Here is a 461,373-nt window from a genome sequence, read left to right as displayed (position 1 = left end):
TGTCGATTGCCGAACCGATGTATCGCAACCCTGAGGGTGAATGGGTCAAGGCCTTGCTCGCGGTGGCCAGCGAAAACCTCGGCATGGAACACAAGTTCGGCACCTCCGCCGGCGCCACGTCCGTGCATGAATTGCCTAACGGCGTGCAATTCGGCCTGGCCATGCCGGACGTCAAGTACACCGGGCACAACGACAACGAGTTCAAGACGACCGAGCAGTTCCTGCTGGACTTGCAGATCGTGACCGAAATGATGGGCCGCATCGGGCAATTGCCGACGCTTTGATCGGTTCTTTCACTGGATTGGACTCGGACGCGGTCCCCTGTGGGAGATCGATTGCCAGCGATGGGCGTTAACGATAACGCGTGTTAACCGGATAAACGCGGCGCACGTGAGTCCATCGCCAGCAATCGAGCGTCGACCGGCTGTTCCTACAGTTTCAGCGTGGGCACGGCCCCCTGTGGGAGCTGGCTTGCCTGCGATGGTCGTTAACGATTACGCGGGCGAACTGGATAAACGCGGCGTATCTGAGTCCATCGCCAGCAAGCTGGCTCCTACAGTTTTCGGGAATGCTTGAATAACCCTTCGCCCCCGGCCCCAGGCATTGCAGTGACGTCAATGCCACTGGAAATATCCGGTGGGCAAAAAACCAGATTGCCATGTGTTCCCTTCGTTCATTCTTGCGTCGCACTGTTCATTGTCCGTTCCCTGTACGTCTGGAGTTTCCCCCATGCCCTCGCCTAATTCCTTGCCCGCTGCGCTGCTGGGCCTGGCCCTTGTTTGTCCGGCCATGACCGAGGCTCAGGGCCTTGAACTGGGGCAAGTGCTGATCGGGGCCGAGGACCAGAGTGACGAAGACCAGGGGATCGAGGACGCCAGGGCCCGGCTGGCCCAGGTACCCGGCGGTACCAATGTGGTCGACATGCGCCGTCCGCTGCAGGGCCGTGTCGCGAGTAACCAGGATGTGCTGGCTTATCAGCCCGGGATCTATGCCCAGTCGGCGGGCAATGAGGGGGTGAAGATCTCGATCCGCGGATCGGGCATCAACCGTGCACCGGGTGCCCACGCCTCGGGGCTGTACACAATGCTCGACGGTCTGCCGCTGACCGGCCCTGGCGGCACGCCTTATGAACTGCTGGAACCGCTGTGGCTCGACCATGTGGAAGTGTTGCGCGGTGCCAACGGTTTCGACCGCGGTGCCCTGGCCTTGGGCGGGGCCATCGATTACGTCAGCCATACCGGCTACAACGCGCCAAAGTTGCAGGTACGCTACGCAACGGGCAGTCACGGTTATCAGCAGCGTCAGGTCAGTTCCGGACAGGTGCTGGGTGACTTCGATTACTACGTGGCCATGACCGACGCAAACGCCGACGGCTACCAGGACCACACGGCCAGCGAGAGCCAGGGCGTCATCGCCAACTTCGGTTATCGCTTCAACCCGAACCTGGAAACACGCTTCTACCTGCGCCATCGCCAGACCGACAACGACCTCGCGGGACGCGTGACCAAGCACTCCATCGAGCACGATCCACGGGCGGCCAACCCCGCCTACGTGGCGCGGGACGATCGCCGCGACGAGCCCGGCAGCACCTTTATCGGCAACAAGACCACCTGGTACCTCGATGACGATTCGAGCATCCAGACCGGCCTGGTCTACCACGACTACCCCATGGACTTGCGTGAGGGGCCCAACCGCCTGAAGGTGGCGTACACGGACGTCAGCGGCACGTTCGACTACAATCGCCGCGACACCCTCTGGGGCCTGCAAAGCCAGAGCACCCTGGGCCTGCGGGTGACCAAACACCTGCCCAACTCAGGCGCCAGCGAGTTCGTGCGCATCCCCACCGGCAACACCGCCGGTTACGCACCGGGCACGCTGATGCGCAACTTCACCTACCAGGGCTCGGACACGGTCCTGCATGTCGGCAACGACCTGGAGATCGCCGACGACCTGTGGCTGACCACCGGCCTGGCCGCCATCTACACCCGCCGTGAAAGCGACGTCACCTATCCGCAGGAAGGCGGCAAGACCAGCCTGCACGACTGGGACTATGCCCCGCGCGTGGGCTTGCGCTACCAGCTGACACCTGACCTGCAACTGTTCGGCAATCTCAGTCGCTCGGTCGAGGCGCCGCACCCCTGGTCGCTGATCTATAGCTCAAACATTCGCTTCCCCGCCGGCAGTGGCCCTGCCACAGGCGCCCAGCGCGACCCGGTCAAGCTGCAAAACCAGACCGCCACCACCCTGGAAATCGGTGGTCGCGGTGACAGCACCCTGGGCCAGTGGAGCCTGGCCTGGTACTACGCCCAGGTGCACCACGAATTGCTCTCGGTGTTGCCGGACGCCAACGCCATCACACCGTACGAACTCAACGCCAGCCCCACCGTGCACCAGGGTGTCGAAGCCAGCCTGCTGAGCCCGCTCTGGTCGCCGGGCGATGGCGGCCAGTTGAGCCTGCGCCAGAGCTACACCTTCAGTGACTTCCACTACCGCGACGATGACCGCTTCGGCGACAACCGCCTGCCGGGCCTGCCGATGCACTATTACCAGGGCGAACTGCGCTACGACTGGCCGCAAGGCTTCTTCGCCGCGGTCAACACGCAATGGGTGTCCAAGGTGGCGGTCGATTACGCCAACAGCTACTACGCCGATCCCTACGCCATATTCGGCGCGACCCTGGGCTACAACGCGCCCAAGGGCGACTGGCAGACCTGGCTGGACCTGCGCAACCTGACCGACAAGCACTATGCCGCCACGGTCACGCCGGGCTACGACGACAAAGGGCTGGACGCGGCCCGCTCCACACCCGGCGAGGGCATGGCGATGTACGTTGGGGTGTCGTGGAGCCTGCTCTGAGATAAACCTCTACAAGGGGTGTTGGTTGTTCACGGAATCGATTCACCTTGATTATTCGGCAAATATAGATAGCTGACTAATTACAAGCTCAACTATGATGAGCTAACTACTCCGCAGCAGATTTCACCATGACCGACATATTGACCCTTGGTTTTGCCCTGCATGACAGCGCCCGGCTGATGCGCAAGCGGTTCGAGCAACGCGCGCGGCATGTGGGCCTCACTCGCTCGCAGTGGCAAGTGCTGGCCATGTTGTCGACCCACGAAGGCATCCATCAGAAGGGGCTCGCGGACCTGCTGGAACTGGAGTCGATCACCCTCGTGCGCCTGCTGGACAAAATGGCCGAGCGCGGTTTGGTCGAGCGACGTCGTCACCCCACGGACCGGCGCCTGTCCCTGCTGTTCTTGACGGAACAGGCCCACCCGCTCCTGGAGCTCATGCGCGACATGGGCCGGACGACTCGCCAGGAAGCCACCCGCGGATTCTCTGCCGAGGAGGAACAACTGCTGCTGCAGATGATGAAGCGGATGAGGTCGAATCTGATCGAAGCCTGCAGTCTTCCCGTCGAAGAGTCGGAGTCGTCGTCATGATTGAAAGACGCCTGTTCGTGCGCACCACGCTCTTTGCCTTGTTGCCCATCGCGCTGGTGGTCGGCGGTTACCTGTATGTCAGCGGCGGGCAGATCATTTCCACCGACAACGCCTACATACAGGCCGATCATGTCGGCGTCTCCACCGATGTCTCGGGGCTGGTCGCCTCGGTGGATGTCAAGGACAACCAGCGGGTCGTCAAGGGTCAGGTCCTGTTCACCCTGAAGCCCGAGCCCTTTGAGATTGCGTTGGCCAGTGCCAGGGCGCAGCTGAACAACGTGCGCAATCAGATCCTCAACCTCCAGGCCAATTACAGGCAAGCCCAGGCCGAGATCGACCAGGCGCAAATCGACCTCGCCTACTATCAGGCCAGCTTCCAGCGCCAGCAAACCCTGCTCAGCGTCTCTGCGGTGTCCAGAACCAACTACGACGATGCCAAGCACGCGCTGGACAGCACCCGGCAGAAAATCACGGTGGCCAGGGCCACGGCGCAAATGGTGCTGGCACAACTGGGCGGAACTATCGACACCCCCGTCGAGCAACAGTCCACCTATCTGATTGCCCAGGCCGCCGTCGACGAAGCCCGGCGCAACCTGGACAACTCGGTGGTCAGGGCTTCGTTCGACGGTGTCGTGACCAACGTCGATTCGCTGCAGGTCGGCTCCTACCTGCAGCCCCCCCAGTCGGGCATCAGCCTGGTGTCGGCCGATCACCTGTGGGTCGCTGCGTCCCCCAAGGAAACCGAGCTGACCCACATGAAACCCGGTCAGCCCGTCGAAATCAGCGTCGACAGCTACCCCGGCGTGCAGTGGCACGGCACCGTCGACAGCATCAGCCCGGCGTCGGGTTCAAGCTTCTCGCTGCTGCCGGCGCAAAACACCACGGGCAACTGGGTCAAGGTCGTGCAACGGATTCCGGTGCGCATCAGCATCGATGATGCCGGGGAAAAACCGCCGCTGCGCACCGGCATGAGTGTGCAGGCCGAGATCGATACCGGCTCGGCCCGTGGCCTGCCGCACCTGTTCTCGGGGCTGCTGGTAAGCAAGGCCCCGGCCCTGGCTCATGAGTAACCCGACGCCGACCGAACCGGTGACCCATCGCGGGATGATCACCGCCTGCGTCGTGCTGGCGGTGATCATGCAGGCGCTCGACACCACCATCGCCAACGTCGCCCTGCCCTACATGCAAGGCAGCATCTCGGCCAGTTCGGACCAGATCAACTGGGTGCTGACGTCCTACATCGTCGCCGCCGCAATCATGACCCCGCCGTCGGCCTTCCTGGCCCGGCGCTTCGGGCGCAAACGCGTGCTGCTGTGGGCGATTGTCGGCTTCGTGGTCTCGTCGATCCTGTGCGGCCTGGCGCAATCGCTGGAAGAAATCATCCTCGCCCGCCTGCTGCAGGGCCTGGCGGGCGCGGCGCTGGTGCCGCTGTCCCAGGGCATTCTGCTGGACATCTACAGCCTCAAGGAACGCGGTTCAGCCATGGCGCTGTTCGGCGTATCGGTGATGGTCGGCCCGGTGCTGGGGCCGATGCTTGGCGGCTGGTTGACGGAAAATTTCAGTTGGCGCTGGGTGTTCTTCATCAATTTGCCCATCGGTATGCTCGCGCTGGCCGGGATCGTCTATTACGTCAGCGAAACCACCACCGACACCTCGAGCCGCCTGGACTGGCTCGGCTTCGGCTCGCTGAGCGTGGCGATCATGGCCCTGCAACTGTTTCTCGACCGGGGCGAACAACTGGGCTGGTTCGCTTCCGGTGAAATCCTCGTCGAGGCCATAGTGGCCGCTGTCGCCCTGTATGTATTTCTGGTCCACACCTTCACCACCGACACACCCTTCATCAGCCCGCAGCTGTTCAAGGACCGCAATTTCTCGATCAGCGTCGTGTTTATCTTTATCGTCGGCATCACCTACCTGGCCTCACTGGCGCTGATGACCCCTTACCTGCAAACCCTGATGGGCTATCCGGTGCTGACCGCCGGCATGGTGATGGGCCCCCGTGGCCTGGGCACGATGCTGACCATGTTCCTCGCCGGCCGCCTGTTGGGCAAAGTCGATACCCGCCTGTTACTGCTGATTGGCCTGGGCTTGTCAGCCCTGTCGATGGGGCTGATGACCGGCTGGACGCCGGATGTGTCGATGCAAACCGTCATCTGGGTCGGCTTCATCCAGGGCACCAGCCTGGGCATGCTGTTCGTGCCATTGACCACGGTTGCCTTCGCGACCCTGCCCGCCTCCTTGCGCGCCGAAGGCACCGGGCTTTACAGCCTGTCGCGCAACGTCGGGTCCAGTGTCGGGATCTCCATCGTCACCGTGCTGCTGACCCAGAACATCCAGGCCAACCACGAGCAGATCGGCGCCTACGTCACGCCCTTCAACCGGGCTTTCGACGCGGGGTCGATCAAGAACTACCTGGACCCGATGGCCGCCTCCGGCCGCGCCGCCCTGGACGCGTTGGTCAACGTGCAAGCCAGCTGGATCGCCTACGTGGACGACTTCAAGCTGCTGATGCTGCTGTCACTGGCGGTCATGCCGTTGTTGCTGATCATCAAGACCCCGAAGACCCAGGCCAACGAAGCGCCGGCACCCGTGATGGAGTAAAGGCCGATCTTCATAAACGCAAAAACCGGGGCCCGCCCGGTTCTTGCGCCACTGGCGCCGCGTCAGACCTCGAAGTCGGTGGACAGCGCCAACGCTTTCCATTCGCTCAACTCCGCCTCCACAAAGCGGTTTTTCGCCTCGATACGTGCCACGGTGTCGCTGCCCAGCGCCAGGCGTTGTGGCGGGTTCGGCGCATTGACCAGCGCGAGCATCGCTTCGGCAAACTTCACCGGATCGCCCGGCTGCGCATGGTTGGCGCCTTCGGCAAACTGGCGCATCTTGCCGACGGTTTCCTCGTAGTCCGGCAGTTCCAGGGCGGTCTTGATCAGCGACTGCTCGTCCAGGAAGTCGGTGCGGAAGAACCCGGGCTCGACAACCGTCGCATGGATGCCCAGCGGCGCCAGCTCCTGATGCAATGCTTCGGTAATGCCCTCCACCGCAAACTTGGTGGAACCGTAGACGCCCCAGCCCATGTAGGCCTGATAGCCGCCGATCGACGAGATATTGATCACATGACCACTACGCTGGCGTCGCATGTGCGGCAGTACCGCGCGAGTGACGTTGAGCACGCCGAACACGTTGGTGGCGAACAGGCGCTGGGTTTCGCTGGCACTGGTCTCTTCCACAGCGCCCAGCACGCCGAAGCCGGCATTATTGATCAGCACGTCAATGCGCCCGAAACGCTTGATGCCTTCGGCGACCGCCTGATGCGCCTCCTCCTCGCGGGTAACGTCCAGCCGCACGGCGAGCAGGTTCGGGTGATCGCCCAAGCGATCAGTGATGTCTTGTGGTTGACGAGCGGTGGCAATCACAGCGTCGCCGGCACGCAGGGCGTGTTCTGCGATGAGGGTGCCAAAACCACGGGAAGCGCCAGTAATGAACCAGGTACGCATTTCAACTCCTCCTGTCAGCGACCCGAGCGTTGTTGCCGGGCCTTCTCGATGAGTTGATGCCACTTTAAGGCTGTGCTACTGATGTGATAATCCCAGCAATTTTGCATGACTTTGTGAAAGGCGCTCACAAATGAAATCCCCCTCCACCGCCGACCTGTCGATCTTCCTGTGCATCGCCCGGCACCTGAACTTCAGCCGGGCAGCGGTCGAACTGGGTCTGACGCCCTCGGCACTCAGTCACTCATTACGAGCGCTGGAGAATCGCCTGGGCGTACGCCTGTTCAATCGCACGACGCGCAGCGTGGCGCTGACCGACGCCGGGGAACGCCTTTTCGCACGGCTGAAACCAGCCTTCCGGGACATCGATGATGCCTTGGAAGACCTCAATAGCTTTCGCGACAAGCCCTCAGGGAACCTGCGCATGACGGCAGGCCGACAGGCCTGTGAGCTGGTGCTCTTGCCGATCGTCAGCCGGTTCCTCAAGGAGTATCCGGATATCCGCCTTGAGATCGTCGAAAGCGACGCCTTGGTCGACGTGGTGGCTGGCGGTTTTGATGCGGGGGTACGTTTCGGCAACCGTCTGGAAGCCGACATGGTCTCGCGGCCTGTCGGGCCGAACATGCGCTCGGTAGTCGTGGGCTCGCCGGCATTCTTCGAGCGACATGCCGCCCCCCGAAAACCCGAGGACTTGCATGGCATCCCGTGCATCCGCCATCGCTTCCCCAGCGGCGCGCTGTACCGCTGGGAATTCGAACGCGGCGCGATCACCCAGGAAATTGACGTCAGCGGCCCGCTCACGCTCGGCGATGTCAGCCTGATGATCGGCCCGGCATTGCAAGGTGTGGGGCTGGCCTACGTGTTCGAGGACATGGTCACCGCGTATCTGGCCGATGGCCGCCTGATCCAGGTGCTGGCCGATTGGTGCCCCTTTTACCCGGGCCTGCACCTGTATTACCCCAGCCGCCGCCATGTGCCCGCCGCGCTCAAGGCCTTCATCGACTTTGCCTGTACGGCTCGACACGCCACCGCCCGCGACGACTAAGCTTTTTGTAACCTCACCTCGTCCCTCAAGGAGCCATCCATGAGTGCCGCTGCCCTGTCCGAACTCGATGCCGCCCTGCCCGGCCTGACCCGCAAGATCCGCGTGCTCGAAGCGCTGTCCTGGCCCGATGGCGTCGAGGAGGACTTCCTGGCGAAATGGCGCAGCGGGCGGGCCACGCTGCCCAATGTCAAGTTACAGCCCCGCGACCACAGCGCCGACATCGCCGCCCTGGAAACCTTTATCAGCCATTGCGATGTGGGGCATCCGGCCGGGAATTTCCTGGCCCTGACCGCCCGTAGCTATGCCACGGCCGGGCAGATGCTGGGGGCCATGGGGACTCCCGCCTTTACCCAATACTCGTCAGCGCTGTACCGGCGTCCGGATTTCCATTACTCGCGCCTGCAACTGAGCATGCTCGACGCGGCCCGATTCTTCCTCCAGACCACCGACGCCCTGTTGGGGGGTGCACGCATTCCACCCTGCCCGGCCGAGATCCCGGCCAAGGTGTTCGCCGCCTGGATTCAACCGGAACTGGACCGTTTCTTCGGCGCCGGACAGATCACGGTCGTGCTCGATCCGAACCTGGCCGCCAAGGCCATCGCCGGATCGAGCCGCATTCGCCTGCGGGCCAGTGCGCTGTTCACGGAGCTGGACAAGCATCAGCTGTTGCAACACGAGGCCTTCGTGCATGTCGCCACCGCACAGAACGGCGCGCGGCAGCCCAACCTCACCAGCCTGGGCCTGGGCGCACCGCGCACAACCCAGACCCAGGAGGGCATTGCCACCCTGGCCGAACTGTTCACCGGCAGCATGGACATCAACCGCCTGCGTCGCCTGGCCCTGCGCGTGCTGGCCGTCCAGCAGGCGCTGGAGGGCGCCGATTTCATACAGGTCTTCGAAGGTTTTCTGGCGGCCGGGCAGACGCAGGAGGAATCCTTCCGCTCAACCCAACGGGTGTTCCGCGGCGCCGATCTGCGGGGCGGTTCAGCCTTTACCAAGGATGCCGCTTACCTGACCGGGCTGCTGGGCGTCCACACCCTGCTGCGCATTGCAATCCGCGATAACCGGCCGGAACTGATCGGGCATTTGTTTGCAGGGCGCCTGAGCCTGGCGGACACGGTACGCCTGGCGCCACTGTTCGAATCCGGCTGGCTCAAGGGACCGACGTACCTTCCGCCCTGGGCCTCTGATCTGCGCCTGCTGGCGGCGAACCTGGCCTTCTCGGCGTTCATTTCCCGGATCAAGCTGGATGTGCTGGACCTGGACGTGTTCATGGCATTTGCCGAAGAACACGAAAGCGACGCCAGCGCACACTGATCAGAATCAGGACCTGGATCACAGCGTTTCAAAGCCAGCCGGGGTCCTTCAAATGAGCTGCTACCATTAGGAAGCGGTGTCGAGGCGCAGCTCTGTGGCTTGCAGGGTCGGCTTTCACCTGCCAGGGATTGATCCACTCATTTCAAGCCTGACCACATGGGGGGTGCAATGCACATTCCATTACTTTACGCGTTGTCGGCCGTACTGTTGTTGAGCGGATCTTCCAGCCTGGCACTGGGTGCGGGTGAGACCGCTGCCGCACCGGCCCCGGCACCCGCCGCAGCCCCCGTACCGGCAAGTGCGGCCGATACGGCGCCCGTCGCCCCGGCGACCAAGGATCCGGTGTTCAACCAGGAACAGCTGGATCAGATGCTGGCGCCCATTGCGCTTTATCCTGACCCTCTGTTTGCACAGGTGCTGATGGCCACCACCTACCCCGGGGAAGTCGGCGAGGCCGTCAGCTGGTCCAAAGCGCACCCGGACGCCAAGGGTGACGACGCGGTCAAACAGGTGGCGAACCAGCCCTGGGACCCGAGCGTGCAGGCACTGGTCGCCTTCCCGCAGGTCCTGGCAACGCTTGGGCAGGACCCCGTGTGGGTGCAACGCCTGGGTGATGCCTTCCTGGCGCAGCCCGACGATGTCATGGAAAGCGCGCAACGTTTGCGTCGCCAGGCACAGGCAGCCGGCAATCTGCAGAGCAACCAGTATCAGAACGTGACGATCCAGAATGTCGCGGCGCCAGCACCTGCAACCACGAATGCGGCACCGGCAACGGCGCCAGCGCCTGCTGCGGAACCGGCGCCGGCCAGCAGCTCCACCATCATCATCCAGCCTGCCGATCCGCAGGTGGTGTACGTCCCCACGTATAACCCGACGACCACCTACGGCACCTGGCCCTACCCGGCGTCGCCGCCGGCGTACTATCCACCGCCACCGGCCTATTACCCTGGCCAGGCCCTGATGGCCGGACTCGCGTTTGGCGCCGGCGTGGCGATCATCGGATCGTTGTGGGGGGAATGTGACTGGGGCAATAACGACATCGACATCGACGTCAATCGCTACAACAACATCAATGGCAACAACCGGATCACCAACAACAAATGGCAGCACAACCCGGTGCACCGCAATGGCGTGCCCTATCGAGACAATGCCAGCCGCGCACAGTACGGCCGCCAACTCAACGGTGCCAGTCAGCGTGAAGCCTATCGCGGGGACACTGCCCAGCGCGCCCAGGCCCGTGAAAACGCCCGCAGTTCAATGGACAAGCACGGTATCGAACGACCTGCCACCAGCAACCGCGAAGCCCGTGACCAAACGCGCAAACTCCAGTCCGGGGCCGCGGACGGCAATCGGTTGCAGGCCGGTGCGGACAGGCCCAGGGCGGCTGACAGAGGCCAGGGTACCGCCAGGAACACCCGGGAAAATCAGCAGCCCAGGCCCCAGGCCCGCCAGGAACCCAGGAACCAGACCGCCCAGTTGAACCAGCGCCGGGAAGGCGCCGCGCAGACGCGGCAGGCGCCGAACAAACGACCGGCCGCCAGTGCCGGCAGTGCCCGCAACAATGCGTTCGCCGGCGCACGCTCACCGTCCCAGGCCAACGTCCAGGCCAATCGTGGCCGGGCCAGCCAGGCATCCGCCCATCGCCCCAGTGCCGCCCGCTCGGCCGGTCACCAGGTCAGTCGGCCGTCCAATCCACCAGCGCGTCAAAGGGGGGGCCGTCGTTGAAAAACCATCCTCGAGTGAAAGGACTCATGGGCTTGCTGCCTTCTGTCCTTGCGGTAGCTGCCGGCTTGTTGTGGTCGTGCATGGCGACGGCGCAGCAGGCCTTTCCAACCCCGGAAAAGGCTGCAGAAGCCTTGGTCCAGGCACTGGGTACGGAACACGCCGACCAGGCACGCCTGACGGAACTGCTCGGCAGTGACTGGCACAACTACGTCCCGCGTGAAGGCGTGCAGCGCAAAGACGTCGATGCGTTTTTGCAGCAATACCGCGAGCAACACCACATTGAAAAAAGCGGTGACAACAAGGGCATCCTGGCGGTCGGCCCCGATAACTGGACACTGCCGATCCCCCTGGTAAAAGTGGCGAACGGCTGGCGCTTCGACATGAAGGCCGGCAGTGCCGAGATCCGCGCACGCCAGATCGGCCGCAATGAACTCGACGCGGTGCAATCGGTGCTGGCCTATCACGACGCCCAGATGGACTATGCGTCAGTCGATCGGGACGGTGATGGCGCACTCGAATATGCGCAGAAAATCTTCAGCACCCCCGGCAAGCACGACGGACTCTATTGGGCACCGGACGATAGCGGCCAGATCAGCCCGCTGGGGCCTTCGTTCGGCAAAGCCATTGCCGACGAAGAATGGCATGGCTACCGCTTCCGCATCCTTCATGGCCAGGGGCCTTCGGCACCGGGTGGTGCCTACAGTTACCTCATCGGCGACAAGATGAGCCGCGGCTTTGCCCTGATTGCCTGGCCGGCGAAATACAACGACACCGGGGTGATGAGCTTCATGATCAGCCACGAAGGCCAGGTGTTCGAAAAAGACCTGGGGCCCGAAGGTGAAAAACTGGCGCTGGCGATGAAGCGCTTTGACCCGGATGACAGCTGGCAAGAGGTCGCGGCAGATCAGGATCAGGAGTAGCCCGCCGCAACCTGCTACGGGCTTGCAGAACTATTGAAACGACAGGACGAATCGCTCTTCGCGGCCCGGGCTGTCGTCACGGCCAGGTTGCTCAAGCTTGAATCCGCACCGGTCCAGTACCTTTCTGGAGCCCAGGTTTTCCTTGTAGGCATAGGCCACCAGTTGCGCAAGCCCCCAGCGCACCCGTGCCTGCTGGATCAGATGCCTCAGCGCCCGTGTTGCCAACCCCTGCCCGCACACGCGCTGATCGACCCGGTAGCCCACTTCGGCAGACCCCATCGCCAGGTCGATGCTTTTCAGATTGGCTCGACCAACGATTGCCTGGCTTGAGTCCTCGATGACAAACGGGTGCCAGGCGCCGCTGGCCAAACCCGACAGATAGCTATCGATATGATCGGCGACACCGCGCAACGAATAAAACGCAGGGTCGCGCGCATCGATATGCGATTCGAACCATTCACGGTTGCGGATTTCGAACGCCAGCAAAGCCTCAGCGTCAGTGGTTTTCAGCTCGCGAACATTAAACGATTCCATGCACTGCATCTCCTTTGCCTTGTCTCGAAACAGCGCAAGTCTATCGCATACCTGAACATCCCCGCCCTTCTTGAGCCTTGGCGACTTGCACTCAACATATGGATAAACGTATATTCGAATAACCATATGTACAGAGCCACGCCAATGCTCAATCCTGCCGTCGTATTCAAATGCCTGTCCGACGAAACCCGCGCCCGGGCCACTTTGCTCATCGCCCGTGAAGGCGAGTTATGCGTGTGTGAGCTGGTCTGCGCACTGGACGATAGCCAGCCGAAAATTTCCCGCCATCTTGCCCAGCTTCGCGGATGCGGCCTGCTTCTGGACCGTCGCCAGGGGCAATGGGTGTATTACCGGCTCAACCCTGATCTGCCCGCGTGGGTGCGTGATGTTCTGCAGACCACGCTGGCAGCGAACGCCGACTGGCTCAAGGACAACAGCACCCGCCTGAACGCCATGGGCGACCGCCCTCTCAACACTGCCGCCTGCTGCTGACCCTTCAACCGTCGAGAATCCACATGCTGACTGCGTTTTCCATTTTCCTGCTCACCATGGTGTTGGTCATCTGGCAACCCAAGGGTCTGGGCGTCGGTTGGAGCGCCGCCCTGGGCGCCGTTCTGGCCCTGCTGGCAGGCGTCGTGACGCTGCACGATATTCCGCTGGTGTGGGCCATTGTCTGGAACGCCACCGCAACGTTCATCTCGCTGATCATCATCAGCCTGTTGCTCGATGAGGCCGGGTTCTTCCAGTGGGCCGCCTTGCATGTGGCACGCTGGGCCAAGGGTGACGGACGACGCCTGTTCGTCTTCACGATACTGCTGGGGGCCGGCGTCTCCGCGTTGTTTGCCAATGACGGCGCCGCCCTGATCCTGACCCCCATCGTTGTTTCAATCCTGCTCGCGCTGCGTTTTTCGCCAGCGTCCACCCTCGCGTTCGTCATGGCGGCCGGCTTTATCGCCGACACGGCGAGCCTGCCCCTGGTGGTGTCCAACCTCGTCAACATCGTTTCGGCGGACTACTTCGACCTGGGGTTCAGCGAATACGCCGCCATCATGGTGCCGGTCAATCTGGTTGCCGTGGCGACCACCCTTGTGGTGCTGTACCGGTTTTTCCGCCGTGACATTCCCCGGCACTACGCGCTCGATGACGTGATGGATCCGCGACGCGCCGTGCGTGATCCCCTGACCTTCCGCGTCGGCTGGATCGTTCTGGCCCTGTTGTTGGTCGGGCTGTTTGCGCTGGAGCCCCTGGGCATTCCGGTCAGCGCCATCGCAGCGGTCTGTGCCGCGCTGCTGTTCGCCGTGGCGGCGCGCGGGCATGTGATTTCCACCCGCCGGGTGCTGCGTGAGGCGCCCTGGCAGGTCGTGATCTTTTCCCTGGGCATGTACCTGGTGGTGTACGGGCTGAAGAACGCCGGACTGACCACCTACATGACCATGGCCCTGAACCGCATGGCCGAGTTCGGCATCTGGGGCGCCGCGCTGGGCACCGGCCTGCTCACGGCCTTGCTGTCATCGGGCATGAACAACATGCCAACGGTGCTGGTGGGCGCACTGTCGATTCAGGCCAGTGACGCCACAGGCGTAGTGCGTGAAGCCATGATCTACGCCAACGTCATCGGCTCTGACCTGGGCCCCAAGATCACCCCCATCGGCAGCCTGGCCACCCTGCTCTGGCTGCATGTCCTGGAGCGCAAGGGCATCCGCATTACCTGGGGTTACTACTTCAAGGTCGGCGTGGTCCTGACCCTGCCGATCCTGCTCATCACCTTGTCTGCCCTGGCCTTGCGCCTGAGCGTATAGCCCTGTGCGACCGCAAAGAGGAGTCACCATGCGCGTTCTGTTTATGTGTACCGCCAACAGCTGTCGCAGCATCCTGTCCGAAGCCATGTTCAACCATCTCGCGCCAGAAGGCTTCGAGGCGATCAGTGCCGGCAGTTTCCCCAAGGGACAAGTGCTGCCCCGCAGCCTGAGCACCTTGCAAGAGGCCGGCATTGCCATCGACGGCTTGAGCAGCAAAGGCAACGAGGCTTTCGAAGCCAACCCGCCGGACATCGTCATCACGGTCTGCGACAAGGCTGCCGGCGAAGCGTGCCCGGTGTACTTCGGCCCGGCACTGAAAGCCCATTGGGGCCTGGAAGACCCCTCGGACATAAAGGGCGATGAGGCAAGGATAGCGGCGGCGTTCCACTCAACCCTGGCGCGCATCGAAACGCGCTGCCGGGCATTCCTCGAACTGCCTTTTGCACACCTTGACCGCGATGCATTGAAGCGCGAACTCGAACGCATCGGCACGCTTTGACCGGAGCCCTTATGACCCATTCCCTGCCCAATCTCGACACGGCACTGACCCCACCCATCGCCCATGGACACAACGACCTGCACAAACCACGCATCCTATTGTTATACGGTTCGACGCGTGCGCGGTCGTTCAGTCGCCTGCTGGTCGAGGAGGCAGCCCGGTTGCTCGAACACTTCGGCGCCGAGACGCGGATCTTCAATCCATCCGGCCTGCCGCTACCGGACGACGCGCCCTCCGATCACCCGAAAGTCCAGGAACTGCTCGAGCTGATGCAGTGGTCTGAAGGACAGGTCTGGTGCTCGCCAGAGCGCCACGGCTCCATGTCTGCGGTGTTCAAGGCGCAAATCGACTGGGTGCCGCTGGCGTTAGGGGCCATTCGCCCCACCCAGGGTAAAACCCTTGCGGTCATGCAAGTCTGCGGCGGCTCCCAGTCCTTCAATGTGGTGAATCAGCTTCGCGTGCTGGGACGCTGGATGCGCATGTTCACCATTCCCAATCAATCTTCCGTGCCAAAGGCTTTTCTGGAGTTTGACGACGCCAATCGCATGAAACCCTCATCGCTGTACGACAGGGTCGTAGACGTCATGGAGGAGCTGGTGAAATTTACCCTGCTGCTACGGGATCGCCCCGACCTGGTTGACCGCTACTCGGAACGCAAAGAGTCCGCGCAAGAACTGACTCAGCGCGTGAATCAGCGGTCGATCTGACAGTAGAGATTTGGCTCGATAGCCGAAAAAAAGTCGCAAACCCCATGACGTTTCAGGGCTTGCGACTCTTTGCCGATACGTCCCTCAAGCTCCCGGGACGTTTTCTACGGTTTGCCTGCCGTGTTCATTGCCGAACGTGCAGGCTCAGTTCTCTACCTCGACCGCGTCGAAATCCGCTTCGTCAGGAGCATCCGCCACATCCCTTCTGGCGTCCTTCGCCTCAACTTTGGCGGCCTCTCTGGCTGCCTTCGCCTCGGCTTTGGCGGCGTCCCGAGCGTCATCCGCGGTAGCCCGGGCAGCATCCCGGGCGGCATCTGCGTCGGCCTTGGCCGCGTCCCTCGCAGCATCCGCAGCGGCACGGGCAGCGTCTCTGGCAGCATCTGCGTCATCGTCCGCTACGCCAGCCGCTCTTGCGGCATCCCGGGCGGCATCTGCTTCAGCCCTGGCGGCGTCCCGGGCGGCATCTGCAGTTGCTTTTGCCGCATCACGAGCGGCATCAGCAGTCGCTCTGGCCGCGTCCCGGGCGGCATTGGCATCAGCCCTTGCAGCGTCCCTGGCTGCATCCGCGGCATCGTTGTCAGCGTCGTCCGCGTCGTTGTCATGGGCATTGCCCGGACCTTTGTTCCCGGCTACACCACCATGGTCAGCGTCGCCGCGTCCCGGGCCTCCATGACCATCACCGTCATGGCCTGCGGCACCATGATCGCCACCCTCTCCTCCATGGCCGCCGGCACCGTGACCGCCGTCACCGCCACCGTGACCACCAGCGCCGTTTCCGCCACCGCCATTACCGCCACCGTGACCACCACCGCCTCCACCGCCTCCACCGCTGCCGCCATCCTTGGCATACACGCTGGAGAAACTACCGATGTAATCGGGCACCAGGACAGTCGATGCCGACAGGACGCCACCGATGGCCAGAGCCAATAAACATTTCTTGAGCAGCATGATGCACCTCCGCATGGAGTTGCGAACCCATCTCCGTATCGAACGCAATGTCCAGTGAGTTCCCGGCCGCCCCTTGGAGCAGCCGGCCAACCGGCACAGCCGTCAATCTGCAACATTGACGAGCTATTGCGGTATACGCACGATCCCTCAGAGCCAGTTGGCATCGTTGCGTGGGAAACATTCCCACATATTTTTTTGGATAAGTGCTTTCAGCCCGAGTTCAAAAAAATAGAATCAGCACTGACGCATGGGTTGAGCAATAACCCCGGCTCACAGCAACCAAGCTGCCAAGCTGCCCGCAGCAACGAGCCAGACCAATACAACAATCACCGCAGCAATTCTGTTCGCTGGCCGCTTCTTGTGGCTTTTCTCCCACTCACTCGCTTTGAACCGGCACTCCTCGAGCACCTGCGCAGGCATCAAGCGAATAGCGAGCAGAATGCCAAGCGGCAAAATAATCACATCGTCCAGATACCCAAGCACAGGAATGAAATCGGGGATGAGGTCGATTGGACTCAGTGCATACGCCACGACAAAAACCGAAATCCATTTGGGTAACCAGGGGGTTTGCGGATGCTGAAAGCAAAACCAGAGGACCATCGTTTCCCGTTTCAGGTTTCTGGCCCAGGCACGTAAACGATCAAGCATGTGGTTCATATCGGCTTCGTCCGTACTTGAGGGAGCGTGCCTGCGAGCGTAGCGCCTTGGGTGATTGACAGCCATGAGTCGAGAGGGCTGCAGCCAAAAGCAGCCAGCCGTGACCGGCATGGAACGGCCAAAAGCGGTCGCTCCCGACGTTCATAAAGAACCACATGCAGCCTGTCCATCAGAAAGGAAGGGGCCTGTCCTGGACGACCCGTTTCATGACGAGCGTCGAGGTCAGCCGTTGCACGTTGGGTAACGTCGAGAGGCTCTCATCGTAAAGTCTCTGAAAGGCAGGCAGATCCTGGGTTACCACGTGCAGCAGGTAGTCCGGCTCCCCAAACAGACGCTGGGCATCGACCACCTGGGGTATTTCGACGAGCGCCGTCTCGAAAGCTTCTACAGCTTGCCTGTCACCCTCCCGAAGTGTGGCAAACACCATGGCGGAAAAGTTCAGGCCGAGTGCGCCAGGGTCCAGTCGTGCGCGATAACCCAGCAACACTCCAGACTCCTCCAAGGCCCTGACTCGCCGATGGCACGGGGAAAGGCTCAGGCCCACGCGCTCGGCCAGTTCGGTGACCGACAGGCGACCATCCTTTTGTAGCTCGGAAAGAATTTTTCGATCAATCCTGTCCATATAGAAGAATCTCCCAAACAGAGCCGTTTTGATGACCATCTTTGAAAGTAAATTCTAACAAGATTTCATTATTCTTCCTTCAATCATTCATTGCCGCGCAGCGCTGGAAACGATGCAGATGCGGCCTTTGACTCAAGGAGCAGGTAGCGCCATGACCTTTAGCGTTTTCGTTGCGTTCTGGGCTGTATCGATTCTGTTCATCATCACGCCGGGCGCCGATTGGGCCTACGCGATTTCGGCAGGGCTGAAGCATCGAGTCGTCCTGCCCGCAGTGGGCGGTCTGTTATCCGGCCATTTGATCGCCACCATGATTGTTGCCGGCGGTGTGGGCACATTGGTCGCCAACCATCCTGTGGCCTTGTCGGGGCTTACGGTTGCCGGAGCGGGTTACCTGCTTTGGTTGGGCGCCAACATGCTTGCCCGCCCTTCTACACCTCACGCGGATGAAACTCAGGCGTCGGGCTCATGGAAGCGCTGGGCGCTCAAGGGGCTTTGCGTGAGCGGACTGAATCCGAAAGTGTTCCTGCTATTCCTGGCGCTCTTGCCTCAATTTGCCGACGCGACTGCTCCCTGGCCCGTACCGATGCAAATGATTGCGTTGGGACTCGTCCACACTGTCAGTTGTGGCGTGATCTACCTGCTGGTCGGATTTGGCTCGCAAGTCATTCTTCGGGCGCGCCCTGCGGCCGCTCAAAGAGTCAGCCGATTTTCTGGAGCCGCCATGATCATCATCGCGCTGGTGCTGCTGATCGAACAGACCCGCGGCTGATCCTTGATCGGCAATGCATTTTGCGTTTTAGCCCCTGCTTCACCGCTACCATGGAGCGCTTATGAAAAGCCCGAGAGAACGTGCCGCCGATGGTCTCCAGGTCGGTGACCGATTCACCATAGTCCGCTGTTTTACAGAGGATGACATTCGTCAGTTCGCGCAAATCTCTCGAGACTACAACCCCGTTCACTGCGATGCGCGCTACGCGCAACTGCGCAGGTTCAAGGCGCCCATTGCCCATGGCCTTCTGACCGCCAGCCTCGTCACCGAAATTGGCGGGCAAATCGGCTGGCTGGCGACAGGGATGAGTTTCCAGTTCAAGCATCCCGTTTACGCGGGAGAACAGATCACCTGCCATTGGCTCGTCACTGACATCGATGAGCGGGGTCGCGCAAAAGCCGAAGTCATGATTTTCAACGCAGAAGGAGTCACTGTAGTGGAGGCGACAACCTCGGGTGTACTGCCGGGAACTGAAGAGCGCGAACGCCTCAAACAAATGCTTGCCGAGGGAGATCCCCAACAAGGTGCGGTCGTCATCAATGACGCACAGCCAGCCCCTTGGAGGATTACAACGCCATAAACTTGAACCCCCACAGGGCCGCCATACCAACCGCCAGTGTCAGGACTGTACTTCGAGTCTTCCAGGCGATCCATGCAGCGATAATAGCCGCGGGAATCTGGGGATTGGCGAACGCAAATTCACCCTGTCCATTGGGGTACACCACCGAGGGTGAAACCAGAGCTGCCAGCACGCTGGCCGGCACATACACCAAGGCTCGACTCAGCAGCGTGGGAATTCGCCACCGGCCATAAAGCTCGACAAAAGAAAGACGCATGACAAAGGTTCCGATGCCGACCGCCAGAAACATCCCCCACAAAGACAAATCACTCATGGGGTTTCCCTCTCGACGTGACTGGCTGAAGCACTGCTCAAGTTTTTTTTGCCGGTGCTTTCAATCAATAACCCTGCAATGACTCCACCCAGGGAAGCCGTTACCAACCCAAGGTTGTAGGGCAAACTTACCGCTGACACTGCAATCAGCCCCCCTGTTACCGCCGCCCCCAAGCTCGCCGCACCGCGTATGCCCGGAACGAGTAGCGCTAGAAACGAAAGGGGTACAGCAAAGCTCAACGACCAGGTCTCAGGAATGCTTGCGCCCAGATACACCCCTGCAAACACTGATAGCTGCCAGGTCAGCCACATGGCAACCGCTGTCCCGGCATAAAAATAGGGTGCGAACCGCCCCAGTTCACCTGACGAAAACTTCAGCGTGCAAAGCGCATAGGACTGGTCAGAAAGCAGGTAGGACACCGGCCACGTCCAGCGACGAGGCAAGTGGTGCAGATGAGGGGCTAACGAAGCGCTGTACATGATAAAGCGCAAGTTGATGATCAAGGCCGTGACCACAATCGTCACAGGCAAGGCGCCATTTTGCAGTAGCTGGAGTGCAACCAGCTGGGCGGACCCCGAGTAGAAGAGCAATGTCATTCCCATGCTCATGCCTGGCGACATGCCCATCTCGATCGCCATGACCCCAGTGATCAAGCCGAATGGAACGACACCGGGAGTCAATGGGATGAGCGTTCGAACGCCCTTTAAAAAAGCTTCTGTTGCTGTTCGGTATGTCATGTCGTGTCCTTCAGTCAAACTTTGGCTACACCCTTGCAAGCCGGAATCTAATTGCCTTTCGACCGATCTACCAGACTCAATAACGACGTCCCCTCTCCTTCTCTTAGAAAACTCTCGACTATCACCGTCACCCCAGCCCCATGACATCAACAGGCCGCAGCGAAGCGTGCACGAGGGGCGTCGGGTGCCGCGTTTTTTGAAGGGAGCAGCACCCATCCCGACATTCGTGGTATTCGGGATGAGTGTGCATACCGCTGTTCATCAGCCCGGTAAGTTACCGTTCCGAGACGTCGATCCAGATCGTCTTGATTTCGGTGTACTGATCGTGGGCCCAGATTGACTTGTCGCGCCCGCCGAACCCGGACTCCTTGTATCCACCAAACGGCGTGGATGCATCACCTTCACCGAAGCAGTTGACCGTCACGATCCCCGCGCGAATTTCGCGTGAAAGCTTGATGGCGTTGCGCAGGTTGTCGGTGTAGACCGAGGCTGCCAGGCCATACACCGAGTCATTGGCCAGGGCTATGGCCTCGTCAACGGTGTTGAACGTTGTCACCGCCAGCACAGGGCCGAAGATTTCTTCCTGGAACAGTCGGCTATCGACACCTACGCCATCAACAACGGTCGGTTCAACGAAAATATCGCTCTCGGTGTGGCCGCCATAAACGACGTCGAGCTTCTCAACTGCGGCTTGCTCCAGATAGGAGCGAACCTTCTCGAAATGCGCCTTGCTGACCATGGCACCCAGGCGATTTTCCGGATCCAGTGGATTGCCCATTTTCCACTCGCGCATTTGAACGCCGATGCGTTTCAACAACTCGACCTTGATGTCGGCGTGTACGATCAAGCGCGAAGACGCCGAACAGTTCTCGCCCATGTTCCAGAATGCGCCATTGACGACGTGGCTCGCGACCAGATCCAGATCTTCAATGTCATCCATCACGACAGCCGGATTCTTGCCACCACACTCCAGCACAATGCGCTTGAGGTTCGAATCCGCCGCGTAGTTCAGGAACCGGCGCCCTGTTGCTGTCGAGCCGGTAAAGCTGACCATGGATACGTCCATGTGACGACCAAGCGGTTCGCCGACTTCACTGCCCCCGCCCGACAGCACGTTGAAGACACCGGCCGGCACGCCGGCCTCATAAGCCAACTCGGCGACACGCAGCGCCGTCAACGTGGTTTCCTTGGCGGGTTTGACGATGATGGAGCAGCCTGCGGCCAGTGATGGGCCGATCTTCCACGCCAGCATGAGCAGCGGGAAGTTCCAGGGCAGCACCAGGCCGACAACCCCGATGGCTTCTCGTACTACCAGGCTCAACGCGCCGGAACCGACCGGTGCGGTACTGTCGTAGATCTTGTCGATCAACTCTGCATGCCAGCGGATCATGTGAATGGTTTCCGGAACATCCGTGAGCTGGCACTCGCGCACGGGTTTGCCGCTATCCAGACTTTCCAGGACAGACAGCTCGTGCGAGTGCTGCTCCAGCAGATCGGCAAAGCGCAACAACACCTTCTTGCGCTCGCCTGGGCTCAGCTTATGCCAGCGTCCATCTTCGAATGCTTCCTTGGCCTTGGCCACCGCGAAGTCAACGTCTTGAGCGTTGCAGGCAGTAATCTCGGCCAGTACGTCATTGGTCGCAGGGTTGATTGTCGTAAACGTTTTGCCCGACACCGAGATGTAGGACGCCCCGTTGACGAACGACTGAGTCGGAAACTTCAGTTCCTGCGCGATGGCGGCATATTCTGCCGCGCTGAGAAGGCCAGTCATTTTGCGCTCCCGGTCACCTGGGCGACGTCACGTTTGAGCGTGGTGATGATGTCCTGCAAGGCCTGCTTCTCGTGGTCGTACAGGGGTTGCAGAGGCGAACGTACACCACCTGTGCGAAGACCATTCAACGCGCAGCCAACCTTGATCGACTGCACGAATTTTCCGCTTTCCAGGAAGTCCATCAGCGGCATGAAGGCGCTCATGATCTTGCGACCTTTATCGAAGTCCTTCTCGACGACACAGGCCTCGTAGAGCGCAACGTGCTCGCGGGGAATGAAGTTCGAGCCGGCGCAAACCCAGCTGCGCGCGCCCCAGGCGAAGAATTCCAGTGCCTGGTCATCCCAACCACAGGACAGGCTGATGTTCGGATACTCCCGTGCCAGACGATGGACTTGCGCCATGTCGCCGGAACTTTCCTTGATGGCCACGATGTTTTTGCTTTCGGCAACGGCCGCGAAATACTCCGGCCCCATGCTGACGCCCATGCGTGCAGGGTAGTTGTAGAGCATGATCGGCAGGCCCGCAGCGCGATCCACGGTCAGCGCATGGATGGCGTTTTCCTTCTCGGTCGGCAATGCATAAGGCGGAGAGCCCACCAGAATTGCATCAGCCTTGATCTCACGGGCGGCCTTGGCATATTCGACGGAATCTTCAGTGCGGATTGCTCCGGTACCAATCACCAGTGGCAGCCGTGCGCCGATGACATCCTTAGCCTGGGTCGCCAGTTCGATGCGTTCTTGAGCAGTATGGGCGTAGTACTCGCCGGTCGAACCGCCGATGATGATGCCGTGTACTTTCGACTCGATCAGATACTCCAGCACGTCGGAGAAAGCCGCCTTGTCGATCTCACCGCTTGCGGTCAAAGGAGTGATTGCCGGGGTATAAATGCCTTCGAATTTCATGATTGCCTCTCCATCACTAAGGGAATGTTTTCCAACCTGGCGTCGACCGCCATTTGTCACGGCCCCAACGACTTAATTGGTAAGCGCCGCCGCATCACGCAAGTTCAGCGAACGTGTTTCGGGAGCCATGGCCCAAGCCGCCATCAGCCCGATAAAGGTGACCACTGCGGCCACATACATCGTGTTGCCGATACCCAGTGTCTGCAGCGAAACAGGTACCAGGTAAGTGCCGACAGCTGCTCCCACACGGGAAAGAGAAGTTCCAATGCCTACGGCAAATGCGCGAATTTCCGTAGGGAACAACTCGTTCGGATAAACAAGTTGCAGAACTTGTGCTCCACCGATGAATACCGCGTAGGCGCCGAACAGCAAGAGCACCAGAACTTCATTGCTGTTTGAAAAAGTCGCCAGCCCCAACAGAGCCAGACCAGACCATAGAAAACTGTGTATCAGCATGCAGCGCCGGCCAATCGTGTTGATCAGCCTTGTCGCGACCACACAACCCACAACAAACAACATCGTGATGGCCATGGAACCGTATGAGGCCCACGCCTCTTTCAGATTCAACGCAAGGAGAACCTTGGGGGCGAAGGCATAGACGGCAAAAACCGGAATAATCGAGCAGGACCAGAAGATCGAAACAAAGAACAAGCGTTTCCCGTACCCGGAATGAAGCAAATCCCGGAATGACATTTTCTTCTGGTCTGGCTCTTCAGGCAGGTCTCTAAGCGAATAGTGCTGACCGTACACACGCTTGATCACGCGTTCCGCATCACCCTCGCGCCCTTTGCTCAAGAGCCAGCGCGCAGACTCAGGTGTGCCAACACGCAGCAATAGCAGCACCAGCCCAATGACAGCGGCACTCGCCAGCGCATAACGCCAGGCGTCATCACCGCCCACACTCAGGATTGAAGTGCCGACAACGTAGGCGAATGCCGCCCCGGCAAACCACAGGATGGTCAACGCTGCGAGCCTGGGGCCACGTTGCTTTTTCGGCAGGAACTCGACCAACAAGGACGTGGCCACGGGGTATTCAATACCCACCGCCAGACCGATGATGAATCTGAGGGCGAACAATACCGGCGCTGACTCGACCCAAAACTGTGCCAACGAACAAAGAATGAACAGCGTTGGCCCAACGAAATAAACTTTTTTTCGACCCAGCTTATCGGTCAACCAGCCACCGATGAAACCACCAAAAAACACACCCATTAGAGCCGATGCTGCAATCATTCCTTGCCAGAACTCTGACAAATTCAGCGCTGAGGTAATTTGCATCATCGCTATTCCGATAATGCTAAGTACATACCCATCGACAAATGACCCGCCCCCGGAACGGGCCGTCAGCAAGCGATGGAAGTTATTGAGAGGAACATCCTCAATAGATGTATTAGGACTTGTCATTATTATCTCCTATTTTGCTTCGGCAATTCCCTGGACTGAAGCGCAAACCAAAAACCCAGGCAAACTAAAGCCGTCTCGATGAAAAACCACCGGACTTATTGAACCAGCCAATAAACTAAGAACTTAACGTTTAACTTGCCTGTTACAGTGATGCGTAATCAGCTTTCTTTCCCCGCCCGGCACTGTCCCCATAGCAAGTTCATATTCACGCCTGCTGAAAGCAGGGGTTCAGGCGGGTTTCTGTTAGGCCCCGGGGCCGACAATAGAAAATCGATAAGTGGATCTTTCTTGCCGGCCAGCCAGTCGGCCAACAAGGTCCCTGTCACAGTACCGCGGGTTACGCCCAGGCCATTGCAGCACAGTGCTCCGTAGACGTTGTTGGCCAGTTGCCCGAAGTGCGCCATGTGGTTACGCGACAACGCCAGCGACCCGCCCCAGGTGTACTCGAAATTGACATCGGGGAGCATGGGAAATCTGCGCTCAAACGAATCCTTGTGTCGCTGGCTAAACCGCTCCAGGTATTTCTGGTGGCTGCGTCCATCGGCATTGAAGCTGAAGCTGTTACGCACCAACAGGCGGTTGTCTGTTGTCCGGCGCAAGGTAGTGCCGAACGGATCGGCAGGAATCACGCCCCAATACGGTTTGCCGCCCAGACGTTCCTGCTCATCTTCCGTCAACTGCCGGGTGAGGCTGCCGTAGGTGAAGATCGGCAACATGCGCCCTTTCAAAAAACCGAAGCTCATGGCGAACGCGTTATTGGTCAGCAGCAACTTGTCCGCAACAATACGACCGTTGTTGTGAGTGAGGATGGTTTTGTCGCCGTACTCCACTTCGGTAATCGGCGTGTTCTCATAAAGCGTCACGTTGGCCGGCAGGCTGTCGGCCAAGCCCTTTACCAAGGCGGCCGGCTGGATGAGTGCCGTGCCTGGGGTGAACAGTGCCTTGCGATAGAAATGCGTGCCGATGTGATCCGGCAAGTCCTTCTCTTCGATCATTTCGTATTCTTGCCCGAGTTTGTCCAGGCCACGGCGATAAGCATCCAGAACCGAGATACCCCGGTCTTCAATGGCCGCCTGATACTTCCCGCACATGCGAAACTGACAGTCGATCCGGTGTTTTTCCACGAGATCCTTCAGAATGTGCTGCCCCGTCAGATTCAACGCCATACTGATTTTTGCCGTCTTGATATCGCCGATATAGTCTTCTGCACCGATATCGTGTGGCAGGTCGATGGCAAAACCGGCATTTCTGCCGGAGGCCCCGTAACCGACCTCCTGGGCTTCAATCAAAACAACCTCATCATCCGGGAAGTTCAGCGCCAACTGGCGAGCTGCCGCAAGCCCGGTAAACCCGGCACCCAGCACCACCCAGCGGGCTGAGCGAACGCCGGAGTGGGACGGACGGGCCACTCTCGGCTGGCTCAGGTGGAACCAGCCGCATGTAGAGTCATCTGCAGGTGTGTATCTGATTTTTGCCATTTTCGCGACCTGGGCTCTTTTATATTTGTAGTTACTAAAAGCGTCCCTTCTGCACGTTCTCGTCACACTGTTCATGCAAGTGGCATCGGTTCTGCTTTTTAGAAGGTAAGTGCTACATCCAACCCTTCCGGCGCGGCGTATTCGGACATTCGGCGTCGCGACAATTCCAGATGCGCGCGCACGATATCTCCCGCCAGAACCTGATCATGGTTTTCAATGGCGCTGATCATTTCGTCGTGTTGTTGCGCTGCCACTTCCAGGTCCGCTTGCATATCCACTGTCGTGGGATGGCGATAGAAGATTTTCCCCAGCCGCGCATGGTCGATCAGCAAGCGTTGCAGACTTGGCATCAAGTATGCGTTGTGAGCCATCCTGCCGATCTGCAAATGGAACTCGTCGTTGTAGAGCACGCGCTTCTCTACATCTTTTTCTTCGATGGCCGTGCGGAAGAACGCCTGGATGCGTTTCAACTCTGCAATCTCGGATGGCGTTGCATGCGCGGCCGCCAATTGGGTGGTGGCGATGTAAATCAGTGGCGCGGCCAGAAAGAAGCTTCTGAGCGACTGGTAGCTCATCGATGACACGCGCGCGGCACGGTTCGCTTCGAGATCGATGTAACCTTCGGCAGCCATCTGCCGCATGAGCTCACGCACAGGTGGTCGGGAAAGGCCGAACTCGTCGCATAAGGCCAGTTCGTCCACGACGGCGCCCGGTGCCAACTCCATGCTCAGGATCCGGCGACGCAACGCCTCTCCCAACACAGCTTTACGGTCAACGGGCAGATCCGGGGAGGCCTGCAGATCGAGTTCTTTGGTAGCCATTTATCAGAAACCTTTGTACGGGTGAGTGAACGCTGTCTACTACCTGTATTCGAACTATAAAACAACATTATTCTTTGTGTCTACAATTAAAATACACAAACAAAACAACCCTGAACACCAAGCGACCAATGGCCGGTGAGGCTGTGGTTTTGCGGGGCTTCAAAGCGATCCCATGGCGCGAAAAAACCGCCATCGGCCCTCGTGCCTTGACGAGGAGTCAAAGAGTCATCGGGGGCACCGTTACTTGACCAGTCGGACTTCCTTCGACGGGCGATAACCAAAGTAGGAGCTGTAGCACTTGCTGAAATGGCTCGGTGAAACAAAGCCACAGGCAACCAGCACATCGACCTGGGAGAGTTCCGTATGCTGCAGGAGCCGTCGCGCTTCGGTGATGCGCAACTCCAGGTAATAGCGTTGCGGGGTAGTTCCCAACTGCTCCCTGAACAGGCGCTCGAGTTGCCGGCGTGAGCGGCCGGCGTAAGCCGCCAGTTGCTCCAGTTCCAGGGGCTCCTCAAGGTTGGCATCCATCAGCTTGACCACCTCGCGCAGCGGTGCACTCAAACAGATATTCTCTGTCGGCTTGATGCGTCGGTAGCGAGACTCCTCAAAAGCAAGAATGTCCTCGATGCCCTCGACCAGGGCTTTGTCGTGCAATCCCTTGATCCAGTCCAGCGCCATATGGAATGCCCCGGAAGGGCTGGAGGCTGTAAGCCGGTCTCGATCGATCACGTAAGGCTCACTGCTGACCTGCGTCGCCTTGCAGAACTCGGCAAGCGCGGGACGGTGCTCGGGATGAATGGCGCAACGGTAACCCGCGAGCAATCCGGCGCGCCCAAGGAACCATGCGCCATTCCACAGCCCGGCGAGAGTGATGCCCAGGCCAGCGGCTGTCTTGAGCAAATGGATGAACTCATCGGACGCCCTGAGCTCTGTCCTGTACCCGCCACAAACGACCAGCAGATCGAGGTCTTGAAGCACCGAACAATTGATACGGGCATCTGGCCGGATGACCAGGCCCAGATCACTGATGACCTCCCCGTCGTTCAAGCCGAACGTGCGGGAGGAGAACAGCCTGGGGCGCAGAAGATTCGCCGTGACAATCGTATCCAGCGCCTGGGTGAAAGCGGGCAACGAGAAGTGCTCGAGCAGCAGGAATCCCGCTCGAACCATTTGCGTCGGCTGGTTGGGGTTGTCACTCACATAGCGAAGATTTTTCCCCTTCATGCCTCCGCTGAACTGGCGTCTTTCGATCAATCTTCGATCCACTCTTTCACGTTATGGAATGCATCATTTGCTGCATTGAAAATGCCCATCATCCTGACGCCACTCCGGTCTGCTCAAGCAAGCTGAAAGCCATGACGAAGGGGATCCTTGTCGTCGACAAAAATGGTGTTGTGGCCGGTGATTTGTGCCCAGCCACCGATACTGGGCCTGATTGCGTCAAACGCTCCCACTTTCACCGACGCTTCGACTTTGCCTTCGAAGATCGTACCGATCAGGCTTTCGTTGCGATACGTATCCCCGACCTTCAAGCGTCCTTTGCCAAACAGTTGAGCCATTCTTGCCGAGGTACCGGTACCTCCAGGCGAGCGATCAATTGCCTTGTCACCGTAGAACACTGCACCGCGCCCATCAGCGGCTGTTGAGTGCTCTTCATCACACCAGATGACATGGTGAACACCGCTGATTCTACTGTTTTCCGGATGCACGGGATCACTGACTTCCGCCAGCGCGGCGCGCAGCTTCTGACTCAGGCTGACGATGTCTGCCGTCGTCAATCCATTCAAGCCAGGCCAGTTTTCCTGCGGCTCGACCACCGCATAGAAATTACCGCCATAGGCAATGTCAACGACGAGCTCGCCAATGCCAGGCACATTGACCACCACATCGGCGCTGTGCAGATAGCTGGCTACATTGAACAGCCGGATGGAGTCGACATATTCACCGTTCATGGTGTAGTCGACATCCACACGACCTGCCGGTGTCTCGATGGCCAGCCGACCAGGTTCGCGAGGTGTGACCAGACCTTCTTCGATGACCACGGTGGACAAACCGATGGTACCCGCCCCACACATGGGCAGACACCCGCTGACCTCGATAAACAAGGCACCAAAGTCGCAATCATCACGGGAGGCTGGATAAATGATCACGCCTGACATGATGTCGTGCCCACGAGGCTCAAACATCAACGCCGTGCGTACCCAGTCATGATCACGAACGAAAATCTCGCGTCGTTCCGCCATCGACACGGAGGGCAATAATGGCCCGCCCCCCGTCACGACGCGAACCGGGTTCCCGCACGCATGGGAATCAACACAAAAAAAGCTACGTCTCATTCTGAAAGTCTCTCACACGAGTTTGCGCGGGGAGTGACGCTGCAACGCGCCGCGAGACAGCCGATCCAGAAGGAGTGCGACAGCGACGATCGCGAGGCCGGCACGCAAGCCCAACCCCATCTCCATCCTGGTGAGGCCTCGGGTGACTTCAGCACCTAGTCCACCCGCCCCCACCAGGCCTGCCAACACCACCATTGCAAGCGACAGGAGGATGCATTGGTTCAGTCCCACCAACAGCGTCGGCGCGGCAGTCGGCAATTCGATCTTGAACAGTATCGCCCTCGGCGAAGCACCGATGGCCTGGCCCAGTTCAAGGAACTCCTTGGGCAGCTGCTTGAAGGCAAGGGTCGTCAGTCTGAGCATCGGTGGAATACCGTAGACGATGGTCGCAATGATCGCGGGCACCCGTCCCAGGCTGAACAGCATCACGGCAGGGATCAGGTAAACCCAAGGCGGTACGGTTTGCATGATGTTGAGGATCGGCAGGAACGCCTCGTCGACCCGTTTCACTCGTGCTGCCAGAACGCCGAGCGGAAAGGCGATGGATACGGAAATCAGCACCGCAACCGAGACCAAAGCAATGGTTTGCATAGACGCGACCCACAGCCCGGAGAACAGACAGAATGCCAACATCAACCCGGCAAACAGCGCCACTTTTTTGTTGGCAAAGAAGAATGCCAACACCACTACCCCGCCGATCAGGGCATAGGGATGCGGTGCAAGCAATGCACCCTCAACGCCGCCCAGTACCGCCTCGATCACCTGGCTGATGGCTTTGAACAGACCGTGCAAGTTGGCGTTGAGCCAATCGACGGCGGGTGCCAGGAATGCGCCTGGTGAAAAATGGATTTCTGCAGCAGTCATTTCGATTCTCCCATCCGGGAACGCGCGGCGCTCTGCGCCAACCGATCCAGAATCATGGTCAGGATCACAATGGCAATGGCGGCGTTGATCGACTTGGCGATGTCCAGCGTGCGAACCGCGCCATAGATCGACTCACCCAGGCCACCGGAACCGACGATGCCGGCGATGACCACCATGCCGAAGGCCATCATCAGACTCTGATTGACCCCGGCCATGATGCTTGGCATGGCAAACGGCAGGCGGATCTTGAAAAACATCTGCCACCCGGTGACGCCGCTGGCGTCCCCCAGTTCGATGAACTCTTTTGGCGTCATGCGAATCCCCAGGGAGGTCAGGCGCATGGCAGGTGGCACAGCCACTATAAAAGTCGCCAACAGTGCCGTGGCGGTGCCATAGCCCAGCAGCGCAATGGCCGGCAGCAAGTAGATGTAGGGCGGCATGGTCTGGATCAGATCCAGGAACGGATCCACCACCCGGTCAAACGAAGGTGCGAGACCCGCCAGTACGCCCAGTGGAATCGCGACCACCAGCGCAAGCACCGTAGCGGTCAGCACCAAGGCAAGGGTACTGACTGTTTCTGGCCATAAACCGATGACATCACAAAACAACAAGGCCAGGCCGGTAAGGATTGCGAAACGCAAACCCACTGCGCGCCAGCCGATCAGGGCAATGACTATCGCAATGACGTAGTAAGGTGGATAAGCGATGCACCACTGCACGCCTTCGTACACGCCCTTCAAAAACGCATTGGTCGTGTCGAACACTGACTCTCCATTGTCCATCAGCCATTCAAGGCTCGAGTCGACGACCGAATCGAACTGGTTGGAAAAGTCAGGCGTGCTCATGTCGACGCCTCCAGTGCAGTGGCGGCCTTCGATACCGCGAACTCGTTTGGAATACCTTGAACGCCACGCAGCAAATCACGCGGGGTAATGATCCCCACCACCACTCCGTTATCGACCACAGCGAGTGCGTCGCGCTCGGACTTCATCGTCAAGCCGATCAGCTCGTTGATATCCGCGTCGACTGAGGTTTTGGTGAGTCTGGCGATGTCGCAACCGGGGTTTGCTACCTTGAACGGCTCGACGGGCGTCATGACAGAGCCGGCCCTGACCAGATGCAACCTGGAGATACCGGCGACAAATTCCGCAACGTAATCATCCGCCGGGTTGAGCACGATCTCCTCGGCAGTCCCCACCTGAATGATCGCGCCGTCCTTCATGATCGCGATCCGGTCGCCGATACGAATCGCTTCGTCCAGATCGTGAGTGATGAAGACAGCAGACTTGCCCAGTTCCTTGGTCAGTTGGCGGAACTCATCCTGCAATTGCCGACGAATCAACGGATCGAGTGCACTGAAAGGCTCATCCATCAGGATCACTTCCGGGTCTGCGGTGATTGCCCGAGCCAGCCCTACCCGTTGCTGCATGCCCCCGGACAGTTCGCTGGGGTAGCGTGACATCCAGTCGCTCAACCCGACTTTCGCCAAGGCCTGCTCGGCAACCTTGTAGCGCTCGGCCTTACCCACGCCTTGTACTTCCAGTCCAAACGCCGTGTTCTCCAGAACCGTACGGTTAGGCAGCAACGCAACGCTCTGAAAAACCATGCCGATGTGACGCGCTCTCACCTCCCGCAGCTGTGCGGCATTCAAGGACGAGAGTTCTTTGCCCTTGACTACAATCTTGCCGGCGCTGGGTGTGATGAGTTTGTTCAACAGCCTTATCAGGGTAGATTTGCCACTGCCTGACAATCCCATGATGCAGAAGATCTCTCCCCGGCGTACCTGGAGACTGACATCCGAGACCCCGACCACGCAGCCGTAGTTTTGCAGGATCTGAGTCTTGGTGAGCCCCTGCTGAACAACGGCATTCATCGCAGCAGGTGCGGCTTTCCCGAAGATTTTCCAGACTGACTGGCAATCTATCAGCACTTCGTTGGTATCAATGTTGGGCGTTGTCATTTTTCGTACCCGTCGAACCAGTTTTTCTGGTTTTTCTAATGAATCAAAGGGCGGCAGTGGCGTTTAAAAGGCGTTTAAAAAGGTGCTCGTTATTTCTTTATGTTTTCCCAGCGCTTCAAAAGCTCTGCGTGCCCATCAGTCCAGCCCTGAATGGCCTGCTCCATGGTCTTGCCATCCTTTACTTCACCGTTGATTGCAGTGATATCTGAAATCGGCACGTACACGCTGGCCATTACCTCACGCGCACGTGGGTATTCCTTTGAGAAGTCTTTATGACCAATCCAGTAGTAACCTTGTGGTGGAGGAAAGACACCCTTTGGATCCTTGAGGAACTTCAGGTCAAACTTCTGCGCCATCCATGAAGGCTCCCACACAGTGACGGCAACCCACTCTTTACGATCGACTGCCGATTTCAATGCGGCTGTCATGGCAGCGGTACTGCCCTCGAGCAGTTGCAACTTGATGCCGTAGTCCTTGACCGCCTTGCTCGCATCATTCATCAAGCCCGAACCTGGTTCGATACCGATGATCTTGTTGCCGAATTTCTCGGCGTTGTCATTGAGTTGTTCGATTGAGTCGATGTCGACGTATTTAGGTACGGCGATCGCCTGGTAAAGGCCATAGGAAACCGGAGAGAGTTTTTCCAGACGGTTCTTGTTTTTGTTCCAGTAGTCATTCGCCGCGTAGTCGGTTTGCGAGGCAAGAACCTGGATATCACCTTTGGTCAGAGCGGCATAAGCAATGCCCCACTCGGAAAACTCGATGACTTTTACGCTATAACCGGAGTCTTCAAGCACCTTTTTGGTAATACCGGTAATGGGTGTCAAGTCTTCCCAGGTCAACGTGCCCATGGTGATTGTTTTTTCTTCCGCATGAACAGGCAGCATTACCATGCCCATCATTGCGACCGCGCAGACTGCCTTCCAAATCTTCTTCATGGCGTTCCTCGATCTACATTAAAACTTATTATATTAGTCTCTAAACAATAGAGGCCCGTGGTGCACAGCTGTAAGCTCACCATCTGTTTGCGTTATTGTTGCCTATCAATCTATAAGCGGATTGATACTCAATGCCGTCGTTTCTTCGGCATTAACTTGTATCGAGCCTCGGCCAATCAAGCGAGGATCGGTATTACTTAAGAGGGAATGGCAGGTCTGCGTTCATCCCATGGGGCGCGATAAACATTTCCATGTTCTCGCGAGATAACTCCCAATGTTCAAAAACCAGATCGACTACAGCGTTCTCGTCACGATTCTCAATGGCTTCAATAAAAGAATCGTGGTGTTCTGCAGAAAGCTCTAGCCGCTGCTCCATGTCCTCATCACGAGGGCGGAAAAATGTATGGCCAATGCGTGCATGATCAATCAGCAGTCTTTCGAGGCTGGGCTCGAGGTATTGATTACCTGACATTTCGCCCATGATTGCGTGGAATCGATTGTTTTCCACGACCATCATCAGGGCATCACGCGAAATCGTGGCGGCACGAAAACGGCGTTGCGTTTCCTTCAGGTCGACCAGTTGATGAGCCTTGAAATTCTGAACGGCCAGGCGACCTATCGCGGCGTACACCATGGGGGCAACCAGGAAAAAGTTTCGCAGCGTCGAGTGATTCATGGGAATCACTCGGGCACCCCGGTTTTCCCTGATATCGATGTAACCCTCACCCGCCAGACGCCGAAATACTTCTCGCACCGGGGTTCTCGAAAGCCCGTACCGCTCACTGATGGCGACCTCATCCAGCGCCTCGTCAGGATCGAGTTCCATCGTGAGGATCTGACGCTTGAGATCATCATAAAGAGTGCTCTTGCCGTTTTTCACAATGACCTCCCGAGGCAGTCAAATCAGCGGTGACGGCTTGTTGTTGAATTCAGATTCGCACGGGTTCTGGGTGTCGTCAATGCTTTGTATTTTTTATGTATACACAGAAAATACTGTAAGAACACACATAGAAAATAGATTATTTACTTATAAATCATGCAGTTATATTTCAATGATAAAAATCAGTTGGTCGTTAACGGAAATGTAACCTGTCGCAAATTGAACGCCCCTTCGGCTCCTTGATCGGGTAGCAGTTCGAATCGGATGTCTGCGTACGCCACCCGCAAGACCGCAAACGACATGCTATTGCCATGACCCAACGACAGGGATCGCTTGGCAGTCTTCAAAATGATGTCGTAGTAAAGGCACCCCGCGCCAACACCCAACGCAGACACGTATCCACCCACAAATTCCCTCCTTGCCAGCGGGATAAATAGCCAGCTATTGGTTAACGAAAGTCTGAAGTATTCATTTGAACTTTCGGATTCTTTCGCCACTCGGCCTGTGCCTAACATCGGCTCCACAGCGAACCAGCCTCGGCATCGCTCAGTGGCATCAGGTTACGCAGGGATCCGGTTTCGAAGTCCTCTGCCGCCACCGACCACTGATCGCTTCGCCGCCTGGTGCCGTCGAAGTGCTTTTGCAGCAGGCCCTGGATTTTTGAGGATCACCGATGAAGCTGGAAATTTTCCGTACGCTGTGGGGTTACACCGCCAGCAAGGCTCAGGCGCTCGAAGAGCTGCTGCAAGCGGGCTTTGATGGCATGGAAGCGCGCCTGCCACTGGACGCCCGCGAACGGGCTGAGTTTGGCGCCTTTCTCCAGGCCAACCGCCTGGGCTATATCAGCACCGTCTTCAGCGCCTACGACGTGCTGCCGGATCAGTCGGCAACGCCTGCCGTCCACCTCAATGACCTCGACCAGAAGCTCGCCTGGGCCGCTGAACTCTCCCCGCGCTTCGTCAACGTGCTGGCGGGCAACGACCGCTGGTCCCTGGCGCAACAGGTGGATTTTTTTGGCCAGGCGCTGGAGCTGGCGCGCAAGCACGGTCAGGTCTGCAGTTTCGAAACCCATCGCTCGCGTTCGCTGTTCAACCCCTGGGTGACCCTGGAGTTGATCCGGCAACTGCCCGATCTGCTGTTCACCAGTGACATCAGCCATTGGGTCGTGACCTGCGAGCGTCTGTTGAATGATCCGGCCGATGACCTGAGCGCGTTCATCGAGCGGGTTCACCATATCCAGGCGCGGGTCGGTTATGACCAGGGACCGCAGGTTCCGCACCCGGCGGCGCCTGAATATGCAAAAGAACTGGCTTTCCATCAGCAGCACTGGGAAAGCATCTGGCGTTCGCAGCAGGCCCGCGGTTACCAGGTCAGCACCCTGACGCCGGAGTTCGGCGCCGACGGCTACCTCCATCACTTGCCCTTCACCAATGTCCCGGTCGCCGACCTGTGGTCGTTGAACGTGTGGATGGGCCAGACCGAGCGCGAACACTTCGAGCGTTTCCACCACTCAAGCCATCCTTAGGGAGCCGATGCGTCATGCCTGACAATAAAAACAACAGCGCCAGCACTGACACACTCAAAGCCAACTTCAACAGCATCCCGGTGGTCAACATCGCCGGTCTGTTCAGCTTTGAACTGGAACACCGCCTGGCCGTGGCCGAACAATTGGGGCGCGCCGCCAGCGACGTCGGGTTTCTCTACATCACCGATCACGGTATCGACCCGCAACTGATCGCCAACCTGCGCAAGGCGGCCAAGGACTTTTTCGACCAGCCCCTCGACACCAAGATGCGCCACTACATCGGCACCTCGCAGACCCACAAGGGTTTTGTGCCCGAAGGCGAAGAGGTCTATTCCAAGGGCAAACCGGACCACAAGGAAGCCTTCGACGTCGGCTTCGAAGTCCCGGCCGATGATCCGCTGGTACTGGCCAACACCCCCTTGCTGGGGCCCAACGACTGGCCGCAGCTGGCAGGTTTCAAGACAGCGGTGCAGGCCTACTATGAAGCGATCTTCGCCCTGGGCCGGCGCCTGTTCGGCGGCTTCGCCCTGACCCTGGGCCTGGAAGAAAACTACTTCGACAGCCTGGTCACCCGCCCGCCGTCCAAGCTGCGCCTGATCCACTACCCGTTCGACGGTGCCGCCCATGACGCACCGGGTCTTGGCGCCCATACTGATTACGAGTGCTTCACCATCCTCCTGGCCGACAAACCCGGCCTTGAGGTGATGAACAATCTTGGCCAATGGATCGATGCACCACCGATTGCCGATGCCTTTGTGGTCAACATCGGCGACATGCTGGAGGTGATGACGGCAGGCGCATTCGTTGCCACTGCGCACCGGGTGCGCAGCGTGAAGGAGGAGCGTTATTCCTTCCCGCTGTTTTATGCCTGTGACTACCACACCCAGATCAAACCGCTGCCCGGGTTCGCCCAGGCCGGCAACGACTACGAAGAGATCACGATCGGCGAACACATGTATGGCCAAGCGCTGCAGACCTATCAGTATCTGCGCCAGAGGGTGGCCAACGGGGACGTTCAACTGCCAGGCAAGGCACGCAAGCCCGCCAGTTTCGGACATTTGAAAAATCAGGCGCAACCGTCCTGATTGAAGTTTTCAGCTAAACCCCTACCTATGCCGGAGTCAGTAAAAATGAAAAACAATAAAAAGAACCTCTTGTGCCTGGCTGTGTTGGCAGCCGGCATGTTCGGTGCCTCGGTGAGCATGGCCGCGTCAGATACGTTCAAGGTCGGCATGGAGATCACCTACCCTCCTTTCGAGTCCTATGACAAGGACAAGAATGTGGTGGGTTCGGACCCCGAGCTGGCAACGGCACTGGCCAAGCACATGAACGCCAAGGTGGAGTTCGTCGACACCAAGTTCCCGAGCCTGATCCTGGGCCTGAACTCCGGCAAGTACGACGCGATCATTTCCGGCATGTACATCACCCCGGAGCGCCAGACCCAGGCGCAGACCATCGCGTACGCCAACACCGGCGCCGCGGTCATGGTGCCCCAGGGCAGCGAGATCAATGCGAAAAAACCTGAAGACCTGTGCGGCCTGAAGCTGGGCCTGGAACAGGGCACGACCTGGGTCAAGGAATTCAGGAAGCTGTCCGACGAATACTGCGTGCCGAACAACAAGGGCGCCATCACCGTCAGCGAGTACCCTTCGGCACCCGAAGTGACCCAGGCCCTGCTGTCCAAGAACATCCAGGCCCAGGTTGAAATCGCCGGTGCCGCGAAAATGATCGCGGAAAAGACCAATGGCCGGGTCGTGATCACCACCGAGCATCCGATCTATCAGCAAACCCTGGGCATCTTCGTCAAGAAAGGTAACGACGAGACCTACCAGGCCGTGCAAAAAGCCTTCGAGGAAACGAAAAAGAGCGGAGAATACGCAGCAATCCTCAAGAAATACGGCCTGGAAGAACCGACCGCCAACTAAGAACCTGCCCTTGTAGTCTGGTTATCTGCCGCCCCTGCACGGGGGCGGCAGATCGAGGTGTCCCATGCAATTCGATTGGTCGTATTTCTTCTCCCTGTTCTCCCTGCCGGACTTCTGGAATGCCTGCGTCACGGTCATCCAGCTCAGTGCCCTGGCCTGGTTCATCGGCATGCTGCTGGGTTTTGTCCTGGCCACCGCCAAGCTGTCCCAATCGCCCTTGCTGCGCATTCCCGCAGCGGTCTACATCTGGTTTTTCCGCAGCATCCCGTTGCTGGTGCTGGTGGTGTTCGTCTACAACCTGCCGCAGTTGTTTCCCGGTAGCGGACCGATTCTGTCCAACCCCTTCTACGCAGGGTTGCTGGCCCTGGTGGTCACTGAAGCGGCGTACATGGCGGAGATCCATCGTGGCGGCCTGATTTCCGTGGCCAAAGGCCAGAGGGAAGCCGGACGCGCGCTGGGTGTCGGCGTGCTCGGCATGCAACGCCTGATCGTGATCCCCCAGGCTTTCCGTATTTCGCTGCCCACCCTGATCAATGAATACATCACGGTGGTCAAGCTGACTTCGCTGGTCTCGGTCATCTCCCTGACCGAAATCCTCACGGTCGGCCAACGCCTCTATGCCACCAACTTCCTGGTCATGGAAACCCTGGCGGCGGTGGGCGTCTACTACGTGTTGATCGTCACCGTATTCGGTTATTTCCTGCAGCGTCTGGAGCGTTACCTGGACCTGAACTTCCGCAAGCCGCACACACTCGACGCGGCCACCATCGCCAAGTTCAAGGCCAGCGCCGAAGCCTTGCCGGACATTGCGCGCAAAGCCGCAGGCAACAACACCACGCCGATCCTGCAACTGAACAACATCCAGAAGAGCTATGGCACCCACAAGGTGCTGCTGGGTATCGACCTGAATGTCGATTACGGCCAGGTGGTCTCGATCATCGGGCCATCCGGCTCCGGCAAGACGTCGCTGATCCGCACGGTCAACGGCCTGGAGAGCATCGATACCGGCGACATCAAGTTGTTCGGCGAAACCTTCATCGAAGCCTCGGACAAACCCAACGGCTCGCGCCTGCGCAAAGGCGTGCGGCACATCGGCATGGTGTTCCAGAACTTCAACCTGTTCCCTCACCGCACCATCCTCGACAACATCACCCTGGCACCGCGGTACCACGGCCAGCCGGGCGAGCTGAGTGAGCATCGTGCCTATGCGCTGCTGGACAAGGTCGGCCTGCTGGCCCATGCCCACAAGTACCCGCACCAGCTCTCCGGCGGCCAGCAGCAGCGCGTGGCGATCGCCCGGGCCCTGGCCATGGAGCCGCAGATCATGCTGTTCGACGAGCCGACCTCGGCCCTCGACCCGGAACTGGTCAACGACGTGCTCAACGTGATCCGCGACCTGGCCAGGGAAGGCATGACCATGCTGATCGTGACCCACGAAATGGACTTTGCCATGTCGATCTCCGATCGAGTGATCTTCATGGAGAACGGCAACATTCAACTCGATGCCGCCCCTGAAACCATTCGCTGCGAAGCTGAAGGCGAGAGGGTACGACGCTTCATGGGCATCGGTGCCCGTTCGCCAAACCTGTCTACAGTGGTGGATCACGCATGAATCTTGGAATTGCAGGACGTTGGGCGCTGGTGTGCGCCGCCAGCAAAGGCCTGGGTAAAGCCTGCGCACAGGCACTCGTTACCGAAGGCGTGAACGTGGTGATCACCGCAAGGGGCGAAGACACGCTGAATGAAACAGCTCGTCAGCTCAGGGCGATAAATCCTGAAGTGACGGTCATCGCCGTGGCTGGAGACATTTCCACGCCCGAGGGTCGGGCGGCAGCGCTCAAGGCCCATGAGCATTTCGATATCCTGATCAACAACGCCGGCGGCCCTCCTCCCGGGGATTTCCGCGAATGGAATCGCGACGCCTGGCTCAAGGCGCTGGATGCCAACATGTTGACCCCTATCGAGCTGATCAAGGCAACGGTAGACGGTATGGCGGCACGCGGATTTGGCCGGATCATCAACATCACCTCGAGCGCCGTGAAGTCCCCGATCGAAAGCCTGGGCCTGTCCAACGGCGCGCGCAGTGGCCTGACGGGGTTCATCGCGGGGCTGGCCCGGCAAGAAAACATTGCCAGCCGCAATGTGACGATCAACAACCTGCAACCGGGCTCGTTCGACACCGATCGACTGCGCGATAACCTGGTCGCCGCTGCCCACGAAATGGGGCAAGACAGTGAGGCATTCCTTGACGAATGCCGTCGTGAAATTCCTGCCAAACGCTTCGGCTCACCCGAGGAGTTCGGTGCGCTGTGCGCCTTCGTCTGCAGCCGCCATGCAGGCTACCTGACCGGGCAGAACCTGTTGATCGACGGCGGGGCCGTTCGCTCCAGCCAGTGATGACGGCACAACTGTCTTCCCCAAGCTCGTGTAGGAGCTGTCGAGTGCAACGAGGCTGCGATCTTTGGGTTTTCAAAAGCAAGATCAAAGGATCGCAGCCTGCGGCAGCTCCTACAAAAAGCGCTGCAGACGCCATGCTCCTGTAGGAGCTGTCGAGTGCAACGAGGCTGCGATCTTTTGATGTTCACAAGCAGGATCAAAGGATCGCAGCCTGCGGCAGCTCCTACAAAAAGCGCTGCAGACGCCATGCTCCTGTAGGAGCTGTCGAGTGCAACGAGGCTGCGATCTTTTGATTTTTACAAGCAGGATCAAAAGATCGCAGCCTGCGGCAGCTCCTACAAAAAGCGCTGCAGACGCCATGCTCCTGTAGGAGCTGTCGAGTGCAACGAGGCTGCGATCTTTTGATTTTTACAAGCAGGATCAAAGGATCGCAGCCTGCGGCAGCTCCTACAAAAAGCGCTGCAGACGCCATGCTCCTGTAGGAGCTGTCGAGTGCAACGAGGCTGCGATCTTTTGATTTTCAGAAGCAGGATCAAAAGATCGCAGCCTGCGGCAGCTCCTACAAAAAGCGCTGCAGACGCCATGCTCCTGTAGGAGCTGTCGAGTGCAACGAGGCTGCGAGCTTTTGATTTTCAGAAGCAGGATCAAAAGATCGCAGCCTGCGGCAGCTCCTACAAAAAGCGCTGCAGACGCCATGCTCCTGTAGGAGCTGTCGAGTGCAACGAGGCTGCGAGCTTTTGATGTTCAGAAGCAGGATCAAAAGATCGCAGCCTGCGGAAGCTCCTACAAAAAGCGCTGCAGACGCCATGCTCCTGTAGGAGCTGTCGAGTGCAACGAGGCTGCGAGCTTTTGATTTTCAGAAGCAGGATCAAAAGATCGCAGCCTGCGGCAGCTCCTACAAAAAGCGCTGCAGACGCCATGCTCCTGTAGGAGCTGTCGAGTGCAACGAGGCTGCGAGCTTTTGATTTTCAGAAGCAGGATCAAAAGATCGCAGCCTGCGGCAGCTCCTACAAAAAGCGCTGCAGACGCCATGCTCCTGTAGGAGCTGTCGAGTGCAACGAGGCTGCGATCTTTTGATTTTCAAAAGCAGGATCAAAGGATCGCAGCCTGCGGCAGCTCCTACAAAAAGCGTTGCAGACGCCATGCTCCTGTAGGGGCTGTCGAGTGCAACGAGGCTGCGAGCTTTTGATTTTCAGAAGCAGGATCAAAAGATCGCAGCCTGCGGCAGCTCCTACAAAAAGCGCTGCAGACGCCATGCTCCTGTAGGAGCTGTCGAGTGCAACGAGGCTGCGATCTTTTGATTTTCAAAAGCAGGATCAAAGGATCGCAGCCTGCGGCAGCTCCTACAAAAAGCGTTGCAGACGCCATGCTCCTGTAGGGGCTGTCGAGTGCAACGAGGCTGCGATTTTTTGATTTTCAAAAGCAGGATCAAAAGATCGCAGCCTGCGGCAGCTCCTACAAAAAGCGCTGCAGACGCCACTCTCCTGTAGGAGCTGTCGAGTGCAACGAGGCTGCGATCTTTTGATTTTCAGAAGCAGGATCAAAAGATCGCAGCCTGCGGCAGCTCCTACAAAAAGCGCTGCAGACACCATGCTCCTGTAGGAGCTGTCGAGTGCAACGAGGCTGCGATCTTTTGATTTTCAGAAGCAGGATCAAAAGATCGCAGCCTGCGGCAGCTCCTACAAAAAGCGCTGCAGACGCCATGCTCCTGTAGGAGCTGTCGAGTGCAACGAGGCTGCGATCTTTTGATTTTCAGAAACAGGATCAAAAGATCGCAGCCTGCGGCAGCTCCTACAAAAAGCGCTGCAGACGCCATGCTCCTGTAGGAGCTGTCGAGTGCAACGAGGCTGCGATCTTTTGACTTTCAAAAGCAAGATCGCAGCCTGCGGCAGCTCCTACAAAAAGCGTTGCAGACGCCATGCTCCTGTAGGGGCTGTCGAGTGCAACGAGGCTGCGAGCTTTTGATTTTCAGAAGCAAGATCGCAGCCTGCGGCAGCTCCTGCAAAGCCACACCTCCCATTCCCTCAGGGCGACGGCAAGTAGTGCATCGTATGGGACTCCCCCATCAACAACGGACGATTCAATTCCGCACAAGCACGCAGATAGTCGGCTACCAAAGTGACCCGCTTGAGCTTGCGCAGGTCCTCGCTGTAATACATCCAGAACTGTCGCGTGACCTCCACCTCACCCGGCAGCACTTCGCACAGGCGGGGATCGGGGCCGGCGAGGAAGCAAGGCAGGATGGCCAGCGCCCGCCCTTCCAGGGCTGCATGGTAATGGGCGACCACACTGGTGCTGCGCAGGCGGCAGTTGGCCCCAGGCATCAGGTCGTTCAGGTAGAGCAGCTTGAAGCTGAAGGCCAGGTCTTCGACGTAGGTCACGAACGGGTGGCTGGACAGGTCTTCGCGACAGCCGATCGACGGATGATTGGCCAGGTACTCCGGCGTCGCATACAGGCGCAGGCGGTAGTCGCACAGTCGCGAGCACACGTATGGACCGCGTTCGGGCCGCTCCAGGGTGATGGCGATATCCGCCTCGCGCCGTGACAGGTTGATGAAGTGCGGGACCGGCAAAATGTCCGCCGAGATATTCGGGTAGTGCTCGAGGAAGTGGCTCATCTGCGCCGTGATGAAACAGGTTCCGAAGGCTTCCGTGCAACCAATGCGCAGATGCCCGGAGAGCCCCCCGGTGGTGCCGAAAACCTGCTCGCAAGCCACCAGCAGCGTACTTTCCAGGCTTTCGGCGTGACCGACCAGACGCTGCCCTTCCACGGTCAGGACGAAGCCTGAGGTGCGCGATTTCTCGAACAGCAAGGCACCCAGGCATTGCTCCAGGGCACGGATGCGCCGCGACACCGTGGTGTAGTCCACGCCCAGGCGTCGGGCCGCACCGCTGGCGGTGCGCGCACGGGCAACTTCGAGAAAGAAGCGCAAGTCGTCCCAGTTCAGTGGGGGCTGCGTTGTGCGTTTTTGCATATCCATCGGGCTTTTCTGCCAATACATATGGGAAATATGCCCTTATATACTCGCATCTCACCCAACTTGGCCAGCGTCGTTTTCCGGCCAGGAAAGTCCCCTCCCCAATAATAAATAACGAGGGCTGACAGCATGAGCGCATGGATAAACCCCGGCCTGCACGCCGGACGCAAACAGCTGCGCAACAGCGCAATCGCGACCACGGTTCTCGCCTGCCATTGGTCCGATCCTCTGCTCGCTTCGCAGCCGATCAGGCCCGCCCTCCTGCTCCGCCCACTCTCCTTCGAAAGATCGTCCGGGCGGCAATAACCCCAGCACATCCGCATTCAGGTGGCGCCCCGCATCGGGTCGCTACCCGGGTACCCGTACGCCCCTCAAAAGGCCGAACGACAAAAACAACTAGAAAAACGGAGCCTCACCATGACGACTGACCATCCGAACCACGCCCAGACCTGTGCACGGGTCAGGGCCAACCCCAAGTTCCAGCGCCTGGCGCGTCAGCGCGCACTGCTGGCCTGGACACTGAGCGGCGCGGTCCTGGCGATCTATTACAGCTTCATCATGGTGGTGGCGTTCGCTCCTGCCTGGCTGCACCTGCCGCTGTATGACGGCAGCCACCTCAGCCTCGGCATGCCAATCGGCGTGACGATCATCCTGTTGTCCTGGCTACTCACCGCCTGGTACGTGCACAGCGCCAACACCCGCTTCGACGTGCTCAGCTCGCAGATCCTCCAGGAGTCCCGCGCATGAAACGTCTGTCCGCCCTTCTCGCTCTTTGCCCTCTGCTGGCCAATGCCGACACCATCACCGCAGAGAAGCAACCGCTCAACGTGCATGCCATCGGCATGTTCTTCGTCTTCGTCCTTGCCACGTTGCTGATCACCTGGTGGGCGTCCCGCCGCACCCGTTCCGCCGCCGATTTCTACAGCGCCGGTGGCGGTATCACCGGCTTTCAGAATGGCCTGGCAATCGCCGGCGACTACATGTCGGCGGCCACTCTGCTGGGCCTGTCGAGCCTGGTCTTCGCCAAGGGTTACGACGGTTTCGTCTACATCATCGGCTTCTTCGTCGGCTGGCCGATCGTCACCTTCCTGATGGCCGAGCGCTTGCGCAATCTGGGCCGCTACACCTTCGCCGACATTGTCTCCTACCGCCTCGATCAAACCCGCGTACGCAGCTTTGCCGCCCTCGGATCGCTGACCGTAGTGTGCTGCTATCTGGTGGTGCAAATGGTCGGTGCCGGCCAGCTGATAAAGCTGCTGTTCGGTCTCGACTACCGCACGGCGGTGGTGGTGGTCGGACTGTTGATGCTGGTCTATGTGATCTTCGGCGGCATGCTCGCCACCACCTGGGTACAGATCACCAAGGCGGTCCTGCTACTGGCGGGCGGCACCACCCTGGTGCTGATGGCCCTGAGTCGCTTCGACTTCAGCTTCGAGACGCTGGCCGCCCAGGCTGTGGCGGTGCATGCCAGCGGCGTGCAGATCATGGGCCCGGGCACCTTGCTGGCCGACCCGATCAACGCGGTGTCCCTATCCCTCGGCCTGGTCTTCGGCATTGCCGGTCTGCCGCACATCCTGATGCGTTTCTTCACGGTGCCCAATGCCAAGGAGGCACGTAAATCGGTGTTGTTCGCCACGGTGTTCATCGGTTTTTTCTTCCTGGTGGTCTGCGTCCTGGGCTATACCGCCATCGTCATCGTCGGCACGGATCCGCAGTACTACGTCGACGGCAAGCTCGGCGGGGCCATGATCGGCGGCGGCAACATGGTGGCCATGCACCTGGCGAAGGCGGTGGGCGGCAACCTGTTTCTCGGCTTCCTCTCTGCCGTGGCGTTCGCCACCATTCTCGCGGTGGTGGCCGGCCTGGCCCTGGCCGGTGCCTCGGCCATCTCCCATGACCTTTACGCGTCGGTATTGAAGAAGGGCTGCGCCGACGAGAAACAGGAAATGCGCGTGTCACGCATCGCCACCGTCTGCCTGGGCATCGTGGCGATTTCCCTCGGCATTCTGTTCGAAGGCCAGAACATCGCCTTCCTGGTCGGCCTGACATTCGGTATCGCCGCCTCGGCGAATTTCCCGGTACTGATCATGGCCATGTACTGGGGTGGCCTGACCACCCGCGGCGCCCTCTATGGCGGCCTGACCGGACTGATCAGCGCCCTGGCCCTGGTGATCGGCTCGCCGTCGGTATGGGTCGGCGTGTTGGGGCATGCCCAAGCGCTGTTCCCTTACGACCAGCCGGCGCTGTTCTCGATGCCACTGGCCTTCGTGGTCATAGTGGTCGCTTCCAGGCTTGACCGCAGCGAGCGTGCCAACCGCGAGCGCGCCGCCTATGCCGACCAGTTCGTCCGTGCCCAGACCGGCCTTGGAGCTTCCATGGCCAGCAGTCACTGACGCTGATTTTTCCGGGGCTGACGCCCCGAGCGCGAGTCCGCTCCTTTGCTTCGCGCTTTTTTACACCCGCCCTGCGCCGCTCGGTGCAGGACACCCCACAAGCGCCCTTCCCTCGCCAATGCCAAGTGGCGCGGGAGCGGCTCGTCGACAACAAAAACAACAAAAGGCCTCCAATGAAACCCACCACCCTCACTCTGTTCCTGGCCGGCAGCGGCCTCGCTGCACAGGCTCATGCCGACTTCCTGGCCGACAGCACGGCCAGGCTGGAGATGCGCAACTTCTACTTCAACCGTGACTTCCGCCAGGCCAATGCCGCCCAGTCCAAGCAAGAAGAATGGGCCCAGGGATTCCTGCTGCGCTACGAATCCGGTTATACCGATGGCACGGTCGGTTTCGGTATCGATGCCCTTGGCCAGCTCGGCGTCAAGCTCGACTCCAGCCCTGATCGCTCCGGCTCCGGCCTGCTCAAGCGCGATAACGAGCCGCCCAAGCGCGCCAAGGACGAGTATGGCGAACTGGGCCTGACGGCCAAGTTCAAAGCGTCCAACAGTGTGCTCAAGCTCGGCACCCTGACCCCGAAGTTGCCGGTACTGCTGGCCAATGACTCGCGCCTGTTGCCGCAAACATTCCGCGGTGGCCAGTTGAACGTTCAGGAGATCAAAGGTCTGAGCGTCGACGCTGGCCGCGTGGATCGGGTCAACCAGCGCGACTCCTCGGACTACGAGAAAATGACCATCACCACCACCGGCGCCAAGGGCATTGTCGGTGGCCAGGCCCGCAGCGACGCCTTCAATTTCGCCGGCCTGGCCTACCAGTGGAACGAGCGGCTGAACACGGGCTACAACTACGGCGGCCTGGACGACTTCTATCACCAGCACCAGTTCAGTCTGGTCCACGTCCTGCCGCTGGGCGCAGGCCAGACGTTCAAGAGCGACCTGCGCTACGCCCGCTCCACCGACGATGGCCACAGCAACATCGACAACAATGCCTTCGGCGCCATGTTCACCTATGCCCTCGGCGGCCATGCCTTCGGCCTCGGTTACCAACGCATGAGCGGCGACACCGGCTTTGCCTACGTCAATGGCACCGACGCCTTCCTGGTCAACTTCGTGCAGATCAACGATTTCGCCAACAAGGACGAGCGTTCCTGGCAGGCGCGCTACGACTACAACTTCGCGGCCCTCGGTGTTCCCGGCCTGACCTTCATGACCCGCTACCTATCCGGCGACAGCATCGACCTGGGCGCCGGCAAACCCGACGGCCACGAATGGGAGCGCGACACCGACATCGGCTACGTGCTCCAGAGCGGCCCGCTGAAAAACCTCGGTCTCAAGTGGCGCAACGCTACGGTGCGCACCGCCCACTTCGGTAACGACCTCAACGAAAACCGCCTGATCCTCAGCTATACCCTGGCGCTCTGGTAAGTCCCCGCACAAGGCGTGCGCGGCCTGCATCGCTTGACGGTGCGGGCAGCGCACGCCTTGTGCATTTCTGTCGATTCAACGATGCAGCAGGCCCATGCTTTTTTGCACAACATACGGGATTTTTTGAGCATTCTTATTTGATTTATGCCTGCCTATACTCGATTCAACCACCTGGCCATGAACCCGGTCAGTCCCAATAAAAATAAATAGGGCACCCACCGTGAAGCTATCTTTGCTTGCCGTCGTCTCCCCACTTCCAGGTACCCGCGCGCGTCTCGGGAGCCTCCAATGAACAACCACTGCCAACCCTTCCTGGCCGCTCGTGATTTCCTCCTGGCCCACCGTACCGACTACGCCACCGCCGTACGTGACTTCCGCTGGCCGCAGCTGCACGAATTCAACTGGGCGCTGGATTACTTCGATGCCATGGCCGAGGGCAACCAGGCCAACGCCCTGTGGATCGTCGAAGAGGACGGCAGCGAACAACGCTACAGCTTCCAGCAACTGGCAGCGCGCTCCAACCAGGTGGCCAATCACCTGCGTGCCCTCGGCGTGCGCCGCGGCGAACGCATCCTGCTGATGCTCGGTAACGATGTCGCCCTGTGGGAAACCATGCTGGCCGCCTTCAAACTCGGCGCCGTGGTCATTCCCGCCACCGCCCTGCTGACCCCCGATGACCTGAGCGACCGCATCGAGCGCGGCCATGTTCGCCACCTGGTGGTCGGTAGCGCCCATGTCGACAAGTTCGACGGGCTGGGTGAAGACTGCAGCCGCATCTGCGTCGGCCCGTCCCCCGCCGGCTGGACCCCGCACAGCGCCGCCAGCGAGCATTCCGAGCAGTTCGAAACAGAGGGTCGCACACTGGCCACCGACCCGATGCTGCTGTACTTCACCTCCGGCACCACCTCCAAGCCGAAGATGGTGCTGCACAGTCACCAGAGTTACCCGGTCGGCCACCTCTCGACCATGTACTGGATTGGCCTGCAACCGGGCGACCTGCACCTGAACATTTCGTCCCCGGGCTGGGCCAAGCACGCCTGGAGCTGCCTCTTCGCACCCTGGAATGCCGGTGCCTGCATCTTCATCCACAACACTGCACGCTTCAGCGCGCCAGCCCTGCTCGGCGTGCTCGAGCGCTATGGCGTCACCAGCCTGTGCGCGCCACCTACCGTGTGGCGCATGCTGATCCAGGAAGACCTGGCCAGTTACAAGACTCGCCTGCGCCTGCGCGAACTGGTGGGTGCCGGTGAGCCGCTCAACCCGGAGATCATCGAACAAATCCTGCATGCCTGGGGCCTGTTGCTGCGCGACGGCTTCGGCCAGTCGGAAACCACCGCACTGGTCGGCAACACGCCTGGCCAGCGGCTCAAGCCGGGCTCCATGGGCCGTCCGTTGCCGGGCTACCGGGTGACCATGCTCGACCCCGATGGCGTGCCGGGTAACGAAGGCGAAGTGGCCCTGCCGCTGGACGTACGCCCGCTTGGCCTGATGCTGTGCTACGAGGACAGCCCGGAAAAGACTGCCGAAGTGATGCGCGACGGCTACTACCGCACTGGCGACACCGCACAGATCGACGACGAGGGCTACATCACCTTCGTCGGCCGTGCCGATGATGTGTTCAAGGCCTCCGACTACCGCATCAGCCCCTTCGAGCTGGAAAGCGCGCTGATCGAGCACCCGGCGGTGATGGAAGTGGCCGTGGTGCCAAGCCCCGACCCGGTGCGCCTGGCAGTGCCCAAGGCCTATCTGATCCTGGCCCATGACGCACAGGGCAGTCACGAACTGGCCGGCAGCATCCTCGCGTTCGCCCGCGAGCACCTGGCGCCCTACAAGCGAGTACGGCGCATCGAGTTTGTCAGCGAACTACCCAAGACCATCTCCGGAAAAATCCGCCGGGTGGAACTGCGGCAAATGGAAGTGCAGCGTCGCCAGGGCGACGCACGTGGCCCGCAGGAATACTTCGAAGAAGACTTCCCGCAACTCAAAGGCTGACCCCTGGGGCCGGCATGCCGGCCCCTCTCCCGAATCCAGACCCGACCACTCGGCCAACCACGCCGAGGGGACTCATTCGCCCTAACAAAAGCAGACAGGACCCGTAAATGACCTCTTCCATCGTTCCCAGCGTCAAGCTTCTCATAAACGGCGAATTCGTCGAATCGCGCACCACCCAGTGGCGCGACGTGGTCAACCCGGCCACCCAGGAAGTCCTGGCCCGCGTCCCCTTCGCCACCGCCGAGGAAATGGACGCCGCCGTTGCCAGCGCCAAACAAGCCTTCAAGACCTGGCGCAAGACCCCGATCGGTGTCCGTGCCCGTGTGTTCCTCAAGTACCAGCAGCTGATCCGCGAGAACATCAAGGAACTGGCCACCCTGCTCACCGCCGAGCAGGGCAAGACCCTGCCGGATGCCGAAGGTGACGTGTTCCGCGGCCTGGAAGTGGTCGAGCACGCCGCCAGCATCGGCAATTTGCAGATGGGCGAATTGGCCAACAACGTGGCCAACGGCGTCGACACCTACACCCTGCTGCAGCCGCTGGGCGTGTGCGCCGGCATCACCCCGTTCAACTTCCCGGCGATGATCCCGCTGTGGATGTTCCCGATGGCCATTGCCACCGGCAACACCTTCGTCCTCAAGCCATCCGAACAGGATCCGCTGGTGACCATGCGCCTGGTGGAACTGGCCCTGGAAGCCGGGGTACCCAAGGGCGTGCTCAACGTCATCCACGGTGGCGTCGACGCGGTGAACCTGATCTGCGACCACCCGGACATCAAGGCCGTGTCCTTCGTCGGCTCGACCAAGGTCGGCACCCACGTCTACAACCGTGCCACCCAGAACGGCAAGCGCGCGCAGTGCATGATGGGCGCGAAGAACCATGCCATCGTCTTGCCCGATGCCAACCGGCAGCAGACCCTGAACAACCTGCTGGGCGCCTCCTTCGGCGCTGCCGGCCAGCGCTGCATGGCCCTGCCGGTGGTGATCCTGGTCGGTGAAGCGCAGACCTGGCTGCCGGACCTGATCGAACGAACCAAGACCCTCAAGATCAATGGTGGTACCGAGCCGGGCACCGACATCGGCCCAGTGATCTCCTGCGCCGCCCTGGAGCGCGTCAACGGCCTGATCGCCAGCGGCATCGAAGAAGGCGCGAAGCTTGAACTGGATGGGCGCAACCCGAGCGTGCCGGGCTACCAGGACGGCAACTTCGTCGGCCCGACCATTTTCTCCGGCGTCACCGCGCAGATGTCCGTGTACCGCGAAGAGATCTTCGGCCCGGTGCTGTGCGTCATGCACGCCGCCAACCTGGACGAGGCGATCAAGATCATCAACGCCAACCCGAACGGCAACGGCACTGCCCTGTTCACCCGTTCCGGCGCAGCCGCGCGGCACTTCCAGGAAGAGATCGACGTCGGCCAGGTCGGCATCAACGTGCCAATCCCGGTACCGGTCCCGCTGTTCTCCTTCTCCGGTTCGCGCGCCTCCAAGCTGGGCGACCTGGGCCCGTACGGCAAGCAAGTGGTGACCTTCTACACCCAGACCAAGACGATCACCCAGCGCTGGTTCGACGAGGACGACACCGGCGGCGCGGTGAACACCACCATTACTCTGAAATGACCTTTGCCGGCCGGCGCCTTGCGTCGGCCGACGACAAGCGCGCGCAGGGATTCCTGCGCCACTGCCCCCTCTCGTAAAAGGTAGCCAACATGCATATCGGATTTCTCGGCCTCGGCAACATGGGCGGCCCAATGGCCCGTAACCTGCTCAAGGCCGGCCACAGCCTGACCGTCTTCGATCCCTTCCCCCAGGCGGTCGCCGCACTGGTGGAGGCCGGCGCCAACGCCGCCGACTCACCCGCGGCCGTGGCCAAGGCCAGGGTCGAGGTGATCATCACCATGCTGCCGACCGCCGAGCACGTGAAGCAGGTCTATCGCGGCAAGGATGGACTGCTGGCCAATATCGGCCCGGGCGTGCTGTTGATCGACAGTTCGACCATCGACCCGCTGAGCACCCGCGAGGTGGCGAAATACGCCCTTGCCCAAGGCAACCCGATGCTCGACGCGCCGGTATCCGGCGGCACCGGCGGTGCGGCGGCCGGCACCCTGACCTTTATGGTCGGTGGCCCGGACAGCGTGTTCGACCAGGCCCTGCCGATCCTCTCGGCCATGGGCAAGAACATCGTGCACTGCGGCGCGGCAGGCAACGGCCAGGTGGCCAAGATCGCCAACAACATGCTGCTCGGCATCTCCATGATCGGCGTCGCCGAAACCATGGCCCTGGGGGTGGCCCTCGGGATCGACGCCAAGGTGCTGGCCGGGATCATCAATACCTCCACCGGTCGCTGCTGGAGCTCGGAGGTCAACAATCCGTTCCCGGGCGTACTGGAAAAGGCGCCGGCCTCACGGGGCTACAGCGGCGGCTTTGGCAGCGACCTGATGCTCAAGGACCTGGGCCTGGCCACTGAAGCGGCCCGGCACGCGCGTCAACCGGTCGCGCTCGGTGCCGTAGCCCAGCAGCTGTACCAGACCTTCAGCCTGCAAGGTAACGGCGGCCTGGACTTCTCCGCCATCATCAACCTGTTCCGCGGGGAAGCCTGAACATGAGCGAGCAGCAAGCCCCGGTGCTGGCCAGCGTACGCAACCGTGTCGGCCACCTGACACTGAATCGGCCAAGCGCGTTGAACACCCTGGACCTGCCCATGGTGCGTCTGCTCTGCCGACACCTGTGGGCGTGGGAGCAGGACCCGGAGATCGTCGCCGTGACCCTTCGCGGCGCCGGTGAAAAGGCCTTCTGCGCCGGTGGCGACATCCGCATGCTGTACGACAGCTACAAGGCCGGCGACAACCTGCATGAGCTGTTCCTCGAAGAGGAGTACGCCCTGGACGAGTATCTGCATGGCTACACCAAGCCAGTGCTGGCACTGCTCGATGGTTTTGTCCTCGGTGGCGGCATGGGCCTGGCCCAGGCCGCCTCGTTGCGGGTGATCACCGAACGCACGCGGATGGGCATGCCGGAAGTCGGCATCGGCTTTTTCCCCGATGTCGGCGGCAGCTATTTCCTGCCGCGCCTGCCGGGTGAGCTGGGAACCTACCTGGGTATCACCGGCTGCCAGGTGCGTGCCGCCGATGCCCTCTATGCGAACCTTGCCGACTACTACCTGCCCAGCGAACGGCTGGCCGAGCTGGATGCCTGCCTCGACCACCTGAACTGGACCGCGGCGCCCGTCGAAGACTTGCAGGACCTGCTCGCCGACATGGCTACCGAGCGACTTGCCGGTTCCGAGCTCAAGGCCTGTCACCAGGCGATCGACGAGTATTTCGCCTTGCCCGATGTCCCGGCCATTCACGCCGCGCTGCAGCGCGAACAACGCCCCGAGCTGCAAGACTGGGCCGAGCAGACGATGAAGCTGCTCGACAGCCGCTCGCCATTGGCGATGGCCACGACGCTCGAGTTGTTGCGCCGTGGTCGCGACCTGAGCCTGGCCGAGTGCTTCGCCCTTGAGTTGCACCTGGACTACCAGTGGTTCGACAAGGGCGACCTGATGGAGGGAGTGCGCGCCCTGATCATCGACAAGGACAAGTGCCCACGCTGGAACCCGCCAACCCTGACAGAACTGGCACCTGCCCGGGTGCAAGCCTTCTTCAACGACTTTGAACGCGCCTCCGGCAAGCCCGTACGCACCGCCTGACTGGCAGGAGACTTTGCAATGCACGATATCGAACTGACCGAAGAACAACGCATGATCCGCGACATGGCGCGCGACTTCGCCCGCAGCGACGGCGCGCCGCATGCCCAGGCCTGGGAGAAGGCCGGCTGGATCGATGACGCCGTGGTGGCGCAGATGGGCGAGCTGGGCCTGCTGGGCATGGTCGTGCCGGACACCTGGGGCGGCAGCTATACCGACTATGTGGCCTACGCCCTGGCCGTTGAAGAAATCTCGGCCGGCGACGGTGCCCTCGGCGCGCTGATGAGCATCCACAATTCGGTGGGCTGCGGCCCGCTGCTGAAATACGGCACCCCTGCGCAGCAGGACAGTTGGCTGCCGCTGCTGGTCACTGGTCAAGCGATCGGCTGCTTCTGCCTGACCGAGCCACAGGCCGGCTCCGAAGCGCACAACCTGCGTACCCGTGCCGAACTCCGCGACGGCCAATGGGTACTCAATGGCGCCAAGCAATTCGTCAGCAACGGCGAGCGGGCCAAGCTGGCCATTGTCTTCGCCGTCACTGATGCGCAACTGGGCAAGAAAGGGCTGTCGGCCTTCCTGGTCCCCACTGACAACGCCGGATTCGTGGTCGACCGACGCGAACACAAGATGGGCATCAAGGCCTCCGATACCTGCGCGGTGACCTTGAACAACTGCACCATTCCCGAGGCCAACCTGCTGGGTGAACGCGGCAAAGGCCTGGCCATTGCCCTGTCGAACCTGGAAGGCGGCCGCATCGGCATCGCCGCCCAGGCCCTGGGCATCGCCCGCGCCGCCTTCGAGGCTGCCCTGGGCTATGCCCGCGAACGCGTCCAGTTCGGCAAGCCGATCATCGAACACCAAAGCGTGTCCAACCTGCTCGCCGACATGCACACCCGACTCAACGCCAGCCGCCTGATGGTCCTGCATGCCGCGCGCCTGAAAAGCGCCGGGCAACCGTGCCTGTCCGAAGCTTCCCAGGCCAAGCTGTTCGCCTCGGAAATGGCCGAACGCGTGTGCTCCAGTGCCCTGCAGATCCATGGCGGCTACGGCTACCTGGAAGACTACCCGGTGGAGCGCTACTACCGAGACGCGCGCATCACCCAGATCTACGAAGGCTCCAGCGAAGTCCAGCGCCTGCTGATCGCCCGCGAACTGAGCCACTACGCACTCTGACCCCCTCGAGCCGGACACGACCACCGCGTCCGGCTTTCACCTGCCTTCCCTCTCGCGGAGTTGCCCATGCCCGGCTTGCGCAATATTTCCATTAGCCGACGTCTGTGGCTGATTTTGCTGACATCCATCCTGATGCTGCTGATTCTCGCCGGCCTGATGCTCAAGCAGAGCCATGACGACCTTTACACGGCCAAGGCGCTGAAAACCCGCCACGTGGTCGAGACCGCCAGCGGCATCCTGCGCCACTTCCAGAGCCTGGAAGCCCAGGGCCTCAGTCGTGAGCAGGCGCAGCAACAAGCCATCGCGGTCATGCGCGACTTGCGCTACGACCGCGAGGACTACTTCTGGCTCGAAGACCTCGACACACGCATGGTCATGCACCCCAATGCCAAGCTCGAGGGCAAGCGCATGGCCGGTACACTCGATCCGGACGGCAAGGCGCTGTTCGACGAAATGGTCGCCACCGCCAAACGCGATGGCGCCGGGCTGGTGCACTACCGCTGGCCCAAGCCGGGTTCCGATGCGCCAGTGGAGAAGGTTTCCTACGTCGAACTGTTCAAGCCCTGGGGCTGGATTGTCGGCTCGGGCATCTACATCGACGACGTGCAGGTCGAGTTCCGCCGCCAGCTGCTCCAGGCTTTTGTCATATTGCTGACGATCACCCTGATGCTCAGTGCGCTGATCCTGCTGATTGCCCGCAGCATCGCCTCGCCACTGACGCGAGTGGTCGATGCAATGGAAAACATCGCCAGCGGCGAAGCCGATCTGACCCGTCATCTGGATAACCGCTGGCGCGATGAGCTGACGGACTTGAGCGGTCATTTCAATGTGTTCACCAACAAGCTGCGTGGCGTGATCAGCCAATCCATGCAGTCCGCCGACAGCCTGGACCAGGCTTCGAAGTCGCTCGGTGAAATCGCCGCCGATAGCCAGAACCACAGCCAGCAGCAATCGCAGCAGATGGACCTGGTCGCCACCGCCATCCATGAGGTCTCCTACGCCGTGCAGGAAGTGGCCAGGAACGCCGAGCACGCGGCCAACGAAGTTCGCCAGGCCGAAGAACAGGCTCGCCGGGGCCAACACAACATCGACAGCAGCCTGCTCCAGATCGACCAGTTGTCCGATACCATCGGCCAGGCCGTCGAGGTGATCCAGAGCCTGGCCCGGGAAAGTATCCAGATCGGCAGCGTGCTGGAAGTGATCCGCGCCATCGCCGAGCAGACCAACCTGCTCGCCCTGAACGCCGCCATCGAGGCGGCGCGCGCCGGCGAACAGGGTCGCGGCTTCGCGGTGGTGGCCGACGAAGTGCGCCTGCTGGCACAGCGCACCCAGCAGTCCACCGCGCAAATCCAGGACATGATCGAGCGCCTGCACGGCAACTCCGAAGCCGCGGTGGATGTCATCAATGCCAGCAGCCAGGCCGCTCGACAAACCGTGGAGCAGGCCCACCAAACGGCTGAAAGCCTGCACCAGGTACTGGGCGCGCTGCGCAATGTCACTGAACTGAACGCCTCGATCGCCAGCGCCACCCTGGAGCAGTCACACGTGGTCGAAGACATCAACCAGAATGTGACTCGAGCAGCCTCTCTGGCCCACGAAAATGCCCAGGCAGCAGACCGTTCCAATGCGGCGAGCCAGGAACTGGGCCAACTGGCGGGTCAGCTCAATCGGCTGTTGGGGCAGTTTCGCGTATGAGGTGGATGAGCAACATGCAGACTTCCAGATCCCTTTTTGCCATACCTGTCGACGAAGCGCGCAACTCGCGCTACCTGGAAACGCGGCACAAGGCGGTCGAGCTGTTCGCCAGGCACGGTTTCAGCCGGGTCAGCATGCGCGACCTGGCCACTGGCCTGGGGATCACGGCCGGCTCCCTCTACAACCACATCGATAACAAAGAGGCACTGCTGTTTGAACTGATCGAGGAGCTCTACGAAGCGTTGCTTGATGGCGCCCGCCTGGTGACCCGGCGCAAATCCGCCCCCACTGCACGACTGCACGGCCTGCTCGAGGCGCACCTGCGGCTCCACGAGCGCATGGCCGCGCATTTCCGCCTGGCTGAGTACGACCTCCATTGTTTGAGCTGCGAACAGCAGGCCTCGATCCTGACCCTGCGCGGACGCTACGAGGAGCACCTGGTGGAGGCCATAGAGCAACTCACTGGTAAACCGGCTGGCGCCACCCTGCGCGCGACCATGAACGGCATCGTATCCCTGCTCAATCAGCTGCCGGCCTGGGTCGGGAAGCCCCAGGCCGGCATTGGAGCACGCCGCAAGCTGCTGCATGAGATGGTGATGAGCACGCTGCAGGGGGCATTGCGTGCAACTGAGGCCGCAGACCTTACACGCCCGGAAAAGCCACCGCTCCAGCGCTTATGAAGCATGCAGTGGCCAAGCGACGTCTTGGCCATCAGCCCTATGAATTTGCACCGACGGCATCCCTGCCGATCAGCCTGTGAACCGAACGAGCGCTGCCAAAAAAAGCTCTTTCGCCCCCCGGAAAAATCATTGCGAAGCCCCCGCATAAACGCTCATCAGTGCCTGGAGCGATCGGCCACGGGTGCACGTTGTCACGCCCGGGACTGATATGTTTTTTTTCAGATATCTTGCATATGGATTTTTATTGTGTCATTTATAGCCTCGCCGATCACAGGACTGATCCACCGCGCCAACCCGGATGGCGGGCACCCGTTCCCCCAACGCCCTCCAGGGAGTCAACAATATGAACAAGACAGAACTTCTAGGTGCTCTGGCGCTATGCGCTTTCAGCTTTCTGGCACATGCCGACGAAGACAGCCTGCGTATCGGTATCGAAGCCGCCTACCCGCCCTTCTCCTTCAAGACACCGGAGGGCAACGTCAGCGGGTTCGACTACGACATCGGCAACGCCTTGTGCGAAGAAATGAAGGTCAAGTGCGAATGGGTCATTCAGGAGTTCGACGGCATGATCCCGTCGCTCAAAGTGCGCAAGATCGATGCCGTGCTGTCGTCGATGTCCATCACCGAAGACCGCATGAAGTCCGTGGACTTCAGCAAAAAGTACTACCACACGCCGGGCAAGTTCGCGATGAAGGCCGGCAACGTGATCAACGAACCTCTGGTCGACCTCAAGGGCAAGAAACTCGGCGTGCAACGCTCCTCGACCTACGATCGTTTTGCCACCGAGCAACTGGAAAAAGCCGGCGTCGTCGTGGTGCGCTACTCCTCGCAGAATGAAGCCTTCCTTGACCTCGCCTCGGGTCGTCTGGACGCCACCCTCGCCGACATCGTCAACACCGATGAGAGCTTCATCAAGACAGCGGCGGGCCAGGGTTTCGCATTGACCGGGCCCGACATCAACGACCCGAAATATTTTGGCCGGGGCGCCGGGATCGCCGTGCGCAAAGGCGACAGTGCCAACGTTGCGCGCCTGAGTGCCGCGATCGATGCCATTCGCGCCAACGGCAAGTACCAGCAAGTGATGGCCAGGTACTTCGCGTTCGATATCTACGGCGAGTAAGCCAGCCCCCTGAAACCTGACCCCGGCGCCGGCCCCTGCAGGCGTCTGCCGGGGCTTGTCCTGCGCGCCTCGCGGCGCTCGCTTGAGGAACTTCATCATGCTCCACGGCTACGGATCGAGCATTCTCGATGGCGCCTGGCTGACCATCAACCTGGCCTTGACCTCCATGTCCCTGGCGATTGCCCTGGGCCTGATCGGTGCAGCCTTTCGCCTGTCGCCTCTCAAATGGCTGGCCCTGCTCGGGGAAAGCTACACCACCCTGATTCGCGGCATTCCAGACCTGGTGCTGATCCTGCTGATCTTCTACGGCGGCCAGGACCTGGTGAACCGCCTCGCCCTGGCGCTCGGTTACACCCGCTATATCGACATCAACCCCTACATCGCCGGCGTCTGCACCATGGGCTTCATTTTTGGCGCCTACCTCTCGGAAACCTTTCGCGGCGCCTTCATGGCGATCCCCAAGGGCCAGGCCGAGGCCGGCGTGGCCTATGGCATGGGCGGTGCGCAGGTGTTCTGGCGAATCCTGGTACCGCAGATGATTCGTTTCGCCATTCCCGGGTTCACCAACAACTGGTTGGTACTGACCAAATCCACCGCGCTGATCTCGGTGATCGGCTTGCAGGACATGATGTTCAAAGCCAAGAACGCAGCGGATGCCACACACGAGCCCTTCACGTTTTTCCTCGCGGTGGCGGCGCTGTACCTGATGCTCACCAGCCTGTCCTTGCTGGTGCTGCGCTATCTGGAAAAACACTATTCGGTCGGCATCAAAGCCGCCGAATTGTGAGGGGAGCCACCCATGATTCTCGACTACAACCTGATCTGGGAAAACCTGCCGCTGTACTTCAACGGCGCCTTGTTGACCCTCAAAGTCCTGCTGATTTCCCTGGCCCTGGGCCTGGTGTTGGCGATTCCGTTGGCGCTGATGCGGGTGTCGCGATCGCCGCTGATCAACTTCCCGGCCTGGCTCTATACCTACGTGATTCGCGGCACGCCGATGCTGGTGCAGTTGTTCCTGATCTATTACGGCCTGGCGCAGTTCGAAGCGGTGCGCCAAAGCGTGCTCTGGCCCTACCTCTCCAGCGCCACCTTTTGCGCCTGCCTGGCCTTCGCGATCAACACCAGCGCCTACAGCGCAGAGCTGCTGGCCGGCAGCCTGAAGTCCACCAACCACGGCGAGATCGAAGCCGCCAGGGCCATGGGCATGTCCCGCCTGACCCTGTATCGGCGCATTCTCATGCCGTCGGCCTTGCGCCGGGCATTGCCGCAGTACAGCAACGAAGTGCTGATGATGCTGCAAACCACCAGCCTGGCCTCCATCGTCACCCTCGTCGACATCACCGGGGCCGCGCGGACTGTCAGCTCACGGTTCTACCTGCCGTTCGAGGCGTTTATCACCGCGGGCCTCATCTACCTCGCCCTGACCTTCATTCTGGTGCGTCTGTTCAAGCTGGCCGAGCGCCGCTGGCTGGCGTACCAGGCACCGCGCAAGCACTAAGGAGCTGACATGGAGCACATTCAATACCTGTTGCCGTGGAGTGCCTCGGGCACCGAACGCACGCTGTCGCTGTTCCGCTTTGGCAGTGGAGCACGCAAGGCCTACATCCAGGCGTCGTTACATGCCGACGAGTTGCCGGGGATGCGCGTCGCCGTCGAACTCAAGCGCCGCCTGCTGGAACTGGAAACCCAAGGCCGCCTGACCGGGGTGATCGAGTTGGTGCCCATGGCCAACCCGATCGGTATCGCCCAGATGTTCCAGGCCACCCACCAGGGGCGCTTCGAGTTCTCCAGCGGCAAGAACTTCAATCGCGACTTTCCGGAGTTGGTCGATGCCGTTGCACCGCTGCTGGAAGGCAAATTGACAGACGATGCCGACGCCAACATCGCCCTGATCCGCCGCGCCATGGGTGATGCCCTCGCTGCCATGCCGGCACCGGCCTCGGAACTCGACGGCCTGCGCCGCCTGTTGCTGCAGCATGCCTGTGACGCCGATGTGGTGCTGGACCTGCACTGTGACTTCGAATCGATCATGTTGCTGTATGCGATGCCGCAACACTGGCCACGCTTGCAGTCCCTGGCCGCACGCCTCGGTGCGCAAGTCACGTTGCTGGCCGAGGGTGCCGGCGGCAGCGCCTTCGACGAAGCCTGCGCCATTGCCTGGCTGCGCCTGGCCGAGCGGTTTCCCGAAGCCGATATTCCCCTGGCGTGCGCGGCCACCACCATCGAACTGCGCGGCATGGCCGACACCGGGCGCGAACAATGCCTCGACAGCGCCCAGGCCATTCTCGGCTATCTCGCCGAACAGGGCCTGATCAGCGGTGACTGGCCAGCGGCACCGCCGAGCCGTTGCCAGGCCATGCCATTCGCCGGCGCCCAGTACGCCTGTGCGCCCCATCCCGGTGTGGTGAGCTTTCTGCAACCGCTGGGTGCGCAGGTCAAGGTCGGCGATCCGCTGTTCGAGGTCATTGACCCGCTGACCGACCGCCATAGCGTGGTCAGCGCCAGCACCGACGGCATTCTCTATGCCCGCGAACGCCTGCGTTTTGCCCAGCCCGGATTGTGGCTGGCCAAAGTGGCAGGCGTCACCCCCATTCGCCAGGGTCGCTTGCTCAGCGACTGATTCCAGAGAGTTCAAACCATGTACAAACTTGAAGTTCAGGACCTGCACAAAAGCTACGGCGCGCACCAGGTACTCAAGGGCGTGTCCCTGCAAGCGCAGGCCGGCGACGTGATCAGCATCATCGGCTCCAGCGGCTCCGGCAAAAGTACCTTCCTGCGCTGCATCAACCTGCTGGAGCAACCCAATGCGGGCGATATCGTGCTCAATGGCGAACCGCTCAAGCTGGTGGCCAACAAGTCTGGCGGGCTGAAAGCGGCCGAACCCAGGCAGTTGCAGCGCATGCGTTCGCAACTGTCGATGGTGTTTCAACACTTCAACCTCTGGTCGCACATGAGCGCTCTGGAAAACGTCATGGAAGCCCCGGTGCATGTGCTGGGCCAAAGCAAGAAAGAGGCACGGGAAAAGGCCGAGCACTACCTGGACAAAGTCGGTGTGGCGCACCGCATGCACGCCTGGCCGGCGCACATGTCCGGTGGCGAGCAGCAGCGCGTGGCGATTGCCCGCGCACTGGCGATGGAACCGCAAGTGATGCTGTTCGATGAGCCGACCTCGGCCCTCGACCCCGAACTGGTCGGCGAAGTGCTCAAAGTCATGCAGGACCTGGCACAGGAAGGCCGCACCATGGTGGTGGTGACCCACGAAATGGGCTTTGCCCGCGAGGTTTCCAACCAACTGGTGTTCCTGCACAAGGGTGTTGTCGAAGAGCGCGGCGACCCGCGTGAGGTGCTGGTCAACCCGCAGTCCGAACGCCTGCGGCAGTTTCTGGCCGGGAGCCTGAAGTAAGACCACCACCCACCCGTCCACTGCTCGGCGCTGCCCTGACCAGGCAGGCTTGGGATACACTCCGGCCAACCTTGTCAGGGCATCAGGCACAGCCCTTCTCTCACCTTCAGGAAACGTTGAGCCGGATATGCCAACCCCATCGAAAGACACCACCGTCTATGCCGCGCCGGTCATGCGCAAACTGACGGAAATCGTTTCCGAACTGCCACCGTCACTGCGCAAGGTGGCGGACTTCATCCTGCGTCACCCGCTCAAGGCCGCGACGCTGACCATCGAGGAGATGGCTCACGAAACACTGACCTCACCCGCCGCCGTCAACCGCCTGGCCAAAGCGCTGGACCTCGGTGGCTACAGCGGCATGAAGGCCGAGCTGGTCGCCACCTTGCAGCAGATGGTCTCGCCGGTGGACAAACTGCGCAACGAACTGGCCCATCGACCGGGCGGCGCGTTTGGCCTGCATGAACAACTGCAGAGCGCCAGCAGCAACCTGGCCACGGCGGTGACCAACAACCACGCCGACACCTTTGAAGCCTTCGTCACACGCCTGAGCACGGCACGCAAAATCTACATCCTGGGCTTCGGCAACAGTGTTTACTTCGCCGGCCTCGCCGCGTCGACCCTGATGCCCTTCTGTGCCGACGCCACGGCCATCAGCATGGAGGGTGGTAACGAAAATGCCGCCTACCGCCTGGCCGCGATTACCGATCAGGACGTGTTGCTGGCAATCTCCCTGCCGCGCTACTCCCTCGACACCCTGCAACTGGCACGCTTCGCCAATGAACGCGGCGCATCCGTGCTGGCAATCACCGACTCACCCGCCTCGCCGCTCACCGGCATTGCCGAGCACACGCTGTTTGCCCCTTGCGACCACCCGGTGCTGACCAGCTCCAATATCGCCGTACTGGCCCTGATCGAAGGCTTGGTCGCCGGTGTGATGGCGCGTAATAAGGAAGCGGTCAAACTGGCCACCGAACTGACTGAAAGCGTGATGTCGTACCTGCACATTCCAGCCAGCGGTAAACCCGCGAAGAAGTGATTGCGTTGTGGTTTTGCCTTGCAGACCTGTGCCGTCACTGACAGTCATGGGTTGAATCCCCCAGTCGTTTTCTGCCTCTTGCGACGGGCAGAAAACGGCCAAAAACGGACCCTCCAAGCAAGAATGTTTGCGTCCGCTACGCCATTCCACCAAGCACGATGCTGAAAGCGAGGATAGGAATGACAGTTGGCCGCAGAGATGATCTTGCCTTTTCCATCCTGTTAATCACTCCGGTTCTCCTTTACGCCAGTATATGTGCGAACCCGCTGTATACAGGCAGTGGGTACCTTGTCGCAGTCCCCGCGGCGGTGTGCGTACTGGGCTTGATGTTTCGAAAGCCTGCCCTGTTGCTGACTGGCACGACAGCCGGGGCGGTGGCCACGCTGTTGATCTACATGAACATCATCGCCAGCCTCGACCACCCCGAAGGGTTGTTTGGGCTCGGGCATGTGTTCTCCATGCCCGGCATGTTGGTTGGCGCAGCAGCGTCGGCCTGGCTGTTGAGATACCGTGTGAAAGCAAGTTTGCCGTGGATCGTCGCGGGCATTGACTTTCTGGGAACAGCCTTGAACCCCTGCCGCACAGGCTTGCGAGAATCTGAGCATTAAGTTAATAACAACAATGTCTGTTTGACATCACGGCCCTTTGTAACAGCGATGAGAAAAATAGCCTCCGTTTGAACATGTTTTCGAGCATTCACGGACATAAATGGGCAACCTGCCTGTACCCGGCCAAGCTTCCAACAGGTGTGGCAGCCCCGCACGAGTGGTCTGCAGCAAAGCTCATTGGCGAAATCGACAATTAGGAACTAGCATGGATATTCTAGCGTTAAAACAGGCCGCAATCGAGTTGCGAAAACAACTGGAATTGTATAAAGAACAAGAATCTGCAGCCCTGGCTTTGTATGAACAAATGGAATATTTGATATCCGCAGCTGAGCGTGGTGAGATCAATACCCAAGTTGAAGCAAGGGATATACCAGGCCATCGCATCATGGATGAATCAAACCTTCGGAAATATCGCGAGCTTTCGGATGCTTACAGCAATTTTTATGTTGAACTTATCGAGGGGCGTGGCTCGGACACGCTTAAAATGATAGAAGAGATCATGAAAAAAGCCAGGCCGTAAAATAGCTACTTCTCGGTTAAACTTGCGCTGACATTCACCAAAAACCGAATTAATCGGTGATATGACAACAGCCCTACTGTTGAGCGGTCAGCAGTTTAGCTAATGGGTAACATTCCGGGCATCTGTAAGCGGCTGGCAAACCCACTTTGGCTGATTACGCTGCTTGCCACATGCGGCAGCAACTCGTCAATCTGATTCATCTTCTGCGTCGGCAGCCGCACCAGTACGTCTTTCAAATAACCACAGCCGACGCACTAACGATGCTCCTGCACGCCATTTGTGCGGCCATGGAAGAGGTGACTAAGTGGCTTTCTGAGAGTGAAGTGGGAGTACCGCCGCTAATGCGCCATGGAAACACTGAACACGAATGCTCTAGGCATCACGGACGCCATCATGCGACTACGGAGGTTGTAGGCATCATCTAACGCCCCGCGGCCCCTCCTTCATGAGCGAGTCCCATTGCAATACGGGAAGAATCGGACTCTTTGAGGGTGGAATATTGCATCCATTTGACCTACAGGCGCCGCAGTGATGACCGACCGGGAACGGTCAAACGCTGACTGCTGCGAGGGACTAAAAACGCCCCATTGCTGCCTGTCGCGAAGGGCAGCTACCGGCCCAGAAGCAGCCAGTCGGTTGCTGTGCTGACGTTAGTACTCGAAATTATCCTTCACGCCTGTTAAGTCGAATTACTCTCTCGGCACTGCAGTCAGAAATCCCCCTTGTGAAGTCTGTCTCCCCTGGGCACCCGCCATTGAACGCCGGTGCCTTTCTTTCGCGGATTAACGAGCAGCTACTTGAGACTCCCGGCGAGGAACTGCTGCAACCGCTCGCTTTGCGGCTGTTCCAGCAGTGTGCCTGGCGCGCCCGACTCCTCCACCCGCCCCTGATGCAGAAACATGACGTGGTTCGACACCTGCCGGGCAAACGCCATTTCGTGGGTGACGACCACCATCGTCCTGCCCTCTTCGGCCAGTTGCTGCATGACCTTGAGCACCTCACCCACCAGTTCAGGGTCAAGGGCCGAGGTCGGTTCGTCGAACAGCATCACCTCGGGTTCCATGGCCAGCGCACGGGCAATCGCCACCCGTTGTTGTTGCCCGCCGGACAAGTGCACCGGGTACTGGAGCTCGACCTTTTGTGGCAGCCCCACCTTGGCAAGGTAATGACGCGCCCGCTCCAGTGCCTGCGCCCGGCTGATACCGAGTACGCTCATCGGGCACTCGATGATGTTTTCCAGCACGGTCATGTGGCTCCACAAATTGAAGTGCTGGAACACCATCGACAACCGGCTGCGCAGGCTCCGCAGCTGCCCGGGGTCAACCACACACAACTCGCCCCTCGAGTTTCTGCGGGTGAACAACTCTTCGTCGTTGACGACAATGCGCCCGGCCGACGGTTGTTCAAGATGGTTGATACAACGCAGGAAGGTACTTTTCCCGGACCCGGAGGAGCCGATGATGCTGATCACATCACCCGCCCTGGCCTTGAGCGAAACCCCTTTCAGCACTTCATGGTTGCCGTAGTTTTTATGGATATCTTCAACGATCAATTTATACATTCGAGCAAGTCCGATAGGGGTCAGTGCGTGCGCGGTTTGAGGTAGGCCAGCCAATGCAGTTCGCCGCGTCGAAACAGCCAGATCAGAAAAAAAGCACAGGCGGCGTACAACACACCGGCAATGCCAAAGGCCGTGAAGGATGCATAGGTCGCCGAGTTGACATCCCGGGCGATCTTCAGCAAATCAGGCACGGTGGCGGTAAAGGCCACGGAAGTGGAATGCAGCATCAGGATCACTTCATTGCTGAAAAACGGCAGCGCACGGCGCAACGCCGACGGCAGGATGATCCGCCGATAAAGCGTGAACCGGCTCATTCCGTAGGCACTGGCGGCCTCGACTTCACCGTGGGCGGTCGCCCTGATGGCGCCGGCAAAAATCTCGGTCATGTAGGCGCAGGTATTGAGCCCGAACGCGAGCACCGTGCAGTTGAAGCCGTCACGGAAAAACGCGTTGAGAAAGTCCTGGGACCGCACCACATGCAAGCTGTACACCCCGGTGTAGAAGAACAGCAGCTGGATGTACAACGGGGTGCCACGAAACACGTAGGTGTAGCACCAAACCGGCAGGCGCAGCAGCGGGTTGCGGCTGACGCGGGCCATCGACAACGGCACCGCCAGCAAAAAGCCCATCGCCACCGCCAGAATCAGCAACCACAAGGTCACCACCAGCCCGGAAAAATGCGGCCCGTCACTCCACAGGTAAGCCTGCCAGTAACTTTCGAGAATGGCGGTCATAGCGCAGCCTTCCTGACGCCGACCGAGTAGCGGCGCTCAAGCCACAGCAACACGCCATTGGAGACCGTGGTAATGGCGAGGTAAATCAGGCCGCCGACCAGGGTGAAGTAAAAGAACTGCATCGAGCCCTTGCCCGCATCCTGCGTGGCCTTGACCACGTCGGTCAGGCCGATGATCGACACCAGGGCCGTCGACTTGATCAGCACCTGCCAGTTGTTGCCAATGCCCGGCAAGGCGTGGCGCAGCATTTGTGGAAAGAGGACCTTGCGAAAGGTTTCCCCCCGGGTCATGCCGTAAGCCCTCGCCGCTTCGATCTGTCCCGCCGGGACGGCCTGGAAGGCGCCGCGAAACGTCTCGGTAAAGTAGGCCCCGTAAATGAACGCCAGCGTCACGACACCGGCCAGAAACGGGTCGATGTCAATCTGAGTGATGCCCAGCCAGTCGGTCATCCGGTTGAGCAACATCTGCAGGCTGAAGAACAGCAGCAACATGATCACCAGGTCCGGCATGCTGCGGATCACGGTCGTATACCCTGCGGCCAGTGCGCGCAGCAATCGATTGGACGATAACTTGGAACTGGCGCCGATCAGTCCGGCCAGGACGGCGATTAGCAATGAACAAAGCGCCAGTTTGACGGTAGCCAGGGTGCCCAGCAGGATCTGCGGGCCAAAACCTTCCAGAAGCATCTCACTCTCCTTGTTCTTGTTAGGGTGAGGTGAAGGGGGGGCAATAGAGCGCTCGAACGAGCGCCCTGTTCAAGGTCACGACGACGGTTTACCGGGCGCCGTTACCGGGCGCCGTAGACGTCGAAATCGAAGTACTTGTCGTTGATCCGCGCGTAGGTACCGTTGGCGAGAATGGTTGCCAGGGCTTTGTTCAAGTCTTCGCGCAACGCGACATCTTCCTTGCGCAGACCAAGGCCATCGCCGACGCCGAAGAAGCCCGGGTCCTCCAGGGTGGTACCGGCAAATTCATAGTCCTGACCCGCCGCTGTTTTCAGGAAGCCGTAGCTGGCTTGAATGGCCCCCTGCAACGAGGCGTCAAGTCGCCCAACGACCAGGTCGGCGTACACCTGGTCCTGATTCTGATAGGAAAGAATGTCCACGCCCTTGGAACCCCAAACCGCTTTGGCATAGGACTCCTGGGTCGAGCCCTGCTCCACACCGATGCGCTTGCCCTTGAGCGATTCGAGGGTCGGCTGTAATCCCGATCCACGTTTGGCCACCAGGCGTGCCGGTGCATTGGACACCTTGTCGGTAAACGCAATCTGCTCAAGGCGTTTGGGGGTGATGGTCATCGAAGACGCCACCGCATCGAACTTGCGCGCCAGCAGTGCCGGGATCATCCCGTCCCAACTGCTTTCCACCCAGACGCAGCGGGCTTTCAGTTCGGCGCACAACGCCTCGGCGATGTCGACCCCGAAGCCGGTCAGTGTGCCATCCTGGTTCTTGTACTCCAGCGGCGGATACGTCGGGTCCACTCCCAGCTTCAACACTTTGCCGGACCAGTCGGCCGCCCCCGCCAGGCTCGAGGCCGTCAGGAACACCAGGGAAACGGCTGCAATCGTCTTGTTCATTTTTATTCCTCTCAGACCGTAGGTTTTTTACCGGCACAACGGGTGAACATGCGCCGTCTCAACTCAGAAAACGTTCGACCAACTTGACCCAATAGCTCGCGCCTACCGGCAGGCAGCCGTCATTGAAGTCATAGCCGGGGTTGTGCAGCAGGCACCCGCCTTCGCCCTCGCCGTTGCCGATCACCAGATAGCTGCCGGGGCACTTTTCCAGGACAAAGGCAAAGTCCTCGCTGGCCGTGAATGGCCGCAAGTCATCGATCAGGTGTTCATCTCCCAGCCACTCGCGGGCGACCTCATGGGCAAATGCCGTCTGTACGGGATCGTTGATCAACACCGGATGGCAATGCTGGTAATCGATGTGGACCCGGGCGCCGAAACTCTCGGCCTGGCCCTTGACCAGTTCGGTGATCCTGACCTCCAGCAACCGCCGAACCTCGGGGGTCAGGGCGCGCACGCTCAGGCTCAAGTCGGCACTGGACGGGATGACGTTCGAGGCGCTCCCGGCTTGCAGGGAGCCCACGGTGATGATCGCCATCTCCTGCGGGTTGACGTTGCGCGAGACGATGCTTTGCAGGGCCATCACGATCGAGGCGCCAACCACCACCGGGTCGACGGCTTTGTGCGGCACCGCGCCATGGCCGCCGTTGCCGATGATCTTGATGTTCACCGTGTCGGCAGACGCCATGAACGGTCCGCTGTAAAAACCCAAATGCCCGACGGGGTAACCCGGCACGTTATGCATGGCGAAGATCGCGTCACACGCAAACCGTTCGAGCAGTCCGTCCTCCAGCATTTTCCTGGCACCGCCCAGCCCCTCTTCCGCCGGTTGGAAAATCAGGTGCACGGTGCCGTTGAAGGCCCGTGTCCGGGCCAGATACTGACCCGCGGCCAGCAGGATGGCGGTATGACCGTCGTGACCGCAGGCATGCATGACACCGTCTATCCGGCTGGCATAAGGCACACCGGAGGATTCCTGGATCGGCAGCGCATCCATGTCGGCGCGCAAGCCAATGGACCGACCCTCGCCATTTTTCAGGGTGGCAACGACCCCGGTCTTGCCCACCCCGGTGCTGACCTCAAAGCCCCACTGAGTCAGACACGCGGCAACCCGCTCACTGGTGGCGAATTCTTCAAAACCCAGCTCAGGGTGCGCGTGAATGCTGTGACGTATCGCGATCATTTCATCTTGCATCGCGGCAATACCAGGCAGGACCAAACCGGCATTCATGAATGTTCTCCTTCGAGGGCTGTGCAGCAGCGAAAGCGCTGTTGGGCTCGATCTTAGGGAACTGGCGCTGGGCTGGGGAGGCGCAGTTTGGTTATGATGACAACCATGAGTTGTCACCAGGGTGAGCAGATGAAACTGCATCAATTACAGGCGCTGATTGCCAGCGCCGAAACCGGCAGCATCCGCGCGGCCGCTCGTTCGCTGCAGATTTCCCAGGCTGCGGTGACCAAAGCGTTGCGCGAACTGGAAACCAGCCAGCAGCTACCGCTGTTTACCCGAACCGCCAGCGGTCTGAACTTCACCGAATACGGCAAAGTGCTGCTGACTCATGCCCGGCTGGTGATCAAGCAACTGGAGCACGCACAGACCGAGCTCGATCACATGCGCGGGAAGGCCCAGGGCCGGCTCTGTGTCGGGATCACCCCATGGGTCGCCCTGACCTTCCTGCCCGAAGTCGTGTCGGTTTTTCGCGAGCGTATGCCACAAATCAGGCTGGAGCTGTACGAAAGCCTGATGGCCGTTGCCCAACCGCTGTTGCGCGACGGCAGCATGGACTTCGCGATTGGCCAACTCCATCCCACCCAATCGACCCAGGAATTCGCCAGCGAAACCTTGCTCGATTACCAGACCTCGGTGCTGGTCCGCGAGGGGCACGCCCGACAGCATGCGCGATCGATCCACGAGTTACTGGAAGAAAACTGGACCCTGAACTACGCGCCGGACGGGCACGATGGGCTGATGCAGGAACTGTTCTGGAAACACGGCGCGCAGATTGACGAAAATCGAATCGTGCGTGCTCATTCACTGGCCATTTTGCAGATGATGGTCGAGCGGGCCGACATGTGCACCTGGGGGCCTTCGATCGTGAGCACAGCCCCGCCATTCCTGGGGCGCGTGGTATCCCTGGGGTTGGCCGAGCAGTTCGAGCCCCGGCAGCTAAGCATCGTGACGCGCCGCGATGGCGCTCTGAGCAATCCGGCAGTCTGCTTCACCGAGTGCCTGTTGCAGGTCATTCGGCGCCATGCGCGTTCGGCCAAAAAAGAAGACCGCGCGCTGTTTGAAACCTTGCGGCTGCGGTGAGGTGAGCCTGGCCGCACTCAAGGCGTCATCGCAGACTATTCTTGATCTGGGTAACCCACCGGTCGCACCGAAGGAGGTCTCTCGTTGATGCACTGTGTCCTTTTCAAAATCCGCTGATCCAACGGTCTGGGGCACGGCCCCAGGCACCTTTGTCTGCCCCCTGAAACGGAGACGCCAGCATGAGCACCTTGCAACTTCACCCCGCACTGGACAATGGCATCCAACCCGCCGCCGCGAATTTCACCGGTGGCACCCTGCAATGCCTGTGTGCGACCGACAAGGTCGAAGTCAGGATCGACGCGCAAACCCTGCATAACCACGCGTGCGGCTGCAGCAAATGCTGGAAACCACAAAACGCGATATTCGCCGTCATCGCCGTGGTGCCTCGAGATAAGGTCAGCGTCATTGCCCACGGCGAAAAACTGGAGATTGTCGACGCAGCCGCCACCATCCAGCGCCACGCCTGCAAGCAGTGTCACGCCCATCTCTTCGGGCGCATCGAGAACAAGGACCATGCGTTTTATGGCCTGGACTTCGTCCACACCGAGCTTTCGCCACAGCGCGGATGGGCGGCGCCGGGATTCGCGGCATTCGTGTCCTCCATCATCGAAACCGGCACACCGCCAGCGCAAATGAAGGCTATCCGCGAGCGCTTGCGCTCGATCGGCCTGGAACCCTATGACTGCCTGTCCCCGGACCTGATGGACGCACTGGCGACCCATGTCGCCAAACAGAGAGGCCTGCTACCCGCCGCCTGATCGATCGGTCGCCGCGGTTTCTTTTCCGGACCGCGGCGCCGATTCACCTTGAGATTGAATCCAGTCCCCCCCGCCCCCGGAGGGACTCATATGCCCCCACCGATGTAACGAACTATTTCGTGGATATTTACCTATAGAGAGGATCCTTATACGATGAGGCCCGCATCCACTGCTCTCCCTCAGGCGCGAGTAAGCCATCTAAATTTAGTGCATGACAAAGCGACTTGAAAATTGAGCTTTACAGACGAAAAACATTGCGCGGGCAAATACGCGAAACCGGATACGGACTCAATCGCCCCCACCTATAAATACAATATCATTGAGCACCCGAACAATGAACAGCACTAGCCCCCCGACTGAATTCCCCAATAATTTCAGCATCGTCATCGTGAACTACAAGACTCCGGAAATCACCAAGATATGCTTAGAGTTATTGCACCAGCACGTGGGTGGCCACAACGTCCCAATCTGGGTGGTTGACAACTACTCGGCCGATGAAAGCACTGAATACTTGCGAACACTGGACTGGATCAACTTGATCGAGCGATCCGTTTCCGAACCGGAAGCAGGCCATATCGCGCACGGCAAGGCACTCGACATGGTGCTGGAGCGAGTCGACACCGATTACTTGATCCTGATGCATACCGACACGTTCGTTTTCGATAAAAATGTCTTTCCGATGATACTGAACAAGTGCATCAATAATAAAAAAGTCGCAGCCGTCGGGTGTGTAGAACAATTGAATCGTGGCACCGCGAGAACGCTTTGGCGCTTTAGTTCGCGACTGTTCAAACACCACTACAGACGCATTAAAACCTCCATGGGATTACGTTCCAGAGAACCAAAACCCTATAGAGAGGTCTATTTGAAGAGTTTCTTCACATTGTGGAACTGCAAACTCGTCAAACAGCACGGCATGCACTTCTCGATGGATGATCGTGTTCCTGGATATACTCTTCAAGACCGAATGACCCAACTTGGTTATGTCGTTGAAACTTTATCGCCACGTAAAATCTTCAGCTATCTCGATCATATCCAGGCGGGGACTGTTGCAGCGGCTGGCGGCTATGGAAAGACTCATAGACGAACCAAAATGTACAATAATATACTTAAGCGCCTGAACAAGGGTGACGGCAAGGCCTAAGCTACGCCGACACGTATGAGCCAGTCACCCGCAGGTCGTTATATCAAGTTATCGGAGCAATAATGGCAGTCATCACTCAGGCACTACCCATCACCCTCTCACCGGAGCTTGATTTCGACCAGAACGACGCCAGCGCCTTTGGTGAGTCATTGACTGGCCAATATGTCCAGGCCACGCCATTTCCGCACATCGTCATCGACAACTTCCTGCACGAAGACCTGATTGCAAGCATTTGCTCGAACTTCCCGGTCGAGCCAACCAATAACGAAATGCTCTACGAGCGCGGCTATAAAGGGCAACGAAAGCGTCAAATCAGCCCCAACGAATGCTCTCCGTTTTTAAAGACTGTTTTCAATGCTTTCAACTCGGCACCCATGCTGCAGTTTCTTGAGAAGTTAACCGGCATCGAAGGCTTGATACCTGACCCCTACTTTACCGGTGGTGGCTTGCATGAAACGAAAAGCGGCGGTTTCCTGGGGGTGCACTCGGACTTCAGGCTCAACAAGAAGCTTAACGTCGAGCGCAGGCTGAATATCATTATTTATCTGAACGAAGACTGGAAAGAGGAGTATGGAGGCAACCTGGAACTTTGGGATGTCAACATGAAAACCTGCCTTAAAAAGGTCTTGCCCATTTACAATCGCTGCGTCGTTTTCAATACAGACAAAGACAGCAACCATGGGCACCCGGAGCCTTTGACGACCCCAGAGCACATCACTCGCAGGTCTATAGCGCTTTATTACTACACCGCCGGCACCTTGGCGATCGATCCCGCGCAAAGAAACAAAACCCACTACAAACCAAGGCCCAAAGATCGTTTCAGCCTCAAGTACTACATGAACAAATTAATCAAGAAGAAAAACTGAGCCATACCGCCAGACGATTGAGTTCATGCTTTTCAGGCTTTAGCTCGATGCCCGGTCGCGATCAGCTCCGTCGGGCACCCGCACTCGGTGCACGCCGGCAAGCCGAAAGCCTCTGGATCGCTCCTGCTGCAAGGGTAACGGAACGGAAACGCTAACGTGGGTGTCAGCTGTTTAGACACCCCTGTTTCGTCCCTCAACCCAAATGAAGCGGTGAAGTCATGAACAATATCATCTACCTCGTTGGCGCCGTCGTGATCGTCCTGTTTATCCTGTCGTTTGTCGGCATGGTCTGATTCACACTGTCAGATGCCAAGGGCAAAAAAGCCCGCTCAATGGCGGGCTACCTGGAACAGCCCCAAGTAACCAAGGGCTCTCACCCCTGACGTCTCGAGGGGGCCTCGTTGTTTGGTGGCGCATACGTTCCCCTGTAGGAGCTGCCGAAGGCTGCGATCTTTTGATCTTGATCTTGATCTTGATCTTGATCTTGATCTTGATCTTGATCTTGATCTTCAGCAATCTCCAGATCGCAAAAGCAAAATCAAAAGATCGCAGCCTTCGGCAGCTCCTACATTATCTGTTTTCCCCCGGGCTGCCGTTACAGACCCTTGCGCAAATCGTCCTCCAGCTTTCGACAAACCTCTGCGATGATGCTTTTTCCGACTGCAGGGCCGGAGTAGCTCTCTATTTCCTCGCGGCATTGTTCGACGGCCTCACGGGCCTGCATGCTTTCCCTGTCTTGCGATGTGTTGCTGACATAAAAGCCGACTGCCAGGTACAAGGTGATTGCGACAGTGATTCCAACGACGATCTTGCCGACCCGGCCAATTTTCTTTTCTGACGGTATTGGCCATCCGGGCGAGCTTCGTATTTTTTGCCTGAGGTCGGATTGGCAGTGTTTACATAAAATGGCTTCAGCCATGATGACTTCAGCGCAATAGGGGCAACTCTTTTTTCCAGCCTCCACAGATGAAACTCCTTTTTCAAAACGAGATTCTAACATTGGGTTCGGGGGCGAGAGACAGCGTTGCTGCTCACCCAAAGCGCCGGCATCTCCCCGCCTGATTTTTTTTGTTGAATAGTCTGTTTGAGGTATTACCGAGGGCTGAGTTTGATCAACCATGACACCCGTATTTTCCCACGTGTCTGCACGGTTGCTTCATCCAACAATCACAACGAGGCGCTTGATCGCTATGGAAAAAGTCATCTATCTGTTGTGGCGTGATGCTCAAGTCAGTCCTGATACCTTCACCCATCGCCTGCGCAGTGAAGTCGCCGGGCAATTGCTGGCACTCGGTGCCAGTAGCGTGCAACTGAACCTGTCCGATGTCGATGTGCAGCCCGCAGCCGGACTGCGCCAGGAAAACAACCGACCACTGCCCGATGCCAGCCTGTCGCTGTGGCTGGACAGTGCCAACGGGCCCGCTCGTCGTCCTTTCGACAGCGTCATCACGGCCGCAACGGCACGCATGGCCGCCTACCTGGTATGCGAGTCGGTAGCCATCGCCAATACTCGCTTCCCTTCAACGCCCGGTGAACGTACTCACGGGTTCGCCCAGTTGGCCCTGCTGACCCGACCTCCGCGTCTGACGCACGAAGCCTGGCTGGACATCTGGCGCAACCATCACACTGAGGTGGCCGTAGACACCCAGGACAACTTCCAATACGTGCAAAACCTGGTGGTGCTGGCGCTGTCGCACGGTGCGCCAAGGATCGATGCCATAGTCGAGGAATGTTTCCCACCCGCTGCCATGACCGATCCCCGGGCCTTTTTCGATGCAGTGGGCGACGAAGCGAAATTCCAGCGTAACCTGGCGACGATGATGGACAGCTGCAGCCGATTCCTCGATTTCGACAAGATCGACGTGCTGCCTACCAGCCAGTACTGTCTGTAGGACCGGGTAATCGCCAAGCGTGCGCGGCTGAATGTTGATGTCCACTTTTCCAGGGTGCTGATTCGGCCATCAGTCACCCATCGACCCCAGGAGCCACTGGCGAAATATCTCGGCAGCGGCAGAAAGCTTGCGATGCTTGAGCGACACCAGGAATTCGCCATTGCCCGTCACGCATTCGAAAGGCGTTACCCGCTGCAATTCTCCCTTGGCCAGCGCCTCATCCGCCATGAACGTCCAGGCCAGGCCGATGCCCATGCCTTGTTGAACGGCCCGATACGCCAACGTCAGCTGGTTGAAGACCGGGGCTTTGTCCCGCGCGACGAAGTCGATACCAAAGTGGCCGAACCATTGATGCCAGTCCAGACACTGCCAGGCGCAGGTGTCGATCTGCACCAGGTTGGCTTGCGCCAATTGTTCGAGTGTCTCGACCCCCGAGACATCCAGTGAAGGATGAGCCACGGCATAGACGATTTCCGGCAGCAGGAAATCGCTGTCCAGCGAGGGCCATTGGCCGGAACCATAGAGTACGCCCACGTCGAAATCATTGAGGCTGGCCTCATCGAACTCATTCATCGCGTGAACGTGCACGGCGATGTCGGGGTACGCCTTGTTGAATTCGATCAGTTTCGGGAACAGCCAGAATTGGGCCAGGGCATGGGTCGCCAGCACCGAGACGGCGTTGGACTGATGAACGTTGCGAATTCGCGTGACGCTTTGGTACATCGTGGTCAGGAGCACGTTGACCGTCATCAGCAGTTCATCCCCTGCGCTGGTCAACTTGACCCCTCGCGGCTTGCGCTCGAAGAGCGGGACGCCCATGCAATCCTCAAGCTGGCGCATCTGTTTGCTCACGGCGCTCTGGGTCAGAAACAGTTCGCCGGCGGCGCCCGTGAAGCTGGCGTGTCGTCCCACGGCCTCGAACGTGATCAGGGTCTCCAATGGGGGCAAGGTACGCAGATAACGGTTGATGACGGTTCTCCAGGACTGGCGATTGCCACAAGACATTCCCCTGCGGAATGGGTGACCAACTTTATATCGCAGGTGGCGCTTGTCTGCCATGGCTAGAATGCGGCTAAACAGCCTGCCAGAGCCGAGATGATGAACAGTGGCGTTGTATTTGCGATATTGGCGGGTGCCATCTGGGGTGGCGTGATTATCGGCCCTTCGTTGCTGCCGGAATTCAATGCCGTGCTGATCAGCAGCGTACGGTTTGCCCTGTACGGGATGATCTCGCTCCTCGTGGCCTTGCCCTTCGCGTCCCGCCTGCTGTCGCGTTTGACGCGCCGCGATGCCTGGATGCTGCTGCGTCTGTCACTGACCGGCAACGTCCTGAACTACGCGCTCCTGGGTGCTTCCGTACAGCTGAGCGGGGTGACCGCGGCCGCCCTTATCAACGGCATGATGCCGGTCGCCATCACTTTTCTGGGGCGTAGCGATGCAGGGTCCCTGCCCCTGACCAGGCTCAAGCTCCCTCTGCTGCTGGTATTCCTGGGCATCGTATCGGTCAGTCTGGAACATACCGGCGTGCAGGTGGCGAGCACCTCGCTGTCTTCCCGGTTGCTGGGCCTGGCCTGCGGGTTCAGTGCCGTGGCCTGCTGGTCGTGGTACGCCACCCATAACGCCCGGTATCTCAAGCAAAGCCATTTCAACAGCAGCGAATGGTCGACGCTGACCGGCATCGTGACGGGCATCGTGGCGATCGTGTTTGGCATCGCGGCCTTGATGCTGTTCCCGAACCTGGTGCCCGCTGAAGTTGAAAGCAGCCGCTGGACGACTTTCCTGTGGGTTTGCCTGTTCCTGGCACTCTGTGGTTCATGGCTGGCCAATGGGCTCTGGAATGCTTGCTCGCGTCGAATGCCCGCGTCGTTGAGTGGCCAGATGATCGTGTTCGAAACGCTGTTTGCCTGCGTTTACGGCTTTCTGTTCAGCCAGCGCATGCCCGGCTTGATGGAAGCGATCTCGATCCTGTTGCTGGTGGGCGGGGTCGTATGGGCGGCGAAACGTCATCGGATTATGCCGGTGAAGCAGGCTGAACCCTGCGAGTGACACCCCATACCGTGGCGCAACGACTTCGAGACGACGGTCAAGGCAGAGGTTGCAGGCTGGTCTTGAAGGCCGTGACCACACGGTTACGGCCTTGATGTTTCGCGTGATACAGGCGTTGATCGGCGGTACGCAGAATGGCCTCGATGGTGTCGCCATCGCGGCCGGATTGCGATACGCCGATGCTCACTGTGACCACGGTTGGCCGCTGCAGGCCATGAAAGGAACTATTGGCCACGGTGCTTCGCAGACGCTCGGCGATTTCGTGCGCGCCTTCAAGTGAAGTCTGAGGCAGCAGTATCATGAATTCTTCTCCGCCGACTCGGGCCACGCCGTCATACGGCCGGATCGAATCGAGGCATTTCTCCACGAAACTCTTCAGGATGTCATCGCCCACCTGATGCCCGAAGCGATCGTTGATGGACTTGAAATTATCCAGGTCCAGTGCCAACACGGAGAACGGCGCATCGCCGCGTTTGGTCCGGCCAATTTCGCCTTCGACCCGCTCCATGAACCGACGCCGATTATCAGCGCCTGTCAGTGGATCGGTCGCCGCAAGGTGCCCGAGTTCCTGATTGGTGCGCTGGAGTTCCTGCAGGGCGCTCTCGGCATACGCCATCGCTTCGGCAAGACGCACCATCAACTCCTCCTGGCTGTAGATCCTGGAAAACGACCGCGTGGTGAGGAACGCTTGCACGACTCCATAGCTCAACATGAAGAACCCACCGGCGAAGATCGCGTGCGCGAGCCACCACATATGGTTCCACGGACGCGCAAGGATGAAGGCAAGGGAGGACAGCGCGAACGCGGTGACAGAGATGATGAAAATGCTCATCAGCGGCGAACGGATACGCCGCAGCAGAAGTATGGTCACGGTCAACGTGGAAAGAACGAGCGCTCCCCCCTCCATCGAGAGGCGCACCGCGAGATTGCCGGCGATCGGCGAATTCGCGATGTACGCCACTGCCACGTCAACCAGCAGGAACAGTCCTATCCAGGTCAACCACGGGCGGGCCTTCGTTCGCTGGTCCGTGGCATCCGGTGGGCGGTGGTACGACAGCATTCCGATCAACAGCAAGATCGACATGACCAGTCGAGAGGCCGGTCCATAAAGCAGGAAGAGCCAGATATTGTGGTGCGCAAGCCCGGTGAACGCACCATGCAACGCGTAGATCACTACAAAGCCGAGAAATCCAAGCGTCATCCATCGCAGCAGCGGCTCTCCCGATGACTGATAACAGCGCCACGTGACGTAAGTAACAAACAGGCCTGCCAGGGTGGCTGCCGTGATCGCAAAGATATGGAACAGGTGATTCTCGAATAAAAGCGTGGGGTCCTGAAAAAAGTACAGGTAGCCGATCAGATAGGCCGGAACCAGCGCAAACCCTGCGAGCAGCAAGCAGGCGTAAACCTTGACCATCAGGCGAACGGCTTCAGGTGACTCGTCGGTGGCGATGAGATTGCTCATGGGTCCCTCCGGTTTCGATCCGTTCATAGTTTTTTCAGGAAGCCCAGTAGCAGCTCATTGACCTCTGTCGCGCGCTCTTGCTGTATCCAGTGGCCGGCACCTTCGAGGATATGACACCCGCGCAGTTCCGGCAGTGTCTGCGCGAAGGCTTCGATCTGCCGCGGGGAACTGGGAAACTTCAGCACGGCGTCGCGGCTGCCGGCAATGAACATCGACGGCTGCCGAATAATGCAACCACGCCAGGGTGCCAGCAGTGCCCATGAGCGCGTCATGTTGCGGTACCAGTTCAACCCGCCGCGAAATCCGCTGCGGGTGAATTCGCGGGTGTAGTAGGCAATATCCTCCAGGCTTAGCCAGCCTGGCAGGGTTTCAGGCTCGATCATCGCGCCCAGGAAGCCCTGGCCCGGCTGCAGCCGGCCGAACACCAGCCCCTCGGGGCCGTCTCCCGAGCCACTGAAGTAGATGCGCCGGATCGACGACTCGACGTCCCTTTCAAGCTCGGCTTCGGCCACACCCGGCGCCTGGAAATACTGGATGTAGAAGTCGCTGATCCCCCGCGAGACCAGCGCACTGAGGAGCTCCACGCGCGCCGGCGGCGAGAACGGAACGCTCATGCCGACCACTGCGCGAAACAGATCGGGTCGCAGCAAGGCGGCGCTCCAGGCCACCTGCGCTCCCCAATCATGACCGACAATCACGGCTTGCCGTTCGCCGAGTGCGTTGACCAACTCGACCATGTCGCCTACCAGGTGCAGCGTGGTGTAGGCGTCGGGTTCGGCCGGCGCGTCTGTGCCGCCATAGCCGCGCATGTCGGGCGCTACCGCCCTGTAGCCGGCGGCCGCCAGCGCAGCGAGCTGGTTGCGCCACGAGTACCACAGCTCCGGAAAACCGTGGCACAGCAAGACCAGCGGGCCGCTACCTTGCGTGGCTATCCGCATGCGGATGCCATTGATGTCGAGCAGTTCGAAGTGTGGCTCGTTCATGTGCGCTTCCTGCGATTCAAGCGATGGCCTCCAGCAACCGTGGCAAGTTCGCCAGCGCCTGCTGCCTGCTGACGGAGAGCTGATGCAGCTGTCCCAGTTTCTCGGTGTCGGTTTCCTTAAGACCCCTGACCACCGCTGTCATAAAGAACAAACGCGACTGCTTGATCCAGCGGGACAAGCCTTCATGCTCTCCCCAGCGTAGCTGGTTACCCAGGTGGACCGCCCAGATTCTGATCCAGTCCGTGGGGACGTGAGGCGCAGGGACCATCTTGCACAGCGCGTTCATTTGCGCTTGATCGACCAGGTGGCTTTCCACATAGGCAATCAAGGCGGCGCTGAACACGGGTTGGCAGCTGCTGACCATCAACAGGTTGATCTTGCCGCCGTCGAACACCTTCATGTCAGGCAGTGTCGGGATGGCACTGGCGCTGCAATCAATGTGCAGAGCATGTGGGCTGGTGGCGATGCTGCCCTGCTCGAACACGATGCGCGTTGGCTCGATAGCGCGCACTCTTCCCAGGCGCACGACGTTGTCGATGCGTCGAAGCTCGCATAATTCCGCTTGGGTGACGGTGGCGCAGCGGTACGCAGTGGGTTCGACGGACTTGTCCAGGCGCAAGAGCTGGCCCGTCGCCTCAAGCCTTAAGAACAGGTCCGGGATCGAGTCTGCGGCGGCGATGGCCTCGAACTGTGCCCTGAGCCCCCCGATGGTTCGTTCGAAGCTGTCGAGGCCGGGCTGCATGTTGGCCCGGTCGATCAACCACGGATCGTTCGGCATGATCCAGCTGATTGTGGCGGGCGCAACACCGTTTTGCAGCAACCACAGGCAAGCGTCGATCCCGGTCTTGCCCGATCCCACCACGACGTAGCTGGCGTATGGGTGACGGATTTTCGGCAGGTCATTCAGTGGCACGCATTGCACGCCGGGCTCCACCCTGTACCTGGGCGGGTGGGTCGAGGGCACTTCCGTCCGGGCATGGGTGGCGTCCACCAGCTTTTTGCTCACTCGGACCTGATGGTCTGCGCCGCTGACGAGCGAGGTAAACCGGTGATCGTCAATGCGGTCGCCGGCGTAGTTGCACATGGGAAAAAAACGGACTCGACCTGACGACAGAAACTGCTGATTCATCACCTGATCGAAGTAGCTCACCACCTCGGCGCCGGAGGCCAGCTCATACAAGCCCTCGTTCAGTGCCGTCGTGTCCTTCGTTCCACTGCCCAGTTCCCGTGAGTTGACGCCATAGCAGGTCGAGGGTTGGTGTAACCGTACGAACGGGTAGGCATCATTCCAGTGCCCGCCAGCTCGATCGTGCCGATCCACCATCACGATGCGTGCATTGGTTTCCTTGAGTAGCGTATCGACGAAGGCCATGGCCATCGCGCCAGCACCGATGACCAGGTAATCGGTTTCGATCGGGTTTTCGTCCATATGGCTGCACCTTCCTGAAGGTTGCCCTCCTTCAACCTCCGTAGATTAGCCACCCATGCCACGGGCAATAGAACGAATGCTTCTGACCTCCATAACCAATGGAATCAATGGCTGCAGCCCGCATGCCAGACGGATGCCCCGCCAATTGCCGGGCTCTATGGTGGTGATCACCGGTTGAATCCACAGCCGATTGTGCCTGTCACGAAGGACTCGGCCGACTGACTTGAAGGCACTGATTCACCCTGCTTAAAAAATGGTTCATCACGCAATCCCGGGGGGAATACGGATAACGAAATATCTGTAGGAGCTGCCGAAGGCTGCGATCTTTTGGTTTTGCTTTTGCGATCAGGAGACTGCTGAAGATCAAGATCAAAAGATCGCAGCCTCCGGCAGCTCCTACAGGGGAACATGTGCACCACCAAAACGAGGCCGAGCGTTAGCTCGCCTCGCGGTGCTTTTGCGGTGCACGCCCCCTCGAGAGGCCGATCGCGGCGGGCTTTGCAGGAGCGAGCTTGCTCCGGGCAACCAATAAAAAAAATGGTTCATCACGCAATCCCGGGAAACTGTAGGAGCGGCCGGTCGACGCTCGATTGCTGGCGATGGGCTCAAGTGCGCCACGCTTATCCAGTTTGTGCGTCATCGTTAACGTCAATCGCGAGCAATCGAGCGTCGACCGGCTGCTCCTACAGAAGAGAAAGAGCAAAAAAAATCCGTCATGACATGTTATGACCTCCTTCAAAAACGGACTTTAACCAACAAATTCAGGGGTTTTAGGACGAATGGTCGAGAGGCGTCAAGCGCGGGGAATTGCAGAGAGTTTACAGCCACTACAGGCTTTTCAGACGGGCACGTTCGTCGTGGTGAAGTGAACTTCACTTTCATCACGTGTCACATTAAGTCCTTGTCAAGTGAACTTCAGTGGAGGTACAGCCTTATGAGCATGGCCACGATAGTCAGTGCCGTGATTTCCAGTCTCGCACCCAGTGTCTTTGACCAGAACAACCTGCAAGACCCCGGTGCACATGTCTCAGCCGTCGAATACCACTACGGTATGGACATCGATGTGAAACGGGTGCTGCAGCGCACCGATACATCCGACAAGACCGGCGTCGTACCGGTGACCCTGGTCTACGAAGACAGCGAGGGCGAGATTCACAAGATCCGTTTCCTCGAATGGGGTGGAAGCCCTGCCGCCGAACCTGCCAGCATTGCCTGATCAACTCCTCGATCGGGTTCCGGGCCTAGCCGCCCCCCAACAAGAAGCGGAAGTTAAACCTCCAGTGCACTCAGTGCGATTGAGGTTTTGTGTTACCTGAAAATGGACATATTCGAATGACTGAAAGTTCATTCGCGAAACTCACTATTATCTTGGCGGCGTATTGCCCCAGGATTAATTGATAACAATGGCTGGATCTGAATGGCAGTCAGCAACGGTAATCAAGCCGTGCCAAGAGCCAAGTTGATTCACTATTGAATAAAAGAGGTCACCATGGAACTTAGTATGTTTTCTTCGTCCACCGTGGAATATGTGCGTTTGGGCGTTGTCTATTTTCATCTCATCGCCTGTTGCGTGGCAATCGGGCTGGTCTTGACCAGTGACATTGCAATGGTCAAGCAACTCCTGAAGGGGGATGCGTCGGGTCACCACGATGACGCGCACATGGAAAGCCTTCAAAAAACCGTATCGCTTGCACTTGTGGCGCTTTGGATTACGGGCATTGGTATCGTCGGGATCGATTATGCCGGTAAGGGGATGGAGTATTTCCTCAATCCAAAACTGCAAGCCAAAATCGGCATCGTAGTGCTGTTGACCTTTAACGGCTTCCTTCTGCATAGCGCTGTATTGCCGGCGCTGAAAAAAGCCGGTTCGTTACTCAAACTCTCCTTCAGCCTGCGCATGCTGGCGCTGTTCTCCGGCGCACTCTCCGCCGTGTCCTGGTTCTATGCCGCCATGCTCGGTGTCGGTCGTCCGCTGGCCTGGAAATACTCGCTGGTCGAGTTGCTGGCAGCCTATCCGGTTCTCATCGTCGGCGGTTTCGGGATGATGGTCCTGCTCACTGCCTGGGCAAAAGACAGAGACACCGAAACGCGTATGGAGCAAGGCTTCAGGACTCCAGGAAACGCCGCCCTCGCTGGATGGTAAAACCAGGCTGAACAAGGACGTTCAGCTTTAGCCAATAAAGCCTGCTGTCAGTCAGCCGTTCGAAAACGGTGCTGCCAACGCCTCTATCGCTTCCCCTTCATGCAGACCACGGAAAGATAAGCCCCCCAAAGAACACCACCCAGGGCAAGTATCAATTCCGGATTGAAAATACTCTGTTCAATCGGCGCCACCAGGATTTCGCTGTAAAGGCACATCGCGCCCGCGATCAATGCAATAAAGTAGCCAGTCCGGTTTCTGGTCCGGCGCAGCAGCAGAACCTTTTTCAGGCCCTCTTCTTTCCATTCCTGACGGGGTATGAGTTGGATTTCCTCCAGCAGCACCACACCCCACAGCAATGCGCATAACCCATAACCTACCATCATGATGCCCTTCAGTTTGAACGTTGATTCAACATGACTGCAGCGTGCACTCAGTACTCAACTTGCGAATATCCATTGCGGAGTCTTTTCCCACTTGTTGACGAAGACAACGTCATTGAGCGGATCAAATTTTTCCGAGGGGTAAATATGCTTGATTGGGACGGCCCCCGCTATCGACGTTAGCAGGAGTTCCTTGTGGAGATATCGACCAAAAATTTGTAGTGATTCCACTACAAACAGTCACCCTAGGTTAACAAGCCGTTTTCAAGTGCATAGCGGGCCAGTTTCGCGTTGCTGTCCATCCCGGTTTTTTCCAGGATGCGTGCCCGGTACGTCGTGACGGTACTCGGGCTCAAGTGCAGTATCTCGGCGATGCGCACAATTCTTTCGCCTGCAGCGAGGAGCTTGAGTACTTCAAGCTCCCGGTCGGAGAGCGCTTCGTGGGGTGCCTCGTCGCCTCTGCCGATAGCGTTGACCAGTTTTTCCGCCAACTCAGGGCTGACGTGCTTGCCGCCTGAGGCCACCTTGCGAACGGCCGCCACCAGGGTGGCGGCGGAAATATCCTTGGTGAGGTATCCCGCTGCGCCGTGCTTGATTGCGCGCAACGCATAGGCCTCGACCGAATGCATGCTCAACATCAGAACGGCGAGTTTGGGCTTGTGCGCACGCATGAGTTTGAGAAGTTCGAGGCCGTTCTTGTCGGGAAGCTGAATATCGACCAACGCCACGTCGAACTCCTGCTCGCGGACCAGGAGCATGGCGTCTTGTGCCGTCTCGGCTTCCCCCGTTACGTCGATCTCGCCGGCTGTCTCCAGCATGCGTCGCACGCCGCTTCGCACGATGCTGTGATCATCCACCAGCAAGACTCTGATTTTGTGGTCAGTCATCGGTCTTTTCCATTCGCACCCGCAAGGCCCCGGCCGTATCGTGTCTCGATGTACAGATGATGTCGAACCCGCCGGCCCCTTCGACACAAAGGCGCGCGCTCATGCTTTTCCACACTCATCCTGCGGCCAGTGGCCAGCAAGCCATTGAATCTGCTGCCGGGTTCTACGTTAGCAGGTCGGGATTGCACTGCAAGATGACAATTTCCCTCAGGATCCGGGGCATTGCGTCAACCTTGCTAGTATTTCGTAAGCCAGCGCTCAGTGTTCGACAGGGTAAACACTGCGAAGCCGGCTCCTGCGGCAGGGGTTGATGCCTTGCCCGCGGCATCCATTTTGACTGGACACAGACATGGCCACAGTGACGACACCGATCGAAGTATTGGACATGAAGACATTGCTGGCAGCGCTGAAATCGTTGCGCAAAGGTGACTTCACCACGCGTATGCCGGAAGACTGGACCGGCATGCCGGGCAAGATCGCCGACACGCTCAACGAGATCATCGACATGGCGGCCGAGACCACCACCGAATTCGAACGCGTGGCGCAACTGATCGGCAAGCAGGGCAAGGTCGACGAGCGTATCCAATTGCCGATGATGAAAGGCTCGTGGCAAAAGATCGTCAACTCCAGCAATGCGCTCACCAGCGACCTCATCAGCCCGATGAACGAGATCATTCGCGTGGTCGGTTCGGTGGCCGAGGGTAATCTGAGCCAGCAGGTACCGCCGGTACTCGACGGCCTGAAACTGCGGGGCCAGTTCCTCAAGTCCGCCGAGATCGTGAACACCATGGTGACGCGCCTGGGTTCCTTCGCCTCCGAGGTCACCCGCGTGGCGCGGGAAGTGGGTACTGAGGGCATTCTCGGTGGGCAGGCCAATGTCAAAGGGGTGTCCGGCACCTGGAAAGACCTGACCGACTCCGTCAACGACATGGCCGCCAACCTGACCACCCAGATGCGCAATATCGCTTACGTGACCACGGCAGTGGCCAAAGGCGATCTGGGCAAGACGATTACCGTCGAAGCCCGGGGTGAGATTCTCGAACTGAAAAACACCATCAACACCATGGTCGGCCAGCTCTCGAGTTTTGCGGCGGAGGTGACCCGCGTGGCGCTGGAAGTCGGTACCGAAGGCAAGTTGGGCGGTCAGGCGGAAGTGCGCGGAGTCTCAGGCACCTGGCGCGACCTGACCGAATCGGTCAACGGCATGGCGGCCAACCTGACCACCCAGGTGCGCAACCTCGCCCAGGTGACGACGGCGGTGGCGCGTGGCGACCTCGGCAAGAAAATCACTGTTGAAGCCAAGGGCGAGATTCTCGAACTGAAAAACACCATCAACACCATGGTCGACCAGCTCTCCAGCTTCGCCTCGGAGGTGACACGGGTCGCGCTGGAAGTCGGTACCGAAGGCAAGCTGGGCGGACAGGCCGAAGTGACCGGCGTGTCCGGTACCTGGAAGGACTTGACCAATTCGGTCAACGGCATGGCGGCCAACCTGACCACCCAGGTGCGCAACATTGCCGACGTGACGACGGCGGTGGCCAACGGCGACCTGTCGCGCAAGATCACCGCCGAAGCCAAAGGTGAAATTCTCCAGCTCAAGGAAACCATCAACACCATGGTGGACCAGCTCTCGACCTTTGCCGACGAAGTGACGCGCATGGCGCGCGAGGTGGGGACTGACGGCAAACTCGGCGGCCAGGCCAAGGTGACGGGCGTCGGTGGCACCTGGAAAGACTTGACCGACTCGGTCAACAGCATGGCGGCCAACCTGACCAATCAGGTGCGCAACATCGCCGACGTGACGACGGCGGTGGCCAAAGGCAACCTGGGGCGCAAGATCACCGTGGAAGCCAAGGGCGAAATCATGGAGCTGAAGAACACCATCAACACCATGGTGGACCAGCTCAACAGCTTTGCCGCCGAGGTGACGCGGGTGGCGCGCGAAGTCGGCACCGAAGGCAAGCTCGGTGGGCAGGCACAGGTGCAAGGCGTGTCCGGCACCTGGAGGGATCTGACCGAAAACGTGAACTTCATGGCGGCCAACCTGACCAGCCAGGTGCGAGGCATCGCGAAAGTGGTGACCGCCGTCGCCAACGGCGACATGAAGAAGAAACTGACACTGGAAGCCAAGGGTGAGATCGCCGAACTGGCCGACACCATCAACGGTATGACCGATACGCTGGCGCTGTTCTCCGACCAGGTGACCTCGGTGGCGCGTGAAGTGGGCGTCGAGGGCAAGCTGGGGGGCCAGGCCAACGTGCCGGGTGCTGCCGGCACCTGGCGCGATCTGACTGACAACGTGAACGGTCTGGCGGCCAACCTGACCAACCAGGTGCGTGCAATTGCCGATGTGGCGACGGCCGTGACCAAGGGCGACCTGACCCGTTACGTGGAGGTGGAAGCCAAGGGTGAAGTGGCGGAACTCAAGGACAACGTCAACGAGATGATCCGCAACCTGCGCGAGACCACGCGGCAAAACGCGGAGCAGGACTGGCTCAAGAGCAATCTGGCGAAATTCAACCGCCTGCTGCAGGGCCAGCGCGATCTGGCGGCGGTTTCCAAGATGGTGTTGTCTGAACTGGCTCCGCTGATCAACGCCCAGCACGGTGTGTTCTACATGATGGACGAGAACCCGCCGGATCCGGCGAAACTCAAGCTGCTGTCCGCCTATGCGTATAAGGGCAACATCAATGTGAACGATGAGTGGCGGCTCGGCGAGGGCCTGGTCGGGCAATGCGCCTACGAGAAGCGGCGCATCCTGCTGACCGATGTACCGGCCAATTACGTCGCGATCTCATCGGGACTGGGTGCTGCCGCCCCGCTGAATATCATCGTGCTGCCGATCCTGTTCGAGAACAAGGTCAAGGCCGTCGTCGAAATGGCTTCGTTCACGCGCTACAGCATCATTCATCAAACCTTCCTTGATCAGTTGGCCGAATCGATCGGTATCGTGCTCAACACGATCGAAGCCAATATGCGTACCGAAGAACTGCTCAAGCAGTCGCAATCGCTGGCGCACGAACTGCAAAGGCAGCAGGAGGAATTGAGACAGACCAACGAGGAGCTGGAGGACAAGGCCGGCCTGCTGGCGGAGCAGAAAGCCGAAGTCGAGCGCAAGAACCGCGAAGTCGAAATCACCAAGCTGTCGCTGGAGGAGAAGGCGGAGCAACTGACGCTGACCTCGAAGTACAAGTCCGAATTCCTCTCCAGCATGTCCCATGAACTCAGAACCCCATTGAACAGCTTGCTGATCCTGGCCCGGCAGCTCAGCGACAACGCGGAACACAATCTCACCCCCAGGCAGGTCGAATATGCCAAGACCATCCGCAGCGCGGGCAAAGACCTGCTGGAGCTGATCGACGAGATTCTCTACCTGTCCAAGATCGAGTCGGGTACGGTCACACTGGATCTCAATGAAGCACGGTTCGCCGATCTGCACGACCAGATCGAACGCACCTTCCGGCCGGTCGCCGAAAGCCGGGGCCTGACCTTCACGATTGAACTGGCGCCTACCCTGCCCCCCGTCTTGTGGACCGACGAAAAGCGCCTGCTGCAGGTGGTCAAGAACCTGCTGTCCAACGCCTTCAAGTTCACTGAGCAAGGCAGCGTCAAGCTCAGCATCGAGCCCGTTGTGTCCGGGTGGAGTGTGGATCACAGCGAACTGAATCGCGCCGATGCGGTGGTCGCCTTCGTGGTCACCGACACCGGCATCGGCGTATCGGCCGGCAAGCAGAAGCTGATCTTCGAGGCGTTCCAGCAAGCCGATACCGGAACCTCACGAAAATACGGCGGCACCGGCCTCGGCCTGTCGATCAGCCGCGAGCTCGCACACCGGTTGGGCGGTGAGCTGCGGCTGATCCCCGGTGAGATCGGCAAGGGCAGTACTTTCGCGCTGTACGTGCCCTTGCGGACACAGGACGCCCAGCGTCAGACCCTGGACGAACCCGCGACAGAGACAGCACCTGGCCAGGTCAGGCGCGACCTCCTGTCAGGCCCGACTGCACAGATACTCGACGACCGCGAGTCGGTCCAACCCGGCGACCAGGTGCTGCTGATGCTCGAGGGCGACGCCCGATTCGCCGGCATCCTGCTCGAGGCCGCGCACCAGAAGGGGTTCAGGGCTATCGTCACGACCCGTGGCGCGGATGCACTGGAGCTGGTCGAGCGCTTCAAACCCGCCGCGATCACGCTGGACCCGGGCCTGACGGACATCGATGGCTGGTTGCTGCTCGAGCAGTTGAAGGGAAATTTCGCCACGCGTCACATCCCGGTCCAGATCATCTCGAACACCGACGACCGCACACGCGGGCTGCGCTATGGCGCTTACGACTATCTGCTCAAGCCGGTCACTGCCGACGAGATTCAACATGCGCTGGTCGGCATCGTCGCATTCGCGGGGCGCAACACCAGGAGCCTGCTGCTGGTCGACGGCGACGAAACGAACCGCGCCCGCATCCTCGATCTGCTCGGCAACACCGACGTGAAGATCGAAACAACCGCCAGCGGCGCTGAAGCCTTGAAGAAACTGGCAAAGAAACGCTACGACTGCATGGCAATCCATCTCGAACTGCCCGACGCCTCCGGCATCAAGCTCCTCGAGGCGTTGCAGCAAGACCAGGCCATGCGTGAATTGCCGATTGTGGTCTACGGTGCAGAGACACTGACCAAGCCGCAACACGAGCGTTTCAGGACACTGCTGGGCACGGGCGTGATCAAGGCCGTTCAGTCTCCCGAGCGCATACTCGACGAAACCGCGCTGTTTCTACACCGTGTCGTCGACAGGCTGTCGCAGACCCAACGCAGGATGCTGGAAAAACTCTATGAGGGCTCGGACAGCCTCGAGGGCAAAAAGGCCCTGGTGGTCGACGACGACGTGCGCAATATCTTTGCCCTGACCAGCGTGCTCGAGAGCAACAACATGCGGGTGGCCACGGCCGAAAACGGCCGGACCGCCATAGAACTGCTGCAGCAGCAGCCCGATACCGACATCGTGCTGATGGACATCATGATGCCCGAGATGGATGGCTTTGAAACCATGCGCCAGATCCGTACCTTCAAGCGATTTGAAGCCCTGCCCATGATTGCGCTGACGGCCAAGGCGATGATGGGTGACCGTGAAAAGTGCATCGAGGCAGGCGCCTCGGACTATGTCAGCAAGCCGGTGGATACCGACCAGCTGCTGTCACTGATGCGCAAATGGCTCTATCGATGAAGCAACCTCCGGTATTCAAAGAGAACGCCCAGGTGCGGCACCCTGCCCCGCCGGATGGCGTGCCAGCCTCCGTGTTGCTGGTGGATGACAATCCCGCCAAGCTCACGGCGCTCGCCGCGGTAATTACCGACATGGGCCTCGATGTCGCCACGGCGACGTCCGGACGCGAGGCGCTGCGCCTGCTATTGCAGCGCGACTTCGCCGTCATTCTGCTCGACGTGAAAATGCCGGCGATGGACGGTTTTGAAACCGCTGCACTCATTCACGGCCGCCCGAAGTCGGCCCATACGCCCATTATCTTCGTCACCGCGGAGGCCGACACGGATTCCGAGCGATTCCGCGGCTATACGTCCGGCGCCGTGGATTACATCTTCTCGCCGATTGTGGCCGAAGTGCTTCGCGCCAAGATCCAGGTGTTTGTCGACCTGTTCTACTTGCAGCGCAAACTGACGATGCAGACCGAAGAATTGCTGCAATCGAAGCGGCAGCTGCGTGAGCTGGCCTCCTATCAGGAGCACCTCAAGGAAGAAGAGCGAAAGCGCATCGCTCGCGACATCCACGACGAGCTGGGACAGAGTCTGCTGGCGTTGCGCATCGATGTCTCCATGCTGCAGGCGCGCACCGGTGCCATGCACCCCAGGCTCAACGAAAAGGCCAGCGATGCACTGCATCACCTCGATACAGCCATCCGCAGTGTGCGCAGTATCATCAATGATCTTCGGCCACCCGTACTCGACCTGGGATTGCAGGCCGCGATCGAGTGGCAACTTGAAGAGTTCCGCCAGCGCAGCGGGATCGAATGCACGATGTCGGCCAAAGACGAAAATTTCCGCTGCGACCTGAATGAAAAATCCGCCACGACGCTGTTTCGCATCGTGCAGGAATCACTGTCGAATATTGCCCGGCACGCGCAAGCGACACAGGTGCACATCGAACTCTCCAGGGAGGGTCGCCGGCTTTACCTGCAGATCAAGGACAACGGCGTAGGCATGACGGATCGCAAAAAACTGAACTCGTTCGGGCTGGTGGGCATGAAGGAGCGCATCAGCATGCTGGGTGGGGATTTCACGATCGACAGCGCACCGGACAAAGGCACGAAATTGAGCATATCGCTGCCCGTCGACTGAGCTGGATGGCGTTCGGGGCTTTGCAGTCAAAGCGCCTGATTCTACGGGAGCCCTTGTACACACCGCTTAATCGCCCTGCCTGCCTGCCCATAGCGTTCGTGGGACACATACAGCCCCGTCCAGTAACAATCGGGCCGTTCTCATCAGGCCGCAACTCGTTAAACGATCATGTTCGAAGCGCAGCTCTACGGTGAACTCTCCCGTGGGGTGTTCAACCGAGAGTTGCCTGATGTCGCCCCCACCGACACACGCCACGCCTGCCGCCACGCTGCCCTCGATCAAGCAGGCAACCGCCACGCTCACCGCACCGAACACGCCGATGCTGGTGTGGCAGCGATGGGGGATGAAGGTCCGGGTGCTCAGTGCTCCACCCGCTTGCGCGGGTGCAATCAGGCACATCTTGGGCACATTGCGTTGGCTGACATCCCCAAGGTTCATGGGTGGGCCGGCCTGCAATCGGATCGATTCGAGTCTGGCCTTGATTGCGCTGTCGGCATCCAGTTGTTCAGGGCGCTCATGACCGCTGAGGCCTAGGTCTTCTGCGCGGATCAGCACCACCGGCATACCGTTGTCGACACAGGTGACTTCAACGCCGTCGAACAAATCGACCACGTTGCCTGTCGGCAGCAACGCACCACAACTGGAACCGGCGATGTCCTTGAACTCAACGATCAACGGCGCAGCGCAGCCCGGCACCCCGTCAATGCGTGCTTCGCCGGAGTAGCGCACGGTGCCGTTCGGTGTGGGCACATGAGCAATCGCGATCTGCCCGGTGTTCTCCATGAAAATGCGCACCGGAGTTACATCCCCCGTCGCGGCCACCAGTGCGCGCTCAATGGCGAAGGGTCCGACACCGGCAAGAATGTTGCCGCAGTTCTGGCCATAATCGACCCGCGGTTCATCGACCAGTACCTGTGCGAACAGGTAGTCCACGTCGGCGTCGGCGCGCGCGGAAGGCTTGATGATCGCCACCTTGCTGGTCAGCGAGTCGCCGCCACCGATGCCATCGATTTGCCGCGCATCCGGCGAGCCCATGACCGCCAGCAATACGCGGTCTCGAAGCGCTTGCTCGTCGGGCAAATCGCAGGCCAGGAAGTAAACGCCTTTCGACGTCCCGCCGCGCATCAAGAGGCAAGGAATACGTGTCTGGTCCATGTTCAATCTCCGAGGTCATCGAGGCTGTCGACATAGCGCAGGCCTTTTTCCGCGAGCCGTGGGCGCATGTTGTAGATGTCCAGCCCCAACTCGCCCCTGGCCAGGCGCAAGGCCTTCTGCTCCTCCAGGTCGGCGCGGGCACGGCTGGCTTCGACAACTTGCGCGACCTCGCCCCGACGCACGATGACCACGCCATCGTCATCGGCGACCACCACGTCGCCCGGGTTGACCAATTGACCGCCGCACACCAGCGGCAGGTTGACCGAACCGAGGGTCTCCTTGATGGTGCCCTGGGCACTGATGGCACGGGACCAGACCGGGAAGCCCATCTCACGCAAGGTATGGGTGTCACGCACCCCGGCATCGATCACCAGGGCACGCACGCCGTGGGCCTTGAGCGAAGTGGCAAGCAGGTCCCCGAAGTAGCCGTCGGTGCACGGCGAGCTGGGGGCAACCAGCAGAATATCCCCGGGGCGGCACTGCTCCACCGCCACATGGAACATCCAGTTATCGCCCGGTGCAACCAGCACCGTGACGGCCGAGCCGCTGACGACCGTCCCTCGTTGAATCGGGGCAATCGAAGACGCCAGCAGGCCTTTTCGCCCCTGGGACTCGTGGATGGTTGCGACGCCGAAGCGCCCCAGTTCATCGACCAGGGCCTGCTCGGCCCTGGGGATGTTGCGCACGACAACACCGGTTTTTCCGATCAGCTCGCTCATGCCAGATTCTCCGTCACGCGGGGGAAGATGCTCTGGTAGCCCTCGCCATAAACGATGTCGCGGCTGGAGGTGATACCTACGTTGCGCTTGGCCTGGACACCGCGTTGCAGGGCGACGCGCGTGTAGTACTCCCAGAGGTGTTCCTGACCGGCCATGCACTGGATGGCCGCGTACTTCTTGTCCCAGACCGAGGTGATGTCCAGCAACACATCGGGGCGCCATTCGCATTGCTCGGGCTGGTGCGGCTCGAAGCTGTAGACCGGCGGCGCACCGACAATTTTCTCGCCCGGCCTGTAGCCTTCGGCCTGGGCGATGATGCGGGCCTCTTGCGTCAGGTTCATGGCCAGCGGGTGATCGTAGTTGTAAGGGTCTTTCACCGAGTGGCTGAGGACGAACTCGGGCTGGACGCGACGAAACACATCCGCCAGGCGAAACAGGGTGTCCTTGTCGGCACGCATCGGGTAGTCGCCGATGTCAAAGAACTCAACGCTGGCCCCCAGGATATCGGCCGCAGCCTGGGCCTCTTCACGCCGTGCGGTTTTGACTTTCTCTTCGCTCATCTGGCCCTTGCGCCACAGCTTGGCGGACTCGCCGCGCTCACCGAAGGACAGGCAGACGATGTGCACGGCATAGCCCTGTTGCGCATGCAGCGCGATGGCACCGCCCGCGCGCCAGACGAAATCGGCAGAGTGGGCGCTGACGACCAGCGCATTTTTCGGTGACTCGATCATTGCGGATACTCCTCCTGCGTTTCCAACGAGCATCGCATCGCGACCCGCCACAGGAGTAATGCGTTGAAGTGTTGCAGGTATGCGTTTTTTTTATTGCTACTCGATCAAGGCAGCGGCATAGTCCAACCGGAATGACCCTTTGCAGAGCCCACGCACCATGGAAGCCACAGAACTGCCCAGCCTGATGCACGTCCGCGCCTTCGTCCGGGTGGCCGATCACGGGAGTGTTTCCAGGGCCTCTGTGGCGCTGTTTCGCGCTCAGTCAGTGGTGACCCGGTCGATTTCCGAGCTGGAGGCGCGGCTCGACGTGCCACTGTTCGAACGCCACGCCAACGGCATGCGCCTGACCGATTTTGGTGAGCGCTTGCTGCCGCGGGCACGTCGTGTGCTGGCGGAGCTGGACAGCGTGCCGCGGTTGCTGGGTGGCGGGGATAAACGAGCGGTCGAGCCGCTGTACCTGTTCCAGGCCCGGCGCCTGCAAGTGTTCGTCAAACTCTGCGAAACCCGGCACATGCAGACCGTTGCCAGTCTGCTTGGCTTGAGTCAGCCGGCCATCAGCTCGACCATCAAGGTGATGGAAAGCGGTTGCGGCCAACCGCTGTTCGAGCGCACGCCTCGCGGCTTGCAACCCACCCGCGCCAGCCACGAAATCCTCTTTGCGATCCGCCGGGCGCTGAACGAATTGCGCCACATCGAGACCGACATCACCGCTCTGCACGGCACCTTGCAAGGCGTGGTGCAGGTCGGCGCCCTGCCCTTGGGCCGCACCCGGATATTGCCCGAAGCCATGGTACGCATGATGGCCGAACACCCGGGCATCCAGGTGATCACCAACGAAAGTCCGTTTGATCTGCTGGCCACAGAGCTGCGTGCCGGTGACGTCGATTTCGTCTTTGGTGCACTGCGCCCGGAGGCCTACGCCAGCGACCTGGTGGGCGAAGCACTGCTCACGGAAGACATGGTGGTATTGGCGCGGCACGGTCACCCACTCTGTTCGACAGCCGTGTCCCACGATGAACTGGGCGCCGCCCGATGGGTGCTGCCTCGCGCCGGCTCGCCGGCCCGGCAAATGCTCGATGAATGTTTCGCCCGGTTCGGCATTGCGCCGCCCCGGCCTGTCGTAGAAAGCGGCGACATGGCGATCATTCGCGGCCTGTTGTTGCGTTCGGACATGCTCGCTGCCGTTTCCGCCCATCAACTGGAACAGGAGATCGCCTCGGGCGAGTTGTGCATCCTGCCCCTGGAACTGAACCAGACCACCCGGGCTATCGGTCTGACTTATCGCAATGGCTGCCTGCACTCCCCGGTGGCCCAGGCCCTGATGGACATGATTCGCCGGGTGATCCGCGAGCAGGCAGCGCAGGAATGAGGTAACGGCTTCAAAAAAAGATCGCAGCCTTCGGCAGCTCCTACAGGGATATGTGAATATTGGTAGGCGCTGCCGAAGGCTGCGATCTTTTGATTTTACAGCAGGCTGATCGGATAGCTGACGATCACCCGGTTCTCATCGAACTCATTGCTGCTGAAACTCTTGCGAATACTCGAGTTGCGCCATTTGACGTTGAGGTTTTTCAGCGGACCGCTCTGCACCGTGTAGGCCAGTTCTGACTCACGCCCCCACTCCTTGCCGTCGGTGATCGCGCCGGTGTGCACGTTATCGCCGCTGATGTAGCGGTTCATCAGGGTCAGGCCGGGGACGCCAAGGGCGACAAAGTTGTAGTCGTGACGCACCTGCCAGGATTTTTCCCGGGCGTTGTCGTAGCTGCTGTTGTAGCTGTCGTTGGCCAGTGTGCCGCCGCTGGTGCCGTTGACCCGCATCCACACATCGTCGCCGGTGAGTTTTTGCAGGCCGACGTAGAAGGTGTTGCCGCCATACCGGGCCGATAACAGCGCCGAGACGGTACGGTTGTCCAGGTCGCCGGCACGGGCACTGCCATCTTCACTGCCCCAGAAGTAGCCGAGGTTTGCGCCCAAGGTCCAGGCACCCAGGGGCTGACTGTGGACCAGTTGCAGGTATTGCTGCTGATAGATGTCCTTGAGCTCGGCATTCCACAGCCCGATCAACGTGCGTTTGTCGTTGAAGCTGTATTCGCCGCCGACGAAGTTGAAGCGATCAGAGGTGAACGCCGTTTTTCCGTTCATGAACATGTCTTCCATGCTCGCATCGTTGCGCGGACTGTTCTGCCGGAACTGCCCGCCGTACAGGGTCAGGCCGTCGATCTCCTGGGAAGTGACCTGGCCACCACGAAAGGTTTGCGGCAACGAGCGACCGTCGTCGGATCGCAGGATCGGCAACACTGGCATCCACTCCCCAACCTTCAGTTCGGTCTTGCTCACTTTCATTTTCCCGGCCACTGCCAGGCGACCGAAATCATCGGCGGGACGCCCATCGCCATGGATCGGCAACAGCTGAGTGCCGCCGGTGCCCTTGCCGCCATCGAGCTTGACCGAGTAGAGCCCCAGCGCATCCACCCCGAAGCCCACCGGGCCTTGGGTAAAGCCGGAGCGGACGTCGAGAATGAAATTCTGGGTCCACTCTTCGGCCTTGCCTTGCGGGTAGGCCGGGTTGGTGAAGTTGCGGTTGATGTAGAAGTTGCGCAGGTTCAGGTTGGCGCTGGCATCTTCGACGAAGCCTGCAGCGGACGCTTGCAGCGGGAGTCCACAGACAACAGCCAGGGAACAGACGAATCGGTGATCAACGGTGATTTTCATTGTTATTGTTTTCCGATTTTCGGGTAATGAAATGCCCTGCGCCCGCCATAACCGGGCACAGCAGGATCAAGAAGAAAAAGAATGGATAGCGGCCCGGGACGAGCCGCTGCACTAACCGCTAGAAATCAGCGTGGGCCTTTGCCCGCCACCGAGTAGAGCACCTGCTGGTTCCGGGTTTTCATGAAGGCTTCCAGGCTCTGTCCACGCATGGCGGCATAGACCTGCAAGTTGGGAATCCCGAGTACCGCCGCGAGTTTCTCCAGCACGAAGAAGATCGCCCCGTACTGGATCAGCCCGCGCCAGTCACGACGGCGCAACAGATCCCGCTCTTCGTCGCTAAGGCCCCCTTCGTCGAACAACGCTTCCGGCGCCTCGAGAAAACGCTGGCGCCATTGCGGCTCGATCATGCGATGCAGGAACTTGTTCAGGCGATACCCCTTGGCGCTGCGCTCCAGGGTGAATGGATAGGTGCCCTCGAGCTGTTCAATGCCGGCCAACTGGTGCTGCATATGCTGCAGGTGGCGTGCATTGACCTCGGCAGGCACCGCACGGTCCTGGTTTTCCAGCAAAAGAGTCGCGATACCGGTCATGGATGGCAGGTAATAGTCCTGATGCAGATTTTTCACCGTGGCCGACAACGCTCCACGCATGATCAGCCAGGTGATCACCTCCGAGCCTTCCATCCCGCCCAGGGTGGCGTATTCGGCGTGGGTCATCTCGGTCAGGCGCTGCGGGTCGTTGACCAGCAAATCGATGAACTGCTCATCCCACTGCGGGTTGTTGAAACCGCAACGCTCGCCATGCACCTGATGGGACACACCGCCGGTGGCGACAATGGCTACCTTCAGGTCTTCGGGATAGCTTTCAATCGCCCGGCGCAGGGCCTGGCCCAACTTGTAGCAGCGCAATGCACTGGGGATCGGGAACTGCAACACCCCCACTTGCAGCGGCACGATTTGCACCGGCCACGCCGGGTCACAGGGCAACAGCGCCGACATCGGCGAGAAAAACCCGTGGTCCAGCGGCTTGTCGCGGAAGAAGCTCATGTCGAACTCATCGGCCATCAGGCTTTGCCCAATGTGCCGCGACAGCGCGGCATGCCCGCCCACTGCGGGCAGCGAGCGTGGATTGCCGCCTTCGTCGGCGACCTCGTAACGCTCATCGACACCGAGGGAGAACGCGCCATAGTGGTCGAAGAAGAACGACGTCACATGGTCATTGAAGATGTAGAACAGCACGTCCGGCTGTTGCTCCTTCAACCACACCTTGATCGGTTCGAAGCCTGCGAAAATCGGCGCCCAGGCCGCTTCATTCTGTTTATCGTGATCGACAGCGAAGCCGATGGTAGGAGTATGGGAGACAGCGAGGCCACCGATGATGCGTGCCATGATGAGTTCCTGTGTTCGAAAAAGTTTATTGCGCCAGCAGCGCCCGGCTGACCCGGCGCCGTGCAAGACCGTTGGCCAGGATCGCCAGGGCGGCGATGAAGGCCGGCACGCTCAACAGTGCGAACAGCAACGGCAGGCCCAACCCGAGACTGAGCACCGCACCACCGATGAGAGAGCCAAAGATACCGCCGAAACGACCGATGCCGAGCATCCAGCTCACGCCTGTGGCACGGAAATCCGTCGGGTAGTAACCCGGGGCAAACGCGTTGAGGCCCGTCTGCGCGCCGCTCATGCAGAAACCGGCGGCAATCACGCCAAGCGCCAGCAGGCTCGACTCCAGGCTGAAGGCCCCCAGCAGCAGGATAAACACACCACCTAGTGCATAGGAGGTGGCGATCACGCCGTTCGGATTGCGTCGGTCCATGATCCAGCCCACCACGATCGCCCCGACCGTACCGCCGATCTGGAACAGGCCGGTGATGGTGGCAGCGCGCTCGATGGACAGACCGCCTTCGCGCAACAGGGTCGGCATCCAGCCCATGGTCAGGTAGATCACCAGCAGGCCCATGAAATAGGTCAACCACAGCGCCAGGGTGCCGGCCCGATAACGTTCGGTGAACAGCATGCGCACCGGCGCCTTGTTTTGGGCCTGGGGTTCGGCGAGGGTGAAGTTCGTGGCTGGCGAAAATTTGCCCCCCAGCTTGTTCAGTACTTTGGCGATCTGGGCAGCCGGCGCATTGCGCGCTGCCAGGAATCGCGCGGACTCGGGCAGCAACAGCCAGAGGAAAGGCAGCAGCACCATTGGCAGAATGCCACCGGCGAGCAACACCGATTTCCAGCCGTACAGGGGAATCAGCCAGGCTGCCAACAAGCCACCCAGCCCCGACCCCATGTTGAACCCGGTAAACATGATGGTGATGAACAGCGAACGATTGCGCTCCGGCAGGTATTCGGCAAGCAGCGTGGTGGTGTTGGGCATCGCGGCGCCCAGGGCCACACCGGTCAATAGCCGCAAGGCCGCCAGCTCATAGGGGTTACGCGCAAACGCACACGCCAGGCTCAGTACACTGAACCCTGTCACCGCCAACAGCAGCACTTTCTTGCGCCCCACACGATCTGCGTAAGGGCCGGCGGTCAGGGCGCCGATGGCGAGCCCGATCATCCCGGCACTCATGACCGGGCCAAATGCCGCTTTGGACAACCCCCACTCCTGAATCAGTGAAGGCGCAATAAAACCCATGACCGCCACATCCAGCCCATCGAATAGAACAATGAAGAAGCACAGGCTCAAGATGAGCCACTGGTACCCGGCAACCGGTCGGTTGTCGATCCACGCCTTGATGTCGACCGCTTCGTGACTCATGTTTTCACCTTCTTATTTTTGTAGAGATAGCGAACGGCCTGGAGATCGCTGCAGGCCAGAGGCTGCCCGACAGCCGAACGCTGGGCGTGACTTTAAAGCCGCAGTCGTCTGCGCCGCCTCTGGGAAATCCTTAAACGGGTATCTGTTTTTCTTATCGGAGGATTTGTAGCGCCCAGGAGCCCAGTCACATGGAAATGCCCATAACAAAAACCGATACCTGCTTAACGACTTCACAGAGGACGCTTGGGAAGCGCTTGTTCTAAGGTCGACGCAACTGCCTTGACGGCGGTTGCAGTAATGGACGCTCTGTAGCTGCACACACTAAAAACAAGGGTTTGAACATGACCACACATCTCGATGACACGGGCTTGTCCCGCCGCTCGCTGCTCAAGAAAGGTTCCGTCGTGCTCAGCGCCAGCGCCGCGCTTGGCATGCCGGTCCTGAGCCAGGCCTCCCGCAACAGCACCTCGCAGCGCGCAGACAATGAAGGCACCGATCAATCGCCAGGTACGGTTATGGACTCCCAACTACTCAGTCTGCTGTCGCAACCCAAGATCGATTGCCACCATCATGTGATCGACCCTGTCCAATACCCTTATCCGGCTGACTCTACCTACCAGCCGGCAGGCCCTGAGATCGGCCCCGCGGCGTATTACGAACAGGTCATGCAGGCCTATGGGATACGCCATTCAGTGATCGTGCAGCCGACCTCTGCCTATGGCTACGACAACCGTTGTCTCCTGGACACGCTGGCTCGCAACAAGGGCCGTCATAAAGGTGTGGTCGTGGTGCCGAACGACATCTCCAGCGAGACGCTCGCGCAGTACAAGGCGCAGGGTGTCGTCGGTGTGGCGCTCAATGCTGCGCTGCTGGGTCCTGAGCGCTTTCTGAAGATCGACACCCTGATGGGACGCCTGGCCGATCTGGACCTGTATGCCCAGATCCAGGTCAAGGACGATCAGTTGCTTGCGCTGTTGCCGCTGCTGCAGCGCACACGGTCCCGGGTGCTGATCGACCACTCCGGCCGGCCCGATGCCAGCGCCGGCTTGCAGCAGCCGGCTTTCCAGGCATTGCTGTCGCTGGCCGGCAACGGACGGACCTTCGTCAAACTCTCCGGGCTGTCGCAATACTCCAGGGAGCGTTACCCCTTTGCCGATGCCAAGCCATACCAACTGGAACTGCTGCAGGCGTTCACTGCCGAAAACTGTATGTGGGGCACGGATTGGCCGTTCTTGCGCGCACACCAGAACATGGAGTTGGGCACCGTCCTGACAAACTTCGGCGAGATGTTCCCGAATGCCAGCGACCGCCACCAGATACTGTGGGAGACCCCAAAACGCCTGTTCGGCTTTACCGCCTGATCCGCAAGGACCCGGATAAATCAAACTGATGCCGCATGCGATCGCCTGACCTTCGCCGGTGACGCCCTGTTCCCGGCGGCCTTCGACCATCCCGACTGACACAACGGCTTCGAGCACGATCCCAAGGAATCGGTTCGCGTTCGAGTCCGCCTGCTACAGGAAGCGGCGGCGAGCTGTTCGCCATTTCTACGCTATGGCGAAGGTTCCCGCTGCAACCTCGTGTAGTCAGGGCCCGGCATCCGGGCCCTGAGGCTCAGGCCTGCTTCAAGGCGCCATCGAACGCTGGCGTCAAACCCGACAATTGCAGCTTGCGGACAAAATCGCCAAGACGCTGCTGCTTGTAGGCTTCCACGTCCATGTCACGGTAGTCGTAGAAACCCTGGCCATCTCGCAAGCCATTGCGACCGTTTTGCATGTTGTCGGCGATCACCTGTGGCGATTCGAAGCGCGATGACAGCGCTCCACTCAGGTAGCGCGAGGCGTAGTACAAAATGTCGCCGCCGCCCCAGTCGATGAATTCAAGCAGGCCCAGCACCGAGAAGCGCAGCCCGAAACCGACGCGCACTGCGGTGTCGATATCTTCTGCGCTGGCCACGCCCTCCTCCACCATCCGTGCGGCTTCGTTCATCACCAATGCCTGAATGCGCGGCACGATATAGCCAGCCACCGGATTGCACACCACGGGCACCTTGCCGATCCGCTTGAGCAGTTGCAGCAGCCGTTCGACGACCTGCGGGCAGGTCGCTTCGCTGCGGCTGACTTCCACCAGCGGCATCAGGTACGCGGGATTGAGCCAGTGCGCGTTCACGAAGCGCGCAGGCGTGCTGACCATTTCGCTCAACTCGGTGACGAGAAACGTCGACGTCGTCGAGGCGATGATGGTCGACGCCGGGACATGCTCGCTGACCCAGGCGAAGGTCTCCTGCTTGACCGCGATGACCTCCGGCACCGCTTCGAACACCAGGTCGCACTGAGGCAGTGTCGCCGCGGCCCGGGATTTCGATTGCACCGTCAGCCGGGCTATCGCGATGTCCGCCTGATCTCCCTCGAGCACACCAAGGCGTACCAGCATCTGCAATTCGCTGCGGATGTTGTTGCGCACACGCTCGAAGTAGCCGTGCCGTTCCTCCTCGGAGCGATCCTTGATGTCGATGAGGGTGACCGGCAAGCCCGCATGGATGAACGCCAGGGCAATGCCCTCACCCATACGGCCGGCGCCGACCACGCTGACCTGGGGCTGCGCGGCGTTCATCAGTTGTAGCCCTTGGTCAGCAGTTCGGTCATCTGCGCTCGACTCAGTTTGGCCAGACCGAGGTTTTCCAGGGTGCGGCCTTCGGCGTAGAGATCCCGTGCAGCGACGACCGAAGCAATGCTCAGCAGACCCTGCGCGACCGGAGTCGGAACACCGGCCCAGCGACCGACGGACACCAGGAAGGACAGGCCCAGGCGGGTGTCTTCGAGCATGTAGCGGTGCTTCTGCAGGTCGATGTCTTCGCGCCAGTCGCCGCTGTCGGTCAGCTTGCCGTGGGCACCGCGACCGTACATCCACTCATCGCCTTCGGTGGTGTTGTAGTGGTCGGCCAGGGGGAAGTGCGGCGCGCCGTAGGTCAGTGCTTCGCGCACGGCCATGCGCTCGGCATCGAGCTGGTTGGTCACGCGGCGGATCGACGGTTGGGTACCTTCGTTATGAATGTCCCAGGCCTCGAAATGCTCCAGGGGACCGGCGTTCATCATGATCAGCGGCGGATGGATGATCGGGCCTGCGTTCATCAGCGCACCGCTCAGGGCGTCTTCAATCGGCTCGACGCTCGGGTAGGCCTCGCGCAGTACCGCGAAAGCATGCTCGGACAGGTTGCTTGGGAATACGCCGGTTGGCAGGCGGGTGGCGTAACCGCTGATCACCAGGTCGCTGGCGCCATGCTTGCGTACCAGATACGGCAGCGTACCGGTTTCAGCGAAGGCGACCTTGCTCCGATTGCCCGCATCGGCCATGGCCTTGGCGAACACGAAGCTGCCGAAAGTGCCCGGCGGCAGGAACACCACCTGACCGTCGTGCAGGTGCGGCGCAACATGTCTGGCCAGGTCTTCGTGGGAGGTCGACGGCAGCGGGATGATCACCAGTTGCGCGTCGCCCAGGGCTTCGGCCAGGTCGTCGGTGAACGACAGCTTGTCGCCCTGCTGGCCGACGGACAACTGGCGAGTGCCCTTGTAGTCCTTGATGGTCAGGCTGCCGATGGCCAGCAGCTCCTTGAGCGCGGTGGAGTCTCGACGCCACAGGCGGGTCGGGTGCCCCTTTTCAGCCATTTCGACAGCAGCGGCGTAACAGCCGTGACCACCACCCAGTACAGTAATATTCATGCAGATACTCCTTTTTGTCAGTGACTCGATCCTATCGAGCCGCACCGTCGCGCACTTATCCGATTGCGCAGCCGACTGACGGATTGCGCAGGAGTCTCAATGCTTCTGTCGCCGCAGGGTGTCCGACGGCAGACAGCCATAGCGTTGCCGATAAGCGCTGGAGAAATGTCCGAAGCTGTTGATGCCGTGACGCAACAGGATATCGGTGACGGTTTCACCGGCCCTGCCCTGTTTGAGCGACTCGTGGATCACCGCCAGGCGACGGTCACGGATGTATTCGACCGGTGCCTGCTGAAGGAACTGGTTGAAACCGTTTTGCAGGGTGCGCACCGAGACGCCACACAGTTCGCTCAAGGTCGTCAGGCTGATCGGTTCGTCGAGGTGTTCCTCGATGTAGTCACGGGCCTTTTTCACGTGGTGCGGCAGCGGCGCGCGCGAGTCGATCAACAGATCCGCCGAGTAGTTGTGCGGCAGCTGTGTGAGCAGCAGTTGCATCAGGTATTCGGACAAGCCGCTGGCGAGACGCGAACCGTCCACGCCGCTGCCGTACAGCCGGCAGATGTAGTCCAGGGTGTGATAGAGGCTGACGACGCCCGCGCCCAGGTGGTCGACGCTGACATCAAAGATCACCGACTGCCGCAGGCTGCGGCCGAGCAGGCGTTGCAGTTGCGTCTCCAGGGCATCACGGTCGACCCGCAGGATCAGGTTGCGGCACTCGCCATCGGTGACGATGCGGCTTTGCGCGAACGGCGAGGAAACGCTCAGGTAGCCCGACTGCATCGCCGCGCTACGCCGCCCGTGGGCCACTTCGCAGTGCCCCTGCAAGGTAATGCGAAACAGGTACTGATCGGCAATGTCGCCGATGGTGATTTCCACCGGCGCGCCATAGCGCAGGTCGAGCAGCGCCGAATCTCCGAAAAACACCCCGTTGAGCCGAGTGTGGATGGGCTCGTCACGCAGCACGTTAAAGCTGTGGGGGCACAGGTATTGGCTGACCTTGTCCTTGATCTCGCGGTAATCGGCCGAGCTGAGCAGGCTGTGCCGTTCCAGCAGGTGTACATCATTCAACATCACGGGTTCTCCTGTCCTGAAGCACCTCGGCCCCGCCCCCTTCAAAGGGAGCGAGGCCGGGGCGCCGAACGTGGACTATGACCAATCAGGCCCGGGTCGGATACTCCCGGGCATAGCTTTCCCGAAAACGACGGCAGCCACGCCAGAGCAGTAGCACCGTCAACACCGATGCACCGGCGATCACCAGCGACATCGACGACCCCACCGCCGCGGGCGATCCGAAGTAGCGGTCGGTCAACAGCGCCACCAGCGTGGTGCCCAGGCCCAGGCCCAGCAGATTGCTGATCAGCAGGAACACCGCCGAGACCTGTGCGCGCACCTGGTTCGGCGCGAGGATCTGCATCGCCGCCGTGGACGCCGGCATCGGAAACGAAGCGAAGAACATCGCCGGCACCAACAGCGTCACCGACAGCCACAGTTGATCGACTTGCGGGAACAGCACGGCCGGCACCGCCATGCCGAGAGCACCGATGACGCCGGTGCGCATGGCGGCGTCCTGATGACCTTTCTTGGCCAGGTAGTCGGTGAGCCATCCACCGAACAGCACGCCTGCGGTATTGGCCACCAACAGCACGGTGCCGAGCATGTAGCCGGCCTCCATTGGCGACAGGCCGAACTTGCGGATGTACAGCGCCGGGCTCCAGCTCATCATGCAGAACAGGGCCATGGCGTAGAACGAAAAGCCCAGGTAATGGCAGGTGAAGGTGGCACGGTGACGACCGAGGAAACGCAAGCCATCGCTCATCGCAACCTTCTTGGCCTGACCCTGTGCATCGACCTGCAGCCCCTTGCGCGCCGGGTCGCGCACGGTAAGCCAGATCAACAGGCCGACCACGATACCGGGCAGGCCGACAATGAAGAACGCCAGTTGCCAGGCCTTCATCGCACCGAGAACGGCGACTTCGATGGTGTTCATGTCCTTGAGCATCGCGATCACATAGCCACCCACCAGGAAGGCCAGGCCACCACCGACGAACGAGCCGATCGAGTAGATGCCCACGGCGCGGCCAAGTTTTTCCTTGGGGAACATGTCGCTGAACATCGAGTAGGCCGAGGGCGACAGGGCCGCTTCGCCGACACCGACGCCAATGCGGGCGAGGAACATGTGCAGGAAGTTCATGCTCATGCCGCAGGCAGCCGTCGCCAGGCTCCAGAACACCACGCCGACGGCGATGATCTTCGGCCGGGAGAAGCGATCCGCCAGGTAGGCGATGGGCATGCCCATGAAGGCGTAGAACAACGAAAAGGCCAGCCCGTGCAGCAAGCTGAACTGAGTGTCGCTGATCTGCAGGTCGGCTTTGATCGGTTCGATCATCAGCGCCAGGATCTGCCGATCCACAAATGAAAAGATGTAGGCGATCATGCACAGGCCGACCACGTACCACTCGTAAATGTAGGTTTTCTTCTTCTTCTTCTGCTGTTGCAGGACCGCGTTATCGACCTGGATATTCATTAGTGTTTGCTCCTCTTGGAATCCGCTCATGGGCGCAGCGCGCCGGGTGACGGTGCACAGGACACCGACTGGGAAGTTGCGGGGCAGAGGTAAAGGACAAAGGGTTCGAACATGGTCAGGCCTCTTATTGTTATGGGGTCAAACGCCGGGTGGACCGGGCTTACCAGAACTTCCAGGTGTAGGTCGTGGCGAAACGGAATTCGTTGTAGTCGTAGCCGTACTTCTGTTTCACGTCGATGTTGCGCAGGTCCAGCCCCAGGCCTTGCAGCGCCCCGCTCTGCACCACGTAGCTGAGCCCCAGGAAGCGTTCGCTTTCCTGGTTGTCGCTCAGGTTGGCGCCACGGTCCCAATGGGTTCCCTTGATGTAGCGGGTGTAGAGCTTCAGCCCCGGCATGCCCATCCCGGCAAAGTCATAGCTGTAGCGCGCGCCCCAGGACTTTTCATCCGGGCGGACAAACCCCAGGGACGACCAGTGCACCAGATAAGGTTGCGGGATAAACCCGTTCATCGTCGGGAACACGCTCTCACCGAGCATGCGCTGGTAACTGAGGCCAAACATGTGGGCGCCTTTGAGCAAGGTGAACAAGCCACCGTAGGAACGGTTGTCGATCTCACCGTTCAAGGCACTACCATCTTCATTGTTATTGAAGTAGCGCAAGTCGGTCTTGAGTTTGTAGCCATTACCCAAGTCAGCCATATGCATCAGGCCGAAATAGTGCTGCTGATAAATATCGTGCAATACGCCATAAAAATAACTGGCTTGCAGGTTCTTGGTAATGTCGTAAGTGGCGCCGCCGAAGTCCAGGCCGTCACTGTCGAGATTATCGGTGGAGCCAAACTTGTACAGTTTCTCGTGGTTGGAAGATTCCCGTGTCACGGCAGACCAGAACCGGCCACCGGTCATCGTCAATCCATCAACTTCCCTGGACTCGACCACCGCCCCTTGATAGATCGTATCCAGTTGCCGACTGGTGTCATCGTACGCCACCGGCAATTGAGGGCGAAGGTCACCGACCTTCAACTCGGTCTTGCTGTAGCGCATCTTGAAGGTTGCACCGGCGCGACTGTAGTCATCCGCCGTCTGCTGGTCGCTGACGCTGTAAGGCAGCGAACCATCGTTGCCCGATGAATCCAGGCGCACGGCGTATTGCGCATCCACATCAAGGCCGATCGCCAGGGCCGTGTCGGTGTAACCGGACGTAAACTGTGCATCGAACCCCTGAGACCAACTATGCACTTCAGAAACCGGCGCATTGTTATTGGTGTAATTACGGTGCAAGTAGAAGTTACGCGCATCCACTTTCAAGTGACTATCATCGACAACATCGGCATAGGCTGCCAACGGCGAACAGATCATTCCCAATACGCTGGCAATACCAAGCCCACGGTAAGATTGTTTTACCTGAAGCATCTAACTTCTCCACATCTGTATGTGCTGGGCACTGTATTTATAGGAGCAGATTCGAACTAAAAGTTAAAAGTGCCGGCAGCCGAACACCGAGCCTTCTTGCGCACGAAGGCGAATTGCATCAGGGATATAAAGAACGATGGGTTCGAGCATTGTCAGGCCTATTGTTGTTATGGGGTAAAACGCCAGGCGGGCTCAATGCAGCAGCCAGCCAAGACGACACGCCTCTTGTCTACCCAAGGTAAGTCAGTAGGCGCCGCGCCGATATCGAGATGAACAGCATCCGTTGGGGGGAAAACTTCAACCCGGCTAAAGGTTTCCCTTAGTCGACTCAAACGCGCAGGGCACACAGTGCGAGATGGCAAGCCTGTATTGCATAAGCCTTCCTATAGCGAGGTCTGGTTGTTGGATGGGCCCTAAACTAGCGATTGCGCTGCCTGCCAACCTCCCCGATTGCGCAGGCGATTCTCCAATTACGCAGCCTGATGCAGACCCTTGGATGACAGACAGAGAACGGCCAAAGCAGCCAGTCGAAAATGTCCACGAAACCATGGGCGTTTCACTCTGGGGCACACAGGCATTCAGCTTCCCTGCGCTCCCGGTTCCCGACTGGGAGCGCGGCGCCTACAAAGTTGCCATTGTCATTTGTCGTCCATCTTTGTCGACGATTGTGGCCGGCGCTCAGTGCTTTCTTCGGCGTTGGGCGCTTCTGGAAAAGTCCCTGGCGTGAACACATGGGTCTGCAGGTCGCTGGCATCGACTTCGGCGACACCATGAACCGCACGGGCCAGTTCAATGGCCTGTTCACACTGTCTATGAGTGTTGACGCGGCCGCTTAATCCCACAATGCCCGCATGGGTTTTGACATTTATATGCAGGCTAAGGGTCGGATCGGAAAATGCCAGGGCCGACTTCACCCTGGCGGTAATCCATGCATCGTGAACGGCCATTTCCAGACCATGAGAGTAATGCTGGAAGGAGTGAATTTTCATGACTGAACCCTCTCTCGAGTCATCAGACGTATTGTCCATCCCTTTTGCTGTGCTGCCCTCTGCCTGTCAGGTGAACGCTATGGATACCTGATTCGTTTTGGAGCGCTCGCCACACAAACATTGACAGACATTAATTATAGTACGGCCGTTGCCTGCGGTCAGAGCGCTGTCCCCGTGAACGTCCGCCCTGGTCGCTTTGTGCCAGGTGCAATACCTATAGAGCCTCCAAACAGTCCTTGCTTGGCCGATTGCTACCTGTCGCCAGTACCTCATGGGTTGCGCTGCCCCCCTCCCGGGCGGTGCTGACCGCCGTGTTAATGCGAAAAGTTTGCTCAAAAACCTGCACATTTTTATTCTTCAAACCAAAGCCGTGGTCGGGCGCCCTCTCACACCCGCAAACATTGCCGGAGTAATAAGGTGCATTGCACGACGCAATCAACTGTCCGGAATGTGCTTTTTTCGAGGGAAAAATGGCAGTGCATTGACCTGGTTTTTTACCCCGACCAAGGCTTTTTTGATGGCCGATTGGCTTATAACCGCCGATTTTTACCCTGGAATATGGAAAAAAAGACGAAAAAATCGACGGGGCTTTCATGCGCCTCCCGACTCGCCGAAAGCCAGTCATGGTGCTGGCTGCGTCCTCCGGTGATAGCAATATGCGACCAATTTCGGCACTGCCGTTGGTCAGCAAAATTGATCAAAAAATGAACGCAGACGGATTTTTTCGTTCAGAATACGCAACAAGTCACACGGGCTCCGATGCTCAGCTGACTCAAGAAGCGGAAGTTAAACCTCATATAGACGCCCAGTGCGAATGAGGTTTTTTGTTACCTGAAAATGGAACTAACCGAATGTTCAAAAAGTTCATTCGCTAAACTCGCTTTTTTCTTCGCAGCAAAATGCCGCAAGATTAAATAATAGAAATTGCTGGATCCTGACTGCAGTCAGCAACGGATAAATTCAACTAGCCGTGCTGAAGTCATGTTGATCCACTAAGAGTACAAAGAGGTAATCATGGAACTTGGTATACTGACTTCGCCAGCAGCGGAATATATTCGCTTGGGCGTTGTATATTTCCATCTTATCGCCTGCTGCGTGGCAATCGGGCTTGTGTTGACCAGTGACATAGCAATGGTCAAGCAACTCCTGAAGGGGGATGTGTCGGGTCACCATGATGACGCGCATCTGGAAAGCCTTCAAAAAACCGTATCGCTTGCACTTGTAGCGCTTTGGATTACGGGCATTGGTATCGTCGGGATCGATTATGCCGGCAAGGGGATGGAATATTTCCTCAATCCAAAGTTGCAAGCCAAAATCGGCATCGTTGTGCTGTTGACCTTTAATGGTTTCCTGTTGCATAGCGCTGTATTGCCGGCACTGAAGAAAGCCGGTTCGATACTCAAACTTTCCTTCAACCTGCGCATGCTGGCGCTGTTTTCCGGCGCGCTCTCTGGTGTGTCGTGGTTCTATGCCGCCATGCTCGGTGTCGGTCGTCCGCTGGCCTGGAAATACTCGCTGGTCGAGTTGCTGGCAGCCTATCCGGTTCTCATCGTCGGTGGCTTTGGAATGATGGTGCTGCTCACCGTCTGGGCGAAAAACAAAAACGCTGAAGGCCGTATGGAGCAAGGCACCTGGGGAACCGGAAACGCCGCTCTGGCTGGCTGGTGAAGCCAGGTTGAACAAGCCCGTTCAGCCTTTGCCAATGAATTCCGTTTTTAACTGTTTACCCATCTCACTTTCTCACTTGAGGATATCCAAATGAAATCCATGAAAGCTCTCTTCGTCATCGCCGCTCTGACCGCTTCTTCTCTGGCGATGGCCACCGGTGGTGGTGACAAGACATTCAATCGCATGGAATCGGCCCGCAAGGTCTCGATGGAAGCCTTCCAGGTTGCGCAGAAGCAGAAGGCTGAAGCCGCTGTAGCTCAAAGCAAGGCCAAGGCAAGCAATCGCACCAACGGCTGATCGGTGTAGCGCGACCGCGCAACACGATGGCAAAAAAGGGACTTCACGGAATCCCGGGGCACACAAACAACGAAATATCCGTGTAGGAGCTGCCGCAGGCTGCGATCTTTTGATCTTGATCTTCAGCAATCTTCTGATCGCAAAAGCAAGATCAAAAGATCGCAGCCTGCGGCAGCTCCTACAGGTATCGGTGTTCCTCGCCATTACGTGAACGACCAAAAAAAGTCGCAAACCCTGCAGGGTTTGCGACTTTTTTTCGTCGGGACGTTTTCTATGGATATGCCTGACGTTGTGTAGCGTGCAGGCCTAGTTCTGTGCCTCGACCACGTCGACATCCGGGGCGTCTGGAGCGTCCGGGGCATCCGCCACATCCTCTCTGGCTGCCCTCTTCTCGGCCTTGGCCGCCTCTCTGGCCGCGTTCGCATCAGCTTTGGCGTCGTTCCGGGCAGCATCTGCAGCAGCCCGGGCTGCATCTCTGGCTGCATCGGCGTCTGCCTTGGCAGCGTCCCTGGCGGCATCTGCAGCGGCCCTCGCAGCATCTCTGGTGGCATCTGCACCCGCTACACCTGCAGCTTTTGCAGCGTCACGGGCAGCATCCGCCGCCGCTCTGGCGGCATCTCTGGCTGCGTCTGCATCCGCTCTCGCGGCATCCCGGGCTGCGTCTGCATCTGCTCTGGCAGCGTCCCTGGCTGCATCTGCGTCATTTTTGGCCGCGTCCCTGGCTGCATCTGCGGCATCGTTGTCAGCCCTGTTGGCCTTGTCAGCTCTATCAGCTCTATCAGCCTTATCGGCTCGATCAGCCTTATCGGCCTTATCGCCACGTGCATTGCCTGGGCCTGCGTTTCCGGCAGCACCACCATGGTCAGCGTCGCCGCGCCCCATGCCGCCATGTCCTGCGCCACCGTCACCGCCACCATCGCCATGGCCACCGCCAGCGTTACCGCCTGCGCCATTACCACCGTGACCACCGCCTCCGGAGCCTCCATTGCCGGAGCCACTGCCACCACCGTTACCACCACCGTTGCCGCCAGCGCCGCCGCCGTGGCCGCCTCCGCCGTCACCACCATGACCGCCGCCTCCGGAGCCACCGCCGCCACCACCGTGACCGCCACCGCCTCCGTTACCGCCACCACCACCGCTGCCGCCATCTTTGGCATGCACGCTGGAGAAGCTACCGACGTAATCGGGCACCAGCACAGTCGATGCAGACAGGACTGCGCCAATTGCCAGGGCCAACAAACATTTTTTGAGAAGCATGATGCACCTCCGCTTGGAGTTGCGTAGTCATGTCCGTATCGAACGCAATGTCCAGTGAGTTCCCGGCCGCCCATTGGAGCGGCCAGCCAACCGGCACGGCCATTAATTTGCAGCAAAAACAAGCATCTGCGGTTCCGAACGATCCTTCAGAGCCAGTCGGCATCAGAGCGTGGGAAATATTCCCACATATTTAGATTAGGCCTGTAAGCCCCTGTGTCAACGACCGAACATCAGGACTGCAGCAGGCGCAGGCCCGGGTTGAGGCGACGAAACCCATCAGGGCCGGGAAACAGGCGGGTATCAGTAGGTGTGGGTAAACACCAGTCCAGCCTCGCCATCCGGGCTGGCATCGGAAAAACCCTTGACGGCATACAACTGAAACTTCCAGTTCTGATTGAGCTTGTGGGTGAGGAAGAGAGTGAGTTCCTTGATCTGGTCGCCCGTGGAGACGACCTTTTGCCGCCAGTCGTAGGACACCCCCGCCGTGGTGCGCGCGAACACGGGCATGGCGAAACCGAGGCCGGCGAATATCGGGTTGTCGAAATCGGAGCCCGACGGATCGCCGTATTTTTTCCAGCCCAGGGTGGCGAACCCGGTCACCCGGCCGAAGGCCTTGGCGACATCGACCTGGGCGGAGTAGTCGGTTTTGCCGGTGCCCAGACACTTGTCTTCGTCGGCGGTGGGCAACTTGACCTTGCCGATCAGGTCCACGAACAGCCCGCCAATGTTGCCGTCAAGCACGGCATAGTCGGCACCGGCGACAGTGTCGCCCAGACCGCTTTCCACTTTGCCGCAACCGCCGGGCAACGGCTCACCGTCAGGGCCCACCGAAGGATTGGTGATGCGCAACCAGGGCACAGTGAGCTTGTAGGTCATGGGACCGGTTTCGTATTTGCCCACCAGCGGGACGTACCAGGTTTCGGAAGTAGTGCCGGTGCCATAATCGCCCCGGGAGTAGTCGGTTCCGATCGAGGTCGAGAAGGTATCGGCCAGGGCCGGCAAGGCCAGGCTGGCCAGCCAACCGATGAGCAGGATGCGCTTGGGGTCCATGTTCACCTCGTGTCTTGCGTCATCGAAGTCCACACGCAGGCTTTGTTGCGTGACTTACACAGCCTAGTGACTTATGGCGCAAGTGCATCATGCCTTCACGGTTTATCCCGACTTGCCAGAGCGATCGACCTTTTCAACCTTCTCGATTTTTTCAACTTTTTCAACTTTTTCAACTTTTTCGACCTTCTCGACTTTTTCCGGCCGATCAACTTTCTCAACCTTTTCTGGCCGATCGACTTTCTCGACTTTCTCCGGACGTTCGACCTTTTCGACTTTCTCTACCTTCTCTACCCTCTCCACTCTCTCGACCTTGCCGGATTGCTCGACCTTCTCGACACGCTCTGACTTGCCGGACTTGTCCACGTCCACGCGTTCGATATTGTCGCCACCACCATGACTGTCATTGCCCCCGTGGCGAGTATCGTCGACAACGCTCTCGGAGCGGCCGCTCCTGTCACTGCCCGAGTTCCCCGAATCCCCCGAGTGGCCGGAGTCGCTTGAGCCGCTCGAGTCGCCGGAATTGTTGAAATCGTCCGAGCTACCCGAATGGCCCGAGCCACTTGAGTCGTCCGTGTTTTGCTCACTGCTTCGAAGTTGCCCGTGCCGGTTACCGGCTGGCGAATCGGAGCGCTCGCGGGGCAATTCGATACGCGTGGCCTGTACCTCCCGTGCGCCGCTGAACACGCCGGTGATCCGCACGCGTCGATCCAGCGTCAGCTGCGAAGACTGCACACCGACAAACACGGTGTCACTCGCCATCGTCACATTAAAGCCACCCACCACCAGGCGACGGTCCTGCCGGCCCTGTACCAGGCCCTCGATCACCGCATTGTGCGCCCGGCCAATGAAAGGCAGGCTCGGATCGGGGCGACTCTGGCTCACCTCCAGCTCGCGGCCCGACCACTGGCCACGCACCAGCATTTCCTGCGCCGGTCCCGGATGGTTGCCGAGTTTGAGCCCCTGCAGATAACCGCTGCGATCGACCGGGCCGATGGCGCTGGCCTCCTTGAGGCCGGGCGCGCGGTCGATGCGGCTGGCCACCACTTCACCCCGGGCATCGCGCAGCCCGCTGACCCGTACGGGATCACCCGCACGCAAACCGGGAGCGACTTGAGCACCGTTGGCCAGCCGTACCGGTTGGCCCATGACACGCATGGGCATGGAATCTCTGGGCAGGGCTGTCAGAGGGCCTTCGTAGACATGCAGGATAGCAATGCGCCCGGCCTCCAGACCGCGCCGGGAATTGAATGCCTCCACGGCAACCACCTGGCCTACTGCCAGGCGGGTGCTGGTGGCGGCAATGCCGTTCTCGCTGACAGGCACGTTTTTGTTGAAGTGCACTTCCACGCCATTGACGCAGATCGAGGCGAACCCGGTGATGGTGCCGACAATGCCGGTGCCGCCGATACCGCCGTTGTCGTTGCTGATGCCCGTGCCACCCACGCCGCCGGCAATTGCACCGGTGCCGCCAATGCCGCCTGGACGTTTGTTCAGGGGGGCGCCGGTACCGCCCACCCCGCCGTTGTCGGTGCCGATGCCCGTACCGCCCATGCCGCCAGGCGCCGCCCCCGTACCGCCGGTGCCACCCGGAGCCTCCATGAGCGGCACTTCACTGCTGCCCGCCTCATTCTGGCTGACACAGGCCGGCGCGGCTTGCAACACAATCGGAAGCCCGAGGCCCAGAGCGAGGGCGGCTGCTCGAATCAGGCGCAGGTTGACAGTCATGGCTTGGGAGCCGTCGGTGAGTTGGGATCGGAAGTTTCAGTGTAGAAGTACAGGCCGACCGTGATGCGCTGACGCGGTTCGAGGCTGGGCAGGTCGCGAAATTCCAGCTCGGCGGCGAGTCGGTTGAAGCTCAACAGGGCCTGCATCCCCTCGCTGGCAACGGCCTCGCGCAGCGCCTCGACGCTCAACGGGGCCAGTGCGTCATAGTGGACGCTGCGTTCAAAAAAGGCCGGACCTTCGCCGCTCAGGTTGTGTACCGCTGCGCAGGCATGATCGTGCAGGTTATGCCCCAGGTAAGCCGCTTTCTCATCGAAGCCCTTTTGCGGCACGAAGGCCTGGGCTTCGAGGTGCACACGCTCCTGCTCGTCAAGGCGCACGACGCCCAGGCGCAGCCATTCGTCCAGCACCACCCGCGCCCGGATGTCCGTGCTGACCTTCGCCACCAGGGCATCAAAGGAGCGGTCGCCGCCGACGCTGGCCAAACGAGGCAGCGGCAATGGCTGGCCGGCGTCGTTGCAGAAGGGTGCGCACGTCCAGGCGTTGACCAGTTGCGCACCGAAGGTGATGTTTTCCGGAAGCGTGGAAGTGGCGGGGTCGCCGCTGTTGCGCAAACGCCGTACGTCCTTGCGGTGCACGCCGGTGAGCAGGCTGATGCGGCTGTCGGTCGGTGCCTTGTCGTCCAGACGGAACTCTCGGTCCGCCACATCGACGAACACCTCCTTGAGCAGGTCAGCGAAAACCAGGTACGTGACGCCTTTGCGCAGCATCAGACGTACCAGCGGCCGCATGACATGGCGCAGGGCTTTGAGGAGCGAGGTGGGCAAGGTAGATGATTGCATTCAGCGCATTCCCGGATAGTTAACCCCAGTATAGCTGCGTGGGAAATAATCCCATGAATGCAGGCTGTTTTTTTTGCGTGCCCCCATGCAAAACCGGTCTCCCGGGTTTTGCATGGGGCATCAGGCCGCTTCAGGTCCGGCTGTTGTCGTCGCCGGGTTCGCCGCCAGTGTGAACGCCATTGTCGTCACCCGGTTCGCCGCCCGCGTGAACACCCTTGTCGTCGCCCGGCTCGCCGCCGACATGAACACCATGGTCGTCACCGGGCTCACCACCAACGTGAACGCCGTGATCGTCACCTGGCTCACCGCCAACGTGAACGCCATGATCGTCACCCGGCTCGCCGCCTACGTGAACGCCATGATCATCACCCGGCTCACCGCCTGCGTGGACACCATGATCGTCTCCCGCTTCTGCATGGGTACCACTGCGACCGGAGTTCGAGTTTCCGGTACCGGCATGGCCTGAATTCCCATTGCCATGGTCGCTGCCGCTATGGCCACTGTTGCCGCCATTGCCACCGCTGTTACCACCGTGGCCTCCACTGTTGCCACCGCCGTTACCACCGTGGCCTCCACCACCGTTACCGCCACCGCCGTCGCCACCGTGGCCACCACCACCGTTACCGCCACCGCCGTTGCCACCGCCTCCACCACCGTTACCGCCACCACCGTTGCCACCGTGGCCTCCACCACCGCCGCCGTTGCCACCACCACCACCACCACCACCACCACCACCACCACCATCCTTGGCATAGGCAGTGGCGTCATGGGAAATGGAGTCCGGTACCAAAACGATGGAGGCCGACAGGACGCCACCGATTGCCAGCGCCAATAAACCTTTCTTGAAAAGCAGGTAAGTGTTCATCGTGCATTCTCCTGGTGATTTACCGCGAGCAGTGTCAACGCGATCCGCGTTGCAATCCGGGAGCGGCATGGGAATAAGCTTTACTATTTCCCCTGAATCTTTGGCGTGGGAATTTTTCCCACCCAATGAAAACTAGCCCTTTCTGGCTCCGGGTCAACCCGCGCAGCAGAAAGCCGACCGACGGTGAGACACGTCAGCACCCGGCTTAAATGGATAACGCTGTGTGAAAGCAATCGAATGATCGGCAGAACGCCAATGGCTCATGGATAAAGGGCAAGTGGGCGAGAGGCCTCTACCCCGGGTGATCGCCGAGACGTCAAGGCGGCTCGGGCACGACCTGAAAGACCAACCATAAGGGGAGCGCCATGCCCGCTCCCCTTTTTAAAACAAAGCATTCCGAATGCTCTGTCTCGCACCCGCGATCAGTCGTGATGTTTGTGTTTATGTTTATTCTTGTGTTTATTCTTTTGCTTGTAGCCCGAATCGTGGTGGTCGTCGTCATCGGCCATATTGTTGCCGATCGCACCACCTGCTGCGCCACCCAGACCCGCGCCGATCAGGCCACCGGTGGAACCACCGACACTGTTGCCGATGACCTGGCCACCCGCCGCACCGAGACCTCCGCCAATAGCGGACTCGGTCTTCTTGCCACTCTTGGCGGTCATTGCGCCCCCGGCCGCGCCACCGACGCCGGCGCCGATCGCAGCGCCAGTGCTACCGCCCATAGCCTGACCGACCACGCTGCCAAGAGCGCCGCCGACACCGCCACCGATAGCCGTGTTGGTGGCTTCGCCGGCGAGGGAGTACTGCGATACAAGCAGACTTAATGCAACAACAGTGAATGACTTACGCATCAGACGGACCTTTAGGAACACACAAAAGGACAAAGTCTGTTGGTACGAAACAGCCAGGTCAACAGATATTCGGCCGGGCGTTACAAACAAGGGAGCTACGCAACAGCGAGGCTCCCTTCGGTCTAGCCCCTGGGCTGCGGATTCAGCACCGCAACGCCCTTGGATTTCCTGAAGAAAATGCCGTAGACAACCGACAGCACCAGCAAGAACGGCACACCGAACACCAGGGTCATCTTGAAGGCCTCTGTGAAGTAGGTCGTGATCATCACGGCCCCCATCAGGACCAACCCCAACAATGTGCTGTAGGGAAACAGACGCATGCGGAACGACAATTTGCGGTTGCCATTGCGTTCATGAAAACGACGGAAACAGTAGTGAGTGAGGAAGATCATGAACCAGGTAAAGATCGCCCCGAACATCGAGATCGCCATCATCAGGGTGAACGAACTTTCCGGGTACAGGATGTTGAGCAAGGTCGCCAGGGCGATCCCCGAGCTCGAAAGCAACAGCGCGTTCAACGGGATCCCGGTCTTGCTCAACACCCCCATGGATTTTGGCGCGTAGCCGGCTCGAGACAGGCTGAACATCATGCGCGTGGTGATGTACAACTGGCTGTTCATCGCCGACAACGCCGCAATCAGGATCACGAAGTTCATCACACCGGTGGCGCCGGGAATACCGATGGCCTGCATGACCGTGACGAACGGACTCTGGGCATGGCCAGCCTGGACCCAAGGCACGATCGCCAGCATCAATGCCAGGGTCAGCAGGTAGAACACCACCAGGCGCACGATAGTCCCGCGAAAGGCTTTCTTCACCGCTTGCTCCGGATCCTTCGCCTCACCGGCCGCCACCGCGATCATCTCCACGCTCAGGTAGCTGAAGATCGACACGATCACCGCGATCCACATCCCTTGCAGGCCATTGGGGAAGAAGCCGCCGTGAGCGGTGTAATTGTGCACGCCGTATTCCGGATTGCCGGAACCGAACACCACATACACCGCCAGGATAATGAAGCCGACAATCGCGCCGATCTTGATGGTCGAGAACCAGTATTCGAAGGTACCGAAGGTCTTCACGCTGATGGCATTGAGCACGATCAACACGCTGGAGAACGAGACGATCCAGATCCACTCCGGCACATTGGCAAACCAGTACTTCATGTACATCGCCACCGCCGTCACTTCCGTACCGACCGCGAGCACAATCGCCGCCCAGTAGGCATAGCGCACCAGGAACCCGGCCAGCGGGCTGACATAAAATTCGGCATAGGCGCCGAATGAACCCGAGGTCGAATGGGCCACGGTCATTTCCGCCAGACAGCCCATCAGCAGCAAGGTGATGATTGCGCCAATGGCATAGCTCAACAGCACGCTCGGCCCGGCATAACCGATGGCATAGGCGCTGCCCATGAACAGCCCGGTGCCGATTGCACCCCCAATGGCGATCATGCTCATCTGCCCCGACGTCAGTTGACGCCGCAGGCCATGTTCACGGTTGGATATCGTTTCGAAACCGCAGTTATCGGTCATTTCTATGTCCTCTGGATTTTGTCTTTCTTGAAGAGCACGTCGTGGGTTTAACGGTGGGGATCAGCCACGCACAGCAGGACACGGATCAGAAAATACTCAGTGGATACTCGATGATCACCCGGACTTCGTTGTTGTCCGGGGTGTCGGCCCGGGCGACTTGCGCGGTGGAGCGCACACTGGCCTGGCGCATGCGTATTGAAAGGTCCCTGGCCTTGCCCGACTGCACGACATAGCGCGCCTCGAGGTCGCGCTCCCAGCGTTTGCCGTCATCGCCGTAACGCCCATAGGCGCCATTGGGGCCACCGTCGTAATGGCTGTCATCGATGTGGTCGCCACTGACGTAACGCGACATGAAGCTCAGCCCCGGCACGCCGAAAGGCGCCATGTCCAGGTCATAACGCAGTTGCCAGGAGCGTTCGTTGGGGGCGTTGAAGTCGAGGACCTGAATCGAGTTGGCGAGAAAAATCGAAGTGCCAGGTTGCTGGTCGAAACCCAGGTAATCGAACGGCTCTTCGCCATCGACCCGCTGGTACGCCAGGGTCAACCGATGGGCGCCGAACCTGTACGCGGTGGCAAACGACCAGGTGGTGTTGTCGATCCTGCCGGCCAGGCTGTCGCCGTTATCGTTGGTGCGATAGAGATTGAAATCCAGGTTCAGTGACTGGTCTGGCGTCAGCACATAGGTGTAGTTGACGTTGCCGTAGTACTGCCGCCAGATGTCGGTGAACTGAGAACCGTACAGGCTGACACTCAACTGATCGCTCAGCGCATAGCTGCCGCCCAGGTAATCGACGCTGCGGGTTTCCACCCCGGCGTACAGCGCTTTAAGGGCGCCATCGGCATTGGTCGAATTATTGTCGTTGCCGGCAGTGAAGTGGCCAATGTCCAGTTGCAATGCCTTGAGCTCATTGCTGGTCAGCTGGAAGCCGGTGGCACTGCTGGTGAACAGTCGCGCATTGCCGGTGCCGAACACCGGATTGAGCGGTGTCAGGTTGCCGTACTTGAGCTCGGTCTGCGAAATCCGCGCCTTCAGCGCACCACCGGCTTCGGAGTACTCATCCTCGGGACGGCCATCGGCATCGACCGGCAACAACCCTGTGCCCGTGCGCCCCTTGCCACTGTCGAGCTTGATGCCCAGCTGCGCGTAGGCATCGACCCCGAAACCCACCGTTCCCTGGGTGTAGCCGGAGCGGTAGTCGAGCATGATCCCGTGGGCCCACTCGTCCCGATAGTTCTGACCGCCCGGGTTGTTGAGGTTGTTGCGGTAGAAATAGAAGTTGCGGTTGGTCAGGGTCAGGCTGCTGTCTTCGACAAATCCGTTGTCAGAGGCGGCACAGGCCATTTGGCCAAGGCAACTGGAGATGGCGAGCGGCAAGGCAGGCCAGAGGGACAGTTTCATTCTGCGTGCTCCTTATTATTGTGATTGCAGAACTGGTTATTGCCGGCGACCGAACGCCCGCCGCGGGAAAATGCCCGCAGCTGGACAAGGACGCCGCTAGGTTCAAGTCACGCTGTGGCGAACCTGGTATCGCGCTTGCGACCAGGTGTTGCGGTCGAGGATCTCGCCGAGGATCTGCACCGCATCCCAGACCTCAGTGAAGGTTGTGTACAACGGGGTGAAACCGAACCGCATGATGCGCGGCTCGCGGTAGTCACCAATCACGCCACGGTCGATCAGGGCCTGGATCACCGCATAACCTTCGGGGTGTTCGAAGCTGACATGACTGCCACGTCTGGCGTGTTCACGCGGGGTGATCAACTTCAGTTGGTGAGCCGCGCAACGCTGCTCGACCAGTTCGATGAACAGGTCCGTCAGGGCCAGGGATTTGCGGCGCAGGCTGGCCATGTCGGTCTGGGCGAACACGTCCAGGCCGCACTCGACCATCGCCAATGAGGTGATCGGTTGAGTGCCGCACAGGTAACGCGCGATGCCGCTGCTCGGCTCGTAATGCGACTCCATGGCGAATTGCCGTGAGTGGCCGAACCAGCCGGACAAGGGTTGTGGCACCAGATCGCACCATGACGGCGAAACCCAGACAAAAGCCTGCGATCCCGGCCCGCCATTGAGGTACTTGTAGGTGCAGCCGATGGCGTAGTCGGCACCGGCCTGGTGCAGGTCGACCGGTACTGCGCCTGCGGAATGCGCCAGGTCCCAGATGGCCAGCGCGCCACATTCATGGGTCAGCGCGGTCAGGGCCTGCATATCGTGCATGTAGCCGGTCTTGTAATTGACGTGGGTGAGCATGACCACCGCCGTGTCCTGGTCAATGGCTTGCGGCAAGGTTTCAGGACTGTCGACCAGGCGCAGGGTATAACCCTGCTGCAGCATCTGCGCGAGGCCTTCGGCGATGTACAGGTCGGTGGGAAAATTGCTCGATTCACTGACGATCACTCGCCGCTGCGGTGACCTTGTGGCCTGTACGCGCAAGGCAGCGCTCAGCACTTTGAACAGATTGATCGAGGTGGTATCGGTCACCACGACCTCCCCCGCCCCCGCGCCGATCAAACCCGCCAGGCGGTCGCCCAGACGCTCGGACAGCTCGCGCCAGCCGGCGCTGTTCCAGCTGCGGATCAAGCCATTGCCCCATTCCTCGGCGACCACCGCTTGTGCACGCGCCAATGCCGCGACCGGCCGCGCACCGAGGGAATTGCCATCGAGGTAGATAATCCCTTCGGGGAGCGCGAATTGCTGGCGCAGGGGCGCCAGAGCGTCCTGGGCATCAAGCGCCAGGCAACTGTTTCTTGTCGTCATCGGGTGTCCTGTTTTTTTGTCATGGGACGCCATCCGGGCGGGTTGCATCAGCCGGATCAGGCGCCCTGGTTCAAGGCGATCAACCTGCCTTTGGGTAGAGAGATAATGAACGAACCTTTGGAGAATTTTCGTGCAAAGTAACCAGCCATGTAGTAGTTATTTCGCAGATAATTCGAATCCAACACCCATAAACGCGGATTTATTCAAACCATGAATCTTGACTCGACAGACCTGCGAATCCTGCATCAGCTGCAACAGGATGGCCGAATCAGCAATCAGGAACTGGCGGAGAAAGTCGCCTTGTCACCGTCGGCCTGCCTGCGTCGGTTGCGCCTGCTGGAAAGCGAAGGAATCATCACCGGCTATCGCGCGGTACTGAATGCCGAACGGTTGGGCATCGAGCTGGAAGCCATCGTCCATGTGTCGTTGCGACAGGACGTCGAGGACTGGCACGAGACCTTCATCAAGAAGGTCCAGCAGTGGCCGGAGGTGGTCACCGCCTATGTCATTACCGGGGCGAGCAACTATGTGTTGCGGGTCCAGGCCCGCAACCTCAAACACTTCTCGGATTTCATCGTCAATCACCTCAACCGCACCGCCGGCGTCACCGACATACGTTCGGAGATCGTCCTGCAGAAAATCAAGGAGCGCGAGCAGTTGCTCGATCTGGTGGTACGCAAGTAAGAGCGCAGTGTCCTTCAGAGCCCGTGCAGGCGCCGGGCCTCCTTGCGCTGCAACGTCATGCTCGGGGTTTCGTCGAACAGCTTGCGGTATTCGCTGGAAAAACGCCCCAGGTGCATGAACCCCCAACCCATGGCTATCCCGGAAATGTTGCGTGCCGAACCGTGCTCGAGAATTTCCTGGCGTACGGCATTCAAGCGATACTTTTTCAGGTAGGCCATGGGCGACAAGGCGAAGTACTTCCTGAACGCGTCGAACAACTTGAAGCGTGATACGCCGGCAGCGGCTTCGATGTCCTCCAGGTGCAACGCTTCGCGGGCGTTGTCGTGGATGTACTGTCGAGCCCTGACCAGATAGTGCGGCAACTTCACGCCCAGCGCGTCCCGCAGTTCCTGCGAATAGTTGTTGGGCTGGGCGAGGATCAAGCCTTTGATCAGTGAGCTTTCAATGTCCCGGGTAAAGGCCACCTGCTCGAAGAGTTCGCTGCTGCGTTCCAGCTCGTCGATGAAATAACGCGCCATGCGCCACCACGACGCCGACGCCCCATCGATCGCATCCATCATCGGCTCGAAGCGCAGCGGCACATCCAGCGGCCGTTGCAGCATCCCTTCCAGAGCCTCGCTCATCGCCACTCGGGTAATCACCACCTGGACCTTGCGACAGTCACCGGAGATTGCCAGCAGTTGGTGTTCATTGGGGGAAATGATGACCCCCTGATCGCGGTCGGACCTGACCACGCTGCCCGCCTTGCTCAGCTCCTGTTCGCCCGACAACGGCAGGCTCAGGCTATAGCTGCTGAAGTGCTCGGCGTCTTCGATATCGATGGTGACGTCGGTACCGTATTCGATGGTGCCCAGGGTGGTCGCCATCGATTTGAACATGTTGGCGTTGTGATGAAAGCGGATCCGTTCGGGGGTCGCGCTCACGAGTCGATGGGGTCCGCAGATACCGGACATCCAGCTTCTGGCAGCCTCCAGGTCATCGCTGTCGACACGAATGTCGCGAAACTGCGGATCCACTTTGCTACTCATCATGGTGCACTCACGGAGTCTGGTTCTGCGCGCTCTGGTGGCGCTTGTCAGGCGGGATGGGAGCAACTTCCACGCCATAAAACGTCGGTGCCGAATTAACGGATAGTGAATGGCAACTAAGCGGACAAGCCATGGCTGGCGAAGCCGCAAAAGCCCTCGATCCGCACTCGACGTCGTGCAAAACAGTATCTGATTGGCGCCATCAGGTGCAGCCGTTTATCACCTGGTGGCGGATTTGTGTCATCGCTGCCCAACCGACTGTTACCTGGCCCCCAATTTTACGGACTGCCTTCGCCAACTTATCGGATAGACCATCACCCGCCCCGCTTCTCTAATGAGCGCACCGATTAGCCGAATAAAAAAAGGTGCACACCATGAGTGGCGAAAAAAACGTCGAGCAATGGAAAACGTTTATCGAAAGCTGCCTGGACTTCCGTCCCGCAGAGGGCGTTTTCCGCATCGCCCGGGAGATGTTCACCGAGCCGCAGCTGTTCGATCTGGAGATGGAACTGATCTTCGAGAAGAACTGGATCTACGCCTGCCACGAAAGCGAACTGGCCAACAACCACGACTTCGTGACCCTGCGCGCCGGCCGCCAGCCGATGATCATTACCCGCGACGGTGAAGGTCGGCTCAATGCACTGATCAATGCCTGCCAGCATCGCGGCACGACGCTGACCCGCGTGGGCAAGGGCAATCAATCGACCTTCACCTGCCCGTTCCATGCCTGGTGCTACAAAAGCGATGGCCGTCTGGTCAAGGTCAAGGCACCGGGCGAGTACCCGGAAGGCTTCGACAAAGCCACACGCGGCCTGAAAAAAGCCCGCATCCAGAGCTACAAGGGTTTCGTCTTCATCAGCCTGGATGTGCACGCCGACAACAGCCTGGAAGACTTCCTCGGCGATGCCAAAGTGTTCTTCGACATGATGGTCGCCCAGTCGCCGACCGGTGAGCTGGAAGTACTGCCCGGCAAGTCGGCCTACACCTACGACGGCAACTGGAAGCTGCAAAACGAAAACGGCCTCGACGGTTATCACGTCAGCACCGTCCACTACAACTACGTCGCCACGGTGCAGCATCGCCAGCAGGTCAACAGCGAAAACGGCAACGCCGCCAGCAGCACCCTCGACTACAGCAAGCTCGGCGCCGGCGACGCTAATACCGATGATGGCTGGTTCGCGTTCAACAACGGTCACAGCCTGCTGTTCAGTGACATGCCCAACCCTTCGGTACGCTCCGGCTACGCGACGATCATGCCGCGGCTGATCGAAGAACATGGCCAGCAAAAGGCCGAGTGGATGATGCATCGCCTGCGCAACCTGAACATCTACCCGAGCCTGTTTTTCCTCGATCAGATCAGCTCGCAATTGCGCATCATCCGTCCGGTGGCGTGGAACAAGACTGAAATCATCAGCCAGTGCCTGGGGGTCAAGAACGAGTCGGACGCCGACCGCGAAAACCGCATTCGCCAGTTCGAGGATTTCTTCAACGTCTCGGGTCTGGGCACGCCGGATGACCTGGTGGAATTCCGTGAAGCCCAGCGTGGCTTCCAGGCGCGCCTGGAACGCTGGAGCGATATCTCCCGCGGCAGTCACCGCTGGGCCAGCGGCGCCACGCCCAACAGCGAAGCGATCGGCATTGCCCCGGCCATGACCGGCACCGAGTTCACCCATGAAGGGCTTTACGTCAACCAGCACAGCAACTGGCAGAAATTCCTGCTCGACGGCCTGGACGCCAAATCCCTGAAACTCCGTGAGGTGCAATGATGAATGCGCAACTGCAGTACCGGATCGAACAGTTTTTCTATCGCAAATCCGAACTGTGCGACGCCCAGGACTGGGATGCCTATGTCCAGCTGTTCGCCGAGCACAGCGAGTTCCACTTGCCGCAATGGGACTCCGAACACGTCTACACCCGCGACCCCAAACGCGAAATGTCGCTGATCTACTACCCCAACCGTTCAGGCCTGGAGGACCGCGTGTTCCGCCTGCGCACGGGCAAGTCCGCGTCCTCGACGCCGATGCCGCGCACCCTGCATCAGATCAGCAACGTGCGGATCGCCCCCCTGGAAAACGATGAACTGCAAGTGCAGTTGAACTGGCACACCCTGTATTACCGCCTGGCCACGGCCGAGCAGTTTTTCGGCCGCGCGACCTATCGCCTCAAGCCCCACGCCGATAGCTGGCTGATCGTTCGCAAGCATGTGTTGCTGCTCAACGACACCATCAATTCGGTACTCGACTTCTATCACCTCTGAACCCAGGGAGACCGGGCATGAACCATAAAGTCGCGTTCAGCTTTGCCGACGGCAAAACGCTGTTCTTCCCTGTGCAGGCCAATGAAATCCTGCTCGACGCCGCCCTGCGCAATGGCATCAACATCCCCCTGGACTGCCGCGAAGGCGTCTGCGGAACCTGCCAGGGGCGCTGCGAGTCCGGCGATTACAGCCAGGACTATGTGGATGAGGAAGCCCTCTCCAGCCAGGACCTGCAACAACGCAAAATGCTCACCTGCCAGACCCGGGTCAAATCCGACGCAACGTTCTATTTCGACTTCGCTTCCAGCCTGTGCAACGCCGCTGGCCCCGATCAACTCACGGCAACGGTCACCGAGGTCAAACAGGTGTCGGCCAGCACGGCGATCCTGCATCTGGATCTGGGCGATATGGGCCAGTCGCTGGATTACCTGCCCGGGCAGTACGCCCGGCTGCAGATTCCGGGGACCGAGAACAAGCGTTCCTACTCCTTCGCCAACCGGCCGGGCGTCAGCAATCGGCTGCAGTTCCTGATTCGCCTGCTGCCCGATGGCGTGATGAGCAACTACATCCGCGACCGCTGTCAGGTGGGTGACCCCATCGTTCTGGAGGCACCGCTGGGGGCTTTTTATCTGCGGCACGTCGCCCGGCCACTGATCCTGGTGGCTGGCGGCACCGGACTTTCTGCCTTGCTGGGCATGCTCGACGAACTGGCCGAGCGCGGCTGCGAGCAACCCGTGCATTTGTACTACGGCGTGCGCGATGCGGCCGACCTGTGCGAACAGGCGCGCATCCAGGCATATGCGCAACACCTCCCGGGGCTGCGATACACCGAGGTGGTCAGCGAACCGTCGCCGCACTGGACCGGCAAGCGCGGCTACATCGCCGAACACTTCGACGTCGCCGAACTGCGCGATGGCCCGGTCGACATGTACGTCTGCGGGCCGCCGCCGATGGTGGAGTCGATCAAGACCTGGCTGCAGGCACAGGCACTGGACAGCGTGCAGCTGTACTACGAAAAATTCACCGAGAGTAACGCCTGACACCCGCTACCGGTGCCCGGTTCCGGATTGCCGATTGGGTCACTCGTATTAATGAGTACCCAACGGCCGCAAAATCGCCCGGACCGGGCTGGCGTCGAGGTTGGCAAAACGTAGCGGCAAGGCGATCAACTCGTAATCCCCTTCCGGCACGTCATCGAGCACGACCCCCTCAAGAATGGCCATGCCGTGACGGGCCACGGCACGGTGCGAATCCATCGTCTTGGATTGCTGCGGGTCCAGTGACGGCGTATCGATGCCGATCAACCTCACACCCAGGCTGGCCAACAAATCGACGGTTTCCCTGGCAACGGCCGTGAACGCCGGGTCCCAGGCAGCCAGCGGTGCCTGGCGACAGGTCCGCAGCAGCACACGCTCGGGCACATCGTGCAAACGCCCTTCCAGTTGCCCGGGCTGCACCAGGTCGCCGCTGTCCAGACAATGCAAAACGCGGCAAGGCCCGATATACACATCCAACGCGACTGCGCCAATCGCCGCGCCGTCAGCGCTGTAATGCAGCGGCGCATCGACGTGGGCACCGGTGTGCGGTGACAGGGTGATGCGTCCGACATTCACCGGACACTCGGGACCGTAGGTCCAGACGCGTTCCTCCAGAAAAGGCGTGTCCCCCGGCCAGGTCGGTGTTTCGCTACTCAAGGGTGGACTGATGTCCCACAGGGTCGTGTTTTTTGTCATCGCAAATGCTCAGCGTTTTTACCGAGTGAAATGATACGAGCGACAGCCGTGCAGATTCGTGCGAAAACCCCGGGCAAGCGGGCGGTTTTTCGCATAAACCGCCATGGATGAGCATGATGGCGGCAGGAAATTTCAACGTGCACGCCTTCGACGCGGCGGTCTTCACCGGCAGCAACGCTTGATGAGAGACCAAATGACAGTGGACATTACCCGCCGCAAGGCGCTAGCGTCGACCGCTCAATTCGACGGCCGTACCATCAGATGCAATTGCCGACGACTCGAACGAACACCACGAAGCCTTTGGTATGCAGTGGCAACAACCTACAGATCGATTTTTTTGACCGCAGGAGTCTTCATGCCTCGTTTCGCTGCCAACCTCAGCATGCTCTACCCCGAACATGACTTTCTCGACCGTTTCGCCGCAGCCGCCGCCGATGGTTTTCAGGCAGTGGAATACATGTTCCCCTACGACTACAGCCCACAGCAATTGAAACAGCGGCTTGACGACAATGGCCTGGTCCAGGCCCTGTTCAACGCACCGCCTGGCAATATCGCGGCCGGGGAAAAAGGCACCGTGTCCCTGCCTGGCCGTGAGTCGGAGTTCCGCGCCGGTTTCGACCAGGCCCTGGAATACGCCGCGGTACTGGGCAACGACCGCATCCATGTCATGGCCGGCCTGCTGGCCAACGAAGCGGATCGCGCCAGGCACCAGCAAACCTACCTGGAAAACCTCAGCCACGCAGCGACACAAGCCGCCAAGGCTGGCATCACCGTATTGCTGGAGCCGATCAACACCCGCGACATGCCGGGATTTTTCCTCAATCACCAACATCAGGCCCAGGCCATCTGCAAAGCGGTCGGCCAGGCCAACCTAAAAGTCCAGTTCGACGTCTACCATTGCCAGATCGTCGAGGGCGACGTGGCGACAAAGCTGCGACGGGACATCGCCGGCATCGGCCATATCCAGATCGCCGGCGTGCCGGATCGCCACGAACCGGATATGAACAACGAGCTGAACTATCCCTACCTGTTCGAGCTGATCGATCAACTGGGGTATACCGGTTGGGTGGGTTGCGAGTACCGGCCACGCGGCGACACCTCCGAGGGCCTGCAATGGCTGCGCGATTGGCAGGGTCGGTCAAGCCAGGGCCAGGCATAGACGGCTTTTCATCCAAGGGTCACCAGGACGTCGGGGCAGCAGGAGGCATGCAATGGAATTGAAGTTCAGTCACATCGATGTACTGGTCAGGAATCTCGACGAAGCCTGTTCCTACTACGCACAGATACTGAACGCCAGGATCTCCAGAACGCTCGTCTGGGAACGGGGTGGCCTGCACGTGCGCTACGCGATTGCGCTGATCGGTCAAGAGCGTTTCATGCTGGTACAGCCGCTGGCCGGGAACCTGAGGGAGCTACTGGACGCCTCGGGTGAAGGGATGATTTATCGCCACTGCTATTCGACGCCGGATATCGAGAAGGCCTATGACGAACTGATGGCCGCCGGTGTTCAGCCAGAAGATGAAAACGGCAAGCCATTGGCCCGCGCGAATCTGCAATCCCCGTCCGGGACACGCATCATCTGGTTGCCCAAACGCTTCGGGCACTTCTCTATCGAAATCCTGGAGGACAAGGCGCTAGAGGCATTTGTAGAGGCTGCTTTTGCCTGATTGATGGGGTGATGAACGTCTGCTTGCGGCTGTGAATTCGTCGATCGATGCAACAGACTGCCTAAATCTTTCGGCCGATATCAGTTTCACACTCTTACCTGAGGTTGTCTGGCGCAGCCGTAGACACTCCAAGCGTCAGCCGTTCGCCCTGCCCCGCTTTACAACGGGGCAAGGCAGCTCATCGTTACTGTTTGATCAAATCACTGGGCTTCCAGCTCTGGTCGAAAAACGCTTGCTTGGGACCATACAAACGCACGATCACCAGGAAGCCTTTGCCCGGTACGGTACGAATCCAGTTCTTGCCCGTACCCGGTGATTCGGGGCCGAAGTAGAGGTCGGTCGAGCCATCGCTGTTCTGCGCCGGTTTGTCCATCTGGTTGAGCGACGGGAACGGCTGGCCGTTGTCCAGGCCCGAGGCGGTCAGGTTGTCGTAGGCCGTCACCGACCAGAACAACGCCGCCGGCACATTGGCGGGCAGGTTGAGCTTGTAGGTGTGGGCGCCGTCGAGGAACTTGCCGTCGGCATCGCGGGTGGTGGCGGGATACTTGGCGCCGGCGCCGACCATGTTCATCACCATGCCCGGACTGTCCGAGTAGGCAGAGGTGAAGAACGCCACACGCTGTTCAAGGTTGGTGTACGTGCCGCTGGACTGGAACTCGGTGTTTTCCCCGGCGAAGGTGTTCACGTACTGGCGATCCGTGTAGTACAGGCCGCCCGGCTCTTTCATCAACAGATGACTGGTGACCACCTTGCTCATCTTGAACGCGGTGCGTGCCGCCTCATCCAGCAGCTTGCGTCGCTGTGCATCCGGGGCGAAGGCCTTGCCCTTTTCGATGCCGATGGTGTGCAGGAAGCCGCGCATGTCCATGTCCGCCGGGTCGACCGCTTCGGCTTCAATGAAGCGCGACAGCAGATCGAAGTACCGGCCGTCCTCGGGGAACAGCATGTTGATCGGGGCACCGGTGGCATCGGGGAACTGCATCGGCAGCGCCGAATCCTTCTTGCCCAGCGGATAGATCTTCGTGCGCTCGACTTCGGCCACCGGCACGCTCAGGTCTTTCGGGTCCTTGAAGAAGGTGCGCCAGAACAGGAACACGTTGTTGGTGCGCGAGCGGTAGACGAAACCTTCGGTGGGTTCCGGGCCGGTGTAGCCCGGCGGCAACAGTACATAGGTGCCGCCCTTGCCCTTGTCGGGGCCGGCCAGGCCGACGTCGCCGCGCCAGGTCTTGCCATCGATGGTCGGACCGACAATCGGCCGCTGGAAGAAGTCGTCGAACATGCCCTGCACGCCGGGCGGTGCTTCGACCACCAGCGGACCGTACTTCGCCAGGTCCAGATAGCTCATGGCGTAGACCAGGTCGGAATTCGGCGTGGTCACCAAGGTCTTGGCGTTGATGCGCTTTTTCCAGGTCGGCAGGATGTTGTAGCCGGCGCCGAATTGTTTCTCCGACGCCTCCTTCATCGACCAGATGTTGATGGCCGGCAACGACCAGAGATACGACTGCACGGCACGCTGGAAAATCAGCTCGTCGATCATGCTGCGTGCGGTGGCCTCGGTCGGGAAACCGTTTTCGAAGGGCTGGTTGGCCAGCTCTTCGTACCGCGTGGCGGCATCGGCGACGCCGCTCAGGGAGACCGCCACTGCCAGGGCGGTCAGGGTGTTACGCAAGCTGCTCATGGGATGTCCTTATGTGACGCAGTTTGAAGATAAAACATGGCATGGTTTTCAGTTGAGCTTGACCACCGCCGGCGGCGTCCACTGGCCGTTCATCGCGGCGGCTTCAGGCCAATAGGCGCGTACGTAGAGGGAGAAGTCGGCGCCCTTGGGCGCGGGCAGCCAGTTGCTTTCCTTGTCGGCACCTGGGGATTCGCTCTGCACGTACAGCGTCAGCGAGCCATCGGCATTGGGCTTGAGCGATTTGTTCTTGGTGCCCAGGGAATAACGGCCCAGCGGGTTATCCGCGAAGAAGTGCTGTTCGTTATACAAAGTCAGCGACCAGAAACCCTTGACCGGCGGCAAGGCATCTTTAGGGAAGGTCACGCTGTAGCGCTGGCCGCCATTGAGGCGCGTGCCGGACTGATCCAGGTCCTGGTAGAAGTACTTGGTCTCGATCTGCTTGTTGACGAAGATGTTCGAGCGGGCCACCGCCGTGCGCAGGAAGTAGTCGGTGCCGAACGCTGCGCCGTTGTCGATGGTGCTCCAGTGATTGGGCAACTGCTTGCCATAGTTGCGGAACTGCAACAGCGGCTTGACCACTTCGACATCAGACTTTTGCGCCTCGTCGATCATGGCCTTTTTCAGCTCCGGATCACGCTGGGCGATCTGTGCCAGTACCGACAACTGCGCATAGCGTGCTTCTTCGCCGGGCAATGGCTTGGCGTCCTTGAGGAGTGCCGGCAGTTCATCGAAGAATTTTTCCGGGAGCACCCAGCGGGTTTCTTCGGCGCCTGCCGCTTCTGCCGGGAATTTCGGCGATTTGCTCCAGTCACGCTGCTTGAGCTTGCCGTCGTACTTGGACACCGGGTACATATCGATGCCGGACAAGTACTGTTGAATCGCCTTGCGATCCTCGGTTGTATCGTCCTGGAACACCCGTGGAATCACGAAACCGGTGTTGGTCTTGGCGCGGAAAACCTGGGTGATGCCCTCAGGCACCTTGCCGTTCCAGTCCGGGCCCACCAGCAGGTAGAAACCGGGTTTGGTGCCGTACATCTTGCCCAGCTCGGCGAAGCTGTCGGAGCGCAGGTCCACGACCTGATACACCCAGAACCGGTCGCCGAAATCCGGTACCTGCAAGACCACCGGCTCCAGATCCAGCGCGATGCTGCCGGCGCCGTAGACCACGTCCTGGTTCGGGCAGGCCACCAGGCGTTCACCCGGCGAGATGTAATCGGTGAGCATCGACAGATGATTGATCGGCGCCACGGGCACGATGCCGCCCATCAGGCCGGCTTGCGGCAGATCCTTGAACTTCAGCCGCCGGTTATAGATGTTGGCCATCGGCCAACCCCAGAAATAGGCTTCGCGCGCCATCATGCGCACATAGCTTTCGGTCACCTTCACATCGGCCTCAGGCCCGGACACCTGAGCCACCGGCTCACTCTGCGCCTGCACGGCAGTCGCGCCGAGCAACATCGCCGTTGCGAGCAGGCAAAGGGAGAAAAGAGGAGTCTTTTTCATGAAGGTGCTTCCTTGCTTGGGAGTTTTACAAAGATGTGTTCTTACTTGGAGTCACATCTAGAGAAATTACCAGACGAATATGATTCGACCAAGAAGAGCCGTGAACTAAGTCATGTTGTTCGCCGCTGCTGTCCGCAAGAAAGTTTATGCCAAACTGATGGGTTTCGAGCCTTTAAACCGAACGGTTGAGCATTAGCAAACGTACTGCCAGAGCCGTCATCACCACAGCAAAGCTATAAGTGCCGAGGCGTTTGGAAAATAGGCCCTCGCGGAGACGACCATGCAGTCGACCGCTGAAGAATCCGAGCAGGGAATGGAAAATCAGTGCGATCAGCGCAAGCAATAATCCCAAGAATATCAACTGTGAGGTAACGCTGCTGTCACCCACGGTGACGAACTGCGGCAGGAATACCATGAAGAACAACAGCGCTTTGGGGTTCAACAGGCTGTTGAGCGTGGCTCTGACAAAGATCTTGCGCATCGAAGCCTGTGTTGCTTGAGCATCTGAATCCACAGGGGGAGCCCTCAATGCTTGCCAGGCCAACCACATCAGATAACAAGCGCCTGCCCACCGCAGCAGGTCAAATGCAGGAGCCCAACTCATTACCAGTGCGCCAAGACCCGTACTGACAATGATGGTCATCAGCACATCGGCCAGGGTTATTCCCAGAGCTGCGGCGATACCCGCGCGCCAGCCGTGGGCAACTGCATGGCTGGTGACGATAGCCATGTTAGGGCCAGGCACTATCAGCAACAGCAAGGCTGCAACAACGAAAAGGTAGAGATTAGTGGTGTCCGGCATAAAAATACGTCCTTCGGGAAGAAGTTATGCTAACCGGTGGTGATTAGGCAGACGCAGGTACAGTGAGGGTTGATTTGGCCATAACAGTCAGGCATGAAAAAAAAAGAATCTGAAAACATGTCGACTGGTTGAAAACAAAGTCAAAAACAGCCCTTGGAAGAGCGTCTGCTCTTGGCCCAGAGTGTGTAAAAACGCTTTGACCTCATCGTTTTGGATCATCGACCTTCGTTGGCTGAGCGATCGCACGGTCAATGCTGCGGGTCGCATCGGTCGCGACCTGGAACACGTCAACGCTGTTTTTACAGCCTCTGGGATGGGCCAAAATCAGCCTTTTTCAGGCCGTCAGCGCTTTTATCAAACCGTTGGCACCGATGATTTTCATAACCCGTTTCAAGTTGTAGGCGAGCACATTCAAGCTCATCTCCGCGCTCACCCCAGCTAGCTTTCGCGTCAGGAAGTGCGTTGCACCCATCCATTGTTTGAGCGTCCCGAAGGGATGCTCAACCGTCCGTTTTCGGACTCGCATCATCTCTGGTGCTTTGCTCAGCCGAAGCTGCATTTCCTCCAATACGGCTTCATGCTCCCAGCGTCGAACTCGTCGCTCCGTGCTTGGTGTGCACTGTGCTTTTAACGCGCAGCCCTGGCATTTCGAACTCCAGTAGCGATGCAACTTCAGGCCTTTTTCAACGTTGGAATAGCGCCAGATCAGCGCCTCTCCAGCCGGGCAAATGTATTGGTTTTTTGCCGCGTCATAGATGAACGCACCGTTATTGAAACGCCCGTCAGCCTTGGCTCCAGAGGTCATCGGCTTGGGCACGTAGGCGGTGATGCCAGCATCGTGACAAGCCAGGATTTGTTCGCTTTTGAAGTAACCTCGGTCAGCCACTACCGACAACGTTTCTGACGCTATGGCCTCGCGGGCCTGCTTGGCCATTGCGCTGAGTTGATCGCGGTCGGAACCGACGTTGGAAACCTCATGTGCAACGATCAAATGGTGCTGCGTATCGACCGCTGTCTGCACGTTGTAGCCGACGATTCCCGTGCCGCGCGTCATCATGGAGCGGGCGTCTGGATCGGTCAGTGAGACCTGTTTATCCGGCGATTCATTGAGCTGGATTTCGATCGCCTGAAGCTCCTTCATTTGAGTTTTGAGCTTGGCGATTTTCTCTTCCAGCCGCATGGCACTGGGCTCTGAAGCTGTGGGTTCTTGCCGATCGGCAGCATCGAGTGCCGTCAGGTAACGGTTGATACTCGATTCGATTTCTTCCATTCGCCGCTTCAGTTTGGCGCTGGTGAAATTGCGGTCGCGATTGTTGACTGCCTTGAACTTACTGCCGTCGATGGCGACCAGATTTTCTCCGAATAGTCCCAGCTGCTGACACAGCACGACGAACTGGCGACAGACGCCCCGGATGGCCTTGCTGTTGTCTTTTCGGAAGTTAGCTATGGTCTTGAAGTCGGGCATCAACCGCCCGGTCAGCCACATCAACTCGACGTTGCGTTGGACTTCTCGTTCCAGGCGCCGACTCGACTGGATGCGGTTGAGATAGCCGTAAATGTAGATCTTCAGCAGGATCGCTGGGTGGTAAGCAGGCCGGCCTGTGTCGGCTGGGATAGCACCGTCAAAACCCAAGGAGACCAGGTCGAGTTCATCGACAAAGACGTCGACTACGCGCACCGGGTTGGTATCACTGACGTAGTCGTCGAGGCTCTCGGGAAGTAAGGTGCCTTGGCCTCGATGTTCACCTTGGATAAAGCGCTTCATGGGCGATCCCTGCGATGAAATCCTCAGAAATCATAGCAAGGGTTCGCGAAGGCGTTTTTACACACTCTGGGCCGTTTTCAGCCGGTCACCAAAGGCAGAAAACGGCCGGAAACAGTCACTGGAAACCCATCAGCGAATTTGTAATGAGCTTCCCATTGCCCGCTCTACCTTGTTAGAGCAGGCTGGTACGGGATGAGTGACTGCAAAACTCTACTCCGCCAACCCTAACCGCAACCGGCCTCGATGGGATAAGCCGGCTTGCAAGGCAAATGCAACTATCACGGTAGATGGCGCGGAAAAGCTGCTCAGGCCGCCGCCGGAAAACATCAACCCAAGCCCCAATGCGGTGGCGCCAAACCAGGCCGTCAAGCCCACCGGGTTAAACGCGACCACCCGTTCGAGCGCTGCCACGTCACTACGTCCGTAGACAATCTGCGCCAACGCCACACCCACCCAGGCCACCACGAAAATCCCCTGATAGGCCAACGCCTTGAGGAGGTAGGCAAACACGTCCGCGAGCATCAAGCCGTAGACGATCACCCCCACCGCCACTGCCCACATCAGGTACGAACCGCGAAGGCCAATTCGACCAAAGAACGCCTGCATGTTCAGGGTTGCCAAGTAATAGTTGGCGGTGTTGATCCGGGTTTGTGTGGCCCAGACAAACAGCAATCCCCACAGGCCCATCAACTGCAAAATCGCCATCACCACCGAGACTTCGTTCAGCGCGCCTTCGTGGGGAATGCTGCTGACCAGGTAAATACCCGCCGCGCCGTTGAGCAGAAACGTCACCGCGTAGAACGGCATGCCGAAGTTCCAGCGACCGTGGTACTCGGCGTCTTCAGGCTTGCCGAAACGCGCATAGTCGAAGGTGAACAGCATCAACACCCAGACGCCCATGTAGGCGACAAAACAATCCCACCAGCCGAATGCACCAGGCGTTGCCGGGCCGAAATCCAGCCATTGCGGCTGGTAGCCATAACGGCTGATCGATAGCCCCACCGCCACCAGCAAACCACCGAGATACACCGGCAGCAACACACCGTTGAGCTTGTCCAGCCAGTGCTGCACGCTGCCCAGGATCATCGGCACGCTGTAGAGCACCACCACCAATGCCGCCAGCGGATAGACCAGTTCCGGGTACAGGTGATTGAGCGCGACGGCGATCACCGAACCTTCGAACACCGCGTAATAGATCGCGGTCGAGAAGAAAATCAATGTCGCCAGGCACGCCCCGGTGCTGCCGAACAACAGCCGTGAAAACAACGCCACCGACAAACCGCTGCGAATCGCAAAGCGGCTGAGCACACAGTTGACCAGTCCATAACTGATCACCGACAGGACCATGCCGATCAGCGCATTGCGCGCACCGAACGACAACGCCAATGAAGCACCCACCACGATGTAAAACATTGCACTGCACACCGCCCACCAGGCCATGGTCAGGGACAGTCGACCCATGCGCGCTTCGGTGGGAACAGGATGATGCGCCGGGTCTTGCCCGGTTTGACTCGATTGCGATAAAGCAGCCATATGCGTGAACTCCAAAACCAGTCAAAGGTTGAAGCGCGGGCAGCCGTCACCGCACCGAAGTGCGGCGTTGGCGTACCGTTTGGCATGGCCCGCGCTAGACGGCGGGCAGAATCAGGAAGGGAACAGCTTGCTCAGGCAGCTGAGTTTTTTCTTATAGGAACGTCGCGCTTCCAGCGCCTCTTCGAGGGTTACCGCGACAAAGCGGGCCTTCTGGTTGGGTTGCATCTGGCCGATCAAATCGAGGTCGGCGCTGATCACCGTGCCAATCATCGCGTAGCCGCCACCGGACACCGCATCACGGTGCAGCACGATGGGTTCGAGCCCCGCGGGCACCTGGATCGAACCGATCGGGTAGCAACTGTCGACGATGTTCGACGGATCGGAACCGGCACCGAACGGCTGCTCCCGGGGCTGAAAACTCAGCGCACTACCGCCCTTGAAGCGATAGCCGATGCGGTCGGCTTCCGAACCGACCGTCCACGGCTCGGCGAAAAAGCTCTTCGCCGCCGATTCGGTCAAGCGGTGGTAGTACAAGCCGGGCACCACCCGCAGGGTGATTTCGCCACCCAATGATTGCCGTAACGCCATGGGCAAACTGGCCCCGGCGCGGCTCCTGCCACTGGCGATGCCCACCGGCAATTCGTCGCCTGCAATCAGGCGTCGCCCCTGAAAACCGCCGAGCGCGCCAAGCGCATAGGTGGAGCGACTGCCGAGCACCACCGGCACATCAATGCCGCCAGCCACCGCCACGTAGGCACGAGCACCGGCCTTGGGAAAGTCAAAGCGCAGTACTTGCCCGGCTTTCACCATGAACGCGGTGTCGTGGTGCATTTCCACGCCATCGACCCGTGGCGTCATGTGCGCGCCGCTGACCGCCACCAATGCATCCTGCTGAAACTCCAACTCAGGCCCGAGCAGCGTGCATTCCAGCGCCGCCAAACCTGCCGGGTTGCCGACCAATTGATTGGCCGCGCTCAAGGCGTATTGATCCAGCGCGCCGGATGGCGGAATGCCCAAGTGGTAATACCCTTCGCGGCCCAGGTCTTGTACCGAAGTGGCGAGGCCGGGTTTGAGGACCTTGATCATACCAACACCTCCTGCAACGACTTGGGATAGCCAACGGGATCGGCGAGGAACGCGTCCAGCGAAAACTCCACCGGCCGAATCCGCAGATCAAAGCAACCGGCTTCCACTTCGGCCACCGCGTGGTCGTAGGCTTCACGGTCCATCGGTTTGAACTGCACGATGTCGCCTGGACGGAAAAACACCATGTGTTCTTTCAGGTACGCGAGGTTCTGTTGCGGGTCGTAGATCGGCGCGGGCGTGACGCCAAACATCTGATAACCGCCGGCGCCGCGCACCGAGTAAATGCAACCAAAGCAACCGCCGTGACCAAGGGTCAATTTCGGTGTGTCGGTGCGCGGGCGCAGGTACTTGGGCACCTGCAACTGACGCTCGCGCTCGACCATCTGGAACATGAACGGCAGCCCGGCAACGAAGCCGACCATCGAGACAAACCACGGCGCGCCACTGTGGGCCGCGATGAATGCATCGACGTCGGCCAGACCGTTGATTCGTGCGGCGTATTCCAGGTCCGTGGCGCTCGGGTCTTGATGGCGGTCGCGAAAACGCATCAGGGTTTCGTGGGTCCAGGGATCGTTGTAGAGCACCGGAATCTCGATAATCCGCGTCTGCAAAGTGCGCTCGGCAACGGCTCCGGCCTCGGCGATTTTTACCGCTTCGAGCAAGGTGTGAGGGGCGATGCGATCCGGGTCGAAACGAATCTGGAATGAGGCGTTGGCCAGGCAGATATCGAGCACGCCATCCAGCGCCAGCCGTTCCACGGCGCGGGTGACGGCCAATCCTTTGAAGAACGCGTCCAGGGACATGCTGTCGCTGACTTCGGCAAACAAATGCTCATCGGCGCCAAAGCTGTAGCGGATGGGAGTACTCATGCTTCACCTCCGCTGCGGCGCTCGGCGAGCCAGGTTTCCAGGGTGCCGGTGTGAAAGTCGGCGCTGTGCAGCCACTGTTGTTCCAGCAATTCTCCGTGCAGCGCCAAGGTGTTGGCCATGCCGGTGAGCGTGGTTTGCTCTACTGCCACCCGTGCGCGAGCCAGGGCCTCGGCACGATCACAGCCATGGACAATCAGCTTGGCCAGCAGCGAGTCATAGTACGGCGGCACGCGGTAACCTTGATAGAGATGGGTGTCAACGCGAACGCCCTTGCCTTGCGGCCAGATCAACGATTCGACCAGACCGGGGCTGGGGAAGAAATCCCGTGCCGGGTCCTCGGCATTCAGGCGCATTTGCAACGCGGCACCTTGGAGCTGGATGTCGCTTTGCTTGAAGCCCAGCGGCTCACCACCGGCAATGCGCAACATGGCCTGAACCAGGTCAATACCGGTGATCAGCTCGCTGACCGGGTGCTCAACCTGAATCCGCGTATTCATCTCGATAAAGAAAAACTCGCCGGTGGCATCGTCGTACAGGTATTCCAGGGTGCCGGCGCCCTTGTAGCCCAGCGACTCGGCCAGGCGTACGGCGCTGGCGCAAAGCGTCTCGCGCTGCTGCGGATCGAGGGCCGGCGACGGTGCTTCTTCAAAGATTTTCTGCCGACGTCGTTGCAGCGAACATTCGCGCTCGAACAAATGCACGGCGTGCTGTCCATCGCCCAACACCTGTACTTCGATGTGCCGGGCGCGGCTGATAAACCGCTCCAGATACACCGCGCCGTTGCCGAATGCTGCCTGTGCCTCGCGCTGGGAACGGGGAAATTCTTCGCTCAGTTGCTCGGCGTTTTCCGCCAGCCGAATACCGCGCCCGCCGCCACCGGCCGAAGCCTTGATCAACAGTGGATAGCCGACCGATTCGGCAGCCTCGAGCGCCGACGCGACGTCGAACAGTTCACCGGGCGAACCCGGCACCACCGGTACGCCGGCCTCCTGCGCAGTACGCCGCGCCTCGGCCTTGTCGCCCATGCGGCGGATGGTATCGGGGCTTGGTCCAACGAAAATGGCACCGGCCGCGAGCACCGCTTCGGCGAAATCGGCGCTCTCCGAGAGAAAACCATATCCCGGATGGACCGCGTTGGCGCCCGTAGCTTTCAGGGCGCCGAGCAATGCCTCGACGTTCAGGTAACTTTTATCGGCGCGTGCCGGGCCGAGAATGTGCACCTCGTCGGCCATGCGCGCCGCCTGAGAATCGACGTCCGCTTCGCTGCACGCAGCAACGGTGGGAATCCCCAGCTCCTTGGCGGCACGGATAATCCGCACGGCAATCTCGCCGCGGTTGGCGATCAGTAATTTACGAATGCCTTGAGTCATGATCGTGCCCTCACTCGTCGTCGAGTGTTGCGATGACCTGACCCGGCTCCACCGGATCACCGTCTTCTACCAGGAAGGCGTTGAGGCGACCGGCCGTCCCGGCGGTCAGTTCGGAAAACTGCTTCATGACCTCGATCAAGCCAATCACCGTGTCGGCGCTGACTTGCGCGCCGACCTCGACGTAGTTCGCCGATTCAGGTGTGGCTTTGCGATAGAAGGTTCCTGGCAATGGGGTGATGACAGTGTGTTCGGCCATGTCTGTTCCTTTTGGAATAGTTGTAGAAAGGCAGGCAAAAATGAGTCGGTATTCAATCCCTGGCGTCTGTGTGCCGGGTCATTCGTCCAGCTTCAGCGCGGAGCGCGAACCTTGATCCCGGCGTTATCCAGCGCTCTGCGTGTGGCCTCAACCAACGACAGGGCACCAGGGGTGTCGCTGTGCAAACAAATGGAGTCGAATTCAATCGCCAGGTCTTCACCTTCGACAGTGCGCACCACACCTTCCTGGCAGGCCCGCAGCACACGCGCGGCCACCTGAGCCGGGTCGTAGGCGCGCACGTTGCGGGTGAAGACGATGGAGCCGCTCAAGTCGTATTCGCGGTCGGCATAGAACTCGCGAATCACCGGTTGCCCCAGCTCTTTGGCGACGCGCCAGATCACCGAGTCGGGCATGCAATACAGCAGCAACTCAGGCTCCAGGCGCTGCAGGTTCTCCACCAGCAAACGGGCGGCTTCCTCGTCCCGGGCCAGGTGCATGTACAACGCGCCATGGGGTTTGATGTGTTGCAGCGCCACGCCTTGAACCCGGGCGAGTTCACGCAAGGCACCCAACTGGTAAAGCATGTCGTCGACCAGTTCCTGCGCCGGGGCATTGATATGTCGGCGGCCAAAACCGACCAGGTCGCGAAACCCTGGATGCGCGCCGATGGCCACGCCCAGGCTTTTCGCCCGTTCGACCGTGCGACGCATGGTGCCGGGATCGCCGGCATGAAAACCGGTGGCGATGTTGGCCGAGCTGATGAAGGCCATCAGTTCATTGTCGACGCCGTCGCCGATGGTCCATGGACCGAAGCCTTCGCCCATGTCCGAGTTGAAATCTACTGCCTGCATGACGCTTGCTCCTGACGCTTGTGACTTCATGCAGACCACGTTAAATTCCAGCCACCCCCTTGGGAAGATCTATTATCAGATGGGCCATCTTCTGAAAAACAGATACCTCGTCGTCCGGAGTTTTCATGTCACTGACCCTGCGCCAGGTCCGCTATTTCGTCGCTACGGCCGAAATCGGGCAAATCTCGCAAGCCGCGATTCATTTGAATATTTCCCAGTCGGCGGTGACCACCGCGATCAAGGAACTGGAGGGGATTCTCGGCACACTGTTGTTCCAGCGCTCGGCCCAGGGCATGAGCCTGACCGATGCCGGTCGGCACTTTCTCAATCGTGCCTATGTGATTCTGCGCAGCGTCGATGACGCGTTGAACAGCCCGCTGCCGGACATTCGCGCCAGTGGCCTGTTGCGATTGGCAGCGAGTTACACGGTGATCGGGTACTTCCTGCCGCACCACCTGCAACGCCTTGAACACTGGCACCCGGACGTGGCCATCGAGGTCCACGAACAGGAGCGCACGGCCATCGAGGAAGGCCTGCTGGAGGGTCGGTTCGACATGGCAGTGGTGCTGACCGCGAACCTGACGCACCCGGACATCGTCTCGGAAATCCTCTTCAATTCCGAGCGTCGGCTCTGGTTGCCCAGCCATCATCCGCTATGCGAACGCTCGGCCGTCAGCCTCGCCGACGTCGCGAAAGAGCCCTACATCCTGCTGACCGTCGACGAAGCCGAACAAAGCGCCATGCGCTACTGGGAACATGCGCATCAGCAGCCAAACGTGCGGGTGCGTACCAGTTCAGTCGAAGCGGTGCGCAGCATGGTCGCCAATGGCAGCGGCGTGGCAATCCTCTCGGACCTGGTGCACCGCCCCTGGTCACTGGAAGGAAAGCGCATCGAAACCCTGACAGTCACCGACAAGGTGACGCCGATGAGTGTCGGACTGGCGTGGCATCGCGAGCGCGAATTCAGCCCGGCGATGCAGGCGTTTCGTAACTATTTCCACGATGCATTTCTGGCGCCGCAACAGCTGTCTGCGCGACGCTGAAAACAGCGAAAACCATGCCCTCCTTTTGTGGACTTACGATGAGAGCTTTGGGCCATTTCCGGTCTGTTGTGACGGGAAGATTTTGGCCGTTTTCTGCCCGTCACGAATGACCGGTCGTTTTCAGCCGGCCGCCACAGGCAGAAAGCAGCCAGTGGCAGCCATTCAGGCCACCCGCAATGCTTCATGGAATTAAACCGAAGAAGCCATCCCCTCCTGACCTACTCGCAATACCTCCCGCCTCTGAGCCGCCGCCAGCTTCCGATCAAATGCAATCCATCAAAATCGATGCCCGCTGTTGAGATGCCAGGTTCTCACCTACTCCCGGCATACCCGATTCACATCCCTCGTTAAAAAGCCATTTTCACGCGTCTTGCCAACCCAGCAATCCGTCTCTCGACTTCACTCCCGATAATTAACTTTAAGTAAACAGTGTAATAACCACGACCCCATTCAATCCTTTTAGCTCAGCTGATAATTTTAATTCAGCGCCTTAACCACATCTTTCATATGGAATTGCCCCTTGGGCATGCCGGCGTCCTTTTGCACAACCAAAAGCTCCAAACAAAAAAACAAGCCTTGAGATGCAGTGAGGAAATCAAAGTGGATAAAGACTCAGCCGTTGATTCGCTGACTGATGTGATGGCCAAGTTTACGGCCTATATCGGCAAGCGCCTGCCCACCGACGTGAAGAAAAAGACTGCCCAGTTGCGCGCAGCGGAAACCAATCCATTGGCCATTGCTGTCTATGACTCCATGGCCGAGAACCAGGACTACGCCGACAAGCTGGATCGGCCCAGCTGTCAGGACACCGGGGTGATTCAGTACTTCATCAGCGCTGGCGCCCGGTTCCCGCTGTTGGGCGAGCTGGAGAGCATCCTCGAAAACGCCACGCGCGAGGCCACCATCAAGGGTCCCCTGCGCCATAACGCAGTGGAGACCTTTATTGAGAAGAACACCGGCACCAACACTGGCTCGAAGATTCCGTGGCTGGACTGGGAGATCATTCCGGATGCCGACTATGCATTGATCGATGTGTACATGGCCGGTGGCGGTTGCACGTTGCCTGGCTCGGCGAAGGTGTTGATGCCCGGTCAGGGTTATGAAGGCATCACCGAGTTTGTCTTTGACGTCATTACGTCGCGCGGCGTCAATGCCTGCCCGCCACTGTTGGTTGGCGTGGGCGTCTCGACGTCGGTGGAGACGGCTGCCCGTTTGTCCAAGCGGGCGATTCTGCGCCCGGTGGACTCCAGCCACCCGAACGAAAGCGCGGCACTCATGGAGCAATTGCTGGAGCAAGGGTTGAACGAGGTGGGCATCGGCCCGCAGGGCCTGACCGGTAACAGCAGTGTGATGGGGGTGAACATCGAGTCATCGGCGCGTCACCCTTCCACCATTGGCGTGGCCGTGTCCACCGGTTGCTGGGCGCATCGGCGCGGCAAGATCCGCATCAACGCCGACCTGTCCTACGACATCCTCTCCCATGAAGGAGTAGTACTGTGATCAAAGTCCTTAATACCCCTATCAAGGACGAGGACCTGGCCGGTCTGAACGTCGGTGACGTGGTGTACCTCACAGGCCAACTGGTGACCTGCCGTGATGTGGCGCACCGTCGCCTGATCGAGCTCAAGCGCGAGCTGCCGGTAGACCTGCGCGGTGGCGCGATTTTCCATGCCGGCCCTATCGTGCGCAAGAAAGATGATGGCAACTTCGAGATGGTGTCCATCGGGCCGACCACCAGCATGCGCATGGAAAAATTCGAGAAGCAGTTCATCGAACAAACCGGCGTCAAACTGATCATCGGCAAAGGCGGCATGGGGCCTGAAACAACCGCTGGCTGCCTGGAAAACAAGGCGGTGCATGCGGTGTTCCCGGGTGGTTGCGCGGTATTGGCCGCCACCAAGGTGGAGGAAATCGAGCGCGCCGAGTGGCAGGACCTGGGCATGCCGGAAACCCTTTGGGTGAACCGGGTACGCGAGTTCGGCCCACTGATCATTTCCATCGACACCAAGGGCAACAACCTCTTCGAACAGAACAAGGTGCGCTTCAACGAGCGCAAAGGGTCGATCATCGAGAAGATCAACGCCCAGGTACGCTTCATTAAATGATCCGCGGGTGGGTGATTCTGTTCACTCAAGTACCAACAGATCACCTGTGGCGAGGGAGCTTGCTCCCGTTGGGCTGCGCAGCAGACCCCTGTTTTTTTAAACAAAGAGCAGAGCCGCTGCGCGCCCCAACGGGAGCAAGCTCCCTCGCCACGAATTGTGCTTCCCGATCCCATGTAATGCCCTCAGCAACACCCTTTCCTGCCAATGCCCTGAGCCTTCCTGCCACGCCTGGACCGCACGTCGTTGCATCACCCTCCTTTCAGTAAAAACCCGGCCCGCGATCCTCACGGCTCGTGCCCGGCCAATCGCTCACATCTGCGAAAACGGCATAGACACAAAGGCTTTTCGCGCAGGATCGGCTGGAGTATATGTATTGAAACGCAAGCGATGGTTTAGCGGAAAACAACGCGATAATTAATCTGGAGTCATGAATGACGAACACCCAGGACTTGGGTTTTTTCTTCCTGCTGGCTAAACAGGGCAGCCTGGTCGCCACCGCCAGGGAGCTTGGCGTAACGCCACCGGCCGTCAGTAAACGCCTGGCTTCGCTGGAAGCACGGCTGGGGGTTCAGCTTGTCAACCGCACGACCCGCTCCATGAGCCTTACCCCCGAGGGTGAACTGTATTACGCGCATACCGCGCGCATTCTTACCCAGGTCGACGAAATGGAGCAGTTGGTCAGCAGCAGCCGCGCCACGCCCAAGGGGCTGATCCGGGTGAACGCATCACTGGGTTTCGGCCGTCGGCATATCGGCCCTGCGCTGGCGGCTTTCTACGCCCGTTATCCGGAGGTGGAAATCCAGCTGGAAATCAGTGACCACCCGTTGGATCTCGCCACCCACGGCTTCGACTTGGGCATTCGCTTCGGCACGCTGCCGGACGCTGCGCTACATGCCCGCAAGATTGCCTCGAACCGGCGGTTGCTGTGCGCTTCGCCAATTTATCTGGATAAGCATGGGACCCCGGAAAAACTCTCCGACCTGCAAAACCACAACTGCATTTTCATTCGCCAGAACGAATCCCCCTACGGTGTATGGAACTTCAACAACGGCGGGCGGACCGAGAGCATCAAGGTTCGCGGGGCCCTGGGCTGCAACGACGGTGAGGTCGCCCTGAACTGGGCGCTGGAGGGTTTCGGTGTGCTGCTGCGCGCCGAGTGGGACATCGCCCGCTATGTACGCAGCGGGCGGCTGCGCCTGGTGATGGAGGACCATACCCCCACCCGCGCAGACGTGTATGCGGTCTACCCGCAGCAACTGCACCTGTCAGCCCGGGTACGCAGCCTGATCGACTTTCTGATCGAACGCTTCAAGCAGATCGATAACATCGAAGACCGCGGATAAAAAATGCTGTCGACTCCACGGGGAAATCGACAGCTCAATGACGACCTTTCGATCAGATGTGGGAGGCTGTTTTCACACCACCCAATGGATGGGCATTTTCAGGCTGCAAGGTGAAGCTCGGGGCCTTGGCGGCTGCCACCTCCTCCACCACCTGCTCTTCACCATCGAGTACCCGTTTCAGCCGGGCTGTATCCAGCGCCCCCACCCACTTCGCAATGGCCAGGCACCCTACCCCGTTGCCGATGGTATTGGTGATGGCGCGGGCCTCGGACATGAATCGATCGACGCCCAGCAGCAGCACCATGCCTGACACCGGAATGTTGCCCAGGGAGGCCAGCGTCGCGGCGAGGATGATGAAGCCCGAGCCACTCACCCCCGCCGAACCCTTGGAGGTGAACATCAACACCGCCAGGACAATCAACTGGTCGGTCAAGGTCAATGGCGTGTTGGTCGCCTGAGCGATGAAAATGGCGGCGATGGTGTAGTAGATGGCCTGGCCGTCCGGGTTGAAGCTCAGCCCGGCGGGAATCATCATGCCGGCCACCGGCTTGGAGCACCCTGCCTGTTCCATTTTGGTGATCATCTGTGGCAGCACCGACTCCGAGGAACTGGTGCCCAGTACGGTGAACAGCTCTTCCTTGATGTAGCGCAGGAACTTCCACAAGCTGAACCCGCTGTAGCGGCAGATCGGCCCCAGCACGAAGATCACGAACACCACGCAGGTCAGGTACACACAGGCCATCAACTTGCCCAACGAGAACATCGAGCCGAAACCGTATTTACCGATGGTGAAAGCAATGGCCCCGAACGCGCCGAGGGGCGCCAGACGCATCACCATGTTGACGATGTTGAACATGCCGCGCATGAGGCTGTCGATGACGTCGATGAAGATCCTGGCGCGGGGGCCGGCATTGGCCAGGGCTACGCCGAGCAGGATAGAGAACAGCAGGATCTGCAGCACATTCCCCTTGGCGAAAGCATCGACGATGGTGTCCGGAATGATGCTCAGGATGAAATCCATGAACGAATTGTGCGGTGCCTGGGTGGTGTAGGTGGCAATGCTGGAGGTGTCCAGTGCCTTGGGGTCGATGTTCATGCCGGCACCAGGCTTGAACACATCCACCACGATCAGGCCGATGGCCAGGGCCAAGGTGGACACCACTTCGAAGTAGAGCAATGCGCGCACGCCCACGCGCCCCAGTTCCTTCATGTTTTCCATGCGGGCGATGCCGCTGACCACCGTCAGGAAAATCACCGGGGCGAGGAGCATCTTGATCAGTTTGATGAAGCCGTCGCCGATGGGTTTGAGCGCTGTCCCTGTTTCGGGAAACAGCACCCCGACGATTGCACCGAGTACGACGGCGATGAGTACTTGTACATAGAGTTTGCCGAGTATGCGTTTCATGGCGGACCCTGAATTTTTATTGTTGTCAGGAAATGCCCGGGAGTCCGGTGCAAGTGACCGGCCCCCGTGGCGCAATAGCACGATAAGGAAAATGTTTAACGCCGCAGCAGCGCAATGACTGCATCGGTCACCTGGCGAGTGGTGGCCGTGCCGCCCAGGTCAGGGGTATGCACGCCCGCCTCGGTCACGGCTTCGATGGCCGACATCAACTGACGCGATGCCTGCACCTCGCCCAGGTGTTCGAGCATCATGGCGGCGGTCCAGAAGGTCGCGATCGGGTTGGCCACGCCTTTGCCGGTGATGTCAAAGGCGGAGCCGTGGATGGGCTCGAACATCGAAGGAAATTTCTTGCCCGGGTTGAGGTTGGCGGTGGGCGCGATGCCCAGGCTGCCCGACAGCGCAGCAGCCAGGTCCGAGAGAATGTCGGCGTGCAGGTTGGTGGCCACGATCACATCCAGGGTGGATGGCTTGAGCACCATGCGGGTGGTCACGGCGTCTACCAGCTCCTTGTCGATTTTCACGTCAGGGAAGTCCTTCGCCACTTCGTAGAAAATCTCATCCCACAGCACCATGCCATGGCGCTGGGCATTGGATTTGGTGACCATGGTCAGGTGCTTGCGTGGCCGGGTACGCGCCAGCTCGAAGGCAAAGCGATGGATTCGCTCGACACCGGCACGGGTAAACACCGACACCTCGGTGGCCACCTCTTCCGGCAAGCCCCGATGCACCCGGCCACCGTTGCCGGAGTACTCGCCTTCGGAGTTTTCGCGGATCACCACCCAATCGATCTCGTGGCCGTTGTTCAGTGGGCTTTTTACACCCGGCAACACGCGAGCCGGACGCACGTTGGCGTACTGGTCGAAGCCTTGGCAGATCGGCAGGCGCAGGCCCCAGAGGGAGACGTGGTCCGGCACATTGAGCGCACCCACGGCACCAAAGAAAATGGAATCGAATGTCTTGAGCTCTTCCAGGCCACCTTCGGGAATGTAGTGGCCGTTTTTGAGGAAGTTGTCAGAGTTCCAGTCAAAGTGCTTGAAGTCCAGGGCAAAGGTGCCCAGGCATTCGGCCAGTGCCTTGAGCACTTCAACACCCGCGTCGATCACCTCCACGCCGATACCGTCACCAGGAACCGCTGCAATTTTGTAAGTGTTCATCGTCAACTCCACCTTTTATTTTCGTGCGCCTTCGAAGGGAGATCAGCCGGCGTGTGGCTGGAATATACGAAGTGAGCAACAGGCGTTGGTTAACTCAAAATCACTACATTATTAAATTCAATTCATTAATTCCTGCTGGGCTTACTACAGGCTGTTATTGGCATCGCTGGATTATTCAGGGGTGACTGCGACAGGCAGCTCTGGGTCCAGCCTGTGTGAAAACGCCTGCAATTTACGCGAGGGTATGGCGCTACTAGCTATGAGGCGTTCGCAGCTGGGCCGAAAAGCTATCGATAGCTATCTGATAATCATAAAAATAAATCAGGAGGCGGTCGTGAAGCTGGAAAAGCGTAGTATCGAGTTTGTCCCTCACAGTGAACGTTACGGAACGCCACGGCGGTTGTTCACCATCTGGTTCAGTTCCAATTTCCAAGTGACCGCTTTGATGGTCGGTACGCTGGGTATCGCCTCGGGGTTGAGCTTCGGCTGGACATTGCTGGGCCTGCTGATTGGCAATCTGGTCGGCACCGTGTTCATGGCCGCGCACTCCGCCCAGGGACCTCACTTGGGGGTTCCACAAATGATCCAGAGCCGGGCACAGTTCGGTGTTTACGGCGCCGCGATCCCCCTGCTGGTAATGGTCACGGCGGCGGTGCTATTTCTTGCCGCCAGTGGCGTCTTGATGCGCGATGCCTTAAAGGCGCTGGTGCCAATGAGCGACGACCAGGCCATTGTGGTGGTCGGCATTCTGACTTTCATCATAGGTTTTATAGGCTACGAGCTGATCCACCGTATGGGGGCGTGGATGAGCCTGTTATCTACCTTGGTGTTTGCAAGCGCCCTGGCCTTGATCCTGCTGCACCCCAGTGACGCGGCATCAACAACCGTCTCAGGTACGGGCTTTACGTTGGCGGCCTTTAACCTGGTCATAGCGCAGGCTGCCTCCTGGACCTTGGGTTACGGCCCCTACGTGGCAGACTACTCGCGTTACCTCCCCGCGAACGTGAGCACCCGTGCCACGTTCTGGACAACCTATTGTGGTTGCGCACTGGGCTCTTTTGCCATGATGGCATTAGGCGCTTTACTGGCAGTAGCGATACCTGCAGCGCTTGAGCGCGACCCTGCAACCGCCATTGCCATGTTGTTTGGCCCGTGGGCACCTTTGGTACTGGGCGTGATCGCGCTTGGCGTCATCCAGTACAACGTACTCTGCTTGTACAGCGCCTATATGTCTTCGGTCACGATATTCGGAGCCTTTGGAGGGCTCAAATACGTCACGGCTCCAGCAAAAGCATTGGTGATGGCCATTTTGACCGTTGCTGCGACCCTGATCGCCATAGCCACCCAGTACCGTTTTGACACGTTTTTTGCGGACATTCTGATCGGTCAGTTGTATTTGCTGATTCCCTGGAGTGCGATCAACCTGGTTGATTACTACTGGGTGTGTCGCGGCCACTATGAAGTAGGTGACCTGTACGACCCTAAAGGCCGCTACGCCCGCTTCAACGGGCGAACCCTCATGGTCTATGCCGTTTCGATAATCGGCACGATTCCCTTCATGAAACTCTCGTTCTACACAGGCTTTGTAGCGAACTGGCTAGGCGCCGACATTAGTTGGGCGATGGGGTTGGTGTTGGCCGGGGGGCTGTACTGTGCGGTCAACAGCCGACCCGTTGTTAAAAGCTCGCGCATGTTTGGTCAAAGATCTCTCGAATAGGTGAAGCCAGATACGTCGTCAACGCTTCGCCTGCAGCCATTCGACGATACAGTGAATTGTCCCCGCTTTGATAGATGCTTTGGGGTGCTGCTTTTGGCCGGTTTCAGTCCTTCGCGACAGGCATCGATCGGCCAATTTCTGCCGATGCTGACCGGCAGCCATGAGTCGCCGGCAGCCCGTACGTCAACGCAAGTCCCAAGGCCGATTACAAGGCGTATAACTATCAGATCAAAAGGCGGGTCACCCGGAACAGGCCCTCCAAAGGCAGCGCCCGGGCCATCCGCCCCAGGCCTGATCGGCGCCTGCGGCGCGGAGCGATGTGATGAGTTGCAGAGCATGGCGATGGGCTCGCAAGAGCCTTCTTGGCTGCATCGGGCTGACCTTGCTGGTCGCTCCACTGTGCGCCAGCGCCATGTACAAGTGCCAAGCCAGGGACGGAGCCATCAGCTACACCAGCCAAGCCATCGCCAGCGCCCGCTGCACTCGCTTCAATGGCATGGCGGGCGCCGGTGTCGGCGCCAAGGCAAAGGCCCTGCCCCGGTTTGTGCAGGACGACAACACAGACGCGGTGCGGGTTCGGGTGTTCACCTTCATCCACAGGGGTGTTCGTCAATATGTGAGCCGGCGCCCCGTCGGGATTTCCGCACGGGTCGATGTCATTGATCTCTATTTCATCAAGGGCTGCTACCTGTGCAGGGCGCCGAAGGATTTCAAGGTCGCCTCACTGCGCCTGGACACCCAATCCTATCGCCGGGAGATCGAAGCCGCTTCGGGTCTTTATGGTGTCGATCGGGCGCTGGTCCGCGCAGTGATACATGCCGAATCGGCGTTTCGCCCCTACGCCATTTCCGAAGCCGGCGCCCAGGGGCTGATGCAGTTGATGCCCGCCACCGCCGAGCGCTTCGCCGTGGACGATCCGTTCGACGCACGACAGAACATTCGTGGCGGCGTGCGCTACCTGGCCTGGCTGCTCAAGCGTTTCAACGGCAACCAGGTGCTGGCGTTGGCAGGTTACAACGCCGGCGAAGCGTCCGTGGTCGAGTACAACGGCGTGCCTCCCTACGCCGAGACGCAATCCTACGTCACCCTCGTGCAGTCCTTGACCGAACGCTATCGCAACCATCGCTAGTGCCGTAGGGCGCATAACCCGAAACAAGTAATACGCCGGGCGGGAAATGACTCAAGCGATCTTCCACGCTCACCGGTCGCTATCGGCTGTGGATTCAACCGGTCGTTGCAACAGATTGGCTGAATCGTTCAGCGGGCGTTTCGCAATTCCGTGTTTTCCGAGGGCGGCTATTGAGCTGCCTTGGCTCTCCATCAGCAATTGCGACGAATAGAGCTACGCTTGTCTGCAATAGAGGGACTTTGCGCATTCCTTCATCGGGCAGCGGAGCCTAAAGACATGGGCATTGAACAGGATGTTTATCCTGCGGCCACCGTCCTGGTGGTCGATGACACGCCAGACAACTTGATGCTGATGACCGACCTGCTCAAGGACAGGTATCGGGTCAAGGCCGCCAACAGCGGCGAAACGGCGTTGCGCGTGCTGCAAAACAACCCACTGCCGGACCTGATCCTGCTCGACATCATGATGCCGGGGCTGTCGGGTCATGAGGTGGCCCGTCAGCTGCAGCAAGATCCGCGCACCCGCCAGATTCCAATCATTTTCCTCACGGCCCTGGCGTCAATGGAAAACGAAATCCAGGGCCTGGAGCTGGGCGCGGTCGACTACATCACCAAGCCGATCAGTCCGCCACTGGTCCTGGCCCGGGTGCAGACCCAACTGAAGATCAAGGCCGCGGCTGACTTCCTTCGCGATCAGAACGACTTCCTTGAACAGGAAGTCCAGCGCCGCACCCGTGAGGTCATAGCCATTCAGGACGTCACTATCCAGGCCATGGCTTCGCTGGCCGAGACCCGCGACAACGAGACGGGTAACCACATCCGTCGTACCCAACACTACGTCAGGCTGCTGGCTGAACTGTTACGCGATCATCCGCGTTTCAGTCAATTCCTGAACGATGACAGCATCCGCCAGCTGTTCCGGTCGGCACCCCTGCACGATATCGGCAAGATCGGCATTCCTGATCACATCCTGCTCAAGCCGGGGCGATTCACCCCGGAAGAATTCGAGATCATGAAGACCCACACCACCCTGGGGCGCGATGCCATCCAGCGTGCAGAGGATCAGTTGGGCCTTTCGGTGGACTTTCTGCGCATGGCCAAGGAAATCGCCTACAGCCACCAGGAAAAGTGGGATGGCAGCGGCTACCCGCAGGGACTGGTTGGCGAAGAAATCCCGATGAGTGCCCGATTGATGGCGGTGGCGGATGTCTATGACGCATTGATCAGTCGTCGTGTGTACAAGGCTGGAATGCCGCATGAACAGGCCGTGGAGATCATTCGGCAGGGGCGCGCGAGCCACTTCGACCCAGACGTCTGTGATGCCTTCCTTGCCAACGCCGAGCAATTCCATGTCATCGCCGAGCGTTTTGCGGACAGCGACCAGGACATGGCCAGGCTGGTCGACCTGCAACGCACTCTCCAGAAACCCTGAACGGTCAACGCGCCGGTTTTTCATCAACGGGAATTGCCATGACCCGAGTACTCGCTCAGCTTGAACGCCTGCCTCTTCGTATCAAGCTGATCCTCGGCTTCGCGACGCTGGGGGCGCTGGTTCTGGTGCTCGGCGTGCAGAGCCTGCGTACCCAGGATTTGTTGAAAACGGATATGCAGAGGCTGTACCAGCATGAGTTGGCGGGCATCGAACCCTTGCAGGAAGCACGGGTGCAGATGTCGCATCTCATGCAGGGATTGCAGCATGCCGTCGGCGGCAACAACGCAGATGATCGTAGCAAGGGCATCGAACAATTTCGTGAGGCTCGACAACATCTTCAAGAGGCGCTGCTACAGACACAACCGACCCTCTGGCGCGAGGAAAACCAGGAGCGATTCGCCACGTTCGAGGTTTTGTTGAAGCGTTTGCTGCACGACAGTGAGGCAGCACTGGAACTGGCCGCTGGGGATCAGGCGCAAGCCTTGCGGATGATCAATAGCATCGGGTTTCAGGGGCTGGATGAGCGCGGGGACAACTTGCTCAAGGAGATGGCGCGAATCAAACAGGCCTCCATTCATGACACGGCCAAACAGATCGCAGACTTTGCCGGGCGCAGCACCCGGCTCACTTATCAATTGCTGCTGGGCGGCCTGGCACTGGCGTGGTTGATGGGATGGTTGATCAGCCGCTCGATTCGCCTGCCCCTTTACCGGGTTCGCGCCGCCGTTGACGAGCTGACCGCCGGCCGACTGGACGGGACGATTCCCCATACCGATCTGCAAAATGAAACCGGTGATCTGGCGCGTGCCATCGCGACGCTGCAGACCGAGTCGCAACAATTGGAACGCCAACGCTGGGTCAAGGCGCAAACCGAGCAACTCCAGGCTGACTTGCCACAAGCGGAAACGCCACGGGAGCTGGCCCAGGTCTTTTTGCGGCATATGGCGAGCATGCTCGGCATCTACCGGGGCGTGCTCTATAGCCTGCAAGAGCAGGATCAAAGCCTGCAATTGATTGGCGGTTACGCGACCGATCCCGATTACCCGCCGGCGCCGACGGTGGCTCTGGGAGCCGGCCTTCTAGGGCAGTGCGCGCTGGATCGTGCGCCCCGTGAATTGCAGGGGCTGACGCAGCCGCTCGGACGCTTGCATTCGCAGTTGGGTGAAGTGCCGGCCAGCTATCTGCTGGTACAGCCGGTTTTGCGTGGTGAGCGTTTACTCGGCATGCTCGAGCTGGCGGGTTATCAAGCGCTGGGGGCCCGTGAACAGTCGCTGTTGCAGGAGGCCATGCCACGCCTGGCCGGTGCCATGGCGGTGATGGAGCGTCACCTGGCGGTGCAATCCTTGCTGAGCGAAACCCGGCGCCAGGCCGATGAAATGGGTCAGCAGGCCTTGCGGCTGGAGCTGCAATCCAAGGAGCTGGAGGCACAACAGACGGCCTTGCGTGCCACCAAGGCCTGGTATCGCGCGATCCTCGAGGCGGCACCGGACGGCATGATCGTCATCAATGCCGAGGGCGAGATCCTGATGACCAACCCGCAGCTGGACACGCTGTTCGGTTATGCCACGGGTGAACTGGTGGGCGAGACCATCGAGCGGCTGGTGCCTGACGCGGCGCGCGGTCGGCATGTGGCGTTGCGCAATGGCTTCATCGCCCATGGCAGCACCCGGCAGATGGGCGCGAAACTCGATGACCTCAAGGGCCTTCGCAAGGATGGCAGCCTGTTTTCCGTGGAGATCGGCCTGTCGCACTTACCGCTTCTGGAGGGGCGTGGCACCTGTATCTGCGCTTCTGTTCGCGATGTCAGCGAGCGACGGCAGATGCAAGCGGCGCTCAAGTCCAGCGAAACGCAGTTGCGTGCGGTATTGGACAGCAGTCCGGTGGCCATGCTGATCCGTGGCGATGATGGCCGCCTGAGTTACTGCAACCCGGAGCTGGAGGGCCTGTTCGGCGTCAGCCGCGAGCAACTGGGGGAGATGGATGAAAGTCGCTTCTGGTGCGATGCACAGGCACACGACCGCTTCCTGGCCGCAGCCGCCAAGGGCGCGGTTTTAAACTTCGAGGCCAGCCTGCAGCGCGATGGAGGAGAACGTTTCGATGTCTTGCTCTCGGCCGTACCCCTGACACTCGGTGAGCGCAACATCAGCGCCAGCTGGTATTACGACATCACCGACCGCAAGGCCGCCGAGGCGCAAGTGCAGCACGCCCGGGAAATCGCCGAAGAAGCGACACGGGCCAAGAGCGAGTTCCTGGCCAACATGAGCCATGAAATCCGCACGCCGATGAATGCCATTATCGGCATGAGTCACCTGGCGCTGCGCACCGACCTCGATAACCGGCAACGCAACTACATTGTGAAGGTGCATCGCTCGGCGGAAAGCCTGCTGGGGATCATCAACGACATCCTCGATTTCTCCAAGATCGAAGCCGGCAGGATGGACCTGGAGCTTATTCCGTTCCGCCTGGAAGACGTGCTGGAGAATTTCACCAACGTGGTGGGCCTGAGGGCCGAGGATAAAGGCCTGGAACTGCTCTACAGCACGGTAGCCGATCTGCCGACCGCACTGATTGGCGACCCGCTGCGGCTGGGCCAGGTCCTGGCCAACCTGGGCAACAACGCGACGAAGTTCACCGAACAGGGTGAAATCGTGCTGGGCATCGAGCGCGTCGGGAGTGACGAGGGCAAGGTCGAGCTGCATTTCTGGGTGCGTGACACGGGCATCGGCATGAGCGAAGAGCAATGCCAAAGAATTTTTCAGTCTTTCATCCAGGCCGACAGTTCCACCACTCGCAGGTACGGAGGGACCGGCCTGGGCCTGGCGATTTCCAAGCGTCTGGTGGAGATGATGGGAGGCCGCATCTGGGTCGAAAGTACACTGGGCAGCGGTTCGACCTTTCACTTTTGCGTGAGTCTGGGCCTGCAGGCAGCGGCGACCGCGCGACGCATGTTCACCGCCGATGAACTGCTGGGCATCCGCGTGCTGGTGGTCGATGACAACGCCAGTGCGCGGGAAATTCTTTCGGGCATGGCGCACAGCTTCGGTGTCGAAGTGGACGTCGCCGAAAGTGGTCGCATGGCCCTGCGCATGCTGGCGCAGGCCGAGAAAGATTCGTTGCCGTTCGACCTGGTCCTGATGGACTGGCGGATGCCGGGCATGGATGGGGTGGAGACGGTCCGCCAGATGCGCTCTGCCAACCTGGCACGCACCCCGTCGGTCATCATGGTCACCGCCCTTGATCGCGAGGAGTTACTTGAACAGGCCAGGCAGCAGGACGTACATCTGCCGGTGGTGCTGACCAAGCCGGTCACGCCGTCCACCTTGCTCGAAGCCATAGGCACAGTGTTCGGCAAAGCGCCCCAAACCGTTACCCGCGCCCATGAACGCAACGAGCAGAGCGCTGAAAATATGGCACGCCTGAAGGGGGCGCGCCTGCTGCTGGTGGAGGACAACGAACTGAACAGGGAGCTGGCGTGCGACCTGTTGCAAGAGGCAGGCATCGAGCTCGAGCTGGCATTCGATGGCCAACAGGCCCTCGACAGGTTAGCCCGGGACAGCGATTTCGACGGTGTGCTGATGGACTGCCAGATGCCGGTGATGGACGGCTATACCGCGACCCGCAGGATTCGCCAGCAATCGAACTTCGCGGCATTGCCGATCATCGCCATGACCGCCGACGCCATGGCCGGAGACCGCGAACGCGCCCTGGCCTGCGGCATGAATGACCACCTGTCCAAGCCGTTGGATGTAGACAGCATGTTCGCCACGCTGGCCAGGTGGATCAAGCCACGGCCCGGGCGTGGCGGTCGGGCGCGGGAGACGAGCGTTGCCGAGACATCAGGACAGTTGCCCACCGAGCTTGCAGGTATCGATCAGGTCGCCGGGCTGGCTGCCTGCTCGGGCAAGACTGCCCTTTACTTGCGACTGCTGCGCACATTCCATGAGACCCAGAAGAACTTCGTCGCACAGTTCAAAACGGCAATCACCGATGCCGATCCGACGGCGGCTGTTCGAATGGCTCACACGTTGCGTGGTAACGCGGGGAACATCGGTGCCAGGGCGCTGGCACAGGCTGCAGCCCAGCTGGAACAAGCGTGCCGGGCTGGCGAGCCGAGCGATGGCGTGCAAGCTCACTTGACCGAGGTCAGGCAGTGTTTGATACCCGTTTTGAGCGCGCTGGCGCTTTTGCCCGAGGAAAAAACGGCTTCAGGGGCGCAGCCGCCGCAACACGAGGCGCAACTCAGTGGCCGGCTCACCCGGCTCAGGCAATTATTGGCCGAGAGTGACACCGCCGCCATCGAGGCGCTTGATGAGTTACGGCGCCTGTCTCTCGATGATGCATTGGCCAGGCGTCTGAGCCGGGTAGCGCAGCAGCTCGAGCGCTTCGACTTCGATCGGGCCCTGGCGTTGCTGCAAGGCGAAATCGAACGCTCCGCCCTGCCCCCCGAATGACCGTCACTTCGCCATTCTGGATTTTGTATCAATCACCTATTGCAGGCGCCAAATGACTGGCTGCCAGGGTCGTTTTCAGTCCCTCGCAACGGGCAGCTTTCGGCCAGGAGTTGTCGCCGACGAGCGGCAGCCTTGCGGTGGCCCAATGCGCTAGCCTTTAAACGCTTGCCCGAGCAGCCAGCGAGTCCATTGGACGGTGCAGGCCGCCCGCAGGCATCACGACCGCCATCAATTCCTGGAAGAAGCACTGTGGCTAAATACCTGATCTCTTTTCCAAGCGCGGCGATGGTAGTGCCCGATGGCGAATGGGAAGCGGTGCGCCGCGACTCACACGCTGTGATTGATGAGGCGAAAACCGCCGGTGTCTACGTCTTCGGCGGCGGAATCGACAACGACGTACCGCCCATACTCGTCTCTGCCGACGGCGCGGTTGCAATGGGCGGCTATCCTTGGGCGCCCACGCTCGACGGCGGCTTCACCGTGCTGGAATTGCCTTCGCGCGATGAGGCCATAGCGTGGGCGGCGCGCATCGCCAGGGCCTGTCGCTGCGACCAGGAGCTGCGCGTCTTCGGGTTCGACCCGCAGTCCTGAGGGCAGCACGGAAACCGGCAAGTGCGGCCTGACACTTCATTCATTGCAGATCATCACAGGTACGCCCCACCATGCGAAATCCACTCAAGCATTCAAGCGTTCGTCTTGGTTTTCTACTGGGTGTTATCTCAATGGGGCTGACCGCTTGCAGCAGCGACGAGAACATGACTGCAGCGAATAAAGAAATTACTCGACCACCTGTCGATGACAGCGAGACATCGTCTGTGCGAATCACAACCAGTTGGCTACAACACTCTCTTAGCCAAACGGGTTGCCTGCAGCACGCCAGAGCGGCTCTTACGAAAGCGAGATATTTTGTTGAAGCAGGAGAAAGATCAGTCTATGGGTTGCGTGAAGGCATGACTTTTTCGATTCGCTGCGACTACGAAGGCGTTGCCTTTCTCGCAGTAGCTTATCGCCACAGGCCAAGTACTCAAACCCAGGATCGGATCCTGAATGAAATCACCAGGCTATTTTAAGGACTGCAGGCGAGAGCTACTGGCGCTCGCCCGCAGCGAGACCAATGCCGGTCCTGATCTCTGGGGCACACTTCAAGGCCCACTCCCCCATAACTCAACCGCCACCTGCGAGCATTACTACGCCCGGCAATCGATCTGATGATGCCAACCGCTCGACAGAAGTCGCCATTCAATCCCGGGCAATCTTGTCATTTGCCAAGGCTTAGGGCAGGGTCGATACCACTGAGATCCCTGCCAAAGGAGTCACCCCATGTCAAAGCTATATCCCAGTATCGATCCCGAGGGGCTGGTCGAGTACTCAGTGGTCTACACCGACCGCTCGCTCAACCACATGTCGCAGTCATTTCAAGGCGTGATGAAGAACATTTCCACGACCCTGAAACAGGTCTACAACGCCCAGGCTGTTGCGGTGGTCCCGGGCAGCGGCACATTCGGCATGGAAGCGGTGGCACGACAGTTTGCCACCGACCAGCCATGCCTGGTGATACGCAACGGTTGGTTCAGCTATCGCTGGAGCCAGATCTTTGAGATGGGCAACATCCCGGCGGCCACCACGGTGCTGAAAGCCCGACCGGTCGACACGGGTCGCCAGGCGGCCTACGCCCCACCTCCTCTGGACGAAGTGCTGGCAGCCATTGCGGCGCACAAGCCGCAGATAGTCTTCGCCCCCCACGTTGAAACCTCATCGGGGATTATCCTGCCCGACGAGTACCTGCGGGCCGTGGGCGACGCCGTGCATGCGGTGGGTGGCCTGTTCGTGCTGGACTGCATCGCCTCAGGCACGATTTGGGTTGATATGCACAAATGCGCAGTCGACCTGCTGATCAGCGCACCGCAGAAAGGCTGGAGCGCCTCCCCTTGCTGCGCCCTGGTGATGTTCAGTTCCCTGGCCCTTGGCCGTATCGAGCAGACGCAAAGCAGCAGCTTCGCCTGCGACCTGAAAAAGTGGCTGCAGATCATGCAGGCCTACGAACAGGGCGGACATGCCTACCATGCGACCATGCCCAGCGATTCCCTCGCGCGATTCAACGAAGTGATGAAAGAGACGCAAGCCTACGGTTTCGACAAGGTCCGCGGCGAACAACAGGCGCTGGGCGACCGGGTGCGCGCAATGTTGATCGGCAAAGGCATCAAAAGCGTGGCCGCAGCCGGCTTTCAGGCCCCTGGCGTAGTGGTGAGCTACACCGATGATGCCGACATCAAGAGCGGCAGGAAATTTGCCGACCACGGCCTGCAGATCGCCGCCGGAGTGCCGTTGCAATGCGACGAACCGGCCGACTTCCAGACCTTCCGCATCGGTCTGTTCGGACTCGAAAAGCTGCACAACATCGAGCGCACGGTCAGCACCCTCGAGCAGGCGCTGGACGAGGTGATGGTTAACTAAGGTTCTTCACGGAATCCCCGGGAACACAGATAACGAAATATCTGTAGGAGCTGCCGAAGGCTGCGATCTTTTGATCCTCAGCAATCTCCAGATCGCAAAAGCAAGATCAAAAGATCGCAGCCTCCGGCAGCACCTACAGGGGCACACGTGCACCACCAAGCAACGAGGCCTATGCTTGTCTACTGCCGGAACTGATTGAGCAGATTGTTATCCACCAAGCCCGTGAAGGCGTTATTACCCCACTTGGGGTCAAATTAGAGTCAGGCCCAATGAGGAAGTCCGCCATGACCTTAGTCGATCGCCTCAGGTATTTGCGTGTCGCCCTGGTTTTGGCTGGCCTCGCCTGCCTTGCTCTCTACCCACTCATGTTGTTCTGGCCGTCCGGCTGGGCCTGGCACGTCGGTCACTCGGACTACCCGATGATGATCGTTGGCATCTACGCCACACTTGGCGTGTTCTTGATCCTGGCCGCACGTGATCCATTAGCCCATCTGAGCCTGATCTGGTTCACCGTGTGGTCCAGCGCCGTACACGGAGCAATCATGGCCGTCCAGACGGTCACACAGCCGGGGCAAATGGGGCACTTGGCAGGTGACGTGCCGGCGCTCTTCATGGTGACAGTTGCCTTGGCCATCTTGACGCCCCGCTCGCAATTGGCCGCTCGGCCCGGGACACACAATCGGGCCTGAGAACTGGCAAGACACGACTTTCATCCCGGGGATACTGCGTAGACAGTACTTGCCGTGCTGCCCGCGATTTGGGCTTCGATGCCTGCTCATCGCCGATCGACCCAAGCCAAGGGTCGACCAGACTGCTTGGGGGCCGACGCGACGGCTGATATCTTTCCCGCGCACCAGATCGCGTCCGATCGACGCTGAGCCCATCAAGGAAGATAAAAAACAATGAAAATACTGTTCATCGCTTCGCTGGGAATTTTATCGCTGACTCAAACTTCACTGGCCTTCGCGGATAATGCCAATGGAAAAAATCTCTATCTACAGCGATGCAGCATGTGCCACGGAACAGATCTCAAGGCAACAGGACCACTGGCCAATAAAAGCAATCCACCTACGCCTGATCTGACAACGTCCGCTTTCAAAAAGCGATTGAATGATTATCCGGGCGTGATTGTCTCTTCGATAATACTTCGCCCAAATGGCGACTTGATTCCAGGAACCTTGCGTAAGAATGGTGTAAAGCTATCGCCGCACGCATGGAGCGTTAAAGACCTGCGCGATTTGAATCAATACATGGGTGGTGTGATTTCACAAAAACGATGATCTTGAAGTGCCAGGCCCTGACGCCCGCGCTTGACTCTGTCCCTTGGGGCAACCCCTACCCTGCCTTGTCCATTTCAGGCTCCGCCGTCCCGGCTTGAACCCCACCGCCTGGCCCGTGCGGATCATCTGCACCAGCGTCAGGCGATGGGCCGTGTACAACCGATAACTGCCACGGCGCTGCAGGCTCAGCAGGTCCATCTGCTCATACAAACGAATGGCTTTGGCAGTGCACCCCGAATAGCGGTCATTCAAACTGCCCAAGTAAAGACTCATACACAAAAGAGTCAGGTCGAGAAACACCTCGAACAGGCGGTGTGCTTCAAAGGCCCTGCGCAAGGGCTAATTCAACTCAGGCTGAACGCTGAGCGATTGTCAGTAATATCCCGAAGCTCACGAGCAGGCCGCCAAAAACTCGGTCAATCCATAGTCGTGCAGCCACCAATTTTTCGCGCACCATTCCCGCTGAGAAGCAAAGCGCGACGAGGCTGAACCACACTGCGTGCGCCCCAGCGATAAACAGCCCATATGCAATTTGCATTGTCAGGGCGGTGTCCGGTTGTATAACACCCATGAACAGACTGACGATGAAGATCGATGTTTTCGGATTCAACGCGTTCGTGAGAAATCCCGTCCGCAGAGCTGCCAGATCGGACATGGCGGGCGGCGGTGCGTCCAGCTGTTCGATAGCCGGCTTGGAACGAAGCATCTGGATGCCTAGATAGACGAGATACGCAGCTCCAGCCAGCTTCAGTGCATTGAACAACCAAGGCGTTTGTTGAAGCACTAACCCTAGTCCGAGCAGCGTATAGCAGACGTGGACAAGCACCCCCATACCAATTCCTGCAGCTGTGAGGACGCCCGCCCGTCGAGACAGTAGCAATCCGTTGCGAGAAACCATGGCGAAATCTGGCCCAGGACTGATGCATGCGAGTATTGTAATGGTGATTACTGCTATCCATTCGCTCATGCGACACCCTTCAATTACTGGTAGTAGAAAGCGATGTTTACAGATCCTGCTCTTTGGTAATAACGATGATTTCTGATGAACATAGTGACTTCAAATCACTAATCACCGAGGCTCGCCTGCCTTCTCTGCTCGCGTTGCGTTGCTTCGAATCCGCCGGACGGTTCGAAAACTTCGCACGCGCGGCTGACGAACTGCACCTGACACCAGGTGCCATAAGTCGAGCAGTGCGTTTGCTTGAAGAGGATCTGGGCGTTGACCTGTTCGAGAGGCGTAACCGAAGGGTTTTTTTAACTGACGCCGGCAAACGCCTGGCGAAAGCAGTTAGTGAAGGGCTTGGATTGATGAACCAGGCAGTTCGCGAGATACGCACCGACGCCCGTCGTACCCGCCAGCTTGTCCTGTCCTGCGAGCCAACGCTTTTAATGCGATGGTTGATTCCTCGCTGGAACGACTTCCAAACACAACATCGGGGGCTGGACATTCATTTAGTGGCCGGCGGCGGCATCTTTTCATTCGACCATGGCATCGACTTGGCCATTCGGCGGGACGATTTTCCTCGCCCCTCCGACTATCATGCCGAGACCCTATTCCCTGAGAAGATCGGCCCTGTATGCCGGCCGGAAAAGGTAGATCAATGGTTTGGCAAAAGCAGGAAATGCCTGCGTTCCTCGGCCCCGCTGCTTCAAACTAATAGCCGACCCACAGCTTGGCAGGAGTGGGCTACTGCAAAAGGACTGCCCGCTCCCGCCATGGAGATGCAATCTTTTGAGCACTTTTATTTCAGCATCCAGGCGGCTGTCGCAGGCCTCGGGGTGGCCATTGGCCCATGGCACTTGGTGCGCGACGATATCCAAAGCGGCGTTTTAGCCGCGCCATTAGGATTTATTGAAGACGGCACACGCTATTGCCTGTTATCTCCCAAACCCCCTCAGCCAGGCAGCCTGGAAATGGATTTACTTAACTGGTTGCAGGCAGTGGGCTGAGTCTTGTCGAGGCGCAGCGCTTGTCAGCACTGGCGCCTCATCACCAAATGGCTTGCCCCTTCGGTGGAAGCCTATTGAAATTCCCCGTTATTGCGCGCTCTTGGACCCATCAGGTACTCCCGTGAGAAGTTGTTCACACGCTCGTATCGCTGCGTCATGGTGCGGTAACAAAGCTTGTTCCGGAAGATTCGCGACTGTGTTCATCCATGGGTCCTCGACTGCGGTTCGCCGCCCTGCAAGTGTTTCAACCACGGCGAGACCGCAGAATGGTCCCATCAACGGATCGTAGCCCCCCTCATGCACAGCGACGATCCGCGATTTGCACACTTCTTCAGCCAGATTCATTACCTGAGTCGTCAGCTCGCGATATGCCCCGGAGTACAGGAGTTGGCGGCCAAAGGGGTCCATCGCAGCGGAGTCAAATCCGCTCGCAATCACGATGAGATCCGGTTGAAAACGGCGCACCGCAGGCATTACGACACGCTCGAATGCGCCCAGGTAGGCCCCTCGGCCAGACCCTGCGGGTAGTGGAATATTCAGGTTGGCACCCAGTCCGGGACCCGTTCCGATGTCTTGTACCTTTCCGCGTCCGATGGGGTAAAGGTCGTCCTGGTGAAGAGAGATCGTCAGCACTGACGGATCGTCATAAAAAAGGGTCTCGGTCCCGTTACCATGATGAACATCCCAGTCGATGACCGCGACTCGTTTCACCGCTCCTGTTTGCTGCAAATGGCGGATTCCGACCGCGGTGTTGTGGAATATGCAATAGCCCATCCCCTGACTGGCAATCGCATGATGTCCTGGCGGTCGAATGAGCGCGTAGGCGTTCGTCACAGTACCCGATACAACTGCATTGAACGCCGAGATGACAGCACCTGCTGCAAGTCTGGCAATGTCTGCCGATCCTGGTCCGACGGGCGTTTCACCGTCGCCTGCATCGCTCCACACAGGACCGGTCGGATTCAGGATTCGATCGACATACTCCGGAGTGTGTACCCGCAACAGATCGGACTCCGAGGCCGGGCTGAAGGGTAACGGAACAAGGTATTGATCGAGGCCGCTTCGCTTGACGAGGCTTGCAAAGCGTCGCTTGGTATCGCCCTTCTCAGGATGGTCGATGGGTTCCTGCCACGGTAGGCTCCAAGCCCGCGTGTCATGAGTCATAAATCTTTCGTCCCAAATCCAGCCGGTTGTCGTCATGGTTCTAACTCTACTTTTTCGTGTCGATAGGGATAAATTCTTTGCCCGAAACATCGGACTGCCTTCATAGCTCGCCAGCTATTCCTTCTTTTTCCACCAGGCTTCGCTCGTAGCTCAAATCAAGAGTCCGAGATGTGAGCAAATAGAGGAGGCTGGCGACTACAAGACCTACAAACATCGAGATGTCGATATCACCCATCCGGTGAGCTATCCATCCGGTGAAAGGCTCGGTGACAAAAAACGGCACCATCATCACCAGTGCTCCGATATAGGCGACGTTTCCTTGCCATCCCCATCGGCCGTAAATACCGGCCGGATTGAAGAGTTCGCGGATCGAATAACACCCCTTGCGAACGATATAAAAGTCCACCAGGTTTATTGCAGTCCATGGCGTGAACAGATAGGCCAGAAACACCAATACGTTTCCATAGAAAACATTGAATTGTTCCTCCCCGACCATTGCCGCGACAACGCCTACGGACAGGGTCATAGCGACGATTGTGATGCCCCTCAAAAACAACGATGGCCGGACCCGACGGAAACAGTCAACGATCGAGATCAGGGTCAAGCTGCCTCCGTAAGCGTTGAGCGCCATCACCACCAGAAGACCGATGAACAACAATGCGACGGCTATTCGACCACCTCCTGCCATCAGGGCGTCGCCACCTTGCGCGATCGCCATGATGACGGAGACGCCGGGGGTCGCTGCCGCGAGCAAGGAGCCAAGGCCGATCACCCATAGCGCTGATATCGCTGAAGGTAGATAGGTCCACAGGAACGACGATCGAGTGGAAACGGTGGGTGGGAGGTAGCGGGAGTAGTCCGATACGTATGGCGCCCAACCAAGCTGGAAACCTGCGACGATTACGAAGGTGGTCGCGAACGAATGCCATTGAATGGGCCCCGGAGTGAAAGCACCCGAAGGAATCCCGCCCCGCGCCACCGCAGCAAAGGTGAGTATCACGACCGTCAGGGCCAGCGGTGCGACCAGGAATCGGTTAACCCGATGGATCCACCGGTAGCCATACAGCGCCAAGGTGCCGGCGATCAATACCGCGATTGGGAACCCCCAGGAAGTTGGAATCCCGAGGAGGAAATGCAGACTCGATCCTGCAAGGATCGCGTCGGCGACGTTGTAGTTGAAGTAGTTCACAAAGGCGAAGACCCACACCGTGATCGCGGCCCCTAAAAATCCGAACTGCGCTCTGGACTGAACTAACTGCGGTAGACCCAGGTGAGGCCCCTGCGAAGAATGCAGGGCCATGAAAAGGGTTCCGAACAGTGAACCGAACACGGTGGCAACCAGAGTCCAGAACAGTGAACCGCCAAGCGCCAGTGTGGTAACGCCGGTAGCCATTGCGGTCAGGTTGATGTTGGCAACTAACCAGACCGCACCTAGATGTCGCACCGTGCCATGGCGCTCCGCCACCGGTACGAAATCTACAGAGCGCCGTTCCGCACCATCGAGTCGGCCCTGCTGAATGACAGGCGTCACCGTGGCTGTTTTCCCGTTTGATGTCGTTCCCATTTTCTTGTTTTCCTAATTGAGATTGATCGGGGCTGAATCACTGAGGCTTCATTCATCAAACTTTCCGGGGCACCCTCCAATTGCTGGTCAATCGCAGTAACTTTTATTACCTGTACAGCTGAAAGCAGAACGAAAGCTCGATTATGCGTAGCTTCGTTGCCCGGTAACGCTGTGACTCAACCCGCCACCATCGGCAGCTGTTGTCCCTTGGCATTTTCCAATAACGCGGCCGCTAGCCGATTTCGCTCGCCGGAATAGTCTCGGGTGATATTGGGGCCGCGTTGCCGAGTGGCCCATTGCGGATCTGCCAGTAACTCGGCGCCCTGCGCCTCCGGCAGGTGACGGCCACGGATCAGATCGGACAGCCGCTCGGCCAGCATCAGTGTGGGTGCCTGCAAGTCGCCAGCGGTGGCAGCGGGCATCAGCGAGGCATCTACCACCCGCAGCGCTTCCACGCCGCGCACCCGACCGTCAGGGAATGTCACCGCAGCTTCGTCGCTGCCCATACGACAAGTGCCGCAGGGATGGTAGGCGCTTTCCAACTTCTGCTTGAGAAAGGCATCTATGGCGGCATCGTCCTGCACTGCCGCGCCCGGGGCCAGTTCTCGACCCCGATAAGGGGCGAAGGCCGGCTGAGCGAAGATTTCCCGCGTCAGGCGCACGCAGGCCCTGAACTCCGTCCAATCATCGCTATGGGTCATGTAGTTGAAGCGTACTCGCGGCAAACTTTCCGGACGGGCGTCACGCAGCCTGACCCAACCGCGGCTCTTCGAACGCTTTGTGCCGACATGCACCTGGAAGCCGTGCCCGGCAGCGAGTGTCTGCCCGTCATAGGAGATGGCCAGCGGCAGGAAGTGAAACTGGATGTCGGGATAAACGATGCCCGCCCGGCTGCGAATATGACCACCACTCTCGAAGTGGTTAGTCGCACCAGGCCCGCGCCGGGTAGCGAGCCACTCGATACCGATCCTGGCCTTGCCCAGAAGGCTCTGGGTGGGAAACAGGCTAACCGGCTGGGTGCACTCCATCTGAAGGTAGAGCTCCATATGATCCATCAGGTTTTCGCCCACTTCGGGTGAGTCATGGATCACTGCAATACCCTGCTGCGCGAGCTCCCTCGCAGGTCCCACGCCCGAGCGCTTGAGGATCACCGGAGACATGATGGCCCCAGCTGACAGGATGACTTCCCGCGTGGCCATGGCTCGGGCTGGCTTGCCCGCTACCGAAAACAAAACACCGGTTGCTCGTCGGCCATCGAACATCACTCGGTCAACCAGGCCGCCCTTGATTACACGTACGTTCCCCCGGGCGATGGCAGGTCGCAGATAGGCCCGGGCAGCGCTCATGCGGCGCCCGTCGCAAACGTTCATTTCCATCGGCCCAAAGCCTTCGTGCTGCCGATTGTTCATGTTGTCACTTAAAGCGTAGCCGGCCTCGTTCCCGGCTTTGACGAAGGCCCGATAGAGTGGATTGGTTTCCGGCCCCCGCTTGATGTGCATCGGCCCATTGACCCCGCGCAGTGAGCCTCCGCCCTCGACGTTTTCCAGACGCTGGAAGTAAGGGAGCACGTTGGACCAGCGCCAGCCATCGGCACCCAGCGCCTCCCATAGCTCATAATCCATGGGGTTTCCGCGAACCCAACACATGCCGTTGATCGACGATGAGCCGCCCAGCCCTTTGCCACGGGGCAGGTTCACTTGCCGCCCGTCCAGGCCAGGCTCCGGCTCGGTCTTCATGCCCCAGTTGAAGCGCTTGGTGTTCATCGGGATCGACAGTGCGGCCGGCATCGACACGAAGAGCGAGGCATCGCTGCCACCCGCCTCGATCACCAATATCCGCAAGTCCGGGTCTTCACCAAGGCGATTGGCCATAACGCAACCGGCTGCGCCGGCACCGACGATGATGTAGTCATAGCGCCCTTCGTCTTGCGGGCTGGATAACGATGTTTGCTTTAGAGTCGACATGGTAATGATTCCCACAGACGTAATGCTGGAGGCAGACCCATTCACCCCGCTCGGCAATGTCCGCGCCAGGTTCAGGGTCCGGGTTGGTTTAAAGGAGCGATTGCTCAGTTTGCGCTTTGCGATTGGTTGTTATGACTCACACCCAACTCTTCAGCTGGCTAACCGACAATCACATAAAACTTCAGCATCGGAACTGGCTGACGCCACACACCACGAAACCCCTTGGGCACCAGAAAGGAATCACCTTGGGTATAGGTTTCGCAGAAACCGTCTGCTTCGAGAGTGACCTCCCCCTCCAGTACCACCATGAACTCATCAGCCGGATAGTTCTCGTAACGCTCGGTGTAAGGTTCGCAACGCCAGATACCCGACTTCACCGGTGGCTCGCTACGGCAGAAGTAGGCATGATCCAGGCCCATCGGCCGGCCTTCGATCAGCTCGGCATGTTCCAGAGCCTCGTTCGGCAATTGCTGCCAGTCACTTGGGCCAGTCGAAGAAAAACGGATTGGTAGGAGCATTATGAAACCTCGGAATTGCGTGTTGGGATTGACGTCAAAGCTAAAGTCAGGCTCCTATACGGGCAAGTGACAAGATTTCAGTCTGAGTCACTTCAGGTTACGGAGCGCCCCCTTTGAGAAAACATCAGTCGCTAACCGCGCTTCGCGCCTTCGAGGCCGTTGCCCGACTCAATAGCATTTCGTCCGCTGCGGAAGAGCTGCATGTAACGCGTCCAGCAGTGTCAAAACAGGTTACGCAGTTGGAGAGCGACATGGGCTGCGCCCTGCTCCAGCGCACGGGCAATGTGATCCGCCTGACTTCGGCGGGCCGCGAGTTGTTTGCAGCCCTGCAACAAGCCTTCGAGTTGATCCAGTTGACCACCGATACCATCAGCCGCCGGGCACGGCGGGGAGAGCATCTACGGGTGTTGGTCTGCCGTGACTTCGCGTCAAGCTGGCTGGCCGGCCAGGTTGGAAAGTTTCTGGTTGCCAATCCCGGGATATCCGTAGAAATCACCGCCGAAAACAACTTTAGCTTCCGCCTCGATGAGGATTTCGACTTCCGAATTTTCTATGGTATGCATGGAGCCAGGGCTGGCGGAGGGCTGGAAGAGACTGAGCTGTGCCGCTGGATCGACGTTCTGGTCTGCACCCGCGCCTTTGCAGAAACCTATTTAGGTGAGGGCCACAAGCCTTGCGAAGCGCCTTACCTGATCGATGCCAATTACGATGTCTGGGACGAGTGGTGTACCCTGACCGGGCTGGATCCTGGCGGCCCGCGTCGCCAGCAGACAGTGTTCAACGAAACCACCCTGTGCCTATCGGTCGCCGCATCAGGTGGCGGTCTGACCATCGGCGACAGCTTCCTTGCACTGCCCGCCATCCAAACAGGCGAGCTGATCGTCCCCTACCCACTGGGTTTGGTCAGCGCGCAGAACTACAGTCTGTTCAAACCCAAGGCAAGACCGAACTCACCGGCTAGCCAAAAATTTGAGACCTGGCTACGCGGTGCAATAGATGCCTACCAAGTGACAGTGCGGCAAGCGCTCGCGGAAAAAGGCATTCGAGTAGTGGAGCGCACCGATGCTGTCGACCAAAGCGCCCCTGTCGACTGAACGTGCTGCACCAATTACGGAACCCACCGTTACTGGATCGTCGCGCACAGACTTCACCGCCGGCACGCGGTTATGATCCGCGATACCCAGGCGCCCTTGGACCCACACTCATGCCAGCCTCAAAAATCCTCCCCTCCCCCGCGCCGCTGCTCAAACCCGGTGAGACGGTGGTGTTGTTCGACGGTGTCTGCAAGCTGTGCAATGGCTGGGTGAGGTTCGTGATTCGCCATGACCGTCAGCGGCGCGTGCGGTTGGCGGCGGTTCAGTCACCCGAGGGACAGGCGCTGCTCGCCTGGGCAGGTCTGCCCATGGATCAATTCCACAGCATGGCGGTGATCCGTGACCGATTCTACTGGGAGCGTTCCCAAGCATTTTTCGAAATCTTTGCCCAGTTGCCCGCAATCTGGCGCCCCGTGAACCTGTTGCGCATCATCCCTCGCCCACTTCGGGATTGGGCCTACGACCGCATTGCGCTCAACCGTTATCGGCTCTTCGGCAAATACGACACCTGCCTGTTGCCGGATCCGGATCATGAACAGCGCTTTTTGAAGGCCCCCCGGTGAACGCCTGAAGGCAACGTGACGAGCTGGATCAATACTCAGGTTGAAGCTATACCGAAAGGGTTCCGGGCGGGGATGGACCACACGCTCGATTAGCGTCTGAGGAGAATTTCACGGTGTCGAATCAGTTGGTCATACGCAACATGACCCGTCCCGAACTGGACGAGCTCGTCGAGTGGGCTGCCCGTGAGGGCTGGAACCCCGGCCTTCACGATGCCGAGCTGTTCTGGGCCACCGACCCTGCCGCCTTCATCGCGGCGTCCCGGGACGGCGAATTGATCGGCGGCGGCGCCATCACCTCCTACCATGGCGAATTCGGTTTCATGGGTTTTTTCATCGTCCGGCCTGAGTATCGCAGCCAGGGCCTGGGCAATACCCTCTGGCACGCACGCCGCGAGCGACTCCTCGCCCGCCTGCGCCCAGGCGCGAGCATTGGCATGGACGGCGTCTTCGCGATGCAGGACTACTACGCCAAGGGTGGTTTCGTCTTCTCCCATCGCAACCTGCGTTTTCGTGCCGAGATCAACGAGCGCCCGACGACCTCGCAGGCGGACGACCAGGACATCGTCCCGTTGGCCGCCGTCCCGTTCGATCAGGTGGTCGAGTACGACCGCACCTGCTTCCCCGCCCCGCGCGCAACCTTCCTGAGCGGCTGGATAACCCAGGCCGATGCACTCGCCGTGGGTTGTCGACGCGAAGGCAGGCTGAGCGGCTATGGCGTAATAAGGCGCTGCCGGGAAGGCTGCAAGATCGGCCCCCTGTTCGCCGATGACGCCCCGGCGGCCAATGCCCTCTACGCGCGCCTGGCGGAATTTGCGCAGGGTGGCCCGCTGTTTCTCGACGCCCCGGAGAACAACCCCGCCGCGATGGCGCTCGTGCACCAACAGGGCATGACCGAGGTGTTCGGCTGCGCACGCATGTACCTCGGCCCTCCTCCGGTAATCGCGCACGAACGTGTGTTCGGCGTCACCACCTTCGAGCTGGGCTGATGTCCGCCCGCGACCTCATCGGTTATGGCGGCCGTCCACCCCACCCGCGATGGCCCGGAGAGGCGCGCGTCGCGGTGCAGTTCGTACTCAATATCGAAGAAGGCGCGGAATCCTGCCTCCTCAATGGCGACGCCCAGTCGGAGGCCTGGCTTCACGAGCTACCGGGCCGCCCGCCGCGCGTGGGGGAACCGGACTTGAGCGTCGAGGGCATGTACGAATACGGATCGCGCGCAGGTGTGTGGCGCATTCTGGAACTGTTCCGCGCCCGAGGCCTGCCGCTGACTGCCTTCGCCGTCGGCCGGGCACTGGAACTCACCCCGGCGATCGGCCAGGCGCTCTGCGCGGCCGGCCATGAGATTGCCGGGCATGGCTACCGTTGGCTGGACTATCGCGACATGCCGGAAGACCAGGAGCGGCGCCATATCCGCCTCACCCTCGACGTGATCGAGCAGGCCTGCGGTAAACGCCCCGTCGGTTGGTACACAGGAAGGGTCAGCCAGAACACCCGTCGCCTGTTGCGTGAGGAAGGCGGGTTTCTCTACAGCTCGGACGCCTACAACGATGACCTGCCCTACTGGCTCCCGGGCTCGCCCGCCCACCTGGTGATCCCCTACACACTGGTCAACAACGACGCCCGCTATCTGCTGCCGAACGGTTTCGCCTGCGGAGAAGACTTCTTCCAGCTGCTCAAGGATGCGTTCGACCAGCTGTGGCAGGAAGGCGCGCAACACCCGAAGATGATGAGCGTCGGCCTGCATGGGCGGATCAGCGGCCATCCCGGTCGTGCGATGGCGCTGGCGCGCTTTCTCGATTACGTACAAGGCCACGACGCGGTGTGGATCTGCCGGCGCGAAGAGATTGCCAGGCACTGGATAGCCCGGTTCCCTGCCTGAGTGGGGTTCGGAACGGGCTGAGCCACGCCGGTTTATCAATATCGTCCGTTCTGCATCAGGCGCCCTGCTCCTCCTTGAACATCGCCGGGGCGTTGCCTGCCACTCATGTACGTTTTGGGTCGGTTTCAGTCGCTCATGGAGGGCAGAAACCGACCCAAAGCTGATGGTGGCGACAGGCAGAAATCGGCCAGGAGCGGTCATTCCAGTCCTGTTTGCGCGAAACCTTGGAATTGGCCAACACGCCCTCATAACAGTGGCTATACACAACGTCCCCGAGAGGAAGGACAGACCATGACCAGACAAACCGAAACTGCCATTCTCGCCGGCGGCTGCTTCTGGGGCATGCAGGATCTGCTGCGGCGCTATCCCGGTGTGCTGCACACACGGGTCGGTTATACCGGCGGCGATGTGCCGAATGCCACCTATCGCAACCATGGCAACCACGCCGAAGCCATCGAGATCGTCTTCGACCCTGCCGTGATCAGCTACCGGCAGATCCTTGAATTCTTCTTCCAGATACATGACCCCAGCACGCCCAACCGTCAGGGTAATGACCAGGGCCCCAGCTATCGTTCGGCGATCTACTACCTCAATGAACAGCAACGCGACATTGCCGAGGACACCGCTGCCGATGTCGATGCTTCACACCTTTGGCCGGGCCGAGTAGTCACCGAAATAGAACCGGCCGGGCCTTTTTGGGAAGCGGAACCAGAGCACCAGGATTACCTCGAACGCATACCGAATGGCTACACATGCCACTTCATCCGCCCGAACTGGAAGCTCCCCAAGCGCGCCTGAAAGTCGAGTTTACGAGGCGCAGAGGAGACCGATTCTGACCGCTAGCAGCCCTTTCGCGAAGGGCTGCTCTGGATTGATGGATGTCCCCTGGTGACAGGCTGAAAGCGGCCAGGAGTGGTCACTCCGCATGCCTACGAAGTCAGGGGCGATTCAGGTGCCGCGAAACCCGAAAGTCACATCCCCCCATTGAACTTTCCAAAAAAATGATGTCAATTTGATAGCTCATTACAGCAACAAGATCATCTTGGATCAGTCAGCGTCAGGCTATTTCCTGACACCCTATGGAGAGAGTGATGAGAGCTATCATTGCGATGTTATTGATGTTGAGTACCTACGCCCATGCTGGTTGCGGCAACATCAGTGACAGCGATCAACGCGCTTATTGCGAGGCCAAAGTCAACGGTCAAAGCTGCGGCAACATTAAAGACAGCAACTTGCGTAACGAGTGTGACGCCATAAAGCGTTGATCTCCGAATCACGCGGGACCAGCCGCACTTCATCGACGCTGGACCCGCGCACTTGAACTTCACCACCTGTACGCCTTGAGTCGTTTGTGGCCGGTCAACCACTCCGGAGGCCCACCAGCATCGTGGGCCCGCATCGCTGAACTGAAGTGTAACTTCGGGCTGAGGTAGGACCTGAAAACATAATTGAAATGGGGGCTCTTGCCGAATCTTCGTCCCCGCACGGCGCTTTAGCACTGATAGGCTTTTTCAGGGTTGACTGATTTATGCGCAACAACTACGCCGATAGTGTTCCCCGTTCAGTTTCAATAACCGGATGAGTTTTTGAAGTCCGATCTTGGCATTCGCAAACGAGTGCTTGGCGCCTTGCCGGAGCTACCGCTCGAGTGTAATGTACACAGCAGCTACGGTCTGTAGCGGAGCCAACTACCGATGACGCTCTCTATTGATGATGCCAAAGCGTTAGGTACTGAACGTAAGGGAATTACCTTGAAGTCTTATGATTTATCGTTCGTGCTTGCAGAATGTGTAACTGCAACAGCCCAGGCCACTATAAAATCGGAAATCTGTGGATGGCTGCTGCGAGGTGCTCCCAACGGCTGAAAAGCCAGAAATGAGTGAGTGATCTGAGCGTTTTGAATCCACTTTCAAAACCGGCAGTCGTCGAAGTTAGCCAGAAACGTATGGCTACTTCAGACCATCCCTGGCGCGTGATAAACCAAAGATCGTCACGTAGCATAGAAAAAAGTTCTACAGTCATCCCCTCAATACGCGCTGCTGCACCAACTCTAGAAGGTTTGTGAATGATAAAGACTATCCCGATGTGGAAAATGATGATGGCCACCAAAGGTAAGAAAACGGGACTTGCAGTACTGGCATCCTTACCTGTTTTCATCGTTACCGGTGCGTGGGCGTTTCTTGAAGGGTTGCAAAGTGGGCAAAAGCGTCAGGCTGCAATGGGGCTTATTTGTCTGGTTTTTTTTGGTGCGTGCACCCTGCTATTTGCACCGTCAAAAAAATATATTCCCGGTAAAACATTCCAGGGTTATAGAAATAAAAAACTCAGTACACAGACGACCATAAAATACGGTTACGGGATCATTGTTTTTATTTTCGCAGTTTTTGCGGCTCTTGCACCGGAAGACGCGCTGAAAGCAATAGGCTTTGGATTAGTAGGCATCTTTAGCCTTTATGCTCTGTCAAAAAGCTTAAAATTTCACGCAGATATCGATTTTTCGACAAATGAATATTTGGCAAACGCTCTGGGATTTCCTGCCGGGGAGAAAATTCTGGTTAGCTACCAGAATTTTGATGCTGACGAGGTTGAAGTTGGGAGCAATGCTTTTGCCGCGACAGCGACAAAATTAATTGTAGCGTCGTTTGATGGGTATCTTTGGAGAAAGCTGTCACGGGATCTGAATCAGATCTCGCGCATTGGCATCGCTGGCGATGAAAATCAAAACTACTTCGTTAAATTGCAATTCAATGATGGAACCGATGCCTTGTTGCACATTGGACTCTATGAAAAGCTCACTTCGAATCCCACTTTGGTAATAAGAAGGCTGTTGGAGACGATTGATGCAAGTCTCCTTTGTGGAAGTGGTGCATCACAGACAGCACAAAGACGCCGGGTGGTTGTCAACTCTGGAACTCCAACCTCGACTTCAAAAAATATTGCGCCTGAGGCTGCACTTGCATCCGTGGCACCTACGCGCAACATTGAGGTTGCCCCTGACGTATTAGTTGCTATCCAGAAGGCCGAAGAAGTTGCTCCCGGTCGCAGACTGGAGCTTTAACAATGTCTCATTGTACAAAGTTTGAATTTTCTTATGTTAATGAAGAAGCCATTACCAAAGCTTTCGGCAAAATGGGCCTTAGCCCAACGACTGGTCTGGTTTCCGTATTTGCCAGCGACTTCAGTAAAAAGGTGTTGAGCAAAATAGGCTATATGGGCAAGCAGCAATTTAGAGCTATTTGCGGCCAAACGGCTGATAAATTCAATCTATTTGTTTGCAAAATTGAGGAAGGCTCCTACAAACTCCTCATCGAACGGGGAACTATTTCGGCCGACGATGAAGCGATAATGGCGGATTTGGCTTTAAGCTTTCAGAAAGCGTACGTCAGCGTAGCCATCGATGAAACCATCAAGCGCATAGACGCATCAGGTGTTCCAGCAAGAGTGAAAGACACTCTTCAAGGGTTCGAAATTGAATTTGGACCTAACTACGAGTTCAGCATTCATGTCACCTTTACGGGCGATGAAATTACGGAGGAAGTGCGTGGCGTGAAAGGCGACATTTGCACAAAACTTACTGAAGAGCTTGAATCTCTACTTTCTAGCCCTACTGCGGAGCTTGTGACTGAGTGGAAGCCGGAATATACCGTAGTCCATGAAGAGCAAACCCTTCAAATTCTCAGCGCGAATTTCTAAATGAAAATCAATGTACACCATATGGAGTTGAGCCGCGTTAACGGCCCCGGGTTGCGCTTGACATTATGGGTGCAGGGATGTGCGCTGAATTGTAAGGGGTGCTTCAATCAGGGGACCCACCCTCGCGAAGCAAGTACGTTGATGCCTGTTTATGAATTGGCACAGAAGATAAATGCACTGGACATCGCCGGGATTACCCTCTCTGGGGGGGAGCCACTCGACCAGGCACCAGCCTTGGAGCAATTAATACATGCTGTCAATGGCGAGAAAAACTGGATACTTTATACAGGCTATACGCCAAAAGAGATATTCCAGAATGAAGCCATGATTCGAGTTGTTAAAGCCGTAGACTTGACGCTGGCTGGTCGGTATCGGCATAACGCGCAACATCCCTATCAGCACAAACAGATTATCAAAACCAGCGACAGAGTCGATATTGACTTTTTCCGTACCAGAAGAGTTGTCGAGTTTGTTGTTTCAAATTCTGGCGTTACCAAAACCGGTCTTCCGATGCATGTATAACTCAGTTCAAGCGCAGGGATAATAGGCATGAACCGTACCAAGCAGATAACAGATTACCTCAAGGCGCGTTATGCGATTTTGGTCATTGAAACTTTCGAGGAAGAGCGTGCACTCAATGAAATTTCTGAAATCGCCAAGTCGCTTAGCCATCGTTTGTTCGTTTGGAACTCGACGCTAGGAGTTCAGATAAATGGTGTCGTGGCTGGAGATAAAACCTTTGATTTGAAACTGGCCTTGGACTTTTGCGAAGAAAAGGCCAAGGAGGATGGTAGCAAAAATATTTTTGTTTTTTGTGATGCTCATAACTACCTTACATCAAGCTCAAATCCTGTCTATCGTCGTCGACTTCGAGATCTAGCCATAAATATCCGCTCACGTGGATATCGAAGCAACTGCATTATCGTGGCACCCAGCTTTGAAATTGCCAATGATCTTCAAAAGGAAATCACGCTGATTGACTTTCCTTTGCCATCAAGAAATGAAGTTAAGGCTCAGATAAATAATTTTGTCAATACCTGGCAAGGCAACAGCAGCGTTAAAATTGATCTTTCTAGCGAAACCAAAGATAAACTCATTGATGCCGCCTTGGGCCTCACGGGATTAGAAATTGACAATAGCTTGTCTCGTTCATTGGTATCCAGCCTGGGCGTAAATGAAAATACCGTAAAGGATCTGCTTTCCGAAAAAAAACAAATCATACGGAAAACAGGTATCTTGGAATACATCGACTCAAAGGTAAATCTTGAGGATGTTGGAGGGCTGGCAACTCTTAAGAAGTGGCTTCATTTGCGTAGCCAGTGTTTTGGCCAGATTGCTCGTGAATTCGGTGTCGGAACCCCGAAGGGTTTGCTCTTAACTGGAGTTCCTGGTTGCGGTAAGTCTCTAACGGCGAAATGCGTATCATCGTCATGGAACATGCCCTTATTGCGTTTGGACATGGGAAAAATCTTCCAGGGGGTGGTTGGCTCTTCAGAATCCAATATTCGTTCCGCACTACGTACTGCCGAAGCTATTTCGCCCTGCATCCTATGGATCGATGAAATTGAAAAAGGACTTTCCGGCTCCTCCGGAGGAGCATCTGATGGTGGCACGGCTACACGCGTATTCGGCACACTGTTGACTTGGATGCAAGAAAAAACGGCGCCTGTTTTTGTGTTTGCTACCGCTAACAACATCAACAGCTTACCTCCGGAGTTGTTGAGAAAGGGGCGATTCGACGAAATATTCTTCGTTGACTTCCCGTCGACATCAGAAAGAAAGAAGATTCTTGAAATACATCTGAAAAAATTGAAGCGCGACCCTGAAAAATTTGATTTAGATCGATTGGCTGCTCTAGGAGGCGAGTCGAATTTTGGTAAAGACATTGTGCTTTCTGGTGCTGAAATCGAAGCGTGGGTTGGGGACTCGCTGATTGAAGCGTTCTCACGGCGGATGAATGGCGCTGGTGATGTAAGCGACCTGACTATGGCTGATTTTGAAACGACTATTTCGCGTTTAGTACCAATGAGCAAAATGCGTAAAGACGAGTTTACAAAACTTCGTGATTGGGCGAATCAAAATGCAATTAGCGCTTCGGCTATAGTTACCGGTCAGAATGATACGGAAACTCAGATCGGCGGCAGGCAAATTGATTTTTAATCTGCGGTGATTTTTCAGTGGGTAAGGCTAAGTTGCGAACGGTTGCTTTTGGCCGTTTTCTGTCCTCCACGAAGGGCAGCTTTGGGTCGGTTGCTGCCCTTCATTACAGGCCTCAACCGCCCCTAAGCGGTCACTCGAAACACTGATCAACGTAAGCCCGCAGGAATGTATCCTCTACGGACACTCTGAATTCCGAGGGCTTGCTGCCGGAGTTTTGCACTCGGCTTTTACCGCCGCCAACCCATTAAAATCACCGGCCCAGCGCCTAATGCCAGTCAGTTAAGCGTTTGATCACCGCAAACCTTGTGGGAGCGAGCTTGCTCGCGATGACGGCTGGACAGTCAAACAAGGGGTGCCTGACCGTCTGCCATCGCGAGCACGCTCGCTCCCACAATGTCCGGGACTTAACTGATCGGCATTAGGCCCAGCGCCGGCGTATTCGTTATCGTCACCCAGCGTACAGCCACCCCGTCAGGCTCATTGGCCTGCCCGCTATTCGCTGCGCAGCGCCGCCACCGGATGCAGGCGGGCCGCCCGCAGTGCCGGCGCCAGGCCGGCGAGAATGCCGAGCACCGCCGCCAGCAGCAGTGCCAGCAGCAGAAACAGCGGCTGCAGCGCCAAGGGCAGGCTTGGCATGGCCAGGTGCAGTAGCCCGAGCAGCAGGCCCATCAACAACAAGCCCAGCAAACCACCGGCCAGGGACAGCAGCGTCGCTTCGGCGAGAAACAGCCCGAGCACCTGCCGCGGACTGGCACCAATCGCCCGCAACAGGCCGATTTCCGCCGTGCGCTCGCCCACAGTGGTGGTCATGATGGTGAGAATGCCGACGGCGCCGACCAACAGGGAAATGCCCCCCAAGGCACCGATGGCCAGGCTCAGGGTGCCGAGAACGCGGTTGAAGCTGCGCAGCATGTCGTCCTGGGTGCTCAGGCTGAAGTCCTCCTCGCCGTGCCGTTCGCCGAGCACCTGGCGAATCTGCTGACTCAACACTCGCGAAGTGGTGCCGGCGCCGAACACCACATGGACTTTGACCACCCCGGTGCGGTTGAACAGGCTTTCGGCCCAATCCACCGGAATGTAGGCGATATCGTCGAGGTTGAAGCCGAGCAACTGGCCCTTCTGCGCCATCACGCCGATCACCCGGAAACGCACGCCGCCGACGCGGACCAGCTCGCCCAGCGGATTGCGTGCACCGAACAGCTCGACACGCAACTGATGGCCGAGCACCACATAGGGCGGCGAACGACCGTCACGGGCCACGGGCAGGAACTCGCCCAGGCTCAGTTGCATGCGCCAGGCCTGCGCCAGCTGATGGCCGCCACCGAGAATGTCGCTGCGCCGGCTCAGTTCACCGAACTGGACATCCCCGCTGCCCGGAATGATCGGCACCGCCGCCTCGACATGCGGCAAGCGCCGCAGGGCGTCGGTATCACTGATGGTCAGTGGCCGTACGCTGCCGAGCAGACCGCCGAGGCCACTGGTCTGGGTCTTGCCCGGGCGCACGGTGATGATCCGCGTACCAAACTGCGCGAAGTTCTCCAGCACATAACCGCGCACGCCTTCGCCTATGGCCGTGAGCAGTGCCACGGCGGCTATCCCGATCGCTATCCCGAGCAGGGTCAGCAGGCTGCGCAAGGGGCGACAGGTCAGCGCCGAGCTGGTCAGCCGGAAACCATCTTGCCAGCGCATCAGTGCGCTCCCGGCGGGCGTAGCGCCGCCACCGGTTCCAGCGCCGAGGCCCGAGCGGCCGGCAGCCAGGCGAACAGCAGCGCCGTGCCGAGTGCCAGCAGCACCGCGCTAGCGCGCGCCCACCAGGGTGCATAGAGCGGCAGATCGAACGTCATGCGCCCCAACCAGAGCAAGGTTTCGGCCAGCAGCAGCCCCGCCAGCGCCCCCGCCAGGGCGAGCAGCGCCGCCTCACCGAGGAACAGCAGGCGCAACTGCGCCGCCGTGACACCGATGGCTTTGAGCAGGCCGATCTCGGCGCTGCGCTGGCTCACCGCAATCCAGGTCACGTTCATGATCAGGATGCCTGCCACCAGCAGGCTGATCGCGGCAATCCCGGCCACCGCCAGGGTCAGCACCGTGAGTATCTCGTCGAAGGCGCTGAGCAGGCTGTCCTGGCTGATCAGGGTGATGTCTTCTTCACCCTCGTGGCGCTCCTTGAGCGCGGCGAGTATCTGCCGCTTGCTGCGCTCGAGAAAGCTCGGTCCACGCACCTCGACAAACACCCGCAACAACCCCTCGCGATTGAACAAGGCCTGGGCACTGGCCACCGGGATGATCAACATTTCGGCGAAATCCATCCCCAGGGATTCGCCCCGCTCACTGAGGATACCGACCACCCGGAAGCGCCGGTCGCCGGCGCGCAACCATTCACCCAGGGCCGGGCGCGCACCGAATAGCTCACGCCGGAGTTTGCCGCCGATCACGCAGACGGCCTCGCCCTGCTCAGGGTCCAGCGCCGGCAGGGGCTGGCCCTGGACGACCGTCAGTTGGCGAATGGCGAAGAAGTCTCGCGTGGTGCCCAAGGTCAGCACCTCACGATTGCGGTTACCGACTATCACCTCCATCTGCCCGGCCTGCATCGGCGCAACCCGGCGGATGCCCGGCAACCGGGTGATGGCCTGGACGTCCTGCAAGGTCAGCTCGTGCGGCGTCAGGCCGGTGAGCGGCGGCATGCGCCCCGTGGTTTCCTTGCGGCCCGGGAATACGATCAGGATGTCGCGCCCGAGCAGCGAGAACTCGTTCAGGACGAAGGCCCGCGCGCCCGCACCGAGACCGGTGAGCAGATTGACCGCCACCACCCCGATAGCGATGGCCAGCAGCAGCATCAGGCTGCGCGAGCGATGCCCACGCAAGGCGCCGAGCCAGAAGGCCAGGGCATCGGCGGCACGCATCAGGCCAGCGCCTGCTGCGACGCAGCACTGTGGATCCGCCCGTCACGCATGTGCAACTGGTGCTGCGCGCGGGCACCCAGGCTGGCGTCGTGGGTCACCACTATCAGGGTCAGCCCCTCTTCATTGAGCTCCTCCAGCAGGCTGAAGACTTCGGCGCCGGCCTGGCTATCGAGATTGCCGGTGGGCTCGTCGGCCAACAACAGCGCCGGTTGCATGACCATCGCCCGGGCAATGGCGACGCGCTGGCGCTGACCGCCAGACAGCTCGCCCGGGCGGTGGGCAATGCGATCGCCCAGCCCCAGGCGCTCCACCAATTGGTTGCTGCGCTTGTGCCGTTGCGCCGTGCCGATGCCGGCGAGGACCATCGGCAGCTCGATGTTTTCCAGCACCGTCAGCCGTGCGATCAGGTGGTAGGACTGGAACACGAAACCTATCAGTTGGCTGCGCAGTTGGGCGCGCCGTGCCTCGCTCAGCGTCGCCGTGGCCTCGCCCTGCAGCCAGTACTCACCGGCGCTCGGCGCATCGAGCAAACCGAGGATGTTCAGCAGGGTCGACTTGCCCGAGCCCGACGGGCCCATCACCGCCATGTAGTCACCGGCGGCGATGTCCAGATCCAGGCCGTCCAGCCCCATCACCTGCTGCTCGCCCAACTGGAAGGTGCGGCTGCCGCCGCGCAGGCGGATCATTGCCTGGTCTCCGTCGCATCCACCGGGATCACCGCCACGGTGTCCTTGAGCCCTTCCTGCTCGAGGCTGGCGACTATGCGCGCGTTCTCGTCCAGCCCTGCGAGCACCTCGGTCCAGCGCCAGTTGCTCAACCCGGTTTGCACCGCCACCTCGCGCAACACCCGGGCGCTGGGGTCATAGCGCAGCACGCGCTGCCCCTCCAGCAGGGTCTCGGTGGGGATGCGCAAAACACTTTCGCGCTGCTCCAGGAGGATCTCGACATCGGCGCTATAGCCGGTGAGCAGAACCAGATTGGCCGGCGGCTGGTCGAAGCGCACCTCGACATCGACGGTGCGCGCCTGCTTCTCCAGTTCACGCACATAGGGCGCGATGCGGCTGACGCGGCCAGCGAATTGCTGGCCGCGGAAGGCATCCAGGGTGATCCGCACCGCGGTTCCGGGGCGAACCCGGGCAGCGTCCACTTCATCGATCGGTGCCTCGACATACAGGCAACTGTCGTCGATCAGGTCGACCGCCGGCGGCGTGGGAATACCCGGCGGCGAAGGGGTGACGAACTCGCCGAGTTCGCCGTTGATTTCTGCGACTATGCCGGCGAATGGCGCACGCAGGGTCGCCTGTTCCAGCAGTGAACGCTGCAACTGCAGGCTGGCGTCGGCCTCGCGGATCAGCACGTTACTGGCATTGCACATCAGCTTCGCCAGGTTAGCCTTGGTCTCGGCCTGATCGAGGCGATCGGCGGCAACCAGCTTGCGGTCGGCCAACTGGCCCAGGCGATCGAGGTCGCGCCGGTCCAGATGAGCCTGCTGGCAGCGCTGTTCGCGGGCATTGCGTTGGGCCTCCAGCCGCGCCTCGGCTTCCTCCAGCCGGGCCTGCTGCTCGTCCTGCCGCAAGCGCATGAGCACCTGACCCGCCTGGACCCGCTGCCCCTCGGCGATCAGCAACTCGGCAACCTGGCCGCCGACATTGAAGGACAGATGCGAGCGCCGACAGGACTTCAGCGTACCCGCACGGGTATTGGCCACCAGCGTCTCCACCGGCCCGCGCTCAACCTCCAGCAGCCTGACCGGCAACGGCTGTGGTCGACTCAACCAGCCACCCAGCACCACCAGACAGGCCAGCATCGACGAGCCAATCAATAATCTGCGCATGGACTTCACCTCCTCCCCACATGGCTTGAGCCTAGGTCAGGAGGGTAAAAGAACAACGCAAAACGTCATTTATCCGACGTTTTTCAGACGAGCGTCAGAGGAGCGCCAAATAAATGGCAAATGAGATTTATTTCTCTCGCAATGGCTGTTCGCCAGCCATGCCAACTCAATTGAATTCCTTGCCGCGGCGACGCTGCGACGTCGAAATATCGCCGGAAACCGTGCCACGCTTTGCCTATACCCGAATGTCTTCAAGCGGCCAAAAGCAGACGATCAGGAGTCTCTTTGAATCAGGGGAAAGATATGACACTCGGAAAAAGTCGAGCGCTTTCCTTCTTGGCCACGGAGCGCCATTCAGACTGTTATCGGACTTGAGACAAAATCAATGAAGTTGCCGTTGCCTCTGTAGTTCTCTCTTCAACCAAGTGTTTGCCGGTTCTACACCTTCTGAACATCGCACCTCATAGGCACGGCCACTCATACTGCTTTTAGTGGCAGCAAGATCGATGAAGTCTTCTGCGCTGTTAACCAAGTTCTTGCCTTCGAGATATTTCAGTTTCTGTTCCAGATGTGCCCGAGCGCGGGGACCTGGGTATTCGTTCCCATTGCGCACAAACTGACACTCACTGTGTTCGACAAAGTCCAGCAAGCCTTTTATCTCTTGAGTGACTTGAGGTGCGGCGAAAACCTGCACATTAGTGATGATTGCGACAAGGCTGATACCCGCAGCCATCATCAACAGGCTGACAAGCTGCTCTGTAGCCCTCATCCGGATCCGCATGATCAATCCTGGTTTTGAAGGTGAAATGAAACGGGATCCCTCCTCCTGCCGATACAGCGGGTGCAGGAAGACAGCGCACCCAGCTTCGCAACGCGGTACCGCCCTTCTCAATCAGGTGGCTGGCTACTTCTATCCTCCGGTGCCGTCTCAAACATGTCCAAGCAACTGCCACCAAAGCGGGCCGACGACCAGCCAGATCACCATGTAGATGACGCTCATCAAGAAACCGGTCTTCCACCATTCCCCCTGGGTGACGTAACCGGCACCGAACATGACCGGCCCGGAACCGATGCCGTATTGGGTCAGGCAACCGTTGACGCTGCTCAGGATGCCGAGAGCGACCGCTGCGGTGAATGGCGGGATGCCGGCAGCGACCATGAGCGCCATGCAGAGGGGAAACAGAGCACTGATATGTGCCGTGGCGCTAGCGAAGAAATAATGGATGTAGCAATAGATCGCCGCCACCAGCATATAGACAGCCAGCCTCGGGAAACCCTCCAGGTGTGCCCCGAACTCCTTTCCGAACCACGAAACCATGCCGTACTCATTGAGTTTGGAGGCCAGCATGATCAGCAGGCCGATCCAGATCATGGTGTCCCAGGCGGATTTCTCATTAAGGGCATCCTGCCAGGTCAGTACGCCGGTGATGAACAGCAACGAGACACCGAGAGCCGCCGCCAGCGTCGCCCCGATTTTCAGATCCTCACCGAAAATCCAAAGCACCAGCAAGCCAACGAAGATCACCGCCATGATGATTTCCTTGGCCGAGATGGGCCCCATCGCTACGAGTTCTCTCTGTGCCAGGGCCTTCGCATCGGGTGTCTGGCGAATCTGCGGCCGGACAATCCACAGCAAGGCTACCGGAATGAGGGCAAGGCACAGCAAACCGGGAACTGATGCCGCCACCGCCCATTCGAGCCAACTGATTGAGACGCCTTGATCTGCGGCCATCTTGACCGCCAGGGGATTTCCCGCCATCGCCGTGATGAACATGCCTGCGGTGATGATGTTGGCGTGGAAGGCACAGAGGATCAGATAGTTCCCCACCTTGCCGCGCGACTCAGGGTCATCGGCATGGCTGCCGAGGACCTCCGACATCGCTCGGGTAATCGGCAGCATCACCCCCCCGGCGCGAGCGGTGATGCTGGGCATGGCGGGTGAGATAAGGAGTTCAGTCATGACCAGTCCATAACCCAGCCCCAGGGTTCGCTTGCCCAGCAGCCGCATGAACAGGAGTGCGATGCGGTGCCCCAGTCCTGTCTTGATCACGCCTCGGGAGATAAAGAAGGCAAGCATCACCAGCCAGACGAGGTCCGTCCCCGTGGATTTGGTGACGTCGGCAAAGGACACGACGCCAACCAGCACGCCCACCGTGGCGCTGATAATGGCTACCGCCGACATCGGAAGAGGGGCGGTCATGATGCCGGCGATGGTGGCGACGAACACGGCGAACATGTGCCACGCCTTCACGTCGAGGCCAGCCGGTGCCGGGAGGAACCAGAGGACGATACCTATGCCCACCGGGACGAGAAATTTCCAGACATTACTGAGATGCCCTTCCGATGGCGTCGGTTTCGTCATGGCCGGGCTTGCAGGTTGCGAATCCTTAGCGGGTAATACAGCCATGATATAAACCTCTTGGCGGCACTGTTCGGTTTATTCAGAGCGTGCGCAATTTCCCTAACGGGCGAGAAGCACGCTGTCGGTTGCCTCTTTGACGATGCACGCACTGCGCTGCAAGGCCTCGCGCTCGATGGGGCCGAGTTCCGGATAAGCCAGTAACTGCGCACCTCTGCCATTGACCACCATCGGCAGCGACAAACACACCTCCGGTACGCCTTCGACTTCAGCATGCACGACAGCGACCGGCAGAATGAGGTCGGTGTTATGTACGATGGCCTGGCAAATTCGCCCAATCGCACTGGCGACCCCATAGTGGGTGGCGCCCTTGCCTTCCTTGATGAGCGTGGCTGCCTCGTGCACGGAGCGCAGGATCAGATCGCGGCTGGCAGGCCCCAACTCTTTACCGCTCCTGGCCAGGAACATGTCGAGGGGCATTCCGCAGACCGTCGCACCGGACCAGTCGATCAACGCGGATTCGCCGTGTTCGCCGAGAACGTAGACGTGAATCGCAGGCGCCACGACGCCCAGCCGCTCGGAGAGCAGCGATCGCAGTCGCCCGGTATCGAGGGAGGTGCCGGTGCTGATAACGCGCTCGCGCGCGCAACGCAGGCGGTCAAAAACGACACTGGTCAACACATCGCAGGGGTTGGTCGCGATGACGTAGATCGCATCCGGGGCCAACGGTGCAGTGCGATCCACAACTTGCGCTGCAATGGCCGCATTGGTTCTGGCCAAGTCCAGACGAGTCTGCCCTTGTTTCAGACCGACACCAGCGGTGATTACGATGATGTCCGCGTCGCGTGCGTTCTCGTAATCACCGGCATAGAAGCGATTGTGCCCCCAGAACGCTGCTGCGTGGGTGAGGTCCAGCGTCTGCCCTTCGGCTCGTATTCGCGCGACATCGATGATGACGATCTCGGCGCTCGGAATAGCCACGGCAGCAAACAGGGCTGCTGATCCGCCAACCAATCCTGCACCGACGATTACGATCTTCGGTTGCCGCATCGCATGCCTCCCGTCGCCCCAGGAGAATTGGACACCTGAACCAGGCATCCGCCAATGGACAGTCAAGCTTGAAGTGACGCGAAACCTACATGAGCCGACAGCCTGACTACTCGGGCCGACTCTCAATCGATTTCGTTACACATATCTTTTGCGTAATTATTGAACAGCTCACTCGACCCCAAGGGTCCAAGGGGGTGTCCTTCAAGGCGAGCGAGCCAAAAAAGGAAAACTCTCAACAGGCTGTTAAAGGCTAGCCGCACATGATGAGTTCCTCATTGGGAACCGGCAGGAAAAGAGTAGCTCAACATCGACTGGGTGCATGCCCGTGAACTTGGGAATAATCGCACACCAGGACGGTAGGGATGGTGATCAGGCTAACGTGAGGCCCAATCGGAACAGCCGGGCTTGTATCGGCCAGAAGACGACCTTCACCCACTGGCCAAATTGATGCTGCCATACAACGTTATCAATAACCCCTCTCGGCAAAATTTGCGGGCGCTCTGGACCCTATCGAGCCAATACCCTCCCCCTCAATGAACCCGGATGATTGCCTTTGGCCACTTAGTGACCATCTGGTTTTCATCGCGAACACAATGACTTCCTGTGTCGATATCAGACACGGATGTGGCGTGATCAGGTAACTGAATCATCGGACAAGCCGGGTAAGGTGGCGCACCTTTTCATCGAAACGACCACGTCACGATGATGGGCTTGATAAGAACTGCAGCGTTTGAAGGGTGCTTCTTTCGAGAAGCCCGACAGGCAGCAATGATGATCTGTTGCCCCTATCCATCCGCTTAAATGTCGATCGGCAGAGAATAAAAAACCAATGATTAGCCCGAGCTCCAAGGATTCGAGTGGCCAATTGGCGCAGGGCTTCAAGCCTCGTCACGTAACAATGCTGTCAATCGCCGGTATTATCGGCGCCGGTTTGTTCGTTGGTTCAGGACACGCCATTGCGGCGGCCGGCCCGGCGGTGCTGCTGGCCTATCTGTTCTCTGGCCTGCTCGTCGTTCTGGTCATGCGCATGCTCGGTGAAATGGCGGTGGCCAACCCGGACACCGGCTCTTTCTCCACCTATGCCGACCAGGCCATCGGCCGTTGGGCCGGCTTCACCGTCGGTTGGCTCTACTGGTGGTTCTGGGTGCTGGTGATCCCTATCGAAGCGCTGGCCGCCGGTCATGTATTGAACCAGTGGTTTCCCCAGATCGATGCCTGGCTGTTCGCCCTGGTGTCGATCATTGCACTGGTGGTGACCAACCTGTTCAGCGTGTCCAAGTACGGCGAGTTCGAGTTCTGGTTCGCCATGGCCAAGGTGGTGGCGATCATCGGTTTCATCGGCGTGGGCTTTGCCGTGTTGATGGGCTGGGTTCCCGATCGGGAAGTCAGCGGATTGAGCGGCCTGATGGCCGAGCACGGCGGGTTTGCTCCAAACGGGTTGTCGGCGGTAGTCGGCGCCTTCATCACCATCATGTTCAGTTTCATCGGTACCGAAGCGGTCACCATCGCCGCCGCCGAATCCGACAATCCCTCGCAGAACATTGCCAAGGCCACCCGTTCGGTGATCTGGCGCATCGGGGTGTTTTACCTGCTGTCGATTTTCGTGGTCATCTCCGTGGTGCCCTGGAATGACCCGCTGCTGGCTTCGGTAGGTTCCTACCAGCGGGCACTGGAAATCATGAACATTCCCCACGCCAAGTTCATGGTGGACGTGGTGGTGCTGATCGCCGTGGCCAGTTGCATGAACTCCTCGATCTACATTGCCTCGCGCATGCTTTATTCGCTGGGCCGTCGCGGCGACGCACCGAAGGCACTGAAAGCGACCTCCTCCGAAGGCGTGCCGCGGGCAGCCGTCATCGCCAGCACCGTGTTGGGCGCGGCGATCACCGTGTGGAGCTACTTCATGCCTGCCGGGTTGTTCGAGTTCCTGCTGGCCAGTTCCGGCGCGATTGCCCTGGTGGTGTACCTGGCCATTGCGGTGTCGCAGCTGCGCATGCGCCGGATGTTGCGTCGGCAGAACGTCGAGCTGACCTTTCGCATGTGGCTGTTTCCCTGGCTCACCTGGTTGGTGATCCTGTTCATCTGCGCGGCGCTGGCCGTGATGATGGCCTCCCCTGATCACCGTACCGAAGTGAGCACGACCATTGGCCTGGCGCTGGCGATTTCCTTTATCGGCCTGGTGACATCGCGTCACCCCGCGCAGGCTGCGAGAGTGACATCGGTGGGATAAAACCCGGAAGGTAGTTGCGCCGAACCTGATACCCCCTACGCCAGGACTGGGGGTATTACCCGCTCCTGTGTCTCAGGCCGTCATCGCTTTTTGTGAGGACATGACCACGATGTCATCGAACTCCACCGTGTCCGACGGTAAGACTCAATCCGTCGGTTTTCTGCTGCTGGACAAATTCACACTCATTTCCCTGGCGTCCGCCGTAGAGCCACTGCGCATGGCCAATCAGTTGTCGGGGCGAGAGCTCTATCGCTGGCATACGTTCAGCCCCGGTGGAGAGCCTGTCTGGGCCAGTGACGGCGTGCAGATCACTCCGGATGCTTCATGGAAAAATCCATTGGTGGCGGACACTGTAATCGTGTGCGGCGGTATTGGAATCCAGAGCGTGATTACCCGCGAGCACATTACCTGGCTGCAAGCCCTGGCGCGTCAATCCAGGCGGTTGGGAGGTGTGTGCACCGGTAGCTGGGCGCTCGCAAAAGCCGGGCTGCTCGACGGCTACGAGTGCAGCGTGCATTGGGAATTTCTGGCGGCCATGCAGGAAGCTTTCCCGCGGGTCAGCATCAGCGCGAGCCTGTTCACCCTCGACCGAAACCGCTTTACAAGCTCCGGCGGAACGGCCCCCATGGACATGATGCTGCACCTGATCGGTCGCGATCATGGTCGAGAATTATCCGCCGCCATCTCCGAGATGTTTGTCTACGAGCGCATACGCAACGAACAGGATCATCAGCGCGTTCCCCTCAGGCATGTACTGGGAACTCATCAGCCCAAGCTGCAGGAAATCGTCGCGTTGATGGAGGCCAATCTCGAGGAACCGATCGACCTCGATAACCTTGCAGAATTCGTTGACCTGTCACGTCGACAGCTGGAGCGGCTATTTCAGAAATACCTGCAATGTACGCCGTCACGCTACTACATGAGGTTACGTCTTGTTCGAGCGCGACAACTGCTCAAGCAAACATCATTGTCGATCATTGAGTTGGCGTATGTATGCGGTTTCGTGTCGACACCTCACTTTTCCAAATGCTATCGCGAGTACTTTGGAGTGCCACCCAGTGAGGAGCGTTCCGGCTCGGAAATGAATCGCAAATTGGCAACGCCTGCAACTACGCAGCCGTCATTGACCAAACCGCCGACAGCGCTCGATCAGGCACGAAACGAGTCGACCTTTGCCAGTGTTCGCATGATGGATCGTTCCGGTTTGGTGGAGTCGTACTGATGGGACGGCCCGGCCGCATCCTTTACTGCGCAATGATCGCCATCGACGCCACTACAAATCCCGAGCCCAGGTCTGGCTGACGAGGTCTTTACCGAAACTATGTACCTGTTCCTCTTCGACCAATTGAAAACCTGCCTTTTGATATAGCTTTCGGGCATCGGAGAGCACGCTGGTTGTCCAGAGGATCATGCTCTTGTATCCAGCGTGCCGGGCAAACCGGAGGCTCTCCTCCAGCAATCGATTGCCGATTCCCATGCCTCTGGCACTCGCATCCACATAGAGCATTCGCAGCTTGGCGGTCGTCTCGTCATGCCTGACGACAAAGACCGAACCGATGACCTTGCCATCCTTTTCCGCGATCCAGCATCGCTCGCAGGACGGATCGAATTCGCGAAGGTATTTGGCGACTATTTCTGCCACCAGCGCTTCGAACTCCGAATTCCACCCATATTCGCGGGAATAAAGTTGAGCTTGCTGTTGAACGACAATTCCCATGTCACCCGCTACAGGATCGCGCAGGAGATAAGAGGGATCCCTGTCGCCCAATAGCGTCTGTATCCGTTTCATGGCTTGGGTCAATTGCTCTTGCTGTGGCTCAGGCAAGCCTTGCAGCATCAACACGACTTCCTCACGAGCGGCTTGCTCCAGCGAGGCCAGCACGGTACGACCAGGATCGGTCAGCCGGATTTGAGAAGCCCGGCCATCGCTTGCCGAGCGAGTCCTGCCAATCAAGCCTTTTTTCTCGAATCCACCGATGACCCGGCTAACGTAACCGGCGTCCAGGCTGAGCATCTGACAGAGATCTGAACTCTTCAGGCCAACACTGGCGCCCAACTCATAAAGGATGCGAGCCTCGGTCAACGAAAATTCGGCCTTAAGCAGGTGCTCTTGCAGGGCGCCGATCTGGTGGGTGTAGAACCGGTTGAAGCGGCGTACCGTTTCGGCGCGCTCGGTTATGGCGGCGGACATGAAAATTCTCACATAGTTGCTTTTGGCAATTATATGTTTGATATAAGCAACCATGTCAATCCTGTGATGGTCAAAATGCTACGACCGCTTTGGGCCAGAAGCTGCCACTCAACGCGACTCGATAATTCCCACCCGACCGTGCATCATCATGCTCACCACGATCCCGTCTTGGCAGCGAAGCCGTAGGTACAGTACCTGCCCGCCCGCAAAAACAAGCCTTTTGAAATGGAAGTCATCTCATGTTCGTACGTAACAAACTGGTTCCGGAGTTAATGGTCACCAACCTGGATAGCAGCCTAGCTTTTTGGGTTGCTCATCTGGGGTTCAAAGTAGCTTATCAACGTCCGGATGATGGATTTGCGTACCTTGATCTGAATGGTGCTCAAGTAATGCTTGAGCAGGTTGATCCGGACGCGGGTCAATGGCTGACTGCGCCGTTGACCAAGCCGTTTGGAAGAGGCATCAACCTACAGATTGATGTAGAGGCTGTCGCACCCATCATCCAAAAACTTGTTCAGGCTGGATGTCCACTCTATCGAGAATGCAAAGACACCTGGTATCGGGCTGACGACATTGAAGTAGGCCAACGCGAACTCATCGTTCAGGATCCCGACGGTTATCTCGTAAGGTTGGTAGAGCGGTTGGGTGAGCGACCGGCTTGTTCAACGTGAATCTGAGCCAAGCCGACCGTCAGCAATGGGTCGAAAGAAACCCTTCGTGACAGGCAGCAGTCAGCCAAAAAAGACACCGGGAATCTCACCCGCGCACCAGATAGGCCCCTGAAGGAACCCGATATCGCAGCTTCTTGCATTTACCCGGTGGAGGCTGATGCCCCGGCGGACGATCAGGAAACCAGATTCGGCATTTACCGGGAGGCGGCATATGGCCGCGGGGAATCTCGAACTCAGCGTACGCCCTCTCTGACCCGATACTAGCCATTTGCAATTGACCTTCGGCCCCTACTCTTCCCGCCGTCGGTACATCCGAAACCCGATTTGCCTCAGCAGTAGTGAAGTTGCCAACCTCACGCCCGGTGTCCGCAGTGGATTGCTCAGCAACCGCCACTTGCGCTTCGCGGCGCCTTTGGGTCTCTTCCTCCAGCCCCTTCTGTACGGCGACCACGTCCGCGTTGGTATTGGGTGGGGTTCCCGAAGATTGGGCCTGCTGCGCCGCCTGGATCAATTGGAAGTTGCGGTTGCGCAACTGGACGTTGTTACCGACCCGCATGTTCGAGCGCGCCGCCAGGGTTTCAGCCTGCTGGTACTGCCCCTGCTGAAGACGCAACACACCGAGGTAATGCAGCGTCGCGGGATTGTTCGGCTGGATATGCAGGGCACGCTCAAGCGTGGCGGCGGCCTGGTCCAGTTGGCCGTTTTCATACTGCCGCGAGGCTGTTTCGATCAGGGTGGTTGATGCGTTGTTGCTTTGCGCAGGCGATCTTCGCTCGGCAGCGACAGCACTGAACGAGGCGACAGCGCAGAACACCAGGATGAGGACCGGCAGAGAACTCTTGTTTGGCATCAGGGGGCGGACTCGACTGGACTCGGACGGCACTGCCGATACAGGGCCGCTATAGACCCGGCCAATACCCTGAAGTTCCTGCTGCAAGGGCCGTCGCAACCGGTACTTTTTTTGGTACTTCACGGAATCCCGGGGGAACACAGATTACGAAATATCTGTAGGAGCTGCCGAAGGCTCCTACAGTTTCCCGGAATTATGTGATGAACCTTTTTTTACCACCCCGCGACTGAGACCGTTGGCTATTTAAGCAACGGCCCCCTAGAACTTTTCCCTATTTACCGGTCTATGTGGATAGGCACATCCGCTCGGCAAGCACGCCCCCTTACAAGCTTCCCGCCGCCCGATAGCCACACGTCCGATTGTCCATCAGAGGTTGTCTTCGCTCATGAAATTCCATGTCCCACGGAGGGTGCTCTTCGGCCTGTTCGCATTCGCGGCAGTGGGCTCGGCATCCGCCACACAGATGAAGGACTCAACCCCTGCTTTTGCAACTCAAGCCCCAGCCGTCCAGACGCCCGTCCAGGCCGCCGGCAACCCTTGGCCGACCTTGGCCAGCATGGCCGGCAAGCAGCTGGGGCCGTTGCTTGCCCATGACGACCGCTACTGGCATGACGGCCGTTGGCACGATCGTAGAGACGATTGGCGCCGAGACGACTGGCGCAGGGATCAGTGGCGCAGAGATCAGTGGCGTAGAGAGCAAGCCCGCCGAGAAGCCGAGCGCCATCGTGATTGGGAGCGCCACCGTTACGAGGACGATCGCCGTTACTATCGTCGCTAGTGCGAAGCCCCGGAACAATCCGGGGCGCAAGCCGCCCTTCGTGACAGGCCGCAATCGGCCAAGAAGGGACATTCGATAAGCCCAAAAAGCCCCGTTATCGCGGGGCTCAACACAAAGTGAAGAACGAGGTTAGAACGACTCGACTGGCTTCTTGGCTTGCTGAACCAGCTTGTTTTCGTCCAGTTTCGGGAAAGAAAACTTAATGATGATACTGGACTCGTCACCCTCGCCAGAGACAATCAAATCAGCACCCCTGATGTTGGCAGGTGCTGAATTCATCAAACTATGGACGTTGGAGGCCCCCTTGGCCGGGGTGAGCCCTTCAACAAAGGAATAGGTCAAGTCGTTGGCGGTCAACGCAACATTCTCGTAGTTCGTGAGTTTGGCTGTGTATTCATCCTTGCTCTTTGCTTTACCCGCGAGCTCAATGAGATCCAGCACGGATTTCCCATCAGTGAGCGACACCAGAGTAAATGTCTTTGCAAGAGCGCCAATGGCGCGACCGAACAGGTCTCGATCATAGGGTGCAAACAGCGAAACCAACATCAGTTTGTCACCACTAAAGACCAGGGCCGCGGTGAATTTCTGATCAAGAAAATCCACATCGTCCATGCATCTTGCAGTAGCCCCTACTTCAGTTGAACAGTCGTAGTAGCCTGCCGCCTCGGTGTATTTGGCAATCGGCGTGTCATAAACGTAATTTTTGAACAGGTTGTCTTCCGCCAGCGCATTCTGCATGCCGGGAAAAATCCCCATGGCGGCCAGCGCTGCAGCAAAAACTTTCTTTGACATGGATTCCCTTCCTAAATGAGCATTGAGATTGATAGCTAGATGCTATCAGTCAGATATGCCCTGCTCAATCCCATAATGATTCACGCCTGCCCAGTGTCAGCTTGAAGCGCATGCCTGTTCAACCAGACCGAAACACATAATCCACTCTTGCTCACCTCATCCGAAAAATTCAAACGGATACGTGCCCCGGTACGATCTGCTATCGCTGTGACTATCGACAAACCGAGCCCGGAGCCTGCTTCACCGGTTCCCAGACTGCGATAAAACGGATCAAATACCAGCGATTGCTCTTGCGCACTGATACCCGGGCCCGAGTCCTTGATTTCCAGGATGACAGTCTCCTGCGCCCACTCGACCCTCAGGTCGACTCGTCCGCCAGCCGGGGTATAACGGATCGCGTTGTCCACCAGGTTCTTGACCAGGATAAACAGATCCATTTCGTTGATGATGACCCGCACGTCCTGGGTACTTTCAACACCGATATCGATGCCCTTGTGCTCGGCCAGTGGCAGCAAGTCTTCCAACACTCGACGAAACACTTCATGGACCGATACTGATGTCTGTGAGCGCTCCACGATCGATTGTGCGGCCACCAGGGCGAGCAATTGTTCGATCAGTTTTCTACTGCGCTCGATTCCCTGGGATAACGGCAAAAAGCATTCGTGGGTGGCTGCCGACATTTCCGTGGACGACATTCGCTCCGCCTGCAATGACAGGGCCGTCATCGGAGAGCGCAGTTCATGGGCTGCGTCGGCGATGAAGCGACGCTGCGTTTCCATGGCCTGTGCGACGCGTTTGAGCAATCGATTGATGGCCACGACGAAAGGCCGGATCTCGATCGGCAGATGATTTTCGTCGATGGGATGCAGTGCCTGCTGATCGCGCTGATCGATTTCGGCCGAGAGAGTCGCTATCGGACGGAACAGCTTGCGCACCAGATCACCCACCACCAGCAGCAACACAGGAAACAGAATCAGAAAAGGCAACAGGCTACGCCAGGCGCTTTCGCGCGCTTCCTTGTCACGCACGTCAGCCTCTTGAGCGACAACGATACGTTCGCCCCCGGTCAATGTCCTGACCAGTACCCGAAACTCTTCACCCGCGATGTTCAAGGTCGACAAGCCATCGGCCAGCGTCGTGGGAAAGGGCAAGGGTATGGTTGCGTCGTCATTGCCGGTCGCTTTCCCGCTATCGGCCAGGTATTGCACGATGACCCTCGACTCTTCGTCGTCACCAGCGACCTGTTCCGCTTTGGGATATCGCAGGCTCATCTGCTGTCGATCAAACAGCACCGCCACTTGACGCAGGGTTTCATCCTGCATTTCGTGCGCCTCTTTGAGTGAGGAGACGAAAGCGAACACACCCGCCAATACTGCGACGATGAGGATGGCCAACGACAGCGTCACGGAAAGCCTCAGCTGTACCGAGTCGCTCAAACGCCTTTTGAAACCATCCATCCCATTCCCCTGACGTTTTTGATGACATGACTCCCCAGCTTGCGCCGTAGTGCATGGATCAGGAATTCCACCGCGTTGCTTTCCACCTCATTGCCCCAGCCGTAAATACGATCTTCAAGTTCGCCACGCGAGAGAATGGCGCCAGGCCGCATCAACAGGGCCTGCAAAAGCGCGAACTCGCGACTGGAGAGTTGGATGTCGGCAGTGGTGGCGGTGTTGGCCAGTTTAGAGACCAGGTCCAACGATACCTCACCGTTATCCAGCACTGACTGGGCGTTACCGCCGCGACGGCGTAGTACGGCCCGCATGCGTGCGAGCAATTCCGCCATGGCGAAGGGTTTGAGCAGGAAGTCGTCGGCGCCGCCGTCGAGGCCACGCAGGCGGTCATCGAGGCCATCCCGTGCGGTGATGATCAGCAGCGGCACCGGGTTGTTGCAAGCGCGAATGGCATCCAGCACATCGAGCCCGTCCTTCCCGGGTAGCCCGAGGTCCAGCAACAGCAGGTCATAAGACTGGGTGTCCAGGGCGGCCAAGGCAGTGAGGCCGTTTTTCACCCAGTCGGTGGCGTAGCTTGCATCGTTCAGCGCACTCTGAATGGCATCACCAATCATCAGGTCGTCTTCGACCAGCAGAATCCGCATGTTCCGCTCCGATAAGAAAGGCGCGACGGTCATGCCGGTCGCGCCTGTATTGAAACACCAGAATCGGGGTTTGTCCGCCGTCGATTCAATGCGGCGTCACTGTTTGCCTTTCATCGAATCGAAGGCCTTGAGCAAGTCGCCCATCGCTGCCTTGCATTCATCCTGCTTTGGCGAGCTGGCGCGAAGGGCGTCGAGCGCCCGGTCGATGGCCTTGTCCAGCACATGCCAGTCGCTGGCGGCGCGGGGTTTGATGCCAGCTTCGGCGGAGTCCCAGGATGTTTCGAGATCCTTGATACGGGCCTTCGCCCCGGGCAGATCGCCTTTGTCGACGAGTACGGCCACATCGGCGGCAATGCTGCGGAACTCGCTCAAGTCGCCCAGCTTCGAAGCAGACTGAGCGGGCGCACTGATCGAGGTGGTGGTCGTGCCGGCACCGGGTTTGTCGTCGGGTTTCGAGCAGCCAGCCATGCTGCCCAACAGCACGAGGGACGTGACTATGGCAACGTGACGGAGTGCGATTTGAAAGAAGCGCATGTCGATTCCTTGATAGGTTTCTGAAAGGTTACTGAGTGACGGTTTTACGGTTGCCAATGCTGATTTGCGCGATTGCCACCAACAGCACGATGACAGTCAGGAAGATGGCGCTGGTCCAGGTGGCGCCCATGCCCAAGCCACCGTAGGTCTTCGCCTGGGTCAGCAAGTCGCCGAGGGAGGCGCCAAACGGGCGGGTCAGGATGTAGGTGATCCAGAACGTCAACACCACATTGGCGCCCAGACGCCAGGCCACCAGCGTTGCGGTAATCAGTGCGCCGAAAATAATCACACCGACGGTGAACCCCAGGCCCAGGGCTTCAGTAGCCAGATCTCCGGCGGCTGTGCCCAGGGCAAAGGTGCAGAGCACGGTAGACCAGTAGAAAAACTCGCGGCGCGGTGTGTCGATTTCACGGATCGACAGATTGTGCTCCACTCGATACCAGAGCAAAAAATTGACTGCCAACAGAACCGAGAACACCGCCGTGCTGACGTACAGACTGATGTCGAGCATGTCGGTCATGATGTCGGTGATCTGCGTACCGACGATGCTCACCAGCACCACGGTCAACCAGTAGATCCAGGGTGAATAGGCTGTTTTGCGCATTTGAAAGAACAGCGCACACGCCAATAACAACGCCATGCCGATGCTGGTCCAGCCAGCACCGAACCCCGCATCTACGGCGAGAAAGTCGGCACCGGTTTCACCCACTGTTGTCGAGAGAATCTTGATCACCCAAAAAGAGAGTGTCACGTCGGGCACTTTATTGAGCCATCCGGCTTTTTCGGGATTCATGTGCGGGTAACCTCTTCCAAGCGACGCGGAACTTGCGCGAAAGAAAAGATACAACGCAAAACTTAGCTGAGACTGAGGGATAGGAATGGGCCTGCCAAAGGTGCCTTTTCGGGGACAACTGCGACGTTGCAATCCACTTGACCACCTGTTTGCATTTGACCTGACCCGTCACTTGCCTTCGCTCCGACCACCGACTGCATCGGATTTGACCGGCACGCCTGGTAACCATGACTGGCAGGGAACGGCCAGAAGCAGTCACGATGGATCTCCAGGGCCGTGCAAACAAAAGGCCCTGATCATCCTTGCGCAGATACGCTCAACTGCCAGTCCTGATCTTGCTCCAGAGACGGGTGCGTACGCGTTCCATTTTCAGCGAGATCGGCTCCAGCGGGAACAGAGTATCCAGAACCTGCTTCGACGGATAAACGTCAGGATTATTGCGAATATTCTCCTCGACCAGCGCGGTGGCGTCCTTGTTGGCATTCGGGTATGCCAAGTAGTTGGAGGACTTGGCGATGACCTCAGGGCGTAGCATGTAATTGATGAAGGCCATTCCTTGCGCTGGATTCGGGGAATCGTTAAGCAGCACAAGGTTTTCCACCCAAACCGGAGCACCTTCGCGAGGAATGCTATAGATGATCTTGCGTCCGTTCCCGGCAAGTCTGGAGCTCTCTTGTGCCCCGAAAACTCCACCAGCCCAGCCGAGCACAACACAGATGTCGCCATTGGCCAAGTCAGCGCTGAATTTGGATGAGTCGAAGTAACGGATGTAAGGGCGCAGCTTCAGCAACAGCGCCTCAGCTTTGCGGAAGTCCTCAGGATTCTGACTGTTGTAGGGCAGCCCAAGGTAATGCATTACTATCGGAAAAATCTCGCCCGGTGCGTCCAGCATGGCCACGCCGCATTGGCTCAACTTGGCGAGGTTCTCCTCCTTTAAAATCAGGTCCCATGAATTGACCGGAGCATCCGGACCAAGGATCGACTTGACCTTGTCCGCATCATAACCAATCCCGGTGGTGGCCCACATATACGGAATTGCGTATCGATTACCTGGATCGTTAGCTTGTAACTTGGCAAGGATATCCGGGTTGAGATGGTGATAATTGGACAATTGCGCGCGGTCTATTTCCTTGAGGACACCGGCCTTTATCAGGTTTGGCAACAGCCCATCGGTAGCAATCACCACGTCATAGCCGCTACGACCGGCCATGACTTTACTTTGCATGACATCGGCGTTATCGAACGAGTCATACGTCGCTTTGATGCCGGTTTCCTTGTGAAAATCTTTCGTCGCATCCGGTGCGATAAAGTCGTACCAGCTGTAGATATTCATCTGGGGCTCAGCAGCCTCAGTGCAGAGGATGCTTGTACTCAACAGTGAGGCAAGGACTAGCTGTAAACCGACTTTCGGGTTCATCTGGAGACTCCGGAGCGGTAGCGCTGTTTAAAATATCAGCGCTGCGCCTGCTGATTGTTAGATTTATATGGCAGGGCCGACATCGGCAAGATCAACAACGTATTACTGGGGAAAAGCATTCGAGCGACTCAAGGAATCAGCAGCTCGCGACGACCATCCGTATGCTCGAGTTGTACGCCTGTCAGATGCAGGCGACGGTCGTTGAGATAATCGTAATCCCGACGGGACTCCTTGAGCTGGCCAAGGTCAAGCGTGACCACCTGCTGACACTCCTCGCGGCCGGCCTCAAACATTATTTGCCCGAACGGATTGACCACTGCACTGCCCCCCGCGAACACCAGGCCGTCGTCCCCTTCTCCCACCCGATTCACCATGACAGCAAACGCCTGGTTTTCCTGGGCGCGAGCCATGATTGCCGTGCGATGGACCGGACCGTAAGGATCCATGTTGCCGTTAGTGACCAGTATCAGCTCGGCGCCGAGCTGCCCGAGGGCGCGGGCGCTTTCCGGGAGTTCGATGTCGTAGCAAATCAGGATGCCGACACGCACGCCCTTCCACAGTGCCGTGACATAGCGGTCACCCGGCTGGAACAGACCACGCTCCGATGGCCACAGATGGGTCTTGCGGTAGCGCAAGGCGATACCTTCTGGGGTCACCAGTACCGAGGTGTTGTAAAAGATGCCGCCATCATTCTCCGCAATGCCGACGACGACCGAGACATTACGCTTGCGCACCAGCTGCTGGACGGCCTGCAAGGTGGGGCCATCCAAGGGTTCGGCCACACTCGCCAATTGCTCGGCATCGACAAATCCCGTCAGGTGGGTTTCCGGGAAGATCAACAGATCCGTGTCAGCCGCGCAGGTAGCGATGGCCTCCAAGGTACGCCCGAGGTTGTGAACGACATCGCCGTCACGGCCAGCCAGTTGCACCAACTCAATCTTCATCTCTGTTCCTTGCACAGTTAAGTAAGGGCCCAATCCGCCAGGCTTGGCCAGAGTATGCTGCGCGGTAGAGCGACACGTAATTACCCGCCAGGGGTAACCACAAATGAGTAGAGACGTGAAAGCGACATTGCAGGATGGGGTCGAAATCAAGTGAGCGTCCGCTGATTCAGACGCAGGATCGCCCCAATTTCTGATGGATTCAATCGCCCTGCTGGACCCTACGCCCACACAGGGAATGGCCGCTTCACGCCACGAGGAGACATTCTCCGCCTGGCTTGACCAGACTGTCCTCTAGCACCGGCCTTTCTCAGACCGATTGTCTGCGCCAGGTGCCGGGTGATGTGCCGAACTGGCGTTTGAATGCGCGGCTGAACGCCGCTTCGGATTCGTAGCCCACTGCAAAGCCGATTTGCGCCACGTTACCGCGACCTTCTCGCAGGTGTTGAGCTGCCACGTGCATACGCCAGAGCGTCAGGTATTGCATCGGTGGCTGCCCGACCAATGCCGTGAATCGCTCCGCGAATACCGAGCGCGACATGCCCACTTCAAGCGCCAGGGCTTCTGCCGTCCAGCCCTCGGTTGGACGGGCATGGAGCAGCGCCAGTGCGCGCCCGATATGCGGATCTCGCAGGCCCGCCAGCCACCCGCGCCGTTCAGGGGGGAGGTTCGCGACATACTGGCTGACGGCTTCGACGAACAGCAGTTCGGAGAGCTTGGCGATGACCGTTGTCGAGCCGACGCGTCCCGCCGCGATCTCACTGACGGCGAAACGGAATGAGCTTTCAATCCAGGCGCCTGAAGCCGTCGCGCGGACATCGAGCTTCAACAAGGATGGCAGCGACGAAAGCAATGGGCTGAACGGTGTTTCAGAGCCGAGGAATCCGCACAGTAACTGTGTGGCCTCGCCGCCCCCGCCGCACTTGATTCGTGATATGCCGCCGACTTCCGGCGGCTGAATGATTTCGCGCGCCGACATGGTCGCAACACCTAGATCACTACCAAAGGTATGAACGTCATTGCGCGGCAGCAGAATGAGCTCGCCGGCCTGCACGTCGAGGGTGGCACCCTCGTCGACTCGCAATTGCATGTGCCCCGCCGCGACAAAATGCGAGGCAATGATGTGTCGAGGGGCGGCCAGGAAGGGTTTGCAATCGTCGGCGGAGATTCTTCCGCTCAGACACCAGGGCGCAGTGAACTCCGCCTCGAGGAAGACCCCTCCAGACAGCCGAATCACCCGCAACACATCAGATAGCGCATCCAGCAATTGCCAGCCCTCCTTTCCGGAGTCCCGAGCATGTAATCAGGCGCACTGGTCATTCGCCGCCTGAACGGCGAGGCCTAGATTAGCACCAACGCGGACTCAGTGATCGAGACCATCCCCAGACGCTTCACCGATTGTCATTGACTCCCGCGCTAACCGTAATTGGCCCATACCAACTCGAACACGCAAGCCGGAGATCAGTATGAACACCGCCGCTACCCTGCCCCGCCCGGACTCGGGCAACGCCGTCCGCTATGCGCAACTTGTCAAATCCTCGAAGAAAGCGGAATGGCAGATCGATCGCGACTTGCTGCAGGACCGCAGCTTCGACTTCTCGCGCAAATTCTTGCCCGACGGCTTATCGCATATCGACCGCCTGACCTTCCTCGGCGCAGACGAGGCACGCCTGCTCAGCCAGATTCAGGGCCGAACCTATGCGTATATTTTTGGCCTGGTCGAGCGTTTTATCAGTGCCAAGATGCTCGATCAGGGGCGGGCCCATGTCTTTGACGATCAACTCGCCCTCGAAGCGCTGGTGCGCTTTTCCAACGACGAGATCAAGCATCAGGAGCTGTTCCGGCGCATCGAGACGATGATGGGTACTCGTTTGCCGGCGGGATATCGTCAGGTTGCCGATCCGAACGATGTGGCGCGCGCGGTGCTGGCGGCCAGCACCTGGGCGGTCCTGGCGCTGACCTGTCATATCGAGCTGTTCGTGCAGACGCACTACGTGCAGAGCATCGCCCCACGCGAGGAGTTGTGCCCACTGTTCAAGGACGTCTTCAAGTTTCACTGGAAGGATGAAAGCCGCCACGTCGTACTCGATGAACTGGAGTGGGAAGCGGAGCACGCGAAACTCTCCCCGGCCGAGCGCGACCAGGCCGTGAACGATCTGATTGCCCTGGTGGCGGCCGTCGACGCGATCCTGCAGGCACAATCGGCAGCCGATGCCGACTACTTCATGGGAAATACTTCACGATCGTTCAGTGTCGATGAGACCGCGCAAATCAAGGCCTGCGTGCTGAGCGCCTACCGCTGGCAATACATTGTCTCGGGCGTACAGCATCCCCACTTTGGCCGGCTGCTTGCGCGCATGACAACGCCGGCACAGATGTCCAGGGTCCAGACCGCACTGGCACCCATCATGGGCCAGTGATCGACAGAGGGCGACCGACCGCACGTCGGTCGCGCGACAGTGGGATGACGTGTTGAAAATGATTGATCGAGGATGGCAGCCATGACGACTCCGATGTGGATGCTGCTTGGCTTTGCGACCTGGACCTTGCTGCTGTTGATGGCAACCGTCGGGGTCTATCGCTGGGTCAGAATCCTGTTCTCGAAGGTTCCGATCGCTTCTTTCCGAAGCGATCAGCTCGAAGGCGAGGATTGGTATCGGCGCGGGACAAGAGCACACGCCAACTGTGTGGAAAACCTGCCGGTCTTTGGCGTCATCGTGCTCGTGATTTCAGCCCTTGGTATCGACGGCCCTGCGGTGAGCTACTTGTCCATCATCGTCCTGATCGCTCGTGTGTGTCAGTCTCTGGTGCACGTATCCCATGTGCAGACCGATAGCTTCGTGGCGGTTCGATTTACTTTCTTTTGCCTACAATTGATCTGTTTTCTCGCACTCATTGTCATCGCCGCTGGTTACGGCGCAGGCATACTCAAATAGAGGTACGACTGTCCGGCAGGGAACGTCTCGACTGATCGCAGACGCCCCTGTCCAACCTCCTTCACCAGGACGAATCAGGAGAAAAACATGCGCACACTGACCGTTGCCGCGTTCGTCAGTCTGGACGGTGTCATGCAAGCGCCCGGCGGGCCTGAAGAGGACACCAGTGGCGGATTCCGCTTCGGTGGCTGGATCGTGCCCTACGCCGACCAGACAACCGGCCAGGCCGTACAGGACCTGTTCTCACAACCGTTCGAGTTACTGCTGGGGCGTCGGACCTACGACATCTTCGCCGCCTATTGGCCGCACGCTTGTGCCGACTCCCCCCACCACACCATTGCCGACCTGTTCAACGGCGTGCCCAAGCACGTGGCCACCCATCGCGGCGATTCGCTGGAGTGGCACAACAGTCACGCGCTGCCGGGCAACCTGGTCGACGCGATCAGCGCGCTCAAGCGCCAGGACGGTCCTCGGCTACTGACCCAGGGCAGCGGCGACCTGGTGCGCCAACTGCTTGCCGCCGGCCTGGTGGACGAGTTGCGGCTGATGATTCACCCCATCCTGCTGGGACGCGGCAAGCGCCTGTTCGACGACAACGCACAGGCGGCGGCCTTCACCTTGCTGAACTCGATCAGTTCGCCCGGGGGTGTGCTGATCGCCCGCTATACCCGCAGCGGCGAGGTGCGCACAGGTACGTTCTAACGTGGCGGGCGGCGATAGCCTCGCGGTTGGGGTATGCCTCACGCCACCTGCAGCAACTTCGCGTAAGCCTGCAAATGGTGATCGTCATCGCCAAACTGACGCGCCACCATCAGCAAATGCCTGGCGTGGTGCGACAGCATGTATTCCCAGGTCAGGCCGATGCCGCCGTGCAACTGGATACCCTGGTCGGCGACAAAGCGGCTGGCACGACTGACGATGAACTTGGCGGCCGCCAGGATGCGGCTGCGTTCGTCACTGTCCGCCTGATCGGCCACGCAGGCCGCGAGCAGTGTCATGGACGTGGCCTGGTCCAGCTCGATGCGCATGTCCACCATACGGTGTTGCAGCACCTGGAACTTGCCGATGGGCTGACCGAACTGCTGGCGGGTTTTCAGGTAGTCGAGGGTCAACGCGCACGCCGCCTCCATGCTGCCGACGGCCTCGGCGCATTGCGCGGCGATGCAACGGCCCTGCTGATAACGCAGCGCCGGCAAGGCCCGCCCCACTGCGCCGAGTACCGCACTGCTTTTGACGAACACGTCGTCCAGGTACAGTTCGCAGGCCATCCGCCCATCCTGGGTGGCGAAGTCGCGTCGACCGACGCCGCGGTCTTGCGGGTCGACCAAAAACACAGTGATGCCCTGCTCGTCCCGAACCCCGTGACTGGTGCGCGCCGAGACAAGAATCAGCCCGGCGCTCTGGCCGCCGATGATCACCGACTTGCGGCCATTGAGCTTCCAGCCGCCGCTGACCGCCTCGGCGGTCGTCTGAACGTCGTGCAACTGGTAGTGACTCTGCGGCTCATCGAGGGCCACGGCCAGTTGCAGGCTGGCGCTGCCGATTTGCGGCAACAGCGTGTCTTTCTGGGCGGCGGTGCCCAACTGGTCGACCAGGCCACCGGCGAAAATCACCGAATGCAGGAAAGGCTCCAGGCACAGGCCACGGCCCAGTTCGGTCATGATCAGCATGTTCTCCACACCGCTGCCACCATAGCCGCCATAAGCCTCGGCAAAGGGCACGGCGCAGAGGCCGAGGTCGCCCAGTTGCTGCATGAACGGGTCGCTGAAGCCGTGTCTGCTCTGGCGGTATTGCTCGCGATGCTCGAAACCATACACGTCACGCACCAGGCGCGCGGCGGTTTCCTGCAGCATCAGTTGCTCTTCTGTCAGTTTGAAATCCATGATCGGGGCGCCTTACAGTTCGAGGATCATTTTCGCGATGATGTTCTTCTGGATCTCGTTGGCGCCGCCATAAATCGAGGCTTTGCGCGCATCCAGGTACTGGTAGGTGGCCGCGCTGCTGTAGTCGGTGTACAGCAAGGGTTCGCTGCCGTAACCCAGCTCATCCTCAATGAACGGCAACGCATACGGCCCCACGGCCTTGCTGATCAGGTAGGTAATCGCCTGCCGGATCTCGGTGCCCTTGATCTTCAGGAACGAGCTTTCGGCACCGGGGACTTCGCCGCTTTGTGTCGCCGCCAGGGTTCGCAGGTTGCTCATTTCGGCCGCCATCAACTGCATCTCGACTTCAGCGATCTGCGTGCGGAACAACGGGTCGTCGATCAGTGGCCGGCCATCGCGGACTTCCTGGCTGGCAATGCGCTTGAGCCGGGTGAGCAATGCCTTGTTCTGCGCAATCCCGCCGATGCTGGTGCGCTCGTGGGTCAACAGGTATTTGGCGCAGGTCCAGCCCTCATTCTCCTGCCCGACCCGATTCGCCACCGGCACCCGCACGTTGTCGAAGAACACTTCGTTGACTTCATGCTCGCCGTCGAGGGTGATGATCGGCCGCACAGTGATACCGGGGGTTTTCATGTCGATCAGCAGGAACGAAATGCCCCGTTGCTGACGCGCCTCGGGGTCGGTGCGCACCAGGCAGAACATCCAGTCGGCGAAATGCGCCAGCGTGGTCCAGGTTTTCTGGCCGTTGACCACATAGTCATCGCCCTCGCGCACCGCACGGGTTTTCAAGGACGACAGATCAGAACCGGCACCCGGTTCGGAGTAACCCTGGCACCACCAGTCTTCACAGGAAAGAATCCGCGGCAGGAAGTGTGCTTTCTGCTCGGCGGTGCCGAACTTGATGATCACCGGGGCAACCATTTTCAATCCGAAGGAAGATACTTTCGGCGCCCCGGCCGCAAAGCATTCCTCGTCAAAGATATGCTTTTGCACATCGCTCCAACCGGTACCGCCGAACTCGACAGGCCAGCCCGGTGCGAGCCAGCCTTGCCGGTTGAGTGTGCGCATCCATTGCACCTGATGCGCTTTGCTCAGGCGCTTGCCCAGGGCGATCCGCTCGGCGAATTCAACGGGTAGGTGATCACGAAGAAATACGCGCACGTCCTCGCGAAACGCGCGCTCGTGCGCAGAGAATTCAATGTCCATCCATCCACTCCAAAAGCATTGGGGCTTACCCACAACCCCTTGTAGGAGCGAGCTTGCTCGCGATGGTCGCCAACGATAACGCTGGTTTCCTGACTCCCCGCGGCGTTCTCGGGTTTTTCGCGAGCAAGCTCGCTCCTACAAGGAAATGACGGGGCTTATCAATCGAAAACAATCACCGAACGCGCCAGCTCACCGCGGCGCAGCTCATCAAACGCCTCGTTGATCTGGTCCAGACGGATGCGCTGGGAAATCATTTCATCGAGCTTGAGCTTGCCGGCCATGTAGAAGTCCACCAGGCGCGGCATGTCGACCGGGAAGCGGTTGGAACCCATCAACGAACCCTGGATACGGCGTTCATGCAGCAGTTGCAGCGGATCCAGCTCGATTTTCAGGCCGGGCTTGAGCATGCCGATCACGGTGGCGGTACCGCCGCGCGCCAACATGGCAAAGGCTTGCTCGGCGGTCTGCTTGAGGCCGATGCATTCGAAGGCGTGGTGCACACCGCCACGGGTCAGTTCCATCACTTGCCTGGCGGCATCGCCGTCCCGGCCGTTGATCAGGTCAGTGGCACCGAATTGTTTGGCCAGTTCCAGCTTCGAGTCGAGCATGTCGATGGCGATGATCCGCCCTGCCCCGGCCAGTGCCGCGCCGTTGATGGCTGCCAGACCGATGCCGCCGCAACCGATCACGGCCACGGTCTCGCCCGGCCGCACCTTGGCAGTGTTGAACACCGCGCCGGTGCCGGTCGTTACGGCACAACCGAGCAGCGCCGCACGGTCCAACGGCATATCGCGACGGATCGCCACACAGGCGTTTTCGTGCACCAGCATCTGCTCGGCGAACCCGGACAGGTTGACGAATTGCGGCATCGGTTTCTGCACGTAGGTCAGGCGCGACTCTTCGTCCTTGTCACGTTTGGTTTCCGGCGACACGCAACGCGCCAGGTGGCCGGTGACGCAGTGCTCGCAATGGCCGCAGAACACCGTCAGGCAGGTGACCACATGGTCGCCCGGCTTGACCGAACGCACTTCGGAGCCGACCTGCTCGACCACGCCGGCGGCTTCATGACCCAACACCATCGGGCCGGGATACGGAAACGAGCCGTCGATGACGTGCAGGTCCGAGTGGCACACCCCCACGGCTTTGGTGCGGATCAACACTTCACGCGGGCCCGGTTTGCTGATGCCCACTTCTTCGATGACCAGCGGGGCTCCAACCTGATGGAATACGGCAGCTTTCATGACAGTTCTCTCGACAATGATATGGGGTTCAGGCCGGGTTGGCCGCTGTACGCAAAACGGCTTTGGCATGGCTGAAGGTGCGGAAACCGTCGATGCCGTGATAAGCCCCCATGCCGCTCTGGCCGACGCCGCCGAAGGGCAGGCCTTCGGTGCTGGCATGACTCATCACGCCGTTGAGGGTCACGCCGCCGGAACAGGTACGGGTCAGCACCAGGGCTTCTTCGGCGGCATCGTTGCCGAAGTAGTACAAGGCCAGCGGACGAGGCCGCGCATTGATCTGGGCGATGACTTCGCTGAGGGTTTCGTAGGGTTTGATCGGCAGCAGCGGACCGAAGATTTCGTCCTGCATCACCTGCAGGTCGTCGCCGGGATTGCGCAGCAGCGTCGGTACGATCTTGTTCAAAAGCGACTGGCTGAAATCTTCAGCGCCGGCATTCAGTTCGATCAGCTCGACACCCGCGGCGCGGGCCTCGCTCAGGTAACCCTGCAAACGCTCGAAATGACGGGTGTTGATGATGGAGGTGTAGTCGGGGTTGTCCTTGAGCGTCGGGAAGAACTTCGCCACCACGGCTTTGGCCACGGCGATAAAAGCCTCTACCGATTCTTGCGGGACAAACACGTAGTCCGGTGCCACGCACAACTGACCGGCATTGAGCAGCTTGCCGATCACGACCTTGGCCACCGCTTCGTTGAAGTTTGCCGAACGCGAGATGATCGTTGGCGACTTGCCGCCCAACTCCAGGGTCACCGGCACCAGGTTTTCCGCCGCGGCCCGTAACACGTGCTTGCCGATGCTGGTGGCACCGGTGAACAGCAAATGGTCGAACGGCTGGCCGCAGAACGCCTGCCCGACGTCCGCACCACCCAGGACCACCGCCACTTCGTCCTCGGCGTAGACCGAGCGGATCAGCCGCGCGATCAGCGCCGACGTATGCGGGGTGAATTCCGAGGGTTTGATCATTACCCGGTTGCCCGCCGCCAATGCGCCGGCCAGCCCGCTGAACACCATGTAGCCCGGCACGTTCCAGGCCGTGACGATGCCCACGACACCCAGCGGCTGGTATTGCACCCAGGCTTCGCCGGCGCGGGCCCGACGTTGTTCCGGGCGCATCCATTCGGCCAGTTCGGCCTTGGTCTGCTGCAGTGTCGCCAGTGGCGACAGCACTTCACTGCCCTTGGAGAAACCCGGGCTGCGATGGCCGAAATCGGCGGTCAGGGCCTCGATGATGTCCTGTTCGTGATTGACCAGCAAACCGATGGCCCGGTCGAGCAACTCACAGCGCTCTTCAAGGGTATAGGGCTCGCGGTCCTGGAAGGCCGCGCGTTGTTTTTCCAGGATCGTGCGGATGTCACAGCTCGTCGAACTCTCGATGGCGCTCATCACTACCTCTCTTGTTTTTGTCAGGCCGCAGCCACGGCCGGGCGGCAATGCACAGGGTCTGGCTGCATGGTTGATCATCGCGGGCGCCACGCCGCCACCCGGATCAGGTGGGTGGCGTGACGGCGATGAATTCAGGCGAGGATGCCCATGGCCTTGGCGCTGTTGATGGCCTGGGTGCGACGGCAGGCACCGAGCTTGACGTTGATGTTCTTGGCGTGGGTTTTCACGGTGTTTTCCGAGATGAACAAGCGGCTGCCCACTTCGCGTACCGACATGCCCTCGGCCAGCAACTTGAGCACCGACACCTCGCGGGGGGTCAGGTCATCCTGGTAATCCGGCACACCCGTAGAGAGACGAGTGACAGAGGCATGGCCGGTTTCCGCTGGCTGTTCACGGGCCAGAATGCGGTTTTTCTGCCGGGCAATCGGTGCCTGATACAAGGCGTTGTCGATCTTGCCCCACTGCATGCGCCGCTCGGCCTCATGCAACAGCAAATGAGCCTTTTGTGGGTCGTGGTTGCGCGAGGCAATCTCCGCGAGCAGCAGATAGCCATTGAGCACAAAGGGGGCGCAGCAATCGCGGACCTGCAGCAACCCCGCCTGGATCACCACTTCGGCTTCGCTGCAATGCCCTTGCTGCAACAGCAGCTCGCCGCGCAGGAACAGCAGCCGACCGAGCAGCGGATAAGGCTGCGACGGGACCGACTCCAGCCGGTCCAGCTCAGTGCGCAACAGTGCCTGGGCAAAACCCGATTGCCCCCTGAGCATCATCAGGCGGACCCGGTCGGCATTGACCAGCACTTCCGATTCATGACTGCCCTGGCGCCGGGCCAGCTCCAGCGAGTGATCGAGCAAGGTTTGCGCTTGTGCAAGATCGCCGGTCTCCATGGCAAGGCGCGCCAGGATGCAATGGCACAACAACACCGACAACCAGTCCTCGCCCCCAAGATAATCAAGGGCTGCACGGCAATGCAGGCGCGCCGCCCCGGTCTGTCCACGCAAGGCCTGCAAGGTGCCAAACAACGCCTGCCAGTTCGCCAGCAGGCGTTGATTGCGTACCGGGTCGGCCAACGGCAAAAAATGCCCCAGACGCGCCAGGCACTCGGCGGCTTCGTCCAGTCGCCCACTGAACAGCAAGGCCTTGGCGCACAGATAGATCAGACGCGGGCTGCTGTGCAATAACTGCGGCTCGATGCGCTCACGCCATTCCATCAGTTTGCTCAAGTGCCGTTCCCTGAGAATCCAGCTCAGCCACAGGCGCTCCATGTAGTTGGCAGCCACTTCAGGTTGATCGGCACACAGTGCCTGCTCCACCGCGTCGTCGACATGCCCGAGCACACTGAGCAGCTGGCAGGCCCGCAAGCGCAGCCGGTTCAACGGCGCACCGCTCAATTGACTTTGCAGGGCTTGCGCCACCGCGGGTAGCAGGCGGAACCAGCCGGGTTGTTGCTCGATCGGGAACACAAAGGCCTGGCACTGCAACAGACTGTTGAACACCCGCGCCGCTTGCCGGCCTTCCCACAACTGTTCGCAGAGGTCCGCACTGACGCGGGACAAATGTGCCAGCCCACCCATCACTTCGCGCTGCTCGTCACTCAAGCGCGACAACAGTTCACGCTCCAGGTATTGGCCGAGCAATGGCGATGGCTGGGCATGATCCAGCGCAAGCGACAGGCGAACACCGGCGCACCACCCGCCTGTCTCATGCCAGAGAGTTCCCCTGGCCGACGCATCGGTGTGTGGCGCCAGGGCGTCAATCAGCGATTCGAACTCATCGGGGCGCAGCGCCAGTTGCCGGGCACCGAACTCCAGCAACTGACCGGTCAGCATCAGGCGCGGCAGGTTCCAGTCCGGACGTTGGCGACAGGTGACCAGCACCTGCATCTGCGGGTTTTTGAGGGACAGGAGTCGGTCGAACCAGTGGTTCAGGTCTACGGGCATATCCACGGGAAGGTCGTCGAACACCAGGCGGATCGGGCGGGATTCGTTTGTGTTTTCTGCCGACAGGAATTCGTTGGCTGCACGGGCCTCTTCGCGGGCAAGCCCGCTCCCACAGTTGACCGTGTTCCCCTGTGGGAGCGGGCTTGCTCGCGAAAGCGATAGGTCAGTCGCCGAATTACTAAAATCAAGAAACGCCAATACCCCATCCGGTGCAGTATCCACCGGCAACCCAAGCGCCCCCGCCAACCTGGCAATAAAGTGCTCCAGCGTCTGCCGCTGTCCGCCCAAAGCCATCCAGACCACCGCCCCCGGCGGCGCAATGCCTTGCAAGTACTGCTGCAACAAGGACGTCTTTCCATACCCGGCAGGCGCACAAAGCAGTTGCAAGCGACACGGCTTGCCCTCAAGTGCATCGATCAGATGCGGCCGTGGCACAAACATGGCGGACCTCGCTGATGGGGAGTAGGCACCATCATTGAGCCCGCCGCCGGATAACGCGCCACCCGCATCAGGTGGTAGGCGCCGAACAAAGCACAACGCCCTGCGAACAGGGCGTTGTCTGAAGCGCGGCAACGGGTCAGCGAATACCGTCGTTGCGCAGCGCCGCCGGGGTGAAGTCGGTCATCTTCGCGGTCATGCCGTAGGTCGTGGCATGCCTGGACTGGTTGGTCATCGCCAGGACGTTGTAGCGACCGGCGATCAGGTCGTAGATGCCGAGCATGGAGAAGTTCGACGAACCGCGCTCGTAATCATTGACCGCATAACCTTCCGCCACTCGCCACAGCTGCCCGCGACCGTCGTAGTGATCGACCTCGGCCAGTTGCCAGGTGTCCTCGTCGAAGTACATGTCGCGCTTGGCGTAGACGTGGCGTTGACCGGGCTTGAGCGTGGCCTGCACGTGCCACACGCGGTGCAACTCGTAACGGGTCAGGTCCTGGTTGATGTGCCCCGGCTTGATGATGTCGTCGTACTTGACCTTCGGCGACTGCAACTTGTAGTTGTTGTACGGGATGTACAGTTCCTGTTTGCCCACCAGCTTCCAGTCATAACGATCCGGCGCGCCGTTCATCATGTCGGTGTTGTCGGCGGTGCGCATGCCGTCGGAACCGTTGCCCGGGCCGTCATACGCCACTTGCGGTGCACGGCGCACGCGGCGCTGACCGGCGTTGTAGACCCATGCCAGGCGCGGCTCCTTGACCTGGTCGATAGTCTCGTGGATCAGGATCACACTGCCGGCCATGCGCGACGGCGCGGTGATTTCCTGTTTGTAGTAATACAAAACGTTATCGGCCTGCCCGGCATCGACGCCTTCCATCAACTGCGGAAAGGCCAGTTTGTCCTCGTACTCGACGATGGAATAGGAACCGTTGGTTTGCGGGGCCGCCTGGGCCGCGATACGTTCCATGTTGCCGCCGCGATAGCGGTTGGTGTGGTTCCAGTACACCTCCACACCGTTCTTTGGAATCGGGAACGGGTAATAGCGGGTCTGGGTGAAGTTCACCAGGCCATTGCCGTCGGGGGTCAGTTCGGTGGTCACTGCACTCTTTTTGGCGATGTCATAGATGTTCTGTGGCGACGCGGCCGTGCGTTGGGTCTTGTACACCGGGATCCTGTAGCTGTCCGGATATCGCTTGAACATCGCCAGTTGGCCGGGGGTCAGCTTGTCCTTGTACTGCTCGACGTTGGCTGCCGTGATCACGAACTGCGGTTTTTCACTGGCAAACGGATCGCCAAGAAATCCATTGTCCAGTGGCGCCGCGCCGGGTTTGAGGCCACCGGTCCAGGCAGGAATGCTGCCGTTGGCATTGCCCTCTTTCTGCGCCCCCAACGGCGTCAGGGTGGTGCCCAGCTGGGCCGCTTCCTGCGGGGTGACTGCGGCCATGACCCCAGTGGCCAGCAACGACAGACTCAGTGCGCCGGCGCGCAGAATTAAACGTGCGTTCATGTTCAGTTTCCTCTGGCAGGGTTGCATCAGAAATTCACGCCGAAGCTCAGCGCGGCGTAGTCGCGGTCGACGTTGGTATTGAAATCGCCACCGAAGTAGTTGGTGTAACTGAGGCTGGCGGTGTAGGTGTTCTGGTAGTCGGCATCGACACCGAGGCTGACCGCCTTGGAACCTTCATCGAAGTTCGGGCCGTAGCCCTGAACGTCTTGAGACCAGGCAAGGTTCGGCGACAGGTTGATACCGGCGATAGCGTTCGGGTAATCGAGCTTGCCGCGCAGGCGATAGCCCCAGCTGCTGCTGGTGTAGAAGCCATCGTTGTTGCACTCCTGCGCCGGGTTGCTGGCGTTGGGCTGGCCCACTGCGCTGCCACGGCAAGTGGCGGCACCGGCGGCACCCGGCAGTTCACCGGAACCGAAGGCCGGGCTGCGACCGAAGCGCAGATCCGTACCGTCCGCCTTGCCCAGGCCGTTGATCTTGTTGTAACCCACCTCGCCCACCAGGGTCAGGCGACTGGCACCGAACACCTGATCGAAGAACTGCGTCGCGGTCACCTGCGCCTGGGTCACCGGCATGCGCTTGTAGCCATTGACCTCGCCACCCAGGGTGCGCCCGGCGAAACCGGTGGTGATCAGGGGCGATGTGGCGCCGAAGGTCGCCGCAGACAGCAGGTCGGCGGTGTTCAGTTGCAGCGGCATGTTCGGCCGGTAGCTGAGTTCCCCCCCCAGCGAAACGCCCGCGACGTTGGTCTGGAAGCTCAAGCCATACAGGCGAATGTCTTCCGGATAATCGATGAAGTAGCGGGCACTGCGCGCCGAAGCCACGCCCCCGGCCGGGTTGCTCATCTGGTTGATGCTAAGGAGCGGGTTGCGGCTGTGATAGTTCATCGCATAGGCGCCGAACTCGGTGTCGTTGGCTTCCGGCACGTACCAGCGCAGGGCCAGGCCATACTGGCCGCTGTCGCGTGCATCGTTGTCGTTGAGGCGCGGGATAAAGGCGTCATCGGTGCCTGCGGCAATGGCTGCCAGACCACCGGTGTTCTTCGCCACGCCCGGTGGCAGGTCGAGACCGGCGATCACCAGGCGGTCGTCACAGCCTTGCGGTACGCCGTCATTACCAAAGAACGTGCCGCAGTTGTCCACCACCGACTTGTCCCATTGCAGCTGGTAAAACGCTTCGGCGGTGATGTTGTCGGCCAGGCCCTGGGACACGTACAGCAGGTTCACCGGAATCAGGCCTTCCTTCACTTCCGCACCAGGACGACGCAAGGCGGCGACGTCGATCGGGTTGATGCTGTTGATCGAGTTGCCGATGAAGGTACTCTCGCCCCAGCTCACCACTTGCTTGCCCAGGCGCACGTTGCCGACCTGATCGCCAATCGAGTAGTTGTGGTAGACGAAGCTGTCGAGAAACATCGCGCCGGAGGACTTGGCGGCGCGATCACGCCCCGAGTCGTTGATGTCATAGAACGGGCGGCTCTCGTCCATCAGCTCGAAGTCATACCAGTATTTACCGCGCACGAAGGCGCCGCTGTCACCGTACTTGAGCTCCAGGTCATGCACGCCCTTGAAGATCTTCGAGAAGGTTTCACCCTTCTTGAAATTCAGGCGGTTGTCGTCGGTGGTCCGGGACGCGGACTGACCGCCGGTCACGCCCTGTGAGTTGAAGTTGGAGATGAATTGCTTGTCTGCATCAGCCGTCGACCAGCTCGCCCCTATCGACAGCGACGAATCGAAACTGCCCTGAATTTCCCCGATATTGAAATCAACAGCGTGAGCCTGATTGCTCGCGCAAGTGGCAACCATTACAGCGACGGCCAGCAGACTCGGCTGGAAGACTCCGCGCATTGTTTTTGTTGTCATGCGGTTTCTCCGGTTAAGGATTAAGTGTTGGAGCGCCCATGCTAGTGGGGCTCCGGCCCGTCCCTCACACCCGAACGGGTGATTTGAAGGGGTGTTGGTCGCGAGGTTTCGCGCGGTGTAACAACCTGGTATTCGCCGGGCGTTACGCTCGGTGACATTCACCCGGTAAAGCTCGGCACGCGCTTGTCGATAAAGGCCGCCACGGCTTCGCGGTGGTCGGCGGTCTGGTGCGATAGCACCTGGAACGTCGCGGACATTTCCAGCAGCGTATCGAGCCGGGTGTGCAAGGCTTCGCGCAGCAAGCGCTTGGCCAGACGCACGGCGTGAGGCGGGTTGGCGGCAATCGACGCGGCGATGTCCCGTGCCGTGTCCAGCAACTGTTCGGCGGGAACAACGCGGGACACCAGGTTCCATTGCTCCGCTTGACGGGCGTCGATCATTTGCCCGGTCAACGTCAACTCGGTGGCACGGGACAGACCGATGATCCGTGGCAACAGCCAGGCGCCACCGTCCCCCGGAATGATCCCCAACTTGACGAAGCTCTCGGCAAACTTCGCCTGCTCGGACGCCACGCGGATGTCGCACATGCAGGCCAGATCCAGCCCCGCACCAATGGCCGCGCCATTGACCGCGGCGATCACCGGGACCTCCAGATTGAACAGCGCCAGGGGCAGGCGCTGAATGCCGGTGCGATATTCCTGACGCAATTGCATACCCGACATTTGCCCATAGCGGTCCATGTCGCGCACGTTGCCGCCGGAACAAAACGCCGTGCCGGCGCCGGTGATGATCACGGCACGCACGCTGCTGTCGCGCTCAATGCGCTCGATGGCTTCGAGGAACTCCGGCACGGCACTGTTGCCGGTCAACGGATTGCGTCGCTCGGGGTCATTCATCGTCAGGGTGACGACATGACCTTCCTGTTCGTACTTCAAAAACTGGTTCATGGCTGATCCTCAAGCGATGGGAGACGGGGTTACGTGACGAACGAATTCGCAGGCCGTGACGTTCGGCTGCGTCAGCAACGCCTGGCCGACAATCCCGTTCCAGTACGTTTCCGAACCTTCGCTGACGCGCCACTCGTGCAGGCGCCGGGTGAACAGTTGCAGGTCCAGTTCTTCGGTCACGCCGATGGCGCCGAACAATGCATGGGCGATGGCCGTGACTTGAGGCACCGCCATGCTGGTCCGCGCCTTGGCAATGGCCGTCGCCATCAGCGGCGGCACCTGCGAATCGCCGGCAAACGCCAGTTCAGCGGCGATGCGCGAAGCGGCAACCTGCTCGGCCATCACGCTGAGCTGATGCTGCACCGCCTGGAACTTGCCGATGGCCTTGCCGAACTGCACGCGGTCGTTGCAGTACTCAAGCGTCATGGCAAGTGCCTGCTCCATGGCCCCGGCGATGGCGGCGGCGTGGATGGCGGCGTTGAACACCCGTACTTCCTCGCCGTTATTGCCGATGGCACTGCCGAGTGAGTCCTGCGACCAGTACAAGGTGGCGCATTGGCTGCCATGAACGCCCGTGGGCTGACGGCGGGCCAGGCTGCAATCGAGCAGCAACAACTGGCCTTCCAGGTTGACCAGGGCGAAATCGGCCATCAAGCCAAACGCCACCCGTGGCACGCACAACAGGCCATCGGGCTGGCGATGGGCTGTACCGGCCAGGGTCAACATGCCGCTCGGTGGCGCGCTCGGGCAGTCACGCATCAACGCGCGAGCGGCCATGCTTTGCGCCGCCGGGACCGGCAGCGCGCAGCGACCGAAGGCGACAAAAATCGGCAGCAGTGCATCGAGCGCAAGGCCCGCGCCACCGGCGACTTCCGGCGTCAGCAATTCGAGAAAACCGCTGTCTTCCAGGGCGCTCCACAACGTCGTTGCGCTGTCTGCGCTTTCCACGGCACGGACCCGCGCCGGCGTGCACAAGTCGCTGAGGATCTTTTCAATGGCTTCAGTGAACATGACGTATTTCCTGTTGGAGGTGCATCAGCGCAGGCCCAGGCCGCGGGCGATCATGCCGCGCAGGATTTCCCGGGTGCCGCCGCGCAACGAGAAGGTCGGCGCGACCTGATTCAGGTAGGCGACCGTGCTGTAGAGCGCCTCATCGACCGGTACATCCGGATCGGCGCTGATCGCCGCAGCAATCGCCGCCGGGATCGCTTGCTCGAATTCGGTGCCGATGTCCTTGACCAGTGCGGCTTCCACCACCGGGCTTTGACCCCGTGCGAGCAGTGCGGTCAGTGCCAGCGACAGGTTGCGCAAGCAGGTGAGCTGGCTGAGAAAACTACCGAGCAACGCAGTCTCCTGGGCCGTCGCGCCTGTGCGCCGCAGCGTCTCGGCCCACAGGTCGAGCAACACGATGCTGGAGTAGAAACGCTCCGGCCCGCTGCGCTCGAACGCCAGTTCGGCGTTGACCTGTTTCCAGCCACTGCCCTCCTCGCCCACCAACGCGTCTTCGCCGAGCAAGACGTCGTCGAAGGCCACTTCGGAGAAATGCGCGTCACCGGCCAGGTCAACGATGGGACGCACGCTGATACCTGGCTGCTTGAGGTCGATGATGAATTGCGACAGCCCGTTTTGACGGTCCTCGGGCGCACCGCTGGTGCGCACCAAAGCGATCATGTAGTCGGCGTGATGGGCGTTGGTGGTCCAGATCTTGCGCCCGCTCAGGCGCCAACCTTCAGGGCAACGGGTGGCACGGCTGCGCACGCTGGCCAGGTCCGAACCCGAGTTCGGTTCGCTCATGCCGATGCAGAAAAACGCCTGGCCGGCGCAGATGCGCGGCAGGAAAAAGTCCTTCTGTGCATCGCTGCCGAACTTCAGGATCAACGGCCCGCTCTGGCGGTCGGCGATCCAGTGAGCCGCCACCGGAGCACCGGCAGACAGCAGCTCCTCCACCAGCACGAAGCGACTGAACGCATCCAGCCCGGCACCGCCATAAGCGGCGGGCAAGGTCAGGCCGACCCAGCCGCGCTGCGCCAGTTGCCGACTGAAATCTGCATCGAAGCCGGTCCAGCTGCGCGCTCGCACACTTGCCGAAACCCTTGGCAGATGCTCGGCCAGAAAAGCCTTGACCTCGGCACGAAAGGCTTCTGCGTGTGGCGGCAGCGCGGTCAGGCGAAAGGCGTCGAGCAAGCTGCTCACTGGGCACCTCCACTGACTTTGCCGTACAGCGTCACCACGCATGCACCGCCCAGCCCGAGGTTATGGGCCATGGCCAGGCGCGCACCGTCGACCTGCCGCTGCTCGGCATTGCCGCGCAATTGCTGGGTCAGTTCGTAGCACTGCGCCAACCCCGTCGCGCCCAATGGATGGCCCTTGGAAAGCAGACCGCCGGACGGGTTGATCACGATCTGCCCGCCGTAGGTGTTGTCACCGTCCATGACGAACTTCTCGGCCCCGCCCTCGGGGCAGAAACCCAGCGACTCGTAGCAGATCACTTCGTTCTGGGCGAAGCAGTCGTGCAGTTCGCAGACGTCGATGTCCTGTGGACCGACGCCGGCCTTCTCGTACACCTGGCCCACGGCGGCGTGGGTCATGTGGGTGCCCACCCAGTCGAGCATCGACGGTTTTTCGAAGTTGAAGGATTCGGGTGTGTCGGTGGTCATGGCCTGGGCGACGATTTCCACGTCGCGGCGCAGGCCATGTTTTTTCGCGAAACGCTCGGACACCAGGATCGCCGCCGCGCCGCCACAGGTCGGCGGGCAGGCCATCAGGCGGGTCATGACGCCTGGCAGAATCACCGGGTCGTTCATCACGTCTTCGACGCTGAGCACCTTGCGAAACAATGCCAGCGGGTTGTTGGCGGCATGACGGCTGGCCTTGGCGCGCACTGCGGCGAAGGTTTCCATTCTGGTGCCGTATTTCTGTATGTATTCGCGCCCGGCACCACCGAAGGTACGGATGGCCTGGGCCATGCCATCCATATCGGCGGTCAGGCCGCGCAGGATCGGCAGGAAACGTTCACGGGTCGGCGGACGGTCGTCCCAATGGGACTTCAATGCGCCGGCCTGCATCTGCTCGAAACCCACCGCCAGTACGCAATCGGCCGAGCCGGATTCGATGGCCTTGCGCGCCAGGTACAACGCGGTGGAGCCGGTCGAGCAGTTGTTGTTGACGTTGACCACCGGGATCCCGGTCATACCGACTTCGTAGAGCACGGTCTGGCCGCAGGTGGAATCGCCGTAGACGTAACCGGCATATGCCTCCTGGACCAGGTTGTAATCGATCGCCGCATCGGCCAGGGCGCGACGCACCGCTTCGGCGCCCATCTGCACATAGGTCGGGCTGTCGCTGGGCTTGCGGAACGGGATCATGCCGACGCCGGCAACCAGTACTTTTTCGCTCATGGTGTCACCTGAAAAAATGCGGGAAAAGGAATCACAACTGGCGCGCGATGAGTTCGCGCAGCACTTCGCTGGTGCCACCGAAGACACGCGTCACGCGCATGTCGACGAAGGCGCGGGCGATCGGGTACTCCATCATGTAGCCGTAGCCGCCATGCAGCTGGACCATGTCGTCGATGCACTTCCACAGCGTTTCGGTGGCCAGGAGCTTGGCAATGGCCGACTCCTGCACCGTGAGGCGACGACGCATGTGCTCACTGATGTAGTGGTCGATGGTCAGGCGCACGGCCGTGGCCTGGGCCTTGATGTCCGCGAGCTTGAATTTGGTGTTCTGGAAGTCCCAGACGGTCTGATTGAACGCCTTGCGGTCCTTCACGTACTCGACGGTCTGCTCCAGCAGGCGTTCGAGCTTGGCGGCGCTGTACAGGGCGATCACCAGGCGCTCTTGCGGCAACTCTTCCATCAGGTGCATGAAGCCCTTGTTCTCTTCACCGAGCAGATTACCCACCGGCACACGGACATCGTCGAAGAACAGCTCGGCGGTGTCGGCGGCGTGCTGGCCGACCTTGTCCAGCTTGCGCCCGCGGCGGAACCCTTCACGGTCGCACTCGACCATGATCAGGCTGCAGCCCTTGGCCCCGGCACTCGGGTCGGTCTTGCACACGACCACCACCATGTCGCAGGTCAGACCGTTGCTGATGAAGGTCTTGCTGCCGTTGATCACCCACTCGTCGCCGTCACGCACGGCGGTGGTGCGGATCGCCTTGAGGTCGGAACCGGTGCCCGGCTCGGTCATCGCGACGGCCAGTACGGTTTCGCCGGTGCAGATTTTCGGCAGCCATTTCTGCTTCTGCTCTTCGGTGCCCAGACGCACGATGTAGGGCGCGACAATGTCCGAATGCACGCCCAGGCTCCAGCCCGAAACCCCGGCGCGGTACAGTTCTTCGATCAACACCGCCGAGTGGCCGAAGTCGCCGCCGCCACCGCCATATTCGGTGGGCACGGTGAGGCACAGCAGATTGTGGCGGCCAGCCTTGAGCCAGGTTTCCCGGTCGACCTGCCCGGCCTCGTCCCACTGCGCCTGTTTGGGCAGGCACTCACGCTCGAAGAAACGCCGCGCGGTGTCGCGCAGCATTTCGTGGTCTTCACGGTAGACGGTACGGTTGATATGCATCGGGATCTCCAGTGGGTTACCAGGCAAGGCTTGCGCCTGGTTCGTGGAACCACTGTATTGGCGGGGGGTGGGTCGTGAAGCCACCCGGATCGGGTAGCGATCACCGCCCACTGTCCAGACACAAACAAACCCGTAGGAGCTGCCGCAGGCTGCGATCTTTTGATCTTGATTTTTTGAAGATCAGGATCAAAAGATCGCAGCCTGCGGCAGCTCCTACAGGGGGCGGTTGTGGGGGTTATGGGCGCAGTTCGCGCTTGAGGACTTTGCCGGCGGCCGAGAGCGGCAGTTCGTCGCGAAACTCAACGGTTTTCGGGCATTTGTAGGGTGCGATGAACTCGCGGCAGTACCTGCGTAATTGCTCGGCATCGACCAGGGCACCGGGCTTGCGCACCACCACCGCATGCACCGCTTCGCCCCACTGTTCATGGGGAACGCCGATCACCGCGCACAGCGCCACGGCCGGGTGTCGTGCGAGGACGTTTTCGACTTCCGCCGAGTAAACATTTTCGCCACCGCTCACGATCATGTCCTTCAAGCGGTCGACGATGAACAGGTAACCCTGCTCGTCCATGTACGCTCCGTCGCCAGTGAACAGCCAGCCATCGCGCAATGCCCTGGCGGTTTCCTCGGGCTTGTTCCAGTAACCCTGCATGATGTTCGGCCCGCGCACGATGATCTCGCCCACCGTGCCACGCGCAACTTCCTGACCTTGCGGGTCGACGATCTTCACGTTGACCCCCAACCCGCCGCGCCCGACCGAACGCGACAGACCACTCTTGCGTGCCTGCGCCGTGTGATTGCACGGCAGATTGCTCGACACCACCGGGCAGGCTTCGGTGAGCCCGTAGGAATGAGAAAGCTCGAGATCCGGAAGCCGGGCCAATACCTGCTCCACCATTTCGCCAGCGCTGGGTGACGCACCGTAGGTCAGGCGTTTCAGGCTACTGAGGTCATGGCGATCGAAGTCCGGATGGGCCAGCAGCGCCAGGATCATGGTCGGCACCAGCAGCGTCTCGGTGATCCGTTCCCGCTCGATCACCTGCAGCACTTGGGCCGCGTCGAAACTCGACAGCAGCACATGGCTTTCACCGGCCATGAACTGAATCAGTGCCCGAGCCATGCCGGCGACATGGAACAGCGGTGCCACGTGCAACAGTCGACCGTCATGGATCGGCGGCATGTCGACCATGCGCGGCATGCACGCCGACCACAGGTTCAAGTGCGACTGCATCACGCCCTTGGGAAAGCCGGTGGTGCCGCCGGTGTACATGATGCAGGCGAGGTCTTCACCGCCACGCCCGGCGTCTTCGACCGCCGCGGCCTGGGCAATCAGTTGCTCGAAGCCCAGCATGCCCACCGGCACTTCGCCCTCGCCGGCATAGATAAACCGTGGCACATGGCGGGCACTGATGCGGATCTTCTCGGCAAGTGGTGCAAAGTGTTCGTCGACGATAAGGATGCCGGTACTGCAATCGTCCAGCGAATAGACGATCTCCGGCACGCTCCAGCGGATGTTCACCGGGTTGAGCACCCCGCCGCCCCACCACACGCCCATGATGTATTCCAGGTAGCGGTCGGAGTTGAACGCCAGCATGCCGACCCGATCGCCGGCCGCCATGCCCAGACTCTGCAAGGCACCCGCCAGGCGAGCGACGCGGTCACCAAACTGGCGATAGGTCCGACGGCGATCACCAAAAACCGTCGCGAGCTGATCCGGGTTCTGTTGCAACGTGCGTTGCAGGCATTGGGTCATGTACATGGCGTCTGGCCCTTCCAGGGGGTGAAGACGCCGTTGGCACGTAACACCAGGCGCTCACCGACCTTCAACAGGCAGCTGGCGCTGATGAAGGTGCCGCCGCTCTTGAGCACTTGCACATGCGCCTCCAGCCAGTCTCCTTCGCGCACCGGACCGAGGTAATCGACGTTCAGATTGACCGTCACCGCCACCGACTGCGACACCGAAAGGCGCCGCAAAATGACGCCGAACGCGCTGTCCGCCACCGTGGCGAGAAAGCCGCCGTGGGCGATGCGCACGTAATTGAGATGCTGGGGTTCGAGGCGCACCGCCAGGATCGGCAGCGTTTCATGCACATAAAAGTCGCCGCAACAGCGCAAAAAACCCGAGCGTTGTTCCAGCGCGCAGAAGCCCTCGGGAATCAATGCGCCACCGTTCACTTGTGGCATCAGCTGACTCCCCGATCCTTGCCGGCCCAAAACGGCTCGCGCAGATCGCGCTTGAGCACCTTGCCAGCGCCAGACAGCGGCAACGCGGTGCGGAACTCGACCGACTTCGGCGTCTTGTAGCCCGCGATCTGCCGCCGGCAATGCTCGATGATCGCGGCGCCCGCGGCTTCGTGATCGGGCTTGAGCACGATCACCGCATGCACCGCTTCGCCCCACTGCGCGCAGGGAATGCCGATCACTGCGCAGGCGGCGACGGCCGGGTGACTGGAAATCGCGCTTTCGACTTCACCCGAATAAACGTTTTCACCACCGCTGACGATCATGTCCTTGAAGCGGTCGACGATGTAGATATAGCCGTCGTCGTCCATGTAGGCGCCGTCGCCGGTGTGCATCCAGCCGCCACGCAGCGCCTGGGCGGTTTCTTCGGGTTTGTTCCAGTAGCCGAGCATGATGTTCGGGCCACGGACCAGCACTTCGCCGACCGTGCCGCGCGGCACCTCGTTGTCGTGTTCGTCGACGATGCGCACCGTAACGCCCAGCCCTGGCCGCCCGGCCGAGCGCAGACGACCATTGGCAATGCCTTCGGCGCTGTGGTTTTCCGGACCGTTGGCGCTGATCGGCGGCGCCGCTTCGGTCATGCCGTAGCCCTGGGTGAACTCGACATTGGGCAACGCCTTGAGCGCCAGCTCCAGCAAGGGCACGGCAATCGGCGAGGCGCCGTAGGTGAGACTGCGCAGGCAGCTCAGGTCATGTCTGGCGAATTCCGGGTGCATGATCAATGCCTGAAGCATGGTCGGCACGATCAGGATGTCGGTGATGCGCTCGCGCTCGATGGTACGCATCACGTCCAGGGCATCGAAGGCCGGGACGAAAATGCTCGGCAGACCGAGCAGCGAGATCAGGATGACCCGCGACAGCGCCGCCAGGTGGAACATCGGCGCGATGTGCAGGGTCAGGGCATCCGCCGGCACCGGCACATCGGCCGCACGGGCCACGGCAGCGGTCCACAGGTTCATGTGCGACTGCATCACACCCTTCGGCCGGCCGGTCGTGCCGCCGGTGTACATGATGCTCGCCAGGTCATCACCGCCGCGAAAGGCGTCGTCCACCGGCGTGGCTTCACGAATCAGTTGCTCATAGGACAGCATGCCTTGGGGTAATGGCCCGTCGCCGATGTGAATCAGCAATGGCCGTACCTTGGCGCTGCAGGCGATGTCTTCGGCCATGGGCAGGAAGGTGTCGTCGATCAGCAGGATGCGCGTGTCACAGTCATCCAGCGAGTAGACGATTTCCGGCACGCTCCAGCGAATATTCACCGGGTTGACCACGCCGCCGCCCCACCAGGTCGCCAGGAAATACTCAAGGAACCGGTCGGAGTTCAGGCCCAGCAGGCCGACGCGGTCGCCGGTCTGCATCCCCAGTTGCTGCAAGGCCCCGGCCAGACGAGCCACCCGCTCGACCAGTTCGGCATAGGTGCGGCGGCGGTCGCGAAAGACCGTCGCCACGGCATGGGGACGTTGCTGCAACACGCGGTGCAGGCCTTGGGTCAAATACATGGGGTTCTCCTGTGAATTATTGTTGTCAGGTCAGGACGAATGCGGCGCTTGCCTGTTGCGTCAGGTGCCGGTGTACTTCGGTGAACGCTGCTCGGCCTGGGCCATGCGCCCTTCGGCGTGATCTTCGCTGTCGCGCAGCAACCCCCAGTGCAGATGGGCCTGGGTGACGAAATCCCGGGGTGCGAGGTGGGCGGTCTGCAAGGCCAGGCGCTTGATCGACTGCACTGCCAGCGGGCCATTGGCGGCAATGCGCCCGGCCAGATCCAGCGCCGCCGGCAGCAGACGGTCCTGGGGCAGCAGCTCTATGATCAAACCGATGTCCAAAGCCTCCTGCGCGCCGATCGACTCCCCAGTCAGGGCCATTTTCATCGCGTGTGCCGCCGGGATCGCACGGAGCAGGTACTGCACGCCGCCGGCCGCTGGAATGGTCGCGTCGCACACTTCAGGCAAGCCGAACGTAGCGCTGGACGAAGCGATGCGCAGATCGCATTGCAGCGCCAGCTCAAGACCGCCGCCCAGGCAGGCACCATTGATGGCGGCAACCACCGGCTTCCAGATATCCAGGTCGCTGAGGTCGAACAGTCGGCTGTAGCCGCCCTCCTCGGCTTCGGTTTCGCGACTCTTGAGGGTGCCGGCGACGAACCCCGAAGCGGCCAGCAGCGACTCCTTGTGGCTCGCGCCGCTGCAAAATGCACGTTCGCCGGCACCGGTCAGCACGATGACCCGCACCTGTTCGTCATCCTGGCAGGCGCCCAGCGTCTTGCGCAGGTGCATCAAATCGCTGAGGGTCAGCGCGTTGTTCGACTGTTGCGCATCGAGCGTGACAAGTGCCACGTGATCGATGATCTTGAACTGAATGGCCATGGGTGACTCCTGCGCTGCGCGGATCTTTATGTTTTATCGGGGCCAACGCGCTCAGGCGCGCCATCCCAGACCCAGCTCACGCAAGCGCTCGATGGCCGGCGTGTCGAAGCCCCAGTCGCGCAGTGCGTCGCCGCCGTGTTCACCACGCTCGGGAGCGGGTTGCGGTTGCGCCGATGGCGTGCCAAGGAAGCGCGGAGCCGGGACCGGTTGCACCACCCCGTCGACCTCGATGAAGCTGCCACGGGCAACGCCATGGGGATGCCGGGCGGCTTCGACAAGCCCCAGCACCGGTGCAACGCAAGCGTCGCTGCCTTCGAACGCGGCCACCCACTGCTCGCGGGTGCGGCCCAGGAACGCAGCGGTGAAGGCCTCACGCAGCCGCGGCCAGCCAGCGCGGTCGTGCTGATTGGGCAAGTCGGCGTTGGACAGTCCGAGGATTTCCAGCATCTGCGCATAGAAGCGCGACTCGATCGGCCCGATTGCCATGTACTGGCCGTCGCGGGTTTCGTAGGTGTCGTACCAGGGCGCGCCACCGTCGAGCAGGTTGCTGCCGCGCTGTTCTGTCCAGTGCCCGCCGGCGAGCAGGCCCCAGATCACCGAGCCCAGTTGCGCCGCACCTTCGGTCATGGCCGCGTCGACCACCTGGCCGGCGCCGCCGCGCTGCACATTGACCAGCGCCGCCAGCACGCCCATCGCCAGCAGCATGCCGCCACCGCCGTAGTCGCCCACCAGGTTCAGCGGCGGCACCGGTCGCCCACCGGCCGGGCCGATGCTCGACAACACACCCGACAAGGCGATGTAGTTCAGGTCATGCCCGGCGCGGTCAGCCATCGGGCCGGTCTGGCCCCAACCGGTCATCCGCGCATAGACCAGACGCGGATTGCGTTCAAGCGCGATGTCGGGGCCAAGACCCAGGCGCTCCATCGTGTCGGGGCGAAACCCTTCAATCACCACATCGGCACGTTCGATCAGTTCCAGCGCAGCGGCGACACTGTCCGGGCGCTTCAAGTCGAGGGTGACCGAACGCCGATTGCGCCCGGTAATATCGGCACGCTTGCCTTCCAGCTTCGGCCCCAGGTCACTGGCCTTCTGCGGGCGGTCGATGCGCACCACGTCGGCGCCCATATCGGCCAACAGCATGGTGCCAAACGGCGCCGGCCCGATTGCCTCAAACTCCACCACCCGAATGCCACTCAGTACGCCCATCGCCAACGCTCCACTGTTCTGACGGAGCGCCACAGCACTCCTATTCTTGTGCCTTCCAGTAGATCAATCCGTTGATCGACGACCACCACCCACATCGGGTGGTGGCCGCCAAAGACAGGGTCATGCCACCCATGCCCTGGGTTACACTCGATGAGATTCGACGCACCCACAAAACAAGAAAGAATCGGACAGCCCCATGGATAAACACCGCAAGTCCAATGCATCGGACCCCCATGCCAGCCAGGTCTTCAATCCGGTTCAGTCCCCGATCGTCAGCACCAAACTGATTCCGCCGCGCAGCACCGGGCGCCTGATTTCCCGCGAGCGCCTGCAGGATCAGATGCTCAAGGCCCGACGCTTGCGCTGCATCGTGCTCAAGGGGCCAGCCGGCTGCGGCAAGACCTCGACCCTGATCGCCTGGCGCCAGGCGCTGTTGCCGTTGGGGTTCGACGTGGCGTGGCTGACGCTGTCGGCGGACGACAACGAACTGACGCGTGTTCTTGACTACCTGCTGGCGAGCCTCGGCCAAATCGACCCGGCGCTGGTGCGGGACGCGACTCAACTGGAAGGTCGCGGCATCGACAGCGAAGCCGTTGAGCGCACTGTCATCACCCTGGTGCGCAGCATTGCCAGCCGTGGCCGTGAACTGGTGCTGGTACTCGACGACCTGCACCACCTGACCGACGTGGGCATTCACCAGGCTCTGCAATGGCTGATCGACTACGCCCCGGCCAACCTGCACCTGGCGCTGGTATCGCGCAGTGCCGTGCCGTTGTCCCTGGCGCGGTTGCGCAGCCAGGAACTGGTGCTCGAGCTGAACCTGCGGGACTTGCGCTTCACGGCGGTCGAGTCCGAACAGTTCCTCAAGGCGCAGTTGGGCGAGATCAATGCCCGCGACGCCAGGATGATGCATGAGCTGACCGATGGCTGGGTCGCCGGCCTGCAACTGCTCGCCGTCAGCCGCAAAAAGAACCGCCCGCCTGCCACCCCGGACGCCACGTCAGTGCACCCGCAGCTGCGGGACGATCAAGCCTTCGCCAGGTTTTTCGAAGTCGAAGTGCTGTCTCACCTGTCGCCGACCGACCTCGACCTGCTGCTGCTCATGGCCGTGTGCAACCGATTCTGCGCCTCGTTGTGCGCCGCTCTCAGCGGCCACCCGCAGGCGGTTGCCGAAGCGAATGCGCTACTGACGCGCATGGAGCGGGACAACCTGTTCCTGATCCCGGTGGACAGCGCCGAACGTGAAACCTGGTATCGCCTGCACCCGCTGTTGCGCGAAACCTTGCTCAAGTATTTCGACTCCCGCAGCCAGGCCGAACAACACGCGGTGCACGTGCGGGCGTGGCACTGGTTCCGTGACCACAATCACCTGGATGAAGCGGTGCACCATGCGGTCATGGGCGGCGACCCGGCTGCCGCCGCCGACCTGGTGGAGCAACACGCCGAGGCGCTCTACGCCCATGGCGACCTGCGCATGTTGATCGAGCTGGTACGGCTGTTGCCGGTCGAACAGGTACAGGCCCGGGTCAAGCTGCGCATCCTCAAGGCGCGGATGCAGTTGTATGCCCGGGATTTCGTGGCCTGCAGCGCCAGTCTCGAACAACTGTTTCGCGACGTCCCCGAGAGCGAAGTCCATGACCACTTCATGATCTCGCTGCTGCGCGCCTCCCTGGCCCTGCAACGCGACGACACCGACGCGGCCATGACGGTCCTGCCGCAACTGCTCAACCCGCCGCCGGGCAGCAACAGCGTGGCCATCGGCTCCTGCGCCAATATCCTGTCCTGGCTGTACATGCACCGCGGCGAATACGAAAAGGCCCGGCAGGTACAACTCGACCGGCCGAACCTGCTGATCAATGGCGAACCGCTGCTGGGGACCACGGCCGGCAGCCTTCAGGGACGTTGCATGATTGGCTTGAGCCTGGCCCTTGAAGGCCAGATGACTCAGGCGGAAAGGGTTTACCGCGACGTGCTGCATGAGGCCGGCCAATGTGGCAAGGCCGGTGCCGACGCGACTTATCTCTCCGCCGCGCTGCTCGGTGAGGTGCTGTACGAAACCAACGATGTCGACGCCGCGTTCAAAATGCTCTCGGGCTGGATCGACATTCTCGAACGGATTTCGATTCCCGATTCCGTCCTGCGTGTGCTGCAAGTGTTATGGAACGTGCAATGGCTGGCAGGTAACCATCAAGAAGCCCTGGCGTTTGTCGAGCGGCTGGATGAGTACGCGATCAAACTCGGTCTGGAGCGCCTGCAAGCCTACTGCCTGACCTGGCAAGTGCGCTGGTTGCTGATTCTCGGGGAGACGGCACAAGCCCAGGCCAAACTGGCACGCCTGGAAGCCATCGACGCGCGTCACCCGGATGCAGGGCACACGGCCCTGAAGGAAATCCACATTCTGGCCGAGAATGCCCGCGCTCGCTGGCAACTGGTCCAGGGTGATCTGGACGGGGCTTGCGATCGCATAGAACGATTGATCGAAACCTGCGACCGGCATCGTCGCCAACTCGGGGCAACGCGCCTGCTGGTGCTCAGCGCCGTGATCGAATCCGAACGCGGCAACCCTGAACGGGCACGGCTCAAAGTCATCGAAGCCTTGCGCCGAGGTCAACGCTTTGGCCTGGTGCGCAGCCTCCTCGACGCCCATCCGGATGGCTTGAAACTGATCTGCGATATCGCCGCCCGCGAAACCCTGGACCCGGTGCTGGCGTTTTATGTCGAGCGCTTGCAGGCGGCCGAGGCCACGACTCCGGCGATCTCGAAGGCCAAACCTGCGACAACGGCCACCAGCAAACCGTTGACGGCCGGGATCGAGCCGTTGAGCGAGCGGGAAATCGAAGTCGTGCGCCTGCTGGCCCAGGCCCTGCCCAACAAGAAAATCGCCCGTGCCCTGGGCCTGTCCCCGGAAACCGTGAAATGGCACCTGAGCCATATCTACAGCAAGCTCGGCGTCAGCAGCCGCGATGAAGCGGTGGCCCGGGTGCGCGATCTGGAATCCCAGGATGACAGCAACGTCCACCCCTGAAACCCTGTAGGAGCTGCCGCAGGCTGCGATCTTTTGACTTTGTTTTTCAAGAACAAGATCAAGAGATCGCAGCCTGCGGCAGCTCCTACATGGATTGTTTTTTTCCCTGCCACCCGGCTCGGGTGGCGTTCGGGCCACGGGCCCCACCTATCGTAACCCTCAGATCAAAGGCGCAGTCCGCGCCTTACGTAAGCGCTCGGCCCAAGGCCGGCCTGCCATGTTTGAGGAGTCTTGCGTGCACATCGCCCGAACCGTTTTCCGCGACGACCATGAGATGTTCCGTACCACCGTGCGGCGCTTTTTCGAACGCGAATGCCTGCCGCGCCAGGCCGCCTGGGACAAGGCCGGCCAGGTCGACCGCGAGACCTGGCTCAAGGCCGGCCGCGAAGGCTTGCTCGGCATCACCCTGCCCATCGAATACGGTGGCGGCGGCGGTGATTTCGGTCACTGCGCGGTGTTCAACGAGGAGTTCGCCCGGGCCGGCGTGAGTGGCGCCTACTTCGGCATGCATTCGGACGTCATCGCTCCGTACATCAATCGCTGCGGTAATGAAGAACAGAAACAGCAGTGGCTGCCGGGCATTTGCTCGGGCGAGACCATCCTGGCCATCGCCATGACCGAGCCCGGCACCGGCAGCGACCTCAAGGCCGTGCGCACCACCGCCGTGCGCGATGGCGACGAATACGTGATCAACGGCAGCAAGACCTTCATCAGCAACGGCCTGACCGCCGACCTGGTCATTGTCGTGTGCAAGACCGACCCGGCTGCCGGCGCCAAGGGCATCAGCCTGATCGCCGTGGAAGCCAGCCGCGCCGGCTTCAAGCATGGGCGAAAGCTGGAAAAGGTCGGCCAGCACGCCCAGGACACCGCCGAGCTGTTCTTCGACAACGTCCGCGTGCCCGTCGGCAACCGCCTCGGCGAGGAAGGCCTTGGCTTTACCTACCTGATGGGCGAACTGCCCCAGGAGCGCTTCTCGATCGCCGTGTCCGCCGCCGCGAAGCTGGAGCGCCTGCTGGAGCAGACCCTCGAATACGTGAAGGACCGCAAGGCCTTCAACCAGACGGTCTGGGACTTCCAGAACAGCAAATTCAAGCTCGCCGACATCAAGGCCCAGGCCACCGCCATGCGGGTGATGGTCGACTACTACCTGGGCGAGCACATGCGCCGGCGCCTGACCCTGGAAGAAGCGGCCATCGCCAAGCTCTTCACCACCGAGACCCTGTGGAAATGCATCGACGACATGGTCCAGCTGCACGGTGGCTACGGCTACATGATGGAGTACCCGATCGCCCGCGCTTTCGTCGACTCACGGGTCAATCGCATCTACGGCGGCACCAGTGAAGTCATGCGCGAAATGATCGCGCGCAAGCTCTGAACCTCTCAAACAACAAGGAAAACAACGATGAGCAATAAAGTGTTCGTTGCTGGCGTCGGCATGATCCAGTTCAAGAAACCGGGAACCAACGAGCCCTACGACGTCATGGGTGAACAGGCGATCCGCCAGGCCCTGGCCGATTCGGGTGTGGATTTCAATGACATCCAGCAGGCCTACGCCGGTTATGTCTACGGCGACTCCACCTGCGGCCAGAAAGCCTTGTACCGCGTGGGCATGACCGGCATTCCGCTGATCAACGTCAACAACAACTGCGCCACCGGTTCCAGCGCCCTGTTCCTCGCTCGCCAGGCGGTACAAAGCGGCGCGGTGGACTGTGCCCTGGCGTTTGGCTTCGAACACATGAACCCGGGCGCCTTGAAATCCGCCTGGACCGATCGCGCACCGGCCACCGAACGTGCCCTGGTGCTGGCCAACGAACTGATCGGCATGCCTGACCTGCCCAATGCCATCCGCCAGTTCGGCGGCGCCGGCTACGCGCACATGCAGAAGTACGGCACCCGACTGGAAACCTTCGCCAAGATCCGCGCCAAGGCCAGCCGTCACGCCGCCAATAACCCGCTGGCGGTGTTCCGCAACGTGGTGAGCAGCGAAGAAGTCATGGCCGCCCCGATGTTGTGGGAAGGCGTGATGACGCGATTGATGGCCTGCCCGCCGACCTGTGGCGCTGCCGCGGCCATCGTGGTGTCCGAGGCGTTCGCGAAGAAGCACGGCCTGCGCACCGACGTATTGATGGCCGGCCAGGCGCTGACCACCGACCTGCCGAGCACCTACGACGCCAGGGACATGATCCGCGTGGTCGGTTTCGACATGACCCGCATGGCGGCGGACATCGCCTACAACCAGGCCGGTATCGGCCCGCAGGACGTCGACGTCATCGAACTGCACGACTGCTTCGCGCAGAACGAACTGTTGACCTATGAAGGCCTGGGCCTGTGCGCCGAAGGCGGCGGCGAGCGACTGGTCAACGATGGCGACAACACCTATGGCGGCAAATGGGTGACCAATCCGTCCGGCGGCCTGCTCTCCAAGGGCCACCCGTTGGGCGCCACCGGCCTGGCCCAGTGCTTTGAACTGACCCACCAATTGCGCGGCACCGCCGAACAACGCCAGGTGCAGGACGCGCGCATTGCGGTGCAGCACAACCTCGGCCTGGGCGGCGCCTGCGTGGTCACCGTTTACCAGAAAAACTGACGCGCCCGCAGAGCAAAGGAGCCATTTCGATGATCGACAAGAAACACATCGGCAGACAACTGCCCACTTTCCTCGTGACCGCCGAAGCCGGGCAACTGCGCTTCTTCGCCAAGGCCACCGGTGAAACCAACCCGGTTTACTTTGACGAACAGGCCGCACGCGATGCCGGGTATCCCAACCTGCCGCTGCCGCCGACCTTTCTGTTCTCGCTGGAGTTCCAGATTCCCTCGAACGCCTGGCGTGACGAACTGGGCATCGTCACCGCGCGCATTTTGCACGGCGAAGAATCCTTCCGTTATCACCGCATGGCCCATGCCGGCGACACGTTGCGCTTCGATGTGCGCATCGCCGACATCTACGACAAGAAAGGCGGCGCCCTGGAATTCGTGGTGCGCGAAACCCGAGTCACCAATCAGCACGGTGAGCACGTTGCGGACCTGCGCAGCGTGCTTGTGCAGCGCAACAGCTGAAGCGGAGAACACTGATGAACGCGATTAGCCTGGAAAAAATCAACGTCGGCGACACCCTGCCATCACTGGCCCTGCCGCCGATCAACCGCACCACCCTGGCCCTGTTCGCCGGTGCGTCGGGTGATCACAACGCCATCCACATCGACACCGATTACGCCCGCCGGGCCGGCATGCCCGACGTGTTCGCCCACGGCATGCTGTCGATGGCCTACCTCGGTCGCCTGCTGACCCAGTGGGTCGATCAGCGCCAGTTGCGCGAGTTCGGCGTGCGCTTTCTCGGCATCACCCACCTGGGTCACCAGATCACCTGCACCGGCACTGTCGTCGAGCGCTTCGAGGTCGAGGGCGAGCAACGGATCAAGGTCGAAGTGCGCACCACCAATCAATACGGCGAGACCAAGATCGTTGGCGACGCCGTGATCGCCCTGTAAACAAAACTGATCACTGAGGAGCAACACCCCATGGCAAAACTCGAAGGCAAAGTCGCACTGGTCACCGGTTCCGGTCGTGGCATCGGACAACAGATCGCCCTGAAACTGGCAAGCGAAGGCGCGCGCATCGTCATCAACGACCTGGACGCCGACCCGGCCCACGAGACCGCTGAAATGATCCGCAAGCTGGGTGGCGAAGCCGCCGTCTGCCACGGCAATGTCAGCGCCCCTGACTTCGGCGACCGCTACGTCAAGACCGCGATGGACAACTTCGGCGCCATCGACATCATCGTCAACAACGCCGGCTACACCTGGGACGACGTGATCCAGAAGATGAGCGATGAGCAGTGGTACGCCATTCTCGATTGCCACATGACCGCGCCCTTCCGCATCCTGCGTGCCGCCTACCCGATCATCAAGGCCCAGGCCCAGGCCGATGCGGCGGCCGAGCGCGAGGTGTTCCGCAAAGTGGTGAACATTTCTTCGGTGTCGGCCCTCAACGGCAACGCCGGGCAAATGAACTACTCCTCGGCCAAGGCCGGCGTGATCGGCATGACCCGTGCGCTGGCCCGTGAATGGGGTCGTTTCAAGGTCAACGTCAATGCCGTGGCCTTCGGTTTCATCGAAACCCGCATGACCAAGGCCGACGCCCATGCCGGCGCCACGGTGAACATCGAAGGCCGTGACATCCGTGTCGGCATCAGCCCGGAAGCCGCCAAATCGTTCGCCCAGCGCAACCCGCTGGGTCGTCCGGGCACCGTGCAGGAAGCGGCTGATGCGGTGTACCTGTTCTGCTCGCCAGAGTCGAACTACATCACGGCGCAGACCATCGCGGTGGCTGGCAATCTGCAATAAGTAATAGAGATAAACAACCACCACTGTGGCGAGGGGGCTTGCCCCCGTTGGGCTGCGCAGCGGCCCCCGACAATCTGTCAGTTGTTGCGAATCGGCAGAGACACGACTGCTTCGCAGCCGAATGGGGTGGTGCGGCACTCCGACAAGCCCCCTCGCCACAAAAGCTCCTCCGCCACAACTTCGTTTGAGTTTTGATGACCGCAGGACCACTCCATGAACATGACTGAAAGCAACATCCGCCTGGCCGCCATCAAACTGATCTCGCGCAATGGCTTCGGCTCGATGAGCCTGCGCCAGCTCGCCACTGAAGCCGGCATCAACGCCTCGACGCTGTACCTCTACTACAAAGGCAAAAACGAACTGCTGCTGGAGCTGATTCTCGAGTATTTCCAGGGGGTGTCCCGGGAGTGGGCACGGCATCGCCCCAAAAAATCCGCGACCGCCGATATCAAACTGCTCGCCTTCATCGCCTGCCACGTGCGTTATCACCTGGAACACCAGGACGAGGCCATGCTCGGCAATCTGGAGTTCAGAAGCCTCGGCGAAGAGGATCTGGAGCACGTCCGCCAAGCCCGGCGTCAATATCTGAACGCCCTGCAGGAACTGCTGGAACAAGGGGTCAAGGAAGGTTCGCTGAGCTGCGCCGACCCCAAACTGATGGCCCGCACCCTGTTCAACATGCTCACCCATGCCTGCGTCTGGTACCAGGCCGATGGTCGCTGGGGCATCGATGCCGTCATCCGCCATTACTCGGAACTGGTGTTGAAAATGCTCGGCGCCGCGCCTGTTCCGTCGCCCGGGATACCGGCCCCACGAGCCTTGGTCACCCGTCGCCCGATGACCGCGGAGGCACGCCCATGAGCGATCTCATGCAACCGTTTTCCATGGCCGGCAAGACCGTCCTGGTGGCCGATGCCAGCACCCGACTGGGTGCGCATTTCGCCCGCCTGATCAGCCTCGCCGGCGCCCGTGTGGCCCTCGGCGGCCAGCACCCTTCGCAATTGGAGCAACTGGCGGCCGATCTGCATTGGGAAGGTGGCGAAGTCATGGTCGTCAGCCTCGACAGCGCCCGCAGACCGAGCATCGAAGCCGCCCTGGACACCGTGCAAGAGCGATTCGGCAGCGTCGATGTGCTGATCAACAACAGCGCCGAGCGCGAGCATGTTGCCCTGAACAATCACATCGTCCACTGCACCAGCCTGCACATGATCAAGGCCGAACGCGGTGGCAGCATCGTCAATATCGACCCGCCGCCGCGCCCCATCAGCGAGCCGAACCCGTGCCTGCGCGCCAATAGCAGCCTGATCCGCATGAGCCGCGCCATGGCCCAGTCGCTGACACCCCACCGCATTCGCGTCAACGTCATCGCCGCCGGTCGAGGCAAGGACGCCGGCCTGCAAGAACTCAACGGCCCCTTGTTACTGCTGGCCAGCGGTGCCGGCGCCAGCGTCACCGGCGCGGTACTGCATATCTGACGCGGCGCACTTCCCTGTAGGAGCTGCCGCAGGCTGCGATCTTTTGATCTTGAAAATCAACGTCAAAAGATCGCAGCCTGCGGCAGCTCCTACAGGTCAGCGCCACCTGATACGGGTGGCGCGAACCTTTTGACGACGTTCGAACATGGCCGCTGGTCGCCCTGTGCGACGCCCGTCAACAAGGAGCCAGTCAGATGACTCGCATAAAAAAGTGGCTGCCGAAACTCGCCCTGGTGGCGACAACGGTCATGGCAATGGCGGCGAATGCCGCTGACAAACCCAACATTCTGGTGATCTTCGGCGATGACATCGGCCAGACCAACATCAGCGCCTATTCCATGGGCGTGGTCGGCTACAAGACGCCGAACATCGACCGCATCGCCCACGAAGGCATGCTGTTCACCGACTACTACGCGGAAAACAGCTGCACTGCCGGGCGCTCGTCGTTCATCACCGGCCAGTCACCGCTGCGCACCGGCCTGACCAAGGTGGGCGTACCGGGCGCGCCGATCGGCCTGCAAAAACGTGACATTACCATCGCCCAGGCCCTCAAATCCCAGGGTTACGCCACCGGCCAGTTCGGCAAGAATCACTTGGGCGACAAGGACGAATTCCTGCCGACCAATCACGGTTTCGACGAGTTCTTCGGCAATCTCTATCACCTCAACGCCGAAGAGGAACCCGAGCGCCCCTACTGGCCCAAGGATGACCCGGACTTCGTCAAGTCCAGGACGCCGCGTGGCGTGATCCACAGCTACGCCGACGGCAAGATCGAAGACACCGGCGCGCTGACCGCCAAGCGCATGGAAACCATCGACGACGAAACCACCGCTGCCGCTCAATCCTTCATCGAGAAACAAGCGAAGGCCGACAAGCCGTTCTTCGTCTGGATGAACACCACGCGCATGCATCTGTTCACCCACGTACGCGACTCGATGAAGGGCCAGAGCGGCATGCCCGGCAACGATTACGCCGATGGCATGCTGGAACACGACGGCGACGTCGGCAAACTGCTGAAGACCCTCGACGACCTGAAAATCGCCGACAACACCATCGTTGTCTACACCACCGACAACGGCCCGAACCAGTTCTCCTGGCCGGACGCGGCGACCACGCCGTTCCGTAACGAGAAGAACTCCAACTGGGAAGGCGCCTACCGCGTGCCGGCGATAGTCCGCTGGCCAGGCAAGATCAAGCCGGGCGCAGTGTCCAACGAGCTGTTCTCGGGCATGGACTGGTTCCCGACCTTGCTGGCAGCCGCGGGCGAAACCGACGTGAAGGAAAAGTTGCTCAAGGGTTGGGCACCGACCTCGGGCGGCAACAGCTTCAAGGTGCACCTGGACGGCTACAACCAATTGCCGTACCTGACCGGCCAACAGCCTAAAGGCGAGCGTCGCGAGTTCTACTACTTCAACGACGACGGCGTGCTGGTATCGATGCGTTTCGACAACTGGAAAGTGGTCTTCGCCGAACAGCGCGAACCCGGTGGCTTTGCGGTGTGGAGCAGCCCGTTCGTGCCACTGCGCGTGCCGAAGCTGTTCAACCTGCGCATGGACCCGTATGAGCGGGCTGACCTGGTCTCGGACCAGTACAACGACTGGCTGGTGAAAAACTCTTACCTGATGGCCGCGGGTGTGGCCAAGGCGGCGCGCTTCCTGCAGACCTTCATCGAGTACCCACCGAGCCAGAAGCCTGCCAGTTTCAGCGTTGACCAGATTCGTGCTGCGGTCGATGCAAAAATCGAGGAGAAGCTGAAAAGCCAGGCCAAACCCTAGGTGTATCGAGGCCGCCTGAATGCCAACGGCCAACCCGCCCAGGTGAAATTAAGCTTGGGCTAAGGTTGCTTGTTTAGTCTTCGAAGCTTTCAGGTAGTCGAGCATTTCGAAGATGGCCCGTGTCGATACAAGCGCCAAACCGCCGTTCAGCATCGTGCTGGTGAATTACAAAACCCTCGATCTGACCAGGATCTGCCTGGACCTTTTACGTGAGCCTGCACGCAAAGCCGGCATACCCGTCTGGGTGGTGGACAACGATTCGGCGGACGCCAGCGTCGAGTATCTGCGCTCACTGGACTGGATCAACCTGATCGAACGCGATGCCCCCACCAAAGAACCCGGCCACATCGCCCATGGCAAGGCACTGGACATGGCGCTTTCCAAGGTCGATACCGACCATCTGTTCCTGATGCACACCGACACCTTCGTCTTCGATGCCAGCATCTTTACGATGATGATGGAGCACTGCACCAGGGACCGAAATGTCATCGCGGTCGGCTGCACCGAACAACTCAATCGCGGGTTGCCAAGGACTGTCTGGCGCTTCACCTCACGCTTCGCAAAGCACCATTTTCGCCGGCTGAAACTCTCCCTGGGCCTGCGCTCAAGAGAGCCGAAGCCCTACACCGAAACCCACCTGAAAAGCTTTTGCACCCTGTGGAATTGCAGGCTGATGAAGCAGCAGGGTCTGCATTTCCAGATCGATGACCGGGTGCCCGGTTATGAGCTGCAGGACCGCGCGATCGGCCTTGGCTACAAGGTGGTGTTTCTGTCCCCCGGCAAAATCTTCAAGTACCTGGACCACGTCCAGGCCGGCACCGTCGCCGCCGCTGGCGGATATGGCCGGGATCACCGCCGGACCAAAATGTACCAGGACATTCTCCAGCGCTTCAGTGCCGACAATCCCTAGATGGATTGAACAAATCGCACTCACAGAAAAGCCCACTGACCGTCAATCCCGGGGGAACACAGATAACGAAATATCTGTAGGAGCTGCCGCAGGCTGCGATCTTTTGATCTTGCTTTTGCGATCTGGAGATTGCTGAAGATCAAGATCAAAAGATCGCAGCCTTCGGCAGCTCCTACAGGGGAACGCGTGCTCCACCAAACTGGACGGCGGACTCACTGGCTCATGATGAACGTCGCCAGGCTTTTCAGGTCGTCCGGGCCCAATTGTGCGAAGGGCGGCATGGGCACATCCCCCCACTTCCCGCTGCCGCCATGCTGAATGCTGGACATTACCCGGGCCAGCGCCTGCGGGTCATTGGCATATTTGGCCGCCACATCGTGATAGGCCGGGCCGACGACCTTATGGTCGATTGCGTGGCAGGACAGGCAGGCGTTGTCCTTGAGCAAGGCTGAAGCCACTTTTACCACCGACACCGTCGGCGGCTGCTCCAGCGGCGGGTTCGAGGCCGCCTGGACATCTGCGTCGCTGGCCTTGGCACTGCCGTAGGTCGCCGCCAGGTACGCGCCGATCACACTCACGTCCTGGTCGCTGATCGGAGCACCGTACACGTGCTGCATCTTGCCCGCTTCGGCGGTCCACTGCGCCAGGCTCATGCCGGGCGGCTGGAAGTTGATGTAGTCGGCCGAATGGCAGATGGAGCACTTCTGCTGCGCCAAAGGGTAACCAGGCAGCGAACTGGGCTTGAACACTGCCGTTTCCGGCGGCAAGGTGATCGAGAGTGGCGCCGCGTCAGCCAGGGTCATCAGGCAAACCTGGGCGGCGCACAACAGGGAGGTCAAAAATTTCATGCAGCCCTCCTCAGGCGACGGTCACGTGGCGGGTTTCGACGACGTGGCGGCGGTAGCCACCGGGGTTCCAGTCCGCTTGCAGCGGCTGCGTCTCGCCGGCCCTGTTGCTGGCTCGCACCATCAACTGAGTGGCGCCCTTGTTGGTAAAGGTGATCGGCAGCGTCCACTCACGAAAGGAGAAACGGCCCAGGTCCTGCCCGAGGGTGGATTCGCGCCAGTTGGCTCCGCCGTCGATCGACACCTCGACCTTGTTGACCCCGGCGCCGCCGTCGAACGCGATGCCCTTGAGCACCAGGCTCTGGTTCAGCGGCAATACATCGCCGTGTTTGACGCTGGTGATGAAACTGCGCACCGGCAGTCTGGAAATCGGTTGGGTCTTCGCCGCCGTGGTGCCGGGGGCAATGCACAGGCAATCGTTATCCGGAACCCTGTACCCCTTGGCCATGAAAAAACCGTCGTAGGTATGGTCGACGACTTCGATCTCACTCAGGTGCTTGACCCAGTACGTGCCGAAATAACCGGGTACCACCAGACGAATCGGGTAACCGTTGAGAAATGGCAGGTCGGTGCCATTCATCGACCAGGCGATCATCGGCTCGCCGTCCATGGCATGGCTGATGTCCAGCGCCTTGATGTACTCCGGCGTGCTCGGCAGCACCGGCTTATCGAGTCCACGGAAGGTCACTTGCATGGCACCGCCTTTCACACCGGCCTTTTCCAGTACCGCCTTGAGCGGCACCCCCAGCCACCGCGCATTGCCCATCGAGCCATTGCCCAACTGAGCCCCGAACACCCGCGGCATCGAGAAGCCACGGCTGTTGCCCGAACACTGATTGACGGCCACCACCTCCACCGGCTCGGCAAGCGCCTTGAGTTCGGCAAGGGAAAGCGACAGCGGCGTGTCGACCAAGCCCTTGATCGTCAGGCGGTAGCTGTCCGGATCGATGCTGGTCGGGAAATTGGCCAGGTGGTAGCGCACAAAAAACGCGTCATTGGGCGTGATAGCCCCTTCATTGAAGACAGAGAACGGCGTCTCCAGGTGCGGCGGCCGCGTGGTCACCAGGGTCAACGGGCGTTTTTGCGGGTATTGCACCAGCGGTCGCGGGCCCGCGGCAAAGGTCACTTCCTCAGTGTTTTCCTCGGCGGCCCTGGCCAGATTTGCCACCGGCGAAGCCGCCAACGCCAACGTGAAAGCATCGCGTAAAACCCGCCGGCGGCTCGGCTGGCGGCTGTCTATAAAACTGAACTTCATTCTGCGCTCTCTATGATTGTTTTATCGAGATGCAACTGACTACTGTGGGAGCAAGCTCGCCCCTACAAATTCCCGCCAGGGCAAAGAGGTATCAGACTTACGGTTTCGCGTTACCCGGGTCGGTAAACAAACCAGTATCGTCACGGCCAACCTATCTGCTTCACATTGAGCGTCAGATACTTGGCAATTGATGACAGGGATTGCCGATATGTGCGGCATAGAGAGAGTGCTGTTCAATTAAGCCCGATGCCTCAGACACACCTGCTTTCTGTGGCGAGGGAGCTTGCTCCCGCTGGGCTGCGCAGCGGCCCCAAAAAATGTGCCGTTTTTTTATGTGAGTGCTACGCACTCAAGCGGGAGCAAGCTCCCTCGCCACGGGTTTTCTCTGACTGAAGAGATGCTGAAGTGAACAGCATTACGGCGTAGAGAAGCCCTTTCGAAAACGATGTCCTGGTCATCGCCCACAAAAAAACCCACTGACCGTCGCCGATTCAGTGGGCTTTTTTTGATCCGGCGTCTACTTACAGAGCCATATCACTCGCAGCACTAGGCTTCGGCGCTTTCGCATCCGTATCGACAGTCACTGGTTTCACAGCCGGCGCGATCACCGCTGGTGGCGGAGTCAGTTCCAGCACCTTGGCGGTGTAGGCCCACTCCTCAGCAACCTTCTCGGGGCTGTTGTTCAGCTGGGTGCCGTAGCTCGGTACGATCTGGTGCAGTTTTGCCTGCCACTCAGGGCTCGCGACCTTGTCCTTGAACACTTTCTGCAGCACGGTCAGCATGATCGGTGCGGCGGTCGATGCGCCTGGGGAGGCGCCCAGCAGGCCGGCGATGCTGCCGTCTTGCGAAGCGACGATTTCGGTGCCCAGTTTCAGCACGCCACCGGCGGCTTCGTCACGCTTGATGATCTGTACGCGCTGGCCGGCTTGCCACAGGCGCCAGTCTTCAGCCTTGGCGTTCGGGAAGTATTCCTTCAGGGCGTTGAGGCGGTCTTCATCCGACAGCATCAGTTGGCCGGCGAGGTACTCGACCAGCGGGTATTCCTTGATGCCGACCTTGGTCATTGGCCACACGTTGTGGGTGGTCGTGGTGGTCAGCAGGTCCAGGTACGAACCTTCTTTCAGGAACTTGGTGCTGAAGGTCGCGAACGGGCCAAACAGGATCACGCGCTTGCCGTCCAGCACGCGGGTGTCCAGGTGCGGAACCGACATCGGCGGTGCGCCCACCGAAGCCTTGCCGTAGGCCTTGGCCAGGTGTTGTTCGGCGATGGTCGGGTTCTCGGTCACCAGGAACGAGCCGCCTACCGGGAAGCCTGCGTATTCCTGGGCTTCAGGAATGCCGGACTTCTGCAGCAGGTGCAGGGCACCGCCGCCGGCGCCGATGAACACGAACTTGGCGTCGGTTTCGGTCTTGCTGCCGTCTTTCAGGTTTTTGTAGCTGACGCGCCAGCTGCCGTCGGCGTTCTTGGTGATGTCCTGTACTTCGCTGGACAGCTTCAAGTCGAACTTCGGCGTGGTTTGCAGGTGTGCAACGAACTGACGCGTGATTTCGCCGAAGTTCACGTCGGTGCCGATCGGGCTCCAGGTGGCCGCGATTTTCTGGTTCGGGTCACGCCCTTCCATCATCAGCGGCACCCACTGCTTGATCACGGCCGGGTCTTCGGAGTACTGCATGCCGGCGAACAGCGGGCTCGCCTGCAGGGCGTCGTAGCGTTTTTTCAGGAACTTGATGTTGTCATCGCCCCACACGAAGCTCATGTGCGGCGTGGAGTTGATGAACGAACGCGGGGTCTTCAGCACGCCTTGCTGAACCTGCCAGGCCCAGAACTGACGGGAAATCTGGAAGGCTTCGTTGATTTCAACGGCCTTCGGGATCGAGACCTTGCCGTTCTCGTCTTCCGGGGTGTAATTCAGCTCGGCCAGGGCAGAGTGACCGGTACCGGCGTTGTTCCAGCCGTTGGAGCTTTCCTGGGCGACGCCGTCGAGGCGCTCGATCATTTCCATCGAAGTGCCAGGTTCCAGCTCGTTGAGCCAGACACCCAGGGTCGCGCTCATGATGCCGCCGCCAATGAGCAGTACGTCGACCTTCTTGGCTTCTTCGGCCTGGGCTGTCGTCATCCCCAACGACAAGGCCAGCCCCAGCAGGGCTGTGTTCACTTTCTTAAACATCTGTAGCACCTATGATAAAACGCCATCCGCCCTTCCATCCTCATGCGCACAGCCCCCGTGTTTCACGGCAGTCACGGATGCGGCACTCAAGGATTGCAGGGTGGGCACACAAGGCCGATGAACTGCATCGACCCCAGTTTTTTGTCCCTTCTGAACTGACTTTTTATCTTTATTGGCTTCAGCTACTTGAGCGACAGTGATTCCGTCGGCACGTCTCGAGGACACGCCAACTGAATAGGTCAAACCAAGTTGGGGCGAAGAATATCACGACATGGCTAACCCGCGCGTCTGTTCGCGACTCTATGGTCCGGTCGCTGATAAACCTGTAGGAGCTGGCTTGCCAGCGATGGCGCCCTGCGATGCGATACAACACTCAAGGCCGCCATCGCCGGCAAGCCGGCTCCTACGGGGTGCAGTGCACGAGGTAGCGGCGGATCGGCGACTATACTCAGTGGTCTTCAGATGAGCCGGTGAGGACAAGTCATGAGCGACAAAGACGATCTGCGCAAGTACTCCTCTCAAGTAATCGACGGCGTCGAAGCCGCGCCCGCCCGGGCCATGCTGCGCGCCGTGGGTTTTACCGATGCAGACTTCGACAAGCCGCAGATCGGCATCGCCTCGACCTGGGCCATGGTCACCCCCTGCAACATGCACATCGACAAGCTGGCGCTCGAGGCCGAAAAAGGCGCGAATGCCGCCGGCGCCAAGGGCGTGATCTTCAATACCATCACCATCTCCGACGGCATCGCCAACGGCACCGAAGGCATGAAGTATTCGCTGGTGTCCCGCGAAGTAATCGCCGACTCCATCGAAGTGGTCACCGGTTGCGAGGGTTTCGACGGTCTGGTGACCATCGGCGGCTGCGACAAGAACATGCCGGGCTGCCTGATCGGCATGGCGCGGCTCAATCGCCCGTCGATCTTTGTCTATGGCGGCACCATCCAGCCGGGGGCCGGGCATACCGACATCATTTCCGTGTTCGAGGCCGTGGGCCAGCACGCGCGGGGCGACATCAGCGAAATCCAGGTCAAGCAGATCGAGGAAGTGGCGATTCCCGGCCCCGGCTCCTGTGGCGGCATGTACACCGCCAACACCATGGCCTCGGCCATCGAGGCGCTGGGCATGAGCCTGCCCGGCTCCAGCTCCCAGGACGCCATTGGCGGCGACAAGGCGTCGGACAGTTTCCGCGCCGGCCAACAGGTCATGGAACTGCTCAAGCTCGACCTCAAGCCCCGGGACATCATGACCCGCAAAGCCTTCGAGAATGCCATACGCGTGGTGATCGCCCTCGCCGGCTCGACCAACGCCGTGCTGCATCTGCTGGCCATGGCCAACGCGGTGGATGTCGAGCTGACCCTGGATGACTTCGTCGAGCTGGGCGAGATCTCCCCGGTGCTCGCCGACCTGCGCCCCAGCGGCAAGTACATGATGAGCGAGCTGGTGGCCATCGGCGGCATTCAACCGCTGATGAAACGCATGCTCGATGCCGGCATGCTGCACGGCGATGTACTGACCGTCACCGGCCAGACCCTGGCGGAAAACCTCGCCGGCGTGCCCGACTATCCGGCCGGCCAGGACGTGATCCGGCCCTTCGACCAGCCGATCAAGAAGGACTCGCACCTGGTCATCCTGCGCGGCAATCTCTCGCCCACCGGCGCCGTGGCCAAGATCACCGGCAAGGAAGGCCTGCGCTTTGAAGGCACGGCGCGGGTCTATCACGGGGAAGAAGGTGCGCTGGCCGGCATTCTCAACGGCGAGGTGCAGCCCGGCGAAGTGATCGTGATCCGCTACGAAGGGCCCAAGGGCGGGCCGGGCATGCGCGAAATGCTCTCGCCGACGTCAGCGGTCATGGGCAAGGGTTTGGGCAAGGAGGTGGCGCTGATCACCGACGGGCGCTTCTCTGGTGGCTCGCATGGTTTTGTGGTGGGGCATATCACGCCTGAGGCGTTTGAAGGCGGGCCGATTGCGCTCGTCGAGAATGGCGACAGGATCATCATCGATGCGCAAACCCGGCAGATTACCGTGGATGTGTCCGATGCCGTGCTGGCCGAGCGCAAGTCGCGCTGGGTGCGGCCGGAGTCCAAATACAAACGCGGGGTGCTGGCCAAGTATGCGAAGACCGTGTCCAGTGCTTCGGAGGGGGCGGTGACGGACAAGTACCTTTAAGGTCAAAAGATCGCAGCCTGCGGCAGCTCCTACAGAGGTACGCGATCCCTGTAGGAGCTGCCGCAGGCTGCGATCTTTTAAAGCCTGAACCGATCCACCGACTGCGACAGCTGCCCCGCCAGGCTGGACAACTCATCCGTGGTCGAAGCCGTCTGCCCGATCACCTTGCTGTTGCCTTCGGACATGCCGGCAATCATCTCCACCTGATGGGCGATCTCGTTGCTGGCCAGGCTTTGCTCGCCAATGGTACGGCTGATGTCATTGACCAGTTGCGTGGTGTGCAGCGTGGCATCGAGGATCTCGCGGATGGCGCGCTCGACATCGGCCGTCACCGCCATGCCTTTGTCGACCTGGGCCACGCCCTCCTCCATGCTGATCACCGCCTCGCGGGTGCTTTGCTGGATGCGTGCGACCATGCTGGCGATTTCCTGGGTGGAAGCGCTGGTGCGCCCCGCCAGGCTACGGACCTCATCGGCCACCACGGCAAAACCGCGTCCCTGCTCGCCGGCGCGGGCGGCTTCGATGGCGGCGTTGAGTGCCAGCAGGTTGGTCTGGTCGGCGATGCCCTTGATCACCTGGATGATGTTGAAAATCCCCTCGGACTCCTTGTCCAGCGTGCGGATCACCTGCGCCGACTGCTGCGCCGAACGCGCGATGCCGTCCATGTCGCTGACCACCTGGTGGATCACCCGACCGCCATCCTTGGCCAGGGCTTCTGCCTGATTGGCCATGTTCAGTGCCCGCTCGGCATGCCGGGTGATTTCCTCGATGCTCGCGGTCATTTCGCTGGCGGCCGCGGCCATGGTGCTGGCCGCCGCGCTTTGCTGCTGGCTGCTGCCGGCCACCTCATGGCAGCCGTTGCTCAGCAGTTCGCTCATGCCGCTGACGCCGTGGGCGTTACTGCGCACGACTTCGATCATGCCGCGCAAATCCCGCTGCATGGTTGCCAGACTACGAATCAAGGCGCTGGCTTCGTCCTTGTGGGTGGGCTCGACAATCGGCTCGCTGAGGTTGCCATGGGCGATGCTCTCGGCAATGCGGCTGGCGGTTTGCAACGGGCCCATGATGCTCAGGATCGCCGAGCGCCCCAGGGCCAGCAGCAACAACAGGCTGGCGATCAGCACGCCGCCGAGGGTCAGGTTGGCGTTGCTGATGACTTGCGCGGTGCCCTGGCTGGTCTGTTGCGTGTCGCTTTCGATCAACTCGCTGAGGGCCTCCATCTGGTCTTCCAGTTGGCTGAAGGCGTTGTTGAACGTGCCCAGTTCCTGTTGCGCAGCTTCCGGGTTTTCCAGGGCCAGCCCGACGATGCGTTCGGCGGCGCTGATATAGGTGTCGAGGCTGGGCTTGATCTTGTTCAGGCCGGCCTTGATGGTGTCGTTGACCGGCAGCTTGAGGTTTTCCCCGAGCACATCGCGAAAGCGTTGGGCGTGCTCTTCGATGGAACTGCGCACCTCGGTTTTGCTGCTGGTGCTCTTGTTCAAGCCCACCAACATGGCCGACAGCACGTCGGCGCGCAACGCGTCGTGCATCATGTCGGCTTCGAGGTGATTGCGCAGCGCGGCCATGCTGACGTTGTTGTCGTCCACGGCCTCGGCCATCCGGGCGTTCCCCAGGTAACTGACCAGGCTCATGATCAACGCAGTCAGTAGTCCGGTGCCGATCAGCAATATCAAACGCAGTTTTATGGACACTCTGTGGTTCCTCTCTGGCACGTTGGACGGCGGGCTTGCACCGCGCGGATGGCACTCTTGAAGAGGTTATCGACGGGGCCACGCAGTAATTGAAGCCTATCCCCACAGATTGTGTTTTTTGCGACATGCGGTCGTCACCGGTTGCTTTTGCAGCATGCCACGCAGGGACACCAGCGACAGGCTGGCAATCGCACCGGCGACCGCGATGGCCATGTCCTTTTGCGAATCCCACGGATCGTTTTGCGCGCCGACGAAGGCCTTCGCCGTGTCATTGCCCAGGAAGGCACCGCCGATCCACTCCACCAGTTCGTACAGGGCGGAGGTCGACAGCATGATGTTGAGGGTCACGAAAAACAGCCAGAACCCGCGCAACGGCGTCAGCCGCCACAGGACTTCGCGCACCGGATATGCCAGCAGCAGCCCGTAGCTCAGATGCACCAGCCGGTCGTAGTGATTGCGGTGAACACCCGATGCCTGCTCGACACTGAACCCGAACCACGCAGACGACCAGTGTTCGTAGGGGACCAGGGAATAGGTGTAATGGGCGCCCAGTTCATGCACGCACAAAAACGCAAACACCAGGGTGACGGACGTCGCCGATAAACGAAACCGCCGAGAAACCGCGACCAGCGTCCCCACCAGCAACAGCACCAGCAGGTTCTCCAGCGCCCAGTCCACCCGGCTGCGGGGAGAAAAACCCGACACCACGACGATCACCAGGAACACCATCAGCAACGTCAGGTCATGCCGTATACGTTGGTTCGGCTGCATGGCTGCAATACCTCGAAGTCAGGACAGCGCCCTTTTAACTTCGAGGCAAGGTCGCCGGGCAAGTTCGCTTTTTCCCTCCAGCGCGTGATAAGTTGTACGATGACTGATGAATACTCATCCAATCATCGCGTCATCCCTACAACAACAAGGAAACACCCATGAAAAAAGCAAAAGTGCTGATTGGTTTTCTGTGCCTGTTCACCGGCTACGTCGCCGCCACCCCGGCCGCCGCGGACAAGGACGTGGCCGAGGCCGTCGACCACCTGACCCAGGCCATGCTGCACAAGGACATCCCGGAACTGAAAGCCTTGACCGCCGAGAACCTGACCTACGGGCATTCCAGCGGCAAGATCCAGGACAAGCAGGCCTTCATCGCCGACATCGAAACCGGCAAAAGCGCGTTCAAGACCCTTGAGATGCAGAACCAGACCATCACCGTCTCCGGCGATGTCGCGCTGGTCCGCCACCATTTTTCGGCACAGGCGCTCAAAGGCACCGAAGTGGTGCCCACTGAAATAGAGAACTTCCAGATCTGGCAAAAGCAGGACGGCAAATGGCTGTTGGTGGGACGGCAGGCGTTCAAGTTCTGATGCACTGCTGAGGCCACCACAAAACCTGTGGGAGCGGGCTTGCTCGCGAAAGCGGAGTGTCAGACACCCATGATGTCGACTGACATGCCGCTTTCGCGAGCAAGCCCGCTCCCACAAGGGGCTTTATGGCGTACCCGGAATTTGTGCACAGCAACATTCAACTGTGGGAGCGGGCTTGCCCGCGAAAGCGCTGGGTCAGTCAACACTTGTGCAAGCTGACACTCCGCCTTCGCGAGCAAGCCCGCACACACAAGGGGCTTTATGGCGTACCCGGAATTTGTGCACAGCAACATTCAACTGTGGGAGCGGGCTTGCCCGCGAAAGCGCTGGGTCAGTCAACACTTGTGCAAGCTGACACTCCGCCTTCGCGAGCAAGCCCGCTCCCACAAGGGGCTTTATGGCGTACCCGGAATTTGTGCACAGCAACATTCAACTGTGGGAGCGGGCTTGCCCGCGAAAGCGCTGGGTCAGTCAACACTTGTGCAAGCTGACACTCCGCCTTCGCGAGCAAGCCCGCACACACAAGGGGCTTTATGTCGTACCCGGAATTTGTGCACAGCAACATTCAACTGTGGGAGCGGGCTTGCCCGCGAAAGCGCTGGGTCAGTCAACACTTGTGCAAGCTGACACTCCGCCTTCGCGAGCAAGCCCGCTCCCACAAGGGGCTTTATGGCGTACCCGGAATTTGTGCACAGCAACATTCAACTGTGGGAGCGGGCTTGCCCGCGAAAGCGCTGGGTCAGTCAACACCTGTGCTAGCTGACACTCCGCCTTCGCGAGCAAGCCCGCTCCCACAGGGGATTTGCGGTGGTCAGTTGCCTTTCCACTCCCGCGGGCTCAGCCCGGTCTTGCGCCGGAACGCCCGGGCCAGCGCCGAGGGGCTTTCGTAGCCGACTTCCTCGGCAATCAGCGCTATCGGCCGGCCCTCGCGCAGGCGCTTCTGCGCCAGGCTGATGCGCCAGCTCACCAGGTAATCCACCGGCGTCTGCCCGACCACCCGGCGAAAATGTTCGGCGAAACTGGCCCGCGACATGTTGGCGGCAACCGAGAGTTCGGCCACGCTCCAGGCCTTGGCCGGGCTTTGATGCATCAGGCTGAGAGGCCGCGCCAGGCGCGCATCGGCAAGGCCCGCCATCATGCCCGGCTGCTGGCCCGTGGTGCTCAGGATGTGCCGCAGCAACAGAATCACCAGTAGCTCGAACAGGCGATCCATCACCGCTTCACGCCCGCACGTACCGTCGAACGCCTCCTTGAACAGCCATTCCAGGGTCCCGGCCAGGGTCGGGATTTCATCGAGCTTGAGCACCAGGTAATCCGGCAGCGCCGCCGCCAGGGCATTGCCCGCACCGCCGTCGAAATCCAGGGTCGCGCACACCAGTTGCGTGCCGGATGCTTCAGACGCAAACAGACGATGCCTATAGGGCCGGGGGAAAAAGATCAGGCTCGGCTCGGTCAGTTGCAGGTCCGGCTGGTCGCCCATTTTGAGCAGCAACTCCCCCGCCTGAAGCAGGTGTAAATGACCGCTGGCCTGCTGGCCGTCGTAGGCGACGGTGCCGCAGAACATACCGCTATGGAAAGTGCCGGCATTGACGCCGAAATGGGTGAGCAACGTGGACAAGCGATCCATGACAAGGCTCCCAAGGGCAGTTCTGGACGATCTGTCGCATATCCTCGACGATTTGCATCCAATACGCCAGATCTTCTCCCTAACATGAGCTCCGTACCCAGCGCATTCCGCGCCTTACATCACGGAGTATCACCATGACCCGCATTGCCCCGATCAGCCTGGAAAACGCCACCGACACCACCCGCCCGCTGCTGGAAGGCGTGCAGAAGAAAATCGGTTTTCTGCCCAACGTCTTCAAAGTCCTGGCCCACGCACCGGCCGTGCTGGCCTCGTACCTGCAAAACTCGGCCGCACTGGGCAAGACGTCCCTGAGCGCCACGGAAAAGGAAGCGGTGTCCCTCGCCACTTCGCAAGTCAACGGCTGCGACTACTGCCTGGCGGCTCATTCGGTGTTTGCCGGCAAGGCCGGGCTGTCGAAGCAGGAGATCCTCAGCGCACGACACGGCGAGCTTAACGCCATAGCCACCCTCGCCCGCCAGGTCACCGAAAGCCGTGGCCACCTGAGCGTCGAGCAGATCGCCGCTGCCCGTAACGCGGGTATCGACGACGGCAAGATCATCGAAGTGATCGCCCATGTGGCTTCGCAAACGTTGACCAACTACCTGAACAACGCAGCCCTGACCGACATCGACTTCCCGGCCATCGACGCCTGAATGGATCCAGCCTCACTCCTGCCTGAAACAACCTGTGGGAGCGGGCTTGCTCGCGAAGGCGGTGTATCAGTCGACATCATAGGTGTCTGACACTCCGTCTTCGCGAGCAAGCCCGCTCCCACAGTGATTGTGTTCAAGCGAACGATGTGAGCACGACCTCGCAATCAGGTATTGGTTTTCAGCTTGGTCCACAACCGCGTGCTGAGGCGTGCGATGGCCGCAGGCAAGTCCTCGACGGTGAACAGCTTGTCCATCACGGTTTTCGGCGGGTAGATCGCCAGGTCCTGCTTCACCGCCGGGTCGACGAAGGCATCCGCCGCGCTGTTGGGGTTGGCGTAGTGGATGCTGTTGCTGATGTTGGCAATCACCTTCGGCTCCAGCAGGTAGTTCATGTAGGCGTAGCCGTTCTTCTCGTGTGGCGCGCTCTTGGGCATGACCACCATGTCCAGCCACAAGGTGGAACCTTCGTCCGGGATCGAGTAGGCAATGTCGATCCCGTTCTTCGCTTCCCTGGCGCTGGCGGCGGCCTGCACGATGTCGCCGTTGAAACCGATCACCGCGCAGACGTTGCCGTTGGCCAGGTCGCTGATGTACTTGGACGCGTGAAAATACTGGACGTAAGGCCGGATCTTCAGCAGTGCCTGCTCGGCTTTCTTGTAATCGGCCGGCTCGTGGCTATGAGGCGGCAGCCCCAGGTAGTTGAGGGTGATCGGCAGGATCTGCGTCGGGTTGTCGATGATCGCCACGCCGCACTCGCTGAGTTTCTTGATGTTGTTCTCGTCGAAGAACAGCTTCCAGGAATGGGTGACGTCGGTATTGCCGAAGATTGCCTTGATCTTCTCGACGTTGTAGCCGATGCCCGCCGTGCCCCACATGTAAGGGAAGCCGTACTGGTTGCCCGGGTCATTGACCTCGAGTTTCTTCATCAGCGCCGGGTCGAGGTTTTTCCAGTTGGGCAACTGGCTCCTGTCGAGTTTCTGGATCGCGCCGGCCTTGATCAGGCGCGACAGGAAGTGGTTCGACGGGCTGACCACGTCATAACCGGTATTGCCGGTCATCAGTTTCGATTCCAGCACTTCGTTGCTGTCGTGGATGTCGTAGGTCGCCTTGATCCCGGTGGCCTTGGTGAAGTCGGGCAAGGTGTCGTCGGCGATGTAACCGTTCCAGTTGGAGATATTGACGGTTTCGTCGGCGTAGGCGACTGCGGAAAAGGTCGAGATCAGGGCCACAAGGGAAAGCGTATTGACGCGCATGTTGAATCACCTTCGATGGGTAGTGCTGTTGTTCTTGTTGTGAAGTTCGTGTTGTTCAGACTTCGCTTCTGGCCCGGACCGTTTCCACGCGCATACGCAGCATGGCACCGATGTCGAGCAGCGGCTTGGGCGGCAGCCAGCCGGGTTGTGCCCGCGAGATGACCGATTGCAGCAAGGGTGAATCACCGCCCGAGGCCATTTCCGCGAGCAAGCGCCCCCACAGCGTGCCCCGCGCCACGCCGGAACCGTTGCACCCGGCCACGGCGAACACGCCCTCCTCGACCTTGGCAAAGTACGGTTGCCCGGAGCGCGAAGCGCTGAGATGACCGGTCCAGGTGTATTCGATGTCCTGCTCGCCGAGCATCGGGAAACGCCGTTGCAACCCCAGCACGTGGTGCTGGCGACGGGTCGACAGCTCGCTCAATGACAAATCCCGGGAGCGGTATTCCGCGGTGTTGCGGATCATCACCCGGCGATCCGGCGTCAGGCGCACCGTGGCGCCCAACGGACGGGTCGACAGCACGCCCCAGGACGCTGGCGCACCCAGGGCTTGAAACTCTTGATCGCTGAGGGGCCGCGTGAGGCTGGCGCTGAGCTCCATCGCGAAGGTGCCGCTGTCGTCGATCCCTGAACGAGGAATGAAGGCGTTCAGGCAGACCAACACCTGTCTGGCTTCAACGCAGCCGTCTTGGCCCCGGGCACGGATCCGGCCGTCGCCGAGGCGCTCAAGACCTGCGATATCGCTGTTCTCATGGACCGTCACTGTCGGCGGCACGGCATCGAGCAGGCCCTTCACGTACTTGGCCGGTTGCAGCAACGCATTGCCATTGCCGCACCAGATTCCGGCACGGTAGTGGCGGGTGCCGAGTTTCTCGATCAGTTGCTCGCCTTGCAGGAACTGCGCGCTGGCGCCAACGGCCCGCAAGGTCTGCAACTTGGCCTCGACGTCGCTCAACTTGCGTGGATCGCTGACGGCAAAGAAATAGCCCGACTCCCTGAAGTCGCATTCGATGCCCAGCCGGGCGATCTGCTTGCGCACTTCATCGGCGGCGGCGCGGCCGATCGCCGTATCCACTTGATAACCGGCGAACCCGGCGCTGCCCAACAGTTCGCTGGCGACGGGATGTTCGTGGGCCACCACAAACCCGGAATTACGCGCCGATGCCCCCTGCGCAGCCCGCTGGCGGTCAACGACCACAACGCGTGCCTGGGGGTGCATGTGCGCCAGGGCGTGGGCCGCGCTGAGGCCGGTAATGCCGGCGCCGATCACCAGCCAGTCGGCGTGCTGCGTGCCTTTGAGCGGATCGCGCAACGGAGAACTCCCCGCTTGCGCAATCCAGCCACAGATATTTTCCATGCGTCACCTCAGGTTCTTGTTCTGTGAACCGTCTCGATCAGCGCTTCATGCAGAATTCGCATAAATGGTTTTCGTGAACGGCGTCAATGACTAGAATCTAAAGGCTGATAACGCAGACAACCAACGTTATTAAATCATCGAGGCATTCCGCAAACGCATGGATAAACTACGCCACGTGCCCTCGCTGCAGGGCTTGCAGGCCCTGGTCGAGGTCGCCGGGTCAGGCAGCTTCACCCAGGCCGCGCAAAAGCTCTGCCTGACCCAAAGCGCCGTGAGCCGACAGATCCAGCAACTGGAGAGCCACTTCGGTGTTGCGTTGTTCGTGCGCAGCAGCCGCAGCCTGCAACTGACCCCGGAAGGCGACCAGGTGCTGGCCAGCGCTCGCACCATCCTCGAACAATTGAGGTCGCTCGAAGACCGGCTGGCGCCCAAGCAACGCCCGTTCCGCATTCGCATGCACGTGTCACTGGCGGTGCGCTGGCTGTTGCCCAAACTGAGCGATTTCTACCGGCATCACCCGGACGTCTCCCTGGCAATCGAAACCGTGGCCACCGAAGTCGTGGAACCGGCCAGTGACAGCGACGCCTACATTCTCTATCTGCCTGAGCCGTCCACGGCGCCCGATTGCCTGACGCTGTTCGAGGAAGCCCTGGTGCCGGTGTGTGCGCCCGGGCTGGGCAACCCGACCCGGCCATTGGCTTCGCTGGAAGATCTGTCGGAGTTCGCGTTGCTGCACCGCTCCTCCGATCAACATGACTGGCAGGTATGGTTGTCAGCCAATGGCGGCAAGACGTTGCAGGACTATCGGCATATCCCCTTCAACCTCGACGAACTGGCGCTCGATGCCGCCGCCCGGGGGCTGGGGGTGGCGATGACCGACATGACCCTGGCAGGCGAGTCGATCCAGCGCGGCGAACTGGTGATTCCGTTTGGTGAGCCATTGAAGACCCGGGGGATTTACTCGCTGTGCCTGCAACCCTCGGCGGCGTCGCATCCAGCGTGCGCGCCGGTCATGCAGTGGTTCACCGCACAAACCACTGCATGACCCTGTGGGAGCGGGCTTGCCCGCGAAGGCGTCGGGTCAGTCAACTTTTCTGTTGAATGACACACCGCTTTCGCGGGCAAGCCCGCTCCCACAGGGTTGGTGGGTGTACGCAGTATTCGTGAACAACCAAAATTACTGTGGGAGCGGACTTGCTCGCGAAGGCGTCGGGTCAGTTGACCATTATTTCTCTGACACACCGCCCCCACAGGGATTGCTCAATCATCCTCATGCAACTTGATCCCGCGCTTATGCAACACATGAGGCACCACCAGCACCAGCAGCGTCAGGGCGAGAAAGAACGCCGAGATCGGTTGCGTGACGAACACCGTCCAGTCGCCCTGGCCGATGGACAAGGCGTTGCGCAGTTGTTTCTCGGCCATCGGCCCCAACAGCATGCCGACGATCACCGGGGCGACGGGGAAGTCGAAGCGCCGCATCAGCACCCCGCCCCAGCCAATCGCCAACATCAGCAGCAGGTCGAAGGATGAGTGGCGCATGCCATACACGCCGATGGTGGCGAATACCAGGATGCCGGCATTCAGGTACGGCCGGGGGATCTGCAGCAGTTTGACCCACAGCCCCACCAGCGGCAGGTTCAACACCAGCAGGATGACGTTGCCGATGTACAGCGAGGCCACCAGCGTCCAGACAAGGTCAGCGGAGGTTTCGAACAGCATCGGCCCCGGTTGCAGGTTGTAGTTCTGGAACGCGGCCAGGAGGATCGCCGCGGTCGCGGACGTCGGGATGCCCAGGGTCAGCAACGGCACCAGGGACCCGGTCGCGCTGGCGTTGTTGGCCGCTTCGGGGCCGGCGACGCCTTCGATGGCGCCCTCGCCCTTGTTGGCGGAAAACTCCTTGGGGTACTTGCTGAGCTTGCGCTCGGTGGAATAGGACAGAAAGGTCGGAATCTCCGCGCCGCCCGCCGGAATCGAACCAAACGGAAAGCCGATCAGCGTGCCGCGAAGCCACGCGGGCACCGAGCGTTTCCAGTCGGCACGGGTCATCCACAACGAGGTCAGGCGATGCCGCCCTTCGTTCGCTTCCGTTTGATAGAGCAGGCTGTACAAGGCCTCGCCCACGGCGAACAAGCCGACCGCCACCAGCACCACCTCGATTCCGTCCACCAGTTCGGGAACGCCCAGGGTGTAGCGGGCAATGCCCGAGGTCGAGTCCAGGCCGATCAAACCGATGGTCAGCCCGACGCCCAGCGAAGCGAATCCTCGCAGCATGGAAGCGCCGAGCACCGCCGACACGGTGGTGAACGACAGCACCAGGATGGCGAAGTATTCGGTCGGGCCGAAATTCAGCGCCAGCCTGGCCACAACCGGCGCAAATAGCGTCAGTAAAACCGTGGCGATGGTACCGGCGACGAAGGAGCCTATCGCCGCCGTTGCCAGCGCAGGGCCGGCGCGGCCGTTGCGCGCCATCAGGTTGCCCTCCAGGGCCGTGACCATGGAAGACGATTCACCCGGGGTGTTGAGCAGGATCGAGGTAGTGGAACCGCCGAACTGCGCACCGTAGTAGATACCGGCGAACATGATCAGCGCGCCGGTAGGGTCGACCTTGGCGGTGATCGGCAACAGCAGGGCCACCGTCAGCGCCGGACCGATCCCCGGCAACACGCCGATGGCGGTGCCGAGCAGGCAACCGATGAACCCCCACATCAGGTTGATCGGCGTCAGTGCCGCGGCAAAACCCATCGCCAGGCTTGAAAGAATGTCCACGGTGTCGATCTCCTTTCAAAGCCAGATGTTGATCAGCGACGGCAGGGAAACCCCCAGCCCGGCGTTGAACAGCCAGTAGATCGGCAGGGTCAGGGCAATGCCGATGGCCAGGTCCCGCAGCGGATGACGGCTGCCGAAGCCCCGCGCCGAACAGGCGAACAACAACCCCGCGGCCAGCACAAAACCGATGAGGTTGATCAGCAGTGCCACCCCGACAAGCCCGGCGGTCACCCAGACGGCGCCGGTTTTTCCACCGGGCACCGTGCCTGCGTCGTCGTTATCCAGCTCGCGAAAACCGCCGCTGAGCGCCTGATAGCTCAGCAACAGGCCCACACCGCCGAGAAACGCCGCCACCACATAGGGGTAAACGTAGGCCGGGAGAATGACGAAACCCATTTCCGGCGGAAACCGGTAGGCCCCCATCGCCAACACGACGCTGATGGCGATCAGGCCGATGCCGACCGCCAATTGCGTCGGCACCACTGTGCGCAGTGTGGCCATCTCAAAGCAGTCCGACCTTGACCAGCATGGCGCGCAACCGCACGTGTTCTTCGTCGACGAATTTGCCGAACTCATCGCCGGTCAACACGCTGGGGGTCCAGGCGTTGGTCTGGACATTGTCCTGCCAGACCTTGCTCTTGGTGGCGGCCACGACAGCGTCGATCACCTCTTTACGCTGCTCCGGGGTGAGGCCCGCCGCACCGTAGACGCCGCGCCAGTTGCCGATCGTCACGTCATAGCCGCTCTCCTTGAGGGTCGGTGCGTCAATACCGGGAACGCGCTCCGGTGCGCCGATGGCCAGGACACGGAACTGGCCGTTCTTGATGTACTGGCCCAGCTCGGCGAAACCGCCGGTGATCACCTTGAGCTGGCCGCCCAGCGCCTGGGCAACCACCTCGCCACCGCCACCAAATGCCACGTAGTTCACCTTGTTGACCGGCACGTCCAGCTTGCCCGCCAGCTCGGCGATGCCGATGTGATCCACCGAGCCCTTGGAACCGCCGCCCCAGGTGATGCTCGTCGGGTTGGCCTTGAAGGCCTTGATCAGGTCATCGAGGGTCTTGAATTCCGATTCCTTGCGCACGGCGATCACGTTGTACTCGGTGAACAACCGGGCAATGGGCGTCACATCCTTCAGGCTGATCTGCGATTTGTTCTGTTCGATGCCCGCGACCATGATCGCCCCGACCACCAGCAACGCATTCGGATCGCCCTTGGTGCTGTTGGCAAATTGCGCCAGCCCCAGGGTCCCGCCCGCCCCGCCCTTGTTCTCGAAGGTCACGGCCTTGGCCGTATTGGCTTCGACCATGGCCTTGCCCAGCACACGGGCAGTCTGGTCATAACCACCGCCCACCGAGCCCGGGGCCATGAATTTCACGGTATCGAGGGCGAAGGCCGGTGCGGCAAGCACGGCAGCGGTCAAACCGGCGGCCATGCAGCGACTGAAACGACGGATCAAAGCGGACATGGGCATCTCCTGATTGCATTGTTTTTATAGGTGCCGCTCGCCCATCGAGGTGCTCGATGAACAGGGGCCTGCGATCAAGCTTAGGCCATGGATCCGCGGGTTGATCTGTTTTATGGCGCTGCCCCCCCTGTGGGAGCGGGCTTGCTCGCGAAGAGGCCATCACATCCAACATTGATGCTGGCTGATACACCGCCTTCGCGAGCAAGCCCGCTCCCACAGGGTTTTCGGTGTTCTTTCCGACGTTTCATTACAACTTTGTAATCGAGTTGTTGGTCGGCTGTCCGGATCACACCGTTAGCCTGAACTCACTGTCAGGCAAATCACCGGCAGCCCCCTCAACCCTGAAAAGAGAGACTCGTGATGAAACTGTTGATCCTTGGCCTTACCGCCCTGCTCGCCACCGGTTCGGCGTTTGCCGCCACCCAGTCCACCTCGCCAATCATCCACGACCAAGACGGCTTCTATGTCCCGGTGCAAGTGGCCAAGGTCCTGTCCATGACCGACCTCAACGGCAAGTGCGGCATCGTGCCCGCGCAGTTCAACTACCTCGACCACCAGGGTCGCGAGCATCAACTGGACTATCAGGTTCAGGGTGTGAACTGCCTGGGCGAGAACTGAGCGGATGCCTGCCATCACCGCCGATCGGGCTACACTTGCGCCACTGATGCGCCCCCGTAGCCCGACCGAACCAGGCAGAGTGTCCATGAACATCCTCGTAGTCGAAGACGAACCCAAGGCCGGCAATTACCTGCTCAACGGCCTGCAGGAACTCGGATACACCGTGAACCTGGCGCGCGACGGCGTCGATGGCCTGCACCTGGCCCTGGAACACGACTTCGATGTGATCGTGCTGGACGTCATGATGCCGAAGATGGATGGCTGGGAAGTCCTGCGCCGCCTGCGCAAGGAAGCCGACACACCGGTGCTGTTCCTCACCGCCCGGGATGACATCGCCGACCGCATCAAGGGCCTCGAACTGGGCGCCGACGATTACCTGATCAAACCCTTTTCCTTCGCCGAGCTGGTGGCGCGCCTGCGCACCCTGACCCGCCGCGGCCCTACCCGGGAAGACGAACACCTGCACGTCGACGACCTGCAGATCGACGTGCTCAAGCGACGCGTCAGCCGCGCCGGCAACCGCATCACCCTGACCAACAAGGAATTTGCCCTGCTGCACCTGTTCGCCACGCATCAGGGCGAAGTGCTGTCACGCTCGATGATCGCCTCGCGGGTCTGGGACATGAATTTCGACAGCGACACCAATGTCGTCGATGTCGCGGTGCGCCGCCTGCGCCTGAAAATCGACGATCCGTTCCAGCTCAAGCTGATCCACAGCGTGCGCGGCATCGGCTATCGCTTCGACACTCAACCTTGAATGCCCCCATGAATGCCATGACGCCGCTGCGATCCGCCTCTCGTCTGAGCCACTCCCTGACCCTGCGCCTGGCGCTGGTGTTTGCCCTGCTGGCGTTTGTCTCGCTGGCGCTGCTGGGCGTGGCGCTGTACCGCGACCTGGAACGCGAGTTGATCCATCGCGACGACATTGCCCTGATCACCCGCATCGACCAGTTGCGTACCTTCCTCAACGACAGCAACACCCTGGACCTGATCAAGGCCAAGCCCGCGCTGTTCCAGAACATGATGGGCAACCGCGAGGCCTTGTTGACCATCGGCACCCCGGGGCAACCGCCGTTGCTGGTGGTCAACCCGGGCAACCTGAAAATGCCGGTGCTGACGCCGGTGGCGATGGATCATCGACTGACCCTGGACGACGTGCAGCATTTGCCCAACGTCAACGGCGTGCCGTTTTCCGCCCTGGCGGCGACCATCGACTCCGGAGACCTGGGCAGCCTGCAAGTGGTGACCGGGCGCCTGATGACCGAACGCACCGCCGTGCTCGCCGATTACCGGCTCAACGTCTACCTGTTCGCCACCGTGGCCGCGATTCTGCTGGCGTTGTCCGGTTATGTGCTGGTGCATCGCGGCCTGTTGCCGGTGCGGCGCCTGGCTCGCCACACCCAGAGCATCGATGTCGGCAACCTCAACGAGCGCCTCGACAGCCAGGGCGCACCGCTGGAGCTGCTGCCGATGATCGACGCCTTCAACGCCATGCTCGACCGCCTGGACAAAGGCTTTGTGCAATTGGGTCAGGTATCGACCGACATGGCCCACGAGCTGCGCACGCCGATCAACAACCTGCTCGGCGAAACCCAGGTGGCCTTGCAGCAGAACCGCAGCACCGAGGCCTATCAGCAGTTGCTGGCCTCCAATGTCGAAGAGCTTGAACGCCTGGCGCGCATGCTCGACAACATGCTGTTTCTGGCCCGCACCGATCCGCGCAGCGCCTTGCGCCAGCGTCAGGAACTGGATGCCGCCGACGAAATGCAACGCATGGCCGACTATTTCGAAGGCCCGGCGACCGATGTAGGCATCAGCATCAATGCCCAAGGCAGCGGCCTGATCTGGGCCGAGCCCATGTTGCTGCGCCGTGCCCTGGCCAACCTGTGCGCCAACGCCATCAAGTACGGCGCGCCGCATTCCGAGCTGTGCATTCACGCCAACCCGACCGCCGACGGCATCCAGGTGCAAGTGCGCAACTACGGCCAGACCATCCCGGCGCAGCATCTGCCACGGCTGTTCGAACGCTTCTACCGGGTCGACGAATCCCGCGAACGCTCGGCCCAGTCCAATGGCCTGGGCCTGTCGATCGTGGCGACGATCATGCAACTGCACAACGGCGCCTGCCATGTCAGCAGTGCCAACGGCATCACCTGCTTCGAACTGTTTTTCCCGGCGCGGCAACAGCATGAGTAGCGCCCGGGCGAACACCGGCCGGGCACTTTCGACAAAACATCGCCCGAGGGTGCGAGTCATGGCCTAACCTCATTGGCTAAGTGACTAACAACCCGTCGAGCTCGCCGATGTTCAATGTATGGAAGTCAATGATTTACGTCGCCTTCGCACTGCTGGCGGCGAGCCCGGGATGGCTGTCGGCGGCGCCCATGGCCGACACCCTTGCTCCCGCCCCCACCGCCCCGGTCATCAGCATCTCCGACAACGAACTGCTGGGGTTGCAAAACCAGCTGAACAGCCTCAAGCAGCAGGTTTCCCAGGCCAGCACCTATACCCAGCTGGAAAGCTCGCAGGACCTGGTGCTGGCACTGATCCAGAATATTGAAAGCCACTCCACATCGCTGCTGCCTGGACAGGCACAGTTGCAGGCGCAACTCAACGTGCTGGGCCCCGTACCGCTCGACGAGAACGCCCAGGTGACGTCTGCCATTACCACCCAACGAGACACCCTCGGCCAGCAAAAAGACAGGATCGACAACCAGCTCAAGACCCTGGCTGCGCTGAAAGTCAGTGCCGCCGAGTTGATCACCCAGATTGCCAGTATTCGCCGCAGCCTGCTGGAGGCGGAGGTGACCCAGCAGACCAACAGCATCCTGAACCCGCGGTTCTGGTCGCCATTGTTCGATCTGCCAGTCGATGACCGCCAACGTTTCAGCGCCCTCGTCCAGCAACTCAATGTCACGCACCAGGCGGCCTGGCAACCCGGTCAACGCGCAATCACGGCCTCCCTGCTGGTGCTGGCCCTGGTCATCTGGAGCCTGGGGCGAAAATTCGCCGGTCGGGGTCTGGCGTGGCTGTGCATCCATCGAATGCCCGAAGGCCGGTTAAGGCGCAGCTCCCTGGCATTGGCCTCGGTACTGGCGACGGTGCTGAGCGCCGGCATCGCCCTGCAATTGCTGCACTTTGCCGCGACCCGGCAACTGCCCTACACCCCGCTGCTGGCCGACCTGGCGCAATACCTGGAAAAGCTGGCCTATACCTGCGTGATGATCACCGGATTGAGCCGCGCGTTGCTGTCGACCAAACATCCTTCATGGCGCCTGCCCGATATCGCCGATCCGGTGGCGCTGGCGATAGAGCCCTACCCCAGGCGGCTGGCCAGCCTGCTGCTGGTGCTGGTGACACTGGTGCAGATGAGCAACGTCACCGGCATGAGCGCCGAAGTGGTGTTGTTCGGCCGGGGAATCGTGGCGTTGGTCGTGGCACTGGTGATCGGCGCGCTGCTGTTGCGCGTCAGCAAGACCCGACGGGCGCTGATCGTTGCCGGAGAGACTCCCGAAGGGGTCACCACGTCCGCCGGCCTGATTTATGTGTTTGCCGGCATTGCCGTAGTGGTTTCCCTGTTCGCCCTGGTGATCGGCTACGTGACGATGGCACGGTTCATCACCTATGAAATGGTGTGGATTTTCATCGTCTTCGCCGCGTTCTACCTGCTCACGCAGGTGTACCAGGACACCTGCGAATCGCTTTTTTCACCCAGGCAACCAACCGGCAAGGCGATCAAACAGCTGCTGGGCATCGGCAATCCACGCCTGGAGCAGATATGCACCGTGTTTTCCGGGGCGGGCCGCGCCATCCTGATGCTGGTCGGCGTCATTGCGTTGTTTGTTGGCGGCGTAGGTACGACGTTCGGGCAATTGGTCACCAGCACCGCGGCCATTCTCGGTGGCGAAGGGCTGCGCAAGCTGAACATCGTCCCGGACAACTTGATGCGCGCCTTCCTGACACTGTTGATCGGTGTCTACCTGATTCGCACACTACGCCGCTGGCTGGACGGCGAGTTCCTGCCGAAAACCGAGATGGACCCGGGCATGTGCGCCTCGCTCAGCACCCTGTTCGCCAACATCGGATACGCGTTGGTCGTGCTGCTCACGCTGTCGTCGCTGGGGATCAAGTGGACCAACCTGGCCTGGATCGTCAGCGCCTTGTCGGTGGGCATCGGCTTCGGCCTGCAGGAGATCGTGAAGAACTTCATCTCCGGCCTGATCCTGCTGACAGAGCGCCCGGTGAAGGTCGGCGACCTGATCAGCATCAGTGGCGTCGAAGGCGACATACGACGGATCAACGTACGGGCCACGGAAATACAACTCGCCGACCGTTCGATCATGATCGTGCCCAACTCCCACCTGATTTCGCAGAACCTGCGCAACGTCACCCTCGGCGGCAGCGCCCAGGGCGTAGTGATACTCGAACTGATGTTCCCGCTGGATATCGATCCGGAACTGGTGCAAAACCTGCTGATGGACAGCTACACCGAGCACGAATCCATTCTGGACAAACCGGCGCCGTTCTTGCGCTTCAGCCAGTTGAAACCGGAAGGCATCACCTTGACCATCACCGGCTACGTCGGCAGCCCGCGCACGGTCGGGGCGATCAAGAGCGAGCTGCTGTTTGAAATTCTCAAACGCCTGGGTGCCGCCGGCATTGAACTGGCGAAACCGCCACCTCCCGCGTAACACCCATCCGTAGGAGCTGCCGAAGGCTGCGATCTTTTGATCCTGATTTTTAAAGCAAGAGCAAAAGATCGCAGCCTTCGGCAGCTCCTACAGGTGCCTCAATCACCGCACGACCGAAATCACGGCCTACCGTACTGGCAAAACCGCCACCTACCACGCAACACCCATCCGTAGGAGCTGCCGAAGGCTGCGATCTTTTGATCCTGATGTTTAAAACAAGAGCAAAAGATCGCAGCCTTCGGCCGCTCCTACAGGTTGATCAGTGGGCGATGCACACCGACTTGAGCTCGGTGTAGGCCTCGATCACCGCGCGACCAAACTCGCGGCCCATGCCCGATTGCTTGACGCCACCGAACGGCATTGCCGGGTCGAGCAGTACGTGGGCGTTGACCCACACCGTGCCGGCTTCAATGCGTGGCACCAGGTTCATGGCTTTGCCCAGGTCGTTGGTCCACAGGCTGGCGGCCAGGCCGTAGCGGTTGTCGTTGGCCAGTTTGATCACGGCGTCTTCGTCGTCGAACGGCATCACGCCCAGTACCGGGCCGAACACTTCTTCGCGGGCCACGGCCATGCTGTGGTCGATGTCCGCCAGAATGGTCGGCTGCACGAAGAAGCCATCGCCTTGCAGCAACTCACCGCCAGTCACCACCCGCGCACCTTCCTGGCGGGCCAGTTCGATATGCCTGAGCACGCTTTGTTGTTGCTTGCGCGACACCAGCGGGTTGATCGCCGCGTCGCCGTTCATGCCCGCGCCAATCGGCATCGCCGAGACCGCGGCGGCCAGGGCCTCGACGAATCTGTCGTGGATCGAGCGGTGCACATAGAAGCGCGATGCCGCAGCGCAAACCTGGCCGTTGTTCAGCAAGCCACCGAGGATCGCGCCCTGCACGGCTTTTTCGATGTCGGCATCGGCGAGCACGATCATCGGGTTCTTGCCGCCCAGTTCCAGGGAGAAGCGCGTCATGTTTTCCATGCACGCCACGCCGACGCTCTTGCCCACGGCGGTGGAACCGGTGAACGACACCTTGCTCACCAGTGGATGCGAGGTCAGCACGCCACCGACCGAGGCACCGCCACCGGTGACCACGTTGAACACGCCGGCCGGGATGCCCGCTTCCAGCGCCAGTTCGGCCAGGCGCATGGCGGTCAACGGGGTTTCCATCGCTGGCTTGATGATCACCGTGCAACCGGTGGCCAGGGCCGGCATCAGCTTCCAGGCGGCGATCAGCAGCGGGAAGTTCCACGGCACGATGCCGACCACCACGCCCACCGGCTCACGCTTGGTGAACGCGGTGAATTTGGCACCCGGTGGCAACGGAATCGACACGTCGAAGGTCTGCCCTTCGATCTTGGTCGCCCAGCCGGACATGTAGCGCATGAACTCCACGGTGGCGTTCAGGTCCAGCGCACGGGCCATGTTGATCGACTTGCCCTGGCTCAGGGTTTCCAGTTGGGCCAGTTCTTCGGCGTGTTCTTCGACCAGGCGGGTGAAGTTCAGCAGGATGCGCTCACGGTCGGCCGGGCGCAGGCTCGACCACACGCCGGATTTGAACGCCTTATGCGACGACTGTACGGCGCGCTCGACGATCTCCAGCGGCGCATCCAGGGTTTCGCACAGGGTTTGCCCGGTGGCCGGGTTGACCACGGCGATGCTGTCGCCCTCGGCAAACACCCACTGGCCGTCAATGAAGCAGCCGTGACGACGTTCGAGGAATGCAGCCACCTGGGGCAGGATTTCAACGTTGCTCATAATTCACCTTTCATTCAGACGATTTGTTCAGGCGCAAATGCGGCCTGATCAGTGTTGTTCTTTGAGAAAGCACGCGACCGCCTGACGGTCGTCGGCGGACGCCAGGCCCATGTACGGCATGTAGGTACCCGGTACGTAGGCCTGGGGCTGGGTGATCAATTGCGTGATGTTCTCGGCTTGCCAGCTGACGTCTTTGTCGCGCATGGCCTGGGAGTAGCTGAAGCCCGGCAGCGAGCCGGACTTGCGCCCGTACACGCCGAACAGGTTCGGCCCCATCATCCCGGTCGTACCCTTGGTCACCGCGTGGCAGACGCTGCACTCAGTGGCAAACACTTCGGCACCACGCTGGGTATCCGTGGCGCACTCGGCGGCAGACACCGCCTGAACCAGGGTGAAGGACAGCAAGCCGATGAGGGGCAAACGCAACGAAGTGAACATAAGAAAACGCCCTTGAAAATCCACGCGCTCGCCAGCAGGCGAACACAACACCAAAAAATGCCGAGGCCAGGGTGCTTCGGCAGCTTGGTGGGGATTGTCGGCGGTCGTCGGCACGCAGGTTTTGCCCTGCGTGCCAGTTATGTTGGCCGGGCTGCCAAACCGGACAATCTGGCATGCACAACCAACTAATTGGCAAACAGGGAAAAGGGCGAACGAAAGCCGCGACTTAGTATCCGGGCAGACCGCAAACCTGCGCTCAAGAACAAGAACGGATGCCACACCATGCTCAAGTCCCCCTTGCTTCGTCTCTCGACGCTCGCGCTGATGATCAGCGCCGGCCAGGCCAATGCCTATGAGCTGTACGCCGATGATGACAGCCATCTGAACGCCACCCTCGAAGCCGCGTTCGGCATTTTCCACAGCCAGGAAAACTACGCCCTGTCCGGCCGTCTCGACGAAGGTTCCTCGTCGTGGCGCGAGGGCTACATCAAATACGGTTTGAGTTTCGACAAGGGCCTGGGCGGTGCGGGCACGGCTTACGGCGCGGGCAACCTGCTCAGCTCCGGCACCTGGGGCGACGGCGATGCCGCCGGTTTCAGCGATGGCACCGAACGTACCACCAAGTTCGAAGACGCCTACCTCGGCTGGCGTTCGGCCGATCTGTTCAGCGCGTTAGGCAAGGACGGTGTGGACCTGTCCTTCGGCCGCCAGAACATCGTGGTCGGCGATGGCTTCCTGATCGACGGCGACGCCCTGAACATGGGCAAGGGCCTGGCCGACGGCGAGTTCAACCGTGGCGGCGCCTACTACCTGGCCGCTCGCAAAGCCTTCGACGAAACCGCCGTATTGCGTCTGGGCGGCAAGGAAGGCTGGCGCAGCGACCTGATGTGGCTCAAGTCCGACAACCGCGCCCAGGCCAAGACCGAAATGTACGTCGGCACCCTGGAGCACGTGGCCGAGGCCGGCACGGTGGGCCTGACCTACATCAAGACCACCGACATCGACGAGCAGTACGCCTCGCCGATCCAGCTCGAACGCGACGGCATGAAGACCTACAGCCTGCGCGCGGCGGGCAATGCCGGGGTGAAAGACCTGTTCCTGTCCGGTGAGTACGCCAAGCAGGACAAACCCCACGCCGCCACCGAAGACGCCTGGTACCTGGAAGCAGGCTGGACCTTCTCCGACGCGACCTGGACCCCGAACGTCAGCTACCGCTACAGCCGCTTCTCGGAAGGCTACGACACCTTGTTCTACGGCATGAGCCGTGGTTATGGCACCTGGTTCCAGGGTGAAGTGGCGGGCAACTACGCCGGGCCGTTCAACAGCAACTCGCGGATTCAGAACGTCGGGCTGAAAGTCTCGCCGCTGGAAAACCTGAACCTGGGCGCACTGTACTTCAACTTCGACACCATCGACCGCAGCCTGGGCAATACCGACGGCCACGAAGTCGACCTGTATGCCGAATGGCACGTCAACGACCACCTGACCGTGATGCCGCTGGTGGGCATCTACCAGCCGGACAAGAGCGCCGAAAACGGCGGCACGCAACTGGGCAACAACGACCGGAACGTCTACGCCCAACTGCTGTTTGTCACCGGTTTCTAACCTCGGTCGTGGGCAATGGCGGCGTCATTGCCCACGTGGAAAAAGGTATTTCCAATGCACAAGAAACTCCTGACGATCCAGAGCAAGATCGCCCTCCTCGCCGGGCTCTGCCTGCTGCTGGTCGTCGGTTTGTTGATGGGCTTGTCGCTCTATCAGACCCACAAGAGCAGCCAGCAGGTTGCGCAAGCCAGCGGTGACATGCTCGCCAATGCGGCCAGGGAACACATGCAGGCCCTGGGCACAGTGCAGGCCATGCAAGTGCAACGCACCTTCATGCAGACCCACGAATACGGCCAGGGGTTATCGCGCTACCTGATGTACCTGCGACAGCTGCAACAGCAGGGCAGCCTGACCCGCCCGCAACTGCGCCGGGAGCTGAGTACCCAGCTTCACCAGGCCCTGATCGACAAGCCCGACCTGCTCGGGCTTTATGTCATTTTCGAACCCGGTGGACTCGACGGCGACGACGCCGCTTTCGCCCATCAGGCGGACATTGGCAGCAACGAAACCGGGCGCTTCTCCCTGTATTGGGTGCAGAGCAAACCCGGCGAACTGCAAGCGGTGATCGGCGACGAAAGCCTGCTCGCCAACACCGAGCCGGGGCCGAGCGGTGCGCCCTACAACGCCTTCTATACCTGTGCCCGCGACACCCGTCAGGCCTGTGTGCTCGAGCCCTATTTCGACGAGGCATCCGGCAGCCGCAAACTGGTGACCAGCGTGGCCTTCCCGTTGCTGGAAAACGGCAAGGTGATCGCCGTGGTCGGGCTCGACATCAACCTCGCCGCCCTGCAACAGAACAGCCAGGCCAGCGCCCGTGAGTTGTTCGAGGGCAACGGCCAGATCAGCATCGTCAGCCCGCGCGGGGTGATCTCCGCCGACAGCCAGGACGTCAGCCGCCTCGGCCAGCCGATGGACAACGCCGAGGTGATGGACGCCTTGCGCCAGGGCGAACCCAAAGTGTTTGTCGACACCCGGCAGATCAAGGTGCTTGAGCCGCTGTCACCGATTGCCGGCGCCGCGCCGTGGGGCGTGCTGGTCGGCGTGCCGCAAGACATCCTGCTGGCGCCGGTGACCACCTTGCAAAAGGAACTCGACGCCCAAGGCGTGCAAAGCACCGCGCTGGAATTGCTCCTCGGTGGCGGCTCGGCCCTGCTCGGCCTGCTGTTGATCGGCTACACGGCGCGGCGCATTACCCGGCCGCTGCAAGTGCTGACCCGCGTGATGGAGGATATCTCCCTCGGCGAAGGCGACCTGACCCGGCGCCTGCAGGTGCAATCGCGGGATGAAATCGGTCAACTGGCGACCGCCTTCAACCGCTTTGTCGAACGCATCCACCAGTCGATGCGCGAGGTGTCCTCGGCGGCACTCGGTGTCAATGAAGGGGCGCGGCGCGTGCTGAATGCATCGAACGCTTCGCTGAGCAATTTCGACGATCAATCCACCCGCACCAGCAGCGTGGCGGCGGCGATCAACCAGTTGGGCGCGGCCGCCCAGGAGATCGCCCACAACGCCAGCGATGCCTCGCACCAGGCGTCCGGTGCCCGGCAACAGGCCGAGGACGGACGCCAGGTGGTGCAACGCACGATCGAGGTGATGCACGAACTGTCGGGCAAGATCAGCGCCTCGTGCGCCAACATCGAAGTGCTCAACGACAAGACCGTGAACATCGGGCAGATCCTCGAAGTGATCAAGGGCATCTCCCAGCAGACCAACCTGCTGGCGCTCAACGCGGCCATTGAAGCGGCGCGGGCCGGTGAAGCGGGCCGTGGTTTTGCGGTAGTGGCGGACGAAGTGCGCAGCCTGGCCGGCCGCACCCAGGCCTCGGCGCTGGAGATCCAGCAGATGATCGAAGAGCTGCAAGTGGGCGCACGGGAATCGGTCACCACCATGACCGAGAGCCAGCGCCACAGCGAAGAAAGCGTCACCATCGCCAACCTCGCCGGCTCCCGCCTGGGCAGCGTGACCCAGCGCATCGGCGAGATCGACAATGTCAACCAGTCCGTCGCCGCCGCCACGGAAGAACAGACGGCGGTGGTCGAGGCCCTTAATGTCGACATCACCCGGATCAACAGCCTGAACCAGCAAGGTGTGGAGAATTTGCAAGCGACGTTGCACGCCTGTACCGAGCTGGAGCAACAGGCCGGGCGGTTGAATCAGTTGGTGGGGAGTTTTCGTATCTGAGATCGGAGTTGCCTGATACACCGCCTTCGCGAGCAAGCCCGCTCCCACATTTGGATTTTCCGCCACACACAATTTCCAGGTGCACCACACGATCCCCTGTGGGAGCGGGCTTGCCCGCGATGAGGCCAGCACATCCAACATCATCATCGACTGACACTCCGCCATCGCGGGCAAGCCCGCTCCCACAGTGACTTGTGGTGTACTCAAACTTTGCACTCACCTCAGAACCCTGTGGGAGCGAGCCTGCTCGCGATGAGGCCAGCACAGCCAATATCACCGTCACCTGACACCCCGCCTTCGCGAGCAGGCCCACATCTGGCACCCACAACCAACCACATGGCACACACGCACACCTGCCGCGCCACACCCCCGGCGTAGTATCGAAGCCGACCTCTGGGGCACAACCCGCTCCAAAGTGCCCTGCAATGCAACGCTGAACCCCTCCACATCTCACTAAAACAAAAAATCGACCTTCGGGTCGCGGGAGATTTCTGTGCTCAAGAAAAGTGCGCTGGGCTGGCCAAAGATTGCCGGCCTCGGAATTGCGTTGGTGGTGGCCGGGCAGTTTTCCGGCTGGAACTTCGGGCTGGCGGCCGGTGGCTGGCTGAACATGCTGATCGCCACGTTGTTGATGGCCCTGCTCTGTGGCGGCCTGGCCTTGTGCGTGGCGGAACTGTCCACGGCGTTGCCCAGCGCTGGCGGCGTGTTCGTGTATGCGCAAAGTGCGTTCGGGCCGTTCGTGGGGTATCTGGTCGGCGTCGCCTGTGCCTTGGCGCTGACCATCGGCACCGGTGCGGCAGCGACGTTCATTTGCGCCTACACCGAATCGATTTTCGGACTCGGTGGCTGGCCGGTGAAGATCGCCCTGTTCGCGGTGATCATCGGCATCCACATGCGCGGTGTCGGTGAGGCCATGGGCCTGACCTTTATCGCCGGCATCATCGCCGTGGTCGCCCTGCTCACCTTTGGCGTGGCCATGGCGCCCCATGTCGAACTGGCCAACTTGCTGAAACTGCCCGCCAACGTCGTCACCCCGGTCAGCCTCGGCGGCATCTTCGCCTGCGTGCCCTTCGCGATCTGGTTGTTCATCACGGTCGAGCAAACCGGTTCGGCAGCCGAAGAAGCGCACAACCCCGGTCGTACCATGCCGCGGGGCATTCTGGCGGCGATCGGCACCTTGCTGGTGACGGCGCTGGTGGTGCTGGTCTGCGCACCCGGTGCCGGTGGCGTCGAGCTGGTCGGTTCGGCAGGTGATCCGCTGTACGCCGCGATGTCCGGCAACAGCGCCTTCGGCGACGGTTCGTGGCTGGCCAAGGTGATTGGCTGTGGCGCGGTGTTCGGCCTGATCGCTACCTTCTTTTCGCTGGTGTTCGCCGCGTCCCGGCAGTTGTTCGCCATGGCTCGCGACGGCCTGTTCCCGCAATGGCTGGGCAAGACCGGCAAACGCGGTACGCCCTGGCCGGCGCTGTTGCTGATTGGCGCCATCGGTCTGCCGTTGTCCGAAGTGGACCCGGCCACCGTGATGCTCGCGGTCGTGTTGCTGCTCAACGTTGGCTACCTGTTCATCTTCGCCGCGTACCTGCGCATCAAGACCCGCCAGCCTGACCTGCCACGGCCCTTCACCTTGCTCGGCGGCAAACTGGTTGCCTGGCTGGGCCTGGCCCTGACGCTGGTGGTGATCGCCGCCTGCTTCCAGCTCGACCTGCTGATGCTGATCGCTCTCGCCGTGACCTTCAGCCTGTGCATTTTCAACTACCTGCTGCGCAACCGTCGCGCCACCGTCATTGAGGTTCCGGACCATGCCTGAAGACACTCTGCTGCAACGCCGCCATCGCGTACTGGGCAGCGCCTCACCGCTGTTCTACGACAAGCCCTTGCACCTGGTGCGTGGCGAAGGTGTCTGGCTGTTCGACGTCGACGGTCGTCGCTACCTCGACGTCTACAACAACGTGCCCTGCGTCGGTCACTGCAACCCTCACGTGACCGAGGCCATGCACCGCCAGGCCACCACGCTGAACATCCACACCCGCTATCTCGACGAGCAAGTGGTGCGCTACGCCGAACGCCTGACCGCGACCTTCGGCGAGCTGCTGGACACCGCGATGTTCACCTGCACCGGCAGCGAGGCCAATGAGCTGGCGCTTCGTCTGGCACGCTTTGCCAGTGGCGGCACCGGCATCATCGTCAGTGACTACAACTACCACGGCAACTCGGCGTCGCTGGCGCAAGTCACCACCGCCCTGCCCTCGCCGGAACCCTTCGCCGCCCATGCCCGCGCCGTACCGATTCCGTGCCTGTACCGGGCACCGGCCGGCACCACCGAGGCGCAACTGGCCGAACAATACGCGGCCAACATCGCCGCCGCGATTGCCTCGATGCAGGCCCAGGGCATTCGCCCAGCCGCGCTGCTGATCGACACCCTGTTCGCCAACGAAGGCCTGCCACGGGTCCCGGCCAGCTTCGTCAACAAGGCCGCCGCGCTGATTCGCGCCGCCGGCGGACTGTTCATCGCCGACGAAGTGCAGTCCGGCTTCGGCCGTACCGGTGATCATCTGTGGGGGCATCAGGCCCACGGTGTGGTGCCGGACATCGTCACCCTCGGCAAACCCATGGGTAACGGCTATCCACTGGCCGGCTTGATCACCCACAAGGCTTTGGTCGAATCCTTCGGGCGCCACGCGATGTACTTCAACACCTTCGGTGGCTCGCCCGTGGCGGCGGCGGTCGGCATGGCGGTGCTGGACGTGATCGAGCAACAGCAACTGCTGAAAAACGCGCAAGACGTCGGCGCTTACGTGCAACAACGCCTGCAAGCGCTGGCCGCCAGGCACTCGATCATCGGCGACGTGCGCGGCAAGGGCCTGTTTTTCGCCATGGAACTGGTGCGCGACCACGCCAGCAAGGAGCCGGCCGGCCTGGAGGCGCGCAAGGTGGTCAACGACATGCGCGAGAACGGCGTGCTGATCAGCAAGATCGGCGCCGGCGACAACATTCTGAAGCTACGGCCGCCGCTGGTGTTCGGCCGCGATCACGCCGACCTGTTTGTCGACACCCTGGACCACGCCCTGAGCGCGATTTGAGGCCCTGCCATGACTGAATTCCACACCCTGCCACACGATCAGCAAGTGGCCCGTCTGCACGAACTGGCGCGCCATGCCCTGCAACAGTGGGACGGCGAGTTCGCCGACATTGAACTGGTGAAGTTTCGCGAGAACGCGGTGTTCTCCGCCCAGCGCCACGATGGTCAGCGGGTTGCCTTGCGCATCCATCGCAATGGCTATCACTGCGAAGCCGCACTGCGTTCCGAGCTGCAATGGATGGAGGCACTGGCCGGCGCCGGCATTACCGTGCCGCAGATCATCCGTGCGCAGAATCAAAGCCATCTGGTCGAAGTCACCCATCAAGCCATCGGCGAGCCGCGCCACATCGACATGCTCGCCTGGCTGCCGGGCGCCACCGCCGGCACCTCGGAGAACGGGGTACAGGCCGATACCGAAATCGATTTTCTGTTCCGGGAGGCCGGCGCGATTGCCGCGCGCATTCACCTGCATTCGGCGGATTGGCAGCAGCCGGACGAGTTTGTCCGGCACGCCTGGGATGAAGAAGGCCTGATCGGCGCCAACCCGTTCTGGGGGCGTTTCTGGGAGCTGGAACAGCTCAGCGAAGAGCAGCGGGATTTGCTGCAACAGGCCCGGCGCACGGCGCGCAAGGACTTGCGCCAGTACGGCCGGCACCTGGGCAACTTCGGCATGATCCACGCCGACCTGGTGCCCGAGAACCTGCTGATCGAAGGCCCGCGCCTGCGCCTGATCGACTTCGACGATGCCGGGTTTGGCTGGCACATGTTCGAGTTGGCCACCGCGCTGTACTTCTGCCTGGATGACCCGCGCTTTGATCAGATCAAGGCCGCGCTGCTCGACGGCTACCACGCGGTCAAGCCGCTGACCGAGGCGGATCGCAAGACCCTGGCGCTGTTCCTGATGCTGCGTGGTACCACGTACCTGGGCTGGATTCACACCCGCCAGGGCACGCCGACGGCGATTGAAATGGCGCCGATGTTGATTGAGCGGGCTTGTTTGTTGGCTCGGGAATATTTGCAGGTCTGATAGACCGCCTTCGCGAGCTGGCCCGCTCCCACAGGGATCTTCAGTGAACACAAGAAGTGAGTTCGCCAAAAATCCACTGTGGGAGCGGGCTTGCCCGCGAAGAGGCCATCACTTCCAACATCAATGTTGACTGACACACCGCTTTCGCGAGCAAGCCCGCTCCCACAGGGATCTTCAGTGAACACAAGAAGTGAGCTCGCCAAAAATCCACTGTGGGAGCGGGCTTGCCCGCGAAGAGGCCATCACTTCCAACATCAATGTTGACTGACACACCGCTTTCGCGGGCAAGTCGGATCGCCGCACCGCCGCTCCCACAGTGTTCGTGGTTAGCCGGGGCGATCGACCTGATCCAAAGCCCGATTCACCGCCAACTCCCCCAGCATGATCACTTGCGCGATGCCCAGCAGGGTGTTGCGGTGCGAGCCTTCCAGGAAGCCCGCCAGGTCATTGGCCATGACACTCGCCGAGGCCAGCGATTCGCAGGCGTGGGCCAGCAGGGTTTCGGTGTCGATTTGCGGGTTGATGGTGAACATCGAAGAGGGTTTGTGCGGGGTGGCCATGATGTGCAGGGCCGGGTTGGGACAAGCGTCGTCTTGCGGTGGATCAGGGGTAACCTTCAACATCGTTCGGTCTCCAGAACTGGAGCCGTCACCGATTCGCTGCTAAACGAAGGGTGGCGGCTGTACGCAGGTTAGCAGACCGGGGAGACACGAAACCGGCGCGCCCGAAGGCGCCCTGCGCACAGCTGCCGTCAAGTGCAGGGATGGGGAATACCTGACTGTGTGGACTGCCAATGCGCCTCGTGTCACCACGGGCTGCTAAACCCGATCACTGGAAATCAGTGACGCGAATCAAGTTACCGATGGACCTCAAGGCGCACAAGCCGGCGGATTCTGGCGTACCTGTAGGCAATGCCGCAAGGTGTTGTAGCTTGCAGGAAGTTACTCCTACAGCCGTTAAACAGGCTCTTCGAACTGGCACCGCCATCGCGAGCAATCTCCCACAGTGGATTTCAGTGAACTCAGAACTTGTGTTCGACGACGATCCACTGTGGCTGCGAGCTGGCTCACGACTCCCCGACCGACAATGGCTTGTTCAATTCCCCGATCTTTTCCAGCCGCGCCCGCACGATATTGCGGCTGATGTTCAGCAACCGTCCGGTCTGCAACTGGTTGCCATGGCAGAATCGGTAAGCCGCGCGAAAGATGGTTTCCTCGATGTGTTCATACAGGTCTGGAATATTCTGTTCAAACAGGGCGTTGAGCGCAGCTTCCAGATCGACCGGTCCGGCAACGGCATGGCCCGTTTGAACCGCTGGCTCCTGATCATTACGGATGCCCGAAGAACGCATGTCCACCAGGTGCAAGTCCGCGGGAGCGACCCGCTGATTGCGGCACACCAGCAAGGCATGGTGAATCGAGTTTTCCAGCTCACGAATGTTGCCTGGCCAGCTGTGCTCCAGCAGTTTGCGTTCCGCCTCGACACTCAACGTGGCTCGGTTGTAGCCCAGTCGCTGGCAATGTTCTTCGAGGAAAAACTCGGCCAGTGGCAAGATGTCTCCCGGCCGTTCGCGCAAGGGTGGCAGGCGAATCGTGGCGACGTGCAAACGGTAGAAAAGATCCTCGCGAAAATGCCCGGCAACCACCGCATCCGCCAGGTTGACGTTGGTCGCGGCCACCAGGCGCACGTTGATTGGAATCGGGGTGCGCGACCCCAGGCGCACCACTTCGCGCTCCTGCAGGACGCGCAGCAATTTGACCTGCATGTTCAACGGCAGATCACCGATTTCATCGAGGAACAGCGTCCCGCCATTGGCGGCCTCGAACCACCCGGCCTTGGTCGTGGCAGCGCCAGTGAACGCGCCTTTTTCATGGCCGAACAGTTCACTTTCCACCAGGGTTTCGGCGAAGGCACCGCAGTTGACGGCCACAAAGGGTTCACGCCCCCTGCGGCTCAAGTTGTGAATATGCCTTGCGACCAACTCCTTGCCGGTTCCGGTTTCGCCAATGATTAACGTATTGGCTTCGCTCGGGGCCAGGCGCTCGATGCGACTGAGCAATTCCTGGGATCGCGGGTCCTTGAACACCAGGACGGTGGCCCGCACCGACTTGGTCAATTCGCGAGCGTTTGGGTGAGTGATCAGCGACATGGTGCATTCCTGGCAGTAAAAGCGCGTGCTCAATAGTGCATGAAGATCATTAGACTAAAAAATTATTAATTAGTATTTATATATTCCTAATATGCATATCGCATTCAATTGCTTCCAGCCTGCTGCTGGAGCAGCAACGGACAGGCATCACCCTGCTTGCAGATCAGCACCTACCGCTCTCTCCCCACGCCTGAAAGACCCGCCAGAAGCCCGCCACGCAAGGCCTGCAGCCTGATTTTCACGCTATGGCATGCAATCTGCTCTCTCCCTCCCAACACAAATCCACACATCGCCACACCGCGTGGATTTTTTGTAGGAGCTGGCTTGCCAGCAATGGCGCCCGCAACAGCGGCGCAAGGCTCAAGGGCCTCATCGCCGGCAAGCCGGCTCCTACAAGGAATGTGCACACAACGTGAAATCTGTAGGAGCTGGCTTGCCAGCGATGGCGTCCGCAACAGCGGCGCAAGGCTCAAGGGCCTCATCGCCGGCAAGCCGGCTCCTACAAGTAATGTGTACACAACGTGAAATCTATAGGAGCTGGCTTGCCAGCGATGGCGCCCGCAACAGCGGCGCAAGGCTCAAGGGCCTCATCGCCGGCAAGCCGGCTCCTACAAGGAATGTGCACACAACGTGAAATCTGTAGGAGCTGGCTTGCCAGCGATGGCGTCCGCAACAGCGCCGCAAGGCTCAAGGGCCTCATCGCCGGCAAGCCGGCTCCTACAAGGAATGTGCACACAACGTGAAATCTGTAGGAGCTGGCTTGCCAGCAATGGCGCCCGCAACAGCGGCGCAAGGCTCAAGGGCCTCATCGCCGGCAAGCCGGCTCCTACAAGGAATGTGCACACAACGTGAAATCTGTAGGAGCTGGCTTGCCAGCGATGGCGCCCGCAACAGCGGCGCAAGGCTCAAAGGCCTCATCGCCGGCAAGCCGGCTCCTACAAGGAATGTGTACACAACGTGAAATCTGTAGGAGCTGGCTTGCCAGCGATGGCGCCCGCAACAGCGGCGCAAGGCTCAAGGGCCGGCTCCTACAACGCGTGTTTCGCCAATGGCCACTTAGGGAGATTTCAATGAAACGTTTCTGGCGCAACAGCCTGGTCGCATTGACCGGTTTACTGCTCAGTGCCACCGCACTGGCCGAACAGGCTCCGGCCTCGGTGAAGATCGCCATTGTTGCCTACACGCAAGGCGGCAAGCCGGTGTTTGGCGGTATCGCTGGCCGGGTGATCGAGGACGGCTGGCTTGAGCAGCAACTAAGCCAGCGTGGCGTGAAGCTGGATTGGATCGCCCTGCCCCACGCCGGCGCCGGTCCGCAGATCAACGAAGGCTTCAGCAACAACAGCATCGACTTCGCCGTACGCGGCGACCTGCCTTCGGTGATCGCTGGCGCGGGCGGTGTACCGGGCAAGCTGATCGTTCCGGGTGGCAGTGGCAACAACATCTACCTGGTGGTTCCGGCCGGCTCCGAGGCCAAGACCATCGAAGACCTCAAGGGCAAGCGCCTGGCCCTGCATCGCGGGCGTCCCTGGGAGTTCGCCTTCAGCAACTTCCTCGCCAGCAAGGGCCTGAAGCTCGACGATTTCAAGATCGCCAACCTCAATCCGCAAGTCGGCGCGGCGGCGGTATCGGCCGGCAAAGTGGATGCCGCCGTGCTGCTCAGCGAGGCCTATGCCCTGGAAGACAAAGGCGTGGGCAAGATCATCTGGTCGACCAAGCAAGGGGCCAACGACTGGCGCCTGGTGTCCGACCTCTGGGGCACCGACCGTTTCGTCGCCCAACACCCGGACATCACTCAGCTACTGGCGACTGCCTGGGTCAAGGCCGCCTGGTGGACTTCCCAGGAGCAGAACCAGGACGCCTATTACCAACTGTCCTCCCGCGCCGGCACGGCTGAAAGCGTGCTGCGTCGCGATGACTTGAACGATCCCGTGGCCTGGAAAGAGCGCTGGGCCCCCAAGAGCGACCAGCAACTCAAGGCGCATTACCAGGCCCTGACCGCCTACGCCCTGGCCAATCAGCTGATTCGCGACAACTACGACATCACCCCATCGCTGGCCACCGGTTTCACCAACCAGGCGCTTATCGATCTGAAGCTCACCGACTACTGGCCGGGCCTGCGTGGCCAGGTCAGCAACAATCCATGAATAGGGAATTCCTGATGAAACTGCCGCAACAATTCGCTTTCGGTCTGAGTGTGCTGGCGCTGTCCTTGAGTGCCATGGCCGCCGGTGCACACGCGCCGAAACCCGATCCGCTGCAAGGTGATGGCCGAGTCTCGGCGTTCTACACCTGGCAAGAGGTGATCCCGTCCACGCCGGGCAAGCTGCTGCGCAGCGAGCCACTGGAAAAAACCTTGAGCCTGCCCAACGCGGCCAGCGCCCGGCGGATTCTCTACAGCTCCACCGACGGCATTGATAACAAGACCCCGATCGTGGTCTCCGGCACGTTGTTCCTGCCCAAGGGCAAGGCGCCCGCCGGTGGCTGGCCGGTCGCCAGTTGGGGCCACGGCACGGTCGGTGTCGCGGACGTTTGTGCGCCGTCCTGGCAAGGCCGCTCCTATCGCGACGTGCAGTACCTCAGCCGCTGGCTGGACGAAGGCTATGCCATTGTCGCCACCGATTATCAGGGCCTCGGCGTACCCGGTGGCCATCCGCTGCTGAACAATCGCATGGCCGCCTACGGCATTCTCGATGCGGCCAGGGCGGTGGTCGCCGGCGTACCGGGGCTGGCCAACAAAGTGTTGATCGTCGGTCAGTCCCAGGGCGGCGCGGGGGCATTCGCCTCGGCAGCCTACGCCCCGACTTATGCACCTGACCTCGGCGTCAAAGGCAGCATCGGCACCGGCGTGATTTACACCGTGGGCGCGAAAAACGTCGGTGAACAGGACCCGGACAAAGTCGATGCTTCCCTCGCCTACGGTTTCTACACCCTGCTCGCGGCCCAGCAATACGACCCCGGCATCAACCCCAGGGACTTCTACACCGACAAGGCGCTGCCACTGTTCGAGCAGGCCCGCACCAGTTGCCTGGCGGCGCTGGTCAGCGATGTGGTGGGCGTCGGCCTGACCCCGGCCAATGCGAAAAAGGACTACAAGGGCGACCAGCTTGCCCTGTGGCAGAAACAAGTGTCCTACCCGACGCTGAAACTGGCCCAGCCAATTTTCATCGGCACCGGCGCCGAGGACAAAACCCCGGCGGCCTCGACTCAAGTCGCGCTGATGCAGGACGCCTGCAAAACCGGCTCGGTGGTCGAAGGCCATCTTTACAAAGGCTTGGGCCATAGCGAAACGGTCAACGCGTCCCTCAAGGATTCGGTGCCTTTCGCCCACAAGGTCATCAACGACCAGCCCATCACCCCGATCTGCAATCCCAGCGTGCAGTGAGACGGAGCCCTCGACATGAGCATTGAATTTTTCACCCGCCTGCCGCTTCACGGTGAAACCCAGTTCCTCCCCGGCGACCCGCGCAACCGCGGCGACTGGCATCGCGGCGGCCCGAGTACCGGCGCGGTCTCGGCATTCAGCGTCGGTGACCACTTCACCTATATCGATTATCTCGGGCAGATCGCCAAGGCTGCAGAGATCAACGGCTTCGGCGGTGCCCTGATGGTCAACGCCCCCTCGGGCGAAGAACCCTGGACCGTCTGCTCGCTGCTGGCCCGGGAAACCCGCACGCTGAAATTCGTCACGGCGTTCCAGCCCTATCACTACACGCCGTGGGTGGCGGTGCAGCAAGCCGCGACCTATCAGCGCGCCACCGGCAACCGCCTGGTCTGGAACATCATCAATGGTGGCTCGGATGCGATTCAGCGTCAGGTCGGTGACTTCAGCGACCACGATGAACGCTATGAACGGGCCATCGAGTTCATGGACGTGGTCAAGGGCTATTGGCACAACGAGAACTTCCACTACGAGGGCAAATTCTACAAGGCCGAAGGGGGTGGTTTGCGCGGGCCCTTGAAGAAGGCCGAGCTGCCACTGATCTGCACCGCCGGCTCATCGATCCCGGCCCGGGAATTCGCCGCCAAACACGCCGACTTCTACCTGATGCGCGCCGAGCATCCGGATGAGATTGCCGCGCTGATTGCCGATATTCGTGAACGGGCACTGAAGTACGGACGCACCGACATTCGCTTCGGCCTATCGATCGATGTCATTACCCGGGAGACCGAGGAACTGGCCCGCACCGAAGCCAAGCGTTTCTTCGACGAAGGCATCGCCAGGGGCGCGGTCAAGGCGGTGGCGGCCCATGCCGGATTGCGCACGGCACGCAAGCTCAGCTACGAAAACCAGTTCGCACAAAAGACCGAGACCCAAGGCTTCGACGACTTTTTCATCCACCCTAACGTCTGGACCGGTTTCGGCTACATCGGTATTCCGCCGGGCTGCGCGCTGGTGGGCAGTCATGAAAATGTCGTGGCGCGGATTCGCGAGTACAACGCCATCGGCATCGATCTGTTCTTCCTCGCCGGCTACCCGCACCTGGAAGAAGCCTATCGCCTGGGCGAGCACATCCTGCCGCACTTTCGCGGCGAGCGCAGCGAACTGAGCCGCCCTGCTCCAGCGCCGCTGGAACTGCGTTCCGCCAATGGCCCGGCGGGAGCCTGATGCCATGAGCGACGATCACTCCTTCATCAGCCGCCGGGATTTTCTCGGCCACAGCGCCCTGCTTGGCGGTGGTTTGCTGCTCGGTGGCGGACTGCTCAGCGGCTGCGGCCCGAGCAGCGAGAAGCCCGCCGTCAACGCCACTGCCGACCTTGAGCCGCGCTATGGCGGACGCCTGCGCCTGGGCATTCTCGACGGCAACCAGAGCGGCAACCTCGACGCGCACAAACCCATCGGCAGCGGCATCGTTCGCGGCTTTGCGCTGTACAGCAAGCTGTGGGAATGGGACGAACAGATGCAGCCGCGCCTGGCCCTGGCCGAGTTCGCCGAACCGAATGCCGATGCCAGCAGCTGGACGCTGCGCCTGCGCCCGGACCTGGAGTTCCACCATGGCAAGACCATCGATGCCGATGACCTGATCTTCTCGATTCGCCGTCTTACCGATCCGCAATTGGCCTCGCCCTATGCCGCGCTGTTGCACTGGGTGGACCGCAACAACCTGGTCAAGCTCGATTCGCGCACCGTGCGCCTGAACTTTCGCGAGGGCCGCAGCTACATGCCGCTGGCGGAAACCTGGGTCAATTTTGGCGGGATCGTGCCGGTGGATTATCACCCGGTGACCAACCCGGTGGGCGCCGGCCCCTACAAACTGAAAAGCTTCACCCCTGGCCAGCGCTCGCTGTTCACGCGGTTCGAGAACTACTACAAGGAGGGCAAACCCTACGCCGACGAGCTGGAAATCATCGACTTCAAGGATCAGGTTTCGCGCCTGGCGGCCCTGCGTTCCGGGCAGATCGACATGGCCAACGTGATGCCCACCGAGCAGTTGGAAGTGCTGCAGCGCGATCCAAGGCTCAGGGTGCTCAAATCGGTGACCGGCAACTGGTTGTCGTTCGACATGAACCTCGACAAGCCACCGTTCAACGACCCCCGGGTGCGCGAGGCATTCCGCCTGTTGGCCGACCGGGAGGAACTGGTACGCCGGGCGCTCAACGGTCAGGGCCGCGTGGCCAATGACCTCTACGCACCGAGCGATCCGACCTTCAACCACAGCCTGGGGCCGCGCCCTCACGACCCGCAGCGGGCGGCGCAACTGCTCAAGGAAGCCGGGCATGAAAACCTGGAGCTGGAACTGGTGACGACACCGGGGCCGGGGCTGACGTCGGCGCTGGTGCTGGCCGAACAAGCCAGGCGCATCGGCGTCACCCTCAAGGTCAAGCAGGTCGACCTGGCCACTTTTCAGGGACCGCAACGCAACGACTGGACGCTGAGTACCGGCGGCAGCATCGGCGCGCCCTTCCTGGCCAGTGCGATTCACACCGACGCGCCGTTTGCCGTGTCGAACAAGACCCATTTCAACGATCCGCAGTTCAGCGAATTGTTCCTGGCGGCCATGGCCCAACCCGACCTGGAAAAGCGCAAGGCCCTGGTCCACCAGGTTCAGCAGATCCAGTACGAACGCGGCGGCCTGTTGATCTGGGGTTACGCCGATTTGCTCGACAGTGTGGCCAACCGCGTCGGCGGCGCGGCGGCCGAAGAGTCGCTGTTCAGCACCTGGCGCTTTGAAAAGCTCTGGCTCAAGAACACAAGCTGAAAGAACACGCGCCCCCCTGTAGGAGCTGCCGCAGGCTGCGATCTTTTGACCTTGCTTTTCAGCGATATCAAAGATCAAAAGATCGCAGCCTGCGGCAGCTCCTACACATCCCCCATTATTTTCACGAGGCTCATTCAGTCATGCCCTCTATCGCCTTTCGTTTGCCTGTAAAACGCTCCGCCCTGGCCATGGCGGTGGTGTCGGCATTTTCGATACCCACCTTCGCCGCCGACACTCAACTGCAAACCGTCACCGTGCAAGCCAGCGCCAGCGATTCCGACGATGACGCCCTGCCCACCCGACCGGAGTCGTCGGTCTACGGCGGTATCGAAACCAAGGTGATCGACACCCCGCGCTCGATCACCCAGGTCAACGCCGAGCAGTTGGCCAACGACCCGATCCGCAGCGCTGACGACCTGGTCAAATACGCGCCGGGCATCACTCGCGGTGGCGGGCAGAATGCCGGGATCGCGCCGCAGTTCCGCGCCCAGGGGTCTGAAGTGTTCCAGGACGGTCAGCGGGCTTACAGCGTGCGCCATCCCGCCAACTTCAACGCCTATGAAGGCGCCGACATCGTCGCCGGACCGTCTTCGGTGACCTATGGTTCGGTGTCAGGCAGTGGCGGTTACGTCAATTACCTGAGCAAAAAGCCGAACTTCAGTGAATTCAAAACCAGGCTCAGTGGCGAGGTGGGCAGTTGGGTGCCTGACGGTGAATCCCGCGACGCCTCGAAATTCAGCGTCGATAACACCGGGCCGCTGAGTGACAACCTGGCCTATCGCATCAGCATCACCAAGCAGCGTCAGGAAGACTTCTACGACAACGTCGACAACAATTTCGACGCGTTCTACGGCGCGCTGGCCTGGCGCAATGACAACGTGCGCGTCGACTGGAATGCCAGTTACGACGACTACTACGATTACAACATCACCCACGGCTGGAACCGCGCCAACCAGAAACTGGTGGACAGCGGCAAATACTACGCCGGGCGCGCTACACCGATCATCCAGAACGGCAACACCCTGTGGTCGCCGGTACTGGCCTCCGGTGCCGCCGATGCGCCGACCCTGGGCTGGGTCAAGCGCCAGCGTAACGCCCAGGGGCAATACAGCGTTGTCGATGGCAGTTTCCAGTCCGCCTCCCCCAACACCCGCAGCAACCCTGGCAGCCTGCGCGGCTGGGTGTATGACCCTTCGCTCGCCGGTAACGGCCTGACCTCCCTGTCCTCCCAGACCGGCCAGCGCGACGAAGATCAAAACACCTCGCGACGCTTCGCCACGCAACTGCGGGTGGAGGCGGATCTGACGCCGACCATCACCTTGGCCAACAATACGTTTTACCAGCGCTCACGGGACATGACCGATGCCGTCGGGTCGTTCCAGGTGTAGTCCAAGGACAATATTTTCGACAACCGCTTCGAGTTCCGCTCGCGCAATGAAGTGCAACTGGGCGGCTTGACCCTGCGTGATGACAGCAATACAGGGCTGATCTACCGACGCGAGTTCAACCAGTCGATCGCCGCCAACAACAGTTTCGGCTCGACAATCAACGCCTATGACCTGACCCAGGACCCGTCGGGCAAGAATCCTGGGGATCTGCTGGCACTGACCGGTGCCAACCCCGCCGGCGGCAACGCTGCCTGGATCGGCCAGGCCGGTGTACCGCAGTTTTCCAACACCTATGGCTGGCTTAATCTGCCGCCGATGTACCCGGCTGGCCATGGGTTGTACGCCGAATCCGTCGCGCCCTACACCGCAGAAAGTACCTGGTCCACCCAGACGTTGTTCACCCAGCACAACCTGCGTTTCGGCGACCGTGCGGGCCTGAACATCGGCGCGAGCCGGAGCTGGATCGACGCTGAAATCGACAACCCCTTTGTGCTGGCCGGCGGTAATCCTCGCAAGGACAGCGACAATTACCGACTGTTTGCGTTCCAGGTCAGTCCGTACGTCAAACCGACCGAAAACAGCACGCTGTACTACACCTTCGATCGCTCACTGGCAGTCAATACCGGGTTCTTCTCCAACGGCCTGGGCTGGGGCAGCGGCGCTGGCGCGAACCTGCTCAACCCGCTGGCGTTCGAAAGCCTGAGCGTGCTGCACGAAGTCGGATTGAAAGTCGAACCCGTGCCCAACGAACTGTTCATGACCCTGGCCGCCTTCAAGCAGGCGCGGGACCAGTCACCCGACAGCAATAACAACATTGCCCGGCTGGTGATCAAGGGCGTGGAGTCGACCCTTCGCTACCAGCCGGACAATCACCTGCGCACAGCCCTGAACCTTACAAAACTCAGCGCCTACAACGAATTTGCCTCCCAGGCCGGTTTTGCTTCGGCGGGCTTCATTCCCGACAACGGCACGGTGTTCGGCGACAACAACAGCCTGAACCAGCGACCGTCCGGGCGCTTCGACGCGGTGCAGATACCCGAGTACACCGCCAGTGGCTATGTCGACTATCGCTTTGATTCAGGCTTTGGTGCCGAGCTCTCCGGCTGGTGGACGAGCAGTTGGTACCTGAACCTGAGCAAGACCGTGAAGATCCCCGACGAGTACAACCTCGACCTCGCTGTGTATTACCGCCAACCGCAGTGGAGCACCACGCTGCGCGTGCTCAACCTGACCAACGAACTGAACTTCGTCAGCGGCCTGGCCGGCTCCACCAATACCTTCCTGCAACCCATGCCCGGCCGCACGTTGCTGGCCCAGGTGGATTACCAGTTCTAAGCCCGCTTTACCGCCATCAGGAGTGTTCCCATGTCCATTGAATTCGTCGGCATGATTTTCCCCCGCCAGTGGTCCGAGACCCGAGGCGTTCGCAGCCCGGATTTCGATCTGGAGTTTATCCGTCACCACGCCCGTGCCCACGAGCACGCCGGCTTCGACCGGGTGCTGATCGCCAGCGGCCCGGGCAGCGCGGACAGTTTGCAGATCGCCGCCTACGCCGCCGCGCACACCGAGCGCCTGGGGTTCATGATCGCCCACCGCCCGGCCCTCACCGCGCCGACCGTCGCCGCCAGGGCCTTTGCGACACTGGATCACACCACGGGCGGCGGACGGATTCGCCTGCACGCCATTACCGGCATCACCGCCGAGCCCCAGGAAGGCGACTTCCTGCTGGACAAGACCGAGCGCTATAAACGCACCGATGAGTACCTGGAGATCGTCCGGCGCACCTGGACCGCTGAAGAGCCTTTCGACTTCGAGGGGCAGTATTTCAACATCAAGGGCGCCTTCTCACCGGTCAAGCCGCTGCAGAAACCGCACATCCCGATTTCCTTTGGCGGGTCTTCGGATATCGCCTATCAGATCGCCGTCAAGCACGCAGACCTGTATGCCTTGTGGGGTGAGCCTTTGAGCGGTGTGGCCGAGCAGATCGGCAAGCTTCGCGCGGCCGCCGGCGCGGCGGGTGTGGAGGCGCCCAGGGTCAGTCTGTCCGTGCGTTTGATCCTTGGCGCGACCGAGGAACTGGCGTGGCAACGGGCGCAACAGATCCTCGAACAGATCAAGGCCAATCCACAGTTCGCGGCCGGCAGCCCCTGGCAAAAACGCATCAAGGGCACCGGCTCCGAACGCTTGCTGGCCGCCGCGGCCCTGGGCGACCGTCATGACCGTGCGCTGTGGATGCCCACCGCCACCGCCGTCGGTGCCTATGGCGACACGACAGCCCTGGTCGGCACCCCGGAAACCGTGGCCCAGGCGTTGCTCGACTACGTGGATCTGGGTGTGACCACCTTTCTCAACCGTGGCTACGACCCGCTCTACGACACGGTTGATTACGGGCGCTGGATAATCCCGGCGGTGCGCGAAGAAGCACGCCGGAGAAAGGCGCGTGTGGCGTAATAGCGGAGCAAGGCTCATCGACGCCATCGCCGGCAAGCCGGCTCCTACAGCCATTTTGCGTCCCACAATGGGTAATCGTGTACACGCCTGACAAGACCTGCCCGTATCGGATTGGCAATGACGTAACGTGCCACCGCCAGCAAGTCCTCTTCACGTCGAATGGCCCGGTCATGAAAGCCTTTTTGCCATAGTCGTCCATTGCGTCCGAGGTTGGCATTGATTGCTCGTGCGCTACGGGATTTGGTGGCCAGCATCAACGCGGGCAAGGTGCAGTCTCTCAGCTCGACCAGCCAATGAAAATGGTCCGGCATCACTACCCAAGCCAGGGATTCAGCCAGGTTATCGGTATCTGCCTGTTGAAATTGCCGCACCAGTAATCGCCCGGTCTGCCAATTGGCAAACAACGGCTCTCGGTTTTGGGTCACAGCGGTCAGCAAATAGATTTGCCCGGATTGGGAATAACGCCCGGCGCGTAGCCGACTCGCGTGAGGAAGATCAGGCATTCCATTGCCCTCTTGTGTTCAAGACAGAATCACAAGGCTAGAGCGCGAGGATGAATGTCGTCGCCAATGTCTGGTTCCGGATGTGTCCGTACGAACGCCATCGCCGGCAAGCCGGCTCCTACAAGGTCGTATTCGCAGCAGCCATTTGTAGGAGCTGGCTTGCCAGCGATGGCAGCGGCACTTTCACCATCGAATCGCCGGCAAGCCGGCTCCTACAGGGTCGTATTCGCAGCGGCCATTTGTAGGAGCTGGCTTGCCAGCGATGGCAGCGGCACTTTCACCATCGCATCGCCGGCAAGCCGGCTCCTACAGGGTCGTATTCGCAGCGGCCATTTGTAGGAGCTGGCTTGCCAGCGATGGCGATACCGGTATCACCTCAATGTCGGGGAATTTTCGAGCAGCGTATGGGTATAGGCCGCCTGCGGTTGATCCAGTACCTGGTCCACCGCCCCCTGCTCCACCACGCGTCCCAGTTTCAGCACCAGCACGCGGTCGGCGATGGTGCGGACCACGCCGAGGTCGTGGGTGACGAACAGCAGGGTCAGTCCCTCTCGCTGCAGTTGCTGCAACAGCGCCAGGATCGAGGCCTGCACCGACACGTCCAGCGCCGAGGTGATTTCGTCGCAGATCAGCAGCTTCGGCTCGCACACCAGCGCCCGGGCGATTGCCACGCGCTGACGCTCGCCACCGGACAGACTGTGGGGATACAGGTCTGCCACCGAGACCGGCAGCGAGACCCGCTTGAGCACCGCCTCCACGCGTTCCCGTGCGGCAGCGCCCTTGATGCCGAAAAAATGCTCCAACGGCGCGCTCAGGGTCTGATAAACCGATTGCCGTGGGTTCAACGCGCGGTACGGGTTCTGGAAGATGTACTGGATCTGATGCCGTTGCACCGCGTCACGCTGGCGCGCCGACAGACTCAACGACTCACCGGCATAAAACAGTTCACCCTCGGCGTTTTCGCCCAGCCCGGCCACGGCACGCGCCAGGCTGGTCTTGCCCGAGCCGGACTCACCCACCAGCGCCAGGCACTCCCCGGAGGCCACCTTCAGAGAAACATCGAACAGCACCTGGCGGTCGTAGGCCACGTTCAGATCCTTGATCTCCAGCAACGGCGCACGCGCCAGCGCCTCGATGGCCGGTAACTCGGGTATCTGGCCAACCACCGGCAACGCCTGAAGATACGGGTCCAGGCACGCGACCCTTTGCTGTGACGACAGGTCCCGCAGTCCCGGTTCGACCACCGCGCACGCGGCGACCCGACGCGCACACCTTGGCGCGAAAGCACACCCCGACGGCCGCTGCCCCGGTGCCGGTGCATGCCCCGGGATCGCCTGAAGATCCCGGCGCTGCGCAACGTCGGGAATCGCCGCCAGCAAGCCCCGCGTGTAGGGGTGCGCCGGCTGATGAAACAGCGCCGAGCGCTGGGCGACTTCGACAATACGCCCGGCATACATCACCATCACCCGGTCCACCAGATCCTTGATCACCGCGAGGTCATGGGACACATACACCGCGGCCACCCCCAGGCTTTTGCACAGCCGGCGCAACGTCGCCAGGATGTGGGCCTGGGTGGTGACGTCCAGCGCGGTCGTGGGCTCATCGAGGACGATCAATGCCGGGCGCAGGACAAAGGCCAGCGCCAGCATCACCCGCTGCTGCTGCCCGCCGGACAGTTGATGGGGAAAGCGGCGCAGAAACTGCGCATCATCGGGCAGGCCGACATCGCGCAAGGTCTCGACGATGCGCTGTTCTTGTGCGGCGCGATCGAGTTGAATCTGATGCGCCCCCAGCGTTTCGCGCAGCAGGCTGCCAATACGCAGCGCCGGATTGAGGGCCGTCGCAGGGTCCTGGGCCACATACCCGATCAGGCTGCCACGGGCCTGGCGCAAGGCCTCGCCCTGCAACGTCAACATCGATTGCCCGGACACCTCGACCTGCCCACCGACAATCCGCGCGCCCCTTCGTGCATGAGCCAGCAAGGCTGTCGCCAGGGTGGTTTTGCCCGACCCCGATTCGCCAACCAATCCCAGAATTTCTCCGGCCTCGAGGCTGAAGGTCACATCGGACAGCACATCAATCTGTCCCGGCAACTCGACCCGCAGATCCCGCACCTGCAACACCTGCGCGTTCAATACGGGGGGACGGGACTCGATCCCGGCAATGGCGTTCATGGCTGTTTTTCTCCGATCCGTGAGCTGCTGCGGCCAATGCCTTCGGCCAGAATGTTGGTGCCATAGGCAAAGATGCCAATCAGGATGGCCGGCGCCAACACCGCCCAGGGCTGTACCAGCAACCCGGCCTGGTTCTCGTTGATCATCAGCCCCCAGTCGGCGGTCGGCGGCGCCACGCCGTAACCGAGAAAACTCAGCCCCGAGAGCATGCCCACGCCCCAGGTCAGCATGTTGCCGAAGTGCACCAGCAGCGGCGTGAGGATGTTCGGCAGGATTTCCTTGAACAGAATCCGTCGCCGCGAATAACCCATCATCTGTGCGGCCTCGACGAACTCCTGCCCCGCCACGGCCACGGCGCTGCCCCGGGCCAGGCGAATGACCCCGGGGGTGAAGGCAATGGCCACGGTCAGCACAATGAGCCAGGGCGCGCGGCCGAGCATGGAGACGATCAACAGCACCAGAATCAGGTCGGGAAAGGCCAGCGACACGTCCGCCAGCCAAGTAATCAATTGATCCAGGCGCCGTCGGGAGAACCCCGCCAACAGGCCCAGGGAGCTGCCCACCAGCAACGCAATCGAGGCTGCCGCCACTGACATCCACAGTACCGACACGCCGCCGCTGAGCAAGCGCGACAACACGTCATGCCCGAGAAAGTCATACCCCAGCAAGGCCTTGCCCACGGGGGCGCCATACACCGAACCGACCATTTCTGTCGGGCTGTGGGGCGCCAGCCACGGCCCCAAAAGCGCCAGCGCCACCACCAGCGAAGTGATCACCGCGCCCTTGCGGGTTTGCGGTTCGGCCAGCCACAGGTGCCAGCGAACGCGTCGCGAATCAGTCATGCATCACCCCTCAAGGTGCCTTGGATGGAGAACGCCGCCACCAGGGCTGAATGCCCCGACGGTTGCGCCGGATCAGGGTGACCCGGCGGGCGGTACGAAGCCTGGGTGTCAGCAGCACGGTCAACAGGTCCGCGAGCAGGTTGATCAGCACCACGCCCAGGGTGATCACCAGCACGATGGCCTGGATCATCGGCAAGTCGCGCATCTGAATCGCTGAATTGAGCGAAGTGCCGATGCCCGGATAACTGAAAATCACCTCTGCCAGCAACGCCCCGCCGATCAGGGTGCGCAGGGTCAGGGCCACCCCCTGGATCGCCGGGATCAGCGCGTTGGGCAAGGTGTGACGCCAGACGATGCGCCACTCGGGAATGCCCCGCAGCCGTGCGGCGACGACGTAGTCCGATTCCAGCGCTTCGATCATCGACGCCCTCACCATGCGCGTCAGGTACGGCAGCGCCGACAGACTCAGGGCCAGTACCGGCAACACCAGAAACTGCAATTGGCGTAGCAGCGACTTGTCCGGATCGAGGATCGACACCGCCGGCAGCAGATCCATATGCGGCATGGAAAACAACAGGACCAGACCGATCGCCAAGAGGAAACCCGGCGTGGCCTTGAGGAAAATCAGCAGCGAAAGAACCCGGCGATCCAGGCGGCTGTCACGCCGCAAAGCCATGGACACACCCAACAACAAGGCGGCCGGCACGACCACGGCAATCACGCCGGCGAGCAGCGCCAAGGTGTAGCCGAAACGCCCGAACAGAATGCTGCCGACCGGTGCATTGGAGTCCAGCGACACACCCAGTTCACCCCTCAGGGCGTGCCCGAGCCAACGCAGGTATTGCTCCAGAATCGGCCGATCCAGACCCAGCTGGCGTTGCAGGGTGAGGATGCTTTCCAGCGGTGCATCGGGGCCGAGGATCACTCGCGCAGGATCCGAGGGCAGCGCCTGGGTGGCGATGAACACCACCAGGCTGATGACCCACGCGGTCAGCAGGCCATAACCCAATCGCCCGATGAACCAGGACAGCCAGGCCGGCGTACGCGGGGTATTGCAGGATGGCTCAGGCATGGTTCACCCACATTTCGTCAAAGCGCCAGGAGGCAAATGTCGTCTGCTCCGGTTGCAAACCACCGACCCGCACCGACGCCGCATCCAGCACGTCGTTGAAGCCCCAGATCAGCAGGCCACCACGCTCGTGCTGGATGCTTTGCGCTTCATGCACCAGGACTTTGCGCTGCTCCAGATCAGGCTGTGCCAGCGCCTGGCGGTACAACGCGCTGAAACGCTCATCGTGGAAATTGCTGCGGTTGTAGATGGCCTGCGGCGCATCGTTGTGCAGCGCCGAAGCCAGGAACCCCCGAGCCGGCGTCGAGCCTGGCGACAGCAACCAGTTTTCCCGTTGCGGACCATTGAACACCGAGCCATCGACCTGGGTGACCTTGATCTCGACCCCGGCCTTCTTCGCCTGTTGGGCAAACACCAGCGCCGCATTGACGCCAGGTCCCGGCGTGGTGGTCAGCTCCACCCGCAAGTCGTCGTGCCCGGCCTGGCGCAACAGCGACCGCGCCTGTTCCAGGTCGTACGGACGCTGGGCAATGCCGTGGTTGTACGTCGGGTCATGGGGCGAATACAGGTCGTTGGCGACCCGGCCGAAACCGTTGAGCCCGCGCTCGACCAGTTCAGGCCGGTCGGCCAGCAGACGAAACGCCTGACGCACGCGCTGATCCTGAAAGGGTGCCTTGGCCAGGTTGAGGTTAAAACCCGTGAACGAGGTGCTCGGCGATGCGTACAACCTCAGTCGCGAGTCGGCCTTGAGCAGCGCGCTGTGCTCGGCCTGCACGCCGCTCGCTACGTCGATCTGCCCGGCGCGCAGGGCCGCGGCGCGAGACACCTGGTCCTTGAACTCGATGATTTCCAGCTCATCGGCATAAGGCTGGCCGGGTTTGTAGTAGTTTTCGAAGCGCTGGTAGAGCGAGCGCTGACCGGGGATGAAACTCTTGAGTTTGTAAGGTCCGGCACCGACCGGGTTGGTGACGGGGTCGTAGTCCGTCGGCACGATGCCGCCAAAACTGATCAGGGTTTCGTCCAGCGGATAGAAGCTTTGGCCCTCCTTGAAGCGGATCTCAATGGTGCGCTCGTCCAGTTTGCGCAAGGCATTGCGGTCGATCGCCCCCACCAGCCCGGCAAATGGCGAAGCCAGTTTCGGGTCCGTCAGGCGCAGGATCGAGAACAGCATGTCGTCGGCGCCGATGCTCTTGCCGTGATGGAACTCCAGCCCCGGCTTGATGCGGATGGTCCAGGCGCTGGCATCGGCATTGGGCTCGGCGAACTCCGCCAGGGCCAGCCGCGTGCTGACGTCGGTGTTCCATTCCCAGAACTTGCTGTACAGCGCCCAGCCGCGAATGATCCCGCCGCCCACCGGTTTGTGCGCGTCGAGGTTACCGGATTGATCACCGTCGATAATGCCGACCCGCAAACGACCGCCCTGCACCGGAATGCTGGACAGGGCCGCGGCGCCACTGACCGCCACGCCGCCGTCGCAACCACCGAGCAGGCTGCTGCCAAGGATCAGGCCGCCACCGACCTTCAGGCCGTTGCCGAGAAACCTGCGACGGGAAAATGCCTCGCTCATCAACGCCTCCCTCAGGCTTTCTCGACCGCGACTGCGCGCGAACTGGCGCCGAGGCGCGGAACGTCAAAACCGTGATCCAGGTCGAGCAACGGAAACAGCAGATCGGCCACCCGCTGCGCTTCATCGATCAACGGAAAACCGGAAAGGATGAAGGCCGACGTGCCTTGCGCTTCATATTCGCGAATGCGTTCGGCGACCTGTTCGGCGCTGCCCACCAGGTAGGTACCGGCGGCCGGGCCGAGGATGTTGAAGCCGAACAGGCTCGGGCCGAGCCAGACGTTGGGGTAGATCTCCAGATCACGGGCCTTGGGCAACCGACCGGCACGAATGGCGTCGACGTTGCGCCGGGTTTGCGGGTCGTCGCTGTGGAAGCTCTCCAGGGTTTCGCCCGGCGGCAGTTGCCGTTCAATCGCAGCCCGCGCGGTTTGCAGCGAGGTGCGCTGCAGCAGTTTCTCGGCGTGGGCCCATGCCTCTTCCTCGGTTTCACGGACGATGATCTGCAAGCGCGTGCCGAAGGTCAGTTCGCGGCCGATCTTCGCCGCTTCTGCCGCTACCTTGCGGAATTTCTCGCCGAGTTTCGGCGGGGTGTTGGCGAAACTCAGGTAGACATCGAGCAACTGCACCGAATGGGCAACGCCCGGCCCCGAGGTGCCGGCACCCCACAACGGGATGCCCGGCTTCTGTTTCGGTGGATGCCAACCACCCAGCGGATGACTGGCCGCCGCCGGCGAACGTGGCGCGAGCTTGACGTACTGGCCGTCGAAACCTGTGGTGTCACCGGCGTAGAAGCGCTGGAAGGCGCGCCAGTATTCGAGGCTGAAGTCGTAGCGTTCGTCGTGGGGGTAATGCACGCCGAGCGTCGCGAGGCCGGCGTCATTGCCGTTGACCACGTTGAACAACAGGCGTCCGTTGGAGAATTGATCGAAAGTCAGCGCCCACTTGGCCAGCACCGCTGGCGACAGTTCACCCGGATGTTGCGCCACCAGAAAACGCAGGCGCCGGGTGGCGTCGATCAAGGCCGCCGAGACCGCCAGGCTTTCGTTGGGGCTGGAGCCCAGCAGCGAGCCGTAATAGCCCAGGCGATCACTGGCCACGGCGATTTGCTTCAAATGCTCGAAGTCGGTTTTCCAGCGCCCTTCGGGCTCCCACGGGTAAGGCCCGTCGGGGGTGGTGAGGTACCAGAGAATCTTTACTGCCATGGGGGTGTTCCTTGAATTATGTATCGACCGTTCGGCCGCCATCGCTGGCAAGCCAGCTCCCACAAAAAAAAAATCCGCTGCACACCGCTCCCCGTAGGAGCCGGCTTGCCGGCGATTAGGCCCTCGAGCCTTGCGCCGATCTTTCGGGCGCCATCGCTGGCAAGCCAGCTCCCACAAAAAAACACGCTGCACTCCGCTCCACCGTAGGAGCCGGCTTGACGGCGATGAGGCCCTTGAGACCTGCATCGCACTGGAGGACGCCATCGCTGGCAAGCCAGCTCCTACAAAAAAACACGCTGCACTCCGCTCCTCCGTAGGAGCCGGCTTGCCGGCGATGAGGCCCTTGAGACTTGCATCGCACTGAAGGACGCCATCGCTGGCAAGCCAGCTCCCACAAAAAAACCCGCTGTACACCGCTCCTCCGTAGGAGCCGGCTTGCCGGCGATGAGGCCCTTGAGACTTGCATCGCACTGAAGGACGCCATCGCTGGCAAGCCAGCTCCTACAGGGGGGTGTGGTGGCCGGAAAGGTCGGTGGATCAGGCTCGGCGGTCGATGGCGGGTACCAGGCCCAGTCCACTGGCTTTTTCGTACAGGCCGCTCATTTTCCATTGCTGAGTCAGCACACCCGGGCCGTAAGGACGGGAGCCGCCCAGGGCGTCGGCGAGCAATTGCAGTTGCGCGCCCTCTTCCAGCAACAGGATGAATTCAGCCGTGGCGCGCAAGCCTTGCTTGCCCCACACGGTGGAGCCGCCGTTGGCTTCCAGAATCGCCAGGTTGAACGGGTTCTCGGCAATCTTGTCGAGAATGAAATCGACTTCCGGCTGACGGCGGTCGATGTACACCGGCAGCTCCCGGGCCAGTTGATAACGCTGCACCGGCACGTAGTGGAACGGCAGCGTGCGATGGGTCTGCGCCCAGGCGCCCAGGTACGGCGAGTGCACATGGGACACGGTGGTGATGTCGGCGTGCTGCTGGAACAGTTTGGTGTAGCGCCCCAAGCCACCCTTGTCTTTGCCGTAGATCACCTTGCCTTCAAAGTCGGTGACCGTGGCCTGCAGTGGCTTGCGGTAATTCCAGGGCCCGCCGTAGTTCACCGACACCAGCAGTTCCTGCCCCGGTACGCGCTCGATGAAACCGACGGTGCCATTGGCGGTGATGGTGTTGGTTTCACGGAACACGGTGAAGGCTTCTTCGGCCTCGACCAGCACCTTGTCGATGAAGTTTTGCAGCTCTTCGCTGATCAATTGTTCGTTGATGGGCTTTTCGTTTACGGGCTTTTCGTTGATAAGTACGGTCATGGCAGTTCTCCGGATTCAGGCGCGGCGCTTGGCCAACAGTTCATGGGCAGCTTGCAACGGGCGCGGATCGACCCAGTCGGCGATGGAAAAATCGCGTTCCAGGAAACCGTGCAGGTAAAGAAAATCCTTCTGGGTATCGAGAAACTCAAGACGCTGCGCAGACAGGTCCGGCGCGAGCGTGGTGTGGAATTCGCCGCGATAGGCCTCGGCCACCCCGGCGCTGCCGGCGCGGGTTTCCTCTTCGAGAATGGCGTTCAGCGCCTCCCGGTTGTTGGCAGCCCAATCAGCGGCGCTGAGGGTTTGTGCGAGGAAGCGCACCACCAGGTCGAAGTGATTGTCGAGCAAGCTCTGGTGCACGGTGATCGGACGCGGTGTGCCATTGTTGATGCGATAACGTGGCTCGGCGATCAGGTCCAGATCGATGCCCACCACCAGCCCTAGACGCCGCGCGGCATCGGCAGCGGAAGCGCCCTTGACGTACACCGCGTCCACCTCGCCTCGCACCAGGTAATCGAGGCCCGACCACAAACGCTGCAACCCTTCCTGCGGGTTGGCCGCTCGCTCCTGGTCCTGCAACGCGACTTCCACCAGTTCGACATCATCGAACCCCAGCCCTGCAAGGCTCAGCGCGCCTTTGTAACCATGCAGGCTCATGGCGCGGGCGATGCTCCCGGGACGGCTTTCTCCCCAGGCCGGCAGCGCCAGGCGCTTGCCCTTGAGGTCGTGCGGATGACGAATGCCGGAGTCCGGGCGAACCAGGATGGTCTGCCATTCTTCGATCCAGGTCAGGCCGATCAGGCGACTCGGTGCACCGGCCGCGCGTGCCGCCAGGGCCGGTACGTTACCGCCTTCACGAAACAACCCCGGCAACTCGTGATCGTAGTGGTGATGACCCAGTTGACGGGCTTCCTGCAACGTTGAAACCGGCAGGCCATCGGCGGCGAACTCCTCGCTGAGCCAGCCGAGCTTGTAGGCAATCCCGGAGGCCGTCGGCACCGGGCAACGGGTGAACCAGATCTGGTCCAGTTCATTCAGGGATGCAGGTCGGGATTGTTTGGCAGCAAGCGTCATGGGCAGCTCCATCGGGTTGGCAAGTCAGTCGCGGTGACTGTTGCCAGGGCTATTGCAGCGCCCGTGCCAAGAGCTGCCCCCCCCGATTTACCTGGCTTTGCGCCCGCCCTCGGTCGATCTGCAGCCGTTGATTGCTGGCCTGCCAGCAAGATTGCGCGGCGACTGCTGCTGTCCGAGCAGTCGCCGCCGCCCCGCTGCTTCCTCAGCAACACCCACCCGCCTTGCGCTGCGCCAAACGCTGAGCTGCAAAGCCTTTGCAGCCCTTGGCGCAGAACTTGCTCAGGGCCCTTTCAACACCCGGGAAACGCTGACGAGCCCTCTGTAGGAGCTGGCTTGCCAGCGATTGGCCTTCGAGCCTTGCGCCGAGATCAAGGGCGCCATCGCCGGCAAGCCGGCTCCTACAGGGTCGCATTGGCAACGTTGAACGTAGGAGCTGGCTTGCCAGCGATTGGCCCTCAAGCCTTGCGCCGAGATCAAGGGCGCCATCGCCGGCAAGCCGGCTCCTACAGGGTCGCATTGGCAACGTTGAACGTAGGAGCTGGCTTGCCAGCGATTGGCCTTCGAGCCTTGCGCCGAGATCAAAGGCGCCATCGCCGGCAAGCCGGCTCCTACAGGGTCGCATTGGCAACGTTGAACGTAGGAGCTGGCTTGCCAGCGATTGGCCCTCAAGCCTTGCGCCGAGATCAAGGGCGCCATCGCCGGCAAGCCGGCTCCTACAGGGTCGCATTGGCAACGTTGAACGTAGGAGCTGGCTTGCCAGCGATTGGCCTTCGAGCCTTGCGCCGAGATCAAGGGCGCCATCGCCGGCAAGCCGGCTCCTACAGGGTCGCATTGGCAACGTTGAACGTAGGAGCTGGCTTGCCAGCGATTGGCCCTCAAGCCTTGCGCCGAGATCAAGGGCGCCATCGCCGGCAAGCCGGCTCCTACAGGGTCGCATTGGCAACGTTGAACGTAGGAGCTGGCTTGCCAGCGATTGGCCCTCAAGCCTTGCGCCGAGATCAAGGGCGCCATCGCCGGCAAGCCGGCTCCTACAGGGTCGCATTGGCAACGTTGAACGTAGGAGCTGGCTTGCCAGCGATTGGCCCTCAAGCCTTGCGCCGAGATCAAGGGCGCCATCGCCGGCAAAGGATTTTGTGCAGTTTTGTGGTCATCAGACATTCAATTATCAGAGGTAGAGCAATGAGCAAGGTCGAACACAACCCCGCCGGACAACTGATACAAGAGCAGGCTCCGATCCGGTTACTGCAGAGCGAAGCGCAAGCCATCGCCGTGGCGAAGGAGATCGCCCTGGAAATCGCCGAAATCGCCGCCGATCCCAGTCAGAACGGCCAATTGCCTCGGCGCCAGGCGCAACTGTTGTCTGAAAGCGGCCTGACCGCCATCGGGGTGCCCAAGGCCTTTGGCGGGCTGGGTGCCTCGGTGGAAACCATCGTCGAAACCGTGCGCCTCATTTCTATCGCCGACGGTGGCGTCGGTCAGTTGCTGCAAATCCATAACGTCATGCTGCGCGGGATTTTCACCGGTTACTCCGACGACATTCGCGACCGGCTGATCCGTGATGTGCTGGCCGGTAAACGCTTCGGCAACGCCTTGGCCGAAGTGGGCGGCAAGAACAAGTTCGCGCTCAAGACCCGGGTTGAACGTCGTGCCGACGGCAAGCTGATCCTCAACGGCAGCAAGTTCTACTCCACCGGTTCCTACCTGGCCGAGTGGATTTCCCTGACGGCCGCCAGCGATGACGGCGGCGCCGGGGTGCTGCTCAATCGCAACGCCCGGGGCCTGACGCTGGTCGATGACTGGGAGGCCTTCGGGCAGAAAAGCTCGGTCAGTGGCACCGTGATCTTCGACAACATCGAGCTCGACGAAGGCTTCGTCTCCCAGCGCAAGGGTCCCATGAAGCGTACGGGCCTGACCTTCCCGCAGATTCTCCACGCCGCCATCGATACCGGCATTGCCGAAGGCGCGCTGTCGGCGGCAGTGGAGTACCTCAATCACAACGCCCGCCCCTGGGTGGAAAGCGGCGTCGACCACGCCAATCAAGAGCCGCACATCATCAAGCAGATCGGCGAGTACGCCGTGGCCTTGCGTGGGGCGCAATCCCTGCTGCGTGACGCGGCACGGGTGTTCGACCAGCACGAGCTGGATCCGGACAACAAAGCGCTGCAGGACGAGCTGATTCTCTCGGTGGCCACCGCCCGCGCCCACTCCGACGCGGCCTCGCTGAAAATCTCCAGCGACATCTTCTCCCTGCTCGGCGCCAGCTCATCGTTGACCAAGTGGAACCTCGACCGCTTCTGGCGCAACGCCCGGGTCCACACCACTCACGACCCGATCCGCTGGCGCCTGCATCACGTCGGCAACTACTACCTCAATGGTGTCGATCCGGGCGAATACACCGCGATCCTCAACGCCAAGGAGCAACAGGGCGCAACTCGTCCTGCGCAATGATCTGGCGGCCCCATCGCCGGCAAGCCGGCTCCTACATGAGTCGCATGCAACGAACACCCTCTGTGGGAGCTGGCTTGCCAGCGAAGGCGGCCCCAAGACTTGCACAAGGTTCCAGACGCATTCGCCGGCAAGCCGGCTCCTACAGGAATCGCATGCAACGACCATCCTCTGTGGGAGCTGGCTTGCCAGCGATGGCGGCCCCAAGACTTGCACAAGGTTCCAGGACGCTTTCGCCGGCAAGCCGGCTCCTACAGGAGTCGCATGCAACGACACCCTCTGTGGGAGCTGGCTTGCCAGCGAAGGCGGCCCCAAGACTTGCACAAGGTTCCAGACGCTTTCGCCGGCAAGCCGGCTCCTACAGGAATCGCATGCAACGACCATCCTCTGTGGGAGCTGGCTTGCCAGCGATGGCGGCCTCAAAAACGCCACAAGGCTCAAGGACCCAAATTTCCCGCAACATCCATAAAAGGCTTTTCCATGATCGAAAAACACCCCCTATTGCGCAGCCTGGCGATTTACCGGGAAATGCCCTGGCGCTTCGCCCTGGTGGCGCTACTGTTCATTGCCGTGAACCTGGGGCTGGTCTGGCAGCAATGGCTGATCGGGCACGCGGTGAACGACGTCAGCTCCGGTCGCGCGGTCATCCGCCAAGCCGATGGCAGCCTCGACGCCAGCCTTGGCTGGTACTGGCTGTGGTTGATGCTCGCCGTCGCCCTGGGCCGTGGCGTGTTGCAATACGCTGCGAGCGTGTTGTCGCTGGTACTCAGCCAGGCACTGCTGACGCGCCTGCGTGAACGCATCCTGCATCAGGTGCAGCACCTGCACCTGGGCTATCACTGGCAACACGGCATGGGGGAAATGATCACTCGCACCACCCGTGATGCCGACAAGGTTCGCGACGCCCTGATCAGCTTCTGGCGCCAGGTGGTGGAAACGCCACTGGTGGTGCTGGCGACCGTCGGCCTGCTGAGCTGGTACAACCCGTTGCTGGGTCTGGTGCCGCTCTTGCTGACCGTGTTCGGCCTCTGGATCTTTGTGCGCCAGACCGAGCGCCTGGTCAGCCTCGACCGGGCCGTTGGTCAAGCCTACGACCGGGTCAACCAGGACCTCAGCGAAGGCATTGGCGGCGTGCGGGTGATCAAGTCGTTTGGCCTGGAAGACAGCCGCATCCAGCGTTTCACCACTCAAGTGACGGTGTTTGCCGACCACGCCCGTCACGCCCTCGCCTACTCCAGTTCGCGAATACCGCTGCCACAGGCTGTCGTCGCATTGGGGCATGTCTGGATCCTGGTCTATGGCGCCCACCTGGTGGCCAGCGACCAGCTCGGCATCGGTGAACTGGTCACCTCGCTGCTGATCGCCACCACCCTGGTGTTTCGCATCGAAGGTATCGGCCGCGTCATGCAGACCTTCGCCGATGCCCGCTCCAGCGCCGAGCGGATCTGGCAATTGCTGGACGAACCGGCTGCGATCCGCAGTGGTGATGCCAGCCTGCCCGACTCGCCGCTGGGCTTGAAGCTGGAGCGCGTCCGCGTCAGCGCTCCCGGCGGCGGGCAGGATGTGCTGCGGGACTGTTCCCTGACCCTGCAGCCCGGTGAAATCGTCGCGCTGGTGGGCGCCACCGGCACGGGCAAAAGCCTGCTGGCCAGCCTGTTGCCGCGCCTGAGCGATATCAATTCCGGGCGCGTGCTGATCGGTTCGGACAGCGCCGGCTGGCAGGACATCGGTCAATTGAAGCTGGACGAGCTGAGACGCCGGGTTCACGTGGTCCCCCAGGAAAGCTTTCTGTTTTCCGACACCCTCGCGGCCAACCTGCGCCTGACCGCGCCCCAGGCCAGTGATCAACAACTGCTTGAGGGATTGCGCCTGGCCGCCGCCGACGATGTGCTGGAACGCCTGCCGCAAGGCCTGGCCACCCCCCTGGGCGATCGTGGCGTGACATTGTCCGGTGGCCAGCGCCAGCGTCTGAGCCTGGCCCGCGCATTGCTCGGCGAACCGGACATTCTGTGCCTGGACGATGCCACCAGTGCGCTGGATGCGATCAGCGAACGCCAGGTGCTGAACAACATTCGTCAGTTGCGCCGCGCTCAAGGACAGGCCACCACCCTGCTGGTGATCTCCAGCAAGCTCTCGACCATTCTCCTGGCCGACCGCGTACTGATGCTTCAGGACGGCCGCATCGCCGCCAGCGGCACCCATGCACAACTGCTGAAAACCTCTCCTGATTACCGCGACCTGCTAGGGATCGACCATGGCTAACCCAATCGCCGGCAAGGCCCTGAGCGATATCGAAATTGAAGAAATGCTGGCCAAAAAGGCCTTGGACCGCAGCATGTTCAGTCGACTGCTGCCGCTGCTGAAACCGATTCGCCGACATATTTTCGGGGTCATCGGCATTGAGCTTTTGCTGGTATTCACCGTGTTCCTGCGGCCCTGGTTCGTCCGTGAGTTGCTTGACCGTGGGCTGATCCAACAGAACGATCACTGGTTGCTCGATGAGCGCCTCGTACTCTGGCTCGGCCTGGGGCTGGCGGCCAGTTGGCTCGGGCGTTTTCTGCTCGCCGGGGTCTCACAGTTCGTGGCCGGCAGCGCGGCGATCCGGGTGTTGAATGACCTGCGGGTGCAGGTGTTTGCGCATGTCCAGGGCTTGAGCGTCAGCTACTTCGACCGGACCAAGGCCGGGCGCATCATTTCCCGCGTCGACCGTGATGTCGATGCCCTTGAGCCTCTGGTGATCCAGGGGCCGCCTGAGCTGCTGGGCGCGTTACTGCGCTGCGGACTGGCCTCGGTGATGTTGTGGCGCATCGAGCCGCGATTCTTTCTCAGCCTCGCCGCCACCGTGCCATTGCTGGTGCTGGCCACCTGGGGTTTCAAGCGCATTTCCCAACGCAACTGGGCCAAGGTGGCGGAGAACCGTAGCCGCTTCACCGCCCATCTAGTGGAGAGCGTCAACGGTGCGCGCATGTTGCAGCAGTGCGCTCAGCAAGCGCCGAACCTGCGGCGCTATCGCGCACTGCTGGATGATTTCAACCACGCGCTGATCCGTGGCAGCCTGCGCTCAAGCTGGTTCGCACCATTCACCGCGTTGCTCAGCTCGGCCGGCATGGCGCTGCTGTTGCTGGTGGGGGCGTATGGCCTGGCACAGGCCGATGTGACCGTTGGCCAGGTCGCGGAGAGTCTGTTCTATGTGTTCCTGTTTCTGGGGCCATTGCAGGAACTCTCGGACCTGTTCGAGCGCTACGCCACCGGTTCGGCCTCGGCACAGCGGATCTTTCTGTTGCTCGACACCCGGCCGCAGATCAGCGACAGGGCCACACCGCTGCACGTGGGCAAAGCCCGAGGCGAAGTGAATTTTGAACAGGTGCGTTTCAGCTACGATGCCAACAGTTCGTCGCCGGTGATCAACGACCTTGACCTGCATATTTCTGCCGGTGAGGTGCTGGCGATTGTCGGTCCCTCGGGCCATGGCAAGAGCACGCTGGTGCAGTTGCTGACGCGCTTCTACGAGGCTCAGTCGGGTTCGGTCAGACTCGATGGCATTGATATTCGCAACCTGCCCCAGCACGAATTGCGACGCAATGTCGGCGTGGTCCTGCAAGACAATGTGCTGTTCAGCGGCAGCATTCTCGATAACCTGCGCCTGGCGGCGCCGCAGGCCGACGATGCCCGCCTGATCGCAGCGGCCAGGGAGCTGGGCGCGGATGAAGTGCTGGAGCGGTTGCCGCACCAATACCAGACCGAAGTCGGGCCACTGGGCGGACACCTGAGCCATGGCCAGCGGCAATTGGTCTGTCTGGTGCGCGCCTACCTCGCAGACCCGGCGGTACTGGTACTGGACGAAGCGACCTCGGCCGTCGACATCCATACCGAGCGCCGCATCCAGCGTGCGTTTCGCCGGCTGTGCGAAGGTCGCACGGCCATCATCATTGCCCACCGCCTGGCAACCATCCGCGATGCCGATCGCATTGCGGTGATCCGCCACGGCCGTCTGGTCGAACAAGGCCCCCACCGCCAATTGATCGATCAGGGTGGCGCTTATGCGGCGCTGTACCAGACGTACCTGCGCAGTGCCGAAGCGGGCGCCTCGATCGACGACATCGTCGCCACCGCACCGGCGTAATCAAGAGCGCCATCGTCGCCAAGCCGGCTCCCACACAATCGCGCGCCCCCTGTAGGAGCTGGCTTGCCAGCGATGGCGATCGCCAAAGCACCACCCAATCCACCTGCAGCACCGGCGTCATCAAAACCGCCATCGCCGGCAAGCCGGCTCCTACACAATCGCGCGCCCCCTGTAGGAGCTGGCTTGCCAGCGATGGCGATCGCCAAAGCACCACCCAATCCACCTGCCGCACCGGCGTCATCAAAACCGCCATCGCCGGCAAGCCGGCTCCTACAGAAACGCGTGCCCCCACGCACCACCCAACCCACCTGCTGCCCCCCGAGCAACCATTGCTGACAGACTGCTGCCACAGCAGCACCCCTCGCCTCCCACCCGCCTCCCTTCCTCGCCAAACGCCCGGCCCCGTTGGCCAAAACCCTTCGCATTGAGCATGGCATGTCCGTTGCAATCCCCCTGACAAGACATCCTCGCACCTGCGCGAGGTATCGCGTACTTGAATCAGGAGCAACCCATGACCACCGAATTTTTCTGGCGCCTGCCACTGGGCACCGACGGTCCGCAACTGACCACCGACAAACACAACCGTGGCAACCCTCACTATCGCCCGGGCAACATCGCACCGGGGCGTTTGCCCAACGGCGAACCGGACGACTTCACCTACATCGACTACATCGCTCAAGTGGCCAAGGCCGCGGAGCTGGCGGGTTTCGAAGGGGCCTTGTTGCCCACAGGCCCCGAGCCATGGATTGCCGCCGCGGCCCTGGCCCGGGAAACCCGTCGCATCAAATTCCTGATCGCGTTCCAGGCCACCTGGACCTTGCCGGCCTACGCCGCACAACAAGCGGCCATCCTGCAAAACCTCAGCCGCGGTCGCCTGGAGTGGAACATCATCACCGGTGGCAACCCGGCCAGTCAGCGAGCCAACGGCGACTTCCTCGAACATGACCTGCGTTACAAGCGCACCGGTGAATTCCTCGACATCATCCAGGGCCTTTGGCAGAACGAGCGTTTCTCCTACGACGGCGATATCTATCAACTGGAGAACGGCGCCCTGCCCCACGGCCTGCACAACGAACGCAAACCCGGCGTGTATTTTTCCGGATTTTCCGACGCGGCCCTGGACGTGGCCGCCAGGCACGCAGACGTTTACCTGAATTGGGCAGAGCCCATCGACAAGCTCAAGCCGCATATCGAACGGGTGCGCGAACTGGCAGATAAACAAGGCCGAAGCGTGCGCTTCGGTCTCAGGGTCGACCTGTTCGCCCGGGAAACCGAAGAGCTGGCGTGGAAAGACTTGCGTCGCCAGTTCGACAAACTCGAAGGCCAGAGCAGCACGCTGGCCAAAGGTTTTACCAGCGGTTCGGATTCGGTGGGGGGCGCACGGCAAACCGCCTACCACCAGAACATCGACCGCTTCGACGACTTGATCATCGGTCCGAACCTGTGGGCCGGTTTCGCCAAAGCCAAACCGGGGCCGACCGTGGGCCTGGTGGGCAGCCACCAGAACATCGCCGAGCGCCTGGCGGAGTACCGCGACGCCGGATTCTCGACCTTCATCCTGGCGGGTAACCCACACCTGGAAGAAGCCCTGCGAATCGGCCAGGAAGTGCTGCCGCTGGTGCACCAGCGTCCTGCCGTGCAACCGGCAACTCATTTGAAGGCCAGCGCCTGAGCGCTGCGGGAGAATCATTGATGACTCAACCCCTCGACACCCTTTGGTACACCCGCTGCCCGGTCCCCACCGGGCTGGGCATCGCCGTGCAGAAAGGCTGGCTGCAGGACACCGTCGGCGCGCTGGGCACCCAGGTACAGTCGCTGCGCGAATCCACCGACAAGGCCGTACGTGAATCGCACTTCGATCACACTCTGCGCAATTCGGTACGCCACGGCGGCAACATTCCGGCCATCTGGGCCAGGGCCCAAGGCCGCGAGACGCGGGTGATCGGCCTGTCCTGGGCCGATGAAGTGCAACTGATCCTGACGCGCGCAGACAGTGGCATAAAATCCGTGAAGGACCTCAAGGGACGGCGTTTCGGTTTGCCCGACTGGGCCGGCGCGCAAATCGACTTCACGCGCGCCCAGGCCCTGCGCGGGCTGGAAAACGCCCTGATTCTGGAAGGCCTGCAGGTTGGCGATGTGCAACTGGTGAACTTCCGCTATGAAGGCACCTTCAGCGATCCGCAGGTCAGCACCGTAAACGGCACGCCGGTGAGCCCTCAGCGGGTCGAGGGGCGCAACCTGGAATTGGTGGGGCTGCTGCGTGGCGAGGTCGATGCCATTTTCCTCAAAGGCGCCAGCGCCGCCCGGCAGGCCCATGAGTTCGGCCTGCATACCGTCATCGACACCGGCTCGCACCCCGAGCCCCTGATTCGCAGCAACAATGGCACCCCTCGCACGCTGGCCGTGGACCTGAACCTGCTGGATAACCACTTCGATATCGCCACCGGCATTCTCGATGCCGTGCAGCGCGCCGAACAGTGGGCCCACACCCATCCCGAAGAGACCCGCCGCTACCTGGCCCGCGAAACCAACAGTAGCGAGTACTGGGTCAGCGCCGCCTATGGCAACGATGCTCATCTGCGCTTGCGCACCGAACTGGATGAACAGGCCATCGACGCCCTGCAGGACTTCACCCATTTCCTGCATCGCTGGCGCTTCATCCCGACAAGCTTCGACGTGCGCGACTGGATCGACCCTCGACCGCTGCACGCGTTGCTGCAAACAAACACCGCACTGGCAGGCTGACCCGCCAGGTTTCATGGATTGGCACTGAAGGACTTTATGAGCAAACCACTCGATACGCTTTGGTATACCCATAGCCCTGTTCCCACGGGGCTTGGCATCGCCGTGCAATCCGGTCGACTGGCGCAAGCCTTTCAGCCGTTTGGCACCAATATCCAATCCCTGCGCGAGTCCAGTGAACGGGAAGTTCGCGAAGCCCACTACGACCATCACCTGAAAAACTCGGTCCGTCACGGCGGTAACATCCCGGCCATCTGGGCCTATGCCAGCGGCGTCCAAACCCGGGTGCTGGGGTTGTCCTGGAGCGACGAGGTGCAGTTGATCCTGACCACCGCGGAAAGCGGTGTGAAGAGCATTCGCGACTTGAAGAACCGCCGCTTCGGGCTGCCGAAATGGGCCAACGTGCAGATCGACTTCACTCGCGCCCAGGCCCTGCGCGGCCTGGAAAATGCCCTCAAGCTCGAAGGCCTGGACGTGTCTGATGTCGAGCTGGTGGACTATCCCTATGGCGGCACCTACAGCGACGACCAGAAACAGCATGTCTACGGCTCGGAGGTCAACCTCGGGGTCACGCGCGTCAGTCGTCGCAACAACGAATTGATCGGCTTGTTGCGCGGCGACATCGACGCGATTTTTCTCAAGGGCGCACACGCCGTGCACCTGGCCAACGAATTCGGTTTGCAAGTGGTCGTCGACACCGGTTCCCACCCTGACCCGCTGATTCGCTCGAACAACGGCACGCCACGGACCCTGACCGTCGACACCCACCTGCTGCATGAACATTTCGACGCCAGCGTGAAAATCGTCGATACCGTGCTGCGTACCGAGCAATGGGCCTGGGCCAATCCGGACGAAACCCGGCGTTTTCTGGCCCGGGAACTGAACACCAGCGAGTACTGGGTCGCCGCCGCGTACGGCGAAGACGCTCATCGGCGTTTACGCACGACACTGGATGCACGATCCATTGAAGCCTTGCAGGATTTCACTGACTTCCTGCATCGCTGGGACTTTATTCCACGGCGTTTCGATGTGCGCGACTGGATTGATTTCAGTGTGCTGGAAAAGGTCATCGGCTCGACCTCACGCCTGGCGGTTTGAGATTTTCATCGCCGGTGCTGCCCTCATCGCCGGCAAGCCAGCTCCTACAGAATACGTTCCGCTTCGACGCAAAAACCTGTAGGAGCCGGCTTGCCGGCGATGGCGTCCGCAAGGCCCATGAGTTGCTGGCCAGGCAACACTCCCCCGCTCAACGCTTGCTGCTCCAGCAACACCCGCCAAGCAACTTCTGCTGAATGCCTGACAGGCTCTTCACCGCCAACTGAACCCAACTAATAAATTCATGAAAAATGGCTTTTAGCCAAACTCATATAAACATTATTTTCTATATTTTTCATGCACTTAACAAAACTAAAACATTCAAAAAAGCATTTGGCACGATCTCTGCTCTACCCCTTCCAGTGAAACTTTATCGGGGGAGACTTAAATGCATAAACTTAATCCAATCACCAAAAGTATCTGGCTAACCTTGTTACTCGCCGGGGGCGGTGTCAGCGAGGGATTGCTGGCGGCAGAGGCCACCGAGGTCGACAGCAGCAAGACCGCTGCCGAGCCTTCACTCAAGACCGTGACCGTCACCGCTCAACACCGGGAAGAAACCCTGCAGGAGATTCCGATAGCGGTGTCGGCGATACAGGGCACCAGCCTCGTCGCCGATGGCGCGCGCAACATGGGTGACATCACGACATTCGTTCCCAACGTTTCAGCGAAAAACCCGGACGGCGATGGCCGGCCCCGTTGGTACATCCGTGGCCTCGGCACGGGTGATACGGGTGCTGCAACCGTTTTCCCGGTGGGGATCTACGCCGATGATGTCTACCTGAACGCACCGATTGCCGGCGGCGGGCCGTTGTTCGACCTGGAGCGCATCGAAATCCTGCGGGGGCCGCAAGGCACGCTGTACGGCAAGAACACCACCGCGGGCGCGGTGAATGTCATTTCGAAAAAACCGACCTTCGACACCGACGGTTACGGCACGATCGGGGTTGGCACCAAGAACGAACGCATCGTCACCGGCGCTCTGGGGGGAGCGCTGGTGGATGAGAAGCTCGCGGCGCGGGTCGCGCTTTACTCCGAGGAACGTGACGGTTACCAGGAGAACCTGGTCGACGACAACACCTATGGCGACGTGAACAAGAAAGCCGTCCGCCTGCAGTTCCTTGCTCAGGTGAATGACGATCTCGAGGCGTTGCTGAAGGTTCACAGCCGCGAATTCAAAGGCGACGGCAGCAACGGCTCGCTCTCGGTCGGGCGTTACTACAACGTTGGCTACGAAAGGCCTAATGGGCGCGATATCGCAATCAACGTCAATGAAGACTCCAAGCTCAATCACGACGGCACTTCACTGACCCTGAACTGGCACCTGGGTGACTACACCCTGACCTCCATCAGTGCCTATGACTACATTCGCAACCAGGCGACCAGCGACGCCGACTACACGCCTTTTGAAGTCAACGGCGCAGCGATTACCGACAACAAATACGCTCAATATTCCCAGGAACTGCGACTGGCGTCGCCGCAACAGGAAACCCTGCGCTGGCTGTTGGGCGCTCATTACTTCCACGAGGACCTCGACAGCTCGGCGCAGCGCATTGTCACACCGGGCCCGACACCGAACGGCACCGGTTCCAACCAGATCGGCGGCGTGACCGACTTTCGTGACCTGAGCTATGACCACAAGACCGACAGCTACGCGCTGTTCGGCAACCTGACCTACGACTTCACCGATGATTTCAGCGTGACGGGCGGCCTGCGCTGGACCCAGGAAAAGAAAGACATCGACCTCGACCTGACGCAACTGACCCGTATCACCGCCAACGGCCCGCTGGTGCCGCTGCGTGGCGTCGGCACCAACGGCAATCGTCAGGAAGACAAGACCTGGGACGCCTGGACCTATGACCTGACGCCCGAGTACCGGATCAACGACAACGTCCGGGTATTCTTCCGTTATGCCCACGGTTTCCGTTCCGGTGGGTTCAACACCGGCCTGTCCACCAGCCTTTCACAGCTCACCACGGTGGACCCGGAACAACTCGACGCCTACGAACTCGGCCTCAAATCCGAGTGGTTCGACCATCGCCTGACGGCCAACGCCAACCTCTTCTATTACGATTATTCGGATATTCAGGTGAACCTGCTGACGGTCAACAACGGCGTGCTCACCACGGCGCTGACCAACGGCGCCAAGGGTACGGTCAAGGGTGCCGAACTGGAGCTTGAAGCCCAGCCGACTGACTTCCTGCACCTGCGTGCCGCGGTGTCCTTCCTCGACACCGAATACACCGACTTCAAGAACACCAACCCCAACACCGGGGTCGTCACGGGTGATTACAGCGGCAACAGCTTCGTACGCTCGCCGCGCAACGTGGTCGCGCTCGGTGCCGACTACACCTTCCCGCTGGAAGTCGGCGGCAAGCTGGTGGCCGGCGGCGACGTGAGTTTTCGCGACAAGGAATACTTCCTCGCTGACCGCCAGAGCAGTGCGGACAAGACCCTCAGCCAACCGCACTACACCCTGGCCAACACTCGCCTGACCTGGTTCAGCCCGGATGACAAACTCAGCGTCACCGGTTACGTGAACAACGTCACCGACCGTCGCTATCAGGTTCACGGCCGTCCGAACGGGACACTGGGCCAATACGTCATCACCTACGGCGACCCGCGTACCGTCGGCCTGAGCGTGACCAGCCGCTTCTGACCTCACGCATAACCCTGTAGGAGCCGGCTTGCCGGCGATGAGGACCACAAGCCTTGCATCGCTCTGGAGGCCGCCATCGCTGGCAAGCCAGCTCCTGCAAAAGCCTTGTCTGAAAGGAATCTTTTTATGCTCCAACATACTCCGTTGGCCGGCGCTATCGCGCTGGTCATTGGCAGCCTTGCCGTGCCTGTCGTGGCTGCCGAAACCCAACCCGCCGCCAGCAGTGATCCCCTGGACACAGTGGTCGTGCTCGGTACCCGGCGCAGCGATCTGACCGCGCTGGAAAGCGCCGCACCGATTGACGTGCTGTCCGCTGAACAGCTCGAAGAAACCGGTGCCAGTGACTTGTCCGGCGCCCTCACCGCCCTGTCACCGTCGTTCACCTATCCGCAGTCCCCTCAGGGTGCCTTTGCCGGTTCCATCGCCCAGGGCGCGTCGTTGCGGGGCCTGGCATCCGATCAGGTGTTGGTGCTGGTCAACGGCAAGCGCCGCCACACCAGCGCCAACGTCACCCGCCAAAGCCTGGTCAACGGACGTGGCGCGGCAGCGGTCGACCTGAGCCTGATTCCCCTGAGCTCGATCCAGCGAGTGGAGATCCTGCGCGACGGCGCGGCGGCCCAGTACGGCTCGGACGCCATCGCCGGGGTCATCAACATCGTGCTCAAAGAGAACGACAACGGTGGCAACCTCGGTTATCGCTTCGGCGGCTACGACAAGGGCGACGGTATCCAGCGCAAACTCAGCGGCTGGAAAGGCATCGCCCTGCCCAACGACGGCTTCCTGACCCTGAGTTTCGATGCCGGCAATCAAGACCCGGCCAGCGACACCAACCCGGACAACCGGATTTTCTACCCCGGCTCCACCAGCATCAACACGCCCCGCGAGCAGAACAACCGCTATCGCACCTGGCGCTGGGGTTCGGGCAATGTGTCGGACCAGTACAACTTCGCCGCCAACAGTGAAATCGGCATTGGCGAGGGTTTGACGGCCTACGGCTTTGCCACCTACTCCCACAAGAACACCGACGCCGAAGGCTTCTTCGACCCGCCCACGACCTTGCGCAACAACTACAGCAGCGCCGCATTGCAGCGCTTCCCGGACGGCCGTGTACCGATCACCCGTTACTCGCTGGAAGACTATGCGTTGACCGGCGGACTGCGCTACGAAGATGAACAACTGGGCAAATTCGATTTCGCCGCCAACCATGGCGACAACACCCTGAAGTCCACCGACCGCAATGCCATCAACCCCAGCTGGGGTGTGAACAGCCCGGAAAAGATCTTTACCGGCGAACGCGACGCCGACCAGACCAACGTCACCCTCGATTGGGTGCGGGATTTCCCGACCGACCTGTTGTTCAAACCACTGACACTGTCCGCCGGCGTGGCATGGCGACGGGAGAACTACGAGCTGAGCCCGGGCGAGGCCGCCGGCTGGCAAAACGGCCCGCTGTTCAACACGGTCGACCCGGTTACCCGCCGGCGCATCCCGGGTTACTACTCGGGCATCACCCAGGTCGATGCCGCCTCACTGGACCGCAACGTGGCGGGCGCCTATGTCGACGTCGAAGGCCAGATCACCGAGAAATTCCAGGCCGGTGTCGCCGTCCGCTCCGAGCACTACTCGGACTTCGGCGACACCACCAACGGCAAACTTTCCCTGCGCTACGACTTCACCCCGCAGATCGCCGCCCGGGCCACCGCCAGCACCGGTTATCGCGCGCCATCCCTGGTGCAGAGCGGCTTGTCCTCGTTCAGCGTGCAAGTGGTCGAGCAACCGCCCGGCAGCGGTAACTTTGTCGAAGTGCAGCAACGTACGTTGCGCGCCAACAGCCCGGAGGCCGCGCTGCTGGGAGGGACGTCGCTCAAACCGGAAGAATCCACCAGCTATTCCCTGGGCCTGGTCTGGCGCCCATTGGCCAATGCCTCGGTGACGCTGGACGCCTACCGCATTGATATCGACAACCGCATCACCCTCTCCGACCAGTTGCCCGCGTCGGTGGTGTCGCCGATTTTCGCCGGTACCCCTTACGCGAACATCCAGAGTGCGGCCTTCTACACCAACGTGGCCGACACCCGCACCGACGGTGTCGAACTGGCCAGCAACTATCAACTGGACCTGCAGCAATGGGGACGCCTGAACCTGAATGCCGGCGTGAGCCACAACAACACCCGAATCACCGCCCTGCGTGACGTCGGCAACATCAAGGGCTCGCAGATTGTCGGCCGCACCACCCAAGGCCTGATCGAGGATGGCACGCCCGACTCCAAGCTGATCCTCAGCGCCAACTGGCTCTATGACGGTTGGGGCGTCACCCTGTCCCAGCGTCGCTATGGCGAATGGAAAAGTCTCAACTCGACCAACCCGAACCTGGACCAGACCTACAGCCCGCAATGGGTGACGGACCTGGACTTGTCGTACACCTTCGACAAGGCGCTGAAGGTGTCCGTGGGGGCGATCAACCTCTTCGATACCCATCCGGACAAGGCTGAAGGGGCGCAGTTGTACGGCGTGCCGAAGTATTCGATCACCAGCCCAGAAGGTGCCCAGGGCGCGTTCTACTACACCAGCGTCAGTTACGACTTCTGAGTGGACTGCTGCCGGGGTGTTGCCCTGGCAGCAACGGGTGCTGGTCAAGCACCAATTCATGAGCACCCCACCCTGTAGGAGCCGGCTTGCCGGCGATGGCGGTCCATGGGATTTGCGCCGCCACACACACCGCCATCGCCGGCAAGCCGGCTCCTACAGATTTAAACCGCCCGATTCCACCGCACTGGCACAGCTCTTGCGATACCCCTTCGGTACTTCGCCGAAATAAGAACTGCCATGCGTACTCAACGTCTGTTGTCTTCCCTGACCTGGCTCATCTCCCCTGCTGCTCTGTTGTTGCTATGGGCAGTGGTGGCCGACGCCGGGATTTTTCCGCGCAACCTGCTGGTTCCTCCCGCTCAGGTGTGGCGGACCTTCGAAGCGTTGTCGGCCAGTGGCGAGCTGCTCGAGCACCTGCTCAACAGCCTGTCGCGCCTGGGGCTGGGGTTCGGCATCGGTTCACTGTGCGGACTGGCGTTCGGCGTGCTCATGGCCTTGTCGAAATACGTCGAGATCTACTGCTCGCCGCTGTTTCACACCTTGCGTCAGATCCCCAGCATCGCCTTGATCCCGATGTTCGTGCTGCTGTTCGGCATCGATGAAACCTTCAAGATCATCATCGTTGCCAAAACCGCTTTCTTCCCGGTCGCGCTGGCGGCCAGCGAAGGCGTCAAAGCCATTCCGCGCAGTTATTTCGAGGTCGCGGATGTATATCGCCTACGCTGGCCGACGTTCGTCCGGGAAATCGCCCTGCCCGCTGCCGCGCCCCCGATCATCACCGGTTTTCGCATCAGCCTGACCCGCGCCTGGGTGGTGCTGGTGGCCACCGAGTTGCTCGCCGCCGACAGTGGCCTGGGACAGATGATCGAAATGAGCCGGCAGATGCTGCGCATCGATGTGGTGATGGTGGGGATTGTGGTGACCGGTCTGATCGGTTTCGCCCTGGATTTCAGCTTTCGCCAACTGGAACAGCGACTGTTCCGCTGGCAGACCCGCTAGGAGCCATCGATGTCTGGACTTATTGCCAAATCCCGCGGCCTGTTGCTGCCGCTGTTGTTGATCGGCGGCTGGGAATATCTGTCTCGCCAGGGCGCGGCGGGGGCTTACGCCTTTGTGCCGCTGTCGACCATAGGCGCTGCCTTGCTCGAGTTGCTGGCCAACGGCGAACTGCTGGTGAACCTGTTGGCCAGCCTGACGCGCACCAGCGTCGGCCTGGCGCTGGGGATTTTTTTCGGGGTTTTGTTGGGGGTGCTGATGGCGCTGTCAGGAGCGGCCAATCGGTTGATCGGGCCGCTGTTTCATTCGGTCCGCCAGGTACCGATGCTCGGCTGGATTCCGCTGATCGCCATGTGGTTCGGCAACGGCGAGTTTTCCAAGGTGCTGATCGTAAGCCTCGCGGCGTTCTACCCCATGGTGCTCAACACGTACCAGGGCTTCAGCCATGTGGAGCAGCGCTATCGCGAGGTCGGCCAGGTGCTGGTGCTGAGCCGCTGGCAACGGGTGCGTCATGTGCTGTTGCCGGCGGCGCTGCCGAGCATCGCCACCGGTGTGCTGCATGCGCTCGCGTTTGCCTGGGTCACGGCGGTGGGCAGCGAGTTGTTCCTGTCGTCCGGCGCCGGCCTGGGCAACCTGATGATGAACGCCGAGGCTGGCTCACGCATGGAGGTCATTGTCCTCAGTGTGCTGTGCATCGGTCTGTGCGGTTACTTGATGACCCTGCTATTCACCCTTCTTAGCCGCCATTTGCTGCGCTGGCGCAACATTCGTTGAAAGGCCACTCCATGAACGCAATTGCCCAACATGTCCTGCCACACAGCACCCCGACACAGTCCGGTGCGCTGCACATTCGCGGCCTGAGCAAAGCCTATCGGATCGAAGGCCAGCCCTTGCCGGTGCTGCGCAGCATCAACCTCGACGTACGCCCCGGCGAGTTCGTCAGCATCGTGGGGGCCAGCGGCTGCGGAAAATCCACACTGCTGCGGCTCATTGTCGGGCTGGAAGCCGACTATGAAGGTGACATCCTGCTGGATGGCAAGCGGGTCGTGGCCACCAGCCTGGAACGCGGGATCGTGTTTCAGGATCACCGTCTGTTTCCGTGGATGACCTTGCGCCAGAACATTGCCCTGGCCTTGAAAAACCACCCGCTGTCACAAGCGGAAAAGGACCGGCTGGTGGCCGAGCACATTGCCCTGGTCAACCTGGATGGCTTTGAAAATGCCTACCCGCACCAGTTGTCCGGCGGTATGGCGCAACGGGCAGCCATTGCCCGGGCACTGATCAACAAACCCAAGGTGCTGTTGCTCGACGAACCCCTCGGTGCGCTCGACGCGTTGACCCGGGTACGCCTGCAACACGAGTTGCAGCGCATCTGGGTGCAACAACGCTGCACCGTCATCATGGTCACCCACGACATCGAGGAAGCCCTGTACCTGGGTGACCGGGTGATCGTCATGGACGCCCATCCGGGGCGGATCAAACACGAAATCAGGGTCGATCTGCCCCATCCCCGGGAGCGGGCGTCAACCGTGCTGCAAGGCTACAAGGAACAACTGCTGGAAGAGCTGGTGGGACATTGAGACCCGGACCGGTCCATCGAGGCATGGAAAAAACACAGGATTCACAGGAGTAAACAAATGGGCAATGTCCAAAGCCCCGCCAGTCTGCCGCGGGTATTGCAGAGTCCGGCCCTCGGTGAGCTGCTCAACCTTGGCCGGGTATTTCGAGAGCCCCTGGCACTGTCGCGCCTGCACAGCAGCCCCAAACGGGTGTTGAGTCGTCGCGAGGTGGTCTTGCTGGGGGTGTTGGCGCTGGTGCTGCATGGCGCGGTGATTGTCTGGGTCAGCCAGGCACCCACGCCGCAACTGCCCGTCGTGCCCCCGGAAATTCCGCCGATGACCATCGAGTTCTCGCAGCCGGCGCCACCCGTTGTCGAACCGCCTCCGCCCGAGCCGGTGGTGCAGCCCGTGGTGGAGCCGCCTCCTCCGGTGGAAGATGAACTGGCCGTGAAGCCGCCACCGCCCAAGCCGATCCCCAAGCCCAAGCCTGTGGTCAAGCCTGTGCCTAAGCCGGTGGCCAAACCCGTGACGCAGCAGCCTGCCCCACCCGCGCCGCCACAACCCGTGGCTGCTGTGCCTACACCGGCGGCACCGCCTGCGCCAGCACCGGTCACTCCGGCTTCGGCAACTGCCGGTTACCTGCATAACCCGGCACCGGAATACCCGTCCCAGGCCATGCGCCGTGGCTGGCAAGGCACGGTCTTGCTGCGCGTGCATGTGTTGGCCAGCGGAAAGCCCGGAGAAATCCAGATTCAGAAAAGCAGTGGCCGCGATTCACTGGACGACGCCGCACTGGCCGCCGTGAAACGCTGGAGCTTCGTCCCGGCCAAGCAAGGCGACGTCGCCCTGGACGGCTGGGTCAGCGTGCCCATCGACTTCAAAATCAAGTAATACAACCCTATCGAGACCCCGCGGGCTACCTGACAAAAGGCGCATCGCTACAACCGATCTACTGCCTTGTTGGAGCACCCGACCATGAATCTACTGACCTCCCCCTTCGAATCCATCGAACACGCCGTCATCTGGCTGTTGATCGTCTTCTCCGTCGCCACCTGGGGCCTGGCCTTGCTCAAGGGCTTGCAGTTCACCCGACTCAAGGCGCAGGACCGCAAATTCCACAAGCAATTCTGGGCCGCTTCGAGCCTTGAATCGGCCGCCGATTTCGCCCACAACCTGCCTGGCGCTGCCGCCCGCGTTGCGCTGGCCGGTTACCACGCCATCCAGACCGGTGACAGTCAGAACGCCGACCTCAGCCAGTCGATCAATCATCAGGACCGCCTTGAGCGCGCATTGCGCCAGCAGATCGTGCGTGAACGGCGCTCGCTGGAAACAGGCTTGGCAATCCTCGCCAGTATCGGCAGCACTTCGCCCTTCATCGGCCTCTTCGGCACCGTTTGGGGGATCATGTCCGCGTTGAAAGGGATCAGTGCGGCCGGCTCGGCAAGCCTGGAAACCGTGGCGGGCCCCATCGGCGCCGCACTGGTCGCCACTGGCGTCGGCATTGCGGTCGCCGTGCCGGCGGTGCTGGTCTACAACTATTTCCTGCGCCGCCTGAAGCTGACGGCGGCAGACCTGGATGACTTCGCGCACGACTTCTACAGCCTGGCGCAGAAACACGCGTTCCGCGTGCTGCTGAGCCCGGTCGCGGGCAAGTCCGGCGCCCACACCGCCGGGCAGAAAATCAAGGAGGCGTCCTGATATGGCCTTCTCGACACAGGACAACGATGAAGTACTCAGCGAGATCAACGTCACGCCCCTGGTGGACGTGATGCTGGTGCTGCTGGTGGTGTTCATCGTCACCGCGCCACTGCTGACCAATGCGATTCCGATCAACTTGCCCAAGACCGAAGCCGTGGCGCCGGTGGAGCAGAAAGACCCGCTGGTGGTGAGCATCGACGGCGCCGGCAAGCTGTTCATCAACAAGGATGAAATCCAGCCGGACTTGCTGGAATTCAACTTGCAGGCGGCAAAGGCCAAGAACCCGGAAGTCCGCGTGCAATTGCAGGCCGATGACGGCGTGAACTACGGTGAAGTGGCGCGCGCCATGGCCAGCATCGAGCGGGCTGGCATTACCAAGCTGTCGGTGATGACCGCGAGGTAAACCGCGCACGGTCACTGCAGGCGCCCGGCTTGCCGGCGATAGCGGTCTACAGGGCCTCATCGCTGGCAAGCCAGCTCCTACAGGTATGGGTGGCGTTCAGCAATGGGCGCCAGCATGTTCCAGGCGATGGAACAAGCGGTTGAAATACACCAGGCTGTCGCGTGGTTCGCGCACGCCGACCTTCGTCAGTTCCACGAACATCACCGAGTGCGAGCCCACTTCCTTGCACTCGCTGATGCGCCCTTCCAACTGCACCAGGGCATCGCGCAGCACCGGCACGTCGGCCGCGCCGTCGTCCCACAGGTCCCAGGCGAAACGCTCGGCCATCGGCACCTTCGTCATGCCGGCGAAGTGTCGGGCCAGTTCTTCCTGCTCGCCGCACAGCACGTTGACGCACAGGTGGCCGTTGGTGCGGAACACGTCGTGAGTGGCGCTGTTGCGGTTGACGCACACCAGCACGGTGGGCGGCGAGTCGGTCACCGAGCACACGGCGCTGGCGGTGATGCCGCAGCGCCCGCCGGGGCCGTTGGTGGTGATGATGTTCACCGCCGCAGGCAGCTGCGCCATGGCGTTGCGAAAGTCGATTTGCTGCTGGCTCAGATCGGCCATGTCGATGCCCCTTCCTTCAGGAGGACCGCCATCTTGCGGCCCGTAGGTGATGGAACAAGACTAAGGCTGCGGGCGCGGCACAACCATTCTGACGATCCCCATGGCGGGGTTGGGTTTCCGCTAGTCGACTAGGTGGTTTCTTTATCGCAAGGGCCGGCCACAGTGGGTATTCTGATGACTGGCTCCAGAAAGACGAGCCGATGCGTGCCGCGCGTTCGCGTGCGAAAACAATAATTAGAAAACTTTCGTGGCAGCCCCGATGGAAACCCGCAAACCGATTGTTTATATCGTTGACGACGACAAGGACCTGCGCACTTCCCTGGCCTGGTTGCTCGAGTCGGTCAGCGTGCAGGCGCAGTGCTTTGCCGGCGCCGAAGAGTTCCTCAGCCAGTACGACCCCAGGCAGCCCGCCTGCCTGGTGCTCGACGTGCGCATGCCGGAGACCAGCGGTTTCCAGTTGCAGGAAATCCTCAACCAGCGCGGCAGCACCCTGCCGACCATCTTCGTCTCGGCCCATGGCGATATTCCGATGTCGGTCACGGCGATGAAGAACGGCGCGCTGGACTTCGTCGAGAAGCCCTACAACCCGCAACAGATGATCGACCGCATCCAGGCCGCGCTGAAGACCGCCGTGCATGCCCAGGCCGATCAGCAACAGCGTCAGAACCTGCAAGGCAAACTGGCACTGCTGACCAGCCGTGAGCGGGAAGTGTTGATGCTGGTGATCGATGGCAAGGCCAGCAAGGTGATCGCGCGGGAGCTGAACATCAGCGTGAAGACCGTTGACGTGCACCGCACCAAGATCAAGGAAAAGATGGGCGTGACCAGCATCGCCATGCTGGTGCGCGAGGTGCTGCATTTGCCGGTGGATGAGCCGGTGCGGCATTGAGCATTCTGTATTCGCTGAAGATCCCTGTAGGAGCTGCCGAAGGCTGCGATCTTTTGATTTTGATCTTTTAAAAAGCAAGATCAAAAGATCGCAGCCTTCGGCAGCTCCTACAGGGGGGGCGGTGTCAGGTGTGGCTATAGCGCTTGCGATAAGCACCCGGTGACACGCCGAAGCGCGATTTGAAGGCCGACGAGAAGTAGCTCGAATCCGAGAAGCCCCACGCATAACACAAAGCCGACAGCTTCTGCTCGACATCGGCACGGCGCAGGTTTTCCGCGCAGAAGTCCAGGCGACGGTGCTTGATGTACTGCGCCACCACCAGCCCGCGCTTGGAGAACATCCGGTACAGGCCGCGCACGGAAATCCCGACTTCACGGGCGATCAGCTCGGGGCACAGTTCTTCGTCGCTCAGATGTGCGTCGATGAACGCGATGATCTTGCGGAACTGCCGCTCATGGGGATCGGCCGCGCTGTCCCGGGCGCTGATGCCCGGCAGCAACAAACTGGCCAGGGCATCGAGCACGGCCTCGCTTTCCTGCATGTCCAGCCCTTCCTGCTGGCGAGTCTCCAGCACCAGCTTGTTGGCCATCGCCGCCAGCGGACTGCTGGCCGCGATGCGCGTGGCGCAGTTGACGGCATTGAAGTGCGAACCACGCTCGACCACCTGGCGTGGAAGAATCAGCGACAGCTGTCGGCAATCGCCGTGGTAGGTCATGTCGCTCGGACGGCTGGCGTCGATCAGCGCGATGTCGCCACAACCCAGTTGCGCGCGGTTGTCGCCCTGCTCCAGCTGTGAACTGCCACGCATCTGGAACACGGCGTAGTAGTGGCCGTCGCTGCTGGTGCTGACGTCCTTGCTGGTGCGATACAAATGCACGTGCGCCATGTCGACCACACTGAGGTTGATCGCACCGCTGCGAAATTCCGCCAGTTCGCCGTAGAAATCAGTGTCCAGCGCCCGCGCGTCGAAACGCCCGCAGGCCTGGTTCACCTGGCTCAACCAACTTTCGAACGCCTCGTTGCGCACCGTCGATGCTGTAATCATGTCCGCAAAGCCTCACGTTTTTGTTGTTATTTTTCGACCGCTTCATCGAGCGGTTCGTCAAAACCGTTGTTTCTGTAGCCATCGCCTCCCTCGACGGCCGCCGGGCGCCCATTCAACAGGCTCCGGCGCATGCTTTCCAGCCTTCCCGAGGCTTAAATGTCCAATACCAGACGAGCGGAAAGCGCCCGTGACACACAGGCGCAGATCTGCTTGTTGGACGCCTTTTCCTTGTTCGACAGGCAGTTGTCGCGGTGCTCCGGTACGCCGTCCAGCACCTCGACGATGCAGGTGCCGCAAATGCCTTCGCGGCATTCGGTGTCGATGTCGCAACCATGGGCCTGCAGCACGTCGACCAGACTGGCGTCGGCCGGCACGTGCAGCACCACGCCGGAACTGGCCAGCTCAACTTCGAAACTGCCGGCCGGGGCGCTGTTGGCCGCCGGGTCCGCCGCGAAGTGTTCGAGGTGAATGGCCTCATCCGGGCGACTGCGCGAAGCCACTGCCACCACTGTGTTCATGAAGGGTGCCGGGCCGCAGGTGTAGACATGGGCGGCGCTGCCGGCACGCTCCAGGCATGCGCTCAATGCGCCGTCCAGGTCCGCGGGCTCCACACCGTAGTGAAACTCCACGTGATCGGCAAAACGAGTCGCCAACAGCTCGGTAAACGCGGCGTACTGCGCCGAACGGGCGAAATAATGCAGGCGATACGGCTGGCCGCTTTCCGCCAGTTTGTAGGCCATGCTCAGCAGCGGCGTGACACCGATACCGGCGGCGAACAACAGGTGTTCACCGGCACTTTCATCGAGACGGAACAGGTTGCGCGGCGCGCCCATTTCCAGCTCCATGCCCTCCTCGACCTGCTCGTGCAACGCCAGCGAACCGCCGCGCGACTGCGCTTCTTTCTTCACCGCCACCAGGTACGCACGGCGATCCTGCGGCGGGCTGCACAGCGAATACTGGCGGGTCACCCCGGTCGGCCCGGTCAGGTCGACGTGGGCACCCGGTTCATAGGTGTCGAGCGGCTGGCCGTCACTGCGCACGAGGCGAAAGGAGCGGATATCCAGCGCTTCGTCGACGATCCTTTCGATCTTCACCTTCATCATTGCATCACCTGAATACACTTGGTTGAGTTTAACTACCCCCCCTGTAGGAGCTGCCGAAGGCTGCGATCTTTTGATTTTGATCTTTTAAAAAGCAAGATCAAAAGATCGCAGCCTTCGGCAGCTCCTACAGGGGGTTCCGTTTAGCGCATGAACAAGCCGCCGTTGATGTCCCAGCACGCGCCCGTGACGGAGGCGGCGTTGTCGGCGATCAGCAGCAACACGCTGTCGGCGATGAACGCTGGATCGCCGAGGGTGCCGGCCGGGATCATTTTCAGGATCTGCTCCAGACGTTCCGGCGCCACGGTTTCGCGCACCACCGGCAAGTCCAGCGGACCCGGCGAGATGCTGTTGACCGTCACCCCTTGCGGCGCCAATTCACGGGCGAAGACCTTGGTCAGGGTGGCCACGCCGCCCTTGGCCGCCGCGTAGTGCGCGCCGGTGGCGGTGCCGCCGTTCTGCCCGGCCAGCGACGCGATGTTGACGATGCGCCCGAAGCCACGCTCGGCAAAGTGCGCGCCGAACACCTGGCAGGCCACGAAGGTGCCGCGCAGGTTGATCGCCATCGACTCGTCGAACTCTTCCGGCGTGATGTCCATCAGCGCCGCGACTTTCGACACGCCGGCGTTGTTCACCAGAATGTCGGTGCCGCCCCACTGCTCAACGAGCAGGTCGCGGGCACGCTGGAAGTCGGCCTTGCTGCGCACATCCAGCTCGATAGCCATGGCGCTGGCGCCGCTGCCATCGAGTTGCAAAGCCAGTTGCTGCACGCCGTCGAGGCGCACATCCGCCAGGGCGACGCGATAACCTGCCGCGTGCAGACGGCGGGCGATGCACTCGCCCAGCCCGCGCGAGGCACCCGTTACGAGGGCTACTCGACTCATGTGGGTACCCTCACAAAAGGAAGCCGAGCGCGCTCAGGCTGTCGGTGGAGTTGATCAGGCGCACCACCTTGCGTTCCAGGGTCGGCACGCCGTCGGTGAAGCGGATGCGGTGGTTCAGGTCGGCCACGAATGGCGTGTGCACGCCGCGCTTGTAGGCGTACAGCAACTGCGCGGAATTCACTTCGACGATGTCACCGGCCGCTTCCACCAGACGAAAACGCGAGACGGTGCGAATGGTTTTCGCCGCGTCCACCGCCGACGGCGAGAAGCCGGCGCTCAGGCGCTCGATGCGCAGGGCACGCATGCGTGCATCGTCGTAGGCGTAGTTGAGGGTCGCTTCGAAATCCTCGGTGTCCGGGTCGATCGGCACGATGTACTTACCGCTGTCGCTCCACAGGGTCGCCCATTCGGCGTAGTTCTTGTGGTCGAGCAGCTCGGCTTCGCGCCAGATGAATTCGATGGCCTGGGCCAGGGGACCTGCAAAACCGTTCAGGGTGTCGTGATTGCTCATTGGCTCATCATCCTTTTCCACATGTCGTAGGCACCGCGCATGCCGCCTTCGTCGGTGGCGTGGCTGACCTTGTCGCCGTTTTCAGCGGTGATTTCGCGGTTCAGGCCGCGGTTGACCAGGATCGGCGCGTCGACGCCGGCATACGAGCCGCGCTGCACGCGGTCCCAGGCTTCGGCATCGTCAGGGCTGCCGAAACCGAACGGGCCCTGGAAGTGTTCGTGGATGCGCATGCGTTCGCGGTTGGCGATTTCCGGGCCGCCGTCCATGCCGAGGGCCACGTGACGGATCTCGGTTTCGGTGACCGACACCGGGCGCAGCACGCGGAAGAACGACATCGACATCGCCACGTTGGGGAACAGGTTCAGGTTGAAACCGGCGCCGTGCAGCGAACGCACGATGCGACGCACCTGATCGGCCGGCAGGGTTTTCGACAGTTCTTCGGTGACGTGGGCGAAGCGTTCCTGCAACTGTTCGGTGCCGTCGTCGTGATCCAGGTCGACGTGCTCCGGCACCATTACCATCACGCTGTGGCCGTTGCCCAGGGAGTGGGTAACGGCTTGTTCGTCGGTCATGAACGAGAGCATTTCCGAGGTTTCTTCGTCCACCGACGACATGAACGACTTGTGCACGATCGGGAAGTGATAACCGTCGGTGGTGTTTTCCAGCTGGATCTTCCAGTTGCCCTTGAAGCTGAACTTGTGTTCACCCTGGGTCTTGATCGGGTAACCGGCGCCCTGCTTCATGAACAGGTCCATCCAGTGTCTGGCGCCGCCGAGGAAGTCTTCCAGCGGTTCGATTTCGTCGTTGTAGCTGGCGAAGACCATGCCGGCGTAGCTTTCGACGCGCAGGCTGGTCAGCGGCAGCTCGGACTTCTCCAGGATGCCTTCGTAACCGTCCGGATACGGCAACGCCCGCAGCTTGCCGTCCAGGCCATAGGACCAGCTGTGGTACGGGCAGGTGAAGCCGGTGGCGTTGCCCTTGTGCTTCTCGCACACGGTGGCGCCACGGTGGCGGCAACGGTTTTCCAGGACGTTGATGGTGTTTTTCTTGTCGCGCACGACGATCACCGGACGACGGCCGATGGTGGCGGTCTTGAAGTCGCCGCTGTTGCGCACCTCGCTTTCGTGGGCCACCCACACCCAGGTGCGGTAGAAAATCTTTTCCAGCTCGGCTTCGAACAGCGCCGGATCGTTGTACAGCGAGACGTCGACGCGGTCGTGACTGACCAGGTCTTCGGGGCTTTTCGACGTTGCGATCAGCCGGTATTCATGAGTGCTCATGCGGTTCTCCTCATGGCTTCTTTTCAGATTTGGGTTGTAGAGGCTTGAAGTTGCGCACCAAAGGCGCAAACCAGCTCGTCCTGACCTTTGCGGCCGACGATTTGCAGGCCGACTTTCAATCCGCCGCAATCGAGTTCCACCGGCACCGTCAGCGCCGGGTGACCGCTGAGGTTGAAAGGCCGCACCAGCGGGGTCATGCCGGCCACGGTCTTGCTGCCGGCGCGGGCTTCGCTGAGGGTTGGCGGCAGGCTTGGCAGGGTCGGCAGCAAGAGCACGGCGAACTCTTCCAGCGCCGCATCCACCTGTTGCGTGAAGCGCGTGCGTACGGCTTCGGCCTGGGCCAGTTCTTCACGGGTGGTGCGGCTGGCCGCCAACAGGCGTGTCTCGACATCGGCACCGATCAGGCCTTTGCCGGTGAGATGACCGAACGCGGCCCAGTTTTCAAAATTGATCACGGTCAGGCCGGCGGCGAACGCGGCTTCGAATTCGCTCAGGTGCAGGTGGCTGCGACGCCATCCCGCGCGGTCGGCCGCGGCACCGAGACTGGCTTGCAGATGCGCGTCACAGGCCACGTCGAGGAAGCCGACTTTCGCACCGTCTGCGGGCAGACCCTGCACCTCAAAGCCTGGGCAAATCACCTGCATGGCGGCGATCAGGTCGTCCATGCTTTTGGCGAACGGCCCAACGCAATCGAGGCTGGATTCCAGCGGATGGGCGCCGATGCGGCTGACTCGTCCATAGGTCGGCTTGAGCCCGGCGATACCGCAGCACGCCGCCGGCACCCGCACCGAACCTCCGGTGTCGGTGCCGATGGCGATGTCTGCCAGGCCGGCGGCAACGGCCGAGGCCGAACCGCTGGAGGAACCGCCCGGCACCCGGTCCGGCGCCTGCGGGTTCACCGGTGTGCCAGTCCAGTCGTTGATGCCGGTGACGCCGAAGGCCAGCTCATGCAGGTTGGTCTTGCCGACGATCTGCCAGCCGGCGTCGAGGATCGCGTCGACCACTTCGGCATTTTTCGTGGCAGCGGGTGCATCGGCGAAGGCACGGCTGCCCGAGCGGGTCGGGTGGCCGGCGATGTCGATGGAGTCCTTGATGGCGACGCGCTTGCCGTTGCCACCGAGGAGGAATTCGCTGATGAAAGTACTCATGTGCCCGCTCCCAAGGTGAAAAGCTGCGTATTGAACAGCCGTTGCGTGCGGAAATGGGCGATCAGCCAGGTGCCGTCGACACAGCGGAAATCGATGTTCAGCCGCGTGCCGAACAGCTCGCTGCGACCATCGGCGTAGGTGGAGATCTGCTGCATGATCCACTGCCCCTGCGCCGTGCTGCCGTCGACGCTGATCGACTCGCTGGTGAGGTAGTGCAGGTTCAGTCGGAAGTGGTCCGAAGGCGGCAGGTAACCACCGACAAACTCGGCCACGGCATCACGCCCACGGTGCTGACCAAAGGTTTGCGCGGTCTGGCTGCCGATGCCTTCCCAGACCGCATCGATGCAGAACAGCTCAGCCAATTCGCTGACATGGGTAAGCGCCCTCGGCACATCGCACAGGTCCATGTAGCGCGCCATCAAGCGGCGCACCGCGCTTTCCCCTTCGAGCGTCTGAAGACGCTGCAGCAAGGCCTCGTTCATGGCTTACACCCTGGCCGCGTCAGGGATGGTCAGCGGGCGACCGATGCGCGCTTCGACCTTGGCGTAGCGCCACAGGCTGTACTCGCCCACCGGCGTGGTGCGGAACAGGTTGCAGGCGTCGATCACCGACTGGTGGCAGTCGACGTCGGCCATGATGTACACGGTCCAGGGCGAGGTGGTCGACGGGCCGACCATCAGGCGGTCGTCGTCCATGGCACCGAGCACGGTGATGCCGGGCATGGCGCCGAGGGAGCCCATCATCTGGCTGAAGCCCTTCCACACGCTCAGGCCTTCGCCGGTGGGCAGGTCGAAAAAGTTCTGGGTGATGCCGATGCAGAAGACGACGCGCAACGGTTCCTGGGTAGCTTGGGACATGGTGTTGATCCTTGAACAAGTAATGAAAAATCAGATGTAGCCCGGGAACGGCGGCACACCGAGGAACACCGAGCCGGCGCCGTCGTACAGCCCTTCGCTGAGGAAGGCGTGCTGGGTCACCACCATCGAGTCGCGCAGGTAACGTTGCAGTGGATGACGCAGGTAAATCGCGGTGGTCCCGGCCAGGCTGTAGGCGCTCTGCACCACCTCGGCACCCGCCTGGGAGACATGGATCGCCGACAGGCGCAGCAGGCTGGTCTGCTCCGGCGTGACCGGGTTGCCGGCCAGGATCGAGTTCCACACCTGTTCGGTGGCGTTGTAGAAGAACCCCCGCGCGGCCATCAGCTTGGCTTCGGCCTTGGCGATCTCGATGCGCACGTAAGCCCGGTCGGCCATTTTCGGCGCACCGGTAATGCCGCCGGCCCCGGCCATGCGACTGATTTCGTCCAGCGCTGCACGGGCCAGTCCGAGGTTGACCACGGCCAGCACTTGCGCGGCGTAGGCGATCGACGGGTAGCGGAACAGCGGTTCGTCGATGGTGGCGGCACCGCCACGGATGAAGGTCCAGCGGTCCTCGACGAATTTGTCGGTGACGCGCAGATCATGGCTGCCGGTGCCCTTGAGGCCGACCACGTCCCAGTTCTCGACGATCTCGACCTGGCTGGCCGGGAACACCGCCGTGCGCGGTTTGCCGCCCGCCCCACTGGCGCCGATGCCGACACCCAGCAGGTCCGCGCCTTTGCTGCCGCTGGCGAACTTCCAGGTGCCGTTGACCTGCCAGCCGCCTTCCACCGCCTCGGCTGGCTGCAGCGGGAACAACCCACCGGCGAACACCAGGTCCGGACTCTCGGCGTAGATTTCAGCCAGGGTTTGCGGTGGCAAGGCCGCCAGGTAGACACCGGCGCTGCCGAAGCTGGCGACCCAGCCCGCCGAGCCGTCGGCTTCGGAGATGCGTTCGATCATGTGCAGGAACAGCGCCGGCGCCAGGGCGTCGCCGCCGAAGCATTTCGGCGTGGCGGCGCGGTAGATGCCCAACTGCTTGAAGCGCTCGATCATGTCCCGAGGCACGTGGGAGCCGGCGTCGAATTCCTCGCGGCGTTGGCGAACCTCATCCAGCACCTGCTCAAATAGCTGACTCTCGACCATTGGCACGACCGGGCCGGACACAGGGTCTTGTTGCGCGACAGCTGAACGCAGCATGGGCTAGTTCTCCGTTTTGATTATTGTTAGAGGGCTCCACCGCTCTCTGTAGGAGCGAGCTTGCTCGCGATGGTCGTCAACGATGACGCTGGAAACCTGGCACCCCGTGGCGCTCTCAGGTTCATCGCGAGCAAGCTCGCTCCTACATGGGGGGGGTTGCCCTTGCATTGGGGCCCAGTGTAAAAACCGCATCCGGTCGCAACTATTGGGGCGTGCAGCCTCCTCGCTAAAGAAAACCCCTAGATCGACGCCGGTTACCTCTGAGCGCATCGCGCTGTGCGAGCAGGTATAAAACGCCATACTGCAAATCTCTGCCGCCAGGGGCCGTGCGATGTACCTGCCAAAACCGAACGACTTTTTTGCGCTGATCGAAGCCATGCCGCTGTGCATCATTCTTCATGACGCGCACACCAAGGAGATTCTCTGGGCCAACGCCGCTGCCCTGGCGGCGCTGGGCTTTACCCTGGAGGAGCTGACGCCGCTCAAGGCCCCGGACATGACCCGCGATGCGCCGAAGTACCGACGCTCGGTCGGCTTGCGCTGGCTCGAAGGCGCGGCGCGCACCGGGCAGCGCGCCATCGAGTGGTGCTATCGCTCCAAGCAAGGGGTGGAGATACTTTCCGAGGCGGTGGCGACCCTGGTGCACCTGGACGGTCGCGATGTGTTGATGGTGCAGTTCCGCGACATCTCCAAAGAGGACAAGGTCAAGCGCGACCTCAAGCGTTTCGAAAGCCGGCTCAAGGCCTTTATGCAGGACCTGGCCGAAGGCGTGGCGGTACTCGGCCCCGAGGGTGACATCCGTTTTATCAGCGACTCCGGCGCGCACTTGCTCAACAGCGAAGTGCACAAGCTGATGGGTGAGAACTTCCTGGCCTGGTGCGACGACGCCTCCGGCCAGCGCCTGCTGCAACAACTTGCCCATGAAACGCCGGAGCACGCGCCGTTCAACGTGCATTACAAGGTGCAGCGCCGCGATGGCGAGTGGCGTTGGCATGACGCGACCTGCCGCTACATCGAGATTGAAGATGATCTGGTCGGCCATCTGCTGCTGTTCCGCGACGTCACCGAGCAGGTCCAGGCCGAGGAAGCGCGGCGGGTCAGCGAGCAGAAGCTCGAGTACCTGGCGCGCTACAACGCCATGGGCGAAATGGCCGTGGCCATCGCCCACGAACTGAGCCAACCCTTGGCCGCCACCCGCAACTTCATCGAAGGCACGATGATTCGCCTGGGCAACGCCGGCGAAACCGATCAGAACGTCGCCTGGGGTTTGCAAAACGCGGTACGGCAAATCGAGCATGCCTCGGTGATCATCAAGAGCGTGCGCGACTACGTGGTCAAGCTGGAGCAATCGGAGGAGCGGATCGACCTTAATGAACTGCTGCGCGAAACCCGCTACTTCATCAGCCTGCGCGCCGACCCGAGCCGGGTGCGCGTGGAAATCATCGCCTCGCCCGAACCGCTGATGGTGAGTTGCGAGAAGGTGCTGATCGGCCAGGTGATCCTCAACCTGGCCTTCAACGCCATCGAAGAAATGGCCGACCTGCCGGCCGAACGGCGCGTGTTGCGGATCCAGGCCAGCCGCGACAACGAGGTGGCGCTGGTGCGCATCGAAGACTGCGGCCGTGGCATCCAGGCCCAGGCGCAGGAGAAGCTGTTCGACGGCTTTTTCTCCTCCAAGGTCAGCGGCAACGGCATTGGCCTGGCGCTGTGCAAGAACATCATCGGCCGCCACCGGGGCGATATCTGGGCGCAAAACCTGGCGCCGTGCGGCGCGGTGTTCAGCTTTTCCCTTCCCCTCGCCTGAAATACAAAAAACCTGTGGCCTTACACAAACCCTGTGGCGAGGGGGCTTGCCCCCGTTCGGTTGCGAAGCAGCCGCAAAACCTGCTGGCACGGTGTGACTGGAAAATGCTGGGGCCGCTTCGCGACCCAACGGGGGCAAGCCCCCTCGCCACAATGATTTCACTGGCAATTTCAGCGCGCATGAAGAGGGTTTCATGACACTGGCACAGACACACAAACACTTGGCAGGCAGGGCAATTCTCCTGATCGCGGGGCACGGCAGAATCAAAGGGTAAAAATCTGCCAAAGCACCCGCGATCCGCGTTACCAACAATTCAGGAAGTTCCCCTTATGCGAACAAACAGGATCTCCGTACAGTCAGCGCTTGGCCTGAGCCTGCTTGTACTCGGTTTGAACAGTGCCCGCGCGGACCTTCCCGCCGGTACGATTGGCCAGACCGTTCTGGCGTTTCCACCCGAAGCTCACCGCGCGTTTGTCATCGACGTCGAGTTCGACAGTTTCGTCGCTGGCCGCGTGACCGTGGTCGACCCGGACCAGAAGCGCATCCTCGGCATGGTGCCGACCGGTTTTGCCGCGCCGTCGACCCTCAGCCATGACAAGAAGACCCTCTACAGCGCCGACATCTGGTATTCGCGCGGCACCCGCGGTACCCGTACCGATGTGCTGACCGCATGGGACAGTTCGACCCTGTCGCCGGCCTGGGAAGTGCTGATCCCGAACAAGCGCGCCGAATCGCTGACCCAGCGTTACGCGCTCAAGCCGAGCGGCGACGACAAGTTCGTCTATGTCTACAACTTCACCCCGTCGACTTCGGTCACTGTGGTCGACACCCAGGCCAAGGCCGTTGCCACGGAAATCGCCATCCCCGGTTGCGTGCTCAACTACCCGATCGGCAACCGCCGCTTCGCCTCGCTGTGCGGCGACGGCAGCCTGCAAGTGGTGACCCTCAACGATCAGGGCCAGGAAACCGCGCGCAGCCGCACGCCGTTCTTTGATCCGAACGCGGAAAAACTGGTGGAGCGTGCGGTCAACGTCGGCGACACCTACTACTTCACCACCACGACCGGCACCGTGCGTCCGGTGGATTTCGCCGGTGACGCGCCGAAGATCCTGCCGTCCTGGTCGCTGGTTACCGACGAAGAGAAGAAGGCCGGTTGGGCACCGGGTGGCTGGCAGTTGATGGCCGTGGCACCGAAGCTGGACCGCCTGTATGTGCTGATGCACGACGCCCACGAAGCCATGAAGTGGGAAGACCCGAGCCCGCTGATCTGGGCGTTCGACCTCAAGACCCACAAAAAGGTAGCGACCCTGGAGGCCCCGGTTCCGGTGTGGAGCATGCAGGCCACCGGCGACGACAAGCCGCTGTTGCTCGGCGCCGACGTCGAAGGCGGTTTGCAGATTTTCGATCTGAAGACCAACAAGCTCACCGGCAGCATGCCGAAAGTCGCGAAGACCGCGACTCAGGTCCTGAGCTACTGAGAGGTTCGGCCATGCACACAGATCCGATCTTCATCATAGCCAGCGCCATCGCCATCGCGGTGTTGCTGGCCAGCGCCGCGACCCACAAGTTGCGCGCGCCGGCCCGCTTCACCCGGCAACTGGCGGACTACCAACTGCTGCCCCAGGCGCTGGTGCGCCCGACGGCACGGCTGGTGCCGCTGCTGGAACTGGCCATCGCCTTTGCCCTGCTGGTACCGGTCAGTCGTGGCTACGCCGCAATAAGCGCGGCCAGCCTGTTGGCGCTGTACGCCGCCGCCATCGGCATCAACCTGTGGCGCGGTCGCGCGGACATCGACTGCGGTTGCGCCGGTCCCGACCAGGCACAGCCGCTGCGCCCGGTCCTGCTGGCGCGCAACAGTGCACTGGTAGCGCTTGCGCTGGTGGCCAGCGTGGCGCCGGTGGCCCGCGACCTCAACCTGTTCGATGGCTTCGTGACCCTGGCCGCCGCCGCGGTCGCGTTGCTCATCTACGCCGCCGCCGATGGCTTGCTGGCGAATTCCCCTCTTCTGCTCAAATTGATTGGTAGGTAATCGAAATGGAAGGCTTGATTGTTTCCAACGTTCTGCTCTGGGTGCTGCTGGTGGCCGTGGCGTTTGTCGTCATGGGCCTGGTGCGGCAGATTGGCGTGCTGCACGGGCGTCTGGCCCCGGCCGGCGCGCTGATGGTCGACAAAGGCGTGGCGGTCAATGAACCCGCGCCGCAGATCACTGCCAGCGATCGTCACGGTCGCCCGGTGAACTTCGGTTATGCCGGTGAAAAATCGCAATTGCTGTTCTTCCTCTCGCCGACCTGCCCGATCTGCAAGTCGCTGCTGCCGGCGATCAAATCCATCGCCAGGGAGCAAGCGGGCAGTCTGGACGTGGTGTTCGTCAGCGATGGCGACATGGACGCCCAGCAAGCGCTGATCCGTGAACACAAACTCGAAGACGCCACCTACGTGGTCGGCCCGGAAGTGGGCATGACCTACCAGATCGGCAAGCTGCCGTATGCCGCACTGATCGACAAGGCCGGCACCCTGCGCGCCAAGGGCCTGGTCAACTCCCGCGAGCACCTGGACAGCCTGTTCGAAGTCGAGCACCTCAAGCACGCCACGCTGCAGCAGTACCTCAATGCCCAACCCCACACCCACGACCACAGCCACGGCCACAGCCACTGATAAGGCAGGGAGACGTTTATGAAACTGCTGGATCTGTTGTTCGAGCGCTCGACCCGCCGCGTGGCCGACACCACCTCGCGCCGTAAACTGCTGTCGCGCATGGGCTCGCTGATGGTGGCCGGTGCCGCCCTGCCCTTGCTGCTGCCGCTGGACCGTACCAGCAAGGCCCTGGCCGCGGAGCCGGCGCAGGCTGGCGACCCGGGTGATCCGAACAGCTGCGACTACTGGCGCTACTGCTCCATCGACGGCTTTCTGTGCAGTTGCTGCGGCGGTTCGGTGACCTCCTGCCCGCCAGGCACCGAAGCCTCGCAAGTGACCTGGATCGGCACCTGCCGCAACCCGGCCGATGGCAAGGACTACATCATTTCCTACAACGACTGCTGCGGTAAGCAAAGCTGCGCCCAGTGCGCCTGTACCCGTAACGACAGTGAAGAACCGGCTTACCGCCCGTTCAACAACAACGATGTGAACTGGTGCCTGGCCGCCAAATCGCACATCTACCACTGCACCGTTTCGGTGATCCGCGGCGTCGCCGTCTAAACGCGCACTTTCCGCCGGTTGCTCGGGCAATCGGCGGTTTTTTTTCTGTGGCTGCTTTTCTCTTTTTTTACGGCTTTGTGTGGGTACCTGTAGGAGCGAGCCTGCTCGCGAAGGACGTCAACGATAACGCGGGCTATCTGGTTCAACGCGGTGCCCTTGAGTTCTTCGCGAGCAGGCTCGCTCCTACATTGAGGTGCCAAACCGGTCATCAGCGGAGGTTTGTTTTATGCGTAGGTTGATATTGCTCGGACTCGTCTGCGCCCTGAGCGCCCCGCTCGCGTTCGCCCGGGCCATTCCCGACCCGGCGCAGGGCCATGCGCCGGGCAACGAAGCGGTTCAAAAACCGATTGCCCAGGCCGGGTACGGCGTCGGCGTCAACTATCAGTTGCAATGCGCCGGTTGCCACCTGGGCGACGGCACGGGTTCCGCCGCCAATGACACGCCACGGATGAAAGGCTTTGTCGGCAACTTCCTGAAGGTACCGGGCGGCCGCGAATTCCTCGTGCGGGTGCCGGGCATGTCGCAGTCGGCGCTGAACAACGCGCAACTGGCGGACTTGCTCAATTGGCTGATGCGTAAAGACGGCATGGCGGGCGAAAGCCTGCCGGCCGACTATCAGCCTTACACCGCCGAAGAAGTCACGGCGCTGCGTGCCCAGACCATGCTCAACCTGCCCGGCACCCGCAGCGAGTTGATCAAGGCCATGCGCGCCCAGGGCATCGCGATCGATGACGGGATGAGCGCTGGAACGATGGACTCACCGACGGCAAATCAGTAACGTAACCGGTGCTGCTTTCGACCCCATCAAAGCGAAAAGGGAGATTGCATCGTGACCGAAGAGACAAAACCCAAAGGACCGGCTTCGTACTTCCCGTCAATCGAGAAGAAGTATGGGCAGCCGATCAGCCATTGGCTGGACCTGCTTAAAACCCTCAACGACAAGAAGCACATGGAACTGGTGGCCTGGCTCAAGACCGAACACGGCATGGGGCATGGCCACGCCAACGCGTTGGTTGCCTATCACTTGGCATCTGCCACCTAGCGCCGGACAACACCATGCCCGCCCCCGAATCCACCCTCCTCGACAGCTGGCACCACAATGCCCGGGCCTGGATCGACGCCATCCGCACGGGCACCATCGAAAGCCGTCTGAAGGTCACCGACCAGGCCATCCTGCTGGCGGTGCTGGGGCGCCAGCCCGAGCGGGTGCTCGACCTGGGCTGCGGCGAAGGCTGGCTGTTGCGTGCGCTGACGGACCGGGGCATCGAGGCGGTCGGTGTGGATGGCGATGCGACGCTGGTGGAAGCGGCACGGGCGGCGGGCGCTGCACCAGTGCATCTGGCGAGCTATGAACAGCTGGCAGAGGCAGCCGTCGACATCGGCCGCGACTACAACCTGATCTGCGCCAACTTCGCCCTGCTGCATCAGGACATCATCCCCCTGCTCGGCGCCATGAACACCCTGCTCGCCCCTGGCGGCGCGCTGGTGATCCAGACGCTGCACCCGTGGGCCGCTGCGGCGGGCGACTATCAGGATGGCTGGCGGGAGGAGACCTTTACCGGGTTCAAGGGCCAGTGGCAGCCCATGCCGTGGTACTTCCGCACCCTGTCCAGTTGGCTCAACGCGCTGGACATGGCGGGTTTTGTACTGGCCGGCTTGCAGGAACCGCAGCACCCGCAAAGCCCTGTGCCGCAGTCGTTGCTGTTGGTGGCCGAGCCAAGGCTGTAGAAGCGCGGCACAGCCAACATCATCGGCGATTGATCTACCGCTTTCGCGGGCAAGCCCGCTCCCACAGGTTTTGTGAACACTGAAGTACCTTGTGGGAGCTGGCTTGCCAGCGAAGGCGTCGGCACAGCCAACATCATCGGCGATTGATCTACCGCCTTCGCGGGCAAGCCCGCTCCCACAGGTTTTGTGAACACTGAAGTACCTTGTGGGAGCTGGCTTGCCAGCGAAGACGTCGGCACAGCCAACAACATCAGCGATTGATCTACCGCTTTCGCGGGCAAGCCCGCTCCCACAGGTTTTGTGAACACTGAAGAACCTTGTGGGAGCTGGCTTGCCAGCGAAGGCGTCAGCACAGCCAACATCATCGGCGATTGATCTACCGCCTTCGCGGGCAAGCCCGCTCCCACAGGTTTTGTGAACACTGAAGAACCTTGTGGGAGCTGGCTTGCCAGCGAAGGCGTCAGCACAGCCAACATCATCGGCGATTGATCTACCGCTTTCGCGGGCAAGCCCGCTTCCACAGGTTTTGTGAACACTGAAGAACCTTGTGGGAGCTGGCTTGCCAGCGAAGGCGTCGGCACAGCCAACATCATCGGCGATTGATCTACCGCTTTCGCGGGCAAGCCCGCTCCCACAGGTTTTGTGAACACTGAAGTACCTTGTGGGAGCTGGCTTGCCAGCGAAGGCGTCGGCACAGCCAACATCATCGGCGATTGATCTACCGCCTTCGCGGGCAAGCCCGCTCCCACAGGTTTTGTGAACACTGAAGTGCGTTGTGGGAGCTGGCTTGCCAGCGAAGGCGTCGGCACAGCCAACATCATCGGCGATTGATCTACCGCCTTCGCGGGCAAGCCCGCTCCCACAGGTTTTGTGAACACTGAAGAACCTTGTGGGAGCTGGCTTGCCAGCGAAGGCGTCGGCACAGCCAACATCATCGGCGATTGATCTACCGCCTTCGCGGGCAAGCCCGCTCCCACAGGTTTTGTGAACACTGAAGAATCTTGGGGGAGCTGGCTTGCCAGCGAAGGCGTCGGCACAGCCAACATCATCGGCGATTGATCTACCGCTTTCGCGGGCAAGCCCGCTCCCACAGGTTTTGTGAACACTGAAGAACCTTGTGGGAGCTGGCTTGCCAGCGAAGGCGTCGGCACAACCAACATCATCGGCGATTGATCTACCGCCTTCGCTGGCAAGCCCGCTCCCACAGGTTTTGTGAACACTGAAGAACCTTGTGGGAGCTGGCTTGCCAGCGAAGGCGTCGGCACAGCCAACAACATCAGCGATTGATCTACCGCTTTCGCGGGCAAGCCCGCTCCCACAGGTTTTGTGAACACTGAAGTACCTTGTGGGAGCTGGCTTGCCAGCGAAGGCGTCAGCACAGCCAACATCATCGGCGATTGATCTACCGCTTTCGCGGGCAAGCCCGCTCCCACAGGTTTTGTGAACACTGAAGTACCTTGTGGGAGCTGGCTCGCCAGCGAAGGCGTCGGCACAGCCAACATCATCAGCGATTGATCTACCGCTTTCGCGGGCAAGCCCGCTCCCACAGGTTTTGTGAACACTGAAGAACCTTGTGGGAGCTGGCTTGCCAGCGAAGGCGTCGGCACAGCCAACATCATCGGCGATTGATCTACCGCTTTCGCGGGCAAGCCCGCTCCCACAGGTTTTGTGAACACTGAAGTACCTTGTGGGAGCTGGCTTGCCAGCGAAGGCGTCGGCACAGCCAATAAAAAACCGGAGCACTGTGAAGTGCTCCGGTGCGCTCATGCTGCTAACGCGTCAGGCCCATTCTTTACGCAACTGACGCGCAGCGTTGACCATGTGCACCAGCGCCGCTTCGGTTTCCGGCCAGCCGCGGGTTTTCAGGCCGCAGTCCGGGTTGACCCACAGGCGTTCGGCGGGAATGCGCCTGGTGGCCTTGCGCAGCAGGTTGGCCATGTCCGAGGCGTCCGGCACCCGTGGCGAGTGGATGTCGTACACGCCGGGGCCTATGTCGTTCGGGTAGGCGAAGGCTTCGAACGCGTCCAGCAACTCCATGTCCGAGCGCGAGGTTTCGATAGTGATCACGTCGGCATCCATGGCGGCGATGGACTCGATCACATCGTTGAACTCGCTGTAGCACATGTGGGTGTGGATCTGGGTTTCGTCCCGCACACCCGAGGCGCACAGGCGGAACGCTTCGGTCGCCCAGTCCAGGTAGTGCTGCCACTGCGCCTGGCGCAACGGCAAGCCTTCGCGGAACGCCGCTTCGTCGATCTGCACGATCCTGATCCCGGCGGCTTCCAGGTCCACCACTTCGTCGCGAATGGCCAGGGCCAGCTGACGGGCCTGTACTTCACGGGTCACGTCTTCGCGCGGGAATGACCACATCAGCATGGTCACGGGACCGGTCAGCATGCCCTTCATCACTTTGTCGGTGAGGCCTTGGGCGTAGCGGATCCACTCCACGGTCATGGCTTTCGGACGGCTCAGGTCGCCGAAGATCACCGCCGGTTTCACGCAGCGCGAACCGTAGCTCTGCACCCAGCCAAAACGCGTGAATGCATAGCCGTCGAGTTGCTCGGCGAAGTATTCGACCATGTCGTTGCGCTCGGCTTCACCGTGCACCAGCACGTCCAGGCCCAGGCATTCCTGCACTTGCACGGCGTGGCGAATCTCGCTGTGCATCGCTTCGGTGTATTCGGCCTCAGTCAGCTTGCCTTGCTTGAACGACTGGCGCGCCAGACGGATCGACGCGGTTTGCGGGAACGAACCAATGGTGGTGGTCGGGAACAGTGGCAGGTTCAGGCCCGCGCGTTGCTTTGCAATGCGCTGGGCAAACGGCGATTGACGCTGGCTGTCCCTGGCGGTGATCGCAGCCACACGGGCCTGGACAGCCGGCTTGTGAATGCGCGGCGATGCAGCACGGGCCGCCTGAACGGCGCGGCTTTGACTCAGCGCTTCGAGAACGTTCGGCGCCTCGGGCTCGTTGACCGCCTGAGCCAGCAGCGCGACTTCTTCACACTTCTGCACGGCAAACGCCAGCCAGCTTTTCAGCTCGGCATCAAGCTTGTCTTCGCGGCCCAGATCAACCGGGCTGTGCAGCAGCGAGCAAGACGGCGCGACCCACAGGCGATCGCCCAGGCGTTCGTGCGCGTGCTGCAGGGTGGCCAGGGCGTTTTCCAGGTCGCAACGCCAGACGTTACGACCGTTGACCACACCCAGCGACAGCACCTTATAGGCCGGCAGGCGGTCGAGAATGGTCGGGTACTGTTCAGGCGCACGCACCAGATCGATGTGCAGCCCATCCACCGGCAGGTTGGCCGCCAGGCCCAGATTCTCTTCCAGACCACCGAAGTAAGTGGCGACCAGCTTCTTCAGCGGGTCGCGCTGGATCAGGTTGTAGGCGCGTTCGAAGGCGTTTTTCCAGCCCTGAGGCAGGTCGAGCACCAGGATCGGCTCGTCGATTTGCACCCACTCGACGCCCTGCGCCGCCAGGCGCTGGAAGATCTGGCCGTACAGCGGCAGCAGGCGTTCGAGCAGTTCGAGCTTGTCGAACCCGGCGCCCTTGGCCTTGCCCAGCCACAAGTAGGTCAGCGGGCCGATGATCACCGGCTTGACGTTATGCCCCAGTGCCCGGGCTTCTTCGACTTCTTCGAACAGTTGATCCCAGCCAAGCTGGAACTGCTGGTCGGCGCTGAACTCCGGGACCAGGTAGTGATAGTTGGTGTCGAACCACTTGGTCATTTCCTGGGCGTGGGCACCGCCGCAGCAGCTGTCGCTCACACCGCGCGCCATGCCGAACAGGGTCTGCAGGCTGGCCTTGCCATCGTGCGGGCGGAAACGCTCAGGGATCACACCGAACATCAACGAGTGGGTCAGGACCTGGTCGTACCAGGCAAAGTCGCCGACTGGCAGCAGTTCGATGCCGGCCTTTTTCTGCAAGTCCCAGTGGGTCTTGCGCAGGTCACGGCCAACGGCGCGCAGACCGGCTTCATCGAGCTCGCCCTTCCAGAACGCCTCTTGGGCTTTTTTCAGTTCACGGTCGCGGCCGATGCGCGGAAATCCAAGGGAATGGGCCAATGCCATGACAATAAAACTCCATGTGGTTGATGGCGTCATTGTCGGTAGTTGAGCCCTGGTGAGACAAACTCATTTAAATCGTGATGATCACGAGTTTATTTCATGAAGATAGACGCAGCCCTTTGCGTCGAATACTTCGGAGCGCGGCGCACTACTCCTGATAGTAATAAAGCTTGTTGATGATCACCCATCGACCGTCCACCTTCAGCAACGACAGGTAATCGGTAAACCGCATCCCGGCGAAATCATCGATGACCTTGACCGCCGCCGCGTCGCCGGTGACATCGAGACTGATCACCTGCCAAAACGGCTGCGTACCGGCAGGCGCCGGAATTTCGGCCTTGATGGCGATGACAAACTCATCCAGGGAAGCCCATTCAAGCACCTTCTGGAAGTGACCGATGATGCGACAGTCTGGATGAAAGACCTTGCGCAACAGCGCTTCATCGGCGAAGACCATGCCCTCCACGTAATGACGCACCACCAGGTGGATCTGTTCGGTATCTATCGATTGAGTGCTCATGATTGAACCTCTGGTTGTCTTGACCGACAGTCTCCCCAAGGCTGATCAAGCAGAAAGTCTAGGCAGCGCCTGTGCAGTTGCGCGGTTTTACGACCGGAGGCGCTGAGCAGGATGCAGGTTGTGCTCTGAGCCATACTGCAAAAACCTGTGGCGAGGGGGCTTGTCGGATCGCCGCACCGCCCCGTTGGGTCGCGAAGCGCCCCCCCAAAAAAAAGGTTCTTCACGGCACAGATTACGAAATATCTGTAGGAGCTGCCGAAGGCTGCGATCTTTTGATCTTGCTTTTACGATCTGGAGATTTCTGAAGATCAAGATCAAAAGATCGCAGCCTTCGGCAGCTCCTACAGTTTCCCGGAATTACGTGATGAACCAAAAAAGGGGACTGCCCCCTCACCACAATGGAAATGTTTCAGCCTGATCAGATCTCCCAGATCAGGTTGACCGCCGCATAACGCCCAGGCTGAGTCATACGATCAAGACCCGCTGCGTTTTCGTCGCGGCCCTGCACGTCGCCCCAGTTCCAGTACTTCTTGTCGGTGACGTTGAACAGGCCGCCGTTGATCGACACTTCCTGCGTCACCTGCCACCAGGCCGTCAGGTCGAGGGTGCCGTAGCCCGGGGTCTCGAACTGGCGGTTGATCAGCAAGTCGGCATCGCCGCTGTGGTCGACGCGGTCCTTGGACTGAACCAGGGTCCACATGACCTGGCCGCCATACACGCCGCTCGGTGCATCGTAGGCCAGGCCCATGACCGCCTTGAGCGGGTCGACACTGTTGAGCGCCTCGCCGGTTTCCTCATTTTTGCCGCGCGCATAGGCAATCGAACCCAGGGCACGGGTACCTGCCGGCATGAAGGCGTCCAGCTTGATGTCACCCTTGGCTTCGGCACCACGGATGGTGACCTTGCTCACGTTTTGCGACTGGAAGGTCAGCGGGATGTCGCTGGTCGGATCAGTGAAGCTGACCGTTTCGATGAAGTCCTTGTACTTGTTGTAGAACAGCGCGATGCCGAAGCTGCCCAGGTCGTAGCGACCGCGCAGGCCGGTCTCGAAGCTGTTGCTGGTTTCCGGCTTGAGGTTCGGGTTGCCGATTTGCTTGTAGCCAAATTGCGGGTTGCTGAACTCACCGTACATGTTGACCGGGTTCGGCGCACGGAAGCCGGCAGCGTACTGGCCGTAGACGCTTTCGTGTTCGGTCAGCTGATAGGTCACACCGAATTTCGGCGAAATGTGATCGTCGGAGAGGCGCGAGGGATCGGTGTCCGAGGGCAAACCGTTGAGGTATTCCTGCGTGACGTGCGGTGTCTGACGGTAGTAGTCGTAGCGCAGGCCTGGCAACAGGGTCCAGCGGCCGACCTCGATACTGTCCTGGACGAACAGGCCCAGGGATTCGCTGGTCGGATCCGGGAAGTCGCTGACCGGGAAGTTCTCCGTGGCCGGCACAATGGCGCCGGTGTCCAGGCGCACTTCTTGACCCGTACGCTTGTTGCTCGACTCGATGCGTTTGACTTCGGCACCGTAGATCAGGTGATGCCGGGTGTCGGCAATCGCGAATTCCTTGTCGAGTTGGGTGTTCAAGCTCCACAGGCGTTCGTCGTAAGTCGACTGGCGGGTGCGCACACGGTTGACCCGCGAGGTGGTCTGGCGCTGCTGATAAGTGTCCTGGTCGTTGCTGCTTTCCTGATAGTTCAACTGCCATTGCAGCTTGTCGGCCATCGCGCTGTCCAGGGCCAGGGTATGGGCCAGGCTGTAGCGGGTGCGGTCGATGCTGTCATCGGCCGTGGAGCCGAGAATCGCCGGGCTGGTGAGGGTGGCGCGGGTGACGATATCGCTCAGCAGGTTGCTCTTGGCGTCATCCTGGTAGCGCTCGTAAGTGAACTGCAGGCGGTCGCCCTCGCCGTAGTCCCAGCCCAGTTTGGCCAGCACGTTTTCAGTGGTGTAGTTCAGCGGGTTGGCTTCGGTGCGCGATGCGCCTGTGCCACCGACGTTGCCTGCGGTGTCGGTGGACTGACCGTCGCGGCGACCCAGGTGCAGCAGGCCGTCGACGGTACCGGTACGCCCGGCGAACGTGGCGCTGCGCTGCCAGCTGTCATCGCTGCCGTCGTAGCCGGTCTTGAAGCGCGCGTAGGTGTCGTCGCCGTCTTCGAGGTACTCGCCGGCATCCTTGGTCAGGTAGCTGACCGCACCGCCGATGGCATCGCTGCCGTACAACGAGGACGCCGGGCCGCGGATGATTTCCACCTGCTTGATGGTGTCGAGGTCGACGTAGTTGCTGCGCACGTCCTGGAACGGGCTGAAAGCGTTGCTTTGCGGGACGCGCACGCCGTCGACCTGGGTCAGTACCCGATTGCCGTCGATACCGCGGATGTTCGCCCCGGACAGGCCGAAGCGGCTGCCGGTGCCACTGACCGAAACACCCGGCTCGTAACGCACCACATCCTTGAGGTCCTTGTCGTTCTGCTGATCGATTTCACGCTCGCTGTGCACCGACACGGTACTCGGCACTTGCAGCAGGGTCTGCTCGGTGCGGGTGGCGGTCACGCTGACGGTATCGAACTGGGTAACGGGTTCGGCGGCAAAGGCCAGCGAAGGCGAGAGCAACAGCAAGCAGAGCCAGGGACGCATGGCGAATGGCGGGCGGATCGACATCTAACTTTTACTCCTGGGATCTGACAGTGGTCACTTGCATGCAGGGTGTTGAAGGGGATCTGCATGGGCGACGGACACTGTCCGGCGTGTGTTTTGTGTTGTATGAACCAAGCGTTTGGCCCCTTTCTGTCGAAGGGATGTATACAAAAACGCTTGTCGGCAGCGGCGGCGAAGATAACCAGCTTGACTTGTAAATGCAAATTATTACCATATGCATTCAGCTTAAAACTGGAACAAGCGTGCATGAAGCACTTCTGGGGTTGTCTGGGGTTATCGATTGCGCTGCATTTGAGCGCCGGATGGCTCGTCCGCGAGATTCAGGCCGCGCCCGAACCGCTGGCCTTTCAGCCACCGATGGCGATTCAACTGGTGACGCTGGCACCGATGGCCGTGCCCGCACCGACCCCGCCACAGCCCGTGCGCACGTCTGCCCCGATGCCGGCACCAGCACCTTCGCCTGTACCTGCGAAACAACCTGAAACGGCGAAAGCCGAGACCGCAGCGCCTGCACCGACACCGGTCAAGCCGCTGCCGGTCAGCACCCAGCCGACCATGGTCAAGGCGCCAGGCAAGCCACAACCGCCCGCCAAACCTCGTGGCGAAACCAGTCCGGCCCCCCGTCGTGCCGAACCCGTAGAGCTTCCGGCCACCATGGCGCAGACCCCGACTCGCCCGGCACCGGCAGCGACACCCGCCGCCGCGCCCGCACAGAACGCCAACCCGACCCTCCCCGTCGCTGCCGCTCCGGCGCCCAAGCTCAACCCGGTGGTCAGCCTGCGCCCGTCCTTCGTCACCCCTCCTCCGGCGCCTCGCTACCCCAACACTGCCCGCCGCCGCAACCAGCAGGGCGTGGTGCGGATCGAGGTGCGCCTCGATGAACACGGCCAGCAACTCAAGCTGACGCTGGTGCGTTCCTCGGGGGTGGAGAGCCTTGACCAGGCCGCTCTCGAAGCAGTGACCACCTGGCGTTTCCGCCCCGAAATTGTCGACGGCCGGGCTGTGCCCAGCCGTGTAGAGATACCAATAGAATTCGCCCTCACGGCGAACCGTTGATCCTGAAGGAGCATCACATGACCGCCAATACTTCCGCCCTGCCAGTCGCCCCGGCCCTGTACCAGACCTGGCAACAACTGCGCGCCGAACAACCCGGCCTGCGCGCCCGCGATGCCGCGGCCAAACTGGGTGTCAGCGAAGCTGAACTGACCGCCAGCCGCCTGGGCACCGACACCGTGCGCCTGCGCCCGGAATGGAAGGAACTGCTGCCGGCACTGGGTGAACTGGGCACCATCATGGCCCTGACCCGCAACGAGCATTGCGTGCACGAGCGCAAAGGCGTGTACAGCGAAGTGACCGTGATGGGCAGCGGCCAGATGGGCATGGTGCTGTCGCCGGACATCGACCTGCGCCTGTTCCTCAGCGGCTGGGCCAGCGTGTTCGCCGTCGACGAAGCCACCCCACGCGGTCCGCAGCGCAGCCTCCAGGTGTTCGACCGCCAGGGCCTGGCCGTGCACAAGGTCTACCTGACCGCCACCAGCTTCGATGCCGCCTGGGCACCGCTGGTCGAGCGTTTCCATGCCGAACAACAGACGGCCGAACTGGACCTGCAACCGCTGCCACAGGCCAAGGCGCCACGCGTCGACAGCGAAGTGGACGTCGATACCCTGCGCAGCGAATGGTCGCAGCTCAAGGACACCCACGACTTCTTCATGCTGCTCAAGCGCAACGACGTGGCGCGCACCCAGGCCCTGCGCCTGGCCGGTCACGAGTGGGCCGAACCTCTGGCCACCGTCGAGCTGACCCGGGTCATCGAAGAAGCCGGCAAGCGCGAAGTGCCGATCATGGTGTTCGTCGGCAACAAGCACTGCATCCAGATTCACTCAGGGCCGGTCAGCAACCTGCGCTGGATGGACACCTGGTTCAACGTGCTCGACCCGATGTTCAACCTGCACCTGAAGACGACCGGCGTGACCGAGTTGTGGCGTGTGCGCAAGCCGAGCGTCGATGGCATCATCACCAGCTACGAAGGTTTCGATGCCGAAGGCGAACTGGTGATCCAGTTGTTCGGTGTGCGCAAGCCGGGCATTCCTGAGCGTGACGACTGGCGTGCCCTGGCTGAAACCGCCACCCCTCTGATCGGCTAAGGAAGAGTCCCGATGCGAATCAAAACACTGCTGGCCTGTGCCGGCGTGCTCGTCAGCCAGATGGCCGTCGCCGACGCCCTGCCCCAGCGCTGGGTCAGCGCCGGCGGCGCATTCAGCGAATGGGTGGTCGCCCTGGGCGGCGAAAGCAAGCTGGTGGGTGTCGACAGCACCAGCCAGTACCCACAATCGCTGCACAGCCTGCCGGGCGTCGGCTACCAACGGGCGCTGGCGGCCGAAGGCATTCTGGCGCTGAAGCCGGACATTCTGGTGGGCAGCAACGAAATGGGGCCACCACCGGTGCTGGAGCAACTCAAGGCCGCCGGCGTGCGCATTGAATTGCTGTCGGCCAAGGCCGACGTGCCGGCCCTGCAACACAACCTGACCGAACTCGGCCAACTGCTGGGCAAGGAAACCGAGGCCCAGGCGCAGATGGCGGGCTACCTCAAGCGTCTGCAAACCCAGGCCGATTGGGTCAGACTGGCGCAGCAACAGCAACCGGCTCCCCGGGTGCTGATGCTGCTCAGCCACTCCGGTGGCAACCTGCAAGTGGCGGGCAAGGACACCCTGGCAGCCTGGATGATCCAGCAGGCCGGCGGCAAAAGCCTGGGTGAGCACAACGGCTACAAACCGGTCTCCAGCGAAGCCATCCTGAGCCTGGACCCGCAGGTGATCATCTTCGCCGGTGGCAAACTGCAAGGCGATGCGGCCCGTAAAGCCCTGCTGGAACAGAACCCGATCCTGGCGCAAACCCAGGCCGGGCGTGATGGCCGGGTGGTGATGATCGACCCGACGCTGCTGGTCGGTGGCCTTGGCCCACGTGTGCCGGACGCCTTGACCCGTCTGTCCACGGCGTTCTATCCGGATGTCAAGGCGCAGACTGCCGGGACCCACCCATGACGGCCATTTTCCGGCCGCGTCCGACCTTGATCTGTTTGCTGCTGTTGCTGGTGCTGGTGTTCTGGCTGTCCCTGGCCCTCGGGCCGGTGAGCCTGCCATTGGGCGATACCTTGCTGGCCGGGATGCGCCTGCTGGGGTTGCCGCTTGACGGTGGGGACACACAACAGGCGGAGCTGATCCTCGGTCAGATCCGTCTGCCGCGCAGCCTGCTCGGCATCGCCGTGGGCTCGGTACTGGCGTTGTCCGGGGTGGCGATGCAGGGGTTGTTCCGCAACCCCTTGGCGGACCCGGGCCTGGTCGGTGTCTCCGGCGGTGCCGCGCTGGGCGCCGCCCTCGCCATCGTCGGCGGCAGCCTGCTGGGTGGCGTGCCAGCGGTCATCGAACCTTATCTGTTGTCGGTCAGCGCCTTCGCCGGTGGCTTGATCGTCACGGCGGTGGTGTATCGCTTCGGCCGCCGCAACGGGCAAACCGACGTTGCCACCATGCTGTTGGCGGGTGTGGCGATGACGGCCATGGCCGGTGCCGGCGTGGGTCTGTTCACTTACCTGGCCGATGATGCGACCCTGCGCACCCTGACGTTCTGGAACCTGGGCAGCCTCAACGGCGCCAGCTATCCGCGCCTGTGGCCATTGCTGATCGTCACCGTGGGCGTGGCGCTGTGGTTGCCACGTCGCGCGGCGGCACTCAATGCCATGCTGTTGGGCGAGTCGGAGGCCCGTCACCTGGGCTTCGACATCGAGCGCATCAAGCTTGAGCTGGTGTTGTGCACGGCGCTCGGCGTCGGCGCAGCCGTCGCGGCGGCCGGCCTGATCGGCTTCATCGGCCTGGTGGTGCCGCACCTGATGCGCCTGCTGGTCGGCCCGGATCACCGGGTGTTGCTGCCCGCGTCGTTGCTCGCCGGTGCCAGCCTGTTGTTGCTGGCCGATCTGGCCGCGCGCCTGCTTTTGGCGCCAGCCGAATTGCCGATCGGCATCGTGACCGCACTGATCGGCGCGCCATTCTTTCTTTATTTGCTGGTTCGAGGGCGTTCCTGATGCTGCGGGCAAACAACTTGCTGGTACGTCGTGGCAGCCGCACGGTACTGGCGAACATCGATATCCAATTGCGCCCCGGCGAAGTGCTCGGCGTGCTGGGACCTAACGGCGCCGGCAAAAGCACTCTGCTCGCCGCCTTGTGCGGCGAACTGCCAACCAGCGAAGGCAGGGTCAGCCTCGACGAGCGTCCACTCGCCGACTGGCCGGGCCAGGAACGGGCCAGGCGCCTGGCCGTGCTGCCGCAGAGTTCGAGCCTGAACTTTGCGTTTTCGGTCAATGAAGTCGTGGGCATGGGGCGCCTGCCTCACGCCAGCGGCCGCGTGCGCGATGGCGAAATCGTCGCCGAGGCGCTTTCAGCGGCCGATGCGCTTCATCTTGCCGGGCGCAGTTATCTGGCGCTGTCCGGCGGTGAACGCCAGCGCGTGCATCTGGCGCGGGTACTCGCTCAACTCTGGCCGGGGGCCGAAGGGCAAACCCTGCTACTCGATGAACCGACGTCGATGCTCGATCCGTTGCACCAGCACACCATTTTGCAAGCCGTGCGCGACTTCGCCGAGCGCGGTGCAGCGGTGCTGGTGATCCTGCACGACCTCAATCTGGCTGCACGCTACTGCGATCAACTGCTGTTGTTGCAACAGGGCCTGCCCCACGCCTACGGTCCACCGGCACAGGTGCTGACCGCCGAGGCGCTGGCGGCGGTGTATGGCCTGGAGGTGCTGATTCACCAACACCCGGAACGCGGCCACCCGTTGATCATCGCCCGCTGATACCGTCCCCCTCCTTCGTTGATTGAGGGGCTTCTGTCTATTCAAGGAAAACCGATGCGCTTTCTGTTGCTGTGTGCGTTCAGCCTGTTGGCTGCCTGCCAAACCCATTCTGTAACGCCGCCCCCGGCGCCGATTGCCCCGCAGGGGCGCGATCACGCCGATCTCGGCGTCATTCGCGAACTGGCCAGCGGTCGCACGCTGACACCGCAGGAACTGGTCGAACGCCTGGCCGTTGCGCCGCGGGTTCTGGTCGGCGAACAGCACGACAACCCGGACCACCATGCCCTGCAATTGTGGTTGCTGCGCGAGCTGGCGGCACAACGCCCCCAGGGCAGCCTGCTGATGGAGATGCTCAATCCCGATCAACAGGCCAAGGTCGATGCCGCGCAAGCCGCGACCCGCGCTGGCCAGCCGCCGGCCGATGCGTTCAAGGCGCTGGCCTGGCAGGCCAATTGGGACTGGAGCGTCTATGGTGCCCTCGTCACCTACGCGCTGCGCCAACCCTATCCGCTGCTGGCGGCAAATCTGGACCGCGCGCAGATCATGCAGATCTACCGACAGCGTCCTGAGTTGGATGGCACAGCGTCCACCACCCGACAGGTGCAGGCGACCTTGCTGGACGACATCCGCCAATCCCATTGCGGTCTGCTGCCCGAATCACAAATGCCGGCCATGCTCGCCGTGCAGCAACAACGCGACCGGCGCATGGCCGAGCGCCTGATGGCCGCGCCGACGCCGGCGTTGCTGCTGGCCGGGGCCTTTCATGTGCGCAAGGATCTCGGGGTGCCGCTGCACCTGAAAGACCTCGGTGCCGGTGAAGGCAACGCCGTGCTGATCCTCGCCGAAGCGGGCAAGACCGTGACCGCCGAGAGCGCGGACTACGTGTGGTACACGGCCGCACAGCCGGAACAGGATCATTGCGCGAAGTTGCGCCGTTAATTGTGGTGAGAGGGCTGTCTGTGGTGAGGGGGCTTGCCTGTGGCGAGGGGGCTTGCCCCCGTTCGACCGCGAAGCGGTCGCCAAACAGGTGCATGCGGTTTACCTGACATACCGCATTATCCGGGTTTGGGACTACTTCGTAGTCCAACGGGGGCAAGCCCCCTCGCCACAGGCAAGCTCCCTCGCCACAAGAGCACTATTGCCCTCAGCCGAACATGCTGCGGCGCGACACTATGTCACGCCTCTGTGCCGGTCCAATGGTCGTATCACCCCGCCGCTACCGGCACAGTTTGTTAAGATCCCCGCGATTTTTTCGTCTGTACAGTCATCACGCTGTCAGTTTCAGCCTGTTCAACAGGATGCTTTTTTCCATGAGTACTTTGTATACCCGCCGAACTGTCCTGCAAGGCATGGGCCTGTTGAGCCTGGGCCTGCTCGCCGGTTGCGACGACAGCAGCAAGCTGTCGTTCAAGTACGGCAAAGACCTCAGCGACAAGATCATGGGGCGTAACTTCAAGCTCACGAACACCGAGGGCGAAACCAGGATGCTGGGCAGCTATCGCGGCCTGATGCCGATGGTGTTCTTCGGTTTCACCCAGTGCCCGGCCGTGTGCCCCACCACGCTGGCCCGTGCCGCCCAGGCCAAAAAGCTGATGGGCCGCGATGGCGAAAGGCTGCAGGTGGTCTTCATCACCCTGGACCCGGAGCGCGACACGCCAGAGCTGCTCGACAAATACGTCAAGGCTTTCGACCCGAGTTTCGAAGCGCTGTACGGCACCCTGGAACAAACCGCCGCCACCGCCAAGGAATTCGGCGTGTTCTTTGAAAAAGTCCCGAGCGGCGATACCTATACCCTCTCCCATACCGCGACCAGTTATGTCTTCGACTCCCGGGGCAATCTGCGCCTGGGGCTGTCCGCGTCCCTGACGGCCAAAGAGTGCGCAGAGGACCTGCTCACCGTGATGGAGGTTTGCTGATATGAATGCCCCGCAAGCTAAGAACCGTTTCGCGCAACGTTGCAAGCAACTGGCACTGGGCTTGTCCCTGGTCGGCCTGGCCTTCCAGGTGTCGGCACAAACCCGGGTCGACGACGCCTGGGTCCGCGCCACCGTAGCCGGCCAGCCGTCGAGCGGCGCCTTCATGACCGTCACCGCGAGCAGCGACAGCAAACTGTTGAGTGTGCAAACGCCGGTGGCAGCTCTGGTGCAGATTCATGCAATGAGCATGAAAGACGACGTGATGAAAATGCAGCAGGTGGACGCCGTGGCACTGCCGGCCGGTAAAGCGGTGAGCCTGGATCCCAATGGCTACCACATCATGCTCATGAACCTGACGGGCCAGATCAAGGAAGGCGACAAGGTGCCGCTGACCCTGACCGTCGAAGACGCCAAGGGCGAGAAAGAGTCGATCCAGGTTGAAGCCGTTGCCAAGGCGATTGGCACCATGGATCACGGCAACATGGCGCATGATCACAGCAAGATGAATTGATTTCCCCGTAGTCTCGCAACAGCAAAAAGATCGCAGCCTGCGGCAGCTCCTACGAAATCGGTGTAGGAGCTGCCGCAGGCTGCGATCTTTTTTTAGATCGAAACGTCAACTCAAACGAGCTTGAGCACAACGTTGATGTTGTTGCGCGTGGCTTTCGAATACGGGCAGTACTGGTGCCCGGTGTCGACGATTTTCTGGGCGGTTTCACGGTCCAGCCCCGGCAGGCTGACATTCAGCCGCGCCTGGAGCAGGTAGCCGCCTTCATTAGTGCCCAGGTCGACTTCCGCATCGACCGCCACATCCTTGGGCAACACCACTTTCATTTCCCGGGCTGCCACTTGCATGGCGCCGATAAAGCAGGCTGACCAGCCGGCAGCGAACAATTGCTCGGGGTTGGTACCGCCACCGCCCGCACCTGGCGACGAAAGCTTCACATCGAGGATGCCGTCGGAACTGCGGGAGGCGCCGTCACGCCCACCGGTGGTGTGGGTCTGGGCGGTGTACAACACTTTATCGATCTGGTTCATGTTGACCTCCTGATTGAGTTGTAGAAAACCGGTTTAACACCCCATCCGGTCGCCGGGATGGTCAATCAATATAGACGTCACCGGCCCGTGCCGCAGTCGATCCGACCGGCGCCCGTTTCTTCCTTATTTGCGCGCCAACTTGTACCTGACGCAGTCCTCATAAAAGCTTTGCCGCACAGCCGTCGGTTTCAATCGCGAAGAACTGTCATAAGTTTGCTCTGTAATACCAAGAGCCATCATGCGCATCCATGTTTTTGAGAACTTGTAGGCCTGGATTTTCTGCCGTGCGGCGTACAGGGAAACCCCTGAGAGCTTGAGCTCCTGTGCCCTTGCAGCAGTGCCCGCGCCCCAACTGCACATGTATTGATCCTGGGTGGCCAGTTCTTTGGCTTGCGTCGAGTTGCTGATACCCGCAACAACTAGCGGAATTAACGCGATCCATACCTTGCGCATCTTGACCTATCTAACTAGTTGAAAATGAACTAATTTTGCGGGGGATTTTTTAACTTGGGGGCCAGCATCGTGCCTTTTTTGCAAATGAGTGCAAAAAAAGAGATGGCTAAAGCCATTTCTTGCGAGTTTTCAATCCTTTGCTATAGCTAAGACTCTCAATCGCCAACTAAGTGAGGCAACGGAATGTCAGTCGCAAAAAAAATGAGTGTAGGGCAACTGACAATGTTGACCGCCGTCAACATGTTGGGCTCAGGCATTGTGCTACTACCGACGAAACTAGCGGAAGTCGGTGCAATTTCGATTCTTTCCTGGCTGGTGACGGCCACCGGCTCCCTGGCTCTGGCCTACGCCTTTGCGCGATGCGGGATGCTCAGCCGCAAGACCGGCGGCATGGGTGGCTATGCCGAATACACGTTCGGTAAAGCCGGTAACTACATCACCAACTACACCTACGGCCTCTCACTGTTGATTGCCAACGTGGCGATCAGTATTACCGCGGTTGGCTATATACAGACGTTGTTCGGAATAAAACTTGATTCACTGCAGGTAGGTCTCGCGACCATTGCCTTGTTGTGGATCACGACCTTCGCCAACTTTGGCGGCGCGCGCATTACCGGCCGGATCGGCGCGATCACCGTCTGGGGTGTGATTGCACCGGTGGTGCTGGTGTCCACGGTGGGCTGGTTCTATTTCGACAGCAGCGTCTACGCCGCTGGCTGGAACCCTCATGACAAGAGCTGGTTCGAAGCGGCAGGCGCCTCGGTGGCGATCACCCTGTGGGCCTTCCTTGGCCTGGAATCGGCTTGCGCCAACACCGATGCGGTGGAAAACCCTGAGCGCAACGTACCGATTGCGGTGCTGGGCGGCACCCTGGGTGCGGCGGTGATCTACATCGTCTCCACCAACGTCATCTTCGGCATCGTCGGCAACGAAGAACTGGTCGCGTCCACCGCGCCGTTCGGCCTGGTGTTCGCCAAGATGTTCACCCCGATGGTCGGTGACATCGTGATGGCGGCCATGGTGCTCGCCTGCATCGGTTCGTTGCTGGGTTGGCAGTTCACCATCGCCCAGGTGTACAAAAGCTCGGCCGACACCGGTTACTTCCTGTCGATCTTCGCCAAGGCCAACAAGGCGGGTACGCCGATTGTCGGCATGCTGGTGCTACTCGCGGCGCAGACCGCACTGGCCCTGCTCACCATCAGTCCCGACCTGAGCAAGCAGTTCGACACCCTGGTCAACCTCGCGGTAGTGACCAACCTGGTGCCGTACATCCTGTCCATGGCCGCGCTGATGACCATGCAGAAAGTCTCCAACGTGCCGGAAGGCAAGGCCTTGGCCACCAACGTCATTGCGCTGATCGCGGCGGCCTACAGCTACCTGGCGCTGTACAGTTCCGGTGAGCAGGCCCTGATGCTCGGTGGTGTCGCCACCATCTTCGGCTACACCCTGTTCGGCTTCGTCAACAACCGCCTGATCCGCCTCGAAGCACTCAACAACAGCGTACCGACGCAAACCGTCAGCGCGCAGCACCTCACTGCCGCGCCAGTGCCGGTGAACAATCTGAATAAAGCCACTCTGGAGACTCAAGCATGACGGACTATAAACATTCGCTGGGCATGCTGGCGCTACTGGTCAGCAGTCCACCGGACAAACGAACCGTGTTTGGCCGCGCCCTGGATCATCTGGTCCACGATGTAGAGGGACGGGGCGTCAGTGTTCTGGCCTCGGAAAGCCTCTCGGATGCCGCATCGATCCTGCGTTCGGACCCCGCTGTTCAGTGCGTGCTCATCCGCTGGGAAATGGACACCAGCGACGGTCACGCCGACTGCATCAAGCTGCTGGTCAAACTGCGCGAGCGCAACACCCGCGTGCCGGTGTTCCTGATCAGCGACCGTACCACCGCGTCGAGCATTCCGTTGCTGGTCATGCAACACGCCGACGACTTCATCTGGCTGCCCGAAGACACCACCGGTTTCCTCAGCGGGCGCATCCTGGCCGCCATCGAACGCTATCGTCAGGCGGCCCTGCCACCGATGTTCGGCGCGCTGGTGAAATTTGCCCGCACCTATGAATACTCCTGGCACACCCCGGGCCATGCCGGCGGCACCGCGTTTCTCAAGAGCACTGCCGGACGCGCCTTCTACGAGTTCTTCGGTGAAAACCTGCTGCGTTCCGACCTGTCGATCTCGGTCGGCGAACTGGGCTCCCTGCTCGATCACAGCGGCCCCATCGGCCAGGGCGAACGTTATGCCGCCAAGGTCTTCGGTGCGCACCGCACGTACTACGTGACCAACGGCTCGTCGATGTCCAACCGCGTCATTCTCATGGCCAGCGTCACGCGCAACCAGATCGCCCTGTGCGACCGCAATTGCCACAAGTCCGCCGAGCATGCGATGACCCTGTCCGGGGCGATTCCGACCTACCTGGTGCCGACCCGCAACCGCTACGGCATCATCGGCCCGATCCTGCCGCAGACCCTGAGCGCCGAAGGCGTGAAAGCCGCCATCGCCAACAACCCGCTGGTCAAGAAAGGCATCGACCCGACGCCGGTGCACGCCATTGTCACCAACTCGACCTACGACGGCCTGACCTACAACGTCACCCGCGTCGAAGAGTTGCTGGGCGAAAGCGTCGACCGCCTGCACTTCGACGAAGCCTGGTACGGTTATGCGCGCTTCAACCCGCTGTACAGCGGACGCCATGCCATGCACGGCAATCCGGCCGACCACGACAAGTCCAAGCCGACTGTGTTCGCCACCCAGTCGACCCACAAGTTGCTGGCCGCCCTGTCCCAGGCCTCGATGATCCACGTGCGCGACGGCCGTAACCCGATTGAACATGCGCGCTTCAACGAGTCGTACATGATGCACGCCTCGACCTCGCCGAACTACGCGATCATGGCGTCCTGCGACGTCAGCTCGGCGATGATGGAAGCGCCGAGCGGACAGATCCTCACCAGCGAGTCGATCGAAGAAGCCATCAGCTTCCGCCAGGTTCTCTCGCGCATGCACAACGAGATGCTGAGCAAGGACGACTGGTTCTTCACCTGCTGGCAGCCGCCGACCGTACAGGTAGGCGCCGCGACCGTGCCGTTCCATGAGGTCGATCCGGTTACGCTGAAAACCGACCCGAACTGCTGGGTCCTGCACCCGAACGCGGTATGGCACGGTTTCGGTGACATCGAAGACGGCTACTGCATGCTCGACCCGATCAAGGTGTCGGTACTTGCCCCGGGCATGGGCGACGACGGCAACCTGCTCGCCTCCGGTATCCCGGCCTGTGTGATCACGGCGTACCTGGGCCGCCAGGGTATCGTGGTCGAGAAAACCACCGATTTCACCATCCTGTTCCTGTTCTCCATCGGTATCACCAAAGGCAAGTGGGGCACGCTGCTCAACGCCCTGCTCGACTTCAAGCGCGACTACGACGACAACGCCGAGCTGGAGCTGTGCCTGCCCGACCTGTACAACGCCAACCAGCGACGCTACGCCGGCATGGGCCTCAAGGATCTGGCCGACGAAATCTTCGCCGCCATGAAGAAACACAAGACCACCGCCAACATGTCCCAGGCTTTCGGCACCTTGCCAAAAGCCGAATTCAGCCCGGTGGAGGCCTACGAGAAACTGGTGCGCAACGACATCGAACTGGTGACCCTCGAGCAAGCCGCCGGACGCCTTGCCGCCACCGGTATCGTGCCGTACCCGCCAGGTATCCCGCTGCTCATGCCAGGCGAGAACGCAGGCCCCGCGGACGGTCCGCTGCTGGCGTATCTCAAGGCACTGGAAGCCTTCGATAAATCCTTCCCCGGCTTCACCCATGACACCCACGGGATCGAGGTTGAGGATGGCGTTTATCGGATGCTGGTACTGAAGTAAGTCCAGCAGGCTCACCGCAACCCCTGTGGGAGCGGGCTTGCTCGCGAAGGCGTAGTGTCAGTCGACGCAATTGTCGAATGACAGGACGCCTTCGCGAGCAAGCCCGCTCCCACATTTTTTAGATCGTCTTCACACCAAAATCCCTATGGGCAAACTCAATCACCGCGCTCTATGATTGATCCCCATGACCACCACCGCTCCAATTCGCTCACCCTGCCCGCCCGGCGCCTGCGACTGCGGGCGTGACCCGTTGCTGGAAACACCAGGGGCGGACCTGCGCATTCTGTTTTTGACCCGCAACGAAGAAAAACGCCTGATCGAACGCCTGGAAAATCTGCAGAGCCTGAGCGATCTGGAGCACCTGCAACGGCGTATGCTCGAACAGTTGGGCATCCGCGTGGACATCGCCCCCGGCTTCAATGAGGTGCGCACCATGCGCGGCATCGGCATCCAGATCGGCGAACTGCCGGGGCTGTGCCGCAAGACCCGCGCCAACATCCCGGCCGCCATTCGCCGAGCCATGGAGAAGCGCCCGGAGATTGCCTACGAGCTGCTCAATGCCAACGACCTGTTGCGTGACGCCTGATGAAGCCCATTCTCGAATTCCCCCTCACCGACGAGATTCTCACCTCGTTCGCCCTGGCCATCGGCGCCGACCTGCAGGGCTACCGCAACCACATTTACCGGGTGCTGAATTTCCATGCGGCCCTCAGCGGTACCGAAGGCTTGCCCCCGGATGCCGTACAGATCGCAGCGGCGTTTCATGACCTGGGTATCTGGACCGATGACACCCTTGACTACCTGCCGCCGTCCATTGCGCTGGCCACTGAATATCTCGACAGCCGACAACGCTCGCAACTCAAAGATGAAGTCAGTGCGTTGATACTCGAGCACCACAAGCTGCGCCGGTATCGCGGCGCTTGTGCCGACAGCGTCGAACCCTTCCGCCGGGCCGATCTGGTGGATGTGTCCCTGGGCCTGGTCCGCTTCGGCCTGCCCCGAAGCTTCATCAAGACCGTGCAGTCGACCTTTCCCGATCACGGTTTTCACTCGATGCTGATGAAGCTTTCAGCCCGCCAATTGCTCCACTCGCCGCTACGGCCGCTGCCCATGTTTCGCTGGTGAAACAGGCGTCTGTCAGCCCCTCCAAAGTGCACCGGAACAGGATCAGCGGTCGTACGTGAGTCGCGGCGCACTGCTATGCCTTCCTTGGGAGATTTCGCTGCAAGCCAGCCAGGACAGGACTGGGAACCCAAGCGTGGCCACGGCCCCGGCGCCAGCCAGGTACGCGCAACAACAGGTGCCGATGCGCAACAGGAGGTGGCCGATGTTATTCATCGTCAGTTGGACAATCAGCCCGGACAACCGTGATGCCGCAATCGCACGTTTCCTCAAGACCGGTGGCGCGCCGCCCGCAGGCGTCACCATGCACGGACGCTGGCACGCCGTAGGCAGTTCGGCCGGCTTCGGCATTGCCGAGGCGAGTGATCTGGTGCCGATTCAAAAGTGGGTGCTGGAGTGGAACGACCTGATGAGCATGGACGTGCACGCCGCATTGACCGATGAGCAAATGGCACCCTTGCTGGCCGCCACTGCCGCCCGGTAATGACGATGGAGGCGGCGAGTATCGCTCGCCGCCCGACTCGACCCGCGCATTGACCGGTACGCCATTGAAGTGCAAAGCGCCTGGAACACTCACTTTCTGACTATCCAATACTGGATATTTTGTAATTCAAACCTACGCTCTTGGCGGGGATCACGAATTTCAATGACGGTCGGGGGCTCGTCTCGAAGTACTCACGCAAGTACGCAGGAGCTCTACATGAACCGGACAACCTCATCCTCGATGTTTGCAGTACCGCTGTTGCTGTCTGCAATGGCGATTCCCGGCCTGACCCTGGCCGCCGACAAAGCCCCCAACATCCTGGTGATCATGGGCGACGATATCGGCTGGTCGAATATCGGCGTCTACAACCAGGGCATGATGGCTGGCAGAACACCCAACCTCGACCAACTCGCCGCTGAAGGCATGCGCTTCACCGACTATTACGCCGAGGCCAGTTGCACGGCCGGACGCGCCAACTTCATCACCGGCGAACTGCCGATTCGCACCGGCATGACCACTGTCGGCCAGGCCGGCTCGCCCGTGGGTATTCCCGCCGAAGCCGTCACCATCGCGACCGCGCTCAAGGCCATGGGGTATGCCACCGGCCAGTTCGGCAAGAATCACCTGGGCGACTTGAACGAGTTCCTGCCCACCGTGCACGGCTTCGACGAATTCTTCGGTTACCTCTACCACCTCGACGCCATGGAAGACCCGGCGCACCCCAACTATCCGCAAGACCTGCTCGCCACCGTGGGCCCGCGCAACATGGTCCACAGCTGGGCCACCACCACCGATGACACCACTGTGATGCCGCGCTGGGGCAAGGTCGGCAAGCAGAAAATCGAAGATGCCGGCACGCTCTATCCGGAGCGGATGAAAACCATCGACGACGAAATTCGCGACAAGGCCTTCTCGTTCATCGACAAGGCCAAGCAGGACAACAAACCGTTCTTCGTCTGGCTCAACCCGACCCGCATGCACATCGTCACGCACCTGTCCGACAAGTACGAAGCCATGCGCAATGCGCAAAATGGCTGGTCGGAACAGGAAGCCGGCATGGCGCAGCTCGATGACATCGTCGGCGAAGTCATGGCGAAGCTGAAAAAAGACGGCATGGACGACAACACCATCGTCATTTTCACCACCGACAATGGTGCGGAAAACTTCACCTGGCCGGACGGCGGCACCACCCCGTTCGCCATGGGCAAAGGCACGGTGATGGAAGGTGGCTTCCGCGTGCCGGCGATCATTCGCTGGCCGGGCAAGGTGCCGGCCAACCAGGTCGCCAACGGCATCATGTCCGGCATGGACTGGTTCCCGACCCTGGTCGCGGCGGCGGGCAACCCGAACATCACAACGGAACTGCTCAAGGGCAAACAATTGGGTGATACCACCTACAAAGTTCACCTGGACGGCTATGATCAAACACCAATGATCACCGGAAAAGGTCCGTCGAACCGGCATGAAATCTTCTACTTTGGAGAGAGCACCCTGGGTGCGATCCGCATCGATGACTTCAAGTACCGCTTCATCGATCAGCCCGGGGGCTGGCTGGGTGCCAAGGTCACGCTGGACATGCCGATCCTGACTAACCTGCGTCTCGATCCGTTCGAACGTGCCGGATGGCCGGAGAATATGGCAGCCAATGGTTCGCTGGAGTATTTCGAGTGGTTCAAATTCCAGTTCTGGCGCTATGTGTTTGTGCAGCAACAAGTGGTCAAACTGGCCGAAACAGCCGTGGAGTTTCCGCCAATGCAGAAAGGCGCGAGCTTCAATCTTGAAGCGGTCAAGGCCAAGATCGAAGCGGCCCGGGCAGCCATGGCCAAGTAAAACAGCCGAAACCATGGGTGGCCGGCACAGGCCACCCACATTCGAAATGGACATTTGCTGAGGTAGTTACATGCGCACAAGCACACTGGCCCTACCCGCCTGTACGCTACTCGCCCTGTGCTGCCAGCCAGCCTGGGCCGGCGGCATCATGCTTTACGAAATCGGCACTGATAACGCTGGCCTGGCCAACGCCGGTGCCGCTGCCCGCGCCCAAGGCCCCTCGACCATCGCCAGCAACCCGGCGGGCATGAGCTACCTGCCAGGCACGCAAATCACCGCCGGCTTGCAGGTGCTGTACGGCGATTTGAGCTTCGACCGCGACGCTGGCACCAACACCCCGGGCAGCGGCAGTGGCAACGCCCTCGACCCGATTCCCGGCGGCAGCTTCTTCATCAGCCATGAACTGGACGAACACTGGAGCGTCGGTTTCGGCCAGTACGGCGACTTCGGGTTGGCGGTCAACTACGACAACGATTGGTCCGGACGCTACTTCTCGCAAAACGCCAGCCTTCTAGGCCTGTCGATGGTGCCGAGCGTGGCTTATCGCTTCAACGAGCAGTGGTCGGTGGGTCTGGGCGTAAAGGCCATGTACGGCATGCTGCAAGCCCAGACCGCGATTGACCGCTCGCCGTTCGGCTTTACCGACCGCACCGATGGCCAATTCAAGTACAAGGACCAGGATTGGGGCTTCGGGGCGAATGTCGGCGTGATCTACGCCCCGCAAGCCGGCACGCGCATTGGCCTGACCTACACCAGCCAGGTCGATCTGGACTTCGAGGACCGACTGGATGTGAAAGGCGATGGCCGACTGCTCGAACGCGTCAACAACACCAACACCGAACTCGATGTGAAGGTGCCGCAAACCGTCACCCTGAGCCTGTTCCAGCAACTGGACCGGCAATGGGCCTTGCTGGCTTCGGTCAACTGGCAGGACTGGTCGGAATTCGGTGACATCGGCGTACAGGTCGACACCACCGCCGTGGGTGCGCAATCGACAACAGTCGACGCCGGCTTCAAGGACACCTGGCACCTGTCCCTGGGGGCGCAATACCAGGCCACCGAGCAATGGCTGTGGAACGTCGGTGTGGCGTACGACAGCAGCGCCGTGTCGGACGGTAACCGCAGCGTGATCGTGCCGATGAACGAATCCTGGCGCATTGCGACAGGAGCCACCTATGCTCTGAACAAGGACACCGATATCAACGTCAGCTGGGCCATGGTCTGGCTCGGCGACATGCCGGTTGACCAGACCAAGTCCGTATCCGGCAATCAAATTTCCGGTGAGTTCGACAATGCCTGGATTCAAGCCCTGAGCGGGAACATGACCTGGCGATTTTGATGTCTTGTAAACGAAAGAACGACGATTTTATCCAAGGAGTAGACACCACTATGAATCTGTCCCGAAAACTGCTGGTCGGCGCTGCGCTGGCAAGTCTGTTGCTAGGCGGTTGCACCTCGAAAGTGACTGAGAAGGAACAGTACTCAGGCTTCCTGTCCAACTACAACAACCTGCAGGAAGTCCAAACGCCGAGCGGCGGCACCGCGATGCGCTGGGTCAGCCCTTCGTGGAACCCGAATGCGTATGACACCGTGGTGTTCAACAAGCTGGAGCTGTACCCGGCGCCCAAACCCGATGAGCGGGTCAACCAGCAGACGCTCACCGACATTCAGAACTACATGACCAGCAAGGCCAAGGCCACGCTGGGTCAGCGCTACCGTGTGGTGTCGTCCCCTTCGGCCGCTCCGGCGGGTTCCCGGCCCCTGATCATGCGCGCGGCGATTACCGGGGTGAACGCCGAGAACGAAGGCATGAAGTGGTACGAAGTGGTCCCCATCGCGGCTGTAGTCGGGGCCACCCAGGCAGCTACCGGTCACCGTGACCAGGACACCACCCTGTTCATCGAAGCCGAGTTCATCGACGCGAAGAGCAATCAGACCGTGGCCAAAGTGGTGCGCAAGGTGTTTGGCACTACCCTGGAAAATGAAAGCCAGAAGATTACCGCCAAGGACTTCAAGGCGGCGATCGACAAACTGGGTACCGACTTCCAGGCCTTCCTCAAGTAAGAACAGGTTGCTCGTGTAGGAGCTGCCGTAGGCTGCGATCCTTTGATCTTCAGGTTATTGAAACCCTAAGAAGATCGCAGCCTTCAGCAGCGCCTATCGGCACAGGTCACTTCTTCATCCCCACCCGCCGGCGCATTTCGGCAGTGATCGCCTGCCGGGTCTTGCGCATGTCCGCCCAGGGTTCATCGCCGACTTCAGCCAGTCGTTCAAGCGCGTTGTGCAGGTTCCACTGATTGCCGCCCTTGAGCTCGGCAACCTCTTGGCGAAAGATCGGCATCGACACCGGCAGGCCCTCACGGGTCCGGACGGCGTAGGCGCAGATGGTGGTCGCACCCAGGCCGTTGCGCAGGTAATCGATGAAGATCCGTCCGACCCGGTTCTTCGGTCCCGACACCGCCGAAAAACGCTCGGGCAACAGCCTGGCCATGTGGCTGACAATGGCATGGCTGAAGTCCTTGACCTCATCCCAGCCGAGCTTGCGGGTCAGCGGTACCACCACATGGATGCCCTTGCCGCCGCTGGTTTTCAGAAACGCCTTGAGCCCCAGTTCATCCAGCACCGACAGCGTCAGCTCAGTGGCCTCGATCATGCGTTTCCATGGCAGCGCCGGGTCCGGGTCAAGGTCGAGGACAAAACGGTCCGGCTTGTCGAAGTTGGCCGACGTGGCGTTCCAGGTATGCAACTCCACGGTACTCATCTGCACCGCGCCGATCAGCGCCTCGGCATTGTTGATCAGCATCATCGGCTGACCGGTGAGCTGCTTGTCCAGCGTGACGATGCCGGGGATCGCCAGGTGCTCGGCATTTTTCTGGAAAAACAGCTCGCCGGCGATACCGTCCGGTGCACGCACCAGTGCCACCGGGCGATCCTTGAGCTCGGGCAGGATCCACTCGGCGACACTCGCGTAGTACTGCGCCAGTTGCAGCTTGGTGGTGCCGCTGTCGGGGTCGATCACCCGGTCCGGGTGAGTGATGCGCACCTGCCCTGCTTCCAGGCCGATTTGCGAGGGTGCGGGGTCGGGCTTCTTTTGTGTCGCAGCGGTTTTTTTCGCAGTGGAGGTTTTCACGGTGTTCGCGCGCTCCTCGGTGATGTCTTGTGTCGGTTTGTCATCGCGCAGGCCATGGAAAACAGCATGGCGCACCGAGCCGTCCCGGGTCATTTCAGCGAAAGCCACTTCTGCCAGTAGCTTGGGTTTGAGCCAATGCACATCCCTGGCCTCGGCACCGCCGGGTGGATTGACCACCGACGGTTTTTTAACCTGCAACGGCTTGAGCTGCTCATGGAGGCTGCGCAGCGTCGCCTCGTTGAACCCGGTGCCGACTTTGCCGGCATAGCGTAACTCGCCACTGTCGCGGTCATGCAGCCCCAGCAGCAGTGCGCCGAAGGCATTGCGCGAGCCTTTCGGCTCGGTGAATCCGACGATGACGAACTCCTGCCGATGCTGGCATTTGAGCTTGATCCAGTCGCTGCTGCGCCGGGAGACATAGGGCGATCCAAGTCGCTTGCCGATCAAGCCTTCCATGCGCATCCGGCAGGCGCTGTCGAACAAGGCTTGTGGCTCCTCGCCAAACGACTCGGAGAAGCGCAGCAGCGGCTGGTCATTGGCCCTGAGCACAGTCGCCAGCGCGGCCCGACGTTCTTCGACCGGCACTTCGCGCAAGTCCACGCCATTGAGGTACGGCAGGTCGAACAGGTAGTAGAGAATGCCGTCGCTGCGCTGCGCCTCGAAGGCGTTTTGCAACGCCTGAAAGTCCGGCACACCCTGGTCGTCGGCCACCACCATTTCACCATCGAGCCACGCCGATTCCAGGCCCAGCGCGACCAGGGCCTGGGCCTGTCCTGGCAGTTTGTGGGTCCAGTCGTGGCCATTGCGGGTGATCAGCCTGACGTCACCGTGGTCGATGCGGGCCATGATCCGGTAGCCGTCGAACTTGATTTCGTAGCTCCACGCGCCGTCCGGGACCCTGTCCACCAGCGTCGCCAATTGCGGCTTGAGCAGGTCCGGCAACCTGGCCTTGCGGGCGCCGGTCAATGGCGATGGCTTTTCCTTGCGTATGCCGGCTGCCGCTTTCCTGACGGGTCTGGCGGCCGACTTCGAGGGTTTGTCGACGATGCTCCGGTCACTGAGCACACTGTCCGGTTCGGCGCTGAGCACGTCGTAGTCGCGTTGCGACCTGGCGGCGCCGTCCTGATGCTTGATCAGGAACCATTGCTCCTGCTTGCCCGACATGTGCGTACGCACCAGGTTCCACAGGCCGCCCAGCTTCTCCCCTTGTAACTCGAACTTGAGTCGCCCCTTGGCATAGGCCTTGGCAGGATCATCCTGGGGAATCCAGATGCCCCGGTCCCAGACGATGACGTCGCCGGCACCGTAATGCCCCTCGGGAATGCTGCCTTCGAACGTGGCGTACGCCAGCGGGTGGTCTTCTACATGCACCGCCAGGCGCTTGACCGACGGGTCCAGCGACGGACCTTTGGGCACGGCCCAACTCTTGAGCGCGCCGTCGAGCTCCAGGCGAAAGTCATAATGCAAGTGGGAGGCGTCGTGCTTTTGAATGCAGAACTGCAAGGCATGATCCCTGGCAGTTTTCTTGCGCGGGTGCTTGTCGGCAGCAGGCTCGGAAGTCGCCGAAAAATCACGCATGCGGTTGTAGTCATCGAGGTTGCGGGGCATGGCTCACCTGCTTCGCGCCAGGACGTCGGATGCAAACGTCTCTTAACCAAGCAGAGCCGGCGAGCGGCGCAATAATTCAATCGGCGTTGAAACGGCCCGGACGGACGGGCTTGCGGCGCGGGGTTGCGACCGCGCTCCCCTGTAGGAGCTAGCCTGCTCGCGATGGCGGTGTGTCTGGCACCCAGGATGCGGGCTGTGCCGGCCCCAGCAAGGTAGTAAGCCAACCTTAATTAAATAACCTGTAGTGAAACTCGCTGCCAAAGAAAATAATTATTGAATACAAGAACAAGCCTGCACACAGACTGATATTCATTACTTTCTCATACACCTTTCCGTTAGAACAATTATTGACTGCAATGATAGATAAAGTACCCACCGAGAGCAGAATCAGAGACAGCGCTGGCAATATAACCCCCAAGCCGTCGAACTCCAACAAGCTGGATCGCACTCGACTTCCATAAGGCAGCACGATGTGTTTGAAATAAATTGCATAACCGGCCAATGTTAAAAAAAAGACAGAAATAACGCTAAGCACAACCGTTAAGCGGAACTTTTGCGCCCTCGACACAATAGCTCCCACTCGCTTATGCCTTGATTTTCTGCATCTATAGCAGAGACCGCCTTTAATTCCTCTTGAGTTTTCTTCATTTATGGCACCGCAACACCTGCATTTTCTTGCTACTGGCTTAAATTTTCCACGAGCCATCAGTCAGCGCCCTTCGTTATATATAACTTGCCGCTAGCACTTCCTTGCTGCTATAGAGGGTAAAAGCCAGGCCAACACAAAGGTAATAAGAACGCCTTTTATTACGCACTAGAATCAAAGGACCAAAAGCCAAAAAATATACGCTACAAAAAGCAACGCTCCAGCAGAAATCCAGAGTGCCAACAACTTTCTCTTTAGACTTACTGGCAAATTCAACAACTCATCCTTTTCAATTAGACCACGCCTCTCGCAAAGTTTAGGACATAAAAACATCAATGCCACCGAACCATTTCTGACCGGCTTACCGAGCAATCCCAACCCGGATAACGCCTTACGATTACTTGCTACAAACTTACTCTTATCGAGGTAACTCTCTATCAACTCGGTAAACAGATAAGAAAACACATACATCCAGCACGAAGTCACCATTGCGAAAAAAATTATGAGAATTCCGATACTTGCCAATGCAATATCACTCATTGTTGCAATGACTCATAAACCACTTCACCTACCCATTCTCCAGCACTCTCGCCAACTTTGCCTCCCGCCCACGCACCGAGCCCACCGCCAACCACAGCACACCCCAGCATTCCAGCTCCCCCTGTAACGAATCCGATAGCCACAGCACATCCGAACGTAGACACAATACTACCAACATTGCCTCCCAAGGCTCCTAGTGCAAGACCTCCAGACAACTTACCACCCTCAACATATTTAGCTTTTCTGCATTCCGTTTCGCGCCCAGTCGTACATGCTGTGTAGATAGACGTTCCAGCTCCAGCCACACTGAGACCAACACCAAGATAAGCGCCTTTTTTCATGAGATTCGAAGCTTTCGCCACCCCATTAATAGTATCGGCATAACCTGTTATCACCCCTGAATGTAAATAGCTTTTCGTGGAGATCCCTAGCATATTTTTTATAGAGCCTAGATTACGCAGACCCGATCCATATCTGGCAAAGTGTTTAAGTTGACCATCAAGCCTTTCAAATAGCACCTTGCGTTTTGCGTAAAAATCACTTCGAGCCTGAGTTGTACCGCTTCTGAGGTAATCGCGATGAGCTGTTTCAATTTCTTCAAGGGTTTGTTTGATGCCATCAAGGTGCTTACTCCAGGCACCACTAACGCTACCCACCCCTATCGATGAGTACCCAAGTGCTTCTGTTATGAGCGTATGATTTTCGATTAAAAATCCATCACCTTGCACTCCATTGGCCATTAATGCCAAATGAACTTCAAATGCCTTCTTCATGTAGAACGCTTCTTCGGCCGTACACGAAGGTGTTGAATTATCACCTACGATTATCAGCTCACCTGGCAGCACTACCGCATTGACAACATGCACATTCAATACATCGAACTTCGACATTGAGTTTTTTGCCAAGCTGCAATGTCGACTTCAAATATGAATAAGGCTGCATTCTTGGATTTATGAAAGTCGCTGACATTCGTGGCGACCTCAGGAGTATTTTTTATTGTTGATGCGATCCCAACCACCCGCTACGTTACCTCCGCCGGCACCATCCGTTCGTTTTTGCTGGGTGTAGATTGTTTTAATGCGACCGTAATTCAAGCTGAGACTTTCAGTAGGCACGCCATCACTTGCATGTTGTGAGTAGCTTGAAATGATGACTTCTTCCAACGTGATCTCAAAATACTTCTGTTTCTCGCCTCCGGCGCGATGCAGTGTCAATACAACTTCCTTCAAATGGTCACCTGCACAGCTGATCTCTATGAGCTTACAACTGGCCTTGTCCAGATTCTTGGTGAACGTGAAGTCGCTAACGGTCGTGCGCCCCGATGAGGCGCCACCTGCCGAGCTGGCTGTAGCTGAAGTGCCTTGGTGAGTGCCGAAGCTGTATCCGGTAATTTCTATCCAGTCCTTGTGTTGCTCATCAAGCGCTTCGCCTGGAATACCTTCGATTTTGATAAAAGCATCAAACGCCATGAGACCGCTCCTTGGCAGGGTGGATTGTCTGGTTTTTAAAGGACCAGGAAATCTACGCCGCTCGGAATCAGCGATAACTCATTCAGCCATTGCCAAAAAACAGAATCAGATGTTTCCGACTCTGTTTCGGCAGTCGGTTGTAGGACGTTTCCCGCAGCAGACATTGCGTCCGCACGGATTGCTCTTTTTGGTGGGTTTCACTCGCGGAGTTAACGGTGGTGGGGTATTCAGCGGGACATGTGGATGCCTTGCGTTTTTCGCGGGCAAGCCCGCTCCCACACAGGGATTTTCAGTGCTTGCAGAATCTGCGTTGTGGGAGCGAGCCTGCTCGCGAAGCTTTAGGCAGTGCCCTTGGCCTGCTGCTCCAGATGCAATTGCAACTCCGGCTCGATCTGCAATGCCGCGGCCAGTTCATCCAGATAGTTGCGCTCGGCGTCCTGCTGGTCGTCCACCAGCATCACGCTGGCCAGGTACATCTCCGAGGCCATGCCGGGGTCGGTGGCCGATTGCGCCACTTCACTGGGGTCCAGCGGCTTGGCGACTTCATCGTCCAGCCATTGCTGCAATTGCGGATCGTCGGTGTGACGGCCGATTTCAGTGCTGATCATCTGCTTTTCGGATTCATCGATCCGGCCATCGGCCTTGGCCGCGGCAATCAACGCCCGCAGGATCGCATGGCTGTGTTCCTCGGCTTCCGGGCCGGCCAGCAAGTCCACGGTGCGCGGCGCTTCCTGCGGCGCCGACGCCTGGCTGCGCTGCCAGGCCTGGTATGCCTGGAACGCCATCATGCCGAGGGATGCCAGCGCCGCGTAATTGGTGCCGCCCCCGGAGCGGCTTTGCGGTGCGCCGCCCATCGGCGAGCCGCCGCCCAGCAAACCACCGAGCAAACCGCCCAACCCTGCGCCACCGCCGCCCGCACCCGCACCCGCACCGGCGCCACCGCCCAACAACCCGCCGAGCAATCCGCCCAGGTCGCCGAGCCCGCCTTGGGCCGACGCGCCACCGCCCCCCTGTTGCGCCATCGAGCCCTGGCCGGCGCGCAGTAACTGTTCGAGCAGATCGCTGGTGTTCATGACGCTTGTCCTCTTGGGAAGGGTTCTGTCCAGACAGGCAACGATAGACCTCGCAGACGAATGTGCCAGCGCCGTTGGGCTGACACGCCCGCGTCACGGCGGATTGTCCGGGGTATTTTTTTTCAGCGCGGCTAAGATTCATAGGTGGTGAACCTTATCCGCGGATACCCGGTCGATACCTGCAACCCGACCCGGTTGCCACCGTCCCTTATGTGGGGCGTCAACTGGCTTGCTTCATTTACTGGAGAACGCCCCTGTGATTTCAACCCTGTACATCGCCAGACTCAAAGCATGGGGCGCCCATGGTTTTACGGCCACCGGCGTGGTCACCGCTTTCCTCGCCACCCTGTCCCTGCTGGATAACCAGCCGACCCATTGCCTGCTGTGGCTGGGTGTCGCCCTGATCGTCGACGGACTGGACGGCGCACTGGCGCGCAAGGTCAACGTGCAGTCGGTGTTGCCGAGCTTCGATGGCTCGATCCTCGACCTGGTGATCGATTACCTGACGTATGTGTTTATCCCGGCGCTGTTCATCTATCGCTACATCCCGTTACCGGACTACACCCTGCTGCTGAGCGTGTCGCTGATTCTGGTGTCGTCGCTGTTCTGCTTCTGCAACGTCAACATGAAGAGCAAGGACAACTACTTCCAGGGCTTCCCCGCCGCCTGGAACGTGGTTGCCCTGTGCCTGTACATCATCGCCCCGTCGCCGTGGATCACCTTCCTGACCGTGATCGGCCTGGCCCTGCTGACCGTGACCCGGATGAAATTCCTGCACCCGTTCCGCGTGCGCCGGTTCATGCCGATCAACATTGCGGTGACGGCAATCTGGTTGCTGTGCAGCTTGTCGCTGGTGCTCAACCATCCGCTGATCAACCCGATGGTGATGGGGCTGTGGCTGCTGATGTCGGCGTATTTCCTCGGTATCTGCTTCTGGCGCACGGCGCTGGAGTGGTTCGACGAATCGCGGATCAAGTAGCCATGCCGGTCCATATCGTTCAACTGGGTTCGCCGCGTCGACCCGACGAAGGCTTGCGCCTGGGCACGGTACGCCGCCCTCCCCGTGGCGTACCGAAAGCCGAATTCGCCAGCCGGGATTTTTATGATGTCTGGCAGCCCTTGCTGGCACCCAGCGCGGAACTGGTGGCCGAAGCCAAGGCTGCACAGGATGCCAAGGCCTGGGAGGTGTTCAGGCGCAAGTTCAAGGTCGAGATGAGCCAGCCCGCAGCCAGCCAGATGCTGGACCTGCTGGCTGCGCTGTCTCACGGGACGTCCCTGGCCGTGGGGTGTTATTGCGAGGATGAAGCGCATTGTCATCGGTCGGTGTTGCGCGAGTTGCTGGCGGCGCGGGGGGCGAAGGTTGTTTAGTCTGCACCACCATCCAATGTGGGAGCGGGCTTGCTCGCGAAAGCGGTGTATCAGTCACAATAACTGCGACTGGAAGACCGTCTTCGCGAGCAAGCCCGCTCCCACATTGGACTTGTGGTCACTCAACGCCGCGTGATCACCACCTCCAGGTACTCACTCGGCACCACCAGCGACTTGTCGCCCGCCCGGTTCATCCGGTTGATCAGCTCGGTGAGGTCCGCTTCCAGCGCCTTGGCGCCATCCGCCGGCAGTGCGGCGAAGGCTTTGTGCACCGGTCCGTACCACTGGCGGAAGGTGTCGATGAAATGCGCCGCCGAGCGATAGCGGAAATTGAACGTGCGGCGCGTCACCTGCAGCAGGAATTCCCGCTCGTCGAAATGCTCGTGCAGCCAGGCTTCGGTGCCCCAGCGCGAGGGCGGATTCGCTCCCGGCGCAGGTGGCAGGTGCTGGCCCAGGGTCTTGAACATCTGGCCGACGAAGCCTTCCGGTGTCCAGTTGGCCAGGCCGATCCGCCCGCCCGGGCGGCAGACTCGCGCCAGCTCCGCGGCAGCCTTGGGCTGGTCCGGCGTGAACATCACACCGAACGTGGAAAGCACGGCGTCGAAGCTGCCGTCGGCAAAGGGCAAGGCTTCGGCATCGGCGACCTGGAAGGCGACATTCAGGCGTTCTGCCCGGGCCCGTTCTGCGCCACGCTCCAGCAAGGCGGCGACATAGTCGGTGGACGTCACCTGGCAGCCACGGCGCGCAGCCGCGAGGGTCGCGTTGCCGTTGCCGGCGGCGACGTCGAGCACGCGCTCATCGCACAACAGGTCGCAGGCTTCGGCCAGTTGCTCGCCGACGATTTGCAGGGTAGTGCCGATCACGGCGTAGTCGCCGCTGGCCCAGGAGGCCATCTGGCGGTTTTTCAAGGCAGTCAGATCAATGGGTGTACTCATGGAGGCAGTCTCTGGGTTGAAACACGTATCGGGCCTGATCGCGGTTACTCCGCTGTCGTCGGGTCGATGATGTTCATGACCCGGGAAATGCGGTTGGCGGGAAAACCACTGATCCTGGCGTGCTCCTGGATCTGCTCCTCGCTCGGCGAGATGTACACGCAATAGAGCTTGTCACCGGTGACATAGCTCTGCAGCCACTGCACCTCCGGCAACTCCCGCAAGGCCTGGCAGGACTTTAACGAAGCGGCTTTCAAATCCCTTTCCGACAGAGCTCCGGCGCCCTGGATCTCACGTTCAATGACGAACTTAGGCATGGCAACCTCTCTTTATTGTTCTGGATGGCAGGGCGCATTCACCCTGTGATCCAACTATCGTCCTGACGGGCGCTGGCGTCCTGCCCGATCGTCGCCCAAGCCTGCCCGATCGTCCGGAGATTCCACACGGCGCACCGACGCGTTCACAATCAGGAATCCTGTCATGGGGAAATCCCTATGGACGCTCTGTCACAGACCCTGCGGGTGGTGCACCTGGTCGGCGCGATCTTCATCAACGCCCGGTTCACCGCGCCCTGGTGCTACCAGTCGCCCAGCGCCGACACGGCCGCGCCGTTCCTGGAGCCCGATGCGGAACGGGTGGTGATCTTTCACCTGATCACCGAGGGCGAGTGCTACGTCGAGCTGGGCGATGACCCGCCGCTGCTGCTCAGCGCCGGCGACGTGGTGATCTTCCCCCAGGGCGACGCCCATCGCATGTGCTCCCGACCCGGATTGCCCCCGGCCACGGGTGCGCGACTGGATGCGGTACTGGCACGCCGGCCCCGCCAGCTGAGCTATGGCGGTGGTGGCGCGGTCACCCGCCTGGTGTGCGGCTACCTGGCGTGCGACACGCGCCTGGCGGGCATGTTGCTCAAGGGTTTGCCACCCGTGGTGCGTGTCAACGTGCGCGGTTCGAGTGCCGGCATCTGGCTGGAATCCTCCGTGCGCTACGCCCTCGCCGAAGCCCGCTCGCCCCGCCCCGGCGGCGAAGGGGTCCTGGCCAAACTCGCCGAGGTACTGTTCATCGAAGTGCTGCGCCTGTACATGAACGAACAGGGCGAAGGTCGCACCGGCTGGCTGGCCGGAGTACGCGACCGCATCGTCGGCGCCGCCCTCAACGCCTTGCACAAAAAACCCTGCCACGCCTGGACGCTGGACGAACTGGCGCGCACCGCCAGCACTTCAAGATCAGTGTTGGCCGAGCGCTTCCAGCAACTGGTGGGGGTGTCGCCGATGCAGTACCTGACGCAATGGCGGATGTTGCTCGCCGCCAACCTGTTGCGCAGCAGCAACAACTCATTGACGCGCATCGCCGAGGAAGTGGGTTACCAGACCGATACCGCCTTCAGCCGCGCCTTTCGGCGCGAGTTCGGTGCACCGCCGGCAGCGTGGCGGCGTGGTCAGGCGGCCTCGAATCACTTGAGCGGTCGCTGAACCGGCCGGGGCGACAGCACCGCCCAGGCCCGCTACTCTCGCTACCCAGCGACTGAACTCGGAAAGGACTCATCACATGACACCCCGCCTGGACTGGCTTGCTCGACATATGCAGCACAGCAACACCTTCGCTTCATGGATCCACCGGCAGTTCCACTACGAATACGCCGGACAGCCCCTGCCCGACTGGCAACGGGAATTCGCCGAAGGCCAGGACAATGGCGACTGGAAGTGCCTGATCGCCCTCGACCACGACGAACTGTTGGGCGGTGCGGCGCTGGCCAAGGCTGACCTGGCCCATCGCTCGGATCTGGGGCCCTGGCTCGCTTGTGTGTTCATCACTCCCGAGGCACGCGGCAAGGGCCTGGCGGAGCGTTTGATCGAAGGGGTTTGCGCGCAAGCCAAAGCCAACGGCGAGAAGAGGATCTACCTGCACACCCAGGACCAGAGCGCTTATTACGCCAGGCGTGGCTGGGTTGTGCAGGAGCGTTTTCAGGCATGGGAAAAAGATCAATGGCTCATGGCGCGAGACCTGTGAGCCATTGATCAAGCCGGTTACGCCGCTGGCGCGCTGGCCTTGGCCTCCTCCAGCAACTGCTGGATCACTTTCTCCTGCGTGTCGTAGCTGCCTTCGCCGAAGTGGGTGTAACGCACCTGCCCCTTGGCATCGATGATGTAGTGCGCCGGCCAGTACTGGTTGTCGAAGTTGCGCCAGATCGCGTAGTTGTTGTCGATCGCCACCGGGTAGGTGATGCCGTATTCCTTCACCTTGTCCCTGACGTTGTCGATGATGCGTTCAAAGCCGTATTCAGGCGTGTGCACGCCGATCACCACCAGCCCGTCCTTTTCGTATTTCTTCGCCCAGTCCTTTACGTAAGGCAGGGTGTGCTTGCAGTTGATGCAGTCGAAGGTCCAGAAATCCACCAGCACCACCTTGCCTTTGAGGGCTTCGTTGGTCAGTGCCGGTGAGTTGATCCAGTCCACCGCGCCGGACAAGGACGGCATCGCGCCCTGGGCGTTGCCCATGGGGCTGTCGGCCTGGACCTTGCTGACCAGGTAATCGACGACTTTCGGCACGGTCTCCAGCACGTCTTTCTCGATACGGCTGACACCTTGCGATGAGGTGTTGGCCAGCAACAGGTCATTGGCCCCCGTTGCGATCACCGCCGCACCGGCCAGCACCGCAACCCCGGCGCCCCGGCGCAGCCAGCCGGTGACCGGAATCGACGGCTTCAAGCGATTGACCAGGCCGCGACCGGCAAAGATCAGGACGCCCAGGGACAGCGCACTGCCCGCGCCATAGGCCACCAACAACAGACTGGTACCGGCGTTCGCGCCCTGCAGCATGGCGCTGGTCAGAATCACTCCGAGGATCGGCCCGGCGCAGGGTGCCCAGAGCAGCCCGGTGGCGACACCGATCATGATCGACGCCAGCGGCCCGGACATCTTGCGCGAGTCCGGGTCGATGCGATTGCCCAGCAGCACGAAGGGGCGCGCCAGCCAGTCACCGACCCGGGCGGAAATCAGCGACAGGGCAAACAGCACCATGACGAACAGGGCGACGTGGCGCCCGGTGTTGCTGGCCTGTATCACCCACTCAGTGCTGACCACGGCCAGGCTGGAGACCAGGGCGAAGGTCAGGACCATGCCGCCGAGGGTCAGCAGGATCGAGGCGCGTGCGCGGTCGGCCCCGGCGAACAGGAAGGGCACGACCGGCAGGATGCACGGGCTGAGGACGGTCAATATGCCGCCCAGGAAAGCGATGAGTAACATGGGATCACCTAATACAATTCAGAGGGCGACACACAATCAATGTGGGAGCGGGCTTGCTCCGGGCGGCGTTCCGACGAAAGCGTACATTCAGCCAGCGATGATGCGGCTGACACACCGCCTTCGCGAGCAAGCCCGCTCCCACATTTGAACGATGATGTTTGGCTTCAAGCTGTCTGTTCATCCAGCAACTGCCCCTGAGGCGTGCGGCTGGCACCGTTCTCGGCGAGCATCTGGCCTTGCGGCGTACGGCCGGAACCGTCTTGCGCAAGGAAACCCTGGGTGCCCTTCTCTGCCACGGGCGTCAGCTGGAAGCAGGTGTTGCTGCCGCAGGCGCTTTGCTCGACAGAGGCGTTGGCATGGGCTGCCGCACCGGCGACGGAGAAGGCGATGGCGGTGAGAAAGCGGGATACGTTGTTCATGATGTCCTTCCTGATTCAATGGGATTAGGCGGTCGTTGATCGCAACACTCAGTTTTCCGAGTTGCAGTGGTCGGCGAACTTGCTGTAATCCAGCACCTGGGTTTTCGACTGGGAGTCGAGGTACGTCAGCCGTGCATTGACCACACCGCAGGAAGGCGTAGCGTCCTCGGTCAGCGAAACCACTTTCCTGATGTCAAGATGGCTGCCGTAGGTGTAGGTTTTTGGCGCAACATCGGCTTCGGCGCGGGCCGACAGGGTGCAAATGTTCAGGGCGGCAAACAGGCAAGCGGCGTAGACGGCTTTGGTGTTCATGGCGAGTTCCTCAAGGTTTCAACAGTTCGTTGGGCCGAGGCGCTCTGGTTTGCCTCGATGGAACCCATTAAAAGCCTGCGAGGTATCTCGTCTGTGTCGAGAATCGGCGTGAATCAATCGGTACGTATCAGAACCGCGTGCAGATACAGAGCAATACAAAACCCCCGGAAATCGGCTTTTTTGCCTTTGTGTGTATCCCCAGGCAGGCCGGATACACTGCAATACAAAGGGCGGCAGGCGACCCCGCCCGGGCTCGATAGACTGTGTGGCATTCCCCATTCATCAGAGGTTTGGCCCAATGGATCACGTTGATCACATCCTCATCGTTGACGATGACCGCGAAATCCGCGAGCTGGTAGGCAACTACCTGAAGAAGAACGGCCTGCGCACCACCGTCGTGGCGGATGGACGGCAGATGCGCGCGTTTCTGGAAACCACCCCGGTGGACCTGATCGTGCTGGACATCATGATGCCCGGGGACGATGGCCTGCTGCTCTGCCGCGAATTGCGCGCCGGCAAACACAAGACCACGCCGGTGCTGATGCTCACCGCGCGCAACGATGAAACCGACCGCATCCTCGGCCTGGAAATGGGCGCCGACGACTACCTGGTCAAACCCTTCGCCGCCCGTGAACTGCTGGCGCGGATCAACGCGGTGCTGCGGCGCACCCGCATGTTGCCGCCGAACCTGGTGGTGACCGAAGCCAGTCGCCTACTGGCCTTCGGCCGTTGGCGCCTGGACACCTCGGCCCGCCACCTGCTCGATCAGGACGGCACCATGGTCGCCCTGAGCGGCGCCGAATATCGATTGCTGCGGGTGTTTCTCGACCATCCACAACGGGTGCTCAACCGCGATCAATTGCTCAACCTGACCCAGGGCCGCGACGCCGACCTGTTCGACCGCTCCATCGATCTTTTGGTCAGTCGCCTGCGCCAGCGCCTGCTCGACGACGCCCGCGAACCGGCCTACATCAAGACCGTGCGCAGCGAAGGCTATGTGTTTTCCCTGCCGGTGGAAATCCTGGGCGATCAATCATGACGGGGGCGTTGCATTGGCCGCGGACCCTGGCCTCGCGGCTGTCGCTGATTTTCCTGATCGGCCTGATCCTCGCCCAGGCATTGTCCTTCGGTGCGCAGTACTACGAACGCTACGAATCTTCGAAAAACACCATGCTCGGCAACCTGGAAACCGACGTGTCCACCTCCATTGCCATCCTCGACCGCCTGCCCGCCGATGAACGAGCCGCCTGGCTCAAACAACTGGAACGACGCAACTACAGTTACCTGCTCAACGAGGGTTCGCCGGGCACGCCGATCCGCACCGACATGCCCGATGCGCCCATTGCCATCGCCTCGATCAAGGACGCCATCGGCCACGATTACCCGATGACCTTTACCGACATCCCCGGGCCGAAAAAACACTTCCAAGTGCACCTGAACCTGGCGGATGGCAGCCCGCTGACCATCGACCTCCGCCCGGCGATGGTGCCGCTGTCGCCCTGGCTGCCCATCGTGTTGCTCGGGCAACTGGCGCTGATGCTCGCCTGCTCCTGGCTGGCGGTCAGAATCGCCATCCGCCCCCTCACCCGCCTCGCCGACGCCGTCGAAACCCTGGACCCCAACGCCCACCCCGTGCTCCTGGACGAAAAAGGCCCGACCGAAGTCGCCCACGCCGCCAAGGCCTTCAACGCGATGCAGGCACGCATCGCGGCGTACCTGAAGGAACGCATGCAATTGCTCGCAGCGATCTCCCACGACCTGCAAACCCCGATCACCCGCATGAAACTGCGCGCCGAGTTCATGGACGACTCCAGCGAAAAAGACAAACTGTGGAACGACCTGGGCGAGATGGAACACCTGGTACGCGAAGGCGTCGCCTACGCCCGCAGCATCCACGGCGCCACCGAAGAAAGCCGCCGCACCGACCTCGACTCGTTCCTCGACAGCCTGGTGTTCGACTACCAGGACATGGGCAAGGACGTTCAGCTCACAGGCAAGAGCACCACCGTCATCGACACCCGCCCCCACGCCCTGCGTCGGGTGCTGGTCAACCTGACGGACAACGCATTGAAATTTGCCGGAGCTGCCGAGATGCGCGTGGAAAAACAGGCCGACGGCAAGCTGTCGATCAAGATCCTCGACCGTGGCCCGGGAATCGCAGAGGAAGAACTCAAGCACGTGATGGAGCCGTTCTACCGCGTGGAAAACTCCCGCAACCGCAGCACCGGCGGCACCGGGTTGGGACTGGCGATTGCCCAGCAGCTGGCGATAGCGATTGGAGGGTCGTTGACCTTGAGCAATCGGGAAGGTGGGGGGGTGTGTGCGGAACTGAGATTGCCGGGGTAGGAAGGATTGGTTGGGGGGTGAGGATGTGGGGCCAGCTGTTGAAAATGGTCGGCTGGCAGGCCGCCTTCGCTGGCAAGCCAGCTCCTACCTTTGATTTTTGACAATGTCGAAAGAGCGGAAGATCAAGAGTAAAAGATCGCAGCCTTCGGCAGCTCCTACAGTGGGTCGGCGTACACAACCGCTCTTCACCACTCAACAGGCCGAGCGTTAGCTCGCCTGCAGCTTGTGATTTTGATCCACCCGCCCCCTCGGCAGGCTGAGCGGAGGTGTTCATCCGGGGATGGGCGCGCAGCGCCGTTCGACGCAGTCGAACTCATTGCATGTAGGTCGAAGCGAAGCCGACCGGAGGGCAATGCCCCCGGATGAATACCGGAGCGAAGGTACCCCGAGCCTCAGCGAGGGGCCGTACGTAAGGGGCGAGCGCTTTTGGTTACTTTTAAGGCGCTTGTTAAAAGTGACTCGCCGTAAGGGCGAAACCATAAGCCGCCGTTACCCAAAAAACGGATATGTACTCAATCAACAACCCCCAAAACCCCCTCCCCATGCATCTGCCGCAACAACACCAACCCACGCTCCAAAAACGCCGAAGACTCCACCACCCCCGCCTCCACCGCCAACCCCTGCAACAGCTCACGCCCGGTCAACTCGGGAAACTCGCCAACAAGCAGCAACAGCCGCCACGCCAACGGACTCAACCCGGAAAACCTCATACCCCAGTCCTCGGCCCGACGCACCAGCAACAACGTCGGCTGAGCCGGCGAAACGTCCGGCTGATAATCCGGCCCCACCCGTTGCACCGGCCAGGCATACGCCAACGGCCAGGCGAGCGGCGACACCTGCAAAGGCCGATCCAGCAGCAACGCCGCATCACCGGCTGCCACAGGCTCGGCGTCGGACTGTTGCAGCGCCATTTCCACCCACTCGTAATGCGCCAGCTCCACCATGAACGGCGGCCACGAACCATCGGCCAACGCCTGAGGTTCACTGGCAAGAAACTCGACAAACTCCTGGGCGATCTCACCGAATTTCGGCGTGCGGGCGCGGTAGTCCCGCAGAAAGATCCGCACCAGCGAACGCCAGTGTTCATCACCCAGAATGTTCACCAGGACCGGAAAGGTGCCACTGAGCAATGAAGACAGGTTGGCGAACACCAGATCGCGGTAAACCTGTGCTCGCGCCGGGTCCATTTCGGTGGGTGGCGCGTTGTGCTCAGGGTCGCGCAGGTACAGGCCCATGGTGGTTTGTTGCTGCACAAGGCTCGACTTATCCACGGTTCACGCCCTCCTGTTGCAAGCGGCGAATGGTCTGCAATTCCGCCACCAGTTCGGCGAATGCCGGAAAATTGAAATCGCGCTCCAGCAAGGTCGGTTGAGCACCGAACCGGGCGTAGGCCTGGGCCAGCAACGACCACACCGCCGGCTTCACCGAGGCGCCATGGGTATCGATTTTCAAGGTGTCGGACTCATCGAAATGCCCGGCGATATGCATGGCCACCACCCGTCCCGCATCGATACCGGCGAGAAACGCCTGGGGATCGAAACCATGGTTGATCGAGTTGACGTAGACGTTGTTGACGTCCAGCAACAGGTCGCAATCGGCCTCGCGCAACACCGCATTGGTGAACGTCACCTCGTCCATGTCCTGTTGGGGCGCGGCGTAGTAAGAAACGTTTTCCACCGCCAGGCGCCGACCGAGGATGTCCTGGGCCTGGCGGATACGCGCGGCGACGTGGTGCACCGCTTCTTCGGTAAACGGCAGCGGCAACAGGTCGTACAGGTGACCGTCATCGCTGCAATAGCTCAAATGCTCGCTGTACAGCGGCACGTGGTAATGATCGAGAAAACCCCGGACTTCCTGCAGAAAACCGACGTCCAGCGGCGACGGCCCACCCAGGGACAGGGACAGTCCGTGACAGGACAACGGATAACGCTCGGCCAGTGCCCGCAGCGCCGCGCCATGGGCGCCGCCGATGCCGATCCAGTTTTCCGGCGCAACCTCCAGAAAATCGAAATGACCGGCCGGGGCCGCTTGCAGGTCTTTGAGTAAGCCGCGACGCAGGCCTAGCCCGGCGCTGGCCTTAGCTACGGGGGGAATGGATGTCTGCATGGTATCGATCTCGCCTGTGTCCAAGGGCGCGGGCCGGTGCCCGCCTTGAGGCACAGTTAATCGAAGGGGTGTATCGGGACTGTGTTCGGCTGGGGTCGGAATAAGAGGTCACTGTGTCAAGAAGGGGTCTGGATACAGTGGGATACACACGATCCTTGCAGGCACTACCGATACCTGTGGGAGCGGCGGTGCGGCGATCCGACTTGCCCGCGAAGAGGCCGGCACATTCAAAAGAGATGCTGGCTGACCCACCGCTTTCGCGGGCAAGCCCGCTCCCACAGGGTTTTGCGTCAAGCCAGGACCTGACGCCCGGGACTTTCGTCGCGAGAAAAAGCAACACACAGCCCCCGAACTAAACTTACTGCACGCAGGACCCGCTTGGTGCCCTGCACACCCCCACGACCACCGCCCAGCGGCGCATGCCTCGCCAGACAATGCCTCTGGACCGTGATCCTGCCAAAGGAGCACACGTGATGGACGAGGCCAGACTCAACGACTTCATGGGCAAACTGGTGAATGACATGGGCGGCGCGGCGATGCTCGCCAACGTCATCCTCGGCGAAGAGCTCGGCCTGTACCGGGCGATGGCCGATAGCCAGCCCATCACCCCCGAAACCCTTGCCGAGAAAACCGGCTGCAACACCCGCCTGCTGCGCGAATGGCTCAGCGCCCACGCCGCCTCCGGCTACATGGAACACCGCGACGGCCAGTTCCGCCTGCCCGAAGAGCAAGCCCTGGCCCTGGCCATCGAAGACTCTCCGGTCTATATCGCCGGGGGCATAGGCGTGGTCGCGTCGTTTTTCCACGACAAGGACAAGCTGGTCAACGCCATGCGCGGCAACGGCGCCCTGCCCTGGGGCGAGCATCACCCGTGCATGTTCAGCGGCACCGAACGTTTCTTCCGCCCCGGCTACAAAGCCCATTTGATCACCGAATGGTTGCCGGCCCTCGACGGCGTGGTGGCCAAACTGGAAGCCGGGGCCAAAGTGGCGGACATCGGCTGCGGTCACGGCGCCTCGACGGTGATCATGGCCCAGGCATTTCCGGATTCGCGCTTCGTCGGCTTCGACTATCACGCGCCATCCGTCACCGTCGCCACCCAAAGGGCCGAAGAAGGCGGTGTGTCCAGTCGGGCCCGGTTCTTCCAGGGCACAGCCAAAAGTTACCCCGGCAGCGATTATGACCTGGTCTGCTACTTCGACTGCCTGCACGACATGGGCGACCCGGTGGGCGCAGCCAAACATGCCTATGAATCGTTGAAAGACGACGGCACGGTGCTGCTGGTCGAGCCCTACGCCAACGACTTGCTCGACGACAACCTCAACCCGGTCGGACGCCTGTTCTACGCCGCCTCGACCTTCATTTGCACGCCGAACTCGCTGTCCCAGGAAGTCGGCCTCGGCCTCGGCGCCCAGGCCGGTGAAGCGCGGTTGCGCAAGGTGTTCAACGAGGCCGGGTTCAGCCGTTTTCGTCGGGCCACGGAAACACCGTTCAACCTGATTCTGGAGGCACGTAAATAACCCCCGAGGGTTGTAGGAGCTGCCGAAGGCTGCGATCTTTTGATCTTGTTTTTTTAAAGCAACGTCAAAAGATCGCAGCCTTCGGCAGCTCCTACGAAAGGCCATGCCAATCTGCGCCCCCCGGAGTGCCGAACATGCTCGACAGCCTGATCCATGACCAGCTTGACCGCCTCCATCAACGCATGGCCGACGCGCCGTTTGCAGTGCTGACCGGTGCCGGCATCAGCACACCGTCGGGCATCCCCGATTATCGCGACAACCAGGGCGTGCGGCGGGGCCGGCAGCCGATGATGTACCAGGAATTTCTCTCCGCCCCGGAGTCCCGGCGACGCTATTGGGCACGGGCGATGCTCGGCTGGCCACGGGTGCGCCTGGCGCAGCCGAACGTGGCCCACGACAGCCTGGCCCGGCTGCAGGGCACGCGACAGATCAGCGGGTTGATCACCCAGAACGTCGACACCCTGCACGACCAGGCCGGCAGCCATGACGTGATCGAACTCCACGGCAGTTTGCACCGGGTGTTGTGCCTCGATTGCGGCAAGCTCTGCGAGCGCGATTCGATCCAGCGCTTGATGGAAACCCGCAACCCGTACCTGGCCGGCGTCGACGCGGTGCAGGCGCCGGACGGCGACACCCTGCTCGACCCGGCCTTCGAGGCACGTTTCCAGGTCCCACATTGCCCGCATTGCGCCGGGGAACGGATGAAGCCGGATGTGGTGTTTTTTGGTGAAAACGTTGCACACGCCACGGCGACCAAGGCGATGGCGGCCGTTGAACAGGCTGCCGGGTTGTTGGTGATCGGGTCTTCGTTGATGGCCTATTCGGCGTTCCGCTTGTGCCGGGCGGTGGTGGACCAGGGCAAGCCGTTGATCGCGATCAACCTGGGCAAGACCCGGGCGGACGACATTCTGGATATGAAGATCGAAGGGTCATGCGAGCAGCTCTTACCCTTATTGGCTCAACGCCTGCACAACTGACCACCCCTGTAGGAGCTGCCGCAGGCTGCGATCTTTTGACGTTGCTTTTTAAAAACAGGATCAAAAGATCGCAGCCTGCGGCAGCTCCTACAGGGATGGTGTGTGCCCCAGGTTTTCTTCTTTGAGTACATCGAACAACGCCTGCGCTGCCGCCGACAGTTCGCCCCCAGGCAAGGTCAACACCCCGAGCGCCCGCTCCACCACCGGATCGCGCAAGGTGATGCAGCGCGCGCCCAGTTCACGCATCTGTCCGGCACACAAGGCCGGCACCGCGCTCACGCCCAGGCCGCTGGCGACCATGCGCCCGACCGTCGCCAGTTGATGGCTTTCAAACTCCACCGACAGCTTCATGCCGCGGGCCTGCAGGTGCTCTTCAAGCATGACCCGCACGGTGGAAGGTCGCTGCAAGGTAATGAACGGCTCCTTGAGCAGGGTCTGCCAATCGATGTCATCGAGGTCGGCCAGCGCCGAATCCAGGGGCACCACCGCCACAAATCGATCGATGTACAACGGCGTGAATTGCAGCGGCGAACTCTGGGTCGGCTCGAACGCCACCCCCAGTTCCACCTGGCGGTCACGGACCATTTCCAGCACCTGCTCGTTGATTACGTCATTGACCGTCACGTTGACGTTCGGGTAACGGGCGCGGAAGGTCTTGAGGATCGGCGGCAGCAGGTTGCCGGCGAACGATGGCATCGCCGCCAGGGTCACGCGACCGCGCTGCAGGGTGAAGCGTTGACGCAGCTCGTCCTCGACATTGTCCCAGTCGGCGATCAGCCGGCGCGCCAGCGGCACCAGGGCTTCGCCTTCGGCGGTGAGCGCCACGTTGCGCGTGTTGCGGGTAAACAGGCGCCCGCCGAGGCCCTCTTCCAGCGCCTTGATGGTCAGGCTCAGGGCCGATTGCGACAGGTGCAGGCGTTCACAGGCCACGGCAAAGCTCAGGCTCTGGGCCACGGCCAGAAAGGCACGGATCTGCTTGACGGTCATACTCGGTCTCTCCAGGGTCTTGTAGGAGCTGCCGAAGGCTGCGATCTTTTGATCTTGATCTCATCGACTCCAGAGCCCGCCAAAAACAAAGTCAAAAGATCGCAGCCTTCGGCAGCTCCTACGCACTGTTGAGTTTTATCTATTAATCAACCTTAAAAATCAACTTAACAAATGAATACTTCGGCGAGACACTCCTTCCCATTCGGCTAGCCAGCCGCCCACAAAGAATAAAAGAGGTGCATATGGCAGGTTTCGACAAGCGCGTGAGTTCCTACGAGGAAGCTCTGGCAGGTCTTGAAGACGGCATGACCGTGATCGCTGGCGGCTTCGGCCTGTGCGGCATCCCGGAAAACCTGATCGCCGAGATCAAGCGCAAGGGCACTCGCGACCTCACCGTGGTTTCCAACAACTGCGGCGTCGACGGTTTCGGCCTCGGCGTACTGTTGACCGACCGCCAGATCAGCAAAGTGGTGGCGTCCTACGTCGGCGAAAACAAACTGTTCGAGGAGCAACTGCTCAAGGGCGAAATCGAAGTCATCCTGACCCCGCAAGGCACCCTCGCCGAGAAAATGCGCGCGGGCGGCGCCGGCATTCCGGCCTTCTTCACCGCCACCGGCGTGGGCACTCCGGTTGCCGAAGGCAAGGAAGTGCGCGAATTCCATGGCCGCAAGTACCTGATGGAAGAGTCCATCACCGGTGACTTCGCCATCGTCAAAGGCTGGAAAGCCGACCATTTCGGTAACGTGATCTATCGCCACACCGCCCAGAACTTCAACCCGCTGGCCGCCACCGCCGGCAAGATCACCGTGGTCGAAGTCGAAGAAATCGTCGAACCCGGCGAGCTGGACCCGGCGCAGATCCACACCCCCGGCATCTACGTCGACCGGATCATCTGCGGCACGTTCGAGAAGCGCATCGAACAGCGCACCGTGCGTAAGTGATCCCCTGCCCCCGGACCGAATGAAGGAATAACGACAATGGCACTTTCCCGCGAACAAATGGCTCAACGCGTCGCCCGCGAAATGCAGGACGGCTTCTACGTGAACCTGGGCATCGGCATTCCGACCCTGGTCGCCAACTACATCCCCGAAGGCATGGAAGTCATGCTGCAGTCGGAAAACGGCCTGCTGGGCATGGGTCCGTTCCCGACTGAAGAAACCATCGATGCCGACATGATCAACGCCGGCAAACAAACGGTGACCGCGCGCATCGGCGCGTCGATCTTCTCCTCGGCCGAGTCCTTCGCGATGATCCGCGGTGGCCATGTCGACCTGACCGTGCTGGGCGCGTTCGAAGTGGACGTGCAAGGCAACATCGCCTCGTGGATGATCCCCGGCAAGCTGGTCAAGGGCATGGGCGGCGCGATGGACCTGGTGGCCGGCGCAGACAACATCATCGTCATCATGACCCACGCCTCCAAGGACGGTGAGTCCAAGCTGCTGTCCCAATGCAGCCTGCCGCTGACCGGCGCCGGGTGCATCAAGCGCGTGCTGACCGACCTCGCCTACCTGGAAATCGAAAATGGCGCATTTGTCCTCAAGGAACGCGCACCTGGCGTCAGCGTTGAGGAAATCGTCGCCAAGACCGCTGGTAAACTGATCGTCCCGGACCACGTTCCGGAAATGCAGTTCGCTGCCCAGTGAGGAATCATTCCATGCAAGAAGTCGTCATTGTTGCCGCCACGCGCACCGCGATCGGCAGTTTCCAGGGTTCCCTGGCCAATGTTTCTGCCGTTGACCTGGGCGCTGCGGTGATCCGCCAGTTGCTGGCACAGACCGGCCTGGACCCTGCGCAAGTCGATGAAGTGATCATGGGCCAGGTGCTGACCGCCGGCGCCGGTCAGAACCCTGCGCGCCAGGCCGCGATCAAGGCCGGCCTGCCCTTCGCCGTACCGGCCATGACCCTGAACAAGGTCTGCGGTTCGGGCCTCAAGGCCCTGCACCTGGGCGCCCAGGCGATTCGCTGCGGCGATGCCGAGGTGATCATCGCCGGTGGCCAGGAAAACATGAGCCTGGCCAACTACGTCATGCCCGGCGCGCGCACCGGCCTGCGCATGGGCCACGCGCAGATCGTCGACACCATGATCAGCGATGGCCTGTGGGACGCGTTCAACGACTACCACATGGGCATCACCGCCGAGAACCTGGCCGAGAAGTACAGCCTGACTCGCGAGCAGCAGGACGCGTTCGCCGCCGCCTCGCAACAGAAAGCCGTAGCCGCCATCGAAGCCGGGCGCTTCGTCGATGAAATCACCCCGATCCTGATCCCGCAGCGCAAGGGCGATCCGCTGTCCTTCGCCACCGACGAGCAGCCACGGGCCGGCACCACCGCCGAATCCCTGGGCAAACTCAAAGCGGCCTTCAAGAAGGACGGTTCGGTGACCGCCGGCAACGCTTCGTCACTGAACGACGGTGCCGCCGCCGTGATCCTGATGAGCGCCGAAAAAGCCAAGGCCCTCGGCCTGCCGGTACTGGCAACAATCGCGGCCTACGCCAACGCAGGCGTCGACCCGGCGATCATGGGCATCGGCCCGGTGTCGGCCACCCGTCGTTGCCTGGACAAGGCCGGCTGGAACATCGACCAGTTGGACCTGATCGAAGCCAACGAAGCCTTCGCCGCGCAATCGCTGGCAGTGGCCAAGGACCTGGAATGGGACTTGAACAAGGTCAACGTCAACGGCGGCGCCATCGCCCTGGGCCACCCGATCGGTGCCTCGGGTTGCCGCGTGCTGGTGACCCTGCTGCATGAAATGCTCAAGCGTGACGCCAAAAAAGGCCTCGCCACCCTGTGCATCGGTGGCGGTCAGGGCGTGGCGCTGGCGCTCGAAAGGGCTTAAAGCGTTCAACAGACGGCGCGGGGACCCACGAAGATCCGACGCCGTCTGGACAACTGTGGCGAGGGGGCTTGCCCCCGTTGGAGTGCGAAGCACTCCCAAAATACTCGACTATTGCCGGGATTCTGGGGCTGCTGCGCAACCCAACGGGGGCAAGCCCCCTCGCCACATCCTGGTTTTTTTATCCCCGCTTTTTCATCTAGACCGAGTCATCGTTCTTCGCGAGCAAGCCCGCTCCCACAGAGGACCGCGCTCGTCTGGACAACTCGGTCAAATGTGGGAGCGGGCTTGCTCGCGAAGGGGGCCGACAAATCCCCCCAAAAACTACAGAATCAACCCACTGTCCGCCCCACTGATTTCTGGTGCGCGGATCGAGCCAGATGGCAAAAAATGCCCGGGCGAGCTGCAGTTCTTTCACATCACGCATAGCAGGTTGGCCTCCTCGCAGATGCCCAGGAAACGCAGGCGCGCAAATTCCGAAGGTTTCATGTATACAAAATCCGCACACAGATAAAGCAATCTGGCCGATGCAATGTTACCGTTGCCACCTCACACAGGTCGGAGACATGCGCGTGTTGATCCTCAAACTGCTGGTGATTCCAGGCTTCCTGCTGCTGATTTCCCTGGCCGGCAAACGCTGGGGACCGAGCGTGGCCGGTTGGCTGTCGGGGTTGCCGGTAGTGGTCGGACCGATCCTGTTGTTCCTTGCCCTTGAGCAAGGCCAGGCGTTCGCTGCGCAATCGGCCACGGCGGCGCTGTCGGCCATGTTCGCGATGATTGCGTTTTGCGTGACCTACGCCCAGGTCGCACAACGGGCCGGATGGCCACTGGCGTTGCTGATCTCGCTGTCGGTCTGGGCGCTGGTGGCGGTTGTCCTGTCGCTGATCCCGGGATCCCTGGTGTTTTCCCTGTGCACCGCCGCGACCGCGCTGCTCGCCGCGCCCTATCTGTTTCCCGCCGTGCAACCGGTGCTCAGTGGCCCCGGGCCGAAATCCGACAAGCTTGTGTTGCGCATGGTGGCCGGTGCATTGCTCACTCTGGTCGTGACGCTGCTGGCCAGCACCGTCGGCGACCGCTGGAGCGGCCTGCTGGCGGTGTTCCCGGTATTGGGCAGCGTGATGGCGGTGTTCTCCCAGCAAACCCGTGGCCCGGCCTTTACCGCCGCGTTGTTGCGCGCCACCGCCACCGGCATGTATTCGTTCGCCGCGTTTTGCCTGGTGTTGGCCCTGGCCCTGCCGTCGATGGGGATGAACGCTTTTGTCCTGGGTGTCGCGGTGTCGGTGGCCATGCTGGGGGTGACCAAACGCTTGCTGGCGCGGCCGGTCGGCCCGACGACGGACACTGGAGGAACGGCCATCAAACGCTAAGCTGCATGATGTCATCGGGCCAGGATGTTGCCCGCCTCTACACGCTGAAGGAACAGACATGACTGCATCTCGCTTGCGCACTGCCCGATCGGCGACCGCCGTGGGCGTGATTGCGATCTTCCTCTGGTCCTGCCTGGCGTTGTTGACCACCCTCACCGAAGGCATCCCGCCCTTTGAATTGCTGACCTTGAGTTTCGGCGTGGCGTTTGCCGCCAGCCTGATCACCCTCGGCCGCCATGGCATGAGCGGGTTCAGCAGCTGGCGCCAGCCCTGGGCTGTCTGGGCCACCGGTTTCGTCGGGATTTTCGTTTATCACGCGCTGTACTTCTTCGCGCTCAAGGTCGCGCCTGCCGCCGAAGCCAGCCTGATCAATTACCTGTGGCCGCTGATGCTGGTGCTGCTGTCGGCCTTCGCCGCCGGCGAAAAACTGCACAAGCGCCAGGTGCTCGGTGCGGTGCTGGGCCTGGCGGGCACGGCGTTCATCATGCAGCAACGCGCCACCCACACGGCGGCGACCATGCCCGTCGCCGGGTATCTGGCGGCGTTCGGCTGCGCGCTGATCTGGGCCGGCTACTCGGTGTTCAACCGTCGTTTCAGCGCAGTGCCCAGCAGCATCATCGGTGGCATCTGTGGCATGTCGGCCGCCGCCGGGCTGGTCTGCCACCTGGCCTTCGAAACCACCGTGCGGCCTGACTTCAATCAATCGGCGGCGATCGTCGTCCTCGGCCTGGGGCCGGCCGGACTGGCGTTCTTCGCCTGGGACCACGCCACCAAACACGGCAACCTGGCGACGCTGGGGGCGCTGTCCTATCTGGCACCCTTGATCTCGACCCTGCTGCTGATCGTCGTCGGCCATGGCCATGCCAGCCCGATCCTGATCGTGCCGGCGCTGCTGATCATCGCTGGCGCGGTGATTGCCACCGCACAGGCGCCCGAAAAAGCACCCGCAACCCGTTCGATGGTTTCGCACGAGTAGAGCAACTATCCCGTACGTCAATCGAACGGGTTTGCTTCAACATCAGCCTCAGTTCCAACCCCTGACCGACTGAGGCCAGCTGCAGCCTTCAAGGGTGATGAAATGAGTGATCAATGTGGCGAGGGGGCTTGCCCCCGTTGGAGTGCGAAGCGCTCCCAAAATTTTCGAAAGTTGCCGAGACTCTGGGGTCGCTACGCAACCCAACGGGGGCAAGCCCCCTCGCCACAGGCAGCCCCCTCACCACAGGAAAGCGACCTCACCGCAAGTGACCGCTCGTTACGGCAGGCTGGAATGCAGCACAACCTCCGTGGGATGATCGCGCCCCACCGCGCGCCCATCCCTGGAGATACCGATGTCTTTGTTGAGAAAAAAAGCCCTTGTCCTGCTGTTGGCAGCCGCTACCGGCCTGGGGGCTTTGAATGCGCAGGCCGCCAAGGCCACTTCCAGCGATGCGCCAGCGCAGAAAGTTTCGATGCTCGGCAGCAAGTTCACCTTCAACCTGCCCAAGGGTTTCATCGCCAACCCGCTGCCGGCCAGCCCGGACGGTGCCAGCGGCACCCTGTACAGCAACGAATCCACCAAGACCGTGGTGATCGCCGCTGAAAACACCCTGCCCAACGGCATCAGCGTCAAGGACAACGATGGCGGGTTCCTCGACGGCACCGTGGCCGACTTCGATGCGGCGCAACACAAGTCCCTGCCCGACTACAACAAGCTCAGCGAGAAAACCCTGGCCCAGAAATCCGGGCTGGGCCTGCGCCAGATCGACGGCACTGCCACGCAAGGCGGTGGCATGACCCTCACCACCACGCTGATGGCCGCCTCCGGCACCCGCATGGCGGTGATCCAGGTGATTTCCCGCCCTGGCGACATGGCAGCCCATGAAACCCTGATCAAACAGATCGTCAGCGGAAAATAAGGCTCAGGGGTTAAGGCGCTGCAACCAGGCGCTCAAGTCCTGGATCTCTTCGGCGCTGATGTTGTGGCCGACACCGGGGTAGCCGTGAAACTCGGGTTCGAGTGACACGCTCTGCAACAGGCTGTTGGCCTCGGTACCGTCGCTGTAGGGAAGGCGTTTGTCCTGTTCGCCATGACCGATGAAAATCGCCAGCGACTGGCGCTTTTCATCCGGTTTTAGCTCGGCCTTGAGCACTGGCAGAATCCGCCCGCTCAACGCCGCGATCCCGCCGAGCGCTTCGGGGTGCCGCAAGCCCACTTCGTAAGACATGATCGCACCCTGGCTGAACCCCACCAGGAACACCTTCTCCGGTTCGGTGTGATATTTCTTCGCGGCCTGTGCGACGAAGTCCAGCAACACCTGGCCGCTGGACTTCAAATCATCGGTCTCACCGTTGTAGGCCCCTTCGCCCTTCTTGCGGAACCACTGATAGCTGCCCGCCTCCATCACCAAAGGTGCCCGCACCGACAGGTAGGTGTAGGACGCGGGCAAGTCATCCTTGATGCCGAACAGGTCCTGCTCGTTACTGCCGTAACCGTGAAGGAAAATCACCAGGGGTTGATGGTTCGAATCGGCGGAGGCCTGTGCCAGGTACTTGAGTGGCAGGTCGGTTTGCAGCGGGGTTTGGGCGTGGACGGCAGTGGATGCCAACAGCGTGAGCAGCGCGAGAATCTTCAACATGGGTCTTCCTTCACGGAATGCAGGATTCGCGCAAGAGCCTAACACTGGTCTCCTGGCAGGAACATCTCGGGCGTGGCGAATGCCGCCATCGCGGGCAAGCCCGCTCCCACACTGGATCTGTGGCGTTCACAAAACCTGTGGGAGCGGGCTTGCCCGCGAAGAGGCCAGTACAGACAAAGAAAATTCCGGACTCAGTCGTTGATCAGCTTCCCCACCCGAATCGGCTCACGCCCGGCGACTTTCGCCTGCCAGGTGCCGGGCTGGGTGTAGCGCCCACGGTCGATGGCGAACAGCACGCCACTGGTGCCGGCCTGCACGGTGGTGACCTTGTCGCTCAACGGGTCGACCACCTCGAACAGCGCATCCCCCTTCTCTACCCACTCCCCGGCTTCACGCAGGAAACTGACCACGCCGTGATGCGGCGCGAACAGGTATTGGGTGCCTTCGAACGGCATACCTTCACAGCAGTCGGCCGGTGCCGCCGGCCAGGTGCCGGAGATGAAACCCTGCTCGGCGAGGAAGCCGAGAATGGCCTCGCAATTGGCCTGGGCCTGGTCGACCCGGGTGTCGCCCATGCTGCCCAGCTCCAGCGTGGTCGCCAGGTTGGCCGGGGGAATCGCCGCCGCCGGGAACGCCCGGGCCAGACGTAACCAGGGCGAAGAACAGGACTCGTCGAACGAGCTGCCGCCGGAGTCTTCACACAACAGCGCCACGCCAGCCTGCAAGCGCGCCGCCAGGGATCGCCATTGTGGCCAGTGCTGCGGCAACGCATAAATGTGGATCGCTGCTTCGAAATCGCAATGCAGGTCGAGGGTGATGTCGGCGTCGCAGGCGTGGCGCAGCAACAGGCGATGCATGGCTTCCAGCTGCGATGCCGGCGCCGGCAAGTCGTCGAGCACCTGGCCCATGGTCTGGCGAATCAGCGCGATGTTGGCCTGGGCATCACTGCCGAGGCGATCACCGACCCGCTCGGCCACCGGTGCACTGAGTTCGACGAACGAGCGGTTGAAGTTCTTGCCGCTGCCCAGCTCGAAACGCCCCATGTGGCTGCCTTGCAGGTGCTGGTCGAGGCCAATGGGATTGGCCACCGGCACCAGTTCGATCACACCGTTCAACTGTCCCTGTTGCTCAAGTTCGGTCAGGCGCTTCTTCAACTCCCAGGCCGTGCGCATGCCCGGCAATTCGTCGGCATGCAGGCTGGCCTGGATGTACACCTTGCGCGGGCCCGCGCCATAACGAAACACGCTGAGGGTGCGTTCAGTGCCCAGATGGCTCCAGGGCAGTTTGTGGTCGATGCGTTGCATGGCGAGACTCCGATGTTCCTTGTGTAGGAGCTGCCGAAGGCTGCGATCTTTGTTTCAAAAGATCAAAAAAGATCAAAAGATCGCAGCCTTCGGCAGCTCCTACAGGGAAATGTGTTGGCATAAAAAAAGTGGCAGTCGCGTCAACGGCTGCCACTTTCTCGAACGGCTGGATTACTCGCCGTAAACGTCAAACTTGAAGTACTTGTCCTGCACTTGCTTGTACTTGCCGTTGGCGCGGATCTCGGTGATGGCTTTGTTGAACTGCTCGGCCAGTGCGGTATCGCCCTTGCGCACGGCAATGCCGGCGCCGCCACCGAAGTACTTCGGATCGTTGTACTCAGGGCCGACGAAGGCAAAACCTTTACCGGCGTCGGTTTTCAGGAAACCGTCGTCCAGGTTGACCGAGTCGGCCAGCAGCGCGTCGATGCGGCCGGAGACCATGTCCAGGTTGGCTTCCTGCTGGGAGCCGTAGCGCACCAGGACAATCCCTGCCGGTTGCAGCACTTCAGTGGCGAAGCGGTCGTGGGTACTGGCACGCAGAACACCGACTTTCTTGCCCTTGAGTTCGGTCAGCGGGTCCTTGACGTCGGTGCCTTCCTTCATCACGAAGCGCGCCGGGGTGTGGTAGTACTTGATGGTGAAATCGACGTTCTTCTTGCGGTCGTCCGTGATGGTCATGGACGACAGGATGGCGTCGATTTTCTTGACCTTCAGCGCAGGGATCAGGCCGTCGAACTCTTGTTCGACCCAGGTGCACTTGACCTTCATCTGCTCGCACAGGGCATCGCCGATGTCCACGTCGAAACCGGTGAGTTTGCCGTCAGGGGTTTTCATCGAAAATGGCGGGTAGCCGGCTTCGATGCCGATGCGGATCGGCTTGGCGTCGTCAGCCACGGCGGTCAGGGACAACATCGACAGTGCCAGGGCACCGAACATCACTAGCTTCTTCATTTATAACTCCTGTGTGCGGAGGCTTTTATTGGCAGCTTCGATTGGCAGCGTTCGGTCCTTGCTTTGTGAGCGGAAACCGAAGTGGCCGGCAGTCTAGAGCGGCTACAGGAGGGTAAATTACGCCAAGGCGACAAATATTTATAAAAAAGTGGCAGCAGGATCGAGTCATTGCGGTGCATTCGCCATGACGGCGCAACGTCTGTCGGACAGATCGCTTTTTCAGACCAGGACTACAGCTCTTTCGGCGCAAACCGACGTACCGGGCCGACTGGCGATACCGAGTGTTTTACGGCACATTGGGCACCCTTGCGTCCCATCGAGAGTAGCCCGATGCCCACGTTGAACCTGATCCAGCACCACCCTGCCGAAGGCCCGGGTGCCATCGCCGTTTGGGCCGAGTCCAGAGGGCTGACGCTGAAGGTGTTTCGCGCCGACCTGGGGCAGTTGCCGCCCGTCAGCGCCGATCCGGTGATCCTGTTGGGCGGGCCTTATGAATCCAATGCCGGCCCGGCCTGGCTTGCGGCCGAACGGCAATGGCTCAAAGGCAGTCTGGATCTGGGCGGCGCCGTGTTCGCCATCTGCCTGGGGGCTCAGTTGCTGGCGTTGAGTCTGGGCGGCCATGTACGGCGCATGGACCGGAGCGAAACCGGATGGACCACGGTGAGCTTCATCGATGGGCAAGCGCTGAAGGTACTCGAGTGGCACGAAGACGCCATCGACCTGCCGCCTGGCGCGCAACTGTTGGCCAGCAGCGAGCACTGTGTGCAACAGATGTACCGCGCCGGGCCGGCGCGGCTGGGGTTGCAGTTTCATCCGGAGTGGAACGCCGAGTCGGTGGCCATGCTCAATGCGCATTTTGGCGAGGAGTCGCCGTTGCCGCGGGGACCGCAGGACGGTGCAGCCTATGCCGAGGTGTTGGCGTGGTTGCAGGCGACACTGGATGAGTGGTGGGTCGCTGCCTGTCGCTGAATTAGATCAAAGCACATTCCTGTGGCGAGGGGGCTTGCCCCCGTTGGGTTGCGCAGCAACCCCGGAATCTCACTAATAGTCGAGAGTTTTGGGAGCGCTTCGCACTCCAACGGGGGCAAGCCCCCTCGCCACAAAGATCAACAGTGTTTGAAGGTCAGCATTCGCAACCGATCACTTCACGGGCCAGCCGCGGCTCAGTGACACTCAACTCAAACCCTTCATCCAGCCACCCGGTCACGCCGCCGATCATCTCCTTGACCGGATAGCCCAGGGCCGCCAGCTTCACCGCGGCCTTGTTGGCGCCGTTGCAGTGAGGCCCGGCGCAATAGACCACGAACAGGCTGTTTTTCGGATAACCGGCCAGACCCTCGGCGTTCAGCAAGCGCCCGGGAATGTTGATCGCTCCCGGTACATGCCCGCGCTCGAACGCCAGCGGGCTACGCACATCCACCAGAATGAAATCGATTTCGCCAGCCTGCTGGCTGCCGTAGACGTCGGAACAATCGGTCTCGAACGTCAGACGGTTGCTGAAATGCATCAGGGCGATGGCCGATGGGGCGGCGGGAATTTCGCGAACCAGACTGGTCATGGGCAGTACTCCAAAGAGGCGGTGGGTGTAGGGAGACTTTATCCGCCAGGCACTTGCGGCTACAGTGGCGCACAAGACACCGATCGGGAATTTTCCGCCAAATGCATCCCAACTCAACCAAGGTCGCGATTCTGGCCTACGACGGCCTCTGCACATTCGAGTTCGGCATTGCCGTGGAGATCTTCGGCCTGCCACGCCCCGAGTTCGATTTTCCGTGGTACGAACATCGCATCGTCGCCGTCGATCAAGGCCCGATGCGTGCCATGGGCGGCATCCAGGTCCTGGCCGACGGCGGCATGGAACTGCTCGCCGATGCCCGCACCATCATCATTCCCGGCTGGCGCGACCGCAGCGCCACGGTCCCCGCAGAGCTCATCGACGCCCTGCGCCAGGCCCATGCGCGGGGCGCACGGTTACTGTCGATCTGCTCCGGGGTGTTCGTCCTCGCCGCCACCGGGTTGCTCGACGGGCACGGTGCGACCACGCACTGGCGCTACACCTCGGAACTGGCCGAGCGGTTTCCCGGCATCCTGGTGGACCCGGACGTGCTGTATGTCGATTCGGGCCAGTTGATCACCTCCGCCGGCAGCGCAGCCGGCATCGATGCCTGCCTGCATCTGGTGGCCCGGGATTTCGGCACGCAAGTGGCCAATTCCGTGGCGCGCCGCCTGGTCATGTCGCCGCAACGCAGCGGCGGCCAGGCGCAATTCATTCCGACGCCGGTCAGTCCCACACCGCGCAGCGATCTTTCCCGCGTCATGCAGTGGGCACGTGAGCGCTTGCACGAACCGCTGGAAGTGCGCGACCTGGCCAGCGAAGCCGCCATGAGCGAACGCACGTTCCTGCGTCGCTTCACCGAAGCCAGCGGCCAGTCACCGAAAACCTGGTTGCAGCAGCAACGTCTGGGCCGCGCCCGCGAGCTGCTGGAAAGCAGCGACCAGAACACCGAACAGATCGCCGAACGTTGCGGTTATCGCTCGGTGGAAAGTTTTCGGGTGGCCTTTCGAACCGTGGTTGGCGTGCCGCCTTCGGTGTATCGGGAGCGGTTTGGGCGTGGGGGCAGTGTTGGTTTTTGAGGTATTCTCGAGGGCCTCTTCGCTGGCAAGCCAGCTCCTACAGGTTATTTGAACACCGCATAACCCTGTAGGAGCTGGCTTGCCAGCGAAGGCGCCAGCCGGGGCAATTCAAGTCTCAAGGCTTGCGCAACAGATAGGTATCCATGATCCAGCCATTGGCCAGCCGCGCCGCCTTGCGCACCCGTTCGATTTCATCCGCCACATCCTTGAGTTTGCCGCTGATCAGGATTTCATCCGGCGTCCCCAGATAGGCCCCCCAGTAAATCTCGGTGTCCCGGTCCGCCACCTGATGGTAGGCATCCTGGGCATCGAGCATCACCACCAGGCTGTCGGCATCGCCCACCTGCCCTGCCGCCAACCGCCGGCCCGTGGTGATTTCAACGGAGCGGCCAATCTGGTTCAGCGGCACCTTGTGTTGTGCCGCCAGGGCCTGGACGCTGGTAATGCCGGGGATCACCTCGAACTCGAACGCGCTGGCGCCCGAGGCCTGGATCGCCTGAAGGATACGGATTGTGCTGTCGTACAGCGCGGGGTCGCCCCACACCAGGAAACCACCACACTGGCCGTCGGACAGTTCCTCATTGATCAGCCGTTCGAAGGTCTGCTGTTTGGCCAGGTTCAAGTCGTCGACACTGCTCCTGTAGTCCACCTCACCGCGCTCGCGCTCGGGGCTGTGGGCCTGGACAAAACGGTAATCGTGGTCGGTGATGTAGCGTTCGCAGATTTCGCGCCGCAAGTCGATGAGCTTGTCTTTGCTCTCGCCCTTGTCCATGAGGAAAAAAACGTCGACCTGATTCAGCGCCTTCACCGCTTGCATCGTGATGTAGTCGGGATTGCCGGCACCGATGCCGATGACCAGGAGTTTTTTCATCACAGCAGGTCCTCGGGGTCGGTGCCCGGCAAGCGCAACCGCCAGCGACCATGGAACCTCAGCTCGACCGCCGACAGGGGTTCGACGTCGATCATGTCGGATGCCGCCCCCTGCAACACCTGCGTCAGCGCGGCGCGGATGACAAAGGGATGGGTAATGGCAACGATGTGTCCGGGTGTCGATTGCAACGCGGTCAACCACGCCCCCACCCGCTCGCCCAGTTGCACCAGCGACTCGCCACCGTGGGGAGCCGAAGCCGGATCCCCCAGCCAATGCTCGAGGGCCCCGGGATCGTTTTTTTGCAGGTCGCCGATGCGCTCACCGCCCCAACGCCCGAAGTCGCAATCCTTCAGTGAGTCGACAATCTGCGCCGCGCTGCCGAACAGCTCAGCGGTTTGCCGGGTCCGCAGTTCCGGACCGCAGACAAGGCGTGGAACGCCCTTGAACTGATTGCAACGGGAAAGCCTGAGCGCTTGCCAATCCATTTCCAGAGGTTCGTCCAATGGAAAGCGCGCCAGTTTCTGTGCGACGGTTCGAGCGTGACAAATCAGGGTTAAACGGGTCGCCTGCACCGGCAATCACTCCAGGGATGGAAAGGAACAACGGCGTCAGGGGACTGCCATCGCGCAATTGTGCCGCAAGCAAGCAGGCCTTTGGGTAATGCCGATCAGTTAAGAGTGACACTGACCTGTGGCGAGGGAGCTTGCTCCCGCTGGACTGCGCAGCAGGCCCATTTGTTGGGGCCGCTTCGCTGCCCAGCGGGAGCAAGCTCCCTCGCCACAGGTTGATCAGCGCTGGCCGCCCCTTGACTGATCGGCATCAAGCCTTGGGGGCGTTTAATTTTCCTGTTTGAAGCGGGCTCCGTCAGGCATTTCCTGGCAGGTTTTCTGTTATCGCTGACTGCAACCAAGGCAATTGCCTACAAGTCTTTGCGACATCGGCGTAGCCCCTGGCTGAAGGCACTTTGCCCCTTTTTCGGGCACGGCCGGACCACGCGAAAATTAACTAGACAGGCAGCACGCGATAATTAAATACTCTTTTCAACGGACTGTTAAAACATGTGCCACGCTCATCCAGCAGGAGCCCGGATGCCCTCTCTCCAATACCCGATCAATGTGCCAGGCCCGGCAACGCCTGCGGCCGAGCCGCCCGTCCCTCGTTTAATGCAGGCAATCCCAAGCAGCATCTGACAAGAAGAAGAGTGGCGCCTGACAACGATCAGATGTCCACCGAATAAATGTGTGGAAAAACCGACAGTGATAGTCAGGTTCGGCTCAAACCGCCGGATCGTTTGATACAGGAGTGTCTCCATGCTGGTCTTGCGTCCAGTCGAGTTGGCTGACCTGCCAAGGTTGCAGAAGCTGGCTCGTGAAAGCCTGGTGGGTGTCACATCCCTGCCCGACGACAGCGAACGGTTGCGCGAAAAAATTCTCGGTTCCTGTGCCTCGTTCGAGAAAGACGTCGAGGGTCACGGCCCGGAAAACTATTTCTTTGTCCTCGAAGACCCGGCGACGCAGCACCTGGTCGGCTGCTCGGAAATCCTCGCCACGGCGGGGTACGACGAGCCGTTCTACAGCCTGCGCAACCGGCACTTCACCAGTGCCTCGCGAGAACTGAACATCGAGCACGGTGTACCGGCCTTGTCGTTGTGTCACGACCTCAGCGGCCACACCTTGCTGCGTGGCTTCCATATCGATGCCGCACGGGTACGCACCGCCCATTCCGAACTGCTGTCCCGGGCGCGCCTGTTGTTCATCGCGGCCCATCCCGGGCGGTTTTCCGCAACGGTGATCACCGAAATCGTTGGTTACAGCAGTGATGAAGGCCACTCGCCATTCTGGGATGCAGTGGGCAAGCATTTCTTCGACCTGCCCTACGTCGAGGCCGAACGGCTTTGCGGCCTGCAGAGCCGCACCTTTCTCGCCGAACTGATGCCGCAGTATCCGATTTACGTGCCCATGCTGCCTAAAGCGGCACAGGACTGCATCGGCAGCATCCACCCCGATGGCCAGGAGGCCTTCGATATCCTTGAGCGTGAAGGCTTCGAAACCAACAGCTACATCGATCTGTTCGATGGCGGCCCGACGCTCTATGCGCGCACCTCGGGCATTCGGTCCATAGCCCACAGCCAGTGTGGCCTCACGCAGTCTGGCCCGGTGAACGATGCCCGGGGCAGCTATCTGGTGAGCAACGAGTCCTTGACGGATTATCGGGCCATCGTCGCCGATCTTGATTACATCGCCGGGCAATCCGTCACGCTGGACGCGGCCATGTGCACAGCGCTGAAGGTCACCGAAGGCAGCCCGGTCAGGCTGATCGCCCTGTGAGTGCTCGCCTGGGTCAACGCCAACGCCTGAACACCCATGAACAAGGAACAGCCGCATGATTGTCCGTCCGGTCCAGATCACCGACCTGCCCGCCTTGTTCACGCTGGTGCGTCAGGCCAGCCCCGGACTCACCAGCCTGCCGGCCGACGAAGAACGCCTGGCCTACCGGATCCGTTGGGCCCAACGCACTTTCGCCGGGCAGGTCGATCGGGCCGATGCCGATTACCTGTTCGTGCTCGAGGACGACGAGCAGCAAGTGGTGGGCGTCAGCGCCCTGACGGGTGGAATCGGTCTGCGTGAGCCCTGGTACAACTACCGGGTCGGGCTGACGGTCAGTGCTTGCGCGGACCTGGGTATCCAGCGCCAGATCCCGACCCTGTTCCTGAGCAACGAATTGACCGGGCAATCGGAAGTCTGCTCGTTGTACCTGCGCCCCGACCAGCGCCGGGGAAGCAACGGCCGTTTGCTTTCGCTCGGGCGTTTGTTGTTCGTGGCCGAGTTTACGCAGCTGTTCGGCAACCGGCTGATCGCCGAATTACGCGGCAGTACCGACGAACGAGGCGGCTCACCGTTCTGGGACAGCCTCGGCCGGCATTTTTTCAAGATGGATTTCAGCCATGCCGACCACTTGTCCGGGCTGGGCAACAAATCGTTCATCGCCGAACTCATGCCACGCCAGCCGCTGTACACCTGCCTGCTCACCGAACAGGCCCAGGCGGTGATCGGCAAGCCCCACCCGAACACCGAGCCGGCCCTGAAAATCCTCAGCGCCGAAGGTTTTGCCCACAACGGCCATATCGATATCTTCGACGGCGGACCGGTCATCGAGGCCCCGGTTTCCGGTATCCGCACCGTGTGCGACAGCCGACCGCTGCAACTGGCCATCGGCTCGCCGGACGCCAACGATCCGCTCTGGCTGATTCACAATAGGCGCCTGGAAAACTGCCGCATTACCTGCGTCCCGGCCCGACTGGCGGGCAACAGCCTGGTGGTCGATCGCCTGACCGCCAAGCGCTTGCAGCTGCAGCCCGGCGACTCGGTGCGCGCCGTGCCGCTGCTCAACCAGCGGCACCAGGCCGCAGCAGCGTGACCTATCAGCTTGCTGCCTCAGGCGTCAATCCGGCTTACCCAGCAAATTCGTCATCATTCTCCCCCTGCGCGCGTGATAGCCTTTTATTTCTTTGGCGTTGACACTTTTGCTCAAGCCCTTCCATTCCATTGGTGGAACTCATATGTCCAGGCTTTCCCATCAAGATTTGCGCCGCAATTTTCGCCAACTGTTCGCCTCCAACACCTGCTACCACACGGCCTCGGTGTTCGACCCGATGTCGGCGCGCATCGCCGCCGACCTGGGTTTCGAAGTCGGGATCCTGGGTGGCTCGGTCGCCTCGCTGCAGGTGCTGGGCGCCCCTGACTTTGCCCTGATCACCCTCAGCGAGTTCGCTGAACAGGCCACCCGCATCGGCCGCGTTGCCCAGTTGCCGGTGATTGCCGATGCCGACCACGGCTACGGCAACGCGCTCAACGTCATGCGCACCATCGTCGAGCTCGAACGCGCCGGCGTCGCCGCGCTGACCATCGAAGACACCCTACTGCCCGCGCAGTTCGGCCGCAAATCCACCGACCTGATCACGGTCGCCGAAGGCGTCGGCAAGATCCGCGCGGCACTGGAAGCCCGCTGCGATAAGGAAATGGCGATCATCGCCCGCACCCACGCCGGGATTCTGCCGGTGCAGGAAATCATCAGCCGCACCCGGCAATACCAGCAAGCCGGGGCCGACGGGATCTGCATGGTGGGTGTAAAGGACTTCGACCATCTGGAGCAGATCGCCGAGCACCTGAGCGTGCCGCTAATGCTGGTCACCTACGGCAACCCGCTGCTGCGCGACGACAAGCGCCTGGCGGAACTGGGCGTGCGCGTGACCATCGACGGCCATGGTGCCTACTTCGCCGCGATCAAGGCGACCTACGACAGCCTGCGCGAACAACGCCAGATCCTCACCCAGACCTCGGACCTGAGCGCGACCGAGCTGACTCACACCTACACGCAACCTGAGGAATACATCCGCTACGCGGAAGAGTTCATGAGCGTGAAGGAGTGAGGGTTTCATGCCGCTGACAGCGTGAACCGACACGCCGCCATCGCGGGCAAGCCCGCTCCCACAGTTGGTTTTTGTTGAACACAAATCTTGTATTCACCCAGATCCTTGTGGGAGCGGGCTTGCTCGCGAAGAGGCCATCACTGCCAACATCCCTGCGGCCTGACACTCCGCCTTCGCGAGCAAGCCCGCTCCCACAGTTGATTTCTGTTGAACACAAATTTTGTATTCACCCCAGATCCTTGTGGGAGCGGGCTTGCCCGCGAAGGGCCATCACTGCCAACATCCATGCCGCCTGACACTCCGCCTTCGCGGGCAAGCCCGCTCCCACAGTTGGTTTTTGTTGAACACAAATCTTGTATTCACCCAGATCCTTGTGGGAGCGGTCTTGCCCGCGATGAGGCCATCACTGCCAACATCCCTGCTGCCTGACACACCGCCATCGCGGGCAAGCCCGCTCCCACAGTTGGTTTCTGTTGAACACAAATCTTGTATTCACCCAGATCCTTGTGGGAGCGGGCTTGCCCGCGATGAGGCCATCACTGCCAACATCCCTGCTGCCTGACACACCGCCATCGCGGGCAAGCCCGCTCCCACAGTTGGTTTTTGTTGAACACAAATCTTGTATTCACCCCAGATCCTTGTGGGAGCGGGCTTGCCCGCGATGAGGCCATCACTGCCAACATCCCTGCTGCCTGACACTGCGCCATCGCGGGCAAGCCCGCTCCCACAGTTGGTTTTTGTTGAACACAAATCTTGTATTCGCCCAGATACTTGTGGGAGCGGTCTTGCCCGCGATGAGGCCATCACTGCCAGCATCCCTGCTGCCTGACACACCGCCATCGCGGGCAAGCCCGCTCCCACAGTTGGTTTCTGTTGAACACAAATCTTGTATTCACCCAGATCCTTGTGGGAGCAACTGTCTTCCCCCTGCCACTCGTCACCGCCATTCGGTGCCGTCCCGCAACATGGCATTCAGCCTAATCAGTAAGACCCGCATGCAGGCGATGAGCGCGACTTTCGCGCTCTTGCCTCGCTCCCGAAGAGCGTCATAACGTGCCTTGAAGTCTGGCTGATGACGGATCACGACCCAGCAAGACATGTAAAGCGCACGTCTGACACGGGCTCTGCCTCCATAGATTTGACGTTTTCCGCTGTGATTGCCGCTGTCGTCGTTGTACGGCGCAATTCCCGCCAAGGCCGCCACTTCACGACGATCAAGCTCTCCCAATTCAGGCAGGTAAACCAGCAAGCTGGCTGTGGCCACCGTACCGATACCTTTAACGGAAATGAGTCGCTCGGCTTTTTCGGCATCCAGTTCATGCATGCTCTGATGGATGGTTTTATCGAGCTGCTTGATCTGCACTTGCAGGTAGTGAACAAGACCTTTGATCGCCTCGATAACAACGGGTAGCTGGACTTGCTGAAGCCGGCGCTTGTTGTCGTCTCGTTGCTGAACAAACTGCTCGCGCAACTGGATCAGCTCGCGCAGCGCTTCACGTTCCGGCGAAATGATCTTGTCGCGGGATGCATGCAGCACTTCAGCGAAGTCCGCCAGCACGGCCGCGTCGATGGGGTCGGTCTTGGCATTCTTGCCCATCGCCACGGCGAAGGCTCTGGCCCGGCGGGGATTGATTCTGAGCACGTTGAAGTCGGCGCCCTGCAGTGCCGCCATGACCTTGCTCTCGTAACCACCGGTGGCCTCCAGCAGAACCCGGCCAACCTCGTACCGGCTCAGGCGCTCAATCAGCTCAACAAAGCCTTCTGACGTATTGGGAAGGTCAAAACCTTCACCCTGAGGTTGAACCCATACAACCAGGTTTGATTTGGAGATATCGATGCCGACCCAGGAAATCATGGCAAAACCCTCTTACACTCAGGAGTGAGAGTGCTCTGGCTTTGCCCACGCTTGTGATTCGAGTGGCGCTCGTCCAACTGTTCGGGCTTATGGGCCAGAGTGGAAAGGTGGATGGCAGCTTGGCTCCCACACGTGCTTTTAGCACCGCGGACTCACAGCTTGCCATCCACCCCTCTCACCTCGAAGTCTATTCCTGGATCTAGACACAAGCGGGCTTGCCCGCGATGAGGCCATCACTGCCAACATCCCTGCTGCCTGACACTGCGCCATCGCGAGCAAACCCGCTCCCACAGTTGGCTTTTGTTGAACACAAATCTTGTATTCACCCAGATCCTTGTGGGAGCGGGCTTGCTCGCGATGAGGCCATCACTGCCAACATCCCTGCCGCCTGACACTGCGCCTTCGCGAGCAAGCCCGCTCCCACAGGTTATGCGGTGGGCGGTCACGCCGAGTCGAGCAGTTCGCGATGGGGTTTGCCATTGCCGCAACAGATCACGCGGTTACGCCCGGTGGTCTTGGCTTCGTACAGCGCATGATCGGCGTCGTTGAGCCAAAGCGTCGCGTCGGTGTGCGCCGGGTCGAATGACGCCAGGCCAATGCTCAGGCTGACTTTCAGCGCCGGACTCTGCTCGTAGCCCAGGGTGGCGAAGCGATCACGCAGGGCATCCATGAGCACCGCGGCGCGGTTCAGGGGCAGGTCCGGAAGGATCACGCAGAACTCGTCACCGCCGTAGCGCCCGGCCACATCGGTCGCTCGCAGGTTCTGCTTGAGCATCTTGCTCAACTGACGCAGGACGATATCACCGGCAACATGGCCGTAGGTGTCGTTGATGGCCTTGAAATGATCGATGTCGATCAGGGCAATCGCCCCGCCCTTTTGCTGGCGTTTACAGCGCTGGAACTCGACTTCCAGCTGGTCCTTCCAGGCACCATGGTTGAACAGGCCCGTCAGGCTGTCGGTGCGGCTCAGTGCCAGCAGTTCACGCTTCTGACGGCCGAGGGTATGGGCCTGGCGAAAGCAGATCCAGCCCAGCGCCAACGGATACAGGCACAGCAAGGGCAAACAGGCATAGAGCTGCAGCGGGCTGGTCGCCGGAATGAACGCCGGGGCGAAAATCTGCAAACCGACGCCTATGCCCAGCACTTGCGCGGCCGTCCCGGCCAGCAGGAAGCGCATGCCGCCGATGGCCACGTTGTTCATGGCCATCATGGAAATGGTGGTCGCGCTGGGCAGTGGATTGAAATGCATCGCGGCAATCCAGAAACCGCCGAGAAAGGCATCGATCAGCAGATTGCGGTGTTCGGCGTGATAAGGCTTTCTGGCCCGGCGCGCCCATTGATAAGCCACATGCGGCCAGACCAGGCCATTGAACCACATGAAACCCCAGACCCAGGGCGCCGGATCGAGTGGATACATCGCCGCGCTCACGCACACCAATCCCAGGGCCACCCCCAGGATTCGCGATGTATAGAGCCTCCTGGCCAATGAGAACGCCTTTCCTCCCGCTTTTTCCATAAGGCCTCTGTGCCACTCGACGGAATGCGATAACAGCCTGTGCCTGTGCGCTGGAGTCTATCAGGGCGAGATTAAATAGCCATCACCGGCTGGCGGGCTGAATATCGCGGCATCACCCTCGCATAAAAGCAAAAGCCTCACCCCGGAAACGGCTATACATGAAAGAAGGGGTTGATCAATGACCATAAGAGGAGGCCCATGCAGACCTTTCAAGTATTGATCATCGGCAGCGGGTTTGGCGGCCAATGTGCCGCAATCAATTTGCTCAAGGCCGGCATCGACGATTTTCGCCTGCTGGAGCGGCGGGATTTCTTCGGCGGCACCTGGTGCCAGAACACCTACCCCGGCGCGGCAGTCGACGTGCCCTCGCCGCTGTATTCGTTGTCTTTCGCGCCGTATCGCTGGACACAGATGTTCGCCGAGCAGGCCGAGCTGCATCGCTACACCCGCCATGTGGTGGAACACTTCGGCCTGCGCGACAAGGTGGAACTGGACGCGAATGTCGAGCGCATCGAATGGGACGACACCAACAAGCGCTGGACCGTCTACACCGCCGGCAAGGGCACGTATTGCGCGCAGTTCCTGATCAACGCGACCGGGCCGCTGAGCCAACCGGTGGTGCCGCACTTCGAGGGACAGGAGCGTTTTCAAGGTAAAACGTTTCACACCAACAACTGGGATCACGGCTACGACTATCGGGACAAACGCGTGGCCATCGTCGGCAGCGGCGCCAGTGCGGCCCAGGTGATACCGGCCATCGCCCCGGACGTCGGACACTTGCATGTGTTCCAGCGCACGCCCCACTGGGTATTGCCCCGGGCCGACCGCAGCTTTGGCCGTTTCCAGCGCTGGCTGCTGGGACTCAAGCCGGCCTACAAACTGCTGCGCTGGGGGATCTACTGGCAGTTCGAAACCCGGGTGATTGCCTTCAAGTATTCGAAGCCGGCGATACACTTGGTCCAGCGCCAGGCCCTGCGTTTTCTCAAACGCCAGGTGCCGGACGCCGAACTGCGGCGTCAACTGACGCCGGACTACACCATCGGCTGCAAACGGGTGATCCTGTCCAGCACGCTGTACCCGGCACTGGCGCGGCGCAACGTGACGCTGCACAGCCGCGAGCAAGGCATCGCCGCCATCGACGAAACCGGCATCGTTACCCTGGACGGCCAGCACATCGACCTGGACCTGATCGTCTGGTCCACCGGCTACGACGCCACCGACGGGGTGATTTCCTACCCGGTCACGGGAAAAAACGGCACCCGTCTCAAGGAGGTCTGGGCGCAATACCCTCGGGCCTACCTCGGCACCGCCCTGCCCGACTTTCCCAACCTGTTTATCGTCACCGGGCCGAACACCGGGATCGGCCACACCTCGGCGCTGTTCATCATCGAATCGCAGATGAACTACATCCTCGACTGCATTCGCACGTTGAAGGCTCAAGGTTTACGCAGCATCGAAGTTCGCCATGAGGCGGAACGTACCTACACTGAAATGATCCACCGGGAAATGGAACGCACCGTGTGGAAGTCCGGTGGTTGCCACAGTTGGTATCAAAGCAAGAGCGGTCATGTGATTGCGATGTTTCCGGGGTTCAGTTTCAGCTTTCATCGCTTGACCCGAGCGCTGAAACCCGCCGATCACATTTTGTCCTGAGCAGATAGAAGGGAGACGCGTGATGCTTTTGTTGTTCGTGGTTCTCGCAGTGTTCGTCGCCTGGAGCTGGCTGACCTACCCGGCCATCGGCTACTGGCTCTATGACTTGAGCATGGCGGCCGAGGCCAAGCTTTACCGGCTGCATAAAATCGTCGTGCCCATCCCCGAGATGACCGTCTCGACCTGGCAAGGCGGGCCGTACGAGGCCACCAGCAGCGTGCTGATGCTCCATGGCTTCAGCGCCGACAAGAACCTCTGGCTGCGTTTCGCCCGGCACTTTGTCGGCAGCCACCGGGTGATCATCCCGGACATCGCCGGCCATGGCGAAACCGGCTTCAAGGCGGGCGGCGGCTACGACATACCGTTGCAGGCCAAGCGCATGATCCAGCTGCTGGACGTGTGCGGCGTCGAGAAAGTCCATGTCATCGGCAACTCCATGGGTGGCTATATGGCGGCGTGGCTCGCGGCCAATTACCCGGAGCGCATTGTGTCCCTGGCCCTGATCGACCCAGCGGGGGTCACCTCGCCCGAGCCCAGTGACCTGGAGCGGCATTTGGCCAAGGGCCACAACCCGTTTCTGATTCATTCGCGGGAGGAGTTCCAGCGTTTCTACGCCATGACAATGGCGTCCCCTCCCTGGGTGCCGAAGCTCGTGCTCGATGCCGTGGCCCAGCGCTATGAACAGTCCCGCGAGGAGCTGGAGGAAATCTTCCGCGACTTCCGTGCCAGCCCGCCGATGGAACCCCACCTGCCCGACATCAGCGTCCCGTCGCTGTTGCTGTGGGGGCGCAAGGACCGGCTGATCGACGTCAGCAGCGTGGCGGTCTGGAGCAAGGGCATCGCCGACCTGCGCGTGTATATCTGGGACGCCATCGGGCACATGCCCATGGTGGAAGCGCCCTCCGGTTCGGCGCGCCTGTATCGGGAGTTTTTGGCATCGCTGCGCTCGGAGAGTCCACAGGATCAACGGCTGCACTAGGTTTGCAGTCCTTTGCAGAATGAAGTTCGTCAGAAACTTCGTTTGTCGGCGTCGCTGAAGGCTGCGATCTTTTGCCCATCCTTTACGTCACCGCGCCAGGAATCCTGTTCATGAACCACCCGAACTTCGTCAGCCCTGACCTGATCCGCCAACGCTTCTCCAAAGCGATGTCCGACATGTACCGCGAGGAAGTGCCGTTGTACGGCGCGTTGATGGAGCTGGTGGAGCAGACCAACCGTCACGTGCTGCACAGCGATCCGCAGATCCTGCAACAGCTCACCAGCACCGGCGAAATCGAGCGCCTGGACCTGGAGCGCCATGGGGCGATCCGCGTCGGCACGGCCGATGAACTGGCGACCCTCGCCCGCCTGTTCGCGGTGATGGGGATGCAACCGGTGGGTTACTACGACCTGACACCGGCCGGCGTGCCGGTGCATTCCACAGCGTTTCGCGCAGTGCATGAAGCGTCGTTGCAGGTCAGTCCGTTCCGGGTGTTCACCTCGCTGTTGCGCCTGGAGTTGATCGAAGACCTGGAGCTGCGAGCGTTCGCCCAGTCGATGCTCGACCGGCGCTCGATCTTCACCGCCAAAGCCCTCTCGCTCATCGAGCATGCCGAATCCGAGGGTGGCCTGACCGAACCGCAAGCCCTGGAGTTCGTCGAACAGGCCCTGGAAACCTTTCGCTGGCACCACAGCGCCACCGTCACCGCCGAGCAGTACCAGAAGCTCAGCGCCCAGCATCGGCTGATCGCCGACGTGGTGGCGTTCAAGGGCCCGCACATCAACCACCTGACGCCACGGACCCTGGACATCGACATCGTCCAGGCGCAAATGCCCGCCCATGGCATCACCCCCAAAGCGGTGATCGAAGGTCCGCCCCGCCGCCAGTGCCCGATCCTGCTGCGCCAGACCAGTTTCAAGGCCCTCGACGAGCCGATTGCCTTCACCGATCAGAACGAAGCTCGCGGCAGCCACAGTGCCCGCTTCGGCGAGATCGAACAGCGCGGTGCCGCCCTTACGCCCAAAGGCCGCGCACTGTACGACCGCTTGCTCAATGCCGCGCGGGACGAACTCAAGGACTTCCCCAACGAGGCCAACGCCGCGCGCTATAACGCCCTGATGGCGCAGCATTTCAGCGAGTTCCCCGACACCTGGGAAGGCATGCGCCAACAGGAGCTGGCTTACTTCCGCTACTTCGTGACGGAAAAAGGCCTGGCAGCGGGCGACCTGAAAAACGTTGCCCTGGACGACCTGCTCGGCAGCGGTTACCTGCGGGTTGAACCGCTGGTGTACGAAGACTTCCTGCCGGTCAGCGCGGCGGGGATTTTTCAGTCGAACCTGGGGGACGCGGCGCAAACCCGGTACGGCGTGCACTCCAATCAGCAGGCGTTCGAAAAGGCCTTGGGGCGTTCGACGATCGATGAATTGGCGTTGTATGCCGAGAGCCAGCGGCGCTCGATCGAGCAGTGTTTCGCGGCGTTGGCCGATGTTGAAAAAGGCTCTTCAAGCAATCCCGGGCAACACCGATAACGCAACACCTGTAGGAGCCAGCTTGCTGGCGATGGACTCAAGCGCGCCGCGTTCATCCAGTTCGCCCGCGTTATCGTTGACGACCATCGCTGGCAAGCCAGCTCCTACAGGGGACCGCGTTTATCCGGTTCATACGCGTTATCGTTAACGACCATCGCTGGCAGGCCAGCTCCTACAGGAGACCGTGCCCACGCTGAAATCCCAAAAAAAACGGGCGACCCGCAGGTCGCCCGTTTTTTTTATATCCGAAACTTTCAATACAACCAATAAAGTGTTCGCCCAGTGCGATGGCCTCGGCAATCCATGCACTGGTAAAGAGCCGTACACTGGGCGAACGGAAAGCATTTTAGTAGATGAGAATCAATATGTCCGCACTGCAAAGATGAAATTTATCGACACAATGTTTAAGGAAATGTCGACTTGATAACAACGCCGCACAACGCTTTAAACGCACCCGTTAAACGCTATGAGCTGATTATTTCTGTACAAGACTTCTACAAAAACAATCAGCCCATATAACTCAATTTCAGTGTTTGCTGGTCACTGTCAATATGTCGGTGTAAACCACGTTAACGCTTTGTCCAACTTTCAAGTCCTTGAGTTTGGCCTGGACTTCAGGTCGCTTGACGTCAACCGTCTTGGATTTTCCTTCCGGGTTTTCAAAAGTCACCTGGTGTTTTTTCAGGTCAATGTGGGTGATTTTCAGCTGCACTTTCACCTGGCGGTAAGCTTCGCCGCCGGGGTTGTCGCTACCGGGTGCCGCGCGCACTTCGCCGGTGGCTTCGGCAGTGCCCGGCAGGCCTTTGTCGACATCGGTGTCGAGGAAGGCGGCAACGGCGCTGGTGACCCTGATGTCGACTTTGTCGCCAGCCTTGAGGTTGTCGAGGTTTTTTGCCTTTTCGGTCAGCTGCACAGGGAACTCATTACCCTGCGGGCCTTTGAGGACCACGATACGGTTTGCGGTATCTACCGAAACGACTTGGGTGGCAACCTGATCGACCACCACAACTTCGGACAACGGGAGTTCGGCGGCAACCGCACCGAAACTGGCGGCAGACAACAAGGTGGCGAGGGTGATGGCTTTGGTCAGTGCGTGGCGTTTCATAGGCAGAACTTTCCCTGTGATGAATGACAACAGACGGCGTTGACGCAAAGCGCAATGCCATGTGTGCGATGAGCATAGACGCTGTTCAGCAAGTGGTCGCAGCAGGCCGCTGATTTTCTAATACCCGGTCATTTCCAGATAGCCGTTCCCTGCATGACTGCCACTGAGGCGTACCGGTCCCTCCCAATATGGAATGCGCAAGTCCATCCACGCCTGGGGATTGAGCGCGGTGATGACGATATCGAGCTGTCTGGAGGGGATCCTGATCGACCAGCGCACGGGCATCTCGCGCCCGACCACACTGGCTTTGTCTTGCGGTGTGAGGCTGATGTCGCCGGCGTGCAACAACTGTGTCTGCCCCCGGGCGTCGATCCAGGTGCCGGTGAGGTAAGGCTCGCCGTCTTTTTGCCGCATGCGATACAGCATCACCTGCTCGCCGCTGTCCAGGTGCAGGGAGAACCAGTCCCAACCGCTCTGGTTGGCCGTCAAGGGCTGGCTGCTCCATTCGCGGTCGAGCCAGGCCGGGCCACTGACCTGAAAGGTCTGGCCGTCGATTTCCAGGGTGCCGCCGGCCTGGAAAAACGGCTGGCTGTAGTAGTAAGAGGCCTGACCCTGTTCGGATTTCTGGCTGAACCCCTTGTCGCCTTGCAGCACCAGCGGACCTGTCGAGGTCAACCGCAGCCGGTAGCTGAAACGCTTGTCGCGGGCGCTGAGCAGCAGGTCGGCCAACGGATCCTCGGCTGTTGCCTGGCTGCTCAGTTGCCAGTCGTCGATCCATGCATTGAACGGCGCAACGCTGACACCAGCCTGACCGACGCCGCCACGGGCATAGCGTTCAGCCGCGTGATGCACCGTCGCCGACGTCACCGCCGCGTGACCGAGCCAGATCGTCTGGTTCTGCCAGCCTGCCCCCTCGGGGGTGGCTTTCAAGGCGCTGCGGAACAGCGTCCATTGCGCGCCGAACTCATGCCCCTGAGCGTCCTTCAGGTTGGCGGTGATGTACCACCATTCAATGCGATAGCCATCGTGCGGGCCGTGATCCGCCGGGAAGCTGAACTCCCGGCCGGGCACCACCTTGGTAAACGCAGCGGCCTGGTTGCCCAGCCCGGCAAACCCCTTTTCTACCGGCGCCGGTTGATCGCAGCCATTCAACAGCAGCACCAGCAGCGCCAGGAGCAAGACGCCGAGATTAATCTTCATGGGCATAGGTCCGCAGCAAGTCCGCCGGTTGCGTGCGGTACAAACGGAACAACGGCCAGGCCGAAGCCAGCAATGTCGCCACCAGCGCCAGGCCCATCAACTGCAACAGTTGCAACGGGAACACCCGCAACGGCAGGCGCCAGCCAAAGGCCTGCACATTGATCACCGTGTCCAGGCACCACGCCAGGGCGATGCCCAACGGCAACGCCAGCACCAGGGTCAGCAGCGCCAGCAACCAGGTCTGCCCCAGGTTGAGCAACATCAGATGCCGGCGCGTCACGCCCAGTGCCCATAGCGGCGCCAGTTGCCCGAGACGGTTCTGGCTTTGGGTCAGCAGGCTGATGAACAGCGCCACGCCGGCCACGCACAACGTCAGGCTATTGAGCGCAGCAGTGGCGGCGAAGGTGCGTTCGAAGACTTGCGTGGACCAGCCCTTGAGCCGCGCCTGATCGACGATGCGGCTGTCGTCCAGGGTAAAACGCGCCTGCAGCGCCGTGACGAACGCCGGGATCGATACCGGTTCGATGCGCAGGTTGAAGCGGTTCGGTGCCAGTTGCGGCCAGCCGCGCAGCAGGTGGTTGATATTGACCAGAATGTGGCCCTTGGGATTGCCGTAGTCGGCGTAGATCCCGACGATCCGTGGCGACCAGGGGCCAGTGGGCGTCGGCAGCGTCAGGTGGTCGCCCAGTTGCACCCGCAGGCGCCGGGCCAGTTGCTCGCTGAGCATCACCGCATCGTCCTTGGCCAGCCGTTCCCAAGGGTTGTCGCCCAGGGCTTCGAGCAACGGCCAGTGCTGCCGGTAGGTCGGGTGGTCGATGATCCCGGACAGGTCCGTCGGCCAGCCCTGCAACTGGATCGACACCTGCCAGTTGGGCAACACCACCGCCAGTTGCGGCTGCTGGTCGAGCCAGCCGTGCAGCTCCCTGGCCTGGGCCGGGTTCTGGGGGTTGAGGTAAAGCTCGGCCGTCAGCCGTTGCTCGAGCCAGTCGCTGAAGGTCTGGCGAAACCCTGCGGTCATGCTGCCGGCACCGATGTTTGCCGCCATGGCCAACAGCAGCGCCATCAACGCCAGGCTCAACGCCGGAAGTTGCTGGCGGCAATCGGCGACAAACCATTGGCCCAGTACCGAGCGGCTGCGCTGTGAAGCGAGACTGAGCAGCGAACTGAGCACCACCGGCAACGCCAGTGCGGCTGCGATCAACAGCGCCGCCATCAGCACGAAGCCACTGACCAGGCTGTCGCCGAGGTTCAGCGCCAGCAGCGCGATCACCCCGGCCATGGCCGCCACCCAAGCCTGGCGGCGCAACCAGCGTGCATGGGCCTGATGCCAGGCCTGCGGGTCGGCCAGCGCCAGCAATGGCAAACGCGCCGCCCGCAGCAGACTGTTGACACCGGCCAGCAATGCGCCGATCAGACTCAGGCCGATACCACTGAACCACCATGACAGGCCGAGGTTCAACTGCCCCGCCACTTCGGCACCATACAAGCCACGCAGGCTGGCGGCGACATCCGGCAACAGCACGGCGGCCAGCAGGTAGCCGCTGACCACCCCGGCCGCCCCGCCGACCAGGGCCAACCCACCCAATTCGACGGCGAGACAGGCGATCAGCATGCGCGCACTCACCCCACAGGCACGCAGGGTCCGCAGCAAACCCCGGCGTTGCTCCAGCGCCAGCCCGATGGCGGCGTGCACGATAAACAGGCCGACCACGAACGACAGCACCCCCAAGGCCGCAAGGTTCAGGTGAAAACTTTCGGTCAGGCGTGTGAGGTTGTTTTCTTCGCCGGCACTCTTGAGTTGCAGTTGGCCCTGGAAGGCCTGCGGCAGCGGCGCAGTGAAATCCTTCGGTAGCAGCAGGCGCGACAGTTGATCCGGCAACCCCAGGATCTGCTGGGCAAAACCGATGTCCACCAGCAGCACACCGGGCGCCATGTCGGCCTGCACCTGCAGCGGCGGCAGTGCCACGCCCGCCAGGTTCAGTGGCCGGTCACCTTCGCGCAAGCCCAGTGCCTGCAAGGTTTGCGACGATATCCAGGTACTGCCTGGCGGGCTGAAAAAGCCGACCACCTGCTCGATCGCCAAGGCCTGCCCCGCCACCGCCGCGCCCGCCGGCAGCGACACCGGCTCGATGCCCATCAACTGCAGGCGCTGTTCTTCATGCCCCTTGAGCGTGACCCGGCCCTGCAGTACCGGTGACACAGGCCACCCCGCGCGGCGCAGATCGACAAACCATTGCTGTGGGAAGGTGCCGCCACCGGGCGCACTGAGACTGGCCTGCGGTTCGCCGCCGATCAATTGACTGGCGCGGGCATAGCTGTCGCGGGCCTGGCTGTTGAGTGCCTGGACGCCGGTCAACAGGCCGGTGGCCAGCCACAACCCGGTCAGCACGCTGAAAAACTGCACCGGATGCTGCCGCCAGTGGCTGAGCAGCGCGCGCAGGGTCTGGCCAAAGATGCTCATGTCAGCGCTCGCCCACACCGGCCAGGCGACCACCGCACAGCAAAGCCTTTTCCGCCAGCCGCGCCGCCACGCCGGGACTGTGGGTGACCATCAGCAGGCTGGTGGGACTGTCGTCGAGCAGCTCCAGCAGCAACTGCAACACCTCGGCGCCGGTGGTCTCATCGAGGCTGCCAGTGGGTTCGTCGGCCAGCAGCAATGGCGGGCGCGACGCCAGCGCCCGACCCAGCGCGACCCGTTGCTGCTGGCCGCCGGACAGTTGCTCGGGGTAGCGCCGCAACAGCTCGCCCAGGCCCAGGCGCCGCACCAGATGGGCTTGCCAGCGTGGGTCATGACGCCCGGCCAGACGCGCCTGAATCGCCAGGTTGTCTTCGACCCGCAGGCTGCCGATCAGGTTGAATTGCTGGAACACCAGGCCGATTTCCGTTCGGCGCCAGCTCGCCAGTTGCCCTTCGTTCATCTGTTCCAGGCGATGCCCGCCACTGCGGATGCTGCCGCGATCGACCCGGTCCAGCCCGGCGATCAGGTGCAGCAAAGTGCTTTTGCCACTGCCCGACTCGCCCATCAACGCCAGGCTGCTGCCGGGCCTGAGCGTCAGGTCGACGCCTTGCAGCACCGGCAGCGGCCCCTGCGGTGTGGCGTAGCTTTTGAAAACGCCATGGACTTCAAGCATGGGTCAACCTGCTGGGTATGCGTGGCTCAAGGATAGCGGCCCTGAATGTTTTTTGTCCGTTGCCGATGATCGCCCTGCCCGTGCCCCGCCCTACCCTCGAAGCTGGTCTAGCCATAACGATAAAAAACGGAGACGCCATGCCTCGTTTCACCTTGAGCCCTCGTGGGCTGCTCGCTTGCCTCATCACCACCTGCCTGGCGCAAGCGGTGGTCGCCGCCGATGCACCGGTCGCGGCCAGCCCGCAAACCTCGGCCAGTAACGCCGCCGTCCTGAAACAACTGCCCTTCACCGACCGCACTGACTACGAGTCGGTCACCAAGGGCTTGATCGCGCCCTTCAAGGGCCAGGTCAAGGACGCCTCGGGCAAGGTCATCTGGGACATCCAGGCCTATGACTTCCTCGCCAAGGACCAGGCCCCGGAGTCAGTCAACCCGAGCCTATGGCGCCTGGCCCAGCTCAGCGCCCATGCCGGATTGTTCGAAGTCAGCCCTCGGCTGTATCAGGTGCGCGGCCTCGACCTGGCAAACATGACCATCATCGAAGGCGACGACGGGCTGATCATCATCGACCCCTTGACCATGGCCGAAACCGCCAAGGCGGCGCTGGAGCTGTACTACCAGAACCGCCCGCACAAACCGGTGGTGGCGGTGATCTACAGCCACACCCATGTCGACCACTTCGGTGGCGTGCGCGGGGTCATCGACGAAGCCGACGTCAAGGCCGGCAAGGTCAAGGTGTTCGCCCCCGCCGGGTTCATGGAACACGTGATGAGCGAGAACGTCTACGCCGGCAACGCCATGAGCCGCCGCGCGCAGTTCCAGTTCGGCAGCCTGCTGCCCCGTGGCGAAAAAGGCCAGGTCGATGCCGGCCTGGGCAAGAGCACACCGAGCGGCGGCACCGTCACCCTGATCCCGCCCACCGACCTGATCGACAAGGCACTGGAGACCCGCACCATCGCCGGCCTCGAAGTGGAATTCCAATTGACCCCGGGCACCGAGGCGCCCGCGGAAATGAACCTGTACCTGCCGCAGTTGCGCGCCTTGTGCATGGCGGAAAACGCCACGCAAATGATGCACAACATCCTCACCCCGCGCGGCGCGCAAGTGCGGGACGCCAAGGCCTGGGCCGAGTACCTGGACGGCAGCCTGGCGCGATACGGTGACAAGAGCGACGTGCTGTTCGCCCAGCACAACTGGCCGACCTGGGGCGGCGAACGCATCCGCACCTTCCTCGCCGACCAGCGCGACATGTACGCCTTCCTCAATGACCGCACCCTGCACCTGCTGAACCAGGGCCTGACGCCGCTGGAAATCGCCGACTCGATCAAGAAACTGCCCGGCAGCCTGGACCAGAAGTGGTACACCCGTGGCTACTACGGCTCGCTGAGCTTCAACACCCGTGCGGTGTATCAGCGTTACATGGGTTTCTATGACGGCAACCCGGCCAACCTCAATCCGCTGCCTCCTGTGGAGACGGCGAAGTACACGGTCGAAGCCATGGGTGGCGAAGCCGCGGTACTGGAGAAAATGCTCGCGGCGATGACCAAGGGTGAGTACCGCTGGGCCGCGCAACTGGGCAATCAATTGCTGTTCGCCAACCCGGACAACGGCGACGCGCGCAAAGCCCAGGCCGAGGCGCTGGAGCAGATGGGCTATCAAAGCGAAAACGCCACCTGGCGCAACATGTACCTGACCGGCGCCATGGAACTGCGCAACGGCGTACCACCCCATGCAGGCACTTCGGTGTCGGTCGACATGGTACGGGCGATGAGCCCGCAGATGTTCTTCGACTTCCTGGCCGTGCGTCTGGACAGCGAAAAGGCCGCAGGCCATGACCTGACCCTGAACTGGACCTTCGAGGACCTGAACCAGGACTTCAACCTGACCCTGCGCAACGGCGTGCTGACCCACCGCGCCGGCCTCAACGCCCAGGCGGATGCTGGCGTGACCATGAGCAAGGCCACCCTGGAACAGATCAGCCTCAAGCAACTGGACATCCCCACGGCGATCCAGAAAGGCCTGATCAAGTTGCAAGGCAATGGCAAGAAGCTTGGAGAGTTGATGACCAGCCTCGATACGTTTGCGCCGCAGTTCAATATCGTTACCCCGTGAAACCGCTTTCGCGAGTTGGCTCTCATACTGGCTCTGTGTCGTTCACACATGCTGTGAACATCACTGATCCCTGAGGGGCGGCATGGATTTTTACGGGTGTACATATCCATTTCTGCGGTAACGGCTGCTAATGGTTCCGCCCTTACGGCGGGTCACTTTCGAAAAGCGCGAAAGTAACCAAAGCGCTTTGCCCCTGACGTTCGGTGCCTCGCCTAGGCTCGGCATCCCCTCGCTCCGGTCCTGCTCCGTGGGCCCGCCGCCATCGGCCATCCATGGCCGGCGGCGGCTAACCCGGCATCCATGCCGGGTTGCCCACTACGCAGAACCTCCGCTCGGCCTCACGAGGGGGCGTACACCGCAACAACGCCCGAGGCGGCCTACCGGCCGACCTGTTTTTTGGTGTGGCTCACTGCAAAATTTCGGTTAACCGACAGACCGCCATCGCGAGCAAGCTCGCTCCCACAGAAGAGCAAAGGCAGAGCGGCGTACACCCCGCTTTTCACCACTCATCAGGTCGAGCGTTAGCTCGCCTGCAGCTTTTGATCTACCCGCCCCCTCGGCAGGCTGAGCGGAGGTGTTCATCCGGGGACAGGCGCGCAGCGCCGTTCGACGCAGTCGAACTCATTGCATGTAGGTCGAAGCGAAGCCGACCGGAGGGCAATGCCCCCGGATGAATACCGCAGCGAAGGAACCCCGAGCCTCAGCGAGGGGCCGTACGTTCGGGGCGAGCGTTTTTTGCTTCCTTTTTTAGGCGCTTGTAAAAAAGGGAGTCGCCGTAAGGGCGAAACCGCCAGCCGCCGTTACCGAAGAAACGGATATGTACACAGCCAACAAAAGACAGGTCGCCTGACACTCCGCCTTCGCGAGCAAGCCCGCTCCCACAGGGATCCAGGTTGTCCACAACAGGTGTGAACGACACAAATCCAATGCAGGAGCGCGACTCAGACAGACACCACCTCAACCACCGGCATTTGCCAGCGCTGATTGACCACCTGCTGCCCCGGCCCATACAGGCGCAAGACCAGGGTGAACGCCCCGCTCGCCGGCGTCGGCAACCAGTTGCTCTGCTCCGGCGGCGTGGCGTTCTGCAGGATCAACGTCAGCCCACCGTCCGGATCCGCTTGCAAACGATCCCGGCTGCTGAGGCAGTAACGATTGATCGGGTTGGCCACCAGTTGCCGATCCGGCAAGTCATACAAGGTCAGCGACCAGAACTCGCTGGCGGGCGGCAATTGACCCGGTGCGAAACGCAGGCGATAGCTTCGCCCGCCCTGCAAGGGTTGCCCCTGATTATCCACACGAGTGCCGGTGTAGAAGGCCTCCTCCACACTGTTGCCGTAAATCCCGACATTCGCCGCAACAGCGCGGTTGAGGTAATTGCCGTCCATCGCTTGGCGAGTGCCGAACAGGCCGAGGGTGGTACGCACCTGGCTCACCGCCGTTTGCAATTGCGCCTGGGCGTCCTGAATCCCGGCGAGCAGTGCCTGGCGTATGGCTGGCGGCAACGTCGCCGGGTCGAAGCCCTGGCCGGGCACGATGCCGATCCGCGCAAAGCGTGCGCGCAGGGCTTGCTCGGACGGTTGCGTCGGACACAGGCTGAGGATCTGGTTCAACACCGGGATAAACTCAAGCCCCAACCCGGTCTTGCTGTCCCAGGGGTGCCAGTCAATGGCTGGCGCAGCCACGGGCGGTGCACTGCCAATGTATTCATGCAACGAACGCAACTCGTATTGCTGCTGCAAGGCACGCACCGCCGGCAGGTCCCCGGCGTTTTTCAGGCCCGTTCTGCCAAGCACCATGACGATTTCGGTTTCGCTGCGCAGCACGGCCGTGACACCGTCCGGTATCTGTCCTTGCCAGCCGGGTCCGGCGATCAGGTAGTTTCCCGCCTCGCGCCCGGTGCTGAGCACGCCGACATAGGCAAAGTTATGGGTGTATTGGTCGACCAGTTGAAGCACGTAATAGCGGTCGTCAGGCACGGCCGGCACACTCAACACTTGCGGCTCGCTGCGCAGGTCGAGCCAGGCCCAGGAGTACGGCGTGTCGTTGTTCGGCGTGACGATTTCGCGGTTGTTCGGGGTGTACAACTCGCTGTAATGGCGAAAGCGATTGAAGCCGCCGACGTACTCCGGCGCAGACGCGTTGAGCGCCTGTTTTTCCATGGTCTGGTAATGCATGAGCATGGGGTACGCGTAAATCCACGCCTCTTTGGCAATCTGCCGAAAGTCATCGGAATCAGCGGCCAGCAACCAGCGCGGAAACATCAGGCTGCCTCCCAATACCCCCATGCAGCCCAACACCCGGCGGCGACTGAAAATCAGGTTCATGATTCGATCCTCGCAATCGTCGGCAACTGATAACTCCCGTCCAGTGCCCCGCCCTTGGGCAGGTACAGGCGCAACAGCAGGTTGAACGGACCTTGCGGCGTCGGCAGCCAGTTGCCCTGCGGTGCATCCTTGGGCGCATCGGCTTGCAGGATCAGGGTCAAGCCGCCGTCGGCATCGTATTGTAGACCAGGGCTGCGGTCGCCCAGGGCATAACGCTGGATCGGGTTGGCGGCGAGCAGTTGGGTTTTGCCGTCATACAAGGTCAGCGACCAGAACGCATTCACCGGCGGCAATTGCCCGGCGGGGAAATGCAGGCGATAGGCGTGCTGGCCGCTGAGCATCTGCCCCTGGGCATCGTGCAGCGCCATCGGGTACAGCGCTTCCAGCGCATCGTTGGCGTAGATGTAGCGCCAGGCGACCGCGGCACGGGTCAGGTCGTCGTCGCCGAACTTGCCGACGTTGGGCGGCGACGGCAACCAGCCCTGCTGTTCCACCGACAGCTGGCTGGACGCTGCGCGCACTTGCTCGCGACCGGCTTCGGCGCCTTGGGCGACGGCTTCGAGCAAATCCGCCGGCGCCTGGAATGTGGCGCCCGGCTTCACACCGATGGCGGCGAAACGGGCCAGCTTTTCCTGCTCGCTGGCGCTCCATTGGTGCAGCGGCGCCAGGGCGTTGAAGGTGCTGAACAGCGCCTGCGCCGGCCCCTGTTTGGTGTCCATATACGCTGGAAGCTGCAGTGCAGCCAAGGGTTCAGGCGCCGCGCCGCCGCTCACGGTGGACAGTGCTTGCAAAGCGTAGCCCTTGAGCACTTGAGCGGCGTCTTTCTGATCCGCTTCGCCCTTGACCTCGGTGCGCCCCAACAGGAACACCAGGCGGCTCGGCGAGCGAATCACGCCGCTGAAACCCGATGGCGCTTCACCCTTCCAGTCCGGCCCGGCGATCAGGTAGCGCCCCGCTTTATCACCCGTGGCGCGGGTGCCGATGTAGTCGAGGTTGCCGGTGCGCATGTCGACCAGTTGAAAGCTGTAGTAGCGCCCCTGCACGGCCGGCACGTCCAGCACCATCGGTTCGCTGCGCAAATCAAGCAGGGCTCGGGAATAGAAGGTGTCGTTGTTCGGTGACACCACTTTGTTGTCCTGCGGGCCGAGCAAGCGCGGTTCGCTGTAGAGCCGGTTGAACGGCAGCTTCGCGGCAATGGCGCTGAGCACTTTGTCGTGCTCGACGGTGGCGTAGGCGAATACGTAGGCCTCCTGGGCCAGTGCCTTCGCCTGGGGTTGATCGAGGGTTGCAGCGTGAACGGTACCCAGGCTTGCGCCCAGGGCAAGAGCGGATATCCAGTAGCGCACGGTAGATCTCCTTTAGATAAACATCGGCACACACAGATCCCTGTGGGAGCGGCGATGCGGCGACCCGACTTGCTCGCGAAAGCGGTGTGTCAGCCAACATTGATGGCGACTGACACGACGCCTTCGCGAGCAAGCCCGCTCCCACAATGGGTTTGCGGTGGTTTGGCGAAGGGTTACTTGGCCCAGCGCCGCAGGTCCGACGGGGTGTAGTCGTCGGTCTTGGCGGCGAAGCCCACGCGCATCGGTTCGGTCTCTTCGTTGGCCAGGCCGCCGGCGTAGTAGCGTCCGGAGATCAGGTCGTAGGAGGTTTCCAGTACGTTGTAGGTGAAGCCGTGGTCGTACTGCTGAATCGCATGCAGTTCACCGCTGCGCCACAGTTCACCGCGGCTGTCGTACTGGTCCGACTGGGCGATCTGCCAACTGTCCTCGTCCACATAGAAACGGCGCTTGGCGTAGATGTGCCGGGCACCCGGCTTGAGGGTCGCTTCCACCACCCACACCCGATGCTTCTCGTAGCGGGCCAGGTCCTGGTTGACGTGGTTGGGCTTGATCACGGCGTCGTACTTGAGGTCGCGGCTGCCGATCTTGTAGCTGTTGTAAGGAATGAACAGCTCTTGCTTGCCCACCAGTTTCCAGTCGAAACGGTCCGGCGCGCCGTTGTAGCCATCGACGTTGTCGGCGGTGATCAGGCCATTGCTGTAACGGGCGCTGTTGTCGTAGGCGATCATCGGCGCACGCCGCACGCGACGCTGGCCCGGCAGGTATTGCCAGGCCGAACGCGGCTCGGCGACCTGGTCGACCGGTTCATGCACCAGCACCGCCTCGCCGGACAAACGCGCCGGCTCCAGGACCCGACTCTTGAACATGAACAGGATGTTGGAGCCTGGCTCCAGTCCGCCCACGGTGTCGGCAAAGTTGATCAGCGACTGGTTGCGCACGTAGCTGGTGGCGCCGTTTTCACGCACCAGCGCGGCGCTGCTGATGCGCTCGTAGCTGCCGCCGCGATAACGGGTCATGTGGTTCCACATCACCTCCAGGCCTTCGGTGGGCAACGGAAACGGAATACCCCTGGCGTAGTCATGCAAGCCGTTGCCGCCATCGGCCATGCTGGTCTTGGCCACGTTGTCGCGGCTTGCCGCCAGCACCTCCTTGGGCAGGTTGGCGCTGCGATGGGTCGGGTAGATGTTCATTTTGTAAGTGTCGGGAAAACGCTTGAACAACGCGATTTGCCCGGGGCTGAGAAACTTCTCGTACTGCGCCACATTCTTCGCCGTGACGGTGAACAAGGGCTTCTCGGCCGCATAAGGGTCGCTATAGCCGCCCTTGCTGTCGACGGTGCCGGCGTTGCTCGCCAGGCCACCGGTCCAGGCCGGAATGCTGCCGTCGGCATTGGCCGCCATTTCCGAGCCCATGGGGGTCAGGGTCTTGCCCAGGGCTGCCGAATCGGTGCCTTTGGCCTGAGCCAGGCCGACGGTGCAGGCCAGGGCCAGCACGCACAATTGCATACGCATAACGGTTCTCCTTAGAAGTCTGCCTTGAAGCTGACGGATGCGAAATCGCGGTCGTCGAGGGTGCTGTAGTCGTTGGTACCAAAGAAGGCGTTGTAGGCCAGCTCCACGCTGTAATCGTTCATGTAGACGCCGGTCAGGCTCACGCCCAGCGCTTGCTGGCCTTCCTGAAACGGCCCTTGCGGATCGTAGGAATAACCCTCGACGTCATGCCGCCAGTTGACGGCCGGAATCAGGTTGATGCCCGGCAACACATCGCTGTATTCGAGGCTGGCGCGCAGGCGATAACCCCACGACCACTCGGTGGCAAAGCCCTTGTCGGTGCAGTACTGGTTGGTGACCCCGGAGGCCACGGTGTTGCACGGCGTGCCGTTGCGCGGAGCACTGCGGCCGAACGCGGCGTTACGGCCAAGGCGCTCATCCCCCAGATCCTCGATGTGCACGACACCGGCTTCACCGAACAGGCTCAGGCGCGTGGCGCCCAGCACGTTGTCGATGGCCTGGGTGGCCGAACCGGTCATCTGCCAGACACCCTTGCGTTCCCAGGCATCGAACTGGCTGCCATTGGTGGTGCTGAAACCGGGCGGCAATTGCACCCAGGAACTGCCCCCCGGCCCGGAAATCACGGCGACGTTGACGTCGGGCGCGTTGATCGCGATCGGCATGTTCGGCCGATAGCTCAGCTCACCCGCCAGGGAAATCCCGGTGACCGGCTCGACGCCGTTGAGGCTGATGCCGTACAGGTGAATGTTTTCCGGGAAGGCAGCCGCATAGCTCGGCCCCTGGATGCCACCGGGGAAGGTGCCGGGCAAGGAAGTGTTCCTGGCGTTGAGGGTGAAATACGGCAACCGCGAGTGATAGTTGATGTAGTAAAACGCCGCTTCGGCATCGTTCAACGCCGGGATCATCTGGCGCAGGGCGAAGCCGAACTGGCCGTAATCGGACGGCGACTCGTTGCCCCGGGACGTCGCGAACAAACCCGCGGCCTGCATCTGATCATCGGTCTGCACCTGGCTCAGGTACAACGGCCCGCACCCCGGCTGAATCACGTCGCTGCTGGCGAAGAAAGTGCCGCAACCGTCGAGGACACTGGGCCGCCAGTTGTACTGGTAGAAACCTTCGAGGTTGGTGGTGTCGGTCAGGCCGAAGCTGAAGGACACCATCTCCACCGGCAACTGGCCTTCCTTGATTTCCACGCCGGGACGGTTGAACGCCGAGATGTCCAGCGGGTTGATCACGTTGATGCCGTTCTGAATCAACAGCGCCTCGCCCCAGGACAACACCTGGTTGCCGACCTTCACGTTCAGCGGATGCTCGGCCACCTGGAAGTCTTTCCAGACGTAGGCGTCGAGGACCTGGAAGCCCTTGAACTTCGACAAGTCGTCCCAGCCCGAATCGTCGAAATCCTTGAAGCGGCCATTGCCGGTTTCATAGGCGTGGTCGTACCAGTATTTGAAGCGCAGGAACGCGCCCTGGCCCTGGCCATCGAGACTGAAATCGGTGAGGCCCTTGAACAGCTGCGAGATGGGATCGCCCTTCTCGAAGTTCAGCCGGTTGTCGTCGGCGCTGACGCTGGTGCCATTGGCATTCACGCCCTGGGCCTGCAGGGCGTTGGCGCGGGTCATCAGGCTTTTGTCGGGGTTTTGCGTCGACCAACTGCTGCCCAGGCTCAGACTGGTCTTGGTCGACAGGCTCCAGTCTTCGTTGAGGTCAAAGGTGGTGGCGCAGGCCGGCCCCGTGAGTACGGCAAGAATCGCCAACGCAAGCGGTTGCGGGCGGGTATGGCCAAGCCGGGGAAGTCGTTGGCGGACTCCGGCTGTGGCCGAGCTTTTTTTTATCATTATTGGGCTCCGGTCAGGTTTGCTCAGCCCGGACACGGTGCCCAACTATCGACCGCGACACGCAAGCGATGGCCGACAAAAAATAATCATCGGGGGGATCTGCGGGGCGGGTGGTATGCCGGCCTGGTTCTGATGCGTTTCCCTGTAGGAGCTGCCGCAGGCTGCGATCTTTTGATTTTGATTTTTGAGAGCGGAAGATCAAGATCAAAAGATCGCAGCCTTCGGCAGCTCCTACAGGCCGAGCGTTAGCTCGCCTGCAGCTTTTGATCTTGATCCACCCGCCCCCTCGGAAGGCTGAGTGGAGGTGTTCATCCGGGGACAGGCGCGCAGCGCTGTTCGACGCAGTCGAACTCATTGCATGTAGGTCGAAGCGAAGCCGACCGGAGGGCAATGCCCCCGGATGAATACCGGAGCGAAGGAACCCCGAGCCTCAGCGAGGGGCCGTACGTAAGGGGCGAGACCTTTGGTTCCTTTGGGCTGGGCCGGCACTCCGGCGTTTGCCAAAGGGACTCGCCGTAAGGGCGAAACCATAAGCCGCCGTTACCGAAGAAACGGATATGTACACATTCGCAATTCAAAGCGGCGCTACGCCTTCGACGATGATGACCTCAGCCAAAGCCACCCCCTCACGATACCCCCTCGCCTCCTGATACAGCGCCGAGTGATAGCACGCCACCGCCTGCTCATAGGAATCAAACTCGATCACCACACTGCGCTGCGGTGTCGCCCGACCTTCCATCGCCTCGCTACGCCCGCCCCGCGCCAGAATCCGACCGCCATACAGGGCAAACGCCTGTGGCGCCCGCCGGGTGTATTGGCTGTACTGATCAGGGTCAGTGACATCCACGTGAGCAATCCAGTACGCCTTCATAGTGACCTCTCGGTTTGTTTTGTATTATGGTATACCACACTACTCATCCCACAAACACCGAGACTCCAGCATGGCCTTCAACAGCATCGAAGAAATCATCGAAGATTACCGCCTCGGCAAAATGGTCCTGCTGGTCGACGATGAAGACCGGGAAAACGAAGGCGACCTGTTGCTGGCCGCCGACTGCTGCACACCCGAGGCGATCAGCTTCATGGCCCGTGAAGCCCGTGGCCTGATCTGCCTGACCCTGACCGACGAACACTGCAAACGCCTGGGCCTGGAGCAAATGGTGCCGAGCAACGGCAGCGTGTTCAGCACCGCGTTCACCGTGTCCATCGAGGCTGCCGTCGGAGTGACCACCGGTATCTCCGCCGCTGATCGTGCCTGCACCGTGGCCGCCGCCGTCGCCGCCAACGCAGGTCCTGCCGACATCGTGCAACCCGGGCACATCTTCCCGTTGCGCGCCCGGGAAGGCGGTGTGCTGACCCGCGCCGGCCACACCGAAGCCGGTTGCGACCTGGCCCGCCTGGCCGGCCACACGCCTGCCTCGGTGATCGTCGAAGTGATGAACGACGACGGCACCATGGCCCGCCGCCCCGACCTGGAAGTGTTCGCGCGCAGGCACGGGATCAAGATCGGCACCATCGCCGACCTGATCCACTACCGCCTTAGCACCGAGCACACCATCGTGCGCATCGGTGAACGTGACCTGCCGACAGTGCACGGCACCTTCCGTCTGATCACCTTTGAGGATCGCATCGAAGGCGGTGTCCACATGGCCATGGTCATGGGCGATCTGCGCCGCGAAGAACCGACGCTGGTGCGCGTGCATGTGATCGATCCGTTGCGCGACCTGGTCGGCGCCGAATACAGCGGGCCGACCAACTGGACCTTGTGGGCCGCCTTGCAGCGTGTCGCCGCCGAAGGCCACGGCGTGGTGGTGGTGCTGGCCAATCACGAATCCTCCCAGGCGCTGCTGGAGCGCGTGCCGCAATTGACCCAACCGCCCCGGCAGTTCAACCGTTCGCAGTCGCGGATTTATTCGGAGGTGGGCACCGGCGCGCAGATCCTGCAGAACCTGGGTGTCGGCAAGCTGCGCCATCTCGGTCCGCCGTTGAAGTATGCGGGCTTGACCGGGTATGACCTGGAGGTGGTTGAGAGCATTCCATTCACCGAATGATTTTGGACTGAATGTAATTCCCCTGTGGGAGCGGGCTTGCTCGCGAAGAGGGAGTGTCAGTCGGCTCAAAGTTGTCTGACGCACCGCTTTCGCGAGCAAGCCCGCTCCCACAGGGGGAATGCGTCGACACTGAAAAACTACTTTTGGCTGATAGCCGGTACGGCAAAGTGCTTGCACAAAGTTTGGAATACCATAATATGATATTCCATAGACCGAACAGTCAGCACTGACTCGACGGACCTACTGCTCCCGATAGGCGGGCACTCGAAAGCCCCGCTCATAAACACAACAATGAGGGCGTGAAAATGGTGTTGAACAAACGTGCGACCGCGGTTCTTTTTGCGGGACTGCTGAGCGTCACCAGCCAGGCATTGCTGGCGGCTGAAAGCGTCAACTTCGTCAGTTGGGGCGGCAGCACCCAGGATGCGCAGAAGCAGGCCTGGGCCGATCCGTTCAGCAAGGCCAGCGGCATCACCGTTGTGCAGGATGGCCCGACCGACTACGGCAAGCTCAAGGCCATGGTCGAAAGCGGCAACGTGCAATGGGACGTGGTCGATGTCGAAGCCGACTTCGCCCTGCGCGCCGCCTCCGAAGGCTTGCTCGAACCCCTCGATTTCAAAGTCATCGAGCGCGACAAGATCGACCCGCGCTTCGTCAGCGATCACGGCGTCGGCTCGTTCTTCTTCTCCTTCGTCCTCGGCTACAACGAAGGCAAGCTCGGTGCCAGCAAGCCTCAGGACTGGTCCGCGCTGTTCGACACCAAGACCTACCCCGGCAAACGCGCCCTCTACAAATGGCCGAGTCCTGGCGTGCTCGAACTGGCGCTGCTGGCCGACGGTGTAGCGGCGGACAAGCTCTACCCGCTGGACCTGGACCGCGCGTTCAAGAAACTCGACACCATCAAGCAAGACATCGTCTGGTGGGGCGGCGGCGCGCAGTCGCAGCAACTGCTGGCCTCCGGTGAAGCGAGCATGGGCCAGTTCTGGAACGGCCGGATTCATGCCCTGCAGGAAGACGGCGCCCCGGTCGGCGTAAGCTGGAAGCAGAACCTGGTGATGGCCGACATCCTGGTCATTCCCAAGGGTTCGAAAAACAAGGATGCGGCGATGAAGTTCCTGGCCAACGCCAGCAGCGCCAAAGGACAGGCCGACTTCTCCAACCTGACCGCCTACGCCCCGGTCAACGTCGACAGCGTGGCGCGCCTGGACTCGGTGCTGGCCCCGAACCTGCCGACGGCCTACGCAAAGGATCAGATCACTCTTGATTTCGCATACTGGGCCAAGAACGGTCCGGCCATTGCGACACGGTGGAACGAATGGCTGGTCAAATGAAAATGACGGCAACCGCGCCTCGTCCGTCCACGGCCTCCGGGAGCGCCATCGGCGCTGCCGGCCCGGCAGTCGGCCAGACCCTTGCAAAGCAGCCCTCGCCGTCGCTAAAGCAGCGTTGGCGTGGTGCCAGCAACCTGGTCCCCGCCCTGCTGTTTCTCGGCCTGTTCTTTCTCGCGCCGCTGATTGGCCTGCTGCTGCGCGGCGTGCTGGAACCGGTGCCGGGCCTGGGCAACTACGAGCAACTGTTCGCCAACTCGGCCTATGCCCGGGTGTTGCTCAACACCTTCTCGGTGGCCGGGCTGGTCACGCTGTTCAGCCTGCTGCTGGGCTTCCCGCTGGCCTGGGCGATCACCCTGGTGCCGCGCGGCTGGGGGCGCTGGATCCTCAACATCGTGCTGTTGTCGATGTGGACCAGCCTGCTCGCCCGCACCTACTCCTGGCTGGTGTTGCTGCAAGCCTCCGGGGTGATCAACAAGGCGCTGATGGCGATGGGCATCATCGATCAACCGCTGGAGATGGTGCACAACCTCACCGGCGTGGTGATCGGCATGAGCTACATCATGATCCCGTTCATCGTACTGCCGTTGCAGGCGACCATGCAGGCCATCGACCCGATGATCCTGCAGGCCGGTTCGATCTGCGGCGCCAGCCCCTGGACCAACTTCTTCCGGGTGTTCCTGCCGCTGTGCCGGCCGGGGCTGTTCTCCGGTGGCCTGATGGTGTTCGTGATGTCCCTCGGTTACTACGTGACCCCGGCGCTGCTGGGCGGTGCGCAGAACATGATGCTGCCTGAGTTCATCATTCAGCAGGTGCAGTCGTTCCTCAACTGGGGCCTGGCCAGCGCTGGCGCCGCGTTGCTGATCGTGATCACGCTGGTGCTGTTCTACTTCTACCTGAAGCTCCAGCCGGAATCCCCGGTTGGTGCCAGCAACGCGAGGTAAGCCGTCATGCTCCTGACCCCCAATGCCATGAGCCGCCGGATGCGCTTCGGCCTCTATGCCACCACCGGGCTGATCGGTCTGTTCCTGCTGCTGCCGATCGTGTTCATCGTGCTGCTGTCGTTCGGTTCGTCGCAATGGCTGGTGTTCCCGCCGCCGGGCTGGACGCTGAAATGGTACGGCCAGTTCTTCTCCAACGCCGACTGGATGAACGCGGCGATGGCCAGTCTCAAGGTCGCGGTGCTGACCACGTTCTTCGCCGTCGCGCTGGGACTGCCGACCGCGTTCGCCCTGGTGCGCGGCCGCTTCCCCGGCCGGGAAATGCTCTACGGCCTGTTCACCCTGCCGATGATCGTGCCCCTGGTGATCATCGCCGTGGCGGTGTACGCGCTGTTCCTGAAACTGGGCTACACCGGGACCATGTTCGCCTTCGTGGTCAGCCATGTGATCGTGGCGTTGCCGTTCACCATCATCTCGATCATCAACTCGCTGAAGCTGTTCGATCAGTCGATCGAGGATGCGGCGGTGATCTGCGGCGCCTCGCGCCTGCAAGCGGTGTTCAAGGTGACCTTCCCGGCGATCCGCCCGGGCATGGTCGCCGGCGCCCTCTTCGCCTTCCTCGTCTCGTGGGATGAAGTGGTGCTGAGCGTGATGATGGCCAGCCCGACCCTGCAAACCCTTCCCGTGAAAATGTGGACCACCCTGCGCCAGGACCTGACGCCCGTGATCGCCGTCGCCTCGACGCTGCTGATCGGCCTCTCGGTCTTGGTCATGGTGATCGCCGCCGCTCTGCGCCGGCGCAACGAAATCAGCGCTTGAGCGCCAGGAGTACGACATGAGTGCAGTGATCAAAGATTCCGCGCAGCAAAATGACAAACCCCTGGTCAGCCTGCGTAACCTGAACAAGCACTACGGCGACTTCGCCGCCGTGGACAACATCTCGCTGGACATCAAGGACGGTGAATTCCTCACCTTCCTCGGCTCCAGCGGCTCGGGCAAAAGCACCACGCTGTCGATGCTCGCCGGCTTCGAAACGCCGAGCAGCGGCGAGATCCTGGTCAACGGCCAGTCGCTGGTCAACGTGCCGCCGCACAAGCGCGACATCGGCATGGTGTTCCAGCGCTACTCGCTGTTCCCGCACCTGTCGGTGCGCGACAACATCGCCTTCCCGCTGGCGATCCGCAAACTGGCCACGGCCGAACGCGAGCGCCGGGTCGATGCGATGCTCAAGCTGGTACAGCTTGAGCAATTCGCCCATCGCCGCCCTTCGCAACTGTCTGGTGGCCAGCAGCAACGGGTCGCCATCGCCCGCGCACTGGTTTACGAGCCACGCATCCTGTTGATGGACGAACCCCTCGGCGCGCTGGACAAGAAACTGCGCGAAGACTTGCAGGATGAACTGCGCCAGCTGCATCGGCGCCTGGGCATCACCATCGTCTACGTGACCCATGATCAGGAAGAAGCCATGCGCCTGTCCCAGCGCATCGCGATCTTCAGCCACGGCAAGATCGTTGGCCTGGGCAGCGGTTATGACCTTTACCAGAATCCGCCGAACGCCTTTGTCGCCTCGTTCCTCGGCAACTCCAACTTCCTCAAGCTCAAGGCCCAGGGCAATGCGGTGGCGACTTTCGAGGGGCAACCGCTGTCGATCCGACTCACCGCCAGCCTGCAAACCGACCAGGACGTGCTGCTGATGGTACGCCCGGAAAAAGCCCTGGCCCTGAGCAATGAACAAGCCCTGGCCGAACCGCTGGCCGCCGGCTGGAACGAAGTCTCGGCCAAGGTCGTGGAAGTGTTGTTCCTCGGCGAAAGCCAGACCTGCAGCGTGATCACTGCCGGCGGCACCTCGATGACGGTCAAGGCACTGTCCGCCGCCGGCATGCCGCTCAAGGCCGGCGACCCGGTGCGGGTGCGCTGGGCCACTGCGGATGCCTGCGTCTACACCGAATGGGCCGAAAGCGACCTGAACAAGGCTGCCGGCGCTCACTGATCCATTGGCCTGCGCGCGCGGGCCACTATAATGCGTCACCCTCGGGCCACCACAACGTCGGGTTGTGGTGGCCTTTTTTCTGTCGCCTGTAAGATAAATTGGACAACGGATTCCTAAAATCCCGGTTTAATGCTAAATAGTGCTCAGTATTTTTAACACCCGACCCTGTCGTGCCACACAGTGCAACGAGAATAACGATATGAAAGTCCATTTCGAGAAAAGTGAAGTGTTTGGGACCCTCCACCTGCAAGCGGCGGTGGCAGCATGATCGAAGTTACCGAAGTTTCCATTGCCGAGCTGCGCGCCGCGCTCGAATCCGGTCAGACCACCTCGGTTGAACTGGTCCAGGCCTATCTCGCGCGGATCGACGCCTATGACGGCCCCGAGACGCCCACGGCACTGAACGCGCTGGTGGTGCGCAACCCCGAGGCCCTCGCCGAAGCGCAGGCCGCCGACGCCCGTCGCGCCAAGGGCCAGGTGCTGGGTCCGCTGGACGGCATCCCTTACACCGCCAAGGACAGTTATCTGGTCAAGGGCCTCACCGCCGCTTCCGGCAGCCCGGCCTTCAAGGACCTGATCGCCTATCGCGATGCGTTCACCATCGAACGCCTGCGCGCCGCCGGGGCGATCTGCCTGGGCAAGACCAACATGCCGCCGATGGCCAACGGCGGGATGCAGCGCGGCGTCTACGGCCGTGCCGAGAGCCCGTACAACGCTGATTACCTCACCGCCCCTTTCGCCTCTGGTTCGTCGAACGGTGCCGGCACGGCGACTGCGGCCAGTTTCGCCGCTTTCGGTCTGGCGGAAGAAACCTGGTCGAGTGGTCGCGGCCCGGCCTCGAACAACGGTTTGTGCGCCTACACCCCTTCGCGCGGCGTGATCTCGGTACGCGGCAACTGGCCGCTGACCCCGACCATGGACGTGGTCGTGCCGTTTGCCCGGACCATGGCCGACCTGCTCGAAGTGCTCGATGTGGTGGTGGCCGATGACGCGGATACCCGCGGTGACCTGTGGCGCTTGCAGCCTTGGGTGCCCATTCCGAAATCGTCCGAGGTACGCCCGCAATCCTATGCCGCACTGGCGGCGAACAGCGAAGCGCTCAAGGGCAAGAAGTTCGGCATTCCGCGCATGTACATCAATGCCGACCCTGAAGCCGGTACCTCTGAAGCACCGGGCATCGGTGGCCCGACCGGCCAGCGCATCAACACCCGTCCTTCGGTGATCGGTCTGTGGGAACAGGCGCGCAAGGCCCTCGAAGACGCCGGTGCGCAAGTGATCGACGTGGACTTCCCGCTGGTCTCCAATTGCGAAGGCGATCGCCCTGGCGCGCCGACCGTGTTCAATCGCGGCATCGTCTCCAAGGAATTCCTGCACCATGAGCTGTGGGACCTGACCGCCTGGGCGTTCGATGACTTCCTGCAGGCCAACGGCGATCCGAAATTGAATCGCCTGGCCGATGTCGACGGCCCGCAGATCTTCCCTCACGACCCGGGCACCCTGCCCAACCGCGAGGGCGACCTGGTCGCCGGCATGGACGAATACGTGCGCATGGCCGAGCGCGGCATCACGCCGTGGGACCAGATCAGCACAGTGCCCGATGGCCTGCGCGGACTGGAAAAGACCCGCAAGATCGATCTGGAAGACTGGATGGATCGCCTGGGCCTCGACGCGGTGCTGTTCCCGACGGTCGCCGATGTAGCGCCGGCGAATGCCGATGTCGATCCGCAGTCGGCGGATATCGCCTGGAGCAACGGTATTTGGGTCGCCAACGGCAACCTCGCCATCCGTCACCTCGGCGTGCCGACGGTCACCGTGCCGATGGGCGTGATGCCGGACATCGGCATGCCGGTCGGCCTGACCTTTGCCGGGCGCGCCTATGACGACTCGTCGCTGCTGCACCTGGCATCGGCGTTCGAGTCCACTGGCAGCAAACGCATGATCCCGCCGCGCACCCCGCCATTGGCGGCTGACCAGCGCTAATGCAGGCGCTGGCTTAGCAAGCTCGCTCCTACAGACGCGGTCTCCTGTAGGAGCGAGCTTGCTCGCGATGGTCGTCAACGATAACGCGTGTGAACTGGATAAACGCGGTCCTTTGTAGGAGCTGGCCTGCCAGCGATGGTCGTTAACGATTACGCGGGTGAACTGGATGAACGCGGTTCTTTGTAGGAGCTGGCCTGCCAGCGATGGTCGTTAACGATAACGCGGGTTAGCTGGATGTACGCGGCGCACTGGAGTCCATCGCCAGCAGGCTGGCTCCTACAGTCAATCGCCAGCAAGCTGGCTCCTACAGGTTCCCGGGGTTTTCAGGGGTCGACCTGAGCCATCAGTTCCGGAATCGATTCCGGCCGATTGGCAAAACGCTGCGCCAGCACCGCACAGACCATCAGTTGAATCTGGTGGAACAGCATCAACGGCAGGATCAACACGCCAATGGTGCTACCGGCAAACAACACCTGCGCCATCGGCACACCCGTCGCCAGGCTTTTCTTCGAGCCGCAGAACAGAATGGTGATGCGGTCTTCCTGATTGAAGCCGAACGCCTTGCCCAATACGGTCGAGGCCACCAACACCAGCGCCAGGACCACGCAGCACGCCACCACCAGCCCGACCAGGTCCAGCAACGGAATCTGGTGCCAGAGGCCTTCGATCACCGCCTCGCTGAACGCGCCGTAGACCACCAGCAAAATCGAACCCTGGTCGACGAACCTCAGCCAACTCTTGTTGCGCGCCACCCAGTTGCCGATCCAGCGCCGCGCGATCTGCCCGGCAATGAACGGCAGCAGCAACTGCACGCTGATCTTGAGGATGGCGTCGAGGGTCGAGCTGCCTTCGCCGTGCACATTGAGCAGCAGGGTCACCAGCAAGGGCGTGAGGAAAATCCCGAACAGGCTCGACGCCGCCGCGCTGCAGATCGCCGCCGGGATATTGCCCCGCGCCAGCGAAGTAAAGGCAATCGCCGACTGCACCGTGGCGGGCAGCGCACACAGGTAGAGCATGCCCATGTACAGGTCGTTGCCGATCAGCGGCGACAGCAGCGGCTTGAGCGCCAGGCCGAGCAGCGGGAACAGCACGAAGGTCAGGCTGAACACCAGCAGATGCAGGCGCCAGTGCCCGGCACCGGCAATGATCGACTCGCGGGACAGCTTGGCGCCATGCAGGAAAAACAGCAGCGCGATGGCGATGTTGGTCAGCCAGCCAAAACCGACCGCGACCTGGCCGCTGGCAGGCAGCAGGCTGGCGAGCGCGACCACGCCGATCAGGGTCAGGGTGAAGTTGTCGGGTAACAAACGGGGGCGCGTCATGGGTTGATCATCCGGGGGTTGCCAGTACGTGAAAGCGACTCTAACGTGACTGGATATTACCGACTAACGCCGATGAGCCAGCTGATGCCGCCTAAAGGACATGACAAAAGTATCCGGCGCAGTATTCCCGGGCTTTCCAGCCTGCCCAGGCCGCTCTACGGCCGTACCGAATCGCTGCCCAATCGCGCCCTGACCCGGCGCCACAGCCACCCGTGGGTGCAGTTGTCCTATGCGATCCAGGGCGTGCTCGAAATCCAGACCGGCGTCGGGCGCTTCGTCGCCCCACCGGAGCGTGCGGTGTGGATTCCAGCGGGCATGCCGCACCGGGTGTTCAGTTCGCCGCGCACGGAAATGCGCAGCCTGTACATCGATTGCAGCGTCTCGACCTGGGCGCCACCGGGCTGTCATGTGTTGGCGGTGAGTGATCTGTTGCGCGAGTTGATCCGTGCCTTCAGTCAGATTCCGGTGGAGTACGACCAGGATGGCGCGCACGGCCGGTTGGCCCAGGTGATTCTCGATCAGTTGGCTGAGGCCCCGCAGATCGACCTGATGCTGCCCCTGCCCCAGGACAGCCGGTTGCGGCAAATCGCGCAAAGCCTGGAGTCGCACCCCGAGCAACAAACCACCCTCAGTCACTGGAGCGAGCAATTCGGTGTCACCGAGAAAACCCTCAGTCGCCTGTTCCTGCGCGACACCGGCCTGACCTTTCGCGCCTGGCGCCAGCGCTTGCGCCTGCTCGGCGCCCTGACACCCCTGGAACAGGGCGAGCGAGTGACCGACGTGGCGTTGGCTTGCGGCTATGACTCGACGTCGGCGTTTATTGCGGCGTTTCGTCAGCAGTTTGGTGAAACGCCGGGGGAGTTCTTCCGCTAGGCCTGCACCGTACAACCTGTGGGAGCGGGCTTGCTCGCGAATGCGGAGTGTCAGTCGACACATGCTTGACTGACACTCCGCATTCGCGAGCAAGCCCGCTTGTGTCTAGATCCAGGAATAGACTTCGAGGTGAGAGGGGTGGATGGCAAGCTGTGAGTCCGCGGTGCTAAAAGCACGTGTGGGAGCCAAGCTGCCATCCACCTTTCCACTCTGGCCCATAAGCCCGAACAGTTGGACGAGCGCCACTCGAATCACAAGCGTGGGCAAAGCCAGAGCACTCTCACTCCTGAGTGTAAGAGGGTTTTGCCATGATTTCCTGGGTCGGCATCGATATCTCCAAATCAAACCTGGTTGTATGGGTTCAACCTCAGGGTGAAGGTTTTGACCTTCCCAATACGTCAGAAGGCTTTGTTGAGCTGATTGAGCGCCTGAGCCGGTACGAGGTTGGCCGGGTTCTGCTGGAGGCCACCGGTGGTTACGAGAGCAAGGTCATGGCGGCACTGCAGGGCGCCGACTTCAACGTGCTCAGAATCAATCCCCGCCGGGCCAGAGCCTTCGCCGTGGCGATGGGCAAGAATGCCAAGACCGACCCCATCGACGCGGCCGTGCTGGCGGACTTCGCTGAAGTGCTGCATGCATCCCGCGACAAGATCATTTCGCCGGAACGTGAAGCGCTGCGCGAGCTGATCCAGTTGCGCGAGCAGTTTGTTCAGCAACGAGACGACAACAAGCGCCGGCTTCAGCAAGTCCAGCTACCCGTTGTTATCGAGGCGATCAAAGGTCTTGTTCACTACCTGCAAGTGCAGATCAAGCAGCTCGATAAAACCATCCATCAGAGCATGCATGAACTGGATGCCGAAAAAGCCGAGCGACTCATTTCCGTTAAAGGTATCGGTACGGTGGCCACAGCCAGCTTGCTGGTTTACCTGCCTGAATTGGGAGAGCTTGATCGTCGTGAAGTGGCGGCCTTGGCGGGAATTGCGCCGTACAACGACGACAGCGGCAATCACAGCGGAAAACGTCAAATCTATGGAGGCAGAGCCCGTGTCAGACGTGCGCTTTACATGTCTTGCTGGGTCGTGATCCGTCATCAGCCAGACTTCAAGGCACGTTATGACGCTCTTCGGGAGCGAGGCAAGAGCGCGAAAGTCGCGCTCATCGCCTGCATGCGGGTCTTACTGATTAGGCTGAATGCCATGTTGCGGGACGGCACCGAATGGCGGTGACGAGTGGCAGGGGGAAGACAGTTGCTCCCACAATGGATGTTCGCCGCCCGCAGGATTTGTGTTCGACGCCTGCAAGGATCTCGGGGTTACTGATCGGACTTGATGCTGGTCCACACCCGCGTGCGCACCCGCTCGAGCTTTTGCGGCAATGGCTGCACGACGTACAGCGTATTCAATGCCTCACTGGTCGGTGTCAGGTTCGGGTTGCCGGTGATGTCCTTGTCGATCAGCGCCAGCGAGTCCTTGTTGGCATTCGGGTAACCGAGGAAGTCGCTGATGGGTGCGATGACTTTCGGGTCCAGCAGGTTATTGAGGAATTCGTGGGCCTCGGCGACGTTCTTCGCGCTTTTCGGGATGGCGAAGGTGTCGAACCAGATCGGCGCGCCCTCTTTGGGCAGGCGCCAGTCGACGACCACACCGTTACCCGCCTCTTTGGCGCGGTTGCCGAACTGATAGAAGCTGCCGGAGTAACCGATGGCCACGCAGATATCGCCGTTGGCGATGTCGGTCATGTACTTGGCGGAGTTGAAGTAGGTAACGTAAGGGCGGACCTTGAGCATCAGCGCCTTGGCTTTTTCGTAGTCATCCGGGTTCTGGCTGTTCGGGTCCAGCCCTAGGTAATGCAGGGCCAGCGGCAGGATCTCCGACGGCGAGTCGAGCATCGCGACGCCACAGGCCTTGAGCTTCTCCATGTTCTCGGGCTTGAACACCAGGTCCCAGCTGTCCACCGGCGCATTCTCGCCCAGCGCCGCCTTGACCTTGGCCGGGTTGAATCCGATCAGCACGGTGCCGTACATGTAGGGCACGCCGTACTGGTTGCCCGGGTCGTTCTTGTCCAGCAGCTTGAGCAACGCCGGGTCCTGGTGCGACCAGTTCGGCAGCTTGGACTTGTCGAGTTTCTGGAACACGCCCGCCTTGATCTGGGTTTCGATGAACTGGTTCGAGGGCACCACCAGGTCGTAGCCCGAGTTGCCGGTGAGCAGCTTGGCTTCCAGGGACTCGTTGGTGTCGAAGGTGTCCCAGGTCACCTTGATCCCGGTGTCCCTGGCAAAATCCTTGGGTACGGACGGCAGGATGTAGTCCGCCCAGTTGTACACCCGCAATTCGTGCTGTTCGGCGTGCACCGCGCTGGCCAGCAGCGACAGTCCGCAAACGGTGGCGCCCAGTATGCGTTTCATTGAGTCCATGGAGCATTTCCCCAAGTGTGGCGTGAGTTCGATGGTTTTTATGTTCTGTACACGGCAGCAGCCTTGAAAATTGCCAAGGGCAAGGAAGTGGAGTTTCCGGTTGTGATTCTTGCCGAGGGCGTGGCCGGTTCACAGCGTGAGTCAGGCCAAAAGGAGATCGAAACGGCCAAAATACCTGTCCGCATTGATCAGCGATGCGACAGTGCGGCGGCCAATCCATGAATCGATTTTTCTGTGGGAGCGAGCTTGCTCGCGAAGAGGCCGGCAGAGCCAACAGAGGTGTCCACTGACCTGACGCCTTCGCGAGCAAGCCCGCTCCCACAGGGGGATGTGCGTGATTACAGCAATGACAAGGTGTAGTTGATGATGAACCGGCTCTGGTCCACATTGCGACCGGCGTCGGTGTTCGATTTGGCATTGCGCAGTGTGAACCCCACCCCTTTGAACGTGCCCGACTGCAACACGTAGTCCAGGGTCATGTCGCGCTCCCATTCGGACTGATCGCTGGCGTTTTGCGCCTTGATGTCCGTGCCCTTGAGATACGCGATCGAGGCTTTCAGGCCTGGCACGCCCATGGGCGCGAAGTCGTAGGTGTATTGCCCGAAGTTCGTCTGCTCTCCGGCGCGGGCAAAGTTCTGGATCATCTTGTCGGTGGGCAGGTAGACACTGCCGCCGCCCGCCCCTTTGTCCACCAGGCTGCCCTGGTTGGGCTGGACGAAGTTGCTGCCGTCGCCCACCCGTTGATGCCCCACCGACACCGCATGCCCGCCATGGGTATAGGTGAGCATCGCCACCCAGGTGCTGTTATCGATTTCACCGTCGTTGTCGTCGGTGTAACCGGATACCCGATAACCTTGCGCACGGCCGGAGGCTGTGCTGTTGGCACCGCTGGACGTGGTGCGGAAGTAGCGCAGGTCGGTGGTCAGTGAGCTGGCGCTGTCGATGGACAGAATGTGCGTCAGGCCGAGAAAGCTCTGGTTGTAGAAGTCTTCCAGCTGCGCGAAGTAATACTGCGTCTTGAGGCTTTTGCTGAGGTTGTAGTCAGCGCCGGCGTAGTAGAACTTGTTGCTGTCCTGGGTACTGCCGGCGACCGACAGCCCTGTACGGTCGGTCGAGGCACGCCCGACCGCGTGCTCGAGCACACCGCTGGTCAGCGTCAGGCCATCGATGTCGTTAGAAGTGACCTGCGCACCGGTAAACGATTGCGGCAACACACGCGCATCGTTGGCCAACAGGATCGGCAACTTCGGCAGCAAGGTGCCGTAGCGAAATTCAGTCCTGGCCAGGCGCATCTTCGCCGTGGGGCCGAAGCTGCTCCAGGTGTCGGCCGCGCCGTCGCCGTCGGAAGGAATCATGCCGCTACCGACATGGCGCCCCGCTCCGCTGTCCAGCGTGATACCGAGCAACGCCTGGGCATCGAGCCCGAACCCTAGCGTGCCCTGGGTAAACCCGGACTCATAGCGCAACACGAAGCCCTGGGCCGACTCTTCGGTTTTCGAAGGCTCCGCTGCGCCATCGCGATTGTCGCTGTTGAAGTACAGGGTGCGCATCGACAGGCTGGCCTTGCTGTCTTCAAGAAAACCATGGGCGGCGGAATCGGCCGCCTGTGCACACAGCGAACCGGTGGCCAACAGGACTGCGGTGGGAATCGCGCGTTTGAACATAGGGTGCTCCTGGGTGTTTCTTATCGTTTTTGAAGGTTTCACCGCCAGGCAGGACCCGATTGCCGCCCACGCAACAGCGCTCAACACGAACGCGACAACAGGCGCGCTCGATGAGTGATGCGAATTGTTCGAGGTGAGGGTTTACTGACTGGCTTGTGAAACTCTTAAAACATTTCGGCCGGCTATTATCAAACGCGGTGAAAGTAGTTTTCGTGGAGGGATAAGCCTTGTCGTGCAGGGGTATGGACGATCACTGTTTTTGCATATCGGTGCAGCGGATTTTCATCCTGCCGACCTCGTCGGCAGTGGGTTGAATCCACAGCCGAAAGCGGACGTTCCCAGGCACCTGCGAAGTTATGGCGACTTGGTCTACGTCCGTGGGAAATCAGTGCTCGCCATTGATCTTTCGTGAACGTATTGCTCAAATTGTTCGGCTGGCAGTGGCGCAGAAAACAGGAAGCCCTGATAGGTCTGGCAGCCATGCTTGACCAGAAAGGTGCGCTGAGCTTCTGTCTCCACACCTTCTGCAATCACCGAAAGCCCCAATATCTGGCTCAGGCTCACAATCGCGCAGGCGATGGCGGCGTCGTTGGAATCAACCAGCACATCCCTGATGAAGGACTGGTCGATCTTGAGTTGATCCAGCGGAAGGCTCTTGAGGTATGACAGTGACGAGTAGCCGGTTCCGAAGTCATCCAGCGAAAGGCCTATGCCGATCTCTTTCAACTCGATCATTTTGGCGACAGTACCTTCAATATCCTCTATCAGCAGGCCTTCGGTCAGTTCCAGTTTCAATTTCTTCGGATCGGCCCCCGTGCATCTCAGTACTTGCAGTACCTCCTCGACGAAGTCCGGATGGTGAAACTGGCGGGCGCTGACATTCACAGCCATACCCAATCGGGCGGTTTCCGAATGCTTTGCCCAGGCAACCAGTTGAGCGCAGGCGGCCTGCAGTGCCCAACGGCCTAGCGGCAGAATCAACCCCGTTTCCTCTGCCAATGGAATGAACTCGCCTGGAAACACGACTCCGCGCTCAGGATTCTGCCATCTCATCAGGGCTTCTGCGCCAATGATACGGCCCTCACTATTCACCTGCGGCTGGTAATGAAGAAGGAACTCGTTGTTCTGCAAGCCTTGGCGCAAGTCTACTTCCAGGCTGGCACGTGCCGTGGCAACCGCCTGCATTTCCGGATCGAAGAAGCGCATGGTATTGCGGCCCGCCGCCTTGGCTCGATACATCGCCAGGTCAGCGCGCTTCATAATATCGTCCACTGTGCTCAGCTGCCCCTGGAACAGCGCAATGCCGAGGCTGGGGGTGCTGTGGTGCTCATAGCCATCCAACTGGTAGGAAATGTTCAGAGCGTCGAGAATCTTTTCGCCAACAGCCTTGGCCTGGATAGCGGCTTCTCGAGGGTTCTCATTAAGGCCATCCATCAGGACGACGAATTCGTCTCCGCCCAGGCGAGCCACGGTGTCGCTCTCGCGTATGCAGCCGCAAAGGCGCAGAGCAACTTGCTGCAGCAACATGTCGCCTCTGTCATGCCCCAACGTATCGTTCAGTGCCTTGAAGTTATCCAGGTCAATGAGAATTATTCCGCTCGTATGCAGGCTACGGGAGCTGCCTGCCAGCAGATGCTGTAACCGGTCCAACATGAGCCGCCTGTTGGCCAGCCCGGTCAACTGATCGTAGAAAGCCAAACGCTGAACCTCTTGCTCGGCGGTCTTACGGTGGGTGATGTCAGTATTGATCGACAGAACGGATTGCGGCTGGCCATCATCGTCTCGCACCAGGGTTCGATGACTTTCGAGCGTGATGGTGCGGCCATCCCGGCGTCGAAGTGTAACTTCGTCCGCCCAGTCACCCGTTTCTATCAGACTGTTAGTGGCCGCATTGAAAGCGGCGCTACCCTGGTAGATCAACTCCTGTGCCGATTTGCCGAGTGCCTCTTCCTTTGACAGACCGTAGAGACGCTCGGCACTTTTGTTCCAGTACAGGATGCGGTTATCCATCCCGTGAACGACAATCGCGTCCTGGGCCTTGTCCAGCAGCGATGCTTGCTGGCGGGCCTGCATCTCGCTTTCGCGCAGCACTGCCAGATAACCTTCCCTTTCCGCGGCTTGCGATTCCATTTCGCGCCTGATCTTGCCCCCATAGATAACGGCCGCACTGACCATCAACAGCACGAACACCATGATCGCGTATTCGACCCGGCGCAGTTCCTCGACCGACTCGAGCTCCTCCTCCAGGAGCCTGCTTTGAATCAGGCCAACGCGATCGCGCACGGTGCTGAGTGAGGCGAGCAACTGGGCATACTTCCTGTCCATCGTTGCCATGCGTTTGCCGGCATTATCCGACTGCCCCTCCCTGAAGTAGGAAAAGATCAGCAAGGCCTCGTTCACCATTTCGACCATCGCGGCATCTACTGCACCCACCTCATCCTTCAATGCAAGGGTAAAGGCTTGTATATCTGCACTGTGTTCAGCCTCATGGGCGATCCGTTCTTCCAACTGTTTTTTGGCCATTGCCAAATGCTCGTTGAAGGCGCGCAAGGCTTCATTCATGTTCCGCGATTCGGCTTCAACATGATGTGTATCGAACACATTATTGCCCGGCGCATTGACTGTGGAAGCCAGGCTGCCCAGCGTTGAATAGCTCGACAGCTGTTGGACCCACGACTGGTTTGCCTTGATGGAGCGGTGATAGGTATCGACGATCAGGTGATTCAATAGCACGCTCAGCACAACAACCAGCACGTCGAATCCCGCAAGAAAAAAGTACATGCGGTGCCATTTGGTCGAGCGCGGCTTGTTTGAACGGCTGGGAATGGCGTGCTGTGCGGCGCTTTTACTCCCGAAAAAATCCATTTCACAATCTCCAAACATAATCCTTCTAAATTGACCAATAGAAGCGGTATTCGGAAACCAGAAGCTATACGTCTCAAGTGCTACGCCAACCAAGTATTCGACACTAAGCAATGCATTTGACGATGCTGAATTTCATGGTGAATTTTTTTACTCTCCGAAGCGCCCAGCCGCACCGTAGCGAAAGTCGATTCGATCCTGAGTGATCCCGACGGGTCATTTCCAAGCAGCCTGCCGGACTGCCTGATCAGTTTCGACAGCAATTCAAGCATAGCCACTAATTTGCAATTATTCTGTTCGCCGACTGCTCCAGGTCGGTAGCAGCCCTTGACGCAGCGCATTTGCAACGACTCTCCCCAGCAAGGCAGATAATGTCGGCAGTTGACCGTCATAGACTAATCTCCACCTTTGACGAACGCTCAAATGAAGGGTTGCCATGGGACGAGGCAGATTGGCAGTCACTCACTCGTTCCACGCGTAAAAAACACGTGAAAAAGTTAGATCAGATAAGTGACTGATTTATGGAAGATAAAACAGATATAACGGTTAACAAGGCGGCGCAACTTCTGAACGATCAAATCGAGCTGTACGGCGCCAGCACTGGCAACAGTCTGCGGGCCGCGATTGCCCTGGAAGAAGCCGGCATCGCCTACACGGCACGCAAGCTCGACCTGTATGCACAGGAGCACCGCGGGCCGGACTTCCTGGCGCTCAACCCGGCCGGGAAAGTGCCGACCCTGATCGATCACGGGACGACGCCGACGCTGGTCATCAACCAGTCCAACGCCATCATCCAGTACGCCGACTCCATTGCCCCCGGAAAGTTGGCACCGGCACAGCCGGGACCTGTGCGCACCCGGATGATCGACCGCTATTTCTTTTTCGTGACCGATGTCATCGCCCCCAGCCATGCCGCGTTTTTCCTGCACCAGGCAGGCCAGGACAAAGCGGCGGCGATCATCGATCTGCGGGTGATCGAACAACTGACCTACTCGGAAAGTTTTTTGACCGGGGAATTCATGGCCGGCGAACAGTTTTCCATGGCCGACATTTCGGCGTTCACCATCGCCATGGCATTCCGTGACCGGCTGGACTGGAAGCTGCTGCCACAACTATCGCGCTGGTTCGACACGGTCGAAGCCAGGCCGGCGGTACAACGCGGCCTGAATGTGTTCAAGCATTCCTGAGCGATCAGCGAACACAAAAATGCCCGACACGCCGCCGTCACTGTAGGAGCGAGCTTGCTCCGGGCGGCGTTCCGACGATGGTCGTTAACGATGCCGCGTGTTTACTGACTAAACGCAGCGCTCTTGAGTCCATCGCGAGCAAGCTCGCTCCTACAGTGACGGCGACGCGCCGGGCATTTTCAATCGAACACCAAACGACTTTGCCTCAGTCGGTGTAGCCGAACCTCACCGCACGGCTTTCCTGCGCCTGGCTGCGCGTAGCGAGGCAGTAATACAACGGACATGTCACCACCAGCCCCACCAGCCACGACAGGTCCGCGCCGTCCACCAGATTGGCGTACGGCCCGACATACAGTGAAGTGTTGGCGAATGGCAGCTGCACGATGATGCCGATGAAGTAGGCAATGATCGCGTGCAGGTTGAAGCGCCCGTAGATGCCGCCGTCCGCGCGGAAGATCGAGGTGATGTCGTAGCGGCGACGCTTGATCAGGTAGAAGTCGATCAGGTTGATCGACGCCCAGGGCACCAGCACCAGCAACAACGCCAGAATCAGGCCGATGAACTGCGAAATGAAGTTCGCCGAGGCACCCAGCGCCACCACGCAGCAACCCGCCAGGACGATGCCCGACAACACCACGCGCACCTTGATGCTCGGCGTCCACTGGCTGGCGAAGGTCTGGATCGAGGTGATGATCGACAGCACCGCGCCGTACAGATTCAGGGCGTTGTGGCTGATGATGTTGAGCAGGAACAGCACCATCAGAATCGGCCCCAGCCAACCGGTGGACTGCTTGACCGCCGCCATCGCCTCGGTGCCTTCGGGCGTCGCCAGGACCGCCACGGCACCGAAGGTGAACGACAGGATAGTGCCCAGGGTCGCCCCCAGGTAAGTGGCGAAGAACGGCCGGGTGATGCCGATGTCCGCCGGCAGGTAGCGCGAATAGTCCGACACATACGGCGAGAAGCTGATCTGCCAGATGATGCCCAGCGAGACCGTGGCCAGCCAGCCTGACAGGTTGAACCCGCCGCGAGTGAAGAAGTCCGCCGGCAGGTCATGGGCGAAGATGTAGAGGAAACCGGCGAGCAACGCGCTGCCCATGACCCAGGTGCCGATGCGGTTGAGGGTGTGGATGAAGCGATAACCGATCACCCCGATGGCCGTGGCGCTGAGGGCGCCGATCAGAATGCTCGCCGGTACCGGAACCGACGGCACAATGCCGACAATCGATTTGCCTGCCAGCACGATGTTGGAGATGAAGAAACCGATGTAGATCAACGCGGCGAAGAACACGATCAGCAGCGCGCCGTAGCGGCCGAACTGACCACGACTCTGGACCATCTGCGGAATGCCCATGCACGGCCCCTGGGCCGACGCCAGCGCAATCACCACACCGCCGACCATGTGTCCGAGGGCAATCGCCAGCAGGCCCCAGAACAGATTGAGATGAAACACCTGGACCACCATGGCGCCGGTGACGATGGGCAGCGGCGCGATGTTGGTGCTGAACCACAGAGTGAAAAGATCGCGGGCCTTCCCATGGCGCTCTGCGAGTGGAACATAGTCGACCGTGTGGTTCTCGATCAACGGATCTTGCCGGGACATCTGGGACATGTGCATGGACTCGAGTTTGTCTGTTCTTATCTTTGTATGAAGCCAAACCGGGGGGACTCTCTGGCCGCCCCTCAGATGCGGACCATATTATGGTATTCCAAACTTTAAACAAGACTGATCCGGTCTTTGAACAAGCATCTGAGCCGGTATCCTGCCCGATTCACGCCCACATTTGCTAGCCAATAGCCCCGTAATCATTGGGTTTTCGACGAAAGCCGTACGTTTATCGGTTCACTCAAAAAGACCTTGCAATCGATGTCTTACGGTATACCATAAGACCTACAAACACATAAAAACGCGTCACACCACCCGAGGACCGCCCAATGATCGATGCCGCCATCTACAAACAAGTCATGGGCTCGTTCCCGTCCGGAGTGACCGTGATCACTACGCTCGATGAAGAGGGGCAAATCGTCGGCCTGACCGCCAGCGCCTTCAGTTCGCTGTCGATGGACCCGGCCCTGGTGCTGTTCTGCCCCAACTACAGCTCCGACTCCTACCCGGTCCTGATCAGGAACAAGCGCTTTGCGATCCACGTGCTGTCCGGCGGCCAGCAAAGCGAAGCCTATGCCTTCGCGCGCAAAGGCAAGGACAAGGCCCAGGGGATCGAGTGGACGCTCAGCGAGTTGGGCAACCCGATCCTGGCCAACGCCACGGCGGTCATCGAATGCGAGTTGTGGCGCGAATATGAAGGCGGCGACCACGCCATTATGGTCGGCGCGGTGAAGAACCTGATCGTGCCCCAGCAGAGCAGCGGGCCACTGGTGTATTGCCACGGCAAGATGGGCGCCCTGCCTGTTCTGGCCTGATCCCTCTGATATCACCGCATCCCCCTATGGGAGCGGGCTTGCTCGCGAAGACGGAGTGTCAGTCAACACATATGCCGCCTGGAAGTTCGCTTTCGCGAGCAAGCCCGCTCCCACACTGGTTTGCGTTAGCCGCGAAGAGAAGTCATTTGCGGAAATTATGTATTATGGTATACCAATATCCATCAGGCCCGCAGTCGACAGGCCAACAACAAAAGATCCGAGGTAAGCGTCATGAAGTTTTCCCTGTTCGTACACATGGAACGTTGGGAGGAAAGCGTCAGCCACCGCCAGTTGTTCGAAGACCTGACCGAACTGACGCTGATGGCCGAAGCCGGTGGTTTCAGCACCGTGTGGATCGGCGAACACCACTCCATGGAGTACACCATTTCGCCGAGCCCGATGCCGTTGCTGGCTTATCTGGCGGGCAAGACCACCACCATTCACCTCGGTGCCGGCACCATCATCGCGCCGTTCTGGCATCCGCTGCGGGTGGCCGGTGAATGCGCGTTGCTCGACGTGATCAGCAACGGGCGCATGGAAGTCGGCCTGGCCCGTGGCGCCTACCAGATCGAATTCGACCGCATGGCCGGCGGCATGCCAGCCTCCTCCGGTGGCCAGGCGTTGCGGGAAATGGTTCCTGTGGTACGGGCCTTGTGGAACGGCGACTACGCCCACGACGGCGACATCTGGAAATTCCCCACGTCCACCAGCGTGCCCAAGCCGATCCAGCAGCCGAACCCGCCGATGTGGATCGCCGCCCGCGACCCGGACTCGCACAACTTCGCGGTGGCCAACGGCTGCAACGTCATGGTCACGCCCCTGATGAAAGGCGACGAGGAAGTCCTCGACCTGAAGAACAAATTCCAGGCCGCCCTGGACAACAACCCTGGCGTACCACGCCCGCAACTGATGGTGCTGCGACACACCCACGTGCACACCGCCGACGATCCGCAGGGCTGGGAAGTCGGGGCCAAGGCGATCTCGAAGTTCTATCGCACCTTCGATGCCTGGTTCGGCAACAAGACCACCCCGGTCAACGGCTTCCTCGCGCCGAGCCCGGAAGAGAAATTCGCCGGTCGCCCCGAGTTCGAACTCGAGAGCCTGCACAAGACCGCCATGATCGGCACCCCGGAAGAAATCATTCCGCGCATCAAGTACTACCAGGAACTGGGCGTGGACGAATTCAGCTTCTGGTGCGATAACAGCCTGCCCCACGCGGAGAAGAAAAAATCCCTGGAGCTGTTTATCAAGCATGTGGTGCCAGCGTTTCGCTGATTGCGCCACCCTGCGACATCAACTGTAGGAGCGAGTCTGTGGCGAGGGGGCTTGCCCCCGTTGGGCTGCGGAGCGGCCCTGCAGCCTGTGACCACGGTGTGTCAGACGTACCGCAAGTATTGGTTTTACGACTGCTTCGCAGTCGAACGGGGCGATGCGGCGATCCGACAAGCCCCCTCGCCACAGGTTCGCTCCTACAGGGGGTCGATTTCCATGATCACTGGTCGTCTCCCATCATTCGCCCTCCCCTCCGGCGCCGCGCGGGCTTACCTGCGCGGTGAGTGGACCGCCTCGCACCTGCATTTCAAGCGTCTGCGCGCCAGCGTTTCGGCCAAGCAGAACGGCTTCTGGCAAATAGTTCACTGAGCCCACCCCAACAGCCAATCACGCACCCCGCGTCTCGCCATGGCCTGGCGCGTGCGGTGTCTTGTATTCGCCTTTGATCAGGTTTGCCCAATGAACAATAACAACGCGCTGTTGATCATCGACATGCAGCAGGAGGACGGTTTCGTCCTGGAGAACTTCGACAGGGTGCTCGCCCATACCGCCGCCCTGCTCGATAGCGCCCGCCATCAGCGGATGCCTGTCATCTATACCCGCCACATCAATCAGGCCGACGGCAGTGACCTGCCCCACGGCGAACCCCTGGCCGCCGACGGTGGCCCCGGCGGTTACCGCGCCGGCACCCGGCAAGTGGAAATCATCGAGTCGCTGACACCGCAATCCGGTGAATTGATCATCGACAAGGGCCGTTACAGTGCCTTTCACCGCACCGACCTCGATGCCCGACTCAGGGCCATGGAGGTCGACACGCTGATCATCTGCGGCGTGTTGACCGACGTCTGCGTGCTGACCAGCGTGTTCGATGCCTTTGCCCTGGGCTATCGCGTACGCCTGGTCAACGATGCCTGCACCACGACCACCGAGGCCGGGCATTATTCGGCCCTGCTGATCATGGCCAACTGGGTCTACTCGCTGGAAATCCTCACCACGACCGAATGCCTGCGCGCCCTGGAACAGCGCGACTACCTGAGCCTGATCCCCGGGCGTCCGGACCTGTTTGCCCACCAGCCCCATGAGCTGCAAAGCACCATCGCCCGTCTGCAATCCCGTCTCGTCCGGACTCAGGAGTGATCGCCATGCAAGTCGAAAAAAGAAGCATCGATTTCATCCCCGAGACCGAACGCCACGGCAAACCGGGGTCGCTGTTCTATATCTGGTTCGGCGCCAACGTGAACATCACCACCATCGCCTCCGGCGTGTTGCCGGTGGTGATGGGGCTCAACCTGTTCTGGAGTGCGCTGGCGATCATCGTCGGCTCGTTGCTGGGGGCGATTTTCATGGCCTCCCACTCGGCCCAGGGACCGAAGCTGGGGATTCCGCAGATGATCCAGAGCCGGGCGCAATTCGGCGTACTGGGGGCGGTGTTGCCGCTGCTGTTCGTGATGCTGATCTACCTGGGCTTCTTCGTCAGCAACACCTTGCTCGCGGCCCAGGCGCTGGAGTCCGTCAGCCCGCTGCCGATGTCCGGCAACATCTACCTGATCGGCGCGTTGTGCTTCGTCGTCGCCCTCTATGGCTATCGATTGATTCACCGTTTGCAGAAGCTGCTGTCGATCCTGTCGCTGGTGGTGTTCGTGGCCGCCACGGTGCTCGCCTTGCAGCTGCCGATCCCGGCCGAACAATGGCTGCCGACCGGCTTCTCGTTGTCGAAGTTCCTGGTGGCGGTGAGCATCGCCGTGACCTGGCAACTGTCCTACGCGCCTTACGTTGCCGACTACTCGCGCTACCTGCCGAGCAATACGCCGACCGCCCAGGTGTTCTGGTACAGCTATGCCGGCACGGTCAGCGGTGGCGCGTGGATGATGATTCTCGGGGCGATCCTGAGCGTCGGCATCGGCGACTTTTCCAGCAACGTCGGCGGGCATGTCGCCGGTCTGTTCGGCACTGGCGCGGTGCTGCTGTTCGCCTTCATCGTCTATGGCCAGGTGTCGATCAACGTGTTCAACCTGTACGGCGCGTTCATGTCGACCATCACCGTGATCGAGCCTTTCGCCCGACTCAGGGTGACGCCGCGGGTGCGCGGTGTGTTCATGCTGCTGATCAGCCTGGTGGCCACGGCCCTGTGCACCATCAGTCAGGACGACTTCATCAACTTCTTCCTGAACTTCATCTTCTTCATGAGCTACTTCCTGATCCCGTGGACGGCGATCAATCTGGTGGACTACTACTGCCTGCGCAAAGGGCAGTACCGGATTGACGACATCTTCGACCTGAACGGGATCTACGGGCGGGTCAACCGGATTGCCTGCGGCAGTTTCCTGCTGGCGATCGCCCTGGAAATTCCATTCATGAACACCACGCTGTACGTCGGCCCGGTGGCTACGGCGCTGGATGGGGTGGATCTGGCGTGGGTGGTCGGGTTGCTGGTGCCGGCGTTGAGTTATTACTGGCTGATGAAAATGAACGCGCGCGTCAGCGTACCAGCGTAGCGATCACCCTTTGACGGCAAAAAAGATCGCAGCCTGCGGCAGCTCCTACAAAGGCAAAACGTACATCCCTGTAGGAGCTGGCGAAGCCTGCGATCTTTTACCTGCGGAGTAATCAACCTTTGACGGCAAAAAGATCGCAGCCTGCGGCAGCTCCTACAAAGGCAAGACGTACATCCCTGTAGGAGCTGGCGAAGCCTTCGATCTTTTTACCTGCGGAGTAATCAACCTTTGACGGCAAAAAGATCGCAGCCTGCGGCAGCTCCTACAAAGGCAAGACGTACATCCCTGTAGGAGCTGGCGAAGCCTGCGATCTTTTTACCGGCGGAGTAATCAGCCTTTGACGGCAAAAAGATCGCAGCCTGCGGCAGCTCCTACAAAGGTAAGACGTACATCCTTGTAGGAGCTGCCGCAGGCTGCGATCTTTTGATTCTCAACGACCAACCAAATTGCAGGCAAAAAAAATCCCGGGCAGCTGATGGACGCCCGGGACTTAAAAATGCATAAACCGTGGTGGTGAACGCGGCGCGGATATTACGGAATATTTCGGCCTGTAACAAGATATTTTTATTCACCATCCAGTTACTAAATGCTCTAAGCCCTTATATATCCACATATTTTCTAAGGGCGACTACAAGAACCAACGATACTCCCGCGCACTGATGTCATGCAGAAATGCCAAATGATCCTGACGTTTGTTTTCGCAGTAGACGTCCACAAACTCCGCCCCCAAGCCTTCGCGCACGGCTGGATGATGTTGCATGGACTGCACCGCTTCGAGCATTTCCAACGGGAAATCGATGCCACTGCTGCGGTCTTCGTTGAGCGGTGCAATCGGCTCGCGCTCCCCCTCCAGGCCCTGCTCCAATCCCACCAGGATCGCCGCCAACGCCAGATACGGGTTGGCATCGGCGCCCGCCAGGCGATGTTCGATGCGCAGGTTCTTGACGTCCGACTCCGGGATACGCAAGCACGCATCGCGATCCTCGAAGCCCCAACTGGCGCGGGACGCAACGTTCACCGTGCCACTCAAGCGGCGCATGGCATTGTGGTTCGGGGCAAAGATCGGCATGCAGTGCGGCAATACCTCCAGACAACCGGCCACGGCATGGCGCAGCGCCCGCTGCCCGTTCGCCGCCAGCAGGTTGTTGCCGGCCTGGTCATACAGGCTGACGTGCACGTGCATGCCGCTGCCGGGGTGTTGCAGGTAAGGTTTGGCCATGAAACTGGCGCGCAGGTTGTGCTTGAGCGCCACGCCCCGGGTGCTGCGGCAGAACAGGGCTGCCCAGTCGGCGGCGCGCAGACCGTCATCGCAATGGCCGAAGTTGATTTCGAACTGGCCCGGGCCGAGTTCGGCGGTAATCACCGTGGCATCGATGCCTTGGGCTCGCGCGGTCTCGACCATTTCATCGAGCACCGGGGCGAAGCGCGACAAGCGTTCGATGTGCATGTTCGGCTGATCGTCGGCGTCGCCGGTCAGCTCATCACGGGGGAACTGCGGCAGGCCGTCCTTCAAGCGGCTGTCGAACAGGTAGAACTCCAGCTCGAAGGCCACCACCGGGAAAATGCCTTTACGGTGCAGGCGGTTCAGCACCTGGGCCAGCACTTCACGGGGTTCGAATTCGATGGGTTTTTCCGTCCCGTCGGAGGTGATCAACATCTGGCCCAGAGGCTGCTTTTCCCAGGTCACCAGCTTCAAGGTGCCAGGCACCAAACGCCGCAGCGCATCCGGGTCACCATCGTTGAAGCAGTAGTCGCCAATCTTGAACAGCCCACCCTGGGTGCCGAGCAGCACGCAGTTTTGCGGCAGTTTCAGTGCACTGCCGGCAGCGACTTTCTCCAGCATCTCGATCGGGTAGCGCTTGCCGTAGAAATGCCCCGGAATGTCCAGGGAGATCAGGTCGACATAACGCACTTCGGGGTTGCAGTGGCGGAAGTTGCGAACTTCGGCCAGCAGTTCAGAGCACACGGCATCCATCGTTTTAGTCCTTGTTGTTATCAGGTGTAAACCCAAAGCACGCGGGTCAGTTGGTCGGACAGGTTGCCGTAGCGGCAGTGCGCATGGCTGGCCAGTTGAAAGCTGTCGCCGGGATGCAGGGTCACCGGTTCGTTATCGTCGAGCCACAGGGTCAGTTGCCCTTCGAGGACATAACCGCCCTGCTCCGAGCTGTCCTTCATGTGCCGGTCGCCGCTGCTGGCGCCGGGTTCGAGCTGGCTTTCAAGCATCGAGAAGGACGCGCGCATTTTTGGCGAAACGAGGATGTCGGTGATGCCGTCGGCGTAGTACAGCGTGCGGCGCTCGTCCGGGCGGGTGACCCAGGACAACGCCATGGGTTTGGGCAGGCTGTAGAAATAGGTGGTCGGCACGCCGAGGGTTTCGCTGATCGCGGTCAGGTCCGCCACCGTCGGGCGCGACAGGCCGCGCTCGACCTGGGACAGAAAACCGACGGAGCGGCCGATTTTGTCCGCCAGTTCCTTGAGGGTGTACTTCTTGTGCTTGCGCAGGTCCTGGATCAGGATCGCCAGCGCCGAGATTTCTTCTTGCATGTCCATCTTGAGGCTTCCAGAATGTGTCGCTTCAAATGCTGTCGCGCAGTCGATACCAGGCCTTGCCGATGGCTTCCAGCGGCGCGGCCAGGTATTTGCCGCCGGGAAAACTGCCGTTGTTCAGGCCCTGGTACAGGGACAGCTCGTCGGGTTGACCGAGGATCGCGTCGGACACCGCCCGCGCCGCGGCCAGCGTCGGCAGCACGCCATGCCCGGAATAGCCCTGCATCCAGTACAGATCGCCGCGCCGTCCGATGTCCGGCGTGCGTTTGAGGGTCAGGTCGATGTGTCCGCCCCAGGCAAACTCAAGCTCGACGCCCGTGAGTTGCGGGAACACCCGCTCCAGGAACGGCCGGGTCGCCGCGGCGATGTCCTTGGGCATCCCGCCCAGGTAAGTGCAACCGCCGCCAAACAGCAGGCGGTTATCCGGGGTGCGGCGGAAATAATCGAGCACGAACTGGTTGTCGGTCACGCACACGTTGCTCGGCAACAGCGCAGTGGCCTGGTCCCTGGTGAGCGGCGCGGTCGCGACCTGATAGGTGCCAACCGGCAACACACAACTGGCCAGTTGCGGGTCGAGCCGATCGAGGTAGGCGTTGCACGCCAGTACCAGCACATCGGCGCGAATACGACCGCGCTCGGTCGTGACCACGAAGCCTTCGCCCTCCTCGCCATAACTCAGCGCCTTGCTTTGCTCGTAGATACGGCCGCCAGCTCGCTCAACCGCCTCCGCGAGGCCCAGGGCCAGCTTCAGCGGGTTCAAATGCCCGCCCTCGGGGTCGAACAGGCCGGCCTGATAACGCTCGCTGGCCACCCATTCCGGCAGCTGTTGCCGGGGGATGAATTGCAGTTTGTCGTGACCCCACTTGTGGCTGGCCTCGTGCTGCCACTCGGTCAGCAGCCCCACTCGCCGCGGCATCACCGAAGTCCAGAGATGGCCGGCGCGATAGTCGCAATCGAACTCATGGCGGCCAGGCAGATCACGCAATTCGCGCGCGGCCCAGCGCATGCCGTCCCACAATCGCCGCGCCCGCTCGTACCCCAGCGCCGCTTCCAGCGGTGGCATGTCGCACGACCAGCCGAGAATCGCCTGCCCGCCATTACGCCCGGACGCGGCCCAGGCCACCCGGCTGGCCTCGAGCAAAGTCACGCGCTTGCCGGCCAGCGCCAGGCGCAACGCCGTGTGCAATCCACTGAAACCGGCCCCGATGATCAGCACTTCGGTGTCTTGCTCCCCCTCCAGTGCGGTGCGATTGACCAGTCGATCGGCGCAACTATGGGCGTAGTAACTGGCGACATGCCGGGTGGATTGCTGAAACATATGGCCTCGTGAAATTTTGTATTTTTAATTTCATGAAAAAATACACGGTTAATTTCATGCAGGCAATCGAGACGTAAAAAATCCCGCTTCGGCGAACCCGAGCGGGATTGTCTTGTTCAGACACGATGTTCGAATCAATCAGGCCACGGGAATCATCGGATCCGCCGAAGCCAGTGCGGTGACTCGATCTGCCGCCGGCGGGTAGATCCACTGGGTGTTGATCTGGGTCTTCAATGCCTTGGCCTCCTGCTTGACCAACTTGACCTGGCGGTCCCAACCCTCGGTGTAGACCGCGCCCCAGGCGCCGAGGTCCAGGCAGGTCACGTACTTGGGCTGGCTGTACGGCGTCGGGGCGACACCAAGGATCTGCGCCGCCACGTTGTTGCCAGCGTGGCGGCCCAGCGAAATCGCGTGCTGGCAGGTCATCAGGGCGTAGTTGCCGATCTCGTCGCTGGCTGCGTAGGCGACGTCGCCGGTGGCGAAGATGTCGTCCTGGCCAATCACTTTCAGGTGGGCGTCGACATGCAGGCGACCCAGGCGATCGCGTTCGGCCGGGATCTGTTCGGTCAGCGAGCTGGCGCGAACGCCGGTGGTCCAGACCACGGTCCTGGCATCGATACGCGCACCGTCGGACAGGGTGACGCCATTGGCATCGACCGACACAACCGAAGCTTTCAGGTGCCATTTCACGCCGGTCGCCACACTGGCCTCGACGATCGACTCGGCGATTTCCTCGCCCATCGAGCCGCCGATTTTATCGCCACGGTCAACGATGATCACATTGATGTCGGCACGGTCGCCGAGGATGGCCCGCAGGCGGGTCGGCATTTCAGTCGCCGTTTCGATCCCGGTGAAACCGCCACCGGCCACCACCACCGTGTTGCGCGCGTTGCTTTCAGGCAGATTGGCCAGCGCCTTGAGGTGGTTTTCCAGGCGCACGGCCTGTTCGATCTGGTCGACGTCGAACGCATGTTCGGCCACGCCCGGGGTGTTTGGCGAAGCCAGGCCGCTGCCGGTGGCCAGAACGAGTTTGTCGTAGCTGCAGACTTGTCGGGCACCGGCAGCATCGACATAGCCGACCTGTTTTTGCTCGACATCGATGGTCTGCGCCGCACCCTTGATGAACCTGACCCCTACAGCATCGAACAGATCGCCGATCGGCGCAGCCAGTTGATGGGCGTTCGGTTCGTAGAAGCGCGGACGCACACGCAGCTCGGCCTGGGGCGCCAGCACGGTCACTTCTACGTCGTTGTGGCCGTGAATGTCGAACAGGCGCGTGGCACTCAAAGCGGTCCACATGCCACCGAAACCTGCGCCGATCACCAGAATGTGCTGTTTCATCTTTAACTCCAGGGGATAAACAAGGGTTGTGAGTCACGCTCATCGGGAGCCGGCATGAGGTCGGTGTTTTTCGAGAACCGTCGACCTGTGCCGCTCGAACAACTACGACTGTATTGATCCTAGTTAAATCCTGCAACTCGTTTTTTTTGATGGCCGCCATCGAACCTGTCGATGCTTCGGCAGAAAAGCCTCAAGGACGCGGATGACAGGGATTTTTCGAGCTGACTAAAAAATTTCAGGGCGCGACGATTCGTTGCCTGGCTTAGGCTCGGCTGTTAGAATTGGCGACTAATCAAGTCGGAGATTTGTATGTCTCTTTACAGCGCGGGTGTCGAGTACGGCATCCACTGCCTGCTTTTTCTCGTCGGCAACGGTGGCGACTCCCGTGAAGCGAGCGTGCGCGACCTGGCCGAACTGCAAGGTGTTCCCCTGGACTATCTGGCGAAAATCTTCACCAAGCTGGCCAAAGGCAAACTGGTGGTCGCCACCGAAGGCATGCGCGGAGGCTTCAAGCTGGCCCGGCCCGCCGACGAAATCACCCTGCTGGATATCGTCAACGCCATCGACGGCCACAAGTCGATCTTCGATTGCCGGGAAATCCGTGGCCGTTGCGCAGTGTTCGACGGCACCCCGCCGGCCTGGGCACTGGACGGTCCGTGTGCGGTCCATGGGGCGATGATGGTTGCGCAAAAACGCATGGAAGAGGCCCTCGCCCAGCAAACCATCCTCGATATCGCCAGGAAATTCGGGCGCAAGGCCCCGGCCGAATTCGGCGTCAAGGTGGAGAGCTGGATGAACGAGCGTCGGGAAAGGAAAAGCAGCGCCCAGGCCAGTGAGCAGATCATTCCTGCGACCAACCTTTCAGACTGACGGCACAGATTACGAGATATCTGTAGGAGCTGCCGAAGGCTGCGATCTTTTGATCTTGCTTTTGCGATCTGGAGATTTCTGAAGATCAAAATCAAAAGATCGCAGCCTTCGGCAGCTCCTACATTTTCCCGGAATTACGTGATGATCCATAAAAAAACCGGATGCACGCCAGGCATCCGGTTTTTCTCGGTTCAGGCGAAAAGCGGTCGGTGACCGATTTTCACCTTCTCGCGCTTAAAGGCAGTCGCGCACGATTTTGCGCAGGTCGCCGGATTTGGCCCAAGGTGGCCCCTGATACAGCGAAATCTGGCTGCCATCCTTGTATTTCACGATATCCAGCACTTCATCGGCCGTTATCACGCTCGGTGCGGTGATCCGGTAGCCATTGGAAATCGAAACCTGGGTCGTATTCGATACTTCCTTCTGCCAGGCCGGCAAAACGCACGCCGCATATTCTTTTGGCGTCTTTTCGCTGTGCTTGCTGACATTCGGCTCGCCCGGTACCAGTGACGCCGGCAACGAACACCCGCCCAGCAATGCCAGCGCGACTCCCCCCATCAACATCCGCATGCTGCTTCCTTAAATTCGAAAAGAGAAAATGTAGCTTGCCGCCGACCGTACATCCATCCCGACGATTCGGCGAGTCATTGATATCACTTTGCCCATTTAGTTCCTTGCAGGCCGTCATTTGACGTCGTCCTGGCTTGAGAACACTGGCATTAGAGCGGGACAGCGCATTGTCCTGTTCGCTTTTCCCGACCAAAGGAAACCCCGCTGACTCAGACGAACACAACATCCCGTTCGGTAAACGGGTCTAAAATTGCGGAGTGCAGCATTCAGGAGGTCATCATGTGGCTTAACGATTCGGAACAGCAACTTCGGCGTGACCTGCAAGGGCTTGCGTCAGACCTGCGCTGGTCGGCGGTGGAGCTTTTGCGCATTGAGCAGCGGTTGCGCGAGCTTGGCAGCGAAGGCGACGCGCAAGCCGTGCAAAGACTGTGTGCTTTGTTTCAGGGTGATGAACAAAAACTGTCCGGCTATGCCGAGGAAGTGAAAGCCAAGGTCATTAGCCGCAACAAGGCTCAATAGCGGGAGCGCTGCCATGAACAGGCCTCTATTCACGCTGGTCGCCGTACTGACCGCGTTGCCAGGCTGCAGCACCAACTCGATCTATCAGGACCAGCCGCTGGTGGCGAAAGTCGACACCGGCATGACCCGGGAGCAAGTCCGGCAAATCGGCGGCCAGCCCCTGGCGGTCACGGATCGTACCGTTGAACCCGGCACCTGCTTTGACTACAAACTGACTCACGAAGGCCATCAGCAGGCGTACAACGTCAGTTTCGATGGCCATGGCATGGTCGACCACAAGAGCTTCATGACCTGCGCGGAATGGAGCCACGCGCAGCAAAAGGCCCGGGAGCCCTCCCGCCCCAGTGGTGGAGGTGGCTATTAATTATTAATACTGTAGGAGCGAGCTTGCTCGCGATGGACGTCAACGATGACGCGCCCTGCCTGAATGAACGCGTTGTCCGGACGTTTTTAGCGAGCAAGCTCGCTCCTACAGGAGATTGACGTCATTTTGTTTGATGGCTGCCTGCTGGCTTGCCGGCACGCGCCCTGTAGCCAGGCAGTGACGCGGCAAACGCCAATGCCTCCTCTCGACTGTTGAACGAGCCAAGCCGGTCACCCTGGGTGCATACCCGCCAGGGGCCGTTGTTCACGCTGAGTACGTCATAGCCATTCATGTGCATTTTGTTCAGCATCGATACGCTCATGGTCACCTCCTCCTGGGCAGTGCTATCAGGTTGACTTGCTTACCTTACACCCACCCTTCTCCAAAATACCGACCAGACGTCGCCGTGGAAATTCCCTGTTTCGCTGGCACTTTTCGTCACATTGGCAGCTCAAACTACTCCGATGGCAGCGCAATCGCGGCGAAGGCCCGAACGCTGCAGTTCCATGCCTGTTTCATGACAACGGCACCGGGTAACCCATGAAAGTACGCGCAACCATCATCTGCGAGCAGGACAGGCATGTACTGCTGGTACGCAAGCAAGGCGGTCGCTGGACGCTGCCCGGCGGCAAGCTCGAACGGGGCGAAAGCGCAGCCGATGCTGCCGTGCGCGAGCTGTGGGAGGAAACCGGCCTGCGGGTCGACCAGTTGATGTACGTGCTGGAGCTGGAAACGGACGGCACCCGACACCACGTCTTCGAGGTATCGGTGCTGAACCTTGAGCAATTGCGACCGCTGAACGAAATCACCGATTGCATCTGGCACCCGCTGGATGCGCTACACAACCTGAACATCAGCGACGCCATGCGCAGTATCGTCAGCGCCTTTGTGCGGCGCTTGTAGGCCCTAGCCGTTGGCCAATGCCGTCGCTGCCCTGTCGATCAAGGCCGCCACTTCGGCGGGCATCGACGCCAATGACGCATGACTGGCGTTCAGGGTCAGAATCTCCCGGGCGTTGAGCCGCGCGGCCATCCATTGCTGGTTCTGTGGCGCGATCATCCGGTCTGCGGTCGAGATCTGATACCACGATGGTTTGTTCTTCCAGGCCACCGTGCCAATGGTGTCGCCGAAGGTGCTCGCCAGCGGCGCTTTCTGGGTGAGGCCCATGACCAACCCTTCGGTCGCCGGCAGGTCCTGGCAGAAGCTCTCGTGGTAGAGCTCGGGCTTGACCCACAGATAGCCGTCGCTGTCCGGCGTCAGGTTGGCCGCTGCCGCAGGCGGGTGCCGTTGCGTGATGCCGCCGGGACTTTCACCGGCGTCCGGGGCGAACGCGGCGATGTACACCAGCCCGACCACATTCGGCAAATCACCCGCTTCAGTGATCACCGCGCCGCCATAGGAATGCCCCACCAGCAGCACCGGACCGGGCACCTGGGCGACCATTTTGCGCGTACGCTCGGCATCATCAGCCAACGAAGTCAGCGGCAATTCGACGGCACGAATGTGCGTGTCGCCCCGGCTGAGCAATTTGGCGATGACCTTGTTCCAGTGGGCGGCACCGCCCCAGAAACCATGGACCAGCACGATCGTGGGTTTGTCACTCATCACCATGACTCCGTTTGCCGATGGGGTTGTTCGTCGCTCGCGTCAGCCCTGATCGCCACCGCCCACGGGCATGACCATGCCGGTGATATAGGACGCTTCGTCGCTGGCCAGAAACAGAATAGCCCCCGCCTGCTCATCCAGGGTGCCGTAGCGTTTCATCAGGCTGCTGTCGAGGGTCTGGTCGACGATCTGCTGGTACCAGAGTTTTTCCTGCTCACTCTGCTCGGCACCATTGCGGGGTATGCGCCGCGGCGGTGCTTCGGTGCCGCCAGGCGCCGTGGCGTTGACCCGCACGCCACGACCGGCGGTTTCGAACGCCAGACAAGCGGTCAAGGCATTCACCCCACCCTTTGCCGCACCGTAGGGCACGCGGTTGAGGCTGCGGGTGGCGATGGAAGAGACGTTGACGATCGCCCCGCTGCCCTGCTCCAGCATGAACGGCAGCGCGGCATGGCAACACCACAGGGTCGGGAACAACGAACGGCGGACCTCGGCCTCGATCTGCGACGCCTCGTAATGCTCGAACGGTTTGGCCCAGATGGTGCCGCCGACATTGTTGACCAGCACATCGAGGCGGCCGAAACGCTCGACGGCGGTTTGCATCACCCGGCTGCATTCGTCGTATTGCTCAAGGTCGGCGGTCAGGGCCAACACCTGAGTGATCGCGGCCAGTTGCTGCTGCACTTCGAACACCAGCTCGGAACGATCCACCAGGATCAGCTTCGCCCCTTCGGCGGCCATGCGCTCGGCCACCCGCTGCCCGATGCCTTGGGCAGCGCCGGTGATCAGCGCGACTTTTTCGTGAAATCTGTTCATGGTCATCCTCATGCTCCCGCCAACGCCGCCCCTTGTAGGAGCTGCCGAAGGCTGCGATCTTTTGATCCTGGTTTGTAAAAAACACAATCAAAAGATCGCAGCCTTCGGCAGCTCCTACAGGGATTGGCGTACGGAAGGTTAGGCCGCGCTGGCGGCGAATTTTTCGTAGTAGAAGTTCGCTGGCGCGATGCCTTGTTCGCGAATGAACTGGCTGACGGCCTCGACCATTGGTGGCGGGCCGCACAGGTAGACGTCGACGTCGCCCTCGTTCAAATGCTTTGGCTCGATGTGCTGGGTCACGTAGCCCTTGAGCGGATGCTGGCTCTCGGGGCTGGCGACGCAGGCGCTGAAGGTGAAGTTGGGGATGCGCGCGGCAAAGGCTTCGAGGCGGTCGATTTCCACCAGGTCGAAATCGTGGGTCACGCCGTAGATCAGATGCAGCGGATGATCGCTGCCCTGTTCGGCGATCTTCTCCAGCATCGCGGTGAACGGCGCCAGCCCGGTACCACCGGCCAGCAGCAACAGCGGCCGACGGATGTCACGCAGATAAAAACTGCCCAGGGGACCTGCCAGGCTCATGCAATCGCCGGCCTTGGCCATGCCGGTGAGGAAACTGCTCATCAAGCCGCCGGGCACGTTGCGGATCAGGAAGCTGACTTCGCCATCGCGCTGCAACGAGCTGAACGAATAGGCGCGGGTCTGTTCGCTGCCGGGGATTCCCAGGTTCACATACTGCCCCGGCAGGAACGCCAGTTTGCTCAGGGCTTCGCCCTTGATCGACAGGGCGATGGTGCTGTCGGACAGCTGGCGCACGGCGCTGATGGTCGCGTCGTAGCTGGCCTGACGGGTGCGGCAGACCTCCGAGGACGTCGGCACCCGCACTACGCAATCGCTCTGAGCGCGCATCTGGCAGGTCAGGACAAAACCCTGCGCGGCCTCTTCGGGGCTGAGGGCGTCTTCGATGTACTCCTCGCCCAATTCGTACTGGCCGGCTTCGGCAAAACACTTGCACGTGCCGCAGGCGCCGTCGCGGCAGTCCAGCGGGATGTTGATGCCCTGGCGGTACGCGGCATCGGCCACGGTCTCGCCCACGTTGGCGTCGATGAAACGGGTGACGCCGTCTTCGAAATTGAACGCAATGGAATGAGTCATGACGCCAGCCTCACAAGTGGTAAACATCGATGACCTGACGAACGTAGTCGTTCTTCAGGATCACTTTCTTGGCCTTGATCAACGGGTTTTCACCGCGTACGTCGAGGGTGTAGAAACTGCTGCCGAAATAGCTGTCGACGGTCTTGTAGCGAAAGCTCAGGGTGTGCCAGTTGAAGCGCACCTTGCACAGTCCGTCGGCTTGTTCGAGCAACTCGATGTTGCTGATGTTGTGGGAGGTGCGGGTGTCCGGCACGCTGGCGCTGGAACGCTCGGTCTTGATGCGGAAGACGCGGTCTTCCAGGCCGGTACGGTTGCCGTACCAGATCAGCGAGATTTCCCGCTGCGGGTCTTCGGTCAACTCGTCGTTGTCGTCCCAGGACGGCATCCAGAAGGTCGCGTCCGGGGCGTACAGCTCCAGCCACTCATCCCACTGGCGGTCGTCGAGGTAGCGCGCTTCGCGGTAGAGAAAGTCGCGCACGGTGTCATGGGAAATCGTCATTGCACGTCCTCCACGGCGATCAGTTTCGACTGCTCGGCGGCGAGGGCCTTGAGCATGGTCTGCTGCCAGTACTTGTGTTGCAGCACGAACAGGCCTTCGTCCTCGGTGCGCACACCACTGAGTAGCGGGTGCAGGTCGATCTCTTTGGCGGCTTCATCTGCACCTTCGATCCAGTGCTCGGCGCCCCGGGACATGTCGTTCCAGGTGGTGACGCTGCCCTGGTAGCTGGTCTGGCAGGAACGGAATTCCTCCAGATCGTCCGGCGTGGCCATGCCGCTGACGTTGAAGAAATCCTCGTACTGGCGAATCCGGCTGGACCGGGCGTGGTCGCTCTCGCCTTTGGGGGCGATGCAGTAGATGGTGATCTCCGTGCGGTTGACCGAGATCGGCCGGGCGATGCGGATCTGCGAGCTGAACTGGTCCATCAGGTAAACGTTGGGGTATAGGCACAGGTTGCGCGAGTTCTCGATCATCCAGTCGGCGCGCGCCTTGCCGAAATCCTGCGCCAGCTCATCGCGGCGCTCGTAGAGCGGACGGTCCTCGGGGTTGGCCCACCGGGTCCAGAGCAGCATGTGGCCCTTGTCGAAGGAATAGAAACCACCGCCCTGCTTGGCCCAGCTGCCGGCGCTCATGGTCGGGTTGGCGTCACCGGCTTCACGCTGCTTGCGCTGGTTCTGGGTGGCCGCGTAGTTCCAGTGCACGGAGCTGACGTGGTAGCCGTCGGCGCCGTTTTCGGCGGTGAGTTTCCAGTTGCCTTCGTAGATGTAGCTGGAGGAGCCGCGCAGTACTTCCAGGCCATCGGCGGACTGGTCGACGATCATGTCGATGATCTTCGCCGACTCGCCCAGGTGCTCGACCAGTGGCAGGACATCGGCCTTGAGGCTGCCGAACAGGAAGCCGCGATAGGACTCGAAACGCGCAACCTTGGTCAGGTCATGGGAGCCTTCGCAGTTGAAGCTCGCGGGATAACCGGCGTTGGCCGGATCCTTGACCTTGAGCAGCTTGCCGGAGTTGTTGAAGGTCCAGCCGTGGAACGGACAAGTGTAGGAGCTCTTGTTGCCCGACTTGTGCCGGCACAGGGTCGCGCCACGATGGCTGCAGGCGTTGATGAAGGCGTTGAGCACACCGTCCTTGTTGCGCGCGATGAAGATCGACTGGCGCCCCATGGTCGTGGTGTAGAAGTCGTTGATGTTGGGGATCTGGCTTTCGTGGGCCAGGTACAGCCAGTTGCCTTCGAAGATGTGTTCCATCTCCAGGTCGAACAGACGCGGGTCGGTGAACATCTCGCGCTTGCAGCGATAGAGGCCCTGCTCGGGATCGTCTTCAAGCAGGGAATGCAAATATTCGGGTCGCAGGGTCATGGCCACCGCCTCCATTGTTATTGTTCAGGCAGGGGTCATGCTAGGACGGGGCAATGGGGCGGACTATCCGCGGGGTGCAGACCTTTATCCGTTTTGTGCAATGTAGGAGCTGCCGAAGGCTGCGATCTTTTGATCTTGTTTTAAAGATCAAAAGATCGCAGCCTTCGGCAGCTCCTACAGGGGGGCGTGATTTCAGTTGCGGCGTTTGAGGGTGTCGGACGGCAATTCGCCGAACTGCTTGCGGTAGCTGTCGGAGAACCGTCCCAGGTGCAGGAAGCCGTAGTCCATGGCCACTTCGGTGATGTTGCGCACGTTGCAGGTCGGGTCGCTGAGGCAGGCTTTGATGGACTCGAGGCGCTTGCGGCGGATGTAGTTCTTCGGCGTGTCACCGGCATTGCGTTCGAACAATCCGTACAACGACCGCAAGCTCATGTGGGCCTGGCGCGCCAGTGCTTCGCTGTCGATGTCCTGCTTGAGGTGATTGGCGATGTAGTCGGCAATCGCTTCGAACGTGGCCGTCTGCGAGCCCAGTTCGAGGCGGCTGACGTTGGTCTTCATCAGGCTGAGCATCTTGCTGACGATGATCTGCGTGTAATGCTCCTGCACCCTGGGGATCTGCTCGGTGGATTCGGCCTCCTGGCAGATCATCGCCAACAGGTTGACGAAACCTTCCAGTTCATTGAGCTGATAGCGGTTTTCCAGAAACCGCACGCCCTGCTCCGGATAGCGCCAGCGCTGCTCATCGCAGACCGATTCAAACAAGCGGGTCGGGACCTTGAGGATGAATTTCTCGCAATCGGCCGAGTACGTCAGGTCCACCGGATCGTCGGGGTTGATCAGCAGCAATTCGCCGGGAGCGAAGTAATGCTCCTGGCCGTGTCCACGCCACAGGCAGTTGCCGCGCAGCAGCACTTGCAGATGATAAATGCTGTCCAGCGCACCGGACGTCACGCGCACGCTGGCACCGTAGCTGATGCGACACAGGTCGAGGCTGGCGAACTTGCGATGATCAAGGCTGGCCAGCGGGCTGCCGGCACGGGGCATGAGAATGCAGTGATTACCGACGTGCTGATTGACGTAGCCCGACACGGCGTAAGGGTCGGCATGGTCGTACACCCGGCTGCGCTGACTCAACAGTTGCGCTTGCATCATCAGGTCACTCTCGTTGTTGTTATGAGTTGCTTCAGTTCATTCTAGAACCGAAACACTTGTAGGAGCGAGCCTGCTCGCGATGGACTCGAGGACGCCGCGGGGCATCAGGCACCCAGCGTCATCGTTAACGTCCATCGCGAGCAGGCTCGCTCCTACCGGGTTCGGGGGTGATCAGTCCTCCAGGGCGCGGACCCGCTCGTGGCGCTGCTGTTCTTCAGGCTGGGCCGAGGACTGCAGGGTGAAGTCGAATTCGATTTCGGCAAAGCGACCGCTCACGCCATGGGCCGCCGCGCGCTGCTGATCGTCGCTGAAGGTGATCTTGGCGATCAGTTCGTCGCGGGTGGCGTAGGCGAAATCGTCGTGCAGGTACTGATCGCCGTCGAGGTTGATCTGGGTGGTCAGGTGGCGATGATCCGGTGCGGAAATGAAGAAGTGCACGTGCGCCGGGCGCTGGCCATGACGGCCCAGTTGATCGAGCAGTTGCTGGGTCGGGCCGTCCGGTGGGCAGCCATAGCCCGACGGCACGATGCTACGGAAGCGGTAACGGCCTTCGGCGTCAGTCACGATGCGGCGACGCAGGTTGAATTCCGACTGCGAGGCATCGAAGTACGAGTAGGTTCCGCCGGTGTTGGCGTGCCAGACGTCCACCACGGCACCGGCCAGGGGTTCGCCGGCGGTATTGAACACGCGGCCTTGCATGAACAGGGTCACGCCCGGATCGACGCCGTCATCCAGACGCGCCTCGCCCTCGGACAACGGCGCACCGGCTACGTACAGCGGGCCTTCGATGGTGCGCGGGGTGCCGCCGGTCTTGCCGGCCTGCTCGTCTTCGGCGTCCATCAACAGGTCGAGGTAATGCTCCAGGCCAATACCGGCCACCAGCAACCCGGCTTCCTGGCGCGCGCCCAGCACGTTGAGGTAGTTGACGGCCTTCCAGAACTCTTCCGGGGTCACGGCCAGGTCTTCGATGATGTTCACCGAATCACGCAGGATGCGGTAGACCAGCGCTTTGGTGCGTGGATTGCCGGCGTCGTTGAGCAGGCCGCTGGCTTCTTCGAGAAATTTCTGGACTTCGGCAGTGTGGGAAATCTTGACGTTCATTTTTCAGGGTTCCTCATCTTGTAATTATTAGCGTAGCGCTGAGCAGGCTGGGCTCAGCGGTCATCGTCACGGATGGAAGAAGGATGCCGGCACATCGCGTCGATTTCGATGGCCATGTAGGGAAACAATGGCAATTGCATCAGCAGGTCATGCAGTTCCTGAACGCTGTCGACATCGAACACGCTGTAGTTGGCGTAGTGCCCGGCGATGCGCCACAGGTGACGCCACTTGCCCTGCTCTTGCAGGCGCTGGGCCAGGGCTTTTTCGTCAGCCTTGAGTCTGGCCGCCGCCTCCGGATTCATGTCGACCGGCAGGTTCACGGTCATTTTTACGTGAAACAGCATAATGCTCTCCTCAGGCTTGATGAGTGGTCTTGTCGCGACGGAAGAACGCCAGGCGCTCTTCATCCAGGCTCAGGCCCAGGCCCGGCGTTTTCGGCACGTGCAATTCAAAATCGCGATACACCAGCGGTTCGCTGAGAATGTCTTCGGTCAGCAGCAGCGGGCCGAACAGTTCGGTGTCCCACGCCAGTTTGTTCAACGTGACGAAGGCATGGGCCGAGGCCATGGTGCCCAGGCCACCTTCGAGCATGGTGCCGCCGTACAGGGCGATACCGGCCGCTTCGGCGATGCAGGCAGTCCGCAACACCGCACGCGGGCCGCCGTTCTTGGCGATCTTCAGGGCGAATACCGAGGCCGCGCCTTCGCGGGCCAGGTTGAACGCATCTTCCACGCACTCGATGGATTCGTCGGCCATGATCGGCGCCGGGCTCATGGCATTCAGGCGAGCCATGCCGGCGCGGTTGTTGCGCGAGATCGGCTGTTCGATCAGGTCGATGCCGTTGCTGCCGAGGATTCGGCAGGCACGTATCGCGACGGCTTCGTCCCACGCCTGGTTGACGTCGACACGCACGCTGGCGCGGTCACCCAGGGCTTTCTTGATGGCGATGACGTGGGCCAGGTCGCGATTGACCTCGCCGGCCCCGATCTTGAGCTTGAAGATGCGGTGGCGGCGCAGGTCGAGCATTTTTTCCGCTTCGGCGATGTCTTTTTCCGTATCACCGCTGGCCAGGGTCCAGGCGACGGGGAGCGCATCACGCACGCGGCCACCGAGCAATTCACTGACCGGCAGGCCAAGGCGTTTGCCCTGGGCGTCGAGCAGCGCGGTTTCGATACCGGATTTGGCGAAGGTGTTGCCACGGATGCTGCGCTCCAGGCGCAACATGGCGGCGTTGACGTTGCCGCTGTCCTGGCCGATCAACAAGGGGGCGAAGTGCGTGTCGATGTTGGTCTTGATGCTGTCCGGGCTTTCATTGCCGTAGGCCAGGCCACCGATGGTGGTGGATTCGCCGATGCCTTCGATGCCGTCGGCGCAACGCACGCGAATGATCACCAGGGTCTGGTTCTGCATGGTGTGCATGGCCAGCTTGTGCGGGCGGATAGTCGGCAGATCGACGATGATCGTCTCGATCGACTCAATGGCGGTTGCAAGCATTTCGATACCCGTCAGGTTCTTGAAGTTCTGAGTCGGATTCTCATACGGCTTTTTCCGGGCGGCCAATATAGAATTGGTCTGGCTTGATACCTTAAAGGTATTCAATTGAAAATCCGGAGGCCCCATGGAACTGCGTCACCTGCGTTACTTTCAGGTGCTGGCTCAAACCCTCAACTTCACCCGCGCCGCCGAACGCCTGCACATCGCCCAACCGCCGTTGAGCCGGCAGATCCAGCAACTGGAGGACGAACTGGGGGTGATGTTGCTGGAGCGCGGCCGCCCACTGAAGTTGACCGACGCCGGGCGGTTTTTCCATGAGCACTCCACCGCCCTGCTCGAACAACTGAACAAGGTCTGCGACAACACGCGGCGTATCGGCCTGGGTGAAAAGACCTGGCTGGGTATCGGCTTTGCGCCATCGACCCTGTATGGCGTGCTGCCGGAACTGATCCGCCGGTTACGCAGTGGCGAACCGCTGGAGCTGGAATTGGGCCTGTCGGAAATGACCACCCTGCAACAGGTGCAGGCATTGAAGGCCGGGCGCATCGACATCGGTTTTGGCCGAATCCGCATCGACGACCCGGCCATCGTCCAGACCGTGCTCACCGAAGACCGCCTGGTCGCCGCCCTGCCCGCCGGCCATCCATTGCTCGCCGGTCCCATCAGCCTGCGGGAACTGGCCAGGGAACCCTTTGTGCTGTACCCCGGCAATCCACGGCCGAGTTACGCCGACCATGTGATCGCGCTGTTTGAGTCCTATGGCGTGAGCATCCACGTCGCGCAGTGGACCAACGAACTGCAAACGGCGATCGGTCTGGTGGGGGCGGGAATCGGGGTCACGCTTGTACCGGCCTCGGTGCAACTGCTGCACCGCGACGACATCGGTTTCACACCCTTGCTGGAAGACAACGCGACCTCGCCGATCATCCTCAGCCGACGGGTGGGGGATGTTTCGCCGGGGTTGAGCCATTGTTTGCGGATGATTGATGAGCTGTTGCCGCGGGCAGCGTAAGACGATGATCATTTGTGGCGAGGGGGCTTGCCCCCGTTGGGGTGCGTAGCGGCCCTAAAAGCCGTTATCCGGTTTCTCGGAGATGAACGTAGGGACCATTTTGGGGGCGCTTCGCACCCCAACGGGGGCAAGCCCCCTCGCCACAGGCAAGCCCCCTCGCCACAGGTCAGTGTTTACCCTGTCGGCAACGATCAGCCGGCAAACGCACGGCGCCCGGCCTTCATCTCGGTACGCAACTCGCCGATAAAATCAGAGATGGCGCGCACGCTGGTCAGTTCGGCTGTCGAGACACCACTGATCAACAGCGCCACGCGCCCGGTTACGGGGTCGAAGACTTCGATGCGCAGCAGCCCGAGACTCTCCGTGCACTCGCACGACAATGGTTCGAAACCGGACTCTACGATGTTGCAAAGCACTGAAATCGGAAGCATGGCCGGTCCCTCAGGCGACAATCGATTCTATTGGATCCGTTTCAGCTTAGTTACACTTTGCGAATCTGCACAAGAAATCATTCGCAATTACTGTTAACCAGCGCTCATTCCTGCTCGTTTTAAGGGGCGTTCCCGCCCCAGATCCAGTTCCAGAACCCCGGCAACTCGACCGGCTGCGAGCCATCGCGCACGGTGCGCGCCATGGCCGCCCGCTGTAGCACAGCCTGGTCGTCGTAGAACGGCTTGTCCGCGGTTTTCACGCCGGTCTCCCGGGCGCTGTCGAGCAGAATCTGCAGGTATTCACGGGTATGCCGGGCGGTATAGCGGTTGAGGTCGTGAAACGTCACCACGACTGGAATCACCCCATCGACCACCGGCAATTCGCCACGAGCGATGCGTTCGCGCACTTCAGACATCGAGCGCAGCATGTGCGACCGGCGCCGGGGGCTGGCGTTGAATCCCCAGATCTTGCCGTCATTGGCGCTCAAGTCCGTGAGCAGCACGTGCAGGCCATGCTGTTGATAAGCGGCGAAGGTGCGCTTGTCGTAGTTCCAGAATGGCGGGCGCAGCAGGGTTGGAGGGGCGCCGGTGATCGCCGCGATGTCGGCGCTGCCATCGGTCAGGGCCTGCTCCAGTTCTTGCGGCTCCAGCGAGCGATGATTGGTGTGCCAGGGCGTTGCCGTGTGGAAGCCCAGAATGTGACCTTCGGCGTGTTCGCGCCGCATGATGTCCCGGCCCAATTCGCTGCCACCGGCGCGCGGCGCGCGGGTTTGCACGAAGAACACGGCCTTGATCCCCGGCTGCAGCGGGTTTTGCGCCAGGCTCTCAAGCACCGTGACGGTCGGATTCCACCAGCTCGATGCACTGGGACCGTCATCGAACGTCAGCAGAAAACGGATGGGCGGTTGCGCCTGCAAACGCTGTTCGGTCTGCGGCGTCATTGCAATGGGTGCGGCGATACAGCCCAGCAAACCAACTGCCAGGGCGCACACCGTTAAACACTTGAACCACTGTTTCATCTTTTGCCTTGGGCCAGACCATCACGATTGAAATGCAAGTTGGCGGGAATCCTTCGCCCGGGACGCCGGGCCGAGGTTGGATAAGGTACACAGGCTTTGGTTCCAACGCTTGCCAAGCCTGTTTCGTCGCCAGCTACTAAACTGAAAAAACGCTCAACCAGAGTGTCAGGCCATGTGCGGACGACTGTCGCAATACCGCGGGATTCACGACTTCGTGGCGGTGCTGAGCATCCCCGACGCGCTGGTCAACCATGTCGGCAACGACCCCCTGGCGCACTATAACGCGGCGCCCACCACGCAACTTGCCCTGCTGCACCTGGAGAACGAGCGGCTGCACGCCGACGCCGTGCGCTGGGGTTGGCGGCCGCACTGGGCAACGGATCGCACGGAGCCGATCAATGCCCGGGTCGAGAAAGTCGCCCACGGCCCGTACTTCCGGGCCATCTGGCCGCATCGCGCGATCTGCCCGATCGATAACTGGTTTGAATGGGTCGACGCCGGTGACGGCAACAAACAGCCCTGGCTGATCCGGCGACGGGACCGGGCGCCGGCTTTCTGCGCGGCCATCGGCCAGTACCCCATCGGCGGAGCCCCGCACAGGGAGCACGACGGTTTCGTGATTCTCACGGCGGACAGTGCAGGCGGCCTGCTTGACGTGCATGACCGGCGGCCGGTGGTGTTCTCGCCCGAACTGGCGCGGGAATGGCTGGACCCGGCCACGCCCAAGGAACGCGCCGAGGAAATGGCGCTATCCCAGGGCGAGGTCAGTAACGTATTCGAGTGGTACAAGGTGGACAAGGCCGTCGGCAATGTCAGGAACCAGGGCGCTGCGTTAATTGAACAAGTGCCATGAACTTATCAGTTACGACAGTAAGGCGGTCATTAATAAAACCGCCTATACAAACATCACCGCTAAAAATGACACAGGCCGTTTCATTCAATTGACAACAGAAACTGGGACGTTTGTACCGCCCGTCAGACTCCATCGTCGAAATAGATACAATCCCGAGCACTACGGCTAGCATTCGCGCCGAATTTCCAGCAACGCCATTAGTTGACCAAAGAGTCAATGATCAGGGAAATCTCAACAACAAGCCTTGCAGAGATCTAAATTGCGCGACGACTATAAAAACGATCAAGTCGTGGGTCTGGCGTGCGTTCATCTTACAAAGACGGAGCACTACCCACTCGCCTGCTTCATCAAGCAATACCTACAAACCCGCAACCTTCGATCTGTTCCCGACATCCATGAAATCCTGAGTTCAACCCTTGAAAACTATCCGGGCAAACCGCCGGTCATGGTCAACGAGCTGAACGCATGGATCGACAGGACATTGGGATATCGTGCAGTCCACCCCGACTTTCCAGAGATCCTGGAACAGGGGTGATCAAAACAAAGCCCCGCTCGAAAAAGCGGGGCTTTGTCGTATGCGCTGATCAGAACTTGCGGTCAGGCTCTGACAGTTCCGTACCGTCGTCAGGATGCTTCCAGTCCGGTACCGAACGCTTCTGCTGCTCAATCTCTTCTTCCGTGGGTTCGTCCACGTCTTCTTCCGGGTCCGGACGCTTGGGTTCATTGGCCATGTTCACCTCTCTTCCTGAAGGGATCGGTCATCCACTTTAAGCTTAGATCAGTTACCCTCCGCTCAGAGCCACCAGCGCAGCAAAAAGAAGAAGCCCATGCTCAACAGCATGCTGAGCAACGTATTGCGCGTGTAAAGCACCAGCCCCACCGCCACCAACGAGCTGATCAGATAGGGGTTGTCCCAGTGCAGGTTCAGCTGTTTTTCCGGCATGAACACAATAGGCCCACAGATAGCGGTCAACATGCCCGGTACGGCAAACCCGAGGAATTGCCGGGCATTGCTGCTCAGGCGCACCGGCAGGCGCGGCTCGAGAAAAACGTAGCGGTTGAGGAACACCAACACGCCCATTCCGATAATCACAGCCCAGACCATCATGTGCGTCCACCGTAGAATTTATTGCAGACAAACCCGGCGGTCATCCCCGCCAGCCCCGACAGCACCAGCGCTGAACCCCATTGCCAGTAGCTGAACAGCACCGAGCAAAACAGCGACACCGCCACGCACACCACGGTCGGCACGTTGCGGACTACCGGGGTGATCAGGGCAATGAAGGTGGCCGCGATGGAGAAATCCAGGCCCAGGTGTTCAAGGCCCGGGATGCTGCTGCCGAGCACAATGCCCGCCAGGGTGAAGAGGTTCCAGGCGATGTAGAACGTCAGGCCCACGCCCAGGGCGTACCAGCGGTTGAATTGCTGTTTGTCGTGCTGGCTGGTCAGGGCGAACAGCTCATCGGTGAGCAAAAAACCCAGCCCCGCACGCCAGCGCCCCGGCAATGGCGATATCACCGAACGCATGCTCATCCCGTAAAGCAAATGCTGGGAGGTCAGCAACAGCGTGGTGAGCAGGATCGAAAAGATCCCGGCACCGCCCTTGAGCATGCCGATGGCCACCAGTTGCGCCGCACCGGCAAACACAATGCTCGACAGGCCCTGGCCTTGCAGGGGCGTGAGGTTGGCTTCGATGGCCATGGAACCGGCCAGCAAGCCCCAGGGCGCGGTGGCCAGGGACAGCGGCATGATCGCCGCAGCACCGCGCAAAAAGGCACTGCGCGGCATGATTGAGTTGGACATGACAGTCTACAGACAGGGAAAGACCTGAGACTTTGCCAGCTGTGGCGGCCAATGGCTTGAACAATCTTGCTCACTGAGACGCCAGCATGCCATTCATCGGCTGCCCGCTTGATTCGCCAAAGTGCTAGCAACATGATGGCCCTGCATTTTTCATCGAGGCAGGCCCTTCATGAGTTCAGTCGAAACCGACAGCGACGTTTACAAAACCCTGCTTGAGTCGACCAAAGCCATTCCCTGGCGCATCGACTGGAAAACCATGACCTTCAGCTACATCGGGCCACAGATCGAAGAACTGCTGGGCTGGAAGCAGCACAGCTGGGCCTCGGTCAATGACTGGGTCGAGCGCATGCACCCGGATGATCGCGACTACGTGATGGACTTCTGTGTCTCGCAATCGCGGGCCGGCATCGATCACGAGGCCGACTATCGCGCACTGACCGAAAGCGGCGAGTACGTGTGGATCCGCGATGTGGTGCACGTGGTGCGCAAGGACGGCGAAGTCGAGGCGCTGGTGGGGTTCATGTTCGATATCAGCGAGCGCAAGAAAACCGAAGAACACTTGATCCGCCTGCAAAAACAACTGGAAGAGTATTCCTTCCAGGACGGCCTGACCGGCATCGCCAACCGCCGCATGTTCGACACCGTGCTGGAACGCGAGTGGAACACGGCCCAGCGTACCGGCTTGCCGTTGTCGGTGATGGTGCTGGATATCGACTACTTCAAGCAGTACAACGACCACTACGGCCACATCAAGGGTGACGAATGCCTGCGCCGCGTCGCGCAAACCTTGTCCCTGGCGGCGAACCGGCCACGGGATTTCATCGCCCGGATCGGCGGTGAAGAATTCGTCTGGCTGTTGCCGGAAACCGATGCCGAATCCGCCAGACTGGTGGCGCACAAGTGCCTGCACCTGATTCGCCAGCAGCAGATCCCCCATGAATTCTCGAACGTGTCGAAACTGCTGAGTATCAGCCTCGGCGTCGGCACCACCCTGGCATCGATGCACGCGACGGCCCTGGAGTTTGTCGAGCAGGTCGATCATCAGCTCTACAAAGCCAAGCACAATGGCCGGATGCGCGCCGAGTTCGCTGATTTTCGTGATTGACAAAAGGCGCGCCGGCTTTTAAAACTGGGCGCCTCACTCAGGGTGTAAGCAAGTATGTCCGCAACCTTCAACCTCAACTCTTCCGTCATTGGCTTGATTGCCAAGGCGCAAGGTTGCGTTGCGCACGCCCTCAAATCGAAGAAACAGTCGCTCATGTGACCGGGGCGCGCTGTCCCGTCAGATGAGCTGACAGGACATTGAGCGCGCCGGACCACACTCCCCTTGCTTACTCTCCTTCCATGCCCCTGACGGTGACGAAATCGGTCAACCATCAGGAGAAAAAAGCATGTCAGCGTTTCAGGGTATCTGGGTTCCACTGGTCACCCCCTTCCACAACGGCGCCATCGATTTCGTCGGCTTGCGCCGGCTGGTCAGCCATCTGCTGGAAAAAGGTGTCGACGGCCTCATCGTTTGCGGCACCACCGGCGAGCCGGCGGCGATGGGCAAACATGAGCAACTGGCAGTGCTTGATGCCGTGCTGGAGCTGGTGCCGGCGCAACGGGTGGTCATGGGCCTGGCCGGCAACAACCTGACCGAATTGTTGCAGTTCCAGAGCGAGATCCTCAAGCGCCCGGTGGCGGGCCTGCTGGTGCCGGCGCCGTATTACATCCGCCCGTCCCAGGCCGGCCTGGAAGTGTTTTTCCGCACGGTCGCCGATGCTTCCAGCGTGCCACTGATTCTCTACGACATCCCCTACCGTACCGGCGTGGCCTTCGAACAGGCGACCCTGCTCAACATCGTCGCCCACGAGCGGATCGTCGCGATCAAGGATTGCGGCGGTAACTTTTCCAACACCCTCGCCCTGCTCGATAGCGGCCATGTCGACGTGCTGTGCGGCGAAGACAACCAGATCTTCAATGCCCTGTGCCTGGGCGCCAAAGGTGCAATTGCCGCGTCGGCGCATGTCCATCCGGACCTGTTCGTGCAGTTGCACCGGCAGATCCGCGACAACCAATTGGCTGAAGGTCGCGCCACGTTTTTCCGATTGCTGCCGCTGATCAACAGTCTGTTCCTGGAGCCCAACCCGGCCCCGGTGAAAACCGCGCTGGCCCTGCAAGGCTTGATCGGAGACGAACTGCGCGCACCGATGCAACGCAGCAGCGAATCGATGACCGAACGTTTGAAAGGCGTGCTCAGGACATTGGATCGCGGCAATCGATAGAGCACCCGCCACCGGCCCGAGTACCATGGAGCGATTCGATCAGCCTTCAGGGGCACCGACATGCTGTACCGAATCGCCGCCGACGGGCTGATGCTGTTTCACCTGTCGTTCATTGTGTTTGTCGTGTTCGGCGGGCTGCTGGTGCTCAAATGGCGCCACCTGATCTGGTGGCATCCGCCCGCTGCGCTGTGGGGGATGGCGGTGGAATTCTTCCACCTGCCCTGCCCGCTGACCGATTGGGAAAACCGCATGCGCCAGGGGGCCGGGCAAACCGGCTATGGCGGTGGGTTCATCGAGCATTACATTTGGCCGGCGATTTATCCGGCGGGCCTGACGCCCGGCATTCAGCTGGGTTTGGGCAGCGTGGTGTTGGTGATCAATGTGTTGGTCTATCTTCGATTGATCAGGCAGTGGCGATTGCGGCGGGCTACCTGAAGCCAGGATCAAAAGATCGCAGCCTGCGGCAGCTCCTACATACGACCATGAGCTTCCCGTAGGAGCTGCCGCAGGCTGCGATCTTTTGACCCCTTCCCCCTCCAAGGATGTGACACATGTTGTCGATCTCGCGCCTGACCCGACGGGTCCAGGGAACGGACCGGTTTGCCTGACGTCTGAGCCTCAGTTGGCAATCACACTCATATTGCGCCCACTGGCCTTGGCCACGTACAGCGCCTTGTCCGCCGCACCGATCAGGTCTTCGGAGCGAACCTGGGACGCACCATTGGTCGCACACACGCCAACGCTGACGGTGACGGCGCCTTCCGGGCTGACACTGTGGGCAATTTCAGCCTGCAGCACCGCGCGGCGGATTTTCTCCGCCACCAGGAATGCCCCCACGTAGTCGGTGCCGGGCAGCACCACCGCAAACTCCTCGCCACCATAACGCGCGGCCAGATCACCGGGGCGCTTGATGTTGTCGGTGATGATCGCACCGACCTTGCGCAAACACTCATCACCGGCCGGGTGACCGTAGCGGTCATTGAACGGTTTGAAATGATCGACATCGATCATCAGCAGCGCCAGCTCGCTCTGGCTGCGTCGGGCACGGCCCATTTCGGCATCGATGAACGCGTCGAGCTGACGCCGGTTGGCCAGCCCCGTCAGTGCATCCTTGAGGGCCAGGCCTTCGAGGTTGCGATTGACCTCCAGGAGCTTGTCCTGGGTGTCCAGCAACTCGACCTGCACCAGGTTCTGCTGCTTCATCAGCTTGATCAGCCGGAACCCAAGTACTCCGAGAACACTTAGCAACAGCGTGACGATGCCGGCGCTGAGCAGCGTTTCCTTGCGCCAACTGGCCAGCACTTCATTCTTGTTCAGCGCGGCAAACACGATCAGCGGATAACCCTCGACCCGGCGGTACCCCGTCACCCGCTCGACACCGTCGATGACCGACGTGATCGTGGCCGTGCCCGCATCGCCCTTGGGCAACAACTGGGTGAACAACGGGCTCTTGGCAAGGCTGCTGCCGATATCCGCCTCCTTGAAAGGCCGGCGAATGACAATGCTGGCGTTGTCGGCGATCAGGGTGATCACGCCGTTACTGCCCATGTCGATGCTGTCGTAGAGTTGCAGGAAATGAGTGAGGTAAATCGTCGCCAGCGCCACGCCGGCAAAACTGCCGTCGGGATGATTGAGCCGACGCGAAACCGTCAGGATCCACTCGCCGCTCGAACGGCTCTTGATCGACGGCCCGATGTGCGGCCCTCGGCTGGGGTTGTCGCGATGGAAGATGAAGTATTCACGGTCGGAATTGTTGACGCCGGTTTGGCCGGCGCCATTGGAATTGGCGAGCCATTGGCCATTTTCGTCGAATATGAACAAGCCATGGAGCTGGCTCAGTTCACTGCGCTGGGCATTGAGCAATGCCGGCAGCCGGGATTGATCCACGCCGTCGTGCTCCAGGCGATCGACCAACGTGAACAGCAGCGTATCGGCCTGCTTGATCGTTGCCTGCGCTTGCGAAGCCAGGGTCTGCGCAAGGTTGGACATCACCACTTCCTTGTCATGCAGGTGGTACTGGCGTGAACTCCAGGCTTCCCAGATCACGATAGCCACCATCGACAGACACACCGCCACCAGCAAGGTCACCGCCGAGCGGACCTTGAGCCGGGGCACGGCTGGCCGACGCATTTCAATTTGATCGTTGATCAATGGATGTCCCATGGTGCTCCCTGTGTGTCGATGACGGACGAGCCTTCCTGACCGCCGTTTTTGCTCACTATGCCCGAGCCGGGCTCGCCATGATGTTAGCGCGACGCCTGCCTTAGTGCCTCCAGCCACGCCGGATCGAGCCGTGTCTGTTCGATTTCGATGCCCTGCGCTTGCATCCGTTCCTTGTGCTGGTCCATTTCGCGGATCAACTGGCCATGGTCACTGGAGTTGCCATCGAGTTGATGCATCTGATTCAAGCCCAAATGGTAGAAACGCAACAGCTTCATCGCAACCGGATCACCCCGTTCCACGGCCGCCGTTACATGATGCATGACATTGGTGATGCTCATCAGGCTGCGCTTGAGCTGCCAACTGTAGACCGCCGGCGCCATCCACGCCTGGCGCCAGAACACCTTGCGCATCAGCGCCACCATCACCAGCACGGCAACGAACACGCCACCAACGTTGAAGCGCAGATTGTCGCCCCCGGGCGTGCCGAACAGCGCCACTGCCGCCGAGGACAGCAGCATCGCCAGCGCCAGGAAGATCAGGGCAATGATGACCGTGCTGCGCCGCGTCTGTTGCCGGTAGGTGTCAGCGTTCATCGGCTGGATTTCGAACATTGCGTCGGGTTTCCTGAGCTGAAAGGGTAAAAAGGGGTCTGAGGCAAAAAGACAGCGGGCCATTATCCCCTCTGCGGGGGATTTAGCTATGCTGGGGCTCCTTTTCATCTTTTCATCGTCAAGCGGGGGACATGGCGAGACCGCGCAGTTCGTGCCATCTTCTTTCATGAATACACATTATTCGGATGCCATTCGTAGTTGCTGTGTGAATGACATCGTTTTAAGGATCATTGAATGACCCAACGCCAAGTTATCAACGCCTCCGTCAGTCCAAAAGGCAGCCTGGAAACGCTCTCGCAACGGGAAGTCCAGCAATTGAGCGAGGCCGGTTCCGGCAGCACCTACACCCTCTTCCGCCAGTGCGCCCTGGCCATCCTCAACACCGGCGCCCATGTCGACAACGCCAAGACCATTCTGGAAGCCTACAAGGATTTCGAGATCCGCATTCACCAGCAGGACCGCGGCGTACGCCTGGAACTGCTGAACGCCCCGGCCGACGCCTTCGTCGACGGCGAAATGATCGCCAGCACCCGGGAAATGCTGTTCAGCGCCCTGCGTGACATCGTCTACACCGAAAACGAACTCGACAGCCAGCGCATCGACCTGAGCAACTCCCAGGGCATCAGCGACTACGTCTTCCACCTGCTGCGCAACGCCCGCACCCTGCGCCCCGGCGTCGAGCCGAAGATCGTGGTGTGCTGGGGCGGGCACTCGATCAACACCGAAGAATACAAATACACCAAGAAAGTCGGCCACGAACT

407 protein-coding genes and 7 pseudogenes (2 of these 414 running past the window's edge) are annotated in these 461,373 nt (G+C 60.7%); 209 read left to right on the top strand and 205 right to left on the bottom strand.

Annotated features, from left to right (window positions below):
• The 5 genes from ACEN83_RS12770 to ACEN83_RS12750 all read left to right on the top strand — a co-directional run.
• Positions 1-284: the final stretch of a dipeptidase gene (locus ACEN83_RS12770; protein WP_495580500.1), read on the top strand. 1,456 nt of this gene lie to the left of the window's left edge; 284 of the gene's 1,740 nt are visible here — the last part of the coding sequence; the start codon falls outside the window, past its left edge; the stop codon is at positions 282-284.
• 445 nt (positions 285-729) lie between these two features.
• Positions 730-2,856 carry a TonB-dependent receptor family protein gene (locus tag ACEN83_RS12765; RefSeq protein ID WP_495580499.1) on the top strand — a complete coding sequence of 709 codons (2,127 nt, stop codon included), beginning with the start codon at positions 730-732 and terminating at the stop codon, positions 2,854-2,856.
• Positions 2,857-2,984: 128 nt separating this feature from the next.
• The gene (locus tag ACEN83_RS12760) at positions 2,985-3,446 is read left to right on the top strand and encodes a MarR family winged helix-turn-helix transcriptional regulator (RefSeq protein ID WP_116582715.1); all 462 of its coding nucleotides are present in this window, start codon (positions 2,985-2,987) and stop codon (positions 3,444-3,446) included.
• Positions 3,443-4,516 (top strand): HlyD family secretion protein, encoded by a 1,074-nt coding sequence (locus ACEN83_RS12755; protein ID WP_495580498.1) that lies wholly within the window; start codon positions 3,443-3,445, stop codon positions 4,514-4,516. The genes ACEN83_RS12760 and ACEN83_RS12755 overlap by 4 nt, the downstream gene beginning before the upstream one ends.
• Positions 4,509-6,047 (top strand): DHA2 family efflux MFS transporter permease subunit, encoded by a 1,539-nt coding sequence (locus tag ACEN83_RS12750; protein ID WP_495580497.1) that lies wholly within the window; start codon positions 4,509-4,511, stop codon positions 6,045-6,047. Before ACEN83_RS12755 ends, ACEN83_RS12750 begins: the two co-directional genes overlap by 8 nt.
• A 62-nt stretch (positions 6,048-6,109) precedes the next feature.
• Here the strand turns inward: ACEN83_RS12750 and ACEN83_RS12745 are convergent, their stop codons facing one another.
• Positions 6,110-6,940 (bottom strand): oxidoreductase, encoded by an 831-nt coding sequence (locus tag ACEN83_RS12745; protein ID WP_495580496.1) that lies wholly within the window; start codon positions 6,938-6,940, stop codon positions 6,110-6,112.
• Positions 6,941-7,070: 130 nt separating this feature from the next.
• Between ACEN83_RS12745 and ACEN83_RS12740 the strand changes: the two genes are divergently transcribed.
• The 4 genes from ACEN83_RS12740 to ACEN83_RS12725 all read left to right on the top strand — a co-directional run bounded on the left by ACEN83_RS12740 (position 7,071) and on the right by ACEN83_RS12725 (position 11,944).
• Positions 7,071-7,982, top strand: coding sequence for a LysR family transcriptional regulator (locus ACEN83_RS12740; RefSeq protein ID WP_495580495.1), 912 nt, complete (start codon positions 7,071-7,073; stop codon positions 7,980-7,982).
• A gap of 39 nt (positions 7,983-8,021) precedes the next feature.
• Positions 8,022-9,299, top strand: coding sequence for a peptidase MATCAP family protein (locus tag ACEN83_RS12735; RefSeq protein ID WP_495580494.1), 1,278 nt, complete (start codon positions 8,022-8,024; stop codon positions 9,297-9,299).
• A 168-nt stretch (positions 9,300-9,467) separates the two neighbouring features.
• Positions 9,468-11,024 carry a DUF3300 domain-containing protein gene (locus tag ACEN83_RS12730; protein WP_495580493.1) on the top strand — a complete coding sequence of 519 codons (1,557 nt, stop codon included), beginning with the start codon at positions 9,468-9,470 and terminating at the stop codon, positions 11,022-11,024.
• A 26-nt stretch (positions 11,025-11,050) separates the two neighbouring features.
• On the top strand, positions 11,051-11,944 hold the full coding sequence (locus tag ACEN83_RS12725; RefSeq protein ID WP_495580492.1) for a DUF2950 domain-containing protein: 894 nt from the start codon (positions 11,051-11,053) through the stop codon (positions 11,942-11,944).
• Between the two features lie 30 nt (positions 11,945-11,974).
• Here the strand turns inward: ACEN83_RS12725 and ACEN83_RS12720 are convergent, their stop codons facing one another.
• Complete coding sequence (locus tag ACEN83_RS12720; protein WP_495580491.1) at positions 11,975-12,478, bottom strand: GNAT family N-acetyltransferase; 504 nt, start codon at positions 12,476-12,478, stop codon at positions 11,975-11,977.
• 144 nt (positions 12,479-12,622) lie between these two features.
• Here ACEN83_RS12720 and ACEN83_RS12715 point away from each other — a divergent pair, with 144 nt between their 5' ends.
• The 4 genes from ACEN83_RS12715 to arsH are packed head-to-tail and all read left to right on the top strand — an operon-like array spanning position 12,623 to position 15,483.
• Positions 12,623-12,970 (top strand): metalloregulator ArsR/SmtB family transcription factor, encoded by a 348-nt coding sequence (locus ACEN83_RS12715; protein WP_495580490.1) that lies wholly within the window; start codon positions 12,623-12,625, stop codon positions 12,968-12,970.
• A gap of 23 nt (positions 12,971-12,993) precedes the next feature.
• Entirely contained in the window at positions 12,994-14,277 is a 1,284-nt protein-coding gene (locus ACEN83_RS12710) for an arsenic transporter (RefSeq protein ID WP_495580489.1), read from the top strand.
• A 28-nt stretch (positions 14,278-14,305) separates the two neighbouring features.
• Positions 14,306-14,776 carry an arsenate reductase ArsC gene (locus tag ACEN83_RS12705; protein ID WP_495580488.1) on the top strand — a complete coding sequence of 157 codons (471 nt, stop codon included), beginning with the start codon at positions 14,306-14,308 and terminating at the stop codon, positions 14,774-14,776.
• Between the two features lie 11 nt (positions 14,777-14,787).
• Positions 14,788-15,483: an arsenical resistance protein ArsH gene (arsH, locus tag ACEN83_RS12700; protein WP_495580487.1), complete on the top strand. Its 696-nt coding sequence runs from the start codon at positions 14,788-14,790 to the stop codon at positions 15,481-15,483.
• Between the two features lie 144 nt (positions 15,484-15,627).
• Here the strand turns inward: arsH and ACEN83_RS12695 are convergent, their stop codons facing one another.
• From ACEN83_RS12695 to ACEN83_RS12685, 3 genes are all read right to left on the bottom strand, one after another.
• Positions 15,628-16,431, bottom strand: coding sequence for a hypothetical protein (locus tag ACEN83_RS12695; RefSeq protein WP_495580486.1), 804 nt, complete (start codon positions 16,429-16,431; stop codon positions 15,628-15,630).
• Positions 16,432-16,701: 270 nt separating this feature from the next.
• Positions 16,702-17,088 carry a YkvA family protein gene (locus ACEN83_RS12690; protein ID WP_495580485.1) on the bottom strand — a complete coding sequence of 129 codons (387 nt, stop codon included), beginning with the start codon at positions 17,086-17,088 and terminating at the stop codon, positions 16,702-16,704.
• A gap of 169 nt (positions 17,089-17,257) precedes the next feature.
• Positions 17,258-17,710 carry an Lrp/AsnC family transcriptional regulator gene (locus tag ACEN83_RS12685; RefSeq protein ID WP_095967251.1) on the bottom strand — a complete coding sequence of 151 codons (453 nt, stop codon included), beginning with the start codon at positions 17,708-17,710 and terminating at the stop codon, positions 17,258-17,260.
• A gap of 151 nt (positions 17,711-17,861) precedes the next feature.
• Between ACEN83_RS12685 and ACEN83_RS12680 the strand changes: the two genes are divergently transcribed.
• Positions 17,862-18,479, top strand: coding sequence for a LysE family translocator (locus ACEN83_RS12680; protein ID WP_495580484.1), 618 nt, complete (start codon positions 17,862-17,864; stop codon positions 18,477-18,479).
• 61 nt (positions 18,480-18,540) lie between these two features.
• Positions 18,541-19,059 carry a MaoC family dehydratase gene (locus tag ACEN83_RS12675; protein WP_495580483.1) on the top strand — a complete coding sequence of 173 codons (519 nt, stop codon included), beginning with the start codon at positions 18,541-18,543 and terminating at the stop codon, positions 19,057-19,059.
• Here the strand turns inward: ACEN83_RS12675 and ACEN83_RS12670 are convergent.
• The 14 genes from ACEN83_RS12670 to ACEN83_RS12605 form a co-directional block, all read right to left on the bottom strand.
• Complete coding sequence (locus ACEN83_RS12670; protein ID WP_116582701.1) at positions 19,046-19,372, bottom strand: AzlD domain-containing protein; 327 nt, start codon at positions 19,370-19,372, stop codon at positions 19,046-19,048. The two genes, ACEN83_RS12675 and ACEN83_RS12670, sit on opposite strands and share 14 nt — an antisense overlap.
• Positions 19,369-20,109 (bottom strand): AzlC family ABC transporter permease, encoded by a 741-nt coding sequence (locus tag ACEN83_RS12665; RefSeq protein WP_495580482.1) that lies wholly within the window; start codon positions 20,107-20,109, stop codon positions 19,369-19,371. Before ACEN83_RS12665 ends, ACEN83_RS12670 begins: the two co-directional genes overlap by 4 nt.
• Before the next feature lie 274 nt (positions 20,110-20,383).
• Positions 20,384-21,880: an aldehyde dehydrogenase gene (locus ACEN83_RS12660; RefSeq protein WP_116582699.1), complete on the bottom strand. Its 1,497-nt coding sequence runs from the start codon at positions 21,878-21,880 to the stop codon at positions 20,384-20,386.
• On the bottom strand, positions 21,877-22,782 hold the full coding sequence (locus ACEN83_RS12655; RefSeq protein WP_495580481.1) for a dihydrodipicolinate synthase family protein: 906 nt from the start codon (positions 22,780-22,782) through the stop codon (positions 21,877-21,879). The genes ACEN83_RS12660 and ACEN83_RS12655 overlap by 4 nt, the downstream gene beginning before the upstream one ends.
• 72 nt (positions 22,783-22,854) lie before the next feature.
• Complete coding sequence (locus ACEN83_RS12650) at positions 22,855-24,186, bottom strand: MFS transporter (RefSeq protein WP_116582697.1); 1,332 nt, start codon at positions 24,184-24,186, stop codon at positions 22,855-22,857.
• Between the two features lie 158 nt (positions 24,187-24,344).
• Positions 24,345-25,664, bottom strand: a complete 1,320-nt coding sequence (locus ACEN83_RS12645) for an NAD(P)/FAD-dependent oxidoreductase (RefSeq protein ID WP_116582696.1) — start codon at positions 25,662-25,664, stop codon at positions 24,345-24,347.
• Between the two features lie 98 nt (positions 25,665-25,762).
• Positions 25,763-26,485 (bottom strand): GntR family transcriptional regulator, encoded by a 723-nt coding sequence (locus tag ACEN83_RS12640; RefSeq protein WP_116582695.1) that lies wholly within the window; start codon positions 26,483-26,485, stop codon positions 25,763-25,765.
• Positions 26,486-26,725: 240 nt separating this feature from the next.
• Positions 26,726-27,709, bottom strand: coding sequence for a GlxA family transcriptional regulator (locus tag ACEN83_RS12635; RefSeq protein WP_116582753.1), 984 nt, complete (start codon positions 27,707-27,709; stop codon positions 26,726-26,728).
• Positions 27,710-27,822: 113 nt separating this feature from the next.
• Complete coding sequence (locus ACEN83_RS12630; RefSeq protein WP_495580480.1) at positions 27,823-28,821, bottom strand: 4-hydroxyproline epimerase; 999 nt, start codon at positions 28,819-28,821, stop codon at positions 27,823-27,825.
• A gap of 12 nt (positions 28,822-28,833) precedes the next feature.
• Entirely contained in the window at positions 28,834-29,685 is an 852-nt protein-coding gene (locus ACEN83_RS12625; protein WP_116582693.1) for an ABC transporter permease, read from the bottom strand.
• Entirely contained in the window at positions 29,682-30,530 is an 849-nt protein-coding gene (locus tag ACEN83_RS12620) for an ABC transporter permease (RefSeq protein WP_108232451.1), read from the bottom strand. The genes ACEN83_RS12625 and ACEN83_RS12620 overlap by 4 nt, the downstream gene beginning before the upstream one ends.
• Complete coding sequence (locus ACEN83_RS12615) at positions 30,527-31,645, bottom strand: quaternary amine ABC transporter ATP-binding protein (protein WP_495580479.1); 1,119 nt, start codon at positions 31,643-31,645, stop codon at positions 30,527-30,529. Before ACEN83_RS12615 ends, ACEN83_RS12620 begins: the two co-directional genes overlap by 4 nt.
• Before the next feature lie 89 nt (positions 31,646-31,734).
• Positions 31,735-32,583, bottom strand: a complete 849-nt coding sequence (locus ACEN83_RS12610) for a glycine betaine ABC transporter substrate-binding protein (RefSeq protein ID WP_495580478.1) — start codon at positions 32,581-32,583, stop codon at positions 31,735-31,737.
• A gap of 193 nt (positions 32,584-32,776) precedes the next feature.
• Complete coding sequence (locus tag ACEN83_RS12605) at positions 32,777-33,463, bottom strand: GntR family transcriptional regulator (RefSeq protein WP_116582690.1); 687 nt, start codon at positions 33,461-33,463, stop codon at positions 32,777-32,779.
• Between the two features lie 673 nt (positions 33,464-34,136).
• On the opposite strand from ACEN83_RS12605, the gene ACEN83_RS12600 reads away from it, so the two are divergent.
• The 5 genes from ACEN83_RS12600 (at position 34,137) to ACEN83_RS12580 (ending at position 39,310) form a co-directional block, all read left to right on the top strand.
• Positions 34,137-34,988, top strand: a complete 852-nt coding sequence (locus ACEN83_RS12600) for a sugar phosphate isomerase/epimerase family protein (protein WP_495580477.1) — start codon at positions 34,137-34,139, stop codon at positions 34,986-34,988.
• A 14-nt stretch (positions 34,989-35,002) separates the two neighbouring features.
• A complete protein-coding gene (locus tag ACEN83_RS12595) occupies positions 35,003-36,073 on the top strand; it encodes an isopenicillin N synthase family dioxygenase (RefSeq protein WP_116582687.1) in 1,071 nt (356 codons plus the stop codon).
• A 45-nt stretch (positions 36,074-36,118) separates the two neighbouring features.
• Positions 36,119-36,913, top strand: coding sequence for an ABC transporter substrate-binding protein (locus ACEN83_RS12590; protein ID WP_116582686.1), 795 nt, complete (start codon positions 36,119-36,121; stop codon positions 36,911-36,913).
• Positions 36,914-36,977: 64 nt separating this feature from the next.
• Entirely contained in the window at positions 36,978-38,525 is a 1,548-nt protein-coding gene (locus ACEN83_RS12585; protein WP_495580476.1) for an amino acid ABC transporter permease/ATP-binding protein, read from the top strand.
• Positions 38,522-39,310 (top strand): SDR family oxidoreductase, encoded by a 789-nt coding sequence (locus tag ACEN83_RS12580; protein ID WP_116582684.1) that lies wholly within the window; start codon positions 38,522-38,524, stop codon positions 39,308-39,310. The genes ACEN83_RS12585 and ACEN83_RS12580 overlap by 4 nt, the downstream gene beginning before the upstream one ends.
• A gap of 2,024 nt (positions 39,311-41,334) precedes the next feature.
• On the opposite strand, the gene ACEN83_RS12575 is transcribed toward ACEN83_RS12580, so the two are convergent.
• Positions 41,335-42,312: a LysR family transcriptional regulator gene (locus ACEN83_RS12575; RefSeq protein ID WP_007978286.1), complete on the bottom strand. Its 978-nt coding sequence runs from the start codon at positions 42,310-42,312 to the stop codon at positions 41,335-41,337.
• A gap of 393 nt (positions 42,313-42,705) precedes the next feature.
• Here ACEN83_RS12575 and ACEN83_RS12570 point away from each other — a divergent pair, with 393 nt between their 5' ends.
• The 18 genes from ACEN83_RS12570 to ACEN83_RS12485 all read left to right on the top strand — a co-directional run bounded on the left by ACEN83_RS12570 (position 42,706) and on the right by ACEN83_RS12485 (position 62,016).
• Positions 42,706-43,035, top strand: coding sequence for a DUF485 domain-containing protein (locus tag ACEN83_RS12570; protein ID WP_103398016.1), 330 nt, complete (start codon positions 42,706-42,708; stop codon positions 43,033-43,035).
• The gene (locus tag ACEN83_RS12565) at positions 43,032-44,681 is read left to right on the top strand and encodes a cation acetate symporter (protein ID WP_495580475.1); all 1,650 of its coding nucleotides are present in this window, start codon (positions 43,032-43,034) and stop codon (positions 44,679-44,681) included. The genes ACEN83_RS12570 and ACEN83_RS12565 overlap by 4 nt, the downstream gene beginning before the upstream one ends.
• A gap of 173 nt (positions 44,682-44,854) precedes the next feature.
• Positions 44,855-46,105 carry an OprD family porin gene (locus ACEN83_RS12560; protein WP_116582682.1) on the top strand — a complete coding sequence of 417 codons (1,251 nt, stop codon included), beginning with the start codon at positions 44,855-44,857 and terminating at the stop codon, positions 46,103-46,105.
• A gap of 288 nt (positions 46,106-46,393) precedes the next feature.
• Positions 46,394-48,097 (top strand): AMP-binding protein, encoded by a 1,704-nt coding sequence (locus ACEN83_RS12555; RefSeq protein ID WP_495580474.1) that lies wholly within the window; start codon positions 46,394-46,396, stop codon positions 48,095-48,097.
• 107 nt (positions 48,098-48,204) lie between these two features.
• A complete protein-coding gene (locus tag ACEN83_RS12550; protein ID WP_495580473.1) occupies positions 48,205-49,713 on the top strand; it encodes a CoA-acylating methylmalonate-semialdehyde dehydrogenase in 1,509 nt (502 codons plus the stop codon).
• Between the two features lie 89 nt (positions 49,714-49,802).
• Complete coding sequence (gene mmsB / locus ACEN83_RS12545) at positions 49,803-50,693, top strand: 3-hydroxyisobutyrate dehydrogenase (RefSeq protein ID WP_495580472.1); 891 nt, start codon at positions 49,803-49,805, stop codon at positions 50,691-50,693.
• Between the two features lie 2 nt (positions 50,694-50,695).
• Positions 50,696-51,784 (top strand): enoyl-CoA hydratase/isomerase family protein, encoded by a 1,089-nt coding sequence (locus ACEN83_RS12540; RefSeq protein ID WP_495580471.1) that lies wholly within the window; start codon positions 50,696-50,698, stop codon positions 51,782-51,784.
• Positions 51,785-51,802: 18 nt separating this feature from the next.
• Complete coding sequence (locus ACEN83_RS12535; protein WP_495580470.1) at positions 51,803-52,954, top strand: acyl-CoA dehydrogenase family protein; 1,152 nt, start codon at positions 51,803-51,805, stop codon at positions 52,952-52,954.
• A gap of 66 nt (positions 52,955-53,020) precedes the next feature.
• Positions 53,021-54,649, top strand: coding sequence for a methyl-accepting chemotaxis protein (locus tag ACEN83_RS12530; RefSeq protein ID WP_495580469.1), 1,629 nt, complete (start codon positions 53,021-53,023; stop codon positions 54,647-54,649).
• On the top strand, positions 54,646-55,329 hold the full coding sequence (locus tag ACEN83_RS12525; protein ID WP_495580468.1) for a TetR/AcrR family transcriptional regulator: 684 nt from the start codon (positions 54,646-54,648) through the stop codon (positions 55,327-55,329). Before ACEN83_RS12530 ends, ACEN83_RS12525 begins: the two co-directional genes overlap by 4 nt.
• 343 nt (positions 55,330-55,672) lie before the next feature.
• On the top strand, positions 55,673-56,449 hold the full coding sequence (locus ACEN83_RS12520) for an ABC transporter substrate-binding protein (RefSeq protein ID WP_495580467.1): 777 nt from the start codon (positions 55,673-55,675) through the stop codon (positions 56,447-56,449).
• Between the two features lie 97 nt (positions 56,450-56,546).
• Positions 56,547-57,236 (top strand): ABC transporter permease, encoded by a 690-nt coding sequence (locus ACEN83_RS12515; protein ID WP_007978261.1) that lies wholly within the window; start codon positions 56,547-56,549, stop codon positions 57,234-57,236.
• A 12-nt stretch (positions 57,237-57,248) separates the two neighbouring features.
• Positions 57,249-57,947 carry an ABC transporter permease gene (locus ACEN83_RS12510; RefSeq protein ID WP_015094766.1) on the top strand — a complete coding sequence of 233 codons (699 nt, stop codon included), beginning with the start codon at positions 57,249-57,251 and terminating at the stop codon, positions 57,945-57,947.
• Between the two features lie 9 nt (positions 57,948-57,956).
• Entirely contained in the window at positions 57,957-59,069 is a 1,113-nt protein-coding gene (locus ACEN83_RS12505) for a succinylglutamate desuccinylase/aspartoacylase family protein (RefSeq protein ID WP_495580466.1), read from the top strand.
• An 18-nt stretch (positions 59,070-59,087) separates the two neighbouring features.
• The gene (locus tag ACEN83_RS12500) at positions 59,088-59,852 is read left to right on the top strand and encodes an ABC transporter ATP-binding protein (protein WP_495580465.1); all 765 of its coding nucleotides are present in this window, start codon (positions 59,088-59,090) and stop codon (positions 59,850-59,852) included.
• Positions 59,853-59,979: 127 nt separating this feature from the next.
• Positions 59,980-60,888, top strand: a complete 909-nt coding sequence (locus tag ACEN83_RS12495; protein WP_095966926.1) for a MurR/RpiR family transcriptional regulator — start codon at positions 59,980-59,982, stop codon at positions 60,886-60,888.
• Positions 60,889-61,067: 179 nt separating this feature from the next.
• Positions 61,068-61,496, top strand: coding sequence for a hypothetical protein (locus ACEN83_RS12490; RefSeq protein ID WP_218481955.1), 429 nt, complete (start codon positions 61,068-61,070; stop codon positions 61,494-61,496).
• Between the two features lie 205 nt (positions 61,497-61,701).
• Positions 61,702-62,016 carry a hypothetical protein gene (locus tag ACEN83_RS12485; protein WP_218481957.1) on the top strand — a complete coding sequence of 105 codons (315 nt, stop codon included), beginning with the start codon at positions 61,702-61,704 and terminating at the stop codon, positions 62,014-62,016.
• Between the two features lie 793 nt (positions 62,017-62,809).
• On the opposite strand, the gene ACEN83_RS12480 is transcribed toward ACEN83_RS12485, so the two are convergent.
• The 5 genes from ACEN83_RS12480 to ACEN83_RS12460 all read right to left on the bottom strand — a co-directional run bounded on the left by ACEN83_RS12480 (position 62,810) and on the right by ACEN83_RS12460 (position 67,115).
• On the bottom strand, positions 62,810-63,577 hold the full coding sequence (locus ACEN83_RS12480; RefSeq protein ID WP_495580464.1) for an ABC transporter ATP-binding protein: 768 nt from the start codon (positions 63,575-63,577) through the stop codon (positions 62,810-62,812).
• 20 nt (positions 63,578-63,597) lie between these two features.
• Positions 63,598-64,311, bottom strand: a complete 714-nt coding sequence (locus tag ACEN83_RS12475; RefSeq protein ID WP_429384505.1) for an ABC transporter permease — start codon at positions 64,309-64,311, stop codon at positions 63,598-63,600.
• Positions 64,308-64,997, bottom strand: coding sequence for an ABC transporter permease (locus ACEN83_RS12470; RefSeq protein ID WP_102701110.1), 690 nt, complete (start codon positions 64,995-64,997; stop codon positions 64,308-64,310). The genes ACEN83_RS12475 and ACEN83_RS12470 overlap by 4 nt, the downstream gene beginning before the upstream one ends.
• 101 nt (positions 64,998-65,098) lie before the next feature.
• Positions 65,099-65,887 (bottom strand): ABC transporter substrate-binding protein, encoded by a 789-nt coding sequence (locus tag ACEN83_RS12465; protein ID WP_495580463.1) that lies wholly within the window; start codon positions 65,885-65,887, stop codon positions 65,099-65,101.
• Positions 65,888-65,945: 58 nt separating this feature from the next.
• On the bottom strand, positions 65,946-67,115 hold the full coding sequence (locus ACEN83_RS12460) for a M20 aminoacylase family protein (RefSeq protein WP_495580462.1): 1,170 nt from the start codon (positions 67,113-67,115) through the stop codon (positions 65,946-65,948).
• A gap of 129 nt (positions 67,116-67,244) precedes the next feature.
• On the opposite strand from ACEN83_RS12460, the gene ACEN83_RS12455 reads away from it, so the two are divergent.
• The 4 genes from ACEN83_RS12455 to ACEN83_RS12440 all read left to right on the top strand — a co-directional run bounded on the left by ACEN83_RS12455 (position 67,245) and on the right by ACEN83_RS12440 (position 70,963).
• Positions 67,245-68,195: a LysR substrate-binding domain-containing protein gene (locus ACEN83_RS12455; protein ID WP_495580461.1), complete on the top strand. Its 951-nt coding sequence runs from the start codon at positions 67,245-67,247 to the stop codon at positions 68,193-68,195.
• A gap of 179 nt (positions 68,196-68,374) precedes the next feature.
• Positions 68,375-68,953, top strand: a complete 579-nt coding sequence (gene gfa, locus ACEN83_RS12450) for an S-(hydroxymethyl)glutathione synthase (protein ID WP_495580460.1) — start codon at positions 68,375-68,377, stop codon at positions 68,951-68,953.
• Between the two features lie 334 nt (positions 68,954-69,287).
• A complete protein-coding gene (locus ACEN83_RS12445) occupies positions 69,288-70,097 on the top strand; it encodes a glycosyltransferase family 2 protein (RefSeq protein WP_007978194.1) in 810 nt (269 codons plus the stop codon).
• 62 nt (positions 70,098-70,159) lie between these two features.
• The gene (locus ACEN83_RS12440; protein WP_104448481.1) at positions 70,160-70,963 is read left to right on the top strand and encodes a 2OG-Fe(II) oxygenase; all 804 of its coding nucleotides are present in this window, start codon (positions 70,160-70,162) and stop codon (positions 70,961-70,963) included.
• Between the two features lie 595 nt (positions 70,964-71,558).
• On the opposite strand, the gene ACEN83_RS12435 is transcribed toward ACEN83_RS12440, so the two are convergent.
• The gene (locus tag ACEN83_RS12435; RefSeq protein ID WP_495580459.1) at positions 71,559-72,083 is read right to left on the bottom strand and encodes a zinc ribbon domain-containing protein; all 525 of its coding nucleotides are present in this window, start codon (positions 72,081-72,083) and stop codon (positions 71,559-71,561) included.
• A gap of 70 nt (positions 72,084-72,153) precedes the next feature.
• On the opposite strand from ACEN83_RS12435, the gene ACEN83_RS12430 reads away from it, so the two are divergent.
• Positions 72,154-72,855, top strand: coding sequence for an EthD domain-containing protein (locus ACEN83_RS12430; protein ID WP_492586688.1), 702 nt, complete (start codon positions 72,154-72,156; stop codon positions 72,853-72,855).
• A gap of 69 nt (positions 72,856-72,924) precedes the next feature.
• Here the strand turns inward: ACEN83_RS12430 and ACEN83_RS12425 are convergent, their stop codons facing one another.
• Complete coding sequence (locus ACEN83_RS12425; RefSeq protein WP_495580458.1) at positions 72,925-73,860, bottom strand: LysR substrate-binding domain-containing protein; 936 nt, start codon at positions 73,858-73,860, stop codon at positions 72,925-72,927.
• 90 nt (positions 73,861-73,950) lie between these two features.
• On the opposite strand from ACEN83_RS12425, the gene ACEN83_RS12420 reads away from it, so the two are divergent.
• A complete protein-coding gene (locus ACEN83_RS12420) occupies positions 73,951-74,901 on the top strand; it encodes a DMT family transporter (protein ID WP_495580457.1) in 951 nt (316 codons plus the stop codon).
• Positions 74,902-74,938: 37 nt separating this feature from the next.
• Here the strand turns inward: ACEN83_RS12420 and ACEN83_RS12415 are convergent, their stop codons facing one another.
• From ACEN83_RS12415 to ACEN83_RS12405, 3 genes are read right to left on the bottom strand one after another with little or no spacing between them, the layout of a single operon-like run.
• Entirely contained in the window at positions 74,939-76,366 is a 1,428-nt protein-coding gene (locus ACEN83_RS12415) for a GGDEF domain-containing protein (protein ID WP_495580456.1), read from the bottom strand.
• A 23-nt stretch (positions 76,367-76,389) separates the two neighbouring features.
• Complete coding sequence (locus ACEN83_RS12410; protein WP_218479798.1) at positions 76,390-77,349, bottom strand: alpha/beta fold hydrolase; 960 nt, start codon at positions 77,347-77,349, stop codon at positions 76,390-76,392.
• Positions 77,350-77,365: 16 nt separating this feature from the next.
• Complete coding sequence (locus ACEN83_RS12405; protein WP_495580455.1) at positions 77,366-78,778, bottom strand: NAD(P)/FAD-dependent oxidoreductase; 1,413 nt, start codon at positions 78,776-78,778, stop codon at positions 77,366-77,368.
• A 934-nt stretch (positions 78,779-79,712) separates the two neighbouring features.
• Here ACEN83_RS12405 and ACEN83_RS12400 point away from each other — a divergent pair.
• Both ACEN83_RS12400 and ACEN83_RS12395 read left to right on the top strand, forming a co-directional pair.
• Positions 79,713-79,994, top strand: coding sequence for a DUF2790 domain-containing protein (locus tag ACEN83_RS12400; RefSeq protein ID WP_007971216.1), 282 nt, complete (start codon positions 79,713-79,715; stop codon positions 79,992-79,994).
• A 273-nt stretch (positions 79,995-80,267) separates the two neighbouring features.
• The gene (locus tag ACEN83_RS12395) at positions 80,268-80,921 is read left to right on the top strand and encodes a hypothetical protein (protein WP_116583110.1); all 654 of its coding nucleotides are present in this window, start codon (positions 80,268-80,270) and stop codon (positions 80,919-80,921) included.
• Between the two features lie 83 nt (positions 80,922-81,004).
• Here the strand turns inward: ACEN83_RS12395 and ACEN83_RS12390 are convergent, their stop codons facing one another.
• Together ACEN83_RS12390 and ACEN83_RS12385 are read right to left on the bottom strand one after the other, a co-directional pair.
• On the bottom strand, positions 81,005-81,304 hold the full coding sequence (locus ACEN83_RS12390) for a hypothetical protein (RefSeq protein WP_495580454.1): 300 nt from the start codon (positions 81,302-81,304) through the stop codon (positions 81,005-81,007).
• 242 nt (positions 81,305-81,546) lie between these two features.
• Positions 81,547-82,188, bottom strand: a complete 642-nt coding sequence (locus ACEN83_RS12385) for a response regulator (protein WP_007971220.1) — start codon at positions 82,186-82,188, stop codon at positions 81,547-81,549.
• Between the two features lie 349 nt (positions 82,189-82,537).
• Here ACEN83_RS12385 and ACEN83_RS12380 point away from each other — a divergent pair, with 349 nt between their 5' ends.
• Both ACEN83_RS12380 and ACEN83_RS12375 read left to right on the top strand, forming a co-directional pair.
• On the top strand, positions 82,538-87,400 hold the full coding sequence (locus ACEN83_RS12380) for a response regulator (protein ID WP_495580453.1): 4,863 nt from the start codon (positions 82,538-82,540) through the stop codon (positions 87,398-87,400).
• Positions 87,397-88,527, top strand: a complete 1,131-nt coding sequence (locus tag ACEN83_RS12375) for an ATP-binding response regulator (RefSeq protein WP_116583108.1) — start codon at positions 87,397-87,399, stop codon at positions 88,525-88,527. Before ACEN83_RS12380 ends, ACEN83_RS12375 begins: the two co-directional genes overlap by 4 nt.
• A gap of 66 nt (positions 88,528-88,593) precedes the next feature.
• On the opposite strand, the gene ACEN83_RS12370 is transcribed toward ACEN83_RS12375, so the two are convergent.
• Genes ACEN83_RS12370 through galB form a run of 3 tightly spaced genes read right to left on the bottom strand, consistent with a single transcriptional unit; the run spans position 88,594 to position 91,132 of the window.
• Complete coding sequence (locus tag ACEN83_RS12370; protein WP_116583107.1) at positions 88,594-89,682, bottom strand: 4-oxalomesaconate tautomerase; 1,089 nt, start codon at positions 89,680-89,682, stop codon at positions 88,594-88,596.
• Between the two features lie 2 nt (positions 89,683-89,684).
• Positions 89,685-90,401: a 4-carboxy-4-hydroxy-2-oxoadipate aldolase/oxaloacetate decarboxylase gene (locus tag ACEN83_RS12365; RefSeq protein ID WP_495580452.1), complete on the bottom strand. Its 717-nt coding sequence runs from the start codon at positions 90,399-90,401 to the stop codon at positions 89,685-89,687.
• The gene (gene galB, locus ACEN83_RS12360) at positions 90,398-91,132 is read right to left on the bottom strand and encodes a 4-oxalmesaconate hydratase (protein WP_495580451.1); all 735 of its coding nucleotides are present in this window, start codon (positions 91,130-91,132) and stop codon (positions 90,398-90,400) included. The genes ACEN83_RS12365 and galB overlap by 4 nt, the downstream gene beginning before the upstream one ends.
• Before the next feature lie 157 nt (positions 91,133-91,289).
• On the opposite strand from galB, the gene ACEN83_RS12355 reads away from it, so the two are divergent.
• Positions 91,290-92,501: a LysR family transcriptional regulator gene (locus ACEN83_RS12355; RefSeq protein WP_495580450.1), complete on the top strand. Its 1,212-nt coding sequence runs from the start codon at positions 91,290-91,292 to the stop codon at positions 92,499-92,501.
• A gap of 95 nt (positions 92,502-92,596) precedes the next feature.
• Here ACEN83_RS12355 and ACEN83_RS12350 read toward each other — a convergent pair whose 3' ends face one another.
• The 3 genes from ACEN83_RS12350 to ACEN83_RS12340 all read right to left on the bottom strand — a co-directional run bounded on the left by ACEN83_RS12350 (position 92,597) and on the right by ACEN83_RS12340 (position 96,595).
• A complete protein-coding gene (locus ACEN83_RS12350) occupies positions 92,597-93,844 on the bottom strand; it encodes an OprD family porin (protein WP_495580449.1) in 1,248 nt (415 codons plus the stop codon).
• Positions 93,845-93,969: 125 nt separating this feature from the next.
• The gene (locus ACEN83_RS12345) at positions 93,970-95,232 is read right to left on the bottom strand and encodes a gallate dioxygenase (RefSeq protein ID WP_495580448.1); all 1,263 of its coding nucleotides are present in this window, start codon (positions 95,230-95,232) and stop codon (positions 93,970-93,972) included.
• Between the two features lie 25 nt (positions 95,233-95,257).
• A complete protein-coding gene (locus tag ACEN83_RS12340) occupies positions 95,258-96,595 on the bottom strand; it encodes an MFS transporter (protein ID WP_495580447.1) in 1,338 nt (445 codons plus the stop codon).
• 341 nt (positions 96,596-96,936) lie between these two features.
• On the opposite strand from ACEN83_RS12340, the gene ACEN83_RS12335 reads away from it, so the two are divergent.
• Together ACEN83_RS12335 and ACEN83_RS12330 are read left to right on the top strand one after the other, a co-directional pair.
• Positions 96,937-97,956, top strand: coding sequence for an amidohydrolase family protein (locus ACEN83_RS12335; RefSeq protein ID WP_495580446.1), 1,020 nt, complete (start codon positions 96,937-96,939; stop codon positions 97,954-97,956).
• Between the two features lie 39 nt (positions 97,957-97,995).
• Positions 97,996-98,145 (top strand): annotated as a pseudogene (locus tag ACEN83_RS12330) (MBL fold metallo-hydrolase); the annotation flags it as partial.
• A gap of 64 nt (positions 98,146-98,209) precedes the next feature.
• Here ACEN83_RS12330 and ACEN83_RS12325 read toward each other — a convergent pair.
• The 7 genes from ACEN83_RS12325 to ACEN83_RS12295 all read right to left on the bottom strand — a co-directional run bounded on the left by ACEN83_RS12325 (position 98,210) and on the right by ACEN83_RS12295 (position 105,833).
• On the bottom strand, positions 98,210-99,208 hold the full coding sequence (locus ACEN83_RS12325; RefSeq protein ID WP_495580445.1) for a 3-hydroxybutyryl-CoA dehydrogenase: 999 nt from the start codon (positions 99,206-99,208) through the stop codon (positions 98,210-98,212).
• Positions 99,208-100,314, bottom strand: a complete 1,107-nt coding sequence (locus ACEN83_RS12320; protein ID WP_007971239.1) for an NAD/NADP-dependent octopine/nopaline dehydrogenase family protein — start codon at positions 100,312-100,314, stop codon at positions 99,208-99,210. Before ACEN83_RS12320 ends, ACEN83_RS12325 begins: the two co-directional genes overlap by 1 nt.
• Before the next feature lie 96 nt (positions 100,315-100,410).
• Positions 100,411-101,385: an AraC family transcriptional regulator gene (locus ACEN83_RS12315; protein WP_095967115.1), complete on the bottom strand. Its 975-nt coding sequence runs from the start codon at positions 101,383-101,385 to the stop codon at positions 100,411-100,413.
• Between the two features lie 85 nt (positions 101,386-101,470).
• The gene (locus ACEN83_RS12310) at positions 101,471-102,838 is read right to left on the bottom strand and encodes a spinster family MFS transporter (protein ID WP_495580444.1); all 1,368 of its coding nucleotides are present in this window, start codon (positions 102,836-102,838) and stop codon (positions 101,471-101,473) included.
• 160 nt (positions 102,839-102,998) lie between these two features.
• Positions 102,999-104,249, bottom strand: a complete 1,251-nt coding sequence (locus tag ACEN83_RS12305) for an OprD family outer membrane porin (protein ID WP_495580443.1) — start codon at positions 104,247-104,249, stop codon at positions 102,999-103,001.
• 638 nt (positions 104,250-104,887) lie between these two features.
• The gene (locus tag ACEN83_RS12300; protein ID WP_495580442.1) at positions 104,888-105,238 is read right to left on the bottom strand and encodes a BON domain-containing protein; all 351 of its coding nucleotides are present in this window, start codon (positions 105,236-105,238) and stop codon (positions 104,888-104,890) included.
• Positions 105,239-105,452: 214 nt separating this feature from the next.
• Positions 105,453-105,833: a hypothetical protein gene (locus ACEN83_RS12295; protein WP_495580441.1), complete on the bottom strand. Its 381-nt coding sequence runs from the start codon at positions 105,831-105,833 to the stop codon at positions 105,453-105,455.
• A 419-nt stretch (positions 105,834-106,252) separates the two neighbouring features.
• Here ACEN83_RS12295 and ACEN83_RS12290 point away from each other — a divergent pair, with 419 nt between their 5' ends.
• Positions 106,253-106,906 (top strand): hypothetical protein, encoded by a 654-nt coding sequence (locus ACEN83_RS12290; protein ID WP_495580440.1) that lies wholly within the window; start codon positions 106,253-106,255, stop codon positions 106,904-106,906.
• A gap of 90 nt (positions 106,907-106,996) precedes the next feature.
• Positions 106,997-107,203, top strand: a complete 207-nt coding sequence (locus ACEN83_RS12285) for a co-regulatory protein PtrA N-terminal domain-containing protein (RefSeq protein ID WP_116583088.1) — start codon at positions 106,997-106,999, stop codon at positions 107,201-107,203.
• Positions 107,204-107,763: 560 nt separating this feature from the next.
• Here the strand turns inward: ACEN83_RS12285 and ACEN83_RS12280 are convergent.
• From ACEN83_RS12280 to kynU, 9 genes are all read right to left on the bottom strand, one after another.
• Complete coding sequence (locus tag ACEN83_RS12280; protein WP_495580439.1) at positions 107,764-108,360, bottom strand: hypothetical protein; 597 nt, start codon at positions 108,358-108,360, stop codon at positions 107,764-107,766.
• 400 nt (positions 108,361-108,760) lie between these two features.
• A complete protein-coding gene (locus tag ACEN83_RS12275) occupies positions 108,761-109,510 on the bottom strand; it encodes a hypothetical protein (protein WP_007971251.1) in 750 nt (249 codons plus the stop codon).
• A 102-nt stretch (positions 109,511-109,612) separates the two neighbouring features.
• Positions 109,613-111,235, bottom strand: a complete 1,623-nt coding sequence (locus tag ACEN83_RS12270) for a DUF5666 domain-containing protein (RefSeq protein ID WP_495580438.1) — start codon at positions 111,233-111,235, stop codon at positions 109,613-109,615.
• Complete coding sequence (locus ACEN83_RS12265; RefSeq protein WP_495580437.1) at positions 111,232-112,074, bottom strand: DUF6502 family protein; 843 nt, start codon at positions 112,072-112,074, stop codon at positions 111,232-111,234. Before ACEN83_RS12265 ends, ACEN83_RS12270 begins: the two co-directional genes overlap by 4 nt.
• Before the next feature lie 130 nt (positions 112,075-112,204).
• Complete coding sequence (locus ACEN83_RS12260) at positions 112,205-112,939, bottom strand: hypothetical protein (protein WP_495580436.1); 735 nt, start codon at positions 112,937-112,939, stop codon at positions 112,205-112,207.
• A 422-nt stretch (positions 112,940-113,361) separates the two neighbouring features.
• Positions 113,362-113,793 carry a glycine zipper domain-containing protein gene (locus tag ACEN83_RS12255; protein WP_218479819.1) on the bottom strand — a complete coding sequence of 144 codons (432 nt, stop codon included), beginning with the start codon at positions 113,791-113,793 and terminating at the stop codon, positions 113,362-113,364.
• Positions 113,794-113,915: 122 nt separating this feature from the next.
• Entirely contained in the window at positions 113,916-115,325 is a 1,410-nt protein-coding gene (locus ACEN83_RS12250; RefSeq protein WP_007971261.1) for an amino acid permease, read from the bottom strand.
• A gap of 85 nt (positions 115,326-115,410) precedes the next feature.
• Positions 115,411-116,724 (bottom strand): OprD family porin, encoded by a 1,314-nt coding sequence (locus ACEN83_RS12245; RefSeq protein WP_495580435.1) that lies wholly within the window; start codon positions 116,722-116,724, stop codon positions 115,411-115,413.
• A gap of 102 nt (positions 116,725-116,826) precedes the next feature.
• Positions 116,827-118,077, bottom strand: a complete 1,251-nt coding sequence (gene kynU, locus ACEN83_RS12240) for a kynureninase (protein WP_495580434.1) — start codon at positions 118,075-118,077, stop codon at positions 116,827-116,829.
• Positions 118,078-118,287: 210 nt separating this feature from the next.
• Here kynU and ACEN83_RS12235 point away from each other — a divergent pair, with 210 nt between their 5' ends.
• Entirely contained in the window at positions 118,288-118,761 is a 474-nt protein-coding gene (locus ACEN83_RS12235; RefSeq protein ID WP_007971266.1) for an Lrp/AsnC family transcriptional regulator, read from the top strand.
• Positions 118,762-118,775: 14 nt separating this feature from the next.
• On the opposite strand, the gene ACEN83_RS12230 is transcribed toward ACEN83_RS12235, so the two are convergent.
• Complete coding sequence (locus ACEN83_RS12230) at positions 118,776-119,789, bottom strand: AraC family transcriptional regulator (protein ID WP_218484755.1); 1,014 nt, start codon at positions 119,787-119,789, stop codon at positions 118,776-118,778.
• 374 nt (positions 119,790-120,163) lie between these two features.
• Between ACEN83_RS12230 and antA the strand changes: the two genes are divergently transcribed.
• From antA to antC, 3 genes are read left to right on the top strand one after another with little or no spacing between them, the layout of a single operon-like run.
• Complete coding sequence (gene antA, locus ACEN83_RS12225) at positions 120,164-121,555, top strand: anthranilate 1,2-dioxygenase large subunit (protein ID WP_495580433.1); 1,392 nt, start codon at positions 120,164-120,166, stop codon at positions 121,553-121,555.
• A complete protein-coding gene (antB, locus tag ACEN83_RS12220) occupies positions 121,555-122,046 on the top strand; it encodes an anthranilate 1,2-dioxygenase small subunit (protein WP_007971272.1) in 492 nt (163 codons plus the stop codon). Before antA ends, antB begins: the two co-directional genes overlap by 1 nt.
• A gap of 17 nt (positions 122,047-122,063) precedes the next feature.
• A complete protein-coding gene (gene antC / locus ACEN83_RS12215) occupies positions 122,064-123,086 on the top strand; it encodes an anthranilate 1,2-dioxygenase electron transfer component AntC (protein WP_495580432.1) in 1,023 nt (340 codons plus the stop codon).
• A 48-nt stretch (positions 123,087-123,134) separates the two neighbouring features.
• Here antC and kynB read toward each other — a convergent pair whose 3' ends face one another.
• Positions 123,135-123,779, bottom strand: a complete 645-nt coding sequence (gene kynB, locus ACEN83_RS12210) for an arylformamidase (RefSeq protein WP_495580431.1) — start codon at positions 123,777-123,779, stop codon at positions 123,135-123,137.
• A gap of 355 nt (positions 123,780-124,134) precedes the next feature.
• Between kynB and otnI the strand changes: the two genes are divergently transcribed.
• The gene (gene otnI, locus ACEN83_RS12205) at positions 124,135-124,938 is read left to right on the top strand and encodes a 2-oxo-tetronate isomerase (protein ID WP_495580430.1); all 804 of its coding nucleotides are present in this window, start codon (positions 124,135-124,137) and stop codon (positions 124,936-124,938) included.
• Between the two features lie 52 nt (positions 124,939-124,990).
• The gene (locus ACEN83_RS12200) at positions 124,991-125,446 is read left to right on the top strand and encodes a VOC family protein (RefSeq protein WP_495580429.1); all 456 of its coding nucleotides are present in this window, start codon (positions 124,991-124,993) and stop codon (positions 125,444-125,446) included.
• A 184-nt stretch (positions 125,447-125,630) separates the two neighbouring features.
• On the opposite strand, the gene ACEN83_RS12195 is transcribed toward ACEN83_RS12200, so the two are convergent.
• The 10 genes from ACEN83_RS12195 to ACEN83_RS12150 form a co-directional block, all read right to left on the bottom strand.
• The gene (locus ACEN83_RS12195; protein WP_495580428.1) at positions 125,631-127,124 is read right to left on the bottom strand and encodes a DUF1254 domain-containing protein; all 1,494 of its coding nucleotides are present in this window, start codon (positions 127,122-127,124) and stop codon (positions 125,631-125,633) included.
• A gap of 48 nt (positions 127,125-127,172) precedes the next feature.
• Positions 127,173-128,627 (bottom strand): DUF1254 domain-containing protein, encoded by a 1,455-nt coding sequence (locus ACEN83_RS12190; protein WP_495580427.1) that lies wholly within the window; start codon positions 128,625-128,627, stop codon positions 127,173-127,175.
• Between the two features lie 172 nt (positions 128,628-128,799).
• Positions 128,800-129,429: a LysE family translocator gene (locus ACEN83_RS12185; RefSeq protein WP_495580426.1), complete on the bottom strand. Its 630-nt coding sequence runs from the start codon at positions 129,427-129,429 to the stop codon at positions 128,800-128,802.
• Between the two features lie 334 nt (positions 129,430-129,763).
• Complete coding sequence (locus tag ACEN83_RS12180; RefSeq protein WP_495580425.1) at positions 129,764-131,194, bottom strand: IS1182 family transposase; 1,431 nt, start codon at positions 131,192-131,194, stop codon at positions 129,764-129,766.
• 210 nt (positions 131,195-131,404) lie between these two features.
• A complete protein-coding gene (locus tag ACEN83_RS12175) occupies positions 131,405-132,727 on the bottom strand; it encodes a purine-cytosine permease family protein (protein WP_495580424.1) in 1,323 nt (440 codons plus the stop codon).
• A gap of 111 nt (positions 132,728-132,838) precedes the next feature.
• Positions 132,839-133,813, bottom strand: coding sequence for a 5-oxoprolinase subunit C family protein (locus tag ACEN83_RS12170; protein ID WP_218483888.1), 975 nt, complete (start codon positions 133,811-133,813; stop codon positions 132,839-132,841).
• Entirely contained in the window at positions 133,810-134,682 is an 873-nt protein-coding gene (locus ACEN83_RS12165; RefSeq protein WP_495580423.1) for a 5-oxoprolinase subunit B family protein, read from the bottom strand. The genes ACEN83_RS12170 and ACEN83_RS12165 overlap by 4 nt, the downstream gene beginning before the upstream one ends.
• Positions 134,679-136,052: an acetyl-CoA carboxylase biotin carboxylase subunit gene (locus ACEN83_RS12160; protein ID WP_495580422.1), complete on the bottom strand. Its 1,374-nt coding sequence runs from the start codon at positions 136,050-136,052 to the stop codon at positions 134,679-134,681. Before ACEN83_RS12160 ends, ACEN83_RS12165 begins: the two co-directional genes overlap by 4 nt.
• 10 nt (positions 136,053-136,062) lie before the next feature.
• A complete protein-coding gene (locus ACEN83_RS12155; protein WP_007972973.1) occupies positions 136,063-136,308 on the bottom strand; it encodes an acetyl-CoA carboxylase in 246 nt (81 codons plus the stop codon).
• Positions 136,309-136,400: 92 nt separating this feature from the next.
• Positions 136,401-137,159: a 5-oxoprolinase subunit PxpA gene (locus tag ACEN83_RS12150; protein ID WP_007972974.1), complete on the bottom strand. Its 759-nt coding sequence runs from the start codon at positions 137,157-137,159 to the stop codon at positions 136,401-136,403.
• Positions 137,160-137,284: 125 nt separating this feature from the next.
• On the opposite strand from ACEN83_RS12150, the gene ACEN83_RS12145 reads away from it, so the two are divergent.
• The 4 genes from ACEN83_RS12145 to ACEN83_RS12130 all read left to right on the top strand — a co-directional run bounded on the left by ACEN83_RS12145 (position 137,285) and on the right by ACEN83_RS12130 (position 141,650).
• Positions 137,285-138,202 (top strand): LysR family transcriptional regulator, encoded by a 918-nt coding sequence (locus tag ACEN83_RS12145; protein ID WP_007972975.1) that lies wholly within the window; start codon positions 137,285-137,287, stop codon positions 138,200-138,202.
• A 600-nt stretch (positions 138,203-138,802) separates the two neighbouring features.
• A complete protein-coding gene (gene ttdA / locus ACEN83_RS12140) occupies positions 138,803-139,702 on the top strand; it encodes a L(+)-tartrate dehydratase subunit alpha (protein WP_218483899.1) in 900 nt (299 codons plus the stop codon).
• On the top strand, positions 139,699-140,307 hold the full coding sequence (ttdB, locus tag ACEN83_RS12135) for a L(+)-tartrate dehydratase subunit beta (RefSeq protein WP_007972978.1): 609 nt from the start codon (positions 139,699-139,701) through the stop codon (positions 140,305-140,307). Before ttdA ends, ttdB begins: the two co-directional genes overlap by 4 nt.
• Before the next feature lie 431 nt (positions 140,308-140,738).
• The gene (locus ACEN83_RS12130; RefSeq protein ID WP_495580421.1) at positions 140,739-141,650 is read left to right on the top strand and encodes a LysR family transcriptional regulator; all 912 of its coding nucleotides are present in this window, start codon (positions 140,739-140,741) and stop codon (positions 141,648-141,650) included.
• A gap of 52 nt (positions 141,651-141,702) precedes the next feature.
• Here ACEN83_RS12130 and ACEN83_RS12125 read toward each other — a convergent pair whose 3' ends face one another.
• On the bottom strand, positions 141,703-143,055 hold the full coding sequence (locus ACEN83_RS12125) for a dicarboxylate/amino acid:cation symporter (protein WP_007972982.1): 1,353 nt from the start codon (positions 143,053-143,055) through the stop codon (positions 141,703-141,705).
• Between the two features lie 95 nt (positions 143,056-143,150).
• Positions 143,151-144,209, bottom strand: coding sequence for a tartrate dehydrogenase (locus ACEN83_RS12120; RefSeq protein WP_116582194.1), 1,059 nt, complete (start codon positions 144,207-144,209; stop codon positions 143,151-143,153).
• A gap of 334 nt (positions 144,210-144,543) precedes the next feature.
• Here ACEN83_RS12120 and ACEN83_RS12115 point away from each other — a divergent pair, with 334 nt between their 5' ends.
• The 9 genes from ACEN83_RS12115 to ACEN83_RS12075 all read left to right on the top strand — a co-directional run bounded on the left by ACEN83_RS12115 (position 144,544) and on the right by ACEN83_RS12075 (position 156,671).
• Entirely contained in the window at positions 144,544-145,926 is a 1,383-nt protein-coding gene (locus tag ACEN83_RS12115) for a purine-cytosine permease family protein (protein ID WP_116582229.1), read from the top strand.
• 322 nt (positions 145,927-146,248) lie between these two features.
• On the top strand, positions 146,249-147,055 hold the full coding sequence (locus ACEN83_RS12110; RefSeq protein WP_495580420.1) for a lytic transglycosylase domain-containing protein: 807 nt from the start codon (positions 146,249-146,251) through the stop codon (positions 147,053-147,055).
• 276 nt (positions 147,056-147,331) lie between these two features.
• Positions 147,332-148,486, top strand: coding sequence for a response regulator (locus ACEN83_RS12105; RefSeq protein ID WP_495580419.1), 1,155 nt, complete (start codon positions 147,332-147,334; stop codon positions 148,484-148,486).
• A gap of 38 nt (positions 148,487-148,524) precedes the next feature.
• Complete coding sequence (locus ACEN83_RS12100) at positions 148,525-152,937, top strand: response regulator (RefSeq protein ID WP_495580418.1); 4,413 nt, start codon at positions 148,525-148,527, stop codon at positions 152,935-152,937.
• Between the two features lie 249 nt (positions 152,938-153,186).
• Positions 153,187-153,528 carry a YciI family protein gene (locus ACEN83_RS12095; protein ID WP_495580417.1) on the top strand — a complete coding sequence of 114 codons (342 nt, stop codon included), beginning with the start codon at positions 153,187-153,189 and terminating at the stop codon, positions 153,526-153,528.
• Between the two features lie 71 nt (positions 153,529-153,599).
• Complete coding sequence (locus tag ACEN83_RS12090) at positions 153,600-154,007, top strand: hypothetical protein (protein ID WP_495580416.1); 408 nt, start codon at positions 153,600-153,602, stop codon at positions 154,005-154,007.
• Between the two features lie 250 nt (positions 154,008-154,257).
• A complete protein-coding gene (locus ACEN83_RS12085; protein WP_495580415.1) occupies positions 154,258-155,391 on the top strand; it encodes an aminotransferase class V-fold PLP-dependent enzyme in 1,134 nt (377 codons plus the stop codon).
• Positions 155,392-155,675: 284 nt separating this feature from the next.
• Positions 155,676-156,080, top strand: coding sequence for a DUF6632 domain-containing protein (locus tag ACEN83_RS12080; RefSeq protein WP_495580414.1), 405 nt, complete (start codon positions 155,676-155,678; stop codon positions 156,078-156,080).
• A gap of 213 nt (positions 156,081-156,293) precedes the next feature.
• Entirely contained in the window at positions 156,294-156,671 is a 378-nt protein-coding gene (locus ACEN83_RS12075; protein WP_495580413.1) for a c-type cytochrome, read from the top strand.
• Here ACEN83_RS12075 and ACEN83_RS12070 read toward each other — a convergent pair.
• The gene (locus tag ACEN83_RS12070; RefSeq protein WP_495580870.1) at positions 156,657-156,869 is read right to left on the bottom strand and encodes a hypothetical protein; all 213 of its coding nucleotides are present in this window, start codon (positions 156,867-156,869) and stop codon (positions 156,657-156,659) included. The two genes, ACEN83_RS12075 and ACEN83_RS12070, sit on opposite strands and share 15 nt — an antisense overlap.
• A gap of 151 nt (positions 156,870-157,020) precedes the next feature.
• Entirely contained in the window at positions 157,021-157,638 is a 618-nt protein-coding gene (locus ACEN83_RS12065; RefSeq protein ID WP_218479857.1) for a LysE family translocator, read from the bottom strand.
• 65 nt (positions 157,639-157,703) lie between these two features.
• Between ACEN83_RS12065 and ACEN83_RS12060 the strand changes: the two genes are divergently transcribed.
• Positions 157,704-158,621 carry a LysR family transcriptional regulator gene (locus ACEN83_RS12060; RefSeq protein ID WP_495580412.1) on the top strand — a complete coding sequence of 306 codons (918 nt, stop codon included), beginning with the start codon at positions 157,704-157,706 and terminating at the stop codon, positions 158,619-158,621.
• Positions 158,622-158,708: 87 nt separating this feature from the next.
• Here the strand turns inward: ACEN83_RS12060 and ACEN83_RS12055 are convergent, their stop codons facing one another.
• From ACEN83_RS12055 to ACEN83_RS12040, 4 genes are all read right to left on the bottom strand, one after another.
• Positions 158,709-159,821 (bottom strand): class II histone deacetylase, encoded by a 1,113-nt coding sequence (locus tag ACEN83_RS12055; RefSeq protein ID WP_495580411.1) that lies wholly within the window; start codon positions 159,819-159,821, stop codon positions 158,709-158,711.
• Positions 159,822-159,885: 64 nt separating this feature from the next.
• A complete protein-coding gene (locus ACEN83_RS12050; protein WP_116582170.1) occupies positions 159,886-161,349 on the bottom strand; it encodes a purine-cytosine permease family protein in 1,464 nt (487 codons plus the stop codon).
• A gap of 176 nt (positions 161,350-161,525) precedes the next feature.
• On the bottom strand, positions 161,526-163,313 hold the full coding sequence (locus tag ACEN83_RS12045) for a choline dehydrogenase (protein WP_116582169.1): 1,788 nt from the start codon (positions 163,311-163,313) through the stop codon (positions 161,526-161,528).
• Positions 163,314-163,471: 158 nt separating this feature from the next.
• Positions 163,472-163,831, bottom strand: a complete 360-nt coding sequence (locus ACEN83_RS12040) for a cupin domain-containing protein (protein WP_007973008.1) — start codon at positions 163,829-163,831, stop codon at positions 163,472-163,474.
• 113 nt (positions 163,832-163,944) lie between these two features.
• Between ACEN83_RS12040 and ACEN83_RS12035 the strand changes: the two genes are divergently transcribed.
• From ACEN83_RS12035 to ACEN83_RS11985, 11 genes are all read left to right on the top strand, one after another.
• Positions 163,945-164,925 carry a LysR family transcriptional regulator gene (locus tag ACEN83_RS12035; RefSeq protein ID WP_495580410.1) on the top strand — a complete coding sequence of 327 codons (981 nt, stop codon included), beginning with the start codon at positions 163,945-163,947 and terminating at the stop codon, positions 164,923-164,925.
• 110 nt (positions 164,926-165,035) lie between these two features.
• On the top strand, positions 165,036-165,488 hold the full coding sequence (locus ACEN83_RS12030; protein WP_495580409.1) for a thiol-disulfide oxidoreductase DCC family protein: 453 nt from the start codon (positions 165,036-165,038) through the stop codon (positions 165,486-165,488).
• A gap of 113 nt (positions 165,489-165,601) precedes the next feature.
• Complete coding sequence (locus tag ACEN83_RS12025) at positions 165,602-166,474, top strand: GNAT family N-acetyltransferase (protein ID WP_495580408.1); 873 nt, start codon at positions 165,602-165,604, stop codon at positions 166,472-166,474.
• On the top strand, positions 166,474-167,367 hold the full coding sequence (gene puuE, locus ACEN83_RS12020; RefSeq protein WP_495580407.1) for an allantoinase PuuE: 894 nt from the start codon (positions 166,474-166,476) through the stop codon (positions 167,365-167,367). Before ACEN83_RS12025 ends, puuE begins: the two co-directional genes overlap by 1 nt.
• Positions 167,368-167,658: 291 nt before the next feature.
• Positions 167,659-168,165 carry a peptide-methionine (S)-S-oxide reductase MsrA gene (msrA, locus tag ACEN83_RS12015; RefSeq protein WP_007973026.1) on the top strand — a complete coding sequence of 169 codons (507 nt, stop codon included), beginning with the start codon at positions 167,659-167,661 and terminating at the stop codon, positions 168,163-168,165.
• A 293-nt stretch (positions 168,166-168,458) separates the two neighbouring features.
• On the top strand, positions 168,459-168,632 hold the full coding sequence (locus tag ACEN83_RS12010) for a hypothetical protein (RefSeq protein ID WP_495580406.1): 174 nt from the start codon (positions 168,459-168,461) through the stop codon (positions 168,630-168,632).
• A 429-nt stretch (positions 168,633-169,061) separates the two neighbouring features.
• Positions 169,062-169,232 carry a hypothetical protein gene (locus tag ACEN83_RS12005; protein WP_495580405.1) on the top strand — a complete coding sequence of 57 codons (171 nt, stop codon included), beginning with the start codon at positions 169,062-169,064 and terminating at the stop codon, positions 169,230-169,232.
• Positions 169,233-169,432: 200 nt separating this feature from the next.
• A complete protein-coding gene (locus ACEN83_RS12000) occupies positions 169,433-170,425 on the top strand; it encodes a hypothetical protein (protein ID WP_495580404.1) in 993 nt (330 codons plus the stop codon).
• 2 nt (positions 170,426-170,427) lie between these two features.
• Positions 170,428-171,060, top strand: a complete 633-nt coding sequence (locus tag ACEN83_RS11995; RefSeq protein WP_495580403.1) for a DUF2997 domain-containing protein — start codon at positions 170,428-170,430, stop codon at positions 171,058-171,060.
• Entirely contained in the window at positions 171,061-171,582 is a 522-nt protein-coding gene (locus tag ACEN83_RS11990; RefSeq protein WP_495580402.1) for a 4Fe-4S single cluster domain-containing protein, read from the top strand.
• A gap of 27 nt (positions 171,583-171,609) precedes the next feature.
• Positions 171,610-173,220 carry an AAA family ATPase gene (locus tag ACEN83_RS11985; protein ID WP_495580401.1) on the top strand — a complete coding sequence of 537 codons (1,611 nt, stop codon included), beginning with the start codon at positions 171,610-171,612 and terminating at the stop codon, positions 173,218-173,220.
• Positions 173,221-173,712: 492 nt separating this feature from the next.
• On the opposite strand, the gene ACEN83_RS11980 is transcribed toward ACEN83_RS11985, so the two are convergent.
• The 7 genes from ACEN83_RS11980 to ACEN83_RS11950 all read right to left on the bottom strand — a co-directional run bounded on the left by ACEN83_RS11980 (position 173,713) and on the right by ACEN83_RS11950 (position 181,363).
• The gene (locus ACEN83_RS11980) at positions 173,713-174,909 is read right to left on the bottom strand and encodes an ABC transporter permease (RefSeq protein WP_495580400.1); all 1,197 of its coding nucleotides are present in this window, start codon (positions 174,907-174,909) and stop codon (positions 173,713-173,715) included.
• A complete protein-coding gene (locus ACEN83_RS11975) occupies positions 174,909-176,120 on the bottom strand; it encodes an ABC transporter permease (protein ID WP_495580399.1) in 1,212 nt (403 codons plus the stop codon). The genes ACEN83_RS11980 and ACEN83_RS11975 overlap by 1 nt, the downstream gene beginning before the upstream one ends.
• Entirely contained in the window at positions 176,120-176,806 is a 687-nt protein-coding gene (locus tag ACEN83_RS11970; protein WP_495580398.1) for an ABC transporter ATP-binding protein, read from the bottom strand. Before ACEN83_RS11970 ends, ACEN83_RS11975 begins: the two co-directional genes overlap by 1 nt.
• Positions 176,803-177,954 carry an efflux RND transporter periplasmic adaptor subunit gene (locus ACEN83_RS11965; RefSeq protein WP_495580397.1) on the bottom strand — a complete coding sequence of 384 codons (1,152 nt, stop codon included), beginning with the start codon at positions 177,952-177,954 and terminating at the stop codon, positions 176,803-176,805. Before ACEN83_RS11965 ends, ACEN83_RS11970 begins: the two co-directional genes overlap by 4 nt.
• A gap of 382 nt (positions 177,955-178,336) precedes the next feature.
• Positions 178,337-178,735 carry a YfeK family protein gene (locus tag ACEN83_RS11960; RefSeq protein WP_495580396.1) on the bottom strand — a complete coding sequence of 133 codons (399 nt, stop codon included), beginning with the start codon at positions 178,733-178,735 and terminating at the stop codon, positions 178,337-178,339.
• A 147-nt stretch (positions 178,736-178,882) separates the two neighbouring features.
• Positions 178,883-180,361, bottom strand: a complete 1,479-nt coding sequence (locus ACEN83_RS11955; RefSeq protein WP_116582160.1) for a DASS family sodium-coupled anion symporter — start codon at positions 180,359-180,361, stop codon at positions 178,883-178,885.
• Positions 180,362-180,415: 54 nt separating this feature from the next.
• On the bottom strand, positions 180,416-181,363 hold the full coding sequence (locus ACEN83_RS11950) for a lactate/malate family dehydrogenase (protein WP_495580395.1): 948 nt from the start codon (positions 181,361-181,363) through the stop codon (positions 180,416-180,418).
• A gap of 829 nt (positions 181,364-182,192) precedes the next feature.
• Between ACEN83_RS11950 and gabP the strand changes: the two genes are divergently transcribed.
• Complete coding sequence (gene gabP, locus ACEN83_RS11945) at positions 182,193-183,593, top strand: GABA permease (RefSeq protein ID WP_007974243.1); 1,401 nt, start codon at positions 182,193-182,195, stop codon at positions 183,591-183,593.
• Positions 183,594-183,702: 109 nt separating this feature from the next.
• Positions 183,703-184,815, top strand: coding sequence for a choline metabolism transcriptional regulator GbdR (gene gbdR / locus ACEN83_RS11940; RefSeq protein WP_495580869.1), 1,113 nt, complete (start codon positions 183,703-183,705; stop codon positions 184,813-184,815).
• 51 nt (positions 184,816-184,866) lie between these two features.
• Here the strand turns inward: gbdR and ACEN83_RS11935 are convergent, their stop codons facing one another.
• Positions 184,867-185,784 (bottom strand): bifunctional helix-turn-helix transcriptional regulator/GNAT family N-acetyltransferase, encoded by a 918-nt coding sequence (locus ACEN83_RS11935; protein ID WP_495580868.1) that lies wholly within the window; start codon positions 185,782-185,784, stop codon positions 184,867-184,869.
• Between the two features lie 239 nt (positions 185,785-186,023).
• Between ACEN83_RS11935 and ACEN83_RS11930 the strand changes: the two genes are divergently transcribed.
• On the top strand, positions 186,024-186,455 hold the full coding sequence (locus ACEN83_RS11930; RefSeq protein WP_495580394.1) for a bleomycin resistance protein: 432 nt from the start codon (positions 186,024-186,026) through the stop codon (positions 186,453-186,455).
• 85 nt (positions 186,456-186,540) lie between these two features.
• On the opposite strand, the gene ACEN83_RS11925 is transcribed toward ACEN83_RS11930, so the two are convergent.
• From ACEN83_RS11925 to ACEN83_RS11885, 9 genes are all read right to left on the bottom strand, one after another.
• Positions 186,541-187,305, bottom strand: coding sequence for a tetratricopeptide repeat protein (locus ACEN83_RS11925; protein ID WP_495580393.1), 765 nt, complete (start codon positions 187,303-187,305; stop codon positions 186,541-186,543).
• Between the two features lie 907 nt (positions 187,306-188,212).
• Complete coding sequence (locus tag ACEN83_RS11920; protein ID WP_495580392.1) at positions 188,213-188,875, bottom strand: hypothetical protein; 663 nt, start codon at positions 188,873-188,875, stop codon at positions 188,213-188,215.
• An 80-nt stretch (positions 188,876-188,955) separates the two neighbouring features.
• The gene (locus tag ACEN83_RS11915) at positions 188,956-190,332 is read right to left on the bottom strand and encodes an ATP-binding protein (RefSeq protein WP_495580391.1); all 1,377 of its coding nucleotides are present in this window, start codon (positions 190,330-190,332) and stop codon (positions 188,956-188,958) included.
• Entirely contained in the window at positions 190,308-190,973 is a 666-nt protein-coding gene (locus ACEN83_RS11910) for a response regulator (protein WP_495580390.1), read from the bottom strand. The genes ACEN83_RS11915 and ACEN83_RS11910 overlap by 25 nt, the downstream gene beginning before the upstream one ends.
• Before the next feature lie 96 nt (positions 190,974-191,069).
• Positions 191,070-191,507 carry a hypothetical protein gene (locus ACEN83_RS11905; RefSeq protein ID WP_495580389.1) on the bottom strand — a complete coding sequence of 146 codons (438 nt, stop codon included), beginning with the start codon at positions 191,505-191,507 and terminating at the stop codon, positions 191,070-191,072.
• 28 nt (positions 191,508-191,535) lie between these two features.
• Positions 191,536-192,300, bottom strand: coding sequence for a COG4705 family protein (locus tag ACEN83_RS11900; RefSeq protein ID WP_495580388.1), 765 nt, complete (start codon positions 192,298-192,300; stop codon positions 191,536-191,538).
• A 316-nt stretch (positions 192,301-192,616) separates the two neighbouring features.
• Complete coding sequence (locus tag ACEN83_RS11895) at positions 192,617-193,717, bottom strand: polyamine ABC transporter substrate-binding protein (RefSeq protein WP_116582174.1); 1,101 nt, start codon at positions 193,715-193,717, stop codon at positions 192,617-192,619.
• 128 nt (positions 193,718-193,845) lie between these two features.
• Positions 193,846-194,661, bottom strand: coding sequence for a carbon-nitrogen hydrolase family protein (locus ACEN83_RS11890; protein ID WP_495580387.1), 816 nt, complete (start codon positions 194,659-194,661; stop codon positions 193,846-193,848).
• Between the two features lie 307 nt (positions 194,662-194,968).
• Positions 194,969-195,925: an AraC family transcriptional regulator gene (locus ACEN83_RS11885; protein WP_495580386.1), complete on the bottom strand. Its 957-nt coding sequence runs from the start codon at positions 195,923-195,925 to the stop codon at positions 194,969-194,971.
• 199 nt (positions 195,926-196,124) lie between these two features.
• On the opposite strand from ACEN83_RS11885, the gene ACEN83_RS11880 reads away from it, so the two are divergent.
• From ACEN83_RS11880 to ACEN83_RS11870, 3 genes are all read left to right on the top strand, one after another.
• Positions 196,125-197,078: a diiron oxygenase gene (locus tag ACEN83_RS11880; protein WP_495580385.1), complete on the top strand. Its 954-nt coding sequence runs from the start codon at positions 196,125-196,127 to the stop codon at positions 197,076-197,078.
• 81 nt (positions 197,079-197,159) lie between these two features.
• Positions 197,160-197,594 carry an MAPEG family protein gene (locus ACEN83_RS11875; protein WP_495580384.1) on the top strand — a complete coding sequence of 145 codons (435 nt, stop codon included), beginning with the start codon at positions 197,160-197,162 and terminating at the stop codon, positions 197,592-197,594.
• Positions 197,595-197,681: 87 nt separating this feature from the next.
• On the top strand, positions 197,682-198,296 hold the full coding sequence (locus tag ACEN83_RS11870; protein ID WP_116582145.1) for a dihydrofolate reductase family protein: 615 nt from the start codon (positions 197,682-197,684) through the stop codon (positions 198,294-198,296).
• A 38-nt stretch (positions 198,297-198,334) separates the two neighbouring features.
• Here the strand turns inward: ACEN83_RS11870 and ACEN83_RS11865 are convergent, their stop codons facing one another.
• The 17 genes and pseudogenes from ACEN83_RS11865 to ACEN83_RS11785 form a co-directional block, all read right to left on the bottom strand.
• A complete protein-coding gene (locus ACEN83_RS11865) occupies positions 198,335-199,477 on the bottom strand; it encodes an acyl-CoA dehydrogenase family protein (RefSeq protein WP_495580383.1) in 1,143 nt (380 codons plus the stop codon).
• A gap of 12 nt (positions 199,478-199,489) precedes the next feature.
• Positions 199,490-200,683 (bottom strand): acyl-CoA dehydrogenase family protein, encoded by a 1,194-nt coding sequence (locus ACEN83_RS11860; RefSeq protein ID WP_495580382.1) that lies wholly within the window; start codon positions 200,681-200,683, stop codon positions 199,490-199,492.
• Between the two features lie 158 nt (positions 200,684-200,841).
• Positions 200,842-201,924, bottom strand: a complete 1,083-nt coding sequence (locus ACEN83_RS11855) for a Zn-dependent alcohol dehydrogenase (protein WP_495580381.1) — start codon at positions 201,922-201,924, stop codon at positions 200,842-200,844.
• 28 nt (positions 201,925-201,952) lie between these two features.
• Positions 201,953-203,305, bottom strand: a complete 1,353-nt coding sequence (locus ACEN83_RS11850; protein WP_495580380.1) for a coniferyl aldehyde dehydrogenase — start codon at positions 203,303-203,305, stop codon at positions 201,953-201,955.
• Between the two features lie 131 nt (positions 203,306-203,436).
• Entirely contained in the window at positions 203,437-205,686 is a 2,250-nt protein-coding gene (locus tag ACEN83_RS11845) for a LuxR C-terminal-related transcriptional regulator (protein ID WP_495580379.1), read from the bottom strand.
• A gap of 136 nt (positions 205,687-205,822) precedes the next feature.
• Positions 205,823-207,190 carry a DUF1329 domain-containing protein gene (locus tag ACEN83_RS11840; RefSeq protein ID WP_104448589.1) on the bottom strand — a complete coding sequence of 456 codons (1,368 nt, stop codon included), beginning with the start codon at positions 207,188-207,190 and terminating at the stop codon, positions 205,823-205,825.
• A 26-nt stretch (positions 207,191-207,216) separates the two neighbouring features.
• Entirely contained in the window at positions 207,217-209,049 is a 1,833-nt protein-coding gene (locus tag ACEN83_RS11835; RefSeq protein WP_495580378.1) for a DUF1302 domain-containing protein, read from the bottom strand.
• Positions 209,050-209,207: 158 nt separating this feature from the next.
• Entirely contained in the window at positions 209,208-209,996 is a 789-nt protein-coding gene (locus ACEN83_RS11830; RefSeq protein WP_495580377.1) for a crotonase/enoyl-CoA hydratase family protein, read from the bottom strand.
• Positions 209,997-210,005: 9 nt separating this feature from the next.
• Positions 210,006-211,007 (bottom strand): acyl-CoA dehydrogenase family protein, encoded by a 1,002-nt coding sequence (locus tag ACEN83_RS11825; RefSeq protein WP_495580376.1) that lies wholly within the window; start codon positions 211,005-211,007, stop codon positions 210,006-210,008.
• Positions 211,008-211,031: 24 nt separating this feature from the next.
• Complete coding sequence (locus ACEN83_RS11820) at positions 211,032-212,189, bottom strand: acyl-CoA dehydrogenase family protein (RefSeq protein WP_495580375.1); 1,158 nt, start codon at positions 212,187-212,189, stop codon at positions 211,032-211,034.
• Positions 212,186-213,394 (bottom strand): lipid-transfer protein, encoded by a 1,209-nt coding sequence (locus tag ACEN83_RS11815; protein WP_007974201.1) that lies wholly within the window; start codon positions 213,392-213,394, stop codon positions 212,186-212,188. Before ACEN83_RS11815 ends, ACEN83_RS11820 begins: the two co-directional genes overlap by 4 nt.
• A gap of 31 nt (positions 213,395-213,425) precedes the next feature.
• Positions 213,426-214,565 (bottom strand): acyl-CoA dehydrogenase family protein, encoded by a 1,140-nt coding sequence (locus ACEN83_RS11810; protein ID WP_095967213.1) that lies wholly within the window; start codon positions 214,563-214,565, stop codon positions 213,426-213,428.
• 235 nt (positions 214,566-214,800) lie between these two features.
• A complete protein-coding gene (locus ACEN83_RS11805; RefSeq protein ID WP_495580374.1) occupies positions 214,801-216,324 on the bottom strand; it encodes a long-chain-fatty-acid--CoA ligase in 1,524 nt (507 codons plus the stop codon).
• On the bottom strand, positions 216,315-216,749 hold the full coding sequence (locus ACEN83_RS11800) for a PaaI family thioesterase (RefSeq protein WP_218484002.1): 435 nt from the start codon (positions 216,747-216,749) through the stop codon (positions 216,315-216,317). The genes ACEN83_RS11805 and ACEN83_RS11800 overlap by 10 nt, the downstream gene beginning before the upstream one ends.
• A pseudogene (locus ACEN83_RS11795) lies at positions 216,749-218,308 on the bottom strand (acyl-CoA synthetase); the annotation flags it as partial. The pseudogene ACEN83_RS11795 and the gene ACEN83_RS11800, both read right to left, overlap by 1 nt.
• A gap of 57 nt (positions 218,309-218,365) precedes the next feature.
• A complete protein-coding gene (locus ACEN83_RS11790; RefSeq protein WP_495580373.1) occupies positions 218,366-219,169 on the bottom strand; it encodes an enoyl-CoA hydratase/isomerase family protein in 804 nt (267 codons plus the stop codon).
• 51 nt (positions 219,170-219,220) lie between these two features.
• Positions 219,221-220,375 (bottom strand): CaiB/BaiF CoA transferase family protein, encoded by a 1,155-nt coding sequence (locus ACEN83_RS11785; RefSeq protein WP_495580372.1) that lies wholly within the window; start codon positions 220,373-220,375, stop codon positions 219,221-219,223.
• A 196-nt stretch (positions 220,376-220,571) separates the two neighbouring features.
• Here ACEN83_RS11785 and ACEN83_RS11780 point away from each other — a divergent pair, with 196 nt between their 5' ends.
• The 10 genes from ACEN83_RS11780 to ACEN83_RS11735 all read left to right on the top strand — a co-directional run bounded on the left by ACEN83_RS11780 (position 220,572) and on the right by ACEN83_RS11735 (position 231,903).
• Positions 220,572-223,400 carry a winged helix-turn-helix domain-containing protein gene (locus ACEN83_RS11780; RefSeq protein ID WP_495580371.1) on the top strand — a complete coding sequence of 943 codons (2,829 nt, stop codon included), beginning with the start codon at positions 220,572-220,574 and terminating at the stop codon, positions 223,398-223,400.
• Positions 223,401-223,617: 217 nt separating this feature from the next.
• A complete protein-coding gene (locus ACEN83_RS11775; protein WP_495580370.1) occupies positions 223,618-224,775 on the top strand; it encodes an acyl-CoA dehydrogenase family protein in 1,158 nt (385 codons plus the stop codon).
• Positions 224,776-224,802: 27 nt separating this feature from the next.
• Positions 224,803-225,987 (top strand): lipid-transfer protein, encoded by a 1,185-nt coding sequence (locus ACEN83_RS11770; RefSeq protein WP_116582127.1) that lies wholly within the window; start codon positions 224,803-224,805, stop codon positions 225,985-225,987.
• A gap of 29 nt (positions 225,988-226,016) precedes the next feature.
• Complete coding sequence (locus ACEN83_RS11765) at positions 226,017-226,457, top strand: MaoC family dehydratase N-terminal domain-containing protein (protein ID WP_015094619.1); 441 nt, start codon at positions 226,017-226,019, stop codon at positions 226,455-226,457.
• A gap of 14 nt (positions 226,458-226,471) precedes the next feature.
• Positions 226,472-226,888: a MaoC family dehydratase gene (locus ACEN83_RS11760; protein ID WP_218484016.1), complete on the top strand. Its 417-nt coding sequence runs from the start codon at positions 226,472-226,474 to the stop codon at positions 226,886-226,888.
• A gap of 30 nt (positions 226,889-226,918) precedes the next feature.
• Positions 226,919-227,743: an SDR family NAD(P)-dependent oxidoreductase gene (locus tag ACEN83_RS11755; protein WP_007974186.1), complete on the top strand. Its 825-nt coding sequence runs from the start codon at positions 226,919-226,921 to the stop codon at positions 227,741-227,743.
• Positions 227,744-227,956: 213 nt separating this feature from the next.
• Positions 227,957-228,604 (top strand): TetR/AcrR family transcriptional regulator, encoded by a 648-nt coding sequence (locus tag ACEN83_RS11750; RefSeq protein ID WP_495580369.1) that lies wholly within the window; start codon positions 227,957-227,959, stop codon positions 228,602-228,604.
• Entirely contained in the window at positions 228,601-229,218 is a 618-nt protein-coding gene (locus ACEN83_RS11745) for an SDR family NAD(P)-dependent oxidoreductase (RefSeq protein WP_495580368.1), read from the top strand. Before ACEN83_RS11750 ends, ACEN83_RS11745 begins: the two co-directional genes overlap by 4 nt.
• 194 nt (positions 229,219-229,412) lie before the next feature.
• Positions 229,413-230,993 (top strand): arylsulfatase, encoded by a 1,581-nt coding sequence (locus ACEN83_RS11740; protein ID WP_495580367.1) that lies wholly within the window; start codon positions 229,413-229,415, stop codon positions 230,991-230,993.
• 112 nt (positions 230,994-231,105) lie between these two features.
• The gene (locus ACEN83_RS11735; protein WP_495580366.1) at positions 231,106-231,903 is read left to right on the top strand and encodes a glycosyltransferase family 2 protein; all 798 of its coding nucleotides are present in this window, start codon (positions 231,106-231,108) and stop codon (positions 231,901-231,903) included.
• A gap of 212 nt (positions 231,904-232,115) precedes the next feature.
• Here ACEN83_RS11735 and sorB read toward each other — a convergent pair whose 3' ends face one another.
• The 3 genes from sorB to mqo form a co-directional block, all read right to left on the bottom strand.
• Positions 232,116-232,751 carry a SorB family sulfite dehydrogenase c-type cytochrome subunit gene (sorB, locus tag ACEN83_RS11730; protein ID WP_495580365.1) on the bottom strand — a complete coding sequence of 212 codons (636 nt, stop codon included), beginning with the start codon at positions 232,749-232,751 and terminating at the stop codon, positions 232,116-232,118.
• Positions 232,752-232,761: 10 nt separating this feature from the next.
• A complete protein-coding gene (gene sorA / locus ACEN83_RS11725) occupies positions 232,762-234,003 on the bottom strand; it encodes a SorA family sulfite dehydrogenase catalytic subunit (protein WP_495580364.1) in 1,242 nt (413 codons plus the stop codon).
• A 521-nt stretch (positions 234,004-234,524) separates the two neighbouring features.
• The gene (gene mqo / locus ACEN83_RS11720) at positions 234,525-236,171 is read right to left on the bottom strand and encodes a malate dehydrogenase (quinone) (RefSeq protein ID WP_495580363.1); all 1,647 of its coding nucleotides are present in this window, start codon (positions 236,169-236,171) and stop codon (positions 234,525-234,527) included.
• A gap of 483 nt (positions 236,172-236,654) precedes the next feature.
• On the opposite strand from mqo, the gene ilvD reads away from it, so the two are divergent.
• Positions 236,655-238,337 carry a dihydroxy-acid dehydratase gene (gene ilvD, locus ACEN83_RS11715; protein WP_495580362.1) on the top strand — a complete coding sequence of 561 codons (1,683 nt, stop codon included), beginning with the start codon at positions 236,655-236,657 and terminating at the stop codon, positions 238,335-238,337.
• A 77-nt stretch (positions 238,338-238,414) separates the two neighbouring features.
• Here the strand turns inward: ilvD and ACEN83_RS11710 are convergent, their stop codons facing one another.
• From ACEN83_RS11710 to ACEN83_RS11700, 3 genes and pseudogenes are all read right to left on the bottom strand, one after another.
• Positions 238,415-239,140 (bottom strand): methyl-accepting chemotaxis protein, encoded by a 726-nt coding sequence (locus tag ACEN83_RS11710; protein ID WP_407802995.1) that lies wholly within the window; start codon positions 239,138-239,140, stop codon positions 238,415-238,417.
• Positions 239,141-239,272: 132 nt separating this feature from the next.
• Positions 239,273-240,028, bottom strand: a pseudogene (locus ACEN83_RS11705) (MCP four helix bundle domain-containing protein); the annotation flags it as partial.
• 96 nt (positions 240,029-240,124) lie between these two features.
• Positions 240,125-240,799 (bottom strand): DUF2238 domain-containing protein, encoded by a 675-nt coding sequence (locus tag ACEN83_RS11700; protein ID WP_495580361.1) that lies wholly within the window; start codon positions 240,797-240,799, stop codon positions 240,125-240,127.
• A gap of 158 nt (positions 240,800-240,957) precedes the next feature.
• Between ACEN83_RS11700 and ACEN83_RS11695 the strand changes: the two genes are divergently transcribed.
• Complete coding sequence (locus ACEN83_RS11695; protein WP_495580360.1) at positions 240,958-241,389, top strand: nuclear transport factor 2 family protein; 432 nt, start codon at positions 240,958-240,960, stop codon at positions 241,387-241,389.
• Between the two features lie 811 nt (positions 241,390-242,200).
• On the opposite strand, the gene ACEN83_RS11690 is transcribed toward ACEN83_RS11695, so the two are convergent.
• Positions 242,201-243,016: an AraC family transcriptional regulator gene (locus tag ACEN83_RS11690; protein WP_218479943.1), complete on the bottom strand. Its 816-nt coding sequence runs from the start codon at positions 243,014-243,016 to the stop codon at positions 242,201-242,203.
• Between the two features lie 134 nt (positions 243,017-243,150).
• On the opposite strand from ACEN83_RS11690, the gene ACEN83_RS11685 reads away from it, so the two are divergent.
• Positions 243,151-243,669 carry a carboxymuconolactone decarboxylase family protein gene (locus ACEN83_RS11685; RefSeq protein WP_495580359.1) on the top strand — a complete coding sequence of 173 codons (519 nt, stop codon included), beginning with the start codon at positions 243,151-243,153 and terminating at the stop codon, positions 243,667-243,669.
• 164 nt (positions 243,670-243,833) lie between these two features.
• On the opposite strand, the gene ACEN83_RS11680 is transcribed toward ACEN83_RS11685, so the two are convergent.
• Together ACEN83_RS11680 and ACEN83_RS11675 are read right to left on the bottom strand one after the other, a co-directional pair.
• Positions 243,834-244,922 (bottom strand): polyamine ABC transporter substrate-binding protein, encoded by a 1,089-nt coding sequence (locus ACEN83_RS11680; RefSeq protein WP_007974146.1) that lies wholly within the window; start codon positions 244,920-244,922, stop codon positions 243,834-243,836.
• A gap of 55 nt (positions 244,923-244,977) precedes the next feature.
• Positions 244,978-246,279: an NAD(P)/FAD-dependent oxidoreductase gene (locus ACEN83_RS11675; RefSeq protein ID WP_495580358.1), complete on the bottom strand. Its 1,302-nt coding sequence runs from the start codon at positions 246,277-246,279 to the stop codon at positions 244,978-244,980.
• A 157-nt stretch (positions 246,280-246,436) separates the two neighbouring features.
• Between ACEN83_RS11675 and ACEN83_RS11670 the strand changes: the two genes are divergently transcribed.
• Positions 246,437-247,324, top strand: a complete 888-nt coding sequence (locus ACEN83_RS11670; RefSeq protein WP_495580357.1) for a LysR substrate-binding domain-containing protein — start codon at positions 246,437-246,439, stop codon at positions 247,322-247,324.
• A 215-nt stretch (positions 247,325-247,539) separates the two neighbouring features.
• Here ACEN83_RS11670 and ACEN83_RS11665 read toward each other — a convergent pair whose 3' ends face one another.
• From ACEN83_RS11665 to ACEN83_RS11655, 3 genes are read right to left on the bottom strand one after another with little or no spacing between them, the layout of a single operon-like run.
• Positions 247,540-249,048 (bottom strand): tripartite tricarboxylate transporter permease, encoded by a 1,509-nt coding sequence (locus ACEN83_RS11665; protein WP_495580356.1) that lies wholly within the window; start codon positions 249,046-249,048, stop codon positions 247,540-247,542.
• A gap of 15 nt (positions 249,049-249,063) precedes the next feature.
• Positions 249,064-249,549 (bottom strand): tripartite tricarboxylate transporter TctB family protein, encoded by a 486-nt coding sequence (locus tag ACEN83_RS11660; protein ID WP_495580355.1) that lies wholly within the window; start codon positions 249,547-249,549, stop codon positions 249,064-249,066.
• Position 249,550: 1 nt separating this feature from the next.
• Positions 249,551-250,516, bottom strand: coding sequence for a tripartite tricarboxylate transporter substrate binding protein (locus ACEN83_RS11655; protein WP_495580354.1), 966 nt, complete (start codon positions 250,514-250,516; stop codon positions 249,551-249,553).
• 360 nt (positions 250,517-250,876) lie between these two features.
• On the opposite strand from ACEN83_RS11655, the gene ACEN83_RS11650 reads away from it, so the two are divergent.
• The 4 genes from ACEN83_RS11650 to ACEN83_RS11635 all read left to right on the top strand — a co-directional run bounded on the left by ACEN83_RS11650 (position 250,877) and on the right by ACEN83_RS11635 (position 255,825).
• Positions 250,877-251,134, top strand: coding sequence for a DUF2790 domain-containing protein (locus ACEN83_RS11650; protein ID WP_495580353.1), 258 nt, complete (start codon positions 250,877-250,879; stop codon positions 251,132-251,134).
• Positions 251,135-251,219: 85 nt separating this feature from the next.
• Positions 251,220-251,891: a heavy metal response regulator transcription factor gene (locus tag ACEN83_RS11645; RefSeq protein WP_007979096.1), complete on the top strand. Its 672-nt coding sequence runs from the start codon at positions 251,220-251,222 to the stop codon at positions 251,889-251,891.
• Positions 251,892-251,899: 8 nt separating this feature from the next.
• Positions 251,900-253,330 carry a heavy metal sensor histidine kinase gene (locus tag ACEN83_RS11640; protein WP_495580352.1) on the top strand — a complete coding sequence of 477 codons (1,431 nt, stop codon included), beginning with the start codon at positions 251,900-251,902 and terminating at the stop codon, positions 253,328-253,330.
• A 107-nt stretch (positions 253,331-253,437) separates the two neighbouring features.
• Complete coding sequence (locus ACEN83_RS11635; protein WP_495580351.1) at positions 253,438-255,825, top strand: DUF3772 domain-containing protein; 2,388 nt, start codon at positions 253,438-253,440, stop codon at positions 255,823-255,825.
• 259 nt (positions 255,826-256,084) lie between these two features.
• Here ACEN83_RS11635 and ACEN83_RS11630 read toward each other — a convergent pair whose 3' ends face one another.
• Both ACEN83_RS11630 and ACEN83_RS11625 read right to left on the bottom strand, forming a co-directional pair.
• The gene (locus tag ACEN83_RS11630; protein ID WP_495580350.1) at positions 256,085-257,575 is read right to left on the bottom strand and encodes an aldehyde dehydrogenase family protein; all 1,491 of its coding nucleotides are present in this window, start codon (positions 257,573-257,575) and stop codon (positions 256,085-256,087) included.
• A gap of 48 nt (positions 257,576-257,623) precedes the next feature.
• Positions 257,624-258,013, bottom strand: a complete 390-nt coding sequence (locus tag ACEN83_RS11625) for a c-type cytochrome (RefSeq protein ID WP_218484066.1) — start codon at positions 258,011-258,013, stop codon at positions 257,624-257,626.
• Between the two features lie 282 nt (positions 258,014-258,295).
• Here ACEN83_RS11625 and ACEN83_RS11620 point away from each other — a divergent pair, with 282 nt between their 5' ends.
• The 6 genes and pseudogenes from ACEN83_RS11620 (at position 258,296) to ACEN83_RS11595 (ending at position 265,905) form a co-directional block, all read left to right on the top strand.
• The gene (locus tag ACEN83_RS11620) at positions 258,296-259,618 is read left to right on the top strand and encodes an alginate export family protein (protein ID WP_495580349.1); all 1,323 of its coding nucleotides are present in this window, start codon (positions 258,296-258,298) and stop codon (positions 259,616-259,618) included.
• A gap of 15 nt (positions 259,619-259,633) precedes the next feature.
• Positions 259,634-260,401 (top strand): annotated as a pseudogene (locus tag ACEN83_RS11615) (cache domain-containing protein); the annotation flags it as partial.
• A gap of 372 nt (positions 260,402-260,773) precedes the next feature.
• Positions 260,774-261,799: pseudogene (locus tag ACEN83_RS11610) on the top strand (methyl-accepting chemotaxis protein); the annotation flags it as partial.
• 493 nt (positions 261,800-262,292) lie between these two features.
• Positions 262,293-263,606 (top strand): amino acid permease, encoded by a 1,314-nt coding sequence (locus tag ACEN83_RS11605; RefSeq protein WP_495580348.1) that lies wholly within the window; start codon positions 262,293-262,295, stop codon positions 263,604-263,606.
• Positions 263,599-264,879, top strand: coding sequence for an aspartate aminotransferase family protein (locus ACEN83_RS11600; protein WP_495580347.1), 1,281 nt, complete (start codon positions 263,599-263,601; stop codon positions 264,877-264,879). The genes ACEN83_RS11605 and ACEN83_RS11600 overlap by 8 nt, the downstream gene beginning before the upstream one ends.
• A gap of 9 nt (positions 264,880-264,888) precedes the next feature.
• Positions 264,889-265,905: a phosphotransferase enzyme family protein gene (locus ACEN83_RS11595; RefSeq protein WP_495580346.1), complete on the top strand. Its 1,017-nt coding sequence runs from the start codon at positions 264,889-264,891 to the stop codon at positions 265,903-265,905.
• Between the two features lie 326 nt (positions 265,906-266,231).
• Here the strand turns inward: ACEN83_RS11595 and ACEN83_RS11590 are convergent, their stop codons facing one another.
• Positions 266,232-266,528 (bottom strand): DUF6124 family protein, encoded by a 297-nt coding sequence (locus tag ACEN83_RS11590; protein WP_495580345.1) that lies wholly within the window; start codon positions 266,526-266,528, stop codon positions 266,232-266,234.
• Positions 266,529-266,971: 443 nt separating this feature from the next.
• Positions 266,972-268,054, bottom strand: a complete 1,083-nt coding sequence (locus ACEN83_RS11585; RefSeq protein WP_104448637.1) for a sigma-54 interaction domain-containing protein — start codon at positions 268,052-268,054, stop codon at positions 266,972-266,974.
• A gap of 1,070 nt (positions 268,055-269,124) precedes the next feature.
• On the opposite strand from ACEN83_RS11585, the gene ACEN83_RS11580 reads away from it, so the two are divergent.
• From ACEN83_RS11580 to ACEN83_RS11555, 6 genes and pseudogenes are all read left to right on the top strand, one after another.
• Positions 269,125-270,198: an ABC transporter substrate-binding protein gene (locus ACEN83_RS11580; protein WP_495580344.1), complete on the top strand. Its 1,074-nt coding sequence runs from the start codon at positions 269,125-269,127 to the stop codon at positions 270,196-270,198.
• 14 nt (positions 270,199-270,212) lie between these two features.
• On the top strand, positions 270,213-271,436 hold the full coding sequence (locus tag ACEN83_RS11575) for a lipase family protein (RefSeq protein WP_495580343.1): 1,224 nt from the start codon (positions 270,213-270,215) through the stop codon (positions 271,434-271,436).
• Positions 271,437-271,451: 15 nt separating this feature from the next.
• Positions 271,452-272,660, top strand: a complete 1,209-nt coding sequence (locus ACEN83_RS11570) for an LLM class flavin-dependent oxidoreductase (protein ID WP_429398703.1) — start codon at positions 271,452-271,454, stop codon at positions 272,658-272,660.
• Positions 272,661-272,664: 4 nt separating this feature from the next.
• Entirely contained in the window at positions 272,665-274,251 is a 1,587-nt protein-coding gene (locus tag ACEN83_RS11565; RefSeq protein ID WP_495580342.1) for an ABC transporter substrate-binding protein, read from the top strand.
• Positions 274,252-274,391: 140 nt separating this feature from the next.
• Positions 274,392-276,974, top strand: a pseudogene (locus ACEN83_RS11560) (TonB-dependent receptor plug domain-containing protein).
• Between the two features lie 30 nt (positions 276,975-277,004).
• The gene (locus ACEN83_RS11555; RefSeq protein WP_492586470.1) at positions 277,005-278,090 is read left to right on the top strand and encodes an LLM class flavin-dependent oxidoreductase; all 1,086 of its coding nucleotides are present in this window, start codon (positions 277,005-277,007) and stop codon (positions 278,088-278,090) included.
• A 44-nt stretch (positions 278,091-278,134) separates the two neighbouring features.
• On the opposite strand, the gene ACEN83_RS11550 is transcribed toward ACEN83_RS11555, so the two are convergent.
• The 9 genes from ACEN83_RS11550 to ACEN83_RS11510 all read right to left on the bottom strand — a co-directional run bounded on the left by ACEN83_RS11550 (position 278,135) and on the right by ACEN83_RS11510 (position 288,972).
• A complete protein-coding gene (locus tag ACEN83_RS11550) occupies positions 278,135-278,593 on the bottom strand; it encodes an REP-associated tyrosine transposase (protein WP_495580341.1) in 459 nt (152 codons plus the stop codon).
• Positions 278,594-278,964: 371 nt separating this feature from the next.
• Positions 278,965-280,767: a dipeptide ABC transporter ATP-binding protein gene (locus tag ACEN83_RS11545; RefSeq protein ID WP_495580340.1), complete on the bottom strand. Its 1,803-nt coding sequence runs from the start codon at positions 280,765-280,767 to the stop codon at positions 278,965-278,967.
• Entirely contained in the window at positions 280,764-281,609 is an 846-nt protein-coding gene (locus ACEN83_RS11540; protein WP_495580339.1) for an ABC transporter permease, read from the bottom strand. Before ACEN83_RS11540 ends, ACEN83_RS11545 begins: the two co-directional genes overlap by 4 nt.
• Before the next feature lie 10 nt (positions 281,610-281,619).
• On the bottom strand, positions 281,620-282,681 hold the full coding sequence (locus ACEN83_RS11535; RefSeq protein ID WP_495580338.1) for an ABC transporter permease: 1,062 nt from the start codon (positions 282,679-282,681) through the stop codon (positions 281,620-281,622).
• Positions 282,674-284,245, bottom strand: a complete 1,572-nt coding sequence (locus ACEN83_RS11530) for an ABC transporter substrate-binding protein (RefSeq protein ID WP_495580337.1) — start codon at positions 284,243-284,245, stop codon at positions 282,674-282,676. The genes ACEN83_RS11535 and ACEN83_RS11530 overlap by 8 nt, the downstream gene beginning before the upstream one ends.
• Before the next feature lie 11 nt (positions 284,246-284,256).
• Complete coding sequence (locus tag ACEN83_RS11525; RefSeq protein WP_495580336.1) at positions 284,257-285,444, bottom strand: LLM class flavin-dependent oxidoreductase; 1,188 nt, start codon at positions 285,442-285,444, stop codon at positions 284,257-284,259.
• 537 nt (positions 285,445-285,981) lie between these two features.
• The gene (locus ACEN83_RS11520; protein ID WP_495580335.1) at positions 285,982-286,743 is read right to left on the bottom strand and encodes a class II aldolase/adducin family protein; all 762 of its coding nucleotides are present in this window, start codon (positions 286,741-286,743) and stop codon (positions 285,982-285,984) included.
• 15 nt (positions 286,744-286,758) lie between these two features.
• Positions 286,759-287,814, bottom strand: coding sequence for an ABC transporter substrate-binding protein (locus ACEN83_RS11515; protein WP_104448650.1), 1,056 nt, complete (start codon positions 287,812-287,814; stop codon positions 286,759-286,761).
• A gap of 279 nt (positions 287,815-288,093) precedes the next feature.
• Positions 288,094-288,972 carry a hypothetical protein gene (locus ACEN83_RS11510; protein WP_495580334.1) on the bottom strand — a complete coding sequence of 293 codons (879 nt, stop codon included), beginning with the start codon at positions 288,970-288,972 and terminating at the stop codon, positions 288,094-288,096.
• 21 nt (positions 288,973-288,993) lie between these two features.
• Between ACEN83_RS11510 and ACEN83_RS11505 the strand changes: the two genes are divergently transcribed.
• The 14 genes from ACEN83_RS11505 (at position 288,994) to ACEN83_RS11440 (ending at position 308,123) form a co-directional block, all read left to right on the top strand.
• Positions 288,994-290,262 carry an acyl-CoA dehydrogenase family protein gene (locus ACEN83_RS11505; protein ID WP_495580333.1) on the top strand — a complete coding sequence of 423 codons (1,269 nt, stop codon included), beginning with the start codon at positions 288,994-288,996 and terminating at the stop codon, positions 290,260-290,262.
• A gap of 477 nt (positions 290,263-290,739) precedes the next feature.
• Positions 290,740-292,521 carry an ABC transporter ATP-binding protein gene (locus tag ACEN83_RS11500; protein WP_495580332.1) on the top strand — a complete coding sequence of 594 codons (1,782 nt, stop codon included), beginning with the start codon at positions 290,740-290,742 and terminating at the stop codon, positions 292,519-292,521.
• On the top strand, positions 292,514-294,382 hold the full coding sequence (locus ACEN83_RS11495; protein WP_495580331.1) for an ABC transporter ATP-binding protein: 1,869 nt from the start codon (positions 292,514-292,516) through the stop codon (positions 294,380-294,382). Before ACEN83_RS11500 ends, ACEN83_RS11495 begins: the two co-directional genes overlap by 8 nt.
• Before the next feature lie 511 nt (positions 294,383-294,893).
• The gene (locus ACEN83_RS11490; protein ID WP_495580330.1) at positions 294,894-296,054 is read left to right on the top strand and encodes an LLM class flavin-dependent oxidoreductase; all 1,161 of its coding nucleotides are present in this window, start codon (positions 294,894-294,896) and stop codon (positions 296,052-296,054) included.
• A 20-nt stretch (positions 296,055-296,074) separates the two neighbouring features.
• Positions 296,075-297,127, top strand: coding sequence for an ABC transporter substrate-binding protein (locus tag ACEN83_RS11485; RefSeq protein ID WP_495580329.1), 1,053 nt, complete (start codon positions 296,075-296,077; stop codon positions 297,125-297,127).
• A gap of 36 nt (positions 297,128-297,163) precedes the next feature.
• Positions 297,164-298,222, top strand: coding sequence for an ABC transporter substrate-binding protein (locus tag ACEN83_RS11480; protein ID WP_495580328.1), 1,059 nt, complete (start codon positions 297,164-297,166; stop codon positions 298,220-298,222).
• A 385-nt stretch (positions 298,223-298,607) separates the two neighbouring features.
• Complete coding sequence (locus ACEN83_RS11475; RefSeq protein WP_495580327.1) at positions 298,608-300,878, top strand: TonB-dependent receptor; 2,271 nt, start codon at positions 298,608-298,610, stop codon at positions 300,876-300,878.
• A gap of 126 nt (positions 300,879-301,004) precedes the next feature.
• Complete coding sequence (locus ACEN83_RS11470; protein ID WP_495580326.1) at positions 301,005-303,467, top strand: TonB-dependent receptor plug domain-containing protein; 2,463 nt, start codon at positions 301,005-301,007, stop codon at positions 303,465-303,467.
• A gap of 237 nt (positions 303,468-303,704) precedes the next feature.
• Positions 303,705-304,466 carry an ABC transporter permease gene (locus tag ACEN83_RS11465; RefSeq protein WP_495580325.1) on the top strand — a complete coding sequence of 254 codons (762 nt, stop codon included), beginning with the start codon at positions 303,705-303,707 and terminating at the stop codon, positions 304,464-304,466.
• A gap of 9 nt (positions 304,467-304,475) precedes the next feature.
• A complete protein-coding gene (locus tag ACEN83_RS11460; RefSeq protein ID WP_495580324.1) occupies positions 304,476-305,237 on the top strand; it encodes an ABC transporter permease in 762 nt (253 codons plus the stop codon).
• Positions 305,238-305,248: 11 nt separating this feature from the next.
• A complete protein-coding gene (locus ACEN83_RS11455) occupies positions 305,249-306,043 on the top strand; it encodes an ABC transporter ATP-binding protein (protein WP_495580323.1) in 795 nt (264 codons plus the stop codon).
• Positions 306,044-306,100: 57 nt separating this feature from the next.
• On the top strand, positions 306,101-306,913 hold the full coding sequence (locus ACEN83_RS11450) for an energy transducer TonB (protein ID WP_495580322.1): 813 nt from the start codon (positions 306,101-306,103) through the stop codon (positions 306,911-306,913).
• A gap of 84 nt (positions 306,914-306,997) precedes the next feature.
• Entirely contained in the window at positions 306,998-307,720 is a 723-nt protein-coding gene (locus tag ACEN83_RS11445) for a MotA/TolQ/ExbB proton channel family protein (protein WP_429390032.1), read from the top strand.
• Position 307,721: 1 nt separating this feature from the next.
• On the top strand, positions 307,722-308,123 hold the full coding sequence (locus ACEN83_RS11440) for an ExbD/TolR family protein (protein WP_495580321.1): 402 nt from the start codon (positions 307,722-307,724) through the stop codon (positions 308,121-308,123).
• A gap of 96 nt (positions 308,124-308,219) precedes the next feature.
• On the opposite strand, the gene hpaC is transcribed toward ACEN83_RS11440, so the two are convergent.
• A complete protein-coding gene (hpaC, locus tag ACEN83_RS11435; RefSeq protein ID WP_007978142.1) occupies positions 308,220-308,732 on the bottom strand; it encodes a 4-hydroxyphenylacetate 3-monooxygenase, reductase component in 513 nt (170 codons plus the stop codon).
• Positions 308,733-308,991: 259 nt separating this feature from the next.
• On the opposite strand from hpaC, the gene ACEN83_RS11430 reads away from it, so the two are divergent.
• The gene (locus ACEN83_RS11430; RefSeq protein ID WP_007978139.1) at positions 308,992-309,621 is read left to right on the top strand and encodes a response regulator transcription factor; all 630 of its coding nucleotides are present in this window, start codon (positions 308,992-308,994) and stop codon (positions 309,619-309,621) included.
• 124 nt (positions 309,622-309,745) lie between these two features.
• Here ACEN83_RS11430 and feaR read toward each other — a convergent pair whose 3' ends face one another.
• The 9 genes from feaR to ACEN83_RS11385 all read right to left on the bottom strand — a co-directional run bounded on the left by feaR (position 309,746) and on the right by ACEN83_RS11385 (position 317,646).
• Positions 309,746-310,666, bottom strand: a complete 921-nt coding sequence (feaR, locus tag ACEN83_RS11425) for a transcriptional regulator FeaR (RefSeq protein ID WP_495580320.1) — start codon at positions 310,664-310,666, stop codon at positions 309,746-309,748.
• Positions 310,667-310,818: 152 nt separating this feature from the next.
• Positions 310,819-311,769, bottom strand: a complete 951-nt coding sequence (locus tag ACEN83_RS11420) for a PDR/VanB family oxidoreductase (protein WP_495580319.1) — start codon at positions 311,767-311,769, stop codon at positions 310,819-310,821.
• 140 nt (positions 311,770-311,909) lie between these two features.
• Positions 311,910-312,650 carry an SDR family NAD(P)-dependent oxidoreductase gene (locus tag ACEN83_RS11415; protein WP_407802492.1) on the bottom strand — a complete coding sequence of 247 codons (741 nt, stop codon included), beginning with the start codon at positions 312,648-312,650 and terminating at the stop codon, positions 311,910-311,912.
• A gap of 10 nt (positions 312,651-312,660) precedes the next feature.
• Complete coding sequence (locus ACEN83_RS11410) at positions 312,661-313,161, bottom strand: aromatic-ring-hydroxylating dioxygenase subunit beta (RefSeq protein WP_007978131.1); 501 nt, start codon at positions 313,159-313,161, stop codon at positions 312,661-312,663.
• Entirely contained in the window at positions 313,158-314,441 is a 1,284-nt protein-coding gene (locus ACEN83_RS11405) for an aromatic ring-hydroxylating oxygenase subunit alpha (protein ID WP_102701674.1), read from the bottom strand. The genes ACEN83_RS11410 and ACEN83_RS11405 overlap by 4 nt, the downstream gene beginning before the upstream one ends.
• A gap of 23 nt (positions 314,442-314,464) precedes the next feature.
• Positions 314,465-315,589: an amidase gene (locus ACEN83_RS11400; protein WP_495580318.1), complete on the bottom strand. Its 1,125-nt coding sequence runs from the start codon at positions 315,587-315,589 to the stop codon at positions 314,465-314,467.
• The gene (locus ACEN83_RS11395) at positions 315,586-316,071 is read right to left on the bottom strand and encodes a nuclear transport factor 2 family protein (protein ID WP_495580317.1); all 486 of its coding nucleotides are present in this window, start codon (positions 316,069-316,071) and stop codon (positions 315,586-315,588) included. The genes ACEN83_RS11400 and ACEN83_RS11395 overlap by 4 nt, the downstream gene beginning before the upstream one ends.
• 3 nt (positions 316,072-316,074) lie before the next feature.
• Positions 316,075-316,446: a hypothetical protein gene (locus ACEN83_RS11390; protein ID WP_007978123.1), complete on the bottom strand. Its 372-nt coding sequence runs from the start codon at positions 316,444-316,446 to the stop codon at positions 316,075-316,077.
• 30 nt (positions 316,447-316,476) lie between these two features.
• Positions 316,477-317,646 carry an acyl-CoA dehydrogenase family protein gene (locus tag ACEN83_RS11385; RefSeq protein ID WP_495580316.1) on the bottom strand — a complete coding sequence of 390 codons (1,170 nt, stop codon included), beginning with the start codon at positions 317,644-317,646 and terminating at the stop codon, positions 316,477-316,479.
• A gap of 69 nt (positions 317,647-317,715) precedes the next feature.
• On the opposite strand from ACEN83_RS11385, the pseudogene ACEN83_RS11380 reads away from it, so the two are divergent.
• The 9 genes and pseudogenes from ACEN83_RS11380 to ACEN83_RS11340 all read left to right on the top strand — a co-directional run.
• Positions 317,716-317,793 (top strand): annotated as a pseudogene (locus tag ACEN83_RS11380) (outer membrane lipoprotein carrier protein LolA); the annotation flags it as partial.
• Between the two features lie 184 nt (positions 317,794-317,977).
• Positions 317,978-319,450, top strand: coding sequence for a sensor histidine kinase (locus ACEN83_RS11375; protein ID WP_495580315.1), 1,473 nt, complete (start codon positions 317,978-317,980; stop codon positions 319,448-319,450).
• 329 nt (positions 319,451-319,779) lie between these two features.
• Positions 319,780-320,928 carry an amine dehydrogenase large subunit gene (locus ACEN83_RS11370; protein ID WP_007978118.1) on the top strand — a complete coding sequence of 383 codons (1,149 nt, stop codon included), beginning with the start codon at positions 319,780-319,782 and terminating at the stop codon, positions 320,926-320,928.
• 11 nt (positions 320,929-320,939) lie between these two features.
• A complete protein-coding gene (locus tag ACEN83_RS11365; RefSeq protein WP_495580314.1) occupies positions 320,940-321,479 on the top strand; it encodes a MauE/DoxX family redox-associated membrane protein in 540 nt (179 codons plus the stop codon).
• Positions 321,480-321,484: 5 nt separating this feature from the next.
• Positions 321,485-322,105, top strand: a complete 621-nt coding sequence (gene mauD, locus ACEN83_RS11360) for a methylamine dehydrogenase accessory protein MauD (protein ID WP_007978113.1) — start codon at positions 321,485-321,487, stop codon at positions 322,103-322,105.
• Between the two features lie 18 nt (positions 322,106-322,123).
• Positions 322,124-322,645 carry a methylamine dehydrogenase light chain gene (locus ACEN83_RS11355; RefSeq protein WP_007978110.1) on the top strand — a complete coding sequence of 174 codons (522 nt, stop codon included), beginning with the start codon at positions 322,124-322,126 and terminating at the stop codon, positions 322,643-322,645.
• A 226-nt stretch (positions 322,646-322,871) separates the two neighbouring features.
• Positions 322,872-323,423 carry a cytochrome C gene (locus tag ACEN83_RS11350; RefSeq protein WP_495580313.1) on the top strand — a complete coding sequence of 184 codons (552 nt, stop codon included), beginning with the start codon at positions 322,872-322,874 and terminating at the stop codon, positions 323,421-323,423.
• A gap of 51 nt (positions 323,424-323,474) precedes the next feature.
• Complete coding sequence (locus ACEN83_RS11345) at positions 323,475-323,687, top strand: DUF4287 domain-containing protein (protein WP_495580312.1); 213 nt, start codon at positions 323,475-323,477, stop codon at positions 323,685-323,687.
• Positions 323,688-323,701: 14 nt separating this feature from the next.
• Positions 323,702-324,373 carry a class I SAM-dependent methyltransferase gene (locus ACEN83_RS11340; RefSeq protein WP_495580311.1) on the top strand — a complete coding sequence of 224 codons (672 nt, stop codon included), beginning with the start codon at positions 323,702-323,704 and terminating at the stop codon, positions 324,371-324,373.
• A 1,779-nt stretch (positions 324,374-326,152) separates the two neighbouring features.
• On the opposite strand, the gene metE is transcribed toward ACEN83_RS11340, so the two are convergent.
• The 3 genes from metE to ACEN83_RS11325 form a co-directional block, all read right to left on the bottom strand.
• Positions 326,153-328,441 (bottom strand): 5-methyltetrahydropteroyltriglutamate--homocysteine S-methyltransferase, encoded by a 2,289-nt coding sequence (metE, locus tag ACEN83_RS11335; RefSeq protein WP_495580310.1) that lies wholly within the window; start codon positions 328,439-328,441, stop codon positions 326,153-326,155.
• A gap of 145 nt (positions 328,442-328,586) precedes the next feature.
• On the bottom strand, positions 328,587-328,958 hold the full coding sequence (locus ACEN83_RS11330; RefSeq protein WP_495580309.1) for a nuclear transport factor 2 family protein: 372 nt from the start codon (positions 328,956-328,958) through the stop codon (positions 328,587-328,589).
• A 418-nt stretch (positions 328,959-329,376) separates the two neighbouring features.
• Positions 329,377-331,605 (bottom strand): TonB-dependent hemoglobin/transferrin/lactoferrin family receptor, encoded by a 2,229-nt coding sequence (locus tag ACEN83_RS11325; RefSeq protein ID WP_495580308.1) that lies wholly within the window; start codon positions 331,603-331,605, stop codon positions 329,377-329,379.
• A 243-nt stretch (positions 331,606-331,848) separates the two neighbouring features.
• On the opposite strand from ACEN83_RS11325, the gene ACEN83_RS11320 reads away from it, so the two are divergent.
• The 8 genes from ACEN83_RS11320 (at position 331,849) to ACEN83_RS11285 (ending at position 338,871) form a co-directional block, all read left to right on the top strand.
• Positions 331,849-332,658 carry an energy transducer TonB gene (locus ACEN83_RS11320; RefSeq protein WP_495580307.1) on the top strand — a complete coding sequence of 270 codons (810 nt, stop codon included), beginning with the start codon at positions 331,849-331,851 and terminating at the stop codon, positions 332,656-332,658.
• Between the two features lie 17 nt (positions 332,659-332,675).
• Positions 332,676-333,746, top strand: coding sequence for a hemin-degrading factor (locus ACEN83_RS11315; protein ID WP_495580306.1), 1,071 nt, complete (start codon positions 332,676-332,678; stop codon positions 333,744-333,746).
• Between the two features lie 12 nt (positions 333,747-333,758).
• Positions 333,759-334,643 (top strand): heme/hemin ABC transporter substrate-binding protein, encoded by an 885-nt coding sequence (locus tag ACEN83_RS11310; protein WP_495580305.1) that lies wholly within the window; start codon positions 333,759-333,761, stop codon positions 334,641-334,643.
• Positions 334,644-334,693: 50 nt separating this feature from the next.
• On the top strand, positions 334,694-335,677 hold the full coding sequence (locus ACEN83_RS11305; protein ID WP_495580867.1) for a FecCD family ABC transporter permease: 984 nt from the start codon (positions 334,694-334,696) through the stop codon (positions 335,675-335,677).
• Positions 335,677-336,444, top strand: a complete 768-nt coding sequence (locus ACEN83_RS11300) for a heme ABC transporter ATP-binding protein (RefSeq protein WP_495580304.1) — start codon at positions 335,677-335,679, stop codon at positions 336,442-336,444. The genes ACEN83_RS11305 and ACEN83_RS11300 overlap by 1 nt, the downstream gene beginning before the upstream one ends.
• Before the next feature lie 54 nt (positions 336,445-336,498).
• Positions 336,499-337,383 (top strand): ChaN family lipoprotein, encoded by an 885-nt coding sequence (locus ACEN83_RS11295; RefSeq protein WP_495580303.1) that lies wholly within the window; start codon positions 336,499-336,501, stop codon positions 337,381-337,383.
• A gap of 371 nt (positions 337,384-337,754) precedes the next feature.
• On the top strand, positions 337,755-338,360 hold the full coding sequence (locus ACEN83_RS11290) for an SCO family protein (protein ID WP_495580302.1): 606 nt from the start codon (positions 337,755-337,757) through the stop codon (positions 338,358-338,360).
• Position 338,361: 1 nt separating this feature from the next.
• Entirely contained in the window at positions 338,362-338,871 is a 510-nt protein-coding gene (locus ACEN83_RS11285; RefSeq protein WP_007978088.1) for a copper chaperone PCu(A)C, read from the top strand.
• Between the two features lie 110 nt (positions 338,872-338,981).
• Here ACEN83_RS11285 and ACEN83_RS11280 read toward each other — a convergent pair whose 3' ends face one another.
• Together ACEN83_RS11280 and ACEN83_RS11275 are read right to left on the bottom strand one after the other, a co-directional pair.
• Entirely contained in the window at positions 338,982-339,398 is a 417-nt protein-coding gene (locus ACEN83_RS11280) for an organic hydroperoxide resistance protein (protein ID WP_495580301.1), read from the bottom strand.
• A gap of 123 nt (positions 339,399-339,521) precedes the next feature.
• Positions 339,522-339,851 (bottom strand): hypothetical protein, encoded by a 330-nt coding sequence (locus tag ACEN83_RS11275; protein ID WP_007978083.1) that lies wholly within the window; start codon positions 339,849-339,851, stop codon positions 339,522-339,524.
• Positions 339,852-340,034: 183 nt separating this feature from the next.
• On the opposite strand from ACEN83_RS11275, the gene potE reads away from it, so the two are divergent.
• From potE to ACEN83_RS11235, 8 genes are all read left to right on the top strand, one after another.
• A complete protein-coding gene (potE, locus tag ACEN83_RS11270; protein WP_495580300.1) occupies positions 340,035-341,444 on the top strand; it encodes a putrescine-ornithine antiporter in 1,410 nt (469 codons plus the stop codon).
• Complete coding sequence (locus tag ACEN83_RS11265; protein ID WP_407802510.1) at positions 341,441-343,726, top strand: Orn/Lys/Arg family decarboxylase; 2,286 nt, start codon at positions 341,441-341,443, stop codon at positions 343,724-343,726. The genes potE and ACEN83_RS11265 overlap by 4 nt, the downstream gene beginning before the upstream one ends.
• Positions 343,727-343,910: 184 nt before the next feature.
• A complete protein-coding gene (locus ACEN83_RS11260) occupies positions 343,911-344,312 on the top strand; it encodes a hypothetical protein (protein WP_015094584.1) in 402 nt (133 codons plus the stop codon).
• Positions 344,312-344,851: an HD domain-containing protein gene (locus ACEN83_RS11255; protein WP_218479983.1), complete on the top strand. Its 540-nt coding sequence runs from the start codon at positions 344,312-344,314 to the stop codon at positions 344,849-344,851. Before ACEN83_RS11260 ends, ACEN83_RS11255 begins: the two co-directional genes overlap by 1 nt.
• Positions 344,852-345,053: 202 nt before the next feature.
• Positions 345,054-345,332: a DUF3303 domain-containing protein gene (locus ACEN83_RS11250; protein ID WP_116583166.1), complete on the top strand. Its 279-nt coding sequence runs from the start codon at positions 345,054-345,056 to the stop codon at positions 345,330-345,332.
• Positions 345,333-345,548: 216 nt separating this feature from the next.
• The gene (locus tag ACEN83_RS11245; protein WP_495580299.1) at positions 345,549-347,162 is read left to right on the top strand and encodes an arylsulfatase; all 1,614 of its coding nucleotides are present in this window, start codon (positions 345,549-345,551) and stop codon (positions 347,160-347,162) included.
• A gap of 70 nt (positions 347,163-347,232) precedes the next feature.
• Entirely contained in the window at positions 347,233-348,501 is a 1,269-nt protein-coding gene (locus ACEN83_RS11240) for an OmpP1/FadL family transporter (protein WP_495580298.1), read from the top strand.
• A gap of 50 nt (positions 348,502-348,551) precedes the next feature.
• Entirely contained in the window at positions 348,552-349,226 is a 675-nt protein-coding gene (locus ACEN83_RS11235) for a DUF3313 domain-containing protein (RefSeq protein ID WP_495580297.1), read from the top strand.
• 106 nt (positions 349,227-349,332) lie between these two features.
• Here ACEN83_RS11235 and ligD read toward each other — a convergent pair whose 3' ends face one another.
• The 5 genes from ligD to ACEN83_RS11210 all read right to left on the bottom strand — a co-directional run bounded on the left by ligD (position 349,333) and on the right by ACEN83_RS11210 (position 355,628).
• Positions 349,333-351,900, bottom strand: coding sequence for a DNA ligase D (ligD, locus tag ACEN83_RS11230; protein ID WP_495580296.1), 2,568 nt, complete (start codon positions 351,898-351,900; stop codon positions 349,333-349,335).
• Positions 351,901-352,720: 820 nt separating this feature from the next.
• Positions 352,721-353,086 (bottom strand): hypothetical protein, encoded by a 366-nt coding sequence (locus ACEN83_RS11225; protein WP_218479987.1) that lies wholly within the window; start codon positions 353,084-353,086, stop codon positions 352,721-352,723.
• Positions 353,083-353,976 (bottom strand): hypothetical protein, encoded by an 894-nt coding sequence (locus ACEN83_RS11220; RefSeq protein WP_495580295.1) that lies wholly within the window; start codon positions 353,974-353,976, stop codon positions 353,083-353,085. Before ACEN83_RS11220 ends, ACEN83_RS11225 begins: the two co-directional genes overlap by 4 nt.
• Before the next feature lie 90 nt (positions 353,977-354,066).
• Positions 354,067-354,555 carry an Hcp family type VI secretion system effector gene (locus tag ACEN83_RS11215; RefSeq protein ID WP_495580294.1) on the bottom strand — a complete coding sequence of 163 codons (489 nt, stop codon included), beginning with the start codon at positions 354,553-354,555 and terminating at the stop codon, positions 354,067-354,069.
• Positions 354,556-354,893: 338 nt separating this feature from the next.
• Positions 354,894-355,628 (bottom strand): tellurite resistance TerB family protein, encoded by a 735-nt coding sequence (locus ACEN83_RS11210; protein WP_495580293.1) that lies wholly within the window; start codon positions 355,626-355,628, stop codon positions 354,894-354,896.
• A 256-nt stretch (positions 355,629-355,884) separates the two neighbouring features.
• On the opposite strand from ACEN83_RS11210, the gene pcsA reads away from it, so the two are divergent.
• Positions 355,885-356,607: a phosphatidylcholine synthase gene (pcsA, locus tag ACEN83_RS11205; protein WP_495580292.1), complete on the top strand. Its 723-nt coding sequence runs from the start codon at positions 355,885-355,887 to the stop codon at positions 356,605-356,607.
• Between the two features lie 2 nt (positions 356,608-356,609).
• Complete coding sequence (locus ACEN83_RS11200; RefSeq protein WP_495580291.1) at positions 356,610-356,996, top strand: DUF488 domain-containing protein; 387 nt, start codon at positions 356,610-356,612, stop codon at positions 356,994-356,996.
• A gap of 122 nt (positions 356,997-357,118) precedes the next feature.
• Here the strand turns inward: ACEN83_RS11200 and ACEN83_RS11195 are convergent, their stop codons facing one another.
• Together ACEN83_RS11195 and ACEN83_RS11190 are read right to left on the bottom strand one after the other, a co-directional pair.
• Positions 357,119-357,931, bottom strand: a complete 813-nt coding sequence (locus ACEN83_RS11195) for a class I SAM-dependent methyltransferase (RefSeq protein ID WP_495580290.1) — start codon at positions 357,929-357,931, stop codon at positions 357,119-357,121.
• A 44-nt stretch (positions 357,932-357,975) separates the two neighbouring features.
• The gene (locus ACEN83_RS11190; RefSeq protein WP_007978346.1) at positions 357,976-358,245 is read right to left on the bottom strand and encodes a DUF4242 domain-containing protein; all 270 of its coding nucleotides are present in this window, start codon (positions 358,243-358,245) and stop codon (positions 357,976-357,978) included.
• 177 nt (positions 358,246-358,422) lie between these two features.
• Between ACEN83_RS11190 and ACEN83_RS11185 the strand changes: the two genes are divergently transcribed.
• Together ACEN83_RS11185 and ACEN83_RS11180 are read left to right on the top strand one after the other, a co-directional pair.
• Complete coding sequence (locus tag ACEN83_RS11185) at positions 358,423-359,400, top strand: AraC family transcriptional regulator (RefSeq protein WP_102701710.1); 978 nt, start codon at positions 358,423-358,425, stop codon at positions 359,398-359,400.
• Positions 359,401-359,476: 76 nt separating this feature from the next.
• Complete coding sequence (locus ACEN83_RS11180) at positions 359,477-359,938, top strand: GNAT family N-acetyltransferase (protein ID WP_495580289.1); 462 nt, start codon at positions 359,477-359,479, stop codon at positions 359,936-359,938.
• A gap of 17 nt (positions 359,939-359,955) precedes the next feature.
• Here the strand turns inward: ACEN83_RS11180 and ACEN83_RS11175 are convergent, their stop codons facing one another.
• The 3 genes from ACEN83_RS11175 to ACEN83_RS11165 all read right to left on the bottom strand — a co-directional run bounded on the left by ACEN83_RS11175 (position 359,956) and on the right by ACEN83_RS11165 (position 361,904).
• Complete coding sequence (locus ACEN83_RS11175) at positions 359,956-361,173, bottom strand: cytochrome c biogenesis protein DipZ (RefSeq protein ID WP_495580288.1); 1,218 nt, start codon at positions 361,171-361,173, stop codon at positions 359,956-359,958.
• Positions 361,174-361,337: 164 nt separating this feature from the next.
• Complete coding sequence (locus ACEN83_RS11170; protein ID WP_495580287.1) at positions 361,338-361,592, bottom strand: hypothetical protein; 255 nt, start codon at positions 361,590-361,592, stop codon at positions 361,338-361,340.
• Positions 361,593-361,640: 48 nt separating this feature from the next.
• On the bottom strand, positions 361,641-361,904 hold the full coding sequence (locus tag ACEN83_RS11165; protein WP_007978355.1) for a DUF2790 domain-containing protein: 264 nt from the start codon (positions 361,902-361,904) through the stop codon (positions 361,641-361,643).
• A 298-nt stretch (positions 361,905-362,202) separates the two neighbouring features.
• On the opposite strand from ACEN83_RS11165, the gene ACEN83_RS11160 reads away from it, so the two are divergent.
• Together ACEN83_RS11160 and ACEN83_RS11155 are read left to right on the top strand one after the other, a co-directional pair.
• Positions 362,203-362,943, top strand: a complete 741-nt coding sequence (locus tag ACEN83_RS11160; RefSeq protein ID WP_102701714.1) for a response regulator — start codon at positions 362,203-362,205, stop codon at positions 362,941-362,943.
• Complete coding sequence (locus ACEN83_RS11155; protein WP_495580286.1) at positions 362,940-364,250, top strand: ATP-binding protein; 1,311 nt, start codon at positions 362,940-362,942, stop codon at positions 364,248-364,250. Before ACEN83_RS11160 ends, ACEN83_RS11155 begins: the two co-directional genes overlap by 4 nt.
• A 512-nt stretch (positions 364,251-364,762) precedes the next feature.
• Here the strand turns inward: ACEN83_RS11155 and ACEN83_RS11150 are convergent.
• Positions 364,763-365,521 (bottom strand): HvfC family RiPP maturation protein, encoded by a 759-nt coding sequence (locus ACEN83_RS11150; RefSeq protein WP_495580285.1) that lies wholly within the window; start codon positions 365,519-365,521, stop codon positions 364,763-364,765.
• Positions 365,514-366,356 (bottom strand): HvfB family MNIO-type RiPP peptide maturase, encoded by an 843-nt coding sequence (locus ACEN83_RS11145; protein WP_495580284.1) that lies wholly within the window; start codon positions 366,354-366,356, stop codon positions 365,514-365,516. Before ACEN83_RS11145 ends, ACEN83_RS11150 begins: the two co-directional genes overlap by 8 nt.
• 473 nt (positions 366,357-366,829) lie before the next feature.
• Between ACEN83_RS11145 and ACEN83_RS11140 the strand changes: the two genes are divergently transcribed.
• Together ACEN83_RS11140 and ACEN83_RS11135 are read left to right on the top strand one after the other, a co-directional pair.
• Positions 366,830-367,876 carry a class I SAM-dependent methyltransferase gene (locus ACEN83_RS11140; RefSeq protein WP_495580283.1) on the top strand — a complete coding sequence of 349 codons (1,047 nt, stop codon included), beginning with the start codon at positions 366,830-366,832 and terminating at the stop codon, positions 367,874-367,876.
• Positions 367,877-368,010: 134 nt separating this feature from the next.
• On the top strand, positions 368,011-368,853 hold the full coding sequence (locus ACEN83_RS11135; protein WP_495580282.1) for an NAD-dependent protein deacetylase: 843 nt from the start codon (positions 368,011-368,013) through the stop codon (positions 368,851-368,853).
• 87 nt (positions 368,854-368,940) lie between these two features.
• Here the strand turns inward: ACEN83_RS11135 and ACEN83_RS11130 are convergent, their stop codons facing one another.
• Positions 368,941-369,840: a LysR family transcriptional regulator gene (locus ACEN83_RS11130; RefSeq protein WP_495580281.1), complete on the bottom strand. Its 900-nt coding sequence runs from the start codon at positions 369,838-369,840 to the stop codon at positions 368,941-368,943.
• Positions 369,841-370,082: 242 nt separating this feature from the next.
• On the opposite strand from ACEN83_RS11130, the gene ACEN83_RS11125 reads away from it, so the two are divergent.
• The 6 genes from ACEN83_RS11125 to ACEN83_RS11100 all read left to right on the top strand — a co-directional run bounded on the left by ACEN83_RS11125 (position 370,083) and on the right by ACEN83_RS11100 (position 375,935).
• Entirely contained in the window at positions 370,083-370,781 is a 699-nt protein-coding gene (locus ACEN83_RS11125; protein WP_007975747.1) for a CoA transferase subunit A, read from the top strand.
• 36 nt (positions 370,782-370,817) lie between these two features.
• A complete protein-coding gene (locus ACEN83_RS11120) occupies positions 370,818-371,483 on the top strand; it encodes a CoA transferase subunit B (RefSeq protein WP_007975748.1) in 666 nt (221 codons plus the stop codon).
• Between the two features lie 11 nt (positions 371,484-371,494).
• Complete coding sequence (locus ACEN83_RS11115; RefSeq protein WP_495580280.1) at positions 371,495-372,676, top strand: acetyl-CoA C-acetyltransferase; 1,182 nt, start codon at positions 371,495-371,497, stop codon at positions 372,674-372,676.
• Positions 372,677-373,245: 569 nt separating this feature from the next.
• On the top strand, positions 373,246-374,040 hold the full coding sequence (locus ACEN83_RS11110) for a hypothetical protein (RefSeq protein WP_495580866.1): 795 nt from the start codon (positions 373,246-373,248) through the stop codon (positions 374,038-374,040).
• A gap of 58 nt (positions 374,041-374,098) precedes the next feature.
• Positions 374,099-375,016, top strand: a complete 918-nt coding sequence (yddG, locus tag ACEN83_RS11105) for an aromatic amino acid exporter YddG (RefSeq protein WP_495580279.1) — start codon at positions 374,099-374,101, stop codon at positions 375,014-375,016.
• A gap of 352 nt (positions 375,017-375,368) precedes the next feature.
• Entirely contained in the window at positions 375,369-375,935 is a 567-nt protein-coding gene (locus ACEN83_RS11100; RefSeq protein WP_495580278.1) for a DcrB/PsbP domain-containing protein, read from the top strand.
• 3 nt (positions 375,936-375,938) lie between these two features.
• Here the strand turns inward: ACEN83_RS11100 and ACEN83_RS11095 are convergent, their stop codons facing one another.
• The 3 genes from ACEN83_RS11095 to ACEN83_RS11085 all read right to left on the bottom strand — a co-directional run bounded on the left by ACEN83_RS11095 (position 375,939) and on the right by ACEN83_RS11085 (position 378,910).
• Entirely contained in the window at positions 375,939-376,655 is a 717-nt protein-coding gene (locus tag ACEN83_RS11095) for an alpha/beta hydrolase (RefSeq protein WP_495580277.1), read from the bottom strand.
• A 191-nt stretch (positions 376,656-376,846) separates the two neighbouring features.
• Entirely contained in the window at positions 376,847-377,959 is a 1,113-nt protein-coding gene (locus ACEN83_RS11090; RefSeq protein ID WP_495580276.1) for a succinylglutamate desuccinylase/aspartoacylase family protein, read from the bottom strand.
• A gap of 171 nt (positions 377,960-378,130) precedes the next feature.
• Complete coding sequence (locus tag ACEN83_RS11085; RefSeq protein WP_007975754.1) at positions 378,131-378,910, bottom strand: ABC transporter substrate-binding protein; 780 nt, start codon at positions 378,908-378,910, stop codon at positions 378,131-378,133.
• A 330-nt stretch (positions 378,911-379,240) separates the two neighbouring features.
• Between ACEN83_RS11085 and ACEN83_RS11080 the strand changes: the two genes are divergently transcribed.
• Positions 379,241-379,879 (top strand): type 1 glutamine amidotransferase, encoded by a 639-nt coding sequence (locus ACEN83_RS11080; RefSeq protein ID WP_495580275.1) that lies wholly within the window; start codon positions 379,241-379,243, stop codon positions 379,877-379,879.
• 154 nt (positions 379,880-380,033) lie between these two features.
• Here the strand turns inward: ACEN83_RS11080 and ACEN83_RS11075 are convergent, their stop codons facing one another.
• Positions 380,034-380,468, bottom strand: coding sequence for a rhodanese-like domain-containing protein (locus tag ACEN83_RS11075; protein WP_495580274.1), 435 nt, complete (start codon positions 380,466-380,468; stop codon positions 380,034-380,036).
• A 101-nt stretch (positions 380,469-380,569) separates the two neighbouring features.
• On the opposite strand from ACEN83_RS11075, the gene ftrA reads away from it, so the two are divergent.
• Positions 380,570-381,544 carry a transcriptional regulator FtrA gene (ftrA, locus tag ACEN83_RS11070; RefSeq protein ID WP_495580273.1) on the top strand — a complete coding sequence of 325 codons (975 nt, stop codon included), beginning with the start codon at positions 380,570-380,572 and terminating at the stop codon, positions 381,542-381,544.
• 115 nt (positions 381,545-381,659) lie between these two features.
• Here ftrA and cobF read toward each other — a convergent pair whose 3' ends face one another.
• Positions 381,660-382,415, bottom strand: coding sequence for a precorrin-6A synthase (deacetylating) (gene cobF, locus ACEN83_RS11065; RefSeq protein ID WP_495580272.1), 756 nt, complete (start codon positions 382,413-382,415; stop codon positions 381,660-381,662).
• Entirely contained in the window at positions 382,415-382,987 is a 573-nt protein-coding gene (locus ACEN83_RS11060; protein WP_495580271.1) for a histidine phosphatase family protein, read from the bottom strand. Before ACEN83_RS11060 ends, cobF begins: the two co-directional genes overlap by 1 nt.
• Positions 382,988-383,725: 738 nt before the next feature.
• On the opposite strand from ACEN83_RS11060, the gene ACEN83_RS11055 reads away from it, so the two are divergent.
• The 3 genes from ACEN83_RS11055 (at position 383,726) to ACEN83_RS11045 (ending at position 386,844) form a co-directional block, all read left to right on the top strand.
• The gene (locus tag ACEN83_RS11055; protein WP_495580270.1) at positions 383,726-384,742 is read left to right on the top strand and encodes an arginine N-succinyltransferase; all 1,017 of its coding nucleotides are present in this window, start codon (positions 383,726-383,728) and stop codon (positions 384,740-384,742) included.
• A 55-nt stretch (positions 384,743-384,797) separates the two neighbouring features.
• Positions 384,798-385,832 (top strand): arginine N-succinyltransferase, encoded by a 1,035-nt coding sequence (gene astA, locus ACEN83_RS11050; protein ID WP_495580269.1) that lies wholly within the window; start codon positions 384,798-384,800, stop codon positions 385,830-385,832.
• 142 nt (positions 385,833-385,974) lie between these two features.
• Positions 385,975-386,844, top strand: a complete 870-nt coding sequence (locus ACEN83_RS11045; protein WP_007975765.1) for an isocitrate lyase/PEP mutase family protein — start codon at positions 385,975-385,977, stop codon at positions 386,842-386,844.
• A 937-nt stretch (positions 386,845-387,781) separates the two neighbouring features.
• Here ACEN83_RS11045 and ACEN83_RS11040 read toward each other — a convergent pair.
• Together ACEN83_RS11040 and ACEN83_RS11035 are read right to left on the bottom strand one after the other, a co-directional pair.
• Positions 387,782-388,699, bottom strand: coding sequence for an IS110 family transposase (locus ACEN83_RS11040; protein WP_495578386.1), 918 nt, complete (start codon positions 388,697-388,699; stop codon positions 387,782-387,784).
• A gap of 442 nt (positions 388,700-389,141) precedes the next feature.
• Positions 389,142-390,215, bottom strand: a complete 1,074-nt coding sequence (locus ACEN83_RS11035; RefSeq protein ID WP_007975766.1) for a diguanylate cyclase — start codon at positions 390,213-390,215, stop codon at positions 389,142-389,144.
• A 198-nt stretch (positions 390,216-390,413) separates the two neighbouring features.
• Between ACEN83_RS11035 and ACEN83_RS11030 the strand changes: the two genes are divergently transcribed.
• From ACEN83_RS11030 to hglS, 3 genes are all read left to right on the top strand, one after another.
• Positions 390,414-391,868 carry a flavin-containing monooxygenase gene (locus tag ACEN83_RS11030; RefSeq protein WP_495580268.1) on the top strand — a complete coding sequence of 485 codons (1,455 nt, stop codon included), beginning with the start codon at positions 390,414-390,416 and terminating at the stop codon, positions 391,866-391,868.
• 22 nt (positions 391,869-391,890) lie between these two features.
• Complete coding sequence (locus tag ACEN83_RS11025) at positions 391,891-392,847, top strand: alpha/beta fold hydrolase (RefSeq protein ID WP_116582588.1); 957 nt, start codon at positions 391,891-391,893, stop codon at positions 392,845-392,847.
• A 110-nt stretch (positions 392,848-392,957) separates the two neighbouring features.
• The gene (gene hglS, locus ACEN83_RS11020) at positions 392,958-394,376 is read left to right on the top strand and encodes a 2-oxoadipate dioxygenase/decarboxylase HglS (RefSeq protein ID WP_495580267.1); all 1,419 of its coding nucleotides are present in this window, start codon (positions 392,958-392,960) and stop codon (positions 394,374-394,376) included.
• A 526-nt stretch (positions 394,377-394,902) separates the two neighbouring features.
• Here hglS and ACEN83_RS11015 read toward each other — a convergent pair.
• From ACEN83_RS11015 to ACEN83_RS11000, 4 genes are all read right to left on the bottom strand, one after another.
• On the bottom strand, positions 394,903-395,481 hold the full coding sequence (locus ACEN83_RS11015; protein WP_116582590.1) for a hypothetical protein: 579 nt from the start codon (positions 395,479-395,481) through the stop codon (positions 394,903-394,905).
• 117 nt (positions 395,482-395,598) lie between these two features.
• Entirely contained in the window at positions 395,599-396,681 is a 1,083-nt protein-coding gene (locus ACEN83_RS11010; protein WP_495580266.1) for a lipocalin-like domain-containing protein, read from the bottom strand.
• Positions 396,671-399,142 carry an ABC transporter permease gene (locus ACEN83_RS11005; protein ID WP_495580265.1) on the bottom strand — a complete coding sequence of 824 codons (2,472 nt, stop codon included), beginning with the start codon at positions 399,140-399,142 and terminating at the stop codon, positions 396,671-396,673. The genes ACEN83_RS11010 and ACEN83_RS11005 overlap by 11 nt, the downstream gene beginning before the upstream one ends.
• 1 nt (position 399,143) lies before the next feature.
• Positions 399,144-399,812, bottom strand: coding sequence for an ABC transporter ATP-binding protein (locus tag ACEN83_RS11000; protein ID WP_495580264.1), 669 nt, complete (start codon positions 399,810-399,812; stop codon positions 399,144-399,146).
• Positions 399,813-399,949: 137 nt separating this feature from the next.
• Here ACEN83_RS11000 and ACEN83_RS10995 point away from each other — a divergent pair, with 137 nt between their 5' ends.
• Positions 399,950-401,923 (top strand): alkyl/aryl-sulfatase, encoded by a 1,974-nt coding sequence (locus ACEN83_RS10995; protein ID WP_495580263.1) that lies wholly within the window; start codon positions 399,950-399,952, stop codon positions 401,921-401,923.
• Positions 401,924-402,864: 941 nt separating this feature from the next.
• Here the strand turns inward: ACEN83_RS10995 and ACEN83_RS10990 are convergent.
• From ACEN83_RS10990 to ACEN83_RS10970, 5 genes are all read right to left on the bottom strand, one after another.
• Entirely contained in the window at positions 402,865-404,250 is a 1,386-nt protein-coding gene (locus ACEN83_RS10990) for a DUF1254 domain-containing protein (protein ID WP_495580262.1), read from the bottom strand.
• Positions 404,247-405,596, bottom strand: coding sequence for a DUF1254 domain-containing protein (locus tag ACEN83_RS10985; protein WP_495580261.1), 1,350 nt, complete (start codon positions 405,594-405,596; stop codon positions 404,247-404,249). The genes ACEN83_RS10990 and ACEN83_RS10985 overlap by 4 nt, the downstream gene beginning before the upstream one ends.
• 173 nt (positions 405,597-405,769) lie before the next feature.
• Positions 405,770-407,107 carry a DUF1329 domain-containing protein gene (locus ACEN83_RS10980; RefSeq protein WP_495580260.1) on the bottom strand — a complete coding sequence of 446 codons (1,338 nt, stop codon included), beginning with the start codon at positions 407,105-407,107 and terminating at the stop codon, positions 405,770-405,772.
• 11 nt (positions 407,108-407,118) lie between these two features.
• Entirely contained in the window at positions 407,119-408,945 is a 1,827-nt protein-coding gene (locus tag ACEN83_RS10975) for a DUF1302 domain-containing protein (protein WP_495580259.1), read from the bottom strand.
• Positions 408,946-409,519: 574 nt separating this feature from the next.
• Positions 409,520-409,816, bottom strand: a complete 297-nt coding sequence (locus ACEN83_RS10970; RefSeq protein WP_095967716.1) for a DUF1330 domain-containing protein — start codon at positions 409,814-409,816, stop codon at positions 409,520-409,522.
• 70 nt (positions 409,817-409,886) lie between these two features.
• On the opposite strand from ACEN83_RS10970, the gene ribBA reads away from it, so the two are divergent.
• From ribBA to ACEN83_RS10940, 6 genes are all read left to right on the top strand, one after another.
• A complete protein-coding gene (ribBA, locus tag ACEN83_RS10965; protein WP_495580258.1) occupies positions 409,887-410,996 on the top strand; it encodes a bifunctional 3,4-dihydroxy-2-butanone-4-phosphate synthase/GTP cyclohydrolase II in 1,110 nt (369 codons plus the stop codon).
• A 305-nt stretch (positions 410,997-411,301) separates the two neighbouring features.
• Entirely contained in the window at positions 411,302-412,327 is a 1,026-nt protein-coding gene (locus ACEN83_RS10960; protein WP_495580257.1) for an ABC transporter substrate-binding protein, read from the top strand.
• Positions 412,324-413,268 (top strand): ABC transporter permease, encoded by a 945-nt coding sequence (locus tag ACEN83_RS10955; protein ID WP_193601733.1) that lies wholly within the window; start codon positions 412,324-412,326, stop codon positions 413,266-413,268. The genes ACEN83_RS10960 and ACEN83_RS10955 overlap by 4 nt, the downstream gene beginning before the upstream one ends.
• A 6-nt stretch (positions 413,269-413,274) precedes the next feature.
• Positions 413,275-414,084: an ABC transporter permease gene (locus tag ACEN83_RS10950; protein ID WP_007976227.1), complete on the top strand. Its 810-nt coding sequence runs from the start codon at positions 413,275-413,277 to the stop codon at positions 414,082-414,084.
• A gap of 16 nt (positions 414,085-414,100) precedes the next feature.
• Positions 414,101-415,255 carry an ABC transporter ATP-binding protein gene (locus ACEN83_RS10945; protein ID WP_104448743.1) on the top strand — a complete coding sequence of 385 codons (1,155 nt, stop codon included), beginning with the start codon at positions 414,101-414,103 and terminating at the stop codon, positions 415,253-415,255.
• A 264-nt stretch (positions 415,256-415,519) separates the two neighbouring features.
• Positions 415,520-417,235 (top strand): amidase, encoded by a 1,716-nt coding sequence (locus ACEN83_RS10940; protein WP_495580256.1) that lies wholly within the window; start codon positions 415,520-415,522, stop codon positions 417,233-417,235.
• 323 nt (positions 417,236-417,558) lie between these two features.
• Here the strand turns inward: ACEN83_RS10940 and ACEN83_RS10935 are convergent, their stop codons facing one another.
• Positions 417,559-418,557, bottom strand: coding sequence for a bile acid:sodium symporter family protein (locus ACEN83_RS10935; RefSeq protein WP_495580255.1), 999 nt, complete (start codon positions 418,555-418,557; stop codon positions 417,559-417,561).
• Between the two features lie 84 nt (positions 418,558-418,641).
• On the opposite strand from ACEN83_RS10935, the gene ACEN83_RS10930 reads away from it, so the two are divergent.
• A complete protein-coding gene (locus ACEN83_RS10930) occupies positions 418,642-419,430 on the top strand; it encodes an AraC family transcriptional regulator (RefSeq protein WP_218504022.1) in 789 nt (262 codons plus the stop codon).
• Positions 419,431-419,738: 308 nt separating this feature from the next.
• Entirely contained in the window at positions 419,739-420,656 is a 918-nt protein-coding gene (locus ACEN83_RS10925; protein ID WP_495578386.1) for an IS110 family transposase, read from the top strand.
• 86 nt (positions 420,657-420,742) lie between these two features.
• Here ACEN83_RS10925 and ACEN83_RS10920 read toward each other — a convergent pair whose 3' ends face one another.
• Complete coding sequence (locus ACEN83_RS10920) at positions 420,743-421,843, bottom strand: polyamine ABC transporter substrate-binding protein (protein WP_495580254.1); 1,101 nt, start codon at positions 421,841-421,843, stop codon at positions 420,743-420,745.
• A 15-nt stretch (positions 421,844-421,858) separates the two neighbouring features.
• Here ACEN83_RS10920 and ACEN83_RS10915 point away from each other — a divergent pair, with 15 nt between their 5' ends.
• The gene (locus ACEN83_RS10915) at positions 421,859-422,065 is read left to right on the top strand and encodes a hypothetical protein (RefSeq protein ID WP_495580253.1); all 207 of its coding nucleotides are present in this window, start codon (positions 421,859-421,861) and stop codon (positions 422,063-422,065) included.
• A 116-nt stretch (positions 422,066-422,181) separates the two neighbouring features.
• Here ACEN83_RS10915 and ACEN83_RS10910 read toward each other — a convergent pair whose 3' ends face one another.
• Complete coding sequence (locus ACEN83_RS10910) at positions 422,182-423,507, bottom strand: OprD family porin (RefSeq protein WP_495580252.1); 1,326 nt, start codon at positions 423,505-423,507, stop codon at positions 422,182-422,184.
• Between the two features lie 369 nt (positions 423,508-423,876).
• Positions 423,877-426,372 carry a putative bifunctional diguanylate cyclase/phosphodiesterase gene (locus tag ACEN83_RS10905; RefSeq protein ID WP_495580251.1) on the bottom strand — a complete coding sequence of 832 codons (2,496 nt, stop codon included), beginning with the start codon at positions 426,370-426,372 and terminating at the stop codon, positions 423,877-423,879.
• A 563-nt stretch (positions 426,373-426,935) separates the two neighbouring features.
• On the opposite strand from ACEN83_RS10905, the gene ACEN83_RS10900 reads away from it, so the two are divergent.
• Positions 426,936-427,556 carry a glutathione S-transferase family protein gene (locus ACEN83_RS10900; RefSeq protein WP_495580865.1) on the top strand — a complete coding sequence of 207 codons (621 nt, stop codon included), beginning with the start codon at positions 426,936-426,938 and terminating at the stop codon, positions 427,554-427,556.
• Positions 427,557-427,761: 205 nt separating this feature from the next.
• On the opposite strand, the gene ACEN83_RS10895 is transcribed toward ACEN83_RS10900, so the two are convergent.
• On the bottom strand, positions 427,762-429,168 hold the full coding sequence (locus ACEN83_RS10895) for a purine-cytosine permease family protein (RefSeq protein WP_495580250.1): 1,407 nt from the start codon (positions 429,166-429,168) through the stop codon (positions 427,762-427,764).
• A gap of 323 nt (positions 429,169-429,491) precedes the next feature.
• Here ACEN83_RS10895 and ACEN83_RS10890 point away from each other — a divergent pair, with 323 nt between their 5' ends.
• The 5 genes from ACEN83_RS10890 (at position 429,492) to ACEN83_RS10870 (ending at position 433,744) form a co-directional block, all read left to right on the top strand.
• The gene (locus ACEN83_RS10890; RefSeq protein WP_218484215.1) at positions 429,492-429,977 is read left to right on the top strand and encodes a flavin reductase family protein; all 486 of its coding nucleotides are present in this window, start codon (positions 429,492-429,494) and stop codon (positions 429,975-429,977) included.
• Between the two features lie 231 nt (positions 429,978-430,208).
• Positions 430,209-431,252 (top strand): LLM class flavin-dependent oxidoreductase, encoded by a 1,044-nt coding sequence (locus ACEN83_RS10885; protein WP_495580249.1) that lies wholly within the window; start codon positions 430,209-430,211, stop codon positions 431,250-431,252.
• 213 nt (positions 431,253-431,465) lie between these two features.
• Positions 431,466-431,618, top strand: coding sequence for a hypothetical protein (locus tag ACEN83_RS10880; RefSeq protein WP_495033544.1), 153 nt, complete (start codon positions 431,466-431,468; stop codon positions 431,616-431,618).
• Between the two features lie 90 nt (positions 431,619-431,708).
• Positions 431,709-432,386 (top strand): cysteine hydrolase family protein, encoded by a 678-nt coding sequence (locus ACEN83_RS10875; RefSeq protein WP_495580248.1) that lies wholly within the window; start codon positions 431,709-431,711, stop codon positions 432,384-432,386.
• Between the two features lie 5 nt (positions 432,387-432,391).
• The gene (locus ACEN83_RS10870; RefSeq protein WP_495580247.1) at positions 432,392-433,744 is read left to right on the top strand and encodes a purine-cytosine permease family protein; all 1,353 of its coding nucleotides are present in this window, start codon (positions 432,392-432,394) and stop codon (positions 433,742-433,744) included.
• Between the two features lie 628 nt (positions 433,745-434,372).
• Here ACEN83_RS10870 and ACEN83_RS10865 read toward each other — a convergent pair.
• From ACEN83_RS10865 to ACEN83_RS10850, 4 genes are all read right to left on the bottom strand, one after another.
• The gene (locus ACEN83_RS10865; protein ID WP_495580246.1) at positions 434,373-435,719 is read right to left on the bottom strand and encodes a glutamine synthetase family protein; all 1,347 of its coding nucleotides are present in this window, start codon (positions 435,717-435,719) and stop codon (positions 434,373-434,375) included.
• 20 nt (positions 435,720-435,739) lie between these two features.
• Positions 435,740-436,294 (bottom strand): helix-turn-helix domain-containing protein, encoded by a 555-nt coding sequence (locus tag ACEN83_RS10860; RefSeq protein WP_007976194.1) that lies wholly within the window; start codon positions 436,292-436,294, stop codon positions 435,740-435,742.
• A 25-nt stretch (positions 436,295-436,319) separates the two neighbouring features.
• Positions 436,320-437,609 carry an NAD(P)/FAD-dependent oxidoreductase gene (locus tag ACEN83_RS10855; protein ID WP_495580245.1) on the bottom strand — a complete coding sequence of 430 codons (1,290 nt, stop codon included), beginning with the start codon at positions 437,607-437,609 and terminating at the stop codon, positions 436,320-436,322.
• Between the two features lie 138 nt (positions 437,610-437,747).
• Entirely contained in the window at positions 437,748-438,950 is a 1,203-nt protein-coding gene (locus tag ACEN83_RS10850; RefSeq protein ID WP_495580244.1) for an NAD(P)/FAD-dependent oxidoreductase, read from the bottom strand.
• A 309-nt stretch (positions 438,951-439,259) separates the two neighbouring features.
• Here ACEN83_RS10850 and ACEN83_RS10845 point away from each other — a divergent pair, with 309 nt between their 5' ends.
• Complete coding sequence (locus ACEN83_RS10845) at positions 439,260-439,820, top strand: RrF2 family transcriptional regulator (RefSeq protein ID WP_116582616.1); 561 nt, start codon at positions 439,260-439,262, stop codon at positions 439,818-439,820.
• Positions 439,821-440,054: 234 nt separating this feature from the next.
• Here the strand turns inward: ACEN83_RS10845 and ACEN83_RS10840 are convergent, their stop codons facing one another.
• The gene (locus ACEN83_RS10840; RefSeq protein WP_116582617.1) at positions 440,055-440,390 is read right to left on the bottom strand and encodes a hypothetical protein; all 336 of its coding nucleotides are present in this window, start codon (positions 440,388-440,390) and stop codon (positions 440,055-440,057) included.
• 279 nt (positions 440,391-440,669) lie between these two features.
• On the opposite strand from ACEN83_RS10840, the gene ACEN83_RS10835 reads away from it, so the two are divergent.
• Positions 440,670-440,909 (top strand): hypothetical protein, encoded by a 240-nt coding sequence (locus ACEN83_RS10835; protein WP_116582618.1) that lies wholly within the window; start codon positions 440,670-440,672, stop codon positions 440,907-440,909.
• 13 nt (positions 440,910-440,922) lie between these two features.
• Entirely contained in the window at positions 440,923-441,273 is a 351-nt protein-coding gene (gene osmE / locus ACEN83_RS10830; protein ID WP_495580243.1) for an osmotically-inducible lipoprotein OsmE, read from the top strand.
• A gap of 121 nt (positions 441,274-441,394) precedes the next feature.
• Here the strand turns inward: osmE and ACEN83_RS10825 are convergent, their stop codons facing one another.
• Positions 441,395-441,595 (bottom strand): SPOR domain-containing protein, encoded by a 201-nt coding sequence (locus ACEN83_RS10825; protein ID WP_102701582.1) that lies wholly within the window; start codon positions 441,593-441,595, stop codon positions 441,395-441,397.
• A gap of 218 nt (positions 441,596-441,813) precedes the next feature.
• Between ACEN83_RS10825 and ACEN83_RS10820 the strand changes: the two genes are divergently transcribed.
• Positions 441,814-442,176 (top strand): NUDIX hydrolase, encoded by a 363-nt coding sequence (locus ACEN83_RS10820; protein ID WP_495580242.1) that lies wholly within the window; start codon positions 441,814-441,816, stop codon positions 442,174-442,176.
• Positions 442,177-442,179: 3 nt separating this feature from the next.
• Here ACEN83_RS10820 and ACEN83_RS10815 read toward each other — a convergent pair whose 3' ends face one another.
• The 9 genes from ACEN83_RS10815 to ACEN83_RS10775 all read right to left on the bottom strand — a co-directional run bounded on the left by ACEN83_RS10815 (position 442,180) and on the right by ACEN83_RS10775 (position 450,453).
• A complete protein-coding gene (locus ACEN83_RS10815) occupies positions 442,180-442,878 on the bottom strand; it encodes an alpha/beta hydrolase (RefSeq protein WP_495580241.1) in 699 nt (232 codons plus the stop codon).
• A gap of 42 nt (positions 442,879-442,920) precedes the next feature.
• On the bottom strand, positions 442,921-443,694 hold the full coding sequence (locus tag ACEN83_RS10810) for a 1,6-dihydroxycyclohexa-2,4-diene-1-carboxylate dehydrogenase (protein WP_495580240.1): 774 nt from the start codon (positions 443,692-443,694) through the stop codon (positions 442,921-442,923).
• Between the two features lie 138 nt (positions 443,695-443,832).
• Positions 443,833-444,846 carry a benzoate 1,2-dioxygenase electron transfer component BenC gene (gene benC, locus ACEN83_RS10805; RefSeq protein ID WP_104448766.1) on the bottom strand — a complete coding sequence of 338 codons (1,014 nt, stop codon included), beginning with the start codon at positions 444,844-444,846 and terminating at the stop codon, positions 443,833-443,835.
• A 10-nt stretch (positions 444,847-444,856) separates the two neighbouring features.
• Positions 444,857-445,345 (bottom strand): benzoate 1,2-dioxygenase small subunit, encoded by a 489-nt coding sequence (benB, locus tag ACEN83_RS10800; RefSeq protein WP_095967691.1) that lies wholly within the window; start codon positions 445,343-445,345, stop codon positions 444,857-444,859.
• Positions 445,342-446,706, bottom strand: coding sequence for a benzoate 1,2-dioxygenase large subunit (gene benA, locus ACEN83_RS10795; RefSeq protein ID WP_495580239.1), 1,365 nt, complete (start codon positions 446,704-446,706; stop codon positions 445,342-445,344). The genes benB and benA overlap by 4 nt, the downstream gene beginning before the upstream one ends.
• Positions 446,707-446,898: 192 nt before the next feature.
• The gene (locus tag ACEN83_RS10790; RefSeq protein WP_495580238.1) at positions 446,899-447,858 is read right to left on the bottom strand and encodes an AraC family transcriptional regulator; all 960 of its coding nucleotides are present in this window, start codon (positions 447,856-447,858) and stop codon (positions 446,899-446,901) included.
• A 171-nt stretch (positions 447,859-448,029) separates the two neighbouring features.
• Complete coding sequence (gene catA, locus ACEN83_RS10785; RefSeq protein WP_116582624.1) at positions 448,030-448,959, bottom strand: catechol 1,2-dioxygenase; 930 nt, start codon at positions 448,957-448,959, stop codon at positions 448,030-448,032.
• Between the two features lie 53 nt (positions 448,960-449,012).
• Entirely contained in the window at positions 449,013-449,303 is a 291-nt protein-coding gene (gene catC, locus ACEN83_RS10780; RefSeq protein WP_007978984.1) for a muconolactone Delta-isomerase, read from the bottom strand.
• 10 nt (positions 449,304-449,313) lie between these two features.
• Complete coding sequence (locus ACEN83_RS10775) at positions 449,314-450,453, bottom strand: muconate cycloisomerase family protein (RefSeq protein ID WP_162130297.1); 1,140 nt, start codon at positions 450,451-450,453, stop codon at positions 449,314-449,316.
• A 124-nt stretch (positions 450,454-450,577) separates the two neighbouring features.
• Here ACEN83_RS10775 and ACEN83_RS10770 point away from each other — a divergent pair, with 124 nt between their 5' ends.
• Positions 450,578-451,465, top strand: coding sequence for a LysR family transcriptional regulator (locus tag ACEN83_RS10770; RefSeq protein WP_258685524.1), 888 nt, complete (start codon positions 450,578-450,580; stop codon positions 451,463-451,465).
• A 191-nt stretch (positions 451,466-451,656) separates the two neighbouring features.
• Here ACEN83_RS10770 and ACEN83_RS10765 read toward each other — a convergent pair whose 3' ends face one another.
• Both ACEN83_RS10765 and ACEN83_RS10760 read right to left on the bottom strand, forming a co-directional pair.
• Positions 451,657-451,896: a DUF1652 domain-containing protein gene (locus ACEN83_RS10765; protein WP_495580237.1), complete on the bottom strand. Its 240-nt coding sequence runs from the start codon at positions 451,894-451,896 to the stop codon at positions 451,657-451,659.
• Between the two features lie 119 nt (positions 451,897-452,015).
• Positions 452,016-452,915, bottom strand: a complete 900-nt coding sequence (locus ACEN83_RS10760) for a polysaccharide deacetylase family protein (protein WP_495580236.1) — start codon at positions 452,913-452,915, stop codon at positions 452,016-452,018.
• Positions 452,916-453,087: 172 nt separating this feature from the next.
• Here ACEN83_RS10760 and ACEN83_RS10755 point away from each other — a divergent pair, with 172 nt between their 5' ends.
• On the top strand, positions 453,088-453,768 hold the full coding sequence (locus ACEN83_RS10755; protein WP_116582627.1) for an SOS response-associated peptidase family protein: 681 nt from the start codon (positions 453,088-453,090) through the stop codon (positions 453,766-453,768).
• A 259-nt stretch (positions 453,769-454,027) separates the two neighbouring features.
• On the top strand, positions 454,028-454,303 hold the full coding sequence (locus ACEN83_RS10750) for a hypothetical protein (RefSeq protein WP_116582655.1): 276 nt from the start codon (positions 454,028-454,030) through the stop codon (positions 454,301-454,303).
• A gap of 49 nt (positions 454,304-454,352) precedes the next feature.
• On the opposite strand, the gene ACEN83_RS10745 is transcribed toward ACEN83_RS10750, so the two are convergent.
• From ACEN83_RS10745 to ACEN83_RS10735, 3 genes are all read right to left on the bottom strand, one after another.
• Complete coding sequence (locus ACEN83_RS10745) at positions 454,353-454,499, bottom strand: hypothetical protein (protein ID WP_007978995.1); 147 nt, start codon at positions 454,497-454,499, stop codon at positions 454,353-454,355.
• Between the two features lie 62 nt (positions 454,500-454,561).
• Positions 454,562-454,873, bottom strand: a complete 312-nt coding sequence (locus ACEN83_RS10740; RefSeq protein ID WP_165824817.1) for an AzlD domain-containing protein — start codon at positions 454,871-454,873, stop codon at positions 454,562-454,564.
• The gene (locus ACEN83_RS10735; RefSeq protein ID WP_007978998.1) at positions 454,873-455,571 is read right to left on the bottom strand and encodes an AzlC family ABC transporter permease; all 699 of its coding nucleotides are present in this window, start codon (positions 455,569-455,571) and stop codon (positions 454,873-454,875) included. The genes ACEN83_RS10740 and ACEN83_RS10735 overlap by 1 nt, the downstream gene beginning before the upstream one ends.
• A 169-nt stretch (positions 455,572-455,740) precedes the next feature.
• Between ACEN83_RS10735 and ACEN83_RS10730 the strand changes: the two genes are divergently transcribed.
• The 3 genes from ACEN83_RS10730 to ACEN83_RS10720 all read left to right on the top strand — a co-directional run bounded on the left by ACEN83_RS10730 (position 455,741) and on the right by ACEN83_RS10720 (position 458,273).
• Positions 455,741-456,676 carry a sensor domain-containing diguanylate cyclase gene (locus ACEN83_RS10730; RefSeq protein ID WP_007979000.1) on the top strand — a complete coding sequence of 312 codons (936 nt, stop codon included), beginning with the start codon at positions 455,741-455,743 and terminating at the stop codon, positions 456,674-456,676.
• A 286-nt stretch (positions 456,677-456,962) separates the two neighbouring features.
• A complete protein-coding gene (gene dapA, locus ACEN83_RS10725; protein ID WP_495580235.1) occupies positions 456,963-457,838 on the top strand; it encodes a 4-hydroxy-tetrahydrodipicolinate synthase in 876 nt (291 codons plus the stop codon).
• A gap of 60 nt (positions 457,839-457,898) precedes the next feature.
• A complete protein-coding gene (locus ACEN83_RS10720; RefSeq protein WP_495580234.1) occupies positions 457,899-458,273 on the top strand; it encodes a DUF2784 domain-containing protein in 375 nt (124 codons plus the stop codon).
• 183 nt (positions 458,274-458,456) lie between these two features.
• On the opposite strand, the gene ACEN83_RS10715 is transcribed toward ACEN83_RS10720, so the two are convergent.
• Positions 458,457-460,001, bottom strand: a complete 1,545-nt coding sequence (locus tag ACEN83_RS10715) for a sensor domain-containing diguanylate cyclase (RefSeq protein WP_495580233.1) — start codon at positions 459,999-460,001, stop codon at positions 458,457-458,459.
• Between the two features lie 83 nt (positions 460,002-460,084).
• Positions 460,085-460,612 (bottom strand): DUF3087 domain-containing protein, encoded by a 528-nt coding sequence (locus ACEN83_RS10710; RefSeq protein WP_495580232.1) that lies wholly within the window; start codon positions 460,610-460,612, stop codon positions 460,085-460,087.
• Positions 460,613-460,846: 234 nt separating this feature from the next.
• On the opposite strand from ACEN83_RS10710, the gene ppnN reads away from it, so the two are divergent.
• A protein-coding gene (gene ppnN, locus ACEN83_RS10705) for a nucleotide 5'-monophosphate nucleosidase PpnN (protein ID WP_116582632.1) crosses the window boundary here: on the top strand, positions 460,847-461,373 show its beginning. Its footprint extends 847 nt past the window's final position; the window shows 527 of its 1,374 coding nt (coding positions 1-527); it begins with the start codon at positions 460,847-460,849; its stop codon lies beyond the right edge, outside the window.

The sequence above is a fragment of the Pseudomonas sp. Pseusp49 genome, from assembly GCF_059491875.1.
Note: the sequence above shows the minus strand (reverse complement) of the source record. Positions and strands in the feature narration are given on the sequence as shown.

Bases quoted from the DNA above. Each gene is read 5' to 3' on its own strand.
- ACEN83_RS12170 (WP_218483888.1), bottom strand. From the start codon at position 133,813: ATGATCAAGGTCCTCAAACCCGGCCTCGCCACTTCGGTACAAGACCTG.
- cobF (WP_495580272.1), bottom strand. From the start codon at position 382,415: ATGAAAAAACTCCTGGTCATCGGCATCGGTGCCGGCAATCCCGACTAC.
- ACEN83_RS11405 (WP_102701674.1), bottom strand. From the start codon at position 314,441: ATGAGCACTCATGAATACCGGCTGATCGCAACGTCGAAAAGCCCCGAA.
- ACEN83_RS11125 (WP_007975747.1), top strand. From the start codon at position 370,083: ATGGCAGGTTTCGACAAGCGCGTGAGTTCCTACGAGGAAGCTCTGGCA.
- ACEN83_RS12765 (WP_495580499.1), top strand. From the start codon at position 730: ATGCCCTCGCCTAATTCCTTGCCCGCTGCGCTGCTGGGCCTGGCCCTT.
- ACEN83_RS11100 (WP_495580278.1), top strand. From the start codon at position 375,369: ATGTCTTTGTTGAGAAAAAAAGCCCTTGTCCTGCTGTTGGCAGCCGCT.
- ACEN83_RS12185 (WP_495580426.1), bottom strand. From the start codon at position 129,429: ATGCCGGACACCACTAATCTCTACCTTTTCGTTGTTGCAGCCTTGCTG.
- ACEN83_RS11475 (WP_495580327.1), top strand. From the start codon at position 298,608: ATGCATAAACTTAATCCAATCACCAAAAGTATCTGGCTAACCTTGTTA.
- ACEN83_RS11155 (WP_495580286.1), top strand. From the start codon at position 362,940: ATGACGGGGGCGTTGCATTGGCCGCGGACCCTGGCCTCGCGGCTGTCG.
- ACEN83_RS11800 (WP_218484002.1), bottom strand. From the start codon at position 216,749: ATGCCACAAGTGAACGGTGGCGCATTGATTCCCGAGGGCTTCTGCGCG.
- ACEN83_RS11590 (WP_495580345.1), bottom strand. From the start codon at position 266,528: ATGTTGAAGGTTACCCCTGATCCACCGCAAGACGACGCTTGTCCCAAC.
- ACEN83_RS10835 (WP_116582618.1), top strand. From the start codon at position 440,670: ATGTGGCTTAACGATTCGGAACAGCAACTTCGGCGTGACCTGCAAGGG.
- ACEN83_RS12275 (WP_007971251.1), bottom strand. From the start codon at position 109,510: ATGGACCCCAAGCGCATCCTGCTCATCGGTTGGCTGGCCAGCCTGGCC.
- ACEN83_RS11470 (WP_495580326.1), top strand. From the start codon at position 301,005: ATGCTCCAACATACTCCGTTGGCCGGCGCTATCGCGCTGGTCATTGGC.
- antB (WP_007971272.1), top strand. From the start codon at position 121,555: ATGAATGCGCAACTGCAGTACCGGATCGAACAGTTTTTCTATCGCAAA.
- ACEN83_RS11645 (WP_007979096.1), top strand. From the start codon at position 251,220: ATGAACATCCTCGTAGTCGAAGACGAACCCAAGGCCGGCAATTACCTG.
- ACEN83_RS11955 (WP_116582160.1), bottom strand. From the start codon at position 180,361: ATGGCTGTATTACCCGCTAAGGATTCGCAACCTGCAAGCCCGGCCATG.
- ACEN83_RS11870 (WP_116582145.1), top strand. From the start codon at position 197,682: ATGCGCACACTGACCGTTGCCGCGTTCGTCAGTCTGGACGGTGTCATG.
- ACEN83_RS11545 (WP_495580340.1), bottom strand. From the start codon at position 280,767: ATGAACGCCATTGCCGGGATCGAGTCCCGTCCCCCCGTATTGAACGCG.
- ACEN83_RS12010 (WP_495580406.1), top strand. From the start codon at position 168,459: ATGAGAGCTATCATTGCGATGTTATTGATGTTGAGTACCTACGCCCAT.
- ACEN83_RS12100 (WP_495580418.1), top strand. From the start codon at position 148,525: ATGACCCGAGTACTCGCTCAGCTTGAACGCCTGCCTCTTCGTATCAAG.
- ACEN83_RS12000 (WP_495580404.1), top strand. From the start codon at position 169,433: ATGATAAAGACTATCCCGATGTGGAAAATGATGATGGCCACCAAAGGT.
- galB (WP_495580451.1), bottom strand. From the start codon at position 91,132: ATGATCGAGTCACCGAAAAATGCGCTGGTCGTCAGCGCCCACTCTGCC.
- ACEN83_RS10920 (WP_495580254.1), bottom strand. From the start codon at position 421,843: ATGGACTCAATGAAACGCATACTGGGCGCCACCGTTTGCGGACTGTCG.
- ACEN83_RS12675 (WP_495580483.1), top strand. From the start codon at position 18,541: ATGAAAAGCCCGAGAGAACGTGCCGCCGATGGTCTCCAGGTCGGTGAC.
- ACEN83_RS11465 (WP_495580325.1), top strand. From the start codon at position 303,705: ATGCGTACTCAACGTCTGTTGTCTTCCCTGACCTGGCTCATCTCCCCT.
- ACEN83_RS11015 (WP_116582590.1), bottom strand. From the start codon at position 395,481: ATGAAACGCCACGCACTGACCAAAGCCATCACCCTCGCCACCTTGTTG.
- ACEN83_RS11750 (WP_495580369.1), top strand. From the start codon at position 227,957: ATGAACATGACTGAAAGCAACATCCGCCTGGCCGCCATCAAACTGATC.
- ACEN83_RS11240 (WP_495580298.1), top strand. From the start codon at position 347,233: ATGCGCACAAGCACACTGGCCCTACCCGCCTGTACGCTACTCGCCCTG.
- ACEN83_RS12305 (WP_495580443.1), bottom strand. From the start codon at position 104,249: ATGCTTCAGGTAAAACAATCTTACCGTGGGCTTGGTATTGCCAGCGTA.
- ACEN83_RS12335 (WP_495580446.1), top strand. From the start codon at position 96,937: ATGACCACACATCTCGATGACACGGGCTTGTCCCGCCGCTCGCTGCTC.
- ACEN83_RS12165 (WP_495580423.1), bottom strand. From the start codon at position 134,682: ATGAGTACTCCCATCCGCTACAGCTTTGGCGCCGATGAGCATTTGTTT.
- ACEN83_RS12640 (WP_116582695.1), bottom strand. From the start codon at position 26,485: ATGGCTACCAAAGAACTCGATCTGCAGGCCTCCCCGGATCTGCCCGTT.
- ACEN83_RS11025 (WP_116582588.1), top strand. From the start codon at position 391,891: ATGCTTTTGTTGTTCGTGGTTCTCGCAGTGTTCGTCGCCTGGAGCTGG.
- ACEN83_RS11455 (WP_495580323.1), top strand. From the start codon at position 305,249: ATGAACGCAATTGCCCAACATGTCCTGCCACACAGCACCCCGACACAG.
- ACEN83_RS12325 (WP_495580445.1), bottom strand. From the start codon at position 99,208: ATGAACGCCGCGCAGCCCCAGGTCAGCGTGGTCGGCGCCGGCCGTATG.
- ACEN83_RS12295 (WP_495580441.1), bottom strand. From the start codon at position 105,833: ATGAAAGCCCCGTCGATTTTTTCGTCTTTTTTTCCATATTCCAGGGTA.
- ACEN83_RS10930 (WP_218504022.1), top strand. From the start codon at position 418,642: ATGCCGCCTAAAGGACATGACAAAAGTATCCGGCGCAGTATTCCCGGG.
- ACEN83_RS12350 (WP_495580449.1), bottom strand. From the start codon at position 93,844: ATGAAAATCACCGTTGATCACCGATTCGTCTGTTCCCTGGCTGTTGTC.
- ACEN83_RS11855 (WP_495580381.1), bottom strand. From the start codon at position 201,924: ATGAAAGCTGCCGTATTCCATCAGGTTGGAGCCCCGCTGGTCATCGAA.
- ACEN83_RS11925 (WP_495580393.1), bottom strand. From the start codon at position 187,305: ATGCCAAACAAGAGTTCTCTGCCGGTCCTCATCCTGGTGTTCTGCGCT.
- ACEN83_RS11495 (WP_495580331.1), top strand. From the start codon at position 292,514: ATGGCTAACCCAATCGCCGGCAAGGCCCTGAGCGATATCGAAATTGAA.
- ACEN83_RS12065 (WP_218479857.1), bottom strand. From the start codon at position 157,638: ATGAGCGAATGGATAGCAGTAATCACCATTACAATACTCGCATGCATC.
- ACEN83_RS11355 (WP_007978110.1), top strand. From the start codon at position 322,124: ATGAAACTGCTGGATCTGTTGTTCGAGCGCTCGACCCGCCGCGTGGCC.
- ACEN83_RS11000 (WP_495580264.1), bottom strand. From the start codon at position 399,812: ATGCTTGAAGTCCATGGCGTTTTCAAAAGCTACGCCACACCGCAGGGG.
- ACEN83_RS11180 (WP_495580289.1), top strand. From the start codon at position 359,477: ATGACACCCCGCCTGGACTGGCTTGCTCGACATATGCAGCACAGCAAC.
- ACEN83_RS11030 (WP_495580268.1), top strand. From the start codon at position 390,414: ATGCAGACCTTTCAAGTATTGATCATCGGCAGCGGGTTTGGCGGCCAA.
- benC (WP_104448766.1), bottom strand. From the start codon at position 444,846: ATGACTCATTCCATTGCGTTCAATTTCGAAGACGGCGTCACCCGTTTC.
- ACEN83_RS12690 (WP_495580485.1), bottom strand. From the start codon at position 17,088: ATGAACCACATGCTTGATCGTTTACGTGCCTGGGCCAGAAACCTGAAA.
- ACEN83_RS11710 (WP_407802995.1), bottom strand. From the start codon at position 239,140: ATGGCCGCGGCCGCCAGCGAAATGACCGCGAGCATCGAGGAAATCACC.
- ACEN83_RS11250 (WP_116583166.1), top strand. From the start codon at position 345,054: ATGTTATTCATCGTCAGTTGGACAATCAGCCCGGACAACCGTGATGCC.
- ACEN83_RS12370 (WP_116583107.1), bottom strand. From the start codon at position 89,682: ATGGACCAGACACGTATTCCTTGCCTCTTGATGCGCGGCGGGACGTCG.
- ACEN83_RS12315 (WP_095967115.1), bottom strand. From the start codon at position 101,385: ATGTTGAATGATGTACACCTGCTGGAACGGCACAGCCTGCTCAGCTCG.
- ACEN83_RS12265 (WP_495580437.1), bottom strand. From the start codon at position 112,074: ATGCAATCATCTACCTTGCCCACCTCGCTCCTCAAAGCCCTGCGCCAT.
- ACEN83_RS11530 (WP_495580337.1), bottom strand. From the start codon at position 284,245: ATGAGCGAGGCATTTTCCCGTCGCAGGTTTCTCGGCAACGGCCTGAAG.
- ACEN83_RS11010 (WP_495580266.1), bottom strand. From the start codon at position 396,681: ATGAAGATTAATCTCGGCGTCTTGCTCCTGGCGCTGCTGGTGCTGCTG.
- ACEN83_RS10840 (WP_116582617.1), bottom strand. From the start codon at position 440,390: ATGCGGATGTTGATGGGGGGAGTCGCGCTGGCATTGCTGGGCGGGTGT.
- ACEN83_RS12590 (WP_116582686.1), top strand. From the start codon at position 36,119: ATGAAAAACAATAAAAAGAACCTCTTGTGCCTGGCTGTGTTGGCAGCC.
- ACEN83_RS12415 (WP_495580456.1), bottom strand. From the start codon at position 76,366: ATGAGCAATCTCATCGCCACCGACGAGTCACCTGAAGCCGTTCGCCTG.
- ACEN83_RS10975 (WP_495580259.1), bottom strand. From the start codon at position 408,945: ATGATAAAAAAAAGCTCGGCCACAGCCGGAGTCCGCCAACGACTTCCC.
- ACEN83_RS10740 (WP_165824817.1), bottom strand. From the start codon at position 454,873: ATGGTCTGGGCTGTGATTATCGGAATGGGCGTGTTGGTGTTCCTCAAC.
- ACEN83_RS11295 (WP_495580303.1), top strand. From the start codon at position 336,499: ATGCGCTTTCTGTTGCTGTGTGCGTTCAGCCTGTTGGCTGCCTGCCAA.
- ACEN83_RS11485 (WP_495580329.1), top strand. From the start codon at position 296,075: ATGACTCAACCCCTCGACACCCTTTGGTACACCCGCTGCCCGGTCCCC.
- ACEN83_RS11385 (WP_495580316.1), bottom strand. From the start codon at position 317,646: ATGCTGCGTTCAGCTGTCGCGCAACAAGACCCTGTGTCCGGCCCGGTC.
- ACEN83_RS12720 (WP_495580491.1), bottom strand. From the start codon at position 12,478: ATGGAATCGTTTAATGTTCGCGAGCTGAAAACCACTGACGCTGAGGCT.
- ACEN83_RS11120 (WP_007975748.1), top strand. From the start codon at position 370,818: ATGGCACTTTCCCGCGAACAAATGGCTCAACGCGTCGCCCGCGAAATG.
- ACEN83_RS10865 (WP_495580246.1), bottom strand. From the start codon at position 435,719: ATGGATGCCGTGTGCTCTGAACTGCTGGCCGAAGTTCGCAACTTCCGC.
- ACEN83_RS12695 (WP_495580486.1), bottom strand. From the start codon at position 16,431: ATGCTGCTCAAGAAATGTTTATTGGCTCTGGCCATCGGTGGCGTCCTG.
- ACEN83_RS12030 (WP_495580409.1), top strand. From the start codon at position 165,036: ATGCCAGCCTCAAAAATCCTCCCCTCCCCCGCGCCGCTGCTCAAACCC.
- yddG (WP_495580279.1), top strand. From the start codon at position 374,099: ATGACTGCATCTCGCTTGCGCACTGCCCGATCGGCGACCGCCGTGGGC.
- ACEN83_RS11935 (WP_495580868.1), bottom strand. From the start codon at position 185,784: ATGTCCGCCGCCATAACCGAGCGCGCCGAAACGGTACGCCGCTTCAAC.
- mauD (WP_007978113.1), top strand. From the start codon at position 321,485: ATGGAAGGCTTGATTGTTTCCAACGTTCTGCTCTGGGTGCTGCTGGTG.
- ACEN83_RS10880 (WP_495033544.1), top strand. From the start codon at position 431,466: ATGATCACTGGTCGTCTCCCATCATTCGCCCTCCCCTCCGGCGCCGCG.
- ACEN83_RS12080 (WP_495580414.1), top strand. From the start codon at position 155,676: ATGACCTTAGTCGATCGCCTCAGGTATTTGCGTGTCGCCCTGGTTTTG.
- ACEN83_RS11235 (WP_495580297.1), top strand. From the start codon at position 348,552: ATGAATCTGTCCCGAAAACTGCTGGTCGGCGCTGCGCTGGCAAGTCTG.
- ACEN83_RS11190 (WP_007978346.1), bottom strand. From the start codon at position 358,245: ATGCCTAAGTTCGTCATTGAACGTGAGATCCAGGGCGCCGGAGCTCTG.
- ACEN83_RS12120 (WP_116582194.1), bottom strand. From the start codon at position 144,209: ATGAACACTTACAAAATTGCAGCGGTTCCTGGTGACGGTATCGGCGTG.
- ACEN83_RS11500 (WP_495580332.1), top strand. From the start codon at position 290,740: ATGATCGAAAAACACCCCCTATTGCGCAGCCTGGCGATTTACCGGGAA.
- ACEN83_RS12385 (WP_007971220.1), bottom strand. From the start codon at position 82,188: ATGACTGACCACAAAATCAGAGTCTTGCTGGTGGATGATCACAGCATC.
- ACEN83_RS11555 (WP_492586470.1), top strand. From the start codon at position 277,005: ATGTCCATTGAATTCGTCGGCATGATTTTCCCCCGCCAGTGGTCCGAG.
- ACEN83_RS12525 (WP_495580468.1), top strand. From the start codon at position 54,646: ATGAGGTGGATGAGCAACATGCAGACTTCCAGATCCCTTTTTGCCATA.
- ACEN83_RS12635 (WP_116582753.1), bottom strand. From the start codon at position 27,709: ATGAAGGGGAAAAATCTTCGCTATGTGAGTGACAACCCCAACCAGCCG.
- ACEN83_RS12390 (WP_495580454.1), bottom strand. From the start codon at position 81,304: ATGATGGTAGGTTATGGGTTATGCGCATTGCTGTGGGGTGTGGTGCTG.
- ACEN83_RS10940 (WP_495580256.1), top strand. From the start codon at position 415,520: ATGATCGAAGTTACCGAAGTTTCCATTGCCGAGCTGCGCGCCGCGCTC.
- ACEN83_RS12400 (WP_007971216.1), top strand. From the start codon at position 79,713: ATGAGCATGGCCACGATAGTCAGTGCCGTGATTTCCAGTCTCGCACCC.
- ACEN83_RS12575 (WP_007978286.1), bottom strand. From the start codon at position 42,312: ATGTATTGGCAGAAAAGCCCGATGGATATGCAAAAACGCACAACGCAG.
- ACEN83_RS11265 (WP_407802510.1), top strand. From the start codon at position 341,441: ATGACGGACTATAAACATTCGCTGGGCATGCTGGCGCTACTGGTCAGC.
- ACEN83_RS10790 (WP_495580238.1), bottom strand. From the start codon at position 447,858: ATGATGCAAGCGCAACTGTTGAGTCAGCGCAGCCGGGTGTACGACCAT.
- ACEN83_RS10960 (WP_495580257.1), top strand. From the start codon at position 411,302: ATGGTGTTGAACAAACGTGCGACCGCGGTTCTTTTTGCGGGACTGCTG.
- ACEN83_RS11045 (WP_007975765.1), top strand. From the start codon at position 385,975: ATGTCCAGGCTTTCCCATCAAGATTTGCGCCGCAATTTTCGCCAACTG.
- ACEN83_RS10710 (WP_495580232.1), bottom strand. From the start codon at position 460,612: ATGTTCGAAATCCAGCCGATGAACGCTGACACCTACCGGCAACAGACG.
- ACEN83_RS12435 (WP_495580459.1), bottom strand. From the start codon at position 72,083: ATGGTTGATCAAACTCAGCCCTCGGTAATACCTCAAACAGACTATTCA.
- ACEN83_RS11900 (WP_495580388.1), bottom strand. From the start codon at position 192,300: ATGAATCCCGAAAAAGCCGGATGGCTCAATAAAGTGCCCGACGTGACA.
- ACEN83_RS12650 (WP_116582697.1), bottom strand. From the start codon at position 24,186: ATGACAAGTCCTAATACATCTATTGAGGATGTTCCTCTCAATAACTTC.
- catA (WP_116582624.1), bottom strand. From the start codon at position 448,959: ATGAACGTCAAGATTTCCCACACTGCCGAAGTCCAGAAATTTCTCGAA.
- ACEN83_RS12425 (WP_495580458.1), bottom strand. From the start codon at position 73,860: ATGTCTTGTGGCAATCGCCAGTCCTGGAGAACCGTCATCAACCGTTAT.
- antA (WP_495580433.1), top strand. From the start codon at position 120,164: ATGAGTGGCGAAAAAAACGTCGAGCAATGGAAAACGTTTATCGAAAGC.
- ACEN83_RS11660 (WP_495580355.1), bottom strand. From the start codon at position 249,549: ATGGCCACACTGCGCACAGTGGTGCCGACGCAATTGGCGGTCGGCATC.
- ACEN83_RS10745 (WP_007978995.1), bottom strand. From the start codon at position 454,499: ATGGCCAATGAACCCAAGCGTCCGGACCCGGAAGAAGACGTGGACGAA.
- ACEN83_RS12495 (WP_095966926.1), top strand. From the start codon at position 59,980: ATGCCAACCCCATCGAAAGACACCACCGTCTATGCCGCGCCGGTCATG.
- ACEN83_RS11805 (WP_495580374.1), bottom strand. From the start codon at position 216,324: ATGTACATGACCCAATGCCTGCAACGCACGTTGCAACAGAACCCGGAT.
- ACEN83_RS12550 (WP_495580473.1), top strand. From the start codon at position 48,205: ATGACCTCTTCCATCGTTCCCAGCGTCAAGCTTCTCATAAACGGCGAA.
- ACEN83_RS12260 (WP_495580436.1), bottom strand. From the start codon at position 112,939: ATGAACACTTACCTGCTTTTCAAGAAAGGTTTATTGGCGCTGGCAATC.
- ACEN83_RS11695 (WP_495580360.1), top strand. From the start codon at position 240,958: ATGAAAAAAGCAAAAGTGCTGATTGGTTTTCTGTGCCTGTTCACCGGC.
- msrA (WP_007973026.1), top strand. From the start codon at position 167,659: ATGACCAGACAAACCGAAACTGCCATTCTCGCCGGCGGCTGCTTCTGG.
- ACEN83_RS11600 (WP_495580347.1), top strand. From the start codon at position 263,599: ATGCCTGAAGACACTCTGCTGCAACGCCGCCATCGCGTACTGGGCAGC.
- ACEN83_RS12125 (WP_007972982.1), bottom strand. From the start codon at position 143,055: ATGAAACGCATACTCGGCAAACTCTATGTACAAGTACTCATCGCCGTC.
- ACEN83_RS11315 (WP_495580306.1), top strand. From the start codon at position 332,676: ATGACCGCCAATACTTCCGCCCTGCCAGTCGCCCCGGCCCTGTACCAG.
- ACEN83_RS12620 (WP_108232451.1), bottom strand. From the start codon at position 30,530: ATGAGCACGCCTGACTTTTCCAACCAGTTCGATTCGGTCGTCGACTCG.
- ACEN83_RS11960 (WP_495580396.1), bottom strand. From the start codon at position 178,735: ATGCGGATCCGGATGAGGGCTACAGAGCAGCTTGTCAGCCTGTTGATG.
- ACEN83_RS11565 (WP_495580342.1), top strand. From the start codon at position 272,665: ATGAGCGACGATCACTCCTTCATCAGCCGCCGGGATTTTCTCGGCCAC.
- ACEN83_RS11420 (WP_495580319.1), bottom strand. From the start codon at position 311,769: ATGATGAAGGTGAAGATCGAAAGGATCGTCGACGAAGCGCTGGATATC.
- ACEN83_RS12480 (WP_495580464.1), bottom strand. From the start codon at position 63,577: ATGTATAAATTGATCGTTGAAGATATCCATAAAAACTACGGCAACCAT.
- ACEN83_RS11320 (WP_495580307.1), top strand. From the start codon at position 331,849: ATGAAGCACTTCTGGGGTTGTCTGGGGTTATCGATTGCGCTGCATTTG.
- ribBA (WP_495580258.1), top strand. From the start codon at position 409,887: ATGGCCTTCAACAGCATCGAAGAAATCATCGAAGATTACCGCCTCGGC.
- ACEN83_RS12340 (WP_495580447.1), bottom strand. From the start codon at position 96,595: ATGAGTCACGAAGCGGTCGACATCAAGGCGTGGATCGACAACCGACCG.
- ACEN83_RS11775 (WP_495580370.1), top strand. From the start codon at position 223,618: ATGTTTGAGGAGTCTTGCGTGCACATCGCCCGAACCGTTTTCCGCGAC.
- ACEN83_RS11525 (WP_495580336.1), bottom strand. From the start codon at position 285,444: ATGGCAGTAAAGATTCTCTGGTACCTCACCACCCCCGACGGGCCTTAC.
- ACEN83_RS10905 (WP_495580251.1), bottom strand. From the start codon at position 426,372: ATGGATTTTTTCGGGAGTAAAAGCGCCGCACAGCACGCCATTCCCAGC.
- otnI (WP_495580430.1), top strand. From the start codon at position 124,135: ATGCCTCGTTTCGCTGCCAACCTCAGCATGCTCTACCCCGAACATGAC.
- ACEN83_RS11920 (WP_495580392.1), bottom strand. From the start codon at position 188,875: ATGTCAAAGAAAGTTTTTGCTGCAGCGCTGGCCGCCATGGGGATTTTT.
- ACEN83_RS12290 (WP_495580440.1), top strand. From the start codon at position 106,253: ATGGAACTTGGTATACTGACTTCGCCAGCAGCGGAATATATTCGCTTG.
- ACEN83_RS12190 (WP_495580427.1), bottom strand. From the start codon at position 128,627: ATGAAAAAGACTCCTCTTTTCTCCCTTTGCCTGCTCGCAACGGCGATG.
- ACEN83_RS11520 (WP_495580335.1), bottom strand. From the start codon at position 286,743: ATGACCGTACTTATCAACGAAAAGCCCGTAAACGAAAAGCCCATCAAC.
- ACEN83_RS10775 (WP_162130297.1), bottom strand. From the start codon at position 450,453: ATGCTTGCAACCGCCATTGAGTCGATCGAGACGATCATCGTCGATCTG.
- ACEN83_RS12535 (WP_495580470.1), top strand. From the start codon at position 51,803: ATGCACGATATCGAACTGACCGAAGAACAACGCATGATCCGCGACATG.
- ACEN83_RS12270 (WP_495580438.1), bottom strand. From the start codon at position 111,235: ATGACTGTCAACCTGCGCCTGATTCGAGCAGCCGCCCTCGCTCTGGGC.
- ACEN83_RS10825 (WP_102701582.1), bottom strand. From the start codon at position 441,595: ATGAGCGTATCGATGCTGAACAAAATGCACATGAATGGCTATGACGTA.
- ACEN83_RS11895 (WP_116582174.1), bottom strand. From the start codon at position 193,717: ATGAACCCGAAAGTCGGTTTACAGCTAGTCCTTGCCTCACTGTTGAGT.
- ACEN83_RS11810 (WP_095967213.1), bottom strand. From the start codon at position 214,565: ATGCATATCAACCGTACCGTCTACCGTGAAGACCACGAAATGCTGCGC.
- ACEN83_RS11735 (WP_495580366.1), top strand. From the start codon at position 231,106: ATGGCCCGTGTCGATACAAGCGCCAAACCGCCGTTCAGCATCGTGCTG.
- ACEN83_RS10720 (WP_495580234.1), top strand. From the start codon at position 457,899: ATGCTGTACCGAATCGCCGCCGACGGGCTGATGCTGTTTCACCTGTCG.
- ACEN83_RS11040 (WP_495578386.1), bottom strand. From the start codon at position 388,699: ATGATTTCCTGGGTCGGCATCGATATCTCCAAATCAAACCTGGTTGTA.
- ilvD (WP_495580362.1), top strand. From the start codon at position 236,655: ATGAGCGACAAAGACGATCTGCGCAAGTACTCCTCTCAAGTAATCGAC.
- ACEN83_RS12505 (WP_495580466.1), top strand. From the start codon at position 57,957: ATGGAGCACATTCAATACCTGTTGCCGTGGAGTGCCTCGGGCACCGAA.
- ACEN83_RS11630 (WP_495580350.1), bottom strand. From the start codon at position 257,575: ATGAGCAACGTTGAAATCCTGCCCCAGGTGGCTGCATTCCTCGAACGT.
- ACEN83_RS11860 (WP_495580382.1), bottom strand. From the start codon at position 200,683: ATGGACATTGAATTCTCTGCGCACGAGCGCGCGTTTCGCGAGGACGTG.
- ACEN83_RS12560 (WP_116582682.1), top strand. From the start codon at position 44,855: ATGAAACCCACCACCCTCACTCTGTTCCTGGCCGGCAGCGGCCTCGCT.
- ACEN83_RS11325 (WP_495580308.1), bottom strand. From the start codon at position 331,605: ATGTCGATCCGCCCGCCATTCGCCATGCGTCCCTGGCTCTGCTTGCTG.
- ACEN83_RS12040 (WP_007973008.1), bottom strand. From the start codon at position 163,831: ATGCTCCTACCAATCCGTTTTTCTTCGACTGGCCCAAGTGACTGGCAG.
- ACEN83_RS11115 (WP_495580280.1), top strand. From the start codon at position 371,495: ATGCAAGAAGTCGTCATTGTTGCCGCCACGCGCACCGCGATCGGCAGT.
- ACEN83_RS12705 (WP_495580488.1), top strand. From the start codon at position 14,306: ATGCGCGTTCTGTTTATGTGTACCGCCAACAGCTGTCGCAGCATCCTG.
- ACEN83_RS12460 (WP_495580462.1), bottom strand. From the start codon at position 67,115: ATGAATGCCGGTTTGGTCCTGCCTGGTATTGCCGCGATGCAAGATGAA.
- ACEN83_RS12105 (WP_495580419.1), top strand. From the start codon at position 147,332: ATGGGCATTGAACAGGATGTTTATCCTGCGGCCACCGTCCTGGTGGTC.
- ACEN83_RS12320 (WP_007971239.1), bottom strand. From the start codon at position 100,314: ATGAATATTACTGTACTGGGTGGTGGTCACGGCTGTTACGCCGCTGCT.
- ACEN83_RS10845 (WP_116582616.1), top strand. From the start codon at position 439,260: ATGTCTCTTTACAGCGCGGGTGTCGAGTACGGCATCCACTGCCTGCTT.
- ACEN83_RS10735 (WP_007978998.1), bottom strand. From the start codon at position 455,571: ATGTCCAACTCAATCATGCCGCGCAGTGCCTTTTTGCGCGGTGCTGCG.
- ACEN83_RS11830 (WP_495580377.1), bottom strand. From the start codon at position 209,996: ATGAACCAGTTTTTGAAGTACGAACAGGAAGGTCATGTCGTCACCCTG.
- ACEN83_RS12600 (WP_495580477.1), top strand. From the start codon at position 34,137: ATGAAGCTGGAAATTTTCCGTACGCTGTGGGGTTACACCGCCAGCAAG.
- ACEN83_RS11540 (WP_495580339.1), bottom strand. From the start codon at position 281,609: ATGACTGATTCGCGACGCGTTCGCTGGCACCTGTGGCTGGCCGAACCG.
- ACEN83_RS12180 (WP_495580425.1), bottom strand. From the start codon at position 131,194: ATGAAGCGCTTTATCCAAGGTGAACATCGAGGCCAAGGCACCTTACTT.
- ACEN83_RS10730 (WP_007979000.1), top strand. From the start codon at position 455,741: ATGAGTTCAGTCGAAACCGACAGCGACGTTTACAAAACCCTGCTTGAG.
- ACEN83_RS12660 (WP_116582699.1), bottom strand. From the start codon at position 21,880: ATGACTGGCCTTCTCAGCGCGGCAGAATATGCCGCCATCGCGCAGGAA.
- ACEN83_RS11740 (WP_495580367.1), top strand. From the start codon at position 229,413: ATGACTCGCATAAAAAAGTGGCTGCCGAAACTCGCCCTGGTGGCGACA.
- ACEN83_RS12420 (WP_495580457.1), top strand. From the start codon at position 73,951: ATGATGAACAGTGGCGTTGTATTTGCGATATTGGCGGGTGCCATCTGG.
- ACEN83_RS12520 (WP_495580467.1), top strand. From the start codon at position 55,673: ATGAACAAGACAGAACTTCTAGGTGCTCTGGCGCTATGCGCTTTCAGC.
- ACEN83_RS11410 (WP_007978131.1), bottom strand. From the start codon at position 313,161: ATGAGCAATCACGACACCCTGAACGGTTTTGCAGGTCCCCTGGCCCAG.
- kynB (WP_495580431.1), bottom strand. From the start codon at position 123,779: ATGACAAAAAACACGACCCTGTGGGACATCAGTCCACCCTTGAGTAGC.
- ACEN83_RS12615 (WP_495580479.1), bottom strand. From the start codon at position 31,645: ATGACAACGCCCAACATTGATACCAACGAAGTGCTGATAGATTGCCAG.
- ACEN83_RS12230 (WP_218484755.1), bottom strand. From the start codon at position 119,789: ATGAGTAGCAAAGTGGATCCGCAGTTTCGCGACATTCGTGTCGACAGC.
- ACEN83_RS12745 (WP_495580496.1), bottom strand. From the start codon at position 6,940: ATGCGTACCTGGTTCATTACTGGCGCTTCCCGTGGTTTTGGCACCCTC.
- ACEN83_RS12005 (WP_495580405.1), top strand. From the start codon at position 169,062: ATGACGCTCTCTATTGATGATGCCAAAGCGTTAGGTACTGAACGTAAG.
- ACEN83_RS11780 (WP_495580371.1), top strand. From the start codon at position 220,572: ATGGATAAACACCGCAAGTCCAATGCATCGGACCCCCATGCCAGCCAG.
- ACEN83_RS11635 (WP_495580351.1), top strand. From the start codon at position 253,438: ATGTTCAATGTATGGAAGTCAATGATTTACGTCGCCTTCGCACTGCTG.
- ACEN83_RS11535 (WP_495580338.1), bottom strand. From the start codon at position 282,681: ATGCCTGAGCCATCCTGCAATACCCCGCGTACGCCGGCCTGGCTGTCC.
- ACEN83_RS11450 (WP_495580322.1), top strand. From the start codon at position 306,101: ATGGGCAATGTCCAAAGCCCCGCCAGTCTGCCGCGGGTATTGCAGAGT.
- benA (WP_495580239.1), bottom strand. From the start codon at position 446,706: ATGACCCTGCGACCCGAATATTTGCATTCCCTGCTTGAAGACGATCCC.
- ACEN83_RS11965 (WP_495580397.1), bottom strand. From the start codon at position 177,954: ATGCGCAGATTATTGATTGGCTCGTCGATGCTGGCCTGTCTGGTGGTG.
- antC (WP_495580432.1), top strand. From the start codon at position 122,064: ATGAACCATAAAGTCGCGTTCAGCTTTGCCGACGGCAAAACGCTGTTC.
- ACEN83_RS11745 (WP_495580368.1), top strand. From the start codon at position 228,601: ATGAGCGATCTCATGCAACCGTTTTCCATGGCCGGCAAGACCGTCCTG.
- ACEN83_RS11300 (WP_495580304.1), top strand. From the start codon at position 335,677: ATGCTGCGGGCAAACAACTTGCTGGTACGTCGTGGCAGCCGCACGGTA.
- ACEN83_RS11950 (WP_495580395.1), bottom strand. From the start codon at position 181,363: ATGCGGCAACCGAAGATCGTAATCGTCGGTGCAGGATTGGTTGGCGGA.
- ACEN83_RS10935 (WP_495580255.1), bottom strand. From the start codon at position 418,557: ATGACGCGCCCCCGTTTGTTACCCGACAACTTCACCCTGACCCTGATC.
- ACEN83_RS11580 (WP_495580344.1), top strand. From the start codon at position 269,125: ATGAAACGTTTCTGGCGCAACAGCCTGGTCGCATTGACCGGTTTACTG.
- ACEN83_RS12195 (WP_495580428.1), bottom strand. From the start codon at position 127,124: ATGAGCAGCTTGCGTAACACCCTGACCGCCCTGGCAGTGGCGGTCTCC.
- ACEN83_RS11225 (WP_218479987.1), bottom strand. From the start codon at position 353,086: ATGAGTGATATTGCATTGGCAAGTATCGGAATTCTCATAATTTTTTTC.
- ACEN83_RS10955 (WP_193601733.1), top strand. From the start codon at position 412,324: ATGAAAATGACGGCAACCGCGCCTCGTCCGTCCACGGCCTCCGGGAGC.
- ACEN83_RS12595 (WP_116582687.1), top strand. From the start codon at position 35,003: ATGCCTGACAATAAAAACAACAGCGCCAGCACTGACACACTCAAAGCC.
- ACEN83_RS10950 (WP_007976227.1), top strand. From the start codon at position 413,275: ATGCTCCTGACCCCCAATGCCATGAGCCGCCGGATGCGCTTCGGCCTC.
- ACEN83_RS12285 (WP_116583088.1), top strand. From the start codon at position 106,997: ATGAAATCCATGAAAGCTCTCTTCGTCATCGCCGCTCTGACCGCTTCT.
- ACEN83_RS11585 (WP_104448637.1), bottom strand. From the start codon at position 268,054: ATGTCGCTGATCACTCACCCAAACGCTCGCGAATTGACCAAGTCGGTG.
- ACEN83_RS11760 (WP_218484016.1), top strand. From the start codon at position 226,472: ATGAACGCGATTAGCCTGGAAAAAATCAACGTCGGCGACACCCTGCCA.
- ACEN83_RS10925 (WP_495578386.1), top strand. From the start codon at position 419,739: ATGATTTCCTGGGTCGGCATCGATATCTCCAAATCAAACCTGGTTGTA.
- ACEN83_RS12345 (WP_495580448.1), bottom strand. From the start codon at position 95,232: ATGGCACGCATCATCGGTGGCCTCGCTGTCTCCCATACTCCTACCATC.
- benB (WP_095967691.1), bottom strand. From the start codon at position 445,345: ATGACGATTTCCCATGACACCGTGCGCGACTTTCTCTACCGCGAAGCG.
- ACEN83_RS11875 (WP_495580384.1), top strand. From the start codon at position 197,160: ATGACGACTCCGATGTGGATGCTGCTTGGCTTTGCGACCTGGACCTTG.
- ACEN83_RS11755 (WP_007974186.1), top strand. From the start codon at position 226,919: ATGGCAAAACTCGAAGGCAAAGTCGCACTGGTCACCGGTTCCGGTCGT.
- ACEN83_RS11145 (WP_495580284.1), bottom strand. From the start codon at position 366,356: ATGCAGACATCCATTCCCCCCGTAGCTAAGGCCAGCGCCGGGCTAGGC.
- ACEN83_RS12280 (WP_495580439.1), bottom strand. From the start codon at position 108,360: ATGCCAAAGATGGCGGCAGCGGTGGTGGTGGCGGTAACGGAGGCGGTG.
- ACEN83_RS11690 (WP_218479943.1), bottom strand. From the start codon at position 243,016: ATGGATCGCTTGTCCACGTTGCTCACCCATTTCGGCGTCAATGCCGGC.
- sorB (WP_495580365.1), bottom strand. From the start codon at position 232,751: ATGAAATTTTTGACCTCCCTGTTGTGCGCCGCCCAGGTTTGCCTGATG.
- ACEN83_RS11915 (WP_495580391.1), bottom strand. From the start codon at position 190,332: ATGGATGGTTTCAAAAGGCGTTTGAGCGACTCGGTACAGCTGAGGCTT.
- ACEN83_RS12755 (WP_495580498.1), top strand. From the start codon at position 3,443: ATGATTGAAAGACGCCTGTTCGTGCGCACCACGCTCTTTGCCTTGTTG.
- ACEN83_RS11055 (WP_495580270.1), top strand. From the start codon at position 383,726: ATGCTGGTCTTGCGTCCAGTCGAGTTGGCTGACCTGCCAAGGTTGCAG.
- ACEN83_RS12255 (WP_218479819.1), bottom strand. From the start codon at position 113,793: ATGCGTAAGTCATTCACTGTTGTTGCATTAAGTCTGCTTGTATCGCAG.
- ACEN83_RS12680 (WP_495580484.1), top strand. From the start codon at position 17,862: ATGACCTTTAGCGTTTTCGTTGCGTTCTGGGCTGTATCGATTCTGTTC.
- ACEN83_RS11080 (WP_495580275.1), top strand. From the start codon at position 379,241: ATGCCCACGTTGAACCTGATCCAGCACCACCCTGCCGAAGGCCCGGGT.
- ACEN83_RS11245 (WP_495580299.1), top strand. From the start codon at position 345,549: ATGAACCGGACAACCTCATCCTCGATGTTTGCAGTACCGCTGTTGCTG.
- ACEN83_RS11195 (WP_495580290.1), bottom strand. From the start codon at position 357,931: ATGAGTACACCCATTGATCTGACTGCCTTGAAAAACCGCCAGATGGCC.
- ACEN83_RS12715 (WP_495580490.1), top strand. From the start codon at position 12,623: ATGCTCAATCCTGCCGTCGTATTCAAATGCCTGTCCGACGAAACCCGC.
- ACEN83_RS11395 (WP_495580317.1), bottom strand. From the start codon at position 316,071: ATGAACGAGGCCTTGCTGCAGCGTCTTCAGACGCTCGAAGGGGAAAGC.
- ACEN83_RS11970 (WP_495580398.1), bottom strand. From the start codon at position 176,806: ATGATCCGCCTGCGCGGCGGCAGCCGCACCTTCCAGTTGGGCGAGCAG.
- ACEN83_RS12175 (WP_495580424.1), bottom strand. From the start codon at position 132,727: ATGGCTGCTTTATCGCAATCGAGTCAAACCGGGCAAGACCCGGCGCAT.
- ACEN83_RS12465 (WP_495580463.1), bottom strand. From the start codon at position 65,887: ATGAACAAGACGATTGCAGCCGTTTCCCTGGTGTTCCTGACGGCCTCG.
- gfa (WP_495580460.1), top strand. From the start codon at position 68,375: ATGAGCACCTTGCAACTTCACCCCGCACTGGACAATGGCATCCAACCC.
- ACEN83_RS10890 (WP_218484215.1), top strand. From the start codon at position 429,492: ATGATCGATGCCGCCATCTACAAACAAGTCATGGGCTCGTTCCCGTCC.
- ACEN83_RS12455 (WP_495580461.1), top strand. From the start codon at position 67,245: ATGAAACTGCATCAATTACAGGCGCTGATTGCCAGCGCCGAAACCGGC.
- ACEN83_RS11140 (WP_495580283.1), top strand. From the start codon at position 366,830: ATGGACGAGGCCAGACTCAACGACTTCATGGGCAAACTGGTGAATGAC.
- ACEN83_RS12445 (WP_007978194.1), top strand. From the start codon at position 69,288: ATGAACAGCACTAGCCCCCCGACTGAATTCCCCAATAATTTCAGCATC.
- ACEN83_RS11620 (WP_495580349.1), top strand. From the start codon at position 258,296: ATGCTCAAGTCCCCCTTGCTTCGTCTCTCGACGCTCGCGCTGATGATC.
- kynU (WP_495580434.1), bottom strand. From the start codon at position 118,077: ATGACGACAAGAAACAGTTGCCTGGCGCTTGATGCCCAGGACGCTCTG.
- mmsB (WP_495580472.1), top strand. From the start codon at position 49,803: ATGCATATCGGATTTCTCGGCCTCGGCAACATGGGCGGCCCAATGGCC.
- ACEN83_RS12735 (WP_495580494.1), top strand. From the start codon at position 8,022: ATGAGTGCCGCTGCCCTGTCCGAACTCGATGCCGCCCTGCCCGGCCTG.
- metE (WP_495580310.1), bottom strand. From the start codon at position 328,441: ATGGCATTGGCCCATTCCCTTGGATTTCCGCGCATCGGCCGCGACCGT.
- ACEN83_RS10755 (WP_116582627.1), top strand. From the start codon at position 453,088: ATGTGCGGACGACTGTCGCAATACCGCGGGATTCACGACTTCGTGGCG.
- ACEN83_RS11575 (WP_495580343.1), top strand. From the start codon at position 270,213: ATGAAACTGCCGCAACAATTCGCTTTCGGTCTGAGTGTGCTGGCGCTG.
- ACEN83_RS11785 (WP_495580372.1), bottom strand. From the start codon at position 220,375: ATGGGCGTACTGAGTGGCATTCGGGTGGTGGAGTTTGAGGCAATCGGG.
- ACEN83_RS12130 (WP_495580421.1), top strand. From the start codon at position 140,739: ATGACGAACACCCAGGACTTGGGTTTTTTCTTCCTGCTGGCTAAACAG.
- ACEN83_RS11200 (WP_495580291.1), top strand. From the start codon at position 356,610: ATGCCGGTCCATATCGTTCAACTGGGTTCGCCGCGTCGACCCGACGAA.
- mqo (WP_495580363.1), bottom strand. From the start codon at position 236,171: ATGTTTAAGAAAGTGAACACAGCCCTGCTGGGGCTGGCCTTGTCGTTG.
- ACEN83_RS11505 (WP_495580333.1), top strand. From the start codon at position 288,994: ATGAGCAAGGTCGAACACAACCCCGCCGGACAACTGATACAAGAGCAG.
- ACEN83_RS11840 (WP_104448589.1), bottom strand. From the start codon at position 207,190: ATGAACGCACGTTTAATTCTGCGCGCCGGCGCACTGAGTCTGTCGTTG.
- gabP (WP_007974243.1), top strand. From the start codon at position 182,193: ATGATTAGCCCGAGCTCCAAGGATTCGAGTGGCCAATTGGCGCAGGGC.
- ACEN83_RS12470 (WP_102701110.1), bottom strand. From the start codon at position 64,997: ATGCTTCTGGAAGGTTTTGGCCCGCAGATCCTGCTGGGCACCCTGGCT.
- ACEN83_RS11400 (WP_495580318.1), bottom strand. From the start codon at position 315,589: ATGAGTACTTTCATCAGCGAATTCCTCCTCGGTGGCAACGGCAAGCGC.
- ACEN83_RS11340 (WP_495580311.1), top strand. From the start codon at position 323,702: ATGCCCGCCCCCGAATCCACCCTCCTCGACAGCTGGCACCACAATGCC.
- ACEN83_RS11445 (WP_429390032.1), top strand. From the start codon at position 306,998: ATGAATCTACTGACCTCCCCCTTCGAATCCATCGAACACGCCGTCATC.
- ACEN83_RS12075 (WP_495580413.1), top strand. From the start codon at position 156,294: ATGAAAATACTGTTCATCGCTTCGCTGGGAATTTTATCGCTGACTCAA.
- ACEN83_RS10820 (WP_495580242.1), top strand. From the start codon at position 441,814: ATGAAAGTACGCGCAACCATCATCTGCGAGCAGGACAGGCATGTACTG.
- ACEN83_RS11095 (WP_495580277.1), bottom strand. From the start codon at position 376,655: ATGTTGAAGATTCTCGCGCTGCTCACGCTGTTGGCATCCACTGCCGTC.
- ACEN83_RS11090 (WP_495580276.1), bottom strand. From the start codon at position 377,959: ATGCAACGCATCGACCACAAACTGCCCTGGAGCCATCTGGGCACTGAA.
- ACEN83_RS12250 (WP_007971261.1), bottom strand. From the start codon at position 115,325: ATGACCGATAACTGCGGTTTCGAAACGATATCCAACCGTGAACATGGC.
- hglS (WP_495580267.1), top strand. From the start codon at position 392,958: ATGAACCACCCGAACTTCGTCAGCCCTGACCTGATCCGCCAACGCTTC.
- ACEN83_RS11700 (WP_495580361.1), bottom strand. From the start codon at position 240,799: ATGCAGCCGAACCAACGTATACGGCATGACCTGACGTTGCTGATGGTG.
- ACEN83_RS11550 (WP_495580341.1), bottom strand. From the start codon at position 278,593: ATGCCTGATCTTCCTCACGCGAGTCGGCTACGCGCCGGGCGTTATTCC.
- ACEN83_RS11835 (WP_495580378.1), bottom strand. From the start codon at position 209,049: ATGACAACAAAAACAATGCGCGGAGTCTTCCAGCCGAGTCTGCTGGCC.
- ACEN83_RS11670 (WP_495580357.1), top strand. From the start codon at position 246,437: ATGGATAAACTACGCCACGTGCCCTCGCTGCAGGGCTTGCAGGCCCTG.
- ACEN83_RS11440 (WP_495580321.1), top strand. From the start codon at position 307,722: ATGGCCTTCTCGACACAGGACAACGATGAAGTACTCAGCGAGATCAAC.
- ACEN83_RS10760 (WP_495580236.1), bottom strand. From the start codon at position 452,915: ATGAAACAGTGGTTCAAGTGTTTAACGGTGTGCGCCCTGGCAGTTGGT.
- ACEN83_RS10850 (WP_495580244.1), bottom strand. From the start codon at position 438,950: ATGAAACAGCACATTCTGGTGATCGGCGCAGGTTTCGGTGGCATGTGG.
- ACEN83_RS12405 (WP_495580455.1), bottom strand. From the start codon at position 78,778: ATGGACGAAAACCCGATCGAAACCGATTACCTGGTCATCGGTGCTGGC.
- ACEN83_RS12060 (WP_495580412.1), top strand. From the start codon at position 157,704: ATGATTTCTGATGAACATAGTGACTTCAAATCACTAATCACCGAGGCT.
- ACEN83_RS12610 (WP_495580478.1), bottom strand. From the start codon at position 32,583: ATGAAGAAGATTTGGAAGGCAGTCTGCGCGGTCGCAATGATGGGCATG.
- ACEN83_RS12160 (WP_495580422.1), bottom strand. From the start codon at position 136,052: ATGACTCAAGGCATTCGTAAATTACTGATCGCCAACCGCGGCGAGATT.
- ACEN83_RS11980 (WP_495580400.1), bottom strand. From the start codon at position 174,909: ATGCGCTGGCAAGATGGTTTCCGGCTGACCAGCTCGGCGCTGACCTGT.
- ACEN83_RS11135 (WP_495580282.1), top strand. From the start codon at position 368,011: ATGCTCGACAGCCTGATCCATGACCAGCTTGACCGCCTCCATCAACGC.
- ACEN83_RS10715 (WP_495580233.1), bottom strand. From the start codon at position 460,001: ATGGGACATCCATTGATCAACGATCAAATTGAAATGCGTCGGCCAGCC.
- ACEN83_RS11220 (WP_495580295.1), bottom strand. From the start codon at position 353,976: ATGTCGAAGTTCGATGTATTGAATGTGCATGTTGTCAATGCGGTAGTG.
- ACEN83_RS11625 (WP_218484066.1), bottom strand. From the start codon at position 258,013: ATGTTCACTTCGTTGCGTTTGCCCCTCATCGGCTTGCTGTCCTTCACC.
- ACEN83_RS10875 (WP_495580248.1), top strand. From the start codon at position 431,709: ATGAACAATAACAACGCGCTGTTGATCATCGACATGCAGCAGGAGGAC.
- ACEN83_RS11260 (WP_015094584.1), top strand. From the start codon at position 343,911: ATGACCACCACCGCTCCAATTCGCTCACCCTGCCCGCCCGGCGCCTGC.
- ACEN83_RS12760 (WP_116582715.1), top strand. From the start codon at position 2,985: ATGACCGACATATTGACCCTTGGTTTTGCCCTGCATGACAGCGCCCGG.
- ACEN83_RS11310 (WP_495580305.1), top strand. From the start codon at position 333,759: ATGCGAATCAAAACACTGCTGGCCTGTGCCGGCGTGCTCGTCAGCCAG.
- ACEN83_RS11655 (WP_495580354.1), bottom strand. From the start codon at position 250,516: ATGTCCGCTTTGATCCGTCGTTTCAGTCGCTGCATGGCCGCCGGTTTG.
- ACEN83_RS11650 (WP_495580353.1), top strand. From the start codon at position 250,877: ATGAAACTGTTGATCCTTGGCCTTACCGCCCTGCTCGCCACCGGTTCG.
- ACEN83_RS11415 (WP_407802492.1), bottom strand. From the start codon at position 312,650: ATGAGTCGAGTAGCCCTCGTAACGGGTGCCTCGCGCGGGCTGGGCGAG.
- ACEN83_RS12055 (WP_495580411.1), bottom strand. From the start codon at position 159,821: ATGACGACAACCGGCTGGATTTGGGACGAAAGATTTATGACTCATGAC.
- ACEN83_RS12665 (WP_495580482.1), bottom strand. From the start codon at position 20,109: ATGACATACCGAACAGCAACAGAAGCTTTTTTAAAGGGCGTTCGAACG.
- ACEN83_RS11770 (WP_116582127.1), top strand. From the start codon at position 224,803: ATGAGCAATAAAGTGTTCGTTGCTGGCGTCGGCATGATCCAGTTCAAG.
- ACEN83_RS10990 (WP_495580262.1), bottom strand. From the start codon at position 404,250: ATGAACCTGATTTTCAGTCGCCGCCGGGTGTTGGGCTGCATGGGGGTA.
- ACEN83_RS12730 (WP_495580493.1), top strand. From the start codon at position 9,468: ATGCACATTCCATTACTTTACGCGTTGTCGGCCGTACTGTTGTTGAGC.
- ACEN83_RS11930 (WP_495580394.1), top strand. From the start codon at position 186,024: ATGTTCGTACGTAACAAACTGGTTCCGGAGTTAATGGTCACCAACCTG.
- ACEN83_RS11460 (WP_495580324.1), top strand. From the start codon at position 304,476: ATGTCTGGACTTATTGCCAAATCCCGCGGCCTGTTGCTGCCGCTGTTG.
- ACEN83_RS12515 (WP_007978261.1), top strand. From the start codon at position 56,547: ATGCTCCACGGCTACGGATCGAGCATTCTCGATGGCGCCTGGCTGACC.
- sorA (WP_495580364.1), bottom strand. From the start codon at position 234,003: ATGAAGTTCAGTTTTATAGACAGCCGCCAGCCGAGCCGCCGGCGGGTT.
- ACEN83_RS12145 (WP_007972975.1), top strand. From the start codon at position 137,285: ATGTCACTGACCCTGCGCCAGGTCCGCTATTTCGTCGCTACGGCCGAA.
- ACEN83_RS12655 (WP_495580481.1), bottom strand. From the start codon at position 22,782: ATGAAATTCGAAGGCATTTATACCCCGGCAATCACTCCTTTGACCGCA.
- ACEN83_RS12630 (WP_495580480.1), bottom strand. From the start codon at position 28,821: ATGAGACGTAGCTTTTTTTGTGTTGATTCCCATGCGTGCGGGAACCCG.
- ACEN83_RS12070 (WP_495580870.1), bottom strand. From the start codon at position 156,869: ATGGACCTGCTGAGCCTGCAGCGCCGTGGCAGTTATCGGTTGTACACG.
- hpaC (WP_007978142.1), bottom strand. From the start codon at position 308,732: ATGGCCGATCTGAGCCAGCAGCAAATCGACTTTCGCAACGCCATGGCG.
- ACEN83_RS11845 (WP_495580379.1), bottom strand. From the start codon at position 205,686: ATGTTTGTGCCACGGCCGCATCTGATCGATGCACTTGAGGGCAAGCCG.
- ACEN83_RS11130 (WP_495580281.1), bottom strand. From the start codon at position 369,840: ATGACCGTCAAGCAGATCCGTGCCTTTCTGGCCGTGGCCCAGAGCCTG.
- ACEN83_RS11290 (WP_495580302.1), top strand. From the start codon at position 337,755: ATGAGTACTTTGTATACCCGCCGAACTGTCCTGCAAGGCATGGGCCTG.
- ACEN83_RS11165 (WP_007978355.1), bottom strand. From the start codon at position 361,904: ATGAACACCAAAGCCGTCTACGCCGCTTGCCTGTTTGCCGCCCTGAAC.
- ACEN83_RS12530 (WP_495580469.1), top strand. From the start codon at position 53,021: ATGCCCGGCTTGCGCAATATTTCCATTAGCCGACGTCTGTGGCTGATT.
- ACEN83_RS12395 (WP_116583110.1), top strand. From the start codon at position 80,268: ATGGAACTTAGTATGTTTTCTTCGTCCACCGTGGAATATGTGCGTTTG.
- ACEN83_RS12235 (WP_007971266.1), top strand. From the start codon at position 118,288: ATGAATCTTGACTCGACAGACCTGCGAATCCTGCATCAGCTGCAACAG.
- ACEN83_RS11170 (WP_495580287.1), bottom strand. From the start codon at position 361,592: ATGAACAACGTATCCCGCTTTCTCACCGCCATCGCCTTCTCCGTCGCC.
- ACEN83_RS12110 (WP_495580420.1), top strand. From the start codon at position 146,249: ATGAGTTGCAGAGCATGGCGATGGGCTCGCAAGAGCCTTCTTGGCTGC.
- ACEN83_RS10885 (WP_495580249.1), top strand. From the start codon at position 430,209: ATGAAGTTTTCCCTGTTCGTACACATGGAACGTTGGGAGGAAAGCGTC.
- ACEN83_RS11910 (WP_495580390.1), bottom strand. From the start codon at position 190,973: ATGCGGATTCTGCTGGTCGAAGACGACCTGATGATTGGTGATGCCATT.
- ACEN83_RS11005 (WP_495580265.1), bottom strand. From the start codon at position 399,142: ATGAGCATCTTTGGCCAGACCCTGCGCGCGCTGCTCAGCCACTGGCGG.
- ACEN83_RS12625 (WP_116582693.1), bottom strand. From the start codon at position 29,685: ATGACTGCTGCAGAAATCCATTTTTCACCAGGCGCATTCCTGGCACCC.
- ACEN83_RS11375 (WP_495580315.1), top strand. From the start codon at position 317,978: ATGTACCTGCCAAAACCGAACGACTTTTTTGCGCTGATCGAAGCCATG.
- ACEN83_RS12365 (WP_495580452.1), bottom strand. From the start codon at position 90,401: ATGAGCGAGCTGATCGGAAAAACCGGTGTTGTCGTGCGCAACATCCCC.
- ACEN83_RS11570 (WP_429398703.1), top strand. From the start codon at position 271,452: ATGAGCATTGAATTTTTCACCCGCCTGCCGCTTCACGGTGAAACCCAG.
- potE (WP_495580300.1), top strand. From the start codon at position 340,035: ATGTCAGTCGCAAAAAAAATGAGTGTAGGGCAACTGACAATGTTGACC.
- ACEN83_RS11330 (WP_495580309.1), bottom strand. From the start codon at position 328,958: ATGAGCACTCAATCGATAGATACCGAACAGATCCACCTGGTGGTGCGT.
- ACEN83_RS12670 (WP_116582701.1), bottom strand. From the start codon at position 19,372: ATGAGTGATTTGTCTTTGTGGGGGATGTTTCTGGCGGTCGGCATCGGA.
- ACEN83_RS10910 (WP_495580252.1), bottom strand. From the start codon at position 423,507: ATGTTCAAACGCGCGATTCCCACCGCAGTCCTGTTGGCCACCGGTTCG.
- ACEN83_RS12410 (WP_218479798.1), bottom strand. From the start codon at position 77,349: ATGAACGAGCCACACTTCGAACTGCTCGACATCAATGGCATCCGCATG.
- ACEN83_RS11275 (WP_007978083.1), bottom strand. From the start codon at position 339,851: ATGCGCAAGGTATGGATCGCGTTAATTCCGCTAGTTGTTGCGGGTATC.
- ACEN83_RS12510 (WP_015094766.1), top strand. From the start codon at position 57,249: ATGATTCTCGACTACAACCTGATCTGGGAAAACCTGCCGCTGTACTTC.
- ACEN83_RS11480 (WP_495580328.1), top strand. From the start codon at position 297,164: ATGAGCAAACCACTCGATACGCTTTGGTATACCCATAGCCCTGTTCCC.
- ACEN83_RS12555 (WP_495580474.1), top strand. From the start codon at position 46,394: ATGAACAACCACTGCCAACCCTTCCTGGCCGCTCGTGATTTCCTCCTG.
- ACEN83_RS12155 (WP_007972973.1), bottom strand. From the start codon at position 136,308: ATGGCCGAACACACTGTCATCACCCCATTGCCAGGAACCTTCTATCGC.
- ACEN83_RS10980 (WP_495580260.1), bottom strand. From the start codon at position 407,107: ATGCGTATGCAATTGTGCGTGCTGGCCCTGGCCTGCACCGTCGGCCTG.
- ACEN83_RS11280 (WP_495580301.1), bottom strand. From the start codon at position 339,398: ATGAACCAGATCGATAAAGTGTTGTACACCGCCCAGACCCACACCACC.
- ACEN83_RS11370 (WP_007978118.1), top strand. From the start codon at position 319,780: ATGCGAACAAACAGGATCTCCGTACAGTCAGCGCTTGGCCTGAGCCTG.
- ACEN83_RS10895 (WP_495580250.1), bottom strand. From the start codon at position 429,168: ATGTCCCAGATGTCCCGGCAAGATCCGTTGATCGAGAACCACACGGTC.
- ACEN83_RS12685 (WP_095967251.1), bottom strand. From the start codon at position 17,710: ATGGACAGGATTGATCGAAAAATTCTTTCCGAGCTACAAAAGGATGGT.
- ACEN83_RS12485 (WP_218481957.1), top strand. From the start codon at position 61,702: ATGGATATTCTAGCGTTAAAACAGGCCGCAATCGAGTTGCGAAAACAA.
- ACEN83_RS12430 (WP_492586688.1), top strand. From the start codon at position 72,154: ATGGAAAAAGTCATCTATCTGTTGTGGCGTGATGCTCAAGTCAGTCCT.
- ACEN83_RS12090 (WP_495580416.1), top strand. From the start codon at position 153,600: ATGCGAAATCCACTCAAGCATTCAAGCGTTCGTCTTGGTTTTCTACTG.
- ACEN83_RS10970 (WP_095967716.1), bottom strand. From the start codon at position 409,816: ATGAAGGCGTACTGGATTGCTCACGTGGATGTCACTGACCCTGATCAG.
- ACEN83_RS11685 (WP_495580359.1), top strand. From the start codon at position 243,151: ATGACCCGCATTGCCCCGATCAGCCTGGAAAACGCCACCGACACCACC.
- ACEN83_RS11185 (WP_102701710.1), top strand. From the start codon at position 358,423: ATGGACGCTCTGTCACAGACCCTGCGGGTGGTGCACCTGGTCGGCGCG.
- ACEN83_RS12380 (WP_495580453.1), top strand. From the start codon at position 82,538: ATGGCCACAGTGACGACACCGATCGAAGTATTGGACATGAAGACATTG.
- ACEN83_RS12570 (WP_103398016.1), top strand. From the start codon at position 42,706: ATGACGACTGACCATCCGAACCACGCCCAGACCTGTGCACGGGTCAGG.
- ACEN83_RS11085 (WP_007975754.1), bottom strand. From the start codon at position 378,910: ATGAAGAAGCTAGTGATGTTCGGTGCCCTGGCACTGTCGATGTTGTCC.
- ACEN83_RS12540 (WP_495580471.1), top strand. From the start codon at position 50,696: ATGAGCGAGCAGCAAGCCCCGGTGCTGGCCAGCGTACGCAACCGTGTC.
- astA (WP_495580269.1), top strand. From the start codon at position 384,798: ATGATTGTCCGTCCGGTCCAGATCACCGACCTGCCCGCCTTGTTCACG.
- ACEN83_RS11175 (WP_495580288.1), bottom strand. From the start codon at position 361,173: ATGTTACTCATCGCTTTCCTGGGCGGCATATTGACCGTCCTCAGCCCG.
- ACEN83_RS10810 (WP_495580240.1), bottom strand. From the start codon at position 443,694: ATGAACAGATTTCACGAAAAAGTCGCGCTGATCACCGGCGCTGCCCAA.
- ACEN83_RS11430 (WP_007978139.1), top strand. From the start codon at position 308,992: ATGGAAACCCGCAAACCGATTGTTTATATCGTTGACGACGACAAGGAC.
- ACEN83_RS11680 (WP_007974146.1), bottom strand. From the start codon at position 244,922: ATGCGCGTCAATACGCTTTCCCTTGTGGCCCTGATCTCGACCTTTTCC.
- ACEN83_RS11850 (WP_495580380.1), bottom strand. From the start codon at position 203,305: ATGAGCGCCATCGAGAGTTCGACGAGCTGTGACATCCGCACGATCCTG.
- ACEN83_RS12500 (WP_495580465.1), top strand. From the start codon at position 59,088: ATGTACAAACTTGAAGTTCAGGACCTGCACAAAAGCTACGGCGCGCAC.
- ACEN83_RS11215 (WP_495580294.1), bottom strand. From the start codon at position 354,555: ATGGCGTTTGATGCTTTTATCAAAATCGAAGGTATTCCAGGCGAAGCG.
- ACEN83_RS12490 (WP_218481955.1), top strand. From the start codon at position 61,068: ATGACAGTTGGCCGCAGAGATGATCTTGCCTTTTCCATCCTGTTAATC.
- arsH (WP_495580487.1), top strand. From the start codon at position 14,788: ATGACCCATTCCCTGCCCAATCTCGACACGGCACTGACCCCACCCATC.
- ACEN83_RS12245 (WP_495580435.1), bottom strand. From the start codon at position 116,724: ATGAAACTGTCCCTCTGGCCTGCCTTGCCGCTCGCCATCTCCAGTTGC.
- ACEN83_RS11640 (WP_495580352.1), top strand. From the start codon at position 251,900: ATGAATGCCATGACGCCGCTGCGATCCGCCTCTCGTCTGAGCCACTCC.
- ACEN83_RS10945 (WP_104448743.1), top strand. From the start codon at position 414,101: ATGAGTGCAGTGATCAAAGATTCCGCGCAGCAAAATGACAAACCCCTG.
- puuE (WP_495580407.1), top strand. From the start codon at position 166,474: ATGTCCGCCCGCGACCTCATCGGTTATGGCGGCCGTCCACCCCACCCG.
- ACEN83_RS10995 (WP_495580263.1), top strand. From the start codon at position 399,950: ATGCCTCGTTTCACCTTGAGCCCTCGTGGGCTGCTCGCTTGCCTCATC.
- ACEN83_RS10870 (WP_495580247.1), top strand. From the start codon at position 432,392: ATGCAAGTCGAAAAAAGAAGCATCGATTTCATCCCCGAGACCGAACGC.
- ACEN83_RS12300 (WP_495580442.1), bottom strand. From the start codon at position 105,238: ATGAAAATTCACTCCTTCCAGCATTACTCTCATGGTCTGGAAATGGCC.
- ACEN83_RS11285 (WP_007978088.1), top strand. From the start codon at position 338,362: ATGAATGCCCCGCAAGCTAAGAACCGTTTCGCGCAACGTTGCAAGCAA.
- ACEN83_RS11905 (WP_495580389.1), bottom strand. From the start codon at position 191,507: ATGCGCTTCTTTCAAATCGCACTCCGTCACGTTGCCATAGTCACGTCC.
- ligD (WP_495580296.1), bottom strand. From the start codon at position 351,900: ATGCCCCGCAACCTCGATGACTACAACCGCATGCGTGATTTTTCGGCG.
- ACEN83_RS12750 (WP_495580497.1), top strand. From the start codon at position 4,509: ATGAGTAACCCGACGCCGACCGAACCGGTGACCCATCGCGGGATGATC.
- ACEN83_RS11815 (WP_007974201.1), bottom strand. From the start codon at position 213,394: ATGAGCGAAAAAGTACTGGTTGCCGGCGTCGGCATGATCCCGTTCCGC.
- feaR (WP_495580320.1), bottom strand. From the start codon at position 310,666: ATGATTACAGCATCGACGGTGCGCAACGAGGCGTTCGAAAGTTGGTTG.
- ACEN83_RS11490 (WP_495580330.1), top strand. From the start codon at position 294,894: ATGACCACCGAATTTTTCTGGCGCCTGCCACTGGGCACCGACGGTCCG.
- ACEN83_RS12565 (WP_495580475.1), top strand. From the start codon at position 43,032: ATGAAACGTCTGTCCGCCCTTCTCGCTCTTTGCCCTCTGCTGGCCAAT.
- ACEN83_RS11790 (WP_495580373.1), bottom strand. From the start codon at position 219,169: ATGGCCATTCAGTTCAAGATCATCGATCACGTGGCACTTGTCACGCTC.
- ACEN83_RS10770 (WP_258685524.1), top strand. From the start codon at position 450,578: ATGGAACTGCGTCACCTGCGTTACTTTCAGGTGCTGGCTCAAACCCTC.
- catC (WP_007978984.1), bottom strand. From the start codon at position 449,303: ATGCTGTTTCACGTAAAAATGACCGTGAACCTGCCGGTCGACATGAAT.
- ACEN83_RS12475 (WP_429384505.1), bottom strand. From the start codon at position 64,311: ATGACCGCCATTCTCGAAAGTTACTGGCAGGCTTACCTGTGGAGTGAC.
- ACEN83_RS11765 (WP_015094619.1), top strand. From the start codon at position 226,017: ATGATCGACAAGAAACACATCGGCAGACAACTGCCCACTTTCCTCGTG.
- osmE (WP_495580243.1), top strand. From the start codon at position 440,923: ATGAACAGGCCTCTATTCACGCTGGTCGCCGTACTGACCGCGTTGCCA.
- ACEN83_RS11160 (WP_102701714.1), top strand. From the start codon at position 362,203: ATGGATCACGTTGATCACATCCTCATCGTTGACGATGACCGCGAAATC.
- ACEN83_RS10815 (WP_495580241.1), bottom strand. From the start codon at position 442,878: ATGAGTGACAAACCCACGATCGTGCTGGTCCATGGTTTCTGGGGCGGT.
- ACEN83_RS11990 (WP_495580402.1), top strand. From the start codon at position 171,061: ATGAAAATCAATGTACACCATATGGAGTTGAGCCGCGTTAACGGCCCC.
- ACEN83_RS10765 (WP_495580237.1), bottom strand. From the start codon at position 451,896: ATGCTTCCGATTTCAGTGCTTTGCAACATCGTAGAGTCCGGTTTCGAA.
- ACEN83_RS11675 (WP_495580358.1), bottom strand. From the start codon at position 246,279: ATGGAAAATATCTGTGGCTGGATTGCGCAAGCGGGGAGTTCTCCGTTG.
- ACEN83_RS11825 (WP_495580376.1), bottom strand. From the start codon at position 211,007: ATGTTCACTGAAGCCATTGAAAAGATCCTCAGCGACTTGTGCACGCCG.
- dapA (WP_495580235.1), top strand. From the start codon at position 456,963: ATGTCAGCGTTTCAGGGTATCTGGGTTCCACTGGTCACCCCCTTCCAC.
- ACEN83_RS12440 (WP_104448481.1), top strand. From the start codon at position 70,160: ATGGCAGTCATCACTCAGGCACTACCCATCACCCTCTCACCGGAGCTT.
- ACEN83_RS11995 (WP_495580403.1), top strand. From the start codon at position 170,428: ATGTCTCATTGTACAAAGTTTGAATTTTCTTATGTTAATGAAGAAGCC.
- ACEN83_RS12645 (WP_116582696.1), bottom strand. From the start codon at position 25,664: ATGGCAAAAATCAGATACACACCTGCAGATGACTCTACATGCGGCTGG.
- ACEN83_RS12310 (WP_495580444.1), bottom strand. From the start codon at position 102,838: ATGAATATCCAGGTCGATAACGCGGTCCTGCAACAGCAGAAGAAGAAG.
- ACEN83_RS11365 (WP_495580314.1), top strand. From the start codon at position 320,940: ATGCACACAGATCCGATCTTCATCATAGCCAGCGCCATCGCCATCGCG.
- ACEN83_RS12725 (WP_495580492.1), top strand. From the start codon at position 11,051: ATGGGCTTGCTGCCTTCTGTCCTTGCGGTAGCTGCCGGCTTGTTGTGG.
- ACEN83_RS11350 (WP_495580313.1), top strand. From the start codon at position 322,872: ATGCGTAGGTTGATATTGCTCGGACTCGTCTGCGCCCTGAGCGCCCCG.
- ftrA (WP_495580273.1), top strand. From the start codon at position 380,570: ATGCATCCCAACTCAACCAAGGTCGCGATTCTGGCCTACGACGGCCTC.
- ACEN83_RS10860 (WP_007976194.1), bottom strand. From the start codon at position 436,294: ATGGACATGCAAGAAGAAATCTCGGCGCTGGCGATCCTGATCCAGGAC.
- ACEN83_RS11880 (WP_495580385.1), top strand. From the start codon at position 196,125: ATGAACACCGCCGCTACCCTGCCCCGCCCGGACTCGGGCAACGCCGTC.
- ACEN83_RS11975 (WP_495580399.1), bottom strand. From the start codon at position 176,120: ATGCGTGCCGCCGATGCCCTGGCCTTCTGGCTCGGCGCCTTGCGTGGG.
- ACEN83_RS11255 (WP_218479983.1), top strand. From the start codon at position 344,312: ATGAAGCCCATTCTCGAATTCCCCCTCACCGACGAGATTCTCACCTCG.
- ACEN83_RS11510 (WP_495580334.1), bottom strand. From the start codon at position 288,972: ATGTCTGATGACCACAAAACTGCACAAAATCCTTTGCCGGCGATGGCG.
- ACEN83_RS12200 (WP_495580429.1), top strand. From the start codon at position 124,991: ATGGAATTGAAGTTCAGTCACATCGATGTACTGGTCAGGAATCTCGAC.
- ACEN83_RS12710 (WP_495580489.1), top strand. From the start codon at position 12,994: ATGCTGACTGCGTTTTCCATTTTCCTGCTCACCATGGTGTTGGTCATC.
- ACEN83_RS12050 (WP_116582170.1), bottom strand. From the start codon at position 161,349: ATGGGAACGACATCAAACGGGAAAACAGCCACGGTGACGCCTGTCATT.
- ACEN83_RS11890 (WP_495580387.1), bottom strand. From the start codon at position 194,661: ATGAAGATTGAGTTGGTGCAACTGGCTGGCCGTGACGGCGATGTCGTT.
- ACEN83_RS11035 (WP_007975766.1), bottom strand. From the start codon at position 390,215: ATGGAAAAAGCGGGAGGAAAGGCGTTCTCATTGGCCAGGAGGCTCTAT.
- ACEN83_RS12355 (WP_495580450.1), top strand. From the start codon at position 91,290: ATGGAAGCCACAGAACTGCCCAGCCTGATGCACGTCCGCGCCTTCGTC.
- ACEN83_RS12580 (WP_116582684.1), top strand. From the start codon at position 38,522: ATGAATCTTGGAATTGCAGGACGTTGGGCGCTGGTGTGCGCCGCCAGC.
- ACEN83_RS11595 (WP_495580346.1), top strand. From the start codon at position 264,889: ATGACTGAATTCCACACCCTGCCACACGATCAGCAAGTGGCCCGTCTG.
- ACEN83_RS11390 (WP_007978123.1), bottom strand. From the start codon at position 316,446: ATGTCCCAAGCTACCCAGGAACCGTTGCGCGTCGTCTTCTGCATCGGC.
- ACEN83_RS12740 (WP_495580495.1), top strand. From the start codon at position 7,071: ATGAAATCCCCCTCCACCGCCGACCTGTCGATCTTCCTGTGCATCGCC.
- ACEN83_RS12085 (WP_495580415.1), top strand. From the start codon at position 154,258: ATGTCAAAGCTATATCCCAGTATCGATCCCGAGGGGCTGGTCGAGTAC.
- ACEN83_RS11210 (WP_495580293.1), bottom strand. From the start codon at position 355,628: ATGAACACCAGCGATCTGCTCGAACAGTTACTGCGCGCCGGCCAGGGC.
- ACEN83_RS12375 (WP_116583108.1), top strand. From the start codon at position 87,397: ATGAAGCAACCTCCGGTATTCAAAGAGAACGCCCAGGTGCGGCACCCT.
- ACEN83_RS11075 (WP_495580274.1), bottom strand. From the start codon at position 380,468: ATGACCAGTCTGGTTCGCGAAATTCCCGCCGCCCCATCGGCCATCGCC.
- ACEN83_RS12045 (WP_116582169.1), bottom strand. From the start codon at position 163,313: ATGTCGACTCTAAAGCAAACATCGTTATCCAGCCCGCAAGACGAAGGG.
- ACEN83_RS12585 (WP_495580476.1), top strand. From the start codon at position 36,978: ATGCAATTCGATTGGTCGTATTTCTTCTCCCTGTTCTCCCTGCCGGAC.
- ACEN83_RS11865 (WP_495580383.1), bottom strand. From the start codon at position 199,477: ATGGATTTCAAACTGACAGAAGAGCAACTGATGCTGCAGGAAACCGCC.
- ACEN83_RS10855 (WP_495580245.1), bottom strand. From the start codon at position 437,609: ATGTTTCAGCAATCCACCCGGCATGTCGCCAGTTACTACGCCCATAGT.
- ACEN83_RS11985 (WP_495580401.1), top strand. From the start codon at position 171,610: ATGAACCGTACCAAGCAGATAACAGATTACCTCAAGGCGCGTTATGCG.
- gbdR (WP_495580869.1), top strand. From the start codon at position 183,703: ATGTCATCGAACTCCACCGTGTCCGACGGTAAGACTCAATCCGTCGGT.
- ACEN83_RS11515 (WP_104448650.1), bottom strand. From the start codon at position 287,814: ATGACGCTTGCTGCCAAACAATCCCGACCTGCATCCCTGAATGAACTG.
- ACEN83_RS12150 (WP_007972974.1), bottom strand. From the start codon at position 137,159: ATGCAGGCAGTAGATTTCAACTCGGACATGGGCGAAGGCTTCGGTCCA.